Below are 461,373 nucleotides of genomic sequence, written 5' to 3' on the forward strand. Positions count from 1 at the left end.
ATTGTTGTAGCCGAACTGCTTGTTCTGTGCATCGGCCGTCTGCTTCGCCGGATCGAATTGCGGGGCACCCGGCAGCACGGCATCGCCCCAGCGCAGCAGAATTTCGGCATCATAACCTTCAGCGATAATGCGGTAACCGGGCCGGTGGCTTGCAGATCCTGATCGTGGACCCGTTGCGCCGTTCCGGTACGACTACTTTCCGTCCGTGTTGCCCGATTGTTTTATAGCTGCCTTGAGCACGCCTTCCTGCAGATCCGCCTGGTCTGCAAGAATGGCGGCGGCCTCGTCCAGCAAGACGTCTTTTGCATTCTTGCGGGCATTCTCGATGGCAATATCGGCACTCAGGCTGCGCTCGCCTGCCTCCAGGCCGTCATCTCCAAGATCCTCGCCATCCCCTGCTTTCGCTCGATCCTTGAACCGTTTCTCGCGAGCCGTCGCTTCTTTGCGACGTTCGGTTTCATTGAGGGAAACGACCCCTTTTTCGCGCTGCGCCTTGAGGTCGGCAATGTCTTTTATCAGGCGTTGGAAGTCCGGATCGCTCTCAACCCGCGCATCGTGGCGGCTTTGCAATGTAGGCAGCAACGTCGTGATCGTGTCGACAGCCGTGTACTTCGCAGGTTTGATCTGCGCCCACGGCAGGGCATTGTCATAACTGGTCTCGCCGAAGCTCGCCGGATCGAAAAGTCCTGGCAAGCTGATATCGGGCGTCACGCCGTGCAGCTGCGTCGTACCGCCGTTGACCCGGAAAAACTGGGCAATCGTCACCTTTAGCTCCCCGAATTCGGGTTTGCTGTTGCGGACGATCCGGTCAAGATCGACGACGGTCTGAACGGTGCCCTTGCCGAAACTGGGTTCGCCGACGATCACACCTCGGCCGTAATCCTGGATTGCCGCGGCAAAAATCTCCGAAGCCGACGCCGAGCCGCGATTGATCAGGACACCCATCGGGCCTGTCCAGACAGGCGCTGCAAGCTCCGAGCTCTTGACCTCGACCTTGCCATCGCTGCCGCGTTGCTGAACGACCGGACCATCGCCGATGAACAGGCCAGTCAAATCAATCGCCTCGTCCAATGAACCGCCGCCGTTGTTGCGCAGGTCGATGAGAACGCTGTCGACCTTTTCTTGGCTCAGCTCGCCGAGAAGCTTGGCGACATCGCGGCTTGCACTCTTGTAATCCTTGTCTCCTTTGCGCTTGGCTTCAAAATCCTCATAGAATACCGGCAGGGTAATGATCCCGATTTTACGCGTGACGTCGCCCGCTTTTACGGACAGCACAGTCTTCCGGGCGGCCTGCTTGTCGAGACTGATTTTATCGCGCACCAGGCTGATGACGCGATGCGTGCCCTCAGCTCCGGCATCTGCCGGCAGGATGTCCAAACGCACGACGGAACCCTTTTTCCCGCGTATCATCTGCACGACTTCATCAAGGCGCGTGCCCACCACGTCCTTGATCGCGCCGTCCTTGCCTTGACCAACGCCGGTAATCCGGTCTCCGACCGAGAGCTTGCCGGACAGCTGTGCCGGTCCGCCAGGAACGAGCTCGCGGATCGTCGTGTAGTCGTCGCGCTCCTGCAGGACCGCACCGATACCAAACAGCGAAAGCTTCATCGAGACATTGAAGTCGGCTGAAGCGGCCGTACCGAAATAGTCCGTGTGCGGATCGATCGACGTTGCGTAGGCATCCATGAACGACTGGAAAACGTCGTCGCTTTTGAACTTGTAAGCGCGCTCGAGCGTGTTTTCATAACGTTTGTCGAGTGTTTCTCGAATGGCCGCGTCGTTTTGGCCGCCCAGTTTCAACCGCAACCAATCGCTCTTGACGCGCTTGCGCCAAAGGTCATTGCTCTCGGCCTCCGACTGCGGCCACGGCGCTTTATCGCGCAGCACCGAATAATCTTCCTGCGCGCTGAAATCGAAGCCTTGCTTAAGCAGGTTACGCGCATAGTTCATGCGGTCGACAACGCGCTGCTGATACGCCTTGAACATCGCAAACGGGATCTTCAAGTCCTTCCGCTCGATGGCATCATCGATTTCGCTGCGGTCAGACATGAATCCGTCGATGTCGGCTTGCAGGAAGAGCATGCGATCCGGATCAAGTGACTTGATGAACCCATCCATGACCCTGGCCGACAAGGCGTCGTCGAGTGGGACGGGCTTGTAGCTATACCGCGAAAGAAATTGCGCGCTCAACTCGGCGGCTTGCGCCTGTCGCTTTAGAGGTGCCAGAGCAGGCGGTGATGCAACTTCAGCATATGCGGACTGTGCAATTGCAAGAAATGCACCAAGGAAAAAGTAGGCTATGCGCATTCAGCGTTGATCCAATTGTTAATGCCGAGTGTCGATGTGCGATCTATGTGACGCAATCATGGTTTTTTGGCAACCAAATGGCAAACGACATGGTTTGCAAAGCTGCGGACATATCCGGCGCCTGGTTGGCGTCTCCGCAGCCGGCGCTCAATCCGCCTGCACGTCTTGCCAGGAGTCGAATGTCGCAGCCTGACCGCGACGGCATCCGCTGCGGTCGACAAGATCCCAGACGATGGCTTTTTCGATATAGAAACGCCGCCCTGACTTGGCGATGCGAAGTCCGCGGTAGTCGGCGATAAAGCCATTCGCCGCCACGGCATTCAACAGCCTCTCACGTTCGGCGCGATCCGGTGCCTCCGCCGAAAGACGCGATGGCAAAGTGATAAACTCGTCCCATGAATATTCGAAGCAGGCCTGGGCAGCGCGGTTTGCGTAGATGAAGCGCGGATCGGCGTCGGTGTTGTGGGCAAGGACGACAGCCGGCGACTGGTCGTAAAGCCATTCAGCACCCTGGCCTTCCTGCGTCAGACTGCGTCCCACGCCTCGTTCGAAGCTTTCCGCCATCAGTGCGTAAAATTCGAGATCGTAAGACAAGTCGAGCCCGGCGTCGTTGTAGTTGGCAATCATGCTACACATCCTGGATTGCGGCGAGAGATGTTGACGTGATGGTCTCGCTACAAAATCCTTTTGCGCTACTGAAAGTGCAAGCTCCAAATGCGATGCCATCAAGCGGGGCGACCGGGACTTCGGGCGTCATCTTGGAGGTAGCGTTCAGCGAGCCTTGCCCACATGGCTGCGCCAACCGTCAGGCTGGCATCGGCGAAGTCATATTTGGCGCTGTGCAGGATGGCGGAATTCATGCCGTTGCCGAGACGCAGGAAGCTGCCCGGCTTGTGCTCGAGAAAGTGCGAGAAATCCTCGCTGCCGGGAATGAGCGGGCACGTCGCGACCTTGTCTTCGCCGACCAGTTCCATCGCGACGATCCGGGCAAAATCCGTCTCGGCGGGCGAATTGACGACGACAGGATTGCCGCGATCGTAGTCGATCTCGATGGAAGCATTGTGCCCTTCTGCCACCGAGCGGGCCAGCTTGGTGATGCGTTCCTGCAGGAGGTCGCGAATGCCTGGCTCGAAGGAGCGCACGCTCAATGCCAGCTTGGCATATTCCGGAATGACGTTGACTGCATCGCCGGCATGGATCGTGCCGACGGTAATGACCGCCGTCTGGGTCGGATCGAGGTTGCGCGAGATGATCGTCTGCAGCGAGACGACAAGGTTGCATGCGACGACCACGGGATCGACGGTCAGGTGCGGCCGCGACGCATGGCCGCCTTTGCCCTTGATGGTAATCTCCACGGTGTCCGACGCCGCCATCATCGGGCCGGATCGCATCAGGATGGTGCCTTCAGGAGCGCCGGGGTGGTTGTGGAGACCAAAGATGGCGTCGAACGGAAACCGCTCGAACAGGCCATCGGCGATCATCGCCTGGGCGCCGCTATTCTTGCTCGCCTCTTCCGCCGGCTGAAAGATCAACGTTACCGTGCCGCTGAAGCGGCGGGTGCGGGCGAGATATTCGGCTGCGCCGAGCAGCACTGTTGTGTGGCCGTCATGGCCGCAGGCATGCATCTTGCCGGGGGTGCCGCTGGCATAGGCAAGTCCGGTTTCCTCGACGATCGGCAGCGCGTCCATATCGGCTCGGATGGCGATGCCCTTGCTGCCCTTGCCGGCGCTGAGGCGGGCGACAACGCCATGACCGCCGACATTGCGGGTCACGTCATAACCCCAACCTTCCAGCTTTTCCGCGACATAACGCGCCGTTTCCGCTTCTTCGAAGGAGAGTTCCGGATGGGCATGCAGGTACTGGCGTGTTGCCTTCAGCGCCACCTCCATGGCTTCGAAATCGGAAAGGCGGGCATAGGCATTGTCGAGCGTGGGCATGAAAACATCCAGTATTGGTCGAAAAGGACGATTACTCCGGCCCGAGGGTCGAAGCAGAAGCTGACACCAGTCAGAGAAAACGGGCGAGAAAAGCCTGGGTCCGGGGATGTTGCGGATTGCCGATGACATCCTCGGGCTTGCCCATCTCGACGACATTGCCGGCGTCCATGAACACGACCCGATCGGCCGCTTCACGGGCGAAACCGATCTCGTGGGTCACGACGATCATCGTCAGGCCCTGTTTGGCGAGATCGCGCATGGTGGAGAGAACTTCGCCCACCAGTTCCGGGTCGAGCGCAGAGGTGGGCTCATCGAACAGCATCAGCTTCGGCTTGATCGCCAGGGCGCGGGCGATGGCGACGCGCTGCTGCTGCCCGCCGGAGAGCTGACGGGGATAGCTGCCCGCCTTTTCCGATAGGCCCACTCGCTCCAAAAGCCGCAGGGCGTTCTCGGTCGCGGCCTTGCGGCTTTCGCCGTGCACGCCAATCGGGGCCTCGACGATGTTCTGCAGCACGGTCATATGCGGATAGAGATTGAACTGCTGGAACACCATGCCGATCCTGCGCCGCTGGCTGGCGATCCCGTTGCTCGAGAGCTTTTCCAGCCGGTCTTTGCGGAGGCGATAGCCGATCTGCTCGCCATCGACTTCGATGAACCCTTTATTGATCGCTTCGAGATGGTTGATGCAACGCAGGAAGGTCGACTTTCCCGACCCGGACGGGCCGAGCACCACGACGACTTCACCCGGCATGACATTGAGGTCGATCCCCTTGAGTACTTCGAGCTGGTCGAAGGACTTGTGGACGTTGCGGGCTCTGACGAGAGGCTTTGCAATTTCGGCACCGGTCAATGGCTTGCCTCCTCGGCAAGGGTCTCGGATTTGGCGGCAGCGGCATTGTTGCGCCGTTCGCTGCGGCCGTAATAGGCTTCGATATAGCTCTGGCCGAGATTGAGAATGGAGGTGATAAGCAAGTACCAGAGGACTGCGACCAGCAGCATCGGCACGATCTCGAAGGTGCGGTTATAGATCGACTGGACGGAATAGAGCAGATCGGCCATGGCGATGACGCTGACGAGCGACGTTGCCTTGATCATGCTGATCAGCTGGTTGCCTGTCGGCGGTACGATCGAGCGCATGGCCTGCGGAATGATGATCCGCCACAGCGCCCTCGCCTTGGTCATGCCGAAGGCTTCCGCCGTCTCGAACTGGCCGCGATCGACCGAGAGCAGGCCGCCACGAATGATCTCGGCCATGTAGGCCGCTTCGTTCAAGGCCAGGCCGACGATCGCCGCCGTCATCGGCGTGATCACCGAATTGGTCTCCCAGCTGGCGAGCGTCGGACCGAACGGAATGGTGATCGAAAGTTCGGGAAAGAGGGTCGAGAGATTGTACCAGAAGATCAGCTGTACCAGGAGCGGCGTGCCGCGAAAGAACCAGATGAACAGCGACGCCAGCGAACTGGCGAGCCGGTCATTCGACAGCCGGGCGATCGCCAGTCCGAGGCCGAGAACAATGCCGATGGCCATCGCGACCACTGTGAGGCCCAAGCTGACGTAAAGGCCGCTGATGACAGTCGGATCGAAGAAATAGGCCGCGACGACAGGCCAGCCGAAATTCTCGTTATGAGCGACGATCCACAGGAAATTCGCAGCAATCAAGAGCACGGCCACCCATAGGACGAGCCGGCCCGTTTGAAAGGGCTTGTGGGCATGGGCAACGTCCCGGAAGTCTGCACCGCCCAAAGGCGGTGCAGCAGTCGTGCGATCGTTGCTCATTTCGGCAGGGCTCCACCAAGATTGATGCCGGGCTGCTTGATCATGTTGTTCTCAAGACCCCACTTCTTCATGATGGCGGCATAGGCGCCGTTATCCATCAACGCCTTGATCGAGTCGAGCAGAACGGGGCCGAGCGGCGAGCCCTTCGGCACGACGGCGCCCTGATAGAGATCCTCGAACCCGTTTTTCTGGCCGACGCCGCTCAATTCCAGCTGGCCGTTTGCCTGAGACACGAAATAGGTCAGCGGTGCCTGCGAGGAGAAGAAGGCATCGGCGCGTTTGGAGCGGACTGCCAGGATCGAGCTCGGCTGATCAGTATAGGACTGCACTTCGGGCGCAGGCTTGCCGTCGGTCTTGCACTTTTCAACCTGGGCCTGGATCACCTTTTCGGCGGAGCCGCCGGCCATGACTGCAATGCGATTGCCGCAGGCGCTGTCGAGCGAGGTGATGGCCTTCGGATTGCCCTTCTGGACGGAGAAGACCACGTATTCCTGAACCCAGTCGACGAAATCATTGGCCTCTTCACGGCTCTTGAAGTCACCGATCGGGCCGAAGGCGAACTGGTAGCGGCCGGAATTGATGCCGGCGAGCAACGCGCTCAACCCGCTGACGGTTTCGTGCTCGATCTCGACGCCGAGCATCTGGCCGATCGCATCGGTCAGATCGGCGCTGGCGCCGGTCAGTTTCGTACCGGTGACGATCTCATAGGGAGGAAAGGAACCGTTGTTGACCGAGATCATCTTGCCGTCCGTGCGGATCTTCTCCGGCAGGCGGGCGCGAAGAGCGTCGTTGACGGTCTGCTTTGGCACGGCCGCCTCCTGGGCGAAGACCGACGTCGTCATCATCAGACCCAGCAGAGCGGCGGAAGCGATCAGTTTCGAATGCATGTCATTCCCCTTTTTGGTTTTGCGAAAATGGTAATTCAACGATGAGGCCTGCGAAGAGTTTCCGGGCCTTGTTCATCGCGCTTTGGCGTGCCACGGAAACAGATCGGCGGGCGTCAAAAGGCGCGGCATGATCTTCTGTTCGTAGAGTTCCTCGGCAAAGTCGGAGATCATTGCCTCGTTCTCAGCAAGCCCGCTGGCTCTCCAGGTCGGCGGCAGATCAGCCGCGCAGCGGCGCAGTTCGTCGATCATCCAGGGCGTGGTGTCGGCGTATTTCTCACGCTTTTCCAGCCACAGACGCTGGGACTCGTCGATCAGCTCGCCGAGTTCATCCATGATCCAAGGATGCTCCTGGACGATATCAGCCTTAAAGCCGATCAGATGCATGCCCGGGATGTAGCCAACTTCGTGGAAGTAAGTGACTTCAGCGGCGCGGAAATCATCCAGCACCTGGCGGAGCGGCGATTCTTGATCAAAGAAACCTTTCGGCATGAAAGGCGTGAACACAGCATCGAGCCCGCCATCCAGCAAGAGATCGACCATCGGGCGCTCGCCGGGAGCAGCCTCGATGCGGCCACGCCGTCCAAAACCATCGAGACGGTCAACGATCGGATGAGCTTCCGTCAGGCGCCCGGCATACCACATGGCATCCTCGACGCCGACGCCTTCCCGGCGCAGAGCGGCACGGGTCCAGGTATTTCCGGAATCACGCCAGCCGGTCACGCCGATGTTCTTACCGGCCAAATCGGACAGCTTGCGGATCGGACTGCCCTTGGCGGTGATAATGCAGCGATGGCGGAAGCCGCGCATGATGAAGTTCGGCATGCCAATGACCCGATCATCGCCGTCATGACGCATCTGCGAATAGCGGCTGAAGGACATTTCCGCGGCGTCGTGCGTCGGATCATCGGCAAGGCTGGAGACCAGCGTGCCCACACGTTCCACTTTAATATGGAGACGGGAAGAGCTGACATCACCGAGCACAAGCGGTGTCATGTAATCCCAGTCCCGGAGGGCGATGCGAAGCGTCACTGGCATGCAAAAACTCACAAAATTGCTCGACGAGTGGCAAATTAAATGTTCAAAATAGAGAGTACAAATGTTATTACGTTATTGAACATTTAAAGTGAGAGAAAAATGGGCGACACGGTCGAAGCCTCCTGGTTTGCCGAAAAAATAGCCGACCGAAGCATCAGAGGGATCGCTCTCGAAACGAGCGCGCTGATCCGTGCCGGTGTCCTGCCCATTGGGACGCGCCTGCCGGCGATCCGCGATATCGCTTACGAATTGCATGTCAGTCCGGCAACGATCTCCGAAGCCTGGAGCGAATTGCGGCGGCAGAAGATCATCAGCGGTCGGGGGCGCAACGGCACCTGGGTCAGCGGCGACCGCTTTGTCGCCAAGCCGGAACGTCTTGCCAGCTCGGGAAATTATGCGGCAGGTGTGCTCGACCTCACCTTAGCCGGACCGGATGCAGCACTTCTTCCTCGTCTCGCCGAAGCAATGGCCTATGGCGCGTCCGTTGATAACCTCAACAGCTATGAGCGCAGCCGGATCGTCCCTGAGTTGAAGGACGCCGTTTCAGAGCGATGGCCTTATGCGGCGGAAGCCTTTCTGGCTACCAATGGCGGTTACAACGCCGTCTATACGATATTGCATGCGCTGGTTTCCTCGGGTTCGTCGGTCGCGATCGAACATCCGACCGCGATGCGGCTGCTCGATATTCTGGAAGACCTCGGCGTAAAAATCATCCCTGTCGCCTGCGACGGCGAAGGCCCCCTGCCGGATTCGCTGCGCGAAGCATTGCAGCAACGTCCGGCGGCTTTTCTATTCCAGCCGCGGCTGCATTCCGTGACCGGCGTTGCGGTCAGTTCATCCCGCCTCGGTCAGCTCGGCGAAGTGCTGGAAGACAGCGATACGCTTATTATCGAGGATGACGGCGTCGGCGACGTGTCGGCGGCACCTCCGCAGTCGCTGGGCGGCCGATTTGCGGAGCGGACGATCCATATCCTCTCACTCTCGAAAAGCCTCGGCCCGGATCTGCGTCTCGCGGTCTTGTCGAGTTCCGCGCCGATCGTCGATCAGATCCAGTCTTACCGCTCCTTCAGCGCCGGCTGGACCAGCCGTATCCTGCAAGGTGCCACCGCCTGGCTACTGCGCGATCCGGCAACCTGGCGGCTCATCGCCGAGGCGCGCGAGATCTATCAGCAGAGGCGGGACGCTCTTGCCGATGCGCTCGGCGAACGGGGCATAGCGATACCGCCAGGCCAGGGCCTGTGCCTCTGGGTGCCCGTCGTCTCCGAACCATTCGCGATGGTGACACTCGCCGCACGCAATATCGCCGTCAATCCAGGCAGCAAATTCTCGGTCCTGCCAAGCAGTCACATCCGTGTCGCGACCAGCACGCTCAGCGATCGCTGTGGGGAAGCCGCCGATGCGATCGCGCTGGCTCATACGCCGTGAAAGGCAGGGCCGCAGCCCACCTCTCTGATCCCCGGTCAGTCCGCGCAAGTCCGGAAACTACTTTCCCTCAAGCCACTCCTGCAGCTCCGCCTCGGCTCGCTCCAGAGCGCTGTAGTTCAGGAGTTTGCGCAGGAAAGCGACGGTGACTGCGCGGGCGCGGAGATTGAAGCGGCCGTCCTCGTGGTCGTCGCCGGCGCTCTGGTAGACGTCGAGCTTGTCGTAGAGCTGCTGCAGGCGGTTCTGCACGCTGCGCAGCGAAAGGCCCCGACGTTTGGCGATGGCCCGGTCGGTGAGGCCGAGCGCGATATCGACGAGGATTTCGTATTCGGAATCGGTGAAGCCGTTCGTCTGGCCGAGGCTCTTCTGCTGCAGGCCCCGCACCTCGCGGTCGATGACGCACTGGCTCTCGATGAAGATCGAGCGCAGCGCAAGCTTCAGCCGCTCGTCGGAGGCGGATTTCAGCACATAGCCATAGGCGGCGCCATCCGGCACGATGCGGGAGACGCCGCGCACATAGGCCTCGTCCGAGTAATTCGACCAGAACAGGATGCGGGTCTCCGGCCGCTCCTTCCAGATGGTGCGCGCCGCTTCGATGCCGTTGCGGTTCGCCATCTGCAGGTCCATGACGATATGCGCCGACTTGTGGTCGCGGGCGAGCTTCTCGCCGACGGTTCCGTTCTCCGCCTCGATCACCGTGTCGCATTCCGGCAGAGCCGCGTTGACCGCCTCGTGCAGATAGGACCGGTGCAGCGGGTCGTCCTCGACGATCAGAACCTTCATCATGCCCTTCTCCTCAGTTTGGCCCGCTCGGCGGGTCGTTCGGTACGAGCGGTAGCACGACGCGCACCGCAGTCCCGCGATTGTTGTGGCCGGGGCCGGTCATGAACCGCGCCGAAATCAGCCGCGCACGGGTCTTCATATTGTCGATGCCGCCGCCGATCCGTCCCCGCGCCTTGGCGAGGCCGGTTCCGTCGTCGGAGATTTCGATCGATAGCCGGTCGTCATCGGCCTCGAGCCGCACCGTGACGGCCAGTGGCGCGGCATGGCGCACCGCATTGTTGATCGCCTCCTGGGCGATCCGGAACAGCGCGACGCTGACAGTCGGTTCCAGTCGCTCCAGTGCGCCGTGCGTCTCGTCGACAAGGCCCCACTCGATCCCCGATCCCGTGTCGCGGGTCGATCGGTCCAGATGATGCTCGATCGCCTGGGCGAGACCGAAGAGCTGGAGCACGGAGGGTTTTGCCTGCTCGATGATCTGCCGCAGATCCTGCATGCAATGCTGCAGAGAACGGGAGACGGGCTCCAGCGCCTCGGGCGTCACCTCGCCGTTGCGTGACAGCCGATCGATCCGGCGGGCGAGCCGGGTCAGGTCGGCGAGCGTCTGGTCGTGCAGGTCCATGCCGATGCGCTGGCGCTCCTGCTCCAGAGCTTCGGTAAGCTTCAGCGCACCTTGCCGCAAACCCTCCTCGCGGGCGCGGGCCTCTGCCTCGACAATGGCCGAGCGTTGCGCCTGCTCGGCCGCCTGCAGCGCGAAGAAATAGGGCGTCAGCAGGTCGGCGATGATGCGGGCGCGTTCGATATCCTCCATCGTATAGACGCCCGCCCTGTGCGACGAACAGGAGAGTGCTGCGATGATCGTGCCCTGCACCTTCATCGGCACGTGCAAGCGGCTCCTCAGCAACTGTTCGACGATCGGCCGCTTGAAGGCGCCCTCGAAGTGGAAACGCGGGTCGGTCATGGCGTCGTCCGCCAGCAAAAAATCCACCTCGCCCCAGAGCAGCGAACGGATGGGGCTGTTGACAACAGGCGCGCCGGCAAGGCCGCCCCAGGCAGTCTCGATGCCCGTCTCATAGGCCGTGTGGTAGTTGCCGCCCTCAAGCAGCACGCAGACATCGAGATGGTCGTGCGGGATGATATGGGCGACTTCGGCCGCGACGGAACGGATAGCCGAGCGGAAGTCGAGCTGGCCCGCGAGCAGCCGGGAAATGCCGAGATAATGGTCGAACATGGCTGCGGGTACGAGATGCAGCATCGTCAGTTCCTCCCCGAGGCGGCAGCAGGCTCCTCAACCCGCCGCGACCCTTCGCAGTAAGCGCCTGCGGAAGCGCCGCCGTCTTGCGTAAACCCGCAGCTTGTTGCGCAAATCCCGCAAACGGATTGCCGCCTTGCCCCTGTACAGGCCGGTCGATCTCCCGCATCCTGCCCTTACTGAGAGGAGGAAGCTCAGTGCAAGAACAATTTTCACTCGGACCCAATTGGGCCGGCAGGAGTGAAGCGATCCGCCGACCAGCGCGATCATCAGGGAGGAAGACATGACAATCCGTAAGATGCTTCTGGCATCGGCCGCTATTGCTTGCGCCGCGATGCCCGTTTCCGCCTTTGCCGACACGTCGGCCAAGAAGATCGCCCTTTCCAACAACTATGCCGGCAACTCCTGGCGCCAGGCCATGCTGACGAGCTGGGGCAAGGTGACGGGCGAAGCCGTGAAGGCCGGCACCGTTGCCGCAGCCGACCCTTTCACCACCGCCGAGAACCAGGCGACGGAGCAGGCCGCGCAGATCCAGAACATGATCCTGCAGGGTTATGACGCCATCGTGCTGAACGCCGCCTCGCCGACGGCGCTGAACGGCGCGGTCAAGGAGGCCTGCGACGCTGGCATCACCGTCGTGTCCTTCGACGGCATCGTCACCGAACCCTGCGCCTGGCGCATCGCCGTCAACTTCAAGGAAATGGGCCGCAGTGAGGTCGAGTACTTGTCGAAAAAACTTCCGGACGGCGGCAACCTGCTCGAGATCCGCGGCCTTGCCGGTGTCTTCGTCGACGACGAAATCTCGGCGGGCATCCACGAGGGCGTCAAGCAGTTCCCGCAGTTCAAGATTGTCGGCTCCGTTCACGGCGACTGGGCGCAGGACGTGGCGCAGAAGGCTGTTGCCGGTATCCTGCCGAGCCTTCCTGACATCGCTGGCGTGGTAACGCAGGGCGGCGACGGCTATGGCGCCGCACAGGCGATTGCAGCGACCGACCGGAAGATGCCGATCATTATCATGGGCAACCGCGAAGACGAACTGAAGTGGTGGAAGGAGCAGAAGGACGCGAAGGGTTATGAGACCATGTCCGTGTCCATCGCCCCCGGCGTCTCCACGCTCGCCTTCTGGGTGGCGCAACAGATCCTCGACGGCAAAGAAGTCAAGAAGGACCTCGTCGTGCCCTTCCTGCGCATCGACCAGGACAATCTCGAGACCAACCTTGCCAATACCCAGGCCGGTGGCGTCGCCAACGTGGAATACACGCAAGCAGACGCAATCAAGGTCATCGAGTCGGCAAAGTAAATCTCCCGGCGACTGCCGCGCGGCCGCAGAAGGTCGCGCGGCATTTTTTGCAAGCAGGCATGGCGGGCAGCATGGATGACGTTTTGAAGGCGGTGATCGCCGTCGATGGCGCCAAGGTGAGCTTCGGCGCGGTCAGGGCACTCGATGGCGTGACCCTCCACGTCATGCCGGGCGAATGCGTCGGGCTTGTCGGACACAATGGCGCCGGCAAGTCCACTATCGTCAGCGTCATCAACGGCGGTCTCGCGCCGCATGAAGGAAGTGTGGCGAGCGACGGCGAGCGGCTGGAGCGCTATGGCATCAACGCGGCGCGTGCCCGCGGCGTGCGCTGCGTCTTCCAGGAGCTTTCGCTCTGCCCCAACCTTTCGATCATCGAGAACACGCGCATCATGCATCGCCATCTCGGTGGTTTGGGCTGGCGAAGGCGCGCCGCAAGAATCATCCAGACGAGCCTCGACGCCGTCTTTCCCGGCCACGGCATCGACAGCAGCCGGGCCGTGGGAGATCTTTCGATCGCCGAGCGGCAGATGGTCGAGATATCAATGGCCTTTTCCGACGCCGGCATTGCGCCGCGTTTGGTGATCCTCGACGAGCCGACCTCGTCGCTCGATGCAAGCCTTGCCAGGCAGATGCTCGACCATGTCCGCCGCTTCATCGCCACCGGCGGGTCCGTCATCTTCATCTCGCATATCCTGCACGAGATCCTCGAAACCGCCGATCGCATCGTCGTCATGAAGGACGGCCGCGTTGTCGCCGAGCGCCCGGCGCGGGGCTTTGACCACCACGGCCTCGTGGAAGCCATGGGAACCGTTGCGAAGGAGGAAACCAAGCGCTCGGCCCGCGAACAATCCACCGCTCCGCTCATTCTGTCCCATCAGGCAAAGGGCCTTCCCTTTGCGGCCCGCAAGGGCGAGATCATCGGACTGGCGGGCCTGGCGGGCCATGGGCAGACCGAGCTCCTGCTCGCCCTGCATGCCGCCCAGTCGAGCAACTGGCTGCCGGAGAGAGATCCGCTCGTCACCTTCGTTGCCGGCGACCGCCGCCTCAACGGCGTCTTCGAGCTGTGGAGCATCCTGCGCAACTTCTCCATCGCCTCGCTCGGTGACCTCTCCCGGCGCGGCCTCATCCTGGCGGACGAAGAGGAGACGAAAGGCGCCGACTGGAAGCGGCGGATCGAGATCCGCACCCCCGATATGGACAATCGCATCCTGTCGCTTTCGGGCGGCAACCAGCAAAAAGTGCTTTTTGCGCGCGCGCTTGCGACGCGCGCACCTGTCGTCCTGATGGACGATCCGATGCGCGGTGTCGACGTCGGCACCAAGCAGGAGGTCTACGCGATTATCCGCGAGGAAGCGGCGCGCGGCCGCACCTTCATCTGGTACTCGACCGAGATGGACGAGGTTCGCCTCTGCGACCGCGTCTACGTCTTCCGCGAAGGCCGCATCACCACCGAACTTGCCGGTGATGCCGTCAACGAGACGAGTATCATCGCCGCCTCCTTCGAGGGGGCTGCTGCATGACGTTCCGGCTGTCGTCCGACGCCCTGCGTCTTGCCATTCCCGCCTTGTCGCTGACGCTGCTGCTTGCCGCCGTCTTCTGGCTGCAGCCGCGCGCCATGAGCTATGTCGGGCTCAACCTGCTGTTCAACCTGGCTGTGCCGATCGCGCTTGCGACGATCGCCCAGATGATCGTGATGGCGGTCAACGATCTCGATCTCTCGATGGGCGCCTTCGTCAGCTTCGTCGCCTGCGTCACCGCGACCTTTCTGCGGGATGCCCCGTTGATCGGCGTGCTGATCCTGGCCGGCGCGATCGCAACCTATGCGGCGCTCGGCGTTGTCATCTATCTGCGCAACCTGCCGTCCATTGTCGTGACCCTCGGCATGAGCTTCGTCTGGGGCGGCCTTGCCGTCCTGCTGCTGCCGGCACCGGGCGGGCAAGCGCCGGACTGGGTGCGCTGGTTGATGACCGTCAAGCCGCCGCTCGCGCCGATGGCGATCGTCGCCAGCATCGTCATCGCCTTGGTCGCTCATCTTCTCGTCATGCGGTCGTCGCTCGGCGTGCTGATGCGCGGCATTGGCGGCAACCAACGCTCGGTCGAGCGCGCCGGCTGGTCGATTGTCGGGGCGCGCGCGAGCGCCTATGGTCTTGCCGGTCTCTTCGCGGTGCTCGCCGGCATCGCCCTCGTCGGCCTGACGACCTCGGCCGATGCCAATATCGCGCTGCGCTACACGCTGCTGTCGATCGCTGGCGTGATCCTCGGCGGCGGCGAGTTCATCGGCGGCCGTGTCTCCCCGATCGGTGCCGTCATCGGTGCGCTGACGCTGACGCTTGCCGGCTCGTTCCTGTCCTTCCTGCGCATCTCGCCGGATTGGCAGATCGGGGCTCAGGGCGCGATCCTGATCATCGTGCTGGCACTTCGGCTGATGCTGAACCGCCTGGAGAAGCGGGAGAAACGCCGATGACCCCGCTCCTTCGCCTCTTCCGCAAACCCTGGATCTGGTCGTGGCTTGCCGCCTTCGTCGTCTGGTTCCTGACGATCATGGTGACGCTCGGCGCCAGCGCGCTCGGCCTGTCGCAGGCAGCCCTCACCTTCGCGGCCTTCTCGGTCATCGTCGGCATCGGCCAGATGTTCGTCATCACGCTCGGTCCCGGCAATATCGATCTCTCGGTTCCCGCCACCATGACGCTTGCCGGCACGGTGGCGCTGAAGCTGATGAATGTCGAAAACGGCATGATCCTGCCCGGCCTTCTCGTTGCCATCGTCATCGGCCTTGTCGTCGGCCTCGGCAACTATGCGCTCATCAAGGCGCTGCGCATTCCGCCGATCATCGCCACGCTGTCCATGAGCTTCATCGTGCAGTCCGCCGCGATCTGGACGAACCGGGGCTTGCGCATCAAGCCGCCGAGCGTGCTGGCGGAATTCACCACGTCGAACGCGCTCAGCGTGCCGAATGTGGCGATCGTGGCATTCCTCATCTCGCTGCTTGCCTGGTTCCTGCTCGAGAAGACGATCTACGGACGCTGGATCTCGGCGATTGGCCAGAGCATGCCGGCAGCGCGCATGGCCGGCATACCGGTCGACGGCACACGTTTCGTCACCTACCTCTTCTGCGCGGTGCTCGCATCGGTCGCAGGCTACCTGCTCGCCTGCTTCTCCGGCGGCGCGGCGCTCAACATGGGCTCGGAATATCTCCTGATGTCGATCGCTGTCGTCGTGATCGGCGGCACGGCGGTCGCCGGCGGCGATTCCAACGTGCCGGGCATCTGGGGTGCATCGCTCTTCATGTTCCTGGTCGTCTCCATGCTCAACACTTACGGGCTCGGCGCGGGCATCCGCCTGATCATGACCGGGCTCATCATCATCAGCGTCATCATGCTCGCCGGCGGTCGCCGGGCCGGCATGCGATAAACGGAAAGACCGCCATGGCCGAAGCCAGTATCTACGAAATCCACGACCCGCGCTTCCGGCAGATGATCGTGACCAGCGCCGGTCTCGAGGAGCTCTATTCCGGCTGCCGCTGGGCGGAGGGTCCCGTCTGGTTCAACGACGCGAACCAGCTGCTCTGGAGCGACATTCCCAACCAGCGCATGCTGCGATGGACGCCCGAGAGCGGCGTCTCCGTCTATCGCCAACCGTCCAACTTCACCAACGGCCATACGCGCGACCGGCAGGGACGGCTGATCTCCTGCGAACATGGGAGGCGCCGCGTCACCCGCACCGAGGTCGACGGCTCGATCACCGTGCTCGCCGACCGTTTCGAGGGCGCCAGGCTCAATTCGCCGAACGATGTGGTGGTGAAGTCCGACGGCTCGATCTGGTTCACCGATCCGACCTACGGCATCATGTCGGACTACGAAGGTTTTCGCGCCGAGCCGGAGCAACCAACCCGCAACGTCTACCGGCTCGATCCGATGACAGGCGCGCTTGCGGCTGTCGTCACGGATTTCATCCAGCCGAACGGCCTCGCCTTCTCGCCCGACGAGACAATCCTCTATGTGGCAGATTCGGCCGCAAGCCATGACGAAAGCCTGCCGCGCCACATCCGCGCTTTCGATGTGATCGACGGCATCAGGCTGGCAAACGGCCGCGTCTTCTGCCTCATCGACAACGGCATCCCGGACGGCATCCGCACAGATGTGAACGGAAACCTCTGGTCGAGCGCGGGCGATGGCGTGCACTGCTTCGATCCGACGGGCAAGCTGATCGGCAAGATCCGCGTACCGCAGACCGTCGCCAACCTCACCTTCGGCGGCCCCCAACGCAACCGGCTGTTTATCGCGGCGACGCGGTCGGTTTATTCGGTCTATGTCGCCGTGAGTGGGGCGCAGGTGCCGTGAGGTTGGTCGCCTTGAACGGTTTCGAACCGTTGGCCGGTGAACCCTCCTGCGCCGTTCCCTGCTACCGCCCGCCTTGCTACTGCGCCGGCTCCAGCATCGCGCAATCTTCCCCGCCGGTGCACTCTCCCGAGAGGGTGCGCTGACCGAGGGCAATGATGAGGACGGTCGCGGCCCCGGCCGCCGCAGAGAGCCAGAATCCGCTCTGGGGACCATAGCTGTCGACGACCCAGCCCGAGACGAAGGCGCCGAGTGCCATACCGATGCCGATGCCGGTCATCACCCAGGTGACGCCTTCCGTCAGCACCGATTCCGGCACGCGACGCTCGATCAGTCCGAAGGCCGTTATAAAGGTCGGCGAGATCGCGATGCCGCTTACGAAGACGGCGATAGCAAGCAGGGCTACCGAACTGCCGGCGACGAGCAGCGGCAGCGAGGTCAGTGCGAGGATCGCAACAGCGATCAGCAGCTGACGGTGCAAGGGGATGCGCAGATTAAGCGCGCCGAGGATCAAACCGACTAGGAAGGAACCGAGGGCATAGACACCGATCACCAGGCTTGCCGCATTCGGCTGACCAAGCTCCTTGGTGATGGCGACAACACTCACTTCAGCGGTTGCGAAGATCGCGCCGACGAAGATCAGCGCGAGCGTGATGATCTGCACCGGACGCTGGCGGATCGCGGAGCCAACCGAAGCCGCGCCGGCGACATGACGCACCTTCGGCTCGGTGCCGCGCTGCACGATGAAGGCGGCCGTCCCGAGCGCCAGAAAAGCTGTGCTCACCATCATGCCGGCTTCCGGGAATAGGGCGACGGCCAGCCCGACCGACAGCGAGGCTCCGGCGATATAGACCAGTTCGTCCGCAGCACTTTCGAACGCGAAGGCGGTGTTGAGCTCGGGCCGGTTGCGAAAGAGTTCCGTCCAGCGCGCCCGCATCAGCGCCGGAATGCTTGGCATAGCCGCCGCGAGGAAGGCTGAGGCGAACAGCGTCCACACCGGCCAGTTCTGGTTGGCCGCGGTGATCAGCGCGATGAACGCCAGCACGGATACGATGGTTGTGGGAACGACGACTGCCGTCTGGCCCAGTCGGTCGACCGCTCGCGAAATCTGCGGCGAGATCACCGCATTGGTAAGCGCATAGGTCGCCGACACGGCGCCTGCCAGCCAATATTCGCCATGTGCCTGAGAGAGCATGGCGACGATGCCAATCGGCGCCATGGCGATGGGAAGGCGTGCGAAGAAGCCGGCTGCGGAGAAGCCCTTGGCCCCAGGTGCCGCGAATATTTGCTTATACGGATTTGACATGGGACGATCCTTCCAGATATCGGGTAGAACACTTATATACGGAGCGTATGCGTTTAGATAATGCATACGTTCCGTATGTCAATGAAAAAAGATACGCGGCGTATGCCAATGGAGAAGACATGCGCAAACCGCGCCAGGAGATGATCGCAGAGACCCGCGGCAAACTGATCGCAGCCGGGCGGCGCGCCTTTGGCACGATCGGCTACGCAGAAGCCTCGATGGACGATTTCACCGGCGAAGCGGGATTGACGCGAGGGGCCCTCTATCACCACTTCGGTGACAAGAGAGGCTTGCTCCAGGCCGTCATCATCGAAATCGACGCGGAAATGACGGAGCGGCTGAACGAGGTCTCGGCCGCCGCTCCGACGCGCTGGCAGGGCTTTGTCGATGAGTGCTCCGCTTATATCGAAATGGCGCTGGAGCCCGAAATCCAGCGCATCATGTTTCGCGACGGCCCGGCTGTACTCGGCGATGTCTCGCAATGGCAGAACACCCCCGGCTGTATCGCCGCCCTCTCCCGCAGCATCGACCGTCTCAAGGCCGATGGCGAGGTCATCGACATCGACACCGAAACCGCCGCTCGCCTCATCAATGGCGCCAGTAGCCATATGGCGCTTTGGATCGCCAATGCGGAGAATCCGGAGGCGGTTTCGAAGCGGGCGGTTGCGGGCTTCAAGGCTATGCTGGGCAGCCTCCGCAGGCAGAAATAGGTGTTTGATTCCTATTCTGGCGCCGTGGGCCTGGTCGTTCCCTGACGATCGCGTTCCCGCCGCTGTGTAGCCGCCACTCCACACTCTGATACGTTTTTGGCATTTCTCGAAACATGCCAGATACGCAGACCCGGCAGACATCACTCCGTCACGAAATGTCGCCCCGGGCGACAAGAACATGGAGTGCCTCATGAAGAAGTTTGACAATATTCTCGCCTGGCGCCGGCTTGCCCGCGGAGCAATGGTGATGGCGGTTGGGCCAATGTTGCTGTTCCCAGCCGGTTACCTTGTGCCAGCGAGTGCCGCCGACGTCACATCGGACGGGCGGGCGACGCCGATCGGGGCCGACGAAACGATCCGCCCGTTCCAGATCCACGTTCCGCAGTCACAGCTTGACGATCTGCGCAGGCGCATTGCCGAAACGCGTTGGCCAGATAAGGAGACCGTGAGCGACACCTCGCAAGGCATTCAGCTTTCGCGCGTCCAGGATCTGGTCCGTTACTGGGGCACTGATTACGATTGGCGCAAGGCCGAGGCTGAGCTCAATGCACTTCCGGAATTCATCACGACGATCGACCGGGTCGATATCCAGTTCATCCATGTGCGGTCCCGTCATCCCAACGCCCTTCCAGTCATTCTGACCCATGGTTGGCCGGGTTCGACCTTCGAGTTCATCAAGGCGATCGGCCCTCTTACCGATCCGACTGCTTATGGCGGTAAAGCGGAGGACGCATTTGATGTCGTCATCCCTTCCATCCCCGGCTACGGTTTTTCGGGCAAACCGACGGAGCTTGGCTGGGGGCCTGACCGCGTTGCGCGAGCATGGGACATCCTGATGAAGCGGCTCGGCTACGCGCACTACGTTTCCCAGGGTGGCGACCACGGCTCCGTTATCTCCGACGCGCTGGCGCGCCAGGCACCGAAGGGCCTGCTTGGTATCCATCTCAACATGCCGGCGACCGTTCCGGGCAATCTCACCAAGGCGATCAACAGTGGAGACCCGGCTCCTGCGGGACTGTCGGCGCCCGAGCGGGATGCCTATGAATCGTTGAGCACCTTCTTCGGCCGGAATGCCGCCTATGGGGCCGTGATGGTGACGCGTCCGCAGACGATCGGCTACTCGCTTTCCGACTCGCCGTCGGGTCTGGCTGCCTGGATCTACGAAAAATTTGCTCAATGGAGCGACAGCGAGGGCATTCCCGAGCGTGTTTTTTCCAAGGACGAAATGCTGAATGACATCACATTGTACTGGCTGACTAACACTGGGGCATCCTCGTCGCGGTTCTATTGGGAAAACAACAACAACAACTTCAGCTCCGACGCCCAGAAGACCAAAGAGATCAAGATCCCGGTGGCAATCAGCGTATTCCCAAAGGAGATCTACCAGGCGCCGGAGAGTTGGAGCAAGGAGGCCTACCCCACGCTGCATTATTACCACCGTGTCGATATGGGCGGTCACTTCGCAGCCTGGGAACAGCCCCAGCTTTTCGCTGAGGAACTGCGAGAGGCATTCAGGTCGGTGCGTTGATCCATCGGCTGCCGAATGACGGCTTGGCATATCCGCGGCTGAGAGTGGCGAATTCAAAGCCGCGGAGAATCGAGCTCGAACCGTTGCGTCAAATCATCCTCATCTCAGTGTATTTTTCGCGGATCGGTTCATTGCGCCACCGGCCGCCAATACCTCGTCCGGCGTGTCGACATCGAGCAAGGCCGCGTCGCCAACATCGACATCGAGCACGGGCAGGCCTGATGTGGCGATGATAGCGCGAGCGCCGACATCGCCTCGAAGTCGGAGGACTGCCTGAGTGAGAGAACGTGGCAGGATAACAGGATTGCCGGGCTTGCCCTGTGAAACGGCGCGCACGACGGTCTCGCCGCCCGAGTTGCGGAAGGCGGAAATCAGGGCGTCGAGATGCGTCGTGGAAATGCCGGGCATATCGGCCAGCATGACGAGAATGCCTTCGGCGCTGTCGGCGTCTCTCGATGAGAACCCTGCTATGAGTGAGCTCGCCATGCCGCTGGCGTAATCGGGATTATCGATGAAAGTCAGATCGAGCCCATCGAGCGTGGCCTCGATCTCGCTCCTGCGATGGCCCGTGACGACAATGACGGACGCTGCATCGGCAGCGAGCGCGGTCAATGCTGACCGCCGCACGAGCGGCACGCCGTCGAACGCGGCCAGCAGCTTGTGCTTCCCGCCCTCACCCATCCGGCTTGCCTTGCCGGCAGCGAGAATGACGATCGCGACCGACGCCTTACGCATAAGCCACCAGTCTTGCCGCGGCGACATCAGCCAGAACAGACAGGGCGAGCGAGGTTGCATCCCGCGTTGGGCCGAACATTCCGATGGGCGCCTTGATACGACGGATGTCGTCTTGTCCGAAACCCAAGGTCGTCAACCGCTCGACACGCCGATGATGCGTCCGGGTGCTGCCGAGCGCGCCGATATAGAACGCCGGCGAGTGAAGCGCGGTCTCGAGAATGGCGGCTTCGGCGTCGATGTCATGATGCAGGAGCACGACGGCGGTGAAAGGATCGATGGTATCGGCTGCGACCCTGCCCCCCTCGCCCCGTCCTCTGACGATCACGTCGTAGCCGGAAGCCTCGGCCAGTCGTGCGACGGCCTGCGCTTCAAGCGTCTGTCCGGAAAGGACGATACGGGTGCGAGGACGATAGACGGTCAGGAAATTACCTTCGGTCCAGCACGTCCGCAGCGGCGGGTCGACCGATATAAGCGTCTGCCGCTCTGGCGAATATGCAAGGCCGGGTGCCTGCCTTCGTTCGAGACGATCAAGAACATGCTGCAGAGCGCCGACATCTTTGAGGACATGGATAGCGATGGAGATTCCTCCGCCGCAGGGAAGAACGATGTCGAAGAAGGGCGAGCCGTCGCCGAACTTGACCGTGCGGTCCCGTCCGTCTTTCACGGCAAGCAGCGCTTCTGCGGCGACGGCGGCTTCGATGCATCCGCCGGAGACATAGCCGCAGAACCGCCCGTCTGCTGCAACGGCCATATGAGCGCCGAGCGCCCGCGCAGCGCCACCGCGGATTTCGACAAGGGTTGCAAGAGCCGCCGCGCCGAGGCAATGGGCGTCTATCGCGAAGCGAAGCAGTTCCGCAGGATCGTCGGTGGACGAGGCCCTGACGGGAATTGGTGCTGCAACGGGCGCAAGTGTCTGATCCATGCAAGATCCTACAGAAAGTGACGGTGGTCCGGGCTTTAAGACCGCCGCCGACTAATCAGGCCACATCCGGCAAGCCGCCGATCAGCTTGTCAAGGGTCAGCGGGTAATGCCGAACCCTGACGCCGGTCGCATTGTAGACGGCGTTGGCGATTGCTGCCGCGACGCCGCAAAGGCCAAGCTCGCCGACGCCCTTGGCCTTCATCGGCGAGGACATCGGATCGGTCTCGTCCATGAAGATCACCTCCTGGTGCGGAATGTCGGCATGCACCGCCACTTCGTAGCTGGCGAGATCGTGGTTGACGAAGAAGCCGCGACGGGTGTCGACCGCCAGTTCCTCGGACAGTGCGCCGCCCGCCCCCATCGTCATCGCGCCGATGACCTGGCTGCGGGCCGTGATCGGGTTGAGGATCCGACCTGCCGCGCAGACTGCGAGCATTCTGCGAATACGACTTTCTCCCGTGGCAATGTCGACGCCAACCTCCACGAAGTGCGCGCCGAATGTCGATTGCTGATGCGTCTCGGTGAGCTCGCCCCACTTGATGGTGTCCTCGCCGACAAGACCATCCGGACCGGCGGCCTCGGCAAGAGGCACCGAACGATTGCCCGAGCGGACCTCGCCATTCTCGAAGACGATGTCTTCGGAGTTGAAGCCGAGCTTCTTGGCGATGGCTTCACGCAGCTTGACACAGGCTGCATAGACGCCAGACGTGGAAGAGTTTGCACCGAACTGTCCGCCGGAACCTGCAGAAACCGGAAAACGCGAGTCGCCGAGTTGGACGGCGACCTTGTCGATCGGGACTCCCATCATTTCGGCGGCGGTCTGGGCGATGATCGTGTAGCTGCCCGTCCCGATGTCGGTCATGTCGGTTTCGACCGTTACGACGCCTTCCCGGTCGAGTTTTACCCGGGCTCCGGAGGGAAGGACGAGGTTGTTGCGGAAGGCAGCGGCGACGCCCATGCCGACCAGCCAGCTGCCGTCCCGCCTGGAACCCGGCCTTCCCCTTTCACCCCAGCCAAACCGCTCGGCACCGAGCGTCAGGCAGCCGACGAGATTGCGCTGGGAAAAAGGCCGCTGCGGCTTTTCCGGATCGACCTGCGTGTCGTTGACGATCCGAAACTGCACAGGATCGATCCCAACTTTTTCGGCAATCTCGTCGATGGCGATTTCGAGCGCCATCAGTCCGGGGGCTTCGCCCGGAGCGCGCATGGCATTGCCCTCCGGGAGGTTGAGTGTTGCAAGACGCATCGCGGTCATCCGGTTTGCACCCGCATAGAGGAGCCGCGTCTGGTTGACGGCGGTCTCCAGTCCGCCGCCCGGAAGGTCGCCGGACCAGCTTTCGTGCGCAATGGCGGTGATCTTGCCGTCACGCTCGGTTCCGATGCGGATCCGCTGGATCGTCGCCGGCCGGTGGGTGGTGTTGTTCATCATGAACGGTCGCGGCAAAGCAACCTTGACGGGGCGCCCAATCGCACGCGCGCCGACAACGGCCAGCACGGCATCCGCCCGCAGGAACAGCTTGCCGCCGAATCCGCCGCCGATGAAGGGCGACATAAGGTGGATCTTCTCCTTGTCGATGCCGAGCGTCGTTGCAAGGTCGGAGCGCCACCAGTCGATCATCTGGCTGGAGGTCCAGACGGTCACCTCGTCGCCGTTCCAGGCCGCGATCGATGCGTGCGGCTCCATCATCGCATGCGACTGGTCGGGCGTCGTATAAGACGCGTCAACAGTGACGGGAGCTGACCTGAAGGCAGCCTCGAAGTCGCCGACCGCTGTATCGGGCTGCTGCGATTCATCCGGCTTGACGGCTGAATCCTTTGCCTGGCCGAGATCGAACACACCCTTTTCTTCGGCATAGTCGACCTTGACCAGGGAGGCTGCGGCGCGTGCCTGCTCGAAACTCTCGGCGACGACGACCGCGATTGCCTGGTGATAGTGCTGAACCTCGTCGCCACCGAAAAGCTTGGCGGTGTTGAACCTGCCCTTCTTCCGCTCGCCGATGTCGAGCGTCGTCACGACGGCAAGCACACCCGGAGCCTTCTTGGCGGCGGAAACGTCCATGGACGTGATGCGGCCCTTGGCGATGGCCGCACCGACGGGATAACCATAGGCGTAGGACATATTGGGATCGTGCCACTCATAGGCGTACATCGCGCGGCCGGTCGTCTTGAGCTGACCGTCGATGCGGTGGATCGGCTGGCCGACGACCTTCAGATTGTCGATCGGGTTGGTTGTCGCTGGCGTATCGAACTGCATGGCTCAACCCCTTGCTTCGGCAATGACGGCGCCGAGCGTGCGCTCGACAAGATCGATCTTGAAACGGTTCTGTTCGGTCGAACGGGCGCCGGCAAGAAGCACGCCTGCCACCGCCCGCGCGCCTTTCGGCAGCTCGGCTTCGGCTGCCTCGATGCGCCACGGTTTGTGGGCGACGCCGCCGACGGCGACCCGTCCTGTGCCGTCCGGCTGGATCACCGCTCCGACCGAGACCAGCGCGAAGGCATAGGAGGCGCGGTCTCGCACCTTGCGATAGATGTGCTTGCCGCCGACCGGGGGTGGCAGCAAGACCGCCGTGATGAACTCGCCGCGCTCAAGAACGGTCTCGATATCAGGCGTGTCGCCGGGTAACCGATGAAAGTCGGCGATCGCAATCGCGCGACGACTGCCGTCGGCCTTGACCGTTTCCACAACGGCATCGAGCACCCGCATGGCGATCGCCATGTCACTCGGATGAGTGGCGATGCAGGCTTCGCTGGTGCCGACGACGGCATGCTGGCGGCTGAAGCCGCCGATAGCGGAACAGCCGCTGCCTGGCTGTCGCTTGTTGCACGGCTGGTTCGGGTCATAGAAATAAGGACAGCGCGTGCGCTGCAGGAGGTTGCCGGCCGTCGTTGCCTTGTTGCGCAGTTGCCCGGAGGCACCCGCGACAAGCGCCCTGGAGATCAGGCCGTAATCGCGGCGAATGGTTTCATGAGCTGCAAGATCGGTGTTGCGGACCAAGGCGCCGATGCGCAGCCCGCCCTCCGGCGTGGGTTCGATCTTGTCGAGGCCGACACCGTTGACGTCGATCAGATGCGTTGGCGTTTCGATCTCGAGCTTCATCAGGTCGAGGAGGTTGGTGCCGCCGGCGATGAACTTGGTTTCAGGATTTAAGGCTGCCGCCTTGGCCGCGGCCTCGACGGACGAGGCACGTTCATAGGTGAAGGCTCTCATGCTTTAATCCCCGCGACTTCAGCAATGGCATCGATAATGTTGGAATAGGCGCCGCATCGACAGATGTTGCCGCTCATGCGTTCGCGGATCTCGACAGGAGTGACGGCCGCCTCTGCCGTAAGATCGCCGGTGACGTGGCTCGGTATGTTCGCCTTGATCTCCTCGAGCACCGCCACGGAGGAACAGATCTGTCCCGGTGTGCAGTAGCCGCACTGGAAGCCGTCATGCTTGACGAAGGCCGCCTGCATCGGATGAAGGTTTTCAGGCTGGCCGAGGCCCTCGATCGTGGTGATTTGATCGCCTTCGTGCATGACCGCCAGTGTCAGGCACGAATTGATGCGGTGGCCGTCGACCATGACGGTGCATGCACCGCATTGGCCGTGGTCGCATCCCTTTTTTGTGCCGGTCAGATGCAGGTGCTCGCGCAGTGCATCGAGCAGCGACGTTCTGTTGTCGACCTCGAGATCGCGCTTCTCACCGTTAACCGCGAAGGAAACTTTGGATGTATTGGATGTATAGGCCATGTCATTTCCTGGGGACTGTGCCGCCGCGGGCGCGACGGCTCCGGTGACCGCAATCGTTGCGGCCGACGAGATAAGTAGATCTCGACGGGAAAGTTCCAGTTGTGTCTGGCTTGGCATGAACTGTTCCACCTTGCTCGTTGGACATGGGCGCGCGTCAACGCCGTCTGCTGAGGTAGTGCAACTCCGCCTCCTGATTAGACCCCTTCCGTTGCATACGGTTATCGATCTGGCTCATGAATTCCCCGAGCCGCGGTCATAAGATGCCGCGAGCCACAACTTCAATGAAGTTGCCTTGGACGCGGAAGCGCCAGCGGAGCAACGCCCGCCGATGCGCGCGAAAAAAAGCAGCGCCATGCGCAAAAAATGATGCTTTTCGGGCTCATCATTATTCCCTACTCCCTATCGAAGCAGGTGACGAAAGGGGAAGACCGCATGCCCACGCCGTTTTACTGGAACGAGCTCAATACATATGATTTTGCCGGCCTCTCCCCCGAGACCACGATTGCCGTTCTGCCAATCGCCTCGACGGAACAGCACGGCCCGCATCTGCCGATCGCAACGGATGTTGCCATCGCGACCGGCATGCTGGCGGAGCTGAAGAGGCAGCGGCCGGAGGACCTGGACATTCTGGTCCTTCCGACACAGGAGATCGGCAAGGCCAACGAACACATCTATGGCCCCGGCACGCTGTCGCTCAGTGCCGAGCTGCTCATCCCGGTCTGGACGGCGATCGGCGCAAAGGTTGCCGAAGCCGGGCTGCGGAAGATGGTGATCGTCAATTCCCACGGCGGTAATGTCGACATCATGAGCATCGTCGCGCGCGAACTGCGCGTGCGCCATCAAATGGCGGTGGTCTCCACGCAATGGGGCCGTTTCGGTCATCCGGAAGGCATGGTCAGCGATCACGAGAGCAAATATGGCATCCACGGCGGCGATGTCGAGACGTCGTTGATGCTGCACTTTCGCCCCGAGCTGGTGCGGATGGACAAGGCGCAGAATTTCTCCTCGAAGGCCGAAGGGATGCGGGAGCAATCCAAATTTCTTCAGCCTCTGCCGCCGCATTCGCTGGCCTGGATCGCGCATGACCTCAATCCCTTCGGTGTCGTCGGCGATGCCTCGATTGCCACTGCCGAAAAGGGCGAGGCGATCTGCCGCCATCAAGTCAACGGGTTCGTCGAGCTGCTCCGGGACCTCAAGGCCTATCCGCTTTCGGATCTCTATGTGAAATAGGCTCAGCCGCGGGTTTCACATCCGGTGGGATATGACCCTTGGCCTGCAATTCCTGCACCAGGCCGAGCAGTTCTGCGAGCAGATATTCGACGAAAAGGCTGGTGGCCGCGTCGAGCGGCGCACGGGCACGCGCAAACAGCTTCATCTGCTGGTAACGCGCATGCGGCTCGGCGATCGGCCGGAAGACGAGTTCACCGCGCCGGCATTCGGTGATGACGTCGAGCGGATTGAGCAGCGTCAGCCCGGTGCCGCATTTGACGAGCTGTTTCAGCATCTCCGATGCATTGGTTTCCAGCACCGGCTCGACCGAAATGGGCAGGCGCGCAAAAGCAAGGTTGATCACCTCGCGCAGGCTGGTGCCCGGCTGCGCCAGAACCAGTTTTTCCTGAGTGACATCGGCGAGGTTGATCGGCCCGGGACCGATCAGGTGATGCCCCGGCGGCAGCACGACGCCGATCGGGATATCGAAATTTCCAAGCGTGCGGATGCCGGGCATGGCGGGGATATTGAAGCCAAGACCGATATCCACCTCGCCTGATACAACGGGGTTGGCCGTCGTGCCGCCGGTGTCGTTGCGCAGCTGGACGAAGACGCGCGGATGCTCTGAAAGAAAGCGCGCGATGATTTCGGGCAGCGGCCCGGCGGCTAGCCCAACGGTCGTCACCATGCGCACCTTGCCTGCCTGCTGCATCTTGAGGCTGCGGATACGCCCCTCCAGGCGCTCGTAATTCTTCAGCACGTCGCGAATATGCTCGATGCAGAGCTCGCCGGCAGCCGTCAGCCGCAGGCCACGCGGCAGCCGCTCGAAAAGCGGCGCCCCGATCTCCTCCTCCAGCGCCAAAATCTGCCTGTTGACCGCCGACGACGCCACGTTAAGGCGCGCGGCCGCCTTGCGGATCGAACCGCAACGGGCAATCTCGTTGATGTAAAGAAGGCGTCTGGAGTGCAGCATGATCTCTCCGATGCATATATTTTGCGCAGGCCGCACAAATTATCTTCAGCTTTCCCAGGGATGCCGAAAAGGCATCAATGTGCACGAATTTTGATGCTTTTCAAAGCGCATGGCAATGGCTCAAATTCTCTCAAAAGGGAGCCGGATAAGGCTTCCCTCTGCCACAAAAGGGGAACTGCCGACCATGTTGAAAGCACAGACGAACAGACAATTCCTGAGCTGCCTTGGCCTCGCCTCGATGCTTGCCGCGGCCTCGCCGGCGCTTGCCCTCGACAAGGTGAGCTACGGGACGAACTGGCTTGCCCAGGCGGAACATGGCGGCTTCTACCAAGCCGTCGCCGACGGCACTTATGCGAAATACGGCCTCGACGTCACCATCGTCCAGGGCGGCCCGAATGCTGCAGGCAGCGCGCTGCTGATCTCCGGCAAGCTCGATTTCTACATGGGTGGTCCTCAGGGAGAGATATCCGCCGTCGAGCAGGGCATTCCACTGGTCGATGTCGCCGCGATCTTCCAAAAGGATCCGCAGGTGTTGATCGCTCATCCGGACAACGGCGTCGACAAGTTCGAGGATCTCGCCAAGCTGAAAACGCTGTTCCTCAGCAAAGACGGCTACCTCACCTATTTCGAATGGATGAAGGCCAACTTCAAGGGCTTCAAGGACGAGCAGTACAAACCCTATAACTTCAGTCCCGCCCCTTTCCTTGCAGACAAGGACTCTGCTCAGCAGGGGTACCTGACCTCCGAACCTTACGAGATCCAGAAGCAGGCAGGCTTCGAGCCGAAGGTCTTCCTGCTCGCCGACAACGGCTACTCGCCCTATTCGACGATGATCACGACGACGCAGGCGATGATCGACGGCAAGTCCGATGTCGTGCAGCGCTTCGTCGATGCTTCGATCGAAGGCTGGTACAACTATCTCTACGGCGACAACACCAAGGCGAACGAACTGATCAGGAAGGACAATCCTGAAATGACGGACGGCCAGATCGCCTATTCGATCGCCAAGATGAAGGAATACGGCATCATCGAATCCGGCGACAGCCTCGACAAGGGCATCGGCTGCATCACCGACGCCCATTACAAGAAGTTCTTCGACGAGATGACCGCCATCAAGGTGTTCAAGGCCGATACCGATTACACCAAGGCCTTCACGACGAAGTTCGTCTGCAAGAGCACCGGCGTGGCACTGAAGAAGTAGGCCGACCGACGGCTCTCCTGGTCCGCCATCGAGGATGTGGCGGGCCGTATCCTCCCGCATGAACGAGACAGCAATGCTCCCAGCAGAAGCCCAGGCGGTATCCCCGAAAGAGACGCGCAAGCGGCCGCTTGTTATCATGCAGTCGGTCTCGAAGGTCTTTTCAAGCGGCACTGTCGCCCTTTCGAACATGTCGCTCACGGTCGAAAGCGGCGAGTTCGTCAGCCTGCTCGGCCCTTCCGGCTGCGGCAAGTCGACGGCGCTGCGCATCATCGCCGGTCTCGGCGATGTCACCTCGGGAACGATCGACTGGCCGAGTTCGCGCATCAATTCCCGAGGTCTGCCGGAGGGCGATATCGGCTTTGTCTTCCAGGAGCCGACGTTGATGCCCTGGAAGAACGTGTTCGACAACGTCCACTTGCCGCTGAGGTTGAGGCGCGTTTCGAAGGCAGCCGCGCGTGATCAGATTATGGGAGTGCTGACCACCGTCGGTCTTCAGGATTTTGCCAAGGCCTATCCGCGGGAACTTTCCGGCGGCATGAAGATGCGCGTCTCGATCGCCCGTGCGCTGGTGACGAAGCCGAAGCTGCTGCTGATGGACGAGCCTTTCGCCGCGCTCGATGAGATCACCCGCCAGAAGCTCAACGACGACGTGCTGCGGCTGTGGAAGGCGACCGGCATTACGGTGATTTTCGTGACGCATTCGGTCTTCGAGTCCGCCTATCTCTCGAACCGCATCGTCGTGATGAAGGCAAGGCCCGGGCGCGTGCATGCCGACGTCCCGCTGATCACCAGCCTCGAACGCGACGCGCACTACCGCACCTCGGAAGAATACCGCAAGGCCTGCGAAACGGTATCGCATTCGCTGATCGGGGCGATCAATTCGGCAGGGGATCATTGATGAGTGACGAAACAGACACATCGCCGCTGCTCGTTAAGGGTACCGTAAGCGCAAGGCGCCGCGATCTTGCGCTGCGCATCGCCATTCCTTTTCTCGTCATCGCCCTGTTGATCCTCGTCTGGTACGCCTATGTGAAACTGTCCGGCGTGCCGCCCTATATCCTGCCAGGACCGGCCGCTGTGGCAAACGCCTTCGTGACGGATTGGGGTACGCTTGCTCCTGCCCTCTGGGTCACCACCAAGATCACCTTCATGTCGCTGATGCTGGCGCTTGTCGGCGGCGTCGGCTTTGCGATCTTTCTCGTGCAGTCACGCTGGGTCGAGCTTGCCTTCTATCCCCTTGCCGTCATCCTGCAGGTAACGCCAATCGTCGCCATCTCGCCGCTTATCCTGATCTATGCGCCGTCGACGCAGGTAGCGCTGCTGATCTGCGCCTTCCTCGTCGCCTTTTTCCCGATCCTTTCGAATATGGTCCAGGGACTGAAGAGCGTCGACCACAATCTGATCAACCTCTTTGAGCTCTACGGCGCCTCGCGCTGGCAGACGCTGCTCTTTCTCAAATTGCCTGCCGCCCAACCCTATTTCATGACCGGCCTCAGGATCGGCGGTGGCCTTGCGCTGATCGCCGCTGTCGTCGCGGAATTTGCGGCAGGTTCGGCAGGCGCGGGATCCGGCCTCGCCTTCCGGCTTCTCGAAGCACAGTATCGGCTGAATATCCCGCGTCTCTTTGCAGCCTTGCTGATGCTCTCCCTGCTCGGTGTAGCGATCTTCGCTATCACCTCTTTCATTTCCTGGCTGAGCCTGCACCGTTGGCATGAGAGCAGCCTGAAACGGGAAAACTGATGACCTATTCCTTCATCTCCCCGCCCAATGCCGGCCGCTTCGTGCTGAGCAATGCAACGCTGCCCGCCGTTGCCGTTGTGGGATTTGACGCGCCCGCCGTCGAGGGGCTCGTCAAGGCCGATATCGTCATTACCGATGGCATGATTGCCGCCATCCGGCCGGCCGGCGCCGCACCCGCCGATTATGCCAGGACCGATCTTAAGGACGGCATGGTCTGGCCGTGCTTCGCCGATATCCATACCCATCTCGACAAAGGCCATATCTGGCCGCGCCAGGCCAATCCCGACGGCAGCTTCATGGGGGCGCTCGATGCGGTCAGGGCCGACCGGGAAGCCAACTGGTCGGCGGCAGACGTCAAACGGCGCATGGAATTCTCGCTCCGCTCCGCCTATGCCCATGGCACCAGCCTGATCCGCACGCACCTGGATTCGCTTGCGCCCCAGCATCGCATCTCCTTCGAGGTCTTTTCCGAAATCCGGGATGCCTGGAAGGACCGGATTGCACTGCAGGCGGTCGCCCTCTTCCCGCTGGATGCCATGGCAGACGGCATCTTCTTTGCCGATCTCGTCACAACAATCCGACAAACCGGCGGCCTGCTTGGCGGCGTCACCCGGATGGGGCCGGAGCTTGTCTGGCAGCTCGACACGCTCTTCGGGACTGCCGCAGAGCATGGCCTGGAGGTCGATCTGCATGTCGACGAGACGGATGATCGCGGCGCGGAAACACTGAAGGCAATTGCCGAGGCCGTGCTGCGCAACGGGTTCGAGGGCAAGGTGACCGCCGGCCATTGCTGCTCGCTCGCTCGCCAGGACGAAGACACCGCCGCGCGCACCGTCGAGTTGGTCGCCAAGGCAGGTATCGCGGTCATCGCGCTGCCGATGTGCAACATGTATCTGCAGGACCGCTATCCCGGCCGCACCCCGCGCTGGCGCGGCGTCACCCTGTTCAAGGAATTGGCCGCCGCCGGTGTCGCGACTGCGGTCGCCTCCGACAATACCCGCGACCCCTTCTATGCCTATGGCGATCTCGATCCGGTGGAGGTCTTCCGCGAGGCCGTGCGGATTCTGCATCTCGACCACCCGCTCGATACCGCCGCCCGTGTCGTCACCACCTCGCCCGCCGCCATCGTCGGACGGCCGGACAAGAGCCGTATCGCCGCCGGCGATCCCGCCGATCTCGTGCTTTTCAGCGCGCGGCGCTGGAGTGAATTCCTTTCCCGTCCGCAGTCTGACCGCGTCGTGCTTCGCCGCGGCAAGGTGATCGACCGCAGCCTGCCGGATTACCGTGAACTCGATAGCGTTGTTGGAGCCTGACATGACCGATTATCAGAAGATCAAAAAGGAGCTCGAAGGCATCGCCGTCGAGGACAATCCGGCGCTGGTGCGCCAGAAGAGCCGGGATTTCTATTGGTACTCGCCGATCCTAAAGGCGCAGCTCGACAATGTGACGGCCGATCTCGTCGTCACACCGAAGACCGAGGAAGAGGTCATAAGGACGCTGAAGGTCGCCTATGCCCATGGCGTGCCGGTCACGCCGCGCGGCGCCGGTACCGGCAATTACGGCCAGGCCATGCCGCTTTCCGGGGGTATCGTGCTGAACCTTGCGGCGATGGACAAGATCAAGGAGATCCATCCCGGCCGCGTCATCTGCGAACCGGGCATCGTGCTTGCCCAGCTCGACAAGCAGACCAAGGCCCATTCCGGCCAGGAGCTGCGCTTCCACCCCTCCACCGCGCAGACGGCGACGGTCGGCGGCTTCATCGCCGGCGGCTCGGGCGGCGTTGGCTCGATCACCTGGGGCGGCTTGCGCGACCTCGGAAACATCCTGCGCCTGCGCGTCATCACCATGGAAGCCGAACCGCGCGTGCTCGACCTCACCGGCTGGGATCTGCAGAAGGTGAGCCACGCCTATGGCACCAACGGAATCATCACCGAGATCGAGATGCCGCTTGCACCTGCCTATGACTGGGTCGATGTGCTGGTCGGCTATGACGATTTCATGGAAGCGGTGCGCTTTTCCAACGCGCTGGCGAAATGCAACGGCATTCTCGTCAAGGAAATTGCCCCGATCGCCGCTCCTATCCCGCACGGCTATTTCACCCGCCACAAGCCCTACATCCGTCAGGGCCAGTCGATCGTCGTGCTGATGATCGCGCCGCACTCCATGGATGCTTTTCTGGCCTTCACGGCGGCGCTGAAGGGCGAGATCATGTTCCGCTCCGACAAGGTGGAAAGCATGCGCGGCATCCCGCATGCCTACGAGCTTGCCTGGAACCATACGACATTGCGTGCGCTGAAGGTCGACCCGAGCTTCACCTATCTGCAGGTTCAATATCCCGGACCGGATCATGTCGCCAAGGTTCGCAAGATGGTCGAAATCTTTGGTGACGAAGTGCCGGGTCATCTCGAATTCATCAAATTCGACGGCCAGATCCAGTGCTCCGGCCTGCCGCTGGTGCGCTACACCACCGAGGAGCGGCTGGAGGAGATCATCAAGATCCACCAGGACAATGGATGCCCGATCTTCAACCCGCACCGCTATACGCTCGAAGAAGGCGGCATGAAGCGCACCGACGCGGTGCAACTCGCTTTCAAGCAGGAAACCGATCCGAAGGGCCTGCTCAATCCCGGCAAGATGATCGCTTGGGAGAATCCCGATTTCGACTTCAACGCCGGTAAGAACTATCTCTTCCCCGGCCTGGCGGCCTTGATGGAGGCTTCATGAGGGTTCTCGTCCTCCACTCTCACCCGGTCGAGGAAAGTTACGGCAAGGCGCTTTACCGGCAAACCGTCGAGAGCCTTGAGAAGGCCGGGCATATGGTGGATGGCTGCGACCTCTATGAAGAGCGGTTCGATCCGGTGCTCTCGCGCCACGACCGGCTCGTCTATCACGACTATCCGGAAAATCTGAAGCTGGTGGAGTCGCATGTCGAAAGGTTGAAGGCGGCCGAGGGGCTGGTGATCTGCACCCCGATCTGGAACTTCGGCTTTCCGGCGATCCTGAAGGGATATTTCGACCGCGTGTGGCTGCCGGGCGTTTCCTTCGAGCTGGTCAACGGCAAGGTGGAATCGCGGCTGCGCCACATCCGCAAGCTCGCAGCCGTCCTGACTTATGGCGCAACGCCCTTCCGCGCCTTCGCCGCCGGCAACCCGCCGAAGAAAATCGTCAAGCGCGTGCTGAGGGCGCAGATCAATCCGGTGAGGCCGGTGACGTTCCTCGCCCATTACGACATGAACAATTGCACGCCGGAGACGCGGGCAAAATTCCTCACCCGCGTCGGAGACGCGATGGAGCGCTTTTAGAAAATTTTCGCGGCCGTCACTTCCACTTCGACCAGGAACTCAGGGCGCGTAAAGCCGCCGATGATGAGCAAGGTGGAAACCGGCTTCGGATCGAGCGTATAGCGATCCCGCACGGCCATATAGGCCGGGAAATCCTCGCGGCGGGTGACGAAGCCCGAAATGCGGATGACGTCGGCAAAACTCATTTCCGCCTCTTCGAGGATCGTCTTGATAGCCTTGAAGCAGAGTTCAGCCTGAGCAGTGATATCGCTCGGAACAGCATCGTCGAGACCGATACCAAGCTGGCCCGAGGTGACCAGGAGCGATGCGCCGGGCGGCACCAGCAGGCCGTGATTATAATTTCCAAAGGGCCGGCGCACCGAGGCCGGGTTGAATGTCTTTTTCATCGATCTGAAATTCCTGAGGGCTGCAGATATCAAGCCTACAGGATGCGGCGGGATATGAGAATATCGCCTGCGTCCATAATGTTTTGCGACAAAAAGCAGGACGACCGCCTTGAACGGAATCGAACCGCCGGGCACGAGCAAATGCGGCGAACGATAAGCGCTTTTTGTAGCGGCTACATGCTTCAGCGCAGCGACTCGGCAGGTGTCAGCTAGGCGACGCAGATGACGGTCGACCGGCTATTCAAAGAGAATAACGCTTGCCGGAGTTGGCGGCATCGATTTGATCGTGACGCCGGCAAGACCGGCAAGTCTTGCCATCTCAGTCAACTCACTTTGCGTATAAGCCTGGCCAGCCGGCGTGCTAGCGAGCATCTCCCAGGAGAAGGCTGCGGGAAAAGGCGGCGACACGCCATCTTCGTTCGGCACGAAATCGACCGCGACGATCCGACCATGCTCTGCAAGGCTGGCGATGATCCTTCGTAACAGTTGGACACATGTCGGCAAATCGAAGTGGTGCAGAAAATTCGGAAGCAGGACAAGATCATAACCCGTGCCCCACTCAACATCGAAAGCACTGCCGGCTATCGTCCGGTACCGGTCAGCCACGCCGGCTTTTTCCGCATTCTGCCTCGACAGCGCTAATACGGCGGCCCAGTCGACGGCGACGATCTCCGCCGTTGGAAAGGCCTTCGCAATTTCGATCCCGAAAACGCCTGGACCTGCAGCGATGTCCAACACCTTTTTGGGAGGCCTCGGCCAGCCGGAGATTTCGCCAGCCAGCATTTTGGCGCTGAGCCCGGTAAAGGAGCCCATGCCGTGCGCAAACTTCAACCAGACGGGGTTGTCTGCCGACACGTTCGCAAGCCCGGCCGAACCGCCGTTTCGCACGACGGCGGCCGGATCGCGCAGAAAATTATCCAGTATTTCGGGTGCGGCCGTGAACTCAACGGCCGCGCCCATATAGGCCGGCGAATTGCGATCGAGGAACATTCTGGTCGAGGGCGTCATTCGGTACTGTCCGCTCTCCTTTGTCAGGAAACCATGTACCACAAGGTAGTCGCACAGGATGCGCACCCCACGCTCCGAGGCGCTTGTTGCCGACGCCAGCGATGCTGCAGTCTTGCCCTCGTTTATATGAGTAAAGAGATCGAGCTCGATCGCCGCCCTTATAGCCGCCGTCTTTCGACACGCAAACAGTGCATCGACTACGAGTTCGGGCGACACTACGCCAACACGGGCGTCCTCGACGATTGTTTCCATGGGATCTCCAGAGCCCTCGATCAATCTTGCCCAGCAGCGGCAGCCGCGGAAATTATGCGCATATCCGCATATTCTACAATACTTATCGCGCTAACCCTATCGGGTGCCCGCCTCAAATGGCCGAGCTGTCCTGCCGGCCCGCCGACACCATGGCACGCGTTGCAGACCGGCGAGGCTGAGGTTCAATGCGGCAGGACTCAAAGAGCTGTCGACTTGCTTGGTATTGTGTGTCCCGGAATCGCAGAGAGTGGAAAATGAAATCTAGATCGCTCATTTTTGCTCTATCCGCGCTGCTTGCGACGGCTGTGAATGCCGCGGAGGACGAAGCTCTGCCACCTTACTTCGCACCACTTATAGCGGGACAGGGAGGGGAGATCGAAGGATGCTACACGGCAATCCTGGCACGCGATGGATTGGACTCCCCTGGATCGTGTCCCGGGAGGTGGTGTAGGTCGCGTGCTACTTCGACCTAAAATGACGAATACCCATGCTGCGAATCGCAAACGGGCCTATCCAACCAATTTTATCGGCACGTTTGCTGATTTGAAGTAAGCTGAAATTTTGTGCGATTGCCTTCGACCGCTCATGCAATCAGCGAGTCGAGCTGCGGATCACGCATGTTAGACCACCAGCGCGCTTCCGGGCGCAGTCACCAGGTCGGCCTCGGCGCCGCGCGCCCGCTGTACGAAGGTCTTCATGTCGGTCCAGTCTTCGCCAACCAGCCCGTTTCGGTCTTCCCTGACTATATGGTGAGCGGATATCCGTGCCGGAAAGCTTGCTCCACTCTTTCCTGAATGGTCGCTGCCGGTGGGCGGCATTTACGCTATGTTTCCGCCAGCCCGTTTCCGGCCAACCAAGGTGAGGATGTTTCTTGACTCTGCTTCTCGCGGCGGAACGAAACCGCCGGGAAACGATCGGGTTACAAGGAGGGTCGAAGAGCGGTTCGGCCTAACCTGCCAGTATCGATGCAACTGTCTCCCCGACCATTGCTCCGATGATGGGCGGCAGGACGTGGAACTCAGGCGAGATAGGCCTTGTGCAGAATGTCGGGATTTTGCCGCAGTATCTCCGGCGCCCCGCTGAAAGAAAACCGGCCGCGCGACAGGACATGCGCGTCGTGTGCCTCTTTAAGCGCGAGAGCAGTAAACTGCTCGATCAGCAGGATACCGGTTCCCTGGGCCGCGAGACGGGACAGCACGGCCATCAGCCGTTTGACGACCAGCGGCGCGAGCCCAAGCGACATCTCGTCGGCAAGGATGAATTTCGGGCGGGCAACGAGGCCCTGGCCCAGAGCTAGCATCTGCTGCTGACCGCCGGACATGGAGCCGGCACGCTGCTTCTTGCGCTCTGCCAGTTCCGGGAAGATGGCATAGACCTCGTCCACCGCCTTTGCGGCGTCTGCTGCCGATTGCTGAAAGCCTGCGGCCTGCAGGTTGTCCTCGACATTGAGGCCTGAAAGCACGCGGTGGCCTTCCGGTACCGCTGCAATGCCCGCGGCCCGCACAACCTCCGGCGATTGCCCGGAAACGACCCGTCCATCGACCGCCACCGTACCCGAGGCGACCGGCTGCGCACCGGCAATCGCCAGCACCAGCGAACTCTTGCCGGCGCCATTGGGGCCGAGAAGGGCGGTGATGCGACCGCTTTGCAATGTGAAGCTCAGATCATCGATGACCCGCTTGCCGCCGCGCTCGACTGACAAATTGCTGACCGTAAACGTGCTCATGCAGCCACATCCTCCATGCCGATATAGACTGCGCGGACCTTCGGATCCGTCAGCACAGCCGCAGTCGCGCCAACGGCAATCAGCGACCCGAAATCGAGCACCATCGTGTCCTGGCAGACAGCCTGAATGAGATCGACGTCGTGGTCGATCAGCAGCGTCGTTGCGCCGTTGAACGCCCTGATGCCGTCGATGATCTGGCGAAGCCTGTCAACTTCGCCCTGTGAAAACCCGGCGCCGGGTTCATCGAGGAGGATCAGCCTCGGCTTGCCGACAACGCAGCGGGCAATCTCGACCATCCGGCGTTCGAAGGCGTTGAGGCCAGCGGCGTTCAGACCACGAACGGCGGAAAGGCCCACGAACTCCAGAGCGGCCATCAGCGCACGTTCGCGATCGTTTCCCGACATTGCAAGGGGGTCGAGTACGACGCGAACATTGTCCTCGACCGACAGTTCATCGACCACCTGCTCCTTCTGGAAGGAACGGCGCAGCCCCCAGCGTGCCCGCTGATGCGGTGCGAGAGGGAGAATATCTGCTCCATCCATAGTGATCTGGCCGGACTGGGGTGTGACGAAGCCGGACAGGACATTGAGGAAGGTGGTCTTGCCGGCTCCGTTCGGGCCGATGATGCCGAAGACCGGCTTATCGAGGATGACGGTCAGGCAGTTGAGCGCGGTGACACCGCCGAAGGTGACGGTGACGTCGTCGATCGAGATCATCGCTTCTCCTCCCGTGAGCGCAAAACTCTGACCGCATCGGTCAACTGACCGGCGAGGCCTTTCGGCGCGGTGATCAGGGCGTGGATCAGGGCAAGGCCGAAGATCACATAGGCGGTATCGCCATTGATACCGAGGTCGTTGAGGTAGGCCGGTACCAGCCGGTAGAGCAGGGCGGCAATCACCGCGCCATACCAATGCCATGCACCGCCAACGATGGTCAGCGCGAAGATCATCACCGATTCTGCTGGCGGAAAGGAACGGGCGTCGAGAAGCTGGAGATTGCCCGCCAGAAGAGCGCCGGCGATTCCGGCCAGAAAGCCGGACAGGGCAAAACCCCAGACCTTGTAGAGCGTCACGTCAACGCCGGCTGCCATGGCGGAGGCCTCGCTCTTGCGGATCAGCGCCCAGCCCCGGCCGGCGCGGCTGCGCTCGTGCCAGTCGATCAGCAGGAACCCAAACGCCACGACCACCATGCAATAGCGGAAATAGGCGCTGTCCGACGCCGCCAGGTATGGACGCGGCATGTAGGTGACGGCCTGGACGGCAAAACCGGTCAGGCCGCCGCCGCCGTTGGGGAACTGCAAGACGTTGATGAGGATGCCGAAACCGCCAGCGGCCATTAGGGTGATCAGCGCCAGATAGAGACCGCGCATGCGCAGCGCCGGATAAGCGAGGACCATGCCGATCACTCCGGCAAACAAGCCGCCGGACAGGAGGTTCAGTTCGAACGGCAGGCCGAGGCCATGGGCAAGGCGTAGCGCGATCCATCCGCCGCAGCCCATCAGCGCCACCTGCGCAAGGGATACCAGCCCCAGCCGGCGATACAACAATGCGATGCTGGCGGCGGTCAGCGTATAAATTGCAGTGCCGGTCAACACCTTCACCCAGAGCGCATTGGCGGCGAGGGGCACGATGACGGCCATCGCAGTGAAAAACATCTGTGGCGCGTATCTCTGCAATAGTGGTCTCAAGGCCGTAGGGGGTGTGGAGATTTTAGCGGCGAGCGGTTCGATGACGGTTTGCATGGCGTCAATCCTGTCCGGCGAATGTCAGCTTGCGGCCGCGCTGCATCCACATCATCGCAATAATCGCGACAATGAAGGGGGTGGCAACGCGGAAGGGCGCCAACGGTTTGTAGAGGGTCAGCAGGCTTTCGAACATGCCGATGACGAGCCCGGCGGCGAAGGTCGCGGGGATTGAGGCAAGTCGGCCGATGATGGTCGTGGCAATGATCGGGATCACAAGAAAGGTCAGCACCGCCGGATCGAGCCGGACGAGGGTGGCAAACAACAGACCGGTGAAGCCGGCAAGAACGCCGGATATGCCCCAGGCGAAAGTTTCGACGCGCCTGACCGGTGTTCCGAGGATGGCCGCAATTTCGCGGTTGTCGGCAAGCGAACGCATCATCAGGCCCATGCGCGTGCGGGCGAGGAACAATCCCATGCCGAGTGTCACGCCGATGCCAGCAGCCAGTGCGATCAACCGCGTCGCGGTCACGCGCAAACCGACGATCGACAGTGAGAGGCTGTCGGGTGTCAACGAAAGCTTGCGCGGCGTGACGGTCCAGATCAGGTTCATAACGCCGAGCAGTGCAAGCGCTAACCCGAGGGTCGCCACCGCCTTGACCACCGGTTCACGATGAGCAAGTCCCGGGGCGATCAGCCGGCCGAACGCCAGAGACAGGACCAGCGCGATGCCGATACAGGCGAGCCAGGCAATGGGTTCCGGCCAGTTCCACTGCAACAGTTGCCAGGCGGTCATGGCACCTGCGGCGCCCATGGCGCCGTAGGCAAAATTCAGCACGCCCGTGGCGCGGTTGAGAAGCACCAGCCCGACGCCGCCGAGGGCATAAAGCGCCCCAACGGCAAGGCCGGAAACCAGGAACAGGCCGAGAGCGTTCATCGCGTATCCAATCAGTTGGTGATGCCGAGTTCTTTTTCAGCGGCGCGGATCGGATCGAGATAGGCGCTGTCGACGTCCGCGCATTTGCTGATGACCTTGAAGCCGTTGCCTGAGATCTGCACCATCATGTTGGCATGGTTCGGCATATGCCGGTCCGCCTTGCCGACATAGTATGGTCCACACAACAGGTCGGAGTTCTCGTTCTTGATCTGCTGAATGGCTTCGGTCACCGAGGCCCGATCGATCTTGGCCGGATCGAGCTTCAACAGGGCATCGACGAAGAAACGTGCCGAGAGATAGCCGGACTGGCTGAAGGTGTCGCGGGGATCCTCTGGCTGGGCATGCTTCTGCATGACCTCCCGCCAGTTGGCGGCGTCAGGTTCTGTGCCGTCGATCGGGGTCAACTCGATGTTGACGTTCATCACGCCGTCCCAATAGGCACCAAGCATGCCGGGGACGTCGGCATCATAGAGCGGGGTCGAGGAGATCCACTTGAAATTGTCGCGAAGATTCTGTTCCTCGACCGCTTTGAGGTAGGCGGCCGCCATGCCGGCGGGCAGGTTCACGAGGACCGTGTCGGCACCGCTGGCGACCGTTTCCAGCACAGAAGCATTCATGTCGGCGGCGGCGGGGTCAAGCAGGATGCTTGTTCCTGCCAGCCCCTTTGCCTGCATGTATTTTTCCGTCCAGCCGCAGGAATAGGGGCCGACCGACGGAATGGTGAGGCCAATGCACACGACATTCGTCGCGCCGAGATTGCCGACGGCCCATTGCGCCGCACCGACGCTGGAGGGCAAAGGCCCTTCATTGGTGGAAACGATGTTCGAGGATTCGAAGCACTCCGCCACGGCACACGCCGAGGCCATCGCCATGACGCCTTCGTCGGCATAGAGTTTGGCGTTGACGCCCATTTCGACGAACGACCCGTTGCCGACAAGGGCTACGACCTGCTCGTCCTTGACCAGCTTAGTCGCGACCTGACTGGCGACTTCCGGATTCCACTGGTCGTCTTCAACCAGATACTCGATCGGTCGGCCATTGATGCCGCCGTTTTCATTGACGCAATTGAAATAGGCTCGCGCCGCGTCGGCGGACGACGAGAAGTCATCGGGGCCTGTCTGGCCGACCACGGCGCCCACCTTTATCGGTTCACCGGCCGCTTTCTGGCCGTTGCTGAGCCCGCAGGCGGGGGCCGCGAAGGCCGAGCCGCCGCTGAAGATGATCGCGGCGGTCGATGCAGCAAGAAACAGAGTTGTCTTGGTCATGTGTTCTCCTCCCAAAGAAACGTTGCATGAAAGTCAGAAAGGGCGCCGCTTTCGCTTATGCGGCGGCCTCCTTGCCGAGAATGAAGCGGGATGCGCGCTCGCCGATCATGATGCAGGGCGCATTGGTGTTGCCGGACACGAGCGTCGGCATGATGGAGGCATCGGCGACCCGAAGTCCCTCGACGCCGCGCACTTTCAGATCCTCTCCTACGACCGCCATGCGATCTTCGGCGGGGCCCATCTTGGCGGTGCCCGCCGGATGGAAAACGGTTTTGGAGATGCTCCGGATATAGTTGCGCAGGGAAGTCGGATCTCTCTCGATGCCAGGTTCCGGCAGAACCCGCCGCTTGACGATCCGCGCAAGGGACGGAGCCTCGGTGATCCGGATCGCCCATTCGACACCGCGCACAAGCGTTTCCAGATCAGCCGGATTGGAGAAAGAATTTGCGTGAAACAGGGCTCTGTCCTTCGGATCGGCCGAGCGCAACTTTACCGTGCCACGGGATTGGGGCCGCAGGAAGCAGGGGCCGATCGAAATACCGTGGCCGAGGACGGCGGCGCGTTCGCCAAATCCGACGAAGCTTGGCAGCACATGGAACTGGACATCGGGCTGTCCGGTGCCGGCCGTATCGATGAAACCACCGGATTCCACGACGCTCGAGGTCAGCAAGCCGGTTTTGGTCAGCAGGTATTGCAGCATGTGGCCAACGGCCCTGAGCCCTTTGTCCTGCCCGAACATGGAGATCGGATCCTTGACCTCGACCTGAACGGTGGCCTCGAGATGGTCCTGGTAGTTCTCGCCGACGCCGGGCAGATCGGAAACGACGCCGATGCCATGGCTCTGCAGATGGGCGGCGTCGCCGATACCGGACAGCTGCAGGATTTTAGGCGTAGCGAGTGCGCCGGACGTCAGAACGACCTCGCTGCGGGCTTTGTACGTTGTGCCTGTCTCCGTCAGGACGCCGACGGCCTTCTTGCCCTCGAAAAGCACCTTGTGAACGCGCGTACTGGTCAGGATCGTCAGATTGGGACGCTTTTCGGCGTCGCGCAGGAAGGATTGCGCGGAACTCCAGCGCCGGCCGTTATGGGTCGTCGTCTGATAGAAGCCGACGCCCTCCTGGACCTTGCCGTTGAAATCCTGGTTATAGGGGATGCCTGCTTCCTGCGCAGCGCGGATGAACGCCCAAGACAGGGCGTGGCCGAAGCGACGGTCGGAAACCTTAAGTTCGCCCTCTGCGCCATGGAATTCGCCGGAGAGACGCTGATTGCCCTCGACAGCCCGGAATGCCGGCAGCACCTTGTCGTAGGACCAGTTGCGGCAGCCCATCTGGGCCCAGGTGTCATAATCTTCCCGCTGGCCACGAATGTAGATCATCGCATTGATCGAACTGCCGCCGCCGATGACATGGCCCTGCGGCACGACGTTCGGCTTGCCGTTCAGGCCCTTGTCCGGTTCCGAGACATAGAATTGGACGTCCTTGCCCCTTTCGATGACTTTGAAAAATGTCGCCGGAATATGGATGAACTTGTCGGCATCCCGCGTGCCGCTCTCGATGAGCAGCACTTTGTTGCCGGGGTTCTCGGAGAGACGCGCGGCAACGACGCAACCAGACGAGCCGCCGCCCACGATAATGTAGTCAAATTCGTTCATGATAGGCTCCATCGCGGCAGCGCAGGAAAAACAGCGCGTGCCGGGTGTTTCACGTCAGCAGAAGACGGTCTGGATAGTGGTGAATTCCTTCAATCCGTCGGCACCGAATTCGACGCCGATACCGGATTGCTTTACCCCGCCGAACGGAGCATTCGGCTGGATTGCACCATGCTTGTTGATCCAGACCGAACCGCATTCGAGACGGCTTGCGACCTCTTTCGCCCTGGCGAGATCCGCCCCCCATACCGAGCCGCCGAGACCGGCCGGATTGTCGTTGGCCTTTCTGATCGCCTCTTCGACATCGCTGTAGCGGATGATCGGAAGGGCCGGGCCGAACTGCTCAAGATCGACGAGCTTGGCACCATGATCGATGTCGGCAACCAACGTCACCGGATAGAAATAGCCGGGGCCGCCGTTGGGATTGCCACCGGTCAGAATGCGCCCACCTCTGGCTCTCGCCTCCTCGACAAAGGAGGCGACGATCTCGTACTGCATGCTGTTCTGCACCGGACCCAGCACCGAACTTTCCTCCATGCCGTCGCCGACCGGGATGTTGGCGGCGTAGGCGGCGAGATGCTCGCAGACAGCGTCGTAGATGCTGTCATGAACGTAGAGGCGCTTCAGGCAGGCACAGGTCTGGCCGTTGTTGATGAAGGCACCCCAGAATAGCCCCTCGGCGATTGCTTTCGGGTCGGCATCGGGCAGGACGATCCCGGCGTCGTTTCCACCGAGTTCCAGGGTCAAACGCTTCAGCGTATCGACGGCGCTGGCCATGACTTTCTTGCCGGTAGCAGTGGAGCCGGTGAAGGTAACCTTGGCGATGCCGGGATGGGCGGTCAGTGCGGCGGCGATCTCGTTTTCGCCCGTAACGACGTTGACAACACCGGGCGGCAGAACCTCGTTCATCAACTCCACGAGTCGGATCGTCGATAGCGGCGTCAGCGGTGATGGTTTGATGATGACGGTGTTGCCGGTGCGGATCGCCGGTATGATGTGCCAGCAGGCGATCATCACCGGCCAGTTCCATGGCGTGATCGAGGCGACGACGCCGATCGGCTTGCGATGCAGTTCGACGCGGCCCTCCGGCGCATCCTGAAGCACCTCGATGGGAAGTTCGATTTCCGCGGTATGGCGGGTCCAGGCGAGCGCGCCGCCGATTTCAAAACGCGAACCGAGACCGTTGAGCGGCTTGCCCTGCTCGAGGGTCAGCAATTGCGCGATTTCCTCGGCATGGGCTTCGATCTTGGCAGCAACGGCCCGGCACGCATCGGCAAGCTCGGTGCTGGATTTCAGCTTCCACGTCGCGAATGCCAGGCCGGCTGCTTCCACTGCGGCACTAAGGTCGGCCTGGGTCGCCATCGGCATGGCACCGACGATGTCGCCGGTGGATGGGTTGCGAATGTCTACGTGATGTGCGGTTTCCACCGCGGTACCGCCGATGAGCAGCGTATAGCGCTTCATGTCGAACTCCTCCCAAAGCAATGTTTCGAGAGGCATTCAATTCCATGTGCGCCTCGCTGTCTTGGGCTCCGGCGCGGTCTGAATAGGACAAAAACGCGACTCTAGTGCTGCAGGATGTCTTTCGGCGAGCAGTCGAAGGCTTTGCGGAAGCAGCGGTTGAAATAGGAGATGTCGTTGAAGCCGGCGGAATAGGCAACTTCGGCGATAGTTGGCGCGGACGGTCCGTTCTTCATCTGGAGCAGCTGTTCGTGAACCAGGTGCAGGCGCCGCAGGCGGATAAGAGATGTCGCCGTGGTTCCGAGTGCCGAGAAGTCATCCTGCAGCGTGCGCAACGAGATGCCAACCTTGTCGGCCAGCCACTGAGGCGTCAGGTGTTCGTCGGTGAGGTGCCGGTCGATCAGAATCTGGACGATTTCCAATCGCCCGCCTGGACTATCAACCGGAAAAGACTGATCCGGGTCCTCATCCATTGCAAAGGCCTGACGCGTGGCGCTGAACAGCAACTCTCTCAAATTCTGTGCCCGCTTGTCCTGTGCATCGGTGCGGATCAGCTTGGCGACCAGCGCCCGCAACATCGCCGACATGGGGTCTTCGGCTTCGAGCCGCCGCGAGATCTCCACCTGTGCGGCCTTGCCGGCGACGATCAACTGGCGCGGCAGGTGGACGGACAGATGGTTGGAAAAATGACCGCCGAAATGAAAGATGGAGGGTGCCGAGCTGTCCACCAGAATGCAGTCGCCCGGCGCGATGATTGATTGGCGACCCCGCTGCTCGATGCCGCAGGTTCCCTCCAGTTGCAACAACAGGAACAGGTTCTCGCCGTAGTCACGCTTGATGTCGATGAAGTCGCGATGGATGATGTCGAGATCGTTGGCCACCTGTGCCAGTTCCAGACCGCCAGCGTCCATGATCGTAGCGCTGCCGGTGACGACCTTGCATTCGACGCGGCGCGAATTGAAGCTCCCGCAGATTGATTTCAGCTGATCAGTCCAGTCGTCCACGGGAGTTACTGGCCATTGCTTGGGGATCAGGGCTCCGAATTCCACCATTTGCTGCATGTTAGCCTCCTCCCAAAGACTAAATGAAAAATCGCCGGCTCCGCCGAGATAGTTTCTATGTTAAGGAAATACTCTTCGTGACCTTTGTCAACTTTATTGCGGTTCGATCCCGTAGGATCTGCGAATACCCGCGATTGCACAAGCGCCGAAACACCGGATAGAAAGAACCAGCATGAAGAATGAACCGATCGACGATAGAGAAAGTGGCATGGGTTCTGCCGGCCCCGCTTCCCGCGAGCGGCGCTCGCTTGCGATTGGGCTCCTGCGCGCCCGTGAAGCGGTGATGAGCCACTTTCGGCCAATCCTTGCGGCCCATAACGTGACCGAGCAGCAGTGGCGGGTGATCCGCGCGCTGGCTGAGGCAGGAACGCTGGATGCCACCGAAGTCGCGGAAAAGGCTTTCATTCTGGCCCCAAGCCTCACCCGCATGATCCGCTCGCTCGAGGAGCGTGATTTCATCACCAAGCACAAGGACAAGGCGGATGGGCGGCGGGTGCTTCTAAAGCTTGCGCCGCCCGGCAGAGCCATCATTGACGAGGTGATGCCGGACAGCCGTCGGGTCTATGCGGACATCGATGCCCGCTTCGGTGCAAGCCGCGTCGAAGAATTGCTCAACATGCTTGACGACCTTGCCGCCCTGAAACTTGACGGCAAGCCAAGCGGCGAAGACGTTTAGGTCAGTAGGTGTTTGCAGTCGCCACCGCCTTGGCCGTCGTGGCAACCCGAAAATCGGAAAGCAGCTTTGTCGTGGCATTGGCGAGCAGCGTCACATCGTTGCCGATAGCAACGAAGGTCGCGCCCAGTTCAAGATAACGCTTGGCAAGATTAAGGTCGCCAGTGAGAATGCCCGCAGCCTTGCCATGGCTCTGGATTCGCAAAAGCGCGCGTTCGACCTCGGCCTGGACCTCCGATGCGCCTGGCTTACCGAGATAGCCCATATCGGCAGCGAGATCGGCGGGCCCGATGAACACGCCGTCCACGCCTTCGGTGGAAGTGATAGCGTCCAGCGCCGCGAGACCCGCCCGGCTTTCGATCTGCAATAGCAGGCAGATCTCGTCATTGGCGGTTTGCAGATAGTCGGGAATACGGTTGAACGCAGAGGCCCGCGCCAGGGCAGCGCCAACGCCGCGCACGCCGTGCGGCGGATAGCGCACGGCTTTCACCATGGCGTCTGCAAGTTCCTTGCTGTCGACCATCGGCACAAGCAGGGTTTGCGCGCCGATATCGAGCAACTGCTTGATGATATGGGTCTCACCGATCGGCGGGCGGATGATCGCATGACTGCCGCTTCCCTTCATCGCCTGCAACTGGGACACCAGAAGCGGGATGTCATTGGGCGCGTGCTCGGCGTCGAGCAGAAGCCAGTCATAGCCGGCTCCAGCGGAGATTTCGACCGTGTAGGGATTGGCCAGCGCCTGCCAGAGACCGATCTGGGGCGCGCCTTCCCGCAGCGCTTGTTTGAAAGTGTTCTTGGGGGCAGGCATGATGGCGATCCTTATTCGAAGAACAGGCTGACGGTGCCGTAGGGTCCGAAGTCGCCGACAATGGTGTCGCCATGCCGGGCTTCGATCGGCCGGATGAAGGAGCCGGCGAGCACGATCTGTCCCGCTTCGATGCCGTCGCCGTATTGCGCCAGCCGGTTGGCAAGCCAGGCGATGCCGCGCGCTGGTTGGTTGAGCACGCCAGCACCAAGTCCAGTTTCCTCGACCTCGGCGTTGCGGCTGACGATCGCACCCATCCAGCGCATGTCGATCTGGTCCGGGCGCACCGCGCGCCCGCCGGTAACAATGCCCGCATTGGCGGCATTGTCGGAAATCGTGTCATGGACCGTGCGGGCCTTTTTCGTTTCCGGGTCGATGCGCAGGATGCGGGTATCGAGAATTTCGAGCGCCGGTGTCACATAGTCGGTGGCGTTCAGCACGTCGAAGACGGTGACGCCCGGCCCCTTCAGCGGCGCCTTCATCACAAAGGCGATTTCGGCCTCGATGCGGGGCTGGATGAAACGGTCTTCGGAAACGGTCGCGCCATCCTCGAAAACCATGTCATCGAAGAGCACACCGGAATCCGGGATATTGATATTCAGCGCATATTGCATGGCCTTGGAGGTCAGTCCAATCTTCCAGCCGATCACCTTGCGGCCCGCGGCGATCTTCCTTTGCACCCAGGCGCCCTGGATCGCATAGGCATCGTCCATAACGATCTGCGGGTATTGCAGGGACAGGAGCCCGGTCTGCACGCGGGTGCGCTCGGCCTCGTCGAGACGGGTTGCGGCTTCCTCGATCTGGTCTTTGGTCAGCATGCTCAAACCTCGTCGGCGATCGTGTTGCGTAAGATGCCGATGCCGTCGGCTTCGACTTCCACGACATCACCGGGCTTCAGCCAGATTGGGGGATCGAAACGCGCGCCGGCGCCGGTCGGAGTACCCGTGACGATTACATCGCCCGGCACCAGCGTGGTGAAGGTCGAGATGTAGTTAATGATCTTGCGGAAGGAGAAGATCATGCGGCTTGTACGATCCGACTGGCGAACCTCGCCATTGACGCGGGTTTTTAGCTCGATGTCAGCCAGTTGGTTTTCGTCGACATAGGGCACGAGCCAAGGGCCGATCGAGCCGGTGCGGTCAAAATTCTTGCCCTGAGTCACGTTGAACTTGGCGTGACGGACCCAGTCGCGGATCGTGCCTTCATTGCAGAGAGAAAGTGCTGCAACGTGATCGAGCGCCTGGGCTTCGGGAATGCGCCGGCCGCCCTTGCCGATAACGATGACGATCTCACCTTCGTAATCGAGCTGCGGGCTTTCCGGTGGACGGATCAACGGTTGGTCATGGCCGGTGAAGGACCGCGGAAAGCGAATGAACAAGGACGGATTGGCGGGCGCCGACTGGCCGTCCTTGTATTCCTCGTTGCGGTCCGGGAAGTTCACGCCGACGCAGATCAGCTTTTCCGGCTGGGGAATCGGGATTTCGTAAGTGACCTCGGACAGCGGGAAATCGGCAGGAAGGCTCTTTGCGTCTTCGGCCAGCAAGGTGAGTGCGCCTGCTTCGATAACTTCCCGCAAGGTCGGCCATTTCGATCCATGACGAGCGGAGAGATCGACAACTCCTGTCTCGATCAGAAGGCCATAACCGGTGCTGCCATTGCGGGAAAAGCTGACGAACTTGGGATGAGACATGGTTTCTCCTTGCCTCCTCAGGCGATGCCGCCGAGGCAAACATATTTGATTTCGATGAAGTCCTCGATACCGTATTTCGACCCCTCGCGTCCGAGGCCGGAAAGCTTCACGCCGCCAAAAGGCGCCTCGGCGGTCGAGATCAGACCGGTATTGACGCCGACCATGCCGTATTCGAGTGCCTCGGCGACGCGGAAGACGCGGGCGAGGTCCTTTGCATAGAAATAGGATGCCAGGCCGAATTCGGTGTCATTGGCCTGCGCGATGACATCATTCTCGTCCTTGAACCGGAAGAGAGGCGCAAGCGGTCCAAAAGTCTCTTCATGCGCCACCACCATGTCTGGCGTGACATCGGCGAGCACCGTCGCTTCGAAGAAGGTGCCGCCCAGTTCGTGTCGCCTGCCGCCCTGGATCAGGCGCGCGCCTTTGGCCAGCGCGTCGGAGACATGCTCCTCGACCTTAGCCACGGCAGCTTCATCGATCAGCGGCCCGAGGATAACGCCTTCATCCAGGCCGTTGCCGGTTTTCAGCTTGCCGACGGCCGTTGCCAGCTTCTCGGCAAAGGCGTCATAGACACCCTCCTGGACATAGAGCCGGTTGGCGCAGACGCAGGTCTGGCCGTTGTTGCGAAACTTGGCGATCAGGGCGCCTTCGACGGCAGCATCGAGGTCGGCATCGTCAAAGACGATGAAGGGCGCGTTGCCGCCGAGCTCCAGGCCCAGCTTCTTGATGGTCGGCGCGCACTGGCGATAGAGTTCGGCCCCGATCTCAGTCGAACCGGTAAATGTCAGCTTGCGGACGATCGAGCTCTCTGTCAGTGCGCCGCCGATCTCGCGGGCTGAACCGGTGAGCACGCTGAACAGACCGAGAGGCAGGCCGGCGCGTTCGGCAAGGACGGCCAGAGCAATGGCAGAAAAAGGGGTCTGAGACGCCGGTTTCAGAACCACGGCACAGCCTGCGGCCAGTGCCGGGCCAGTCTTGCGGGTAACCATGGCATTGGGGAAATTCCAGGGTGTGATAGCGGCCACCACGCCGATGGGCTGCTTGAGCACTAGGATTCGCTTGTCAATCTGGTGTCCGGGAATGATGTCGCCGTAGACGCGACGCGCTTCCTCCGCGAACCACTCGATGAAGCTTGCGCCATAGGCAATTTCACCCTTGGCCTCGGCCAGCGGTTTGCCCTGCTCAAGCGTCAGGATGCAACCGAGGTCATCCTGGTTCGCCATCATCAGCTCGAACCATTTGCGCAGGATGGCCGAGCGCTCCTTGGCGGTGCGTGCAGCCCATTCTTTTTGCGCGCGTTCGGCCACGACGATAGCGTCACGGGTCTCCGTCGCGCCGAGCTTCGGCACGCGGCCGATGATTTGGCCTGTTGCCGGATTCGTAACCTCAATGGCATTGTCCGGATCGGCCTCGATCCATTGGGTCCCGACCAGTACGGCCTGTCGAAAGAGCGTCGGATCCTTGAGCTGCATGGTCGCTTCTCGCTTGCTGTGCCAGACCCGAAGGTCCGCCAGGTGGGGAGGTCTGGGAAGTTTAAGGAGCGATGATCGGCTGGGCTTTGAGGTCGGAATCGCGTACCGGCGTATCGGCAAAAACGCTGCCATGCTCGAACCAGGATTTTGGCGCGGGCGCTCCCCAGAGCGTCTGGCGCTGCGGATCCTTAAGGTCCCACTTGATCGGCTCGAGGTCCGGATCGACCGTCTGGTAGTCCGAGCAGTAAATCTCGATACGATGACCATCCGGATCGAGAATGTAGAGAAAAAAGGCGTTCGAAATACCGTGGCGGCCAGGGCCACGCTCGATATTGGCAACCCAACCGGTCGTCGCCATCAGGTCGAGCAGGTCGATAATGTTGAGGGGCGTCGGAACCCAGAAGGCGGTGTGATGCATGCGCGGGCCGGTGCCGTTGGTAAAGGCGATGTCATGCACGCCGCCCTTTCGGTGGGTCCAGGCAGCCCAAAGGCGGCCTGTTTCCTCGTCCGCCGTGTATTCCGTCACCCGGAAGCCGATCTCGTTGTAGAAGGCGACCGACTCGTCCACATTGGGCGAGAAGCAGTTGAAGTGATCAATGCGCAGCGGCTTCACGCCCCTGTAGAGCGCGTATTTCTGATGGATCGGCGGCAGGCGGTCCATCCTGGAATAGAATTCGAGGGGAATTCCGTGCGGGTCGCGGGTGCGGAAGGTGCGCGACTGGTAGGGACGCTCGACCCATTCCACCGGCAAGCCCTTGCCTTTGAAGAAATGCGCTGCCTTGTCGAGTTCTGCCTCGTCATAGACCTTGAAGCCCAGGTCGCGCGCTTCCGACTTATCGGATTTCTTCAACACGATGCAGTGATGCCCGCGCTCTTCCATCGCCCGCAGATAAATCGTGTCGGCGGTCTCGTCCGTCACCTGCAGGCCGAGCGTATCGACATAGAAGGCGCGCGACTTTTCGAGATCCTTGACGCCGAATTCGACATGGCTGAGGCGCACGATGTTGAAGGGCGGGTAGAGATTGGGTGCAGGCAGTGCCATTGGGTCCTCCTCCGGCCTGTCTCACTCCATGAAACAGGCACTCGTGTTCGTTGGTTTTCTGAAAATCAGCCACCCAGCTTCTGGATGGCGTGGGGCTTCGTGGCGAAGGCGACGTTCTTCGTTTCCATGTAGAAATCAAAGGACCAGTCGCCGCCGTCGCGGCCGATGCCGGAATTCTTGACGCCGCCGAAGGGCGTGGGCAGATGTCGCACATTTTCCGAATTCACCCAGATCATGCCCGCCTCAAGATGGTCAGTGAAGCGGAAGGCGCGGGTGAGATCCGACGTCCATAGGTAGCCCGTCAGGCCGTATTGGACGTCGTTGGCAAACGCGAGGGCCTCGGCTTCATCCCTGAACGGTATCGCCGTGAGCACCGGTCCAAAAATCTCTTCCTGCGCGATGCGCATCTGGTTGTGGGCACCGGTGAAAAGCGTCGGCGAGACATAGCAGCCACCGCCCGGTCCATCGAATTTCGCCCCGCCAGCTGCAACGGTTGCGCCTTCGGCCTTGCCGACGCCGATATATTCGAGAACCTTCGTCTCATGCACCGGATGGATCAGTGGGCCGATCACCGTTTCCGGATCGAGCGGATGGCCGACCTTGATGCGCGTGGCTTTCTCGGCGACCATCGTGGTGAACGTGTCATAGACGCTCTCTTCGACCAGCAGTCGCGAGGACGAGGTGCAGCGTTCGCCGTTCAGCGAGTAGATCATGAATACGGCCGCATCGGCAGCGCGTTCGAGATCGGCGTCGGCAAAGACGATGACGGGATTTTTTCCGCCGAGTTCGAAATGGACCCGTTTCAAGGTGTCGGCGCCCTGTTTCATGATCATGGAGCCGGTGCGGCTTTCGCCGACGAAGCCGATGGCCTTGATCAGCGGATGTTCGGTCAAAGCCTTGCCAGCATCTTCACCCAATCCGTTGACGAGGTTCCATACACCCTTGGGCAGCCCGGCATCTTCTGCGATTTCGACCAGCAGGCGAGCAGTCAGCGGCGAAAATTCGGCCGGCTTATGGACGATCGTGCAACCGCTCGCGAGCGCCGGCGCGATCTTCCAGGTGGACAGCATGAACGGTGTATTCCACGGTGTTATGACGCCTACCGGACCGATCGGGTTGCGCGTTGTGATGTTCACCTGGCCATCGGCGCGCAAGGATTTGCCGTCACGAGCTTCCGGCGCACGGTCGGCAAAGAAACGGAAATTCTCAGCGCCGCGCAAGGCAGCCTTGGCCATGAACTTCAACGATTGTCCGGTGTCCATGCACTCGACAAAGGCAATTTCCTCAGCCCGCGCCACGATGGCATCGGCGATTTTGTGCAGCAGCTTCTTGCGGGCTGTGCCATCCATGGCGGCCCAGGCCGGGAACGCAGCCTTGGCAGCCTTCGCCGCGCGGTCTATATCTTCCGCCTTGCCACGAGCGATGTTGGCAAGCGGCTTCAGATCGACCGGCGAAATCGTTTCAAACGTCGAACCGTCGGCTGCAGCGACGTCCTCGCCTCCAATGCGATTCAAGACGCCGTTGTCCCTGAACCGGGCGAGATAGGCTTGCGCCTTGGTGATGTTTTCCTCAAGTATGGACATGGAATGATCCTTGGCTCAACCGCTCGCGATACCAGCGGCAGTCTGGGGTTATTTGCCGCGCAGGCGCGGATGGATGGCGTTATTCTTCCAGCTCAACTCCGCGTCGATCTCCCGGATTTCCAGCGACAGCGCGAAGTGGGGGGTGTCAAAGAGCTGGGCCAGGGCGGCGCTTGCCGCGGCAAACAAAGCGTCGCCCGTACGCTTCTTCTCTTCTGCGCTGCGGCCCGCGCCGACACGGAAATTGAGGTCGATGAAGCTGTTTTCGGCAAGTCGGTCGGCGACGGCGTAGTGATCAGCTTTCAGCGCCCGCACACGGACGGCTCCGATTTCAAACAGGCCCGTTTCCAGAACCGTTTCAAGCAAGGTGCCGCAAAGGGCTCCCATATCGGCGCGACCTTCCAGGTTGGCCGAATATTCGACGGTCAAATGTGGCATGTGTCCTCCCAAATGCCGATATATTTAACATGTTAATTATTTAGTCGCATGTCAAGGGAGATTTTGAAATCCCTTTGAAGGTTCCCGGCATGAGCGGCTGCCTGGAATCAACCGCCGAAGCTGCCGGTCTGTGTCGGCACATGCACATAGTTACGGTCGAAATACAGAAGCGCGTGCCCGTCCTTGCGCGAGCGGATTTCGACGACCTCTCCGATCAGAATGTTGTGCGTCCCGACCGGCCGCGCCTCGATCAGGCGGCAGTCGAAGGAGACGATCGAGTTGGCGAGAGCCTGGTTCCCGGACAACAGGTTAATCCAGTCGGCGGCTGCATAGCGCGCATCCATGTCGCTTTGCTGTCCGGCAAAATAGCTGGCCAGATCCTTGTGTTCCGGCGTCAGGACGTTGACGCAGAACCGACGGTTTTCAACAAAGATACCCGTCTGGGCTGATCGGCTGTTCATGCAGACAAGCAAGGTTGGGGGCTCGTCCGTGACCGAGCACATGGCTGTCGCCGTGAACCCGCCGCGGCCGGCGGATCCGTTGGTGGTGATGACATTGACGGGAGCGCATACCCTCGCCATCGCATTGCGAAATTCGGTCTTCGAGACAGAAGCGGCCATCATACCACCCTCACTCGGCCGCATCGCGCAGTGGACGGATATCGTTGAGCGGCGGCAGCCAGGTGTCGCCGGTCCAGCCGTTTTCGTCATAATCTGACATACACTGATCGACCAGCGCCTCCATCTCCTTCAAGCGGCCGCCACGTTCGGCGCCTTTGAGGACCTGCAAGCGAACCTCTTCCGGCGCCCCCGCGTAGTTCAGCTCGTAAAGAGCATGGCGCCCACCGAATTCCGTTCCCGTCGCATCCCAGAGCAGTTTCATGATCTTGATGCGCTCGATATGAGACATATCGTTGGAACCTCGGACATACTGCGCGAGATAACGATTGATCTCCGGGTTCTGGAAATCCTTGGCCGAGGACGGCAGGTAGATGAGGCCGGACGCCACAGTACGCCGGACGATGTCGATGACCTTGGGATAGGCTTCGGACATGAAGGTCCGGTAGCAGAGCGCGGCCTCCAGGTTCGGCAGCACGGCGCCGTTCGCCCAAGGAATGGGATTGTGCGCCATGGCATTGGAAAAAGCCCAGAACTGGTGGCGGATGGCGATCACTTCGCCCAGCATGGCCTGGTTGCCGCGGAAGGCATCGCCGCCTGTCGCCCGGAGCGCCTTGGCGAGGAGACCTGCGAGAAAGTCCATTTTCACGGCAAGACGCGTGCAGCCCTGGAAGCAGTAGCCGTGCATGAAGCCCGAGGCCGGATGGAAGGACAGGATCTTCGCCGCATCCCGGATCACCAGAACGTCCTCCCACGGCACGAACACATTGTCGAGCACCAGGATGGCGTCGTTCTCGTCGAAGCGCGAGGAGAGCGGATAATCGAAGGGTTGGCCTTCCGCATTGGCCGTCTGTTCGTAGGAGACGCGGCAGAACATCTTGATGCCGGGCGCATTCATCGGAACGATGAACATGACGGACAGCGAAGGGTCCTCGGTTATGGTTGCCGAGCTCTGGGCGAGGAAGTTGTAGTGCGTCAGGGCCGAAGAGGTCGCGACGACCTTGGCCCCAGACACATAGATGCCGGCGTCGGTTTCCTTGGTGATGTGGACAAACACGTCCTTCACCGCGTCGGCCGGCTTATGCCGGTCGATCGGCGGATTGACGATCGCGTGGTTCATGAACAGTGCTGCTTCCTGGGCGCGCTTGTGCCAGGCAAGGGCATTGTCCTTGAACGGGCCATACCAGTCGGCATTGGCGCCGAGCGTGTTCATCAATGCGGCCTTGTAGTCGGCCGTGCGGCCCATCCAGCCATAGGACATGCGTGCCCAGTCGGCGATCGCACCCTGCTGTGCCACAAGGTCTTCCGACGATTTGGCAACGCGGAAGAACTTGTGGGTGTATCCGCCGGATCCGGTATCGGTCGGCGACGTCAGGCGCGCTTTGGTCTTCTCGTCGTGAAGCGCGTCGTACATCCGGGCAATCGACCGGGCGGAGTTGCGCATCGACGGGTGCGTGGTGACGTCGGCGATACGTTCGCCATTGATATAGACCTCGCGGCCGTCGCGCAGGCTCGCCAGATATTCGGCGCCGGTGAACGGGCGGGTCTTGTCTGCCCGGTGATCTTCAGGTCGCATCCCGTGTTCCTCCCTTGAGATTGTGACAGGAAGGTAAGACCGCGCGTGATTTCGAGCCATGGACAAAGCAGGCAATTCGCTGGTACTTTTTCCGGTACGATGGCAAAAAACGATATTCCCTCATTCTTCGTCTATGGCGAGCCGAGCCGTTCACTCGATGTTGGGTTCCTCCATGTTGAGACCGTTATGGCGCGCAGAAGCGTGCATTTCGGCCATGTTGCGCCGCATAAGCATTCCTCCATGGGGCAAATCACCTATTGGTTTCGAGGCGGCGGCGTCTATCGCATCGACGACCAGACTTGGAATTTTTCGGCTCCAACGATCAGCTTCGTGCCGAGCAACGTGGTTCATGCTTTCGATGTCGGCGAGCAATCCGATGCGATCGTTGTGTCGGTATCTGACGATTTACTGGGTGCGATAGATCCACAGGTGGCACTCGATCTTGACACACCAATACTGCTCATTGGCGAGGCGCACGATCCGGGCTGGTCACGGCTCGGGGCGACGCTTGAAATGATTGCCGACGAATATCGGGGCAGCGGCGGTAAGGAGGACAAGGTTGTCGTCGGTCTTGTCTCGGTTGCCCTGTCGATGTTGGCCCGTCTTGCTGGGGCGAGAGATGTCCAGATGACATCACCAGCGGGCGCTCTCGGCATTGCGCTTCGGCGAGCCATCGACAATCATTACAAAGAGGACTGGCCGGTCAGCCGCTATGTCGATTATCTGGCGACCACACCCCATCTGCTTGACAAGGCCGCGCGCGAGGTGTTCGGCCAATCGGTCAAGGATCTGCTGCTCGATCGACGCCTACTGGAGGCCAAGCGATTGCTGAAGTTTACAATCCGCTCTGTCGAGGATGTCGGCCGGGAAATTGGGTTCGAGGATCCGGCTTATTTTTCCCGATTTTTCCGCAACCGTGCAGGAGAGGCACCTGCGGCTTGGCGCCGGCGGCAGGTCGGCGGGGAGCCATAACACCGCAGCGTGGCGCTGCATTTCCTTTGTGCCGCCGGGACGGACGGAACGGCAGGCCGCCACTCTGGAGAAAGCGATCGCAGCATGCCGTGCCATGTTGAGCAAAGCACGATTATAAACAATCCTCCCGCGTCGCCTTCACCGATGACAGCAGTCTTCATGATGCGCTGCACGTCCGCCGTGCTTTTCTCGTCGTCCAATTGAAACTGATTGACCAGATCCCGCAGGCGGCCCGCCTCGGAGGACAATGAGGCAACGGCAGCTGTCGACTGCTCGACCATCGCTGCATTTTGCTGGATCGCCTGGTCCATTTGATTGACGGCCGTGTTGATCTCGCCAAGTCCAGTCGACTGCTCGCGCGCCGATGTGGCAATCGCATCCATCAGTTGGTTGATCTGGACAACGTACTCACCGATCGACTTGAGCGATGTTCCGGTTTCAAGAACCAGTTTCACGCCATTTTCCACATCAGCTGATGAGTCGGCTGATGCAAGATCTCGCACCGGATTCAATAATTTAGTATTAATTAAACAATGTTCCCGCTTCACTCTCGAAGATCTTCGGAGTTGACCGATGCTTCCGCGATCAATTAAACGCGTTACGACCCAGAGCTCATGAAAATTCAGGGAGATAGCAGCCACGGCGAGCGAAATGCACCAACCTGATAACCAACCTGCCGGCATTGAAATCGCGCTCTGGCAGTATTCCACGCACGAAAGCGACTGCAATCGCTGGATGCAGTCGCTTTCACCGGATGAACGGGAGCGCGCCGCGACCTACCGTTTCGAACGAGATCGGGCCACGTTCATTGCCGGCCGGTATCTCTTGCGGCGTCTGTTGAACGTGCATACCGGGACATCGCCGAGCAAGCTCGTATTGTCTCCGGACAAGCACGGCAAGCTGAGGCTTGAGGGTGATGAGAGGCTGCAATTCAGCCTCGCCAATGCCGATGGGCTTGTGGCGGTCGCTGTCGCTTCAGGATGTGACCACCTGGGAATAGACTGCGAACGCGCCGATACCGAGATCGAAGAGGCCGCAGTGGATAGCTATTGCAGTGCAGATGAACGGCGCTGGCTTATGGAATTGCCTGCGCGCGAACGCACGCGCGCGGCTGTCGCACTCTGGACGCTCAAGGAGAGCCATTTGAAGGCACTCGGCGTCGGGCTGCGCGAGGATCCCCGCAACGTCGCCTTTTCCTGGAAGGATAGCATCCCCGTCATGGTCGATGGCGGCGATCGTGACCGGCAATGGCATCACCGTCTGGTCGAAAGTGGCAGCCAGCACGTCGTTGCGCTGGCTGTTTGCTCTCAATCCGGGTTTCCCGGCATTTCGACACGCCTGTTTCAGGACGACAGCATGCCGTCCGAATAGCCGGTTCGGAGCTGATGAGGCATTGCGGAAGCGATCTCCGTCGCCCAGGCGAGTTGCCCGTTGTCGGGTTCCGCATCGAAATGCTGCCGGCCGAGAAGCGTATTGACGATGGTTGCGCTGCGCCAAGCCATGAGGCTCAGCTGCGAGTCGGCGATACCGTGCGAGTACCGCCCCGCGTTCTGCGCAAACAGCCGGTTGGCCCTCGGACCCGTCCACTGCATCGTGTAGTCGTCATTGAGAAGCGGATAACCATTTCTATCGAGCGTTATCCTGTCGCCCAGCGAGCCGAGAGCATCCGGCAATCGGAACCGGTAGCCGGTTGCCAGAACCACCGCATCCGCATGAAGCACCTCGATCCCACCGTCGAATTGGTTCCTGACGATGAGCCGATAGGCATTGCCGTTCCGCTCCATCTGGATCACATCGCGATTTGGCGCCAGAGATGCATTGAGCGTGCTCGGTTCGAGATAACGCAACGCATAAAGGCGGCGATAGATCGAATGAATCGTCGAAATCGACAAGCCGTCGCTGGTCAGGATCGAGTTCCTCAACGCGGCCTGCTTCTGCTCGCCGCTAAGCTTCAGATAGGCCTGCACGTATTCCGGTGAGAAGACCTGGTTTGAAAACGGTGTATCGTTGATCGGCTCGAAATTATGACGCCGGCTGATCCATGTCAGCTCCTTCATGGAACCGGGATCGGCAAGCAAGGCTTCGACGACCTCGCCGCCGCTTTGACCGCCGCCGACCACGACGATGCGGGCGGCGCCGAGATCGCTGAGACGCGACTTGGCCACGCTGTTATGAAAGCAGTCGGCGCCTAGAAACGGTTTTGCCCAGTCGGGCACGAAGGGTGAAGACCCCGTGCCGATCACCAGGTTTCGCGCCTCTTCCTGCCCATTGTCGAACCGCAGGAAGAAGCGGTCGTCGCGGTGCTCGACGTTGCGGATCTCCGTTCCAAAGCGCAGGCCGTCCACGCCGTTAGCGACCCAAGCGAGATAGCGCGCGAACTCCTGCCGGGGAACGGCGTCATAATTGGCGTTCAGGAAGGCGTAGAGCCTCTTATGGGCAACCAGATAGGAGACAAATGACCAGCGGCTGGTCGGCAGGACCGGAGTGACGAGGTCTTTCAGAAAGGACGATTGCAGCTCGACGCCGGGCATCATCATGCCCGGATGCCAGTCGAACGAGTCTCGTCGCTCGAAGAAACGGCTTCTGATCTCGGGCACCGACTCGAACAGGCAGGCGAGGCTCAGATTGGAGGGGCCGATGCCGATCCCGGCAATATCCAGCGGTTCGGCATCCTTGCGGGCAAAAGCGACGGTCATGCGATATCCTTCTCTGTTTCCTTGAGACGCAGGGCGAGCCTTGAGTGGAAGGCGGGAGACCCGATCATGTGCAGATGGTTGGTGCCGGTGATGATTTCGGCCGCACGTGCCCGCGGCGACAGGCGGCGCCAGTCGATCAGGTTGAGGCCGCGATTGAGGCTGTCGTCGGCAGCCCAGGGATAGATCGGCACATCGTGAGGAACCAGCCGGTGCTTGCGGAAAATCAGGGCATTGTCGATCAGCACCCAGAACGTATGCTCCCGGCTGCTGATATCAGGCCCGTCGTTCGGAAGCGGGTCCTTCTCGTCGCCGACGAAGCGCAGGAATTGATCGTAAGTATCCGCGTCCATCGTTGACAGCAGCCGGTCCCATTCGGGGCGCATCGCCGTTTTTCCAAGCCATGCCTGTACGTCTCGATGGAGCGCATGGCGCTCGCCCGGCCTGAACTTCGGCTTTGCGCCGATCGCGAATTCCGATCCGAGATCGCAAACGTCGACCATCGCCATCATCCTGACGTCGACCTCGTTGCCGAGGGTGCGGGCAGCCTCGTAGGCCAGCAGACCGCCCCAGGACCAGCCGAGGAAATAGCAGGGTGCTCCCTGACTATGTGTCCTGATATGGTCGACATAGCTCTCGATGATCTCTTCGATCGGAGCGCCAACCTCCTTCTTCTCGGAAAGCGAGTGGCAAATGAAGCCGGTCGCCGGCTGATCTGCCCCGAGATAGTCGACGAGTTTGACATATTCGCGGGTGCTGACGAGCAAGCCCGGGAAGCAATAAAGCCGCGGCTTGGCGCCGGAAGCGCGCAGCACGATCACCTCCGACAGATCCCGTTGGTCCCCCTGCTCCATCACCCCGGCAAACGAGCGTATGGTCGGGTTGTTGAAGATATCGGCGACAATGAGCCGAATTTTCGGCCGGCGCTGCCGCAGCAGCGAAAGGATGCGGATCGCGCCGAGCGAATTGCCGCCGATCGCGAAGAAATTATCCTCGACGCTGATTGCTTCCAGCTTGAGAACCTGCCGCCAGACATCCAGCACCTCCTCTTCGAGCGCGGTCGTCGGCTCGACGATTGTGCGTTTGACCGGTTGTGGCGCTGGCAGCGCAAATCGATCGAGCTTGCTGTTCGGATTGGTCGGCATTTTCTCCAGTTCGATCACGGTCGCCGGCACCATGTAGGATGGCAGGCTGCGCTCGAGGCCGGCGCGGATCGTCTCGACGTCCAACCTCTCGTCTTTCTTGGGAACGACATAGGCAACGAGCGCCTTGTCGCCGCCGGCATCGTTATCGCGCAGGACGACCAGGGCTTCGCCGACGCCGGGCTGCTGGAGCAGAGCCGCTTCGATCTCGCCGAGCTCGATCCGGTAGCCGCGAAGCTTCACCTGATGGTCGACACGGCCGACGAATTCGACGGTTCCGTCATCACGCCAACGCGTCAGGTCGCCGGAGCGATAAAGCCGGCCGCCATCGCTCGAGAACGGATCGGGAATGAAGCGATCGGCCGTCGTGTCCGGCTTGCCGAGATAGCCGCGCGCGATGCCTTCGCCGCCGATATAGAGCTCGCCGGTCACGCCGATCGGGCACGGATTGAGATCGGGGTCGAGCACATAGACGCGCCTTAACCCGACAGCGCGACCGAGCGGAGCATAGACACCCTGGAACTTCGTTCCGGCCCTCACCTTCCAGACCATCGGCGTCATGATGGTTTCGGTCGGCCCGTAGCCGTTGATCAGCCATTCCGATTTCAGCACCCGCGACAGAAGATCGAAGGTCGGTTGCGCCAGCCCCTCGCCGCCGAAGGAGTAAAGCCGCATCGGCGGCGCGCCGTCTGTTATGTCAGCCCATTCCGCCAGTTGCTGCAGATAGGTTGTGGGAATGCTGGCATTGTTGGCACCGTGCTTGCGCATGGCGGTCAATGTTTCTTCCGGTGTCCAGAGCGGCTGGTCGGGAAGAATGATACTGCCGCCCTCCATCAGCGGGTTCATCCACCGCTCATGGCCGCCATCCGAACTGAAAGGCAGGAACGGCAGCTCGCGGGATTCGGAGCTCATGCCGTAGACACGCGAGGTGTTTTGCAGATGGTGTGTCAGCGGCCCGTGCTCGACGGCCACGCCCTTCGGCAATCCGGTCGATCCGGAGGTGTACATGACATAGGCGAGCTGATCCTTGTGGATCGGAATATCAAGCGGCGTATCCGGCTCGCCCTCGAGATCGATCTTGTCGAGTTCGAGGATAATGGTGTCGAGCTCTTCCGGCAGCCGATGGCGAAGCCAGCTGTGGGTCAGAACGATCTTGACGCCGCCGTCGCGCAGAATGTGATGGTTGCGGACCGGTGGATGGTCGGGCTCGACCGGGATATAGGCGCCGCCCGCCTTCAGCGTCGCGAGGATTGCGACGATGGCCTCCGGCGATCGCTTGATGAAGATGGCGACCGTCACCTCGGCGCGAACACCCAGATGCCGCAGCCGATGTGCGAGGCGGTTGGTGCTGGCTTCCAGCCAGCCATGGCTCCATTCCTCGTCACCGTAGACGATCGCCGTCTTCTCCGGCGTCTGGCGCGAATGGACCGATATCAGCTCGTGGACCGGCCTGTCGTCGTTGACGACCTCGTCTTTGTAGGGTGCCGACAGCTGGTTGAGCTCATCGCTCCCCACGAGTTCGATGTCCCTGATCCGCACATTCGGCTGTGCGACGAATTGTTCGAGCACAAGGGTGAAATGCCGGGAGACACGGGCAATCAGGGCGCTGTCATAGAGATCCCGTGCATAATCGATCAGCCCGTATGCGGCGCCATCCAGGCACGCCTCGATCACCAGGGATAACTCGCTGTCGGCGCGCGCCCCCAGCGGCTCCAGATTGGTTGCGTGCCTGGGGACCGAATACGGCTCCCGGAATTCGAACAGGGCCTTGACCACGGCTTCCTGGGCAGCGGCTTCGTCGACGACCAGTTCCTGGGTGATGCGCTCCAGCGGAACGAGCCGGGCAAACCCCTCCTCCGTTGCCGATGAGATCGCTGCGATGACATCGTCGAGAGAGCTTCTTGATGTCAGCGACAGGATGAGGGGAAGGACCTGTTCGGCACGGCCGCGGTTCGCAAGGTGTTCCTTCTCCGGCCGCGCGACCAGGAGCCCGGTCAGCAAAGCATAATTGCCGCTGTAACGTGCCAGCAGCGCGCAAAAAGCGGCATGAAGCACGCGCTCGACCTGATATCTCTTTTGCTGCGCATGCCGACCGATCTTTGCCCAGAGATCGGGCTCGATCGAAAATCGATGCTGCGCGCGCGCCACACCTGCCAGCCCGCCGCTGTTGAAGCGGGTTGGAAAGGTCGATGCCGAATAGTCGAGACCGATCGTGTTCCGCCAATAGGAGAGCGATTCCTGCGCCTGCTCCGCCTGCAGCCATTCAGCCTCCCGCGTTCCGGCCGAGATTTCGGCCGGCTGTGTGTCGCCGGCGGGTGCGCCGTCGAGAATTCGCGTCAGGGAGCCCGCAAGAAGCGACTTCTCGCGATCGTCCGAGATCACAGGATGAAGCACGATCGTCAGAAGCGACTGGCCATCAGCAAGCAAGACAATCTGAACACGCGCCGGCGGGCCGTTGAGGAGATCGAAGCGCCTGTCGCGGAAGGCTTTCTGGGCGGCCAACGCGTCGGCCTCCGCAAGAGCAGCGCCTTCGCCGACAATTTCGATCGGTACTGCGGTCAATGCGCCGCAGTATTGCTCGACGCGGCCGCCCGCCAGCCGGCGGAAGCGGGTGGCAAGCGACGGATGTTGCGCCACGAGCGTCCGGCAGGCGCCGGCAATGGTCTTGACGTCGACCGCCGGGCTCAATCGCAGCGAAATGACCTGGTCGGGAAACACCGTGTCATTGCCGATCTGCTCCAGCGACCAGATACGCTTCTGCGCGATCGTCAGCGGGAAGCTCTCGAAGACTGCGTCCGCCGCGACATCGGTCGGGTAGGCATCTGCGAAGTTTGTGATCTGTTTGTTCATCCGTGCCATCCAGCCGTTTTCAGAGACGCGCATCGCCGGCGATTGCCGAGCGCAGGGAGAGGGGGCGCGGATCCGCCCAGACGTCAGCGATATGCGCCAGGCATTGCTGGCGCGAACCGGCAAAGCCCGCCGGCTCCCAGCCCAGGGGAATCCGCTTGTCCTGCGGCCAGACCGAGTAGCGACGCTCGGTGTCGATGACGGCGATCCAGAGATCGTCGTGAGGGTCAAAATTATCCATTCGCAGCTCCTGCGGTGATGATGGTCATGCGCAAGTGACGGATCCGGTACGCCGCAGTTTAGAAAATTGATGAGAATTTTTTTCTTCGTTTACCCCTAAACCCGGGGGGAGATGGATCGTCATTCTACTAAATCGACGCATGCGCACGCTTCATGCTCGCAGCGCCAAAAGCCCGACCGGACCTCGACCGGCCAAGGAGAACATCATGGATTTCGACGCCGTCAAACAGAGGCGCGCTCTGCAGTCGCGCAGCTACGTCAGCCTCGCCCCCAATCTCATCCACCTCAAGACCGCTTACGGCCACCACGAAGCCGCATTCGAGGTCGAGGCCGGCATCGCGTCGGTGACCTTCTACCATGGCGATCCGGTGCAATCGGCAGAGCTTCTCATGGCGGCGGCCGAAGCCGTGACGGCAGAAGATCGCTCGATCACCTCAGTCGTCTTCGAAGGGCATCAGGCAAGCATCCCACCGCATATTGCGGATGCAGACGGAAGGCTCGATTCGGCGATCTTGTGGCAATGGCCTTCACTGTGGCTGCCGCAGCTCTCCTATCCGCTGCCGCCCGTGCAGGGGGTGACTGCGGGTCGGTATCATCCGCGTCGACCCGCAAAGCCGAAGGGCACGATCTACAGGCGTTTCATCCCCTGGCTGGAACGGGAAATCACCTTCACGGTGGCCGATCCCGAGACCGATCTTGCAGCATTTCATCGCTGGATGAACGACGAACAGGTCAACACGATCTGGGAGGATGCGGGTTCGATCGACAAGCACCGGGAGATCCTGGAAGAGAGGATCGCCGATCCGCATGTCCTGCCACTGATCGGCAGTTTCGCCGACATCCCCTTCGGTTATTTCGAGGTCTACTGGGCCAAGGAGAACCGGCTCGGCCCCTTTTACGACGCCGACGACTATGATCGTGGATGGCATGTGGCGATCGGCGAGCCCGGCTATCGCGGCAAGAAATGGATCAGCGCATGGCTTCCTTCGCTGATGCATTTCATCTTCCTCGACGATCCGCGCACGAAACGCATCGTCGGCGAGCCGCGCGCCAGTCACGAACAGCAGATCCGCAACCTCGATCGTTCCGGTTTTGCCAAGGTCAAACATTTCGATTTTCCGCACAAGCGAGCGCTCCTGGTGATGCTCGGCCGCGAGCGTTTCTTCGGCGATCGTCTTTGGGTGCCTGCATCATGAACGATATGAGCGACGTCAGCGGCAGCTTCCGGAGACGGCAGCGTCTCGCACCGGAAGACCTTGCCAGTCCTGAGCTTTTCAGGCTGCTGCTTCGGCTTGGACTGCCGGCCATGTTCGGCCTGTCGATCAACGCCGCCCATCATACGATCAACATGATCTTCGTCGGGATGATCGGTGACGACCAGATCGCGGCGATCATGATCGTCCTGCCGATCCTCATGCTCATAGCCGCCTTCGGCGAGGGGATCGGCGTCGGTGTTGCAACGGAGGTCGGACGCACGCTCGGCGCCGGCAACCGATCCCGGGCCGGCGCCATTGCCTCGATCAGTCTTGCTGCCGGCGTCGTTTTCGGCGCGGCAAGTGCCATCGCAATCGTCGCATTTCCAGATTTTTTGCTGTTCGGCGCCACGCCTGCCCTTCAGCCGCTCGCGCAGCATTATCTGATGATCATTGCGATCTCGGTGCCGCTGACGATGGCGCAGATCATTCTCGATTTCCTGGCGATCGCAGAGGGCAATGCCCGCTTCAGCATGTGGACGCTGGTCGCCTGCTTTGCGCTGAACATGATCCTCGACCCGATCATGATCTTCGGCTTCGGCCTCGGCCTGCAGGGCGTTGCAATCGCAACCATCCTGTCCCAACTGGTCGCGCTTTGCATCTACGGCGCCTACCACACCAGGCGGCTTGGGACGGTCCGGCTGACGTTTGGCTGGCGGTTGGGAGAAATCGGCTATCTCAAACCGGTGCTTGCTGTGGGCGCGCCGACGACGCTGACCAGTCTCGCAACCGCAGGCGCGATTGCGGCAATGGTATCGCTCGCCGGCACCTATCACGGAGAAGCCGGCATTGCCGGCGTCGGAATTGCCTTGCGGCTGCTGGCGGTGGGAACCCTCCCCGTCATCGGCATCTCACTCGGAGCACAGTCGATCCTGAGCTTTGCCTGGGGTCGAGGCGATACCGCGCGGATGCTGTCGGCAGCCCGCATCCTCACAGTGGTCACAACTGCCATGAGTGGCGCCTATGGATTGGCCGCGCTCGTTTTCTCCGAAGGACTTGCCTCGTTCTTCACCGACGATGCGGTGGTGATCGGGATCGCAGGGCAAGCGATCATCGCGACCCATCTTCCGCTTCTGCTGTTCGGCCTGCGGCAAACGGTGCTGATCCTCTTCCAGGCCCAGGGCAGACCAAAAGCGGCGGTTGCCATCGGTCTGGCGCAGAACGGCTATCTTCTCTTTCCGCTGCTTGCTCTTCTGCCGCCGTTCGTCGGCTTTTCAGGCTTGCTGGCGGCAATGTTCCTGGCCTCTGTCCTGACCGGCCTGTTGTCCGCCGTCTGCCTGGCGAGGACGCTCAGCGCGCTCCGGCAGCGCTCTGCCGACCATCTGACCGCCATCCGTCCATATCCCAGCTTTTGTCCATGAGAGGATGACCATGAACCAGTCGATCAATCCGCACGACCTTGGCGCCCATGCGGCCGCTGACGATCTCTTTACGCCTATCGATCCGGCGGCATTCAACGCCGTGTCTCCGCCGATCTTCCAAACGTCGCTCTTCACCTACGACAGTTATGAGGCGATGGAGGATGTTTTCGCCGGCCGCACGCGCAACTACATCTATTCGCGCGGCGACAATCCGACGGTCCGCGAATTCGAACTCCTGGTTGCCCGCCTCGAGGGCGCCGAGGATGGGCGTGCCTTCTCCAGCGGAACGGCTGCCATTACATCGACAATTCTCAGCCTTGTTGAGGCAGGCGACCGGGTCGTTGCGGTCCGCCATCTCTACAACGATGTCTACCGCCTTCTGGTGAAGCTGCTTGCCAGGCTCGGTGTCGCGGTGGATTTCGTCGATCCCGCCGACCATGACGAGGTCCGCAAGGCGCTGCAGGGCGCCAAGCTGCTCTACCTCGAAAACCCCACGTCCTTCGTCTTCGAACTCCAGGACATTGCGGCGCTGTCGGCCATGGCAAAGGAGGCCGGCGTCACCACCATCATCGACAATTCCTGGGCAACGCCGCTCTTTCAGAAACCGATCCAGCATGGTGTCGATATCGTCATTCACGCCGCCTCGAAATATCTCGGCGGTCACAGCGATACGGTCGCCGGCGTCGTCGTCGGCTCGAAAGAGGCCATCGCCAGGATCAATTCAACGTCCTACCCCTATGTCGGTGCCAAACTGTCACCGTTCGAGGCCTGGCTGCTGCTGCGCGGCATGCGCACGCTGCGTGTCCGTCTCAAGGAGCATGAGCGCAGCGGGCTTTTGCTGGCCGGGCGGCTGAAGGAGCATTCTGCGATCGGACGCGTTCGTCACCCGGCATTTCAGGAGCACCCCGGGCGGGCGACGTTGACGGGTTATGCCGGGCTGTTTGCCTTCGACCTCAATCCCGATATCGATGTCGCACGTTTTGTGAATAGCCTTCGCGACATCCGTCTCGGTGTTAGCTGGGGGGGACCAGAAACGCTGGTGGTCCCCGCCAAGGTCGCGCTGCAGATCCCCGACCGGATGACCTCCTTCATCCGGTTCGGCGTGAGCGAGCAGACGGTTCGTTTCGCCGTTGGCCTGGAAGAGCCGGAACTGCTGTGGAGCGATTTGCAGCAGGCGCTGCACGCAGCGAAACGGTAGGCTCCTGCCGGCGCGCATGATCGGGGCGGGAAGCAGGTTCGGCGATCGCCAGATGGCAATGTTCCTCTGCCGCCTTGATCATGAAGTTGACGAGGGTCCTTGAGACGCCGAGTTCGGCTGCAATATCCTTCTGCGGCACGCCGTTGAGGCGATGGCGAATGAAGGCATCGTTGGTTCGCTTCGGCAGCGCCTCGAGCGAGGCAAGCACATTGCGCAGGGTCTCGGCAGCGACGAGCTGGTCGAGCACGGTGGGGACGGGAGCCGTGATCTCCTGAATCTGGTCGATCGACCTATGGTTGTTCATCTTCCGGCGTCGCCGGCGGCTCTCATCGAGTGCGAGATTGTAGACCATCCGGAAGGCGTAGCCGATCGGGCAACGAATATCGTCCGTCTTCGCCCCATAGGCTTTAATGACTCCATCTTGAAAGATATCCTCGGAATATGACTTTGATTTGACAACGCTTTCAATCGTTTTAAGGAGCTTGTCCTTGTTTTCGATCATGGCGTTGACCACGGCATTTCCGTTCACATCACGATGCAATGTGTGCATTGTCCTGTACCCTTTTTACAAATGGAAAATCAGGCTCTGTCGTTGCTGGCTGGTTCGGTCTTAGCCTTCTTTTTCGCGGAAAGTACACGAGTTGATTGCAGTGTCTATTTTAAGGTGATAACAGGAGTCAAGTTTAAATCGACCGATCGGAGGCGAGAAAAAATGGGAAAAACAATTGAGATCCTGACCGGCAAGGCGGAGCTCTGCCGATCGATCATGGGGGCTTTGCCGGACTGGTTTTCAGAACCTGAGGTCATCGAAGCGAGCGCCCAGGCGATCGAAGACCTGCCGGTGTTCGGCTATGTCGAAGCGAATGTCGTGACCGCGTTGATGGCCTTGAAGCCGCACCCGCCCGACGCCGTCGAGATCGCGCTGATTGCGACCCGACCGGAACATCACGGTCGCGGCGCCGGACGCCATCTCATCGATGCGGCCGAACGTTTCGGCCATGGATTGGGTGCGCGGCTGCTGACGGTCAAGACGCTCGCCCCGCGCGGCCTCGATGAACCGCAGTTCGAGGCGACGCGGCGCTTCTATGACCGGAACGGCTTTGTGCGGGCGGAGGTCTTTGCGAAGCTCTGGCACGAGGACCATCCATGCCTGTTCATGGTCAAGCCACTCGCCGACGTCGAGGCAGGTGAGGCTATGCTTTGAGACGACGAGACTTTCTGCTTGGCGGGCATTGGCAATAACTGGGGCGCAGGGCACCGTCTCTGCGCGCGGTGGGCCTAGGAGCTAGTGGCGCCCCTCCGGCAGCGGGCAGGCTTCGCCGCAGCCGCCGACGCCCGGCAGGTTATAGCGCAGGCAGCAGACTTTCCGGCGCACGAATTCGAGCCCGCATTGCTGGCGCGCAATGCGGATCATGCCGAACATCGGGTTGCGCCCGCCGCCCGGCCATTGAGCTTCTTCCAGCAGCGCCAGGCCGCCTTCGACGAGGGCGGGCTCATGGCGATGAGCGATCTCTTTCAGAATCCAGGAGAGATAGGCCGCGACATTGTTCCAGAGAAGCTTCGGCGCAACGCCGGCATTGACGGCGATCGCCGCGATGACGGGCTCGGCATGACCGAGCATCAGCCGGTGAAGCTCGCCGGCCGGGTCACTCGTCACCTCGGGCCTGCCTGACATCACGAATGCTTCCGGCTCGCCTGTCTGTTCGTTGCAGACGAGCGAAAGCCGATCGACCTCCAACGGTAGCGCGATGCGGTTCATGAACATATGGACGCTCGGAGCAATCGTCAGCATGCTGAAATAATAGAGCGTCCACATGGAGACGATCGCACGACGGTCGCTGCCCGGGAATTTTTGCGCATATCGGCCAATGATCTCGTCGAAGATCGCCGGGTCGCAAAGATCCCTGCAGGAAACAACGATGGCCGTCTGCGGGAGAGTGCTGATCAGCTTGCCGCGGCAATAGGAGAACGCGCCGTCGCCCACCAGACCGTCGAGGTCGACGGCCCGATGAGCGACGGGGTGTTCAGCGATCAACGTCGCGGGCTGGAGCGCTCCATTCGTCTCCGCCGCCATGTATTTACCACCGATACTTCAGGGTGCCGGTCATGTTGCGGCCCTGGCCGAGATAGCAGAAGCCCTCTTCGCAAACTGTTTCGCGCTCATCGGCTATGTTGCGGATGTTGAAGGCGGCTGTCAGGCCCTCGTATTTCTTGTCGACAGCGCCGAAATCATAGGAGGCCGATGCATCGACGTAGAAAGTCGCAGGATTCTTCGAGGTATTGGCCACATCCGTCCAGGTCTCACCGATGTAGCGGACGCCGGCGCCAACCGACAGACCGTTGAAGGGGTTGCTTTCCTGGAACGTGTAGTTCGCCCAAAGGCTTGCAATATGGGTCGGGGTGATGGCCGGAGTATTTCCGACGTTGTTGCCCCCGGTCACTTCGGAGTCGTTGTAGGTATAGGCCGCAATAATATCGAGACCGTCGGCGATCGCCGCGCGGGCTTCAAGCTCGATGCCCTTTCCGGTCACCTCTCCTTGAGAATCGTAGGCAAATGTCAATGGGTCGGCGAGCCTCGGCTTATTCAGCTCGACGATGTGATAGGCGACGGCCGACAGCAGGATATCGGAGCCGGGAGGCTGGTACTTCACGCCGACTTCGTATTGCTCGCCCTTCGTCGGCGGAAGAATTGTGTTGGTAGCCGATCGGTTGGTGACCGGATCGAAGGAGGTCGCGTAGGAAACGAATGGCGCGATGCCGTTGTCGAAGAGGTAAAGGGCGCCGGCCTGTACAGAGAAGGCGTTCTTGTCGACCTCCTCCGAGCTGACCGTGGGCAAGGTCGCATCTCGCGTCTGATTCACCCAGGTCTGCCGGCCGCCGAGGTTGAAGCGCCAGTTTCCGACCTCGATTTGGTCCATGACGTAAATGCCGACCTGCCGCATGTCGGCATCGGAAGCCAAGACATTATAATCCGGCGTGGCGCCCGAGACTCCATAAGTCGGATTGGCGATATCGAAGTCGAATGCCGGATCGGCGGCTCCGGCGCCATAGCCAAAACTCGACTGGAGATTGGTGTAGTCGAGCCCGAACAGCATCGTATGCGCAAGCGGGCCTGTGTCGAACTTCGCCTCGAGCTGATTGTCGACCTGGAAAACGTTCATTTCGTCCCGGATCGCATTTGTGCCACGATGCGCGACGGTCCCGGTCCAGCTGGAAACGCCGAGGTAGCGAGCCCTGAGATCGAGATGCGAATAACGCAGGTTCTGCCGGAATGTCAGGCCATTGTCGAATTCATGCTCGAACTGATAGCCGACCTGCTGCTGCTTGACCTTCTGGTAGTCATAGTCGGGATCGCTCGCCCTAATGTCGAGGATCCTCCCGTCTGAGGTCGTGATCGCGCCGACGTTAGAGTCGGTCTCGTCGGCCTGCGCCAGGCCATAAACCGTAAAGGACGTGCCCTCGTCAGGCCTCCAGGTAAAGGACGGCGCTAGCAAATAGCGGTCGTCGGCAATATCGAAATTGGTGTCGCCGCGGCGGGCGACGCCGACGATGCGATAAAGAAAATCCTCGTTGTCTTCGCTTATCGGCCCGCCGAAATCGAACATCCCCTGCACCCGATCCTCGGTGCCGTAGCTAATGCCGACTTCGCGGATCGGCTCCTCGGTCGGAAGCTTCGATATCTTGTTGACGAGGCCGCCCGGCGAACCAGAACCGTAAAGAACGGAAACCGGCCCCTTTATCACTTCGACCCGCTGCAACTGATAGGGTTCGGTACGGAACGTGCCGTAATTGATATAGGGCTGGCGCAATCCGTCACGATAGTCGCCGACCGTCGTGGCGTTGTAGCCCCGAATGTAGATCTGATCGAAGCGCGGATCGAAGCCGCTCGTTCCTGTCGTCACGCCGGCCGAATAGCGCACGGCCTCGATGACCGTCTGCGCGCCGCGTTGCTCGATTTCCTTCTCCGTCGTCACCGAGATCGAACGCGGCGTCTCAACGAGCGGCGTGCTGATCTTGGTTGCGCCGGCGCTGTTTTTGGCTGTCACCGACGTCCGGTCGGTCTTGCTATCAGAGGCTGCACCTTGAATGACGATCGGTTCCAGCGCAGTCGCGTTGGCATCTGCGGAAGCGGTCTGGGCGAAGGCCGGCGGCACCGCAACGCCAATCAGGAGGATCGCTGTCGTGGCAAATAGCGTCTCTCTGTAAATTGTTGGTAGATTATTAGAAACGTTCAAAAAAACATAAGCCATTGCTTGGTCCCTACGTCACGGATGCGGGCGGAACCTATGGAGCGAAATTGGCCTTGTCAACATAAGATGATTATTTTAGTCACCTTTTAATCCATAGATTCCCGCGCCCACATTCTCGAAGAGGTTGCACGTAGCATCGAGGCCTCGTAGCATTCTGTGCTAGGTGAAATGCCCAACGCAGGCGGTTCTGTCGTGCGAGGAAGGGGCCTAACAGGGGACCGAGACGACTGTCAACCTACCGCTCTTGATGGGTCGAGCTGGCGATTGCGGCTCCGCAATCATCTGACGCTTTGTCGCTGCTATGTTGGTGCGTACCACGGGTTGATAACGTTAAGTCCTGCGGCTTCGAAGGGACTAGTGTCGCGGGTGGCGACAATAAATCCGTTCGCAGCGGCAGTTGCGGCGATATAGGCATCTGCTTTACCGATTGCCCGACCTGCTAGGCGTGCTCGCGCCATCAATTCCGAATAGCTCTGTGACGCAGCCATGTCGAAGGATAGAACGCGCCCTGAAAATAGAGGCAGAACTTCCTGTTCTAGTCGATCGTAGAGGACGGTCTTTCGTCTTCCGCTAGGCATCGCGGCAATGCCGAACCGCAACTCAGCTACTGTAATCGCCGAAACGAACAGGGTTTCCACTGCTTGAGCATCGATCCACGCCAGCACCTGATAATCGGGTGTGGGCTTCCATGGCTCCGAGATGACGTTGGTATCGATCAGGATCATTCGAAACTCATAGGTTCCGCAGCTGCTTTGTCTCGGACTAGCTGCAGATTATCCACGTCGTTGTTGGAAAGTCCTGCCTCGCGGCCGATCGATGCTAGCAACGAGCCCAACATGACGCGCTCAGCTGGCCGTACCGCTGTTTCAAGGATGTCACGGATTTCTGCTTCTGTACTGCGGCCGTGATGAGCTGCCCTCACTCTTAAGGCACGGTGTGTCTCGTCGGACAAATTGCGTATTGTAACTGCAGCCATCGATTGCACTCCCTTAAGGCTGATGGTTATGCTATCAATATATGGAGTGCGATATCACCTGGCAACTCCTCGCGTGGCTTGGAATGGCGCTTTTGGAACTGCGACAAATTGCAGCCGTCATCCACCATCCATTTGCCGCTGAAGTGGCTCGCCGGATAGGTCGTCCGCCGGATTTGCGCAAAACCCTATCGCGCTCAGTTGAGCAACTGCCACTCCCATTACAGCCGCCGGTCAAGAGGCCCGTATTGTCCTGTCATAGATGCCGATGTCAGCGATGGGAATGAGCAGCCATCGAGATGCACCACAACGCAGTGCAGACGGTCAAGATCCTGCTCAACGAGGGCTGGCTGGAAATCAGGTCACGGCGTGAGCGGCCGTCATTCGGAAACCAGACGTCAAGTCGAACGCTTACTATCCCGCTCTGACGGAGGGCAAATCACGTGTCGGTCTACCGACTGAAAGGTGATCGCCGTGAAAAGAATTGAATCGTGAGTTCGGCCTGGCACGAACGAGACTTTGACCCAATATGATACGGTAACGACATACTGTTGTCCCGTGGTACAAAATCATTAGGGCAAGCATATCGTCTTTTGGGGCGGAATTCGCGGCTCGTCTTGCCTCCAGTCGTCTGCTCCCTAGATCCGACACATGGATACCGAGCGAACCACAGCTCCTATCAAACCGGTAAGGGCGTCTTCGCGGAAACCTCTTCAGAGGTTGAGCCCGGCCATTGTAGAGCAAGTCGAGCGCCTGCTCGGTGGACGCACGCGTGATATCCGCCTCAATGGGGAACTGGCCCAGCTTTTTGGCGAGCGCTCCTGGCCGCGGACTGCCAAGATCATCCGCGCGTGGATGGTTTGGGTTATCGTGCTCGACGTCCTGACGTTGGGTCTCAACGCGATCTTGCTTCCGACCGAAACCGTCATGTCGATGCTTTGGCCAGCGTCTATCCTTCCCCCAGCGGCTCTTGTCGCCGCGATAGCCTTCCTGCGGCCGCATGCTTTGTGGGTGCAGGGAGTTTTCCTCCTCTCGGCCGTTTTTCTCATCCTCCTGTCGGTAGCCTTGGTTGGGGTTAACAGCGGTGGTGAGTTTTACGAGCGGCATTTGACCATCATGCTTTTTGTGGCCGTCACTGCTATTATCATATTTCCCATTCCACTCAGTTGGGCGATGGCGATCGGCGCTGCTGCCCTCGGTCTCTACCTTGTGTTTCAGCTGCGCAATCCAGACATTGAAGCGGGAAGTGCTCTGGCCGGGACGCTGTTTTTCGCAAGCGGTGTGGCTGCAACCGTCGTTGCCCGCCGCACCGCCACCATCTTCGCTCAGAAGACTTTCTTGCTCGAGTTACGAGATCGAAGTCGCCTCGCGGAGCTTACAGACGCCAACTCGCAGCTGGAATTGCTGGCGCGGACCGACCCGTTGACGGGTGTCGCCAACCGGCGTTCGATGATGGAAACGCTAAATCATTTCTGGAACGAAGACCTCAAAAGAACGAACGGCGCGGCGATGCTGATGTGCGATGTCGACGACTTCAAGCATCTCAACGATAATCTCGGACATGCCGAAGGCGACCGCTGCCTGGTGAAAGTTGCCGGCATCATTCAGAGCAGCATGAGAGACGAGCGGGACCAGGTCGCCCGGTACGGAGGCGAAGAATTTCTCGTCTTTCTCCCAGGCTCCGATCAACAGGAGGCCGGGGTGATCGCTGAGAGAATTCGCAGCCGAGTAGAAGCTGCGTCTCTTCCAAATCCTACTTCCCGCGTCGGTCCCTGGGTCACTGTCAGCATCGGACTGGCGATATCGATGCAAAACGGTGAACCCGTGTCAGCAGAGCACATGCAGCGACAAGCGGATGCGGCCCTCTACCTTGCCAAAAAGACCGGCCGCAACCGCGTGGTGGTCCACTCTCCAGAGGTCGATCAAAGCCTCCAATGAAGTAATTCCGGCAAAAGTGCGCCGTTCTGTGGTCCTTCCGGTGCCCAAAAACTCCCGCCTCAAACGGCTGCCAGCCGGGTTCGGCGGCAGCTCTCCAAACCTGACAATTTGACAGATATCCTACAAGTCGATATGTAACTTCAATCTTATCGGCGATGCGGGAAAGTGACCGGCATGACATTGAAATCGATGAAGCCGCTAACGCGCGCGCCGCTGTTGCATGTCTCCGTGCAGGAAAGTCTGCGCGCCTATATCGACGACAATGGCCTTGCGCCCGGCACCCTGCTTCCGGCGGAAGGAGAGCTCGCCACCCAGCTCGGCGTCAGCCGCAATTCGCTGAGGGAAGGCATAAAGGCGTTGGAATCGCTCGGCGTGCTGGAGACGCGGCGCGGCGTCGGCATCTTCGTGAAGGCCTTTTCCTTCGAGCCGCTTCTCGACAACCTCGCTTATGGCCTCGGCGGCGCCCTGCGGCAGATCGAGGAGGTCCTCGAAATCCGGCGTACGCTGGAAGTGGGATTGATCGGCAAGACGATCGACGTGATCGGCGAGGAGGACATCGCCGAGCTGCGCGCCACCGTCAATCGGATGCGCGCCCATGCTGAGCGGGGCGAAACCTTTGCGCAAGACGACCAGCTGTTCCACCGACTGCTGTTTCGCTGCCAGGACAATGAAACGCTGGTGCGGCTGATCGATGTCTTCTGGCTCGCCTTCTACAAGGCGTCGGATTTCGTCAACCTTGAAAATGCCGATCCGATGGCGACGTGGCGCGACCATGCCGCCATCGTCGATGCGATCGAGGCAAAAGATCTGGAGGAGGCGCGCAGACGCCTGGATCGTCACTACGAAGGCATTGCCCGGGTGATTGCCAACAACAAGACAAGTTCAAACGTGGGAGGAACACATGAAAAGACTGTCTAGATTATCCGTCATTGCGCTTGGCGCCCTGCTGTCGACGGCTGCCGTTCCGGCTCTTGTCGTTTCGGGCGTTGCAGCTGAGGCTCAGGCAGCCACGCTGTCGGGCGGTTTCGATGTCGGCCCCGGAGGCTTCCAGGGCAACTTCAATCCGCTCGCCGCGACCGCCGGCTTCACCTGGCTCAGCGTCTACTACGAACCGCTGATCACCTATGACGAGAAGCTGCAGAAGGTCGTCGGCGCGCTGGCAAGCTCCTACGAGGTCAGCTCCGACCAGATGACCTACACGTTCAAGCTGACAGACGCCAAATGGCATGATGGCAAACCATTCACCGCCAAGGACACGAAGTTCACCATGGGCCTTGCGATGGATTCGAAAACCGGCTCGGTGCTCGCTGCCCGGCTGAAGGGCATATCGTCGGTCGAGACGCCGGATGAGCACACTGTTGTCATCAAGCTCAGCACGCCGAGCAGCAGTTTTCCCGACACGATGACCAAGGTGATGATGCTGCCCGAGCATGCGCTCTCCTCGATTCCGGCCGACCAGCTGGCGAAGAACGCGTGGTGGTCCACGGCTCCGATCAGCACCGGTCCGTTCAAATTCACCAAATACGTCTCGGATCAATATGTCGAACTTGCCGCAAACACCGATTATCGCGGTGGCAAACCCGCACTGGAACGCGTCATCAATCGCTATTTCGCCAACCCGGCCGCAGCGATCGCGGCGCTGAGATCCGGCGAAATCCAGTTCACCTATGTCGATTCCAACGACGTGCCGACCTTCAAGGACAACAAGGACTTCCAGGTCATCGAAGGCAACTCTTTCGTCGTCAACTATCTCGGCTTCAACCACGATTCCCCGCTCTGGAAGGACGTGCGCGTCCGCCAGGCGGTGATGTACGCGATCAATCGCGATGCCATCATCCAGAGCCTTTATGGCGGTGCGGCCAAGCCTGCCAATTGCGCCTATGTCGCCGAACAGCTGATACCGCAAGGCATCGACAGCTATGCCTATGATCCCGAGAAGGCCAAGCAACTGCTGACGGACGCCGGCTGGGACCAGATCAATGGCGGCAAGCCGATCACGCTTCTGACCTATTACACCACGCCGCTGGCGACCAACGTGCTTGCCGCAGTCCAGGCAATGCTTGCCCAGGTCGGCATCAACATCGTCCCGCGCGCCGTCGATGCGCCGACCTATAACAGCATCGTGCTCAATGCGACGCCGGATATTGCCCAGTTCCAGTTGGTTTATGCCGGGCTGCAGAACGGGCCGGATGCCGGAAGCATCAATGTCGGCCTCAACGAGAAGCAGATCCCTCCGGCCGGACCGAATGTCGCCAGGGTGCGCATGCCTGACCTCACCAAGGCGCTGGATAGTGCCTTGGCCGAGCCGGACAGTGCCAAGCGGGATGCCGCCTACCAAAACGTCTGTAAGGTGATGAACACGAACCTGCCCTGGGCGACGCTCTGGGTGGCAAACCGTTACGGCATCGTCTCGACCAAGGTGAAGGATTTCGTCTGGACGCCGGCGCCGGGCGGCGGCCCCTACCAGGCCAACCCGCAGAAATGGTCGATCGCCGAATAGGCGTTTTCCGGGAAAGCCTTGAGGGTGGCTTCGGCCACCCTCACAAGACGGCCCGACAGACGGATTGCCGATGCTCCAATACAGTCTCAGACGCCTGATCATAGGAATAGGCATGCTCGTCGCCCTGAGCATGCTGATCTTCCTGCTGCTGCGCCTGACGCCCGGCGACCCGATCGATGCCTATATCGATCCGAACCTGCCGATGTCGCCGTCAGACCTTGCCGATCTGCGCCGAAGCCTCGGGCTCGATCAGCCTTTGCCCGTGCAGTATCTCGGCTGGTTGCAGCAGGCGCTGACCGGCAATCTCGGCTATTCGATCAAGCGTCTCGATCAGCCGGTTCTGGGTTTAGTGCTGTCACGGATCGGCCCGACAGTGCTCTTGATGGGCACCGCACTTGCCTTCGCCATCGTCGCAGGCATCACCTTCGGGGTGATCGGCGCCGTCCGCCGCAACTCGCTGGCCGATCTCTCCTTGTCGGTGGTTGCGCTTGCCGGCATTTCGAGCCCGGCCTTCCTCAGCGCGCTGATCGGCCTTTATATCTTCTCCGTGCGCCTGCATTGGATGCCATCCGGCGGCATGCTGACGCCGGGCGAGGAGTTCTCGGTGGGCGATCTCCTCCACCATCTGATCCTGCCGGCGGCACTTCTGTCTATTGCGCAAGCCGCACTGATCATGCGTTACATGCGCGCTTCGCTGCTCGAAGTCCTGAACCAGGATTACGTGCGCACGGCCCGCGCCAAGGGCGTTCGCGAGTTCTGGGTCATCACCAAACATGCCTTGCGCAACGCCCTTCTTCCGATCGTCACGTTGATCGGCTCCACTATCGGGCTTGCAATCGGCGGCGCCATCTTCATCGAGAGCGTCTTCAACTGGCCGGGCATGGGGCTTTTGCTTGTCGATGCCGTGCAGACCCGCGACTACCCCGTCATCATGGGCGCGACGCTCATCATCGGTACCTGCGTTATCGTCGTCAACCTTCTGACCGACATCACCTATGCGGTCGTCGACCCGCGCATCAAGGTGAGTTGATCATGCTGGCACGCTCTTCCGAACGCCGGAGCCCCGGACCACTTGCCCGCGCCTTCAGTCGGTTTCTGCTCAATCGCGCAGCCGTTGCCGGCGTCTGCATTGCCGTTCCAATGCTGCTGTTAATCCTCTCCTATCCGCTATGGTGGGCTTTCCGGCCGAACGACATCGATCTTCTGGCGATGAATAGTGGCCCGACGGCAACGCACTGGTTCGGAGCCGACGGCGTCGGCCGGGACGTCTTCGCCCGCGTGCTCGAAGGCGGCCGGATTTCGCTGCTGGTCGCCGTTGCATCGACCGCGCTTTCGGCAGTCATCGGTTTTCTCTTCGGGGCAATTTCGGCGCTTGCAGGCCGCTGGACGGACGCCGTCTCGATGCGCTTCGTCGATCTGGTGATGACCCTGCCGCCCGTCATCTTCCTGCTTGTGCTCGCCTCGATCGCCGGCACCGGCATCTGGCCGACGGTGCTGGTCATCTCGCTGCTTTCCTGGCCGTTGCTGGCGCGCATGATCCGTTCGCGGCTACTGGAATTGCGTGAACGCGACTTCGTCATGGCTGCCCGCGGCATGGGCGCCGGCATCGGACATCTGCTCTTTCGCCACGGCCTGCCGAACTCGATCGATATCCTCGTGGTCTATGCAACGCTGCAGATTGCCAATGCCATCCTGCTCGAGGCGGGGCTGTCCTTCCTCGGTCTCGGCATCGCTCCGCCCGCGGCAAGCTGGGGCAACATGCTGAACGCGGCCCGCTCGACCGCCGTGCTCGAACAATATCCGTGGCAATGGCTCTTCCCCGGCGCCGCGCTGATCCTTGCCGTGCTGGCAATCAACTTCATTGGCGATGGCCTCAGAGATGCCTTCGACCCACGTGCCGAACTGAACTGACAATCGAAAGAAGCGAAAATGACCAAATTCAAGGGTGTCGTCCCCCCCGTCGTAACACCCCTCAATCCGGATCTCACCATCGACTACCCATCCTATAAACGCGTGCTCGAGCATCTGATCGATGCCGGCTGCCATGGCGTATTCGTGCTCGGTTCGACGAGCGAGGTGATCTTCCACGACGAAAAGACCCGGCGGGAAATCATCGAACATTCGGCCAAGGTGGTGAATGGCCGCGTGCCGCTGATCGTCGGGGTCATCGATCCGACCACGGATCGCGTCATCGCCCATGCGGAGGTCGCAAAGGCCGCCGGCGCCGATGCGGTCGTGGTGACGGCGCCATTCTATACGGTCACCAGCCAGTCCGAGATCCTCGACCACTTCCGTTATATCCGCGACGCGGTGGACATTCCGCTGATCGCCTACGACATTCCCGTCTGCGTTCACGTCAAGCTGCAGCGCCACACCGTGGTCACGCTCGCCAGGGAAGGCGCGATTATTGGTCTCAAGGATTCCAGCGGCGACGACGGCAACTTCCGCTATGCGCTCCTCGATCTTGCCGAACACAAGAACGTCTTCCTGATGACTGGCTCCGAGATCGTCGTCGACACCGCCCTGCTGATGGGCGCCCATGGCGTCGTTCCCGGTATCGCCAATGTCGATCCGCACGGCTATGTCCGGCTTTGGGATGCTGCCCAGCGCGGTGATTGGGTCGCCGCGAGGAAGGAACAGGAGCGTCTCTGCCGCCTGTTCGAAATCGTCTGGGTCGCGCAGGGCCGTGTCAGTGGCGGCGCAGCCGGCATCGGCGCCTTCAAGGCGGCGATGCGCAGCCTCGGCATCATTGATTCCGCCGTCATGCCGCGGCCGCGTGCCTCCCTCAACGATGCCGAAACGGCGCGGATCGACGAGATCCTGCGTGCAACCGGTCTGCTGAACTGAGCCGGCTGATGGAACAGACCGCCGAACCCGTACTCGACATCAGGGGATTGCGAACGGTCTTCCGCATCCGCGGCGGCGAGATCACGGCGGTCAACAATATCGACCTGACCGTTGCCGCCGGTGAGACGCTTGCACTGGTCGGCGAATCCGGCTCCGGCAAGTCGGTCACCAGCCTATCCGTCATGCGGCTGCTCACCCGCAACATCGGCGTGATCGCTGCAGGCAGCATCCGCCTTGCGACCAGCGACGGCGTGGTCAGAGATCTGGTCTCCCTAGACGACGAGAGCATGCGCAGGATCAGGGGCGACGACATCGGCATGATATTCCAGGAGCCGATGTCGAGCCTCAATCCCGTCTTCACCATCGGAGACCAGATTGCCGAGCCGATCCGCATCCATCGCGGTAGCGACCGCAAGGCGGCGATGAATGCAGCCGTCGCACTGCTTGAAAGCGTCGGCATACCGGATGCCCAGCGCCGCGCCGGCCAATATCCTCACGAACTGTCGGGCGGCATGCGGCAGCGCGCGACGATCGCCATGGCGCTCGCCTGCGATCCGGCGCTGCTGATCGCCGACGAGCCAACAACGGCGCTTGACGTGACGATCCAGGCGCAGATTCTCGACCTGCTCCTCAAACTGCAGCGCGAGCGCGGCATGGCCATGCTCTTTGTCACCCACAATCTCGGCGTGGTCGCCGAAATCGCCCATCGCGTCGCGGTAATGTATGCCGGCCGGATCGTCGAAGAAGGGCCGGTCGGCGAGGTTTTCCGCAATCCCAAGCACCCCTACACGATGGGCCTTCTCGCCTCCATGCCGCGCCTTGGCGATGCCGCGCGGATGAAGCTGGCCGGCGAAAAGCTTGCGGCCATTCCCGGCATGGTTCCGAGCCTGATGAACATGCCGAGCGGCTGTGCCTTTTCCCCGCGCTGCAAGTTCGCGATCGATGCCTGTCGCGCTGCCGTTCCCGCACTCGAACAGGTCAATCCGCAGCATCGCAGCCGCTGCATCAGATGGCAGGAGATCTAGATGAGTGCACCGCTGCTCTCCGTCCGCGACCTTTCGAAACATTATACTTCCCGCGGCACGCGGCTGAACATTCTTGAGGGTATCTCCTTCGACATCGGCAAGGGTGAAGTCGTCGGGCTTGTCGGCGAATCCGGCAGCGGAAAGACCACGATCGGGCGCTCTGTCCTTCGCCTGGTCGAGCCGTCGTCAGGCAGCGTCCGTTTCGACGGCACAGAACTCACGGCACTTTCCGCCTCCGCGCTCAGAAGGCAACGGCCGCGCATGCAGTATATTTTTCAGGACCCCTTCGCTAGCCTGTCGCCGCGTATGACGATCGGCGAGATCCTGACGGAAGGCCTGAAGATCCAGGGGATCGGCACCGCCCGTGACAGGCTCGAACGGGCGCAGTCGGCCTTGACCCAGGTCGACCTGCCCGCCGATGCGATCAATCGATATGCCCATGAATTTTCCGGTGGCCAGCGCCAGCGCATCGGCATTGCCCGTGCGTTGACATTATCGCCAGAATTCATCGTCGCCGACGAGCCGGTCTCGGCGCTCGACGTGTCGATCCAGGCGCAAGTGATCAACCTGCTGCGCGATCTGCAGCAGCAGCTTGGCCTGACCATGCTGTTCATCTCGCATGACCTTGCAGTTGTCGAATATATCTGCGACCGGGTGATCGTGCTTTATCTCGGCCGCATCATGGAAATCGCGCCGAGTGTTGATCTCTATGCGAGACCGCAGCATCCCTATACACGCGCGCTTCTCTCGGCGATTCCGTCGCCTGATCCGGATGCCCGCCGTAACAGGCAGATCCTGAAAGGCGATATTCCAAGCCCGGCCAATCCGCCGAGCGGATGTGTTTTTCGCACGCGTTGTCCGAGCGCGCTTGAAGCCTGCGCCGGCGCCGTTCCGCAACTGCGGGAAATCGCTCCCGGCCACTTCAAGGCCTGCATCCGCGACGACCTCAACTGATCCGTCATCCATCGGAGAAACAAGAGATGAATGCGAAGACGCCGCGTCCCGCCATCGGCGGAAATTGGGCGAGCCTGCTTCTGCCGATCGCAGCCGATGACAGCATCGAATTCGACAAGCTTAGTGAAGAGATCGACATCCTCATCGATGCCGGCGTCGATGGTATCTATTCGAACGGCACTGCCGGCGAATTCCACAATCAGACGGAGGCGGAGTTTGACAGCATCCAGGCAATGCTGGCCGAACGCTGCAAGGCATCTTCAACGCCATTCGTCATCGGCGCCTGCCAGCCCGACCCGCTGATCATGCTCAATCGCGTCCGCCGCGCCGCCGTGCTCGATCCCCGCGCCATTCAGGTCATATTGCCCGACTGGTGGCCGCTCAACGATGCCGAAGCGGTCGACTTCCTCAAACGAGTGGCCGAGGCTGCCGACGGCATTCCGCTCATCCTCTACAATCCGCCGCATGCAAAACGGGTGCTGGCGCCAAAGGACCTCGGCATGGTCTGCGCGGCGGTGTCTGAGGTGATCGGCATCAAGCTCGCCGATGGCGACGCTTCCTGGTATGTCGAGGCGCGCCTGTATCTGTCCGGGCTGTCGCTCTTCGTCCCCGGCCATCATCTCGCAACCGGCACCAAGGAAGGTGTGGCAGCAGGCTCTTTTTCCAACGTGGCCTGCCTTAGTCCCCGCGGTGCTCAGACCTGGACGGTCTCGATGCGAAACGATATAGACGCCGCACTCGATCTGGAGCGACGCATCTGCACGTTTATGGACGCGCATATCGTCCCCTTTCGCCAGGAGTTTGGCTATTCGAACGCCGCTCTCGACAAACTTTTGAGTGCGATCGGCAATTGGGGACCTGTAAGCACCCGCTTGCGGTTTCCCTATCGCTCGATAGACATGGCAGAAGCGGTCAGATTGCGACGCATCGCACGCGCCGAACTCCCCGATCTTTTCCCCTGAGTTTGCCTAAAGAAGGGGCCTTTCCGCATGGCGCGCAACGAAAACTTCTACCATCCCAGCCGGGCGGATATCTTGCTGGAGGCCTCCTTCAGCAGAACGATGAAGCGGTCGACGTCGCTTTTTTGTGTGCGGAAGGCCGGGGCGCCGACATTCACCGCGGCGATCACGGACCCGTCGAATGCCAGAACCGGCACTGAGACGGAGACGAGTTGCTCGCTGACTTCACCATAACTCACACAAAATCCCTGGCGGCGGATTTTATCCAATTCAGCAACCAGCTTGCCACGATCCGTGATCGTGCGCTTGGTCAGCCGCGGCAAAGTCTCCGGGATCATTTGCAACTGCACCTGGGGGTGGAGATAGGCGAGAAGCACCTTGTACGAGCCGGCCGTGAGCGGCCGTCTTCGACCGATCATCGCCTGCACCCGCAAGTCGCGCATCGGTTCGAACTTTGCAATGCACAGGGATTCCCCATTGTCGATGATCCTGAGCTGGGTCGTTTCGTTCGCCTTTTGGCCGACTTCTTCAAGGATAGGATTGGCTATTCGCACCAGATCAACCTGTGTCGAGGCAGCGGTCCCGAGAATGATCGCAGTCGTCCCCAGCCGATAAGTGCCCGTATCGCTCTTCCGCACCAGGCCGCGCCGTTCCAGTGTGCGTAACATGCGCAAAATTCTCGGCTTGGTTTCCCCGAGGTTCTGCGCCACCTCAGTCAGTCTGATATCCGGGTTTTTGGCGACATTCAGCAATACGTCAATGCAGACATCAACAGATTGCACGGTATCGCTTTTTGATGGTTGTCTTTTGTCCATAAGACCAGAAGTTTCTCCGCGACCAAGGTCGAAGGATTGGCATACTTTCAAGTTACGCCTATCGTAACGCGCTTGTTTTCCGTTTGACAGCCCCCTTGAGGCCCCCTTACCAATTTGTGTCAAGAGCGGACGGGAACCTGCTCGCACCGACCAAGCAAGGTCGGCCCAAAAACGCTAAACCGGGATGGATGAAATGGCCGCAAAAACATTGACGCGGGCAGCGATCGGGCTGCTCGGAACGATTGCTATTCCTGCAATGGTCGTCGCACAGGAAGCCCCGCTGACGATCGGGATGTCGACGACGCCGACGACGCTGGATCCCCATGAAGACAGTTCGGCGCCAAACAATGCGACCTCGCGCCATATCTGGGACAGCCTCATAAACCTCACGGGAACCTCGGCAAATGCTCCGGAGCTCGCCACTGAATGGAAGGTCGTCGACCCAACCCACTGGGAATTCAAGCTGCGGAAGGGCGTGAAATTCCATGACGGCAGCGAGTTCAACGCCGATGACGTCATCGCTTCGCTTCTGCGTGCCCGCGACAAGCCCAGCCAGAGCTTTGCTTCCTACACCCGCAATATTGTCAATGTCACGGCCACGGATCCCTATACCATCGTCGTCGAGACGAAGGTTCCGGATCCGATCCTGCTGAATTCCGTCAGCCGAATTCGCATTATCAGCGCCGATTGCAAGGAGGCGCCGGTCCAGGATTTCGACAACGGAAAATGTGCAATCGGAACCGGGGCCTATTCCTTCGTCTCCTATTCGCCAGGCAGCAACCTGACCTTGAAGCGCAATGACGGCTATTTCGCTGGCCCCTCGCACTGGTCGAACGTCACGCTGCGCTTCCTGCCCGATGACGGCGCCCGTCTGGCATCGCTTCTTTCCAACGAGATCGACATTGTCGAAACTCTTCCTGCCGATGGAATGGCACGCGTCGAAGCGAGCGATAATCTGCAAGTCATCAACGGCCTATCTTCCCGCTTCGTCTATCTTGGGCTCGATGTCAGCCGCGATGTTTCACCTTTCGTGAAGGCTGCGGATGGTTCCGATCTCGACAAGAACCCGCTCAAGGATGAACGGGTGCGTCGCGCAATGCTGATGTCGATCAACCGGCCGGCAATCGTCGACCGCGTCATGCAGAAGAATGGCACGGTGGCCGACCAATTCGTCGTCCAAGGCTATGCGGGCTATTCCGAAAAAGTCGAGAAGGTGGGCTATGATCCTGCTGCAGCCAAGGCGCTTCTGGCTGAGGCCGGTTATCCGGATGGCTTCGGCCTGACCCTGCATGGCCCCTCTGGCCGTTACGTCAAGGATGCCGAAGTTCTGCAGGCGGTCGGCCAGATGTTCACGCGCATCGGCATCAAATCGAAAGTCGAGGTCCTGCCCTGGTCGATGTATTCGGAAGCCTATTCAAAGGGCACCTACAGCACCTATTTCGGCTCCTGGGGTGTGAACACCGGCGAAACCACCAATCCGACTGTTGCACTCGTCGCCACGCGCGACGAGAAAAAGGGGACCGGCAGATATAACGGCGGCGGCGTGTCCGATCCGAAGATCGACGAGGTGCTGGCCAAGGCGAGTTCGACACTCGATGAAGCTGCACGCGCGCCCCTTCTCAAGGAGCTGTCGACAGAGACCTTCAACAACCTCTGGCTCCTCCCAATGCATTACGAAAACGTCGTGCTGGGCGCAAAGAAGACCGTGTCCTACACCCCGCGCGGCGACAAATATACGCTCGCTTACGACGTGAAGCCGGCGGACTGATGCATCTCGTCCAAAAGCGTGCAGCGGTTTTGGGACAAACAAAGATTTGAAGTGCGTCGCATCGATCCAATCGATGCGGCGCGGTTTAAAACAGCAGCATGGGGCCGCCCCGAGGCCACCCTTTCTTCATCTCCCAGGAGACATTCATGCAGGAACTTGGAACGGGCGAAGCCGTCGCCCGGGCGAAGGCCATCTATGACTATGGCCAGACGGCCATCTTCGCCTCTCAGGCCGATCCGCGCCTCCATATGGTGCTTTATGTGCCGCCGACGGCGGCAGACGGCCGCAAGCTCGACCTCCTAGTCGCGGTCCACGGCACCGGGCGCACGTCGGCCATCGACTTCCGCGACGGTTTTGCCGAATTCGGACTCTACAACGACTGCGCCATCCTTTGCCCGATCTTCCCGGTTGGCGTTCTCGGCGATGGTGCGCGTTCCGGCTACAAGTTTCTTGAGGAAGGCGACATCCGCTACGATCAGGTCGTCCTTGCCATGGTCGCGGAGATGGCCGACAAATACCGCCAGGACTGGTCCAAATTCGCCATGTTCGGCTTCTCCGGCGGCGGGCATTTCGTGCACCGTTTCACCATCCTGCATCCGGAAAAGCTCTGGGCGGCATCGATCGGCGCACCTGGTTCCGTCACCCTTCTGGATCCGACGCGTGACTGGTGGGTCGGCATTCGGGATCTGGAGGCACGCTTCGGCAAGGCCTTCCGGCCCGAGGATCTCGCCAAGGTGCCGGTGCATATGATCGTCGGCGACGCCGATCTGGAGACCTGGGAAATCACCCACAAGCCGGGCGGCAAATATTATATGGATGGCGCAAACGACGCCGGCAAAACCCGGCCAGAGCGCCTTGCCGCCTTGGCGAGCTCATTCCGCAAAGCGGGTGTCGATGTGACATTCGATCGTGTTCCGGGCGTCTCTCACGACCGGATGAAGGTTCTCGGTCACGTCAAGACCTTCCTGGCAAAGGTACTGGAGGGCCGTCGCGCGAAATGAGAAATGCAACGATCGTGGCGCCTCAGCCGGAGGCAGTCGAAGCCGGCGCGGAAGTTCTCGAACGCGGCGGCAATGCCATCGACGCAGCACTTGCCTGTGCTTTCGTCCAAGGTGTGGTCGACCCGCAGATGGCCGGCATCGGCGGCTTCGGCTCCATGCATGTCTATATGCCGAAAAAGGGCGTGCACGAGATCCTCGAATTTTATGCGCGCGCGCCGTTGAAGGCTGCGCCGGACATGTGGCTCGACAAGATCAAGCACCAGAGCCGCGACGGCTTCGGCTACGTGCTTGAAGGCAATATTTCCGATATCGGCTACCTTGCCGTCTGCACTCCCGGCTCGCTAAAGGGCTATGAGACCGCGCTACGCGACTACGGCACCTTCGATTGGGCCGATCTCGTCAAGCCGGCCATCCGCCTGGCCCGTAACGGTTTCATGATCCGAAACCACATGCACTGGTATTGGGTCAAGGACCAGTCGAATGACGGTTTTGCCAACACGCTCGACAAGCTGCGCTTTTCCGAAACGGGCCGGAGAACCTATTTCCACGACGACGGCACGCTCAAGAATGTCGGCGACCTGCTCGTCAACAAGGACATGGCACAGACCCTCGAACGCATCGCGCGAAGCGGCGGCTCGGACATCTTCTATCACGGCGAACTGGCCGAGCAGATCGCCGACGATTTCAAGGCAAGTGGCGGCTTGATCGATCGGGAGGATCTGGCGCGTTACGAATTGTCGAAGGTAGAGCCGGTTTGGGGCGACTACCGCGACAACCGCATCGCCACCTCGCCTCCGCCAGGCTCGGGCTTCCCGATGCTGGAACTCCTGCACATCATGGAGCAGTTCGATGTCGGCTCGCTGCAGCATGGCAGCGCCGAGCATGTCCGCATCTTGTTTGAAGCGATGAAGCGAATGACGATCGACAAGGACGCGCATATGGGCGATCCCGCCTATGTCGACGTGCCCTATGAAAAGCTGGTTTCGAAAGAGCATGCAAAGGCGCATGCCGGCGCGATCAAGGCGGGTGAGATCGCCAGCGTATCGCGCCTTGATGGGTCGCAACGCGACACCACCCATATCTCGGTGATCGACAAGGATGGCAATGCCGTCGCGATGACCCACACCCTCGGCAGTCCCTCGGGCGCGATCACCGATGGCCTCGGCTTCATGTACAATGGCACGATGAGCCGCTTTAATCCGCTTCCGGGCAAGCCCGCCTCCATTGCGCCCGGCAAGCGGCGTCCCAGCTCGGCGGCACCGACGATCGTCTTTAAGGGCGACGAGCCCAGCATCGTCATCGGAGCGCCAGGCGGCAGCTATATCGCGCCGGCCGTTGCGCAATGCCTGATGAACATGATCGATTTCGACATGTCCGTGATCGAGGCCGTCTCGGCGCCAAGGATCGTAGGAGTGTCAAACACGATCGACATCTGCAATCGCATTCGCCACTCTGTCGAAGATGAGTTGCGGGCGCAGGGCTACCAGGTGGCGCGGTCGCCGCAGACATATGCGTTCGCCGCAGTCCACGCGATCAAGATTGACGGCGGCATCTCGAAAGGCGCGGCCGATCCGCAGCGCGACGGGATGGCGATCTCCGTCGCCTAGATTCAAAAATGTTACAGCGTCCTTTGCGGCTCTCGAAAAGACGCGCGGTGCTGTAGGGAGAGGTTCAATGGTCACATCCATCATCAGGCGATTGATACAGGCGCTGTTCGTCGTTGTCGCGATGACGATCATTGTCTTCATCGGCGTCAATGTGATCGGCAATCCGGTCGACATCCTCATCAACCCGGACGCCAATCAGGCGGAGCGGGCACTCGTCATCGCGCATTACGGTCTGGATCAGCCGCTGTGGAAACAATATCTGCTGTTTCTCCAAGGACTTCTGCACGGGGATTTCGGCAACAGCTTCGTTTATGGGCGGCCGGCGCTCGGTCTTATCCTTGAACGTCTCCCAGCGACACTCGAACTGGCGATCACGGCTCTCGGCATCGCGCTGCTGTTCGGTCTTCCGCTTGGGCTGTATGCAGGGCTCTACCCCAATCGGATCTCCTCCAAGCTCATCATGAGCGGCTCGATTCTGGGCTTCTCGCTTCCGACCTTCTGGGTCGGCCTCATGCTGATCATGGTATTTTCCGTCGAGCTCGGCTGGTTGCCGACGAATGGCCGCGGCCAGACGCAGGAGCTGCTTGGCGCACAATGGTCGTTTCTGACCGGGGACGGCATCAGGCACCTTTTATTGCCGGCCTTCAACCTGGCTCTGTTCAAGACGTCACTCATTCTTCGGCTGACCCGCGCCGGTGTGCAGGAGGTCCTTCCCCAGGACTATGTGAAGTTTGCCCGCGCCAAGGGTTTGCGAGAGCGGCGGATCATTTCCGTGCACGTTCTCAAGAACCTGATGATCCCGGTGGTGACCATCATCGGTCTCGAGTTCGGCTCGCTGATCGCCTTTTCGGTCGTCACCGAAAGCATTTTTGCGTGGCCGGGCATGGGCAAGCTCATCATCGACTCGATCAACCTTCTCGATCGCCCGGTCATCGTCGCCTACCTGATGATGATGGTGCTGCTTTTCGTCATCCTCAATTTCATCATCGATATCTGTTATACCCTTCTGGATCCGCGGGTCCGGCTGGAAGGAAAGGCTTGACCTCATGGCCGAACCAAACACCCAAGACACAAGCGCTCCAGCGCCCGAACCCAGTCGTCTGTCGAAAGGGATCGCGGATTTCTTCAGCTCTCCGGCAGCCGCGATCGCCTTCCTCACGCTGGTGATCATCTGTTGCCTGGCGCTGTTCGCGCCATGGATCTCTCCGCAAAACCCCTATGATTTGATGCAGCTCGACATCATGGATGGACGACTGCCGCCGGGGTCGGAATCCATGACCGGGCTTGTCTATCACCTCGGTACCGACAGCCAGGGCCGCGATATTCTGTCCGGCATCCTCTATGGCCTGCGCACCTCGTTGCTGGTGGGCGTTCTGTCGGCTTTCGCTGCTGCCATCATCGGAACCTCGGCCGGACTGTTCGCCGCTTACATGGGAGGGCGCACGGAAACCGCGATGATGCGGCTCGTCGACCTTCAGCTCTCGTTTCCGACCATATTGATGGCGCTCATGATGCTCGCTGTGCTCGGCAAGGGCGTGCCCAATGTCGTGATCGCACTGATCATCGCCGAGTGGGCGACCTATGCCCGCACCGTCCGCGGCACCGCTCTGGTCGAGCGCGAGAAGGAGTATATCGAGGCGGCCCGGATGCTGCGCCTGCCCGGATGGCGCATCCTCTTCAGGCACCTGCTGCCGAACTGTCTTGCGCCGGTCATCGTCATCGCCACCATGCAGATCGCCAGGGCAATTGGCCTCGAAGCAACCTTGTCCTTCCTCGGCCTCGGTGCATCGGTGACCGAACCCTCGCTCGGCATGCTGATCTCGACGGGCTACCAGTATCTTCTGACGGGCCTCTACTGGATCAGCTTCTTTCCCGGCATTGCCCTTCTGGTTACGATCGCGGCGATCAATCTCGTCGGCGACCGGCTGCGCGATGTCCTCAACCCGAGGAACATGTCATGACCCCATTGCTGCAAGTGAGCAATCTCGTCACCGAATTCGGCGGCGGCAGGGGACGCCCCAGCCTTTGCGCCGTCAATGATGTGTCATTCACGGTGGAGCGCGGCAAGGTCCTTGGTCTTGTGGGAGAATCCGGATCCGGAAAGTCGGTGACCGGCTTTTCGATCATGCGGCTCCTCGATAAGCCCGGCCGGGTTGTCGGCGGCAGCGTCATCTTCGACGGCGCCGACATCGCGAAATATTCGGACGAAGAGATGCGGCAGCTGCGCGGCAAACGGATCGCCATGGTATTCCAGGATCCGATGATGACGCTCAATCCGGTTCTGACGGTCGGCACGCAGATGTTGGAAGCCGTGCAGGCACACGAGCGAGTCTCGAAGGATGCTGCCCGGCAGCGGGCGCGCGATGCCTTGGCGCTGGTCGGAATACCAAGCCCTGAAGAAAGGCTTGCCGCTTATCCGCATCAGTTTTCCGGCGGAATGCGCCAGCGTGTGGCGATTGCCATCGCGCTTCTTCACAAGCCGGACCTTATTATCGCCGATGAACCGACAACGGCGCTGGATGTGACGATCCAGAGCCAGATCATTTCCGAATTCCAGAAGCTCACCGAAGAGGGAAATACGGCGGTGATCTGGATCACCCACGATCTGGCGATCGTCTCAAGATTGGCCGACGAGATCGCCGTCATGTATGCTGGCCGCCTCGTCGAGACCGGACCCGTGGGCAAGGTTCTGACCGATCCTCATCATCCCTACACGGCCGGCCTGATCGCGTCCGTTCCTTCGCAAAACAGACGCGGAGAGCCGCTTCGCCAGATCCGCGGCATGACGCCGGCCATCAACCGCCTCCCACAGGGATGCAGTTTTCGTACGCGCTGTGATCGGGCAACCGACGGCTGTCTGGTCATGCCGGCGCTCGTGCCGGAAGGCGATCGCTCCTTCCGCTGCATTCATCCCGTAACGAAAGAGGTAGCATGATGACGGCGACCGCCGCGCCCCTGATCGAAGCGAGGAACGTGTCGCAGCGCTTCGGAGCCAAGCCCGATCTCGCCGCTAAGATCGCGCTCAAGCTCAAACTGGCCAAACCGGCGCCTGTCGTTCACGCGCTTGATAATGTCAGCCTCAGCATTCGGCCCGGAGAGGTTGTCGGCCTCGTCGGCGAAAGCGGTTGCGGGAAGTCGACGCTCGGCCGCGCCATTGCCGGGATCACCTCGCCGAGCCAGGGCCAGATTCTCTGGAAGGGGATGGATCGAAGCGCCATGTCGAAAGGCGAGCAGCATCAGTTCGGTCTCGCCAGCCAGATGATCTTCCAGAACCCGATGGCGGCTCTCAATCCGCGCATGACCGTCGAGGAGCTTATCTGGGAGGCGCCTCGAACGCATGGGCTTGCCCGCTCGACGGAACGCGACGTCTATGTCGACAGATATTTGATGCTGGCCGGTTTCGACCCGGCCATGAAAAAGCGATACCCGCACCAGTTTTCGGGTGGCCAGCGGCAACGTGTCAATATTGCGCGTGCGCTTGCCGTGCAGCCGAAATTCCTCGTCTGTGACGAAAGCGTCGCCGCACTCGACGTTTCCATCCAGGCCCAGGTGATCAACCTGTTCATGGAACTTCGTGACAAGCTCGACCTGACCTATTTGTTCGTCAGCCATGATCTTGGCGTCGTGGAACATATTTCCGATCGCGTTGCGATCATGTATCTCGGCCGCATCGTCGAAGAGGCGCCCGTCGAGGAGGTTTTCAGGCGGCCCAATCATCCTTACACGAAAGCGCTCTTGGCCGAGGTGCCGCGCATCGAACCCGGCAAGCGGCAGTTCAAGCCCGTCGTTGGCGAACTCCCCAGCCCGATAAACCCGCCGAAAGGCTGTCACTTCCATCCGAGATGCCCGTTTGCGATGGACCGCTGTCATATGGAAGCGCCGGTGAAAAAGGAAATTGCACCGGGGCACCTGTCGGCTTGCCACCTCAACGATGAATGATCTCAAACGACAGGATGCTGATTGCTTCAGCCCAAAATCATCCTCCTCTAATGTGCATGAGCACCGCCCGGTCGGGAAACCTTTTTCAACCCGGCTCCTGCTGCAGCGGTGTCCGCCAGGGACGCGTCGCCGAGCGAGATGACGCCGGTAAGGCGTTTGTCACGATTGACGACGGGAAGGCGGCGGACCTGGACCTGCCCCATATTGCGGGTCACGTCGTCGACATCTTCGTCTTCGAAACAATATTTGACATCGCGCGACATGACTTCGCGCACCTTTGCATCGCCCCCTAATCCGTCGGCAAGCCCGCGCACGACGAGATCGCGGTCGGTGATGGTTCCGACGAGCCGGTCGTTGTCGCCGACCGGCAGGAAGCCGATCTGCCTGTCGGCCATGCATCTCGCGATTTCGGCTATCGTCTGGTTAGGGTTGGCGATTTCTACATCGCGCGACATGATCTCTGACACTTTCATGGTCTTTCCTCCTGCCTTTTGCGGTTAGTGGACGTCGAATGTTCCGGTGAGAGTCGTTTCCGAAACGATGTGGTTGCGGCTCCTGCCACTCTCTTGATGCCCTAATGGCGCATATCCGGATCCGGCCAGAGCGCCTGGACTTCTGCCGGCAGTCCGTGGCGCACTTTCCGCACCTCGCCCGGATCGATGTAGTGGGAAAGCACACGGAAAACCGACCGCACGGCCTCCTTCGCGTCTACCGGATGCGTCGATGAAAGCTCGTGGTTCACCTGCTCCAGGAACTCATCCAGGGAACGGGAGCGGACGGGTTGTTTGGAAGGATCGTATCGATCGTAATAGGCGCCGCGCACAAGGAGCGGCAGCTGAGCCGACAGATGCGCAGCCAGATCGATCGGCAGACGATCTCTCAACGTATGAAGAACCGCGCCAAGCACATGCCAGGCGAGCTGCCGATCAGGTCCTTGGTCGGCCATCAGATCGTCGAGCCATATATTTGTGGTTTGCAGCGTCTTATCGAAGACGGCGACACCCGAAGCGCTCATGGCTTCACCTCCATGATGATGGTTCGAATCTGTTGAACCATTCAGGGAGATGAAAGTTCCGGAAGCCATCGTTAAATGCTCCGGCCGCATCGTCAGGAATCTGACGTGCCCTCCTCCTCCACGAATATCCCCCAAGCGGCGATGAAGAGAGCGGCTATCAACGGGCCGATCACGAAACCATTGATGCCTACGAGAGAGATGCCGCCAATGGTGGAAATGAGGACGACATAGTCGGGAAGCTTGGTCTCCCTGCCGACCAAGGATGGCCTCAGAAGATTATCGACAAGACCGATGACGAGGGCGCCGACCGCAACCAGCACAATCGCCTTCATCCAAAAGCCGGCCAGGGCCAGGTAAATGGCCGTGGGCACCCAGATCAATGCGGCGCCGACCGCAGGCAGCAGCGACAGGAAGCTCATCAGTACGCCCCACAGAAGGGCTGGCTCGACGCCGAGGGCCCAAAAGGCGATGCCGCCGATCGAACCCTGGATGATGGCGATGATAATATTGCCTCGCACGGTCGCGTGAACGACCGAAGTGAATTTGGAAGTGAAGCGAAGGGTATGGGCATCGCTGAGAGGCAGCGCTCTTCTGATGGCGCGGGCAACGGCGCGCCCATCCCGGAACATGAAGAACAGGAGATAGAGCATCACGCCGAAGGTGACGAAGAACCGCAGGGTGTTCTGACCGAGGCTTAAGGCGCGTCCGGCAAAAAAACCGCCGCCCTGCATCAATGCCGAGGAAACGCGATCCTGTAACGTATCGACGCCGTTCAGCTCGATGCTGCGGAGCCAGTCGCTGAGGAACAAGGGCAATGCTTCCTGCAGATTATGAATAAAGCTCCGGACGTCGATCTCGCCAGTGTCCATACGTTGGTAGAGATGGTTGCCCTGCTGGACGAGTGAACTGAGGACGATCAGCCCGGGAATGATAACGACGCAGAGACAGATCAACACAGAGAGCGCTGCAGCAAGGTTTCCGCGCCCACCCAGCCGAGCCTCTATACGGGCGTGAAGCGGGAAGAAGATTATAGCGAGGACGACTGCCCAGAATATCGCCGAATAGAACGGTAGCACGACGGCGACGAACGCTATGGTCACGAGGACCAGAAGCACATAGAAACTGACACGCTGAAGGAGCATTCGATCTTTCCGCTTCGAGACCGCGATGATGGTAGCACAGATAAGGCGGCAACGCTGGGCCTCCCTTCCATCCTACACTAACGGTTCATTGCCGTAGGCGCCGTCCCCCAACCGGCCGGAACTTCTTCTTCGGATTTTAGTTATGCGGTTCATGTTAGTGAAGCCACTCCAGCCGACGCTCGGAACAACAATTCACGTTGAAGATCAGGATGTTCACGTCCTTGACGGTGGCAACTCACATGGCATCCCAGTCCTCCTCCTGCATGGCTGCGGCAGCCTTGCGCAGGAAATTTTGCTTCCCTTCGACAACAGCGATTTCCGGATCATTGCACCCGACCGGCCTGGCTATGGACTGAGCACGCCGCTTGCACCGGCTGAGCGCGGACCTGAGGGACAGTCCTTCTGGCTTGAACGCCTTCTCGCGTCTCTTGATCTGCCGGAGGTGAGGATCGTCGCGCACTCGATCGGCAGCGCAGCGGCGTTACACCTTGCTGCAAGAAGACCAGACCTCGTCAGCGGACTTTTTCTCATGTCCCCGTGTTGCGCCCCTGTGCCATCGAAGCCATTGATCGTGCTTAGATCGGCGGTCGCTCCGGTGGTCGGGCCGTTGATCCGCCAGCACGTCATCGGTCGGTGGCCAGCATTCTTTCTGGATCGAGGTCTGAGGTCGTCCTCTTTTCCCAATCCCCTGCCTTCTCATCTCTCGGGCCTGCCGGCCTCTCACGTGGTCAATCCCATTACCATCCGCACGATGGCCGACGAGTTGCGCGCCTTCAACCGAGACATGGAGCGCCTTCCAGATCTGCCTGGCGATCTTCCCCTGCACGTTCTCTTCGGGATGGCGGACCGCGTGATTTCACCAAACTGGCATATTGATTGGCTTTGCAGGAAGCATCCGGGGCCGATCGTCAGATTGCTGGAAGGTGTCGGGCATTTGCCCCATCATGTGGTCCCTGGCGTGGCGCGAGAGATGCTTTGTGATCTTGTGGAGGCATTCGAAGAAACGGAACTGCCGGGTGTGAGGAGCATTGGCTCGCAGGCGGTTGCGGAAAGAGTACATGCCGATCTTCAGAGGAGATGAATGCCCGGCCCTTTAACTCGAAGCGCCGCAGTATTTCAGAGTAACGATGGGCAATACCAGACATAGGAGGCCTGTGACCCGATCTCCGCCTTGGGGAGGAGATGATTTTTCTGTTGTGGCAAATGAAAAATCTGATTTACTGACGCTTCGCTGCTTGGCTTTAAGGGGGGATATTGCCGATGCCGTGGACTCGCAGAAATATTGTGCTGGGTGGTTTGGCGTTACTTGGCGCCGGTGCAATCCGGAAACCCGCATTTGCCGCAGCGTCTTCCTATTTCGACGGCACCGCTGTCGACAATGGCGTGACGTTCCGAAGGACCAACTTCGCCAAGATCGACAAACAGTGGCACCGCCAGGTTGTCAAATATTTCAGCAGCGAGCCGATCGGCACCGTCGTCGTCGACACGAGGCACCATTTTCTCTACGTGATCATGGAGAACAAGACGGCCATTCGCTACGGCGTCGGCGTCGGTCGCGAGGGCTTCAAATGGTTTGGCCGGGCGACGATCGACAGCAAATCGCTGTGGCCGCGCTGGACGCCGCCGCCGGAGATGCGCAAGCGCCATCCGGAACTGCCCGAATTCGTGGCGGGAGGCTCACCGAAAAACCCACTCGGGCCACGCGCCATGTACCTGCATCGCGACGGCGTCGATACCGGCTATCGCTTCCACGGCACGCTGGAGCCCTGGAGCATCGGCAAGGATGCCTCCAGCGGCTGTATCCGTATGTTTAACGAAGACGCCATCGATCTTTACCAGCGTTGCCCCATCGGCACTGCGGTGCAGGTCCTGCCGCATATCGCAGACCAGGCTGAAAGCGCCACTCAGGTCAGCCAGACAACCCCGGTCGAATAAGGAATATCACCTTGATCTCTATTGCGACCGGATTTACGAGGCGCCTTCTCGCCGCGACAATGCTCTTGGCGCTTGCCGCCTGCTCCACCACCGAACTCGCCTCGCTCGAAGAACCTGCGGCAGTGCCAATGACCGGCCAGACGAACGATCCGGCGCCTGGTTTCGAAAACGTCGCGGCTGGCAGCGAGCAAGATTTTATCCTGAATGTCGGCCGACGGATCTATTTTACGCAGGACTCCGCCAAGCTCGATTCTGTCGCCATGGCGACGTTGGACAAACAAGCCAGCTGGCTCAACAACAACCCGACCTGGATGCTCAAGCTGCAAGGATTCGCCGACGATTCAGGGTCTGCGTCCAATATGGAGACGCTGTCGCAGAAGCGTGCCGACGCGGCAATGGCTTATCTTATCTCAAAGGGCGTGGACGCAAAGCGGATGTGGGCCAAGGGTTACGGGAACGAGCGCGAAGTCCGCGATTGCACGGAGCGCTCCTGCAAAGTGCAGAACCGGCGCGTCGTCTCCAATCTTCGCAAGCAGCCCGACGCCGTCTGATCTCTTCGCGAATGCCCCTTGTGCAAAAGGGGATGAAGCCACGTGATTCGCGGCAAGACGACGCGGCGTAGGTGCATTTGCGGGGGATGCGGCGAAGCCATTATGGTGGTCCGTCGGACAAAGGGCCGGCCACCAAGCCGGCCCTCCTTGCATGCAATTCAATTCAGGATCGCGCTACCGGAGCCGAGGCTCCCGAGCGGAGCTTGTCAAGAAGCTTCGAGAGCACACGCTTTCCTGCGTCCTTTGCACTTGCCCCGCGGCGTTTCCTGATTTCGACCGTGAACGGCTTTTTCCGGGACTTCATCGAGAAGCGCTCCTTAAGCCACCTGGCGCTCTGCTTCGATCTGAAGAGGCGCCTGCTGAAAGGAGCCGTCTCCAATGGCGATTTTGCGCGGCTTCATGGCTTCCGGCACCTCACGCTTCAGCGCGATCGAGAGAATACCGTTCGTCAGGGAGGCATTCTCGACCCTGACGTGGTCCGCGAGTTCGAAGCGACGTTCAAACGCGCGCCCGGCAATGCCGCGATGCAGATATTCGCCATCCTTCCCTTCGGCCTTCTGGCCTTTCACCACGAGCACGTTCCGCTCTTGGGTGATCTCGAGATCGGCCTCGGCGAAACCGGCGACTGCCATCTGGATACGATAGTCGTCTTCGCTCGTCTTGACGATGTCATAGGGTGGCCAGGTCTCGATCGCCTGCAGCCGCTGCGCATTGTTCAAGAGGTTGAAGACCCGGTCGAAGCCGATGCTGGACCGGTAAAGGGGTGCGAAGTCAAGTTCGTTTCTCATAGCCATATCCTCCGTAAAGCAACATGGAGTGGAGACGCGTCGAAAACGCGTCCCCGGTCTGGTCGACCCGCTTTTGCGCTGCCGACGAAAATGATCTGGTTTCGAGCGTTTTTTGATTCAAGAGGACATCTAAAAAAATTTTCGGTCGAGGCTTGAGGCTGACCGCAAGCCTCTTGAACGCTGTTTTCCTTCACCTAAATCGAATGGTGCCTGAAGATGTTCTTCGCTTGTGTGGAAATTTTTGGGCGGCCTATCCGGTGTGCTACCGACTACGGCCTACTGCGAAGGCGGCAGCAGATAGGCGCGTGGTGACGGCAGATCGATGACGAACCTGATATCCGCGGCATTGGCCGCCACGACCAGTTGGTAGGCGCCGGGCTCAGCGCGGAAGGCCCCGGCCTCGACGTCGAAATAAGCGAGATCGCGCGGCAGGATCTTCATCACGGCCGTCCCAGTCTCGCCGGGCAGCAGCGAAAGCTTTGCGAAGGCGCGCAGTTCCTTGTCCGGCCGCTCCACCTTGGACTTTGGCGAACGCACATAAAGCTGGACCAGTTCCGACCCTGCCCGGTCGCCGATATTGATCAGATCGACGCAGACAGTCACGCCTTCGGCACCCATTTCGCTCGTCGACAGGCGCGGCTCGCCCCAGCTGAAGCGTGTATAGCCAAGGCCGAAACCGAAGGGGAAGAGCGGCTCGACAGCGCGTGTATCGTGGTGACGGTAGCCGACGAACACGCCTTCGGCATAGCGCACATGTCCATCCTTACCCGGATAGACGGCTGGATCGCCCGTCATGGCGGAATTGTCGGCAAGCGCTTTCGGGAATGTCTGCGGTAGGCGTCCGCCGGGCTCGACATCGCCGAAGAGGACATCGGCAACGGCATTGCCCAGCTCCTGCCCGGGATACCAGATCTGCAATACCGCGCGAACCTTGCCGAGCCAGGGCATTTCCACCGGGCCGCCGGTCTGCAGCACGACGACTGTGTTGGCGTTGACGGCCGCAACCCGCTCGATCAGCTCTTCCTGCCGGCCCGGAAGCCGCATGTCGGGCAGGTCCAAACCCTCGGTATCCCATTCGCCGTCGCGGCCGACGAAGAGAAGCGCCACGTCGGCATTCAGCGCCGTTTCGACGGCTTCCTCGATATCCGCCTCGCCCAAGGGCTTTTCGACGCCGAAGCGGATGGCCGTGAGGTTGATCCCTTCCCCGGTCGCCACCGGCGTGTCGTACTCGACGGTTACGGTATGGGCCTTGCCCGCATCGAGCGCCATCGTGCCGCGTTGTTCGTCATTGGCGGTGCCGAAATAGTTTTCGCCACGTGTCCAGCCGTCATGGCCGTCGACCGTGAGCCTGCCATCGACGAAGAGCCGCGCCAGTCCGGCATTGGTCATGCCGAAGAGGTGATCGCCGCTTTCCTCCGGCACGAATTGCATCGTCATCCGCGCCGAGAAATCGGCCGGGTCGAGTTCGCCTGACGGCAACTCGAACCAGAAGAACTCACCCTTGTCGACGGTCTCGACATGAAGCGGATTGCCCCCGCAGCCGCGCCCCTTGAAATATTCGACGGTGATCTTTCCCCTGGCCACCTCGATCAGACGGTTATGGCGGCAGCCGATGGCGTGGCTGACGCTGTTGGCATTGGAAAGGGCCGCTCGAATGCCGTCGAGCGGGCTGACCGTATAATGCGCCGCGATCTGCGCGCTGCCGCCGCCCATCACGCGCGCGCTCGCGGCGTTGGGTCCAATGACGGCGATCCGGTCGAGAGACGTCTTGGCAAGCGGCAGGATGCCATCGTTCTTGAGCAGGACTGCGCCTTCCGCGCCGAGACGCCGGATCAGCGCCCGGTCTTCCGGCAGATCGACCGCCTGCTCGGTGAGGTCGGGCCTCTTCTCGAACGCGCCGACCCGCTCGAGCAGAAGCAGGATCCGCCGTGCCGCCGCCCGCACGGTCGCCGCTTTGACCCGGCCCTCACGCACGGCCGCAACCAGCTTCTCGCCGCGATCGCGCGCCGGGCCAGGCATTTCGAGATCGAGACCGGCATTGATCGTCTCGGCCGTCGAATGCGAACCGAACCAGTCGGACATGACGATCCCGTCGAATCCCCATTCCTCGCGTAGCACCTTGGTCAGCAGCCACGCATGCTCGCTCGTATAGGTACCGTTGAGACGGTTATAGGAAGACATGACGGCCATTACGCCGGCGCGCCTGACAGCCTGCTCGAAGGGCGGAAAGTAGATTTCGCGCAACGTCCGCTCGTCGATATCGGAGGACATGGTCTGCCGCTCGATCTCAGATTCGTTGCCGGCGAAATGCTTGACCGTTGCTGCGATCCCCTGGCTCTGCACGCCCTTGATATAGGCGACGGCCAGTTCCGCGGTCAGCATCGGTTCCTCGGAATAACATTCGAAATTTCGCCCGTTGAGGCCGGAACGATGGATATTCACCGTGGGGGCGAGCAGCACGGCGGCACCCTTGCTCTTTGCCTGGTGGGCAAGCGCCACGCCCATGCGCTCGACGAGATCGGGATTCCAAGTGGCGCCGAGCGCAATGGCGACAGGAAAGCAGGTCGCCTTGACGCCGCCGACCAGCGAACCCGCGCCGCGAGCCCCATTCGGCCCGTCCGTCACCTTGATCTTCGGCACATTAAGACGCTCGACGGGAACGGTCGTCCAGAAATCGGCGCCTGATAGCAGCGAGACCTGCTCCTCGAGCGTCATCTTGTCGAGAATGGAATCGATCATGCAAACCTCTCCTTCAATGGAATTCGGGCATTGCGAAGTGCTGGGCGAGCATGCTCGATGCCAGTTCATCCGGCGGCGACGCCAACTTCTCCACGCGCCATGCAGTTCTTAAACCTACCGATTACTCGGTATTTTTAAGATGTCAACTGTCGAGTTGTGATGTATGGATGGAGGACGGAAGAAAGAGGCAGGCGGAAGAGACGATGGCAGAGGTTTCCGAATCGAATACCGGACAGGACGAAAAGCGACGGCGCCGATCTCGCAAGGGTGAAGCACGCCGCACGGAGATCCTGTCGGCTGCGATGCAACGTTTTGCCGAAGACGGCTACCAGAATTCGGCTATCGGCGATGTGGCTCGCGACGTCGGCCTGTCGCTGCCGGGCCTGCTGCACCATTTTCCGACCAAGGTCGATCTCCTGCTTGCCATTCTGGACAAGCGCGATCTCGAATGTGAAAGCTTCATCGGGCCCTATCGTTCCGATCTCCGCGGCCTGCTCAAGGGCATGGTCGAGGTCTTCCGCCGCAACGCCGAAATGTTTGAGGTCGTCAGGGCCTTCGCCATCCTGAACGCCGAGAGCCTTATGAAGGATCACCCGGCCAAGGCATGGTTTCTCGATCGTGCCACCCAGCTGCAGAACGACATCGCCGCCACCTTCGAACTGGCCGTCGCCGATGGCTCGATCGACCGCAAGTTTAATGGCAAGGCGATGGCGGCTGAACTGATCGCCGTGATGGATGGCCTTCAGATGCTCTGGCTGCGCGATCCCACCCGCTTCGACATGGTCGGCGGGTTGGAAGCTTATGTCGGCCGCCTGCTGGCGAGCCTTGGTTTAGAGGACTGAGCTTGGTTGAGCGCGCCGCGGATCATTCCGCGGCACCGAAACGAAGGGGCCACCTTCCAAGACAAGGTTTCAGCCATTCTGCAGCTTCCAGGTCCGGATTTCGAACGGCATGATGTCGGCGGGTCCCTTCCGCTCCATCGGCTCTTCGAGAATGTTCAGCGGCTGCGATGCTGCCCATCCGGAAGGCAGGCCGAGGGAGAGCCTGCCGCGCCGGCCGGCTGGTTCGTAAAGGCGCAAGATGAGCCCCTCGCCTTCTTCCGCCGGCTTCAGGCCTGAGAACGCGACGGGGATTCCGGTGACCGCGAGCGGCGCGAAAGTGCCGGCGGAGAGACCGCTGGCTTCCGCCGAGACGAGCGGTTGGTTGAGATCAATCGCCTCGTCGAGAACGCCGCCTTCATGCCAGGCGCCTTCATGCGGCATCAGCGCATAGGTGAAGCTCTGCTCACCTTCGTCGGCGAGCGGATCCGGATAGATCGGCCCGCGCACGAGGCTCATGCCGATCACGTTGCCACGCGCGCTATGGCCGTATTTGGCATTGTTGAGCAGCGCGACCCCGAAGTCCGGCTCGCTGATATCGACGAAGCGGTGCGCGACGGCCTCGAACATCGCCTGCTCCCAGGACGTATTCGTGTGCGTTGCCCGCTCGACGATGCCGAAGGCGCATTCGAAGGTCGCCTTGCGGGCCTGTGCGGCGACCGGGTTCAGGGTTCGCAGAAGCGTGCGGCGATCATGCCAGTCGATCGTCGTTTCGATGTCGAGCCGCCTGGCGTTGGCCGTCAGCACATAGGTCTGCGTGACGCTCGAATTCCGGTAGCGGTAAACGACGCGGATCGCCGCGCGGTGCGGGCCGTCTTCCACGAGGGTGATGCTATCAGGCGCATCGAGGCGGACGGCCTTTTCGGCATAATCCGCATCGATATCCCAGGCGTCCCAGTTGCGCGGCTTGTCGGCCGGATAGACCCAGAGCTGATTTGCCGAGCCGTCGACCGCCTCCCGGCCTGTGGCCTTGTGAACGAGGCTTGCAACCGCCCCGTCCCTGCCGATGGAGACCGAGAGGTGGTCGTTTTCGAGACGGTCGGGGCCAGCTTTCAGTGCGCCCGCCGGCTTGAGCGAGCCCTTGTCGAAGACCGCGACGGACAAGGGCGCGACGAGATCGGCGGCTGAGACGACCGTACCGTCGGAAAGCGTTGCGCTGAGCGGCCTTGGAGCAAGAGACGGATTGACGACGACGAGGGCATCGCCAATCCCACCCTTCGGCAGCTTGGCCGACAGCGCTTGCAATCCCCCCACCTGTTCGGCCTTGGCATGTTCGATGACGCCGTCCAGTTCCTGCTCGGCATCCTGATAGACTTCGCGGATGCTCGAGCCCGGCAGAATGTCGTGAAACTCGTTCTTCAGCACCACGCGCCAATCCGCTTCGAGACTTCGGGGCCTGTCTGCTCCGAGCATATGCGCCAGCGAAGCGATGGTTTCGGCGGTGATCAGCGCCCGTTCGGCCCGGCGATGCTTGCGCTTGACGCCGCTTTGCGTCGTCAGCGTGGCGCGGTGCAGTTCGAGATAGATTTCACCATCCCACACCGGAAGGCTCTTTTCCCCAGCGGTGCGGTGCGCCTGCTCGTAATAGCTTTTGACGGTGCCCCAGCGCGCCTGCGGAATTGCCGGGAAATCGCGCAGCTGCACTTCGCGTTCGACCATCTCCGGCGTGACGCCGCCGCCGCCGTCGCCGTAGCCGACGGCCAGCAGCGAGGTATCATGCTGCGTTTTGCCGCGGAAATTCTTCCATGTCGGCACGTAGCAATCGGGTTGCACGAAGCCGTTATAACCCTGCATCGGATTGTCGAACGTGTGGGTCAGCACTTGGCTGCCATCGAGGCCCTTCCACCAGAAGAGATCGGAGGGGATATGGTTGGTCTCGCTCCAGTTGACCTTGATCGTGAAGAAGCTGTCGATGCCGCCCTGTTTCAGGATCTGCGGCAGCGCGCCGGAAAAGCCGAAGCAGTCTGGCAGCCAGCAGACCGTATGGCGGGTGCCGAAGGTTTTTTCGAAATAACGCTGGCCATAGAGAACCTGACGGGCGAGGCTTTCGCCGGTCGGCATGTTCGTGTCGGGCTCCACCCACATGCCGCCGACCGTTTCCCACTTTCCGTCCGCGACTTTCTTCTTGATGCGCTCGAGAAGCTCCGGGTCTTCCTCTTCCATCTGCGCGTAATAATGAGCGGTCGATTGATTGAAACGGAAATCGTCGGAGCGCTCCATCAGCGAGAGCGCCGTATTGAAGGTGCGCCGCATTTTCCGCCGCGTCTCGCGATAGGGCCAAAGCCAGGCGAGATCGATATGCGCATGGCCCGTCAGCAGCAGTTCTCCGTTCGGGGGAAAGCGCTTCTGCAGCTCCTTCAACCGCGCCGTCAGAGCCTCGAAGGCCGTGGCTGCCGAGCCGCTCTGCTCTTCCGTGAGGCCTGCAGGATTTGCCTCAAGCTCCGGTAGTTCCCAGATCTTCTGCTGCATGACGGCGCTCGATGTGCGGGAGATATAGGCCGCCGTATCCGACGGCCAGTCGAGGCTGCGCAACGTATGCTCGGCGGCATCCATCAGGTGCGGCACGACTTCATGCTCGCCCAGCACATCGATTGCCTCGGCAACCTGCTTTAACAGAAGGTGCAGGCGGTGAGCTGGACCATCGAGCCAGATAAATTGGGCCTTGTTGAGCCGTGGAGCGCGATTGGGCTCGCCGAATGGAAACCGGGCGACGGTTTCCGTTGCGATCGAAAAGCGGCGGCCCTTTACCGGGAATTCCTGATGGTAGGGATCGAGACCGAATGTTTCCGTCTCGCCGTCGGGGTAGCTGAGCGTAATCAGGCTCTCGCCGCCGAGGTCGAGCTGCAGGCGAATATCTTCGAGAGGCCACGCCTCCGGCGCTTCAGCGGTCGCGGCAAAATGCACCACTCCCTGGCGGTGCGGCCAATCCTGGTGATGGCCAATCGGCTCGCCCTCGAAAGTCCAGCCGTCGATCGCAGCACTTTGTCGATCTCGCCAATGCGCCAACTCGGCAATGCGAACTTTCAGACGATCGAGGCGCTGGGCAATGGTCAGAGGCATGGCTTATCCTGTTGAAAAATCGACGGCTGACAATCTTGTCGTCATGCTTTTGGGGTCGTGGTCATTGGTTTGGGGGAGATGAAGATGGCGCGACCGACATCGCGATTGCCCGGCCCCTCCTCCAAGCGGGCTTGCAGAGTCTTAGATTAAGTAACTTTGATTTCCCGTCAAGCCCGGAAGAACTGAACCGCTCCGGGTTTGCGGTCGTCCCAGCCGTTCTCGATCGGAAGCCGGTGATGGGCCTTCACCGGATAACGAGATCTTGATCGAGGACAATAGTTATCGAAACCCCTGTCGGCCCTATTTGACCGAGAATTGCACTGATATGGCAGATTTCAGGCAGCTGGGGAGGGTGGGATGTTTCAAGTCCGCAAATTATTGACAGCCACGATAGCCGTCATCGTGATTGCCGTATCGTCGTCATCCTGCACGACGGCCTCGAATGATTCGATGCAAACTGGCTCGGTTGGATATAGCAGCGTCGACTATGGGCTCAGACCTGCCTGCCGCGACGGCTTCGGCAATGATCGTCCTTGCAGCTACTAACGACCGATAGAGTGAAGCTCCGATTGCCGTGTCGTTTCGAGGTCTGTTGACGCATTTTGCGGCATTCGCCCCGCGGCGCTTCGTCAGCGCCGTGATGGCCCTGATCCCGGTTGATAGGACGTTCAGCTGAAAAAGCGGCTGCTAAGCGCGGCTTTCCCATAGCCCGTGGATGAAGTACACAACCCGGAAAGGCTCTAGGAAAGACAGTCATGCGGTATCTTCGGTCAGGGCCGCGTCGGCTTCACACTCAGGAGATGGGCGCCCAGCGCGCCAAAACGGTCGGTCTGCGGTCCGGCGAAATCGCCGATCGAAACATTCGCGTCATTCTGGAAGCCATCCGCCGCCATGGCCCGCTGACGCGGATGGAACTCGGCCGGCATTGCGGCCTGACCGGCCCCGGCATTACCAATATTCTCCGCCGGTTGGCTGACGAAAAGCTTGTCACCTCCAACCGCCGCAACGGCGTTGGCGGAGGGGCCACCGCTACCGAGTTTGCCTTGCGCCCGGAAGGTGCTTTCTCGATCGGTGTCAAGCTTCGCCAAAGACGTGGTGAGGCCGTGCTCATCGATCTAAGTGGCCAGGTCCACGACCGGGTCTACATCGAGCTGGATCCCGCTGACAAAGTCGGCGTGGTGCATGCGGCGGTCAGGGATATGGTCGATCACCACGCCGCATTGCCGATCATCGGCCTCGGCATCGCCGCCAACGACTGGACAGAGGATCAAAGCGAGCAGATCGCCGCGATGTCGACGATCGCGCGTCCCTATGTCGAGAACGAGTGCACGGCGAGCCTTCTCGCCGAACGCACGATCGGCAGCTCCGGCAGGGAAGGCGGACTTGCGATGATCATCATCGACGACGACGTTCAGGCCGGCTTTCTCATTCGCGGTATTCCCTATTCCGGCGTGCATGGCCGGGCAGGCAGCATCGGCGAAATGCTGACAGGCCCGGACAATGTCCAATTGAACACCGTCGTCGGTTTCGAATCCCTGAGATCACGGATCGGCGACCAGGCATTCACCCGCCTGCTGCAAGGAGAGGAATTCTCCTCGCCGTTACTGTCGCAATGGATACGCGAAGCCGCAGGCCATCTGCTCGACCCGATCATCGCCATGGCCGGTTTTCTCGCCCCGAGCGTCGTCATGATCGGCAGCGACCTGCCGCAGGGCGTGATCGAAGCGCTGATCCATCAGCTTTCGATCGAGCGGCGCGACACCTCGACGAGACCATTGCTGACGCCCTGGATTTCGCCGATGAAACCCGCGAGCTTCAGCGGCGGCGGCGTTGCGCTCGGTGCAGCCCTCCTGCCCTTCCTCAACACGTTGCTGCTGCCGCCGGCTTCGGCCTGATGGCCCAACCAGCCGCTTTGGCGTGACTCAGCCGAGCGCTTCATCGGCGTGGCTGAGATCGGAGGCCAGCGCCTTGTCCAAGACTTTCTGGATATTGGCCGCCCGCCGGAACGAGGGTTCCTGGGTCCTGCCCGCCCGCACGGCCTGGACGAAACGCTGGTAGTTCGTCTCGACCGGATCGAAGGGGACGTCACGCCAGGTCGCCGTGTGGACGTCTTCTCCGAGACAGGCACGTAGCGTCGATTTTCCGGTGTCGTAGATCATCTCGATCGAGCCGGTTTCGCCATAGACCCTGAGGCGCAGCTGATCCATCTGTCCGGCCGCCGTGCGCGTCGCCTGGATCGTCCCGATCGCCCCGCCGAAGAAATCGACATTCATCGTAAAGCTGTCATTCGCATCGAGATCATACTCGCCGATCTTATGATCAGGCGCCTTGTCGAAGGTCTTCAGCCGGGCGAAGACATGAGCAACGTCGAGCCCGGAACCGTATGATGCGAAATCGACGATATGAATTCCGATATCGCCGAGCGCGCCATTGGATCCGTGCTTCTTGCTCAGCCGCCACAGCCATTTGCTTTCGCTCTTCCAGTCGCCCCAGTGACGACCGACCAGCCAGCTTTGCAGGTGGGAGGCCTCGACGTGCCTGATCTCCCCGATTTCGCCGGCGAGCACCATCTGCCGGCCTTTCTGAAGAGCGGGCGAATTGCGATAGGTGAAATTGACCATGCCGACCTTGCCCGATCGCTCGATGGCCTCGGTCATCTCCATGGCCTTGACGGCATCGGTGGCGAGCGGCTTTTCGCAGAAGACATGCTTGCCGGCTGCGATCGCCTGCAGCGTCGTCGGGTGGTGAATGCGGTCCGGCGTGACGTTTGCCACTGCGTCGAACTCGCCCCAGGCGAGAGCATCCTCGAGGGTCGTGAAATGATTGGCGATGCCATGTTCGGTGCAAAAGGCCGCGAGCCTTTCCGGGACGACATCGACGCCGCCCACGACATTGACGCCTTCGATCGCCTTGAAGTTGGCGGCATGCTGGTTGGCCATTCCGCCGGTACCGAGAATGAGTAGACGCATCTTATCCTCCATGGAATTAACTGCCCGCGGCAGTTCAGCCGGGGCAAAACAGCACTCACGCCATCGCAGCCATCCGCGATTGCCTCGTGCTCTTCTTCAGGAAAATTGCGGTGGATGCGCCGCGCGTGCGGGACGCTCCATCACTTTCACGGCGCATGTTCTTTTCCAGAAATCGATCTCGATTCCGGAATTGTGCGCTAGCTGCTGTTGATTGTCGCCAGCATCTCAACCTCCCAGGTCTGGCCTTCCAAGCTGTGGCTTGACATCAAATCAAAGTAACTTAATCTAATTAATGCAGCACGGAAATGAGGAGAGGTCAACTGACCGCTAGGCTGTATCCGTTCAAAATGGGGAGGAGACCCATCATGAAGAGTGCCACCGTCAGCGCATTTGCGCTGAGCACCATGTTATTTTCAGCATCCGTTTCATTTGCCCAGGAACTTGCCACGAAGGACAGGATCGGCCTTGCCGATGCGCCGAAATCCCTCGTCGTCCGTCTGACGAACGATAGTCCGAACAATTCGGATCCGGCGATCGCCGAGGGCTATCAGAAGCTGTTCGTCGATTTCATCAAGAAGCATCCGGACTGGAAATTGCAGATGCAATTTATGTCGTCGGACATCGGCACGGAACAGGCCAAGATGCTGGAGCAGGCCAAGGCCGGCAACGCGCCTGACTGCGCTGCTGTCGACTCCTTCGTCCTCTCGCAGTTCATGGTCAATAAAGTTCTTGCGGACTTCACGCCGTATTTTTCGAAGGAGGAAGTGGATGATCTGTTCCCCTTCATCCGCAGCGGCATCACGGATAAGGACCAGACGGTCCGCGCCTGGTGGTGGGATACCGATCTTCGTGTGCTCTACCGCAACAAGTCGATCGTTGCGGATGCGCCGCAGACATGGGATGACCTGAAAACGGCCGCGCTCGCCTCCACCAAGGAAGGCATGGAAGGCGTTCTCTTCAACGGCGGGCGCTGGGAAGGGACGACGTTCGACTGGCTCGCGAATTACTGGGCGCTGGGCGGCAAGCTCGTCGACGACTCGGGCAAGCCAGTGTTCGGCGAAGGCGAGAACAAGGAGAAATTCCTGAAGGCGCTGAATTATTTCAAGGATCTCGTCGATTCGGGTGCCGCGCCGAAGCGCGTCAGCACGATCGCGAATTACGACGATATGAATGCGGCGGCAGCCGCGGCGACGACGGCTCTCTTCATCGGCGGCAACTGGCAATATGCGCAGCTGAAGGCCACGCTAGAAGAGGACGAATTCAACAATTGGACCTTCTCGCCGATCCCCGGTCCCAGCGCCGATCAGCGTTCGACTGGCACCGGTGGCTGGACGATCGCCTCCTTCAGCAAGGACAAGGACAAGATCGAGATGTGCGCCAACCTCGCACGCGAGGTCTATATGGGGCCGGCAAATGCGCTGCAGCAGCAGTTGCCGACCAGGAAGTCGCTGTTCGACAAATATGAGGTCTTCTCCACCGAAGCCAACAAGACCTTCGCCGCGGCTCTGGTCGATGGACAGGCACGCCCGGGTGTGCCGATCTATCCTGAAATCTCCAACCAGATCCAGATCATGATGGGCGACGTGCTCTCGGGGACCAAAAAGCCGGAAGACGCCTTGAATGCCGCCTTCAATGCGGCGCTGGAGGCCTACAAGCGTCTCTAGTGCTTCCGACCGTGACGGCGCCTGCCCGCCAGGCGCCGTCGACATTGCGAAACCCCGCACAGAGAAGCCAATGAGCCCCATTGCCATCGAGGCTGACAGCCCGCCTCAAAGCAGAACGTTCATGCGCCGTTTCGCCGGTGCGCCCCTGCCCTGGATCATGCCCGTGATCGTCGTCATCGGCATCTTCTACCTTTATCCCGTCATCGACGTTTTCAGGCTTTCATTCACCAATGCCACGCTGATCGGCGACAATCAGGACTACACGCTCGGATCGATCACCAATGCCCTGAGCTCGCCGCAGCTGCCCGACATCTTGTGGGCGACCCTGATCTTCGTCGGCGGCAGCGTCATCGGCCAGCAGATTTTAGGTCTTGCGGTGGCCGTGGTGGTCATCCGCGGCGAAAAGCGCGGCCTTTTCGGCACCACCATTTTGAGGACGACGGCGCTCGTTGCCTGGGTCGTCCCCGGAATTGCCGGCGGCATCATCTGGCAGATGCTCTTTTCCGAAGCGCCTTATGGTGCGCTGAACAGCATTCTGCGGCTGATGCATATGCCGACGGTCGCCTGGCTCTCCGACCCCGCGATCGCACCCTGGTCCACCCTCATTTCCAACATCTGGCGCGGCACGGCATTTTCGATGGTCGTCATGTATGCGGCGCTGAAGTCGATCGATCCCTCGCTTTACGAAGCGGCCGAGGTCGACGGTGCGACGGCATCGCAGCAGTTTTTCTTCGTCACGCTGCCGCAACTGCGCGCGGCAATCCTGGTCAACATGATCCTCATTACGATCCAGACGGTGAATACCTTCGATGCGATCATCACGCTGACGGGCGGCGGTCCGGGGCGTGCGACCGAGGTCATCTCGCTCTACGTCTTCAATATCGTCTTTAGAAACTACGACCTGTCCGGCGGCAGCGTGCTCTCCGTGCTCATGCTGATCATCAGCCTCGGGCTAGCCTTTATCTATGCGTCGTTCCTGCCGAAGGAGGAAGAGCAATGAGTGGACGGACCGGAACGCGGCTCGGCGATGCCATGAGCTATCTGTTCATGCTGGTAATGTTCGTGTTCTTCGCCGGCCCCCTAACCTATCTCCTGTCGATGGCGATGCGAGACAAGCGTGAGATCTATCGCGGCGCGGCGCGGTATATTCCCAACAACCCCACCATCGACAATTTCATCACCGTTTTGAACAACAGCTATTTCCCGATCTATCTCTGGAACGGCCTCAAGCTTGCCGCCCTCAGCGGACTGGGCGTCCTGATCGTCGCACTGCCCGCGGCTTACGCCTTTTCCCGCTTTCAGTTCCGGGGCAAGGGCCTGTCGATGATGGGGCTGCTGCTTTTCCAGATGATCTCGCCGCTCGTCATCATGGTGCCGCTCTACCGCTACATGAACCGCCTCGGCCTGCTGGATACGCATTTTGCCGTCGTCATGGTCTATATCGCGCTTGGCGTTCCGCTGGCGACCTGGCTCCTGAAGAGCTCGGTCGACGGCATCCCGCGCAGCCTCGACGAAGCCGCCATGATCGATGGCTGCAATCGATTTTCGGTCTTCTGGCGTATCATTCTGCCATTATCGGCGCCGGGCATCGCCTCCGTCTTCATCATCACGGTGATTGCCGGCTGGTCGCAATTTCTGGTGCCTTTTCTGTTGCTCACGAAAAATGATCTGATGCCGATCGGCGTCGGCATCTTTAACTTCCGCGGCATGCAAACCGACTCATCTATCCAGCTGCTTGCCGCCGCCTGCCTGATCGCGGTCGTTCCGGCGATCGTCGCCTTCCTGTCGCTCCAGCGGCTGATCCTCGGTGCGATGACCAGCGGCGCGGTCAAGGGATGACGAGTGGTTCAAGCTATGCGCAAGGAAGGATTTCGAGCATGAACCAGACACTCGGCGCCAGGCTCTCCCCGGATCTGACCGGCGCCAATGTCGAAGATGCAGGTGAGCACAACAGGGCTGTCGTCCTTCGCTGCATTCATCGCCAGGCGCCGATTTCGCGGGCCGAAATCGCCAGGCGGACGGGTTTTACCAAGCCGGCGATCGCCCGGATCGTTGATCGCCTGCTGGACGAGGGCCTGATCATGGAAGCCCGCCGGCGGCATGGGTTGAGAGGTCAGCCGGCGATCGAACTCGAAATCAATCCGGATGCCTGTTTTGCCATCGGCATCAACATCGATCGTGACCATCTGACGATCCTGGCCGTCGATGCCGTCGGCAATGTCCGCGCCCGCGTGCATCACGAGAAACGCTTCATCCTGCCGGCGGAATTCCTGCAGCTCACGGCCGATGCGATTTCGCATTTCCAGCGCAGCCGGCTCATCGACGACGCGCGCCTCGCCGGCATCGGTCTGGCGATGCCGGATTGGCTTGGCGAAATTTCGCTCCTTGGCAAGCCCGAGGCTTATCAGGAATGGACGGAATTCGATGTGCGCGCCGCACTGGAGAACCTGACACAGCATCCCGTCTTCATCGAAAACGAAGCCAATGCCGCAGCCCTTGCCGAACTCGATTATGGACTGGGTGCTGAAAGCAGCAGCTTCTTCTACATCGCCATCAATCCATGCCCGGGTGGCGGCCTCGTGCTCGACGGCAACGGTCATCGTGGCGCCATGGGCCTCAGCGGCGAAATCGGCTGGCTGCCAATTGCCGATGGCGGGGGCGGGAAGGCCCAGAAGGTCCAGCTTCTCGGCGAGATATTCTCGTTGTTCTTCCTTTATGATTTCCTCGCGCGGCACGGCGTCGAGGTGAGTGTTCCCCACGATCTCCTGACGTTGGATGCGCATGGCAGGCGCCTTGTGTCGCAATGGCTGAAGGAAATGAGCGCGCATCTGGCAGTCGCCGTCAAGCATATCGGCATGGTCGTCGACCCCGACGCCGTCCTCGTCGGCGGCAGATTGCCGATCCGCATCGTCGACGAGTTGCTGCGCTATGTGCACGAGCATCTCGATCCCGAGGACACCAACCTTCCCTCGCTTCATCGCGCCTCACTCGGAGAGGATGCCTCTGCCATGGGGGCGGCGGTCATGCCGATGGCAGCAGCCCTCATGCTCGCATCGGCCGACGCTGCTCAACGCACACGTTCGCCACTCAAGAACATGGATCGCCTGAACAGTTGAAACGGCCGGCAAGGCCCATGGATTTTGGTGAAGAACGGGATTTTGGTGAAGATCGGAGGATTTTGGTGAAGATCGGCTTTTACACCTCGACATTCAACGATCGGCCCCTGGAGGAAGTGGTGGACTTCGCCGCATCGGTCGGTTTCGACGCCATCGAGATCGATGTCGGCGGTCATATCAAGACGCCGGACCGGGTGGGGGCCGCCGTCGCGCTCGCGCGTAGCCGCGGCCTCTTCGTGTCGTCGATTACCTATTTCGGCAATCAACTCGATGCCGACCGGGCAAAACGAACGGCACTTCGGGAAAGGACCGCCGAATTTGCTAGCGCGATCGGGCAAGCGGGCGTCCCGATCTTCGTGATCTTCCCGGGCCGGGACGACACCGCAAGCGACGAAGCCAATTATGATGACTTCGCCGATTTCGCCAACGGCCTGATCGCTGAGACGCAGTCCTATGGCCTGACCTTCGCAATCGAGAACTGGCCGGGTCCGAAGGACAATTTCATCGGAACGACACCAAGAGGGTGGCAGGAGCTTTTTCAGAGGATCGGGGATCCCCGTTTCGGCCTGGAATTCGATCCCTCGCACCTCATTCGCATCGGCGTCGATCCGTATCAGGCGATGGAGGCGGTGAAGGATCGCATCGCCATCCTTCATGCCAAGGACACGGCAATCGATCCGCAGAGCCTGCAAGCTGTCGGTTATCACGGCAAGGGCTGGTGGCAATACAAGCTGCCAGGGCTCGGCCTCATCGATTGGCCGAGATTTCTGCGCCAGGCCAGCGAGGCTGGCTTCGACGGCACGCTGTCGATTGAACACGAGGATGCCGCCTATGGCTGGCCGGGCAAGGACTTAGGTGCGCGCGAAGACGGCGAGCGCCTCGGCCTCGATTATTTGAGAAATGTCCTGAGCGGACTTTGACAGCGATTTCTGGAGGACTGTTATGGCCCATGTTTCGGTCAACAATGCGCGCAAGGATTACGGCGCGTTCAAAGCCATCAAAGGCGTATCGGTCGACATCGGCGACGGCGAGTTCGTCGTTCTGGTCGGCCCCTCGGGCTGCGGCAAATCCACGCTCTTGAGGATGATTGCCGGCCTCGAGGGCATCACCTCAGGGCAGATCCAGATCGGCAAGCATATCGTCAACGAGCTTGCCCCCAAGGACCGGGACATCGCCATGGTGTTCCAGAATTATGCGCTCTACCCGCACATGACCGTTGCCAAGAACATGGGCTTTTCGCTGCGGCTGAAACGGATGCCGAGGACGGAGATCGATCAGCGGGTCGGCAACGCCGCGAAGATCCTCGGTCTCGAAAGTCTCCTGGAGAGATATCCCAAGCAACTGTCGGGCGGCCAGAGACAGCGTGTCGCGATGGGGCGGGCGATCGTGCGCGACCCGGCCGTCTTTCTCTTCGATGAGCCCCTGTCGAACCTCGACGCCAAGCTCAGAGTGCAGATGCGCTCGGAGATCAAGGAATTGCATCAACGGCTGCAGACGACGACCATCTATGTCACCCATGACCAGATCGAAGCCATGACCATGGCCGACAAGATCGTCGTCATGAAGGACGGCCTGATCGAGCAGTCGGGCTCTCCGCTGGAATTGTACGATCGTCCGAACAATCTTTTCGTCGCCGGTTTCATCGGCTCACCGGCGATGAATTTCATCAGCGGCAGCATGACGGAAGACGGGTTTCGAACCGCCGACGGCCTGCTCCTGCCGAGCGACCGGCATCCGCCTGCAGCCGTGACCTACGGTATTCGACCCGAGCATATCCGGTTGGACCCGGGCGGAATCGAGGTCACGACGGTGGTCGTCGAGCCGACGGGTTCGGAAACGCTCGTCATCGTCCGGTTGGGGACGCAGACGCTGACCTGCGTCTTCAGGGAACGGATCAGGGCAGCCCCCGGCGAGGTGCTGAGGATTGCACCAATCCATGATGCGGTTCACCTGTTTGCCGGAAACGAGCAGCGGATCACGTCAGGCGAAACCCCGTTGAACTGACCCGGCCGATTGCCCCTCCCCTTCGGCCGGCGCCGGCCGGGGGCGCGTTTTTCGCGCCCCCGATGCGGCCAAGCTCAGAGAGCGACTACGTCGCCTTGTGAATGACGGTCGCACGACGCAAGAACGCGCAATGACTGCAAGCCGGATATGAGACGCTAATGTCATCCCGCTCTAGCTGGCGGCGTTCCTTTTGCCGAGGAGGGCTGCGCGGATCTGTTCGCTTTTGCTCAACAGGGGAGCGGGGACCGGTGCTGTCTGCTCGGGCGCGTCTGTCTTACCGGTGGTCTGCTTGAGGCTCAGAAAGCGTTTTTGCGCGACCAGCCGATCTTCGGACGACAGTGGTTCGACAGGTTCACCGTCAAGGCTATGGCGCATGGAATCGGGTTGGGCGCTGGCGAAATAGTAGCGCCGGCAGTGGACATAGGCCGCGGTCGCTCGCCTGAGCGTCGTGACGCCGGCATCGGGCTTCAGGAGCGGACGGAGTTCGTTGAAAAGGCCGACGGCAAAAGGAAGGACGGGATCTCCCGCCTTGACCGGAAGGACGCCGACCGGCCGGATCAACAGCACATTGATCGCGTTTGCCTTCTCCACGTCGAGCTCGGTTGCCGCAATCGGTCCGCGGCTGATCTTCCAGGGCTTGTCCATGCGTCCTCCATGTAACGTCCATAGCGATCGACTGTGATGGTATCTTGACGGACAGGGCGAGTAACGGAAGTCGCACATCGTCGGTTCCACTGCAAGCAGGTGAGATGTGGAACAGGAGCCAAGTGACGAAAATCCGTTCCCCCGGGCTGATATGGTCCGGTGTCATCGGCTGGCGTTTCATCTAATCGTTTTTATCGAGGAATATGCATTGACCTGCCGCATCGATTACACTTCTTATCCGCGCCCAAGATGGAGTGACCGGCCAAGGGAGGATATATGCGGGTTTTCTCGAGCATTGACGAGCTGCGCCACACGCTCGACGCGCTGCGGCGGCAGGGGCGAACCGTCGGCCTTGTTCCGACGATGGGCTATCTCCATGCCGGTCATATGGAGCTCGTCTCGCGCGCTCGAGCCGAGAACGACATCGTCGTCGTCTCGATTTTCGTCAATCCGCTGCAGTTCGGCCCTGCGGAAGACCTCAGCAAATATCCGCGCGATCTGGAACGCGATGCCGCCATGCTGAGGCAAGCCGGCGTCAATTTCCTTTTTTCGCCTGGTGTCGAGGACATGTATTCCCGCCCGATGTTGACCGTCGTCGACGTTCCCGATCTCGGGCGCGAACTCGAAGGAGCGGTACGGCCCGGGCATTTTGCCGGCGTCGCCACTGTCGTCTGCAAGCTTTTCAACGTCGTGCAACCGCAGACCGCTTATTTCGGAGAGAAGGATTACCAGCAGGTCGCCATCATCAAGCGCATGGTGGACGATCTGGCCGTGCCGGTGCGCGTGATATCGGTGCCGACGGTCAGGGACAGCGACGGCCTCGCATTGTCGTCGCGCAACGTCTATCTCAGCGAGGCAGAGCGGCGTGCCGCGGTGATCATCCCTCAGACCCTGGACGAGGCCGAGCGTCTGGTCGCCGACGGCCTTACCGATCCGGTGGAACTAGAGGCAAGGCTCACGGCATTTCTCAATCGCGAGCCGCTGGCAAAGCCTGAGGTCGTCGCCGTCAGAGATGCCGCAACGCTGCAGCCGGTCACGTCGATCGCAGACCCTGTCGTCGTGGCGCTCTTCGTTCGGGTCGGCTCGACACGACTGCTCGACAACCGGGTCGTCAGTGACAACAGGGTCGTCGGTGACAATCGAGTTGTCGGAGACAAGAGGGTTGCCGGGGGCAACCGGGTTATCGGCGGGCCGGGCTTGCCGGGAAAGGGAGTGACCAGATGAGCGCGGCCGGAATTCAGAAGCGCCTTACGCCAGCGCGCATCTCAGCCATGAAGGGCGGCAAGCCGATCGTCTGCCTGACCGCCTATACGACGCCCATGGCGCGGCTGCTCGATGAGCATTGCGACCTCCTGCTGGTCGGGGATTCGCTCGGCATGGTGCTCTATGGCATGGAGACCACCATCGGCGTCACGCTCGACATGATGATCGCGCACGGCAAGGCGGTGATGCGCGGCGTCGGCAAGGCCTGCGTCGTCGTCGACATGCCGTTCGGCAGTTATCAGGAATCGAAGGAGATCGCCTTCCGCAACGCTGTCCGCGTCCTGCAGGAAACCGGCTGCGATGCCGTCAAGCTGGAGGGCGGCGAGGAGATGGCCGAGACCATCGCCTTTCTGACGAAGCGGGGGATTCCGGTGATGGGCCATATCGGCCTGATGCCGCAGCAGGTCCAAACCGCAGGCGGTTATCGGTCCGTCGGCCATTCCGAACACGAGACGTCGAAAATCCGTCGCGATGCCCACGCCGTTGGCGGCTCGGGCGCCTTTGCCGTCGTCATCGAGGGCACGGTGGAGCCGCTCGCCCGGGAGGTGACGGCCGCCATGCACGTCCCGACCATCGGTATCGGCGCTTCTTCCGCCTGCGACGGTCAGGTTCTGGTTTCCGACGACATTCTGGGGCTCTTCAACGATTTCACCCCGCGCTTCGTCAAGCGCTACGACGAACTCGGCAAAAGGATTTCTGTCGCCGCTGCCGCTTTTGCCGAAGAGGTCCGATCGCGACAGTTTCCGGCAGCGGAGCATACGTTCAAACGGCGATCTTGAGGCGAGGCCATATCAGGTCCATCACCGGGCGGTATATCGTTCGCGCATGCTGTCGGCCGACCGGCGAACCGCCTCGGAAACCTGCTGGAGCTGTTTGGCCATGGGCGTCGAATGGCGCCAGATCATGCCGATCGTTCGCGACGGCCGCGGAGACTGAAAACGGGAGATCGAGACATGCGCCGAGCGCGTTTCGAGGGGAACGGCCATCTCCGGGATCAGGGTGATGCCGATACCGGCGCTGACCATCTGGACCAGGGTGGAGAGAGAGCTGCCTTCCATGACTTCCCGGGGACGGGCCTGCCCTATCTTGCAGAACGACAAGGCCTGATCGCGGAAGCAATGGCCTTCCTCGAGCAGCAGCAACCGCATTTCGCGCAGCGCCTCGCGTTCGGGCACCGGCTTACCCTCGTCTTCGGGCCGGCGAACCAGCACGAACTCTTCCTTGAAGAGCTCGAGTTCTGCCAGGGAGGGTTCCGACACCGGCAAGGCAACGATTGCCGTGTCGAGCTGACCTTGCGCCAGCTCCTGAACCAGCTTCGACGTCTGCGTTTCGCGCACTTCGATCTGAATGCCTGCAAAGCTCCTGTTCAGATCGTTGATGATTGCCGGCAACAGATAGGGCGCAATCGTCGGGATGATGCCGATGCGCAGCCGCGTCAGAAAAGGATCGCGCGCGGCGCGCGCCAGTTCCGCCAGTTCGTCCACGCCACGCAGGATATCGCGGATCCTGAGAGCGACGGTCTGACCGAAAGCGGTCAGCTTCACCTCACGTGCGTTGCGCTCGAAAAGCTCGCCGCCCAACTCTTGCTCAAGTTCTTTGATCTGCATTGACAATGCCGGCTGGGAGATCGCACAGGCGTCGGCGGCACGTCGGAAGCGGCCATCTCTTGCCAGTGCTTCAAAATAACGTAGCTGTTTCAGGGTAAGGTTCTTCATAACCTCAGCTTATCGCAACGATCAGTAAATCCAACTTAAATTTATGAAGCGCTTCCGATATGAAGACTGCAGGGAGAGAGTGGGGCGCCAGCTCGGCTCATCTTTTTGCACCGCAGAGATCAAGCAATCAAGGAGACGATCATGGACAACCCCACTGATAGCGCAGGCAAATGTCCTGTTGCACACGGTAATGCGCCTCGCAGCAGATCCAATCGCGACTGGTGGCCGGACCAGTTGAACGTGCAGATTCTTCACCAGAATTCCGGCCGCGCCGATCCGCTCGGCCAGGCGTTCGATTATGCCGAGGAGTTCAAGAAGCTCGATCTCGACGGCCTGAAGAAGGATCTTCACGCGCTGATGACGGATTCGCAGGACTGGTGGCCAGCCGATTTCGGTCATTATGGCGGCCTGTTCATCCGCATGGCCTGGCACAGCGCCGGCACATACCGCATCACCGATGGCCGCGGCGGCGCCGGGGCCGGCCAGCAGCGTTTTGCGCCGCTCAACAGCTGGCCGGACAACGTGAACCTCGACAAGGCCCGCCGCCTGCTATGGCCGATCAAGCAGAAATACGGCAACAGGATCTCCTGGGCTGACCTGTTGATCCTCACCGGCAACGTCGCGCTCGAATCCATGGGTTTCAAGACCTTCGGTTTCGCTGGCGGTCGCGCCGATGTCTGGGAGCCGGAAGAACTCTACTGGGGTCCTGAGGGAACATGGCTGGGTGACGAACGCTACAGTGGCGAACGCGAACTGGCAGAGCCGCTTGGCGCCGTGCAGATGGGCCTTATCTATGTCAACCCGGAAGGCCCGAACGGCACTCCGGATCCGCTGGCATCCGCCCGCGACATCCGTGAAACCTTCGCCCGTATGGCGATGAACGACGAAGAAACCGTGGCGCTGATCGCCGGCGGGCATACCTTCGGCAAGACCCATGGCGCTGGCGATCCGTCATTTGTCGGTGTCGACCCGGAAGGCGGCGAGCTCGAAGCTCAGGGCCTGGGCTGGACCAGCAAGTTCAACACCGGCGTCGGTCGCGATGCCATCGGCAGCGGCCTCGAAGTGACCTGGACCCAGACGCCGACCCAGTGGAGCAACTACTTCTTCGAAAACCTGTTCGCTTTCGAATGGGAGCTGACCAAGAGCCCGGGCGGCGCGCATCAGTGGCAGGCCAAGAACGCCGATGCCTCCATTCCGGATGCCTATGATCCGTCGAAGAAGCATCTGCCAACCATGCTGACCAGCGACCTGGCACTGCGTTTCGATCCCATTTACGAAAAGATCTCACGCCGCTTCCTGGAGAACCCTGCCGAGTTCGCCGATGCCTTCGCCCGCGCATGGTTCAAGCTGACCCACCGCGACATGGGGCCGAAGGTGCGCTACCTCGGTCCGGAGGTTCCGGCCGAAGACCTGATCTGGCAGGACGTGATCCCGGCCGTCGATCATCCGCTTGTCGACGACAAGGATATCGCCGACCTCAAGGCAAAGGTGCTCGCAACGGGTCTCACCGTGCAGGAACTGGTCTCGACCGCCTGGGCGTCCGCCTCGACCTTCCGCGGCTCTGACAAGCGTGGCGGCGCCAATGGCGCGCGTATCCGCCTTGCCCCGCAGAAGGACTGGGAGGTCAATCAGCCGGCGCAGCTCGCCAAGGTCCTCGGCGTTCTCGAAGGCATCCAGAGGGACTTCAACGCTGCTCAGACCGGGGCGAAGAAGATCTCGCTCGCCGACCTGATCGTTCTGGGTGGTGCAGCCGGTGTGGAAAAGGCGGCAGCGGCCGGCGGTCATGCCGTCAGCGTGCCGTTCACGCCGGGCCGCATGGACGCTTCCGAGGCACAGACCGACGCGCATTCCTTCGCGGCGCTGAAACCCCGCGCTGATGGTTTCCGCAACTACATCGGCGGCCGGCAGTTCATGAAGCCGGAAGAAGCCCTGGTGGACCGTGCCCAACTGCTGACGCTGACCGGACCTGAAATGACCGTTCTCGTCGGCGGCCTGCGTGTGCTGAAGGTCGGTGCGCCCGAGCATGGCGTCTTCACGGCCCGCCCGGAAACACTGACCAACGACTTCTTCGTCAACCTGCTCGACATGGCCACGCTGTGGTCGCCCGCTGCCGGCAGGGACGGCGTTTACGAAGGGCGTGATCGCAAGACCAGCGAAGTCAAGTGGACCGGCACCCGCGTCGACCTGATCTTCGGCTCGCACTCGCAGCTGCGCGCCTTTGCCGAAGTTTACGGCCAGTCCGACGCCAAGCAGAAGTTCGTCAAGGACTTCGTCGCGGCCTGGACCAAGGTCATGAACGCCGATCGTTTCGACTTGGTCTGATCGGCTGAACACTGTCTGGACGCGGCTTTCAGTCGCGTCCCGGCACTTTCTTTGCATTGAAGGCGGGACCTACCGCCCGAGTGTCCAGTCATCGAGGCGTCTGATGCTCGGTTAGGCGGGCACTACCTCTCCTCCTTCATCCCTGTGCTTGTCACAGGGATCCAGTGCGCCCAAGTCCTTGGGCGCGAGAGACTCCCTTTCCGGTAAAAGTCATTCCCCGCGCAGACGCGCGGTGGCTGGATTCCTGTGACAGGCACAGGAATGAGGAGTGCGGAGGTGGCGTCGCCCGATCGCAGCACCGTCTCTGGGCTTTTAGCGAGGCAGAATGCCGAAAGGCGAAAGTGACAGCAGATCGGGATCGGTCGTCGCCGTTACTGTCGCCACCTGGGCGTGGCTTATGCTGTAGCCGTAGGTGAGGACGCGGTCACCGTCGATCATGAAGAATTGCGCCTGATCCAGGCCGGGCCGCAAGGTACCCGTCACGGTGACGGTCTGGTACATTCTTGCCAGGTGCAAAGGCTCCTCCGGAACGACACGAACCAACTGGTTGGGCGGAGGGGAAGGCATGTGGCTGCAGGCTCCGGCCCAAGGCACCAGCATGAATTCGTAGACAAGATTGCCATCCTGGTCGATCGGCAGAACGAAGCCCGTCAATTCGATCGGATGTTCCTCGCCATGCCAGGCGAGTGTTTCGCCCTGTGGGCCGCTTACCGCCTTGCCCGACAGCGGCACTGTCGCTTTGGCCTGATCGGCCGGCCGTAATACGCTCCAGAAGATAGGCTGCGCGGCAGCGAAGGCGTCAGAAATTGGCCACGCGGAACAAAATGCCAGCGCCGCAAATGTCAGGAGGAAAGGTTTGTGCTTCATCATTGCATCTCCACCGGGCCGCCCGCTTTGATCACCTTGTCGCTGCCATTGATGCTACTCCTGATCCCGCTTAGCCGTCAAAAGGTTGTCGCGGCGTACTCCTGTTCGTTAGGCCAGCAGCACTTTGCCGCCCGTCCGGAACGGAACGGCGGATCGCAATGCTTCACTGACCTTTTCCAGAGGAAACACCTCCCGCACCTCAGTGGTGATGACCTTCGAGGCGATCTGCGCGGCGAGCTCGGAATAGGCGCGCTGGACGTCGCTCATCGCTTCGGAATGAACCCATTCCCGGAGATGAAAATAGGAAAAGGCGATATCGGGATGGGGCGCCCAGAATGAATTCGGGATGCTCTGCCCCGAGAGCAGGCCGTAATGCACGAAGCGTCCACCCGGCCGTAGCGCTCTTGCGAGGACTGCTGCGCGCGTTCCTCCGACGCAATCGAGCACCGCGTCAAGCCCGTGCCGGCCGGCAAGCCCTGCAACCAGATCGCTTTCGCTTTCTTCCCTATCGATGATGACAGCCTCGACCCGGCCGAGCAGGCGCTCAAGTGATCCTTCGCTGCGGACGATGGCGACCGGCTCCACGCCTGCGGCGTTGGCGAGACCGATCAATATCGCTCCGATCGAAGAGGCGGCGGCATTGATGGCAATACGCATGCCCGGCCTCAGCCCGATCTTGGCATGCAGCATCAACCAGGCCGTCATCGGATTGACGTAGCTCGTTGCAGCTTCGAAGTCGGTGAGATCGTCTGGAACACGAAGGCACCAGCCGGGATCGGTATCCTTGAATTCCTGCCAGCCACCGGCACTGCGCACCGGTAGCACGCGTGTTCCCGGGGAAAGCCCATGAACCTCCTCGCCGCACTTTTCGACCACGCCGAACGCTTCGAAGCCGGGAATGAAGGGCAATGTCGTGCGTCCGCTATAGGCTCCTGATATGGTGATGATATCGGACGGGTTGATCGCCCGCGCCAGCAGGCGCACCCTCACCTTGTCGCGCCGCAGCGGCGGCAGCGGCGCCTGCTCGAGCTCGACGACATCTTGAGCCGGGCCGAATTTTCGCACGACCGCCTGATATTGCATTGCATCCCCCACACACTGCGGTTAGATCACCCCGTCGAATTTTCGGTGATCGAATGAGCGTTGACGACAGGCCTTTAGCATCGTTCCGGGTCTCGATGCGAGACATCGACATCTATGGTCATGTCCACAACTCCCGTTATCTCGACTATTGCGAGGATGCGGTCGTCGAGTTTCTGCGGCAACGGCAAATTCTCAGCCATTTCCGTCACACCTCCTCCGGCGTTGCCTATCACGTGAAGAAGGCGGAGATCACCTTTCACAGCCCGATCGACCTCGACGATGTTGTCGAGGCAAAGGTGGAAGTGGAGAAAATCGGGCGCACGAGCCTGTCCTTTGCCATAGAACTCTTTCGCCAGCACGATGGCGCTCATTGCGCCTCGGCGCATTTCGTCTGGGTCTGCGTCGGCCTTTCCGACAGCCGCCCGACGCCGATTCCGGAAGCGACCAGAGCCGCTCTGTCTCCCGGCTGATTGCCGATCATTCAAACCCGCGGGTGTCCATGCCGATCCATGCGCAGCTTCTTCGACATGCAACGGAGACACCGGACAAGCCGGCGCTGGTGATCGACGGGCGCTCGCTCAGCTATGGCGAGCTCTATTTGCGCGCCAAGGCAATTTATCGGTTTCTCCGGGAGCTCCCCCGCTCGAACCGCCGCATGCTCGACCTGCCCGGTGTGGAGACGCTTGCCGCTCTCAGCCTTGGCAACCATATCGGCTTTGCCGAGTATTTTGCGGCGGCCACCGCCTACCCGAATGCCTGCGCGGTCATCGACCCGAAGATGCCGGCGGAAAGGATCGAACGCATCATCGAGCGCCTGGCGCCTGACGTTCTGATCGTCGACGACGATGCCGGGCCGAGCGCTGAAATTGCCCGTAGGTTCGGCATTCCCGTTATCGCTGCTGGAGCGGAGACTTTCGACCTCGCCGCGGCGGGAGGTGAAGCCGAGCTGCCGCTCGATGCCGACAAGATCTTTCTGATCGGCTTCACCTCGGGGACTACCGCCGAGCCGAAGGCCTATTATCGCTCGCGCGAACAATGGCGCCGGAGCCTCGATCGCGGACGCGTCGTTTTCGAACTCGAAGACGCGCCGTCGACAATGTGCCCGGGAGCCCTTGCGCATGGCCTGGCGCTTTATGCATTGGTCGAAGCTTTGGACGCCGGGGCAACCTTCCATTCGGTCCGGAAATGGGATCCGGTTGCGGTCGCACGCACTCTCTCCTCCTGGCACGTCAAACGGCTGGTCGCCGTGCCCACCCATATAGCCGGGATTGCAAGGGCGTGGGCGGGTGAACCGGTCCTGACCTCCCTGCGTGATGTCCTCACTGCCGGCGCAAAGCTCGACGTCAACGGTGTCGAATCCATGCGCCGCCTGTTTCCGAAGGCGCGCATCCGGGAATATTACGGGGCCTCCGAGATTGGTTTCATGACCGTCTCGACCCTTGTCGGCGGCGAGATCGATTTTCCGATCGGCCGGGTGGGACAAGCCTATCCCGGCGTAGAAATTTCCATTCGCGACCCCGATGAAAACGACGTCGGGACCGATGTGGCGGGAACCATATTCGTCAGGAGTGATCTGATCGCGGATGGATATCTCTGGGGCGATGACGATCAGGCGTTCCGGGTCACGGAAGCGGGAGCGACGGTCGGAGATCTCGGCGAACTCGATGCCGATGGCATGCTGCGGGTGATCGGCAGGGCCGGCGGCATGATGATATCAGGCGGCAACAACGTTTATCCCGCCGAAGTCGAGAGTGCGCTCAAGGCCTGCCCCGGGGTCGAGGATGCCGTTGTCTTCGGGCTGCCGGATGCTTATTTCGGCCAGCGGATCGTCGCCGTCATCTCGGGAGAGACGATAGACCCGAAAATCCTGGCCGATCATTGCGTGCAGATGCTCGGGAAGTACAAGATCCCCAGGCAATTCTACCATATAAGGTCCTGGCCGATGACGAGCAGCGGGAAGATTTCGAGGGGGCAAGTGGAGCGGGCCGTGGTTTCAGGAGGGGATCTTGTCCTACGCCTATCAGCCTGACGAGGATTGGCAGCCGGTCGTGGTGGCCGCCTATCGGTCGCCGATCGGCCGGGCGTTCGGATCGCTGTCGACTGTCGCGGCGGAAGACCTGCTTGCGCCAATCATCCGCCGGATACTGTCCGAGACGGGAATTGCGCCCGAAAGCATCGACGATGTGCTGGTGGGCAATGCGGCGGGTGGCGGCGGAAACATCGCGCGGCTGGCAGCACTCGCCGCAGGTCTGCCCATGTCGGTTCCGGGTGTTGCGATCGATCGCCAATGCGGCTCGGGCCTGGAAGCGATCATCATGGCAGCCCGGCTCATCCAGGCGAAAGCCGGTTCGTGCTTTCTGGCCGGCGGCGTGGAGAGCGTCAGCACCGCGCCATGGCGCGTCGAGAGACCAAAAGCGAATGGGGCGCTGCCCCGCTTTTACGGGCGCGCCCGGTTTTCGCCTGACACGATCGGCGACCCGGAAATGGGGATTGCCGCCGAAAACGTCGCCCGTCAATTCGGCATATCGCGGCAGAGACAGGATGAATTCGCCCTGCGCAGCCATAGGCTCGCCGTAGCGGCGGCCGAGGCGGGCATCTTTCGGCCAGAGATCATCGACATGTCGACCGGCCACGGACTGGTGCAACGGGACGAATGCCCGCGCCCGTCCACATCCCTTGAGGCACTCGCAAACCTTCGACCGGTCTTCCTGGCCGATGGTTCGGTGACAGCCGGCAATGCCTGCCCGCTGAACGATGGCGCCTGCCTGGTGCTCGTCATGAGCCGTGGCATGGCGAAAAGCCTCGGCCTCGAAAAGGGCCTTGCCTTCATCGACAGCGCCGTTGCCGGTGTGGATCCCAATCTGCTCGGCATCGGCCCGGTCGCCTCGACCAGAAAGCTATTGCAGCGTCAGCCCGGGCTCTCGCTCTTAGACATCGATGCCATCGAATTCAACGAGGCCTTTGCGGCCCAGGTTCTGGCATCGCTGGACCAGCTCGCTATCCCTGCCGACGCGATCAACAAGGACGGCGGAGCCATTGCGCTCGGCCATCCATTCGGGGCCTCCGGCGCAATCCTCGTTACCCGACTATACAGCCAGCTGATCCGCGACATCGGCGGATGGGCGCCGGGCGCGACCGGCCTGGCCATGATCGGTATCGGCGGAGGCATCGGGCTGACCGCCATGTTCGAGGCTGCCCAGCTTTCCTGACCCGGCGATGGCGCAGACCGTCAGGCGGCGGCGCGTTTGTGATCGGCCGGATGCTGAAGCCGAAAGCCGATCGCTAGTCTGTTCCAGGCATTGATCATCGCAATACCGATCGAAAGCGCCACGAGCTCGTCATCCGAGAAGTTGGTGTGTGCCTCTTCATAAACATCATCTGGCGCATGGCTTTTCGCGATCTGAGTAAGAGCCTCCGCCCAGGCGAGTGCCGCCCGCTCCCGTGTGCTGAAGAGCTGCGACTCCCGCCATGCGTTGAGAAGCAGCAGCCGGTCATCCGTTTCGCCGAGCTTCAGTGCGTCCTGGCGGTGCATGTGCAGGCAATGCGCGCATCCGTTCATTTGGGAAACACGCACTTTGACGAGTTCGAGCAGCTTCGGATCGAAGCTCTTGGCAATCCAGGCTTCAACAGCCACGAGGCCGTCGATGCCGCTGTTCTTATGGGCCATGAAGTTCAGACGCTTGGTCATTCTTATCTCCATCGTGAGGATTGACGGCCGAAGTCACCGGCTTGCAGACCGGTGAATACGCCTTGCCTTCCGGGTCGGTCATCTGCCCCGACGGTAGGTTCGGCCCATGCCTGTCGACGTGATGGTCCTCTATTTCAGCCAACCGGCTCGTCGCAGAGCCAGTTGGCCTACTGCGTTCGCATAGGGTGACAGCGACCGAGGGAGAATAGTTTGGGACCGCGATCGGGCGCATTCTCTGCCCATCGGTTACACCGGCCGTACCGGCGACGGTCCCGATGAAGCCGCTTCACTCATAGAGGACGCGGTTTCGCCACGCCGAGCAGTCGCCTGCTCGCTTTCAAGTCAACAAAGGCAAGTCAACAGAGGAAACTCCTCGTAAAGGACAAGGAGACTACCCATGAAAATCGTCGTTATCGGCGGCACCGGCCTCATCGGCTCGAAGACCGTGGAAAGATTGCGCAAAAAGGGGCACGAGGTGTTGGCGGCTTCGCCGAATTCGGGCGTCGACACGATCACCGGCAAGGGCGTGGCCGAAGCGCTCTCTGGCGCGCAGGTGGTGCTCGATCTCGCAAATTCGCCCTCGTTCGAGGACAAGGCCGTCCTGGAATTCTTCCAGACGTCGGGCCGCAATCTGCTCAAGGCAGGGGCTGCCGCCGGCGTCAAGCATCATATCGCACTGTCGATCGTCGGCATGGAGCGGCTGCAGGGCAGCGGCTACATGCGCGCCAAGATGGCCCAGGAAGAGCTGATCAAGACGTCCGGCATACCCTACACCATCGTGCACTCGACACAGTTCCATGAATTCATGGCTGGCATCGCCCAGTCAGGCACCGTCGGTCAGACCGTGCATCTATCGCCGGCCTACGTGCAGCCGATCGCCTCGGACGACGTCGCCGACGTCATGGCCGAGGTGGCGCTCGGTACGCCTGTGAACGGCACGATCGAGATCGGCGGGCCGGAGAAAGTCCGCCTCACCGAAGTCGTGACGCGTCTCTTCAAGGCGACGAACGATCCGCGCCAGGTGGTCGCCGATCCGCACGCCCGCTATTTCGGCGTCGAGCTCGAGGACAATTCGCTCGTGACCGGAGCCAAGGCGCGGCTTGGCCAAATCCGCTTCGACGATTGGCTCAGCCGGCAGCCGCCGCAGAAAAAGAGCGCCTGACGGACTTGGTGCGCCGGTGCGCTCGTTTATCAACGAAAGGAGACCAGACATGCTCAGGAAAATGATCTCGGCAGCGGCCTTCGCCCTTGTCCTTGCCGCCGGCACTCAGACTCACGCCGGAGGTGGGAAAGCGAAGATAAGCGTCGTTTTCGACCAGAAGCTTCCCAATGTTCCCGGCAAGAGCATGAGGGCTGTGATGGTGGAATATGCGCCCGGCGGCATGTCGCCCGGCCATACCCATCCGAATTCCGCTTTCATCTACGCCACGGTTCTCGAAGGGGCGATCCGCAGCGCGGTGAACGACGGTCCGGTGAAAACGTATAAGGCCGGAGAAAGCTTCGCCGAATTTCCCGGCGATCACCACAGCGTCAGCGCAAACGCCAGCGACACCAATCCGGCGCGCCTGCTTGCGGTCTTCGTGCTGGACACGGACGTGACGGAACTGACGATCGACGACAAATGATGTGGGACACGATGCCCGGCGCCGCCGGGCATCGTTTTCCCTGATCACGCAGCCTGCAGCGCTATCTCCAGGTCGGCGATCAGATCGTCCGGATGCTCGATACCGATCGAAAGACGGATCGTCGATTCCAGAACGCCGATGCGCTGGCGGACATCGGCGGGTACGCCGGAATGCGTCATGGCGGCCGGATGGCTCGCAAGCGATTCCGTGCCGCCGAGGCTGACCGCGAGCTTGAAGATCTGCAGCCCGTTCAGGAATTTGAACGAGGCTGGCTGACCGCCGCGGATGTCGAAAGAGAAAGTCGAACCGGCGCCGGTGCATTGCGCGATGAAGGTCCGCCCGGCCGGCGATTCCGGATCGTGGTAGGGCAGGTAGTGAACCTTCTCGACCTTCGGGTGATCGCGCAGAAAGTCGGCGACGGCCCGCGCGTTGCTGTTTGCCCGTTCCATACGCAGCTGCAGCGTTTCCAGCGAACGGCCGAGCATCCAGCAGGAATGCGGATCGAGCTGGGTGCCGATCGCGCCGCGCAAGGCCTTGATCTGCTTGATCACCGCCTTACGGCCAAGAACGGCGCCGGCGATCAGATCGGAATGACCACCGACATATTTCGTCAGCGAATAGAGCGAGATATCGGCGCCGTGCTCGATCGGCCGCTGGAAGACCGGCCCGAGTAGGGTGTTGTCGCAGACGATGATCGGCATATGGCCCTGTCTTGCACCAATCGCGTCGGCCACGCGTCGGATCATCGCCACATCGACCAGGCTGTTGGTCGGATTGGCGGGCGTCTCGATCAGGATGACGGAAACGCGGCCCTTGGCCATCGCCTCTTCAGCCGCCTTCTGCACCGATGCTTCGCTGACGCCGTCGGCAAACCCGACGGCGGCGGCGCCGAGGTTCAGGAAGGTCTTCGCCAGTAATGTTTCCGTTCCCCCGTAAAGCGGCTGCGAATGCAGGATCGCATCCCCCGGCCGGACGAAGGCAAGCAGGGTGGTGGCAATCGCCGCCATGCCGGATGAAAACAGCACGCCGCTTTCCGTCCGTTCGTAGACGGCGAGCCTGTCCTCGACGATCTCGCTGTTCGGATGGTTGAAGCGCGAATAGACAAGGCCCGCCCCCTTCCCTTCGGGTGGCTCGCGGCGGCCCGACACATAATCGAAGAAGTCGCGACCATCTTCCGCCGTCTTGAACACGAAGGTAGAGGTTAGGAATACCGGCGGCTTGACCGCCCCTTCCGAGAGCTCCGGATCGTAGCCGTAATTCAGCATCTGTGTTTCGGGATGCAGGGCATGATTGCCGATATGGGTTTTGGAAGGATGCGGGGCGGTCATCATCGTCTCCTCTATCGGGACTGGCGAAATGTCAGAATACATCAAAACTACAGGAGAGGAGCAATCTTCGCGGTCAGTTCCTGATCTCGCCCAAAGTATCCGCGACATAGGCGCCTCGCGCTCCCATTGGCAGCGGCGTTCCTGTCGTCGTGTCCCTCGCGGTCTGATGCTCCAGTTCTGCGTTGAGCTCTCCTCCGACGATGAGAATGACGACGGAAAGCCAGATCCAGATGAGGAAGCCTATCAGCGCCCCGAGCGTGCCGTATGTCGCGTTGTAATTGGCGAAATTCTCTAGATAGAAAGAGAAGCCGAGCGACATGGCGGCCCAGGCGATCGTGGTCAAAACCGCGCCCCACGTCATCCACCGGACCTTGGCAGCCTCCCGGCTTGGGCCAAAGCGGTAGACCATTGTGACGGCCACCGCAACCACGAGCAGAAGCAGCGGCCACCTAAGCAGAAGAGCCATGTGCTCCTTGAATTGATCGAGCCAAAGATAGGAGAGCACAACTGGCATCACACCAACGAGGGCCACCATGACGATCGCAAAAGCTATCGCACATAGGGTAAAGCAGAGGCCCGTCAGATTAAGCCGCACCAGGCTTCGCTTCTCCTTTTCCTCATAGGCCACGTTCATAGCGTCGAATATCGCCAGCGTGCCATTATGGGTGCTCCATAGCGCGACCGCGAGGCCTACGAAAAAGGTTAGGCCAAGTGTGCCGTCGCGCCGCTCGACGAGCGCCTTGATCTGATCGGCAAGAAGATCGAATGCGCCGGGTGGCAAGAGGACAGCCAACTCGCGAAGATGTTCGGATATGGTAACCGGATCGGCAACCAACCCATAGAGAGCGACGAGGGCCGCCAGGGCAGGAAATATCGCCAGCAAGAGATAGAAGGTCACGCCCGCCGCGATGAGAGTGACGCGGTCGTCTAAAATTTCATGGAAGACGCGCCAGAAGACGTCGCGAAGGCCGCTGAAAGGGATAGCCTCGGGCGTACTGGCGCTGCGGCCATGATCGTCACCTGCGTGGCCAGTATCCGCAGACGGAGCGGCCGACCTGCGCTCGACTGCCTGCATGTAGACAAGCGCGCCGATCGCTGCGGCCATCATTGCAGCCGCGGTGGAGAATCTCTTACGTTGAACCACATCACGCATGTGGATGGTCTCCGATCTAGTGCGGAGATAACGCAGGGTGCCGCTAAAGGATGCAAGCCGTTGCTTTCTCGCGGACATTTGATGCAGGGCCGAGGTCGCCCGCTTCTCCAATCGGGTCAGGAAGCAGGGATTGGAACGATTGAGCCGCGCCACCGCTACGCCCATAAGATATTGATATAACTGCAGTCACATCCTGCTACGGAAGCAAATCCGGACCTTAGTTTCGTTACTGCAGTGCTGGGGGTCATTTCAACAAGTCTACCGATGGGCGGCTTGGCAGCCGCGAAGCGGTAGATTGCTGCGCAGCCCGTATCTGAGGCGCGGCTTGGATCTGAATTCCACCTGCTGCGATCCGATGCGGGTGCCTGCAGGCGACGCGCTGTGCAGTAAGCCTGACAAAACAATAGCGCCGGTGACAATGGCCTGCAATAGCCGTTTACGTTATCAACGGGCAATACCGGTGCCTGGTGGGTCCATTGCCTTAGCTCGGCGCACCTCATGACCAAGCGCCGTCGAGGACCGAGACACTACCGGTCTGCGGACGCGATCTCGATGGCCTCGGCGGTTGCTTGATGGCGTCTCGGCAATCGACAGAACATGCGTCGCGATCGACCAGGTCGCCACACGAAAGCAACTGCGCAGCAAGGAGGCGGCGACAGGATGCGAGCTGCTCCGGATACCGACTAAGCAGCCCTTCCCCGACCGTCACTGGAGGCGCTGCTCCGGCCATTCAGTGCTGGGCATCTCCGGCGCACTGCCAAAGGCGTGGGATTATTTCCTGGCATTTCGGCCGGGATAAACAGGCCTTCCACATCGCCAGAGAGCGAGGAGCAGCACGTCATCGAATAGCGTGCATCGATGACGGCGCCACCCATCTGACGTGACGGTGCAGCCTTGCCGCCGCGGTCGGCTACCCCAGGATAGAGTGGACCCGATGCTGCCGTTCCGGCACGCGCTCGGCTCGCTGCCGGAGGCAATCCGCAACAGCCGCTGATGTGTCACGTGCGTTGACGGACGATCGGTCGATATCAGCGGCCACCCGTCGCAATGGGCTGGCGCGCCCGCGAGCCTCGGCTGTGAACTGCCAATGCTCTCGGATCGAAAGGCAGCCCCTCCCCCGTCGCGTCATCCTTCGGATCGGTCGCAGGAGGAGGCGAATGCGGTGGCAGTGAGGCCGCGTTGTGTCGGTCGGCCATCGCCACAGGAGCTGGCTTCAGTGGCGATGGGCAGCTGGCCCTGCGGCCTTCCCAGACGTATCCGTGAGCCGCAGTTGCGCGCCGAACGTTGCCTGATCGTGCCGTTGTCCGCGGACAACCGGATGATTAACATGGTAGCCGGCAGGCCGTTTGCACATGAACCGATCCCTGCAGCAATCGGTTCGCGTGGCCGGGAAAACATCCCTGATCTCGCCCTGCTGATGGATGCTATGGACTTGCGGTATTGCTGCCGCCTCGATGGCTCTGCCTGGGGTCGCAGCGCAGCGGTTTCGTGCCCCTTGCCGAACGGGCGTGGACGCCGCCGGCTCCAAAGGCCGAAGAGCCTCGTCAGGTCTGTCGACAGGTCAGTAATGCCGAAACCGGGTCCCCAATTAAGGGGGAGCTGAATGCATTCGAAGAAGCTGGGGGGCTGCTGGCGCTGCGGCTTCGCTCATCGATAAGGGTGCGCGGCAACGGATGGCGGGGTGGTCACGACGCCATCATCCTCACCGCTCTCGCGTCTCCTAGGCTAGGTGGCAACGAGGTCGTCCGTCGCTCGGCGGGAGGCTGCATGGCCAGCGGCAGCGTTTCGGCGGCAATCTCAGATCAGGTGACTTCGTTGGTCCGTCTAACTCAGTTGATCGGGCGGAAGTGATAAGCCCCTTCCTTCGAGGCCCCTGCGGGCATCTCCGGGCGAGACTAAAGGGAGTGGCACGTAACGGCGGTGAATCCAATGTCCTGTCAGCTTGCGCTGCATCGATCGGTTCATACGTCCAAGCTATGCCGATTGGTCTTCCTTCCTGAGTTTTTGCAGATCAAAGGCCGAAGCCTCGAGTGATACTGCGGATGGTTGGAAGCCGCGGCAGCGTCCGCATGTGGGGGCGGATGGTTGGATGTTGTCGCCGTCGTTGGTGCTTTGCGGCAGGTCGGTCAGTTTGGTGATCGCCCTGCTCGATATCCCGGGCAATTCCGCCTTCAGTCAGGTGGGGATAAGCAAGGCCACGGCCTCGGGCGAAGGGGTGGGCAGATCCAGAGTGGATCGTCGTCGATCATTGAGGCAATCTCCATTCGCGCGTCCGGCTCTTGGCGCATCAGCGGTGCGATCCCCTGCCCTCATTAATCACTTTGCGGTGGGTAGACCGGCCCGCTGAAAGCTGGAGATCTCCCTCCGCTGGGATCGCTGCTCGGCAGGTTGTCCGCGGACAACCCTGCGCCTAGCCCCGGTCCCGTACGTGAGAAGGCTGCATGTGCCTGACCCCTCGTCTGCGACATCCACGGCAACCGCCAGGCTTGAATTTGCCGCATTGCGGCATTACCTCGTGATGAACCGAAGCGCTTTCCCCTCCTAGCCGCTTCGGTCCGACGGACAGCACTTCTCCTCCCAAGCTGTCGGTCACTATCGAAGCCCGGCGCATCTCTCCCGCGCCGGGCTTTTGTCGTCTCGGCGACCCACTGTCGCCGCTGGGCAGGGAACGTCTCCCTGTCCTTCATTCCTATCGCTCTGGTCCTCAAGCGAGGTGTGTCGGCAATTTGGGACGCCGGCGGCGGCGATTAATTGCGTGCGTCGCCAATCTGTGTCGCTGCTGCCGTGCTGCCGCCTCAGAGGAACCGCGAGCCGAAAACGCCGCCGATCGAGGGCCGTCGCTTGCAGGTCTTCACCGCCAGTCTGAGTGCCGCCGTCCAGGAGGGGGCGTCGAATGCCGGAGGGGATCGCGCCGGCAAGTTCGGATCGGCCAGCAGGTCACCCGACGGCGCGGCCTGTCCGGCTCATGCGTATCACTGATTTCGATAAGCCGGTGGTGCGCAATCCTGCCTCATCTCAGTCGGCATGGCCGCGCTCGGATCCTTGGCAGGCTTGGTCCGACATCAATGATGATGGGCAGAAAATTTCAACAGCAGGCTTTTCGGTGTCGGACAGGGGAGGGGCGCCGGTGGGAGTCTGCACTAAGCTTTGAGATGGCTAGATCTGATGTCGGCGCCCCTGAGCTTGTTATCGCCCATGGCTGCCCCCGGATGTTTGAGCGTGGCGACATCATCGTCGGTCGGATGTGCGGCGAGCTGATCGCGCCGGTCGAAAGGAGGATGGTGTCGAGGACGTCGAGCTCTTCGGTGCCACGGCGCGCTATGTTGCTCGCTCAGGTCAGGCGGTCGGCTTTCGCGGAACCGGCGTGGATGGTTCAGACGTCGTCGTAGCAAAGCGCCCATTGATCGGCGATATACCAGCAACGTCCTATCCGCGGCTCCGTCTTCCAGAGCAGACTTTTGACGAACTCGATGCCGCCGCGCCTGAACGCGGCTGTCAGCGCCTCGATCTCGTTATCGTCGATTGACAATCCACCATTGGCGCAGACGAAATAGGCTGTGCCGATCCAACGCGCCGCAAATCCATCCTCGCCGCGCTCAATCCGAAGTGCAGCACCATGGGATGCATGACGGCCGCCTTTCGGCGGTCGGTCCTGGCGCGGTACGCCGAGTGGCAGCACGAGCCGCCCTCCAGGCCGCAGCCTTTCGATCCAGGGTTCCGCGGGCCGCGCGACGGCGAAATTCACATAGATCGCATCCACCTCTTCCTGCGGCCATTGACTGCCGTCGGCGTTCATGACGCTGACATTGGCGCGATCGGCAAGTGCTGTTTGAGCGTGGGCAGCCAGATCGGGATCCATCTCGACGGCATAGACATGACCGGAAGCGCCGACAAGCTCCGAAAGAATGGCGCTGTAATAGCCGGTGCCGGCACCGATATGCGCGATGCGATCCCCGATTTGTATGTCCAGCTCTGCCAGGAGTCGGGCATGCAGTGAGGGACTGCCATTGTGGACACCTTTGTCGGTCTGCAAGGCAAATAGCACGTCCTGATAGGCCAGAACCAAGTCGGAGGAGGGGAGGGGGCGATATCCTCCGCCCAGATTGGCGATCTGCCATGGCGGCGCGCCGAGGAATTTTTCGCGCGGGACGGTGGCAAAGGCGGCTTCGATCCGCGGGTTCGTCGTCGCGGCGGTTGCCACCACCTGATGGGCGTAAGCGCGGCGGATCACCGCCAGTTCGTCGGCCGTAAACATCGCAGTTGGCATGGACAAATCTCCGGGCATGGCTTTGACCTGTTCCCTTTTTACGTCCTTGCGGCTCCAAATCCATCTCTATCCCAAATGCTTGATTTCATGGGTAGGAACTCCTGACGGAAGTTAAATGTCACTTCTCTTCCATTGTGGAAAACTACGCTGTTACTTCATAAGCTTAATACTCGAGCGTGGCCTGCAACGATGCAGTATCGGCCTCGTTCACTTACAGCAGGCGACGCTGGGCAAGGCGGTCCGGCCCTTGGATGCCAAGCGCTCCCACAGCGCCATCGACACGTTTCAGGCGTCGGGTATCGTGAGGTGTCTGGCGTCTAGTCTGAAACGCTTCTTGATCCTGTCGACGGGCGTCCCGTCCTGAAGCGGAACCTGGACCAGCCGGTCATAGGTCTCGAAGCCCATCTTTGCGTAATAGCCAAGGCCGCTGACATTGTCGGCGCGAATGGTGGCATTGATGAATTCGAGCCCGAACTCTTCCGCTGCGGCTCGGGTTGCGGGGAAGAGAGCGCTGCCGACGCCTGGGGTTCTTGGGTTCAAGCGGGAAAAGGTCGCGATGTCGGCGACGCCTTTCGGCGGGTCGCCGTATAAGCTGAGCGATTGAAAGCCGACGAGTGACTGATCGTGCTCTGCAACATGGCAGGTAAGAGGAAACTCGCCGTCGATGAACCAGTCCGCGAACTCGGCAGCCGAAAGCGGCGTTTCGAGTGCGGTCGTTCCACCGGCAAGGATGATCTCGTTCAGGAGACTGCTCAGCTCCGCCGCGTCGGCGGAGACGGCCCTTCGAATGTGCATGCCTTGGCTACCTCGTTTTGGAGGTACAGCCTATCGGCGAGATCAGAGATTGCAAGTCGCCAATTCGCTGCGAAGACGAGGAATCATCAAGCACGTCCGATGCCGTCAAATTCCGGTTTCGTGTTCGACGGACTTGCTCCTTGCCCTTCATCTTCAGGCGCTCAAACGCTGCTGCGTCTGCCGGTCGAAGAAGTGAACCTTGGCCGTTTCGAAAGAAAGCTTCACCGGCTGTTCCGGCACCAGCTCGACACGTTCGCGAACGACCCATGTCAGCTCCCTGCCTTCGAGCTCCACGGCGACATGGGTTTCCGATCCCGTGGGCTCGACCACCTTGACCACGGCATCCACACCGTTTTCGCCGCCGAAAGTGATGTCTTCGGGACGAATGCCCAGCGTTAGTGGTCTGTTGGCGGAATTGGCTGGAGCCCGCGAAAGCGTTACGCGTGACCCACCCGGCAGCGACAATACTGGGTTGCCTGCGCCCTCAAGGGTTCCCTCGAGAAAGTTCATCGCGGGGGAGCCGAGGAAGCCGGCGACAAAGATGTTGCGCGGCCGGTCGTAGAGTTCGAGCGGACTGCCGATCTGTTCGACGCGACCGCCGTGGAGCACGACGATCTTGTCGGCCATGGTCATGGCTTCGATCTGGTCATGGGTGACGTAAACGATCGTGGTCTTCAGGCGCTGGTGCAGAGCCTTGATCTCCGCTCTCATCTTCACCCGCAGTTTCGCATCCAGATTGGAGAGCGGCTCGTCGAAGAGAAAGACTTTCGGATCTCGAACGATGGCTCGGCCCATGGCGACGCGCTGTCGCTGTCCGCCCGACAGCTGCGCCGGCTTTCGATCGAGAAGCGGCTGCAATCCGAGAATTGCTGCAGCCTCACCGACCTTCTGTTCGATTTCCGGCCGTTTGACCCCGGCGAGCTCGAGCGCAAATCCCATGTTCTGGGAAACCGTCATCTGCGGGTACAACGCATAGTTCTGGAAGACCATCGCAATATCGCGATCCTTCGGCTGCAGATTGTTCACGACCCGGCCGTCAATGCTGATTTGACCGGCGGTGATATCCTCGAGCCCGGCAATCATGCGCAACAATGTCGACTTGCCGCAGCCGGAGGGGCCGACGAGAATGGTAAACTCACCGTCGGCGATCTCGACGTCGACACCATGAATGATATCGACCGTGCCGAAGGATTTCTTGACGTTTCTGATACTCAAGCCAGACATTTCGTACCCCTTGTCATCTTCTAGCGCTTCCTGCGCACACGCAGCGCCTGGTACGGCTTGCGCGGAATTTTGACGCCGAAGGCTGCGTCCGGCTTGCCACCGCGCACGACCGAGCCATGGCGCGTCGGATGCGGAACGGGAGCCGCCACCTTTTCGACCGGTGTGATCGTCATCTCCCACGTGTCGATGAGATCGACATCATAATCGTCGCTGTCGACCGGCAGACCCGTGGACCAGATCACCGGCTGATGCTCGCCGAAGTAAATCAGGCGGAAATCGCCGTCGCCGTCGCGCGCGCCCGACACGCGGGACCAGGGCCATTCGCCGATGATGCCCAGCGGTTCGAGGCCGTGCTTGACATCGGCTTCCAGGAGGTCGCGGAGGAAGGCGATGCGCTTCCACGCTTCGCCGCGCAGTTCCCCGCCTTTGGCCCACCAGATCAGGTCCTCGGGATGGGAATAGGTTTCGCCATGGCCGGCATAGCCGCCGCGCGCCATGGTGATCCAGAAGCGATGCACGAGCTCCTGCGCATTGAGATTGCCCCATGACTGCAGGATGTCGCCTTCATATTCCGGCTCGTCGTTAACGACAGGCTTGCCGTAAGCATCGCGCCATTCCTGGGTCCGCTTGACGTCGGGGTTTTGAATGCAGGTGTGCGTGACCCATGGCTTGCGGTGATCGAAATTCGCCGTCACGTCGCCATTATGAATGGAGCGCAGGTGCTGGTAGGGGTCGTTCTCTTCCAGGATGTGGAAGTAGCGATCCCACTGCTCCATCGGCTTCGTATCGATGAGGAAATCATATTCATTGGCAAGCGACCACCAGACGTTCCGGTAGGCGGCGAGACGAGCGGCGAGATATTCGACATAGCGAAAATCCTGTTCGGCCGACATGTCGGCATAGCCCCACCGGTCATAGGGGTGGAAGATGATGATATCGGCTTCGATCCCAAGTTGGCAGAGCGCTGCGACCTGCTTTTCGAAGTGCTGGAACGAGGCGGGGTTCGGACGGTCGAAGTCTTCCCTTCCGTCCGCCCCGCGTTCGAAGCAGGCGTGCAGCGGCTCGTTGACGTTATAGGGATAGTCCTTCGGAAACACGCCCATCCGCATCTTGTTGAAGCGGGCCTTCTTGAGGGTCTCGAGGGTCTGCTTCTGCATGTCGAGCGGCTGGTGCGTCCAGGCATAGCAGGTCGTCCCGAAGGACAGGAACGGGGTGCCGTCGGCATAGGCGAAGTGGAATTTGTTGCGCACGCGCACGGGGCCGTGATTGCCGGCCGAGGGCCTAGTCGCAATCAGTGCGCCAGTCTTGCCGTCGAGTACGGTAGTCTTGGAACGGGTCAGAAACGACCATTCGCCTTCGATGTCCGGCATGAAGCGGATACGGTAGGTCCCGTTGCCGTCATAGAAGCCCGGCACGCGGACTTCGCGGCTCTTGTGGGTGAACACGGCATCGAATGCCACGTCGAGATAGGGATTGCCGCCGGAGGGTCCATCAAAGGAGGCCTCGAACACGCCCCATTTTTCGACTGTTGCATCAGACATAGAATATTCTCCTCGAGAATGCTTTTGTGGTCGCTAGCCTTTGACGGCACCTGACGTGAGGCCAGAGACGAAGTAGCGCTGGAAGATGAGATAGACGATAGTCGCCGGCAGGACGGTCATCACGATGGCCGCATTGAGCTGGCCGTAATTGCTCGAGAACTGCCCCTGAAACGACATTAGGCCGAGCGGTAAGGTCCACATGTGCTGATCCTGGAGCAGCACCAGCGCCATGGCGAATTCGTTCCAGGTGGAGACGAAGTCGAGGATGAGCAGTGCGGCGAGCACGGGCAGGCACACCGGCAGAAAGATCCGTCTGAAGATGATGAAGTGGCTGGCACCGTCGATCAGTGCTGCTTCCGACAGCTCCTTGGGAATGCTCTTGAAGAAGCCATGCAGGATGAAAACCTGATAGGGAACGCCGAAGGCGATGTAGGGAAGGATGACGCCGGGGTAGGTGTCGATCAGGCCGAGTGAATTCACCAGGGTGAAGAGCGGCGCAAGCATCACCTGGAAGGGGATCATCGTGCCGAACACCACAAGCAGCAGCAGGGCCTTGGTGATTTTCAGCTTGATCTTGGCCAAGGCATAGGCGGCCATCGCCGAAAGGAACAGCCCGAGCGGCACCTTGATGACGGTTATGATGACGCTGTTGAAGAAGGAGTTTGCGAAGTTGCCGCGGCTCCATGCGGCGCTGTAGTTTTCGAAAGCGAGCTCGGTTGGCGGCACGAAGGCGCCCGTACCCGTCACCGCCGCCGGCGTCTTCAAGGAGGTGAAGACGATGAAGACGAATGGCGCGACCCAGACGAGCGCCACGATGACAAGCGTGATCCAGAGGCCGATCAGAACCGGATCCCGCTTCATCGACGATGGTTCGACCTGCAGATGCACTGCGGTCTGGTCGGTCGGTACTGCTGTCACGATTCAACCTCCTCGTGCTTCTGGGTCCATTTGAGATAGGGAATGACGACGGCCATGGTGATCAGCAGCAGCACGACCGAAATCGCCGCGCCTCGTCCGAAATCGAAGATCTGCATCGCCTGCGTGAATGCCCAGAGCGCCAGCATCTGGGTGGACTGCGCCGGCCCGCCGCCGGTCAGGCCGTAGACGATGTCGAAGGCCTTCAGGGAGGAGATGACGGAAAGAACGAGAACGATCGTGATCGTTGGGCGCAAGGCCGGCAATGTCACGTGCTTGAATACCTTCCAGCGGCCGGCGCCATCGATGCGCGCTGCCTCCACAAGCGTCTGAGAGACATTCTGCAGGCCCGCGAGAAACAGGACCATCGAGAAGCCAACCGTCTGCCAGAGATAGGCGACGAAAACCGAATAAAGGGCGATATCCCGGTTGCCCAGCCAGTCCTTGATCCAGCCCTGCATGCCCCAGGAGGTCAGCAGCTGGCTGAAAAGGCCGAAGAAGGGATCGTACATCCACTTCCACATGGTGGCCACCGCGATCGGCGCGATGATAACAGGCAGATAGAAGATGGCCCTGAGGCCATTGCGGCCGAATATCTTCTGGTTGAGACTAAGCGCCAACAGCAGTCCGACCATCGGCGGAAAGATCAGGCTCATCATGGTCCAGATCACGGTATTGCGGAAGGCCACCCAGAAGACCGAATCTTTGGTGAAAATCGCCGAATAGTTCGCAATGCCGACAAACTGCCGATTGGGATCGAGCCCGTTCCACTTCTGGAAACTCAGGATCACGACGTTGAGCATCGGGTAGAGCGCGAAGACCGCATAGATCGCCAGCGCCGGCACGAGCAGGATGAGCGCTTGTACGCGCGGATCATGTGTCGATTGTCGAAGTGACATGTTTTCCTCCTGGCAGTGAAGCAGCTGCCAGCTGATGAAAGGGGTGCCAGCCGATCGAGATCATGTCGGTCGACCGGCGCCTTGGGAGGAATCAGGTTCTGCTGGCGATGAAGCTCTGCAGCTGCTTGGCCGCCTCGGCCGGCTCGGTGTTGCCGGAAGCAACATCGTTGATGACCCGGAAATATTCCGTCGTGACATCGAGCGGGAACGCCTGGTCGCCGTTCATGTAGACCTTGCCGTATTTCTGGAAGATCCCCAGCCATTCCGCCTCGAGCGGCTTCTGGTTGGCATATTGTACATTCTTGTTGACGGAGGTCGAACTCAACTGGCCGAGCAGGTCCTGCTGGACTTTCGTCGAGAGGAAGTAGTCGAGGAACTTCGCCGCTACGTCAGGGCTCTTGCTCTTGGTGCTGATGTAATTGTACTCGGCAAAGCCATAGAGGCGGTCGGTGTTGGTCGGGAAGGGGAAAATCCCGTAGTCGTCGAGATTGGCGCCGGAGCCGTTAAGCTGGCTGACCAGCCAGTCGCCTTCGAGCATCATCGCCGCGCGGCCTGCGGTGAAGAGGCTGTAGGACTGCTTGTTGTCGATGCCCATGAATGGCTGCAGCGTATAGTCCTTCGTCCACTTCGCAAACTCCGCGAAGGATTCCGTCGCGCAGGGCTCCTTGGTCCAGTCCAGCGTCATCGCCTTCAGCGCATCGTGCTTTTCAGCACCGCACTTCGTTTCAAGGATAACGTCCATGAGGCGCATGACGTGCCAGTTGACCGTGCCGCCGAAGGTGAAGGCAGGAATGCCTGCAGCCTTCAGCTTATCGGCCGCGGCAAGGAATTCGTCGTAGGTCTTCGGCTCTTCCTTGATGCCGGCTTGTTCGAAAAGCTTCTTGTTGTAATAGACGGCCTCACCCTTGAAGGTGAAGGGAACGCCGTGTTTGCCGCCGGGATAGAGGTCGGCAAAAGCCGCTGCCGAGGGCAACAATTCGTCGCTCCACTTATACTCGGCATAGTATTTGTCGAGCGGCAGGGACAGACCGGCCTTCACATATTCGCCGCCGAGGCCGAGGCCCGCCCAGCTGAAATAAATGTCAGGTCCCTTGTCGGAGCCAGCAGCTACGCGCAAGGCGGTCTTGTGCTCGTCGACGGCGCGCTGAACGATCTCGACATGCGTTCCGGGGTTTGCGGCTTCGAAATCCGTCGCCACCTTCTTCAGGGCCGTATTGGCGGCATTGTTGTCGAAGTTGAGGGTCCAGAGCGTGATGTCTTCAGCAAGAACCGGCGTGGCCGATAGCGACGCCACGGCGATCGCAATGATGCTCGCAGTCTTCAATTTCGCAGAAAGGGTCAGCATTACCGTCCTCCTCTTGTAAAGCCGGCCCCTTGTTGCAGATAGTCATCGACATGTCAACTGGTATGATGAGCTAACCATTGTCGCACTGCGCAAATTTTGCCATTGCGGCGATGATGATGACGGCCGAGGCGGCACCGGGATCGATGTGCCCGATCACGCGGTCCCCCAATCGCGAAGCCCGTCCCTTGGCCGCCGTCATGTTGCTGGTCGCTTCACAGCCTGCCCGCGCTGCCCGCTCGGCTGCCTCGAAGCATTGGGGGAGGGGCTTTCCCGACTGCCAGGCATCGAGTGCCGCGTCAGCCGCGGGCTTCCAGGCGTCAACCATCGTCTTTTCACCGGGTTCGGCCTTTCCGCGTTCCTGGATTCCCTGTGCCATTGCCGCAAAGACGCGCAGGAAATCATCATCGCTCAATACCTGCCTGTCTTTGGCGGCCGCTCCGGCACGCATGAAGGCCGTGGCATATAGCGGGCCGGACGAAGCGCCGACCGCATTCAGGAAAGCCTTTGCAGCGACATTGAATGCAGCTGTCGGGGCAATCCCGGCGTCAAGCTCGCCGACCGCTTTCGCCGCGGCCTGGCAGCCCGCATCCATGGCAAGGCCGTGATCTCCATCGCCGATGGCGCCGTCCAACGCGCAGAGATGGTCGCTCTCTGCTGCAATATCCTTTGCAATCGCGGCAAACATGCGCTGCAGGTCTTCGGTCGTAAACGTCATTGATCACCTCGCAAACATCGCGCAATCACAGGGGTAGTCGATCAATTGCTGAAGCTCGTCGTCGAGATGCATGAGCGTGATCGACGCGCCGGCCATTTCGAGCGAGGTGCAGTAATTCCCGACGAGCGACGTATGGAGGATGAGTCCGGCATCGTCGAGCCGGGACTTGACGCGCCGCATCATGATGTAGAGTTCCATCATCGGGGTCGAACCCAGCGAATTGACAAGAACGGCGACACGATCGCCCCGGTCTGCTTTCATTTCGCGAAGAATGCTGTCCATGAGTTCGTCCGTCACCGCGTCGGCCGGCCTCAGCGGCTCGCGCGCCACGCCAGGCTCCCCATGGATGCCCATTCCGATCTCCATCTCCCCTTCTCCGATCAGGAAGTTCGGCTTCAACGTCTGGGGCAGAGAGCAAGGCGAGAGCGCCACACCCATCGTATAGGTTCGCGCATTGGCATGGCGGGCGACACGCTCGACATCATCAAACGAGTAGAGAAGATCGCAGGCTGCGCCGGCGGCCTTGAAGATGAAGACGTTGCCCGCGACGCCTCGTCGCTTGTCCCGCTGATCGGCAGGGGCGGACGCTACATCATCCGTGGTGAGGACGGTGCGCACCTCGATCTCGTCAAGCGCAAGCATCTCGGCGGCCATGTCGAAGTTCATCACGTCGCCGGCATAATTGCCATACATGAACAGCACGCCGGCGCCGCCGTCGACCGCCATGGCGCAGGCGATGATCGGATCGGGTGGCGGCGACGCGAACACGTTGCCGATTGCGGCCGCGTCCGCCAGCCCCTTGCCGACAAACCCCAGAAATGTCGGTTCGTGCCCCGACCCGCCGCCGATGACCAAGCCGACCTTGCCCTTGCGGGGCCCGTTTCTGGCAATGATCGCGCGGGGCATGTTCTCCACGGCGTATAGGTGGCGCGGATGCGTCGCCAGAATGCCTTGCAGCATCTCATCGACGGCATCTGCGCCGGCATTGATAAGCTTCTTCGTCTTCATGCTGATCCTCCCAGTGCGAGCTCCACCTGCATAAATGCGGTTGCACCGCCGAAGGTCAATCCGCCAGTGGGAGGGTTGCGGTCGCCAACGGCGCGAGCAGCAACTCTTTGCCCGCATCTGCCGGCCGGCATGCGCCGCAATCGACCTTTCGTTCTTCGCCCGTCAGATTGACGACGTGAAGCCTGGCGCCTGCGGCATTCCGTGCAACGAAAGACAGGACCTCGGAGGGCGAGGAGGAGACGCATTCCTGCCAGGATGCGCCAGCCAATCGGGACAATGTGTGCACGGTGTTGAACAACGGGCGCCGTCCGCCTTGCTCGGTGGGTTCAGCCGGACCGGCGATCAAACCGAACGGGCCTGATAAGGCCGAGAGCGTCAGGCATTCCAGGCCGGCATCCAGCACCCGTATCGCGTAACCGAGCGCGAAGGCCTCCGCGAAGCGTCCATTGTGGCGCGGGTCGCGATTGGCCATAGGAATGCGTGCGCCCGCCGGATTGTCCATCGTGCGGCTGCCATAGGGGTTCTGCCGCATCGGGATCGTCGACGGGCCGATCCGGTAGGGCTTGTCGCCATAGATCGCTCGAACGGATCGCGTGATGAAGGGCAGCGCTTCCAATGTCTGCATGACGCTGCGATCGTCGGCCGCGTGCACGATCGGATTGGTGCAGTGGCTGACGAAGTCGAGCTGTCCATCGGGGACGCGCTTCCGGTTGAGTTCGGTGAAATAGCTCAGCATGCCGCCGCCGATGCGAATACCGGGAAAGGCGGCGTGGGCTGCAGCATAGACCTCATCCAGGGGCGGGCAATCCGGCCATTTGCTGCCGGGCGGCGTCGACTGTCGGTCGACGGAAGGCGAGATCATAATTGCATCCGGCCGGAATTCCGCCAGCTGCATCTGGCGGGCAATCTCGGAGGTCTCGGTCGCCGGGACTGATTTGCAGGGAAGGGCGATCTCCAGCGCCGAGCGGCCGCGATGGACCGTCGCGATTGCTGCGAACCGCCTGAGTGCTTCGACGCCGTGCCCGGCACCGGGGTCGAAATGGAAGAGGAGTTCCTGGGGAGCGATCTCCGTTAGGACGGACTTTGCCGCGAGGGTCGCATCGGCTTCTTCGGGCGTAATGATAACGCCGATATCAGGCATGGTGCCGGTTCGTGCCCCGAGTTCGAGTTTTATGACGCCGCCTGACGCCGCAGCTGGAGGATGCCGCGTAGCACCGCCGATATCCCTGATAACAAGCGACGTCTTTTGTCGAACGGGCCGATTGGCGGCAATCTCATACGGCCAGGGAAGAGCGAGCGGTCTGACATAGGTCTTGTAGGATGCGTCCGACCAGTTCCTTTGATCTTCCATTTCAAAGGTGTCCCCCTCCATCCGGCATTCCGCCTGAACGCCAGGTATGACCGCGTGAGTGATGGCCCGCATATCCTTGAACGGCTGCCAGGGCTCGATGACATCGGGAAACCGTGTCGCCACGATCTGCCCGTCGATATGCTCGACCGTCGCCGGTGAACCCGCCACGCCGACGATCGGATGCAGGATGCAGAAGCCGCAGCGGTTGGTCTCGAAGCCGGTCGGGGCGATGGCCTCAGCCTCGAAGTCGAGCCGGTCCGGGCTTCCGGTGATACGAACGTCGATGATAAGCCTCGTATCATCAGGTCCCTCGCAGTAGGCGAGATAGGCGACCTCGAAACGATCGTCACTCTGCTCGATCTGGAGATCGGCGATTTCAGGGCTGTAGGTGCCCCAGTCCCGGTCGCGAACGAGATAGGAAATCGCCCTCAGCACCTCGGTTCCATCGTAACGGATGGTGCGGAGGTTACCGTTGGCGAAATCGGCTTCCAGCTTTCCGGCTCTCAGGCGAACCGGCGGCGGATCGACGAGATGGGTGCCATAGAGCTGGAACGCATCGATCGTCATCGCAGCATGGCTCCGACGTCGATCGTCTGTCCCCTGGCCGCACTGTCATAGGCGGCCTCTACCAGGGCGAAGGTCTTCAGATTGTCCGCCCCTGACGTCGAATGTTCGGCGCCGCGCTCCAACTGGTCGACCCAATGCTGCTGGATCGCGTAGACGCTCTCCTGGATGTTGTGCCAGGGCCGCGAGGCCCATGACAGCAGCTTCGGAGATACGTCCGTGGTGGTGGTGCCCTTGGCGTTGGTGATTTCGAGACCGTAACCCCGGGCCAGGCGGATCGTGCCCTCAGAACCGTCGAGTTCGATCAGGGTCTCGGGGAACGACTCCCTGGAAAGCCTGGTGGCGTAGCTGACGTCGACGACCGACGTGGCGCCGTTTTCATGATCGAGCAGAATGGTCGCGACATCCTCGCCCTTGATTGTGGGATTGACCCGCTTGGTGCGGGCCGTGACCGATCGAACGTCGCCGAGGATATAGCGGGCGATATCGAGCGTATGGATGCCGAGGTCTTCGATGATGAAACGTTCGCCTTCGGCCAGATAGGGCTGGCCGGAGAAGACGTCGTAAGCCGAGCGGAAGGAGAAACGGCCCCAGAAGGGCGTGCCGATGACATCGGTCGCCAGCGCCTTGCGCACCGCCTGGATCGGCGTCTGCCAGCGAAAGTTCTCGTGCACCATCAGCGGTACGCCGGCATTGCGACACGCCTCGACCATCGCCTTCGCATCCGACAAGGTCTTGGCGAACGGTTTCTGGCAGATTGCCGGCACCCCGTTACGGGCGGCCAGTTCTACCAGGGCGCGGTGGCTCTGCACTGTCGTGGCGATATCGACGAAATCAAAACCGCCATCGGCGAACAAAGCCTCGGCATCACTGTATCGACGCTCGATGCCGAACTGATCGCCAACGATCTTCAGCCGCTCCGGATCGCGATCGCAGATCGCAACAATGTCAGAGCCCCGAACGTCATTCCAGGCATGCATCTGGTTGATCGCAAAGAAACCGCAGCCGATCAGAGCCCCTTTCAATTCCGTCATCTCAACCTGCCTTTGCCATCTGCATGAGGGTGACGCGCTGCTGCAGGCGGCGTTGCGCCTGGTCGACGACGACGGCAATGATGATGACGAGGCCCTTGATGACCATCTGCCAGAAGGAGGAGACGCCCATCATCACCAATCCGTCGGAGAGGATGCCGATCACGAACGCGCCGATGATCGTGCCGCCGATCGTGCCGCGGCCGCCCGACATCGAGGTGCCGCCGAGCACCGCTGCCGCAATCGCATTGAGTTCGAAGCTTTCTCCGGTCGCCGGATGGGCTGCCATCAGTTCGGAGGAGATGACGACGCCGACGATGGCGGCGCAAAGTCCGGAGAACATGTAGACGAAGATCTTCACGACATCGACCCGGATACCGGACATGCGCGCGGCCCGCTCATTGCCGCCGACGGCGAAGATATGACGGCCAATCGGCGTCGAGCGGGCGACATAGGCGGCCAGCAGCGCCAGCACGATCAGAATCCAGATCGATACCGGCAGACCGAGAATGCGTCCCGCGCCGAAGAAATCGAAGCCGGTCGTGGCATATTCGGGCCGGCCGACAAGGTTCGGAAAGGTCTGGCCGTCCGACGACAGCAAAGCCAGACCGCGGGCGATATAGAGTGTGCCGAGCGTGGCGATGAAGGGCGCGACGTTGAGCTTAGTGATCAGCAGGCCGTTGATCAGCCCGATGAGCAGGCCGATCGACAAGGTGATCAGCACGATCTCGAAGAGGTTGAAAAAGATGGTGTAGCCGATCGGCAATTCGATGCCGTAAAGGATCAGGCCGCCGGCGACCATGCCGCAAAGCCCGACGATCGATCCGACCGAGAGATCGATGCCGCCGGTGATGATCACGAAGGTCATGCCCATCGCCAGGAAGGCGTTCAGCGCCACATGCTTCGACATCAAAATCATGTTCGCCGTCGAGGTGAAGTTCGGGGCGAAGATCGCAAAGAAGATGATGACGGCGAACAGCGCGATAAACGTCCTGAGCTTCATCAGCGTCAGAAGCGCCGAGCCGTTGGCGCCCTTCGGCGCGAGAGTGGTTGATGTAGCCGTCATCATGACGCGAGTTTCCCTTGATGTCCGTGTCCCTTGGCCGAAGCCGCGATGATGGCTTCTTCCGTGGCCTCGTTACGGTCGAAGACGGCGATCAGTTGGCCGTTGCTCAAGACCGCGATGCGATCGGAAAGCGCCATGACCTCTTCGAGGTCGGAAGTCGAAAACAGAATGGCGAGCCCGTTTGCCGCCAGCCGCCGCATGGTGCGAAAGACGTCGGCCTTGGCACCGACATCGATGCCACGGCTCGGCTCGTCCATCAGAAGCACCTTCGGATTGGTCATCAACGCCTTACCGATGACGACCTTCTGCTGATTGCCACCCGACATCGAGGTCACCTCGAAATCCGGGTTCGGCGCCTTGATCGAAAGATCGCGGATCGCATCGCGAACCGCATTCTTCTCCGCACTCCTGTTGATGTGAAAGAGCCGGGTGAAGCGGCCGAGGCTCGCCAGTGTCAGATTGGAGGCGATCGAGAGGACCTGGACCAGGCCTTCGCGCTGCCGGTCTTCCGGAATGAGCGCAAGGCCGCGGCGGATGCGCCGGGTGGTGTCGCGGGCACGAACCTGCTTGCCGTCGATGAAGATCTTGCCGGTCGAATGTGCGTGACGGCCGATCACGCATTCGAAGAATTCGCTGCGCCCAGCACCCATCAGGCCGTAGATGCCGAGGATTTCGCCCGCCCTGACCGACAGGGAGACATCGTTGACCGAAAGACCGCCTGTCGGCCGTGGCAGGCTGATATTTTCGGCACGAAAGACCTCAGCTCCGACGGCATGGTCCACGGACTTCGCAAAATCCTTGACATCCGAGCCGATCATGGAGCGCACGATCCAGCGCATGTCGATGTCGCGGACCATCGCCTCACCGGTGACCTGGCCGTCACGCAGCACCGTGATGTAGTCGCCGATCCGCATCAGTTCTTCGAGCCGGTGCGAGATATAGACGATTGCCACACCCTGGGCCTTCAGTTCCGCGATCACCTTGAACAGGATCTCGACCTCGGCTGCAGAAAGAGCCGACGTGGGCTCGTCCATGATCAGGATACGGGCATTCAACGACATCGCCTTGGCGATCTCGACGAGCTGCTGCTGGCCGATCGGCAAGTCCTCGACCATCGTATCGGCCTCGATCCCGGCATCCAGACGCTTCAAAAACGCATTGGCCTTTTGAACCTGCGCCTTGTGATCGATGCCGAGGATGCCGCGGGTAATCTCACGCCTGGCGAAGATGTTCTCGGCGACCGACATGTTGGCGAAGAGATTGAGCTCCTGGAAGATCATGCCGATGCCATTCGCCTGGGCGTGCGCCGGGCTGTCGAAGGATACGGGCTTACCATCCAGGATGATGCGGCCGAGCGTCGGACGCTCGACACCGGCGATGATCTTCATCAGCGTCGACTTGCCTGCACCGTTTTCGCCGACAAGGACGTTCACTGCGCCGCGGCGAAGCTCGAGAGTGGCGCGCTTGACGGCGACGATGCCCGAATAGACCTTCGACACGTCGTCGAGGCGCAGGATGATGTCGTCCTTTTGTGCCTCTCCTGTGGTCATGGGGCGACCTTCAGTTCCGAAGGCGTTATGAGCGGCAGCTCGCCGCTCTTCGGCAGCGGAAAGGCGCCGATCGCGGTCACCGTCTTGCCAGCGAGGCCCTCGCGCGGGATGGCGGAGAGAAAGGTGGTATTGGCCTTCTCGTTGAAGGCTTTGCCGAACTGGGCCCACTCGATCTGGTTCTTGAATTCGTTGAAATTGACGAACTCCAACGTGTCGCGCAGCGCCGTGCCGCGCAGCGCCGGCCCGATCTGCACCTTCGCATCGGCCTTGCCGTCGCCATCGGCGTCGACATCGAGCGTTGCCGCGCGCGACGCTGTATCGGCCGCGACAACCTTGCCGGTGATCTTCACCGCATAGGTCCATGGCGAACTGCTCTGCTTGCGGGGATTGCCGTATTTCTCGCCTGCGGCGTCGGGGCTGGAGGCTGCCAGTTGCATGACGTCCTTGAGGTCGCCGGCGCGCTTCTCGAAATAGGGCACTGCCTCGGACTGCCAGATCGCCTCGACCTTTGCATTCGGGTCGAAGGCGGTCTTGGCCGCTGCCGCCGCCTTTTCCTCAGCCGTCGGTGTCTTGATGATCTTGCAACCGGGCAAGGCGGCCGCCACGACGGCGGCGAGCAGGGCGCCCTTCATTCTCAACATGCTTTAAACCTCGACGTATTGCGAAATGCATTGCGGAGGGCGAAGCGCTGCGCCCTCCGCAATTCGCTGCTGATCAGTTCGTCAGGGCGAAGGTTTCGAGCTTGCCGGCATTGTCGGCATTGATGAGAACGCAATCCATCAACTGCTTCTCTTCCTTTGGTGTCGTCTTGTTCTTGATGTAGGCGTCTGCCTGTTCCACCGCCAGCTGAGCCTGCGCATAGGCGGGCTGCAGGACCGTTGCCTTGATGCCGCCCCACTTGATGGAGTCGCGCACGTCGTTGGAACCGTCGAAGCCGACGACAATCACGTCCTTGCGGCCGGCCGCCTGCAGCGCTGCGATGGCGCCCATGGCCATGGTGTCGTTCCCTGAAATGACGCCCTTGATGTCGGGATTTGCCTGGAGGATGGTTTCCATCTTCGAATAGGCTTCCGTCTGGCTCCAGTTGGCCGACTGCTTGGCGACGGACTTCAGGTCCGGATATTCGTCGATGACGTCGTGATAGCCTTGCGAGCGGATGCCGGCATTGGTGTCGGACTCCTTGCCCACCAGCTCGACGTAATTGCCCTTCTCGCCCATCAGCTTGACGAATTCCTGCGCTCCGAGCTGGGCGCCCTGATAGTTGTTCGAGACGATCTGGGCGACGGCAACGCCCGTCGCGTTGATTTCGCGGTCGATCAGGAAGGAGGGGATACCCGCATCCTTCGCCTTTTTGACGGCCGCGACGGAGGCGTCGGCTCCGGCATTGTCGAGGATGATCGCCTTGGCGCCGCGCCCGATCGCCGTGTCGATCATTTCGGACTGCTTGTTGGCGTCGTCGTCATGCGTCATGAGCAACGTCTCGTAGCCGAGTTCCTTCGCCTTGGCTTCGGCGCCGACGGCTTCAGCCTTGAAGAAGGGATTGTCATGCGCCGGCGTGATGATGGCGATGAGATCGGCCGAAAAGGCCGGAAGAGCCGTTCCGAGCGCCAATGCGCCGGCAAAAGCCGCAAGTGTCAGTCTGCGCGTCAGTTTCATTTTTTCCTCCCTGTTGTGAATGAAGCCCCGTCTCCCCGGAGCGGCTAGAACCCCGTCTCCCCGGGGCAGTTGAGGGGGGAGGACGTGCCTCCCCAGGCCGGTTCAGGTGATGCGCCGGATGCTTTCGGCGATCTCCTGCGGTTCGAATACCTTTTTCCAGTCGTCGCGCATCAGCGCCGGGATGCCGAACTCGATCGCCTTGTTGCAGGCATCCGAAAACACGCCGTCGACTTCCTTGAAGATGACCGCGCCGAGCACGTTCATATGGCCGAGCAGGAAGTCGCGGGCGGCCTGTTCCGGCACGCCGCGTGTCACGCATTCGTCCATGGCCTGTCGCATGACGACGAGCAGCGATGCGCAGACGGTTTCCGACAAGCCCGGTTCGAGCATGGCAAGCTGATCGACCGTGACCCGGTGCGAGCGCATGACCGGGGCCCAGATCAGCTTGGCGATTTCCTCGCCGAGCGCGTAGGCGCTTTCCGGACCCTGCATCAGCGCCGAAACGATATGCTGCTTGGCGAAGAGGCCGCCGAAGTGGTCCTTTTTCGCCTGCATGTCCGTCTCGTCGTTGAAAATCGGCGGATGGCAGGGATGGGTGACGAAGTAGGTAAGATCATCGCGCTTCGGCAGGTGGCCGGCAAAGGGAGCCGCAGCGTCCAGCGCGATCACCATGGTGCCTGATGCGAGTTTGTCGACGATGCCTGCCGCGACCTTGCCGATCGCCGTATCCGGCACGGCAAGGATCACCACATCGGCGCCGTCGAGCCCGACATCGACGGGCACGCAATCGACACCGAGATCATTCTTCAAACGGGCCTTGCCTGCGTCGCTCACCTCGACATGGCGGACCTCGAAACGCGAGCCTTTGAGATTTTTGGCGAGCCGGTATCCCATTTTCCCGCCTGCGCCGAAGAGGGCAATTTTAGTCATGTTTTCCTCACCTTTTCCGTTCTCAATAGGATCACAAACTGGTATAATGAGTCAATCACCATATCACTACTTAATTTGTTGGAGTCACGTTTTTCTGCGATCGCACGTTTCGGCCGATGCCGAAGGAAACCATCAGTGCTTCCTTCCCTCACGGATCTGGACGAAATAGCCGTCCGTCCCGACCTGGCCGCCTTTGAGCGCGATCTGCAGGCCATTGGTCGGCTGATAGTCGCCATGCGCAAGGCAAAGCGGAGAACCCGGCGTCTGCGGCAGCGGAAGAAGCGTCGTCAGCGCGTCGATCTTCAACTGCCTGAGTGCGTGACTTGATGTGTCGCCGCCGGCGACGACCGCACGTGAAAGCCCCTCATTCTCGATCAGGCGGCGCAAGATCGTGCCGAGCGCGCTCCCGAGCCGGTGACGAGCACCTGGAAGCCTGTCGATGTCGGCGCCGCGGTCGGCGGACGGGCCAAGCGCGGTGTAGAGAATGACGCTCTTGCCCTGCCTGAGCTTCTGGGTGCCTGCCTCGACCGCTGCATTTACCGCGCCTTCGCCATTCTCCGAGACCAGCGCAAGCGGATCGAGCGCGATACTCTCGAAGCCGTTCTCGACAGCCGTCCGGATCTGGCGCTCGGTCGTCGGCGATACGCTGCCGGACACGACGGCGAGGCGGTCGACCGGGCCGATATCAGGAAACTCGGCTTTGCTTTCGCCGATGAAGCCGCTCCGCCGCCATGCGCTGAGCAGAGCATATTCGACCCCGGAGGAGCCGGCGACAAAACTTCCGGAACGGCCGGTGACACGAAGCAGCTGTCGGCCCGCGGCCTCCTGCGTCACCTCGGAGTCGACATCGATGAGCAGGATCCCTTCTGAAGCAGACGCCAGATCGTCGACACGCGCATCGGCGTCCGTCGCGGTGATGGCGACGAGATCGGCGACCAGCACGGGAAGCAGGGTCTGCTTCGACAGGTGGACCGCAAGGTCCGCTTCGTCCATCGGGGTCACCGGATGGCGGCTCATGACGGGATGGCGGTCAATGCGAAAGACCCGGCCCTGGTAAGCTGCAAAGAGATTGCCGAATGCCGTGTAGCGTTTCAATTGCGGCGCGCCGACGATGACGGGCACGACGGGTTGCCCGAATACCGATCGGCCGATTTCGATCGCCTTGCCGATATTGCCGATGTCGGGGCTGGAATCGAAGGTCGAGCAGACCTTATAGTGGCAGATGTCAGCGCCGAGCGAATTCAGCCACTCGAAAGCGCGCGCAAGATGCTCTCGCATCCATGCGGGCGTCTCGCTGCGGCTTGTCCCGGCAATGCCGATTGCGCGGCAATCCCCAAAGCGCGCAAGCAGTTCCGGCGTCGGAACGTCGAGGAAGAGCACGGTCGACACGCCGTTCGAAGCCAATGCCTCCATGACATCGGTGGAGCCGGTGAAGTCATCCCCGTAATAGCTGACGAAAGGTCCACCCATCGCGGTCACGCGCCCTTGCCTTCGCTGAATTTTGCAATCGAAGCGGCGAGCTCCGGATGATCTTTCGCGTAGATCTCCAACGGGATGTCTGCGACGGCTGCCTGCCAGGCCTGCTGCACGGCCCGAACGCCGGCCGCCGGGCCGGCGGGGTGGCTGACAATGCCGCCGCCGCAGAGATAGAGAAGATCGACGGTGCGGCCGGTCCGTTGATAGGTCTCCGGCGCCTGTCCTCCCCACTGGCCCGAACCGGCAACCGGGAGCGAGCAATCGGAGGCATTAAACAGCGGCGTGCTGACGGCCTTGAAAGACGAGACGAAGCTGTCGTCCGGCTCCCAATACTTGACCCTGATACCGTTGATCTGAAACTGGTCGACCCCGAGCAGCCGCCAGAACTGCTGGTAGACCTTGAAATCCATGCCGGCGCCCGGATCGCGTGTCAGCACGTCCCAACCGTTTCGATGCGCGTGCAGCACCAGATTGGAGCGCTTGCGCAGAAAGCTCATGCCGCCGAAGCCAATCGAGTTGATGTTGACGACGGCGCAATTGCCCCCGGCCTTGGCGACGATGTCGTGGTTGCGCATCATCTCGTCGGGATCGGCATGCGAGATGCCGAAAGCATACATCACCTTCTTGCCGGTCTTCTGCTCATGATCGAGGATGCGCGGCATGATCGCCGCAACGCGGTCCTTGAGCGGCGAATAGGCCGGGCTCATCAGTTTTTCGTCATCCTTGATGAAGTCGACGCCGGATGAGATCAGCTCGCCGACGAGTTCCGCCGTTTCGTGCGGTCTGAGACCAAGCGCCGGCTTGACGATCGTTCCGATGATGGGTCGGCCTTCGACGCCGGTAAGGCGGCGGCTTCCAGGGATGCCGAACTGCGGTCCGGGATGCGCACTTTTGAAGGCTTCGGGCAGCGTCATGTCGACGATGCGGATGCCGGTCATGCCCTTGATGGAGTAGACGCCGCCGATCGCAATGGTCATCAATGCCGAAAGGTCTGTCCCGATCGCGTCCAGTGGAAAGGCGATGTCGACATCGGCGCGATGAAGAAGCGTGCCGGGCGCGACCTCGGGCCAAGTCGGATGACTGGCGCCCTCGAGCGGACGGATCGCCAGCACGCGGGCGGCGACACGCGATTTCAGCTCCTCGGTCTCGCCAGGGACGGGCACGAAGGTTCCGGTCGACTGGTCGCTCGCGATCTTTTCCGCCATCGCCTCGACGTTGCCGGGCGTTTCGATGCGGTAGGTCAGGGTAATCATCATGAAACGGACGGTTGCTCCTCTCGCCACGCAGATTGCCATGGCGTCAACTCGTGATCTGGTATAATGAGTATTCCAACTGATGAAAAGTGGAATCTTCAGATCCTCATATTTCCACCGACAGCTTTGTTCTCGACACGGAAACTGTTAGGAGAAAACTTTTGAGCCAGCGAGATGTGATGACCCAGCCCCTCGAACAAATCGTCCGCCGGAAACTCTCTGACGAAGTGTTTGATCGACTTGAGCGAATGATCACCTCGGGCGAGCTTCAGCCCGGCGACGAAATGCCGTCCGAGCGCGTGCTGATGGAACGCTTCGGCGTCGGCCGGCCGGCAATCAGGGAGGCCATGCAGTCCCTTGCCAATAAAGGTCTTGTCAGCATTTCGCATGGCGAGCGGGCGAAGGTCCTCAGGCTGACGGCAAAATCGATATTCCGCCAGGTCGATCTCACTGCCAAGATCATGCTGTCGCAATCTTCGGATTCGCTGGAATATCTGAAGAGCGCGCGCATCTTCTTTGAGCGGGGCATGGCGCGGGAGGCGGCGCAGCGGGCCTCCGCAAATGATATCGCCGATCTCAGGAACATCATCGAACGCCAGCGAATGTCGCTTGGCCGGGCCGAAGAGTTCATCGACGCGGACATGGAATTCCACACCCGCATCGCACAGATATCAGGCAACCCGATCTACGTCGCCGTCAGCGAAGCAATGCTTGCCTGGCTGAAGGAATATCATACCGAGATGCTGATCTGGACCGGCAAGGAAAAATTCACGCTCGCCGAACACGACGAGATCGTCGATCGCCTTGAAGCAAACGACGTGGATGGCTCGGAAACGGCGCTCCTCAAGCATCTCGAGCGGTCGCGAGCGCTTTACGCGAAGTAATCGCCGATTGCCCTTGTGGGCAATGGCTGCTCATCCCCCTGCTAAAGATCTCGATTGTTGACCGCGCGATGGCTGTGGGCGCGGTAGTGCATTTTGTCGGCTGCAGTCGGAACAATGACCTAAGAATGAGGTTCTGAGTGGGTCAAGTATGCAAAGGATCCCAAGGAGGACATCACAATGCGTATGAAACTTGTAGCAGCGTCACTATTGGCTGTCGGCATGGCCACATCCGCCTTCGCACAGTCGAATCCCGCCCCCGCAGGTGCCACCATTGATAAGAGCCAGGCCGACCAGGGTGGCGGCGCAGGCAGCGACACGAAGGCCAAGAAGCCGATGGCCACGGATACCACCACGACTGGTTCCACCACCAGCGGCACGAAGGACAAGGTCAAGTGCCCCAACCCGGTCAACAATTCCGCCAATCTTCAGACGCAGGGCGGCACGAGCAACGCCACCCCGATGGACGAAGCCTGCGCGGCTCACAACAATTGATCGGCTTCTTCACGAAAACTCCGCCTCGTGACCTGACCCCCGAAAGTTGGACAACCAACCTCGGGGGTTTTGCGTGGGCGAACTTCAGTAAAGCAATCCGTCGGGCAGGATCGCTGCCGGCACGACGGCTCCAGGCCGCTAGCCTCCGTTTTGCGATAACGTGATTCACCGACGCGAAACGTGCCGGATCGCGTCAACGACGTGTTTGTTCGATATCGTACGGCAACGATTAGGACGTCCAGAACTTTTCCTTCTCATCCCGGGAGAGAAAAATGGCGTCAGTATCTTCCATACACTCTGCGTCGCACGACAAAAACACGTCCGCAATCGAGCTAGAAATCGTTGCACTGACGCCGGCATTGCGCATCTTTGCCCGAAGGTTCCTGCGCAGCAACGACGATATCGACGATCTTGTGCAGGAAACCTTGTTGAAGGCATTGAATTCGCTTCATCTCTACCGTCCCGGCACCTCCCTGAAATCCTGGCTTTTCACCATCCTTCGAAACACGTTCTGCACCAATTATCGCAGACAGAAACGCGAACCGACGGGAATGGACGTGATGGTGGAACGGATCGCGATCGCGCCGACCCAGGAATGGGCGCTGCGGGAACACGAACTGCAACAGGCACTGACACTTCTTTCCGACGACAGGCGCCGCGCCCTGACACTGGTGGCTGCCGGTACCAGCTACCAGGACGCCGCCAGAATATGTGGGTGCCGGATCGGCACGTTGAAAAGCCGCGTCAGCCGCGCCCGCGAGTCCCTGCTGCTGATGCTCGGAAACCATCTTCGCGACTGATCATGCGCCTGTTCTTTTGATCGTGCTCTTCTCGGAGACGATCACAAGCTCCGGCTAGAACAGGATGATTTTAGGCCGGGTCTGTAAACTCTCCTTTTCCAGTTTATGCGGCGGATTGACGTACAACCCACGCGATGGTATCTATATCTTAATTGGTCAGGCCATTTGACCAGCTGCGCGCTTGAGGAGAAGCCGCCTAGGGAGGCCACGATGTTTTCGCCTGTTGAATCACGCCGCCTGTATCGGCAGGTCGCAGATCAGATTCGCCTGATGATCGCCAGCGGCGAGCTTGCCGTCGGTCTGCGGCTGCCGGCTGAGCGCGACCTTGCGGAGCAACTGTCGGTTTCACGCCCGACCGTCCGTGAGGCGCTGATCGTCCTGGAGGTCGAAGGCCTCGTCAACATCCGTATGGGCTCCGGCATCTATGTGGTGCGCCAGCATGCTGCGACCGTCACTGGGGCCGAGCGCGAGCCGGTGGAAGGCCCGTTCGAGCTGCTGCAGGCGCGCACCCTCATCGAATGCGCCATCGCCGAAGAAGCTGCAGGTCGCGCCAAACCGGACGATATCGCTCTGCTGGATGAAACTCTGACGCGCATGGGTGGGGTGGTCAACGATGCAATCGCAGTGCTCGATGCCGATCGCGCCTTCCACACCGGCATTGCCGCCATCGTCGGGAATGCGACATTGATCCGCGTCACGGGCGAGATGTTCGACATGCGAATGACCCCTTATTTCGCAAGGCTCGCCAGCCACTTCGAGGGGCCGACGACCTGGCGCAGCGCCCTGGACGAGCATCGGGCCATTCGCGACGCGATCGCCGCCGGCGATGCAGCCGGCGCCAAGGCCGCCATGCGCGCCCATCTCACAATGTCGCAGAAGAGGTTTTCCGAGAGCTTCGGGGAGGAGTTTTCGGGGGAAGAGGAGCGCGGACGCAACAAGCGGCCGTCGAAAGGAACTGCCAAGACTTAACCCAAGCTCGGGAGGAGAGAGCAATGAAGAGCAGACTGACAACGATACTTTGCACCGCGGCCGCGATCATGGCGAGTAGCGCGATCGCGCAGGCCCAGACAGTGCTGAAATGGGCGCATGTCTATGAAACGTCAGAGCCCTTCCATACGGATTCCGTATGGGCTGCGGAAGAGATCAACAAACGCACCGACGGGCGCTACAAGATCGAGGTCTATCCGGCGTCGCAGCTCGGCAAGGAGGCCGACATCAACCAGGGCCTCAAGCTCGGGACGGTCGACATCATCATCTCGGGATCGAGCTTCGCGGCACGCGACTACAAGCCGATCGGCGTGACTTACTTCCCCTATATCTTCCGCGGTCCCGATCACTTGATCGCCTACACCAAGAGCGATGTCTTCAAGCGTCTTGCCAAAGGCTATGAAGACAAGACCGGCAACCACATCACCGCCGTCAGCTATTACGGCACTCGGCATACGACATCAAACAAGCCGATCGCCAAATGCGCCGATATGCAGGGCCTGAAGATCCGCGTGCCTGACGTTCCCGCCTATCTCGCCATGCCGCGCGCCTGCGGCGCCAACACGACGCCGATCGCCTTTGCCGAAGTCTATCTCGCTTTGCAGAACGGCACGGTCGAGGCACAGGAAAACCCGCTGACGACAATCGAGGCGAAGAAGTTCTACGAAGTCCAGAAGAACATCATCCTCACCGGCCACATCGTCGATCACCTCAACACCGTGATCTCGAAGACGCGGTGGGCGAGCCTTTCCGACGAGGACAAGAAGATCTTCGGCGAGGTCATGCAGGAGGCCGCCGAGCGCACGACCAAGACGATCGCCGGCAAGGAAAACGGCCTTATTGCGACCTTCAAGGAAAAGGGCCTGAACGTCGCCGAGATCGACAAGGCCGATTTCGAAAAGACCGTGATGGAAAAGGTCAACTTCGAGGATTTCGGCTACGAGAAGGCCGATTGGGAAGCAATCCGCGCGATCCAGTAAAGCCTGCAAACCACCTTTTCGTGGTGCCCCTCACCCTAACCCTCTCCCCGTAAAAACGGGGAGAGGGGACGTGCCCTGCGAGAGGCTGGCGAGAGACGGAGAGCTTGCGGCATGGTCCCTTCGCCCCGCAAGCGGGGAGAAGGTGGCGGCAGCCGGATGAGGGACAGGCGCCGCAATCAACAGACGCCGAGAACAGGACGATGTCGATACACCGAAAGGCGCGCCGCCCGAACACGCCGCGCCCTTCTTCCCCAACCGGAACAAGGCCGATCATGTCGCAAGAAATCCATACGCCAATCACCGCCGAAGAAATCGGTCACGAGTTCGAAGGGCACGCGCCGACCGCAAACGTCTCGGACTATGCCATCGAGGACTGGATCACGCTGGTCGTCTTCTGGTTGATGGCGGGTTGCGTCTTCCTGCAGTTTTTCACGCGCTATGTGTTGAACGACAGCTACGCCTGGACCGAAGAGATCGCCATCAACTGCCTGATCGCCGTGGTCTTTCTCGGTTCCGTCATGTGCGTGCGCACATCCCGGCATATCCAGGTGGACGTGTTCTATCATTATATGCCTGCAGGTCTTGCGCGTGTGCTTGCAACCTTCGTCGATATCGTCCGCATCGGCTTCTTCGCCTATGGTTGCCATCTGATGTGGCGCTATGTCGACATCGTGGCGGAAGAGCAGATGGTGACCATCGACCTGCCGCGCAACATAGTCTTCTACACAGTTCTCGTCGCCTTCGTGCTGATGCTGATCCGTTCGGTCATAGTCTTCATCGCCAATATCCGCCGCGGCTACTCCGTTCTGGAGCGCCCCGAAGAATTCCAGACGATCGAGGGTTGATCTGATGCTCCTGCTTCTTGGCTCGTTCCTGGTGCTGATGCTGGTCGGGGTGCCCGTTGCCATCTCGATGGCCGTCGCATCCGTGCTTTACATCGTCCTTTATGGCGTCGCGCCCGACATCATCGTCGCCCAGCGCATGATCGCCGGCGTCGAAAGCTTCCCGCTGCTCGCCGTGCCGTTCTTCATCCTGGCGGGCAACCTGATGAACTCGGCCGGTGTCACCGGCCGCATCTATTCCTTTGCGGTGGCTCTCGTCGGCTGGATGAAGGGCGGTCTGGCTCAGGTCAACATCATCGGTTCCGTCATCTTCTCCGGCATGTCCGGCACGGCGCTCGCCGATGCGGCGGGTATCGGTACGATCGAGATCAAGGCGATGAAGGATCACGGCTATCCGGTCGAGGCGGCGGTCGGCGTGACGGCGGCGTCTGCCACGCTCGGCCCGATCTTCCCGCCATCGCTACCTTTCGTGATCTATGGCATGATGGCGAACGTCTCGATCGGCGCTCTTTTCATGGCGGGCATCCTGCCCGGCATCGTCATGACGCTGCTGATGATGATCACTGTCGCCGCCTTCGCCTATAAGAAGCGCTGGGGCTCGGACGCGCCGTTCGATGTCAGGCAACTGCTGTCGGCGGGGATGGAAATCGTCGTCGTGCTGGCGGTGCCGCTGGCCATTTATCTGATGATACGTGCCGGTGTGTCGGTGAATGCCGCAGCGGGCATCGCTCTTCTCGTCCTTCTCGTCCTTGACTGGTATTTCCGCTTCTCCGCCGTTATGGCGCTGATGACGCCCGTCATCCTCATCGGCGGCATGACGATGGGCTGGTTCACACCGACCGAGGCCGCCGTCGCCGCCGTCCTCTGGTCTCTGTTCCTCGGTCTGGTGCGCTACCGCACGATGACGCCCTCGACGCTCGCCAAGGCAAGTTTCGATACGATCGAGACGACGGCATCCGTTCTCTTCATCGTCACCGCGGCATCGGTCTTTGCCTGGCTGCTGACGGTGAGCCAGGCGGCCCAGCTGCTGTCCGATGCGATCCTCTCTATCACCGACAACAAATGGGTTTTCCTCATCCTGGTGAACCTGCTGATGCTCTTCGTCGGTTGCTTCCTGGATACGATCGCGGCCATCACCATCCTCGTGCCGATCCTTCTGCCGATCGTCCTGAAATTCGGGATCGATCCGGTCCAGTTCGGTCTCATCATGACGCTGAACCTGATGATCGGTCTGCTGCACCCACCGCTCGGCATGGTGCTTTTCGTGTTGTCGAGGGTTGCGAAACTCTCTGTCGAACGCACGACCATGGCGATCCTGCCCTGGCTGGTGCCGCTGTTCCTGGCGTTGATCCTGATCACCTTCGTGCCCGCGGTGTCGCTGTGGCTGCCGGAGCAGCTTGGACTTTTGAGATAGGGATGGACACGATGCGGACACGTCTGGCACGGCTTTACCAAAAGGGCGATCTCAGGATCGAGACCGAAACGGTTGCGGCCCCTGGTCCCGGCGAGGTGCTTCTCAAAATGGCGGCCGCAGGGATTTGCGGCTCCGACCTGCATTATTATCAGGATGGCGGCTTCGGGCCGGTCAGGGTTCGCGAGCCGATCATACCCGGCCACGAGGCATCGGGAACCGTCAGCCAAGCGGGCGAGGGGGTCGACCTGAAGGCTGGGACGCTGGTGGCGGTCAATCCCAGCCAACCCTGCGGGCATTGCGAATATTGTGAGAAAAACATGCCGATCCACTGCCTGGAAATGCGCTTCATGGGCAGCGCGATGCGCCTGCCCCATGAGCAGGGCATGTTCCGGGAATGGCTGGTGGTGCCGGCCAAGCAGTGCTTTGAGGTTGGAGCAGCGACGACGGCTGCGGAAGCGGCCTGCAGCGAGCCGCTATCCGTCTGCCTGCACGCGGCATCGCGCGCAAGGAATATCACAGGCAAACGCGTGCTGGTCACCGGAGCCGGCCCGATCGGCGCCCTGATGGTTGCCGTCGCCTCCTATCACGGCGCAAGCGAGATCGTGGTGAGCGATCTAGCGGATGCGGCGCTGGACCGGGCCAAAGCGATGGGCGCCAGCCGCACGATCAATGTTTCCAAAAATGCCCAGGCGCTTGCGGAATTCGAGGCGGGAAAGGGCTATTTCGATCTCGTCTTCGAATGCTCGGCCGCCGCCCCGGCCATCCGCGGCGCGATTGCCGCCATCAGGCCGCGCGGAACGATCGTGCAGGTCGGCGTCACGGGAGACGTGCCGATCCCTCTCAACGCCATTGTCGGCAAGGAGCTTCAACTCCACGGAACGCAGCGCTTCCACGAAGAATTCGCAACTGCCGTCGAGCTGATCTCCAGCCGCAAGATCGATGTGCGGCCGATTATCAGTCACAGCCTGCCGCTCGAAGAAGCCACCGCAGCCTTCACGCTCGCCGGCGACCGCGCGGCCGCCTGCAAGGTGCAACTGACTTTTTAGGGCGCGGCACGGGCCGGCCCGTCGGCGCAGTAGAAGATCGGCTCAGGCCGTTAGGCCGCCGTCTGGTGATCGCGTTTTAGCGCCTGCCTCTCGTGCGCGTCGCCAGAACATTGCGGATCGAGAAGCTGGAATGAATCCTGAGGACACCGGGTAAGGTCGAAAGAATCTCCTTGTGGATCCGCTCGAACTCGCCGGCATTGGCGACCTCCACACGCAGCAGGTAGTCCGACCCTCCGGTCATCAGGAAACATTCCCGGATCTCGGGATGCCGGCGGACCGCCGCCTCGAGCCGGTCGAGATAGTCCTCCGTTTGTCGTTCGAGAGTGATGTTGATGATCACGGCGATCATCTCATCCGCATTGCCGGTGTCGACCAGCGCCGTATAGCCGCGGATCACGCCTGATTTTTCCATGATCTTGATGCGCCTGAGGCAGGCTGATGGCGAGAGACCGATTTCGGCGGCGAGTTTGGCATTGCTCATGCGGGCATCGAGGCGCAGCAGTCTCAGGATATTGCGATCGATGGCGTCGAGAGCGGGCATGAGAGATCGTTCCAAATTTTCGTTGATTATGCGGGAAATAGGCAAATCACGCAATATTCGACTACTGAATGATCGGCCATTTCGCTCATTATTTCATAAACTCCCTGAGGTCGAAAAGGGGTGGACATGGATAGCGATATTTTGGTTTCCCGCACACGCACTGCCACGACGATGCAGGGAGCCACGGGCTATCTGACGATCGATCTGGCTGCCCTTGGACGTAACTATCGTAAGCTCGTATCGGTGCTGGCACCGGTCCGCGCCGGCGCCGTCGTCAAGGCCGACGCCTATGGCCTTGGCGCTGACCGGGTCGGAAGAACGCTCTATGGCGAAGGTTGCAGGCATTTCTTCGTCGCCCAGTTTGTCGAGGCCTTGAGACTCCGGCCGGCACTTGCGCACGACGCCCAGATTTTTGTGCTGAACGGCTTGCAGCCGGGTAACGAGATCGCCTGCGCCGAGATGGGCATCGTCCCGGTTCTCAATTCGCTGGCGCAGTGGCGGCAATGGTCGGCGGCGGCGCGCATTCTGAAGCGCTGCCTGCCCGCCGTCCTGCAATTCGACACCGGCATGTCGCGGCTCGGTTTTCCCAGGGAAGAGCGCGCAGGGCTGGCGGCGGCTCTTCGCGACGGCAGCAATGTCGAAATCCTGTTCATCATGAGCCATCTGGCTTCGGCCGATGACATGGACAGCGAGCAGAACGGCGAGCAGTTTACCGAGATGTCCCGCATCGCCGACGAGTTTCCCGGCTTCGATATTTCCTTCGCCAATTCCGGCGGCGTTTTCCTGGGCGACGCCTATCACGGCGTGCTCGCCCGGCCGGGCATCGCGCTCTATGGCGGCGCTCCGAATGCCGGTGAGAAGAACCCGATGGAGCCGGTCGTCAGCCTTGATGTCGCCGTCGTGCAGACGCGCACCGTGCCGGCGGGAGCGAGGATCGGCTATGGCGGCGCGCATGTCACGCAACGGGAAACACGTCTCGCCACCATTGCCGCCGGCTATGCCGATGGCCTGCCGCGTTGCCTCAGCGACCGCGGCGCCGTCTATTTCAAGGGCATCCGTCTGCCGATCGTCGGCCGCGTGTCGATGGACAGCGCGACCGTCGACGTGTCAGCACTGCCCGAAGGGGCGCTGACCTTCGGCAGTCTCGTCGAAGTGCTTGGCCGCCATCAGACGCTCGAAGACATCGCCCGAGACGCGGGCACCATTTCTTACGATATCCTAACCGGCCTGGGCGATCGTTACGACAGGCAATATCGCTAAGAGCCGGCGGCTCCATTATTGGGAACATCATGAAGGTCATCGTTCTAGGAGCCGGCATCGTCGGCGTCACATCCGCTTATCAGCTCGCCAAGGCCGGCCATGACGTCACGGTCGTCGACCGGCAGTCGGGTCCGGCGCTGGAGACGAGCTTTGCCAATGCCGGCGAAGTCTCCTTCGGCTATTGCTCGCCATGGGCAGCACCCGGCATTCCCATGAAGGCCATGAAGTGGCTGTTCATGAAACATGCGCCGCTCATCCTGCGCCCGAAACTCGATATGGCCATGCTTTCCTGGATGGCGAGGATGCTGTCGAACTGCACCTCCGAGCGCTATGCCATCAACAAGAGCCGCATGCTGCGCCTTGCCGATTACAGCCGCATTGCGCTGGCCGATCTTCGCGCCGAGACCGGCATCGCCTATGACGAACGCATGCAAGGAACCCTGCAGCTGTTCCGCACTGAGCAGCAGCTCGATGCCTCGGCAAAGGATGTCAAGGCGCTGGCTGCCGACGGCATTCCCTATGAGGTGCTGGACCGGGACGGCTGCATCCGCTTCGAACCAGCGCTCAAGCATGTGCGCGACAAGATTGTCGGCGGTCTGCTGACGCCGAAGGACGAAACCGGTGACTGCTTCAAGTTCACCAACGCGCTGGCCGCCAAGGCCGAGGCGCTCGGCGTCCGCTTCGCTTACAGGACGACGATCAAGGCACTGGATGTCGAGGCCGGCCGGGTGCGCGGGGTCATCACCGATCGTGAGCGGATGAGCGCGGAGGCGGTGGTGGTGGCGCTCGGCAGCTATTCGCCGCTGCTGCTCAAGCCGCTCGGCATCAGGCTGCCGGTCTATCCCGTCAAGGGCTATTCGCTCACCATCCCGATCACCGATGCGTCACGCGCGCCGGAATCGACCGTCATGGACGAGACCTACAAGATCGCGATCACCCGGCTCGGCGACCGCATCCGGGTTGGGGGCATGGCCGAAATATCAGGCTATACCAACGATCTCGGCCTGGCTCGCCGCAGCACGCTGGAACATTCGGTCACCGATCTCTTCCCCGGCGGCGATATTTCCAAGGCCTCCTTCTGGTCCGGCCTGCGTCCGATGACGCCTGACGGCACGCCGGTCATCGGCGGGACGAAAGTTGCCGGCCTTTTTCTCAATACCGGTCACGGCACACTCGGCTGGACCATGAGCACCGGTTCGGCGCGGCTCATCGGCAATCTCGTCAGCGGCGGCCAGCCGGAGATCGACGCGAAGGATCTCGCAATCAGCCGCTACGGCTAGCCGCCCTGGCAACGCAAACAAGATGTGATTGCGCAAATCCGCTATCATTTGTGTACATCGGAGGTCCCGAATGTCGGTCAATTCTCGTATCCGGAACAACGGCGGCCTCACCCGACAGCTGGCGGAGCAGGGCATGTCGTTTCGGGAGACGGCACACAGCGGAACAGACCCGGACGAGCTCTCGGAAATATTGTCGACGCCGAACTCCCCGATCAAGGTTGCGGCCGAAGGCAATATGCCGATTGCATACCGCTGCAATTTCGTTTCCGTGGGAGAAGAGGTAACCGTAGCCGACTGCACCTACGAAGGCACAATCCTGATCAGGCGGGAGGCGCCCAGCGGCAGGATGATCGTTTTTCTGCCGATGGAAGGAAACGCATCTTTCGAAGGCATGCGGGAGCAAATCTATTCGATTCCAGCCCGTGGCACGATCCTTGAGGCAGGTCGCGCCGCCGGTGCCCGCCTGTTTGGGCCGCGCCGTCATTTCGGCTTGTTCGTCGATCAGGCGAAGATCATCAGTCACCTCACGCATATGTTCGAGAGAACGATCAGCGGCGACATCGATTTTCATCCTCACATCGATCTGACGAGCGGCCCGGGGCTCGTGTTGCAACAAATTGTCTCAAGCCTCCATCGCGGCCTCAGCGGGGACGGACCGCTGCAACGGTCGCCGCTGGCGGTCAGCTCGCTCTGCGACGCGGCGATCTATCTGCTTCTGGAAACCTGCCCCAATCGCTTTTCGAACGAGCTTGCGCTTCCTGCTCCTGCACCGGCTCCACGCCACGTGAAATGGGCGATCGACTTCATGCAGGAACACATCGCCGAGCCGATTTCGCTCAACGATATCGCGTTGGCGGCCAAGGTAAGCGTTCGGACTTTGCAACAGGGTTTCCGGCAGTTCAGGGATACGACGCCGATGTCCTATCTGCATGACCTTCGAATGGTCGCCGCCCATCGCGATTTACTCGAGTCGGACGAGAAGCAGGCCATCGCCGACATCGCGCTGCGATGGGGGTTTACGCATCTGGGGCGGTTTGCTGCCGAATACAGAAAGCGTTTCGGCCAACTGCCGTCACAGACCTTGAGGCGCTGAGCTCCGTCTCGGCGTGCCCGATGGCTCCGTCTAGCGATGGACCAGACATCCGATCGCCGACGGAAGCTGCACGCGGATCTATGCCGCGCGCTTCAGTGCATCGCCGAGTATTGAAACGATCGTGTCTATTTGGCCCTTCTCGATGATGAGCGGCGGAGAAAGCGCGATGATGTCGCCGGTCACCCGGATCAACAGGCCCTTTTCGAAGCAGTCAACGAAGATGTCGTAGGCGCGGGTTCCCGGCGCCCCGTTACGAGGAGCCAGTTCGACTGCGCCGACCAGTCCGAGATTGCGGATGTCGACCACATGAGGCAGGCCATTCAGCGAATGGAGGGCCTCCTGCCAGTACTCGGCCAAGTCGGATGCGCGGGTGAGCAGACCTTCCTCCTCGTAGATCTCCAGCGTAGCGAGCCCGGCTGCGCAGGCGACCGGATGGCCGGAATAGGTATAGCCGTGGAAGAGTTCGATCGCGTTTTCCGGTCCGACCATCAGGCCGTCATAGACCTTGCGGCTGGCAAAGACCGCGCCCATGGGGATCGCGCCGTTGGTGAGGCCCTTTGCCGTCGTGACCAGGTCGGGCACGACGCCGAAATAGTCGGTCGCAAAAGGAGTGCCGAGACGGCCGAAGCCGGTGATGACCTCGTCGAAGATCAGCAGGATGCCATGCTTGTCGGCGGTCGCGCGCAATTTGTCCAGATAGCCCTTCGCGGGCAGGACCACGCCTGCCGAGCCCGACATCGGCTCGACGATAACAGCCGCGATGGTTTCGGCGCCGTGCAACTGCACCAGGCGCTCGAGATCGTCCGCCAGTTCCACGCCGTGGGCGGGAAGGCCCTTTGAAAACGCGTTGCGCTCGACGTCGAGCGTGTGGCGCATGTGGTCGGCCGGTATTTGCGGGAAGACCCGCCTGTTGTTGGCGAGACCGCCGACGGAAATGCCGCCGAACCCGACGCCATGATATCCCTTCTCGCGTCCGATGATCCGTGTGCGGGTGCCTTGGCCGATCGCCCGCTGATAGGCGATGGCGATCTTCAGCGCCGTATCGACCGATTCCGAGCCCGAGCCGGTGAAGAATATCCTGTCGAGCTTGGCTTCTGGACCACCCGGCGCGATAGCAGCCAATTTCGAGGCGAAGTCGAAGGCGATCGGATGCCCCATCTGAAAGGTCGGCGCATAGTCGAGCGTTGCAAGCTGTCGCTCGACGGCGTGGGCGATCTTCTTGCGGCCGTGGCCGGCATTGCAGCACCAGAGCCCGGCCGTGCCGTCAAGCACTCGATGTCCATCGACGTCGGTGTAGTACATACCCTCCGCTGCTGTCAGAAGGCGCGGCGTGGCCTTGAATTGCCGGTTCGCGGTGAACGGCATCCAGAAATTTTCGAGTATGGGCGCGTTCGTATTGCTGAGCTGGTCCATCCTGGCCTCCTTTGGGAATGGCGCCGAGAATGACAATTTCTCCTTTTCAAACAAGTCCTTTTCTTTATCGGTGCAAGTTGTTGAAATCCAACAAATCCAGCGTTATGATTTTAGATATTCTGGACAACATAAACGAACCCCCTCATGTCAGTCGACATCGGCAGCCGCCTTCGCCATCTCCGCATCGCCCATAAGCTTTCCCAACGTGAGCTCGCCAAGCGTACGGGCGTGCCCAATTCGACGATCTCGCTGATTGAATCGAACGCCTCCAACCCGTCGGTCGGAGCCTTGAAGCGAATCCTGGACGGCATCCCCATCGGTCTGGCGGAGTTCTTCGCCTTCGAGCCCGAGCGTCCAAGGAAGGCCTTCTATGCGGCCGAGCAGCTGGTGGAGATCGGCAAAGGCGCCATTTCCTACAGGCAGGTTGGAGAAAACCTGTTCGGCCGCAGCCTGCAGATCCTCAAGGAGTGCTACCAGCCGGGCGCCGACACCGGAAAGGTTCCCCTTGTTCACGAGGGGGAGGAGGGCGGGATCGTGCTCTCGGGAAGGCTCGAGGTGACGGTCGATGACGAGCGGCGGATCCTTGGGCCGGGTGACGCCTACTATTTCGAAAGCCGGCGCCCGCACCGCTTCCGCTGTGTCGGGCCGGTTGCCTGCGAGGTCATCAGCGCCTGCACGCCGCCGACGTTCTAGTTCCTGCCCTCGATCCGGGCAAGTACGCCGTCGAGAGCAGCGGTCAGCGCGGCAAGGCCGCCCTTCTTTTCGAAGTCGGAGAAAACCTGCTCGTTCAGTCCGCCCTTGGTTGCGAATTCGCGGCTCAGGGCACTGAACGGTTCGTTGCCGGGGCTGTTCGCTTTCTGTGCGAGGCTTGCAAAGAGCGGGGCAATATAGGCCTGTCCCTTCGCCTTTTCGAGGCCGCTTCTTTCCAGCCAGACGGAAACCTGCTCCATGATGCCGAAATAGGTCGACATCATTGCGCTCGCTGCCGCGAGAAGATCATATTCCTTCCTCGACTGGCATTGGACAGCCGTTCCGAGCGTATCGAAAAGCGCTGCGACAGCGGTATCCGGCGGGTAAAGGGCGGTGACGCCTTGCCGTCCCGCGACAAAGGGCAGGGGGATCGCCTGCACGAGATGCACGTCGGCGCCGATCCATTCCAAGAGGGCCTGGCGCTCCGTCGCCGCAACGAGGCTGACGACCATTTGGCCATCCCTGAACGATAGCGCGCGCACGACCTCCTCGGCGACTTGCGGCCGTATTGCCAGGAACACCATGTCGCTGCGCTCGACGACGTCCTGGTTGTCCTTGGAAATTCTGACGGCAGCGAATTCGTCTGCCAGCGTCGCGGCGATGTGAGCGCTTCGTGGAGACACGTGAATCTCGGACGCATAGGCCGGCTCAGTGAGAAGCCCGCGAACCATCGCTTCGGTGATCGCGCCGGTTCCGACGAATCCGATACTGTCGACTTTCATTTGACTACTCCGCAGCCCGCAACGGGCCTAACGCGACATCCCTGCGTCGAACCCCATCGCCCACGCCTCGACAAAACCCAGCGGTTGCCGCCTTCGCCCGAGACTATGCATCGGACAAGCTTCGGGTCAATGCCGTATGTCGCAAACCTGCGCCTATGCGCTTTGCGGGACCGATCCGACATGCATGCTGGCGGCCGCGACCTTGGGGGAGAACATCGGTGGCGTGCCGTTGCGTCTGGCGATTGCCCAAGACATTGTCGGCTTGCCAAACATTCGACCAAGCCCATCGAACGTAAAGGCACCGCCCTTCGACGCCACACCTTAATCCCCGACGATCACGCAAACCTATTGGACCGTCGGTCATCCAACAAGAAACTCTCGTGCCCGAGAAACCTGACCTCTTGCTTGTCCCGATTGCCGGTCCAGCTAATTGGAATGTCATCGCGGATATTCGATAAGCGCTCGAACTGCCAGAAAGATGAATTTCTCCAATCAAGCGCCGTGAGGTGTGGGTCAATCTCGGCGCAATTTGACAAGGGGATCAAGTGCGATCTTGCCGCCGCCATACACCATAAGGGTCAGCGCCATGGCGGCCCATGGAAGATGGAAGTTGGCCCAGCCGTCTGGAATAGTGAGTTGGATCACTGCCGTCATCGCGAGCAGGCCAAGAGCCGCATAGCGGGTGAAAAGGCCCAGGACCAGCAGGACGGGCAGGGCGAGTTCGGCAATCCCGGCCGCGGCCGCCATGGTCAACGGCATCGGGTAGGAGAATTGGCTGCCGAATATATGCAGCTTGAATTCCTGTTCGAAAAGAAATCTGGCGCCGGTCGAAAGGGTCAGGAATCCGTCCCACTTCGTCAGCCCCGATTTAAAGAACGGGATTGCCAGGCCGATGCGCAGCGCCAGCAGCGGCAGCGACTGTGGAATTAATGAGAGCAGGTGTTCGGCGCGATGATGAAGCGAGACAAGTGCTATGCCGAGACCGCGGGAGGAAGCACGTTCGACGGTCATGGAAGTTCTCCTTCAACAGGTTCAAAAACGCTGAATGCGCCAAGGCCTATGAGACCGATCAGCGCCGATCCGAAGTCGAAATCGGGCGCGACGGCGAATGCGGTCTGCGCCGCCTCGCCGAGGGTAACGCCCTCAAGGAGGGAGCCGGCGAACGCCGCGTCCCGCGGAGGTAGGACATGTACCTCGACGTGAATTGCCGCTCGCACCACCAGCACGGTCTCGGCCTGCCAGTCGGCTACCGTTGCCACGGTCTCGCCCTGATGGGCGCTCCAGATCGAGCCCACGGGAAAGTCCGACCGGACGAGCCGGGCCGAGGGATGTGGGACGAGCGTCATGTCGCCAAGCCTCTCCGAGGGCACGGCGGCGAGTTGGGCGACATTGAGCGGCAATCTGTCCGCCGCATGATAGGCCCGGGTCCAGGCAACCTCGATCCGGGCGACATCGGGCAGATAGGGGAGAGAAGCCGCGGGGAGAAACGCTGCGATAAAATCGGGGAATTCATCGCCATAGTGCATGATCAGTGGTGAGGCCGGCTTGTGATCTGCGGCGTAGGCGCGGGCCATGCCGGCGAAGAAGTCGGAGCCGACGAGCCGCTTCGTCACGGGGAAGCGCTGGCCCAATGCCGTGGTCAGCCCGACATAGACATTGTTGCGGTAGACGGCGAAGCGCGATGAATCGGCCGCGCCGCGGGCGGTGGTGATGCCTTGGGGAAGCGGTCCGTCCGGGTGCAGCAGGGCGGCCGCGAAGGCATCCTGGCTTTCGGTGAGACCCATGGTCATGCCGCCCGGGTTGTGCCGCGATCCGGGGCCGCGGCTGCCAGCATGGCATCGGCGCGAACTGCTTCGGCGTCAAGGGTGGCAAAGTCCGGGACGTCGTTGTCCCACTCGATCAATGTCGGCAGGGGGCCGCTCCGGAACAGCGTGTGTCTGTAAAGCTCCACCACATCGGTTCTGACGGTGCTGCCATGGGCGTCGATCAGCAGCCGGTCACCCACGCTGTCGACGGTTTCATCATAGCCGGCCAGGTGGATTTCACCAACCAGTTCAATCGGGAAACGGTCGATATAGGCGACCGGATCGAGACAATGGTTTACAGCCGAAACCATGACATTGTTGACGTCGAGTAGCAGCCTGCAGTCGGTGCGGTCAGCGATCTCCGTCAGGAAATCCACTTCGTCGATCGTGCTCTCGGAGAACAACAGATAGGTCGACGGATTTTCGAGCAACATTTGCCGGCCGAGCCATTGCTGCGTCTCATCGACATGGTCGACGACCCGCGCCAGCGTTTCGGCCGTATAGGGCAGCGGCAGAAGGTCATTGAGAAAGCCGGTCTCGTGGGTCGACCAGGCCAGATGTTCCGAAAAGCTCTGCGGCCGGTAACGGTCTATGAGACTGCGAAGCCGCTTCAGATGTTCTCTGTCGAGGTCGCGCGCTGCACCGATCGACAGGCCTACGCCATGGAGCGAGAGCGGATAGAGGTCGGCAACGGCCTCGAGATAGCGGTGCGGCGGCCCGCCAGCACCCATGTAGTTTTCGGCATGGACCTCGAAAAAGCCGACATCCGGCCTGATGGCGAGAATGGTTTCGTAATGTTCCGGCTTGAGGCCGAGGCCGGCGCGTGGCGGCAGGACGGTGGCACGGTCTGCTGAAACGGTCATTGCTGTTCTCCCGGTATCGACGGATGAGGCGGAGGCCCGCCCAAACCGGGCCTCCGGGTCGGGTTCAACCCTTCATCGGCTCCAGCATGCCTTTATGGCCGTTGACATTCATCGAGGTGCAGGTGCCGGCGGGGACGGCCTTCCAGGCATTGCCCTGGTAGTCCATGGTCGAGGTGCCGGCGCAGGTGGTGCCGGGGCCGGCTGCGCAATCGTTCTGCCCCTTCAGTGCGATGCCATAGCACTTCTCATTGCCGACCATCTTTTCCGGGGCGAGCGGTGCGGCGAAGGACGCGGATGCGATTGCACTGGCGAGCGAGCCCGCGAGGGCGAGCGTGAGCGTGGAACGGTTCATGGATGATCTCCTCTTTGACATCCGAGGCCGGTGATCGGCTGCGGTATTTCTGTATTCGTTTGGAAACCACTGATGTTACGGTCCGCCGAGAACACGAGTTCGTGATTGCCCCCAGAGAAACAGCGTGTACAGGCAGCCATCGCACTCAACTTGGGAATATCGTTGTGGGTTGGCCACAGATGAACGCCTCCGATTGCCGTAGCATTGTCGTGGCCAACTGATGTTGCTCGGTCCTCGGCCGCTGATATTTTTCGATTCTCCCAATATTGCCAAATGTCACGTTTCGAATATGCCTGTGGCTTTGCGGAGGGACTTGCATTGACGCAGCTTTCGAACGCCCGCGCTTCATTCTTCGAACTGATCGTTGTGATCGGACTCTGCGTTCCCGTCAGCGCTCAAGCGGCATCGGCGGGCCAGAACGAATGCGCCGGCCGCTCCTCAGACATCATCCGCCTTGCCTATCCCGGTGCCACCAACGCCGACGACGCTTTTCTTTTCGGGGGCGCAACCATCACATTGCCGACAGACGACAAAGTCGACGGCGATCCGCGTCGGGTGATTTGCCGGATTTGGCCAACTCAACCGCAACTGACGCTTGTTGCTGTCCCATTGATGACAGAGCAGTCGGAATCGGAAAACGAGGGTGACATCGAACTACTCGTGGTCGACAGCACCAATCTTCATGTAAAGCAGCGCCTGCGTCTTCAGGGGATTATGTCCGACGATGCCATTCATGTAGAAAGCGTCGCCTTCGATACCGCACGTTATCAACTCGCTCCTGGGAAAACGGCTTTTGGATTGCGTGTTACGCTGGAAGGTAGTTCGCGCGCCAATCCATCCGGCGAGACGACCTTATGGCTCTTCTCAGTCGACGGTGATGGGCTGAAACCGGTTCTCGACAATTTTGTCGTCAGCGAGAACCACGGAGAATGGGATACCGCCTGTGCCGGTGAGTTCAACGAAACCACGCGCACGCTTTCAATGAGTTCACCAGCAAAAGGCGTGTTCGCCGATATAGTCGTAGCCGAAAAAACGACCACTTCCGTCGCCACGCTCGGAAAGGATGGTGACTGCCAGAGCGAAGACAAAACGACGATTGGCAAACATAGGCTGCGTTACGACGGATCGAAATATGACGTTCCCAAAGATCTGAAGCGGGATGAGTAAGAGGATGTTGATCCAGGCCGGGTGACGGCCGCAATGACCACGCTAAAATCGATCACCCACTGCGATAGAGCGCCGCGTGTCCGACAGGACGCTCTATCGCGTGAATTGGCGCGATCTGCCCTTCGCCGCTGTCGGCTCAGAAAGGATAATGCTGGGCGGAATCCTCTACCGTGATCCAGCGCAGGTCGGTGAATTCGGCGATTGCCGCCTTGCCGCCGAAGCGGCCATAGCCGCTGCCCTTGACGCCGCCAAAGGGCATTTGCGCCTCATCATGCACGGTCGGGCCATTGATGTGGCAGATGCCGGATTCGATCCGCGCCGCAACCGCCATTGCCCGTTGGACATTCCGGCTGAAGACGGCAGACGACAGGCCGTATTCGGTGTCGTTGGCGATGCGGATTGCTTCTTCCTCGCCGGAGACGCGAATGATCGGCTTCACCGGACCGAAGGATTCTTCCGCATAAACGCGCATCTCGGACGTGACGTGATCGAGCAGCGTCGCCTCGACCACGGTGCCCGAGCGCTTGCCGCCGGTAACGAGCTTTGCCCCCTTGGCCGTCGCATCGGCAATCAGCTCCTCCATTTTCTTCGCTGCGTCGAGGCTGATTAGCGAGCCGAGAACGACATGGCCGCGCGGGTCGCCGGCCGGCAGCTGGCTGGCGCGGGCGGCCAGTTTGGCGACGAACTGATCGGCGATCGTCTCGTCGACGATGATCCGCTCCGTCGACATGCAGATCTGGCCCTGATGCATGAAGGCGCCGAAAGTGGCGGCATTGACGGCACCGTCGATATCGGCGTCATCGAGGACAACCAGCGGCGCCTTGCCGCCGAGTTCGAGGAGGGCAGGCTTGAGATATTTGCCGCAGGTCTCGGCGATGATCTTGCCGACCTTGGTCGATCCGGTGAAGTTCACGCGCTTGACGGCCGGATGGGCAATCAGCGCAGTGACGATCTCAGGCGCATCCTCCGGCGCGTTGGTAATGACATTGATGACGCCGGCCGGCAGGCCGGCTTCGGTCAGTGCGGTGGCGATCAGCCGGTGCGTGCCGGGGCATTGTTCGGAGGCCTTGAGGACGACGGTGTTGCCGCAGGCGATCGGCATGGCGATGGCGCGGGTGGCGAGGATGACGGGCGCGTTCCAGGGAGCGATCGCCAGGCAGACGCCCGCAGCCTGGCGAACGCCCATGGCGAGCGTGCCGGGTTTGTCGGAAGGAATGATTTCGCCTGATATCTGCGTCGTCATGGCGCCGGCCTCGCGTAGGATGTTGGCGGCGAGCATGACATTGAAGCCGGCCCAGGGCGCGGTTGAGCCCGTCTCCTCGATCATCAGCCGGGTAAACTCGCCGACTTTGGAATCCATGATATCGGCGGCCTTCATCAGGATCGCGCGGCGCTGGCCGGGGCCGGTCTTCGACCAGGCGCCGAAAGCAGCGCTGGCTGCGTCGACGGCCGCGGCAACATCCTCCAGGCCTGCTGCGGCGGCCCGGCTTGCGAGCTTCTCGGTAAAGGGATCGATGCGGTCATAGGTCCGGCCGCCGGAGGCCGCGCGGTCTGCGCCGTTGATGAGGAGGGAAATATTCATCGGAGGTCTCCTTGGGACAAGAACTAGAAGCCGAGGACTTCGGCGTTGATGGAAGCTTCGAGGCCGCCGTCGACGGCAAGATTGGCGCCGTTGATCCAGCGTGCGCCATCCGAGCAGAGGAAGAGCACGGCAGGCGCAATATCGGCGGAGGTGCCGGCGCGGCCGACGCGGGTAATGTCGCTGTCGACCCTGGCGTCGCCGAGTACGGCGCGGAACTGCTTGAGGATCGGCGTTTCCACCGGCCCGGGGCTGACCGCATTCACCCGGATGCCGCGGTTCTTGAACAATGGCTGATGGGCTGCCCGTATGGTCCAGAGCAGCAGCAACTCCTTGGAGAGCGGGTAGCCTTCCTCATCCTTGAGATCGTGCTCAGCGACAACCGCCGCCACTTCGGGAAAACCGTCGATCCCGGCCAAGGATTTTGCCCGCTCGAGATTGGCGCGCCAGCCATAGCCGGCGATCGAGGCGACGTTGACGATGGCCCCACCTTCACGCAGGCGGGGCGCCACGGCTTCCGACAGGGCGCGAAGGCCATAGAAATTGACGGCGAGCGTCGAGACGACACCGGTGTTGCCGGAGAGGCCGGCGACATTGGCGAGCGCGTCGAGGCGCGCCGGAAGCTGCGCGACGATCTCGGCAACGCCTGATGCCGTCGAGAGATCGCCCTTGATGAAGGCGGCACTTCCACTGGCAGGCTCGCGCACATCGACGCCGATGACATCGGCACCCATCTGGCCGGCCAGTTCCGCCGTGCGGGCGCCGATGCCGGAAGCGACACCGGTCACCAGGATTGTTTTACCAAAGAGCATGAACGTCACCTTTCGCGAGAGAATCCGGACGCAAGCCGGCTCATTCTTCCCATTTGATTTTATTCAATTTCAGCCGGTAGCCGACCGGCAGAAGTTGAAAATCGAAGCGGCGCTCGACTTCGCCCCAAAGGCCGCGCGGCAGGTAGAGCGAGAAAATCAAGGCCGTGGCGCCGAGGCCGATCAGGTACCAGACGCCGGCTCCGCCGAAGACGGTCTCGATCGCGAAGAACAGGATGGCGCCGAGGATCGCCCCTTCGAACTTGCCGATCCCGCCGACCAGCACCATGAAGATCATGTAGGCCGTCCATTGAACGCTGAAATAGGTCTTCGGCTGGAAGGTCGTGGCGGTCGCCAGCCACAGGCCTCCGGCAACCGCGATGCCGAAGGCGGCGAGCACGAAGAGCAGCCTCTTGGTTGCGATCACCCGCACGCCGAGCGAGGTTGCCGCCTCCTCATTGTCGCGGATCGCCTGCATGGCCGCACCGGCGCGGCTGCGCATCAGCATGAAGAGGGCGCCGAGCAGAGCGGCCATGGCTATCAATGCGAGCCAGTAGATCGTTGCCCGCCGCGTGCCGCCGTCATAGACGTTGAGCGAGATCAGCGAGGTTCCCGTTTCCCCCTGGATCAGCCGGTCGAGGTTGACGAGCAGATGGGCGAGTTCTGCTATCACCCACATGCCGATCGCGAATTCGCCGCCCTTCAGGCGCAGCATGAACAGCGAAAGCGGGATCGACAGCGCGCCGGTCACGACCGCGGCGGCAAACAGCGCGACGAAGGGATTGAGCCCCGCATCCGCAAGCCGGATGGTGAAATAGGCGCCGAGGCCGAAGAACACCTGCTGGCCGACCGAGACCAGCCCGCCAAAACCGGCAAGCGCATTCCACATGGCGGCAAGGATCACGTAGATGAACAGCGCCGTCATCCGGTCGATCGCGCCGGCGCCGAGCTGGGCGGGGGCAAACATCAGCAGGGCAAGCACTGCGGCCATGCAGCCGAGCGCCACCCGCGACGATTTCGTCCAGCGTTCTATCGATATTCCGTTGGAGGCAAGGGTCGCGTTGGGGCTCATGTCGGGCTCCGGAGACGGGTGCGCAGTTTGCGGGAGGCGGCAAGTTTGTCGAGAACCGGCATGCCGAACCGGGACAGCCTGACGAAAAGCACCAGCAGGAACACGGCATGGCCGCCGATCAGGAAGCCTTGCGGATGCAATTGGGCGCCGAGCGATTGGGCAAGGCCGAGAACGACGCCGCCGGCAAGTGTGCCCCATAGCGATCCCGCTCCGCCGATGACGGCCGCCTCGAAGGCGAAGAGAAGCTGCGGGCCGCCGGAATAGGCGCTGAAGGTTGCCCGCATCCCAAGAAAGGCGCCGGCGATGCCGACCGTGACCATGGTGATCGCGGTGGCAACGGCGTTGACCCTGCGGGCATCGATGCCGACCAACCCCGCCGTATCGGGATCTTCGGCCGTGGCGCGGATGGCGCGACCAAGCGCAAAGCGGCTCAGGAAGAACTGCAGCCCACCGAGAATGAGGACTGCCGTCACCATCATCATGACGGCAAGCTTGCCGACGTAGATGTGGCCCGGCAGTTGCCAGGATGCATAGGACAGGTTGCCGATAAAAGGCGCGAGCGAGCGGGTGTCGGCGCCGAACTGCTCGAACAGCAGATTGTCGATGACGATCGACAGGCCGAAGGTCGTCAGGATCGGCAGCAGCGTGCCGCCGCGGGCGCTGCGCTCCAGAATGAAGCGCTGCAGCAGCCAGCCGGCGGCCGCCATGATGGGCAGCACGATCAGCAGGCCGGCGAAGGGCGGAATGCCGGCTTTGGCGGCGAGCAGCCACAGGCCATAAGCGGCTGCGACCGCCAGGCTGCCATGCGCGAGATTGATGATCCGCATGACCGAGAACATGAAGGACAGTCCGCAGGCGATAACGGCGTAATAACCGCCCAGCAGAATGCCCTGGAGCAGGGTATTGATCACGATGCACTCCTTTCGCCGGCTGTTCGGTGCAATCCGAAATAGGCTTGGGTGACATGTTCGCGCGTGGCGGCGGCGGCCGGCCGGTCGAGGACGATGCGTCCTTCCAGCATGCAGATGACCCGGCTTGCGACGCTCATGGCGCGGGCAAGATCCTGCTCGACGAGCACGATGGTCGTTCCCGAGGTGAGCAAGGCGTGCAGCTGGGCGTAGACGCGATCAACGACCAGAGGCGAGAGCCCGAGCGAGACTTCATCCAGGAGAAGAATGTCGGGATTGCTCATCAGGGCCCGGCCGATCGCGGTCGCCTGCTGTTCCCCGCCCGAGAGATGCCCTGTCTTGGCGTGCCGGCGGGGCTTCAGGTTCGGAAAGGCGTCGAGGACGCGGTCGATATCCCATTCGCCCTTGCGGCCGGAGCTCTTTCCTAGAAGGAGGTTCTCTTCCACCGTCATCTGCGAAAACAGGCGCCGGCCTTCCGGCACCAGGGCGATGCCCTTGGCGATCCGCTTGTGGGAGGGGACGGCGGCCAGATCTTCGTCGTTGAGAAGGACGCGCCCGGAGGATGGCAGATGGGCGCCTGCGATCGATCTGAGCAGCGTCGTCTTGCCGGCGCCGTTTGCACCGACCAGCGCCAGCACCTCGCCTTTGGCAAGATCGAAACTGACCTTGCGCACCGCCTGGAGCAGTCCGTGACGGACGTCGAGGTCGCGGATGGAGAGAAGGTTCATGCGGGTGTCCCTCCGAGATAGGCCTTGACAACCTCCGCATCGCTCATGACCGTTTTCGGTTCGCCATCGGCGATGATCCTGCCGGCATCCATGCAGATCAGCCGTTCGGCCACCTGCAGGAGGATATGAACGATATGCTCGATCCAGACGATGCCGATGCCGCGGCGGCGCAGTTCCAGGATGGTTTCCACCAGCTCGCTCGCCTCGCCATCCGTCAGACCGCCGCCGATCTCGTCGAGCAGCATCAGCCTCGGCTGCGTGGCAAGCGCACGGGCAAGCTCCAGGCGTTTGCGGTCCAGCAGGCCGAGCGTGTCGGCTGGGCGGTTGGCGACTCCAAGCATGCCGCAGAGCGAAAGCGAATCCACCACGCGCTCATAGGCCTCGTCGCGGCTTGCGGCATTGCGGTGCGATGCGGCGACGAAGACATTTTCGAAGGTCGTCATGCCGCCGAAGGGCTTGGGAATCTGATGGGTCCGGACGAGCCCGGACCGGCAGCGTTCCGCCGCCGTCCGGCGCGTGACGTCGACGCCGTCGAAGGTGATGCTTCCCGCATTCGGCGGGAAGGCGCCGGCGAGCACGCTGAGCAGGGTCGTCTTGCCGGCGCCGTTCGGCCCGACAATGCCGATCGCCTCGCCATCGCCCATGGAAAAATCAAGATTCTCCAGCACCACCAGCGCGCCGAACCGCTTGTGGATCCCTTTGGCCGAGAGAAAGGCTGCCCCCGGCCGTCTTTGAGCTTCCCTCTGCAGCACTGTTCGTTACCCGTTATAGGCGGTGAGCTTGGCGCCGACCGGGACGTTGGGGTCGGTGGCGTTTTCGGTGACGACGTAGTCGAGCGCGAATTTCGAACCCTCCGGCGCCTTCACCCATTGCGTGCCGATGATCGGTCCGGGAGAGACGTTGGCGACGGGACCGCTGGTGAAATCGACCTTGCCGGCGATCGTCGTGGTCTTCAGCGTGCTGATCGCCTTGGCGACGGCCTCCTTGCTCTTGACGTCGGTGCTGGCCTTCAGCGCATCGAAGCCGGCGTCGAGAAGGGCAAGGCTGGCGCCGAGCTGCTGCGTCCACTGCTTGCCGCTTGCCGTTTCATAGCCGTCGGCGAGTTCGGTGCCGGAGACGCCCGTCAGCGTGGATTTATAGGGGAAGGCCTTGTGCCAGTAGGCGGCGCTGCCGATGTTCAGGCCGAGGTCGCCGAGCGCCTCGATGTCGGAGGGAAAGAGGCCCGTCTTGGCGATCTGGCAGATCTTGATCTGCTGGGTGAGGCCCTGCTGTGCGGCCTGACGCCAGAAGGCGGCGAAGTCAGGCGGTATCGGGAACGAGTTGAAGATCTCCACGCCCTCCTGCCTGAAGAGAGCGATCTGCGCGGTAAAGTCGGTGGTTCCGGTTTCATAGGCTCCGGGATCGACGATGGTGAAGCCGGCCTTGGCGAGCGCCGGCGCCAGATGGGTGCGGATCGCATTGCCGTCGGCGTCGTTGGGATACATGACGCCGACCTTCTTGTTGGTCTCGATCAGGTTCCACTGCGAAACATAGGCCTTGTGGAACTCTTCGACGCCGAAGCCGAAATGATAGGTCCACTTGAACGGCGAGGGTGCGCCCGGCTTGGCGCCGCGGCCGAAATACCAGGCTTCCCAGGGCATGACGGTCGAGAGGCAGGGAATGCCTGATGCTTCGCAGGCGTCGGCCACCGGATTGATGGTTTCGGGCGTCGACACGGCGAGCATCAGGTCGATCGCCTGGTTGTTGATGAGATCCTTCGCCAACTGGCCGGCGCGCGAGGGATCGGACTGGGTGTCCTGGTCGAGAATATCCACCTTCCAGGTCTTGCCGCCCGCCTGCAGCCCGTTCGCCAGCGCCTTGCGTGCCAGTTCCAGCACATAGCCGTCCGTCTCGCCGAAGCCGCCGAGAGGGCCGGTGCGCGGGCTGATGAAGCCGACCTTCAACGTATCGCCGCTTTGAGCGAAGGCCGTGCGGCCGGAAAGCGCCAGCGCCGCACCACCCGCGACTGTCGATGCGATGAAAGAGCGGCGGCTCAGCGATGCCGCGTTGAATTTTCCGCTGCGGAAAATGCCGTTCATGAAATCATTCCTCCCTCTTGATCGGGCCTCCCAGCCCGTTCCCAGTGTTCATTTCGGCCGATCAAATTCAGATCGGGTAGTGCCGTTTTCCCGAGGCCATGGTGATCCATCTGAGCTCGGTGAATTCATCGATCGCCGCCTTGCCGCCGAAGCGGCCGTAGCCGCTTGATTTGACGCCGCCGAAGGGCATTTGCGGCTCGTCGGAAACTGTGGCTTCGTTGATGTGGCAGATGCCGGATTCGAGCCGCATGGCGACGGCAAGTGCGGCATTGACGTCGGCGCTGAAGACGGCGGCCGACAGCCCGTATTCATTGTCGTTGGCAACCGTCACGGCCTCATCGACGCTGCCGACCCGGACGATCGCCGCGACCGGCCCAAAGCTCTCCTCGCGGTAGATACGCATGGCAGGCGTCACATGATCGATGACGGTCGCATCCATCAGCGTGCCGTTGGCCTGGCCGCCGCAGACGAGCACCGCGCCCTTCTGCAGGGCATCATCGACCAGCGACCGGACGCGGCGGACGGCCTCAGTGTTGATCAGCGTGCCGAGCGGCGTATTGCCATCCTTGGGATTGCCGGCGACGAGGGTTGCGGCTTTCGTGCGGAATTTGCCGACGAAGCCGTCGGCGATCTCGTCCATCAGGATGATCCGCTCGGTGGACATGCAGATCTGGCCCTGGTTCATGAAGGCGCCGAAGGCGGCAGCGCGCACGGCCTCGTCGATATCGGCGTCGGCAAGGACGATGAACGGCGCCTTGCCGCCGAGTTCGAGCAGGCAGCGCTTGAGATGCCTTGCGGCGGATTCGGCAATGATCCGGCCGACACGGGTGGAGCCGGTGAAGTTGATGCGGCGCACGGCGGGATGGGCGATCAGCGCATCGACGACGGCGGCGGCATCGCTCGGCGCATTGGAAACGACATTGACGACGCCGCGCGGAAAGCCGGCGTCACGCAGGGTGTCGCCGATCAGGCCATGGGTTTTCGGGCAGAGTTCTGAGGCCTTCAGCACGACGGTGTTGCCGCAGGCAAGCGGCATGGCGACGGCGCGGGTGCCGAGGATGATAGGCGCATTCCAGGGGGCGATGCCGACACAGACGCCTGCCGGCTGGCGGACGGCCATGGCAAGGCTTCCCGGAATGCCGGAAGGAATGAGCTCGCCGGATATTTGCGTGGTCATCGCCGCCGCCTCTCGAAGAATATCGGCGCCAAGGCCGCAATTGATCGCCGCCCATTGCGCGGTGGCGCCGGTTTCACCGGTCATGGCGGCAACGAGTTCGGGGGTGCGGGCCTCCAGGATCTCGGCTGCGGCATTCAGGAGCCTGCGCCGTTCGCCCGGGCCGGTCTGCGACCATTCCGGAAAGGCAGCTGCTGCCGCATTGGCTGCCCGCGTCATGTCGGCAATGGACCCAGCCGAGGCGATCGTTGCGACATCGCCGGTCAACGGATCGATGCGTTCGAAGGTGGCCCCTTCGGAAGCATCCATCGCCTCATTGTTGATCATCAGCTTTGCCGAAAACACTGTTCCACCCAATTCGCCATGTGTTGGTGCCACGCATTGGCGCCATGTGCTGGCGACACTTGCCGCTTTGCATTGTTGCCATGGGAGAAAACGAGCGGACGCGGCGCCACGAGGGCTGCCAGACCGTTCCTGCATTTGTTGAAGAGCCTCCTCCCAAAGGCTGATGGAGAAAAGGTTACGCCGATCTGGCGCGGATGGAATGCGATTTATTGGGTTAATATTGTAATTATCCGGTGATATCAGCATTGTTTGACTTGGGGAGCGGAGGAGAAGCGTTGGCGACGGACGGAGGGATTCATCACTATGCCAGGGGCGAGTGGCACGCTCCGTCGCTATCGCATCGGCGTATCCGTTTTCAAAAAGGACTCTATGCCGATTTCCACCATTTCCTGCTGCTCGGCGGGGGGAGTGGGGAGCTTCACTTCGACAATGGCGAACATCGGCCGCTGCACGGACCGCTGCTTGCCTTCCTGCCGCCGCAGGCGCGATGCGACCTGTCGATATCAGCCGGAACCGCGGCTCATCTGGTCGGCGCTTCGCCGCAGATCATGGTCGATGCGATCGGCGACAAGGTGGAATCCTATTCGCTGCGCATCTTCACCGAGCAGCGCAAGCTGGTCGAGGCATTGGATCCCTTGACGATCACTGAAATCAGCCCGCTGATCTCGGGCTTCGTGCGGGAACTGGGCGATCCCTCCCGCTCCTCCTGGATGGTCGCTTCCGCCTATATCAGGCTCATCCTGATGGCGCTTTGGCGCGGTTCCGATGGCGAAAGAAGCGAGCAGCGCGGACAGGGCGAAGTGGGATCGATCCTGCAGAGGTATCGGCAACTGGTCGAGGCCGGTTTCCGCCAGCACCGGCCGATCAGCGATTATGCCGCGGAGCTCGGCGTCACAGCCGACCGGCTGCATTCCACTTGTCAAAGGGCGCTCGGCCGCTCGCCGATCCAGCTCCTGCACGAGCGTGTGGTGCAGGAGGCAAAGCTCAGATTGGAGCGGTCGGCCCGCAATATCCAGGAAATCTCCGACAGCCTCGGCTTTCGCGACCCGACCTATTTCAGCCATTTCTTCAAGCGCAAAACCGGCCTTTCACCCGCCGGCTACCGTGAGATCGCCCGCGCCTCGGCCGGCTCGGAAAACAGCATGCTGTCCTCAGGCTATGCCGATTGGCCTTAGGTTCGGGGGCATTGGTCAAAGCTGGAATTTGCCTGTCCTGGATTGCAATCATGCCGACTTGGAATCCCAAGGCGGCGTGGGACTGCAATGCGCCAATTGCAGTCATGGGAACCAGTTGCGGCCTTAGATTGTATTTTGAGATGGGATGATTAAATAAGCGAATAACCGAAGGAGGACACAGGTGGCGCTATTAAGGTACGTTTCAATCTTTGCAGCGGCCTACTTTCTGGTGGCGCTCATAAGCATGGTGATTTTTGGAGAACCGCGGTGGGGAGGTTGCTTTATACTTCTGCTGTTCGCCGAGTTTTCCCATCTCTTTACCGTTTGGTTCAACTTCGCATTGCGCGGAAAATAGCGCCGACGGTATGGCATCTTTGGGCCGAGAGCGGTCGAAGCATCACACCAGCTTTGCGACAGGAGCAGACGTTACTTCAAGTGCATGCTGAACAACATGAGTGCGACGAGCGTCACCAATATTGTGATCACAACGCGCTCTACCCATCGCATAAACTTCGACTTGGATAGGTGACCCGATAACGCGTCGCTCAAAAGCTATTCCAAGAAACAAAAGCAAATTATTCATCGCGTCTCGATCTGGCGGCTGGGCCTAAAGTGCCATCTCCTGCACTCATTACAGCTCCCACAAGGACCGATTTCACAATCCTCCCAAACACCCGGGTTTGATCTCGCTCGTTTGTAACCGGGCATTTACCAGCTTTCAATCTGAACGAACCCTCATCTTGGAAGCTGCGGTTGTTTTGCTTACAATCAAATTACTAACAAGGGTTGCGCTTATTGCTCTTCATTAAGATAGGATTTCTTGTTGCTCATGTTGCCGTGGTCGCAGCCATCTTCACTCTTCGCGACAGCGAGCATCTGTGGGTGCTCGGCTTGATGTTTGCCTGGTATTGTCTCGCCATGTTTGGCTCCATCGCCGCCATACGGCTTCACTGTAAAAGATCGACCCGGCGGGGGAGCCGTTACCCTAGATGCAGAGCCATTCATTTTGGAACCAGTCATCCTGCGCTTATGCTGTTGCCGGGGAACAGCTCTCAGTCTTGCACCTACCCTCGAAGCGCAACGATCTCGGTGGACATCTAAGATGACAATCCTCATTCGGTTGCTGAGGATCGCGCTGGTCACAATCCTGTGCATAGTCTCTTTCGCGGCATTGTTTGAATTCTTGAACGCCGTTCCGACACAACTTTCTCTCCCCGATCATCCTCAGGGAGGCGTCGCAAATCCGAGAGGTTCGCTGGTTGTCGATGCGCTTGTGTGGGGAGTGGTATTCCGTGCGCCGGGCTATCTCTTCAATGGCACGATCCCGTTGCTGATCGTTCTGGCGGTGACAGAATGGAAACCGGCGAAGAGTTGGAGATGGTATCTCACCATCTGGATCATCGCCGGGCTGCTGGCAACGGGTATCCCCGTCAATGATCCCTTAAGGCTTTCAGCCGCGCTGCTTGCGGCTGCTGCAACTGGCTATCTTTACTGGCTTCTCGCCGGAAAATCAGCAGGTGATTGGCTGCAGGCCTGGCGGATGCGGGAACCTAATGCTGGCCGCACGCTGCTGAATTACGCCGCCTATGTCGTCCTGGCATATCTCGGTTACCAACTTTCCGGCTATCTCTACCATGGCGGCAAACTGCTCTGGGTCAGTTCTGGTCCCGAGCCTGACCCCGGAACGCCTCCATTTCATGTCAGATTCGAACGAGAAATGACCGCGTCTCAGAAGGTCGCCATGATGGATTTTCCTGATCCAGCTTCCTGTCTCAAGGAGGCAGAGACGGATGACCTGTCGACAGATCGCCTAAAGGAGATGGACTGGGATCGGATAGACAATGAGGACGAAGCGGAGGTCTGTATGTTCAGACTGCTGGGTTCCTACGAGAACTTATCCTACGCAACCGACTGGTTCGAAGCGCAAGGCTTTGACGTGCCCCCGAACTTCAGTAGCGCTCGCCCTTACATAGAGTCGGATGGCACGCAGCGGGTTACCGGCGGGTATTCGATCCGAAAGAACGGCCCCAAATTTCCGACTAAGGGCGTCATTCGGCGGGCCTTTAGATCAATACCATATGGCATGTCCGTTGATGCGACGTGGTCGAAGGACGGTAAGCAGTTGCTGTGGGTGAAGACGGGGTTCAGCACTCTGTGAGATGAGTGGCAATGATAATTGGGACCTGGCTACAGGGGGAACAAAGAAATGGACAGTTTGCTTTTCTTCCTTGGAGACATCCTCAGCGAGTGGCTAACGGGCAATTCATCGAAATCGGTGTTTATGCGTTGGGTGGAGCGCATAGTTATCGCGGTGGTAATCATGCTCATCACCCTGGTGCTGTTTTACATGTACCGCACTTGACGCCCGGCATTGGCGTTGGGGGCCACAGAGTTGAGCCACAGGTGGATTTACAGCGGACCTGAATAGGAAATTTGATGCCAAGATTTTCTAATGCAATCATATGTCTTTTGGCGCTTTGGGCTGTCTCCGCTGAGAAATCATCCGCAGCCATGTGGCTTGTCAGGGGGCCAGCCAATACTAGCATGGCTGCCGACCCCGCCTGTAAAGGTCGCGACATGGAGCGCAGCGCGCCTGACGACAATCATCTGTGGATTGACTGCTGGATTGGCGAAAAGCATGTCACGCTTTTGATCTCTTCGGTCGCGCCTTTCGTTGCAAAGGACTTCACCTACAAAAATGCCGCCGCGATGTTTGAGAGGATTACCGCCGGAACAGAATGGTCGGCATTCAAGGACAAGGTTAAGTTCATAGGCGGTTCGTCTTTCCAAGGTTTCGAGCCTTTCGCTCAAATGAGATTGATTGGCAGGCTATGTGACGTCGGGAAGCAATGCGCGACCGCACAGGAAAGAATCGTTGCCCTCAAGATGCTTGGAACTTCCAGGGTGACGGTTTCGCTGATTGTGATGGGAGACGTCGAGCAAAAAGACTACATTGTGCATGGAAAGCGCGTTGCAACTTACCGGTATTTCCCAGACCCCATTGCTACCATGGTTGATACCTTTAACTTTGCGACGATTCAAAACCCGCCGTTCTAAATGGATGGTCATCGTCGAACACGGAAATCTCACCTCGCTCTGCAACCGCGGCAGCCGTGACGTCTATCGTGTCAGGCGATAGCGTGGGGCTTCAATCGCATCCAATGATCTGCCTACATGAACGGAGATCGAGCCTTTCCCTTGTATCCGGTCTCCTATCAGCCTTGGTGGTGGATACGAGGGGTCTAAACCGTGCTTCAAGAATGCCTGCATCCATAAGACTCTGCTTCTGAACAGGTCGGGATCGAGCTGCTCCGGAATGATGGGGCACCTAAAGCTCGTAGTACGTCGGGCGGCAAGCGGCTTCTTCCAAGCTGAATGGCGGCTCCGATAGCGAGAGAAGCGAGCAGCTCGGTCAGGGGGAAGGGGGATCGATCGGCCCGCAATATCCAGGAAATCTCCGGCAGCCTCGGCTTTCGCGACCCGACCTATTTCAGCCATTTCTTCAAGCGCAAGATCGGCCTTTCTCCCGCCGGCTACCGCGAAATCGCTGCGCTTCGGCCGGCTCGGAAAACAGTATGCTGTCCTCAGGCTATGCGGATTGGCCTTAGGCTTGGTCAAAGCAATGGCTTGCCAATCTTGGGTCACACAATCATGCTGCCGGAATTGCAAGCCGCGTAGGACTGCCATGCGCCAGGAGCAGTCGTTGCCCCGGCTTGAAGGAATGACCGATTTGGGGCCGACGGCGGACCGTCCGCTGCGAGGACACCTAGCACGAAAGCGGACATGCGAGGCCTCGGTGCGAAGGTCCGGGATCGGCCCGGAGCAGTCGTAGACCACGAGTATGACGTACGGCTCGATTTGGCGCTCATCGCGGACGTCGCGCACCGACGCCTTCTCGACGCGAGTTAACCGGAAGTTCGCGTAACGACGGTGCCTCTCGCTTTCACAGGGAGGGGCCATGGGTGATTAATTTCAAAGCCAAGAGCCCGTAGGTCGATGGACGAACGGGCTTTTTGCAGCGGATTGCCGTCACGAAAGGGCGGCGGTTGAACGATTGCAGTCTATCCAGACGATTTCGACGGGCGTCGCCGAAAGAGCTGATCCCAGATGTCGTACCCCGCAGGGACAACCCCGATCAGCAGTGCAGCGGCCAAATCGAACCGTGGAACAAACGCCAGGATGACCGCGCAGAACGCGACAAGCGTCACGAATGCAAATATCGCAAAAAACCGGCTTCTGTTCATCGGTCTATCCTTTCGGAATGGGCCAGACACTGCGTCATCTCTGTACTCCATAGAGTAGATTCGGCAGCATGTAGACGATGCTCGGGAACAGATAGATGACCACCATGCAGAGAATGACGATCAACATATACGGCATCATGCCGCGGAAGATGTCGGTCAGTTTGACATGCGGAGGCGAGACGCCCTTCAAGTAGTATGCCGACATCGCCATGGGTGGTGATAGGAAGGCCGTCTGCAGGTTGATTGCCACGAGGATACCGAAGAACAGCGGATCGATCCCGAAATGCGGCAGCAGCGGAATGAAGATCGGGATGAAGATGACGATGATTTCAGTCCATTCCAGAGGCCAGCCGAGAATGAAGATGATGATCTGGGCCAGGATCAGGAACATCAGCGGCGACATGTCCAGGCCGGTCACGAAGTCACTGATGAACTGTTGGCCGCCGAGATAGGCGAATACCGATGCGAAGGTCGCCGAACCGACGAACAACCAGCAGACCATCGCGGTCGTTCGCGCCGTCAGATACACCGACTCCTTCAGTCGCTGCCAGGTCAGCGCCCGATAGGCCGCAGCAAGCGCCAGTCCCCCCAATGCGCCGATTGCGGCGGCTTCCGACGGCGTTGCCAGGCCAAAGAGAATGGCACCCAGCACCGCAAGAATCAGAAAGGCGAGCGGCGCGAAGGATGTAAGCATCATCCAGGCGAGTTGGACCGGCGTGTGCTCGCCCACATCTTCTTTCGTTGGCCGCGGCGCCAGTTGCGGCTGCAGGATTGCTCGCACCACGACATAGATGAGATAAAACCCCGCCAGGGCGAGACCGGGCAGGAGCGCCGCCGCATACATTCGGACAACCGAGATCCCGGAGGTGGCCGCATAGACGATCAGCAGGATGGAAGGCGGGATCAGGATCCCGAGCGTGCCGCCCGCGCAGATCACGCCCGTCGCGTAGCGCACGTCATACTTTGCCTTCAGCATCGCTGGTAGGGCGAGCAGTCCCATCAACGTCACCACGGCCCCGACGATGCCGGTTGCCGTGGCAAAGAGTGTGCAGGTGACCAGGGCGGCGACCGCCATCGAGCCGGGCACCTGGCGCGTGACGCTGAATAGCGTCGAGAACAGCCGATCGACGATGTTGGCTCGCTCGACGATGTAGCCCATGAACAGGAACAGCGGGATAGCCGTCAGCACGTCGTTCTGGATGACCGAGTAGGTCTGGTTGACGAACAGATCGAAGATCCGGTTGTTGAAGAAACCGCCGATCCAGGTCTGCGCCAGTGTAGCGGCATCGCCGCCGGTTTCGAGCGCGCGGTCATAGCCGCGCCACATGCGGCCGGCATCGTAATAGGCATAATATCCGAAGCCGACACCCAGAGCCATCAAGGTGAACGCCACCGGGAAGCCGAGGAAGATGGTGAGGATCAGGATGAGGAGCATCCCGACGGCAATATGTGCATCCGTCATTGAGCGTCCCGATCCCGTGGTTCACGTCCAGCGTCAAGTTCCCGTGACGGAAGGAAACCCTCGTCCTCGGACTTGAGCACGTCCAGGCTTTTTGTTTCCAGTAATACCTTTTCCAGTTCTTCGACATCTTCGGCCTGCTTCGGCCATTCGCCCGTCCTTATGCAGAGAATGCAGCGGAAGACCTGCGCCACGCCCTGCAGGAACAGGAGAATGCCGGCAGCGACAATCACGGCCTTGAACTGGAAGATCGGCACACCGGCGGGACTGTTGGAACTGACCTCCAGGTAGCCCCAACTGCGTGCGGCATATTTCCAGCCCGAGAACACCAGCGCGGTTATACCGGGAAAGAAAAAGATGAAGTACAACACCAGTTCCAGCCTGGCCTGGGTGCGCGGTTTCCACAGCCGGTAGATGAAGTCGCCGCGCACATGGCCATCACGCGAGAGGGTATACGCTCCCGCCATCATGAAGATCGTTCCATAGAGCATGTAGCTCAGATCGAAGGCCCAGGGGGTCGGCGCGCGAAAGAGGTAGCGTGCAACAACCTCATAGCCGACGCCGAAGGCCATGATGAGTATCCCCCACGCGAACATCTTGCCGAACCACGCCGACAAATCGTCGGCGAATGCAATGTAACGGAGCATGCAAGCGCCTCCCTAACCTGGATGAGGGACGAGGCCCGGAAATACCGGGCCTTCCCCATCTATTTTCCGAGGTTCAATTTTCCGGGGAAATAGTGCTCATAGGCGAGTGCGAGATCGGCGGAGTTCATCAATTCGTAGTACACGACCCTCTCCACCCACTGCCGCTGACTGTCGAGCACCTTCTTCATGAACGCATCCGCTTCAAGCGTGGGGATGATCTCATCCCAGGCCTTCAGTTGCGCATCCAGAATTTCCTTTGGAGTGCGGTGCACGGTCACGCCATGTTCGGCCTGGAGTTTTTGAAGGTCGCTTGAATAGTTGTCCATCGCGGACGCTGTTATCGCCGTGCTTGCTGCCTCCACGCCATATTCCAGGATCGCCTGCAGATCTTCGGGAAGGTCGTCAAACACATCCTTGTTGAAGAGGAACTCGAAAGATTCGCTCGCTTGATGGTAGGACGACAGCATGTAGTTCTTGGCGACATCCTGCGAACCAAACCGTATGTCAGAGGAGGGATTGTTGAACTCGAAGGCGTCGATCACACCTCGCTCCATTGCCGGCACGATCTCGCCGCCCGGAAGTTGAGCGACGCTCATGCCCATATTCTGCATGAGATCGGCGGCGAGCCCGACCGTACGATATTTGAGGCCGTTGACGTCGTTCACGGTCGCGACCGGGTTCTTGAACCAGCCGAACGGCTGCGCGGGCATCGGGAAGCCATAGAAGCCGTAAAGGTTCAGCCCCATGATGTCCTGGGTGAGTTCTCGGTAGAGATCCTTGCCGCCACCTTGATGGAACCATCCGAGCATGGTGGTTGCGCTGCCGCCAAATACCGGCCCGGTACCGAAGAGGGAAGCTGCCTTGTGCTTTCCGTACCAATAGACTGGAACGGTGTGGGCTGCGTCGATCACGCCATCGTTGACGCCGTCGAGCACCTGAAACGCGCCGACGACCGTACCGGCAGGCATTAGTTCGAACTTCAGGCGTCCGCCGGACATTCGTTCGACCCGTTCGACGTACAGGCGGGCAAAATCCATCCAGATGTCCGACGCGGGCCAGGATGTTTGCATTTTAATGACGGTGGGTGCCTGGGCCAGCACCGCCGGGGCGGCAAGAGCCCCAACTGCGGTTACTCCAACGAGCGTAGAGGCTCCCAGCAACTCTCGACGCGATACAGCCTTTTTGGTCATTGTTCTTCCTCCCTGGATTGTAGTCGAATTCTCCCTGCATTTCCTGGTAGTCTGCTAAGTTGAACAAGAGGCCTCCCAACCTCTTCGCGATCAGTATCAACAACTGATTGTTCTCATTTGTCAATTATGCACACTTTTTGCAATTCTGACAGACGTTCAAGTGTTGTTGATCACAGCTTGGGGCTGTGGTCCAACGTCCAAGGCACAGTACCGCTGCTCCGCGTTATCCGGACCACCTCAGCTTAGAAAGAAAGAGCTGCTTTCGCCCGTCGACGATGAACTGGAGCCATGTGCTGAACTGGAACCATGTGCTCGTTCTTGATCGCCTTCGTCCCAAGTCGATTAAGCCGACGAGAGCCGACGTCCACACATGGCGCACAGACGTCGTCTCGCCAAACCAATGCTATGGCCGCTTTCGGGGAGCGGCAACAATTGCCTCTATGACCGAGAAGAGGCGCGAAGCTGCCGAACGCTGATTGCCTAATGAAAGTCCAAAAAGGGCCGTTAGCGGAAACCGCTCAAGTTGGCTTGACCTCGAAGACCACGCTCACGACAGCGCAAAAATCCTCACCTCCCGCCCGATGCCTTGAAGCTCCGCCATCCGGGAGGCCGAGGTGATGCCGCTGTCGCGCAGGATCTCTGAAACCTGGGCATCCCCGACAATCGCCTCCGTCGTCATGATCACATTGGGATCGGCAAGGCCCTGGACGCGGGAAGCGATATTGACGGTCTGGCCGAAGTAGTCCTGCCGGTCGTTCAGATTGACTGCGAGGCATGGTCCCTCATGGATGCCGATCTTGAGCAGAAGATCGTCGCTGCCGTGTTCGGCATTTAGCCGAAGCATCGCCTCCCGCATCCTGAGTGCCGCCGCCACTGCGCGGTCCGGGCTCGGGAAGGTCGCCATCACGGCATCGCCTATGGTCTTGACGACCGCTCCGGCCTCTGTGGCGACGATCTCGTGAAGAACCCGGAAATGCGCTCGTACCAGATCGAAAGCGGCAAGATCTCCGACGCGCTCGTAAAGCGCGGTCGAGCCCCTCAAGTCGGTGAAGAGGAACGTCAGGCTGGTGATCTTGAGGCGCTGGTCGACGTCGAGCGTGTCGGTCCGATAGATGTCCCGGAAGCTCTGGTTCGTCAGCAGGCGCTTGGCGGTCAGGAAAGCCTGCCTGCGGCCCAAGAGGTCGTGCAGGTCATCGCCTGCGATGCAGACGTTCGGCACTACTCTGCGATCGGTGTGGTTTTCGAGCGTCAGCCGCAGTAAGCCGGGGCGGAGGGTCAGCGTTTCGTTCAGCGCCTGCGTCCGGCTGATGATCATCGAGAGGGTTTGACGTTCGTCGGTGGGCTCGCCCTGCACGTCGATGAACTGCGCCGAGTGTGTGACCGCATCGAAGATGATGACGAATTGCGCCGGCAGTTGCAGGGAGACGAAGGCCTTCTCGCCCGGATCCAGCTCGATCATCTCCAGCTGGATGCGCGCCAGCCTCGCTTCGAGATCGTCAGGCAGGTCGACCCCGGAGCTGAAGAAGATCTGGCGGTAGTACTCGAGCGGCGACAACCGATCGGGATCGTGAGCGGCAATCCTGCGCACGCGCGGGCTGACCGTAAACGTGACCTCGACCATCTCGTCGAGGGTCGGCTCGTATCCGGCCGCGCAGAGCGCGCAATGGTACGTCTCATGGACGACGGTTTTGAGGGTTGCGCCGCTGTCGAGGACGCCGCCGCATCCCGGGCAAAGGACATTCCAGGTCATCTCGAATGCGCCTATGCGGGCTGCATGGAGAAATGCGGCGATGGTTTTCTCTTCATCGAGATCGTGCTTCTCGGCGAAAGCGAGCGCATTGATGCGATTGAGCTCGCGATCCGAGCCATGCATGACGACGTTTTCGATGCACTCGACCGTCTGCGGGTCAGCCGCCTGTCGCAGGGAGGCAAAAAGGACGTCCACTTCGCTCATTAGACAAGTCTCCGTGTGCAGAACCCACGGCGGACGACGCCAGGACAGGGATCATAACACGGGAGTTTCCCAATAGAAATCTATCGGCCTGGGTGCTGCTCGCTTCCGGAGCGAAACGGCTTCACTTCCCCTTGTATATCCGCTTCAGCGCCGTCAGCAGCGCATCCATTTCGTCGCGCGAAAACAGCTCGATGAAACGCTGTTCATGCCTATCGATCAGCGCGCGTGCCCGTGCGAGCATTGCGTCTCCCGCCTTCGTCAGATGAAGTTCCTGGCGGCGGCGGTCCGCCGCGGAGGGCCGGCGCTCGATCAGGTCACGGGCTGCCAGCCGGTTGACGAGGGCCATCATCGTCGCCCGGTCGGTGCCGAGCGTATTGGCAAGGTCGATCTGCGATGCGCCCGGATTGCCGGCGACGAGTTCCATCACCGCCAGCTGCTTCTGCGTCAGCGCCAGCGCCGCCATGGTTTCGGCGAAGTCGCGATAGACTGCGACATGCGCCATGCGCAGATGAAATCCCAGCAGATCGCCAAGCCGGCCGACGTCGAGGCCCGGCGTTGCGGGGGCATCTTCGCCCTCGAAATCGTCCTGCGTTGGTTTTGTGCTCATCGTTCGTTCTCGCCTCATCCAGGGTCATAACCATCAAAATCAGCAGGTTAGTCAATATCCGTCGTGCGGATTTCCCCACGCCATTGGAGCGATCGGATTTGCCTTAAACAGCCTCTTGCATCACAGGAAAAAGATATTAGTATGTGTTACATACAAATTTGATGCCTGCGGCGGGGAGCGGCGGGCATGGGAGGAGAACATGGCGCATTCCTTTTCCGGGATGGCTTCGTCGGCGGATTGCGGACTGGTGACGGATGATCCGATCCTTTACCGCGCCCGCGTCGCACCAGGCCGTCCGGCCCTGTTCGAGATCGCCACCGGCCGGCAGCTCACCTATGCCGAACTCGATGCGCGGATTGCCTGCTGCGCCAGCTTGCTGAGCGATGTGCTCGGAGCGCGCCGCGACGGGGCGCGTGTCGCCATGCTGGCGCGCAATTCCATGGATTCGATCGTGCTTGCCTTTGCCTGCCAGCGTGCCGGCGCCGTTTACGTGCCGCTCAACTGGCGCCTCAACGCCGCCGAGCTGCGACCGATCCTTGCCGATTGCGCGCCGGCCCTGCTCGTTCACGACGAGGAGTTCGCGGTAACCGTCGCCAGCGTCGCGGGCGCCGATCCCGAGATGGCGGTGATATCGACGGCCGACGGTTCGGCCGGGCTCGCCGCGCGGATCGAAGCGAGCCTTCCAGCCGCTCCGGTGTCTGTCGATGCCGATCGCCCCTGCGTCCTTCTCTACACCTCGGGCACGACGGGACAGCCGAAGGGCGTTATCATCACCCGCCGCAACGCCTTCTTTGCCGCTATCAACTTTTCCGTCGTCGGAGAGATCGGACCAAAATCCGTCGCCCTGTGCGACCTGCCATTCTTCCATACTATCGGGCTGATCGCGGTGGCGCGCACCACGTTGATGCTGGGCGGCACGCTTGTCGTCTCCGACCGCTTCACGCCGGCGCGCACCCTTGCTGCCCTTGCCGACCGGCAGCGTGCCGTCACCCATTATTTCGCCGTGCCGCAGATCGCGCACGCCTTGCGCAACGATCCCGCCTATAGCGCCGCGGCTCTGGCCGGCCTGCATGCGCTTTTCGTTGGCGGCGCGCCGCTGACGCAGGCGCTGATCGAAAGCTATCTCGATGACGGCGTGGCACTGGTCAACGGTTACGGCATGAGCGAGGCCGGAACGGTGCTGCACGTGCCGATCGATCGGCGCGCCGTGCAGGACAATCCAGGCAGCGTCGGTCTGCCCGCGCCATTGCTCGACATTCGTATCGTCGGTGAGGACGGCCGCGAGGTTGATGAAGGCGAGATCGGCGAACTCTGGCTGCGTGGTCCGGCAGTGACGCCGGGCTACTGGAACAAACCTCAGGAAACCGCTGCAGCCTTCACTGACGGCTGGTACCGCACCGGCGATCTCGGCCGGCGCGAAGCGAACGGCTTCTATCGCATCGTCGACCGGCTGAAGGACATGTATATCAGCGGCGGCGAGAATGTTTATCCCGCCGAGGTCGAAGCAGTACTCGCAAGTCATCCCGATATCCTCGACGCGGCGGTCGTCGGCATTCCCGATATCCGATGGGGCGAATGCGGCCTCGCCTATGTCGTGCTGCGGCCGGGTGTTGCGGCAACGGGCGATGAGATCGCCGGCCATTGCGCAGCAAGGCTCGCCGCCTTCAAGCGTCCGGCCCGCATCCTCTTCGTCGAGGCCATTCCCCGCACCGCCTCCGGCAAGGTGCAGAAACATGTCCTGCGCCGGTTCCATTCCGACGAAACCCTTCAACGACAGGCCCTGTGAAGCGGCCCCGGCACTCACGCCGAAACCCATGGAGTAACCTCATGACTGAAGACAAATCGCCGGTTCTGGTCGAATTCGACAACGGCATCGCCTTCGTGACCCTCAACCGCCCGGAAAAGCGCAATGCGATGAATCCGGCCCTGAATGCCCGGATGCTCGAGGTGCTCGACGAGCTCGAGGGCGACGAGCGCTGCGGCGTCCTCGTCCTGCGCGGTGCCGGCGAATCCTGGTCCGCCGGCATGGATCTGAAGGAGTATTTCCGCGACAATGACGAGAAGCCGCGCGATGCGACGCTGAAGGCGCGGCGGCAGTCCGGCGGCTGGTGGAGCCGGCTGATGTATTTCGAAAAGCCGACGATCGCCATGGTCAACGGCTGGTGCTTCGGCGGCGCCTTCACGCCGCTCGTTTCCTGCGATCTCGCCATCGCCGCCGAGGAGGCGAATTTCGGCCTCTCCGAGATCAATTGGGGCATTCTGCCGGGCGGCAATGTCACCCGCGCGGTCGCGGAAGTGATGCGCCATCGCGATGCTCTCTATTACATCATGACCGGCGAATTGTTCGGCGGGCGCAAGGCCGCGGAAATGGGTCTCGTCAACGAGGCCGTGCCGCTTGCGGAGCTGGAAAGCCGCGTGCGCAAGATCTGCGCCAGCCTGCTCGAAAAGAACCCGGTGACGCTGAAGGCCGCCAAGGACACCTACAAGCGCGTGCGCGACCTGCCCTGGGATCTCGCCGACGATTACATCTACGCCAAGCTGGAACAGATGCTGTTCCTCGACAAGACCAAGGGACGCGACGAGGGGCTGAAGCAGTTCCTCGACGACAAGACCTATCAGCCGGGGCTCGGCGCCTACAAGCGCGGCCGCTGAGGACGAGCCCGGCTCGCCGGGGCCGTTCGCGAGCCGATCATCGGGAGGAGGAAAGCAATGAAGATCCATGCCGCGGTGGCGCGTGCGCCGCATATGCCGTTTTCGCTGGAAAGGCTCGATCTGGAGGAGCCGCGCGAGGGTGAAATCCTTGTTCGCGTCGTGGCAACAGGGGTTTGCCACACCGACATCGTCATGCGTGACCAGCACTTGCCGGTGCCGCAGCCGGTCGTGCTCGGCCATGAAGGGGCCGGCATCGTCGAGCGCGTCGGGCCGGGCGTTGCCAAGGTCAGGCCCGGCGATCACGTGGTCATGACCTTCAATTCCTGCGGTCATTGCCCAAGCTGCAACGATCACGAGGAGACCTATTGCCACGAATTCTTCCCGCGCAATTTCTTCGGTGCGCGCGCCGATGGTTCGAGCGGGCTCTCATGCGAGGGAGAGCGGGTTCACGGCAATATTTTCGGGCAATCCTCCTTCGCCAGCCACGCGCTGTGCCATGAACGCAATATCGTGAAAGTGCCTGAGGATGCCGATCTGGCGCTGCTCGGGCCGCTTGCCTGCGGCATCCAGACCGGCGCCGGCGCGGTCATGAACGCGCTGAAGGTCGAGCCGGGAAAAGTGCTGGCGGTTTTCGGCATGGGCTCCGTCGGTCTTGCCGCCGTGATGGCGGCGCGGATCGTCGGCGCGTCACGGATCATCGCCGTCGATGTCAACGAGACGCGGCTGGCACTTGCGGCGGAACTCGGTGCGACCGATATCGTCAACGGCAAGGCAAGCGACGCGGTTGCCGCGATCATGGCGCTGACCGGCGCCGGCGTCGATTATTCGATCGATGCCTCCGGCGTGCCCGCGGTCATCGACCAGTGCGTACGGGTGCTGGCGCCGCGCGGCACCTGTGGCATCGTCGGGGCCTCGCCCCATGGCGCGACGCTGACGCTCGACCTCACCCATATCCTGTCGGGCGGGCGCCGGGTCCGCGGCATCGTCGAGGGCGATTCCAATCCCGATGTGCTGATCCCGTTGTTGATCGATCTGCATCGGCAGGGCCGCTTCCCCTTCGACAGGCTCATCACCTTCTATGATTTCGCCGACATCAACCAGGCGGTGGAGGATTCCGAAAAGGGCATCGTGCTGAAACCGGTCGTGCGTCAGCCGGCCGTTTGACACCGTTCAAGGGAGGAAACAATGAACACCGTCACCCCAATCGCCACCGATACCAGCCTTGATGTCATGAAGGCGCTGCTTGGCCGGCAAAGGGCGTCTTTCCTGAGGGACGGGCCGCCAGGTATCGAGACCCGCATCGATCGCATCGACCGCGTCATCGCCCTTCTCGTCGACCATAAGAATGCGATTGCCGCTGCCCTGTCGGAGGATTTCGGCAGCCGCAGCGTCGAGGCGAGCCTGCTTCTCGACGTCTTTACCTGCGTCGGTTCGCTCAAATATGCCAAGGCCCATCTTGCCGAATGGCTGAAGCCCGAGCAGCACGAGGCATTGTTCCCGGACGCGGTGGCCGAAGTGGTCTATCAGCCGAAGGGGGTTGTCGGAATCCTGAGCCCGTGGAATTTCCCTTATCAGCTCGCCCTTGCGCCGCTTGCCGGCATTCTCGCCGCCGGCAATCGCGCCATGATCAAGCCGTCGGAGGTGACGCCGGCCTCGGCCGCCTTGATGGCGGACCTCATTGCCAGCGCCTTCGACGAAACGGAAATCGCCGTCGTTCAGGGCGGACCGGCCACGGGCACGGCCTTTACATCACTCGCCTTCGACCATCTGATCTTCACCGGCGGAACCGCGATCGCCCATCACGTCATGCGCGCGGCGGCGGAAAACCTGACGCCGCTGACGCTCGAGCTCGGCGGAAAATCGCCCGTCATCATCGGCCGCTCGGCAGATCTCGCCGATGCGGCGCGGCGCGTCATGACCGTCAAGACGCTGAATGCCGGCCAGATCTGCCTTGCACCTGATCATGTCTATGTGCCCGAGGAAAGTGTCGAGGCCTTTGCCGCGCACGCGGTCGCGGCGGTCGGCGCGATGTATCCGGCGCTGAAGGAAAATCCTGATTATACTTCGATGGTCAATGCCCGCCATCACGCCCGCATCCAGGGCCTGATCGACGATGCCAGGGCCAAGGGTGCCCGCATCGTCGAGATCAACCCGGCGGCAGAGAATTTCTCCCAGCAGTCGGCCCACCGCATGCCTCCGACCCTGATCCTCGATCCGACGGAAGAGATGCGCGTGCTGCAGGAGGAAATCTTCGGACCCGTGCTGCCGGTCCTTCCCTATCGCGATATCGCCGACGTCATCGATCGTATCAAGGCCAAGCCGCGCCCGCTCGCTCTCTATTACTTCAGTCAGGATCAGCAAGAGGAGGCCCGCGTCCTCGACAATACGACTTCCGGCGGGGTGACGGTCAACGACTGCATGAGCCACGTCACGGCGGAAGGCCTGCCCTTCGGCGGCGTCGGCCATTCGGGCATGGGTGCCTATCACGGCAAGTTCGGCTTCCTCGCCTTCTCGCATCCGCGCGCCGTCTATCACCAGAGCAGGATGGTGGAAGCGGAATACATGATGCGGCCGCCTTATGGCGAGGGGATGCGCGGCTTCTTGGCGGCGGCGATCTGCAAATAGAAGAGAAGTGGCGGACGATGCCGTCGGCAGCCGGCTTGCCGACGGCACGGGATGGCCTGCGGCGTATACCTCATCGTCGCAGTAGTCGCCGCTTTCCTGTCGCAGCATTGCTGCCGGCCGGCCTGCGACGCATTGCGAACGAATATGCCCTGGTGGGTCTTTAGTTTAACGAAGCCCAAACCAGTATTGCCCTATGATTGGTTCGGATGACGTATTGGAAGGTGGATCCAACGCAGTGAATGGCATCTGGACGCAATTCGGTGGCAACCTGTCATTCGTGTGCCTGGCGATTTCGCTCTGGGCGCATTTCTCGATCCAATTTCAGAGTCGTTCGGTCATACAGGAAAAAATCGCCTTCGGACTCATAGCCGGCGGTGCCTCCATCGGGTCCATATTGCTGGCCGTCGAAGTCAATCCCGGCATCTATATCGACATGCGCTTTTCGCCGCTTGCTTTGGCGGGCATGTTTGGCGGACCGATCGCAGCGGCTTTTGCGGCGTCGCTGGCAATGGCCTTCCGCTTTGCTGTCGGCGGCACGGCCATGATCGATGGTCTGATCGCAATTGCTGTCGCGACCGGGATCGGCCTGGCTGCCAATGTCTGGATCCGGAAGAGATCTCCCGAGCTCATGGACGTTGCGCTGCTGAGCCTCGCGCTCGGCGCCGCACTTATTGTTTTGATGGCGGTGCTTCCCACACTGGTGCACGCCCGCGTATTGGCCATCATCGGTCTGCCGATGACGGTATTGAACTGCCTGGCGACGGCGCTGTGTGGTTTCGTTCTGTTGAAGACGCAGCAATGGGAGCTGGAGCGGAGCATCTTGGTGACCGCGTTTTCGCAGTCGCCCGACTATCTCTACGTGAAGGACAGAAACAGCCGGTTCATCACCGTCAATGAAAATATGATCCGCCTTTTTCGTTTCAGAACCACGGCGGAGATGACCGGATTGTCGGATTTCAATCTTATATCGCGGCCGCGCGCCGAAGAATTTTATTATCTCGAACAGCAGGTCATGGACACGGGGGTGCCCCTGATCGACTCCGTCGAGCGTATCGAAGACAGATATCTGCTCGCCTCCAAGGTGCCGCTGAAGGATAGGCAGGGGCGGGTGATCGGCCTTGCCGGCGTCACGCGTGACGTGACGGAGCGGACTGCTCTGGAGCGGGAATTGCGCAAGAGCAAGAACCTGCTGTCGCATGCAATGGCTGGCATGTCCGATGGCATCGCCATGTATGACAGCAAGGGTTTTCTCGTTTTTTGCAACGACCAGTATCGCACCGCCTTTCCGCTATCCGGGGACGCCCGCGTGGTTGGTGCGCATATCAGCGACATCCTTCGCCGCGTCGCCGAAACGGGCGAGCGCACCGGTATCCCGGAAAATGACCGTGAAGAGTGGATCAAGGCCACCGCCGCTACGTTGCATAGCAACAAGGACGAAGAGGTTCAGCTTCACAATGGCGACTGGCGCAGCATCCGGACAAGGCTAGCGGAAGACGGTACGGCAATGGCCGTTGTCTCAGACATCACAGCGACCAAGCAGGCGGAAATCGCGCTCAGGCTTTCGGCGGAACAGCTGAAGAACCTCGCTGAGACAGATGGACTCACCGGCATGGTCAATCGCCGGGCCTTCGACGAAGCTTTCGCACGTGAGACCGCAGGCAGCGCCAGGAAAAACACGCCGTTCAGCCTTTTGATGGTCGATATCGACCGCTTCAAGGCCTATAACGACACCTATGGTCATCCCGCCGGAGACCAATGCCTGCGTGTCGTCAGCAGGTGTCTGCGCCAGTCGGTAAGCCGCCCGGCAGACATCGTCGCACGCTACGGCGGAGAGGAATTCGTCGTTCTGCTCCCCGCAACCAGTGCGAAAGGCGCAATGATCGTTGCCGAGCAATTCGCACGTCTCCTCAGCCAGGAAAATATCGTTCACTCCGGCAGCGAATTCGGGCGGGTGACGGCCAGCATCGGCATATCCTGCGCGACGGGTGCCACCCTGAGGATAAACCCGAACCGCCTCCTGACCGAGGCCGATGCCGCGCTCTACGACGCCAAGATGCAAGGTCGCAATCGCATCCTGGCACATTCGCCCGACGAGCGGCAGACCATGAAGGACGTCGGTTAGACGGATCCTTGATAGGTTTTTCCTATCGAGCCATCGTTCGTGCGCTCTTGATGTTTTCCCCGCTTCGACAATACAGGGCGCATGGACACAAAATTCATTGGTAAGAAATCGGCGGCAGCCGGCGGCTGGGGCGCTTTGAAGAGCTGCGGCAAGCAGTTGCTGCAAAGCGGCATGCCCATTTCAGGGGCGCGGGCGATGCTGAAGGCGAACCAGCCGGATGGATTCGATTGCCCAGGCTGCGCCTGGGGCGACCCGGAGCAAGGATCGTCGTTCGAGTTCTGCGAGAACGGCGTGAAGGCCGTCGCCTGGGAGGCGACGGAGAAGCGGGCCACGCCCGCCTTCTTCGCGGAAAAGACTGTATCGCAGCTTCGCCAGCTGACGGACTATGAACTGGAACTCAATGGCCGCCTCACGCATCCGATGCGCTACGATGCGGCGAGCGACCGTTACCTGCCGGTCGCGTGGGAGGATGCATTTGCCGAGATCGGCAGCATTCTGACAGGCCTCGATAATCCGAACCGGGCGGAATTCTACACGTCGGGCCGGGCGAGCAATGAGGCCGCCTTCCTGTATCAGCTGTTCGTGCGCGTCTACGGCACCAACAATTTTCCCGATTGCTCCAACATGTGCCACGAGGCGAGCGGCATTGCCATGCGTCAGGCGGTCGGTGTGGGCAAGGGTACCGTGTTGCTGGAGGATTTCGAAGAGGCGGACGCGATCTTCGTGATCGGACAGAACCCGGGCACCAACCATCCGAGGATGCTCGGCGACTTGCGCCGGGCGGCGATCCGCGGCGCACGCGTCGTCGTCTTCAATCCCATCCGCGAACGCGGCCTGGAGCGCTTCTCCGACCCCCAGGACAAGGTCGAGATGCTGCGCGGCGGTTCGACCGATATCGCCAGCCTTTATCTGCAGCCGCAGCTCGGCGGCGACATGGCCGCGGTGCGCGGGATGGCAAAGGCCGTGCTGGCTGCGGAAGACGCAGCGGTCGCCGCCGGCCTGCCCTCCGTTCTCGACCACGCATTTCTCGCCGAACACTGTGCGGGTTTTGCAGAATACCGGGCAGCGGTCGAGGCGACGAGCTGGGCTGAGATCGAGGACCAATCGGGACTGAGCCGGCAGGAGATCGAACGGGCGGCCGATGTCTATATCAACGCCGAGCGGGTCATCTGCACCTGGGCGATGGGCGTGACCCAGCATCTGCATTCCGTGGCGACGATCCGCGAGATCGCCAACTTCATGTTCCTGCGCGGCAATATCGGCCGGCCGGGGGCCGGCCTTTGCCCGGTTCGCGGCCATTCCAACGTGCAGGGCGACCGCACCGTCGGCATCAACGAAAAGCCATCGGATGATTTCCTCGATGCGCTGGAGAAGCATTTCCGCTTCACCGTTCCCCGCGAACACGGCCACAATGTCCTTGCCGCGATCGGAGCAATGCTCGACGGCTCGGCTGAGGCCTTCATCGGGCTTGGCGGCAATTTCGCCCGCGCCACGCCCGACAGCGCACTCGTTGAAAAGGCGCTTCGGCGGCTGAAACTGACGGTGCATATCGCCACCAAACCCAATCATTCGCATCTCATGCCCGGCGAGACGGCCTTCATCCTGCCGTGCCTCGGACGCACCGAGATGGATCTGAACGCGGCGGGCAAGTCCCAGCTCGTGAGCGTCGAGGATTCGATGAGCATGGTGCATGGTTCCGCCGGCATCAATCGTCCGGCCTCGCCGCATCTCCTCTCGGAAGTCGCCATCATTGCCGGCATTGCGCAAGCGACGGTCGGCTCCGCCGTGGTCGACTGGGCAGAGCTTGCCGACGATCACGACCGCATCCGCGATCATATCGAGGCGACCATTCCGGGCTTCGAAAACTACAATAAGCGCCTGCGCAAGCCGCGCGGTTTTCACCTGCGCAACACCGCCGCCCATCGGGAGTGGGATACGCCGGCAGGCAAGGCATCATTTTCTTCCGAAGCGCTTCCGGAGGAGACGGTGCATCAGCGTGCGCGAAAGGGCGAGGGGCGTTTCGCCCTGCAGACGTTCCGGTCACACGATCAATACAATACGACGGTTTATGGTCTCGATGACCGATACCGCGGCGTCTACGGGGAGCGGCAGGTCATCTTCATTCATCCAGCCGACCTGGAGGCGATGAATGCCAAGGCCGGTGACCGGGTCGACGTGGTCGGCGAGCATGATGACGGTATCGAGCGTATCGCTGAGAATTTCCGCTTTGTGCCCTATGACATTCCGCGAGGAAGCATCGCGGGTTATTATCCCGAACTGAACGTGCTCGTGCCGCTTGGCAGCGCCGGTACGGAAAGCGATACGCCCACCTCGAAATCCATCATGGTGTCCTTCCGCTGGCGAAAAGCCGCGTGAGCGAAGAGGCGTCCGACGCCGATCGTTTTCTTGCCCTCGTCGCTGCGGCGCAAGGCAAAGATGTCGGGCTGACATCCATACAGGCCGGTCTCCTTGTCGCCGCGGAGCTGGGGATTGCGCGTGACAGCCGCGCCTTTGCGCGCAAGCTGGGGATCGCGCATTCTCTCGTGCTCAGGGAACTCAACGTCCTGGTGGAACGCGAAGGGCTGCTGCGGATCGTGAAGCGGGATCTGAGGACGATGAGAGTGCATTACATGTTGCCGCCGCGGGACGAGGCGTAAAACACCCCTGCACCGGAAGCCACGGTCGCTATCGACGGATTACGCGCTTCCTGGTGTCGGAGGGGTATTCTCCGTATGTGGTTTTATAGACTGCGGAAAACCGGCCGAAATGAAAGAAGCCCCATTTGAGGCAGATGGCCTTCATGGTCTCCTTGCTCTCGGGATCGAGCAGATCCTGGCGCGCGGCGCGCAGCCGAAGCGTCAGCAGATAGGCGGCGGGAGAGGTCCCCCTGAACGCACGAAAACCGGTTTCGAGTGCCCGGCTGGAGACGCCGGCCGCTTCGGCCACCTTCAGCATGGTGATCGGCTGATCGATATTGGCATGCATGAATTCGATCGCCCTGCGGACGTGCCGGGGGGCGATCAGGGCGGGGCCATTCTCCAGGAAATGCGACAGCCGGTGCGGCACCAGGCGCACGACCAGATCGGCCAGCGCCTGCGTCATATGCGCCATGGCGATCGGCGACTGCAGCAAGGGCCCATCGTTGCGCATGCCCAGGATGATCGTTTCCGTGAGATTGCTGATCAACCGGCCTTCCGGCTTGGACAGATCCAGTTCGGGCAGCAGGTCGAGGGAGCCGTTGAACGGCATCTCGAAAGTCTGGCCGATCGTCTGCAGGATGACGGGCCAGTTGATCAGCAACTCGTCGATGACGTTCGATTGCCCATGCATGATGACGCTGTCGGGTTCGAAATTGTTATAAAGAAGCAATTTTCCTTGCCCGGCCTCGGCGATGCGGGACCCATAGGTTACCCCCATGCCGCCGCTGCGCGGCACGACGATCGACAGATACTCCGACGTATCGACGGTCGGCTCGATATTGAACTGAAACTCCGCCTCGTGATAACCCGTGAGCAGGACGGCCTTGTCACAGACGGAGAAATCCAGTCCCCAATGGAAGTCCTGGGCGCGGCCGACAGGCTCGGCATCAAATGCGCCAAAAGCGCCGCCCAGCGTTTCGACCATGTTGTCGAAGGACGAACCACTAAATCGAAATGAAAATGGGGGAGGGCTATTTTCAGTCATGCTGCTCCCATTGTTCGATGTGGCTGTTTCGACATGCCCTTCTTGGCCGCTCTGAGATGCCAGCCTGATGGCGATCCGCGCGGGTGTCGGATTGGTGCACTCTGCCAGTCTTGTCAGTCGTCATGCATCCTCCGCCGCAGGGCTTCATCAGGGCCAGCAGATGGTCTGGATGAGCGGAGCTTACCTGTATATTAGATGATTATAATTTATAGTGAAGCGGCTTGCCGCCGAGCAGGTGGATTTCCGCATGACATCGGCATCGATATCAGCGGCTTTCGGCAGCCGATGCAGGCCGAATTCGGGCGTGGCGGGCGTCGAAAAGACCAACCCGTTGAATGCATTATCGATCGTTCCCATCCAGCGCAGATTTGTCGCCCAGACGACATGAGCTGACAGAACCCGCCGGAATAGGCAAGACGTCACGCTGCCGGTTATGGTGATAACCCCGCTGATAAAACGACTACGCTAAAGGAATGATTTTACAGCTGTATCCGCCACGCCACAGATTTACCCGCGGCGATCTTGCCGGATGCACATCATCTGAAGCTTATAGGGAACGCCCCATTCGAGAGCCGCGCAGTCGCCTGCCGAAGGTTCTTAGTGGACCGCTTAAAGAGGGCCTTCGGCAGGCGACAGGCATGCAGGCATACGCACGGGATGGAGTGCGTATGTACGATCCCTTCCATCCTGTTGGGGGTGATGGGATGGACGGGCTTGGCTTTGGGACCGCAAACCATCATGGTCTTGGTCGGGTTTCATCTTACTGTTCCTTAGCTATGGAGCAATTGTCGGGTCCCGATATTGTCGGCCAACCGGCTTTTCGTGACGCAGTCTGGACTGACCTTGCGCAAAATGTATATGGACCAGCGTCGCCGAAGCCGCCTGTTGCGCGCAATGAACTGCGCGAAGTGGATAGAGATCTTTAGTTTCTCATTGGGCACGAACGATGGGACGCCGGCATGATGCCGCCGCGCGCGATGCGTTCGGTTCTTCTGAGCTGAGCAATGATTTCTCACTGAAGGCACAAGCGACGGATCGTTTCCAAAACGGACGCACGTGCAGCTTCAAAGTGCGACCGAGAGGGCGCTGTCGCGCCGGGGGGCCACCTCCTGCGAGTTCACCATTGCGCCCGCGAGCTGGCGGAAGGTGACAAGACCCAATGCTTCCCCGGATGGTGAAACCACCCTGGCATCGTCGTGCGCCGCCGATGCCAGGATCCGGACGGCGTCTTCGACGGTCGTGCCTGATGCGATCGTCAATCCGCCTGGCGCCGCACCGGAATGCAGGGGTGTCATGACGGCGTCGACCTGAATGACCCGGCCTCGATTGACCTCCTTGACGAAGTTGGCGATGTAGGCGTCGGCCGGACGCAGAACGATGTCCTGGCTGGTGCCCTGCTGGATGACTTCGCCATCGCGCAGGATCGCAATCTGGTCGCCCAGCCGAAGGGCTTCGTCGAGATCGTGGGTGATGAAGACGATGGTCTTCTTGATCTCCTTCTGAATGTCGAGAAGGACCGTCTGCATATCCGTACGGATCAAAGGGTCGAGCGCCGAATAGGCCTCGTCCATCAGCAGAACCGGCGCATCGTTCGAGAGGGCTCGCGCCAGCCCGACGCGCTGCTGCATGCCGCCCGAGAGCTGGTTGGGATATTTGCTCTCGAAGCCCTTCAGGCCGACCCGCTCCAGCCAGCCCATGGCGACGTCGACGGCTTTCGAGCGCTCCATGCCCTGCACTTCGCGGCCGAAGATAGTATTGTCGAGAACGTTCCGGTGCGGCAGAAGCGCGAACTTCTGAAACACCATTGCCGTCTGGTGCCGGCGAAACGTCCGCAATTCGGTCTCGTTCATTTTCACCACATCGACGCCGTCGACAAGCACTTCGCCGGCGGTTGGATCGATCAGACGGTTGATGTGGCGGATGAGCGTCGACTTGCCCGAACCCGAAAGGCCCATGATGACCTGGATACGGCCCGAGGGTATCTCGACATTGATATCTTTTAGGCCGAGCACGTGGCCGTGCTTTTCGTTGAGCTCGGTCTTCGACAGTCCCTTGTGGACGGCATCGACATGAGCGGCAGGATTGGGACCGAAGATCTTGTAGAGGTGGCGGATCTTGATGCCGCCGAAACGTTGATCAGCCATGGACGATCTCTCGATGCTTCTGGAGCCGCTTGCCATACGCCTGGCTGACCCGGTCGAAGATGATGGCAATGCCGACGATGGCAAGGCCGTTGAAAATACCCAGGGTGAAGTACTGGTTGGCGATGGCTTTCAGAACCGGCTGGCCAAGGCCCTGGACGCCGATCATCGAAGCGACGACGACCATGGCGAGCGCCATCATGATGGTCTGGTTGATACCAGCCATGATGGTGGGAAGCGCCAGCGGCAGCTGAACCTTGAACAGCTTCTGCGAGCTCGACGTTCCGAACGCATCGGCTGCCTCGAGCACGTCCTTGTCGACCAGCCGGATACCGAGGTCGGTCAGTCTTATCATCGGCGGGATGGCATAGATGACGACGGCGATCAGTCCCGGTACCTTGCCGATGCCGAGCAGCATGACGACAGGGATCAGATAGACGAAGCTCGGCATGGTCTGCATGACGTCGAGGATCGGATTGATAACGCGCTGCAGCCGGTCGGAACGCGCCATCAATATCCCCATGGGAATGCCGATGGCGATGGAGAGCACGGTACAGACGAAGATCATCGAGACCGTCCGCATCGTATCGTCCCACATGTCGAAATAGCCGATCAGCAGCAGGGTGACGAGACAGCCGAAGACGATCTTCAGGCTGCGGCTCGCAAACCATGCGATGACAAGGATGATCGCCGTAATGATCGGCCACGGCGTCTGCGTCATGAAGCGGTCGGCGGCGATCAGGAAATGCTGCAGCGGAGAGAAGAGGCTTTCGATCGCGTCGCCGTAGGTGCGGGTAAATGCGCGAAAACCGTCATCGATCGCCTTCTTCAGATTGCGAAGGGCATCGTCATCCATATGCGGGAATTCATAAAACCATTCCATTCGGTTCCCCTTTTTCTTCAAAGAGCCGCGGCAGTCTTTTTGATTTTATCGGCAGCGAGAGGCGGTGCGCATTGAGCGCACCGCAGTAGTCGGTGTGAGAGCATGATGCCGAAAAGTGTGATCTGTTTTCGGACGACATCATGCTCTCACTATTTAGCTTAGAACAGGATTCAGATTTTAAGCCGAACAGGCCTAAAATCATCCTGTTCTAGAGAGCAGCTTCGATCTTCGTGGCTGCCTCAGGCGAGACCCACTTGGTCCAGAGGTCCTTGTTTTCTTTGAGGAAGTGCTTGGCACCGTCCTCGCCGGTCGCCTGGTTGTCGGTCATCCAGGCCATGAGCTTGTTGACCGTTTCATTGCTCCAGGAGCGCTTCGTCAGATAGTCCATGACTTCAGGGCCGACCTTTTCCGAGAAAGGCTTTGCAACCAGGGTGACGATCTTGTCGACCGGCCATGCATTCGGCTTCGGATCAGGGCAATCGGCAACGGTATTGCAGCGCTTCCATTCGGCGGCGTCGTTCGGCACGCCGGCTTCCAGCTTGACCATCTCATACTTGCCGAGCAGAGCGGTCGGCGCCCAGTAATAGCCGGCCCAGCCTTCCTTGCGTTCGTAGGCCTTGGAAATCGAACCATCGAGGCCGGCAGCCGAGCCGGTATCGACGAGGGTGAAGCCGGCCTTGTCGGCTTCGAAGGCCTTGTAGAGCTGCGTCGTCACCACGGTGCCGCCCCAGCCCTGCGGCCCGTTGTAGATCGCGCCCTTCTTGGGATCCTCAGGAGCGGGGAAGAGTTCCGGATGCTTCAGCACGTCGCCGATGGTCTTGATATCAGGATGGGCATCGGCCAGATATTTGGGAATCCACCAACCCTGCACGCCGCCATCGGGCAGCGGAGAGCCGACCTGGACGATCCGGCCTTCTTCCGTTCCCTTCTTGACGACATCCGGCAGCAGGTCGATCCATGCTTCCGGTGCGATGTCCGGCTGGCCCTTTTCGGCCATCGAGGTGATCGTCGGGACGGTATCGCCGACGGTGATTTCGGCCTCACAGCCATAACCTTCGTTCAGGATGAACTTGTCGAGGTTGGAGAGAACCTCTGCACTCTGCCAGTTCATGCTGGCGATGGTGACAGTGCCGCATTCGGCGGCGCTGGCGAAAGACGCCCCGCCGATCAGGCCGAACGTCAGACATGTCGATGCGAATAGTTTTTTCATTCTCGTTCCCTCTGTTTAGCGGCCGGTTTTGCCGAGCGGGGCGCCGCAGGACCCGCTCCAACGGTTGTCAGGAAGCCTCTCCCATACTCACCGATTTCTTGAATGCCGCCGATAGTCCCTTCGCGACCGAAGCGTCGAACCCAGCAGCACGCATGCCTTCGATGGCTGCCGCCGTGGTTCCGCGATAGCCGAGAAAGGTTTGAACGACATCGTCAGGAGATTCGTCTTGGCGCTCCAGCAGGCGGCCGGCGCCCGTGATCACCGTGTTGACGGCGCGGCGCGCAATCTCCGCCGACAGGCCATTTGCCACGGCGTCGCTCATCATGGCGGCGGCGAGCAATGCCGGGAACGCCGGTCCTGACCCGGAAAGGCCGGTGAGGTAATCGATGTCGCTTTCCCTTGCGACCTCGTCCTCAGATCCGCATGCCTGAAAAATCGCGCGGACAAGCGCCCGGTCGCCTTCGCTGACATCGCTCGCGCCAATCCACGGCGTATAGGACTTGGCCACTTCGGCGGCGGCGTTCGGCAAAGCGCGGACGACCCGCCTGGTCTTGTGGCGCTCGGAAAGTGCGTCCAGGCGGATGCCCGCCATGACAGATATCACAAGCTTGCCGCCGGCATCGACATCAAGAGCACGCCAGTCATCAGGACGGACGGAGAGAAGGATCACGTCCGAACGGTCGGCAAGCGCCTGATTGTCCGTGGCCAGGAATGAATTCGGGAAGCGGCGCGGCTGCTCGCTGCGATAGGAGAGGGAGAGATTTCGAGGTTCGATCCGGCCGGCATCAAGGATCGAGCCGGCGATTGCGCCGCCAAGCCATCCGCCGCCGCCAATGATCCCGATCCTCAAGGACACGCTCATCCCGGCGTTCCCTAACCCGGCCTGTAGCCATGCCGGGAGAAGAAGCGATCGAGCTCCCTCTGCTGCGGCACTTCGCCGGTGTAGATCGCGATATATTCGGGAATCCGTTTCATGCGGACGGCGAGTTCCTCCTTGGCTTGCATAGAGATGTATCCGATCTGCACGAGGTAAGTTGTTCGCGCTCGGACATCTGATGTCGCTTCTGGTAGCCCGAACCGGATAAACATCCGCTTGAGAGCTTCGAGGCGAAGCTGATCGGCTTGCCGGACCTCGGCGAGAATCTCGTCGGACTGCAGCGCCCAACTGCGTACAGCGAATTCGAACCTGGCGTCGAACAGATCATTGTTGAGCCAGCAATCGAAGACGTTGAGCATCGCCTCGGCAAGCGATTCCGCGTAGGCTTCGGACTGCTTGACGATGTTGCCGGTGTTTTTGTCGCGCCAGCGCGCCACGAGCCCGGCCAGAAGCTCTTCCCGGTCCTTGAAAAACCAGTAGAAACTCGTGCGCGAGAGATTGAGCTTCTTCGCCAGCGGCAGAATTTTCACCGAATCCACGCCGGAATCCAGCAGCGAGTGGTAAGCTGCTTCCAGCCATCCCTCCTGTGATCCGCGCCAGCCAGTGTCGTTCAAAGCCTGATCCATGGGCTATCTCCTATCAAATTATCAAGCCGCGCACAAGAAAAATGTACATCAGTGTCGAAAACAACGACCCAGTTGTTTTCAATGTTGACACATATGTACATTATGCTTAGCGTCTGCCCTGACGTTTTTAATCCGGAACCACGGCCCATGTCGAACGATCCCCTTCTTCAACCCTACCAGCTCAAGCATCTGACGCTACGCAACCGTATCATCGTGACCTCCCACGAACCGGCCTATCCGGAAGACGGCATGCCGAAGGAGAGGTACCGTGCCTATACGGTGGAGCGGGCAAAGGGCGGGGTGGCCCTGACGATGACGGCCGGCTCGGCTGCGGTTTCCAGAGACAGCCCGCCGGTGTTCAACAATCTGCTCGCCTATAAGGACGAGATCGTACCCTGGGTCAGGGAAATGACCGACGCCGTGCATGAAGAGGGTGCGGCGATCATGATTCAGCTCACTCATCTCGGCCGGCGCACGCGCTGGGACAAGGGCGACTGGCTGCCTGTCGTGGCGCCATCGCATCAGCGCGAGGCGTCCCACCGCGCCTTCCCGAAGAAGATGGAAGATTGGGACATCGAGCGCATCATCAAGGATTTCGCCGACGCTGCCGAGCGCATGAAGGCAGGCGGCATGGACGGTGTCGAACTGGAAGCCTACGGCCACCTGATCGATCAGTTCACGTCTCCGCTCACCAACGAGCTCGACGGTCCCTACGGCGGCTCGCTCGACAACCGTTTGCGCTTCTGCTTCGACGTCTTCAAGGCGATCCGGCAAAGGGTGGGGAACGACTTCATTCTGGGCGTGCGCTACACCGCCGACGAATGTCTTCCCGGCGGTACCGGCAAGGGCGACGGCATCGAAATCTCCAAGCGTCTGAAGGCAAGCGGCCTGATCGATTACCTGAACGTTATCCGCGGTCACATCGATACCGATGCGGGTCTCACCGACGTAATCCCGATCCAGGGCATGGCGAATTCGCCGCATCTCGATTTCGCCGGCGAAATTCGCGCCGCAACCGATTTCCCGACCTTCCATGCGGCGAAAATTCCTGACGTCGCCACTGCGCGCCACGCGATCGCCTCCGGCAAGGTCGACATGGTCGGCATGACCCGCGCCCACATGACCGACCCCCATATCGTCCGCAAGATCATCGAAAAGCGGGAAGACGATATTCGTCCCTGCGTCGGCGCCAATTACTGTCTCGATCGCATCTACCAGGGCGGGGCCGCCTTCTGTATCCACAATGCCGCCACCGGCCGCGAACTGACCATGCCGCATATCGTGGCGAAGGCTGAGGCCAAGAAAAAGGTCGTCATTGTCGGCGCCGGACCGGCCGGTTTGGAAGCGGCCCGCGTCGCCGGAGAACGCGGCCACCAGGTCGTCGTTTTCGAAGCGGCGAACAATCCCGGCGGCCAGATCCGCCTCACCGCCCAGAGCGAGCGCCGCAGGGAAATGATCAGCATCATCGACTGGCGCATGAGCCAGTGCGAGAAATACGATGTCACCTTCCACTTCAACACCTGGGCGGAAGCCGATACCATCCAGGCCGAGAACCCCGATGTCGTCATCATCGCGACCGGCGGCTTGCCGCATACCGAGGTTCTCGCCAGCGGCAACGACCTGGTGGTCTCGTCATGGGACATCATCTCCGGCGACGTGAAGCCTGGAACCAACGTGCTGATCTTCGACGACGCCGGCGATCATGCCGGCCTTCAGGCAGCGGAGTTTCTTGCCAAGGCCGGCGCCAAGGTCGAGATCATGACGCCGGACCGGTCCTTCGCGCCCGAGGTCATGGCCATGAACCTGGTGCCTTATATGCGGTCTCTTCAGAAGCACGATGTGACCTTCACCGTCACCTACCGTCTCGAAGCCGTCGAGAAGAGCGGCAACCAACTCGTCGCCCATGTCGGCAGCGATTACGGCGGGATCGCCAGGCAGCACAGCTTCGACCAGATCGTCGTCAATCATGGAACCATTCCGCTCGACGAGCTCTATTTCGAACTGAAGCCCAGCTCGAGCAATCTCGGCGAGATGTCGCACGATCAGCTTCTTTCCGGAGAACCTCAGTCCGTCATTCGCAATCCTGATGGCAAGTTTCAGCTGTTCCGGATCGGCGATGCGGTCGCCGCACGCAACACGCATGCCGCCGTCTATGACGGGCTGCGCATTGCGAAAGATATCTGATCGCAAGAGCGGACCGCTTGCCAGCCGATCGTCTCGGGAGGTGATGACATGAGTTTACGCAATGAAAGCCTGCAGATTTTCCTCGATGCGGCTTTCGTGGCTTTCGACCAGTTCGCCAAGGCCCCGGAAGCCCGCCGCTCGATCCGTCAGATTTTTGCGGCGCTGGAGCGCACGGGGGCTGCGCGCGTGGGGGAGGGAAGCCGGTTGCCCGTTTGCGCTCAGCTTGATGTGGCGCTCTCGATCGATACGGCCTATCCTTCGCTGACGCGATTGATCGACGGGTTCAAAGGCATCGAGCCAATGCTTGAATGGCGTCGGCGCAGCAAGTATGACCACACGGCCAGCGACAATTTTGGCGGTGGGCATGCCAATGCGATGATCATCGGCCCGGGAGGATTGGAGGAGCGGAGCGACCTGCGGATCGGCGTGACGTTGATGGCGCCTCAGGTGCGCTATCCCGACCACGTTCATGCGCCAGAGGAGGTCTACCTCGTACTATCCGAGGGAGAGTTTCAGCAGGGGGAAGGGGAGTGGTTTTCGCCCGGCATCGGCGGATCCTTCTACAATGTCCCCGACATCAAGCATGCTATGAGGTCGCTCGACACGCCGCTCTTCGCCTTCTGGGCATTACTTGCCGAACGGCCAGCAGTTTAGAAATAAAGGGGGTTGCCCATGAAGATACTCGTCCCAGTCAAACGGGTTGTCGACTACAACGTGAAGATCCGGGTGAAGCCGGATGGCACAGGTGTCGAGCTAACCAATGTGAAGATGTCGATGAACCCGTTCGACGAGATCTCGGTGGAAGAGGCGCTGCGGCTGAAGGAAGCTGGCAAGTGCGAGGAAGTGGTGGTCGTCTCGATCGGTCCGGCCAAAGCCGAGGAGACGCTGAGGACCGCCCTTGCCATGGGCGCCGACCGGGCGATCCTGGTCGAGACTGACGATGCTGTAGAACCGCTGACCGTCGCCAAGATCTTGAAGGCTGTCGCCGATGCCGAACAGCCGGGGCTGATCATCGTTGGCAAGCAGGCGATTGATGACGACAGCAACCAGACCGGCCAGATGCTGGCGGCGTTGATGGGAGTTGCCCAGGCGACCTTCGCCTCGAAGATCGAGATCGGTGATGGCAAAGCAATCGTCACCCGCGAAGTCGATGGCGGCCTGCAGACGATCGAGATCAAGCTGCCGGCTGTTGTGACCACCGATCTGCGCTTGAACGAACCGCGCTATGCCTCGTTGCCTAATATCATGAAGGCGAAGAAGAAGCCGCTCGACAAGAAGTCGCCGAGCGACTTCGGCATCTCGACCACGCCGCGCCTCAAGGTGTTGAAGACCGAGGAGCCGTCGGGCCGCAAGGCCGGCGTCAAGGTCAAGTCGGTCGCCGAACTGATCGACAAGCTCAAAAACGAAGCCGGCGTGCTGTAATCAGTTGGAACAGGAGCCATCATCATGACCATTCTTCTTCTGGCTGACCACGACAATGCCAGCCTGTCCGACCAGACCGCCAAGGCGCTGACGGCAGCCGCAAAGATCGCCAAGGAACAGGCAAGCGATATTCATGTGCTCGTTGCCGGCAAGGCTGCCAAGCCCGCTGCCGAACAAGCGGCAAAGCTTGCCGGCGTCTCCAAGGTGCTGCTGGCCGAAAGCGACGAGATCGCCAACAATCTCGCCGAACCGCTGGCCGACCTGATCGTCTCGCTGGCAGGCAGCTACGACACGATCCTGTCTGCCGCCACCTCGGTCGGCAAGAATGTGCTGCCGCGGGTGGCAGCCCTGCTCGACGTCGCCCAGGTCTCGGAGATCATCGAGGTGATCTCGTCCGACACCTTCAAGCGGCCGATCTATGCCGGCAATGCCATCCAGACGGTGCAGGCGAGCGATGCCAGGAAGGTGATCACCGTGCGCACCGCATCCTTCGCCTCTGCACCGGAGGGTGGCTCGGCAACGATCGAGGCGATCCCGGCGGTTTCCGATCCGGGGCTTTCGACCTTCGTCGGCGATGCGCTGTCGGCCTCCGACCGGCCGGAACTGACGTCTGCCAAGATCATCATCTCCGGCGGCCGGGCGCTCGGCTCGGCGGAGAAGTTCAGGGAAGTCATCCTGCCGCTCGCCGACAAGCTCGGGGCTGCCGTCGGTGCATCCAGAGCCGCCGTCGATGCCGGCTATGCGCCGAACGACTGGCAGGTCGGCCAGACCGGCAAGGTGGTGGCGCCGCAGCTTTACATTGCCTGCGGCATTTCAGGCGCCATCCAGCATCTGGCCGGCATGAAGGATTCGAAGGTGATCGTCGCCATCAACAAGGACGAGGAGGCGCCGATCTTCCAGGTCGCCGACTACGGCCTCGTCGCCGATCTCTTCGATGTCTTGCCGGAATTGGAAAAGGCGCTCTAGCGGGGGAGACCGAACGTGGCGCGCGTCGTGGGACGTCCAATCAAACCTGGTGCCGACCTTCTTCTCAACGATGACGAGAAGCCGGCATACATACGGCTGCACGACATCGGGAGGGAGAGGCGCTCTCGGCCGCTGCAGGAATTCCTCAATGATGTCGGCGGGCTGATGCTGTCGGCGGAGGCTCCTGCCGTCGCCAGTTTCGTCGCGGGCAAGGTTCTCCAGAGGCTGCTCAAGACCGGCAAGGTGCGTCCGGAGGGCGGGCCTCTTCCCGGCGCGCCCGACGGGCTGGATGACGCCATCGGCCATCTTGCAAAATCGGGACGGAAATACGAGGCGATTGCCGGCCAATTCCAGAGCCTCGCCGATAAGCTCCTCTGGAGACGCGGCCGCTCCGGTCCGTTCGCAAGCCTGAATTTTGGCAATACGCATTCCCATGCGGTCTTGGTCGGTCCCGGCGGCATGGAGGAACGCGCCGATCTCAGGGTCGGCGTGATTTATATGGATCGCTATACAAGATTTCCCGATCATGTTCAGACGCAGCCCCGCGCATTCATTCTGCTTTCGCCGGGTGAAATCCGCCTTGGCGATTCCGAATGGTTCTCTGCCGGTGTCGGTACGGTCTTTGCGAACGACGCCGGGCAATCCTTCGCGATAAGATGCACAGCCCGGCCGCTGCTGGCGGTCTGGTGCCAGGTTGAGCGGGAGAGGTGATGGGATCCTTGGCAACAATGAGCCTGAGATGAATGAAAAGCGCGAAGGCGAGAGCATGAAATCTCGGCTGTGACGTAGCAGATCGGCGAGAAGCCGGCCCCTTCGAATATGCAGCATCAGAATTCAATTTAAGAGGAAGGATATCAAAATGGACGTTCGCGCAGCCGTGGCCACACAGGCAGGAAAACCGCTCGAAGTGATGACCGTGCAGCTGGAAGGGCCGCGGGCCGGCGAAGTGCTGGTCGAGGTCAAGGCGACGGGCATCTGCCACACCGATGATTTCACCTTGTCGGGCGCCGATCCGGAAGGCCTCTTCCCGGCGATCCTCGGCCATGAGGGCGCCGGCATCGTCGTCGATGTCGGCCCCGGCGTCACTTCGGTGAAGAAGGGCGACCACGTCATTCCGCTCTACACCCCGGAATGCCGCGAATGCTATTCCTGCACCTCGCGCAAGACCAATCTCTGCACCTCGATCCGCGCGACCCAGGGCCAGGGCGTGATGCCGGACGGAACCAGCCGCTTCTCGATCGGTAAGGACAAGATCCATCACTATATGGGCTGCTCGACCTTTTCGAACTTCACCGTGCTACCGGAGATCGCCCTTGCCAAGGTCAATCCCGACGCGCCGTTCGACAAGATCTGCTACATCGGCTGCGGTGTCACGACAGGCATCGGCGCCGTCATCAATACCGCCAAGGTGGAGATGGGCGCGACCGCCATCGTCTTCGGTCTCGGCGGCATCGGCCTCAACGTGCTTCAGGGCCTGCGTCTTGCCGGCGCCGACATGATCATCGGTGTCGATATCAACTCTGACCGCAAGGCATGGGGCGAAAAATTCGGCATGACCCACTTCGTCAATCCGAAGGAGGTCGGCGACGACATCGTGCCCTATCTCGTCAACTTGACCAAGCGCCACGGCGACCTGATCGGCGGTGCCGACTACACGTTCGACTGCACCGGCAACACCAAGGTGATGCGACAGGCGCTGGAATCTTCCCATCGCGGCTGGGGCAAGTCCATTATCATCGGCGTTGCCGGCGCTGGCCAGGAAATCTCCACCCGTCCGTTCCAGCTGGTTACCGGCCGCAACTGGATGGGCACGGCCTTTGGCGGCGCGCGCGGCCGCACCGACGTGCCGAAGATTGTTGACTGGTACATGCAGGGCAAGATCCAGATCGACCCGATGATCACCCACTCAATGCCGCTCGAAGACATCAACAAGGGCTTCGAGCTGATGCACAAGGGCGAGAGCATCCGCGGCGTGGTCGTGTACTGAGCCATGAAGACGATCTCGACAGAAAATTCTCATGGCGGCACCCAGGGCGTTTACGTCGATCGCTCGGACGCCTGCGACTGCGACATGACCTTTGCGGTATTCCTGCCGCCGCAGGCCAAAGCACGGAAGCTGCCGGTTCTTTGGTACCTTTCCGGTCTGACCTGCACCCATGCCAATGTCATGGAAAAGGGCGAGTACCGGCGTCTTGCCGCAGAACTCGGCATGATCATCGTCTGCCCCGACACCAGTCCGCGGGGCGAGGCCGTCCCGGATGAACCTGATAATTGGCAGTTCGGCAAGGGAGCCGGCTTTTACGTCGACGCCACTGAGCCGCCGTTCGCGCAGAATTATCGGATGTACAGCTACATCGTCGATGAATTGCCGAAGCTTATCGCGGCCGAGTTTCCGGTCGACATGGACCGACAGGGAATCTTCGGTCACTCGATGGGCGGACATGGCGCGATCACCATTGCGCTCAAGAACCCCGGACGCTTCGGCAGCTGCTCGGCCTTCGCGCCGATCAGCCATCCCTCGGTCTCCGGCTGGTCAAAGCCGGCATTCCGGAAATACCTCGGCGCCGATGAAGCGCGCTGGCGAGCATATGATGCCTGCTCGCTGATCGAAGACGGGCACCGGTTCCCGGAATTCCTCGTCGACCAGGGGACGGCGGATAGTTTCCTGGAGGACGGATTGCGCCCCGAAGAGCTCAGGCAAGCCTGCGAGACGGCCGGCATCAGCCTGCGGCTTCGCATGCAGGAAGGCTACGGCCACTCCTACCTCTTCATTTCGACTTTCATGGAAGACCATCTGCGCTGGCACGCGCGAAGGTTGGGAGACTGATTGCAGAGCTTGGCCGGGCATATCGCAAACGGCCCAGAAGGGGAGGAGAAACCCATGACCAGCATAGCCATACATCCGGCAGTGGATTCAGGCTTTCGGGCGACTGACGCTGCTTTCGCAGGCGGGACGCTCGTCTGCAAATGCGCAAGCAACCCGGTGAAGGTCAGGATCAAAAGCGATATCGCCCACAATCACGCCTGTGGCTGCACGAAGTGCTGGAAGCCCGAGGGCGCAGTCTTTTCGGTCGTGGCCGTTGCGCCGACCGAAAGCGTCGAAGTTCAGGAGAATGGCGACAAGCTCGCCGTCGTCGATTCCACAGCCTTGATCCAGCGCCACGCCTGCAAGGAATGCGGCGTTCATATGTATGGGCCGGTCGTGCGCGAACATCCGTTCCAGGGATTGTCGTTCGTCCATCCGGAACGCTTTCAGGAAAGCGGCTGGGCGAAGCCGGGCTTTGCGGCCTTCGTGTCGTCGATCATCGAAAGCGGCTTCGACCCCGCGAAGATGGACGCCGTCAGGGCGCAGTTGAGGACGTCCGGCCTCGAGCCTTACGATTGCCTAAACCCCGGCCTTATGGACTACATCGCAACCTGGATGGCCAAGAAGAGCGGCGTCCTGGCCGCGTGATTTGACCCTGGGGAGCGCCGACGCGGCGCTCCCCAGAAAAACCGCCGCTCTCCGGATATCGAGATATTCCGTGATTGCCGCGCGCCGGCCTGCCGGCGGCTCAGGCTAGCCCGGTCGAAGCTGGGGAACTTATAGCGGCATTCTTCCAAACTCGGGGCTGGGCGCGAGTCGTCGAGCACAAACCATTTTCATTGACGACCATGATCCGCGAGCGCATGTCTTTCGATGAGCACGCTCTTACAAGCGGCAGGGGGATGAATATGCGATCCGGGCAGCATCGGCAGGGAGACGACGCCGCGAGGTCGGCTGAGCGGCTCAAGGTGGGCTTCGTTCTGGCGCGATCGTTCACGCTGTCCGCCTTCGCGCTGTTCGTGGATACGCTGCGGCTTGCCAGCGACCAGCAGGATCGTTCCGGAAGGGTCCTTGCCGACTGGCAGGTGATCGGCAGCACGCGGCACCTGATCACCTCGAGTTGCGGCGTCCAGGTCGCTCCGACCTCCGATTTCGTCGATCCGTCGAAGTTCAACTACATCGTGGTCGTCGGTGGCCTTCTGACGGTGGAGAACCCTGTCGACCAGGAGACCATCGCTTTTCTCAAGCAGGCGGACGCCAAGAAGGTGCCGCTGATCGGCGTGTGCACGGGTTCGTTCATTCTTGCTGCGGCTGGCCTGATGAAGCGGCACGATTCCTGTGTGAGCTGGCTGCATTATAAGGAGTTTCGGGAGCGGTTTCCCGACCTCAGCGTTCGCTCCGATCGGCTCTTCAATCTCGATCGCCAGCGCGGATCATGCGCAGGCGGCAGCAGTTCCGCCGACATGGCGGCGTTGCTGGTCCGAAAATGTATCAGCCGCGATGCCGAACGAAACGCGCTGGAGGTCCTTCAGATCGAAAAGGCGCGGGCTCCGGCCGACATACAGCCGCGGCGTCCGCTCTACGACGACTATGACGACGCCCGCGTCAAGGCGGCGATGATCACGATGGAGCAGTTCGTCGATGGCAGCATGTCTATACAGAAGCTTGCCGCCATGGTTGGCCTGTCGAGGCGGCAGTTGGAGAGGATCTTCATCGACAAGACGGGGATGTCTCCGGCCAAGGCCTACAATCGTGTTCGCATGGAGCGGGCGAAATCGATCCTTGTCCAGTCGAAGGCGCCTCTGATCGAGATCGCGCTGGATGTCGGCTTTGAAAACGCCTCGCAGTTCACGAGAACCTTCAAGCGCACATTCGGGCAAACGCCGTCACAGCATCGTGCCGCTTCGAGAGCGCACTGAACTTAAAATTAGAATGCTGAAGGCGTTCGGTGTCATCAGCCCGACTAACGGTTCCCAAGAGTTTGGAGTAGGCTGAACCAATACCGGCCGCGCCATCTTTGAACAATTACAGCAACTAAAAACGAACACTCTGGTCATAGGTCCTTATCCGTTCAACTGCAGAGGCCAAACTTGGTCGTCCACTCCGACACGGTCTGAAACAGGACGTTAATGCTGCGCTCGGCGAGCAAGTCCTTTACGTCGCGTAGATGCAGCGGGGATCTGTAATAGAACGGTGTGGTCGGAAAACGATGGCGTCGGTAGCGGTAAGCGGCTCTTCGGTCATTCTGGTCGATTATCAGCGAAATATACTCCGGAATCTAAGTCGTCGCAAGATTGAGTAATTATCGAAAGATATAAACCACATTTACAAACGTGTATTTTTAGTGTTTACTAAATCTCAACGTGAAATCCGCCCGCGTGTCATCGCTGGCAGGGCGTATACCAAGTACATTCCAGTTTTTTACTCAAAATCATTCTGATTTTGAGCCTCGTTCACGTACGTTGTGTCTCGTCACGCTGGCGGATGAATGCTTACTGCCATTGTCATTGTCACATGGGAACGCCGCGTGTCGGGTTCGTCTACGCTCCGCGCGTGTCGTGCAAAAAGGAGGGACAGTTATGTCGGTATGGGATGATCTGATTGCGAAATATCAAGACTTCAACGATGTGCCAGAAGCTGCGAAGATTGGCTCCCTGGCACAATGGATCCTGGAATCAGGTCGTGGTTCCAGTCCGCTTGCACGCCAGCATCTGAATTTCGGTGGCCTGAAGTTTCGCGAACGCATGGTTGGGTTTGCACAGCCGGTCGACTACAGAGGCAGTGACGGCGAAATGACGACCTACTGCAAATTCTCGTCGATCAACGAGTTCATCAAGGGCTATTGGCACTTCATCGATTCAGGTCCGTACACCGAATGGAGGAACCACTGCTCCTCTCCGGAAGCCTATGTCAGCTATTTAAAATCATCGGGTTACGCGGCCGATCCCGCCTATGTGACAAAGGTTCGGTCGCTCTTCGATGAATCAGCGGAGCTACTGGGTGCCGACGTCGGCGTGAATCCAGGTACCGGTCATCCGGGCTCGGCACCGGGGCGTCCGGCCTGGCAGGAATTGACCGCAAGATACCTCAATGTGCGGACCACTCCCATCCTGGGCATCGTATTGCACGACACTGCCGGATCCGGCACACACAACGACACCATCTATCTTTCAAATCCACAGGACGGACGGAAGGTCAGTGTCGATTTCACGGTCGAGCGAGACGGCTCAATCTGGAAGCTGAATCCCGACTTGCGAACCCATTATTGCAATCACGCCGGCCGAGCCACGCAATGGCGTGGCTTCAGGAATGCGCAGGTCAATGCGGTCACCGTGGGAATTGAGATCGTCCAGAAGTCCGATCTGAGCCTCAACCCCGTCTACACCGACGGCCAGGTGGCATCGGTTGCCCGCTTGTGTGCTTGGCTGTCCCATGAATTTGGGCTTACAGCTTCTGATATCACGACGCATCGTCAGATCATCACGGATGGATCGCGTTCCGATCCTCGAAGGTTCCCATTCGATACGCCAAACGGCTTCTGGGCCAAATACTGGGAATGCTTCGGCAGGCACGAACAATTCGTGGCATCACTCGGAGAGGGTGAAGGGCCTGCATTGGTTGAGGTGCTGACAAACGCCGCCTGAAGCCGCAGATGGATTGCGGACTGAAGCGCCAGGGGGAGGACCATGAGGAAGAGCCTAATCTATATCGCAGTTTTGTCATTCCTGTTCACATTGCCAGGCGGCTTTGCGGCGTCTGCAAACGTCATCGAACCGGAAAAGCTGCTCACTCCGCGGACTTCGCCACCAATTGCGCCGGATGAAGCGACCAAAGTGAGCGGAGCCGCCTGCTCGAGCGATGGGAAGACTTGCCTCCTCGTCGGCGACGAGTACCGATATGCCTTGTCCTTCGATGTGGACGACACGTCTGTCGCCATAAAGGACCGCGTGTTTCTGCTCCCCAAGAAGGCAAAGGACGGACACAAATACAAGGAGACGGATGCCGAGGGCGTCTCCTTCAGCGGCGGCTTCTTCTATATCGTTGGCTCCCATGGGCGTAACAAGGAAGGCGAAAAGCAAGACTCGCGCTATTTCGCATATCGCATTCCGGCGAGTGCGCTATCGGGTGGCGATCTGGGGGAAGAGAACGAAGTCTCATCAGCTGTAGAAAAGAGCGACCACCTGGCCGATCTCCTCGACCAGAGCGATGCCTTCAAAAAAGCGAACGCGTTGGCTCCCGAAAAAGACGGGACGAACATCGAGGGGCTCGCTGTCACCGGAGACAAGCTGTTCGTTGGGTTCCGAGGCCCACTTCCCGACGGCAAGGCCGTCATCGGGGAAACCTCGGTGAACTACCTGTTTGACGATGGGGCTGGTGGGCTTGAATTACACCCGGTGGATTTAGGAAAGGGCCAGGCGGTCCGCGATCTGGCACCATATCACGACGGCTTATTGATCCTGGCTGGTCCTCAGGACAGGAATGGCGGTAAGGCCGCGATCTATACATGGACCCGCGATAACGGTCCCTCTCAGCTAGCCGAACTCGAACCGGTTGGTTCAAAAGATCGACAACCAGAAACGTTGATGGTGCTGTCCGAGGAGAACGGATTGATACGCTGCCTTGTGTTCGATGACGGTGACGCGCCCGTAAATCCACGGATTTACGGGATTCCCTCCAAGCAATAACGGCTGGAAGGAGCACTCGACTCCAAACGATATATCGTCGAGCAGATGTGACAGCGAAGAGTATGCTCAGAAACTTTGTGAGGAGCATCCTGTGAACCGAAGCGAGGCTGAACGCCATGAGCTATCTGCCCGCCAAGCGCGCCGGTCTTTAGCGCGTCGATTATCGACAGGACCATGTTTTTCGGCTTGTCCATTGGGAAAGCCGCGACGGAGGCGTTGAGCTCCCATCATTGGCATAATCTCCATCCATGATCTTACGGGCGATTCCAGTCTTGCCGCCGACATGTCCTTGCTTCTAACCCATAGCCTTGTGACGGAAGATGTGATGACCAACGGCTTGCCAGCGATAAGAATGCGTGAGGCGAGAACTGCTGGCATGCGGTCATCTCTATCGAGGATAAGGTTTTGCGGAGCGAAACGCAGTTTCAATTTGCCAACATTAAGTAACTATTGCGCGCAGTCGAAGACTGCGCTCGCTTATTATCCCCAACCCAAAAATAAATTTTCTCGACCGGTTGTAGAGAGATAAATTAGAAGCGATAAAGTGGTATCCTGACGAGGGAAAATAACGATGGCTAATTTCGATATTCTGCGCGCAGTTTCGGAAGCTTCTCAGGGTGACGATCAAGCTTTGCATCCCGGAATTGTTCGTTTCGAGCTCGAACTAAAGAATGTGTCGTCTGCCGCCGATCTCCGCAAGAGACTTGCGTCCCTGCTTCAACGTGACACGTTCAGCTTAGTACCGTTGGGATCTTTGCTGCCGACATTTTACGTTCTTCAATTCCCCGGAGTGTCCCGAACAATTGCTCCGGACCGCTTATTTGCAATTGCTGACGACCTCGTCGAGGCACTTGATCTCGTGTCATGCAGTCCAGACATCGGTTCGACACTCTATGCCGAACCCGATGCTCGTGCTTTACGCGGAAATACGCCAGAGTCGGTGGCACTGGATGCATTTTGTTGGTCTCAAGCAGCCACACCTAGCGATCACCAATGGTCCGTCAAGGCAGTCAAGGCACCACAGGCATGGGCAATGTCGCCAAAGAAGGGCGAAGGGGTGCTGGTTGCGCAGCCTGATACCGGGGTAGCCAGTCATCCGGATCTTGACCTGGAGGCACTGCGCTTTGATCTTGCGGCTGATATCATCGGGGGTGACACAGACCCGACGGATCCCCTCGATCCGACCTTTGCAAATCCCGGTCACGGCACGGCCACGGGCAGCGTCGTCATCAGCCGCGTGGGCGGTGGGATGGTGGGCTCTGCCCCGGCGGCAAGCCTGGTGCCGATCCGCTGTACGACAGACGTAAAGATTTTCGATGGTACTCCGATCGCCGCAGCGATCCTTCATGCCGTAAAGATTAAGGCAGATGTGATCACGATGAGCCTTGGCGGCATCTATTCGCGCTCCATTGCAGCTGCGGTAGGCGTCGCCATTGATGCAGGGTTGATCATAATGGCAGCGGCCGGAAACTGCGTCAGTTTTGTCGTTTACCCCGCCTCGGACGATCGTGTCATTGGTGTTGCGGGCGTTGATGTCAACGACAAGCCGTGGAAGGGCACCAGTGCCGGACCGAGCGTGACAATATCCGCCCCTGCCGAGAATGTTTATGTCGCTCGCCGTACACCCATCGACGGGGGTGCGGGCATCGTCAGTGGCGGACAGGGCACCTCCTTTGCCGTGGCGACGACGGCTGGGGTGGCGGCGCTTTGGATTGCGCATTTCGGACGCACGAAGGTTCGAGCGGAAGCAAAACGTCGCGGAGTGAGCGTACAAGAATTATTTCGCTCCGCGCTGACCTCGACGGCGCGGCGTCCGTCACGCTGGAACAGCTGGCTGCATGGTGCGGGTATCGTCGACGCAGAAGCACTCCTACGTCTGTCTCTGACCAAAATACCGAATAAGGTGGATACACCAATCGCACCCGAGTCGGTTCCTGACGCCCCAACGAGTATGACAGTCTCCCAGGTTTTTGCCGAAGCGCAGGCGAACGCTGAGAATGGAACAAATTGGGCGCGTATCGGATCAGAAGCAACCTTCCTGGCTGCTGATGCCTGGCGGCGCAGCGATGCCGGACGCTCAGTGCTTCTGGAGTCCGCTGCACGCCCGACCCCTTCACCTGGCCTGGTGGCACATGCGCCGGCGTCGTTGAGGCGGAGCCTCAAGGTCGCGAACGAGGCCCCTCACCTCGTATCGCCGATACCGCCGCCTGCGCCCCTAAGACGCCAGACGCTTGCGATGATTGCACCAACGCAGCCCGGTCGGGAAAGCACGGCCGAAAGCGTCCGAGCCAGCCTCAGCGGGACCGGCATGCGGGATTTGCAGGACCAGATCGAGCGAGCGCTCAACGAGATCGAGGCTAGCTCTGGCACGACGCTCGAAGCGTCGGCTGCCCGCCGCGACGTGCTCAACAGAACCGAGAGCGTCGTTCGTTCGCTCATAACCGGTGGCGAGGCGGCGCTGTCGATCGAGGGGCGGATCGTCATGGAATCGTTGGTCAGACTAAAAGGGCGCCCCGCTTTCAAAGTCAACGATGGCGCGATCTCCAAAAGCCAGGCCGAAATCACCGATTGGGCGCCGGCACTGTTCGCCGCCGAGGAGTATTTGCCGGCCTTATGCGCGACGGTCGGACGCATCGACCTCAACGGAGAGCATGTCGGCACAGGATTTATCGCAGGACCCGGGCTTGTGATCACGAACAGACATGTGGCCGAAGCGATCGCCGACGTTGTTCCGGGCAATGGCGGAGACCGCTGGTTCCTGCGGGAGAATGTAACGATCAATTTCGACGACCGAGGCCGCGGCAATGAAAAGCGTTTTAAGGTGCGAGAAATCGTTTCGGCTGGATTGTCCCAAATCGGCGAAAAGGTCGATTTCGCGCATCTTGATATGGCGATCCTCGACGTCGAAACAGAAAATATGACCGGGAAGCTGCCGAAACCGATCGGTCTGATCACGGATTTCAATGAAGCGGCAAGCAAACAGGATATCGCGGTCATTGGCTACCCGGCCCGTCCTGACCTTGCTGCCCTCGACGATCCGTCAGGAGTGGAGACTTCCGAAACGATTGGACGCCGCCTCGCCATGATATTTGGCTTGGACTATGGACGAAAGTACTTCAGTCCCGGAACAATCGTGCAAGCAGCCGGGACCCTCGGAGGAGATGGCCGAAACTGGATCCTGACGCACGACGCAACTACGCTGGCAGGCTCGTCGGGGTCAGGTGTGCTGCGCTTCAGCGATAGCTTGCCCATTCTGGGGCTACATTTTGCAGGACGTGTCATGACAGCGAACTATGCACACTCGCTTGCTGCTGTCAGGGATTCCAAGATCCTGGCACAAGATGCGATTGGGCGACTGAACTGGGTGTGAGGGCAAGCAATGCCAGAACCTTCCAACAATCTCGACGTCACAAAACTCGCATCGCAGCTGAAGGTGACGCGTGAGACCTTCGAGAAGGCTTTCGACGTTTTTGCCGATGCGCGACCGAGCGAGATAACTCGCTTCAAGGCACTCGCATGGCGACGACAGAAACGCGAAGCGCTCGATTCCGGGGATCTGCGCGACAACGCCGATATGCTGGCGGCTTTGGAATATGCAAAGGACAAAGGGTTCCTCGGCGAGCTGTGCTCTGCGGCCGGTGCCATGCTCTTCGCCACCCCGATTGACGGGACGCAAGGAGATGGCGTCGTCATGGCAGTCGCCCTCAGCTCCGACGAAGCCGCTCGAACCAGCGCACAGATCACGTTTGAAGCCATCATCAACAACAAGGAACGCTTTCGCGATCCAGATGCGGTCAATGCCGGCCTGATGCGTGCACAAAGGTGTACCTGCCGAGTTGTCGTCAAGCAGGGGGCAAGTCGTATCAGGGGCACCGGATTTCTGATCGGACCGCGGCTTGTGCTCACAAATTGGCATGTCGTCCGGACCTTACTCGAAGCGCTGCCGCCTGAGGATGCAGCTGCCGCCAAACTTGGCCCAGCGGAGGCTTGGCGAGCCAAGCCGGGGAGCGCGCCATTGTTGAGCGTCGAGTTCGATTTCACTGCCAGGGCAGCCCAATCAGGCGGCGTAACCTCCATTCCGGCGAGCACGAATTGGTTTGTCGCGGCAAGCAGTGCCGAGGGCAGCGAGCACGCGGCAGACGAGAATACCGGTGTGCCGTGGCCTGAGGATCTGGCAGCCTTCGAGCCGTATGACGACTTCGCCATTTTGGAGTTGATCGAACCCGTCGGCCTCGACAGGCGCTTTTACAACATAATCGATGAAGAGCCACCCGTTCCGCAGGGGAACATGATCCTTCTCCATCACCCCGGCGAATATTCCATGCGGCTGTCCTATGGCAGTTTCAACGTCGACAAGAAGTTTGCCGGACTTTTGGGCAGCACGCAGGCAAGGACAAACGCACGGGTTCTACATGACGCGAACTCGATCAGTGGATCGTCAGGTGGGCCTTGCCTTGACCTCGATATGCGTCCCGTCGCCTTACATCAGGCCGGCGTGGAATTTGACGGGAATTCCGATGTTTTGGACGACAATGGCAAACCGCTGCGGAAGGCAATCATCAATATCGCAATTCCACTGCGCCGCGTTCGGCAGAAGGCAGGTGCTGCTATTAAATTTCGAATGGGCGACCTGCTCGCCTTAAAGCCGATTTTCCTAAACGGTGATCCGCTCATTGGCCGCGGTGAACTGCAAGAGTCCATAGCGGAAGCCTGCACCGGCAAGGTCAAAATCCTGATCGTGCGTGCAGACATATCGAGCGACGGAAAGCCGTTCCGGGCTGTCGGCAAGTCCTTTACCAGGAAAGTCCTCAAGGAACATCTGGACCCCGCGCAGCATGAGGTCGTCGAAATCAGTGCAGCAAGCTTGATGCAAAATGCCTTCAGAACGGCTGGAGCGATCCTTGACGCCGTCAACCTTGGCTTGTCGGCGCAATTGACGCCTGTCGATGACAAGGCTTTGCTTTCAGAACGGCAATCAACAGAGATCAATGACGTCGTCGTTCGCGTTGTTGCGGAACTGAAAGCTGCTCTGATTGCCGCCGCGGGAAATCGCACGCTCTGGATCGTCATTGACGACCTTGAAAAACACTCGCTGCCTGACACGAGCACGCGCGGACTTCTTGATCGCCTCTACGCTGATGTATCGGCAGAGCCTTCGCTGCGTTTGGTGTTGCTCGGCCTCGCCGACGTCGATCTGCCGTCGCTCCAGGGCATCAAGGCGAAGAAGCTCGACAAGCCGTTGACCCATCTTGACGGAGGCCGCGTCGCCCTTTGGATCGGGCACCGCGTCGATGGCCGATTTGCCCTGCCCGACGCTGCGTGCGAGTGCCTTGCCGGGCTCGTGGCATCGGTCGCGGGCGGTCGGATTAATGACAGTTTCAGCATGACTCAGGCCATTGCGGCGGTCGTCAAAAACGATCTTGATCCCCATTTGAAGAAACGGATGGGGCTTTGATGACGGTCGCCTCATCCGAAACGCCGGAAGCCATCGCTGCAACATTGCGAAAACGCGCAGCGGTCGTGGGGACGTTCGACCCGATGCAACTCCTGGCGACGTTCGCTGTCGGAGAGCGTGACGAAACGTTAGAAGATCAGATCCTTAGCGCTCTTTCTGCCTCAATCGAAGAAGTGGTGGATAATAAGGAGGTGCTCTGGCGTCTGCAGCCAGAGGCGCGCCGCGATGCCCTGAGGGAGCTCGTTGGTGGCGGTGAGCTGGATCGAACGATTACCGACACGATCCCGCGGCGAGGCGACCGCTTCGGCCAAATTCTCCAAGCAATCCTCAAAAAGGGAGGCGGCGCTGTCGGCACGTCCATGCGGAAGATGTCAACGGACGAGCTAATGTTTCAGGCGCTCGCACTTGACTTCGCGCGGTCGCTACCGCTGCCCAGGGCAGTTGCACGGGCGCCTGGCATCGACCCGCGAATTCTTCTCGCCCGCCAAGCCGAGCGCCGGCGCCAGGACTATGTCGCTCCCAAAAAGCTTTTTGGACGTGAGCGAGACGCAGAAGCACTCGATCGCTATATCGCCGATGGGGCATTGGTTCCACCTCTTGCCCGTCTGGTTGTCCCCACTGAGAATCCCCCTCGGCTGCGTCCGCTGCTCCTCACAGGCATCGGGGGCTCTGGAAAATCTGCTCTCGTTGCCGATTTGATGCGCCGAACGCAGCGCGCTGATTGGTCAGGGCCGATCGTCGTGTGTCTCGACTTTGACCAGCGGAATGTCGCGCTCGGCGGAGAGCGTGAATGGCTGAACGAACTCACACGTCAGATCGGTTTTGCGCGACCGGAACTCGATGCGCCTCTGTCAAAAATACGCAGTAATGCTCGTCTTGAACTACATAGGCTCAGCCAGCTAAGAGAGGCCATCGATCAGCTTTCGGGCACAGATAACCTCTTTATCATTTCCAGCATGCGCGACGAGTTGCAGAAGGCGTTGAGCAATGGCGAACTCGCCGCTCAAACCCTTGTGATTATTGTGGATACGTTCGAAGAGGTTCTGGTACGCTCCGATATGCGGGCCGTCTCCCTCGTCCAAGAGCCCTTCGGTCTCGTCCTGACATTCATCGATTCATTGACACGGCTCGTCCGTCCAGATGGAACGCCGGCGTTTGGCGCCGTCAGATCTGTTGTTGCAGGACGCGCCGACCCGTTTCCTCAAGACGAATCGATGACCGCACAATGGTTTGACGCCCACCGGGAGGTTGGAGAACTCGATATCGATGCTGCCGTCGAATTGCTTCACGCCTGCGGCGGCCGGCGCAAATTCACCGAAAGCCGCGCCCGACGGATCGTCGAGGTCATCCCGCGCTTTCCACTAGTTCTCACTCTGCTTGCGACATTTGCTCGCGACCGGAACGCACGCGACATCGACGCGATCATTGCAGAGGCCGAGGGCGCAGGGGTGCTTGGCGCGGCTGCGAGCACACGCGTCCTTTATTCGCGCTTTCTTGATCGGCTGAAGGATCACGTCATCAAAGGCGCCGGCGGTGAACGGCTGGTTTCAAGCAAGGACCTTGCGCGGCTGGCTCATCCGGGGCTGGCCTTGAGTATCATCACGCCCGATCTGATCCGGAATGTTCTCGCTGTGCCCACGGGCTTGGGTGAGATCGACGAGCAAAAAGCGCAGGATCTTTTCGACGCTCTATCGCGTGAGGTCTGGCTGGTCGAGCAAGTCGGACCCAATGCGGTTCGCCACATCCCTGTGCTGCGGCGGATCATGTTGCCGATGTTAAATGATGATCTCACGCTGTCCGAAAATGCCAATATCGAGATGCGTGAAACTGTTCGCCAGGTGCATCGCGCAGCAGCCCAATGGTACCGTTCCGGCGGGGGGGGCGGCGACCCGAACGCAAGCGCACTCGCTGCTTATCACGACGCCTTTCTTGGTGAGATCTCGGTTCTGGTCTCTGATCCCAGCCTCGTTCGCCGCGTGCTCGATGTTGCGGGTGACGATATCTCAGCGATGCCGGTCAACGCGCGCGCCGTACTGCGCCGCGAGGCCCGATCGGACGAAGGCCTGTCGGCTGAAGAGACAGCAGCTTTGCCTGCATCCCAGCGCAGCGAGGTCAGTGCTGTGCAGCAATCCCGGCGTGCCAAGTCAGGCATCACCTCTCGATTGGTCGATCTTGAGGATGACAACCTCGAGCAGAAGCCGTTACGCTCAAGTTTCGAACTTGCCCCCGTGCCACCAGGCAACTACCCGAGGGTTGGGCATGTCCCGCGTCGCCAGATCGACGTTCTACGCGACAAGGAGACAGCCGAGCACATTCAAGCGATGTATGTGGAGGCCGACTTCGAAAACATCGTCAAATACGGATCTTCGGCTGCCGCTCTCCTTTGTGAATGCGCCCAAGAAGAGCCGCCATTCGACAAACTCGCCGACACGACAAACCATTGGACCTGGAAATGGGCCTTGTCTTGTTTAGCGACTGGCACCGGCGATGAAGCATTTTTGAAATGGGCTGTGGCGGACGTGCAGAGTGTCAGGGAACTTTCGAACGCTACCCCATTTCGAATTGGAACGCTGCTTTCACTCGCAATTGCGACCGTTGCGCTAGGCCGCGCACCAACTTTCTGGGACGAGCCGCCTTATCGGGATGCGATCAGGACCTATCCGAGGATCGAGCGCAGTCCGGTAACTTCCGTCTTGTCACTGCGTCTTCGGGTCCTGGCAAACTATTGGGACAACGCTAACTCTCCGAATGACTTAGAATCCTACGAACTACGACCGGATATCGTGCGTCTTGTCGCGCTCTTATCGCCTACAACGAACTTCGGGGGCTCAATGCTCGGCAGCCCGTCTTCGGTCGTCAAACTTCCGGAAGAGCTGCTCCGTCGATTGGAAGAATTCCAACGCGCGCCTCCCTTGTCGTCAGACCTGAAAATGCTGGATCAAGTCAATGACAGCATATTCTTTTATGCCAGCAGGCAGAATTCCCGGTCATGGCAGCCGCAATTATTGTCGCGCCCTGTCCTCGGTTCCATTTTGCGCGGACGTTCACCGGAGATTTACGATCCTGTCCGCGCTGCACTCGGCGATGCAATGGCCGTGGATGCATCAAGCTTTGTTGCAGCGGTTGCAGAGGTTTCAGAATTTGCACCCTTCTGGCCGACAGACTGCATGTCCGACCTATTCCAAAATGGAAGAAGCTTGCGCGAAGACGACTATTTGCTCGCGCGCCTCGTCATTTTCATTGATCAGGCAGGCCTGACGTCTGAGATGTTTTCTGCCCTTGCCCGGTATGGAAAATTTGGCAGGCGTTTTCAGGCTGTCGCAAAGCTGGTCCAAGCTTACGATCACCTGCTTCTGGCGCCTTATCGTGATGGCGGTTTGTTTCCATTTACGCATTCAACGGACGAGCCATTTTCAGGAAATGTCATGTCCTAAACATCGGATTGAAAAGAGGGGGATACAGCATGACCATCGATCTTACACACAAACCGCGTCTGGCCGACCTTACCCGGCTTGGCGGTCCCGCGGATATCGACAGCCAGGCGGCACTGAATCAAGAGCTGGAAAGTGTGGAAGCCCGGGGACAGCCAAAACGCACTCCGGCCGCCAGCTTCTCTGGGCGCGCAGGTTACGTAGAGGACTTTCTCGGCTTCACGGTGCCATTGCCAACACCGCTTGGCGAGCTCAAGCGGTTCGTCGCACCTGTGTCGGGATCGAGCGAAGGGCGTCTTGATTACGAGCATTTCAGCGTCGTTATGCATTCGGCAAGACGGCTGGCCATGTTTGTCGCCGTTAACATCGACGGGGCGCATCCGGGAGAGGTCGAGCGGAAGAACGATAAATGGTTCCTGGACGGTCGCATCGCAGACGAGTTTCAGATCGGCGAAGACCTCTATGCCGACAACATCCTGGACCGCGGTCACCTGGTTCGCCGTCAGGACCCGGTCTGGGGCAAAACGGCAGCAACAGCCAACGGCGACACCTTCCATTTCACGAATTGCTCACCGCAAGCGGCAAATTTTAACCAGAAGACGTGGCTGAGCCTTGAAGACTACGTGCTCGGTAACGCCAAAGTTCAGGACACCAAAGTCTCGGTTTTCACGGGGCCAGTTTTCAGAGACAGTGACAGGACTTATCGCGGCGTGCAGATACCTACCGCCTACTGGAAAGTGCTGAGCTTTGTGAACGATGCCGGCCGGCCTTCAAGCACTGCCTATATCGTCGACCAGGTTTCGGAATTGAAGCATCTCGAAGCCGTTTTCGGCGCGTTCAAGACCTACCAGCGCAGCGTCGCATCTATTCAACGTATGACGGGGCTGTCCTTCAATGGTCTTGCTGATTTTGATGGATTCACAAACGAGGAGGCCGCAACCCGGACCGCCATCATTGCAGAGCTCCGATCCCCCGCCGATATAAGGGTCTGAAAACAATCACGTCGTGGGGCCGCGGGCGGGAAAAGGAACGGCGAATTCCTAGATCGCTGCAGAAGAAGGCGTGCGCGCAATCGACCCTGTGATGCTGCGCGGGCAGGCTTCATTCGTCACCGCTTTCTGTCAAAGTCAGAGCTGCGTTGGCGACACCATAATCGTCTCTTGATCTTCAGAAAGGCGTTTCGAGTCCTCACGACGACGTTCCCTAGCACAAGACTAAATCAAAATGCCCTAAGAACAGGAATGAAAATCCCATGGTCAAATGGCTTCTCGTGATGATTTCCATAACGGTCGACGGCTCACTCTCATTCAGTCAGCTCGGCCCATTTGACAATCTTCAAGCGTGCGATGCAGCCGGCAGAATGGTGCAGGGCTCGCTCCATGGCTCCAAGGCCCGCAGCAACTCCTATGATTTGAGATGCATCGCCACCGACACCGGAAGGACACAGTGACCTGTGTGTCCTCCGTCCTAGGGCAGCGAACGGTAAGCATGAAAACCAAGATATTGTCATCTTGTTAAAGCTGATTAGCCTGCAAGATCAGGAAGTCGATAAGGGCGGTATGGAGCAGGTGCGATCGAACCGATCGGCTTCTTGTTACCTGCACTCCCAACCGGGTTCTGCAGCAGTCCTGCGCTCCTGCTCCCCGCAGGGCCTCAGAAAGACGACGCATTCGCGGGACCTATATCGTTACGCCTCTTCAAGCGCGAGATGCCCGCGTTTTTCGCTTGGCTGGTCGCAGCCTCCTATGAGCATCGGGCGGAAATCCTCCTCCGCTTCGTTCCGGCCAATTTTGTCATTGCGGTCCTAGCACTCGCTGGCAAAGCAAGCGTCACAAGCGCACCCGTCTTGACGATCGGCCTTTCGCTGGCCATGGCTGCGATCGAGCACGTCTGGAAGGCAACGACGACTTTAGATTTGCACTCGGTCGCCGACTGATCGCTGCAATGCTCTGCGTTCTGTACTCTCGCCTGGCTGGTGCTTTTGGCCTAGATCTATAGAGCAGGATGATTTAGGGCCGGGTCGGCCTAAAATCGTCCTGTTCTACATTACCGCGCACACTTTTCGGCATCATTTCCGGTTCAGATATCTTCCCACGGAAACGTGTCCAGTCGCTCGGCTCCCCTTGCCGTGATCAGAGCCTGGGTTTCCAGTTTGATGCTCTCGGATCCGGCTTCGGCAATCAGGCTTTCGACATTCAGAACCATGTTCTCCTCGATGATGCCGCTGAAATCGGGGTCGAAATCCGGATGCAGAAGGATCCCCGGCCATTCGTCCGCCATTCCGGTCCCGTGCAGAGCAAGCGTGTATCGATAAGGCTGGTATTTCTCCGGAATCCGCCACGACATTTCGTTGAATTCCTGGAAAGTCATCCCGGGCCTGATGATTGAAAGATTATGCTCGATCTGATCCCTGGCAGCGGCGTAGAGTTCCTTCTGCTTGGCGTTCATCGCCACGTGTCCCGCTGTCCACGAGCGCGACAGGTCGGCGCAATAGCCGTAGGGTCCGATCATATCGGTATCGAAGGATATCATCTCCCCGCGTTTGATGACGTAGTCCGAACATTCCTGATACCAGGGGATTGTTCTCGGGCCTGCGGTCAAGAGCTTGGTCTCGAGCCACTCGCCGCCGCTGCGTGCGTTTTCGAAGTGAAGCTCGGCCCAGATCTCTCTTTCGGTGCGGCCCGGCTCGGACACCTCGTACATCCGCGCCATACCTGCTTCGCAGACACGGATCGTCCATCTCATCAGCTCGATCTCGTCGGCGCTTTTGATGGATCGCGCCCGCTCGGCCAGTTCCTGGCCGTCTAAGAGCATGAAGCCGCGTTCCCTGAGTTCGAACGCGCCGGCCGGTTCGAGCCTGTCCACCGCCACGCGTTTGTTGCCGCCATTGCGGCTTACGAGGTCAGCGACCTCGTCCGCCCAGGCTTTCAGGCGGGGTTCCATAAGGTTCCCTGATGTGAAGAATATCCATGACTTTGCCGGCCGGATCTCGTCGATGCCGGGAAGCCCGTCATTGACGTGGTCGGCGCCTTCGAATTCGAAAAGTATGGCCGGACCATCGGCCAGGATCAGAGCGTAGCGCGAGGCGTTGTGCATCGTCCAAATGCTCATATTCGATGAATCGAAGGCATATCGGATGTTGACGGGGTCATAGAGAAGCAGGGCGCCGCAGTCCCATTCGCGCATCTTCCGGCGCAGGCGCTCCAGACGATAGCGGCGAGCCCGATTGAGCGTCGTGGCCGGCACAGGACTGATAAGAGGCCGGTCGGCTCCTTCAGGATTGAGGTATGCCTGCTTTCGCTCATCCTTGAAGACCGTCGAGCCGGTCAGCTCGGCGGAATCGCTTTCCTCTCGCAGCATCTCAGTCAGTCCCTGTTGTCGGTGAGTGACGGATGTTCAGCGCTCGATGACCAGATCGCTGAGCGGCTTGGAGCAGCAGGGCAGGAAGAAGCCGGCGTCGATTTCCCGCTGACGAATTCCGCCATTGTGGTTCATGTCGACCATGCCTGACGTAAGCTTCGACTTGCAGGTGCCGCAGACGCCATTTGCGCAGGACGACGGGATCCTGACGCCTGACTTTTTCGCACAAGAGAGCACGCTCTGGTCGCCGGAGACGTCGATGCTGCGCGCCTGCTTCGAGAAGGTGACCTGAAAGACCCTCGCCGCTGCCTCCTGAACCGCAGGAATTTCGGGTTCGTCGATGACCGCTGCGTCGAAGCTTTCCTCCAGGTAGTTCGAGCCGGGCACGCCGAGTTCGGCGGCAATGCCGCGCGCGGCGGCCATGAACGGGGCGGGGCCGCAGCACATCACGGTTCGCTCGGCGATATCGGGAACCGCAAGCCGCATATAGTCTTTCGAAATGCGACCGGTCAGACCGGGCCAGGACGGCTCGCCGGCCGCGGTCTCCGGGAGGAAATGCAGGCGAAGGCCTTTCAGCCTGCGGGCGATGCAGGCCAGTTCGTCGCGAAAGATCAGATCCTGCGGCGTCCGTCCCGCGTGCATGAAGACGACATCGGCAGGTTCGCAACTGTCGGCGAGTTCCCGCAGAATGGACATGACGGGGGTAATGCCGGAGCCGCCCGACAGCAGCAGAAGCTTGCGTCCCGACCTCTCGGGCCTGACGAAGTGGCCGAGCGGCCCATTCGCCTTGACGGTCGTGCCGGGAACCAGGGTGTCGTGAAGCCAGTTGGAGATCTTTCCACCGGGGACGCGCTTCACCGTCACGGAGAAGGCGTTCGTCCGATGCGGCGAAGAGGAGATGCTGTAGCACCTGTTTTCAGCCTCTCCATTGTGCTCCAGGTCGAACAGAAAATACTGCCCGGCCTTGAACGCAAACCGCTTGCCCTGATGGGAGGCGAAGGTGAATGTCTTGACGTCGTGGGTCTCCTGCTGGACGTCGAGGCAGACGAGCGCGTCGTCTTCTTCCGGGTTCCAGACGTCGTGAAGGGCGGCCCTGGCTACGGGCATCTGCGGGCTCCTAGTATCCATGAGCGCGCATCCGATCGATGTACCAGCTGGCGAACTTGTCGAGGTTCGTCTCGGAAAAGCGGGAGTAGGGGCCTGGCTGATATGCCGGGTCGAGAGTGCCTGCATGGGAGCGCGCGACGAGATCGGCGTCCTGGTCCGTCGTCGCGACCCAGACATCCGTCAGCTTGTCGAGATCGTAATCCACGCCTTCGACGGCGTCCTTGTGGACCAGCCACTTGGTTCTGACCAGCGTCTTGCCCGCCGAGAGCGGGATGACGGTTGCCACTACGGCATGGTCGCCCATGAAGTGGTTCCAGCTGTTGTGGCCCCAAAGATGCGTGTCGCCGAGATCCTTGCGGGTCATATGCCCAAGAAGCTTGGAGGATGCGGCGGTGGCGTCGTGGGTCTGGGATTCGCCGGCACCCGCGATGATCAGCCTCTGGGTGCGGAAGTTGGTGGCGCAGTCGGCGAGCTGCTCGACCGCAGCCGAGGGAAAGCCGTCAGACTCCCACGCCTTCGTCTGCTCTTCATACAGCCTGAAATGTTCCTCGGCCTGTTCGCGATCCTCCGGGCTCAGCGTCTCGGGGTCGAAGCCGAAGTCGAGATCGACGAAGGAGACGCAGAGCTCCGGGTGGTTCGCGGAGCAATGGTAGCATTCACGATTGTTTTCCATCGTGAGCTTCCAGTTGCCATCCTCGATGACATCGGTTTGGAAGGCAACCTTTGCGTTTCGGATGTCGTAGGGGGCGAGGCGCTCGGTCATGGCCTGTTCGAGGATAGCAATGTCCTCGGGCGGATTGTCGGAGAGACAGACATAAATCAGTCCGCCGATCGACTTGAAAGTGACGGGCTTGAGGCTCCGACACTCCTTGTCGAAGTCCTTGCCCATGTGAGGCGCGTAGCTGAGCTCACCCGTCAGTTCGTATGTCCAGGTGTGGTAGGGACAGACGAGCTTTGAAACGATCGTCTTGCCCGGATCGAGAAGGCGGGAGCCGCGATGGCGGCAGACATTGTGCAGGACGCGAATTTCTCCGTCGTCGTCACGCAGAAGGATCAGGCTCGTCTTGCCGATATCGATGACCGTGGCGTCACCGGGTTCGGGAACATCGCAATCGAGACCGACACAGATCCAGTGATTGTGGAAGAAGACGTCGATGTCTGCTTCGAACACATCTTGCCTGACGTAAAGGCCGGACGGCAGAGAGTGACCGTTGGCACGAGCGTCGAGAAGGGCGGAAATGGAAGATGGGAGCTTGTTTAGCATCAGAACCTCTTATGCGAGAGTTTCCCGAGATTGCCCTTGCAGTTCCGTTGTTTCAACGGCATAAAAAATTAGGTTCGCATAAGTTTTTATCATGCGATGAGGGTTCTGTGATGCACTTTAGAAGACGGATCCCGTCGCTGACGGCCCTGGTGACCCTGGAGGCGGTGCTCAGAAAGAAGAGCTTCACCACGGCTGCGACCGAATTGGGTGTCACCCAGGCGGCGGTCAGCAGGCAGATTGCATTGCTGGAGGAGGAATTCGGCCAGCCTCTATTCGTGCGCAAGCATCGAGCGATCGAGCCGACGGCGGCATGCATCAACCTCGGAGCCACGCTGGCCAAGAGCTTTGCCGATATCGCCGAGAGCGTGGAAGCGCTCCAGTCGCGCAGCCAGGACGTATTGACCATAGGGGCGACCGTTGCATTTTCTTCTTTCTGGCTGCTGCCGCGGCTGGCCGAATTTCGCCGTCCGAACCCCGGCATCCTGGTGCGGGTGATATCCCAGGACAGCCCGATCGCTCTCGATGACGGAGAAGTCGATGTGGCAATTCGATATGGTGTGCCTCCCTTCAGCGATGGCACCGTCATCGCCTCGCACGGCGACGTCATCTGCCCCGTCTGCTCTCCCGACTATCTCAGGCGTCGCGGAGATGGCCCGCTCGGTTCCGGTGACGAATTCATCGAAACGGATGTTCTCGATCGGTCCTGGTATAGCTGGGCACAGTGGTTTTCGCTCACCGGCGCCAACCTCGAGGTAAAGCCGTCGCTTCGGTTCAACCACTATACCGAAACCATCGCAGCCGCGCGCGCAGGCCAAGGTATTGCCTTGGGATGGCGCATGCTGGTGGGCACCTTTCTCGAGGATGGAACCCTGGTGCAGGTCGGCGGCGGCGAGCTTCCCGCGGAAGATCGTTACAACGTGATCGTGCCCGTCAAAGCCAAGCGAAGCAACGCGCGGGACCTTGCCGCCGCCTGGCTGACGGCATCATTGCACGGTTGATCGAAGCGTAGTCACAAGCCCAGTCCCACGGCTGCCGTCCGGTGAACGCCTTTAGGGACGAAGGCGAAGCGATCTGCCAGTCCTAGGAAATCGGCCGCCAGGTGAATGACGGAAAGCCACATTTCCGTTCCCTGCAAGCTCGGCTCGGCACCGTCGGCAAACGGGAATCCCTCGCCATCTCGCCATCTATCCAGCGCCCTCGATATGACCTTGCGAGCGATCGCCTCGCCGTCGGCCCGCCTGTAGTCGGTCTGCCGGGTAATCAGCAACAGCGGATGAATTGTATCGAGCAGGTTGCACGCATTGTATTTTGCAGCAACGAAGCCCTTGTGGTTGCGATAGTTGAGGTGAACCGTTTCGAGTGAGGCGCGCGGGTGGGGAAGTGCCACGCCGAACTGGGCGTAGGTGCCGCGCGTCAGGCGATAAAAGCCGTTCACCGGTTGAAGCCATCCTTCCGCCGCGGTCGGTTCACCCCACAGCCCCGAAACGCTGTTGGCATTGCGGCCCAGCCACTCGAAAAGCGCCTCCCGTGAACGCCTGATGCCAAAATACTTCGCATTGAAGTACATGGCAGTTCCGATCGCATCGACCACGCTTCCGGAGTGCCATGCCCGAGTCGACCAAGGCAGGGCGCTCAGCCATTCATCCAGCTCCCCGGCGCCGAGCTCGACCGCATGGACCGGTTGGCGTGGACCGGAACCGAGCAGTTCAAGCGCATAACCAACCGCAAGGACGTTATAGAGCGCCTTTGAATCATCCCTGAGGGCCTTGCCATGCATTCGCGAATGCTCTTCCGGGAAAAGGCCGGTCTCTCGGTCCTGAAGACTTTGGAGACGCTCGATGGTCTCCGCCGCATCGAGGTCGGGCGGCAGGTGGCCGAACCCGGCTGCGATCTCGACTGCATCGCAGAGATGCCGGATCGCTGGTCGCCGGATGCCGTCTGCCTCCAGTGATTCATAGGCTCCGTCCGTTTTCCAGCGCGCAAGAATATCAGGCCATTGGCCCTTCGCCTTCTGACCGAGCCTGGCCAATTGATCTTCGATGTCGCCAGTCTCGGATTTTTTGGGCGCCGAGCCTCGGCTCCGCAGCACCCGGGCGGGCACGCCACCGGCAATCGCCATGGCGGGAATGTCGCCTGTGACCACCGCTCCGGCGGCGATCACAGCGCCGTTTCCAATCGTGGCGCCATCGAGGATCACGCAATTGGCGCCGATCCAGACATCGTCACCGATCGTGATGCCGACGCTGACGACACCCTGGCGGTGTATAGGAATGGTCGCATCGTCGAAGCCATGATTGAAGCCGACGATCGAGGCATGCGAAGCAATCCGCACGCCATGACCGCACGTCACCGTGCCGGAAACACAGGCATAGGGATTGATGGTGCAATCGTCGCCGAGGATCACATGGCCACGGACGAGCGCGTGCCCGGCGATCCACGACCGCTCGCCCATCGTCAGGCTTTCGGTGAAGATTGCGGCATTCTCGGCGATGTAGGACGTCTCGGCCAGCTCCGCACTGCATGATCGCCTGAGTTCCGCCTTGCGGGCGAGGTGAGCCGGATGACCGAGGTCAGACGCAATGTGTTCCCACGTCAGATATTGAAGCCTGAGCGCTTCGCTCTCTTCGCTTGCCGATGTTTGCTGGCTGTTGGCCTGATCCATCCTGCCCCTCATTTTCAGGTTCAACCGCCGAATATTCACCTGATTCAGCGATCCGTTGTCTCGCTGCATCAGACGGCCGGATCCGTCCAAAAGCAAGACTTCCGGCAATGGCGGCCTTCTTCAAGGTTGGCCGGCGTGATCACAAGCTGATCTTTCGTGACATGGAATTTCCGCTCCATCTTGCGCGGCCGATGTGGCCTCCGAATTCGTGATTTGCAGAGACGTCATGCGCCAACGCACCGATCATCGGCAACGTGCTCAGCCATCTGGAAACCTTGAGCTCGAGCTATGCCGCGTTCAGAAGTTCAGCGCTAACCGGCATTCCCATGTGAAAGCCCTGGACGCGGTCGATGCGAAGATCCTTGAGAAGGGAAAACTGTGCTGCCGTTTCGACGCCTTCCACCAGAATCGTATTCCCGCGATTGCGGATGAGAGCAATCATGTCCTGAAGCATCGTCAGACCGCGTGGGTTCGAGCAGTCGTGCAGGAAGGTTCTATCGACCTTGACCGTCTGAAACTCGATTGCCCTCAGCCAAGAGAGGCCCGCGAAGCCGCAGCCGAAGTCGTCGAGCCAGATTTCGACGCCGAGTGCCCGCAGATCGGCAATGCATTTCAGCACCTCCGCCTGCATATCCATGTCCAGGCCTTCGGTGACTTCCAAGGCTAGTCGCGAGCCGCAGACCCCGCAGCGATCAAGGATTTCAGCGACACTGGCAGCAAAGCCGGGGGAACGCAGTTGTATCGGCGACACGTTGACGCTGACGGTCGCCATGCGATCGGTCATCAGTATATCCCGGCAGGCCGTCTCGATCGCCCACCTGCCCAATTCGAGGATAGCGCCACTTCGTTCTGCAACTGGAATGAATGTCTTCGGGGAAACCGCGGTGCCATCCGGCATTCTGAGGCGCATCAAAGCCTCGACAGCTCTTGCTTTCCCGTTGGTCACGTCGAAGATCGGTTGGTACACGAGCGAGACCAGTTTGCGATCGATGGCGGCCGCCAGCAGCGGGACGAGTCTGCCAGCGTGGTCATCGGGACGGGGTAAAAACGGATCAAAACTGCGAATGCAGTTTCGGCCACTTGCTTTGGCATTGTAGAGAGCAAGGTCGGCTTCACGGACTATTCGTTCGACTTTCTCGCCAACTTTCTCGCGGGTGAAGGCGACGCCGATGCTGACGGTTACGGTCGACATATCATCTGGTCGCTCTTCGTGAGCAATCGCAAGTGACTCGACCTCCATTCTGATCTTGTTGGCGAGGGCCATCGCAACCTTGGGAAGGGCAGCCGGCATGACCACGATAAACTCCTCGCCACCATACCTGCCGATCATGCCATCGGACGATTCTACAACCGCCTTCAGTGCATTGGCGATGACAGTCAGGCATCGGTCTCCTTCCTGATGTCCGTAGCGATCATTGAAGCGTTTGAAAAAGTCGACGTCGATGAGGAACACGGAGAAGTCCCGGCGCTCATCTTTCCAGGCGGCCCAGCATTCGTCGAGCCGCCGATCCAGCGCGCGTCTGTTGCTTATACCCGTCAGGTAGTCGGTATGCGAAAGCTCGAGCAGTGACCTTCCACGTTCGGACGCTTCCCAGTGCTGGTGGCGAGCCTCCGCCGCGTTCAGCAACACGTTTCGACGCTCCACGTTCAATCGCCAATTGACGAACGATGTGAAGGCAAAGCACGAAATATAGAACAACCCGAAGGCAAGTTTATAGGTTTGGCTTGAAGGGAAGAATTCCTCGATCGCGATGAAAAATGCGCATAGAACGAGGCCCGAAGTGATCACCGAAAGCCGAAATGGGAAACTGAAAAAGAGGTTGGCGCCCATCATGAAGATGGCACCGAATATCATGTAGTATGACATGGCGGTGACGTCGCGGGTGGCAATCGCCGGGTAAAGCCAGCCTACATAGCCCACAAGCAGAGCAGCGGCGCAGGTGATGTCAAGCCAGACGGTTTTCGCATTTGCCAGTCGCAAGATTTCGAACGCCAGCAGTGCGATCGTTGCAACGACGAATCGCGCGGCGATCGTCATGGGGGCAACATCGGGGATCAGCCATCGGTCGGGAAGTGCGAAGGCCACATATACGGCAACTGCCATCCAAAGACCATGCCGTGAGCTCCGCCTTCGGACAGCATCATTTTCAGTTTTCAGAGACTTGAGGGCCTCGGCGAATGAAAAGCTGGCGGTTAATTCGTCGTTCTGGACATTAGCGCAAGCCGCGATCATGCAATAACACCGGCCTGACAACCATCTAAAGTATGTTGAAAAGTAAGCCATACTTCGGCGCCCTCCAAAATCGCGTTCGGCAATCTGCAACCGGTTTGTCTTATTGCTGAGCTTTGTTAGAGGGGTAGCATCGGACCCGCAAGAGTAGAATTACCCTTATCCCGTGTAGATTCTAGTCGCATCCTATTTCGAGGTTGATTATGCTTAACGCTATGTCAAGAGGATCTCGAAATGGAACAAAGCCTGGTCTTGGACGGTGAGAGTCTTGTTGCGCCCGGCGAGATTCGTCGGGTAGCAAGGAGGGTTGCTGCTCCAGATCCCGGCCACCTGATCGTTGCCCGGGCCGAGCTTGCCCTCAGCCTTGAGGTGTCGACCCGTCAGTTCAAATCCGGAGTCGAGCCTAGTGCGATCATCGAGCGACTTACCGACGCCTTGCATCAGATACGGCGGCGCTTTCATCCGGAGGTGTGGGACGTCCTCGTTCCGATCGCGCAATCCCATTCCGTTGCTCACTATCTCCATCAAGATCCGTTGACCCGCTGGTCGTTCGAAAAGCCGCGCGGCTATTCTGGCGACGCACGCCTTCTCGACTTCATCTACGGCAGACCTGAGATTGAGGACGATGTCGCATCAGCGAGCGACTTGGGACGTTCGATCTACGCCTACACTCGAATTGCTTCGTCATCCGTCGCGGTAAGGGAGCGTCGAGACATTCTAGCTCGCCGCGTTGACGAAATCGCTTCGGCCCGGCCTGGTTCGACCGAAGTCCTCGCCATCGCCGCCGGGCATCTCCGTGAGGGACCTTTATCGCGCGCGCTCAGCGCCGGCGCGATCAAACGCTGGGTGGCTTTGGATCAAGACCCGATGAGCGTTGGAACCGTCGCCCGCGATTTCGCCGGCACGTCCGTCGAGGCGGTGAACGGGTCGGTCAAATCCCTGCTCGGTGGAAGGCATGCGCTGGGAATGTTCGATTTCGTTTATGCCGCGGGCCTCTATGACTATTTGCCGGACGCGGTAGCCGTAAGGCTGACCAGAAAGTGCATCAGCATGCTGAAGCCTGGCGGTACATTCCTATTCGCAAACTTCTCCCCGGAAACGAACGTCGATGGCTATATGGAGACATTCATGAACTGGGCGCTGCTGTTGCGATCAGAACGAGAGATGGGCTTGATCGCCAGTGAAAGCGTGACCGGGGCGGATGTAAAGGTGTCTGTTTGGCCCGGCTCAAACCGCAACATTGTCTACTGTGAAATTCAAAAGCCGCAGTAGGCCGCACGCTGGCCGACATATAATGGCGTTTGAGCCAGTAACTGGGCGCTGCCGTCCGTTCCGGTAGTCTTCGGGGCAATTCCTCAGTTCAAATCCTGGGTCGACCCTATCAGAGGCTGCATGAGAAAGGTCGTGGCTGCTCTCCTCCACGGCCTTTAAGCTGTTTATCGGCCGGCGCTAATCAGGCGGCTTATGGCTGTGTCCAGCGTGGTCGTGCCCTTCACCGGGTCGCCGTCGAACCGGATCCAGCCTTCGTTGAAACCATCGATCATGCGCATCCGCGGGAGGGGGTTTTGCATGCCTTGGTCGGTGAAAATCTGCTCCCAGGTGTCGCGGGCGACCGGCTCTGCCCGGACGGGTTTTCCGAGGATGGACGAGAGGACAGCGGCGATTTCGTTGGGCGTGACGCCCTCTGGCCCCGTCAACTCGATGACCTGCTTGCCCACCCAGTCGTGCTGCAGCAATTCTGCCGCCTTGGCTCCGACGTCGAAGACAGAAACCATCGGATAGGGCTGATCGAGCGGCTGGAGGAAACTTGAGAGGACACATGTCTCGCGCGCCGGCGCGATATCCCAAGCCGTGTTTTCCATGAACCAGCCGGCACGCAGAAAGGCGATCGGCATTGGCAAGGCAGATAACTTCTGTTCAACGAGACCGAGCTGGCTCAAGAGGTTAGGTTCTCTGGCCTGCGCGCCGATGGTCGAGAGGCAAACGACCTTGGCGGGATCAGCAGAAAGAAGCGCGGTCTCCAGCGCCGCAATGACCGCGCGCACTTCCGTAAAGCCGGGGGTTGGATCGAAGGTGGGCGGGATCAGCAGAAAGACGCCGTCGGCGCCGGCGAAAGCCTTGGTGAGCGCATCGGCGTCGGTCATCTCGGCCAAGGCTAGGTCCGCGCCTTTGTCCTTCCATTCTGCTGCTTTCTCCGCATTGCGCGCGACGGCGCGTATCGGCACCCCCGCCTCCAGCAGACGCGCGGCGACGATGCCTCCGACTTGGCCAGTTACTCCGGTGATCACAAACATGGCTAGACTCCTTTGCTGCTCCGCCGCCAGCAGGTTGGCGGTTTGTTATGCCGATCATGTCCTTCGGAAGCCTTTGACTGAAGCGCGCTTCTGTCACATGATTGGTGACTAAAAATCACGGATACGCGATGTTTGACGGACGATTATTGAATGGCGTGAGCGTATTGGCCGCCGTTATCGAGAGCGGAAGCTTTGCGCGGGCAGCGGAGCTAATGGGATTATCGGCGTCGGGTGTCAGCCGCGCCATTTCGCGGCTGGAGGGGCGGATCGGTCTGCGGCTGCTCGATCGGACAACACGCACGATGCGGCTGACCGATGACGGCGCGCGATTCTACGAACAGGTGGCCCCACTCTTGAGCGGCATCGAAGAGGCTGCGCAGACTGCTGTTGGCGCCAGACAGGCGGTGCGTGGGCGACTGCGAGTCAATGTCGACCCATATTTTTCACGCCTTGTGCTCGGCCCGCGGCTCGGCGCCTTCCTCGATCGTTACCCGGATATTCAGATCGAGATCTTCACCCGCAACGAGATCGGTGATCTTGTTGCTGATGGCATGGACGTCGCGGTGCGCTTTGGCGAGCCTGCACAGAGGTCGCTTATTTCGCGCCTGTTGATGCAGACGCCCGTGATCACGATTGCGGCTCCCGCTTATATCGAGCGGCATGGTTGGCCGAGCCGTCCACAGGATTTGAGCGAGCATACCTGTATCCAGTTCCAGGATCCGCTGACCGCAAGGCCTTTCGAATGGGAGCTTCGGTCGGGTGACGAGGTCGTCTCGATCGAGACCCGCAGCCGCATTTTAGTCAACGATGCCGGCACGACCTTGGCGACCTGCCTTGCGGGGATCGGCATCGCGCAAGTCTTCACACTCGGGATGGCGGATTATCTGAACAATGGGCAGCTCGTGAACCTCTTTCCCGACTGGTCGGACGAGACATTCCCGCTCTACGCCTTCTATCCCTCGCGTCAGCATGTTCCGGCTAAGGTCAGGGCCTTTATAGATTTCTGCGTCGAGATCATCGAATAGACGGAGGCACCCCGTCGAGCGCCTCTGCTGGCTTGAGCCGGCCGCGGCTTTCTAGTTTCCGGAAGTTTATCGTCTGTTGGGTTCTTTCATGCTTGGGAGGAAGGCGTTCACATCTCCGGCCATAAAGCACCGTGTCAGATGCGTTCTATGCGGACCGGATACTCGCCGCGCACCAGCAACGGCTCGAAGCCATTGTCGAAGCGGCCGAGCCGGATCAGCCCGTCCCAGCAGCGGTAATCCGCGTAGAACAGGGCCAGGTTACCCCACGGTTTGAAGTAACAAAGGTCGCCCGGTTGCTCGTTTCCGAAAGCACCGCTGCCTTCTTCGGTCAGCTTGCGCGGCAGATGGACGATCTTTTCGTTCCTGCCGTAGTCTTCGATCTTGAGGTTCAGGGGCAGCATGGAAATGAGATCGCGCGCCGTCGGATTGTCGAAGAGTGTCGCGGTCAGGATCAGATTGTTGAAGCCAATCCTGATCCTGAGGTCTGTCGCCCCGTGACCCGTCGAGTTGTGCTCGTCCTGCCCGTGCGCCACAAGAGGGAGAGCGGCGGCGGCCAAGGTTCCGCCCAGCACCGCGCGACGGCTCATGAACTTGGATGTCATCGACATAGCGCGCCTCGCGTCAGACAGGTTGAGCCGTGGGCCGGAACAGGATTTCGTTGATGTCGACATCGTCCGGCTCGTTCACCGCGAAGGCGACCGTTCGGGCGAACGTGTCCGCGCCGATGGCGATGTTGCTGACGAACTCCTTGGTGCCTGCCTGGATGTCCTTCTCACTGATGTGCTCGAGCAGTTCGGTGCTCACCGCGCCGGGTGAAATGATCGTGGTGCGGATGTTGTACGGCTTCACTTCCTTCCGCAGCCCTTCGGAGAGGGCGCGCACGGCGAATTTCGTCGCGCAGTAGACGGTGGCACCCGGATCGACAACATGACCGTAGACGGAGGACACGTTGATGATGTGCCCCGACTTCTGCGCTTTCATGTGCGGAAGCGCTGCTGCGATGCCGTAGAGCACCCCTTTGATATTCACGTCGATCATGCGATCCCACTCGTCAACTTTGAGCCGTTCGAGCGGCGCAAGTGGCATCAGGCCGGCATTGTTCAGCATCACGTCGATGCGACCGAACGCGTTGACGGCCGTGTCGACGAGCTTCTTGACTTGATGTTGATCCGTGACGTCGGTTTGGACTGCTTTGGCCTTGTAGCCCCTGGCGCAAAGCTCCTCGGCCAGCTTGGCGATGCGGTCGCTACGCCGCGCGCCGAGGACGACGGAAGCGCCGCGCTCAGCAAGGTGACGCGCGGTGGCTTCGCCAAGCCCGCTGCTTGCTCCGGTGATGACGACCACTTTGTTTTGGATTCCTTGGGACATGATGATTTCCTGTTTTGAGGTTTCTAAAGGTTCAGGAACGGCGGCCGGCGAGCGCGGCGAGGACAGCCGAACCGGCGAGAAGGCAGGCGGCCAGAAGGAAGGTGCTCCACCATCCCGCGGTGTCGAACAGCATGCCGCCAGCGAAAGCGCCGCCTGCAATGGCGAGTTGGATCAGCGCCACCTGCAGTCCACCTGCCGCTTCCAATTCACCGGGAACGATAGCGGCCATCCAGGTATTCCAGGCGACCGGAATCGGCGTCGAGAAAAATCCCCACATGACGAGCAGGAATGCCGTAACCGCCGCGAACGGCCCGAGAGCGATCAGCAGCAGGGCTAGGAATGCAAGAGCGGCCGGCAGGCCTACGAGAACGCGGAGGAGGTGGCGTCGGGCGACGAAGCCGATCACGGAGGTTCCAGCTAGCCCGCCGACGCCGAGGCCGAGAAGCACCATGGACAGGACATTCAATTCCAGCCCCGTGACGCCTTCGAGGAACGGGCGAAGATAAATAGACAGTGCGTTCTGGCCAATGAAGGCCAAGCCGGTCGCCGCCATTCCTATCGCGAATGTGCGATTGCGTAGCAGCCCGAATATTCTGGCCACCGAGACGGTTGATGTCGCCGGCATCCTCGGCAGAACGACCAGTTGCCAGACGAGTGCGGCAATTCCGATCGGCACGGTAATGAAGAAGGTTCCGCGCCATCCGATCAACCCGCCAAGAAAACTGCCGAGCGGTGCGGCAAGGACGAGGGCGAATGCGGTGCCACCTTGAAGAAGCGCAATGGCCTTGGGCAGGTCGCGATCCGAAGTCAGGCGTGCCAGAATAGCCGTCGACAGCGACCAGAAGCCGCCGATCGAAACGCCGACCAGGGATCGTCCGAAGAGAAAGACAAGGAAGTTGGGTGCGAGGGCAACCGCCAAGCTCGATGCGACAAGGACCGCCGTATAGAGCAGGACGACAGACTTCCGGTCGATCTTCGCCAGGAAGGCATTGCCGAAAAGGCTGGTGATAACCGCAAAGACACCCGACACGGTGATCGCCAATCCGGCTTGCCCCTCTGAAATAGAGAGGTCCCTGGCGATTGGGGTCAGAAGGCTCACAGGGAGAAATTCCAGACCCACCAGAAGGAAAGTGAGAAGTGAGAGACAGGTCACAGCAGACCATGAGGTCGCCGTGTCGTCCGTCAGTGAGGTCTCATTCAATGTCAACTCGACGGTCATTCACGTTCTCCTGTCCGTTGCCAGATAGATAGCCGCACTGGTTTTGCGCGACTAGAAGCTATAATCTGAACGTCGTGATGAAGGAGATTCAACAATGCGGCGCGACGAGTTCACGGAAATGCGTGCGTTTCTGGAGGTGGCTCAGGAGCGGAGCTTCACGCGCGCTGCATCAAAGCTGGGAGTCACGCGCTCGGCGCTGAGCCATACGATCAGCGCGCTCGAAGCCCGGCTCGGCGTCCGGCTTCTCTCCCGCACGACGCGTGACGTCGCCCCGACGGCGGCCGGTACGCGCCTCGTGGAAACTATCCAGCCGCATTTCGAGAGCATCGCCGCCGGGATCAGTGCCCTCGGCGCGTTGCGCGACAAGCCTTCGGGCACAGTCCGCCTCGTATGTCCCGATGATGCCGTGGAGCTGGTCTTCCGTTCGAGGCTGCCGGCATTTTTACGGGATTACCCCGATATCACCGTGGAACTCATCGTCGACAATGGTTTCACAAATATCGTGGAGCGCCAATTCGATGCCGGCGTGCGGCTCGGCGAAGCGATTGCGCGCGACATGGTGGCCGTTCGCATCGGGCCTGATATCTCTTACGCCGTGGTTGGATCACCCGAATATTTTGCTGTCCACACTGTGCCTTCGACCCCGCATGGCTTGACGGACCACAATTGCGTCAACCTGCGTCTTCCGACGTCAGGCGCTCTCTATGCTTGGGAGTTTGAAAAGGATGGCCGCGAGTTCAGCGTTCGTGTGGAAGGCCAGCTCGTGATGAGCAACATAGGGCCGGCGATCAATGCCGCTCTCGATGGGGCGGGGCTGTCTTATGTGCCGAGGGACCTCATCAGGCAATATTGTGACAGCGGTCAACTGCACGAAGTGCTCGCGGACTGGGCGCCTACATTCCAGGGGTATCATCTCTATTACCCCAGCCGGCGCCATCCATCCCCTGCTTTCTCTGCCTTCGTTGAAGCTTTCCGCTACCGGTATCGGTAGCGGAAAACAGGCCGGGCGAAGCAGCGCAAACCGTCGCGCCTCTTGCTCATCGACAATTACCGGGCGCTGTCGATGATGGCGCCGCCGTCGGGGGTAAGGCTGTAGCCCGTGATGAATTGGGAATCCTTGCTGGCCAGGAACAGCACTACCGGGGCAATGTCGTCTTCCGGCGAGCCAAAACGAGCGAGCGCGTTTGTCGGGGGAGGGATATCCTTTTTCTCGGCACCCCAGGTGTCCGCGATCGGCAGAACGTTGTTCACGGTGATGTTGTCGGCACCCCATTCGCGTGCCGCCGTACGGGTCAGCGCGCGCACAGCCTCCTTGGCCATGTTGTAGGGGCCGTAACCAGCCAACCCCACAGTGCCGGCCATCGAACCGAAATTGATGATCCGCCCTTCTCCGCCTTCTCTCAGGTGAGGATAACAAGCCTGCATGAAACGTAGATAGGCGATCGGCCCGGTGTCGAAGTTCCGTTGCAGTTGCTCGATCGAAAGGTCGCTGACTGAAGACAAGACGGCAGAACCATCGAAAGCATTGTTCACGAGAATGTCGATGCGGCCGTACGCAGCGACAACCTTGTCCACCGCGGCCGTGATCTGATCGGCTTCACCGACGTCGCAGACGACGCCGAGCGCGGTGCCGCCGGCTTCGACGATATCCGCGACAACGCGTTCGACGCCTTCGGAGGTCCGCGAAAGAACTGCGACCTTCGCGCCTTCGGCCGCAAACAGTTTTGCGGTGGCGCGGCCAATGCCGCGGCTTGCGCCAGTGATAACGGCAACTTTTCCATTGAGTCGACCCATGTGTATCTCCATTTGATAAGGCTGGGGAATCTTCGAGGCGTCAGAGGACGGCAGCCTGGACGTAAGGCGAAGGGGCGTCGCGGGCGTCGTTCTGCGTCATGAACGAGGCGATCAGCAGCGCCAGGCCGATCGCCGCCGGCAGCGCGCCCACAGGTTTTCGAACGCCGATATGTGCGAGGCCCGACAGCAGCAGGTGAAAGAAGATGCCTGCATAGGCGAGGTCGCTGAGCGGGACGCTGACGCGTGAAAGGATCGCGACCGGGCCGAGGATCTTAACAATGATCATGAACGGAACGAGGTTGTTCGCCCTATATCCGAGTTCCGTCAGCGCCTCGCGAACCCACTGTTACTTTGTGGCATACATGTAGGCTGAAGCGAGATGGAGCGCGGATAGAAGTGCCGTGCTGATCCAGTATCCGTAAAATTCAAGCATAAGTTCATCCTGTCGCTGCTCACGCAGCAACATTCCTCTCGTCGAGTCTGTCGGTTTCTATGTGAGAGGCGCTCCTTTTACTGCGCCCCTGATGCACGGATGGAAAATGTCGTCTAAGGTCTATCTTTGCAAGTAGGATGAATTACTTACAGCTAGTATGGAAAACCAGACTATGGCCGATGGCGAAATCAATATGCATGAGGAGATGCGTCGCGCATTCGCGCTGCTCTCCGGTAAATGGAAGCTGGAAATCATGTGGCTGCTCCATCAGCGGATCCACCGGTTTGGCGAACTGAGAAAGGCTATTCCCGGCATTACTCAGCACATGCTGACGGCGCAACTGCGCGAGTTGGAGGCGGACGGCCTCGTATCCCGCACCGCCTTTGCGGAGGTTCCCCCGCGCGTCGAATATGCAATCACGCAGAAGGCGCGGGGCCTCGGCCCCACGATGGAAGCTCTGACGGCATGGTGGAACGAGTACGGCAAAAGCGTGCCGGCGAAGCCGAGCGCACGCGGGCGTAAAGCGAAAGGTGGCTGAACTGCTTCGGGTCGATAAACGACATTACCCTCACGAAAGACTGGAACCGAACTTGTCCCAGCTTTCCTTGACCGTTTCCATCGCGACGTTGGTCGAGGTGTTGGCAACGTGGGGCAGCGTCGAGATGCGCTCGCCGAGGACGCGGCGGTAGCGGCCGATATCGCGCGTGCGGATCTTCAGGAGATAGTCGAACCTGCCGGCGATCATATGGCACTCTTCGACTTCGCTGATCTTCTTGATGGCATCGTTGAAGCTTTTCAGCGCGTCCTCGCGGGTATCGGAAAGCTTCACCTCGACGAAAGCGATATGGTCGAGCTGCATTTTCGACGGATTGAGGACGGCCTTGAAGCCTTCGATATATCCGTCGCTGATCAGCCTTTTGAAGCGGATCTGGCACGGCGTCTTCGACAATCCGACACGCGCGGCCAAGTCCGTGATCGACAGCCTTCCGTCCTCGGCGAGTGCGGTGAGGATCTTTCTGTCGAACTGGTCCAATTCACTAAAGATGTCGGTTTCAGTAGCCATTTGAATTCTCGCGCGCGGATTAATAAGTTCATACAGCCTGGAAACTGTTGAAATCAAGTGAGATTGCGATTTGCGATTATGATAGATTATCCGCCGGGCAGAAGAGTGCTGAAATCGGGATCGGTGCCGCGCTCAAAACGGGGATCATACATGCATAACAAAGAAGCGGATGACGATCGGACGCAGGATTTGCTCGCTCACTACCGGCCGCTGGCGATCAGGGCTGTGGCCGCGGCGCTCACCCTCAAGCGCGACAGACCGGATGCGCGCCCGCTGCGAGAGACGGAATATTCCGGCCCCGCCTTCACCGACGATGCGCAGTGGGACGACGAGCCCGGCATCTCGTTTATCCGTTAAACCACACCTCGATTGATAGGTACTTTCATGTTGAACGCAGCGATCGACCCCGCCTCTTCCAATGATCCGACCGACGGCGCGCCGTTTTCCGGCTTTGCCCCACCGATCCGGCCGCAATCCGAACTTCGCCAAGCCATCACGGCAGCCTATCGCCGGCCGGAAACCGAATGCCTGCCGCCGCTCGTTGCAGCAGCGCGCGTCTCCGAGGCAAAACGCTATGACATTCGCAGCACGGCCCGCAGCCTGATCGAGGCGTTGCGCGCCAAGCACAAGGGAACCGGTGTCGAAGGGCTGGTACAGGAATACTCGCTTTCCAGCCAGGAAGGTGTGGCGCTCATGTGCCTTGCCGAAGCGCTGCTGCGTATTCCCGATACCGAAACCCGGGATGCCTTGATCCGCGACAAGATCGCCGAGGGCAACTGGACCTCCCACATCGGCGGTGGAAAATCCATGTTCGTCAACGCCGCCACCTGGGGGCTCGTCGTTACCGGCAAGCTCACCTCGACAGTCAACGACCGAAGCCTGTCGGCAGCGCTGACGCGGCTGATCGCGCGCGCCGGTGAGCCGGTCATCCGTCGCGGTGTCGATATGGCGATGCGCATGATGGGTGAGCAGTTCGTCACCGGCGAAACGATTGCGGAGGCGCTGAAACGCGCCCGGCCGCTGGAAGCACGCGGCTTCCGTTATTCCTACGACATGCTGGGCGAGGCCGCGACGACGGGCGCCGACGCCGAGCGTTATTACCGGGATTACGAAAAGGCGATCCACGCCATCGGCAAGGCGTCTGACGGGCGCGGCATCTACGACGGCCCGGGCATTTCGATCAAGCTTTCGGCCCTGCATCCCCGTTACGTGAGGTCGCAGGCCGGCCGGGTGATGAGCGAGCTGCTGCCGAAGGTCAAGGCGCTGGCCGTTCTCGCCAAGACCTATGATATCGGCCTCAATATCGACGCCGAGGAGGCCGATCGGCTGGAGCTTTCGCTCGACCTCCTCGAGGAGCTTTGCTTTGCCCCTGATCTCGCCGGATGGAGCGGGCTGGGCTTCGTCGTGCAGGCCTATGGCAAGCGCTGCCCCTTCGTCCTCGACTACATCATCGATCTGGCACGCCGCTCCGAGCGTCGGGTCATGGTCCGTCTCGTCAAGGGCGCTTATTGGGATGCGGAGATCAAGCGCGCCCAGCTTGACGGTCTCGACGACTATCCAGTCTATACCCGCAAGATCTACACGGATGTCGCCTACGTCGCCTGCGCGCGCAAGCTGCTCGACGCTCCGGATGCGGTCTTCCCGCAATTTGCCACCCATAATGCGCAGACGCTCGCCACGATCTATCGTCTGGCGGGTCCTGATTTCACGGTCGGCAAATATGAGTTCCAATGCCTGCACGGCATGGGCGAACCGCTCTACGACGAGGTCGTCGGAAAGGAAAAACTCGATCGGCCCTGCCGCATTTATGCGCCTGTGGGAACGCATGAGACGCTGCTGGCCTATCTGGTTCGACGCCTTCTGGAAAATGGCGCCAATTCCTCCTTCGTGCACCGCATCTCCGATCCGAATGTCTCGGTCGAGGCGCTGATCGCCGATCCCGCCGAAATCGTCGCGGCCATGCCCGTTATGGGCGCGCCCCACGCGCAGATCGCCTCGCCGAAGGCTCTTTACGGCAACGCCCGGACCAATTCCGACGGTCTCGATCTCTCGAACGAGGCCACGCTTTTGGATTTGTCGCAGGCGCTCGCCTCCACGGCTGCGGCCCCGTGGCATGCGCTTCCCCTCCTTGCCGACGGCTCTACGGAGGGGGTGACGCGCGATGTTCTCAATCCTGCCGATCACCGGGATGTCGTCGGCACGGTGACCGAGGTGAAGGTCGAGGAGGCAGCGCGCATCGTTCGCATGGCTGCGGATCATGCGCCGCAATGGGCCGCCGTGCCGCCGGCCGAGCGTGCCGCCTGCCTGGAACGGGCCGCCGACATCATGCAGGCCCGCATCAAAGTGCTGATGGGCATCGTCATGCGCGAGGCCGGCAAATCCGCGGCCAATGCCGTCGGCGAGGTGCGTGAGGCCATCGACTTTCTGCGCTACTATGCCGAGCAGGCGCGCAAGACCCTCGGCCCCTCACATGCGCCCCTCGGCCCGATCGTCTGCATCAGCCCGTGGAATTTCCCGCTGGCGATTTTCACCGGGCAGGTCGCCGCAGCCTTGGTGGCCGGCAATCCCGTGCTTGCGAAACCGGCCGGTGTCACGCCGATCATCGCTTCGGAGAGTGTGAAGATCCTCCATGAGGCGGGCGTGCCTGTCGGTGCCCTGCAGTTCGTGCCCGGCAGCGGCCGCCTCGGCGCCGGTTTGGTCGGAGCGGAGGAGACGGCAGGCGTCATGTTTACCGGGTCGACCGAAGTTGCCCGGATGATCCAGGCGCAACTGGCCGAACGGCTGTCAGCAGGCGGCAAACCGATTCCGCTGATTGCCGAAACCGGCGGCCAGAACGGCATGATCGTCGACTCCTCGGCTTTGGCCGAGCAGGTGGTGGCCGACGTCATTGCGTCTGCCTTCGACAGCGCCGGTCAGCGCTGCTCGGCGCTCAGGGTTCTCTGCCTTCAGGACGATGTCGCCGACAGGACCCTCGCCATGCTGAAGGGCGCCTTCCGCGAGCTGACGATCGGCCGTACCGACCGGCTGAGTATCGATGTCGGCCCAGTCATCAACGACAGCGCAAAGACGGAGATCGACCAGCATATCGAGCATATGCACGGCTTAGGCCGCAAGGTGGATCAGCTGCCGCTGCCCGAAAGTGCTGCGGCGGGGACCTTCGTTCCGCCGACGATCATTGAGATCAAATCCCTGGCAGACCTGACGAGGGAGATCTTCGGCCCGGTGCTGCACGTCATCCGTTTCAAGCGAAACGGGCTCGACCGTCTGATCGACGACATCAACGCATCGGGTTATGGTCTCACATTCGGGCTTCACACCCGGCTTGATGAAACGATCGCGCATGTGACCAGCCGCATCAAGGCTGGAAACCTTTATGTCAACCGGAACATCATCGGCGCCGTCGTCGGCGTGCAGCCGTTCGGCGGCCGCGGCCTGTCGGGAACGGGTCCGAAGGCCGGTGGTCCGCTCTATATCGGCCGGCTGGTGCAGCGTGCGCCCGTGCCGCCGCAGCAGGATTCCGTTCATACGGACCTTGCCCTTCGTGACTACATCGTCTGGCTCGACAAGCAGGGGTTGTCGAGTGAGGGGGAGGTGGCGCGTGGATATGCGAGCCGCTCGGCGCTCGGATTGGAACGCGAACTCACCGGTCCGGTCGGGGAGCTCAATCTCTACGCGCTCCATCCCCGCGGCCGTATTCTCATTGTGCCGCAGACGGAAGGCGGGCTTCATCGCCAGGTCGCCGCAACCCTTTCAACCGGCAACCACATCGTCGTGGACGCGGGTTCCCTATCGAAATCAGTCCTGGCGGATCTTCCGGCGGCTGTCGCCGGCCGGATTTCCTGGACCTCGGATTGGGAGAAGGACGGGCCGTTCTCAGGCGCGCTCGTCGAAGGGGATCGCGACAGGGTTCTGGCCGTCAATCGGAAGATCGCCCACCTGCCCGGTCCGCTACTGCTGGTCCAGGCCGCGACGCCCGAGGAATTGGCGAGCGATCCCGAAGCCTATTGCCTGAACTGGCTGCTGGAGGAGGTGTCGACGTCTATCAACACCGCCGCTGCCGGCGGCAACGCAAGCCTGATGGCCATCGGCTGAGTGACAAGACGAGGGCGCAGAAAAAACGCCTTCGTCTGAAGAAGCCCGTTCCAAGGATGTTCATAGGGCAAAGGCGTGTTCCGGCGTGCGGTGCGCGTAAAAGCCGCTTGACAAAACGCGTTCGCCGCGATTATTGGGTAATCGATCACCCAAGGAGGATGGTGCGGATCGTGGCAATATCTCTTTCTGACATCGCGGAACGTGCAGGAGTCTCGGTAAAGACGGTTTCCGGCGCATTGCACGGCGGCTCCGCCCGCATGTCGGACGATACGCGCCAAAAGGTCAAGGCCATTGCGGAAGAGCTCGGCTACGTGACCAACCTTGCGGCGCGCGGCGTGCGACAGGGCTGGCTGCCGCTGGTCGGCGTCGTCTCCGACGGCCTCATCACGTCGCCCTTCGCCACCGAGATCGTACGTGGCCTCGACGGGGCGGCCCGCAGCGCCGGCATGGCGGTCTTTGCGGTCAACCACCGCAGCGGCCAGTCTATCGGCTCGGTGCTCGACGAGGTGCAGCAGTTCCGGCCGCGCGCCGTTGCTTATGCCGCCATGTACCACAAGGATGTCGCCCTGCCGGACAGGTTGGCGGGCGCCGTCGGCGTGATGATCAACTGCCGAGAGGCTGCCGGCCGCGTCACCGCGCTGGTCCCGGACGAAGAGGGCGGCGCGCGGGAGATCGTGCGTTATCTCCTCGTCGCCGGCCGCCGGCGCATCGCCTTCATCAATTTGCCGGGCATTCTCGCCGGCACGCTACGCGAGATGGGGTTTCGTGCGGCGCTTGAGGAGGCGGGCATCGACCCCGTCGGCTTGTTTCCGGCGGTGCGCCGCAGCGTCTACAGCGACCGCGCGCCAAGCCTTGTTGCCTCTCATGTGGAGGCGCTTCTGAAATCCGGTCAACGGCCGGACGCCATCCTGTGCGGCAATGACCGCGTGGCGATGGAAGTCTATGCGGCGCTTGCCCGCGCCGGCCTTCGCATCCCGGATGATATCGCGGTGGCAAGCTTCGATAACCAGGTCGAGATTGCCTCGCGGCTGGACCCGCCATTGACGACGATGGCCCTGCCGCACCGCGCCATGGGTCGCCTTGCCATGGAGATCCTCCTGGCCGAGCAGCCCGAACCGCCGCGTCTGCGGAAACTGCCGTTCCATCTGGTCGAACGGGCATCCGTCTGAAACATCGAGTGTCTAACAGGAGGAGAATATCATGAGCACGTCAATGGGTAATCGTTTACTTTCCGGACTCCTAGCGTCCGCCGCGCTGGTCGCGACCGCCGGTCTCGCCGAGGCGAAGACCGTCATCCACGTCATGCACCAGGGCGATCCCGGCTGGATGAAGGCCTATGGCGACGTTGCCACCCGCTTCGAGGCCGCCAATCCCGATGTCGACATCGAGATGATCTACGCGCCGCACGATGCCTATAACGAAAAGTTCAGCGCCGCCGTCATGGCCAAGCAGCTGCCCGATATCATGGAACTCGATGCTCCGTTCCTCGCCAATTATGTCTGGTCCGGCTATCTACAGCCCGTCAAGCCGCTCATTGACAAGGACCTGCTCGATGACATGACGGATTCGAATATCGCCCAGGGCACCTATCCGATCGACAAGGACCTCTATGCGATCGGCCTCACCGACTCCTCGGTCGTGCTCTACGGCAACAAGAAATACCTTGAAGCCATTGGCGCCCGCATTCCGAAATCGGTCGATGATGCCTGGACCCGCGAGGAATTCGAAGGCTATCTCGAAAAGCTTTCCAAGCTCGAAGGCGTGAAGTGGCCGATCGACACGTTCCGAGGTTACGGCATCAAGACCGAGTGGATCACCTATGCCTACGGCCCCCTGCTCGAAAGCGCCGGCTGCGACCTGATCGACCGCAAGACCTGGAAGGCCAGCGGCACGCTCGATGGCGAGGCCTGCGTCAAGGCGCTGACGATGATGCAGGACTGGGTGAAGAAGGGCTGGGTCGTGCCGACCTCGTCGGGCACCAACCAGTTCTACGCCGAGGGACAGCCGGCCGCGCTCGCCATGGGTGGCCACTGGTTCTACGCGGAGGCATCGGCAGCGATGAAGGACAATATCGTCGTCATGCCGCTGCCGAAGATCGGCGACAAGGGCGTGAGCCCGAACGGAACCTGGATCTGGGGCGTTTCCGCGACCTCGGAAAACCCTGAGATCGCCGGCAAGTTCCTGAGCTTCCTGCTGAAGGACAAGGAGTACCGGGAGTACGCCAAGACCCAGTCCGCCTATCCGGGCCTGAAGAGCTTCGCCGCCGAATCCCCGCTCTATGCGGAAGGCGGTCCGCTCGCCGTCGCCTTTGAGCAGGCTTCCAAGACCGCGATCGCCCGTCCGCCGCACCCGGCCTATCCGACGATCACCTCGGCCTTCATGCAGGCCGTCGACAAGATCTTCAACAGTGGTGACGCACAGGAAGCGCTGGCGGCCGCTGCCAAGAAGATCGACGAGGATATCGAGGACAACGCCGGCTACCCGCCCTTCGACGAGCAGCAGTAAGGGGTTTTGACGGGGCCGGTTCGTCCTGCCGGCCCTGGACCATCTCGGGAAGGATGACCGATGAGGAGGAAACAATGACTTTGCAACAGACCTCCACGCCCGCTCTGCGGCGTCCGGCGAAACGCCGCGACAGGCAGCGGCTCTGGCAGGAAATGGCGATGATCGCGCCTGCCTTTCTGCTTCTGGCGATATTTCTGATCACGCCGTTCCTCTTGTCCTTCTGGACGGCGATGACCAACCAGCCGCTCGTGCCGCGCCCGACTCCGGTGCGCTTCGTCGGTCTGCTGAATTTCGAGCGCGTCTTCACCGATCCGCTGTTTTGGACCTCGCTGTGGAACGTCACGCGCTTCACCGTCTGGGTGCTGCCGCTGCAGTGCGGCCTCGCCTTCCTGACCGCGCTACTCCTGCATCAGAAGCTGCCGATGCAAAACCTGCTGCGCGGCCTGTTCTTCCTGCCGGCGATTACCTCCATGGTGGTGGTCTGCGTCATCTGGGGCACGCTGTTCCAGTATCCGAGCGGCCCGCTCAACCAGATCGTCGGTTTCCTTTCCGGCGGCACGATCCAGCCGATCGACTGGCTCGGCGACCCCAACTGGGCGATGTTTTCCATCGTGTTGCTTTCAGCCTGGCAGGCCTATGGCTTTCAGATGATCATCTATCTCGCCGGCCTGCAGGGCATTCCCGAAGAACTATACGATGCCGCCCGCATCGACGGGGCAAGTGCGCTGCGCCGCTTCTGGCACGTCACCATGCCCGGCCTTCGCCCGACCCATGTCTTCGTGCTTGTTATCACGACCATCCAGGCCTTCAAGCTTTATACGCAGGTGGCGATCCTCACCCAGGGCGGCCCGAACGAAAGCACCGAAACCGTTGTCCACTACATGGTGCGCGCCGGCTTCGAGGAGCAGAAACTCGGCTACGCATCGGCCGTTTCCGTCATCCTCTTCGTCATCGTTCTTCTGATCGCGCTCCTGCAACGCAAACTCCTGAGGCGCTTCGATGTCTGATCTCGCTTTGAGCCAGCCCGTCCCGCTGGCAATCGCAAGGGGCAACGGCAAGAGAAACCTGCGCATCGTGCAGAGCCTCTGCATCCTGGTCATCGCGCTGGTGATGATCTCGCCGCTGTTCATGCTGCTGATCGCCAGCCTGAAGGACGACCGCTTCCGCATCCTCGCCGACATGGGCAGCTTCCGCGCCTTCTGGGTCAGCGACCCGACGCTGTCGAATTACAAGGAGATCGCCCATTTCTCCGGCGAGCTGGCATACGGCCGATATCTCTTCAATTCGCTGGTGATCCTCGCCGCCACAGTCGTCTCGGGTCTGGTCGTCAACTCTATGGCGGGCTTCGTTCTCGCCTGGGGTTCGCTGCGCGGCAAGGCGGCGCTCTTGGCGCTGGTCGTCGCGCTCTATGTCATCCCGCAGGAAAGCATCATCATGCCGCTCGTCGTCATGATGTCGCGGGCGGGGCTGACGGATACATTCGCGGTGCAGATCCTGCCCTGGGTGGCAAGCCCGCTTTATGTCTTCCTCTTCTACCAGTTCTTCGCGCAGCTGCCGAAAGAACTCTATGAAGCGGCGGAAATGGACGGCGCATCGGCCTTCCGCATCTACCGGTCGATCTACATGCCGCTCAGCCTGCCGGCGCTCGCCACGGTCTCGATCCTCATGGGCATCGAAAGCTGGAACCAGTATCTCTGGCCGACGCTGGTCACCCAGACCGACTATGCTCGGCCGATTGCCGTCGCCATCGCCACCTTCTTCGGACAGGACAGCATCTACTGGGACCGCGCCATGGCCGCCTCGGTGCTGATGATGATCCCCGTCCTCATTCTCTATCTGGCTTTCCAGCGCTGGTTCGTCAGTTCATTCGTCGGCTCCGCCGTGAAAGGTTGATCATGTCTCTGCAGGCAAAATCCGAAACGTCAGCACCTGAAACCATTGAAGCGGAACTGCCCGAAGGCACGGTGCTGCATCTCTGGCTGAAGGCGCGCCATGCCGGCGGCGAGGCGAAGCTCTTCGTCGCCGTTGATGGCAACGACATCGGCGAGCCCTCGACCCGCCGCACGGGGGAATTTGAGTTCTTCGCTGTGACACTCGCGAAGGGCGGTCGTGCCACGCTGTCTTATGATGCGACAACCACCGCGCTCTCCGTCGTTTATGCCTTCCGACCAGAAGCCGTAATGAAGGAGGGCATCCGCGTGCTGCACAGCGATGCCCGCACCGCCGCCCCCGACGTGCCCAACAGCTACCACTTCCGCCCGCCCTTCGGCTGGATGAACGATCCGAACGGTTTTGGACGGTTCGGCGGAAACGTTCACCTCTTCTACCAGCATTATCCTCATGAGCCGCGCTGGAACACGATGCACTGGGGCCATGCCGTCTCGAGGGATTTCGTCCGCTGGAGGCATCTGCCTATGTTCCTCTTTCCGGCGGCGCATCTATCGGAAAAGGACGATGGCCGCGGCGGCGCCTTCTCCGGCTCGGCGATCCCCGGTGCCGACCCAGAGGAAATCCGCGTCTTTTACACCGAGCATGTGCGTGACCGGCAACCGGAAGAGCAAATCCAGCTTTCCGCCGTCAGCCGCGACGGCATCGTCGCCGACCCTTCGGAAATCGTGATGCCGCTGCGCCCGGAAGACTTGAACCTCACAACCGATTTCCGCGACCCCTATGTGTTCAAAGGCCCGGACGGCCGCTGGAAGATGCTGCTCGGCAGCCGCGACAGGCAGGGCGGCGTCGTACTGCTCTATGAAACCGCAGACGCGCTAGGCGCCGATGGCTGGACCTTCCTCGGCATCATCCATCGCGAGGACGGTTTCGGCATGACAGCGGCGGAATGCCCCTGCATGGTGCCGCTTTCCGGCAAAAACGCGGAAACCCGCTGGGCGCTGATCTTCGGTCTGCTCACCAGCCGCGATCCGGCCACCGGCCGCCGCAACCTCACCTCCGTCACTGTCGGCGGTTTCGATGGCCGCACCTTCACTGCGGAGTTCGAGCAGGAGTTGGATTTCGGTTCGGATGCCTATGCCTTTCAGGCCTTCGTTGATGGCGACGAGCCGGTCGGCATCGCCTGGCTCGCCAACTGGACGGATTTTTCCAAGAAGGACGATTTCCCGACGGCCATGACCCTTCCGCGCCGGATGCTCCTCGCTGGCAACACCGTGCTGACCCCGCCGGTCGCAGCCGTCGAAAGCCTGCGCCATCAGTTGCTGGACGACACCGCGCTTGCCGCCGGCAAGACCGTGCCGCTCGGCACCGGCGCCGTCGAGATCGTACTTGATCTCACCGAGCCGGGCGCCGCCTTCGATCTCACCTTCGATCATCCGGACGTCGATCTAGGAGTGAAAGTCGATGCCGATGGTCTGGCGATTGTCTTCGACGCCCGCACCGGTATGACGCCGCCACGTTACGTCGCCACCGGCGCGAAACCGTCGAGCCTGCGCATCTTCCTCGATGCCGGCTCCATCGAGGTCTTCGCTGACAACGGCCGCTGGACGGGATCCAAACGGATTCCGGGCTTTGCCGCCGCACGTTCGGCAACGCTCACCGGCGCCGTCGCCGGGGCCGGCGTCTGGCAACTGAAACTGTGAGGAGGGACAGATAATGGCATCAGTAGTAATCGACCGGGTTCTGAAGCAATACGGCGCGGCCTCCGTTATCCACGGGGTTTCCGCGGATATCGAGGACGGTGAGTTCGTCACGCTCGTCGGTCCGTCCGGCTGCGGCAAGTCCACGCTTCTGCGCATGCTGGCGGGGCTAGAGGATATCAGCGGCGGTGAAATCCGCATCGACGGTCGCGTCATGAACGACGTCGCGCCGAAGGAGCGCGATATCGCCATGGTGTTCCAGTCCTACGCGCTCTATCCGCATATGACGGTGCGCGAAAATATGGGCTTTGCCCTGAAGCTGCAGGGGCGCGATAAGGCGACAATCAACAAGCTGGTGAGCGAAGCCGCCGGCATTCTCGCACTTGAACCCCTGCTGGAGCGCCTGCCGAAACAGCTTTCCGGCGGCCAGCGCCAGCGCGTCGCCATGGGCCGCGCCATCGTACGCCATCCGAAAGTGTTCCTCTTTGACGAACCGCTGTCCAACCTCGACGCCAAGCTGCGGGTGACCATGCGCAGCGAGATCAAGGAGCTGCATCAGCGCCTTGGCACGACCATTGTTTACGTCACTCACGACCAGATCGAGGCGATGACCATGGCCGACAAGATCGTCGTCATGCGCGCCGGCCGCATCGAGCAGATCGGCAAGCCGCTCGATCTCTACGACCGCCCGGATAACACCTTCGTCGCCGCCTTCATCGGCTCGCCGTCGATGAACCTCTTCGAGGGCGGCATCAGCGACGGCGGCTTCCGTATCGAAGGCGGTGTTTCCCTGCCGCTTCCGCCGCAATTGAGCCACTGCGCGGCACGCACCTACGGCATCCGCCCGGAAGACCTCGACATTGCGGAGACGGGCATTCCGGCCACCGTACTGACTGTCGAGCCGACCGGTGCGGAGACCCATCTTTCGGTGCGCGTCGGCACGCAGACGGCAACCATCGTGCTGCACCGACGGGTGGATTTAAAACCTGACCAGCAAATCCACCTCGCGCCCAAATCCGAGAAAATCCACCTCTTCTCCGCCGAAGGCAATCGGCTAGGCTGATCCCCCGGCGCCTCCCGCTGAGCCGCGTCCGTCATTTGACGGGCGTGGTTCGGTGCCGGTGCCATCCAGCCTTGCGACATCTTAGTTTTGGGTGTTCGGCCCTTCAGTTGATCGAATTAGCCAATTGCACGGCGATCTGTTGCCACGCGCCTGCCAAACGTGCTCCGCGGGCGGTGCAGGCAGCAGCGACCGGACCGTCCCGCCCATCACCAGACGTTCAAGAACCGTCCGCTTTTCGTGGATACTCATTTCCGTGTCGTCCACCTCGACGCCGTCGGTCACAAAGAAGGATTACGGCTCGATGGAGGTGGAGATCGCCTGGATATTACCTCTTACGATTTGTTGACTTACCTGCGGTTGAACAATAACTTGCTAATTTTGTCATTAGGCTTGTCCTCACATGACGGACCAATCTATTCAGCGTCGCCTTGCCGCCATCGTCGTTGCCGATGTGGTGGGTTATACACGCCTGATGGAGGCTGATGAAGTCGCAACGCTGGCGAACCTCAGGGAACTCCGTTCTGGCGTTATCGAGCCGGCTGTAAAGCGCCACAAGGGTCGCATCTTCAAGGTCATGGGCGACGGATTCTTAATCGAATTTGGTAGCGCGGTGGACGCGGTCGCAGCAGCATTGGAAATGCAACGGGCCACCACTGCTGTTGAGGCTTCCGGAGACCGGCGCCTGCTTTTGCGTATAGGCGTCAATCTGGGAGATGTCATTGACGACGGTTCAGACATCCTCGGCGACGGCGTCAATGTCGCGGCGCGACTCGAGACGCAGGCCGCACCGGGAGGTATATGCATTTCAGCCAAAGTTCACGGCGAGATCGTCGGCAAGATCGGCGACCGGTTCTTTGATGCAGGCGAACGCTACCTAAAGAACCTGACTCGCCCGGTCCGCGTGTGGCATTGGCCGGATGCGCTGCAGAGCACATTGCCGCTGCCCGAATGTCCCTCGATCGCTGTATTGCCGTTCACGAATATGAGTGGGGATGAAGCGGACGCGCCTTTCGTCGACGGCTTGACCGAAGACCTGATCACCGACCTTTCCCGTACGGCTGGCCTGTTCGTCATCGCGCGCAATTCCGTGTATTGCTACAAGGGCAAGCCGGTCGACGTGCGGCTGGTCGCCCAGGAACTCGGCGTCCGCTACGTCCTGGAGGGGAGCGCCAGACGCACAATGGGCCGTGTCCGCATCAATGCCCAATTGATCGACGCGCTTGGCGGCCAGCACTTGTGGGCCGACCGGTTTGACAGGACGGTGGAAGATGTTTTCGAATTACAGGATGAAGTTAACGCCAAGATTGTTGAAGCCCTCGTCGGCCGGTTGACCATCCCGAAGCAGCGCAATCGGCCGAAGAACCTTGAGGCGTACGATCTGTGTGTGCGCGCGCGCCTCCTGACGGAAGAGTCGCCGCAAACTGAACGTGAGGCCTATATGCTGCTCCAACGCGCGGTCAAGCTCGAGCCATCATATGCCGAGGCGCTCGGTCTGCTCGCCTATAACCGTTGGCTTGCCTGGACTCATTTCGGCGAGCCCGAAGATCCTAACCGTCGGATGGCGGTGACGTTCGCGCAGAAGGCGGTCGACCTAGATCCCAACGATGCCGGCTGCCGTTACGTTCTGGGGACCATTTTGGCTTATGAGCGGCGATGGGAGGAATCGGAGGCCGCCTTCGCCAAGGCCCTGGAGCTGGACCCCAACCACGCCGACACCTGGGCCGCCATGTCGGACATGTCCGTGCTGGACGGCAGGGTTGCCGACGGACTAGCGCAAATCGAAAAAGCTCTGCGGCTCAATCCCCATCCAACCTGCTGGTATCTTTGTCATCTTGGGCAGGCGCAGTACGCCGCGCGTGACTATGAGGCGGCAGCCGCGACACTCCGCAGGGAAGACACGTATCGTACCAACTCACGCAAATTCCTGGCTGCTACGCTTGCGCAGTTGGGCCACCTTGAGGAGGCGCGGCGAGAAGCAGAATTGTTCCTGATCGCCCACCCTCATTTCACGATCGGCCATTGGCTCAGCTCCCAGCCGCTGCGCGATGCATCTGTACGAGATCACTTTGTCGACGGCTTTCGAAAGGCCGGCCTGCCGGAGATGTGACAGCGGGTGGGAACAATCGCGACGCGTTCGAGGACTTTATCAACGGATATGCGCTGCGCGAGAACGGTGGTCTGGATCGCAGTGCCAAGCTTCGTCAGACGCTCCACAAAACGCGTCAACCAGCCCGAGTCTCGCATGATTTTTCCGCTGGACCGCTTGCATCATGGTGGCGACGAGCCCGTAGCCGCGAATTCATCATACCGTAAGGTTGTCGTTACCATCGAGGGCCTCAGGCCTACTGAGCGAATCCGAGGCTCGCGATCCCAATTCCCCCCACCAGGATCAGGCTCGCGGCCCACACGATATCGAGATTGAACCAGCTTTGTGAGATGAACTTGGGTCCGAGCCATCGATAGACGGCAATGGCGATAACGCCGCCACTTACAATCATAGCGGCCGCGTGGACCACGGAGACGGCGGTGGCGGTGATCAGATTACCGGTCATGAGCGTGGCAGCCGCTCGGTGTCCGACATCCGGTTGCGCGGCCAAGCATAGGCCTAGATAAATCGGCACCAGCATCAGCCCGGCGCCATGCGCGGTGGCAGCCGCGAAGGACCACAACGCCAGTTGCGCCGGCGGGATACGGGCAAGAACACGCGGGTGGCGCCGGTTGATCAAGAGATAGATTCCGGCTGCGATCACGATCAACCCGGCTGCGATGCGGATCTGTCGTTCCCAGACAATTAGCGTCAGCATCGCGCCGAAGGGCAGCAGGATGCCAATCATCGCCACAAAGTGGCCCATTGCCAAAAGGCCGAGCGCCCGGAACAATTCGCTGGCACGTCTGTCCAACAGTCCGGCCGAGACGGCCAACGGCCAGCCCATGCCGGGGTTGACGCCATGATAAATGCCGCTGGCGATGACGGCCAACCAGAGAGACCCGGCAGTCGTCCACTCGCTCATCACTTCATTGATCCGAGCAGTCCGTTACACCGATGGATAGCAAAATGAATCCGTTGAGCAATCGCCGCCTTCCAAACGAATCTGGTGCGAGCGATACCCCTCGGGGAACTTGACAAAAAAGTCCTTGTCCAGGGTGATCCCACCGTTCTCGCCGACACTGCCCTTGACCATGGCTGCCGGGATGCCATCGGGATAGAATTGGTCATCCCAGGTCGAATACAGGGAGTTGGTCCAGTAAACGCGTTTGCCGTCGCGGCTGATCTCGACCATCTGCGGTCCGCCCCTGTAGTCGCCGCCGCCGGGATGCTTGGTCTTGCGCGTGATGCCGCCAATATGGACGGACCCTGCAAGCTTAGGCTTCATAGGATCGGTGACGTCATATTGGCGCATCTCACCGGTCCCCCAGCAGGATACGTAGAGGAAGCGGTCATCGAGCGATAGGTCTATGTCGGTTACCAGCGGCGGGACCGCCTCGAAGCCCTGCAAAAGCGGGGGAAGGTCATCTTTCGCGGCTGCCTCGGGCGGGATAGTCGCCGTCTTTTCGCAATGAAATTTGCCGTCCTCGCGCCACCATGTCCAGATCGATCCCTCAAGGTTTGTCGTGTCAACGACCACTCCAAGGAAACCGTATTCTTTTACCGGGTCATGGGCGGGGCGGACTTCCAGTGCCATCTGGTGATTGGCTCCCAGATCAATGGTCTGCACGTTCCTGCGTTCGCGCAAATCCCAGAAATGCACCCGGTGTCCATATTTGTTCGACAGGAGATCTTCCGGGATGATGCCCTTCTCGAACTGCGGCGGAAGTGCCCACTCGCTCGATACCATGTAGTCGCGTGGCAGGTTCCACCAGAAATCATACTGCTTGTCCTGTGGCCCACGATCGATCTCATAGCGCCCGATGACATCGAACGTCTCGCAATCCATGACAAAGATGCCGGGAGGTCCGTCGGTGCCCTCAGGGCCACCGCCCCCAAGCGTCGAGACATAAATACCTTCCGGACCGCAGTGAATCGTATGAGGCCTAGAATAGCCCGTCTTGGCAAACACTTCTTCTGGCTCGATGACCTTGTGGATTTTGGCTTTGGTCGGTCCGCCCTTGGTGTCTATTACGTAGATGCGCGAAGATCGAATACCGGGAATGATCAGAAACCGGCGCTCGAGAAACGGGTGACCGTTCAGCGGCGAAAGGGCCGAAGAGCACGCGTTCCAGCCGAAGTGGTGAAACTCGTCGCCCTTGTTTGGCATTATCACGCTATGGACGACCTTGCCGTAGTCCTTTGACTTCGGGTCTACGTCAACTATTGCTAATCCATCAGGCCGAGAGAAGTCGGGACTCAACATCAAAGTGTACGCAAAATTTTCGACTGGCGCCTGCATTGCGAGCTTGGCAGTCGCGTGGAAAGTCCGGTCTGGCCGTACAGTCATCGTCGTCCTCCCTTGGCGGGTTAAGCAGCCCGTCAGACAATCAGGGCACGACCTGCGTTTGGACGCCCGGCGAAAACGTCGAGACGCTTTGTTGTTCGCACGCTATTTTCATCCGACTTTGAAGAATCTCACGGATTCTAGAGAACTACAATCTCGATTTGCACCGGAAGAGGAATCAATGACATGGACTACAGATTCTACGAGGAGCTTGGTTGGCTTCAAAAAATCGATGCCCGGCGGCCGTGCGAAGCCATCGTTACGAGTGATACTGTTATCCCAACATTGAGCGGCCGGCGAATTCAGCATTGCCAACATGCGCACACAAGGGTGGCGAGATCATCGAGGTGACTGGCCGCTAGGTCCTGTCGGTCAATGACGCTCGGAAGTATGTGGCGGCGGCGCTTCGCCCGCCGATGTCCCTGATCTCCTGAGGGGATGTCTCCTGAGTGGACGCCTTCGGAAATCCCTCCGATATGCAAGGGAACCTGGTGCTCAATGAGAGCAGGCAGAAGTGATTGCTCAGGCGTAAGGCGTGGCCTGCCAGTGCAGCGTTCAGGCGGCGGGTTCCCTTATCGACCGCGGCGAGAATCGGTTGGTATTCATGCCGCCGCGTGCCATCCATCGCGGATATGGCGGTAGCCTTCGCGATAGACCGCTTCAGGTGTCTCGGAAAAGTCGCGCCAGACCTTTGTCGCGGCGGCGAGTTCCTTGAGCGCCCGACCGAAGGCCTCGATTGTCAGCCACCCGTCGTAGCCGCTCGCGCGAAGTGCCTTGAACGTCTCGGCCCAGGGAATGTTGCCACGCCCTGGTACGCCGCGGTCGTTCTCAGAAATGTGGACATGCACGATGCGGTCACTGTTTCGCGTGAAGGCGCCGATGGGATCGGCCTCTTCAATATTGCTGTGGAAGGTGTCGTACATGGCGCGGATATTCGGATGTCCGACCGCGTCGATATGGGTCGCAAGGTCGTCCATCGTGTTGAACAGATAACATTCGAAGCGGTTGAGCGCCTCAAGTCCGATCGTGACGCCGTGCTTTGCTGCATGATCGCCGATCGCGCGTTGCGAGGAAACCGAGCGCTTGAGTTCCGCCGCGCTCGGCCCGCTTCCGGAAAATTTGCCGAGCGTCGAATGCAGCGGCCCGCTCAGCATCGTCGCCCCAAGCGCATCGCTGCAGTCGATTGCCCATTTCACGAAGTCGATGCCGCGCTTGCGGGTCGCGGCGTCGGGGGCGATCAGGTTCATCTGCGGGTCGCCCATGGCGGAAACGGCGGTCCGTTCTAGGCCGATCCGGTCGAGCAAGGCCCCCAGCCGCCGGTAGTCGTCGGGTGCGCCCGAAAAGATCGGGATCTCGACACCATCAAACCCCGTGGCCTTGATATCGCGCAACAATGCCTCGTGTTTGCTGCCGACAGTTGTCGTCCAGAGGAACATGCACATCCCGATCTTCATCTCTCCCCCCTTCGCCTTGCGGCCATTGCGCGGCGGCTTAAGCCGATCAACATCCTCAGATCTGGTCATACCAAATTTGCGCATCAGGTCAAGCTGCGGTGCTCGCCGCTTGGAGCTAGGATTCCGTGCGTAAGTGGTGAAATGTCGTAATAGACAGCCGAATGCGCCAGATGTATTGGTGTTTCAAGGCCGTCTTGCAGAGGCTCTGGAATTGGGTTAGATCTTTCAGACAACAAGAATTGGCCAAACCAGATTGTAGCAGCAACGGGATTGGCCAGCGATAAGGTGACGTTTCGATGCCAAGCGGCTGTCGAGCGTGGCCGCAACAGCCTAGGAGGAACCTCATGCATCTTTCCACGCACAACTGGATGCGGGCGGAACCGCTCGCCGTCACGCTGAAGCGCATCAAGAAATATGGCTACGAGAGCATCGAGATATCCGGCGAACCGGCACAGTACGACGTCAACGAGACGCGTGCGCTGCTGAAGGAGCATGGCATCCGCTGCTGGGGCGCCGTTACGCTGACGCTCGGCGAGCGCAATCTTGCTGCCAGGGATGAAGGCCAGCGCGCCAGGTCGGTGGACTATGTCAAGAGCGTCATCACCATGGTCAGCGAACTCGATGGCGAGATCGTCACCCTGGTGCCGGCCACCGTCGGCAAGGTGGTGCCGGATGGGACCGAGGAGGAAGAGTGGACATGGGTGGTGGACGCTACCAAGGAGTGTTTTGCCCATGCGCAGAAGAGGGGTGTGCGCATTGCCGTCGAGCCGCTCAACCGTTTCGAGACCTATTTCTTCAACCGTGCCGCCCAAGCGCTGGCGCTCGCCGATGCCGTCAGCCCCGAATGCGGGGTGTGCCTGGATGCCTTCCACCTGAACATCGAGGAGGAAGACATGTATGAAGCGATCCGGCTCGCTGGAAAGCGCCTGTTCGATTTCCACGTCGCCGATAACAATCGTTTTGCCGCCGGCCTCGGCCATCTCGACTGGCCCAAGATCATCGGCACGCTGAAGGAGATTGGTTACGACGGCGCCGTCACCAACGAATTCGTCGCTCCGGTCGACCGGACGCCGGCCGCCAAATTTCCGGACATGGTCGAGAGAAACCCTGTCGACATACCCCCGGAGCAGCTGAAATTCATCCAGGATCACGGCTCGAGCCTTCTCACTGAGAAGTTCTACGACGATCAGATGCGGATCACTGCCGAGACGATCCTGCCGCTGATCAAGTAACGAACGGAAAGACATATGCCATGCGGCTCGCGGGCCGTGAGGGGCAGGGGATCCGAGACATGCGCATCAAGACCGTAGAGGCCTGGTGGATCAAAATTCCCATCGAGGCCAGCCGTCAGCACCGCAGCGACTTCGGCCGACTGACGACCTTCGATAGCGCGATCCTGCGGATCGAAACGGACGACGGCATCGTGGGCTGGGGAGAGGGCAAGAATGCCGCGGGCAGTGCGGGCACCTACGGCACGCTGGTCCACATGATCAACCACGAGGTGGGGCCGAAGCTCATCGGCCGCGATCCTGCCGATATCTCCACCATATGGGAGATGCTTTACAACGGCGTACGCCACGAGACGGCGGCGCGTTCGGGTCACGCCATGCCCGAGATCGCGCGGCGCGGCCTTTCCGTCGCGGCGATCAGCGCGGTCGACATAGCGCTCTGGGACATTCTCGGCAAGTCGCTCGGCGTTCCCGTCTGGAAGCTGCTGGGTGGCCGCAAGGCCGACAGGTTGCCCGCCTATGCCTCGGGCGGTTGGGAGAGTGCGGAGCGGATCGGCGATCAACTCCGGTCCTATATCGCGGCCGGCGGTTTCAAGTCAGTCAAGATGCGCGTCGGCGCGATGGATCGTGCGCCGCATGTCTCGGCATCGCGCGTGCGGGCGGCGCGCAAAGCGGTCGGGCCTAACGTCGACCTGATGGTCGATGCGCACGGGACGTATACTGTTGCCGATGCGAAGCGCTTCATCCAGATGGTTGCCGATTGCGACCTCGCCTGGTTCGAGGAGCCGGTGATAGCGGATGACAAGCCGGGCATGGCGGAGGTGCGCGCGGCTGGGAACGTGCCGATCGCTGCCGGCGAGAGCGAGGCGACGCGTTTTGCCTTCCGAGATCTTGCCATGCTTCGGGCCGCCGACATATTCCAACCGGACCCTGCCTTCTGCGGCGGCATTACGGAGGCGATGCGCATCAGTTCGCTCGCCAGCGCCTTCAATCTCCGTTTCGCGCCGCATCTCTGGGCCGGTGCGCCCTGCTTCTTTTCCGGCCTGCACTTGTGCGCGGCCTCCCCGGCAAGCTTCATCATCGAATATTCGCTCGGCGCCAATCCGATGATCCATGATCTAGTCGAGGACACTGTGTCGGTGAAAGACGGTATGATAGAGATCCCGGACAGGCCTGGCCTGGGCTTCACGATCAATCAGCGGGTCCTGGAGACTCACGCGCAAAGACAGTGACGATGAAAGAAAACTCCCTCCTCTCCGATCTCGCGGCCCATCTTTTTTCGAACTCGAGCGGCAACGGCCGTACGCCTTCGGAGCGAGAGCTTGCGGAGCATTTCGGTGTCAGCCGGGGCCAGGTTCGCGAGGCACTGGCCATTCTGGAGGCAATGCGCATCGTCGAGCGCCGGGCCAAGTCGGGCATCTATCTGACGACCACGGAGGCGAGCGTGGAGGCAATGGCGCTTTTTGCCCGCGCCGGCGTGCCGCTCGATCCCATCCTGATCTATGAGACCGTGGAGCTTCGCAAGATCCATGAGATCAAGGCCGCGGAGCTCGCCTGCGATCGGGCGACGGAGGAGAATTACCAGCACTTGCGCGATATCCTCGCGGCGTCGGAGGCGAAGCTTGCCGCCGGCGAGGGGCTGGCGCGCGAGGACCGGGATTTCCATTTGGAGATCGTCCGGGCCACCAAGAATAGCGTCTTCCATCGGGTGTGCAGCGTCTATTACGTTATGGGCGAGCACCGCCTGCCGATCTATTTTGCCGATCCCGCCCGCAGCCGGCGCTCGCATGAGGAACATATCCGCATCTACGAGGCGTTGCTTGCCCGAGACGGCAATCTTGCCCAGGCGCTGATGAGCGCGCATCTTCAAGGTGCGGAAAGCTATTGGAAGGGTCTCATCGGCGGTCCAGCTACGGCAGCCGAATAGGCGCAACCGGCGGGAGGGCCGATGAGCTTCATCTTTTCCACACATCCCCTGCACCCCGCGGCCAGGTCCATGCTTGAGGCTGCGGGTGATCTGCGCGTCGCTTCCGCGCCCGATCCCGAAACGTTGCTTAGAGAAGGCCGCGGCGCGGGCATCGTCGTCGTACGCGCGCCGATCCCGCCGGCCTTCTTCGAGGATGCGCCGGCGCTTCGCGCGGCGATCCGCCATGGCGCCGGGCTCGACATGGTGCCGATGGATGCGGCAACCCGCGCCGGCGTGCTTGTCGCCAACGTCCCGGGCGCCAATGCTTCGACTGTCGCCGAGCACGTCTTCCTCGTGACAATGGCCCTGCTTCGGCGCTTCCGGCTGATGGACCGCGAACTGCGTCAGAACGGCTGGGCGGTGGGCCGCGCCCAATCGGACACGGCCGTCGACCTCGCCGGTCGCACCATAGGCATCGTCGGTATGGGCAATGTCGGCAAGGCGATTTTCAAGATCGCGAAGTTCGGCTTCGGTCTGGAGGTGGTCGCCACGAGCCGGTCGCCGGAAAACGTGCCGGACGGCGTGCGTTTCCTGGCGATCGATGAGCTTGTTGCCACGGCCGACATCGTGGTGCTCTGCTGCCCGCTGACGCCGGAGACGACCGGCTTGCTCAATGCCGGTCGCATCGGGCGCATGAAGCCCGCGGCCATTCTGGTCAACGTCTCGCGCGGCCCGGTGATCGATGACGCGGCGTTGATCGATGCGCTACGAGATGGCCGCATCGGCGGAGCCGCGCTCGACGTCTTCGCAACGCAGCCGCTGCCGCTCGATCATCCCTATTTCGGCTTTGACAACGTCATCGTCACGCCGCATCTGGCTGGTCTGACCGAAGAGAGCATGATGCGCATGGGAACAGGCGCGGCGAGCGAAGCCCTGCGCGTCATCAAGGGCGACTTGCCCGTTAATTTGCGCAATCCCGAAGTGGTAGAACACTACCGCCGGCGCTTTCCCGCATAGCGCCCCGTCGCGACAACTTGAAACGCTGGCTGCCCCTGCCGTGCCGCCGAGACCGCTGGCATCTTTCGGACCGTTGAGGTCAGCCCGCGTGCCGCAGGCTGACACCGCTTCCGGCGTCAAACAGCACGACCTTTTCCGGATTCCATGAAAAGCGAACCTCATCCTCGATCCGAAGCGCCGTCTGTGTCGGCACGGTCGCGTGGATGAACTTCTCGCCGGTGCGCAGCGTCACGATCTTTTCGACACCATGGTTTTCCACGTCGTGGACCCGTGCTTCGCCGGGCGCGCCACTATCGAGAAAAATGTCCTCGGGACGGATGCCGAAGGTGAGCGGGCGACCATCTGTCGCGATCCCGTGTCCGTTGCCGAGGGGCAGCCGGTAGCCCTCGCTGGCCACTGCCTCGCCGCCGGCAAGCGTGCCGGCAATCAGGTTCATCGGCGGCGAACCGACTGCGCGCGCGACGAAGGTGTTGACCGGGTTTCGGTAGATCTCCTGCGGCGTACCCATCTGCACCAGTTGACCATTGTTCAGGACACCGATCTTGTCGCCCATCGACATGGCCTCTATCTGGTCGTGAGTGACGAAGAGGAAGGTCGCGCCGAGGTTCATCTGCAGGTTTTTCAGCTCGGTGCGAAGTGCTTCGCGAAGCTTGGCGTCGAGCGCCGAAAGCGGTTCGTCCATCAGGAAGACCCGCGGCTTGCGCACGATGGCCCGGCCGATCGATACGCGCTGCATCTCGCCTCCCGACAGCCGGTCCGTCTTGCGGTCGAGCAGATGCTCGATGCGCAGGGTCTTCGCAACGCGGTCTACGCGCTCCTTGATTTCTCCGGGCTCAACGCGACGGATACGGGATTTCAATGGAAATTCCAGGTTCTCCCGCACAGTATAGCGCGGGTAAAGCGAGTATTGCTGGAGCACCAGGGCCACATCGCGCTCGGCGGCACCCCAGTCGGCGACGTCCTGCCCGTCGATGAAGATCTGGCCTGCGGTCGGCTTCTCGAGACCGGCGATCAGGCGCAGCGTCGTCGTCTTGCCGGCGCCGGTCTGCCCGAGCAGCACGAAGAACTCGCCGTCAGCAATGTCGATGTTCAAGTTTTTCAGCGCCGTGTGGTTGCCGAAGGTCTTGGTGATGCCCTTGAGTTCGATATGCGCCATCAGAGTCTGATCCCCAGCGACGAGCCGGTCGCGGTGTTGAAGAAATGTGCCTGGGCGGGGTCGATGCGTGCCCAGACGGCTTCGCCGGGACCAGGCACGAAACCGCTTTTGGTGCGTGCCCTGATCATCTGGTGACCAACCTTCAGGTCCACGATGTCGTGCGAGCCGAGAGGCTCGATGATATGCGCCTCGACCGGCATGAAGCCCTCGCGGGCCTCCCGTGAGACGAGCACGCCCTCAGGCCGGACCCCGAGTGTCAGCTTGCCGTTCTCGGCCCTTGCGTCGGAGAGGCGGTTCGCCAGCACGGCGGGGAACTCGAAGCCCGTCGTCCCGTCGCCGACCTGCACGCTGGTATGGCTGCCCGTTGCGCTGATGATCGCCGGCGCCATGTTCATGACCGGGCTTCCGACGAACTGGGCGACGAACGTGTTGGCGGGTTGCGCGTAAACCTCTTCCGGCGTGCCGATCTGCTGGAGGATGCCCTCGTGCATGATGACGATGCGGTCGGCGAGCGACATGGCCTCCACCTGGTCATGCGTCACGTAGATGGTGGTTGAACCCTGCTTGATATGCAGGCGCTTGATTTCCGCCCGCATCTCCTCGCGCAGCTTCGCGTCGAGCGCACCGATCGGCTCATCCATCAGCATGGCCTTTGGCCGTCGCACCAGCGCGCGGCCGATCGCGACCCGCTGCATGTCGCCGCCTGACAGCGCCGACGGCTTGCGGGCCAGCAGACCGGTGATGCGCAGCACAGCGGCGATCTCGCGGACCGACGCATCGACATCGGCACGGCTCATCCGGGTGGCGCGGAGCGGGAAGGCGATGTTCTCGTAGACCGTCATGTGCGGATAGAGCGAGAAGGATTGGAATACCATGGCGATATCTCTGTCGGATGCCTTGATATGCTGCACCGGCTGCCCGTCGATCAGAATGTCGCCTTCGTCGATCGTCTCCAGCCCCGCGACGGCGCGCAATGTCGTCGTCTTTCCGCAGCCCGATTGTCCAAGCAGCACGATGAATTCATTGTCGGCGATGGCGAGATTAAGGTCCTTGATGACCTGGACGGCACCGAAATATTTCTGAATCCCGCGAAGTTCGATCTGCGTCATGAATGGTTGCCTTCGTCTGGTTGCGCGTCGCGGGGGATTTTGGTCGCCACCATGAAGGCGATCAGTCCGACGAGCGTCATCGTCATGCCGTAGCGGTGCAGAAACAGGTTCCAGGGCTGGCAGAGCGCGACGATGCCGAGGATCATCAGATACTGTGAAGCGGGTTCGAGATATTTCTGGTTGAAGGCGCGGAAGGTCATTTGCGGATCGCTCCGAAGCTCATGCCGCGCAGGAGATGGTTCCTGAGCAGGAAGGTGAAGATGGCGACCGGTAGCAGGAACAGGAACGTGCCGGAGGCGATTACCGTCCAGTCCGGCAGGCCTGAGCCGACCTGGCTCGGAATGAAGGGTGGAGCCGTTTGCGCGCGCCGGTTCGTCATGATCAGCGCAAAGGCATATTCGTTCCAGGCCGTGATGAAGCAGAAGACCGCAGTCGCGGCGATGCCGGTGGCCGCTTCCGGGATGACGATCTTGAAAAAGGCCTCCATCCGCGTATAGCCGTCGACGAGTGCGGCCTCCTCGTATTCCTTCGGGATCTCGTCGATGAAGCCCTTCATCAGCCAAACGGAGAAGGAAAGGTTGAAGGCAGTGTAGAGGATGATGAGGCCCCAATGCGTGTCGTTGAGGCCGACGACGCGGTACATGAGGAACATCGGGATCGCCACGACGACAGGCGGCAGCATGCGCGTCGACAGGATGAAGAAGAGAAGGTCTGCCTCCCCCTTCACTTTGAAGCGCGAGAAGCCGTAGGCAGTGAAGGTTCCCATGCCGACGGCCAGCACCGTGGACGTGATGGCGACGATCAGCGAGTTCATAAAGCGGTTCGGATAGCCGGAGGGCTGCACCTCGCCGCGCCCGGACCGGACGATCTTCTCGCCGCCGTCGAACACCATCCGCTCCCACCAGGGGGCGGCGGCATATTCTTCAGCAGTTGGCGCCCCACGTAGTTGCGAGCGCTTGGTGAAGAGCTTCACGAAGGGCGAGAGTTCCGGCTCGAAGAGCACCGTCGGTGGAATGGTGGTAGCGAGATTGCGCGGCTTGAAGGCCGTCGAGGTGATCCAGTAGATCGGCGCCAGGAAGATCAACGTGATGACCAATACGGCGGCGATCGCCACCCGGTTCAGCGCGCGTTCGGAGCGGGTTTGGACGGCAGCCATCTCAGCGCTCCTTCACTTTGTTGAGGTACTTGACGTAGATGTTGGTGATCGCAAGAACCATGATGAGCACGATGTAGGCGAGTGCGCAGGAGCGCCCCGTCTGCCATTCCTGGAAGGCCATCTTGTAGAGCCGGATGGAGATCACCTCGGTCGTCGGTTGGCTGGTCAGGATGTAGGCGAGGTCGAAGGTCTTGAAGGCCTCCATCGTACGGAAGATGATTGCGATCATCAGGATCGGCGCCACCAGCGGCAGCGTGATGCGGAAGAAGGTATAGAACGGTCCCGCCCGGTCGATCGCCGCTGCCTCGTAAAGATGCTTTGGCACGGCCGAAAGGCCGGCAAGCGACAGCAGCATCACGAAGGGCGACCACATCCAGATGTCCGTGATTGCGACCGCATAGAGCGCCATGTCCGGATTCGACAGCCACTCGAAGGAGCCGAGGCCGAGCGCGTAGTTGATGATGCCGAAGGACGGGTCGTAGAGCAGCTTCCAGAAGAGGCCGACGACGGCCATCGACAGCATCATCGGCAGCAGCAGTAGCGTCGTCAGAAGACCCTTCAGCGGAATGTCACGGTTGAGCAGCATCGCGGTGCCGAAGCCGACGATCACCTGCCCCGTCACAGAGACGATCACATATTTCGCGGTGATGGCGAAATTCGACCAGATGAAAGGATCGTTCAGCAATTCGCGATAGTTCTGCAGGCCGACAAAGTTGGCCGGCGCGTTCGTCGAGGCGCGAAAATCCGTGAAGGAATAGCCGAGCGAATAGATCAGCGGAAAGATGTTGAAGATGATCAGAAACAGGATCGTCGGGATAATGAAGAGATTGCGAATGCGGATGTCGCTCATGCCGCGGGATGCGGCACGCGATTTCGTGTCCAGCGATGTCATGACTGCGGTTGCCAATCCTCTCCTCCTCCGAGAGTCGGCGCCGGATGCCGGAAAAGGCATCACGATGCGCGAAGTGAATTCCGGGCGCCGCGCCCTCTCGAACCGCGCCTTTGGGCGCGAGATGCAGAATGCAAACGGAGGGGCGACGGAGCCCCTCCGCTGATCGCGTTTGCTATTTATTGCGTCCGTATTTCTTGAACGTCGCGTTCCAGTCCGCTGCCAGAGAGTCGAGCACTTCCTTCGCCGTGCCTTGCCCGGCGGTGACGAAGGGGTAGATGCGCTGGTTCATCTGGATCAGCAGTTCGGCATATTCAGGCGTTGCCCAGAAGTCCTTCACCTTGAACATGGTCTCGTAGAAGGCCTTGTTATAAGGTGTCGCGTTCTGAAATTCCGGCGATTCAAGCACCTTGGCGCTTGCCGTGTAGCCACCGAGTTCGGCCCAGCGCTTCTGGGTCTCGTCCTTGATGAACCATTCGAGGAATTTCATCGCCTCTTCCTGGTTTTTTGAGTAGGAGACGACCGATATGCCTTGGCCGCCGAGCGCTGCGAATTGCTCGCCGTTCGGCCCCGCCGGATTGGCAAAGAAGCCGGTAACCTTGGCGTTCGGGTTGGACGCCTCGTTCACCAGGGCCGGGAAGAAGGCGAAGTAGTTCATGCTCATCGCCGCCAGGTTCTCGGTGATCGCCTGGTTGTTCTCGACGAAGAAGGACTTGGCCCAGCCCGGAGGCGTAAAGCCGTAGAGCTCGCGATACAATTCGAGCGCCTTGACGTTCTTGTCAGAGTTGATGATGCCGTCGACCTTGTAGCTCTGGTAGTCGCCGAGTTCGCCTCCAAAGGAGAAGATCGCGTTCTCGACACCCATGACGAGACCGTCATAAGAATTGTCGGTGTAGATGGCGATTCCGTAGCGCTTCTGGTCGGGACGGTGGAAGAACTCGGCGATGTCGCGCATCTCGGCCCATGTCTTCGGCGGGGCGAGGTCGTAGCCGTATTTGGCCTTGAACGCCTCCATCTCCTTGGGATCTTCGAACCAGTCCTTGCGGTAGGACCAGCCGACGGCGTCGCCTTCGGCCGGAACTGACCAATACTTTTTCGAGTTCGACGGATATTCGGCGTAGTATTTCACCGTTGCCGGAGCCATCACCTGGGTCAGATTGTGCTTGGTGAAGAAGTCGGTCAGATCGACGTAATGGCCGGCTTCTGACGCCGCTCCAATCCACTGGCTGTCGCCGACGACCATGTCATAGGCTGAACCCTTGGCGTTGAACTCGGTGAATGCCTTGGTCTGGAAGTCGGCCCATGGTGTGGTCTCGACCGTGACCTTGACGCCGGTTTCAGCCTCGTATTCGTTGGCGAGTTCCTGAAGGTAATTTGCCGGGTCCCACTCGGCCCAGAAGATCGTCAGTTCCTGGGCCTGTGCGGATGTTCCGCAGGCCCACATCAATCCGACACCGGCAAAGAGACCGGCCATAGTTTTGCGCATAACATTTCCTCCCATTTATGCACGCTTCCCGCGTCATCGCGGGCCTCCCGATCCGGCTTCCCGATCCTCCTGGGTGATTTTCGTGCTGGGGTCCTCCCCGACCCTGGCGCGTTTCAGATCTCAAGCCTGAATGTTATTCCCTAATCTGGTAGTACCAAACGCCATTATCGTCAAGAGTGAGCCTCGGAGAGCATTTAGCAAAGGTTCATCTTCCAGACTTCTGGATACCTTCCCACAATTGCGGCTCCGCTCATGCGGTCTTGTTAGGCAAACTCACGTTCCTGCTCGCCAATCCCGACCACATTTGCTTCATCTGGTCCAACCAATTGTTGGATTAATTTGAAGGTTCCCCACGTCATGCTTTGCTCTCCGCCTGCCGTAACGCTGTATCAACAAGCGCCCTGGCGGCCCATTCGGCAACAGACTGCGCGCTTTCGGAGGTCAGGCCCCAGATATCCTTCAACACGATCAGCACCTCGACGCCGAAGACAAGCGAAAGCGCCTGCGCAAGGCGTTCCCGGGATTCGGGCGGCACGGTGCCCTGCAGTGGGGCCGTCACGCACTTGAGCAGGTCGACCCGGTGGCCGCGCGTGAACAGCGGCTCGTTGCCGAGCGTGCCGGCCTGGCGCTGCGCCCACTGGTCCAGCGAAAGTTTCAGTGCCGCCTTGAAGGTGGCTTCGAACTCATCGATGCGGGGCATTGCGGTCGCCAAGAGGTCGGCAACGCGAGTGCGTGCATCCGGACTGTCCGACGACCAGCTGAGTATCGGCCCCAGAGCCTCATCTACCACGGCATGCACGAGCGCGGCCTGGCTCGGAAAGTAACGGTAGGCCGTCGCGCGCGAGACTTCGGCAGCCTCGGCGACTTCACTTACCGACGGAGTAATGCCGGACTGCATGAGCCGCGTTGCCGTTTCGAGCATCAGTTTTCGCGTACGGGCCCGTGGGCCTCGCTCGGTCCTGGCTGTTTCGTTCTGTTGACGTGAGACATCCATGTCTTTATGATACGCACGTCTCACAAATTTGCAAGGGCCTACCGCTTTGCCCCGGACGTGGGATATGCCGGGAGGAAACCCAACCGGTCTCGGAGGGGAAATGAAGCAGATCTACGTGGTCGGCACGGCTGACACGAAGGGCGAGGAGCTTGCTTATCTGGCCGCTTGCATCAAAGCGGCGGGCGGGGCTGTCGTCCGTGTCGACGTCGGCATCCGCGAGCCTCAAACCTCCGTCGATGTGAGGGCCGACGCAGTGGCGGCATGCCATCCGGATGGGGCTGGAGCCGTTCTTGCCAGCGGCGACCGCGGAACGGCGGTCGAGGCGATGGGCATTGCCTTCGCGCGCTTCCTCGTGGAGCGCCAGGACATCGCCGGCGTCATCGGTATCGGTGGAGGCGGGGGCACTTCGATCATTACCGCAGGCATGCGCCAATTGCCGCTCGGTCAGCCAAAGATCATGGTCTCGACGCTCGCATCCGGCGATGTTGCTCCCTATGTCGATGTTTCAGACATCTTGATGATGCCCTCGGTCACGGACATGGCGGGCCTGAACCGGCTGAGCCGCGTCATCCTTCACAACGCCGCCCAGGCGATCACCGCCATGGCCCGCCGGCCGGCTGAGGTGACTGCATCCAAACCAGCCCTCGGGCTTACCATGTTCGGCGTTACGACACCTGCCGTATCCGCCATGGTCGAGCGCCTCCGAGCGGACTATGACTGCCTGGTCTTCCACGCGACAGGCACGGGCGGGCGTGCGATGGAGAAGCTTGCCGACAGCGAGCTCATCTCTGGCGTGCTCGACATCACGACGACCGAGGTCTGCGACCTGCTGTTCGGCGGCGTCTTGCCCGCCACCTCGGACCGTTTCGGCGCCATTGCTCGCAAAGGCCTGCCCTATGTCGGCTCGGTCGGTGCGCTCGATATGGTGAACTTCTGGGCGCCGGAGACCGTCCCGGAGCGTTATGCCGGCCGGCTGTTTTACCGGCACAACCCGAACGTCACTTTGATGCGCACGACGTCGGCCGAATGCGCGCAGATCGGCCGCTGGATCGGCGACAAGCTCAATCTCTGCCACGGCCCCGTACGCTTCCTCATTCCCGAAAAGGGCGTTTCGGCCCTCGACATCGAAGGCGGTCCGTTCTTCGATCCGCAAGCCGACGCCGCGCTTTTCGCCGCGCTCGAGGCGACGGTGAAGCCGACGGTGTCGCGACGTATCATTCGCCTGCCGCTCCATATCAACGACCCGCATTTCGCCGAGGCCGCCGTCGCGGCCTATCGTGACATCGCCAACCCTTGAGAGACAAATCGATGCCAGTCATACCGCGCAACACCATCCTCGAAAAATTTCACGGCATGATCGCAGCCGGCGTGCCGATCGTCGGCGGCGGTGCCGGCACCGGCATCTCCGCCAAGGCCGAGGAGGCAGGCGGTATCGACCTCATCATTATCTACAATTCCGGGCGATATCGCATGGCGGGCCGCGGTTCGGCGGCCGGACTGCTCGCCTATGGCAATGCCAACGAGATCGTCAAGGACATGGCGCTTGAAGTATTGCCGGTCGTGAAAAAGACGCCGGTGCTTGCTGGCGTCAATGGCACGGACCCCTTCGTACTGATGCCGCGCTTCCTCGCAGACCTCAAGGCAATGGGCTTTTCCGGCGTACAGAACTTCCCCACAATAGGCCTCTTCGATGGGCGGATGCGGCAGAGTTTCGAGGAAACGGGCATGAGCTACAATCTGGAGGTCGAGATGATCGCCACCGCCCACGGGCTCGACCTACTGACGACGCCCTATGTCTTCAACGAGAGCGAGGCTATCGCCATGACGACCGCTGGCGCCGACATCGTCGTGGCGCATATGGGGGTGACGACCGGCGGCACGATCGGCGCCACATCCGGCAAGTCCCTCGATGACTGCGTCGACGAGATCGCCGCGATCGCCAAGGCGGCACGTTCCGTGCGCGACGACGTCATCGTGCTCTGCCACGGCGGCCCGATCTCCATGCCGGCGGATGCGCGCTACATTCTCGAACGCTGCCCTGGCTGCCACGGCTTTTATGGCGCAAGCTCGATGGAGCGTCTGCCGGCAGAGGCGGCAATCCGCAAGCAGACGGAAGATTTCAAGGCGCTCGCCATCGGCGCGGTCGTCTGAGGAAGGGCATGGAGGAGGCCGTTTCATGGTAAAGAACAAGTACTTCATCTATCCTGAGGATGTGATCGCCTTCGGTTTCGATTGGGGCAAGCTGTCGCTGACTGTGGCGCCCGAGGTCAACGGTGCCAGCCGCTTTTCCGGTGGCGTCGTCGAGCTGCCAAGCGGCGAGGGCCATTCCCGCCACAATCACCCTGGCGCGGAGGAAATCATATTTGTGATTTCCGGCGAAGGCGAGCAGATGGTCGAGGACGAAAATGGTAATCCGATCACGCAGAAGGTCGCCAGCGGCTGCACGATCTATATTCCGGAAAGTCGCTTTCATTCGACGAAGAACACTGGCGGCGGGAAGATGCTCCTTTTCGTGGTCTACTCACCGGCCGGGCCGGAGCTTGCGCTTCGCGATTTGCCGGACTTCCGCCTGCTGCCGCAGGGCTTCTGAGGCGGCGCATCCATTTTCTGGGAGGAAAGACGATGAACGACAATGCAGGGCAAACAAGGCAGGCCGCCGTGACGCCGTTCGATACGGCCAAGCTCGACCTTCTCATGGAGGAAGTCGGTATCGACGTCATCGTCGCCACCTCCAAACACAACACGCAATATCTCATGGGCGGCTATAAGTTCATCTTCTTCGCCGCCATGGATGCGATCGGGCATAGCCGCTACCTGCCGATGGTGATTTATGAGAAAGGCGCGCCTGATCACTCCGCCTATGTGGGGAACCGCATGGAGGGCGCAGAGCACCAGAACAATCCATTCTGGACGTCCGCCGTGCATACGGCGAGCTGGGGCACGCAGGATGCCGCAGGGCTCGCCGTCGAGCACCTGAAGAAGATCGGCAAGGCCGGTGGGCGCATCGGCATCGAGCCGGCCTTCCTGCCATCCGACGCCCGCGACCTGTTTGCCTCTCGGCTGGATGGCGCTCGATTTGTCGATGCCACGCATGTGTTGGAGCGGCTGAGGGCCGTCAAGACGCCGGATGAACTGGCCAAGCTGAGACGCGCTTCCGAACTGATCACCGACTCGATGCTGGCGACGATCGCGGCGGCCCGCGCCGGCTTGACCAAGATGGAGATCATCGAGCAGCTGCGCCGGGAGGAAACGAACCGCGGCCTGCACTTCGAATATTGCCTGCTGACGCTCGGCTCCAGCCACAATCGCGCGGGCTCACCGCAGGCCTGGGCCGAGGGCGAGATCCTGTCGATCGATTCCGGCGGCAACTATCACGGATATATCGGTGACCTCTGCCGCATGGGTGTGCTCGGCGAGCCGGATGCGGAGTTGGAAGACCTTCTGGCCGAAGTCGAATGCATCCAGCAAGCGGCCTTCGCCAAGGTCAGGGCAGGGGCTGCGGGCAGGGAGATGATCGTGGCAGCGGAGGCCGAGCTCAAGGCCTCGCCGTCGGCGGCCTTCACCGACTTTTTCTGCCATGGCATGGGCCTCATCGCCCACGAAGCGCCATTCCTCATGACGAACCACCCTGTCACCTATGATGGCATCGATGCCGACAAGCCGCTGGAAACCGGGAGCGTGATCTCGGTCGAGACGACGATGCTTCACCCAAAGCGCGGATTCATCAAGTTGGAGGATACGCTTGCCATCATCGATGGCGGCTATGAAATGTTCGGCGACCGTGGCCGCGGCTGGAACCGCGGCGGAGCGTGATTGCAGGCCCAACCGCAAAGAAGGCCCGGCAGATGTCACCTGCCGGGCCTTTGTTCCTTGGTACCGTCGTCTCAGCTGTGGTGGATCTCTGTTCCCAGCACCTTCAGGCATTCGCGCATAAAGGCGGCGAGCGCCGTCCAGCCCTTGGCCGAAACCATCGTGCCATCGACATAGGCTTCGGTTGGCGACAGGTCGATATAGGTTCCACCCGCCAGGGTGACCTCCGGTTCACAGGCCCCAAGTGCACCAACCTTCTTGCCGCGAACGACACCGTCGACTGCGATCAGGATCTGGACTCCGTGGCAGATGGTGAAGATCGGCTTCTCCTGCTCGTGGAAATGACGCACCATCGCCTGCACCCGCTTGTCGGTGCGGATATATTCCGGTCCACGCCCGCCGGCGCAGTAGACAGCATGATACTGATCGAGCTGGTTCTCGGCCTCGGAAAACGTCTTGTTGATGGTGACGTTGTGCCCGAGTTTTTCGGTGTAGGTCTGGTCTCCCTCGAAATCGTGCAGCGACGTCCTGAGGATGTCGCCGGCCTTCTTATCCGGGCACACGATATGCACCGTGTGCCCGACCGCCTCCATCGCCTGGTGAAAGACGAAGATTTCGTACTCCTCGGTGAAATCGCCGGTGAGCATCAGGATTTTCTTGCCTGGCATGGGTTCTCCTCCTCATTGTCAGATCGGGCAGGCACGACCTTGCCTGCCCGGGGTTGCTCAGATTTCGTCGAAGGCCGGCAATAGCCGGTCGCGCGAATGTTCGATATGGATGCGCATTGCCTTCGCAGCCGCGCCGGGGTCGCGCGCCGCGAATGCATCAAGCAGCGTCTGATGCTCGCCGAGTGCCTCCTCGGTGACGCGGCGATGGAACATCAGGCGGAAGATGTGGAAGTGTGTATGCTGGAATGTCAGCATCTCGCGGATCAACTCGTTGCCGGCAAATTCCATGATCCGGTCATGGAAAATAGCGTCCTGGCGCGCGAAGGCCGAATAGTTCGCTCGTTCGTCCCTGTTGTCGCTGCGTGTCATCACGCCCGCGGCCTCGGTGAGAATGGCCAGCTTTTCGTCGTTCATCGCCTCTGCCGCCTTCGCAGCGCCGGCAGGTTCCAGCAGCAGGCGCAGTTCATAGAGCTCGTCGAAGCGGTGGCGCGTGATTTGCGGCGCGGCACGATAGCCGACCAAATGCTGCTTGACGACGAGGCCTTCGCCTTCAAGCCGGCCGAGGGCTTCGCGGATAGGGGTGTGTGAGACGTTGAATTCCCTGACCAGGTTGTCGACCGTAATCCGAGCCCCCGGCGCGATCTTCAACGACATGAGCTGGTTGAAGATTGCCTCGTAGACGTCGCCCGCCAGGCTGTTGGCGCGCGGTATCTGGGTTGTGCCCGTCGAGGGTTCCTTCGGTCTCGTCGAAATCATCTGCTGCCTTGCCTCTTGACAGGTTCAATCGCTAGCACGATGCTGCGGCCAAGGCAATCCTATATCCTATACGATTTAATATAGGGAGGAAAAATTATGCGCATATCTGAAGCAGCAGCGCTTGCACTTGCCACCCGCCTGCTGGAAGAGCATGGCGCACCGCGTGACCATGCGGCCCTGCAGGCTCGCATCCTGGTCACGGCCGATATGAAGGGGCACCCTTCGCATGGCCTGTACCGGCTTCCGCGGCTGGTCGAGCGCATCGAGCGCGGTGTCATTGACCCGCAGACGAAGGGCACGCAGCGCTGGCGCGCGGATGCGGTGCTGGAGGTGGAGGGATCGTCGGGATTTGGCCCCGTCGTCGCCATGGCCGCGATCGAGCGGCTGGCGCCTCACATTCCGGATCTTGGTATCGGTCTTGTCGCCGTGCGCAATGCCAACCATCTCGGCATGCTCGCGCATTATGTGGAGGCCATCGCCGCACTGGGTTTCGTCGGCATCGCGCTCTCGTCGAGCGAGGCGCTGGTCCATCCCTTCGGCGGCACCCGGGCGATGCTCGGCACCAACCCCATCGCCATCGCCGTGCCAACGGCCGAGGAACCGCTCGTGCTCGACTTGGCCACCAGCCTCGTGCCGATGGGCAGGATTCATCATCACGCGGCGACCGGCAGGCCCATTCCCGAGGGATGGGCGCGCGATGCGGCCGGCAAGCCGACGACCGATCCGGGGCGTGCGAAGGCCGGCGCGATTGCGCCCTTCGGCGACGAGAAGGGCTACGGCCTCGGCATCGCTTTGGAACTGCTGGTGGCAGCCCTTGCCGGCTCGGCGCTGGCGCCGGATGCGCGCGGCACGCTCGACAGCCAGTCGCCGTGCAACAAGGGCGACGTCTTCATCTTGATCGAGCCCAGTTTGGCGCCGGGACTGCCGGAGCGGCTGTCGACCTATCTCGATGCCGTGCGCGCTTCACCACCCGCCAGCGCCGGCGAACCGGTTCTCGTCCCGGGCGATCGTGCCCGCGGGCGGCGAGCGGCGGCAAGTCGCAACGGGTTCGAGATCGACCAGCGCCTCTGGGAGGACCTCAACGCGCTTTCGCGCCCGCGCATTCTGGCCTTCGAGGGACAAAGATCATGAGCCTGTTTGCCGCCTTGAGGCTGCCGCGGGAAATCCTGTTTGGCGTCGGCCAGCGCCACGCGCTCGCGAGCGTCGCCAGCAGGACCGGCCGGCGCGCACTCGTCTGCACGGATGCGCGTTTTGTCGCAACACCCGTCTTCGCGGAAATGATCGCCGCGCTTGAAACTGCCGGGATCGTCGTCCTTGTGCATGACCGCACGCTGCCGGACGTGCCGCAAGATACGGTCGCGGTTTGCGTTGAAGCCTCGCGCGGCTTTGAGCCCGATATGGTGATCGGCATCGGTGGAGGCAGCTGTCTCGACATGGCCAAATGCGCTTCGCTCCTGCTCGCTCACGGAGGCGCGCTCGCGGATTATTACGGTGAGTTCAAGGTGCCGGCGCCCGTCCTGCCGGTCATCGCCGTGCCGACGACGGCAGGGACCGGGTCCGAGGTGACGCCGGTTGCGGTTGTTTCCGATCCCGATCGTATCCTGAAGGTTGGCATTTCCAGCCCATATCTCATCGCCACGGCGGCGATCTGCGACCCGGAACTGACCTTATCCTGCCCGCCTGGGCTCACGGCGATTGCCGGTGCAGATGCGTTGACGCATGCCATCGAAGCCTTCACGGCCATGCGCCGCCCCGGCGACCCGGAACTTGCGCAGCAGCATGTCTTCATCGGCAAGAGCGATCTCTCCGACCAGTTCGCGCTGCATGCCATCCGGCTCCTCGGCCGGAGCCTGGAAAAGGCCTTTGTCGACGGCGCCGACATCGATGCACGCGCCGATGTGATGATGGGTGCGCTCGCAGCCGGCTGCGCCTTCGGAACGGCGGGCACCGCTGCGGCCCATGCCGTGCAGTATCCGGTCGGTGCCTTGACTCATACGCCGCACGGCCTCGGGGTTGCGACCATGCTGCCCTATGTCATGACTTATAATCGCCGCGTCGCTACGGCGGAATTCGCCATCGTCGGCAGGGCGCTCGGCCTCGATCCCACCGGAGTGGAGGACGACGAAACGGTAGCCGATGCCGCGATCGCAGAGGTGAGCCGCCTCTTTGCCGCGATTGGCATCGCTCCGACGCTCGCCAGCCTCGGCCTGCCGGAAGACCGGATCGACTGGGCCGCAGAGCAGGCGCTCGGAATCGGCCGGCTGATCAAGAATAATCCACGCTCCTTCGATGCCGCCGCCATGCGCGGCCTGGTGCGCGCCGCCTATGACGGCGATCTGGCCGCTTCCGCCCTCTGACTTGGAAATCATCATGAACGTCAACCAGCATTCTTCGCATCCAGACCATGATCCCTTCGGGCTCAACTCGTTCTCCCGCGGCCTCTATATTGGCGGCGCCTGGAGGCCGGCGGCTGGCGAGGGCCGGATCGAGGTGATCGACCCCTCGACCGAGGCGGTCATTGCTGTCGTGCCCGATGCCACCGTCGCGGATGCGGCGGCGGCCGTGGAGGCTGCCGCAAGCGCGGCGGAAGGCTGGCGCGAGATGCCGCCGAGAAAGCGTTCCGAGATCCTACACCGCTGCTTTGAACTTATGGTGGAGCGTTCCGAAACGCTCGCCGGGCTCATTTCGCTCGAGAACGGGAAGGCGTTGCGCGACGCGCGCGGCGAGGTCGCCTATGCAGCAGAGTTCTTTCGGTGGAATGCCGAGGAGGCGGTGCGCATCTCCGGAGAGTTCGGCATTGCCCCGGCCGGTGGAAATCGCATCGTCGTCGATTACCAGCCTATCGGCATCTGCGTTCTCATCACACCATGGAATTTCCCGGCCGCGATGGCGACCCGCAAGATCGCGCCTGCCCTTGCCGCAGGCTGCACCGTCATCCTGAAGCCGGCGAGCGAGACGCCGCTGACGGCCTATGCGCTTGCGGCTCTCTACGAGGAGGCCGGCGTGCCGCCGGGCGTCGTGAACGTGATGACAACATCGACGCCGGGCCCCGTCATCGCCGCCATGCTGGGCGACCCGCGCGTGCGAAAACTTTCCTTCACAGGTTCGACCGGCGTCGGCCGCACGCTACTGGCGGAAGCGGCCAAAAATGTCATCTCCTGCTCCATGGAACTCGGCGGCAACGCGCCATTCATCGTTTTCGACGATGCGGACATTGACGCGGCGATCGACGGTCTGATGGTCGCGAAAATGCGCAATGCGGGTGAGGCCTGCACGGCTGCAAACCGCATTTATGCCCAGTCTGGTATCCATGATGCCTTCGCGGAAAAATTCACCCGACGCATGGCCGCCCTCAGGGTTGGCCCGGGTGCGGATCCGGATACGGAATGCGGTCCGATGATCACACGCAAGGCCGTGGAGAAAATCGAGCGCCTGGTTGCGGACGCCGTTTCGCGCGGCGCGCACGTCCTCTGCGGCGGACGAACACTAGCGGGACGCGGCTTCTTTTATCCGCCGACGGTGCTTGTCGATGTTCCCCCGGCCTCCGATATGGGCTGCGAGGAGATTTTCGGTCCCGTCGCGCCGCTCTACCGTTTCGAGACCGAGGCCGAGGTCATCGCTGCCGCCAATGATACGGAATATGGCCTTGCCGCCTATATCTATACCCGCGACATTGGCCGCGGCATGCGGGTCGCTTCCAAGGTCGAGGCGGGCATGATTGCGCTTAATCGTGGACTGGTCTCCGATCCCGCCGCCCCATTTGGCGGTGTGAAACAGAGCGGCCTAGGACGTGAAGGAGGGCAGCATCACGGTATCGCGGAGTTCATGGAAGCCAAGTACATTGCCACAAGTTTCTGAGGGAGGAACCTGTGGCCGCCGATCCGTTCCGCATTCGTGACCATGTCGCAGATTTCGACGCGATCGTCGGCGATATCCGCGCTCGCAGCCTTGCAACGCGGCGCACTGTCGCCATGGAGGCCAACATCGCCTACGGGGCTGGACCTGGCGAGACGCTCGATATCTTCCTGCCAGATAGCGCCGGCTCGGACATGCCGATCCACATGTTCATCCATGGCGGCTATTGGCGGATGTTTTCCAAGGAGGACTACTCCTGCGTCGCCGAGACCATTACCGGCGCCGGCGCGGTCGCAGCCATCGTCGATTATTCGTTGATGCCCACGGCGAGAATGGACGTCCTGGTTGGTCAGGTCCTGAAAGCCAAGGCTTTCCTGCAGGCGCATGCCGATCGCTTTGGCGCCACGTCAAAGCGGTTTTCCGTCAGCGGCCACTCCGCCGGTGCACATCTTGCAACCTTTCTCTTCCATCGCTCGCCAGCGCCTTCGGGCGTCGTCGCTGCTTTCCTGCTCGGCGGCCTGTACGATCTCGAACCCCTGCAGGCGTCTTTCCTGCGTGAAGAGATTGCCTTGAGCGACGAGGAGGTGCGACGGTTTGCGCCCATGCGTCACGAGCACGATCCTGCAACGCGTGTCGCTATCATGACCGGCGAACTGGAAACTGATCCGTTCAAAATTCAGGCAAATGCGTTCAGGGACATTCTTGCCGCCCAAGGGCTTGGCGTGCGGGCATCGCAGGTCGCAGACGGCAATCACATGAGCACGGTACGCGATCTCGCCGTCGCTGGCACAGCTGTGGCGGCAGCATTGCACGCCTTGATTGCCAACGATGCCGGTGAAGAACCGAAGCGATCACCCTTCCTCTGATCGCCGATTTGTCGTGGTGGTGGCAATCGAAGCGTGATGCATCGGCTCCTATGGCCGATACCAAGTCGTGCCGATCCGCGTCGTCGAAACGTCGCGCAAAGGCCGACCGCGTCCTAAAAATCGGCAACTTTGCCCCAAGCGGATGTCCCGAAGCGGTCGGGGTGGTAGGGCCTGGGATCAACGATCGGCTCATCGCCCGTGATGATATCGGCGATCAAATGGCCGGCGCCCGGCCCGATGCCGAAGCCGTGTCCGCTGAAGCCGGCAGCGAGGATGAAACCCGGGAGGGTAGGGATCTCGCCGACCCCCGGCACGCCGTCAGGTGTGCTGTCGATATAGCCTGCCCAGGCCGCGCTGATGTCGGTTTTCTTCAAGGCGGGAAGAAGTTCGAGCGCCCGCGAATGCGTGAGGGCAATGGTGGCTTGGTTTACCGCCGGGTCGAGGATGCGCATGCGCTCCATCGGTGTCGGCCGGTCGAGCCGCCAGCGTGCCAGAGATTCATGCCCTGAGCGAAAACCTTCCAACCCGCCGGGTGCGAGACTGCGCCAGCGCCGGGCAAACATCGGCAGGAACTGTGGCGCGAAGCGGAGCTGCTGCGGCGTCGGATCGACGCGGCCGCGGCCGCTGATTGCCAGCGTGTAGCCGCCATCGCAACGTCGCGTCACCGACACGGCGGATGTATGCAATGCATCCGGCAGGCCGTCGGCACCTGCCGATAGGGAGAGGATCGACGAGCGTATCGAGGCTTGCGGAAATCGAAAGCCGAGCTGGCGGCAGAAGGAGGAGGCCCAGGCGCCACCGGCGAGGATCGCGATCTTTGTCCGGATCGTGCCATGCTCGGTGACGACGCCCGAGAGCCTGCCGCCTTCGACGTCGAGGCCGCGGGCCGCACAGGACTGATGCACCGTGCCGCCGAGCTTGAGGATCGCACGCGCGACGGCGGGCGCAGCGCTTGCCGGATCGGCGGTGCCGTCGGTCGGCGAAAACACCCCGCCTTTCCATGAGGTGCCGGTGGCATGCCCGCGTTCGGTTGCCTCTGCGCTGCTCAGCATATGCGTCGTGACGCCGACCGAGCGGGCGAAATCGCGCCAGCGCGCCCAGCCGGACAGTTCCGCGTCGCTATTGCTGAGGTAGAAGAGGCCGCAACGACGGAAGCCGGTGTCCTCACCGGTCTCAGTGGCGAAGCGCTCCCACAGATCGAGGCTCTTCGTCGACATCGGCAATTCGCGGGCGTCGCGGTTCTGCTGCCGGCACCAGCCCCAATTGCGGCTCGATTGTTCGGCGCCGATCAGGCCCTTCTCGACGAGGGCGACCTTCAGTCCGCGCCGGGTGAGATAATAGGCCGCAAAAACGCCGACGATGCCGCCGCCGATGACCACGGCATCAGCGGTGGAAGGCAGTTCCGGCGTGGTGTCGACGCGATTGAGCGGTGCGGGCATGGGAGAGTCTCCGTTTTAACCGTAGTGTAGCGGATCCGACGCCACGGCTTTGCCGGAGATCGGTTGGTAGCAGCAGAAGATTCCGTGTTGGGAGGATGCCAGCAGCCGTTTGTGCTTCGGCCTGTCTCGCAACGCGATCGACAGGTCAATGTCATGTGTTAAGGTTGGTGTCGGGAACAAGCAGCATAATCTGCTGCGTCATTGGCGATCTCCAACAAGTGAGGGCGTGTGAGGTGAAACTCGACCGGATCGACGTAAAAATCCTTTACGAACTGCAGAAGAATGGCCGCGTCACGAATGTGGAACTCGCCGAACTGGTCAATCTGTCGCCAAGCCCCTGCCTGATGCGGGTGAAGAAGCTGCAGTCGGAGGGCTATATCGAAGGCTATTCGGCCCAGATCAACGTCAGCAAACTGGGGCAGACGCTGACGGTGTTCACCGAGATCACCCTGAAAAACCACCGGCAGATCGACTTCGCCCGCTTCCTGGCGGCGATCGAAAAAGTCGACCAGGTGATCGAATGCCATCTGGTTTCGGGTGGCTACGATTATATGCTGAAATTCGTCACCGCCGGGATCGACGAATACCAGACGATCATGGAGCGGCTGACTGACCTGGATGTCGGCATCGACAAATATTTCAGCTTCGTCGTCCTGAAGTCGCCGATCATCAAGGCCCACATGCCGCTCACCACCTTGTTTCCGCATTAGTCGGCGAGAAGGACCGCACAGGGAGCCGCTCCTGATATCACGGCTGGATGTCCTTTCGTCCGCCCCCGTGGCCGAATGTCCCAACGCACTCTGTCAGGGCTCCAGATCGACCTTACCCAACTGCACCTCCTCGACTCAATCGAGAGGCCGATTTTCTCTGTCGCAGGTTGTTCTCCCTATAATAAGAGTCCCATACTGGTTGGAAGGACTTGCGACAGGATGTCGGGCCTGTTCTCTAAAGCCATATTCTTTGCCACTTGCTGATCTCCACCGCGAGGCCGGAGACGTTCCAGCACGACCTGACCGGGTGCGCGCCGTGTCTGGCAAGCGCGCAGGAGATCGGCAGTCAGTGCCGGCAATAGGCCCGCACCAGTTCCGGATCCTGCTGGAGCCCGTCGAGCCAGGCCGGATCGAGCGTCGGCACCGATGAGAAGAGCAGTTGAGAATAGGGGTGCTCCGGCGCCTTCAAGGTCGAGGAGGTGATTTCCTCGACCTTACGGCCTCCATACATCACGACGATCTCATCACAGATCGCTTCCACCACCGAGAGGTCGTGGCTGATGAAGATATAGGAGAGGCCGAGTTCGCGCTGCAATTCCTTGAGCAGGTCGATCACCGCGGCAGCGACCACCGTGTCGAGCGCCGAGGTAATCTCGTCGCAGAGGATCAGTTTCGGATCGGCGGCGAGCGCCCGGGCGAAGTTGACACGCTGCTTCTGGCCGCCCGAGAGTTCGCCCGGCCGGCGATGGCGCAGGTTGCGGGGCAGGCGTACCATGTCGAGCAGTTGATCGATCCGGGCGTTCCGGGCCTTTCGATCCATGCCGTGGTAAAAGACCAAAGGTCTGTCGAGGATGTCCTCGACCGATTTTGCCGGGTTGAGTGCGGTATCGGCATATTGGAAGACGATCTGCATCTCGCGCAACTCATCACGCGAACGCTTGCGCGCGTTGCGATGCAGTTCCGTGCCGTCGAAGGTGATCTTGCCGATCGCGGCCGGCAGGATGCCGGCGATGGTACGGGCGAGTGTCGACTTGCCGCAACCGGATTCGCCGATGATGCCGAGATTGCGGCCTTTTTCCACCTTCAGGCTGACGTGCTCGACCGCGCGCACGAGCGGCAGGCCATCAGCCTGACGCTGTCCATAGCCCGCGACGAGATCTTCGATGCTCAGCAAGGGAGTGATCGCAGGTTCGGCCGGGCCTGCCGCGCCGCGCGGCTTCGGCTCGAAGGCTGCGAGCAGCTCCCTGGTATAGGGGTGCTTGGCATTGTTGAGGATCTCGTCGGTGGTACCGGTTTCCTGGGTCTCTCCGCCTTTCAGAACCAGGATGCGGTCGGCGATCTGCGCGACGACGGCAAGGTCGTGCGAGACATAAACGCCAGCGATACCACCCTTCTTCATGACCGATTTGAAAGCCCGCAGCACTTCGATCTGGGTCGTGACGTCGAGCGCCGTCGTCGGCTCGTCGAAGATGACGAGGGTCGGGTCGCCGATCAGCGCCATGGCGGCGGCCAGACGCTGCAACTGGCCGCCGGAAACCTGGTGCGGGTAACGGCTGCCGATCGTCTCGGGCTCCGGCAGGGATAGCGACCGGAAGAGCTCGACGGCCCGGGCACGCGCCTCGTCCGGCGACATCAGCTGGTGAATGCGGGTGACTTCGATCACCTGGTCCATGATCGATGTGGCCGGGTTGAAGGCGGCAGCCGCCGATTGCGGGACATAGGCGACTTCGGTGCCGCGCACCTTGGCGCGCTGCTTCTCGCTGAGCGTGACCATGTTCTTGCCGCCGACCGAAACGCTGCCGCCGGAGATACGACAGCCCGCACGGGTGTGGCCCATCAGGGTCAGGGCGATGGTTGTCTTGCCCGAGCCGCTCTCTCCGATCAGCGCGACGATCTCGCCCTCGGCAACATCGAGGCTGACACCTTTGATGATTTCGACACGCCGGCCGGAATCGGTGGTGGCCTCGACCTTCAGGTCACGGATTTCGATGAAATTGCTCATGACACACTCCGGTCGCGGATTTTCTGCGGCAGGTTGTCGATCAGCAGGTTGACGCTGATCGTCAGGCTGGCGATGGCAAACGAGGGAAACATCACCGCCGGCGCACCGAATGGCAGGCCGCCGATATTCTCACGCACGAGCGCACCCCAATCGGCATAGGGCGGCTGGACGCCAAGGCCGAGGAAGGAAAGCCCGGAGAGCAGCAGAACGATGAAGACGAAGCGGATGCCGAGATCGGCAAGCACCGGTCCGACGATATTGGGCAGGATCTCGGAGCGAATAAGATAGAGGGTGCTTTCGCCGCGGATGCGCGCGACCGTGATGAAATCCATCGCATTGATGTTGACGGCGAGCGCCCGGGCGAAGCGGTAAGCGCCGGGGATGTAGATCACCGACAGCGTCATGATCAGCACCGGGACCGAGGAGCCGACGGCAGCGACGACCACCAGGCCGAACAGTTTGCTCGGGATGGAGTTGAGGGCGTCGAGGAAGCGGCTGAGGATCGTGTCCGGCCAGCCGCCGGCGACAGCTGCGATCATGCCGAGCACGACGCCGCTGAAGCATGCGATCGTGACCGCAGCCAACGAGATACCGACCGTGTAGCGCGCGCCCATCAGAATCCGCGAGAGCATGTCGCGGCCGAGATAATCGGAGCCGAGCCAGAGTTCCCGGCTCATCGGGCCGAAATAGTCGAGATCGATAATCTCGCCGACGGGGTAGGGAATGACCCATGGCGCGAAGATCGCGACGAGCGCCCATAAGAAGATGACGGTGAAGCCGATCGCGCCGACGATGTTGAAGCGATAGCCAAACCGGGTTTCGGACAGCCGGCCGGAGGTGGTTTCGGAACTGGTCATGGTCATCGGAGCCTCGGATTGGAAAGGATGGCGATGATATCCGCGATGGTGATCAGCAGCAGGTAGCCCAGGCAGAAGATCATCGCGCAGCTCTGGATTAGCGGCAGATCGCGGGTGGCGACGGCATCCAGCATCAGCTTGGCGATACCGGGATAGTTGAAAATGGTCTCGACGATGATGACGCCTCCGAGCAGATAGGACAGCGAAAGCGCGACGGCATTGACGATCGGACCCAGCGCATTGGGCAGCGCATGGCGAAAGACGATGCGCGGCCGGGAGGCGCCCTTGAGCAATGCCATCTCGACATAAGGTGTGTTGAGCGTCTCGATGACAGCCGCCCGCGTCATGCGGATCATCTGGGCCGAGACGACGAAGGTGAGGGTGATCACCGGCATGGCATAGACACGCAACAGGTCGGCCAGACTGTGGACTTCATTGGCGAAGGACAGCGCCGGCAGCCATTTCAGATAGACGGCGAAGATGAGCGCCGCGGAGGTCGCGACCATGAACTCCGGCACGGAGATGACGCCGATGGTGATCACGGTGACGATCCGGTCGTAAAGGGTGCCGCGCAGCATCGCCGCAGTGATCCCGAGCGTCAGCGCGATCGGTACGGAGAAAAGCGCGGTGACGCCGGCAAGTTTCAGCGTATTGACGAAGCGGCCGGCGATGAGAGCGGCGATCGGCATGTCGTTGGCATAGGACGTGCCAAGGTCGCCTTGCAGCAGTCCGACTAACCAGCGCAGGAAACGAAAGAGCGCCGGTTCGTCGAGATGCATGGCCTTGCGCAGGCCTTCGACGGCTTCCGGCGTGGCGGCTTGGCCGAGCAGGATCGTCGCCGTATCTCCAGGCAACAGCGTTGTCGCGAAGAAGACGGCGAAGGAGACGATCACCAGGGTGATCGCGGCGACGAACAATCTGCTCAGTACAAGGGATAAGACCTGGCGGTTCACGGGCGTCTTCCCTTTGCGTTCGAGTTAAGTTCCATCAATGCAGATGGAGGAACTGGGGCGCGGCTGCAGCCCCAGTCTCCTTTGCTGTATCAGGCTTCAAGCCAGACATATTCCGCGAAAGCGTATCCCATCTGGCCGCCGAGCGGGTTGGCTTCCAGGCCCTTGAGCTTGGCGGTCGTGGCATCGACGTTCGAGATATAGGCCGGAATGATAGTACCAGCTTCCTGGGCGACCATGCCCTGCATCTCGTTATAGATCGTCTTGCGCTTGTCTTGATCGAGCGAGCCGCGCGCCTCGATCAGCATCTTGTCGAACTTCTCCGACTTGTAGTGGCTTTCGTTCCACGGAGCGTCCGAGGTGTAGAGCAGGGAGAAGAGGATATCGGGGGTCGGCCGCGGGTTGATATTGCCGAAGTGGATCGGCGCCTTGAGCCAGTAATTGTCCCAATAACCATCAGATGGCACTCGCTGCACATCGAGCTTCATGCCGATTTCGGCGCCGGCCGCCTGGATGATCATGGCCATGTCGATCGACGAGCTCGCCGCATCGGAAGCGATGATCGGGATGGATTGGCCAAGCACGCCGGCCTTGTCAAAGTGGAACTTCGCCTTCTCAGGATCAAAGGCTCGCGCTTTCAGCTCTGCGTCATGATAGAAGTTCGCCGGTGAAACGGGTTGATCGTTGCCGACTTCACCGAGGCCGCGCAGCGCCGATTTGACAATCTGTTCGCGGTTGACGAGATACTTCATGCCCTCGATGAAGTCCCGCTTGTTGCCGGGCTCCATATCCAGTCGCATGTTGAGATTGGTATAGTTGCCGGACGTCGTCTTAGACAAGGTGAAGCCGTCGCCCTGGGCCTCGACGAGGCGCATAGAGCGCGGATTGATCGTGGCTGCGAGATGGATGTCGCCCGCAAGCAGTGCGTTTACACGGGCATTGTCGTCGCTGATCGCGAAATATTCGAAGGAATCGACATTCGGGCCGGATTTCCAGTAATTCTTGTTCTTGATCCCGACGGACCGGACGCCCGGCTCGAAGACTTCCTTGACGAAGGCGCCGGTGCCGTTGGCCTTGGTGAAATCGGTCGTGCCGTCGGCGACGATCATGAAATGATGCATCGACAGAATGGTCGGCAGGTCGGCATTCGGGCTGGCGAGCGTGATCTCGACGGTTTGTTTGTCGACCGCCTTGAAGCCGGTCATCTGGGCAGCGATCTTGGCGACCTTCGAGCCAACGGCCGGGTCGAGATGGCGCTTCAGCGAGAAGACGACGTCATCGGCGGTCAGCGGCTTGCCGTCATGGAAAGTAACGCCGTTCTTCAGCTTGACCGTCCAGGTCTTCGCATCCTTGGACTCGATCGCGTCGGCAAGCTCCATCTGCGGCGTGCCTGATTTGTCGAGGAAGGTGAGGCGGTTATAGAAGGAGCAGCACCGGACATAGTCGGTGGAGAGCGACGCCTTGGCGGGGTCGAGCGTATCGGCTGTGGAGGACGACCAGCCGGCCGCCTTGAGCGAGCCGCCGGAAACGGGCGTGGCGGCAAGCGCCTTGCCGGCACGACCAAGCACGAGCCCGCCGGCAGACAGGGCCACGCCGCCCGCAAGCATCATATGCAGCAACTCGCGACGAGTGGCGCCACGACGGATGGCGCTTTCGACCATGGCATCGTCGGATCTGGTCCAATTGGTGATCTTGTCGTTCATCTCATTCCCCTTTTCTTCTGTGGCGGGCTGCCCGTTGCGGGCAGGCCCGATCTGCTTTCAAAGTCAGGCGCGCGCGGCGGCCACGGCATCGGCAAGGCCGGCCATGGAGGTGAAATGGTAATCGGGTTTGGTGAACTCAGCCGGTTCGATCGTGCCGCCGTAACCCTTCTCGGCATGTCGTCGCTCGATCCAGCAATTGGTCAGCCCGAGTTTCCTGGAAATCCCGATGTCGTGGTACTGGCTCTGGGCGACATGCAGGATGTCGTCCTTCGAATGTCCTTCCGAGGCGACGTAGTCGAATACCTTCTCGAAGAATGCGGGATCGGGTTTCTCGGTCCCGGTATCATCTGCGGTGAAGGCGGCATAAAAGGGATTGCCGAGTTCCTTCTCGAAGAAATCGAAGGCCCAGCGGCGGGCATTGGTCATCGCCACGAGGCGGTAATCCTTCGCAAGACTTGCCAGCGCCGCGGCGCTGTCTGCAAAGCCCTTCCAGCTCTTCGCCGAATCCCGCAGGCGTTCGCCATGTTTTTGCTCAGTGGGCAGGCCGAGCTTCGGCGCGATCGCAAGGTAGACGCGCACGAGGTCGTCCGGAAAGAGATCGGCATGGTCGGAATAGCGGGCTGCGCGGTAGAGGCTAAGCGCTTGCTCGCCGTCGACTGTGCTTCCGACTTCGGCCGCGATCTCGGCGAAGCAGGTCTTGAGGCCGCCCTCGAAGTCGATAAGCGTGCCGACGACGTCGAAGGTCATGTATTTGAATTCCGAAAGGCTCTTGCTCACGTGAATTCCCCAGTGTTCGGCCCCGATGGGAGCTCGGCTTCTCGAAGAAGAAAATTCTGTTCCGCTGGCGGGGTCATTGTCCCGCTCTTTTATGGGAAGGCCCGCATCTGCCGGGATCCAGGCCTTTCGTTGACTTCAGTTTGTCACCTGCACTGCGCCGGATTCGCCGAATAGACCCCATGAGGCGGCACAAAATACCGAATCTGACGGTTTCCCGATATTCTCAGGCCTGCAGCGCCCGACGCACATCCGGATCCTCCAGCGTCTCGTCCAGCGTGATGCGGGTGCGCTCGATGATCGCGTCTATCTCCGTGTCTGTGCAGCAAAGCGGCGGAGCATAGCCAATTGCACCATTGCCGAAGGCGCGGATGACGAGGCCGTTTTCCCAGGCGCGATCGAAGATGCGGCGGGCGGGTTCGGCAGATGCCGGCAAGGGCGTTTTGTTCACCTTGTCGACCACCAGCTCGACGGCGGCCAGCATGCCGCGGCCGCGGACATCGCCGACGAGCGGATGATCCCTCAGCGATTCCAGGCCCCGCATCAGCCGTGCGCCGGCCCTGACGCCGTTTTCGAGAAGCCCGTTTTCGTAGAGCTTCAGGACTTCGAGGCCGACCGCGGCGCTGACGGGATGGGCCGAATAGGTATAGCCATGGCCAACGGCGGCAGCACCCGCGCCCTCGGCGATCGTTTGATAGACGTGATCGGCCATCAAGACGGCACCCATGGGAACGTAACCCGAGGTGAGGCCCTTGGCGGTCGTCATGAAGTCGGGCACGACCTCATCCTCGATGCAGGCGAAAAGCGGGCCGGTGCGGCCAAAGCCGGTGATCACCTCGTCCGCGACAAAAAGGATGTCGTGCGCCCGGCAGAATTCGCGCATGGCTTTCATCCAGCCTTTCGGCGGCACCAGAACGCCGCCCGATCCCTGGATCGGCTCGACGTAGAAAGCGGCGACGCGTTCCGGCCCGATCGCCTCGACCTTGCTTTTCAGCGCCGCAAGCGAGGCGTCGATGATCGCCTGCGGATTGTCGCCCACCGGGTTGCGATAGGCGTAGTGAGACGGAATCTTATGCTGCCAATCGAATGGAACGCCGAAGCCGGCATGGAAGGCAGGTAGCGCGGTCAGACCCGCGCCGACCGTCGAGGAACCATGGTAGCCCTGTTCGACGGAGATGAACTGATCGCGCTGAGGCTGTCCACGGGCATGCCAATAATAGCGGATGAAGCGGATCGTGCTGTCCACCGCATCGGAGCCGCCGAGCGTGAAATAGACGTGGTTGAGATCGCCCGGTGCGCGGTCGGCGAGTTCGCCGGCAAGCCGGATCGCGGGCTCTGAGCCGAGGCCGAAATAGGCCGTCGCATAGGGAAGCTCGCGCATCTGCCGGGCCGCCGCCTCGACGATGCTCTCGTGGCCGTAACCGGCATTGACGCACCAGAGGCCGGCGAAGCCGTCGATCAGCTGCTTGCCGGAGGCGTCGGTGACCGTCGCGCCCTTGGCCGAGGCCAGCACTCGCACGCCAAGCTTTTCATGGCCTCGATAGGAGGCGACAGGATGAATGAGGTGGGCGCGATCGAGTTCGATGAGAGAATTGCTGTACATGGAGATCTCCGGATCAGCCGAGTGCCTGGCTGGCGAGGGCAAAGGTGGTGACGGCCGGTTCGGCGGCGTGGTGGACGAAGGGCTTTTTCATGGTGATTCCGCCGCCGACATGGGCGAGCCCGTGTTCGGCGAGCCACGGGGAAAGCCCGGTCTCGGCCGTGGTGTCGACCCTGAGGAACCGTCCGGGCCGTCTGGCGATGAAATGTTCGATGAGTTTCCTGGCCTGCCCGAGGTCGGCGGCCACCACGGGTCCGATCACTTCGCCGCGGCCGAAGGGACGCAGGCAAGCGAACCCGGAAACGTGGCCGTCGCGGCGAATGACGGCGAATTCGCCGATCCCGGCAAAATAGGAGAGCAGTCCTTCGCGATCGGCGCCGAAGGCACGGCGATCGAGTGCCGCGATATCAGGCAGGTCGGCGTCGGTAGCGGCTTCCATTTCCGCCGGCGCGGCAATTTCTCCGGCAAGGCCCTGGTGCTGCAGCACGGTTCCCGTCTCGTGGAAGCCAAGCTTTTGGTAGAGCGGCAGGCCTGCCGTCGTCGCCACCAGCCTCAGCGGCCGGTCTCCGGCGGTCAGCAATGCGGCGTCCATTAGCTTGCGGCCGAGGCCGCGGCCGCGCATCGTCTCGTCGACGATGACCATGTTGATCGTCGCACAATCTCCCTTATAGGGCGTGACGAGGACGGTGCCGACGACCCTGCCATCCTCGACCGCAACCATCCCTTCGCTCAAGGCGAGCGCCAGCTGCCAGTCTTCCGTCCGATGCGGCCAGCCCGCCTGTCTTGAGAGCGCGACAGCGGCTTCCAGATGGTCGGGGCCGAACGGGACGATTTCGATCTGACTTGCTTCCATGGGGGCGTCCTTCATATCGTGCCCGCCAGTCTGCCGGAGCGCCGGCGGGCAGATCGTCTGAAGGCCGTGGTTCAGGCAGTATCTTATGGCTTTGCTATCATCGGCCGCCGCATCTTATGCTAGAACCAACCGATGTTCATCGGATCCAGATCCTGTCAGTGCATCATCGCCAGCGCTGCCGCAAAGAAATCTTCACCTCCGAAGTTTCCTGATTTCAACGCCAGCAGCATATCGCCCTGGGCATTGCCGACTGTGCGCAGCACCGGCACGCCGGGCGCAATCTCCGGGCCGATCAGAAATGCCGGAATGGCGAGCCTGTCGACCGCCGCGCCCGAGGTTTCCCCGCCTGCGACCACCAGGCGCCGCACGCCTCTCTCCACCAGTTCGGCTGTGATGATCGACGTTGCGGTCTCGATCGCGTGGCCGGAGGCTTCTCGTCCATAGATCGATTGCAGCCGGGACACGGTTTCAGGCGCAGCACTCGCGGCGATGACGACGGGGCCGGCGGAGATGCGTTCTCCGGCCCAGGTAATCGCCGCGGCGATCTCGTCGGGACCGGCAAGCAGACGCTCAGGGTCGAGCCGCAGGACGGGCATCGATCGTTCGGCGATGTCGAGCTGATGGAGCGTAGCCTTGGAGCAACTGCCGGCAACGATCGCGGAAAGCCCGCCCACCGGGCGAATGGCGTCCGCCGTCGTCGCGCCCCCGGACGATATCCGGCCGGAGCGGACGAGCGCGCGGGCAAGGCCGAGTCCGAGGCCGGATGCACCGGTGGATACCGGCGTTTCCAACGCGACCTCGCCGAGCGTTTCAAGATCGCGTTCGAAAATTGCATCGGCGATAACAGCAGTGCAGCCTGCAGTGCGAAAGGCATCGAGCCTCGCCTTGACGGCGCCGGGTCCGGCCGTGATGGTCGTGAGATCGAGCAGTCCGACAGCATTGCGCGACTGGCGGGTCAGAACCCGCACGAGATTGGCGTCATGCATCGGATTGAGGGGGTGGTCCTTGAGCGGGCTTTCGTTCAACGGTTGTCCGCCGACGAAGAGATGGCCAAAATAGACGGTGCGTCCCGTTTCCGGAAAGGCGGGCGTCACCAGCACGACGCCGCCGCCGGCAGCATCGCTCAAGGCCTCGGTGACCGGACCGATATTGCCGGCATCGGTGGAATCGAAGGTCGAGCAGATCTTGTAAAGCACATGGCCGGCACCCCGCTGGCGTAGCCATCGCTCGGCGCTCGTCGCCGCCGTCACGGCCTCCGAGGCCGGGACGGAGCGGATCTTCAGGGAAACGACGACGGCGTCGACATCCGGCAGGGCGAGCGACGGATCGGGGATGCCGACCGTCTGCACCGTGCGCAGGCCGTTCTTCGTCAAGGTGTTGGCGAGGTCGGAGGCGCCCGTATAGTCGTCAGCGATTGATCCGAGCAAAATAGCCATCGTCTAGCTCCGTGCAAAAGGTTTGAACCAGCCAAGACCGTCCAGTGTGTGGCCGCGCGGGATGTATTCGCAGCCGATGAAACCGTCATAACCCAGGCGATCGATTTCGCCGAACAGGTAGGGATAGTTCAGTTCCTCCCCATCCGGCTCATTGCGTGACGGCACGCTGGCGATCTGGATATGGCCGGTGATCGGCAGCAGGCGCCGCAACGCGATAGTGACGTCGCCATGGATGATCTGACGGTGATAGATGTCGAACTGCAGCTTCAGGTTCGGCAGACCGCATGCGGCAATCAGCCGCTCGGCGGCGGCGAAGTCGTTGAGGAAATATCCAGGCATGTTGCGCCCGTTGATCGGCTCGAGCAGCAGATCGATGCCCTTTTCCGCAAGCCGCCCGGCGGCATAGGTGACGGAGCGCCGATAAGAAGAGGAGGCGTCTTCGTCATCACGGTCGGCTATGCCTGCCATCAGGTGCAACCGTCTGACGCCCGTTGCCGCCGCATAGTCCAGTGCCTGCTCGACATCCGCTTTCAGCGCATCGAACCGTCCGGGAAGGGCGGCGATGCCGCGCTCGCCTGCTGCCCAGTCGCCCGGCGGCAGGTTGAACAAGGCCTGCTGCAGATTGTTGCGGGCAAGCCGTTCGGCGATTGCCTCGGGCGTGGCTTCATAGGGAAAGAGGTATTCGACGGCGGCAAAGCCGGCCTCGGCTGCGGCGTCGAAGCGGTCGAGGAAGGCCCATTCGTTGAACATCATCGTCAGGTTGGCGGCGAAAACCGGCATGTCTGGCGTTCCTTCTACAGGCTCTGCGGTTCTTTGGTGGAGCTGGGCAATTCAGCGCCGGAAAGCTTGGCATAGAGCCGCGCCAGCGAGGAATCGTCGTCACGGCCCATGCCCGCCCCGGAGGCGGCCAGGTACATCTGCAGAGCTGCTGCCGTCAGCGGTACGGGATAACGCTCGGAGCGGGCCATGTCTTGGACGATGCCGAGATCCTTGACGAAAATCTCGATGCTGCTGAGCGGCGTATAGTCTCCGGCCAGCACATGCGGCACGCGATTTTCGAACATCCACGAGTTGCCGGCCGAAGCGGTGATCACCTCATAGACCTTGTCGAGGTCGAGGCCCTGCTTGGCGGCAAAGGTTATCGCCTCGCAGGCGGCCGCGATGTGCACGCCGGCGAGAAGCTGGTTGATCATCTTGAAGGCAGCACCTTTTCCCGCCTCGTCGCCAAGCTCGTAGACCTTGGCGGCCATGGCGTCGAGACCCGGGCGCGCCGCGCCGAAGGCCTGTCTGGAGCCGGATGCCATGACCGTCAATTCGCCACGCGCCGCCTTGGCCGCGCCGCCTGAAATCGGCGCGTCGAGATAATGCAGGCCGAGAGCTTCCACCCGCTGTGCCAGATCGCGTGCGACGGCGGGATCCATGGTGGCCGACGAGACGAAGACGGCGCCGGGCTTCATCGCATGCGCAACGCCTTCAGGCCCGAACAATACGGCCTCGGTCTGCGCGCCGTTGACGACCACGGAGACGACAATGTCGGCGTCCTTTGCCGCAGCGGCAGGGGTCGCCGCGCCACGTCCGCCATCGGCGATGAAGCGGTCCACCGCCGCCGGCGTGATATCATTTCCAACGACATCGAAACCTGCGCGCTTCATCGACTGGGCCATTCCAAGCCCCATGGAACCAAGACCGATGACGGCTGCGACAACGGCCGAGCCCGAGTTTTCAGCAAGCGGTGGCATGAGGGAGTTCTCCAGTCTTGTGAGGAAAAGTCTGCGCCCCTCCGGGTGCCATCCCGGAGAGGCTGTTGTTCAGCGATTGACGCTTTTCGCCGGAACCGTCAACACCGCCAGCGAACCAATGACCAAGGCAGCCGCCAGCAGGTACATGCCGGCGCTGTTGGTGCCGGTGAAGTCTTTGAGATAGCCTACCAGAAACGGTCCGAGAAAGCCGGCGAGGTTACCGACCGAATTGATCCAGGCGATGCCGGCCGCAGCGCCCATGCCGGCGAGAAAAGCCGTCGGAAGCGACCAGAACAGCGGCGCGCAACTGATGGCGCCGGCCGCGGCCAGCGAGAGGCAGACGATCGAGACCGTCGTGCTCGTCGCCATCGTCGCCGCGACGAAACCACCGGCGGCGATGAGGGCCGGGACGACGAGGTGCCAGCGGCGTTCGCGCAGCCTGTCGGCGGAACGTCCGAGCGCCAGCATCACGACGAATGTGCAGATATAGGGGATCGCGGAAATCAGGCCGATATTGAGGTTTCCGTTGACGCCTGAGGCCTTGACGATGGTCGGCATCCAGAAATTCAGTCCATATTGCCCGAGCACGAAGCAGAAATAGATCAGGCACATCAGCCAGACGCGGCGGTCGGTCAGCGTTGCGCCGATGCTGTGCGGGCTTGCTGTCTTGGCCCGGTTCTCCGCCTCGATATTGGCCGTCAGCACGCTTTTTTCCTCATCGTTCAGCCATTTCGCGCCCTGGATCGTATCATCAAGGTAGAAGAACGTCGCAACGCCGAAAAGAATAGCCGGAATGGCTTCGATCAGGAACATCCACTGCCAGCCGGAAAGTCCGTGCGTGCGGTGGAAACTGTCCATCAAGAGACCCGAAAGCGGATTGCCGAAAATGGCGGATATCGGGATCGCCGACATGAAGGTGGTGATGATCCTGGCGCGGCGATGGGCCGGATACCAGGCGGTCAGATAGAGAATGATGCCGGGAAAAAATCCGGCTTCGGCCACGCCCAGCAGGAAACGCAGCACATAGAAGACGGTTTCCGATGAGGTGAACATGAAGGCGGCGGAAATGATGCCCCAGGTGACCATGATGCGGGCGATCCACATCCGCGCGCCAACCTTGTTCATGATGATATTGCTCGGCACTTCAAACAGAAAATAACCGATGAAGAAAATGCCTGCGCCGATGCCATAGGCGGCTTCCGAAAGGCCGAGCTCGCTCGACATCTGCAGCTTGGCGAAACCGACATTGACGCGGTCGAGATAGGCGACCACGTAGCACAGCATCAAAAAGGGTACGATGCGCCAGAATACCTTGCCATAGGCGCGGTCTTCGAGCGTCTGGGCGGGATGTATGCCAACAACTGGCGCTTGCGTCTGCAGCGTCATGATTTTCTCCTCCGATTGTTGCCGCGGTCTCCTTGAGGCCCTCCCGCGACGCGCCAATCCGTTTTGGCAGCGCTGCCATTCTCATTAATCCATTTTGGCAGCGCTGCCAACAGCAAATTGGTAGCGCTGCCAAAAAAGCCTTGCTTCTTGGCGGTAGCGGTGAAAAATGGGGGGGCCGGACGGTGGTCATCGGGCGGGCAGGCCGGGCACCGCCTCAACAGTCGGGTTCAAACGTAACGATGGAATTCAAACATCAACCGACGGTGACGCTTGCCGAGGTTGCGCAAGCGGCCGGTGTTGGCGAGAGCACGGTGTCGCGCGTGCTGCGCAACCACGGTTCGTTTTCCGGCAAGACGCGCGAGCGGGTAATGGCTGCCGTCGAACGGCTGGGCTATGTGCCGAACCGGATTGCGGGAACGCTAGCCTCCACCGGTTCGCGTCTTGTCGCCTTCGTCATTCCCTCTTTGTCCAACATCGTCTTTCCCGATGTGCTGCGCGGCGCCAGCGCCGTTCTGGAGGAAAACCGGTACCAGGCGGTCTTTTCCGTGACCGATTATGATCCGGGCAAGGAGGAAGCGCTCGCCGCCGCGATGCTCGCCTGGCGGCCGGCGGCGGTCATGCTGGCGGGATGCGAGCATACCGAGGGTACGGTGAAGATGCTGCGCGCCAGCGGGTGCCGGGTCGTCGAGCTGCTCGATCTCGACGGCGATGCTCTCGATATCGCGGTCGGCTTCTCGAACCGCGCGGCCGGGCGGGAGAGCGCTGCCTTCCTGCTCAAGCGGGGCTATCGCCGGATCGGCTATGTCGGTCACGACCTGAACCGCGATACCCGTGCCGGCAAGCGGTTTTCCAGCTTTTGCGAAACGCTCGATGCGCATGACACCCCGCTCGTCGCCCACGAAATTCTCGCCGGCGCCTCGTCCGTGGAAAACGGCAGATTGGGGCTGGAGCGGCTGCTTGCCCGGACGAGCGATCTCAATGCGGTTTATTTCTCCAACGACGATATGGCGCTGGGCGGCTATTTTCATTGTCTGGCCGAGGGAATCGCGATCCCCTCGAAGCTCGCCATTTTCGGCTATAACGGCCTCGATATCGGCCGGGCAACACCGCAGCCGTTGTCGACCATCCGAACGCCGCGAGTCGCGACCGGGGAGATCGCCGCGCAGCTGGTCGTCACTAATGCGCCGCCGCAGGCCGTCGATCTCGGCTTTGAACTGATCGAAGGGGAAACCGCCTAATATTGGAGGAACTGTCATGTCCGACGCGCGCCTGCGTGAGGAAATCTGCCGATACGGCCGCTCGCTGTTCGAGCGCGGGCTGACGCCCGGTTCGTCGGGCAACATATCGTTGCGGCTGGAGGATGGCGGTTGGCTGGTCACTCCGACCAACGCTTCGCTCGGCTTTCTCGACCCGGCACGGATCTCCAGGCTCGATGCCGAAGGCCGGCTCCTGTCCGGCGACAAGCCGACCAAGGAAATTCCGCTGCACACCGCCCTTTACGATACGCGCGGCAGCGCCCGCGCCATCGTCCATCTTCACTCCACCCACGCAGTGGCATTGACCATGCTGCCGGAGATCGATCCGCGCGCCGCCCTGCCGCCGATGACGCCATATTATCTGATGCGCGCCGGCGAAACCGCGCTGGTGCCCTATTATCGTCCCGGCGATCCGGCGGTGGCCGACGCCATCCGCGGGCTGGCGGGCAAGTATTCGTCGGTGCTTCTGGCCAATCACGGACCTGTTGTCGCCGGCGACAGCCTGGAGGCGGCGGTCTTTGCGACCGAGGAGTTGGAGGAAACGGCGAAGCTCTATCTACTGTTGCGCAACCTCAATCCCCGTTTCCTCAGCCCGGCGCAGGTGGCCGATCTCGTCGACACCTTCGGCCTCGACCTTCCGTCGCATCACGATCACGATCACGACGGCGATTGAAGGCGTCACTCCGCCGGCCGTTGACGGCGGGCAACCGCACAACCTTCTGCCAAACCCTGCTTTCGATACGATAGATTCTGCTTCCGATGGCGGCAATTCAGGCGAGCGACCGATGAAGTGGTGCCTATGATTGTGAAACGTCCCGGTTCCAATCGTTCAAGGATACGCAGATGACGACCTTCCGTCCGAAATACATCACCTTCGACTGCTACGGCACGCTGACCAACTTTCAGATGGCGGAGGCGGCGCGCGATCTCTACGGCGAAGAGCTCGACGAGCCACGCATGGCGGAGTTCATCAAGAATTTCGCCGCCTATCGGCTCGACGAGATCCTGGGCGACTGGAAACCCTATGCCGAGGTGGTGCACAATTCGCTCGAGCGGTCATGCAAGCGCAACGGCGTGACATTTCGCGATGAAGCCGCCCGGATGATCTATGAGCGGGTTCCGACCTGGGGGCCGCATTCGGATGTCCCGGCCGGTCTCGCCAAGGTCGCCAAGGAAATCCCTTTGGTCATCCTCTCCAACGCGATGAATTCGCAGATCATGTCGAACGTCGAAAAACTGGGCGCGCCCTTCCATGCGGTCTATACCGCCGAGCAGGCGCAGTCCTATAAGCCACGCTTCAAGGGCTTTGAATATATGCTCGATATGCTGGGCTGCGGGCCGGAAGACGTGCTGCATTGCTCGTCCTCCTTCCGCTACGACTTGATGTCGGCCCACGATCTCGGCATCAAGAACAAGGTTTGGGTCAATCGCGGCCATGAGCCGGCCAACCCCTATTACGGCTATGTCGAAATTCCTGATATCTCGGGCCTGCCTGGCGTCGTCGGGCTCTGACGAGGACACACGCATGCAGTTCGAATCCTACTGGCACGACACGGCCCAAGCCTTTGCCGGCGGCGCCCAAGGCCCCGTCGAAGGACATTACGACGTCGCCGTCATCGGCGCCGGCTTCACCGGGCTTGCCGCGGCGCGACAGCTTGCGAAAACGGGCGTCAAAGTCGTGGTGCTGGAGGCCGAACGGATCGGCTGGGGGGCGTCCGGGCGCAATGGCGGCCATCTCAACAACGGGCTCGCCCACAGTTTCCTGTCCGCCAAATCAGCACTCGGCCTGGAGCGGGCCGTCGCCCTCTACAAGGCGTTCGACGATTCCATCGACACGATCGATGCGATCATCGCCGAAGAGGGGATCGACTGCAATTTCCGCCGCGCCGGAAAGCTGAAGCTTGCCTCCAAGCCGCAGCATTTCGACGCGATTGCCCGCAATTTCGAGGCTGTTCACAAAGAGGTCGATCCGGACACGGCACTTCTGACCGCGAGTGATCTGAAAAACGAGGTCGGCTCGCCTTTCCATGGCGCCATGCTCTCGAAGAAGAGTGCAATGATGCATATGGGCCGCTATGTCGCCGGGCTCGCCACTGCGGCCGCCCGTCATGGCGCCGTCATCTTTGAAAGCGCGGCGGTGACCGCGCACCGGCAGGGCAATAGCCGCCACAGCCTTACGACCGCACGCGGCACCGTTACCGCAGACCATGTGCTGGTCGCGACAGGAGCCTATACGCCGTCGCTCTTCAGCTATTTTCGTCGCCGGATCGTTTCCGTCGGCAGCTTCATCATCGCCACGCGCCCGCTGACCAACGCCGAAATCGCCGCTACGATGCCGGGCAACCGGACCTGTGTCACATCGATGAACATCGGCAACTATTTCCGGCTGTCGCCCGACAGGCGGTTGATCTTCGGCGGTCGCGCCCGCTTTTCCGCGACGTCGGATCAGCGCTCGGACGCAAGGAGCGGCGACATTCTGCGCGCCAGCCTGGCTGAGATCTTCCCGCAGCTTGCCGGCGTCGAGATCGACTATTGCTGGGGCGGGCTCGTCGACATGACCAAGGACCGCTATCCCCGCGCCGGCTATGTCGATGGTGTCTGGTATGCCATGGGTTATTCCGGCCATGGCGCCCAGCTCTCCACCCATCTCGGGATGATCATGGCCGACGCCATCCTCGGCAAGGCCGACCGCAATCCGATCAAGGGCCTCGACTGGCCAGCCGTTCCCGGTCACTTCGGCAAACCGTGGTTCCTGCCGCTCGTCGGGCTCTATTACAAGACCCTCGATCGCTTCCAGTAACGGACCGGATCAGTCCGATTGCAGCCGAAGCGGCTCGATGGAGTCAGGATTGAGATGAGCACCTGCGCCGCGGTCAACTATCTGGCCTCGCTGACTGGATAGATCCTGAGAATCCCAAGGCGGTTATCAGTCGTGATCACTGCAATACCCGCTTCATATGCCGCGCGGACGATTGCCTCATGCAATTGCTCGGGTTCGCTCTCTCCGGTAAGGACCTCCAAACAGATTCTCACCGCTGTAAGGAATTCCTCACCATCGTCGGTGGGCCATTCCTTCAGCAACAGTTGGGCAGCCTCGTGAGCGGTACGGATCACCTTGCGATCTTTCCCTTCGGCAAAAACAAGAATTATCGTTGGGAACTTTCTCACCATATCGAATCTCATTGCCCCTGAACTCCGCGGGACGGCCAATGCCGAGTCATGGTTTGGACCGGGATTGGCCACACATGCTCGTCAACCATCTTCCGTGTCGTTTCGACAATCACGTCGCCTTTCCTCCGGTTGATGGGAAGCAAGATTGGCTTTCAGCTCACGGGCTGTCGCTTCAAGGAGTTGCTTGAATTCTTCGGAGGTCACGCCATCCGCTCGCATCACGATGGCGATCAGCGGATCACGAAGGGCTTCGGTTATCGTCAGCTCATCGTTCTTTCCGGCAGTTGCGCCAACGGAGCAACAATATTCCGAGGAAAATAGCGCGATCATGGACATACCTTACATTTGGGGTGTTTTAAGAGAGCACAGCTCGGCCTGATCGCCTTTGAGGTCCAATATCCATTGGCGTCCCCGGGCGACCGAGTGTCTCGAAAGGCAGTTTTGGGCGATCTGCGACACGGCAAGGCCGGCGACCAATGGGTTGTCGACGGTGGCCGGCGGGGTGCGAAAGCTATCGTCGGTTGCGACTTGGGTGGCGCAATGGCAGACGGAACATGCGTCCTCATGCACCAAGACAAAAGGACCTGCCATGCAATAGTTTGCCGAGCGGCCCACATGCAGATGCGGCGGCAGGCCGGCTTCCAATGCTCGGCAGGCCGACAGGAGATCTTGGGCTGGACGAGAATCGTCGCCGGCGAAAATGAAGAACGGGTTATTAGCGTAGTCTGCGATTAACCGCAGCGCCGAGGCGCCTTCCGCAAATTCCGGCAGCGCGAAGACATAGGCCGAGAAACCCGCGGCCAGATGGGTCGCCAGCCTGTCCGTCTTCAGCCAGCCGAGATTCGCCTCGCTTGCCCATGGCAGACGGTTCAAATCCTTCTCGTCGATACGATCCGCATCCACGAGAAGGAAATGGCGCGCGCCGAGGGCCGCAAGCTGGATGGCGATCTGCGAGCCCAAGTCGCCGCATCCGATGATGACGAAGTCGATATCGCCAAACCGTGCGACGTCGTGTTGATGGCAAAGAGGCGTCAGGATGGCGTCGTGGTGATCGATTGCGGCGGAGTCATATTCGTCCCCCGCCGGCATATCGGAAGCCTTCAACGAGACGACGAATGCAGACCGGGTAACATAGGGGCTCTGTTCCTCGACAGAATCGGCACTATTGCCGGTGAACAGAGCCCCCCGGCCGCCCCGCCCAAGGCTGTGGGTGACGAGGTTCGGGAAGTCGACGGACGCCGTGGCGGTCGCTGACAATCGTTTGGACCGATCATTGACCATCACATCGCCTCCATCTCGCTGGGCGCATATCCGCGGATGGTCTCGGCATAGCGACCGTAGTCCTTGCCCATCGCATGGTCGGCGGCCTTCGCGATCACGTGGAATTTGCCGTCGTACCAGAGGCTGACATTGTCGCCGCTGTCATCGATCTCTCGCCGGCCCATCCGAGGATCGACCGGCTCTTTGCCGCGCAGCAGCATCTGTCCGATATCCCAGGCTTGGCGATCGAGAACTCGCTGGCGCTCGGCAAAGTGCGCCTGGCGGTGCGCAATGGGCTCTTCGGCAAGCAACTGGCCCACGAGGAACAGGATCCGGCTACTCCAGGAAGGAATGGCGGCGATGTCTGGGAGGTCGAGGAGGACATCGCCGCCGAGACGTTCGATTCCTTTCCGAGCGATATCGATGAGCGGGACCTGCCGCGCGGCATAGGTAATTATGAATGCCGTCTTCCAGGCGCGGCGCTCAGGATCCGCCTCGTTGGATAGGCATGCCATGCCGAAGGCGCACTCCCAGGGAATGGTGTACACCACGTGCAGGATGCTCTCGAGCGTCTGTAGATCCTCCTTGTATGGGGAAACGTATTGGAACTCGCCAGGCAGGGATGCCGCCGCCGAGGTCGTATAAAACCCCAGCAGGATATGCCCCGCTTGGTGAAGCAGTTGGGCCGCGGTCGCGGCATGATCGCCGTCGCGCAATCTTTCTCTGGAAAGGACGATGATCGCGCTGCCCGGCAATTCGTTCGAACTCGAGAACGAACACGGCGGTTCGCGTCGCACGCCAATGTAAAGCGTGTGCAGGCCGGCGATCATGCGCTGATAGCCGTATCTGTCCAATTCGGCTACTAGCGCGAGGGCGCTCTCCAGATGATCGGCAATGTGATCCAATTCCGCGTTGTCAGTGGTGGGGTCGTCGGAACCGCGATAGTTCGGCATGCATTGGCCGAGGAGGGCTTGCATGACACGGCTCCGCGCCAGGCTTTCGATGCGGGCGAGGCCGATGCCGCAAGAGAGCCGGCGCGCCGGCTGACGTTCGAGTTCAAGATCCGATGCGATCAGATCCGACTGCAGATAGCCGCTGACGATCTGCGCATCGGGGCCTCCCGCCTGCCATTCCAGGCTCCGCGCGAGCCCACTCATCCAGGCTGCGAGCACGGACGAACGATAAGGGTCGGAACTGACCGGTTCCGCGATCGTTGGGGGAAGTTCCAGCAGGCGAGTGTATCCGCCACCTGCAAGGCCGGGAAAATATCGTGACAGCGCCTCCACCCCGGCCGAACAATCGGTAAGCTTCGAAGCAGCTGCAAGCGTGCACCCATATTGGAAGCGTCGTTTTAACAGGTTGCGAGTTGCGACGCGCTGCAGGGAGGCAGTGCTTGCCATCAGGGGATTGCCCCTGAGCAGGTAGCGCGCCTCATCTGCCAATTGTTGAATGCGAGACGCGGACATCGAGGCCTCCGTGGGTTTGTCTTCTGGTGGATCAAGGTTGCATGTCGGGCGAAGATGCCCCGGTTCGGGCCGGCTTCGTCGAGCATCGGAACGGTATGTGCCGTCCGTTGAGAGGCACTATTGCCCAAGGGCGTCATTCGCCCGCCAGTACCGCGTTAAAAATCCGTAAAAAGGAGGGTAACCAAAGAAAAAGCCCCCTCGATAAAGGGGGCTTGGAATCTCGGAATAGCATCCCCCGGGCGTTCAGATGGCCAGGGCTGCCTGCACCGCCGCCCGCGCATTTGGCAGTCCCGATCCAAAGAAATAGGCCATCTCGACGGCGTCCTCGCTTTCGGCGTTCATGCAATCCGCCGTCAATTTCCTCGTTCCGGGCGCGACAATGGCGTCCAGGCGGGATGCGGTCTTCAGAATTGATTTCACTTGAGGCCCCGAGAGGCGGTCGCCGGGATTGTGGCGGCTTTTGTAGGCCCGCTGTATAAGGGCACATAGCCCGCCCACCTGCGCCGACGCGCCTGATGTGCCCCCGAATGTGGTATAGTATCCGCCCCCGATGCCGAGATTGGTTCCGAACGGCACGATGGCCGACCACGGATCGGAGCCACGATCATAGCCGAAAATCCCCGATAGGTCCGTCGTCAGCAGCGAGAAGTGCGAATAGTAGTATTCCCGCGTTCGAAAGGCGCTGTAGTCGTGCTGCGCGGCAAATGGAGAAAGCCGGTCGAGGCGCAACTGATGCCTGTTGAACACCTCCCCGTCGTCGGAGGGGGAGACAACCGTCAATCCTTCGCCGTAATTGCTGTAGCCCGAACGGAAACCTTCGACGGTAACGGCTCCAACGGCTATGATGCCGTTGTCGTCGGCGGCAAGACTTGCCGGATAGATCAGCTGGCTCTCGCCGCTGTTTCCTGCGGCGCAGACAATCGGGATGTGCCGGCTGATGGCGAGGATGAGTTGTTTGAGGACGTGCCATGGGCGATCCGGATTGGAGCCTTTCTGCGCGGCCTTCGGCTCAAGTTCAGGCCCACCTTGATCAGCAACGGCAATGCGCGTGAACAGATTGGCGGCATCCTGGTTTTTCCATAATTCCAGGTCGGCCTTCAGCTCGTTCTTCGGATCAACGATGCTGCGTTTCGGGTCGGGCAGACCGCGTGGCAAGACGATCACGTCTGCTTTCTGAAGATAGGCATAAAGGAAGGCCGCAATGAACTGCCTGACATCGTCTTCGAAGGATGTTTTGATCGAGATGAGCTTTGAGAAAGGATCAACGCCGAAATAGGGGATGACATTGCGATTGCCGCTCGTACGCAGCTCGTCGCCATTCCCGTAGAAGGCTCCTTCCGGCGGAAGGCTTGGCGTGCCTTCTTCCGCAACAACGGCAGGTTCGCCGACGATCAGCCCTGCGCAGCAGGTACCATGCGACGCAAACAGCGATTCCGGATTGTAGAGCCGCCGGAGAACACCCTCCGACGCGGCGTATTCGGCAACCAGATCACCGAGATAGTCCCGGTCGTCGTTGGAAAGGCCGATATTGCCGAGCGGAGCGATGTCGAGCCCGGCAAAGAAGGCATGTCTTTCCTCGCGGTCAAAGGACGTGGTCGTATCGAGAATTTCGCGCACGCGCGCGCCGTAACGATGGGTCGTCAAATCGATTGACGCCTCCCGGTCAAGCCGGGTTGCCAGATTGGGATGATCCGGAGATACGCCGACATCGATCAGCGCGACCCGTGCGGGTCGCAGCGGGCCGGCGGAAGCGCCGGCGGAAGCGATGGTATCCCAGACCGTGCCGGTGATGAGGGGATCGGGAAGCGCGCGTGTGGCACTCGCATCGAGCGCTGGAGGCGCCGGCGGAGCCGATCCGTATTCCGCGTCGACTACGCCAAGAGCAGTCAGGTGCCAGAGATAGTAGTAGTTGATCGGCGCGGGCTCAGGCATTCTTATTTGATCCGTCATGGTTGTAACCCTGTTGAGCAGCAGCTGGAGAATTCAGACCCATTCGTCGTGTACGGCCTGGAACAGAGGACCGAACGCGTCGTGGAGGTAGGGAGCGAAGCGCCGGGCGAGATCTCGCCCTGCCTGCGTGTCGCTCGGATAGTGCAGGCCGGCCCATTCGCGATTTTCGGCGACGTTCTGGGCGATGCGGGCGAGCTCGTCGGTGGCCGGATGTTCCGGCAGGATCGTCGCAAACGCCAAGGCGATCGAAAAGCACTGGAACGAATGATTGCTGGGATAGGATTCGTGGACCGGCACGGCCAGCAACGGCCGTAGCATGGGCTCAAATTGGTTTGGCCGCAGCCGGTTGAACTGGCTTTTGTAGATCAGTCCGACATATTCGCAGGCTGCCAGGATCGCCTGGAAAAGCCCTTCCGTCTGCTCGAAACCGCCGAGATCCTCGATATGCAATGCCCGGGTGAATTCCCCCACGGAGATTGTCGACTCGATTTGGATGTCGGGCAGGCGCCGCACGCGTTCGCGGTCGCGGCGTTGCATAGACAGCAGCACCGTCGTTTCGAGGCGGGTATAATCGGGGCCGGGCGGCGGAAGTATATCCAGCATTTCCCATGTGAAGCGCCGCGCCGCGGTATAGGCGTTTCGTGACGGCTGCTGGTGCAGCCTGCGTAGCTCGAAGGAGGGGATAAGCTGCGATGCACCGAGGCTGGCGCCGTCCATCGTCGACTTGTTCTTATTCTTGTTCTTATTCTTATTTTTGTTCTTGTTTTTGTTCAGCGACGCCTTGTTAAGCACCGACTTGTTCGCCACGCTCTTGTTGAGGACCGAGGCTACGGCCATCGTCGCCATCATGGGCCCGGCCAGAAGCGATGCATCTTCACCCGTGCCGGGGAAAAGCGCGGGTTCGGAGGCTGCATCAGGTGCAGCCGGCGACGCACCGGCGAGAGGATCAGCACCGGCATCGTCCCTCGGTTCGCATGGAAGGACCGTATCCGGCTCAATCCTGAATTTATAACTGTTTAGAAATAAAACTAATTTTGATTGCGATTCGTGGGCAGTGTCCGCTTCCATTGCAGCCTCCTTGCGCGATGATGTGAAGAATGTCCGGGGTTCAGCGCAGCTTGGCGCCGGCCTTGAGCAGACCGTCGACCAAGATCTGGCCGCCACCTGTGTCGAGCAGCGGATAACCGCTGCCGCGGAAGGCGTTGATGGAGAAGCCGCCCTCGACCGCTTCAAGACGCTGCAGGTAGTGTCGCGCGCCGACGAGATCGTTGGAATGGGCATGACTGGAGGCAAGATAGCGCAGCAGACTGTTGAAGTTCGGCCGTGTCCGCAGGGCTTCTTCGCCTGCCGCTATGGCTGTGGCATGATCGCCTGCAAGCGCTGCGGCAATGCATTTGGTCGTATCGAAGTAATATTTATGCGGGCTGTAGACGCCGAGCTCTTGTACCCAACGCGCCATGGCCACAGCCTTGTCGGGCTGGCCTGCATAGCAATGCAGCATCGCGTAGAGGTCCCAACTGAGTGGCAGGGCCGGGTTCAGGCGGATCGATTTTTCGAACAGGTTGGCCGCATAGTCGTATTCGCCGAACAGGAACGAATGGACGTGGCCGACGAGCGCGAGCGACACGGAATTCTGCGGATCGAGTTCCAGCGCCTTGCGTGCATAGGCCTGGGCTTCCTCGATCAGATGCGCGTCCAGCGCGTTGAAACGCTGGCCGACCTGGAAAGTCCGAATGAATGACAGCCAGGCAAAAGTCGATGATCGCGGCTGATACTGGATCTGTTCTTCCAGCCGCCGTTCCGCGTTATCGAGGTCGTCGCGCGACAGCCGAAAGATCGCATTGACGGCGTCGATCAGGAGACCGTCTTGCGACAATCGGCTGTCGGTTGCCTGGATCTCCTGGAAATAGGCCAGCTGATCGACGGCCTGGCTGATCAGCGCAGCGGCGATACCGAACTCGCCCCGCTCGAACTGCGTGCGGTTGATAGCCTGGCTGCCCAGCCAATGAATGCGGTTGTTGATCAGGTGCTTCATCACCAGCTCGATCAGCACCATGTCACCATCAAACGTCAGGCGAAGCTGTAGGCATATGGGAAGGCTGATCTGCTGTTCGTTCTCTTCAATATGCGGCAAGGTGAAGGAGAGGTCGGTGACGCCAAAGCCCAGCCCATCGATGATGGCTTTTGCAATGAGGTTCTGGAACCGTGTCGCAGCAATTTGTCCGCCCTCTCCGGCACCCACTATGATGGGGGACATAAGAGCCATCATCCATTGCCAGTCACCGCCAACCCGCCGCCCATATGGGGCGCTGCTGGCGATGTCCACGGGTTTGCCTGTTCTCGATGTATCCGGGGCGCCCGTTAAAGGCAGCAGGGCGGATTGTTTGGCGATATCGCGGCTCGGCTGCTGTCGCGGCTCGAATACATCGTGGACTTGTCCTTCATCGAGGCGGCGATACCAGTTTTGCCGTTCCAGCGCCAACCAGTCCTCGAATTCGGGATCGCGGATGTCGATGCCTTCGAGCAATTCGTCGGTGACTTGATCCGGAGACCGCTCCGTCTGAACCACCAGGTCGGTATCGAGCACGAGTCGGTCCGTATCTAGCCAAACGGTATTCTTATCCGCAATCAAGAGATCACGTGCCGGCCCCAGACTCTTATGAATGTCCAAAAGCGCCTGGCGTAGGCTGGCTGCCGCCTGGTCGTCGGAGCGATCGCTCCATAACTTGTCCCTAAGCCAGATTCTCGAGCGCGAGCCCCGGGTGGACAATGCAAGCATCGCCAGAAGAGCCTGTGCCTTTTTGGATTTCGGAGTAACAGACCGCCCCCCGGCGTCCACAAGGGCAAAAGGCCCGAGCAGGAACATCCGAAACGGATCGTGCTCCTTGTTCATGCGATCCACCGGCCCCGCCCCCGTTGCCTCCGATACGCTCGTTTGGCGGCCGGAAAATCTAGCATCCGGGGACCAGTCTGCCACAACTGCGGCGTCTGGCAAGCAACCGGAAAGGGAAACCGGAATTGCGAGATGTAAATCCATGCTATGACGGTGATCGAGCTGAAGCATAACCGGCTGAAATCCCTCTGCGTAACTTCGCAAACCGGCCGTAGCATCCTGCCGTCAAAGCAGCGTCAAAGAAATGTTGTTTAAGCACCGTAATTTTGCAGGCATCCGCCAAAGGCTGCGGAGTACTCGAAACGACGTATGACGGAGTTGCTCCAAAAGGAGCATCGACCGTCGCTCCGATCGTCCAGCGCCGGGATGATGTCCCGGCGCTCTTTTATTTTCCTTTAGTCAGGCGAGCCCACCGATGTGGAAGCTCTTTATTTCGAGATATTCCTCGATGCCGCACTGCGCGCCCTCGCGGCCAAGACCGGATTGTTTGACGCCGCCGAAGGGAGCGACCTCGGTCGAGATCGCCCCAGTGTTCAGGCCGACCATCCCGAATTCGAGCGCTTCGGCGACACGCCAGGAGCGTTTCAGGCTTTCGGTGTAGAAATAGGCCGCAAGGCCGAAGGGCGTGGCGTTGGCGATGCGGATCGCCTCGTCCTCGTGGTCGAAACGGAAAAGCGGGGCAACGGGTCCGAAGGTCTCTTCGCTGGCAAGCTGCATTTCGGTCGTCGCATCGCCGAGCACCATCGGCACCGCATATTGATCGCCTTCAGGCACGGAACCCGCGGTGGCAAGGATCTTCGCTCCCTTTTCCACCGCATCGTCGACATGACGCTTGATTTTCTCGATCGCCGCCCTGTTGATCATCGGCCCAATATCCGTGCCTGCATCCGTCCCGGCCCCGACCTTCATGGCCGACACGCGCGCGGAAAGTTTGGCGGCGAAGGCCTCGTAGACGCCGGACTGGACGAGAAGCCGGTTGGCGCAGACGCAAGTCTGCCCGCCATTGCGGAATTTCGAGGCGATCGCGCCTTCCACGGCAAGATCGAGATCGGCGTCGTCGAAGACGATGAAGGGCGCGTTGCCGCCGAGTTCGAGGCTGAGCCGCTTGACGCTGTCGGCCGCGCCGCGCATCAGCAGCGAGCCGACGCGGGTCGAGCCGGTGAAAGAGATCTTGCGGACGGTCTGGTTTGCCATCAGTTCGTCGCCGATGCCGGCCGGCATGCCGGTGACGATATTGATCACCCCCTCGGGGATGCCGGCGCGCTCCGCCAAGACGCCGAGCGCCAGCGCCGAAAAGGGGGTCAGGTCCGATGGTTTGACGACGACGGTGCAGCCTGCGGCGAGCGCCGGCCCGACCTTGCGGGTGATCATCGCATTCGGAAAATTCCACGGCGTGATGATCGCCGACACGCCGACGGGCTCCTTCAGAACGACGATACGCCGGTCCGCCGTCGGCGAGGGAATGGTCGTTCCGCCGATGCGGCGCGCCTCCTCGGAAAACCATTTGATGAACGAGGCGCCGTAGCGGATTTCACCGCGCGCTTCCGTCAGCGGCTTGCCCTGTTCCCGGGTGAGGATCAGCGCCAAGTCCTCGATATTGTCGAGCATCAGATCGTGCCAGGCTTCCAGCAATGCGCCGCGCTCGGCATTGGTCTTTGCGCGCCATGGACTAAAGGCCTTTTCCGCCGCCACGATTGCCGCCCGCGTATCGGCTCCGTCCATGTCGGGCACAGTGCCCAGCACATGCTGCGTCGCCGGATCGATCACCTCGATCGTGCGCCCGGTTTCAGCCCCGCGCCATTCTCCGTCGATCAGTCCCTGCTGACGAAGCAGGCTGCTATCCCTTAATCCGTTCATTCTGTTCTCCATTGATCAGCCGAGTGCCGAAAGCACCGATGCCGTGATCGCGTCGGTCTTGTCCTTGCCGGGAGTTGCGCCGATGCCGCGTGCCGTCGTCGCCTCGATTGATGCCATCACCCTTGCGGCGGCAGCCGTTTCTCCGAGATGCTCCAGCATCATCGCGCCCGACCAGATGGCGGCGATCGGATTGGCGATGCCGAGATCGGCGATATCGGGCGCCGAGCCGTGGACCGGTTCGAACATCGATGGCGCCGAGCGATCGGGATTGATATTGGCGGAGGCTGCAAAGCCGAGCCCGCCCTGGATGGCGGCACCGAGGTCGGTCAGGATATCGCCGAACAGGTTGGAGGCGACCACGACGTCGAGACTATCAGGCGCCATGACCATGCGGGCGGCCATGGCGTCGATGTGGTAGCTGGTCACCTCGACATCGGGATATTCCGCTGAAAGCCTCTGGGTGATCTCGTCCCAGAAGACCATCGAATATTTCTGCGCGTTGGACTTCGTCACCGAGGCAAGCTTGCCGCTGCGCGCACGCGCCTGCTCAAAGCCGAAGCGCAGAATGCGCTCAACCCCCTTGCGGGTGAAAATCGAGGTCTCGACCGCCACCTCATTATCGGTGCCCTGGTGGACGCGGCCACCGGCGCCGGAATATTCGCCCTCGGTGTTTTCACGAATGCAGAGGATGTCGAAGCCATCGGACCGCAACGGCCCCTGCACACCCGGCAGCAGCCGGTGCGGACGGATATTGGCGTATTGCACGAAGGCCTTGCGGATCGGCAGCAGAAGCCCGTGCAGCGACACCGAATCCGGCACTTTACGAGGCCAGCCGACGGCGCCGAGCAGGATGGCATCAAAGGATCTGAGCGTTTCGATGCCATCGGCGGGCATCATGCTGCCGTTCTCCAGATAGTAGTCGCAGGACCAGGGATAGCTGGTTGCGTCAAGAGAAAATCCGTTCAGGCGAGCTGCCTTTTCGAGCACGGCCCAGGCTGCTGCCGTCACGTCACGGCCGATGCCGTCTCCGGGCAGAAGGGCGATCTTGTAGGTTTTCATCGCAGATCCTCACAGGCTGATGAGCACACTCTTGCTCTTGCGGTTGGCGAGATAGGCGTCGCGGCCGAGATCCTTGCCGATGCCGGACTGCTTGTAGCCGCCGGTCGGCAGGATATGGTCGCGCGAGCGGCCGTAGCGGTTGACCCAGACGGTGCCGGCCTGCAGGCGGCGCGTCACGCGGATGGCACGCGAGAGATCGCGGGTGAAGAGGCCGGCGGCGAGCCCATAGGCCGGATGGTCGGCGAGCCCCAACGCTTCCTCCTCGTCCTCGAAAGTCTGAATGGTCAGCACCGGTCCAAAAATTTCCTCAAGAACCGCCGGCGATGTTGCCGTCACGCCCGAAATCAGGGTCGGTGCGTAGAAATAACCTTCGCGGTCGAGGCGGCGGCCACCGGTGAGGCACTCGGCGCCACCGTCGATCGCGGCACGGATGATGCCGTCCATGCGGGCGATCTGTCGTTCGGAGATGACGGGCGAATAATCGGTCGCTTCATCCCAGGTGGGGCCGGGGCGGATGGCGGCCAGCTTCTCGATGAGTGCGGCTGCGAGCGCGTCCGCCACCTTCGCTTCGACGATCAGGCGGGATCCGCAAACGCAGGCCTGACCGGCGTTGGAGAGAATGCTGCCGGCGATTGCGCCGGCTGCAAGCTCGAGATCGGCATCGGCGAAAACCAGTTGCGGGCTCTTGCCGCCGAGTTCCAGCGTCATCGGCTTCACGCCGGTGCGGGCGATGTTGGTCATTATTGCCGCGCCGGCCGCAGTCGAACCGGTGAAGCTGACCTTGGAGATGCCCGGATGTCCGGTGATCGCATTTCCGGTGGTCGGGCCGTCGCCGAGCACGATGTTGACGAGACCTGCCGGCAGGCCGGCCCGCACCGAAAGTTCGGCGAGATAGAGCGTGGAAAACGGCGTCATTTCCGATGGCTTCAGCACCACCGCATTGCCTGCCGCCAGCGCCGGGCCGAGCTTCCAGCCGGCCATGGACAAGGGAAAATTCCAGGGTGTGATGGCGCCGACGACGCCATAGGGTTCCGTCATGATCATACCGAAGTTCGCATCGTCGGTCGGGACGAGGTCGCCGCCCTCCTTGTCGGCGAATTCGGCAAAGAAGCGGATCTGTTCGGCGGTGACGGCGATGTCGCCGGCGACGAGATGACCGACGGGCCGTGTCGAGGAAAGCGCCTCGAGCTTGGCGAGGGTCTCCGCCTCGGCTTCGATCAGGTCCGCCCAGCGCTGCAGCGCCACGGTGCGCTCGCGCGGCCGCATGCCGCCCCAATTGCTCGTCTTCAATGCGGTCCTGGCGGCTTCGACGGCCTGGTCGACAAGCGCCTCGTCGGCCAGCGGGCAGCCGGCATAGGCCTTGCCGTCGGATGGGCGATGCATGTCGATGACGGCCTCGGCCGGAACCAGCCGGCCGCCGATGAAATGTCCGACGGGCAGGGAAATCGTGTTCGGATCGAAGCTGAGTGTCATCGCATGTCCTCGGGATGGGCTGAGACAAGCCTAACTGGAGAACGCGAGCAGCATGCGTCGACCGGTGATGCCGCAGCGGCGATAAATTGCGTTTTCGCCGCCGCCGCAGTCAAATCTACGGCGTCGGCTTCACGACACGGTGACGTAGATCTTGCGCACCGTCTCGATCGTCTTCCAGACGCCAACGAAGCCCGGCTTCATGACGAAGCTGTCGCCGGCCTTGTAGACCACCGGTTCGCCACCTTCCGGCGTGAGTTCGATCAGGCCGGAAAGGATATGGCAGAACTCGAACGTCTCGCCCTTGATCGAGCGCGTCTCGCCGGGTGTCGCTTCCCACACGCCGCTATGAACCGTCTCGCCGCGGGCGACATCCTGCGCCCAGGTCTTGAAGGCAGGATTGCCCGAGATCAGTCGTTCGGGGAGGGGGCCGGATTCGCGCGGGGCGAAGGATGGGTTGGTGTCGATCGTCTTGAGGAGGGACATGATTTTTGCTTTCCTGGATTGAGAACTCAGTAGCCGCGGTTGCGATCGACCAGGCCGATCGGATCGACGCCCGCCTGGTGCCGTTTGATGTTGCCGATCACCGCCGCCGCGGCGGTTTCAGGCTGGGTGACGCTCGCAATGTGCGGCGTCAGCAGGATCTTCGGATGGTTCCAGAAGGCGTGGTCCGCAGGCAGCGGTTCCGGATCGGTGACGTCGACAACGGCGCCGGAGAGATGCCCGGCGTCGAGCGCGTCGACGAGCGCCTGATGATCGAGATGAGGGCCGCGGCCGACATGGACGAGTGCTGCGCCGGCCGGCAGTCCGGCGAAAAGCTTGGCATTCAGGAAGCCCCGCGTCTCGTCCGTCAGCGGCAGCAGGCAGACCAGAATGTCGGTGGTTGCAAGCAGAATGTCGAGGCCGTCCCGGCCGCTCAGGCATCGGATGCCGTCGATCTCGCGCGGGCTGCGGCTCCATCCCGAAAGCGGAAAGCCGAAGGGTTGCAACCGTTCGAGCACGGCGCTCCCAAGCATGCCGAGGCCGAGCACGCCGATGCGGCGTTCCGAGGCCTGCCTAGAAGCGATTGTCTGCCAGGTCCGGCGCCGCTGCTGGTCGAGATAGGCCGGCAGGTCGCGATGCAGCGCAAGGACGGCCAGCGTCACATATTCCTGCATCATCCTGACGATGCCGTCCTCGACCATGCGAACCACCTTCACCGACGCCGGCACCGCATCGATATGGAACTGGTCGATGCCGGCGCCGATCGAAAACAGGATTTCGAGATTGCGATAGCGCGCGAGATCCTCCGGTACGGTCCAGGTGATCAGGTAGCGCACAGCGTCCGGTTCGACCGACTGGGGATCCATGGAAAAAAGAATGTCGGGCAGTTCGCGCGCGAAGGCTTTGGCGAATATGGCGCCGCGCTTCGCATCCGAATTGAAGAGAAAGGTCATGGCGTCGGCTCCTTGATCCGATGTCATCAGGCGCAGCGGCGGCCAAGCGCCTCGACCATCGCCTGGCAGGCCAGCAGTTCGCCGGCGAGGATGAATTCGTCCGGCTTGTGGGCACGGCCGATGTCGCCCGGTCCGCAGATGATCGCATCGATGCCGGCGCGCTCGAAAAGGCCGGCCTCCGTTCCGTAGCTGACGGCGGCGAGCGGCTCGATGCCGGTCAGTTCGCCGAGCAGCGCCGCAAGCGGCGCATCGGCGGCCAGCGAAAGCGCCGGATAGGCGCTGAGCTCGCGCCACTCTATCTGGAAGCCTCGCCGCGATAGCGCTTCGGCCGCCGCTCGGAGTGGGGCAAGCAACGTGATCGGATCGACGCCGGAAATGGCCCGCGCTTCGAACTCGGCCTCGCAGGTGTCGGGAATGATGTTGACCGCCTGGCCGCCCTTCAGCGTGCCGACCTGAAGGGAGGAGTAGGGCGGTTCGAAGACAGGTTCGAATGGGCCGGAGGCGAGCCGTTCGGCTTCGGCGCGAGCGCAGGCCAGAACATCGGTGATAGCATGGATTGCGTTCAGTCCCTGGTCTGGACGCGAGGAATGGCCGGACCGGCCCTTGACCGTCAGCCGGGCGGCGGCCTTGCCCTTGTGAGCGCGGATTGCCCGCATGCCGCTCGGTTCGCCGATGATCGCGCCAAGCGGAGTTGCACAGAGCTCCGGCAGGCGGGCGATCATGTGCGGCACGCCGCGGCAGCCGGCCTCCTCGTCATAGGAAAAGGCAAGATGGACGGGGCGGCGAAGCGGTGTTTCCGCCAGCGCGGGGACGGCCGCGAGAACCGCGGCCAGGAAGCCCTTCATATCCGTGGCGCCGCGACCGTAGAGGCGGCCCGCTTCGGCGCGCAGGCGGAACGGGTCGCTGGTCCAGCCGCCTTCGGCGGCGGGAACCACGTCCATATGGCCTGAGAGGATATAGCCCGGCGTCTCCTTCGGGCCGATCGTGGCAAAGAGGTTCGACCGGTCGCCCTCCGGACCGGGAAGCTCCGTGACGATAGCGCCGTGTCTTTGCAGATAGTGCCGGATCCATGCGACGATCTCGCCGTTCGGCGTGCCGACGACGGAGGGGAAGCCGACGAGCCTTTCGAGAATTTCAATGGCCTGCATCGGGGACCTCACAAGCATGCCCTGCTTGTCGAGACGGCGGCGATGCCGCCGACGGAAACGACAATTCGGCCCAGCGAGATGTTAGAGGTGTTTGCAACTGGACTGAGGGAGGTGACATTTTCCGGGCTCTCACAGTGAACAGCGACTCCGGCCGCTGGATCTGTCAATGAGTCTAGAGGGAGGCGCAGGCGTTACTTGCCGAAAGCGCATCGGGATTTGGTCGATTGTTGTGTTTGCGCAGGCTTCAGCAGTGAATTGTATCGAACGATCTGTTCTAGTCTTGGCGGAGAAGTTTCCGGGCGCAGACTTGGCCAAAAATGCGGCAGGAGGGCGGGAGTGAGTGAACTGATATCCGAATCCAGGTTCGTCGATAGTTTCGAGACGCATATCGCCGGGATCGACAGCGTTGCCCTCGACCAGTTGCATGCACTGTCGATGACCGTCGCCTGGCCGCATCGTGGCGAAGACTGGCAGTTCCTGCGGGAGTTCGGACAGGGCATCGTGGCGATCGATGAAATCGGCCGTATCCTGGGCTCTGCCATGTGGTTTCCCTATGACGCGCAATTTGCCACGGTCGGTATGGTCATCACCTCGCCGCGTCTTCAAGCCAATGGCGCCGGGCAATGGTTGATGGGACACGCGCTGAATCAGGTCGCCGGCCGGAACCTCGGGCTGAATGCGACGCGCGCAGCGCGCCGTCTTTATCGGTCCCTGAATTTTGTTCGGGAGGCGCTCGTCTTTCAATGCCAAGGCGAAGCGATCTTGCCGCCGGATGTGGCGCCGCCATCCGGCACCGTGATACGGGCCGTCGAGGCTGGTGATCTTGAAGCGATCGCCGAATTGGATTGCGTTGCTTTCGGCACGGATCGCAAACTGCTCCTGGCCCGGCTTCTGGCAAATTCCAAGGGCATCGTGTTGAGCCGCGCCGGTCGGATTGAGGCATTCTCGCTTTGCCGGCGGTTCGGGCGTGGCCATGTCATGGGTCCCGTTGTGGCGCGCAGTGACGCAGACGCGATCGCCGTCGCCCGCCCGCATGCAGCCGAGCACGCAGGAGCGTTCCTGCGCCTCGACACACGCGAGCAGGGCGGAGCCTTTTCCGATTTCCTCTCCCGCTGCGGTCTTCCTGTCTACGATATCGTGACGACCATGTCGCTCGGTGGCCCTTGGCTTCAGGTTGCCGGACGCGCGGTGGCGCCGGAGCCGAAGACCTACGCACTCGTCAGCCAGGCGCTCGGTTGACGCAAGCCTACCTGGGGATCGTTATCGGGTTTTAAGCGCCGGGACAGACCGGTATGTCGGTTAGAGCCTGCCGGCGTTCAACCTCGGGCCGGAACGAACGATATTGCCAGAGACCTTCCGGGCTTTCCCTTCGGTACACGGTCTCGAGCCAGAACACTGTGTCATCGATCGGCAAGACAGGATGCCACGCATACCACTCCGACCAGATTTTTCCTGCCGGGTCGCTCTCCATGATCGCCACTCGCCTCCTCATCATCGGCGTAACTCGAACATTCGTGCGGCACGGGAGCCGCTGCGATCCCGGCGTGTCTCGGAAAATGTTCTACGATGGAGAATAACAGCAAGTGAATATTCTTCAATGGAGATCATTTCCCGTTTTGCGCGAAGTCTTCCTCGTCCCCCGTCGGGAGATGTTTCAGGTTGTAAGATTAGGTTCTGTTGACGATGATTTCGTCGGTGAACGCAACGCCTCGATTGGGCTTCGACACCGGCGATGAGCTGTGGTGTTCAATCACCACCGATCTGTTGCGTGACGGTTTGGATGGCTTAGCTAATCGAACGCAGCCCGAGATAGGCCGCCAGACTGATGGCGGAGAGGGCAATCGTCAGCCTGGGTCTCGCATCGTCGAACATCGCCGCCAGCGAAAGGCCGAGCATCAGAATGACGGATTTGGCCCAAAGATCCTGATCAGAGACGGTGAAAGCGATTGCCGCCAGAAAGACGGCGCTTGCGACGATCGTAACTGGGGCGGATTTCTCGGCGAGATCTCCGCCTGCGAAATACGGCAGGAGAAAACGGCGCATGCTCAAGCCTGAAGCGACGCTCAGAAGAAGACAGGTCAAGACAAGATGCAACATAGGGTCGTCGCCGATCGATCTGCAGATGGCCTTGCGGATGCAAACCTCATGCCAGCCCCAAACCCGCAAATCCCCATCCGACAGAGGCATGTCGCCGCTTGCATGGCTATTTCCTCGGCGTCGCGATCCTTTTTTCGGCAATCGCTTGCTTGTCCGGTCCCCGGCTTGCGTTTTTTCGTCCAATGCCGAAACCGGCTTGAGTTGGCATAATGATTTTTATATAGAGAATTATCTACCGTCTTAATTCCGGAAACGAGATCTTTTCATTGGACCTTTCATCGATCGAGATATTCCTCGCTGTCGCCAGCGACCGCAGCGTGACGAAGGCTGCCAAGGCCGTAGGGCGGGTTCCGTCGAATGTGACGACGCGTATCCAGCAATTGGAGGAGGACCTCGGCGTTTCCCTCTTCAGCCGTGACGGCAAGAAGATGACATTGACGCGGGAGGGTGAGACGTTTCTTGGCTATGCCAACCGGCTTATGACGCTTGCGCTCGAAGCGCGCCAGGCCGTGCGGCCTCTCGCCCCATCGGGGACGTTGCGGGTCGGCACCATGGAGAGCACGGCGGCAAGCAGGCTGCCGGCGGCGCTAACGCAATTCAATCAGATGTGGCCTGATGTGTCGCTTCATCTGACGATGGGGGCGTCCCGCGATCTGACCCGCGACGTTCTCTCCGATGTCCTGGATTGTGCGCTGATTGCCCGCCCGCCGAAGACGATGCGGGAGGAAGACTCGAGCTTCGATGCCGAACTCAAGGCACTGGAAATGGAGCCGGTCTTCGTCGAGGACCTGTTGATCGTGTTGCCATCCGGGCATCCCTCCATCAAATCCGCCGCAGACCTGCGTGTCGGATCGCTCGCCGCTCTCGAGCCCGGCTGCACCTATCGCAGGATCGCCGAAAACTGGGCGCGCAAATCGAGCGCCCTGCCGACGAGCGAGCTCGGCTCCTACCACGCGATCCTGGCGAGCGTTGCGACCGGCAACACGGCGGGTGTCATGCCGCGATCCGTCCTTGATCTCATGCACTGGCCGACGCCTGTCCAGACCCATCAGCTAGGCCCTGTCGAGACGCTGCTCGTCTACCGCAGGAATGATTGTCCCAGCGCGTTCAACGCATTCCACGAAGTCCTCAGCGCGACAAAGGGCAGAGATGTCAGGCTGGCGACAAACTAGCTCTCACATTTCCCGTTCGCCCTCCACCTAATCCTCGCTTAATTGGTCTTGTCATGCAGTATCCCGTTTCCCCGAAGGTGGGACCGAGCCGCTTCCGCCGCTTCCGTTTGTTTTCACCTATTCTGGCCGGTGCGACCTTACGAGAGCGATTGATTGCATGTATCGGCGCTTTGCTGGCCATTGGTTTCACCGGCGTCATTAGCGGCTATCTGTTCGGGCAGGGGCCGCATCTTCCCTTGATCGTCGCGCCGATGGGGGCGTCCGCGGTGCTTCTTTTCGCGGTGCCGGCAAGCCCGCTGGCGCAGCCATGGTCGATCATCGGCGGCAATACCATTTCCGCTCTGATGGGAATCATTGCCGCCTATTTCATTCGCGATCCGATCATCGCGACCGGCGTCGGCGTTTCGCTTGCCATCGGCGCGATGTCCTTCACGCGCTGCCTTCATCCACCCGGCGGAGCCGCCGCACTGACCGCCGTGCTCGGCGGCCCTGTCGTTGCCGGCTGGGGGCTCCTCTTTCCCTTCGTGCCCGTCGCTTTGAACTCCTGCATTCTCGTCGGCCTTGGCCTGCTGTTCCACAAGGTGTCCAGGCGGAATTATCCGCATGTCGTTCCGAAAGCGGCAGAGAACACCCATCAGACGATCGACCTGCCATCCATGGTGCGGGTGGGTTTTCGCGAGGAGGATGTCGATGCGGCCCTCGAAGCGCTTGACGAAACCTTCGATATCGACCGGGCAGACCTTAGCCGGCTGCTGCAACAGGTCGAGCTGCAAGCGGCCATCCGCTCAAACGGCAAGATCACCTGTGCCGATATCATGTCGCGCGACGTGATCGCCATTGGCGAAGCCTCGGAACCGGATGCCGCACGGCATCTTCTCTTGAAGCATAATATCCGCACCTTGCCGGTGAAGGACCCAGAGGGCCGCCTCGTCGGCACCGTCGGCTTGCGGGAATTGTCCATGAGCACCGAGACAATCGCGCATGCGATCGCGAGACCGGCGGTAGCGAGGCCCTCGGACCCCGCTCTGTCGCTATTGCCGGTTCTGACGGACGGGCGCACGCATGCCGTCATCATTGTCGATGACGATTACCGGATCCTCGGCCTGATATCGCAGACGGATCTGCTGAGCGCAGTGGCGCAGCTACTGCCAAAGGAAGACAATGAGATCCCGGCGGTGGCCTGAGTGGTCGGCGTGGAACGTAGCTGGAGAAAAAGTCGGTGCTGATCGAGCGCGATGCAAATGGCGATTTCATCCTGGAATCATCGGAATTGGCGGAGCGGTTCGGGCTGTCGCTTGCCGATCTTCGCCGCCACATGCGCCATGGTTCCGTCGTCAGTTCCGTGGAAATCGGGACAGCTGAACACGAGGGGACGAAACGGGTGTCGCTTCGGCTCGGCAACAGGCTTTGGCAAGCCGTTTTGAACGATGAAAATGAAGTGCAGCAGGAGCAGATAACCGTTCTTCGGGGTAAATCCTCCGGACGGCGCCCACGCTGACACCATCATTATGTGTGGTCCCGCGCGGTACTTATGACGCGCAGGCGCGGCATTCCCTACCGCTCGCTCGTTTCGAAGAGGCCGCGGGCCGCCTCGACCATCGACTGCAGGTGATTGGCGTCGCGCACACCCTGCCGGTAGAGTTCGATGACGATGCTCGCCATTCGTTCGGCTTCGTCGCTGTCCTTTGCCACCTGGTAATCGGATCTGATCTTGTCGAAGACCTGCTGGCAGATTTCGAGATCGCGGGAGTCCAGCGGTACCTGCGATCGAGTTTTGATCGTTTGAACCATCTCTATTCCCTCCGAAAGGGCCCGCCGGCCAAGCCGGCGGGCCGGTAGCGGTCTTAGAAGTCCATGCCGTGGCCGGCGGGCAATGGCGGCGGCGCGTCCTTCTTGGGTTTCTCGGCGATCATGGCCTCCGTCGTGACCAGAAGACCGGCGATGGAGGACGCATCCTGCAGCGCGGTGCGCACCACCTTGGCCGGATCGATAACGCCCTGGGCATAGAGGTCGCCATATTCGCCCGTCTGAGCGTTCCAGCCGTAGGAGAACTCGGTCTTCTCGCGCAGCTTGCCGACGATGATCGAGCCTTCCGCTCCGGCATTTTCGGCGATCTGGCGAGCCGGGGCCTCGACCGCGCGGCGGACGATCTCCACACCGACGCGCTGGTCCTGGTTGGCCGTGTTGAGATTGTCGAGCGCCTTGACGGCGCGCAGCAGCGCCACGCCGCCGCCAGGCAGGATGCCTTCCTCCACCGCCGCGCGGGTTGCATGAAGCGCGTCGTCGACGCGGTCCTTCTTCTCCTTCACTTCGACTTCCGTCGAGCCGCCGACGCGGATGACGGCAACGCCGCCGGCGAGCTTTGCAAGGCGTTCCTGCAGCTTCTCGCGGTCGTAGTCGGACGTGGTTTCCTCGATCTGGGCGCGGATCTGGGCAATACGGCCTTCGATGTCGGACTTGGCGCCTGCCCCATCGACGATCGTGGTGTTTTCCTTCTCGATCGACACCTTCTTGGCACGGCCGAGCATGTCGAGCGTGACGGATTCGAGCTTGATGCCGAGATCTTCGGAGATCACGGTGCCGGCGGTCAGGATGGCGATGTCTTCCAGCATGGCCTTGCGGCGGTCGCCGAAGCCAGGCGCCTTGACGGCGGCGATCTTCAGGCCGCCGCGCAGCTTGTTGACGACGAGCGTCGCAAGCGCCTCGCCTTCGACGTCTTCAGCGATGATGAGCAACGGCTTGCTGGATTGGACGACGGCTTCGAGAACCGGCAGCATCGACTGCAGGTTGGAGAGCTTCTTCTCGTGGATGAGGATATAGGGGTCTTCGAACTCGACCCGCATCTTGTCGGCATTGGTCACGAAGTAGGGGCTGAGATAGCCGCGGTCGAACTGCATGCCTTCGACGACTTCGAGTTCGGTTTCGGCGGTCTTGGCCTCTTCGACCGTGATGACGCCATCATTGCCGACCCTTTCCATGGCTTCCGCCAAAAAGCGTCCGATTTCGGCATCGCCATTGGCAGAGATCGTGCCGACCTGGGCGATTTCGGAATTGTTGGAGATCTTGCGGGCGTTGGCCTTCAGTTCCGCGACGATGGCGCCGACCGCAAGATCGATGCCGCGTTTCAGGTCCATCGGGTTCATGCCCGAAGTAACGGCCTTGGCGCCCTCCTTGACGATTGCCTGGGCCAGCACCGTTGCAGTCGTGGTGCCGTCGCCGGCGATGTCGCTGGTCTTCGAGGCGACTTCGCGGACCATCTGTGCGCCCATGTTTTCGAACTTGTCTTCGAGTTCGATTTCCTTGGCGACCGAAACGCCGTCCTTGGTCATGCGCGGTGCGCCGAAAGACCTTTCGATCACGACGTTGCGGCCTTTCGGGCCGAGGGTCGCCTTCACGGCGTTGGCCAGGATGTCGACGCCACGCAGCATCTTCTCACGGGCTTCGGTGCTGAATTTGATTTCTTTAGCAGCCATTGTCCTCACTCCTTCATAGGCAGCCAGAGCAATTCCTGGAAAAGTGCGACGTGGTTTTCCGTTTGGAATTGCGTCAGAAATAAAAGGTTGGAGCGGTTCTGCGTTTCCATGAAAAGCCGATGCGCTCCTGCATCGACGGATGCCCCGCAGGAATCTCAGGCGGCCTGCTTCTTTTCGCCCCGGGTTTCGATAATCCCCATCACGTCGCTTTCCTTCATGATCAGCAGATCTTCGCCATTGATCTTGATCTCGGTGCCGGACCATTTGCCGAACAGGATGCGATCGCCGGGCTTGACGTCGAGAGCCTGAATCTGTCCGGCGTCGTTGCGTGCGCCGGGGCCGACGGCGATAACCTCGCCTTCCTGCGGCTTCTCCTTGGCGGTGTCGGGAATGATGATGCCGCCCTTGGTCTTTTCCTCTGAATCGACCCGGCGGACGAGAATACGGTCATGAAGCGGTCGAAACGACATGTCTTCCTCCATCGATGAACAATGATGACGTTGTTCCCGTGGCCGGACCGGATAACCAATCCGGGCGGGTGCAGGTTCGCGCGCGCCTTGCGCGAATGATCTGGTTCGAGGGTTCAGCAATTTCAAGAGGCGACGAAAGAAAAATTAGCACTCTCCGCCGAAGACTGCTAACGCCCAACAGGGAACAGACAATCGGCTCCTGCGTTCGAATAAAAGGGCGAACGGCATTGAGGCTTGAATTCGTATTTCGGCATTCCTAGTTCTTTGGTGGCCGAGGCTTGATGAGCTCGGTCACCGTCCCACGTCTTTAGGAGTGAGTGACATGGAAGAGAACACCAAACTAATCAAAGACCTCAGTATCGAGGAACGCGAGGAAATCCTCGTCGATATCGCTCGTACGCTGGAGGACACGGCGCGTGAGGCCTTTGTCGAAGGCAATACGCAATTTGCGGCAATCTCCAACAACATGGCTGAAGCGATCCGCGTCAACGCCGATGAGCTCGCCCGTGATGATCCGGAAAATGCCGAGCTCGTATTGCAGCAGGCAACGGCGATGATCTCGCAATTCGAAGCCGTGCACCCCTATCGGATGGTGAGCATGGCCGTCCATTGATCGCCGGATGCGTGGCTCCGCCTCGATCCCCCGCTCAAATCAATCGCCACCCACGCGGAACTCTCACTGCTTGCGAAGGTTATTGGATCACAACATCGAAAGGTGATCCATGATGACTTTCAGATCCAACGTGCCGCCAGAGAGCGGCACCGACGATGCGCGGTCCGCCGATACCGAACGGGCCGAAACCGATCGCAAAAGGGCATTGGAGACCGCCCGGCGCAATGTGAGTTCGGTATTAAGTCGCGATAGCGGCACCGAAACCCCAAGCCTGAAGCTTGCGAAAAAATATCTCAGTCTCGGCGGCCACCGCCGGTCGATGATCGATGACAATATCACCGATGTTCGCCACTGGGACAAGGATCCGCCGGAGGCCGAACGGTTCTGGAAGGAACGGGTGGAGACGCTTCCAAAGGATCAACGCAAGCAGGTGGAGGATTTTCTTCCAACCATCAACACGCCCTGAAAAGGGCGGCCGAGCCGCTCTTCGGGCGGCTCGTTCCAATGCGCTTGGAGGCGATCATGGCTATAGACAAGCACGAGCAAATCCGTCGCCGTGCCTACGAAATCTGGGAGGCCGAGGGCCGCCCGGATGGCGCTGACCAGCGCCATTGGCTTCAAGCCTGCGACGAACTTGCCGGCGAGGATGAGCATGAGACGCTGCAGAACCTGCTCGATGAAGACGACAGGGATGATGCGGCATTGCTTCAAGGGGCGGGCGAGAGCGGCGATTTCGATCGGCCAAGAACGTGGCCTGTTGAGGCCGCCAAGGCTCCCGTGCCTGACATCGAGATGACGACGGGCGAAAAGCCTTCCTGGCGGAAGATCAGGAAGACCGAAGGGCCGTGATCGCCATGCAGCATCTCGACCATGCCATCCAGATCGCTCTTACGGCCCACGAAGGCCAGGCGGACAAGACCGGCCGGCCGTTCTTCGAGCACTGCCAGCGAGTAGCGCTTCTCGTTTCCGGTGAGGAGACGCGAACGGTCGCCTACCTTCATGACGTCGTCGAGAAGGGCAGCGGCTGGACGCTCGACAGGCTGCGGGAAGAAGGGTTTCCGCCGGCGATCATCTCCGCGGTGAATGCTCTGACACGGCGGCCGGACGAGCCGGATGACGATTTCGTCAGACGTGCGGCATCAAACGCGCTGGCCTTGCCCGTCAAACGGGCCGATCTCGAAGATAATCTCCGACAGGCCGAACAAGCTGGCAAGAAAACGGAAAAATACCAGCGCGGCCTGGATCTCTTGCGCGACATCAGGAACGGACAATAGGACCGCGGACGAATTTGCGCAGTTCGCCTGCAACTGCCACCAAAGGTCGGCAATCGGCGCAAGGGCGCACTCCTCGGCTTCCATGTCACGTGCAGAGCGCGACCGCAACCTGGCCTCCGCTTGCAGCGGCGGAGGCCGTTTGGCGGCATTTCATGCTTTGTTGGCAAACCACACCGTCGGCGCGCCGAGCACGCCTCCCGTGCGCATCGCCGTCTTCAGCTCGTCCAGCTTGCTAAATGCCTGCGCCGCTTCAAGCGTGGCAAACTCGTGGGTGACGGTAATATCGTTCGGATTGTCGTTGGCGCGATAAACGGCTTGCGCCGTTACCCCATTGACCTTCTGCACCGGCGAAAAGCCATCATATATCTTGCGCCAGGCGGCATAATCGGAGACCTCGTGCCTTACGAATAATGTCGTCATATCATCCTCCCGCGTTGCATTTCCAAGTCTCGTCGAGATGTGTGTTACGATTGAACGAGGAACGTCATGGTCTCGGGCAAGACGCCGTCACTCGCCATCGCATCGGCCGCTGCCTTGGTCTGCATGAAGGCCATCAACTTTTCCATGTCTGCAACGTCCATGACCAAGCCGACGCGGTTGGAGTTTTGAGGGTCTGTAAACGTGCGAATGTTCGTGACGCCAACGGGTTCCAATACCTGCTTGCGGATCGGTGAGGCGAGCCAGTGTTTCGTGTCTTTGACGTCGTGGTAGATCATTATGGTAGGCATTGCGTCCTCCTCTCAAGATCTCGGAAACTGAAAGCTGAGTATGCTGCTGCGCTTTGCCGGATTTCATTACAGCAATGTTGCGAAGAGTGGGTTTTTCTTATTCATTAGTTGAGGGTGTAAATATAATTATCGAGTAATTCGAAAATATTATGCGGCGGCGGCGTTGGGCGCGCATTGGCTTTTCGAGAATAGCTTTGGTGACGGTTCCGAAGTCAGCGAGCGTCATTGGTGCTAAGATATGATCGTGATGCCCGCACGGCGCCCATAGTCCCGCAGTTCGAGAAGGAGATCGGCGTCCGCACCGGCGTCAATGGATTGAACGACGTCGAGCCGGTCCTCTGCCAGGCGATCCTCGAACAGGATGATGCATTGCTCGGGGTCGCACTGGCGGGACGTCCAGATCAACCCGTCGACGTCGGCGCGCGTCCGATGAATGGCTTCGGCCCACAGGACGGTCTCGCCATATGTCGTCTTCGGCGTTTCGATGAGATCCGTTCGATTGAGTTTCCAGGTTTTCAAATCGGGTGCGAAAAGGCTTGCCAACCGTAGATCACGCTTTGGCGCGATGACGCTCACCGTCCGCGCTTCGACGACGGCAAGCCGGACGGTCTTGAAAGCGGCGGCCGGTTCGATGTCGTGAAAGATCGACTCGAAGGCGGCCGCCTCTCTGCTCGTTGCCGCATAGAGCGTCGCGACACAATTGCCGTGCGCGTCGTTGAACGGTGCAAAGCGCGTCGGCTGTCCCTTGCAGGGATTGAATTGCCCTGCCCGGAACGAAGACAGATGGGTCCGATGAAGCGCCGTACCCGCCTTGATCGTCCGGATGTTGATCGTTTGGAAAAGGAGATGGCGGGCATGGCAGAGGAGGGTGGCTCACCCAATGACCTCTTGCCGTTCACGGGCCGCGGCAGCAGCCACCGCGTCGATATCGTCAAGCGCATCCATGGGCGCCTTGTCGTCCAGCCAGCCGTTCGTTGAAACGAACCAGAATGCGCGCTGCCATGGAGACAGGTTTTCCGGAAGCGCCACAAGCGCCTTCTTGATCGCAGGATGCGGCCGTCCGTCCCGGAGCTGAAACGCCGGAAAATATTCGGTGCCGCGATGATGTACTGAGAAAATGTCGCCGGCTTTCTTCCAGCGCGCCGCAGTCGCGTAGAGGTTTCTCGCGCTTGAGCCGGCGCGGTTTCCGATCTCCGCGCTGGTGAGCTGCGGCACCTCAGCGATGAAGCGATCCCTGAGCTCCAGATTGTCCGCTGCGAGCACGCCGCGCGCCTCGCCAAGCTCATCAGGCACCACGTGAGATTGGTGATAAGCATCACAATATCACCTAAATCATGCAAAGTCGATTGCAATGGGGAGTGTCAGGACCATCACCTCGCATATGCGCCAGTGGACAGATTTGATGGCAGGATCGATTTGACTTCCCAATATCGGTTGTCGCACCAATTTGACGATCGGATACGCCTCGGCGCGTGAGACGACAGAGGTTTAGAATGATCGAACGCCAACCATTTGATCTCAAGGCCTATGTGCACGACATCGGAACAAGGCCATGCTTTATCTGTGGCTTGGTCAGGAATGACCCTGACTTCTTTCATCATCGCGTTTTTGAAGACGACGAGACGATCATTTTCCTGAGCAAATACCCCACTCTACCGGGCTATTGCCTCGTCTGTCCGAAGGAGCACCGGGAGGATCTGGCGCGGGACATGTCGACAGATGAATATCTTCGACTACAGGAGAAGGTGCATGTCTTGTCGCGCGCCCTCAAAAGCCTGTTGGACGCCGAGCGAATTTATGTGCTTTCGCTCGGCAGCCAACAAGCCAACAGCCACCTACATTTTCATGTCGTTCTCTTGCCCTCAGGTGTGCCGCTCGAAAAGCAGCAATACCATGCACTGATGGCGGAGTACGGGGTTTTACAGATACCCGACGATCAAATGGCACAGCTGGCGCAGCGCATTGGTGAAGCATACCGTTCAGAGTTGACCGCACGATAATCAACCGTCTGGCCGGCGGTCGAAACCCGGAAGCCAGTGCCTCCAAGCTACGTCCCGAGGGCGAATGCCGGCACGCGTACGCCTTTTTCGCGAAAGAACCGCTCCACCTCGTCGAGGCGAGGACAGGCCGGCGGGTTGTCGAGCGCCTTTGCCCAGTTTTCACGGCGGGGCAGGGCCATCGCGGCGGTCACCAGCACGGTGGTTCCGGGGCCGCTTTCGCCGCGCAGCTGCGGCAGCAGGGTCTTGGCGTGGATGAGATTTGTGTTTGGTATCGGGCTCATCGCATGGCCGGCCCTTCGATTTGGCGATAGATCGACGATCGCGCTGATATCAGTCTGTCCGTACCAGACGGACCGACCATCGCTTACATCGGAGCGATCGGCATTGAAATCCGCGCGTTCGATCGCAAAGCCGCCCTCGATGGTGCCAAGGGTGCGCGGCGTGGCGATGCGGTGGATGCGAATGTGCCACGGGTTTTCGGGAAGCAGCCAGGATTCGATGGTGACATCGCTCCAGGGGCGCCAGCGCGAATAGAGCAGGTCGCCAGCGATCAACGCCTCTTCGAGAGATTCCCGCATCCGGAAATGGACGCCGTCATCGGAGAGGCCGAGCATGCCGTCGAAGCTCGCGGCGGAGAAATTCCGGTCGTCGGCTTCGATGTTGAAGGCGTAGCGCGTGGAGTAGACGAATTTCGAATATTTCTCGTTTGCGCCGAGCATCTTGTCGTGCTGCTGCCCTGAGGAGAGTACGACCACGTTTCCCGGCGTGTGCATGGCGACCATTCCCGCCGGCTTCAACGCAACCGGCTCCGGAAATTCCGGCTGCGGTGCCTCCTCGGCCGCCCAGAACGGATGATCCCCCGGAAGGGCGAGCGGCAGGAAGAATTTCAGCGCCCAATAGGGCGAGCCGGGAGAGTTGTAGCTCTCGCTCATGAAGAGGTTCGGATAGCCGTAGCCGACCGAAAGAACGCCGTCGCGATCGGCAATCGGCATCGCCGACCACCAGCGGATATGGCGCATGTAATAGCCCTTGATCTCCGCCCAGGGCAGGGCTTCGACGCCGGCAAAGGCAAGCGCGCCCCAGAAACCTCCCGCCGCGAAACGGTAGGTCTGACTGCGGCCGAAGGCAAGGGCTGCGCCATCGGGGCCGAACCAGTGGCGGATATCGCCGGCAAAGGTCTGGGCACGATCGCGGAAGAGATCCTTGCGCGCCTCGTCGCCCTTGGCCAGCACCGCATAGATCAGGCCGTAGAAATGCATGGCGAAGGGAATGTAATGATCGACCCGCCGAACCGGCCCGTCGCGATACCAGCCTTCCCCGAGGTCGAAGGCCTCCAATTCGTCGAGATAGGCAAGGGTTTTCCGGTGATCGAACGCCACGCTCACGCGTTCCAGTCCGAGATCGATGAGCACACGGAAGAACTTCCAGTTGTTGTCGATGAATTCCAGCTCGCGCGCGCTGACGAGATAGGCGGCGACCGTCTTCTTCTCGCTATCGTCAAGCGGTTCCCAGATGTGCTCGGGCACCAGCGCCAGGGCGAAGCCGACGGCGGCGAGTTCGACCAGCCGTTGATTGCGGTCGGCAAGATCGCCCCAATATTCGGGATGAGCGGGATTGGTCCCGTTTGCCAGCCCGCGGCGATAGAGATCCCAATGTGAAAATGCGCCGCCGCCCGCAACGAGCGGAACGATCCCCCAGAGCGGCCGCGCAAATCCCTCCAGATCCGCTGCCGCCCGATCGAAGATCGCGCCGGTCGCGCCGAGGCGCACACGGGCGCCGCCTTCGGAAAAATACGGCAGCAGCGGCTCGAAGAGATCGATGACGGCCCTGGCGAGGTCGTCGCGTGTCTTCAGGGGGTTGCCGAAAAGCGGATTGGCCCGGGCGGGATCATATATCATTGTCAGGCTCGAAATTCATGAAAAACAGGATCGGCCGCGGGCAGACATTGCCCGCGGCCGTCGATATTTCTGGACGCTTACTTGATGGCCTTCACGCCTTCGGTCATTTCCTTCAGCCCGTCATCGACGGAGGTGCTGTCGGTCATGATCGCGTCATGCGCGCGATTGAGCACGACCTCGATCTTGGCGGCGTTCGGGTTGACTGCCATCTCCAGGTAGGTTTTCGACGGCTTCAGCGCCTCCTTGCTGGCCGCATCCTCAGGAAAACCGGGTGTTGCCGCGATCTTGGCGCTGACATCATCCGTCTTGAGCGCAGGGAAAGTGCCCGTCGACGCGATGACTGCTGCGCCCTCAGGACCGGTGACGAACTTGATGAAATCGAGAGCGGCATCCTTGTGAACGGAGTTGGCGTTGACCGCCAGGCCCGAGATCTGCGCAGCGGTCGTGCCGGTTGCCACACCGTCGGGATGCGGGAACTTGACGATGCCCCAGTTCTTGCTCTTCGATTCACCCGATTTCACCTTGGTGATCTGGGTGCCGACGAACCAGGTTCCCATCGGCAACATGCCGATCGTGCCATTAAAGAAGAGCGCCGAATAATGCGTGTTCGACGTCTTCAGGAAAGCATAGGAGGGAATCGCGCCATCCTTCTGCAGGGTCAGCGCCCGCTCGTACCAGGGCTTCAGGAAGCCGTAGTCGCCGTCGACCAGCGTGTGTTTTCCATCGAGGATGCCGGGCAGCTGAACGGTCGACCGCCAGGTGTGCAGAAGCGCGCCGTAGGTCTTGTTGGTGCCCATGCCGCCCGAAAGCTTCTCGGCGGTCTCGTCGAACTGCGCCCAGGTCATGTCATTGGTGGGGTAGGGGACGCCTGCCTTGTCGAATATATCCTTGTTGTAATAGACGACCCAGAAATCGGAGCGGAACGGCAGGGAGTAGATCTTGCCGTCGATGGTCAGTTCCTCGATCAGGCCGCCGTAGGGAGCCGGGTCGATCTTCTGCTCGGTCACGAAGCCGCTGAGATCGGCGATGTTGCCGGCGCGCACCAGATTGGCGTAGCCCGGCACATCCTTGACGGTGACGATGTCGATGTCCTTGGAGCCGCCGGTCAGCTGGGTCGAGATCATCTGCTGGTAGTCTTGCGAGCCGAGATCCATCGGCTCGAACTTCACGTTTGGGTGCTTGGCCTGATAGGCCTCGATCAGCGGCTTGTAATAGGCGGTCTTGTCCCAGTCCCACAAAGCCCATTTGAGCGTCACGGCGTCCTGGGCAAGCGCTGCCCCGGCCGTCATCGCCGCCAAGGTGAACCCCGCCACGGCAAGTTTCACCGTCCCCCCGAATTTATCCAAATACATTCCCGTTCTCCTTCCCTGGATCATCTCTGGATCAGTTGTTTTATAAAGCGTCTCGTGCATGCGGTTCGCGGTGCGGCTGCGTTGCGTTTGGCAGGTCTAGAACCATCACCGCCGCCCGATGGACGCCGAATGCGACGGCGAACATTCCGAGTGAAAAATTGAAGGTTGCCGGCATGAACACCGAAACCGGATAGAAGAGGATGTGCGCCAGCCAGAGACCGGCGGCGAAGGCGAGCGCGGCAAGCGCCGGGAGCGGACGGATGACCGAGGCGAGCGCGGCGAGGCGCAGCAACCTCAGAGCCGGCAGATCGCGCATCACCATCAGAATGACGAGATGGCAGGCGAGGACCGCGATGAAAGCGGTGGCGACGAGCACAATCATCAGCGGTGCGCTCAGCAACAGATTGTCGCGTGCGCCCGCGGCATAGGTGACGATCGCATAGAGGCCGATTGCGACGGTTCCGCCCAACGCCAGCCCCCAGGCGGTGGCGCGCCAGAAGTAGCGCAGAAAGGCTTCCGTGAAGTCCCGCAGCAGATAGGTGTTGCGATCTTCGACAAAAGACACCGAGACCCGGGCCATGGCGGCGAGCGCTGCCGGCAGCGTCACGACGAAGAGGGCCGCCAGGATGAAGAGGATGTTCAGCTTGACCATCTCCCACCACTCGCGGACGAGGATCTCGGCGAACAGGGCAAGGCCGGCCTTCTTCGGCGCATCCTTCGGAATGCCCGGTCCCTCCCTCGTCCACATGTCCCGCAACCACTGCATAGCCGTCTCCCGCAGGCGTTTCAGTATAGAATCGAGCGCTCCGTTTCCTTGTCGAATAGCTGCGCATTGGTCATATCGGCGACCAGCGTCGCTTCCTCGCCGATATCGGGCCGGTAGCGCGGTGAGACACGGGCGATGAGATTGCGCCCGCCCGCCACCATGTTCAGGTGCACTTCCGATCCCATCGGTTCGGCAAGTTCGACGATCGCCTTGAGGGGCGCCAGGTTCTCCGGTGCGATGTCGGCAGGCGGCAATTCGTGAAAATTCTCCGGACGGATGCCGAGCACCAGTTCGCGGCCCTCGTAGGGGGCGATCCTGTCCTTATCGAAATGGGCAGGCAGTGGCAGTTCCCGGCCGTCGAAGACAGCGACGTAGCCGTCGCCCCGGCGCAGAATGGTTGAGGGCAGCATGTTCATCTGCGGTGCGCCGATGAACCCAGCGACGAACATATTGACGGGCCGGTCGTAAAGGTTCTGCGGCGTATCCACCTGCTGGATGTGCCCGTCCTTCATGACGACGATCCGGTCCGCCATGGTCATGGCCTCGACCTGGTCGTGGGTGACGTAGATGAAGGTGGCGTTGAGGCGCTTGTGCAGCTTGGTGATTTCGGAGCGCATCGTCCCGCGCAGCTTGGCGTCGAGGTTGGAAAGCGGCTCGTCGAGGAGGAAGACCGCCGGATTTCGCACCATGGCGCGGCCGAGCGCGACGCGCTGGCGCTGCCCGCCCGAAAGCGCCTTCGGCTTGCGGTTCAGCAGATGAGAGATGTCGAGGATCCTTGCGGCATCCTGCACCTGCGCATCGATGAAGTCGCGCGACACCTTCCTGAGCTGCAGGCCGAAAGCCATGTTCTTGTAGACGGTCATATGCGGATAGAGCGCATAATTCTGGAAGACCATGGCGATATCCCGATCCTTGGAGGGAACGTCGTTCATGACGTCGCCGCCGATCCTGAGCTCTCCGCCCGATATCTCCTCGAGGCCGGCGATCATCCGCAGCGTCGTCGATTTGCCGCAGCCGGAGGGGCCGACCAGAATGATGAATTCCTTGTCCGCGATCTCGAGGTCGATGTCATGGACGACGGTGAGCGCACCGTAGCTCTTGTTCAGCTCTTTAAGCGAAATGCTGGCCATCGGGTTCTCCTGAATTCACCAGTAGGAAGACCAGTTGCGCGAAAGGCGCGTCAAAGCTTCCATGTAATAATAATCTCCCCAGGAGACGCATTCATCGACACCCTCGCCGCGGCAGGTGTTGAACGGCGATTTCTTCGAATAGGTGGCGTGCAGCACTAGGCCGTTGGAGACGGTGGGGTCCTTGACCGCATAGTGATCCGCAAGGCTCTTCATCATGCGGCGCGCCAGCATGCGATAGCGTGCTGCCGGTTCCGGCTCGACGAGATCGGCCATCTCCAGAAGGCCGCAGGCGGTGATCGATGCCGACGAACTGTCGCGCGGCTCGCCGTCGCCGTCCGAAAAGACGAGATCCCAATAAGGCACCATGTCGGCCGGCAGCCGGTTGAGATAGAAGGCGAGCAGCCGGTCGAAGGTCCGGCGATATTCCTCGATCCGCTCATAACGATAGGACAGCGCCATTCCAGCGATTGCCCAGGCCTGTCCGCGCGCCCATGCGCTGTCGTCCCTGTAGCCCTGCTTGGTGGCGCCGCGCACCGGCGCTCCGGTGACCGGGTCCATATAGAAGGTATGATAGGTGGAATCATCCGGCCGAACCGAGTTTGCAAGCGTGGTGCGGGCGTGAATGAGCGCGATCTCGCGGTATTTCGGATCGCCGGTCTCGCGGCTCGCCCAGTAGAGAAGCGGCAGGTTCAGCAGACAATCGATGATGTAGCGGTATTCCTCCGCCACCCCCTTGCGGCCCCAGGCCTGGATGAATTGGCCGACGGGCTGGAATCGCTCGATCAGCTGGTCGGCGGCGAGGATCGCCGCCTTGCGGCCATCCTCGTCTCCAACGAGCTTCCAGGCGGCGATGCAGGAGGGCGAATAGAGAAAGCCCATATCGTGATGATCCGTCTCGATGCGGTTCTCGATCCGATGCAGGAACGACTGGACCTGGACCTGCGCGGCATCCCGGAAAACCGCCTCGCCGCTATGCTCGAAAGCGAGCCACAGCTCACCGGGCCAGAAACCTGCGGTCCATTGGTCGTTCGCCACCGCGCGATAGAAATTTCCGACACTCGAATGGTTCTGCGAGGCATGGGTGAATTGGGGGAGGTTGCGCCTGATCTGCTCGACGGCAAGATCGAGCGCAGCTTTGACCTCCGGATCGGCGATCGGCTGCGGGGCGACGGACGAGACGGCGTTCATGGATTTAACCCTTCAGTCCCGTCGAGGCGATGCCCTCGACGAAGAAGCGCTGGAGAGAGAGGAAAACGACGAGAACCGGAATGAGGGCGACGACCGAGGCCGCCATGATGAGCCCGTATTCGGCCGAATATTGCGAGATGAACATGCGCAGGCCGATCTGGACGGTCTTCAGCTCGGTCTTGGTCAGGTAGATCATCGGCCCGAGAAAATCGTTCCAGGTGGTGACGAAGGTGAAGATCGTCAGCGTCGAGAGCGCGGGCTTGGACAGCGGCAGCATGATGCGCGCCCAGATCTGGTACTCGTTCATGCCGTCGATGCGGGCCGCCTCGCAGAGCTCGGTCGGGATCGACATGTAGAACTGCCGCATCAGGAAGACGCCGAAGGCGGTGAAAGCCTGCAGGCAGATCAGCGCCAGATGGGTGTTGTTGAGGCCGAATTCACGCATCAGCAGGAATTGCGGCACCATATAGACCTGCCAGGGCATGGCGATGGTGGCGATGTAGCCGAGGAACAGGGTGTTCTTGTAGGGGAAATTCAGCTTGGCGAAGGCGTAGGCGGCAAAGCTGGAGGTCAAAAGCTGCAGCAGCGTGACGATGATCGTCAGCTTCGACGTGTTGTAGATGAACAGCGCAAGCGGGATCTTCGTCCAGATATCCACGTAGTTCTGCCATTGCGGCTCGGACGGTATCCACTCGATCGGGAAGGCGAAGACGTCGCGGCTGAGCTTCAGCGATGCCGAAAGCATCCAGGCAAAGGGCATCAGCATGATGAGCGTGACGGCGATGACGATGGCGTAGATCGCGACCGATCTGACGGTCACCTTGCGTCCTGCGATCCTCATGCCTCGTCCTCCCTCTGGCGCCGGAACTGGAAGACAGTGACGGCAAGCACGAGGAAGAACAGCACGAGCGAAACCATGCTCGAATAGCCGAGATCCCAGGAAATGAAGGCCTCGTTGTAGATGTGGTAGACGAGGACGAGCGTCGAGGTGCCAGGCCCGCCCTGGGTGATCATGTAGATCTGGTCGAACACCTTGAAGGACTGGATCGTCAGCATCACGGTGACGAAGAAGGTCGTCGGCCCGAGCTGCGGCACGGTGACATGGATGAACTTCTGCCAGGCATTGGCCCCATCGAGATCGGCGGCCTCATAGAGCTCCGAATTGATGCCCTGGAGGCCGGCCAGATAGATGACCATGTAATAGCCCATGTTCTTCCAGATGCCGAAGAGGATCACCGTCACCATCGCCCAGTGGCGATCGGCCGCCCATCCCGGCATGTTCTTCGGGTCGAGACCGAGTGTGTAGAGGATCATGTTCACCGGTCCCATCTCGGGATTGAAGATCATGTTCCAGACGACCGCGACGGCCACCAGCGAAGCGACATAGGGAAAGAACATTGCCGTGCGGAAGAAGTCGCGCCCGGCGATCTTCTGGTTGAGGAGAACGGCGAGGCCGAGCGCGCAGATGAGCGTCGCCGGCACGGAGGCGACCGTATAGATCACCGTGTTCCAGAACGCCGCGATGAAGGCCTTGTCCTCGAAGAGCCGCCAGAAATTGTCCAGCCCGGCGAATGTGATCGCATTCGAGCCGTCCCAATGCATGAAGGCGAGCGCGAAGGCGAACAGGATCGGGCCGAGCGTGAAGACGGCAAAGCCGATGAAATTCGGGGCAATGAAGGAGTAGGCGACGAGCGCGCTGCGTATCCTGCGCTGCCGCTTGGACAAGACCGCGACTTTTCGGCTTGAGATTGCCGGAGCGCCATCCGTCGCGATGACCGAATTCGATATGGACACCGATGCCTCCTCTTCCTCCCGCAACCACATAGCACATATCCGGTATTGGTCAAACAAGTTCTGAATAGGTCATACGAATTTCATGGAAAGCGCAGAACACATATGATAGGTGAGCATGAAGACCAAGCGCTCATCGATGCTTTTCCAGTGCGGGGAGGGACATGTTCAGCGAGATTTCAAAGGAGCTGCCGGATGTGCTGGGCGATTTCACGCCCGGGGCGGTCGCCTCCGATCGCTCCAGATGGAGCTCCGTGCCGCAGGCGGTACGGGAACTGGTCATTGGCGAGGCCGAAGAGACGCTTGAGCGCGCCTTTCCGCTGATCACGGCGTCGGACTACCGGGAATTCACGGCGACGGGCAACCGCGCGCGCTTCGAGGCACTCTATTTCACGCGCCGCCGGATGCTCAACAATCTGGTGCTCGGCGAACTCATCGAAGGCAAGTCGCGCTTCCTGCCGAAGATCGTCGACGGCATCTTCCTGATCGCGGAGGAAAGCGGCTGGCAGCTTCCGGCGCATAACGCCTATGAACGAAGCGGCGCACGCTTGCCGCTTCCCGACAATTCGCAGCCGGTCGTCGATCTCTTCGCGGCCGAAACGGCGGCGCTGCTTGCCACCATCGTCGCATTGCTGGGCGACGAGCTCGACGACATCAGCCCCGAGATTACGGCACGCGTCGAGCGCGAGATCGAGATCCGCATCCTCTCGCCCTATCTCGCCCGGCATTTCTGGTGGATGGGCCGCGGCGAAGAGCGGATGAACAACTGGACGACATGGATAAGCCAGAACATCCTATTGACGGCCTTCTCCCTGAAAACAGATCAACCCACGCGTCACGCCGTCGTCAAAAAGGCGCTCGGCAGCCTCGACGCCTTCCTGACAAACTATGCCGAAGACGGCGCCTGCGAGGAGGGCGTGCTCTATTACCGCCACGCCGCGCTCTGCCTGCATGGTGCTTTGACCATTCTGGATAGGGTGGCGCCGGGCCTGTTCGGCCGATTTTGGCAACAGCCGAAGATCCGCAACATGGCTGAATATATCGCTCACATGCATGTGGCCGGCCGCTATTATTTCAATTTCGCGGATTCTTCCGCGGTGGTCGAACCCTGCAGTGTGCGGGAATATCTGTTCGGACAGGCGGTCGGCTCTGAGATGCTGGCTAAGTTCGCAGCGGCCGACAGGGCCGCTTCCGGCAATCCGCACCTGCCGGGGGAATGGAACCTCTGGTATCGCGTGCAGGAACTGCTGGTCGGCCCGACGCTTCCCGCTGCCGCCGGGCCGCATCCCGCATCCCGACGCGATATCTTCTATCCCGGCATCGGCCTGTTCATCGGCCGCGACGAGCAGTTTTCGCTTGCCGTCAAGGGCGGCAACAATGGCGAGGGCCACAATCACAACGATGTGGGGAGCGTGACGCTCTACAAGAACGGACATCCGTTCCTGATCGATGTCGGCGTCGAGACCTATGCCGCAAAGACCTTTTCGGCGCGGCGCTACGAGATATGGACGATGCAGTCGGCGTTCCACAATCTGCCGACATTCGCAGGCGTCATGCAGTCCGCCGGCGAAGCTTTTGGCGCGCGCGATGTCGAGGTCGGGTTCGACGAAGGGAGCGCGCGCATATCGCTCGATATTTCAGACGCCTATCCCCCCGAAGCGCAGTTGCACAGCTATCGGCGCGTCGTTTCCCTGCTGCGCGGCCGCCATGTCGAGATCGTCGACACCTATGACGGGGGCAAGCCGGCGGTCCTGTCGCTGATGACATGCCTGGCGCCGACCGTCAGCCCGGACCGGATCGATCTGGCAGATCTCGGCAGCATTTTCGTCGACGGCGCCGGCGAGATCGAAATCGACGAGATCGTCGTGGAGGACGCCCGGCTGAGATCGGCCTGGCCCGAGAAAATCTATCGGCTGCGCGTGAGCTTTGCCGGCAGGCTGCTGAGATTGCGAATCGTCTAGAACAGGATGATTTCAGGCCGGGTCGGCCTAAAATCTGAATCCTGTTCTAAATTAAATAGTTAGAGCATGATGTCGTCCGAAAACCGCTCACACTTTTCGGCATCATGCTCCGGGGAGGGCGAGCATGGAATTGACACTGAAGATCGTGGATGCCGATGGGGCGGTGCTGGCGCGTTCCACAGGCCGGGACGAGACGTTCCTGGTCTATCGCCAGAGCTATTGCGAAGGCGATCGCGTGGTCGTGGAGGTCTCCGAGCCCGGACATGTCTTCCTCTCCCTTGATGGCGCGATCCAACCCGGCCTGGTCTATATGAAGGAATGCGCCTATTCACTCGCCGTACCCTTCGGCGATAAGCGCAAGCCCTATTCGCCGAATGCCTTCAGGGGCGATATCCACCGGCTTTCAGCGCGAAGCATACGCCCTGACGAGATTGTCCATCGGCGCAATCTCGCCCTCAACCCCTGGGACGATCACGCCAATCGAGCTCTGTTTCCGCATGCGCGCGCCAATGTCGAGACCCGCGGCGAAGCGGTCTTCGCCGCGCGCAACGCGATCGACGGCGAAAAGGCCAATGACGATCACGGCTTCTGGCCCTATACGAGCTGGGGAATCAATCGCGATCCGCAAGCAGCACTGACGGTGGAATTCGGCAGGCCGGTCAGGATCGACGAGATCGTTTTCTATCTTCGGGCTGACTTCCCGCATGATTCCTGGTGGGAGGAGGCTAGCGTCACCTTCTCGAACGGCAGGACCTCCTGCTTTCCGCTGGTGAAATCGGGCGCCGCCCAGGCCTTTCCGATAGAGCCCTGCATCATCGAATGGGTGGAACTGCACGGCCTGATCAAGGCCGGGGACGCCTCGCCCTATCCGGCGCTGACCCAGATCGAGATCTGGGGAACGGAAGTGCCGGAGACCGGGCTCAGCCGGTCCGCCCTTCCTATCGCGCTATGAGCCTGTAGACAGCCTTGCCCGTGCCGCGCTCGGCGGGCCGTCGTTCAGACGGTTCCAGGCGCGGCGGAGCTGCCGCGCCGAGCCGAAGCCGGCGCGCATCGCGACGGCCTCCATGTCCAGCCTTGAACCGGCGAGCATCTCGCGGGCAAGGGCCACGCGCATAAGGTTGACGAAATCCGTCACGCTCATGCCCGTCTGCTCGTTGAACAGCCGTGAAAGGTTGCGCGGGCTGGCGCCGCTGAACCGGGCGAGCGACGCCACCGACCAGTCCTCAGACGGATTGGCGGCCACGGCATCCTGTGCGCGGTGAATGACTGGGTGGATATGGTTGCGACCTTCGAGCCAGGGCGAAAGCTGCGGATCCGAGCCGCCGCGCCTGAGATAGACGACAAGATATCGCGCCACCGCAAGCGCACACGCGTGCCCCGCCGCTTCGGCAACGATATGCAGCATGAGGTCTATGCCGGCGGTGATGCCGGCACTCGTGAGGCGATCTCCATCCTCGACATAGAGCCGGTTGTCCCGGATGCGCGCGGTGGGAGCGAGCCTCGCCAGATCCTCTATGCAGCCATGATGGGTGGTGCAATCACGGCCATCGAGCATGCCTGCCTCGGCAGCGAGCAATGCGCCCGAGCAGATCGAGACCAAACGAATTCCCGGAAGAATGGCGCGCTTCAGCCATGCGACGATGGCAGCCTGGTCGGCGCGTTCCTGTTCGTCCCACGGGCGGTTGTTTTCCATAGGTGCATCGGCGCTGCCGGCAATGACGACAAGCGCAGCATCGGGCAAGCGCTCCGGTAACGCGGCGACGCCCGTAACGGCAAGACCGATCGAACTGCCGACCGTCGCTGATGGGCCGATATAGGTGACGGTAAAACGCACCGTGCGCTGTTCGAGGTTCGCCTTGCGCAGCACTTCGATCGGGCCAGCGACATCGAGCAGCAGCACGCGCGGCGGCACGACGACGAAGACCGGAATATCGATGGGCTGCGCGGCGTCGGTCATGCGGCGAGAGCCTTTCCGCTCCCCGCCAGGGCCTGTTCGACGGTCGCGATCCGAGCGAAGCGGCCCGCCAGGACCAGCTCGGTCCGGTCGCGGATTTCCTTGGCGCTCCAGGTGCGTCCTGCGGTGTCGGTCATCGGGAAGGTCAGGGTCGCCTCGCCGATATAGTCGACTTGATAGCCGAGATCCGAGGCATGGCGGGTCGTGGTCTCGCAGCACTGTTCGGTGCGGATTCCGGAGACGAGGATATGACGGACGCCATTCTCGGTCAGCCACACGTCGAGACCGGAGCCGACCAGGGCGCTATGGCGCCTCTTCCTGAACGTCGCCTTGGGAGCGATCCTGAGTGGGGCGAGTGTGCTGACGAACCCGGATGCTTCCGAAAACGGCCCGTTTTCATCGACATGGAAGATCTGGATGATGGGTATTCCATCGGCTTCCGCGCCATCGATCAGAGCCTGCTGACGATCGATATAGGCGGAAGCGAGGTTTTCATCCCAATAATCGCGGTGTCGGAAGGATTCCTGGGCGTCGATAACGAGAAGGACTGTATCATGGCCGGACATTTTTTGCTCCATGCAGGTTGATCATGAAGTCATATTCGACGATGTGAAGACAGGGGAAAATGCGCGCGCCGGACAAATAGCGGACAATTCGCGCCAATAGCTGCCCTGGGGGCGGCCTTGCGCCAAGAGCCTCGGGCCACATCCGTCGCCTGCCGGCCGTGCTCACATAATCGGTCCGACTTCCACGCAATTCCGGTTCGGATGTCAGCTCGTAAAGCTTCGCAGATCTCTTAGCAGGTTGCGGTACCTGGCCTGGCTGCCGACCAGATGGTCGCGCATGGCGTTTCGGGCGGCCTGATCGTCTCTGTCAGAGATGGCGACGACGATTGCCTCGTGCTCCCTGTGGATCAGCTTTCGATAGGCGGTCTGTTCGGCCGTCCTCGATTCCGGAACGAGCCTCGACTGCGGGATGATCGCCGAGCCCTGCGATTCCAGGAACTGCCTGAACAGCGGATTGTTCGTGGCTTCGGCGATCGCGGCATGGAGTTCGAGATCCGCATCGCGAATGGATTGATCAGTCTCGATGCATTGGAGGACTTTCCGATGACATTCGAATATCGCCTCCTCCTGTGCCGGCGAGCGGCGCAGGGCTGCAAGGCCCGCCGCCTCGATTTCGACAGGTGTTCTGATCTCGAGTACCTCAAGATCGGAGGCGACGCGGGCTTTGTCGACTTTCCGTGCGGAGAGCGCCGGATCGGCACCGAGCACGAAAATCCCCGCTCCCTGGCGCACCTCGACAAGCCCGTCGGAGCGAAGTGCGGCCACCGCCTCGCGCACGACGGTGCGGCTGACGCTGTGCGTTTCGGTCAGCTCGTGTTCACTTGGAAGCTTGTCGCCGGCGGAATACTGACCGCTCAATATAGCTTGCCGGAGGCTTTCGCCGACCTGTGAGACCAGCGACCCTGAGCCTTTGCTGCGATCCTTCACCTGCATAGCCACGCCTAACCCCGCATCGGCTCTTGATCCGCAATGCCGTTCGAACGCGCGGCATTGCGAAATTCACGATTCATCACACATGTATGACAAATTTCTTCATCGTTCAATGGACGAACGACCGGCCGCTTGTTTCTTGATTGATTTTGCATATGACCAGTATTGGCAGCTATGATCCGGGAACGACGACGAGGAAGCTTCGATGGGGACCAATTTGCCGGCCACACATATTCCGCTGCCGCCTGCGCAGAAGCAGCGCCGGCGTATGACGCTAGAGGCGATGGCCGATGTGGACGAGGGCAATGCCGTCGATCACCGGTCGGTCCAGGCTTGGGCCGATAGCCTCGATGGCGACAGGCCGGTTTCGCTGCCTCTGTGATGAAGTTCAGGCAAACACTCAGAGCCGCCTGGTCGACTCTCCACGCACGAATCTCGGCGTCAGAATGAAGTCTTGCGGCGGCGCGGCGGCGCCCTCCGGGCTTGCTATTCTTGCCAGGAGGCGCTGGGCCGCCAATTCCCCGAGCTTCTGCGCATCCTGCACCACCATGGTGATGCGCGGCGTGATGACATTGCTCCAGGGCACGTCGTCGACCATCGCCAGCGACACGTCGTCAGGGCAGCGGAAGCCCATCTCCTGCATCACCTGCAGTGCTGCGAGGCCCGTCATGTTGTTGGCGCCGATGATGGCGGTCGGCCGGTCGCGGCGCGTGAGCAGGCGCATGGCCTGCACATGGCCTCCGGTTCTGGTGTAGCCGCCTTCGACCACCAGCGAAGGGTCGATGTCCACGCCGGCGCCGGCCATCGTGTTGATGAAGCCCTTCAGGCGTTCGTCGGCAGTGTGCAGGCCGCTCGGACCGGAGATGAAGCCGATGCGCCTGTGACCGAGCTGCAGCAGATGTTCCGTCAGGATGGTGGTGGTCAGCGGGTTGTCGGAGCCGACAAAATCGCGTTCGGCGCCTTCCAGCTTCTGGTCGAACATCACGATCGGGGTTTTGAAGTCGCGCAGGAACGTGGCGTACTCCTCGCCGCGCCCGTTTGCCGCCAGCGCAATGCCGGCGATCTTCTGCGCCTCTAGCCGCTCCAGCAGCGCCCGTTCGAGATCAGCCCTGCCGGAGGAGTCGGCGATCAGGACGAAATAGCCGTGATCGAGCGCCTGGTGCTCGATCTCTCGACGGATGTCGCCGAAGAACATGTTGCCGAGATTGGCCGAAACGAAACCGATCAGCGAGCTGCGTCCGCGCGCCAGCGTCTGGGCCACCGGGTCGATGCGGTAACCGGTCGATTTTATCGCCTGCTGGATGCGGTCGAGCGTCTCGGCGCCGACCCGCTTCGGGCTGTTGAGCGCAAGCGAGACGGTCGAGATGGAAACTCCCGCAAGGCGCGCTACGTCTCGTATCGTGGTCATGTCTGTCGAACCGGTTCTAATGCCTTGTTATGTCCGATTTTATTGGTTGGCGCAACATTCATGCTTCAAATCAGTTGTTTCGTCGGGTTTCCTTAGTGATTTTGTGGTCGCGAATTTCGACTTGACAGACATTGGATCAGGCGAGATGATCATTTACCGAACCGGTTCGATATGATGTTGAACCGGCAAACAGGGAGGAGAAACCTGTGACGAGTTCGGAACGCCAGCCGGAAAATCCGGCATCGGGAGGGGCGGAGAAACACGCCTGGTTCAGCCAGGATCGCCTGGGCATGTTCATCCATTGGGGCCTCTATGCTTTAGGAGCCCGGCACGAGTGGTTGAAGAACCGGGAAGAGCTGACCGACGACCACTACCAGCGTTATTTCGACAATTTCGATCCCGATCTCTACGACCCCAAGGAATGGGCGCGGCGAGCCCGTCTTGCCGGCATGAAATATGTCGTGGTGACGACCAAGCATCATGAGGGCTTCTGCCTGTGGGACAGCAAGGTGACGGACTACAAGGCGCCGAACACGCCCTGCGGCAAAGATCTGCTCACGCCGCTGGTCGAGGCGTTCCGCGCCGAAGGGCTGAAGATCGGCTTCTACTATTCGCTGCTTGACTGGCACCATCCCGATTTCCCGATCGACGTTCACCATCCACTGCGCAACCATCCCGACGCCAAGGCGCTGAATGCCGGCCGTAACATCGCCAACTACGCTGCCTATATGCGCGAACAGGTGCGCGAACTTCTGACCGGCTTCGGCAGCATCGACATCATCTGGTTCGATTTCAGCTATCCCGGGCGCGACTATCATGGCCTGCCCGGCAAGGGGCGCGCCGATTGGGAGAGCGAGCGGCTGGTCGAGCTGGTGCGCGAGCTGCAGCCCGGCATCATCGTCAACAACCGCCTCGATCTGCCGTCCGGTACCCTGCCCGACGTAACGACACCGGAGCAGTATACGCCGCGTGTGGCCCCCGCCATCGCCAGCCAGGGGGTGCTCTGGGAAGCCTGCCATACCTTCAGCGGCTCCTGGGGGTATCATCGCGACGAAGATACCTGGAAAAGCCCGGAACAGATCATCCAGCTGCTCATCGATTCCGTCGCACTCGGCGGCAACCTCCTGATGAATGTCGGCCCGACCGGCCGCGGCACGCTCGATGCGCGCGCCATCGGGGCGCTCGAGGTCTATCAGAACTGGATGGCCGTCAATGGGCGTTCCATCTACGGGGCAGGGCCATCCCGCTATCCGGCGCCGGCCGGCTGCCGCTACACCCAGCGCGGCAACCGCCTCTATCTGCATGTCTGCAACTGGCCCTACCGCCACATCCATATCGAAGGTCTTGCCGACAGGATTGTTTATGCGCAATTCCTGCATGACGCCAGCGAAGTGCGCTGGCTCAGCCAGACGAAGGAAGTGGATTCCAACATCGGCGTGATGGTGCCGGAAGGCATGATCACGCTCGAACTGCCGGTCCGGCACCCGGACGTTACCGTGCCGGTGATTGAGATCATCCTCAAGGCGTGAGCTCGATCGCACTCGCGTGTCCTTTGCGTTCATGGAGGGAGGAGAAACCCATGAAGGTTCTGAAGAAAACGCTTTTGCTTGCCGCTATCGGCAGCAGTCTTTTTGCCACAGCCGCATCGGCCGAGCAGGTCAACTTGACCTGGCAGATGTGGACCGGCTCCGAAACCGACACCAAGAGTTGGCAGCACCTGGCGGAGATGGTGAGTGCCAAGTATCCCGATATCAAGGTGAAGCTGACGACGACGGGCTGGGTCGACTACTGGACGCGGCTGCCGGTGCTGGCGGCATCGGGACAGCTCGCCGACATCGTGTCCATGCAGTCGCTGCGCATGCCGAACTTCTATTCGCTGCTCGAGCCCCTGAATGACCGGATCGAGGCCGATAAGTTCGACGTCGCCGCCTTCACACCCTCGATCATCGGCGGCATGTCCGTCGACAAGCAGCTTTACGGCCTGCCTTATGACGTCGGGCCGTGGGTCATCTATTATAACCAGGACGCGCTCGAAGCCGCCGGCATTCCGTTGCCGAAGCCAGGCTGGACGCTTGCTGAGTTTACCGATGCCGCCAAAAAACTGACGAAAGACGGCAAGTACGGCTTCGGCATCACCCCGACGAACTATTCAGTCCTGGCCGCGGCCTGGGGCGATAAATACGTCAACGACGCCGGCGAGCTTGACTTGACCAGTGCGAGCGCAGTTGCTGCCGCCGACAGGCTGATCGGCTTTGCCGCCAAGGATAAGATCGCGCCGCTGGTTCCATCAGGTGGCGCGAATCCCGGTGATGTCGTCCAGGGCCGGTTCAATTCGGGCAATGTCGCCATGTATATCGACGGCCCCTGGTCGATCATCGGCATGAAGGGCCAGGCGAAGTTCAAGATCGGCCTCACCACCCTGCCGCGCGATGAGGGCGAACTTTCGGCCGTGACCGCAGGCTCCGGTTTCGGCATTTCCACGACGAGCAAGAACAAGGACGCGGCCTGGAAGGCGATCCAGGTGCTGACCAGCACGGAAGCCTTGTCCTATCTCGCCGAGCAGGGCCGTGCCTTGCCGGCGCGCACGGCGTCGCAATCGGCCTGGTACAAGGTGGCGGCCAAGGACATCACCAATGGCGGCGAGGCCATCGACTATTCCCTGGCGCACTCCGTGCCTTACGTGATCACCAACAACTGGGCAGCGGTGGAAAACCTCTTCAACCAGTACTTCCCGCCGGCTTTCGCCGGCAGCGTCGAGGCCAAGCAGACGATGGAGTCCATCCAGAGCCTTGCGCAGCAATAGAGCCAGCGCGTCCGGCAGGACGCGCCGTCGCCTTGAAATCTGCGCATGATCCTTTCGGAAAATCGATTCCGATCTTCGGGTCATGCGCCAGCTCTCGCTGCGGCAGGACCTGTCGTGCATGGAGGAAGACATGTCGCAAAGCGCTGTTGCCGAAGTTCCCTTGCAGCCCGGTCAGCCACGGCGCTTCCTGAAGCCGGAGACGCAGACAGCCATGCTGTTCCTGCTGCCGAGCTTCCTCGGCTTCATGGTCTTCATGGCCTTGCCGATTTTGGCGTCGCTGGCGCTCAGCTTTACCAATTGGCAGCTGATCTCGACGCCATCCTTCGTCGGCTTTCAGAATTACATCAGGCTCTTCACTGTCGATCCGGCCTTCTACATCGTTTTGAGCAACACGCTGTTCTTCGCCGTCGAGTATCTGGCGCTGAATATTATCGTCTCGCTGACGCTGGCGGTCTGGATATCGAGCCTGAAGCGCGGCAAGGCGATCTTCCGGGTAATCTTCTTCCTGCCGACCTTTACACCGACCATCGCGGCGTCGGTGGTGTGGTTGCTGATCTTCACGCCGGACGGCCTGGCCGACACCATTATCCGCGCGCTCGGCCTCGGCCTGCCGAATTTCCTGCTGAGCTCGAGCTGGGCCATGCAGGCGGTCGTGCTTGTCACCCTGTGGGCGAATGTCGGCTATAATGTCGTGATGTTCAACGCCGCCCTCGACCTGGTGCCGAAGCACTATCTCGAGGCGGCGACGATCGACGGCGCCAATGCCTGGCAGCGCTTCTGGCGCATCCGCCTGCCGCTCATCTCGCCGACCATCTTCTTTGGCACCGTTATGACGGCCATTACCTCGCTGCAGGTCTTCGACGAGATATTTGCGATGACGCGCGGCGGCCCGGGCTCGGCGACGGCCACGCTCGGTTTTGCCATCTACCAGAAGGGCTTCACCAACTTCCAGATGGGTTATGCCTCCGCATTGGCCTGGGTGATGTTCGTCATGATCATGGCGCTCACCATCCTGCAATTCCACATGCAGCGCAAATGGGTGCATTATGACGATTGACCCGAACTCACGGCATCCTCATTCGGTGTCCCAGCATCGTCACCGCATATTGCGGCGCGTCGGCACCTTCGTCAGCTACACGGCACTTTCGCTGATCGCGCTGCTTTTCCTCTTCCCCTTCTTCTGGATGGTGTCGAATGCGGTGCGCTCCAATGCCGAGGTGATGGCCGTGCCGGTACGCATCTTCCCTGAGGAGTATCATTGGGGAACATTCGTCGAAGCCCTGGTTTCCCTGCCGTTCGGAACCTTCCTGTTGAATTCCTTCGTGGTCGCCTGCGGCGTTACGGCGATTGTGATTGCGGTATCCTGCCTGTCCGCCTACGCCTTCGCCCGGCTGAGGTTTCCCGGCCGGGAGGGGCTGCTGCTTACCTATCTCAGCACGCTGATGATCCCGCAGGTGATGCTGGTCATTCCGCTCTTCCTCATCGTCAGCAAGTTCGGCTGGATCAACACCTATCACGGCATGATCCTGCCGGTCGCCTTCAGCTCTTTCGGCACCTTTCTGTTGCGGCAGTTCATTCTCGGCATTCCCAAGGATCTCGACGAGGCGGCGATGATGGATGGGGCTTCCCGCCTGCGCATTCTGGTCACGGTCATCGTTCCGCTTGCAATGCCGGCCATCGGCCTGCTGGCGCTGTTCACTTTCATCGCGCAGTGGAAGAGCTTCCTCTGGCCGCTGATCGCCACCAGCGGCGTCGAAATGGCCACACTGCCGCTCGGGCTCACCCTCTTTCAGACACAGCAGGGCACCGCGTGGAACTACATCATGGCCGGTGCGACGATCTCCATGGTGCCCGGCGTCATCCTGGCCATCGTGCTGCAGAGGGTGATCTACAAGGGCATTACCGTCAGCTCCGGCTTTGGTGGGCGCTAATCTTCATAAGAACAAAGATTTAAGCGCATCGCATCAAGTTTGCTGTGATGCGCTTCAAGTCCGGTCGATCTCCACCGAAGAAGGCGCTCCTGCCGCCGCAAGATCATACCCTCGCGCTTAACTTTTGCTTCCGGAGGAAAAGTAAAATTTAACCAAAATTTGAAATAACCCTTTCACATCCGAATTGCGCAGGGGAATTCATGAAAACGGCTACGCTTGCATCCATCGCCTTGGCGATATCGATCTCTGCTGCCCATGCCCAGACGATCGGGGTTTCGATGTCCGATCTCGACAAGTTCAGGACGGCACTTCTGAACGGCGTCGTCTCGCATGGACAGACGATATCAGGCCTCAAGCTCGTCACCGAGAGCGCCAAGGGCGACAACGAACTTCAGAAGAAGCAGGTCCAGCAGTTCGTTGCCGACAAGGTCGACGCGATCATCGTTGCCGTCTCCGATGGCGATCTCGGGCCGCAAATGACCAAGATGGCGGCAGATGCCGGTATTCCGCTGGTTTACATCAACAACGTTCCTTCCAACCTACTGGACCTGCCGGATAATCAGGTGGTGGTCGCCTCCAACGAGAAGGATTCTGGAACACTGGAGACCAAGCAGGTCTGCGCGCTCCTCAAAGGCAAAGGCCGCGTCGTCGTGCTGATGGGCGAACCCTTCCACGCGGCCGCCCGCGCCCGCACCCAGGACATTTCCGACGTCATCGCCACCCCAGAATGCAAAGGCCTTCAGATCGTCGAGCGACAGGCCGCCTATTGGTCGAGCGATTATGCCGACCAGCAGATGCAGGAATGGCTGTCGGCCGGCGTCAAGTTCGACGCTGTTATCGCCAATAATGACGAGATGGCGCTCGGCGCGATCCGCGCCATGAAGAAGGCCGGCATGCCGATGAAAGATGTGGTCGTCGCCGGCGTCGACGCGACCGACGACGCGCTCGCCGCGATGGTGGCCGGCGATCTCGACGTGACCATTCTCCAGAGCGCCGTCGGACAGGGGGCTGCCGCTGTCGACGCCGCCGTCAAGTTGATCCGCAAAGAGAAGGTGCCGCGCGAAAACAACGTTCCCTTCGAACTCGTCACACCTGAGAACATTGCCACCTATCTGCCGAAGAGCCAGTGAGCATAAGAGGACTATGATGTTGCATTTCTGGAATAAATTCGGCATTCGCGCACAGATCACCTCCGGCTTTGTGCCGCTGATCCTGTTGATGAGCCTGCTCACGGTCAGCGCGATCTCCGGCATGAACGGGCTCGCCTCGATCTTCTCGTCCTATCGCGCCACGGCCGGTCAGAGTCTCGCCATCTCGGACTACAGCGACCAGCTGAACGAGATTCAGATGTCGGCGGAAGCCTTCCGCTCCACCCCGACGCAGGCTGTCGTCGACCGCTTCCGCGCCGGCGTCAAAGCGTTTGACGCCGACGATCCGCGTTTTGCCGGCAACAGGGACCTGCAGTCCGGCCTTGCGGCAATCCGCCAGGACATTGCCACCTATGGCAAGGCTTTCGAAGAGATCGTCGCCCTGCAGGCCAGGCGTGATGCCTTGATCTCCAAGGTCACCGAATTCGGCCCCTGGACCAGCATCGCGCTCAACGACGTCGTGCGCAGCGCCTGGCGCCAGAACGATGTGGCCCTGCTGCAGATGACGGCGGCGACACTGGAGGCGTTGAACCGCAGCCTCTATTTCTCCGAACGCTTCGTGCATTCCGATGATTTTGCGGCCTATGACACGGCGCAGGCGGCACTCGCCGAAGCGGTCACGCTCAACGAAGCCGCTGCGAAAGCCGCAAAGAACGAGCTGCAGAAGAAGCGCCTGATGGGCGCCGGCCAGCTCATGCAGAATTACACCGCTCGTCTCGGCGACATGAAGGACGTGCTGCAGGCCTCGGGCAATATCCGCCAGACGCAGCTCAGCGTGCTTGCACCGAAAATCTCACGCGGCTTCACGGATCTGCAGGCGACGGTAACCGGCGCGCAGAAGACCCTTGATGGTTCGGTGGATGCAACGGTTGCCTCCGCGACCAGCACGACGCTCGTCATCAGCGGCCTGCTAATCGTCATCGGCCTCGTACTTTCCTACTTCGTCGGCCGGCTGATTTCCTCGGCGGTGCGCAAGATGGCCCAGTCCATGGAGCAGCTTGCCCGTGGTGAGGAAGGGATAGCGATAACCGGCGTCGAGCACCGCCACGAACTGGGGGCCATGGCGCGTTCGCTGAAGGTTTTCCAGGAAACGGGGCGCGCCAAGTTGATCGCCGAAGCCAACGCCGAACGCGCGCGCCTGGCGGCCGAAGAAGAGCGGCTCCGTCAAGAAGCCGAGCGGCTTAGCGATGCGCAGGTGATGGAGCACGCGTTCCGCCAGATCTCAGTCGGGCTGGACGCACTCTCGAAGGGCGATCTCACCGTTCGCGTCGGCGAAGTCGACCATCGCTATGTCAGGATCCGGGATCATTTCAACAATTCTGTCGCGAGCCTCGAAGAGGCGGTCGACTCCGTCATTCGCGCGGTCGCCACCATCCGCTCCGGCCTTGCGGAAATCTCTACCGCCTCCAACGATCTCGCCCGCCGCACCGAGCAGCAGGCAGCCTCGCTGGAGGAGACCGTCGCGGCGCTGGGTGACGTCACCCGCGGCGTCAACGGAACGGCGGAGGGCGCAAGCCGTGCCCAGGGTGTCGTGGCAACCGCCCGCACCAATGCCGAAAAGGGCGGAGAGATCGTTGCCCGCGCCATCGACGCGATGACGGAAATTCAAAATTCGTCGTCCAAGATCGGCAACATCATCAGCGTCATCGACGAGATCGCCTTCCAGACCAACCTGCTGGCGCTGAATGCCGGTGTGGAAGCGGCGCGCGCCGGCGAGGCAGGCAAGGGCTTTGCCGTCGTCGCCCAGGAAGTCCGCGAGCTCGCCCAGCGCTCCGCCAACGCGGCAAGGGAGATCAAGCAGTTGATCTCCACCTCCTCGGCGCAGGTCAAGACCGGTGTCCAGCTGGTGGGCGAATCCGGCCTTTCGCTCGAACAGATCGTCGAGCAGGTCACCGCCATGAATGCGACCGTGGCCGAGATCGCCGTTGCCGCCCGCGAGCAGGCGACGAGCCTGCGCGAGGTCTCGGCTGCCGGCGACCAGATGGACAAGGTGACACAGCAGAACGCCGCAATGGTCGAAGAGACCACGGCGGCCGCCCAGAGCCTGACACATGAAACCGAAAGCCTTGCCGAATTGCTGCGGCGATTCAGGACGGGCAGCGGCCGGGCATCGGAACATCGCCACTACGCTATGGCATCCTGACGCCCTGTCGATGCAGCCAGGAAAACGCCGCCGCCTCGAAAGGGCGGCGGTGAGCGATCATCGGCCAGCGTCGCCTTAATGGCTCTCTGATGCCGGACCGTGAGAGTGGCCGGCAATGCTCTTGCGAACGTGACGAACTGCCGCCCAAACGGCGAAGAGTACGAGCGGGATGGCGCCGAGAACGGCGAGCTTCGACACGTGCGGATCAACGCCCAGTTCGGAGATACTTTCCAGGCAGATCTTTGCCAGCCCGACGGTGTAGTAGGTTATGGCGATGACGGAGAAGCCTTCGACCGCCTGCTGGATATGCACCTGGATGCGCGCCCGCTCTTCCATTGATGTCAACAGCGACGCGTTCTGATCTTCGAGCTGAACCTGCACGGTCGTCCTGAGCAGGTCGCCGGCCAGGCTCACGCGTTCGGCCAGTTCGTCGAGGCGGCGTTCGGCGGCTTCGACCGAGCGGACGGCTGGTTGAAAGCGCCGGTCGATGAAGGTGCCGATCCTCTGGCGCTGCTCGACGCGCACCTCGCGAAGCTCCGACGTTCTGCTTGCGACGATCTCGGCATAGGCTTTCGTCGCGCCGAAGCGGTGGCGGGCGAGAGCGGAGAAATTGAGCACATCCGACGAGAGCTTGGTGACCTCGGAAAGCAGGGCCTTGTCGACCTTGACCGCACTCTGCATATGCGCGATCAGCAGGTCGAGGCGCCGGTCGAAGACGGAGAGCTTCGATACCGTCTCGCGCGCCATCGGCAACGCCAGCAACGCCATCATCCGGTATGTCTCGATCTCCAGGAAACGCCTGACCATGCGGCCGGTGCGATAGGCATTGAGGTTGCGGTTGAAGAACAGGAATTCGACGAAACCGCTGTCGGTCAGCCGGAAGTTCGAATGCACTTCCGCATCGCCGCCGCCGACTTGCGACGCGACATAGTCGAGCTTCGGTTTTTCCGAGCGCTGCCCGTCCTTCTCGTCCCGCACCAGCACCCGGACGGCTGCGATGACCTTGCCGTCGATCTGCCGGCAGCACGCCTGAAAGGCTTCCGGCGGGTTGCTGCCGGGTTCGGCCGATGCTGGAACGACGAAAGTCAGGGTCAGGAACTCGGTATGCGCCTCCCACTTCAGCCGGCCGTCGCCAATGCGGCCGATGCCGTGGTTGCCTTCGCGGGTCGTGGAGACGTCCTCCAATCCCGGCACAGAATTTGGTATCTGAGGAGGGGCATTCTCGCCGACGATGGCGACGTGCCACACATCCGTATCACCATCGAAGTAAAGCGACGGCCGCGCGTGGAGCTCGTTGTGAAGTTCCCTTCGCAGCGGATGCTCGGAGCCCATCGGCATGGAAATACACCTCTATATGGGTAGACAGTCGCTGGGTCGCCTGATGTAACCGGGTTGCCGGCATGTGTGAGTTGACCATGGCGCCTGCGAGCCGGCGAAGGCTGACAACGCCTATAGCCTCTCCCGAACCGCATGTCACCATGCCTTCGCCAGTCGCCGCCGTTCCCAGCATCGTGCCGCGGAACTGGCGACGCTACCTTTCTTTGCGGCAGTTGTAGCGTGCTTCAGATCGTCGACCATTGGAAACCGATCAAAGTGTCGGAGAGGACGCCAGGAGGAGCAAAAAAACGATCAGCCACGGCCCGTTGCGAGGCCGTGGCTGACGCAGCGCGCAATCTGTGGGAGACAGGCGCGGCCGGTTACTTGTTGGCGGCGAGCGCCTGGTTGACCTTGTCGACGTCGGCATTCATTGCCTTGAAGGTCTCGTCGAGGGAAAGCTCGCCGACGATCAGCTGGCTCATCCTCTGGACGATGAGCTGATAGATGGCGGAGGAGCCCTTGAGGCGTTCCAGGTCGCGGGCTGCCTTCGGTGCGCTGTTGCGGCTTGCGAGGAAGACGGCCATGGCCTCCTTGGCATTCTTGCTCTCGAGCTTGTATTGCGGGTCCTTGATGTCGGCACCGGTCAGGATGACGTAGTTTTCGGCGATTTCACGCTGGACCTTTTCAGAGCCGAGGAACTCGATGAAGGCGGCGACGGCCTCCGGATGCTTGGTGCGCTTGAAGCCGACGATCGCGGTGCCGCCGGGCATCGCATAGCAACCGGCATCGCCGCAGGGCGCGCTGATCGCCGTCCAGTCGAAGGCATCGCCGATCTTCTTCTGGAATGGATTGACCATCCAGTTGCCGGCGACATACGTCACGACATTGCCGTTGACGAATTCGTCGCCCATGTTCTTGTACTGGGTTCCGCCGGCCGCACCCCACATTTCCTTGGGGAAAGAGCCGTCCTTCGTCCAGTTGTAGAGATCGGTGATGTAGCGCTTGGCGGCATCGTCGGGGAAGAAGAACTTGCCGTCCTTGACGTAATTCGAGCCGTAGGAGAAGGCCGCGCCGGAGAAGCGATGGCCCGAACGGTCCATCGTGAAGGGGATCTGGGCGCCGGTCGCCTTGGCGACGCGCGCCGAGGCTTCGACGATATCCTTCAGCGTGGCTGTCGGCTTCGGAAGCGGTTCATTCGCCTGTTCGAACAGCGTCTTGTTGACGAAGGGCAGGTTGAAGGTCTGCGACGCGACATAGCCGTTTATCGAGTTCGGATCGTTGACGCCCGGGAAGCGAAGCGTGTTCAGGCTCTCGCCATGCAGCTTGGCGAAGCCATCCGGGTCTTTCATCAAGGGTCGCATGTCGAGATAGTAGGGCGCCAGCTGCCAGTCCGTGATCTTGGCGATGTCAGGACCTTCGCCGATGGCAAGCTGTACCGGCAGCTGCTTGGCGACTGCGTCATAACCCGACGAGACGAAATTCACCTTGATGTCGGGATGCGCCGTCTCGAATTCCTTGCTGAGCGCTTCCATCCGCTCGACATAAGCCTGGTCGTCGTCGGTGAAGAGAAAGGTGATTGTCTGGGTTTGCGCCATGGCCGTGCCGGCCCATGCGAAAGAAGCGGTTGCCAACGCCAGTGCGACGGCCCCTGATAGATAGGTTTTCATTTTCATCCTCCCATGAAAACATTTTCATCAATCGCGGCATCAGCCGTCGATAAATGAATTTCATATACTTGACATTCGTTCCGTCAAGCTATTTTCTGCGGCAATAGCGATGTTTTTGAGCATTTTGCAAAAATAGCGTGCACAAAGAAATTAATGAAAATATTTTCATTCGATTGCGGAGGAGGCGGTCTGTGAAAACGGAATACATCAAGCAGCCCGACGATGTGGCGCCAGCATATAGCGTGGCCGAAGGGGAGACGATCACGGCATGGGCCGTTTCCGGCCTCATCGCCAGCTATTTTCCCGGCGAGCCCGCGCCGGCCGAAGACCGCGTGAACTATCGTTTCATCAACGGCTTCGTCGATGTCGGCGACCTGCCCTGCCGCAAGGCCTTCTGGTCGACCATGGTGGGACGGCCGCTACTGCCCGACACGTCCTGGCCGACCGAAAGCCTCAATCTTCCCGGCTCGAACCGCCGCGTCGAGTTCACCGGCTTCTGGCACGTGCCGACGCATCTGATGCGATGGCTGAAGGGCACGTTCAGGACGGCGTCCGCGCGAACTCTCAATCTCAGGCTGAAGACCTGCGGTGGCGTTCGCATATGGGCCAACGGACAGGAGGCGGTGCGCTTCGAACCCTTCAAACGCAACGTCGAGAGCACAACCGACATAAGCCTGCCGCTTAAAGCCGGCGACAACCAGATTCTCGTCCATACCGAAGACCTGGCCGAGCGCGACACGACGTGGTTCTTCGAACTCGAGATGCTGGACGGCGAGCCGCTTTGCGTGCTGCTTCCCGTATCGCTGGACCAGCACGAGGTCCGCGAGCTGGAAGCCCTTGCGCGCGGCGTCCGCCCGGCCCGCGACGTCTTCGTCAATCAGCCGCTGGAGATCATATTCGGTACCGCGCCCGAACGCGATCTGCCGGTGGAGCTCAAGGTCGTCGGCCATGGTCACGAACGGCCCGTTCTCGCGCACTCCCGATTGACGCTCAAGGCCCATCAGAGCAGCCTCACGGCCGACGATGTCTGCGGCATAGCGGACGGTTATCACGGCGTCCACATGACGATCGGCTCCGGCACGGGCTCGGTTACGCGCGTCATCGATGCTGCCTTCATGAGCAGCATTTCTCCCTTGACATCAGAGACATCGCTCACCGCCCGCAAAAGGCAGGCACTGGAATACAGCGCCCGCTTCGGCGCCAACCGCGTCGGGCGCCTCATCGCAATAATGGAAACCGGTCACCACGACCAGGAAAGCTTCGACCGCATCATCGACGCCACGCTCGCCTCCATCGATGCGCGGGAGGATTGCTCTGATTTCATCATGGTGCCGCTCTTGTGGCTGCTCGGCGCCTATGCCGATCGGATGCCCGATGCCGTAGTCGCTCGTATCCGGCATTCTGTCCGCTCCTACCGTTACTGGGTCGACGAGCCGGGCAACGACGCGATGTGGTTCTGGAGCGAGAACCATGTGCTCTGCTTTCACACGAGCCAGCTGCTGGCCGGACTTCTCCTGCCCGACGAGGTGTTTTCGGCTTCGGGCCGGACGGGGCGGCAGCAGGCGGAACTTGGCCGCGAGCGGCTCGGCCGCTGGTTCGACAGCGTCGAAGCCCATGGGTTGGCGGAGTGGAACTCGGCCGCCTACTACCCGATCGATTTTATCGGCCTGCTGGCGCTGGAGCGCTGGGCCGAGACGGCGATGTCAGCGCGCGCCCGCGCCCAGATCGATCTCATCTTCCGCATGATCGCTCTTCATACGCTCGCAGGCGTTCCGGCCGGATCGCAGGGCCGCGCTTACGACAAGGAGTTGCGCGCCGGCCCGCTGACCGAGCTTGCGCCCTTCGCCCAGGTCGCTTTCGGAACCGGCTGGCTGAACAACGGTGTTGCGGCACTGACGATGTTCTGCGCCGGCGGCTACGAGCCGCCCGCCGATCTGGCCGAGCTTGCGGCGCTGTCGCGAGGAAGAAGCGTCGAGGCGCGCTACAACCAGGGCCTCGAGAGCGGAAAACTCGTGCTGTTCAAGAACGAGGCGGCGCAGCTTTCGACAGTCGTCGATCACAAGACCGGCCAGAAGGGGCATCAGCAGCATGTCATCGACATCCGGCTGGCCGGCCATCCGATGGCGAGGCTGTGGGTGAGCCATCCTGGCGAGGACGATCCGTGGGGCAATCAACGGCCGTCCTATTGGGCCGGCAACGGCATCCTGCCGCGCGTCGCCCAGCATCGCGACGTCGCTCTGCTGATCGAGGACACCAGCGATGCACGCAATGCATGGACCCACGCCTATATTGGCCGTGACGGCCTGGACGATCTCATCATCGAAGACAAGTGGCTTATTGCGCGATCGGGCCGGGGATTTTCCGCCCTCTGGGCGTCGAACGGCCTGGAGCTGATCACCGACGGCCCGACCGCCGGCCGCGAGGCGCGCTCCTACGGGCCGCTTTGCGGCTGGGCTGGTATCGTCGGATGCGGCAACGACGATGCCTTCAAGACGTTCATCGAACGTCTGTGCCGGACGACGATTTCCTTCGATCCAGGGCTCCGGCGACTCTCCCTGACGCCGCCGGGCGGCCCGGCGATCGACCTGTCCTATGCCGACGGTCTTACGATCGGCGGCGAGGCGAGGCCCTTCACGCATGATCAGCCGCAGCCGATCCTCACCTACGACAGTGCAGCCTCCTGCGCCGGCACTGACGGGCCGTTCTACTCCTAAAAACATAGGTCTCCAGCATGAACACAACATCTGTCGATAATGCCGCCCTCCTGACGACGATCGATCGCGTGGCAACGGCTTTCAGCCGGCTCAGAGGCATCAAGGAAGGTCTCGTGACGGGAAATTCCGCCTCCGGAATCCAGTTCGACGAATGGGACTGGGAAGTCGGCGTCGGCCTTTACGGCTTCCTGCGCCGCGCCATTTCCACCAATGATCAGAAAGCGCTGCAGGAACTCGTCGCTTGGTATGCCGGCCAGATCGAACGCGGCCTGCCGCCGCGCCAGATCAACAGCACGGCGCCGATGCTGCCGCTTGCAATCCTCGTCCAGCATGTCGACCGTCCCGATTTTCGCTCTCTCGTCGAGGACTGGGCCGAATGGCTCGTCAAGGAACTGCCGAAGACCGAAGACGGCGGCTTTCAGCACGTCGTCAAGGAGCGCCTCAACGATGGCGAATTGTGGGACGATACGCTGTTCATGGCCTGCCTGTTTCTCGCCCGCGCCGGTGTGCTCTGCGAGCGCAGCGAGTGGATCGACGAGGCCGTCTATCAATTCGTGATCCACACCCGCTATCTCTCCGATCCGGTCAGCGGGCTCTGGTATCACGGCTGGACCTTCAACGGGCGGCACAATTTCGCCAATGCCTTCTGGGCGCGCGGCAATGCCTGGATCACCGTCGCCATCCCCGAGCTCTTCGACCTCGTTCCGACGCTCGGCGAGAAGGACCGGCGTTTTCTGTCGAACGTGCTCGTCAGCCAGGTGCGCTCCTTGAAAGCATACCAGCGGCCGGACGGCATGTTCACGACGCTTCTGGACGATCCGTCGTCGCCGCTGGAAACCTCGGCTACGGCAGGCATTGCCTATGGCATATTGCGCGCCATCGATGCCGGCATTCTCGACAAGGACGACAGGACCTATGCGGAGCGCGCGCTTGCTGCGGTGCTGGCGCAGATCGACGAGGAAGGCGTCGTCCACGGCGTCTCGGACGGCACACCGATGGGCCATGACCTCGATTTCTACAGGCGCATCCCCAACGTGCCGACGCCTTATGGCCAGGCGCTGACGATGCTGCTCCTGACGGAAGTCTTTCTCGAGAACGGCCGTCGCCAATGAGTATCCGCTCCCTCGTCGCAATCGAGGCGCTCGACGGCGACAATACCGACCGCCTGCAGTCGGCCATCGACGGCCTGTCGGTTTCGGGCGGCGGACGCGTGGAGCTCATGGCCGGCACCCATGTCTGCCGCGGGCTCCAGCTCAGATCCGGCGTCGACCTTCATCTGGCCGTCGGCGCGATCCTGCGTCCCGTTCCGGATTATGCCGCCTATGCGCATACGAGTGTTTCGGTGATCGCCGAAAAATCGGACCGCGGGATGATCGTCGCCAAGGATGCGCGGCGGATCAGCCTGACGGGGGCGGGTCGCATCGAAGCCGGTTGCGACAGCTTCATCGTGGGGGACGACGAGACGGTGGGAACTTTCATCCCAGCCGAATTCCGTCCCCGTGTCGTCGTCTTCGAGGGCTGCGCCGAGGTCGAGATCAGCTCCGTCCATATTTGCCGCTCACCGATGTGGACGCTGCACTTCGTCAACTGCACCGATGTCGCCGTTAGGAACGTGACCATCGACAACGACCGCCGCCTTCCCAATACCGATGGCATCGTGCTGGATGCCTGCCGCGGTGCCGTCATCGAGGACTGCCGGATATCGACGGCCGACGACGGCATATGCCTGAAGACGAGCATCGGTCCTGATCGCGTCGCCATCGGGCGATGCGAGAACATTCTCGTCCGCCGCTGCTCCGTTCAGAGCCTCAGTTGCGCGCTGAAGATTGGCACGGAAACGCATGGCGACTTCACCAATGTCGTGTTCGAGGATTGCAGCGTCTCATCCTCCAACAGGGCGCTGGGCGTCTTTTCGCGCGACGGCGGCCGGATATCGAACGTAAGGTTTTCGAGAATTGCGGTAGAGTGCCGCGAGACCCCCGATGGCTTCTGGGGCTCGGGGGAGGCGCTGACCGTCAATGTCGTCGACCGAGTTACGGAACGCACGGCAGGCGCCATCGAAAATCTCATCGTCGAGGACATCACCGGGCGGATGGAGGGGGCGATCACAGTCATCTCGACCTCGTCGGCCGGCATCCGGAACGCATCGCTGGCGCGCATCGCCATCGATCAGCAGCCTGGGCAGCTCGGCACGGCACGGTCCTACGACCTGCGTCCAACGAACGCCGACCTTTCCCCGAAAGCCGATGGCGGCGGCCGCGCCAATGCCTGGACCCGCGGGTCGGACGGGCGAGTGATCGGTCTTGAGCACTATCCGGGAGGAATGCCGGCCGTCTACGTGGCTGATGTCGCCGGGATCTTGATGAACGAGGTGCGGATCACGAGGCCGACACCGCTGCCGCAAGGCTGGAACACAAAAGACGCCGTCTTCGAAACGGCGGCACCTGATGGGAGTGGGACATGGCAGAACTGAAACTTTCCAACGTCAACAAGTCGTATGGCTCGGTCAAAGTCCTGCATGACGTCGAACTCGATATCAAGGACGGCGAGTTCGTCGTCTTCGTCGGTCCGTCGGGATGCGGCAAGTCGACCCTGCTGCGCGTCATCGCCGGCCTCGAAGAGGTGACGTCAGGCGCAATCGCGATCGGGGCGCGCGACGTCAGCGCACTCTCGCCGGCCGAGCGCAAGATCGCAATGGTCTTCCAGTCCTATGCGCTCTATCCGCATATGAGCGTTCGCAAGAACCTCGCTTTCGGCCTGGAGAACCTGAAGTTCAAGCGTGCCGAGATCGAGGCGCGGATTGCCGAAGCTGCCAGAATGCTGGCGATCGAACCCTATCTGGACCGGCGTCCGAAGCAGCTTTCGGGCGGCCAGCGCCAGCGCGTGGCGATCGGCCGGGCCATCGTGCGCGAACCTGACATTTTCCTCTTCGACGAGCCGCTGTCCAATCTCGACGCAGCGCTACGCGTCCAGACCCGGGCCGAGATCACCAAGCTCCACCGCGACATCAAGACGACGATGATCTATGTCACGCATGACCAGGTCGAGGCGATGACGATGGCCGACAAGATCGTCGTGCTGCGCGCCGGGCGGGTCGAGCAGGTCGGAGCACCGCTGGACCTGTTCGACAGCCCGCGCAATCTCTTCGTCGCGGGCTTCCTCGGCTCGCCGCGCATGAACATCATCAAGGGCAAGGTATCAGGCGTCAGCGAAAGCGGCGTCACCATCGATGTCGGCAACGGCGGCAGCATCGTCAGCGATGTCGATCTCGCCGGCATTGCGGTCGGCCAGGCCGTTCTCGCCGGTATCCGGCCCGCGCATTTTTCACGCTCCAGCGAGCAGGGCCTGCCGTTCATCGTCCAGTATCACGAGGGCCTCGGCACCGAGACCTATGTCTATGGCAACCTTGCAGGTCAGGATGAGCAGATCATCATTCACGAGGCCGGCCATTTCGCGCCTTCGCCTGGTGATCACATCCTGATCGACGCCGCCCCGGGGCGGGTTCATCTGTTCGATCCCGAAAGCGGCCTGGCTTTTGCCCGGCGGCCCGGACAGGGGAGGCGCTGAACATGGCGGCGCTCAAGGCATGTGCATTGCTGTCCCAAACAGGGGAAACGGCGATGAGAGTGGTCGAAGCCCCGATAAATCTGATCGAGCGCATCTTCGGCCGCAAGCGTATGCCATGGCTGTTCCTGGCGCCGAACCTCGTTCTGTTCGCCATCTTCACGTTCCTTCCGATCGCGATCGCGATCGGGTACGCCTTCACCGGCGGCACCAATCTTTTCGTGTCGGAGCGCCCCTTCGTCGGCCTGGACAATTTCCGCACGCTGCTTTCCTGCGGCAATTATCTGCAGCCGGGAACCTGCCAGGAATCGTTGTTCTGGACGGCTGTGTGGAACACGCTCTGGTTCGTGGCCTTCAATGTCGTCGCCACATTACTGGTGGCGCTGATCACGGCGCTGATCCTCAATCGGGCGATCGTCGCGCGCGGCTTCTTCAGGGCGATGTTCTTCTATCCCGTCCTGCTGTCGCCCGTCGTCATCGGCCTGATCTGGAAATGGTTCCTCGATCGCAACGGGCTGTTGAACGCCTTCTTCCAGATGATCGGCGTTCCCCCTGAAATCTTCCTGCTCGACGTCGGCTGGTCGCGCTTCTTCGTCGTCGCGGTGTCGGTCTGGTTTCACATGGGCTTTTACACGCTCATCCTCCTCGCCGGCCTCCAGGCGATCCCGAAGGAGCTCTACGAGGCTGCCTCGATCGACGCCGCGTCGCCGCGCCGCACGCTGTTCAGGATCACGCTTCCGCTCCTTGCTCCGAACCTGCTTGTCGTATTCATCCTTCTGATGATCAAGTCCGTGCAGATCTTTGACGAGGCTTGGGTTCTGACCAACGGCGGCGGTCCGGGCACGGCCAACAGCTTCATCGTCCAATATATCTACCAGATGGCATTCAGCAGCGATCTCCGCCTCTTCGGACTTGCCTCCGCCGCATCGGTTCTGATGGGGTTGGTGCTTCTGGTTCTCACCCTCATACAGTTGCGCCTCGGCAAGCGAATGGAGTCCTGAGATGAATCCGATCAGCTTTCTCTCTCGCACGCGCCGGGCCGGGCGCATCGACATCACCGATATATTGTCATGGGTCTGGCTGACCGGCGGCACGTTCGCCGTGCTCGTCCCCGTCGTCTGGGCGGGTCTCTCCTCGCTGAAGCCGGCAGCCGAAATTACCCGCTTTCCGCCGGCGCTGCTTCCGCGTGCTGCGGTGGAACGGACGGTCCCCGGCTTCGACAAACCGCTCAGCCTCTGGCAGGTGACCATCGACGGTAAGCCACGCGAGATGGCCATGGTGCGGCGTATCGGCCTGAAGGCCCAGATGGTCGATCCCGCAAATCCCGGACAGCCGGTCAGCGTCGACGTCAAGGGGATCACGCCGGTGCAGCATTTGACCGTCGCCACCGAGAATTACAGCGATCCGCTGACGCGCTTCAACTTCCTGACCTTCCTCAAGAACTCGGTGTTTGTCACCGTCGTTGCGACGCTTCTGACGCTTATCGTCAACGCCATGGCGGCCTTTGCGCTGTCGAAATACAAATTTCGTGGCGACACGACCGTTTTCGTCATCATCATCTCGACCCTGATGATCCCGCTCGCCGTCGTCATGGTCCCGGCCTATCTCGTCATCGTCGGGGTCGGGCTTGCCGACAATCTCTGGGGCGTCATCCTGCCGACGATCGCCTCTCCGACCGCCGTCTTCTTGCTGCGGCAATATATGCTGACCATACCCGATGAACTGATAGAGGCGGCGCGCGTCGATGCGGCGAGCGAATTCTGCATCTTCTGGCGCATCATCCTGCCGTTGACGGCGCCGGCTCTCGCGGTGCTGGCGATCTTTTCCGTGCTCTGGCGATGGAACGACTTCCTCTGGCCGCTCATCGTCCTCAACAGCCGCGAGAATTTCACCCTGCAGGTCGGCCTGAATGCATTCCAGGGAGAGTTCTCGGTGCAGTGGCACTATATACTGGCGATGACGTTCCTCAGCCTGCTGCCTGTCACCGTCGTTTTCCTGTTCCTGCAGAAGTATATTACCACGGGCATCGCCGGAACAGGCATGAAGTAAGTGAGCCTGCATTGAGAGAGACCTCCTCGCAACCGTCGAAGAACCCAAACCACGCCGAGCTCCGGCTGAGGCGCGTCGTATAGAACTCGGTTCATGCGGCGCGCTTCGGCGGTCGATACCTCCTGCGAATATCACAAAACGGTTTCGATTAGCGGGATCAACGCCGCGCCGATTGCACCGGGGGCATCGATGATCTGTGCCACGGCAAGGCTTGGGACGTCACGTAATACGCCATGCCGAGGCAGATTATTGAATTCGGTCCGCTCGATAAGCATTCTCGCGAGTGAATGCGGAAGCTCGCCGCCAAGGACGATCAAGGCCGGGTCGAATACTGCGCAGATCGCATTGATGGCTTTGTTGTGGGCCGGCGCGACGCGGTCGACCCATTCCGCAACGCCATCCCAATCCACCAGTTTCTCGTTCTTCAGGTCCCTGAGGGTCAAGTTCGAGCGTCCCTTGGCATGAAGGTGTTGAAGCAAGAGGCTGAGTGCAGGGCGATCTTCGTATTCCTCACGCCCGAAGAGAACGGAATATTCGCCGGCATTTCCGAAACTGCCGCGAAACGGCATGCCTCCGGAAACGAGGCCGCCCCCGTATCCGTGAAGGTGGGCGATATAGGCGAAATCAGCGACGTCGCGGCCGACACCGAAAATTGCTTCCGCCAAGGCGGCGGTCCTGGCGACATTGTCTGCCCAGACCGGTAGGCCGAGCTGCTCTCCGAGCAAAGGCGCCAAATCGATCAATGACCAATGAGCGAGCGGCAGTGGACAGTTGAAGGCCGTGTCCAGCATATGGTGGCCAGAGACTGCCAGACCGATGCCGAGGACGTCGCGCCGCTCGGCTCCTCGCCGGGCAAGGAGCTCTTCGACCGCCGCTTCGATCCGCTCCATCTCCGCGGCGAGCGACGATCCCTCCTGCGGAATTTCCATGTGGTCCAAAGGTTCTCCGAAACCCATGAGGCAGAGGCCGATCGAACCGACGTTCACGGCGATGCCGAGCGTCAGACACCAGTCTCTGCAAAGAGTAAGGCCAGGGCTGGGGGGCCCGGGGCGCCGGGTTTCCGATGTGGAAAAGACAATCATCCCTCGCTCATGAAGCCGCGCGACGATCCTGTGCAACGATTGCTGGGTGAGATCGAGCGGCTCGGTTAGGTCGGAGCGCTCAATGCCCGGAGACTTCCAGATCAGCCGCAGCAGGTCGCGTTCGTTGCGGGAAGCGACGCGCACAGCTTGCGTGTCTCGCAAAAAATGCGCGGCGATGTGGTCTAGCGGATCATACTTCATTTTGGGTTCGGTTTGATTTACACTGTGAGTGTGAACCAGATTGGGAGGGCGTTTTGCTTCTGTCAAACAAGGAATTCGAACCCCGGTTTGCCGGCCCTGCTTACTCCATTGAGATTGGCCAAGCCAGCCGGGATCACAATTCACGAAGGCAGAGGGGATATCGTTGAGATCCGAGAGCACGGCGCGCGCTCCTGAGCGTGAGACATACGGGTTTGCGCCGACGCATGAAGGCAGGGACTTCGAGTCGATGGTGCAAGCCTATTCGGCAGGCTACGGAGCCTTTAGCGCCAAGCCGCTGAGCAAAGATCGGGCTTTTGCTTGGGCAGCGGACCTGAGAACAAGCGGGCCATTTACGGCGCTTCATTCGGTTTATCAGAGTTCCTGGACGATTCGAACGCTCGAGGAGACGCCGCAACACCTCGCGTTTTACATCCCGCACACCGGATCCTTTCGACTGTCCATTGGAAAAAGAGTGGTTGAAAGTGAGGCGGGTCATCTTCTCATGGCCAACAACCATCAGGTAGGCGATCGTTTCGTCCAAGGCGGCCCGCACCGCTCGGATGCGCTGTTCCTGGACTGGAAAATTGTGAGACGAATGCTGGTTTCACTGGTGGAAACGCCAATCCTCGATTCGCTTGACCTAGAACCCGTTCTGGATCTCACAACACCATCGGGCCAGCTTATCGGTAGCCTGGCGCAGACGATCGTGCAGGGCATGCTCAATGACGGTCCGCTTCTGTCTTCACCGCTTGCCATGGCAGGAATGAGCGAAACGCTTGCCAATCTCGTGATCCGATTTGGCTCTCACCGTTTTTCCGGCTATCTGGAAAAAAACAAAGTGTCGTTGGTCGCGCCTTGGCATGTCCGACGTGCTATCGACTATATGCACGCCAATATCGCAGAGCCCCTCACCATGACGATGATTGCGGATGACGTCGGTGTTTCACTTCGTGCGCTGCAAACGGGCTTCAAGGCCTTCAGGGGAACCTCACCGGGCAGTTACTTGCGCACGATCAGGCTGCAGGCAGCCCGCGACCAGTTGCGGGATCCGATGAATCAGCGATCCGTCCGGGAAATCTGCGCCATATGGGGTTTTTCTCATGCGGGGAGATTCTCCATCATCTATCGCAGAGCCTTCGGAGAAAGCCCGCGGGATACGCGCCTGCGGGCCGAGCGCTCGCGCTAGCTAACTACGGAAGGCGCGCCTAATAATTTCTTCAACAGCAGTCGATACCGGCGCACAGGATGGGATCAGGCCGCGCTGCATTTGCCAGACATCGGTGAGCAATGTCCGATCGTGGAGCGCGCCGCCCGCCTTGTCTTTCGACCGGTCTCGTTTGAGAAGACAAATCATCGACCGTCGACTCTCGTTGAACTCCGCCGAGATAGCCTCTAGTTCCCGTTCTGATAGGCCCAGGTATATTCCGCAGCCGTCAGAGGCGCATATTTCGAAGGGTTTTCTCAAGAAAGCCTCTACCGCCGATGCTTGGCTTGAATAAACGGGATCGTCTTTCACAAACTCGCGGAACGCTTTAAGGTCGCCGCGCAGGATTCTCGGAGTTAGATCGAAGCCTCGAGCTGCGAACAAAAGACCCCAGCTAAAGTATCCAAGCCTGAGTGTGGTCGCCTCGCAAGCGCGACGTTCTTTACTATCGTATTGGTTGCAATCTCGAAGCTTCACTGCACTAAAGATCTTGGGAATTTGCAAGGTTTCTTTAGCGTCGGACGCAACGGCTATCGAAGCATCGATCATGATACACAATGAGATCGATAGGGCTGCAGCAAGGATTTTGGTCATCGTGCTCTCCGAAGGTACCGCATCGATCAGGCTCGATGCGTTGCATTCTCGCGCGGCGGCGCGACGCTACCCCTCAAGACGAGATGGCATCCAAGTTCCAGGCGATGGGCCGGCCGCTGCGGATCGTTGGCGATCAGCCGCTGTTCGATGAGCGCCAAGGCGGCGGCGCCTAGCCTGTCTGTGGGAACGCTGATCGTCGACAGCGGCGGGCGGCTGAACTCGCCGGGAACGATGTCGTCGAACCCCAGCACTGATATCGCTTCCGGCACGCGGATGTCCCGATCGGCCAATGCCTTCAGGCATCCGAGCGCCAGATTGTCGGCGGCGCAAAAGACGGCGGTCGCGCCTTTCATCGTGGCATCGCGGTCGAGCAGCGCGTTGATCGCAGCCTCGCCGTGCTTGGGCTCATACCCCTCGGCCTCGACGATCATATCGTCCGGCACCGGAAGCTGGGCGGCGAAATAGGCATCGGAAAAGCCGTCATATCGGCGCTGGATCGTCGTGCGTCCCTTCCAGGTCAGGTGCAGGATACGGCGATGCCCGAGCGCCAGCAGGTGCTCGATGCCGAGCCGCGCTCCGAAGCGGTTTTCGGGGGTGACCGTATCGACCAGCATGGCGGGGTCTTCGCCGTTGACGATGACGACAGGCATATCAGGGGAGGCGAGGCTTCGGATCAGTTCCGGCTGATCGTCGTTCAGGACCACGATGCCGTCGGCGCGTTCCGAGAGCGCGATCTGTCTGACTTGAGCGCCGTCGATACGCCGGCCGGTGCTGACGAAGGGTACGATTCTGATGCCGCGGCGTTCGCACTCCCTACGGAGACCGTTGAGGATCGTCCAGCTCACCAGGTTGAGGTCGCTCTCGGGCGCGGCATCGTCGGGAATGGCGAGAAGCAGGACGCGCAAGGTCGCGATCGTTGCCTTCTTCCTCCGGCGGTCGAGGTAGCCTAAGCGTTTGGCCGAATCCAGAACCCTTTCGCGTACCTCGATCGTCAGCGGTGCGGTTCCGTTGAGCGCGTGCGAGGCCGTGCTCAGCGACACGTCCGCATCGCGCGCGACATCCTTGAGATTGACTTTGCGTTCCACTTTTTCCGTCACGAATTGAGGTCGTGCCTTCGAAGGCATGGCTAACTCGATGTTTTCACATAAAAACTTGAGAAAAGCTACGTGCCTGGTGCGGTATTTTTTGTCATTTGGCGATCAGTGAGGTTTGGCAAGCAGGCCATTGAGCAGCAGGTCGAAATAAGTCCGCAGGAAGGCCTCCTTGTTGGGTGTGGGCACGCGGCGATCGTCGAATATCAGCCGCAGAACTGTCGTCGTCAGGATGGGCGCGACCACGATGTCGGAGAATTCCACCGGAACTTCGCGAAACTCCCCCGACGCCACACCCTCCAGAATGAGAGAGTCGACCTTGGTGATGATTGGCTCAATGAACTGGTCGTGGTGGCGGTCGATCAGGTCGGGGAACCGGTGTCCTTCTGCGATGACCAGCCGTGTCAGTTCGCGGGTCGTACGATCCTCGGCGATTTGTTCGTAGAGCAGGCCGAGAATGGAAATCAGCCGGTCAGTGGCGCTGCCGCTGAGCCCGTCCGTGATCGTCAGCAACTCGTGAAACGGCACGGAGAAATGATTGATCATGGCTTCGAATAGCTTTTCCTTGGTCTCGAAGTAGACATACACCGTACCCTTGGTGACGCCGACCCTGTCGGCGATGTCTTCGACGCGCGTGCCGGTGAAACCGCTTCTCACGAATTCCTCGAAGGCGGCATCCAGGATCTGGATGGGCCGCAGCGCTTTCTGTTCCGCGCGTGTGATCTTCTTCTGAGCTGCCATTTGCCTCGCCTCCCTTGTTGCGCTCGCCCTGATCCCCGCGGCACAAAGTTTCATTGACTAATCCGTCAGTCAATTATATAGGAGCTGCCGTTGAGAGCAAGAGGTCAACTATGAGAACCATTCTGGTCGCCACAGCGATCGTATGCGCCATCGGTCTCGGATCATGCAGCGATGCAAGCGGGCCGACCGAGCCCACCCCGCGGCAGATCTCCGTCGTCGTTGCCAAGCCCGAGCCGCTGGTTCAGGGCGGCGCGGTCACCGGCGAAGTCCGCGCCCGTGTCCAGACCGATCTGTCCTTCCGCGTCAGCGGCAAGATCATCGAGCGGCTGGTCGACGTCGGGCAGTCGGTAAAGGCAGGGCAGCTCCTGGCGCGCATCGATCCGGAAGAACAGAAGGCCGACTTGGATGTGGCGGCCGCCAATCTTCAGTCGGCTGAGGCCCAGCAGACCCAGGCGCAGCTTGCATACGACCGCCAGCAGAGCCTGTTTCGAACGCAGGTGACGACGCGTGCCGCACTCGACCAGGCGCAGGAGGCGCTTCTGACCGCGCAGGCATCGACGAAGTCGGCGCAGGCGCTGTTGGAAACCGCTCAGGATACCTTGTCTTACACAGAGCTGAAGGCGGACGCCGACGGGATGATCACCGCCCGCAATGCCGAGGTCGGGCAGGTGGCGCAAGCCGCCCAAGTCGTCTTCACTCTTGCCCATGACGGTGACCGCGATGCCGTCTTCGAAGTGGTCGAAAGTGCGTTCCTGCGCCCGATCGACGGCGACGGAATCGTGACCCTTCTGTCGAACCCGACGCAGAAGATCACGGCGAAGATCCGCGAAATTTCGCCGACGATCGATTCCTCCACCGGAACCATCAGGGTCAAGGTGGCGATATCGAGCGATGCTCCCATTCCCCTGGGCGCTCCCGTCGTCGGAAGATTCAATTACGTCTCGCAGGACGTCATTCAGCTTCCCTGGTCAGCCATGACGTCCAAGGGCGGCAAGCCGGCCGTCTGGATCGTCGATCCCGCATCGTCGGCGGTTTCGGCAAGGGCAGTAGATGTCGCCGGCTACGAGACCGGCAGCTTCATCGTGAAGTCAGGCGTGTCGGAAGGAGATGTCGTGGTGACCGACGGGACCAAATTCCTCAGGCCGGGTGAAATCGTGTCTTATGGCAAGGAAGCTTCCAAGTGAGTATTCATCTCAACATAGTCGCACTGATGGTGGGCACGGCCCTGATCTCCTCCTGCGCGCCGCAGGAGGAGGAGAAGGTGGAGGCGCCCCGTCCCGTGCTGTCGATGACAGTCAAGCAGACGCCCGCTACGAGCCTGGGCCTGACCGGTACGATCGAACCGACGATCGAGACCGAACTCGGCTTTCGGATTCTCGGGCGGATGATCGCCCGCAACGTCAATGTCGGCGATCTCGTCAAGAAGCATGACGTCGTTGCCGCCATCGATCCGCTGGCGCTCGAGCTTGCCGTACGCAACGCTCAGTCGGACGTCGAAAACAGCGACGCCCAACTCAGAAACGCGGTGACCACCGAGCAGCGCCAGCGCGCTCTGTTGGCGTCGCGCTCCGGCACCGAAGCCTCGCTCGAAGAGGCCGAGCAGGCAAGGCGAACCGCCGCAGCCGCCGTCGCCAAGGCGCAGGCCAATCTCGACAAGGCCAAGGAGCAACTCGGTTATGCGCAGCTTCGGGCGGAATTCGACGGTGTTGTGACGGCGACCTCGGCCGAGGTTGGCCAGGTGGTGTCGGCCGGCCAGACGGTCGTCACCATCGCCCGGCCGGACAAGCGCGACGCCGTTGTCGACGTGCCGCAGGCCGCCGCCCAGAAACTGAAGACCGGCGCGCCCTTCGAGGTGACGCTGCAGCTCGATCCGACCATCCGCACGTCCGGGATTGTGCGTGAAATAGCACCGGAGGCGGAGACCTCTACCCGCACGAGCAGGACCAAGATCGCGCTCACCAATCCGCCCGAAGCCTTCAGGCTCGGCTCGGTCATCACAGCCTCGGCAACCATCGCCGCGGATCCAGAGATCGTGCTGCCTTCCTCGGCAATCATTGCTGGCAGCGACGGCCCGAGCGTCTGGATCGTCGATGCGCCTGCCAGGAAAGTATCGATTCGCCGCGTGAAGATCGACGGTGACGTCGAAGACGGCGGCACCGTCCGCGTCACCGAGGGGCTCGCCCCCGGAGAAAGGGTGGTCGTGGCAGGCGTGCATAAACTTGAAGATGGCCAGACCATCAGGATCGACCAGGAGATCAGCCAGTGAAGTCCTTCAACCTTTCCGACTGGGCGCTCGAACACCGTTCGCTCGTCTGGTACTTCATGATCGTCTTCATTCTCGCAGGCGCCTTCTCTTACGTGAAGCTCGGCCGCGAAGAAGACCCGAACTTCACGATCAAGACGATGGTAATTACCGCCCAGTGGCCCGGCGCCTCCGCCGAAGAAGTGACGCGGCAGGTGACCGACAGGATCGAGAAGAAGCTCCAGGAACTGGAATCGCTGGACTATACCAAGAGCGAGACCGTTGCCGGCCAGACGACCGTCTTCGTCGAGCTGCTGCCGACGACCAAGGCAAAGGATGTCGCTCCCACCTGGCTGCGCATCCGCAACATGATCGCCGACATCAAGGGCGATTTCCCGACCGGAGTCGTCGGTCCCTTCTTCAACGATCGCTTCGGCGACGTGTTCGGAAACATCTACGCCTTCACCAGCGACGGCCTTACCCAGCGCCAACTTCGCGATCTCGTGGAAAATGCCCGCTCCGAAGTCCTGACCGTGCCCAATGTCGGCAAGGTCGATGTGGTCGGCGCCCAGGACGAGGCGATCTATCTCGAATTCTCCACGCGCCAGATCGCCGCCCTCGGGATCGACCAGCAGTCGGTCATCCAGACCTTGCAGGCGCAGAATGCTGTCACGCAGTCCGGCTTCGTTGACGCCGGGCCGGAACGCATCGCATTGCGGGTCAGTGGGCAATTCACCTCCGAGGACAGTCTGCGATCGATCAATCTTCGGATAAACAACCGCTTCTTTCCGCTGAGCGACGTGGCCACGATCAAACGCGGCTACGTGGATCCGCCCTCGTCGCTGTTCCGCTTCAACGGTCAGCCGGCGATCGGGCTTGCGATCGGCATGAAGCAGGGCGCCAATCTTCTGGAGTTCGGCGAGGGGCTCGACGCGCAGATGAAACGTGTCGTCGCTGACCTTCCGATCGGCGTGGACGTCCACCGGGTTTCCGATCAGCCGGCCGTTGTCGACGAAGCGGTGTCCGGATTTACCCGCGCGCTCTTCGAAGCGATCGTCATCGTGCTGATCATCAGCTTCATCAGCCTCGGTCTTCGCGCCGGCATGGTGGTGGCGATCTCCATACCTCTCGTGCTCGCCATCACCTTCGTGGTGATGGAGTATTCCGGCATTTCGCTTCAGCGCATCTCGCTCGGCGCGCTCATCATCGCGCTCGGCCTGCTTGTCGACGACGCCATGATCGCCGTCGAGATGATGGTGGCCCGCCTGGAGGCGGGCGACGATCTCAGGAAGGCCGCCACCCACGTTTATACGTCGACCGCCTTTCCGATGCTGACGGGAACGCTCGTCACCGTAGCGGGCTTCATTCCGGTTGGTCTCAACAACAGCGCTGCCGGTGAATTCACCTTCACGCTTTTCGTGGTCATCGCGGTTTCGCTGATCGTCTCCTGGGTGGTGGCGGTGCTGTTCACGCCGCTTCTCGGCGTCACGATCCTGCCGAAGACGATGAAATCGCATCACGAGAAGAAGGGCCGCTTCGCCGCGGTCTTCTCCTGGCTCCTGGGTCTGGCGATGCGCTGGCGCTGGGTCACCATCATTCTGACGGTCGGCGTCTTCGCGCTTTCGATTGGCGGCATGGGACTGGTGCAGCAGCAGTTCTTCCCGAACTCGGACAGGACCGAGCTCGTCATCGACTGGAACCTGCCTCACAACAGCTCGATTGCCGAGACCGACAGACAGATGGCCAAGTTCGAAAAGGAGATGCTTGCCGACAACAAGGATATCGACCACTGGACGACCTATGTCGGCCAGGGCGCACCGCGCTTCATCCTGTCCTTCGACGTGCAGACGCCGGACGTATCGTTCGGACAGACGATCATCGTCACCAAAGGGCTCGAGGTGCGCGATAAGGTCCGGGCGGAGCTGCAGGACTATCTGACGAAAACCTTTCCCGGCACCGACGCCTTCGTCAAGCTTCTCGACATCGGTCCGCCGGTCGGCAAGCCGGTCCAATACCGGATCAGCGGCCCCGATATTCAAAAGGTCCGCGACATCTCCCAGCAGTTCGAAGGTGCGGTCGGTTCGCATCCGCTTCTGGCGAATATGGTCCTGGACTGGAACGAGCCCTCCCGCGTGGTGAAGGTCGATGTCCTGCAGGACAAGGCGCGCCAGCTCGGGGTCTCCTCCGAGGATATCGCGACCGCGCTTAACGGCATCGTCGAAGGCTCTACGGCGACGCAGGTTCGCGACGACATATACCTGATCAATGTCATCGGCCGCGCTAGGGCTTCCGAGCGCGACTCCATCCAGACGCTGCAGAACCTGCAGCTCTCCACCTCCAATGGCAAGGTCGTGCCGCTCTCCGCCGTGGCGAATTTCCGCTACGAGCTCGAGCAGCCGACGATCTGGCGTCGCGACCGCCAGCCCACCATTACGCTCCAGGCCGCCGTTATCGGTTCGACACAGCCGGCGACGATCGTCGAACAGCTGAAGCCGAAGGTGGAAGAGTTCCAGAAAGGCCTTCCGGTGGGATACAAGGTGGAAGTGGGAGGCGCGGTCGAATCCAGCGCCGAGGCCCAGGGGCCGATCGTCGCCGTGGCGCCGCTGATGTTGTTTACGATGGCGACGATCCTGATGATCCAGCTGCAAAGCTTCAGCCGCCTCTTCCTGGTGTTCGCCGTCGCGCCGACCGCCCTGATCGGCGTGGTCGCAGCACTTTTGCTGAGCAATGCTCCCATGGGCTTCGTCGCGATCCTCGGCGTGCTGGCGCTGATCGGCATCCTGATCCGCAACTCCGTCATCCTAGTCGTCCAGATCGAGCATCTGCGCAGTGAAGGAATGGCGCCCTGGCAGGCGGTCATCGAGGCCACTGAGCACCGCATGCGGCCGATCATGCTGACGGCCGCGGCGGCCACGCTGGCGCTGATCCCGATCTCGCGCGAGATCTTCTGGGGGCCGATGGCCTACGCCATGATGGGCGGCATCGTCGTCGGAACAGCACTCACGCTGCTGTTCCTGCCTGCGCTCTACGTCGCGTGGTTCAGGATTCCGAGGGACGAAGGCGTTCGAGCCGGAGCCGCGGCGGCAGAGGTATGACGCAGTCTTCGACGGCCATCGCCCACGGCCGCCGCGGCGGCCGCTGCAACACGGGCCGCGATAAAATGTGTGGGGTGGCGCAGGCGATGCCATCCCACGCGGGAACGAACGACGTGCCGTATGACGAGATTGGCTGAAGCATGCGCCCGAGAGCCTTGATCCCAGGGGAAATTTATCGATGACGGAACGGTATTCTCCGGAGCCCTCGAAGGCAGGTCACCGAGAGCTCCTGAAGACCGGGCCGGCCATCATTGTCGCGATCGGCTTGGCGATGCTTGCAGGCTGTGCGACGAGACCATTGCCGGACGTATTGAAGCCGGTTCATCTGACGACTCATGCCGAAAAGGCCCCGGTCAGCGTGAACGTGCTCGTAGCGACCAACAGAACTCCCGACAGCATACGGGGCGGGTTCGGCAGCGCGTGGGCCGATAATCTCACCTATGAGCAGTATGGGTTTTCGGTCCCTCCCGACCGAAAGGACACCGCGATCACATATCCGACCGCGACCCCGGATCCCGAACGGCAATTTGCCGTCATCAGGCGCAAGCAGCTTGCAAAGGACGCCTTCGTAGAGGAGGCGCTCCGCTCCACGCAGTCCGACGGCACCGTCGGCATCTTCGTGCATGGCTACAACTACAGTTATCAGGAGGCGCTGTTTCGCACCGCGCAGATTGCCGCGGATGCCAATATTCCGGGCTCTCCGATTCTGTTTTCCTGGCCTTCGGCCGCCGCCGTCGCCGGCTATGTCGCCGACCGCGATGCCGCCCTCTCCTCGCGTAGCGACCTCGACTCGCTTGTTACGTCGCTCTCGGCTTCAGGAAAGGTGAAACGCATCATCCTTTTCGGACATAGCATGGGCGGATTCCTGGTCATGGAAACGGTGCGCCAGCTCGAACTGCAGCATCGCGACGACGTCGTCGGCAAACTGGCGGTGATCCTGGCCGCCCCTGACATCGACGTCGATGTTTTCCGGTCCCAGCTGAAGGATATCGGGCGGATGCCGATCCCGATATCCCTTCTCGTTTCGAAAGATGACCGGGCGCTCGTCGCTTCGAGCTTCATAGCGCGAGAGCGGGCGCGCGTCGGACGCCTCGATATCGACGATCCCGTCATCAGGGAGGCTGCCTTGAAGGAAAGGCTTCGGGTCATCGACATCACGTCGATCCAGGCATCCGACGGGCTGGGACACGACCGCTACGCATCGCTCGCCAAGTTCGGAGCGCAGCTTGCCTCCTTCGAAAGCGGCAGGCGGTCGACCGCCGGCGACGTTGGCGCCTATGTCTTCGACGCCGCCGGCGCCGCGGTCGCAAGTCCGTTTCGTCTGGCCGGGCGTGTCGTCGGCTCGCAATGATGAGATTTCCTCGATCCTGCCGACCTTCACCACCATCCTGACGGATTGGTGGGGCACCTACGGCCGGTTCTTCGGCGTCGCCATCGGCGGAGCGATCTATTTCGTGTTGAGAATGGGCGCGCGGCGCAAGCCGGCCTTTGCGTCGTGACCAAATGAAAGGCGCGCGGCAATCGCCGGGCGCCTTTCATGACGCTGCCCGGCGCCTGGCCAGATGAAGGCGGCTGGTCAAACCCGGTACCGACGCAGTGATGCATGTTTTACGAAATAGCATTATGATCGGCTGAGCGCCTGACCGGCGAAGGGATTGGCCCCGCGGATATATGATCCCGTGCGGCCATGGAGAGGATAGCTGGATTTGGAACGGCTGAAGGATCTGAACGGTATTTCCGCGCTGGCAGACGGGGGCTCCACATCGCCTCCGTATGAACGGCCCGGCGTCGTGGCCGCCGCCGTTTATCAGCAGGGGCAACGCATTCGCGACATCAGGATAGAAGAGGCCGGCGAATGGCGAAGCCGGGAGAACGCTGTCGTCTGGATCGGCCTGCACGAGCCGGATGAAGTGCTGCTGCATCAGGTCCAGGCCGAGTTCAATCTCCATGCCCTGGCGATCGAGGATGCGGCGCAGCCCCACCAGCGCCCGAAACTGGAAATTTACGGCGACGCGATGTTCATCGTCGCCCGGACCGCCCATATGAAGGATGACGAAATCGTCTTCGGCGAAACGCATCTGTTCGTTGGTCGCGGTTATGTCGTCTCCGTTCGCCACGGCGACTCGTCCTCCTATCTGGCGGTGCGGCAGCGATGCGAGGCCACGCCGTCAGCACTTGCCCATGGCGAGAACTATATTCTCTATTCCATCCTCGATTTCATCGTCGACAACTACATGCCGGTCATCGAGGTCGTGCAGGAGGAGGTCGAGAAGCTCGAGGATCTGGTGCTTCGCGAACAGCTGGAAAAGTCCGACATCGAGCGGCTTTACCTGTTACGGCGCAAGCTGCTGCGGCTGCGCAACGCCGTGGTGCCGCTCGTCGACGTCTGCCGGCGATACGAGCACATCGATCTTCCCGGCATGGATCCGACTCTCCAATCGCTGTTTCGCGACGTGACCGACCACGTCCGCCGGGTTCAGGAAGATATCGATGCATTGCGCGAGGTCCTCGCCTTCGCCTTCGAGGCCAGCGTGATGATCGGCCAGACGGAGCAGACGGCGATTGCACGCAAGCTCGCCGCCTGGGCGGCAATCCTCGCCGTTCCCACCGCGATCGCCGGCATCTACGGAATGAACTTCAACGAGATGCCGGAATTGAAATTCCGGTATGGCTATTTCTTCGTGCTCGGTGTCATCGCGTTCTTGTGCCTGTTCCTCTTCACTTTCTTCCGTCGGAGGAAGTGGCTCTAAATATGGGACGAGTCACTGACGTCTGGCGGTTCCTCTTCGGCTCCTAAACATGAGGGGCACAGACAAGCAAAGCGGGACATTCAGCTTGCCGAAGGCGCGTCAGCACAGGGCTTTGAGCAGCCGATCCCCATGGCTTCGAACATCGTCCATATCGCTCAAATACAGTCGGGCATCTCCGGCAACCACGTCCTCCATGAACGTCTCATCTCCGGCGGCCGCACTTGCCAGCATGAAATCGACGAGCGCCTGCAGCCGCTGGCAGATCATCTCAGGGAGCTGGAGCCGGTCTTCCATCGTCGCGCCATATGCCGTGCAGAAGATTTCCGCCCGGCGCAACTGACCGTCGAGGCCGAAGGTCACGTGCGGATTAGTGGGATCGGAAAGCGGCGCCCAGCGGTAAACCGAGTAGGCCAGATCCCACAGGCGCGGCGCGGGATGGGCGGTGTCGAAATCGATGATCCCGACAGCTTCATGGTCTGCCGTCGCGACATTGTAGGGCGCATAGTCGCCGTGGCATATGATCTCGCGCGGCTCCTGTGGCGGCAGCATCCATGTCTGGATCTGGCGATCCGATTCGAGAAACCCTTGAGATGCCGAGTAAAAATCGCGCAGAAGCTTGGCTGCGGAAAGCAGCGTGCGTTCCGACCCGACAAATTGGTCGCTCAGGTCTTCGCAGACGCGCCCGGTGACATAAGTGATGACTTCCTGGTTTCCGCCAATTTCAATCGGATCCGGCGCTCCCGGAAAGCCTCTGCTCCTGAGATGGCGCAAAAAACGGTGCACCGTCGGCGTCCATGCGCCGGAAGGCCGTACGACGGTATCGCCGTCCTGCCAGATCTGCCCGGTTCGTCCGCCCTCCAACAGTTTCACGTTCCGGCCCCCTGACGTTCCTTATGCGAATTCAGTTTTTCGATATGGGCCTGAACCGTGGCGCCAAGGTTTGTCTCATGGCAGTTCCGGTAGAACGCCACGACGTCGGAGGCCATTCCGTCGGGGATGGGGGCGAAGTCTTCAAGCCGCAGGCCGCTTGAACTGCCGAGTTGCGGATCGGCCAGCTGGCTCTCACTCAAACTGCCGACACGATCGGCCAGGGCTCGGAAATAGGCGAGGTTGCCATCCACCGCCGAAGGAGAGTGCGTCCGGCCATGCGCAGGGATGACCAGTCTTGCATTGAGGTCACGTATCCGCTCGAGCGAGGAGCGGATCAAGCGCAGGTCGCCTGCACTTTTGCTCCAGACTTCGGGGATGGGATATTCCACCGCGTCGACGGCCAGGCAGATGCGAAGTTCGGGAATCCATACGGCGATATGGTCGGGCGTGTGTCCCGGCGTATGAATGAGTTCCAGCGTCAGATCACCGCCATTGAGGGTCATCGAGCCGGAGAAGGTAATATCGGGACCGATGAGGTCGACGTTTCGAAACCTCGACTCCCGGCTCGCCTTGTCCCTCAGGACCTCCTGTGCGGAAGGGTCGCGTAAACGGTCGAGCGCGGCGGCATGCGCGATAATCGGAGCGCGCGCAGCAATGGCGGCATTTCCCCAGAAATGATCCCAATCCATGTGCGAATTGATGACGATCAGCGGACGAGTGTTCGTCTGTTCCCCCAGCAGGTCCAGCGCCGCCGTGGAGAGTTCGGGCGTGCCGAGCGTATCGATCAGCACATTGAACCTTTCGGTCCGGACAAACACGGCATCAACCTCGTCCCCCGCCCTGACGATCACGATTCGATCATCGAGTTCGGGATATGAACACAATTCCACCGATGGATTCATGTCTGGCCGCCTCTATTGCAATCGCAGTGATTTCATTCGGATACATCAAGTCTCGTTCGGGCGCCTGATCTTTCAGAACGGTGCGGGGCGGCGAGGGGGCTTCTGTCGGCAGCCAAATGGGTCATCGTCCCAGAAAGCGCAAGACTATTCAATTATGTCGCGAACCTTCAAGGTCCGTCTGCGCAGTTCAAGGCTTTTGACGCGCGTATCGAGCGCGTTCCATCGGTCCCGCGCCGGTACGGTCGGCGATGTCTGGCGCAACCTGAATTGAAACTTTCGGTGGAACAACGTCGGGCAACAGAAGTTTGCCTTCAAACCAAACTCGAGCGGCGGCCGATGTCATTCTCTCCAAACCAGGGTGTGTTGAGCGCCCCACCCCGGATCTATTATGTCAATCCACTCCTTCTTCAGGGTATCGACGCGTGGCGCGAGGTATTTGACCACGCGGCGGATACCGGTTTCGACCGTGTGCTGACGGCACCTCTATTCGATAGGGGCGGGGAGCGCAGCATCTTTGCCTCCCAGGATCTGAATCGCCTTGATCCTCAACTGTCGCTCGGAAGCGCAATCGAGGATGGGGTGGGACGCTTGGCGGAGGCCGCCCGCAAGAGCGGCATCGCCTTGATGATGGACCTGATGCTCGACGGCAAGGCCCGGAATTCCGAGGCGGGCTTTCGCCCCGTCGATCCGAGACGCTCACCATTGGATCCGGTGGAACCGATGACTGCGATGGAGGCGGAGTCTCAATCCCGGCTGTTGGAAGAATGGACCGAACGGCTTCAACAATTGGCCGGTCTAGGCCTCTCTGGCTATCGGGTGCTCGGGATCGATCGCATTGCGCCGGTGGCTTTCAAATCGCTGATTTCCGCGGTGCGCGAGAAGGCGGACGCGCAATTCCTCGCCTGGACGCCCGGCACTGATTTCGGGGTGAGGGAGGCGGTCAAGAATACAGGCTTCGATGGATGTTTTTCATCGATGGCCTGGTGGGATTTTGACGAGAGATGGTTCATCGAAGAACACCGCGTCCAGAAGCAGCTTGGCTGGCAGATCGCTTTTCCCGAGCCGCCATTCGCCAGGCGGATCGCGCACGGAACCGAGAGTCGCGAAATCCTCGAACGGCGGGCCACAAGGGCGCTGCGCCTTGCCGCCTCGCTGGGCGGCGGCCTGATGGTTCCGATAGGCTTCGAATATGGCGCCGCCACACCGCTCGATCCGATCCATGGGAATGGAACGGGCTTGCGGGGGCTGCGCCATGATCTCGCTTTCGATATCTCCTCCGAAATTCGCCTTGCGAACACGGAGATCGGCAAGGCTCCCCATGTGTTTGCATCATCGCTTCGGCTCATCCGCAATGCCAACGGACCGGTCTCAGCGCTGCTGCAATCGGCGGCGGAAGATCTTCGCAGCGCCGAGAATGTGCGGTTCATCCTGCTCAACAGGGACCTGCGGAAAAGTGCGCCCGCTCCAGTGACCGCACTGCGTGAAGCGGCCTCCGGTTTTCTTCCCGCCGCAGCCGATGGTACGGCTCTGCGGTTGCGGGCAGGGGAAACCCTGGTGATCGAAGGCAAGGCGCCGGCGCCGATCACATCCCAGCTGATCCTCGACGTCGAGCAGGCGACGGCATCGCCGCGGCTCGCCATCGAAAACATCATGCCGCGGGTCGATGACGGGCGCTTTCCCGTCAAACGGGTGGTCGGCGACATCCTCACCGTCGAGGCGGATATATTCGCCGATGGCCACGACCCGATCGCCGCGGTCCTGCTCTGGCGGCCGCTCGATGCGGCGGACTGGAACGAGACAGAGATGCAACTGGTCGAAAACGACCGCTGGCGTGCCGAATTCCTGCTGGAACGCACCGGACGCTATGAATTTGCCGTCGAGGCATGGAAGAACCCGTTTGCGATCTTTCGCTACGAACTGACGAAGAAGAACGATGCCAGGCTGGACCTGAAGCTCGAACTCCAGGAGGGGTTGAACCTGGTTCGCTCGGCTGAGACGCATGCAGGTGCCGCGCTCGGCGCCGAATTGAAGGCCCTCGTCAGCAGTCTCGAAAGCGCCTCGGATGCCGAGCGCACGGCGATCCTGCTCGATGCCCGAACATCGGAATTGATGAACAAGGCGGACAAGCGGCCATTTCGGCTGCGCTCGACGGCAAGCGCCGTCGATGCCGAACGCAAGGCGGCTGCCTTTGCCAGCTGGTACCAAATCTTTCCGCGCTCGCAGAGCGGCGATCCGGACCGGCACGGCACCTTCGACGACGTCATCCCGAGATTGCCCGCCATCCGTGACATGGGCTTCGACGTACTCTATTTCCCGCCGATTCATCCGATCGGCTCGACCAACCGGAAAGGCCGCAACAACAGCCTGAAAGCCGGGCCGGGCGACCCCGGAAGCCCTTATGCCATCGGCTCCGAGGACGGCGGCCACGATGCCATCCATCCCGAGCTCGGCGAGTTCGAGGATTTCCGCCGGCTGGTCGAGGCGGCAGGCCGGCATGGCCTGGAGATTGCTCTCGACCTCGCGATCCAGGCGTCGCCGGATCACCCCTGGCTGAAGGAGCATCCCGGCTGGTTCGACTGGCGTCCCGACGGTACGATCAAATATGCGGAAAACCCGCCGAAGAAATACGAGGACATTGTCAACGTCGATTTTTATACAAAAGATGCGCTGCCTTCACTATGGGTGGAGCTCAGGGATATCGTCCAGCTTTGGGTGGACCAGGGCGTCAAGCTGTTTCGCGTCGACAATCCGCACACCAAGCCCTTTCCGTTCTGGGAATGGCTGATCGGCGATATCAGGGGCCGTCATCCCGATGTCGTCTTCCTGTCGGAGGCCTTCACCAAGCCGAAGGTCATGTACCGGCTGGCAAAGATCGGCTTCTCGCAGTCCTACACCTATTTCACCTGGCGCAATGCCAAGTGGGAGCTCGAGCAATATATGCGGGAGCTGACGGAGACGGCGCCGAAGGAATTCTTCCGCCCGCATTTCTTCGTCAACACGCATGATATCAATCCGGATTTCCTGCAGAACGCGCCGCGCCCGGCCTTCCTGATCCGCGCAGCACTTGCCGCCACCCTGTCGGGATTATGGGGCGTTTATAACGGTTTCGAACTTTGCGAGGGGCGTCCCGATGCCAAGCGCAAGGAATATGCCGACAGCGAGAAATACGAAATCCGCGCCTGGGACTACGACCGCCCGGGCAATATCATCGCTGAGATCAGGATGCTCAACCGCATCCGGAACGAAAATCTTGCCCTGCATTCGCATCTCGGGCTGACGCTGCTAAACGCCTCGAATGACAACATTTTGTTCTTCGAGAAGGCGAGCCGCGCCCGCGACAATGTTTTGTTGATCGCCATCAGTCTCGACCCCCACAATTTCCAGCAGAGCGACGTCGAGCTGCCGCTCTGGAAGTGGTCGCTCGGAGACGGTGGAGCGCTCGACGCCGAAGACTTGGTCGCTGGGCATCGTTTCAAGTGGACCGGCAAATGGCAGAGCATCAGTCTCAATCCTGAGGTCCTGCCCTATGCGATCTGGCGTATTCGCTCAAGGGAGGCATGAATGGACACGATGAATGCAGATAGCGTGCCGCAGCCGCTCTGGTACAAGGATGCGATTATCTACCAGCTGCACATCAAGTCGTTCTACGACGCCAATGGCGACGGGGTTGGCGACTTTGCCGGCCTGCACCAGAAGCTCGATCACATCGCAGCCCTTGGCGTCAATGCCATCTGGCTTTTGCCTTTCTTTCCCTCTCCGCGCCGAGACGACGGCTACGACATCGCCGACTATGGCAGTGTCAGCTCCGATTACGGAACGGTGGAGGACTTCCGGGCTTTCGTCGACGCCGCCCACCAGCGCAATATCCGCGTCATCATCGAACTTGTCATCAATCACACCTCCGATCAGCATCCCTGGTTCCAGCGCGCGCGCCAGGCGCCGGCGGGATCGCCAGAGCGCGACTTCTACGTCTGGTCCGATACCGATCAGAAATTTCCGGAAACGCGGATCATTTTCATCGATACGGAAAAATCCAACTGGACATGGGACGCGGTCGCCGGCGCCTATTACTGGCACCGTTTCTATTCCCATCAGCCCGACCTCAATTTCGATAGCCCCCTCGTCATGGAGGAATTGCTGAGGGTGATGCGCTTCTGGCTGGAAACCGGCATTGACGGTTTTCGTCTCGACGCGATCCCCTACCTCGTCGAGCGCGAGGGGACGATCAACGAAAATCTGCCGGAAACCCACGCAATCCTCAAACGCATACGCGCCGCGCTCGATGCCACCCACCCCGGCGTGATGCTGCTTGCCGAGGCCAATCAATGGCCGGAGGATACGCGCGAATATTTCGGAGAAGGTGACGAATGCCACATGGCCTTCCACTTCCCGCTGATGCCGCGCATGTATATGGCCATCGCCAAGGAGGACCGGTTTCCCATCACCGATATCCTGCGCCAGACGCCTGAAATTCCCGACAACTGCCAATGGGCGATCTTCCTTCGCAATCACGACGAGCTGACGCTCGAAATGGTGACCGACGCCGAGCGGGACTATCTCTGGGAGACCTACGCGTCCGACAAACGTGCTCGCATCAATCTCGGCATAAGGCGGCGCTTGGCGCCGCTGATGGAGCGCGATCGCCGGCGGATCGAGCTGATGAACGCGCTTCTTCTCTCGATGCCCGGAACGCCGGTGATTTATTACGGCGACGAGATCGGCATGGGCGACAATATTTATCTCGGTGACCGCGATGGGGTGAGGACGCCGATGCAATGGTCTCCGGACCGCAATGGCGGTTTCTCCCGGACGGATCCGGCGCGTCTCGTCCTGCCGCCGATTGCCGACCCGCTTTATGGTTTCGAGGCCGTCAACGTCGAGGCGCAGAGCACGGATGCGCATTCGCTGCTCAACTGGACACGCAAGATGCTGGCGCTGCGCGGCAGGCATCCGGCCTTCGGGCGCGGTTCGCTGCGGTTCCTCTCGCCGGAGAATCGCAAGATCCTCGCCTATCTGCGGGAATATGACGGCGAAACCTTAATGTGCGTCGCAAACCTCTCGCGGCTGCCCCAGGCCGTCGAACTCGACCTGTCGAGTTTCGAGGGCCGCGTGCCGATCGAATTGACCGGCATGTCGCCCTTCCCACCGATCGGCCAGCTGACCTATCTGCTGACATTGCCGCCTTACGGCTTCTTCTGGTTCCAGCTGGCGGCCGATGCCGATCCGCCGGCATGGCGCACGGCACCCCCCGAACAGCTTCCCGATCTGGTGACCATGGTCATCCGCCGCGGCCTGCTCGATCTTGTCGATGAACCCGCGCATGCGCGCGTCCTCAGCACCGAAATCCTGCCGGCCTACCTCGCGAAGCGGCGGTGGTTCGGGGCAAAGGATCAGGCGCTTCAGGCAGCACGCCTGATCTCCGCAACGCCCATCCCCTTTGCCGACGGTATCGTTCTCGGCGAATTGGAAGCCGTACTGCCGAACCACAGCGAATCCTACCAGCTGCCGCTGGCAGTCGCCTGGGACGATGCGCAGCCATCCGCGCTGACCCAGCAACTGGCGCTCGCACGGGTTCGCCAGGGCCGGCGCGTCGGCTTCCTGACGGACGGATTTGCCTTGGAGGCGATGGCACGCGGCATCCTGCGCGGGCTTGCCGACCGCTCGCGCATCACCGGCCGTACCGGCACTCTCGAATTTCTCGGCACGGAGCGGCTCGACCGCCTCGCCGTTACCGACGATCTCGCGGTCCATTGGCTTTCGGCCGAGCAGTCCAACAGCTCGCTGATTGTCGGCGACGTCGCGATGATCAAACTGATCAGGCACATCTTTCCGGGAATTCATCCGGAGGTCGAGATGACGCGCTATCTCACCCGCGCCGGCTATGAACACACTGCCCCGTTGCTCGGCGAGGTCGCGCATACCGATTCCGGCGGACGCCGTTCGACCTTGATCATCGTCCAGGGCGCGATCCGCAACCAGGGCGACGCCTGGAACTGGATGTTGAACAATCTGCGCCGTGGGGCAGACGAACTCGTGCTGAACGACCCGGCGGTCCAACCGGGCGATGACGTCTTTCGGCCGTTGATCAGCTTCGTCGCGATGGTCGGCCTCAGGCTCGGCGAGCTGCATGTCGTGCTCGCCGGGGATACCGGGGACGAGGCCTTCAGCCCGGTGGTATCAGGCGACAGTGAGGTCGAAGCGATAAAGAAGGCCGTTGCCGGCGAGGTCGCCTATGCTCTATCGAAGCTCGACGAACGCGCGGAGAATGCCGATCCCGCCATCGACCTGCTTGCGGCACCGCTTCTCGAGCGCCGCTCCGAACTCATCGAGCTCGCCGCGACGCTGGCGGGGAGCGCCCGCCATACGCTGATGACGCGCACGCATGGCGATTTTCATCTTGGCCAGATCCTCGTCAGCGAAGGCGATGCCGTCATCATCGACTTCGAGGGCGAGCCCGCGAAAAACCTGACCGAGCGCCGGGCCAAGACAAACCCGCTGCGTGATGTCGCCGGGCTTTTGAGATCGCTGAGCTATCTCGTGGCCACCGCTCAGCTCGATAACGACGCGGTCATCGAACATGAGAACGAAGTCCGGCGCGAGGCGATCGCCCGCTTCGGGCGCCATGCTGAGGAGGCCTTTCTCGATGCCTATTCGCAGGCGGTCGCCGTATCGAAGGAGCTTGACATGCCAGCCAATCAAAGACGGAGGGTCCTCGATGCCTTTCTTCTCGAAAAGGCCGCCTACGAGATCGCCTATGAAGCCCGCAACAGGCCGAAATGGCTTCCGATCCCGCTATCCGGCTTTGCCGAGATCGTATCGCGTCTGGCGGGGGTCAAGGCATGAATGTTGAGCGCTCGGAACTCCTGGCGGGCATCGGACAGGATGCGCTATGGGCCTTGATCGAGGGGCGCCATGGCGATCCCTTTTCGATCCTCGGCCCCCACGAAAGCGGCGGCATGACGATCGTGCGGGTATATCTGCCTGGCGCGGAAGCGGTCGATCTCATCGAGGCGGCGAGCGGTCGGGTGGTGGCGCCGTTCAGTATCGCCCACCCGTCCGGCCTGTTTGCAGCGGCCGCCGCCTCGAGGACAGGATACCGGCTGCGGATCACATGGCCGGATGCAGTGCAGATCACCGAGGATCCCTACAGTTTCGGCCTGCTGCTCGGAGAGCTCGACCTCCATCTGATATCGGAGGGCACCCACTATAGTCTCAGCCGGACGCTCGGCGCGGCGGCGATGTCGATCGACGGTGTATCGGGCGTCCGTTTCGCCGTGTGGGCCCCGAATGCGCGCCGCGTCTCGGTTGTCGGCGACTTCAACGCCTGGGATGGGCGGCGAAATCCGATGCGGCTGAGACAGTCGGCGGGCGTCTGGGAGCTGTTTATTCCGCGGCTGGCACCCGGCGAAAGATACAAGTTTGAGATCGTCGATGCTGAGGGGACCTGCCTGCCGCAAAAGGCCGATCCGGTGGCAAGGGCGAGCGAGGCCGCTCCGTCCACCGCCTCCATCGTCGCATCGTCGACTCCGTTCAGATGGACTGATGACGGCTGGATGAAGGGCCGGTCCCGGCAAGACAGGCTGGAAGGTGCGTTCTCGGTCTATGAGGTGCACGTCGGCTCCTGGCTTCGCGATCAAAAGGACGGCAACAGGTCGCTCGACTGGGTCGAACTCAGCCAGCGGCTGGTTCCCTATGTCAGCGACATGGGCTTTACCCATATCGAGCTGCTGCCGATCATGGAGCATCCGTTCGGCGGCTCCTGGGGCTATCAGCCGCTCGGCCTTTTCGCTCCGACCGGCCGATATGGGACGCCTGAGGATTTCGCCTATTTCATCGACCGGTGTCATGGCGCCGGGATCGGCGTCATCCTCGACTGGGTTCCGGCGCATTTTCCCACCGACGTCTGGGGGCTTGCCCGCTTCGACGGCAGCGCGCTCTACGAACACGAAGATCCGCGCGAAGGCTTTCACCGCGACTGGAACACGCTGATCTACAATCTCGGCCGCAACGAGGTGAAAGGATTCCTGATCGCCAGTGCGCTGGAATGGCTGGAGCGCTACCATATCGACGGTTTGCGGGTCGACGCCGTTGCCTCGATGCTCTACCGCGACTACAGCCGCAATGAAGGCGAATGGATTCCCAACCAATATGGCGGTCGCGAGAATCTGGAAGCCGTCGAATTCTTCAAGCACCTGAACAGCATCATTCACGAGCGCTGCCCACACGCGATGACGATCGCCGAGGAATCGACGGCCTGGCCCGGGGTGACGAAGCCGCCGGAGCAAGGGGGGCTGGGCTTCGACATCAAATGGAACATGGGCTGGATGCATGACAGCCTGAGCTACATCGAGAAGGATCCGATTTACCGGAGTTACGCCCATGGCACGATGACCTTCGGCATGATCTATGCCTATTCCGAACGCTTCATTCTGCCGATTTCGCATGACGAGGTCGTCTACGGAAAGGGCTCGCTGCTGACGAAGATGCCGGGCGACGAATGGCAGAAATTCGCCAATCTGCGCAGCTATCTCGCCTTCATGTGGGGCCATCCCGGCAAGAAGCTCTTGTTCATGGGGAGCGAAGTCGCTCAGCCTGGCGAGTGGTACCATGACGGGTCGGTGACCTGGGATGTGCTGGACCGGCCTCAGCATGCAGGAATTCAGCGGCTGGTGAAGGATCTGAACGGCCTTTACGCGGACGAGCCGGCATTGCAGTTCGGCGACTTTCATCCCGAGGGTTTCGAATGGGCGGCAGCCGACGACGCCGTCAATTCCGTCCTCGGAATGCTCCGTTATGCGCCCGATCGCGCTTCGTCGGTGCTGGTCATGTCGAACTTCACGCCGGTGCCGCGTTACGGCTACAGGATCGGCGTGCCGCAGGACGGGGTGTGGATCGAGCGGATTACCACGGATGCGCGGGAATATGGCGGCTCGGGCCTTGTCAATGGCGCCGTGTCGAGCGAGCCCATTCCCGCACACGGCAGGCCCGTCTCCCTGTCGCTGACGCTGCCGCCGCTGGCGACGATCTTTCTCAAGGGACCGTCATTTTGATCGGGTTTCATTCGGTGTGCGGAGCCGGATGAATGAAAGGCCAAGGGCTCGCCTCGGATCCCTTCTCGATGGGAACCTCGATGAGAACAGGTTCGTCGAGAGATAGGGCTTTCTCGATCGCGTGTTTCAATTCGCCGGGGCTCGTCACCTTGAATGCTCGAATGCCGAAGCTCTCGCCAAGCGCGACAAAATCTGGATTGGTCAGCTCCGAGCCAAGATAGCGGCCTTTATACGCCTGCTTCTGGTCACGCAGTACGTTGCCATAGGCCGAATTGTTGAAGACGATGGCGATGACATTGATCTTATGCTGGACGGCGGTAGCGAGTTCCTGAACCCCGAACATGAAGCCGCCATCGCCGGAAACAGAGATAACGGCCTTGTCGGGATTGGCGACTTTCACGCCCAAGGCCGTGTTGAAGCCGAAACCCAGATTGTCCTGATAGCCGCATGTGACGTACTGACGAGGGGCATAGACCGGGAATGCAAATCGGGCGGTAAAACCCATCTGGCAGATTTCCTCGACGAAGAAGCCGTCCCTTGGCAGGGCTTCGCGAATGGCATCGAGATAGACCAGTTGCGGCTGCACTGCCGAGAAGCGAGACCTTGCCTTTTCGTTGAGCTCGGCAAATTCGCGCGTGCGATCCTTGCGGCTGGAACCTGCCAGCGCATCGAGCAGAGCCTGCGTTCCCTCCTTGGCATCCGAGACGATGCCGACATCGGGCTTGAGACGGACCATCTCGGTTGGATCGATATCGATGCGGATCACCTTGAGATCCTTGGGAAGCCACTTCCATCGCATGAACTGCAATTCCAGCCGGCTGCCGATCCCGATCAGAACATCAGTATTCTTCCAATATTCGTAGGCGGCGACGAAATTCAGGTAGTTGGGGTGGTCGTCGGCGACGATGCCCTTGCCGGAGCGATGGGACGTGACCGGCGACTGCAGCAATTCCGCAAGAGCAGCGATTTCCGCTCCAGCATCCACCGCGCCGCCACCAACCATGATCATCGGGTTGCTGGCACCTGATATCAGTGCCGCCGCGGCAGCGACCTGATCAGGGTTGACGGCCGGATGAGGTGCTCTCGTGCCAACCGGCAGATCGGTTTCTGGGCCGAATTGCCCGAACACGTCCCATGGCGCTTCGACCGCTCCTGGACCCTGGCGGCCGGAGAGCATTTTGGCGACGACCTCGGCCGTGACAGGACCGGTTTCGGACTGGTGATTGATCCGCTCCGCCGTTTTCGTAATCCCGCGCATCGTAGCGAGCTGATCCGGCAGTTCGTGCAACTGTCCTCTGCCTTGACCGATCAGGTGGGACATGATGTTGCCGGTGATGCACAGCACCGGGGCATTGGCGCCGTAAGCGGTGCAGAGCGCCGCGCCGGAATTGAGGACGCCTGGGCCTGGAACGACGGTATAGGCGCCGATCTGGCCGGTGGATTTGGCATAGCCATAGGCCATGTAACCGGCGCCCTGTTCGTGTCTGGTGTGAATGAACCGAATTCTGTCACCGGCACCGTAGAGGGCATCGTTAAAATCATACATGTGGGCGCCGGGGATGCCGAATACGGTGTCGATCCCATGGGCGACGAGTGAACGGGTCATCGCCTGACCGGTCGTTTCTTTCCTGCTCATTTCAGGCAGCCTTCGGCCCGGAGCGCCGCGACGATGGCGTCGGCGTCTGCCGGTTGCATGCCCGCGAGATTCATACGCCCGGAATCCGCCATGTAGATGCCGTGCCTGGCCCGGAGGGCCGCAGCCGTTTCTTTGGACATGGAAAGATTGGAAAACAGGCCGCGTTGCCGGCGGATGAAGGTCAGATCGAGAGCCGCGGCGGCCAGCGCTGCACGATTGCCGTTGACGCGCAGGCACATCTCTTCGAGCTCAGCGCGCCACATGGCCGACATCTCTTCGCTTTCGAGAATGGACCTGACGACCGCGGCTCCATGATCGGGCGGCATGGACCAGTTGACTCGAGCAAGTGCCGCAATGTTACTTTCGGCCTTCCTGAGGGCATCCTCATTGCGGGTCATGACATAGAGCGCGCCGACACGCTCGCGATAAAGACCGAAATTCTTGTCGCAGGAATAGGCGATCAGCGCCTCATCAACCGCCTCGAGGATCATGCGCGTCGGCGCGGCGTCCTGTTCGAGGCCGTCGCCGAGGCCCTGATAGGCGAGATCGATGAACGGCACCAGCCGATGCGCAACGAGAATCTCGGTAATCTGCCGCCACTGTTCCATGGTGAAATCGATGCCGGTCGGGTTGTGGCAGCAACCGTGAAGCAGCACGACGTCGCCTTCCCGAGCGGAAGACAAGCAGGCGACCACGCTTTCGAATTTCACCTGCTGCGACATCAGGTCAACGAAAGCGTACTCCTTTACCGGCAAGCGCGCCGAGCTGAAGATCGGCGCATGATTTGGCCAGCTTGGCGTCCCGAGCAGAAGCTTGGCCGATGGATTTGCCGCTTGGATGAGCTCAGCACCGAGACGCAGGGCGCCGCTTCCACCGGGTGTCTGAATGCCGACAAGGCGTTGAGCAAACGTCGGCGATTTTCCGAAGATGATGGGCTGCAGGAGGCGCACGAATTGCAGGTCACCTTCCGGGCCAAGATATTTCTTGCTGTCCTGGGTCTCCAGGAGAAACTGCTCCGCTGCCTTTACGGCACGCATCACCGGCGTGCGTCCCATGGAGTCACGATAAACCCCAACCCCCAGGTCGATTTTCCCAGGGCGATCGTCGGCCTGGAAGGCCTTGATGAGAGCAAGCAGGCTGTCGGCTGGCCGACTGTTCAGTTCGTCAAACACAAGTCCACCTCGTTTCCGTAATTCTGGCTCGCAGACTAGCGGAACTTTCGCGACGAATTTCTGCGATTATCTCCCTGTAACGACGCATCTATGCAGACAATCAGCGCGATATGGCTATGATGTGCAGAAATTCACCGTCCGAGGAGGGTGGCCATGCTTGACCCATTCGATATCAAATTGCTCGCCGCTCTCCAGCAAAACAGCGAGCTGACGCAGAACGAACTCTCTCTGAAGGTCAATCTCTCCGCGACCCAGTGCGCACGCCGTTTGGAAAGGCTGCGCAACGAGCAATATATCCAGAGTGTCGTCGCCATCCTCAATCCCGTGAAACTGGGTTTCACCGTCGTTGCCCATACGCTCGTCAGCTTGAGAGCGCATACGGAAGGCGGAAACGAGCAGCTTCATCGTTTCATCGAGACCGCGCCGGAAATCCTGGAGTGCTATTCGCAGACCGGTGACGCCGACTTTCTGATGAAGGTCATGACGCGCGACCTCGAACATCTCAGCCAATTTCTGGAAAGAATGATCCGGGTCACTGACAATCTGGCATCGGTGAAGTCAAGCATCGTCCTCAAGACACTGAAAAAGACGACCGCTTTGCCGCTGCAGATCGTGACGTGAGAGCCGCTCTCACCTGAGATAATGGATATGCGGGCGCGAGTGATAGGGTGAGGCTTCGATGCGGGCTTCGACGGAAAAGACATCCTTTAGAAGCTCCTCGCTCAACACGTCCTGCGGCGCGCCGGAGGCGACGATCCTGCCATGCTGCAGGATGATCAGCTCATCGCAGAACATGGCGGCATGGTTGAGATCGTGCAGGGCCACGATGCTGGTGATCGGCAGGCCGGAGACGAGCCGCATCAGCCCGATCTGATGCTGGATATCGAGATGATTTGTCGGCTCGTCGAGGATCAGCTCCTGCGGCGACTGGGCAAGCGCCCTTGCGATATGCGTCCGCTGCTTTTCGCCGCCCGACAGGTTCAGCCAGCGATCGTCGCGCTTCTCCGCCATGCCGGCGCGCGTCAGCGCCTCTTCAACCGCCTCTTCGTCGGCCCTCGTCCAGCCTGAAAACATAGACCGGTGCGGGAAACGGCCGAGCTTGACGACATCGACGACCCGCAGATTGGCATTCGTCGTGGCGTGCTGCTCGACGAAGGCGATCCGCCGGGCGATCGAGCGGCGGCTGATCGTGCCGATGTCGCTGCGGTCGAGCGTGACGCGGCCGGAATGCGGCCGTTTTAGGCCGGCGAGAAGCCGCAGCAACGAGGTTTTGCCCGAGCCGTTCGGCCCGAGCAGGCCGAGCATCCTGCCGGGTGGCGCCTCCAGGGAGACACCCTCCAGGATCGTTTTCCTGCCAATTTTCCAGGTGAGGTTGTCGGCCTTGATGCTCATGACGCGCGCTGGAACCGGTAGAGGATAATCGAGAAGAAGGGAACGCCGACCAAGGCCGTGACGACGCCGATCGGCAGGATCTGGCCGGGAATGAGGGCACGTGCGGCGATGTCGGCGAACACCATGAAGATCGCCCCCGCGATGGCGCAGGCCGGCAGGAGACGAATGTGGAGCGGCCCGACGATGAAGCGGGCGACATGCGGCACGACGAGGCCGACGAAGCCGATCGAGCCCACCATGCTGACGATCGTCGCCGTCATCATCGCGGTCAGCGCGAAAAGTGCCATGCGGGCGCGCCCGACATTGACGCCGAGCGAGGATGCCGCTTCGTCGCCGAAAGCGAAGGCGTCGAGCACGCGGGCGTAGAACAGACAGGCGGCGAGGCCGAACCCGACGACGACCGAGACCAGCGCGAATTCCGGCCAGCGCACGCCGCCGAAACTGCCGAGCAGCCAGAACATGACGTCGCGGGCCTGCTGCGCATTGGCCGAGGTGGTGACGATGTAGGAGGTCGAGGCGTTGAAGAGCTGCGATGCGGCGACGCCGGCAAGGATGGTGCGATCCGCGCCGCCGCGCGTGCCGTTCGAGAGCAGCGCCACGAAGAAGAAGGCTGCGAAAGCGCCGGCAAATGCGCCGGCCGAGAGCGACACCGCGCCCGAGCCGATCCCCAGGATGACAATCGCGACGGCGCCGGTAGAGGCGCCGGCGGAGATGCCGAGCACATAGGGTTCGGCAAGCGGGTTGCGCAGCAGCGACTGCATGATGGCGCCCGACAGCGCCAGACCCGCGCCGCAGAAGGCGGCCACGAGCGCCCGGCTGAGCCGATAATCCCAGATGACGGTCTCATGGATGCGGTTCAGTTCGACCGCGGTCCATCCCAGCCGGTTGGTGACGGCCGAAAACGTGGTTGCAAGCGGGATCGGCAGGTCGCCGATCCCGACGCTGACGCCGATGGCGATAGCGATGAGGCAGAAAGAGGCGAGGAGCAGTGCGAGGATGGCTCCCAGCTGCCGGAAGATACGGCCCGCTTCCGTCACTTCAACAGACCGAGAGCCTTCAGCTGGCCGGCCACCTGCTCAGCGCCGTAGACCGTGCGGACGGTCGGGTTCATGGCCTGGCCGTCCATGATCACGATCGCCTTGTTCTTGACGGCAGCGATCTGGCTGACGGCCGGATCGGTGTTCAGGAAATTGATCTTGGCCTCCGGCTTATCGAGCTCCCAACGGTTGCGGTCGAGACTGGCGACGACGATGACGTCGGGACTGGAGGCGATGATGCCTTCCCAGCCGAGCGTCGGCCATTCCGCTTCCGCTGATATCGCGTTGTGTCCGCCGAGCAGGTCGGCGATGAAGCCGGACGCGCTGTTCTTGCCGCCGAGATAGGCGTCGGCCGACGGGCTGGGGCTGGAGAACCAGAAGACGTAGGAAAGGTTCTTGCCGTCCTTCGAAACGCTCCCGCGAAGCTTGGCTTCGCGCGCCTTGAAGTCGGCGATCAGCGCCTGACCGCGATCGGCGACGTCGAAGATCTGCGAGAGTTCGTCGATCTCCTTGTAGAGAAGATCCATGTTCCACAGCTCGGCGCGGCTGCCGTACTGGTCCTTGACGTCCTTGGTGCTGAGGCAGGTGCTGGGCGAGAGATAGGTCGCGACGCCCACCTTGTCGAAATCCTCGCGCTTGGCGACCTTGCTGTTCGGCCCGACCAGGCTCGGCAGAGCCACCGCCACGAAATCGGGATTTTCGGCGAGGATCGATTCGAAGGTCGGCATCTCGACGGTCAGAAGCTTGACCTTGGCATTGGCTTCTGCAAGCTGCGGCAGGACCTTGCTCGGCCAGAAGGCCGTGCCGGCCATCTTGTCCTCGAGGCCGAGCAGCAGCAGGATTTCAGCGCTGTTTTGGCCGAGGCCGATCGCCCGTTCGGGCGCCTTCCGGAAAGTCACCTGCGCGCCGCAGTTTTCCAGGATCAGCGGGTAGGTCGTCGAACCGGCCAGAGACGGATTTGCGGCAAGGCCGATCATGGCGGAGAGGCCGCAGGCGGCCAGAAGCGATTTGAGGCTGGTCACGTAGAGATCCCGGTGCGTGAGTGTGTACGGCCGGGGTATAGCCACAGGAGCCGCCGAGAAACAAGACCGAATGGATCAACTTATAGCAAAAACCGACAGCGCTGAACATTCTCGCCGGATGGCGCACTACCGAAGCGCGTCTCGATCTCCGGCTCTATCGGCGTTCGAAAAACTCCCGGATCGCCTGCGAGAGCGCTTCAGGATTCTCCTCTGCCACGTGATGGCCGCTGTCTATGCCGAAGCCGTGCACGTCATCCGCCCAGTTCCGCCAGATGGCGACGGGATCGCCATAGATCTGTTCCATGTCGTCCCGTAGTGACCAGAGGCATAGCATGGGGCAGGTTACTTTCCGACCGGCGTCGCGGTCCTCGCTGTCGTGCAGATGGTCGATGCGGAGGCCGGCGCGGTAATCCTCGATCATCCCGTGGATCACGGCTGGATCGTGGATGATGTCGACAAGATCGTCATAGGCCTGCTTTCCCATCAGCGCCGGCGAGAGTTTGTCGTACCATGCCAAAGGATCGGCCGAGATCGCCCGTTCCGGCTTTTGCGGTTGAGCGAAGAAGAACCAGTGGTACCAGTCTCTCGCAAATTTCCAGTCGGCGCGTTCGAGATGTTCGATCACGGGAATGCCGTCGGCGATTATGAGTCTCTGCACACGGTCGGGATGATCCATCGCCATGCGGAAGGCAGTCAAGCTTCCGCGGTCGTGGCCGGCCACCGCGAAGTTCTCGTGCCCCAGCCTCAGCATCAGTTCAACGAGGGCTTCCGCTTTTGCGCGCTTCGAAGAGCTGCGGCTGTCGGGAGCATCGAGCGGCTGGTAGGAGCGGCCGAAACCGGGAAGGTCGGGGCAGACGATCGTGAAGTGGGGCGACAGCAGATCGCCCACCTTGCCCCAAGTCATATGTGTCCTGGGATGGCCGTGGAGAAGCAAAACGGCCGGTCCCGTTCCGCCGTGACGGACGCGAAGCGATCCCGGCCCGGCGTCAACGGTATCGAGAGAAAAGCCTTCGAACATGCTCAGCTGAGCTTCCCCACACGTTTGGCATAGTCTGAAAACGTTGCCTCTTCGCCCTTCCGATTGGATTCGCCGGCAAGCTGCAGCACGCGGATCGGAAACAGGATCGCCGCCAGATTGGCGCCTGACAGCTCGTGGTCGTCATCCTCCTCGATCGCCTTTTGAGCCTTCGAGAGCGCAGCGTCGATCTCCCCGCGCGTAAGCAGTTGCTTATCGACGATCGCCTCACATATCGAGGCCATCGCCATGATCAGGCCCTTGAGCTGCAGATTGGCGGTATTCATGAGAACTCCCCAGGTGAAGAAAGGATTTCTAGTCCGGTTCGACCGGTCGGATCGTGTCGACCGAGACCGTACCGTCGAGGATACCGCGCTTTATATCGCGTCTGTTCCGATCGATTTCGATCACGGTGTAAAGCTTATCGTCGCGGAAGGCGCTGGCATTGGCTGTCGTCACGTCCTCGGCGGGCGCCGCGTCGACTTCCATGAAATCGAGTTCGCGCGCCGCGGCAACGATCCTGGCATCGCCGGGCGTCCTGGCCGCAACGACGATGACGCCGTGGTTAGGAGCATTGTCCCATCTTGGATCGTCGGGTTCGGCGATGGGCTCCAGCCGATAGATGTTGAGCATCTCGCCGTCAGTGTCGGGCGACGCTTGCGCGGCCGCGTCCTCGATTTGCGCCTGGCTCTCGACCGACGTTCCGAAAGTGGTCGAGCTGGTCGCGTTGTTGATCTCTTCCTTGCCTGTCCTTGAGACGTTCGACATGTCGCTCTCCATTGTCAGGACGGAAACGACAGCCGGCAGCAAAGTGTTCCCGCGCAAGAAAAACCGCAAAGTCCGCCGAGACGGTTTCCGGCGAGCATTTCCGATATCTGCAACTATCAGGCTCATTTTGGGCGGTGAATCATGTTAGGATGGACGCCGGACGGCCCATACCATTTTCTGAGTTGAGCGCTAAATTACCGATCGTCGAAGAGGGGGATTTTCGTGAGCAACCAAACCAGCGAATTCGCGCGCGACAGCGTTGCGGTAGACAGCCTCAATGGGCACGACCCAAAAACGATGGCGTTCGACGACGCCAGCGCGCTTCTGGAAGTCCTCGTCGCGGTCAGGCGCGGCGACTTTTCCGTGCGAATGCGGTCCGACCTGACGGGTCTCACCGGCAAGGTCGCCGATGCCCTCAACGACATCATCGCCGCCAATCAGCGCATGGCCCAGCAGCTCGAGCATGTCGGGCAGGTGGTCGGCCGGGACGGGCGAACGAGCACACGCGTACGCTTCGGCCTGTCGGACGGCTCCTGGTCCGAAATGGAAGGATCGATCAACGGTCTGATCGACGATCTCCTATGGCCGACGACCGCCGTCACGCGCACAATCACAGCGGTCGCCAAGGGAGATCTCTTGCAGACCGTGCCGCTGGATGTCGACGGGCGGCCGCTCAAAGGCGAGTTCCTGCGCTCGGCCGATATCGTCAATACGATGATCAAGCAGCTGAGCGTCTTCACATCGGAAGTGACACGCGTCGCCCGCGAGGTTGGCACGGACGGAAAACTCGGCGGACAGGCGCAGGTTCCGGAAGTGACGGGCGTCTGGAAGGACCTCACCGAAAGCGTGAACTCGATGGCATCGAACCTGACGGCGCAGGTGCGCAACATCGCCGACGTCACGATTGCCGTTGCGAACGGCGACCTTTCCAAGAAGATCACCGTCGATGTACGCGGCGAAATCCTGCAGCTCAAGGAGGCGATCAACACCATGGTCGACCAGCTGAGGTCCTTCGCCTCGGAAGTGACGCGTGTTGCCCGCGAGGTCGGCACCGAAGGCAAACTCGGCGGACAGGCGCTGGTGCCTGGCGTTGCCGGCACCTGGAAGGACCTGACCGACAGCGTCAACGCCATGTGCGGCAACCTGACGGCGCAGGTCCGCAACATTGCCCAGGTGACCACGGCCGTGGCGCGCGGCGACCTGTCGCGCAAGATCACCGTCGACGTCTCGGGCGAAATCCTCGAGCTGAAGGAGACCATCAACACGATGGTCGACCAGCTGAACGGCTTTGCCGGCGAGGTGACGCGCGTGGCGCGTGAAGTCGGCACCGAAGGTCGGCTCGGTGGCCAGGCGCAGGTGCCAGGCGTCGCCGGCACCTGGAAGGACCTCACTGATAACGTCAATTCCATGGCCTCGAACCTGACCGCGCAGGTGCGCAACATTGCCGAGGTCTCGACTGCGATCGCCAATGGCGACCTGTCGAAGAAGATCACGGTGACAGTGTCGGGTGAAATCCTCGAGCTGAAGGAGACGATCAACACGATGGTCGATCAGCTGAACGCCTTCGCTTCAGAAGTGACGCGCGTGGCCCGCGAAGTGGGCACCGAAGGACGGCTCGGCGGCCAGGCCAATGTGCGCGGCGTCGCCGGCACCTGGAAGGATCTGACCGAAAACGTCAATTCGATGGCCGGCAACCTGACGGCGCAGGTCCGCAATATCGCGGACGTCTCGACCGCCATTGCCAATGGCGACCTGTCGAAGAAGATCACCGTCGACGTGAAGGGCGAAATCCTCGAACTGAAAGAAACCATCAACACGATGGTGGACCAGTTGAATGCCTTTGCTTCGGAAGTGACCCGTGTTGCCCGCGAAGTCGGAACGGAGGGCCGGCTCGGCGGCCAAGCTAATGTGCGCGGCGTCGCCGGCACCTGGAAGGACCTGACCGACAGCGTCAATTCCATGGCCTCCAACCTGACCGGGCAGGTGCGCAACATCGCAGAAGTCGCGACCGCCGTCGCCCAGGGAGACCTTTCCAAAAAGATCACGGTGACGGTATCGGGCGAAATCCTCGAACTGAAGGAGACCATCAACACGATGGTCGACCAGCTCAACGGCTTTGCCGGCGAGGTGACGCGTGTGGCGCGCGAGGTCGGCACCGAAGGGCGGCTCGGCGGCCAGGCGAACGTGCTCGGCGTCGCCGGCACCTGGAAGGACTTGACCGACAGCGTCAATTCCATGGCGGGCAACCTGACGGCGCAGGTGCGCAACATCGCCGAAGTCTCGACCGCGATCGCCAATGGCGACCTGTCGAAGAAGATCACGGTGTCGGTCTCGGGCGAAATCCTCGAGCTCAAGGAAACGCTGAACACCATGGTCGATCAGCTGAACCGCTTCGCTTCCGAAGTCACGCGCGTTGCGCGCGAAGTCGGCACCGAGGGCAAGCTCGGCGGCCAGGCGCAGGTGCCGGGTGTTGCAGGCACCTGGAAGGACCTCACTGAAAACGTCAACTCCATGGCCTCCAACCTCACCGGTCAGGTCAGAAACATCGCCGAAGTCACCACGGCCGTGGCGCGCGGCGACCTGTCGCGCAAGATCACCGTCGACGTGAAGGGGGAAATCCTCGAACTGAAGAACACCATCAATACGATGGTGGACCAGCTCAACGCCTTTGCCGGTGAAGTGACGCGCGTCGCCCGCGAAGTCGGCACCGAAGGCAAGCTCGGCGGCCAGGCGCAGGTGCCTGGTGTCGCCGGCACCTGGAAGGACTTGACCGACAGCGTCAACTCCATGGCCGGCAACCTGACGGCGCAGGTGCGCAACATCGCCGAGGTGGCCACCGCGATCGCCAACGGTGACCTGTCGCGCAAGATCACGGTCGACGTGCGCGGGGAAATCCTGCTCTTGAAGGATACGCTGAATACCATGGTCGATCAGCTTCGCTCCTTTGCCGGCGAAGTGACGCGTGTCGCCCGCGAAGTCGGGACCGATGGCAGGCTCGGCGGCCAGGCCGTCGTTCCCGGTGTCGCCGGCACCTGGAAGGACCTTACAGATAACGTCAACCTGCTCGCCGCCAATCTGACGACCCAGGTTCGAAACATCGCCGAAGTCACGACGGCCGTGGCGCGCGGCGACCTGTCGCGCAAGATCACCGTCGACGTGAAGGGGGAAATCCTCGAACTGAAGAACACCATCAACACGATGGTGGACCAGCTCAACGCCTTTGCCGGCGAAGTGACGCGCGTCGCCCGCGAAGTCGGCACCGAAGGCAAGCTCGGCGGCCAGGCGCAGGTGCCTGGTGTTGCCGGCACATGGAAGGACCTGACCGACACCGTCAACGTCATGGCCGCCAACCTGACCGAACAGGTCCGCGGCATCGTCAAGGTGGTGACGGCGGTGGCGAACGGCGACCTCAAGCAGAATCTCACCGTCGCATCGAAGGGTGAGGTGGCCGCCCTTGCCGAAACCATCAACAACATGACCAACACGCTCGCGACCTTTGCCGACCAGGTGACCACGGTTGCGCGTGAGGTGGGCGTGGAAGGCCGCCTCGGCGGTCAGGCGAATGTTCCAGGCACCGCGGGAACCTGGAAGGATTTGACTGGCAACGTCAACCTGCTTGCGGCCAACCTGACGACGCAGGTGCGCGCCATCGCCGAGGTGGCGACCGCCGTCACCAAGGGCGACCTGACGCGCTCGATCAAGGTCGACGCGCGCGGTGAAGTGGCCGAGCTCAAGGACAACATCAACACGATGATCGACAACCTCAGGCTCACCACCGAGCGCAACACCGAGCAGGACTGGCTGAAGACCAACCTTGCGCGCTTCACCAACATGCTGCAGGGGCAGCGCGATCTGACGCTGGTCGGCAAGATGCTGCTGTCGGAGCTGGCGCCGCTGGTTGGCGCCCATCAAGGGGTCATCTACCAGGTGGATGCCGACGAGCGGCAGCCGGTCCTGTCGCTGCTGTCCGTCTACGCGAAAGGCGGCGAGGCGGCGCACCCGGCCCGGCTCGAATTCGGCCAGGGACTTGTCGGCCAGTGCGCCAGCGACGCCCGCCGCATCCTGGTGACCGACCTTCCCGACAACGTCGTTCCGATAAGCTCCGGCGTGTTCACGACCCTGCCGAGAAGCGCCATCGTGCTGCCGGTGCATTTCGAGGGGCAGGTGAAGGCGGTGATCGAGCTTGCCTCCGTAGGCGAATTCACCGAATTGCAGCTGTCCTTCCTCGACCAGTTGACGACATCGATTGGCATCGTCCTCAACTCGATCGAAGCGACCATGCAGACCGAAGGCCTGCTCAAACAGTCCCAGCAGCTCGCCGCCGAGCTTCAGACGCAGCAGCGCGAGTTGCAGCAGACCAACGAGCAGCTCGGGCAGAAGGCGCAGCAGCTGGAGGAGCGCAACGTCGAAGTCGAGGCGAAGAACCAGGAGATCGAGCAGGCCCGGCGCGCGCTGGAAGAAAAGGCAACCGAGCTGGCGCTGACGTCGAAGTACAAATCCGAATTCCTCGCCAACATGTCGCACGAGCTGCGCACGCCTTTGAATTCAATCCTCATTCTCGGCCAGCAGCTGGGGGAAAACCCGGATGGCAACCTCTCGGGCAAACAGGTCGAGTTTGCAAAGACCATCCATGGCGCGGGCACCGATCTGCTGAACCTGATCAGCGACATCCTCGACCTGTCGAAGATCGAGTCCGGAACGGTCTCGGTCGATGCCGAGGAGATCTCCGTCAGCAGCCTGCTCGAAGTCATGGCCCGGCCGTTCCGGCATGAAGCCGAAAATCGCAACCTGTCGTTCGCAGTCGAGGTCGGCGCCGATATCACCAAGAGCATCATCACGGATTCGAAGCGCCTGCAGCAGATCCTCAAGAACCTGCTGTCGAACGCCTTCAAATTCACCGCACAGGGCGGTGTGACGCTTCGCGTCGCATCGGCAACGAGCGGCTGGTCGTCCGACCATCCCTCGCTCAAACACGCGCCTTCGGTCATCGCCTTCGAAGTCGTCGATACCGGCATCGGCATACCACCTGAAAAGCAGCGCATCATTTTCGAGGCGTTCCAGCAGGCGGATGCCTCGACAAGCCGCAAATATGGCGGCACCGGCCTTGGCCTGGCGATCAGCCGCGAACTGGCAAACCTGCTCGGTGGCGAGATCCAGTTGCGCAGCACCCCTGGTGTCGGCAGCACCTTCGTTCTCTACCTGCCGCTCACCTATGTCGGCGCCGGCGCGGTTGCGCCGAAAGCCGTTCCGCCGGCAAATGTCGTGGAATTCGCCGAGGCGGCAGCAAACCGCCGCGCCGAAAAGCCGGCTGAACATGTCGAAGACGATCGCCATCAGATAGCGGCCGGCGACTCGGTGCTGCTCGTCGTCGAGGACGATGCGCATTACGCCCGCGTCCTGGTGGATCTTGCCCGCGACAATGGATTCAAGGTTCTGGTGGCGATGCGCGGCAGCGATGCGCTCGCACTCGCGCAGGACTACAGGCCGGCGGCGATCTCGCTCGACATCTTTCTGCCCGACATGCTCGGCTGGACGGTGCTGAGCCAGCTCAAGCAGAATCCGCAGACGCGGCATATTCCGGTCCAGATCATCAGCCTCGACGAGGATCGTCAGCACGGGCTGACCCGCGGCGCCTTCGCCTTCATGAGCAAGCCGACGACGCCGGAAGGCCTCGGCAAGGCACTGTCGCGATTGAAGGCCTATGCACAACCGCGCCGCAAGCATCTGCTGCTCGTGGAAGACAACGAAGCCGAGCGTCTGAGTGTCACCGCCCTTCTCGGACATGACGACATCGACATCACCAGCGTCGGCTCCGGATCCGATGCTCTCGCCGCCCTTCGGCAGAATTCCACCGACTGCGTGGTGCTCGACCTTTCCCTTCCCGACATGTCCGGCTTCGACGTGCTGGAGCAGATACGCGACGACGCCGAGATCGGCGAGGTGCCGGTGGTCGTGTTCACCGGCCGGGAGCTTTCCGCCGAGGAAGACGCGGCGCTGCACAGCATGGCGCGCAGCGTCGTGGTGAAGGGGGTGGAGTCGCCCGAACGTCTCCTGGATGAGACGGCCCTGTTCCTGCACCGGGTGGTCGCCGACCTACCGGCCGCAAAGCAGGCGACGCTGCAAGAACTGCACAGCTCGGACGAGGATCTGGTCGGCGAGACCGTGCTGCTCGTCGACGACGACGCCCGCAACATCTTCGCGCTGAGCAGCGTTCTCGAACGCCGGGGAATGAAAGTCCTGACCGCGACGACCGGCAGTGAAGCCATCGACGTCATCAACAACGAACCCTCTGTGGCGATCGTGCTGATGGACATCATGATGCCTGGAATGGACGGCTACGAGACGATGCAGGTCATCCGTTCGGAGCCCCGGTTCCGGCGGTTGCCGATCGTGGCGCTAACGGCGAAGGCAATGAAGGGCGACCGCGAGAAATGCCTGGAAGCGGGCGCGTCCGACTATCTGGCGAAGCCGGTCAATACCGAACAGCTTCTGTCGGCTCTTCGCATGTGGCTGCATCGCTGAGGATCTGGCCATGAACCCCGTCAACATCCTCCTCGTCGACGACCAGCCGGCAAAGCTCCTGAGTTACGAGGTCATTCTCGAAGAGCTCGAGGAAAACCTCATCAAGGCGCAATCCGCTCGCGAAGCTTTCGAACATCTGTTGCGCACCGAAATCGCGGTGATCCTCGTCGATGTCTGCATGCCCGAACAGGACGGGTTCGAACTCGTCAGCATGATCCGGCAGCATCCGCGCTATCAGAACACGCCGATCATCTTTGTCTCCGCCGTCATGCTGGCGGAACCCGACCGGCTGCGCGGCTATGCGGTGGGCGCGGTGGACTACGTTTCCGTCCCGATCGTCCCCGAGGTGCTGAGAGCCAAGGTGCGGGTCTTTGCCGATCTTTACAGGAAGACGAGGGAACTCGAACGCCTGAACGCCGAGCTGGAGGCCCGCGTTCACCAGCGCACCGCTGAGCTCGAGGCCTCGGCAGCGCAGTTGCGTGAGCTCAATGAGGAACTCGAGCACCGGATCGATCAACGGACGCGGGAGCGCGAAGAGGCGCTTGCGCAGCTGTTCGAGGCGCAGAAGCTCGACACGATCGGCCATCTGACGGGTGGCGTGGCCCACGACTTCAATAACCTCTTGATGGCAGTTCTCGGCAGCCTCAACCTTCTGAAGAAGCGGCTTCCTGCCGATGAACGCAGTGAACGCCTGGTGACGAATGCGATACAGGCGGCCGAGCGCGGCACCGCGCTGACCCAGCGCCTGCTTGCCTTCGCACGACGCCAGGAACTCAAGCCGCAGGCGGTCGACTTCTTCAGACTGTTCGAAAACGTCGAGGATCTTCTCGCCAAGGCGGTAGGGCCGCGCATCGAAATCCGCAAAAGCATACCGGCGGATCTGGCGCCCCTCCTGGTCGACAGCAACCAGCTGGAACTGGCGCTGCTCAACCTGTTCGTCAATGCGCGGGATGCGCTCGAAAGTGGCGGAGCCGTGACGGTTGCCGCGGCGGCAGCCGAAGACGCCCGCCCGGCCGGGCTCGCGGGCGGAAATTACATCAGGATATCGGTGTCGGACGATGGCGAGGGGATGGACGAGGCAACGGTCTCGCGTGCCGCCGAACCGTTTTTCACCACCAAGGGGGTCGGCAAGGGCACCGGTCTCGGTCTGTCGATGGTGCATGGCCTGGCGGCGCAATCCGGCGGCTCGATCCAGATATCGAGCGTCCGGGGCAAGGGCACGACCGTTTCCCTGTGGCTGCCCGTTGCCGAAACCTTCGTCAAGGTGCAGCCTCCCGTCGAGCCTCCGGCGACGGAGCCTTTGAAACCGGCGTCGCGGCCGCTTGCTATTCTCGTTGTCGATGACGACGCCCTTGTCAGGACCGGAACCGTGGCGATGCTGGAGGATCTCGGGCACCTGCCGCAAGAGGCGTCGTCCGCTTCCCAGGCTTTGGAATTCTTTGCCGACGGGCAGGGTTGCGATCTCGTCATCACCGATCATGCCATGCCGGGCATGACGGGCGCCGAGCTTGCGCGTCACCTCCGCTCCTCCTTTCCAGGCCTGCCCATCATCCTGGCCTCGGGCTATGCCGAGTTTTCCGAAGACCATGGTCTCGGCCGGATGCTGCGGATGAAGAAGCCATTCACGCAGGAACAGCTTCAGACAGCGATGGATCAGGCGCTCTCGGGCAAAGTCGCGGCGGCTTGATCGAAGTGGGGGTGTGCCGGGCGTATTGCGTTCTGGGCCGGCTCTAACTCTCGTCGCTTTCAAACCGCTGCCCGGCATAGAGGATGCGGAGAACAACAACCTCGGTGGGCTCAACCACGAACGCCACGCTTGCACGGCGCTCGAAACCGACATTGCGTAACCCGGGTCGGACATGATCGCGGACGCTGCCGCGCTCAGGGTGCGCTTCGAATCCACTTACAAAGGTCTTGATGCGGGCCACGTAATCGCGGGCGACGATAGAAGATGCGGATGTCTTGCGGACGAAATTGTAGATACCCGCCAAATCCAATTCCGCCTCATCAGTGAGGCGGATACTATAGCGCTTCATCAATCTTCTTCCCGATCGATTTCCTCCATGCGCGCTTCGAGGCGCTTCCAGACCTCATCGAGGGGCTTGGCCTTAGTGGGATCGGCCTTGTAGGCATCATAGGTGGCCGCAACTTCTGTTTGCAGCCAATGCTCGACGGCATTCTCGCGTTCCTGCAAAGCCCGAAGTCCTTCGCGTATGACTTCGCTCTCCGAGGCGTAATCACCGTTAGACACCCGCTGTTTAACGCGCTTCGCCATTTCCACGGGCAACGTGATGCTCATTTGTTGCGTCGAACGCATCGATTACACTCCTATTTGTTGCAGGTTTATAGCACGTGATAGGATAAAATCCTACTCCGGATAGGATGGAATCATACTCTTCGGGTATGTGCCGGCGGGGCACCTCGCGACGGTGGCCGCTCTTGCGCTCTCCGTGCCTGCGAAACTTTTTGCCCTGACAAAAGTTACCTAGATCCTATCCCCATTTCATCGAAGGCTTCCTTTGACCAAAATGACGTTCGGCCCCGCATTCACCGAAGAGGGCATTCTGTTTCGCCTCTGGGCTCCCCTGCATGAAAGCGTGTCGCTGAATCTCGAAGGCGCTGATCCGCGGCCGATGCAGGCGGCCGAAGGCGGCTGGCATCATTATACGGTCGCCGACGCTCGTCCCGGCACGCGTTACCGCTTCGTCCTGCCGGACGGTCTTGAAATTCCCGATCCCGCCTCGCGGTTTCAGCCGCAGGATGTGCACGGGCCGAGCGAAGCAGTCGACCTTTCCCTCTATCGCTGGAAGAGAAGCGATTGGACCGGACGGCCTTGGGAAGAGATGGTGATCTACGAGATGCATATCGGCTGCTTCACGCCGGAGGGTACTTTCAAGGCCGCGATCGAGCGGCTCGACCATCTGCAGGCGCTGGGCGTTACGGCGCTGCAGATCATGCCGCTGAGTGAATTTCCCGGCCGTTACAGCTGGGGTTATGATGGCGTGCTTCCCTATGCTCCAGACAGCAGCTATGGCCGGCCGGAAGATTTCATGGCGCTGGTGGACGCTGCGCACCAGCGCGGCATCTCGGTTTTCCTGGACGTGGTCTACAATCACTTCGGGCCTGATGGGAACTATATCCCCGCCTATGCGCCGCTCTTTACCGACCATCACAAGACGCCCTGGGGCAACGGCATCAACTACGATGGCGACGGATCGGAGATGATCCGCGAGTTCATCATCCAGAATGCCATCTACTGGATCACCGAGTTCAGGCTCGACGGTTTCCGCTTCGATGCCGTTCACGCCATCAAGGATGACAGCGCCGAGCATCTGCTTCACGCGCTTGCCCGCCGCGTCAGGGCGGCGGCCGGCGACCGGCATGTTCATCTGATCGTCGAAAACGAGGAGAACGACAGCGACCTGTTGACGCGTGACGAAAACGGGGAAGTGAAGCTGTTCACCGCTCAGTGGAACGACGACGTGCACCATGTTCTGCATATCACCGCCACCGGCGAAACCTTCGGCTATTATGCCGATTACGCCGGTGACGCCGGCAAGCTCGGCCGGGCGCTGGCGGAAGGCTTCGTCTTTCAGGGGGAACACATGCCCTACCGCGGCGCAAGCCGCGGCAGGCCGAGCGGCCATCTCCCGCCCACCGCTTTCATTTCCTTCATTCAAAACCATGACCAGATCGGCAACAGGGCGCTGGGGGATCGGGTTCTGGCTTCGAGCCCTGCTGATGTTGTCAAGACTGTCGCCGCCATCTATCTGCTGGCGCCGGAGATCCCGATGCTGTTCATGGGGGAGGAATGGGGTGCCAGAGAGCCTTTCCCCTTCTTCTGCGATTTCGACGAGGATTTGAACGAGAAGGTCAGGAAAGGCCGTCGCGAGGAGCTTTCCCGTCTCCCGGGCTTCGACGCCGACGACCTTCTCGACCCGACGGCGCCATCGACCTTCGCCGCCGCCAAGCTGGACTGGTCGAAACTCGCCTCTTCCGAGGTCCTTGATTTTTACAGGGCGCTTCTCGACCTTCGACACCTAAGGATCGTGCCTTTGCTGAAAGGCGCTGGCGCCGGGAACGCGGTCTATCGCTCGGCGGGAACTGCGCTCGCGGTGGATTGGACCCTGGCGCAAAACCGGCGTCTTCATCTGCACGCCAACCTCGGCGCCGAGGCGGCGCCGCTAGTCTCGCAACGAGATGACGGCGAGACGATCTTCCGTCTTGGCGGCAGCGACGGTGGCAATCTCGCGCCCTGGACGGTGATCTGGAGCATCGGCGAGGCTTGATGGCGCGCTGATAGGAAGGCGATCGAACGATGAAATCTGCTGAGCTCGACAAGCTCGCCCGCCGGCACGGCATCAGCCTGACCAGGCCCAGTCCCGACAATCGGGAGGTGGCGATATCAGGCGAGACCAAACGCAAGATCCTCCAGGCACTGAAGATCGACTTGCCGGCAGCGGCCGATCCCGGGAACGGCGCGCCGCGGCGGGAGCTCAAGCCGGCGGCTAAGAAGATCGCCAGGTCATTTCTGCCGGATTTCCTTTCCGGCACGCGGGTTTGGGGCGTGAGCCTGCAGCTTTACGAACTCCGTTCGGCGCGCAACTGGGGCATAGGAGATTTCGAAGATTTGTCGGATATGGCGGATCTCGCGGGATCGCTGGGCGCCGACTTCATCGGCCTCACCCCGCTTCACGCGCCGTTTCTCGCCGATCCCGACCGTTGCAGCCCCTATGAGCCCTCGAGCCGCCAGCATCTCAACCCGCTCTATATCGCGGTCGACCGGGTGCCGGGTTTTGCCTCCAGCCCCGAACTCGAACAGCAATGGACCAACCTTCGCCAGACCGATCTCGTCGACTACATTGGCGTCGCACAGATAAAGCTGAGGGCCCTACGCGATCTCTGGCCGGCCTGGCGACAGCGCAGCGTGATCGACGGCGCCTATGATCCGGCCGATTTCGATGCCTTCGCCGCGCAAGGCGGAAACAGCCTGCGGCTGCACGCACTTTTCGAATGCCTCTCATTTTCCATGGTCGAGCGCGGGGCAGGCGCCGGCTGGCACCGTTGGCCGTCCGATTTCCAGCGCTTCGATAGCGCCGCCGTCGCCGAATTCGAGCGTGGACACGCGGACGATGTCCGTTTCCACATGTGGCTGCAATGGCTCGCCCACCGGCAGCTGACGCAGGCGGCGGACCGGGCGCGGAAGGCCGGCCTGCGGATCGGGCTCTATCTCGATCTAGCCGTCGGGGAGGCGGTCGACGGCTCGGCGACATGGAGCGAGCCGGATACCTATATCTCGAAGGCCACCATCGGCAGTCCACCCGATCCATTCGCCGTCGACGGGCAGGACTGGCACCTTGCCGGATACTTGCCTTCCGCGATCGCGGCAGGAGAAATGTCGCCTTTCCGCCGCATGGTGAGCGCTGCCATGCGATATGCGGGCGCCATCCGCATCGACCACGCCGCAGCACTTCGCCGCCTCTTCCTGGTGCCATTGGGCAGCAGGCCGGACGGCGGCGCCTATGTCCGCTATCCTGAGGAGGCGCTTCTGCAGATCCTCGCCGAAGTGTCCGCAGAGCATCGATGCATCGTCATCGGAGAAGATCTGGGGCTGATCCCCAAAGGATTGCAGGATGATCTCGCGGCGGCCCGCATTCTCTCCTACCGCATCCTTTCCTATGAACAGGACGAGAAGGGCTTCAAGCCGGCGGACGTCTATCCCGTTCTGGCTTTGGCCTGCATTTCGACGCACGACCACCAGACCCTTGCCGGCTGGTGGCGCGGCGCCGACATTCAGGCCCGGTGCGACCACGGCATCGTGCCGCCAGATCTTACCGAAAGACATCTCGAACACCGTAAGCGCGAGCGGAGCAGCCTAAAAGCGGCGCTCAAGACGGCCGACCTCGACCTGCCCGCCGGGCTTACCGCGCGGGCAAGTCGCGAAACGCTGCGGGAACTGACCGTCAGCGCCTATCGCTTCATTGCCAGGACTCCGTCGCTTCTCGTCGCCGTCCGCCTTGCTGATCTCACCGATGAGAAAAAGCCGACCAATATCCCAGGCACGAGCGACAGCTATCCGAACTGGAGGCCGAAGCTGTCGGTGTTGCTCGAGGATATGACGTCGAGCCCGCTACTCGAGCGCGTAACGGCGGCGATGCGAGAAGAAAGGCCACAAAATCGATTGGGGAGGGAACGACTGGAAGGCGGGCGGATTCTGAATAGGCAAGGATAAGGATCGTCGAGATGATTTCTAAGAAACAGCTGGTCGAAGTCGCCGTGGATACCGAAGAAGAGCGAGTCGCGCTGGGCATCATGAACGCCAAACAGGCGCTCGCGTTTTCCTGATGATCTCGATGTGGAGGTTTCGCATCCCGATCCGGGCAAAACCGATCGTTTCATTCACAAGGACGAACTGCACCGGCGTCTGGACAAATCGTAGGAAAGCCCGCCCTTTTCGCTTCCGCTGTCGCGGATTTCTCTTTCAGGCGGAACCTCCGCGGCTTTGGATTGTTTGACCTGATAACCGAAGGGAGAAAGACCATGGCACATGCCGACCGGAAACATATTGGCGCCGGCGCGAAAGGAAAGCGCGATGGCAGCGGCGCGATGACGGACCTCAACGACGAGCAGGTTCCCGAAAATGCGGTCCTTTCGAACCGTGACAAGACGCAGCACTCCAAGGAGCGCGGCCTCGACGGCAAGTCAATTCAAACCGAACAATATTCGGATCACAGCTCCAATCGAGATCCAGACTGAGGAGAGGCGCGATGAGCAGCAGGTTACCCCCTGTTCCAGCCGAAAATGCCAGCAGTAAGGGTGCAGGCAAGCCGGCAAAGACCAACGCAGAGGATGCCGTGACGGCAAGCGGCGGCGAGAATCCCGACAAGAAGGGCCAGCAAGGAAACACCAAGATCAACACGACCCATCAGGGTTACCAGCAAGACCGGTAGGAGGCACCGATGTCTACATCGAAGAAGAGCCCGTCGACCATCCGTCAGGGCGGCCCCGGCGCGTCGCATGAGAACGCCAAGGCTCCGCTCGAAATTCCGAAGCCGCCGGCGGAGCCGGACAGGCGCACGCAAAGCAAGGTCTCCGGCGGTGGGGGTGAGCATGATCGCCACCACAGCCATGACCCGCAGCGAAAGTGAGGGGCAGGCGTAGCGGCGGAATCTGATCAGCCGAAGGCATGAGGTCCTTCCGCATCACATGACCAACATGATGGAACACAGACCATGACGACCGCATTCATTATTGTTGCATTGGCTCTCATCGTTATCTTCGCCGGCCCGACATTGTTGTTTATCTGTGTCGGCTATGCCGATTATATGCTTGAGCGGCGCAAACATCTGATTGCGCTGAAGCACGCTGTGAAGCGTCGCAGCGATGAGCTTTAGCGGCTGCGGCTGACGCCACTGCCGACTCGGTCCTGGCGCCAGCACCGCCGGGACGCTCATGCTGCGTGCGGATGTTCTTCCTGCGGGTCCCTTGTTCAAACCCTATTCTTTCATCGATACAATTCTTGATCTGACCCCGCTGACAAGTCCCAGCGCCTTGGCGCCCTTACGAATTGTAGATTGCTCTGTGCCAGTCAGGACCCTGCAACAGCGTATCTCCGTTCTACCAAGCTACGCGATGACGTGGTTGTTCCGGTTCAATCGGGGCTCGCCTGTCTCATGTCTCCGGCAAATTCTGGAACAATGTCCCTCAACCCTGGTTACCTTGGCGAAAGGCGAGCAACACCCGAGGGACAGGAAGCAGTGAAGGTTCCGATGCAGCTAAGGATAGGATTTGCGCTGGTTTTCGCGCTTGTGTTGACAAGCTGTACGACCAGTGCAGGCGGTTATTCGTCGTCAGGCCTCGCTCCTATTCCTGGCAGCATCACTTATGGTGGCCAGCCCCGCACCAAGCTGACAAAGTCGCCCGCAGGCTCGTCCTTCCCGCACACCTTCACCGATCAATGGGGACGCGAGGTTGAGGAAATCTACGTCATCCGACCCGACAGGAGCTTGCTTATCGCGCAGCGCCATTACCGCCCGGTTTTCTCGCTCGACGACGACTAAACGAGCAGTTTCCACTTGAGAGATTAGGAAGGAGAATGATCATGCCGCCCCGCAAGAGCACAGAAACGAAAACACTCGACACCACGGGAGCCAAAATTGGCGAGCCGGTGCCGAAGGCCATCATTGATACAAATACCGCCTCCGTCGGCGTTCCACGGCAGGCAGCGTCCGATCTGCACGAAGACCTGAGCGCGTTGCGAAAACAAATCGACGCGCTCCAGCAGCGAGTGGCAACCGCCGCCCGATCGGCCAAGGGGAATGCCGACGACGCAATGCGCCAGACGCAGGCGGCGGTGAAGCGTCATCCAGTCTCGACATTGGTAGCGGTGGCGGCTGTATGCGGCGCGTTTGCGCTTATCCTCGCCGGACGTCGTGCGGAGCCGCCGCGGCGCTATCTTTATCGGTCTGCACTGGACGAATTGCGCGATCTCTATGACTCGGTCCGCGACCGGCTCTAACAAGATTTCAGGATTGCGAGAATCATCAATATGCCCGACGCTCCATCATCAGCGAGGGATTACATGTTCGATATTATCGTGAGAAGTGCACTTGATATCGTTGGGCAGACGGAGCGTCTGATTGAGGCAATGCGGCGGATGCTGCAGAGTGAAGAGTTTGACGAGGTAGAAGTGTACGAGCTCGACTATGAGATAGAGCGACTCGGAGACGTTGTTTTCAACGTGGACGAGGCCGTCCGCTCGCTGGTCCGCTCCGTCGAATATTCGCTAAAAGGTGCCCACGTGCACGCAATCTGCAGAACGTTGCACTGACGGCTAATCGCCAGCCTTCCGACCGACGGCTACGAGACCCGCGGCCTGGATTTGAATATCTCGATTCTGCGTGTCACGCCGATGTCACGCGACCGTCGCAGCAATATGTGCTTGATAGGCGCCGTTGGGCTCAGCCATCGGTCGGGCCGAAATTTCTATTGTTGCTGAGGCATCGCGATGACGTTGAACACCACCGGGCTGGAAATTGGCCCCGACGAATTCATTTTTCCGGTTCACACCCGAACGATCGCACAGATCAGGTACGATATTCTCAACCAGGTCATGACCGTGGTCTATCACGACGGTCGTTCGCGTACCACTAGTGGCATCCAGGGCCCCGCAATGCTAAGGATTCTTGCCCAGCGTCCAGTGGAGCGCTCTCCGTTTCTATTGCAGACCGTCATCTGACGCGGGAAAGACATCGTCGACCCTTTTCGGTTGGATACGAACCAGCTTCCGCGGGTTAAATCACCATAGTCGTGCATCCATTTCCCGCGGTCTGCGTTCACCTCCAACTGCCAGACACATGGAGGGAACGCCGATGACCTTTCCACCACCGAAGACCGAATTCCCCGCGCAGCGCTTCGAAGAGGCGACCGCTGCCGCACGCGACGCTTTGGAACGGGTGATCGCAGCTGCCAATGAAGCGGGATGGGGCACCGAAGAAATCACCGCGGCACTGCTTAAGGCCGCGCAGTTTTTGAGCGATGCCAACAAGAGAGATCCCGATCCGGCCGACGATCCCTCAATCAGCGATGCGCCTGCAAGGGAGCAGATTGGTCATGGGGAACTCTATGATTAGAGGGCGTAGCGCTGGTTTTCCGACGCAATGAGACAAGGGTTGCCGGAATTCATGCTCGAGTGTTGCGCGTCTTTGCTCTCGGAACTCGTTCGCAATATGCAAAGGCTCGCTAGCCATGCGGGCGGTAGGGACGAGTTGCAAGACGTTCATCAACGCATGAGCAGCGCGACCAAACCAACCCGGGAGTTTACCCCGAGCTTGGAATAGATGTTTCTGAGGTGGGTTCTGACCGTTTCGTAGCTGATGTGATCGGCTATGGCCACCTCTTTTGGAGAATGGCCCGAGGCAATGCTTGATGCGATCCGAATCTCCGTCGCAGTCAGTTTGTAGGCCTCCATTAGGAAGCCTCGCCGCTCATTGAGTGGTGTGGCCACCATCGGCTCAACAATGACGGCCACGGTCGGCCCCTCCAAGAACTCAGTGAATGCATCGGACTGGAGCCGGAGGAGTGTGATGCGATAACTAGCCTTGTCCTTCCCCTTTGCAATCGCCGTATGCGGCCTTGTTTGCACACCCTTTCTGGAGGTCAGGAAATCGAGAACGGCAGTCGACCTCTCGCATTGAAGTTCGAGCTTGCCGCTTGGGGCGACTTGCATAGGAAAGCCAGCCGCCATTAAGGCTTCCGCGCTCTTATTCCATTGGCGTGCTCGCCCTTGCTCCGAAACGTAGATCAGTCCGACGCCGATGCTATCAAACAGGGTTTGCGTTGTCTGTCTTTCCGGAGCGAGTAGATCGCGCTTCCGGATGAAGTCGAAAGCCCTTTTCAAATGGGGAGCGAGTATCGTGTAACGCCCGGCTGCTTCTTTGTTGAAATCGGGGTCCACTGACGACGTGCAGGTCGATAGGACGAAGGTGCGGGTTTCCTCCCGAATGATGGAGACACCGATGCTCGTCTCGCATTGGGCCTGCCCCTTCAGCCAATCATTGTAGAATTCGGATTTGAGCAAGTCCTCGCGTGGAAAGATCTCGTCTCCGCAGACACCCTGACCGACGGGCACAAAGCTCAACCTCGGAATCCAAGGGTTCACTGCGGCAAAGTGGCTGCTGAACTGGTCGACCTCGGTCCTCGAGAACCCCGATACGTAAGGAACATGGGCCACAGGCGAGGCCAGATCGTGGTAATGGAGGGCAGCCTTGCCATTCGGCGAAGTTTGCGCAACGCGATCCAGAAAATCCTGCCAGTTGCACTCACCGAATAGACTTCCATAGATCAAATCTATCAGCTCAGATGAAGCGTCATTTGACTGGAGCATGATCTTTCTGAAAATCCCACAGCGAGTATTTTCGGTATTAAATAACGTTGGTCAGGCAAAGACAACAGCAACCCCATGTAATATCAAATCGGCGACCATGGACATCAGTTGCCGATCGCAATGCGGTATTACTCGCTGCTTCAAGCGATGCGGGTATGGCCAACTCAATAGGTCTCACGGCCGATCGCCGCGACAGAGCCGCGCAGGACGAGGCTCGTGCTGACGCGCAGGCGTTCGACGGCAAGAGGGGTGCGTTCGATACGGGCGATGAGCCGCTCGCCGGCGAGCTTGCCCATCTCGTAGACGCGCTGGTCGACGATGGTGATCGGCGGAACGGTGACGCTGGTCCAATCGGCGTCGAGAAACGAAATCATCGACATGTCGTGGGGGATCGACAGGCCGAGCGATTGCAGCGATTTGAAGATCCGCAAGCCCACGAGGCTGTCTGAAGCCAGCAGTGCCGTCGGCGGAGCACTGTCGGAGAGCAGGCGTTTGATCACGCCGTCCGTCTGTTGCTGGTCCGTAGCGCCGAGCCTGACATAATGAAGAGGGTTCGGCAAACCCGCCTTTGTCAGAACGCTGACAAAACCTTCGACGCGTTCGCGCACGGCGGAATTCGAGATTCGCCCGATATCGGTGAACCCGCCGCCCTCGGCATCCATGGCAGAGACGTAGGCGAGGCGGCGATGTCCTTGCTCGATCAGGTGCCGGGTCGCGGTGATGGCCGCATCCCGATCGTCGCCGGTCACGGCGTCGACATCGAGTTCCGGGATGGCCCGGTCGAACAGGACCAGCGGCACGCCCGCGCGGCGGACGTGCTGGAGATGATCGATGCTGTCGCAACGGGCCGGCGTGACAATCAGGCCATCGACGCGTTTGCCGATCAGGAGGTCGACGGCCGATTTTTCCGCATCGAGCTCTTCGCCCGAATTCGCGATGATGACGTTGAATCCCGCAAGGCGGGCCGCATCGCTGATGCCGCGCACAGCCAGGCTGAAGAAAGCGTTTTCGATATCGCCGACCACGACCCCGATGATGCCGGATCTTCCGGTGCTCATGCTTCGGGCGAGTTCGTTCGGGCGGTATTCGAGGGCGGCCGCCGCCGCAATGACCTGATCTGTGATCTTGGCACTGACCACGCCGTAGCCGCCGAGCACGCGGGCGGCCGTCGCCTTCGAGACCTTTGCGGCCTTCGCGACGTCGGCGACCGTGACTGCACGTTTCGGATGAGCGGAATCTTCCATGGACCGAGGACTACAAGAGTTGTTGACGGCCGGTCAATTGACGAGTATCAAATATGTTGTGAGACCGGTCTCTTTTTGCTGGAGACCGGTATCTTATTCAACACTCCCAGCCAGGAATACAAAGGCAGGGTGACCATACAGTGCCGACAAGAGCATTCCTTTCAGAGCGGAGAACGACGATGCAGCCTTTTTTTTCACTTCCGGCCATAATGGCCCTTTTGCGAGCCGGTTTTTTGACGTGCCTTCTTGCGATGGCGGCAGGCTCTGCGGCCGCCGCCGACAATCCCTATAACCTGATCGAGCCCGGAACTATCAGCGTCGGCACGATGGGCGATTCCAAGCCCTATACGTTTGCAACGGCGGACGGCCAGTTCACGGGTTTCGATATCGAGCTGTTTCTCAACGTCGTTTCCCGCCTCGGCTTTCAAAAAGACAAGGTGACGTTCACGGGCCAGGAATTTTCAGCACTCCTGCCGTCGGTGGCAAACGAAAGGTTCGACGTTGCCGTTGCAGCGATCGGAACCACCGAAGCCCGCAAGAAGACGGTCGACTTTTCCGATGGCTATATTGCCGGTTATCTCTCCGTCCTGACGCCGGATGCCGGTATCAAGGATGCCGATGGCCTCAAGGGCAAGCGTCTCGGCGTCGTGCAGGGGACCTTGCAGGAGGTCTATGCAGCCAAGAATTTCGGGGGAACTGATCTGGTGAAATTCCCCGACAACAATTCCGCCGTGGCCGCGCTCAACAACGGAACGGTCGATGCACATTTTCTCGACTACGAGGCCGCCAAGCAATATGGCGAGCGCTATCCCGCGCTGAAGGTTGCCGTGAATATACCGTCCTTTGATGCGCCTGCTGGCTTCGTCATCCGAAAAGGAAATGATGCCTTCCGCACGGCGCTGAACGGCGCGCTTCACGACGCTATGCAGGATGGCACCTGGAAGACCCTTTACGAAAAGTGGTTCCCCGGCTCACCGATGCCGGAACAGTATCTTCCCAAGAAGTGACGCCGTAAGCCGCCTGCTCATGGCGGGCGGCTTACCAAGGCATTGCTGCTCGGCAGCCGGACGGCGGTGTCTGCCTGGCAAAAATTCATGGGGATCGGAATGAACTGGCTTGAAAATCTGCGCCGCAGCTTCCTCGACTGGGACGCCATGGCGGAAGTTCTGCCGAGCATGATCAGCGTCGGCCTGAAGAATACACTGATCCTGGCAGCTGCCTCGACCGTGCTCGGCGTCGTCATCGGCATGGCTCTCGCGGTGATGGGCATCTCGCAGTCCCGCTGGCTGCGGCTGCCGGCGCGCATCTACACCGATATCTTCCGTGGGCTGCCGGCGATCGTCACGATCCTGATCATCGGCCAAGGTTTTGCCCGGATCGGGCGCGAGATCTTCGGTCCGTCGCCATTTCCGCTCGGCATCCTTGCGCTCAGCCTGATCGCCGGAGCCTATATCGGCGAAATCTTCCGGTCGGGCATCCAGAGCGTCGAGCGCGGCCAGATGGAGGCCTGCCAGGCCCTCAGTATGAGCCATGGGCAGGGCATGCGCCTGATCGTCATCCCACAAGGCATCAGGCGGGTTCTGCCGGCGCTGGTCAATCAATTCATCGGAAACGTCAAGGATTCCAGCCTTGTCTACTTCCTGGGATTGCTCGCTTCCGAGCGGGAGATCTTCCGGGTCGGCCAGGATCAGGCCGTCGTCACCGGCAATCTGTCACCGCTGCTGTTGGCAGGCGTCTTCTATCTCGTCATCACCGTGCCGCTGACCCACTTCGTCAATTATATCGATGCGAGACTGCGGCTCGGAGAACAAGGCCGCGGCTCGGGTGCTGCGAGCGGATTGGTCGAGGTGAGCGAGTTGCGGGCCGCTGCCGGCCCCCATCCCACAGGCACGGCCGAGGAGAGTACGCCGCGCTTTAAAGGCGGCGTCCTGAACATCCGCGACCTCACCATGGCCTATGGCGATCTCGACGTGCTGAAGGGTGTCGATCTCGATATCGCGGCCGGTACTGTCACCTGCGTCATCGGCCCTTCCGGCTCAGGCAAATCGACGCTGCTGCGCTGCATGAACAGGCTTGTCGAGCCCAAGGGCGGCGACATCCTGCTCGATGGCGAGAGCATCCTGGCGATGAAGCCGGAGAGGCTGCGCCGGCGTGTGGGCATGGTGTTCCAGCACTTCAACCTGTTTCCCGACCACACGGCACTCGAGAACGTCATGCTTTCGCTGACCAAGATCAAGAAGATGCCGAGGCAGGAGGCGCGGCGCATCGCAGAGGCGCGTCTGGCCGATGTCGGTCTCGCAGAGCGTCGGGATCATCGGCCGGCAGGTCTGTCTGGTGGGCAGCAGCAGCGCGTCGCCATCGCCCGCGCGCTGGCCATGGATCCGGAGGTCATGCTGTTTGACGAAGTGACGAGTGCGCTCGATCCCGAACTGGTGAAGGGCGTGCTCGACCTGATGGCCGCCCTCGGCCGCCAGGGCATGACGATGGCCGTGGTGACACATGAGATGGGATTTGCGCGCAGGGTGGCCGATCAGGTTGTCTTCATGGATGAGGGCCGCATCGTCGAGGCCGGCTGCCCGCAGCAGATCTTCGACAATCCCCGAAGCGAGCGGCTGAAGCGCTTCCTTGCTGAAGTTCTCTGAAGCGCCTGAGGCAACGCATGGTGCCCCCGGTCGTCCTCACGCCGGGCGTGCCGGATTTCATTCGATCTAGCAAGAGCAGAAAACAAGGTTATCGACATGAATGCTTCCATCAAACCTTCGAAGGTCATCGTCATCGGCGGCGGGATCTTTGGCGTCTCGACCGCTGTCCATCTGGCACGGCTCGGGGTCCGCACCGTGCTCATCAATGATGGCCCGCTCGCCAATGGCGCCTCCGGCCGTTCGCTCGCCTGGCTCAACTCGGCGCGCAAACGCTCCGATGCCTATCACCGACTGCGGTTGGCAGGCCTAGATCGCTATCGCACCCTAGCCGCCCGGTATCCCGATATCCCATGGCTGCGCTTCGACGGCGGCCTGACCTGGGATGCGGACGATGCCGGCAACGAGATTGCCGAGATCTTCGACTATGAGCGGGACCTCGGCTATCACGCGCAATGGCTCGCCCCTGAAAGAATTGCCGCGGCGACGCCGGGTGTCGATGCAAGCGCCGTGACGCCGCAAGGCGCGATCTTCAATCCCGGGGAGGGCTGGGTCGATCTTCCGTCCTTGATCGTCACGCTCGTGGAAGAATTCCGCACGCTGGGCGGCGAGATCGTCACGGACGCGGGTCGCGCGACGGTCGATGTCGAAAGCGCGCGTGCCCGTGGCGTGATCACGGCAGACGGCATGCGCCGCGATGCGGATGCCGTGCTGCTTGCCGCTGGCGGCGAGGTTCCGGCAATCGTCGCCGAGGCCGGCCAGCATATCGGCGATGCAACGCCTGTCGCCCTTCTCGTCCGGACCAAGCCGATCCGCCATCCGCTGAAGGCCGTGCTCAACACTCCTCGCGTCGCCATCCGGCCAACGCCCAACGGTGGCTTCGCGCTCGATGCCGCCTGGTCCGAGGAAGAGGTGAGCGTGAAGCCCGACGGCAGCTATGATGTCAGGCAATCGACGCTGGAAGGATTGCTGCGCGAGGCTTCAAAAGTTCTCGAAGGCAATCCGGTGCTGGAGGTCGAAGATTATGGGGTCGGCCCGAAGCCCATCCCAGGCGACGGCGAGCCCGTCTTCGGCGAACTGCCATCGATCTCGGGTTATTTCGTCGCCTTCAGCCATAGCGGCGCCACCCTCGGCCTGATTGCCGGCGAACTGCTGGCGGACGAGATCGTCACCGGACGCCGCCATCCGCTGTTGGCGGACTTTCGGCCGGAGCGTTTCAGCGCGTCGCGAATATGAAGGCAGCAGCAGAGGCCGATGCATCCTTCTGAGCCCTCGAGCGTTCTATCGCCAGGAACAACTGGAGACACATCATGTTCAAGGACGAACTTGGGGACACCGGCACAAACAAGGATATGCGCGACGGTGTGGAAACCGCGCCGGCCTCCTTCGAAGAAGCGAGCATCAACCCTGATCTTATTAGACGTGAGGGTTTCGCCAGTGAGGCCGAATATCGGGCATATATTGCGACGCTCGGTGGTCATGCTTCCGTTGGAGACACCGTCGAGGAGCCTCCCCCGATCTACGAAGGTCATGTCCTGGAAGGCCGTCTGCAAGAACTGAGAGAAGAACTCGAAAACCTCCGCGCTCGCCTTCATTTGATCCAACATCAGGCTGCGACCGTCGTTACGGAGAACGTCCGATGGGCCGATGCCAGCGCCCATGCGCAGCTCGGCAATCAGCCTTGGCTCAAGCTGGCAGGTGCAATGGCGGCGACCTTCGTCGTCACGAGGGGCATCATGCGTTTGCCTCTGGGAGCCGTGGCGACGACGGCGCTGCCGTTGGTGGCGGCGGCGATGAACCGGAAGCTCGCCCGGTGAAAGTCGTCGGCTTCGATGACTGTTCAGGCGAAGCCGATTTCCGCGAGCAGAGGCAGGTGGTCCGAGGCAATCCTTGTCAGACGGTTTTCCAGGACCGCCGCCTGTTTGACGATGAGATCGTCAGTGACGAAAATGTGGTCGAGGCGCATCAGCGGGTAGCGCGACGGAAAGGTCGCTCTCGGCGCGGCGCCGCCTGCGACCTGGGCATCTTTCAATGACCGTGCGGCAAGCCGGTAAGTCGCCGATGACGGGATTGCATTGAAATCGCCGCAGAGGATGGTTGGAAGAGGTTCATCCGCCGTGCCGTGCAGCCAGCCGGGGTTCAGCAATGTCGTCATCTGCCGGATGCGCTCGCGGCCACGAAGGCCGAGATGGGTGTTGACGACCAGCAGTTTTCTGTCACCGACCAGTATTTCGACGGAAATGGCGCCGCGCTGTTCGCCGATGGATGGCAATGGTCCGGCCTTGACCGCGCCGGTCTGCAGCGAAGTGATGATCGCATCGCCATACTGCTCCTCGGCAATCGACAGCGCCGGATGAAAATGAGCCTGCATCTTCAAAAGCGAGGCGATCGCATGGGCCTGGTCGACGCCGCCGGTCCTGCGCCTGAGGACATCGACCTCCTGAAGCGCGACGATATCGGCCTCAGCCTCGGCGATGACAGAAGCGATGCGGCCGGGATCGAGCTTCCGGTCGCCGCCGATACAGCTGTGCACATTATAGGTCAGGAGTTTGATTGGTTTATCCGGCATAGACCCGCTGAAAGCTCGTTCCCCCAGGACATGGAACTTGTCCTTCGGGGGAACACAGAACTCGTTTGATCGTTCCAGATGATCGGGGCTGGCGCCTTCGAGCCTTCTTCGAACGCACGAAGGACGCTCTAACTCTTAAAACCTGCGCATCGCGCTTCGGAATGGATAATCGATGAGCCTGAAAAGCATAATCTGGAATGGATTACTGGTTGCCGCCCTTTGTCTGGCGGTCTTCCTTCTCTATCGGATCTTCCAACAGTACAGCCTGGATGAGATCGTCCAATCGGTTCGCAGCATTCCATTCTCGATCTTCTGCTCAGCGCTTCTGTTTGTGGCGGGATCTTATCTCTGCCTCAGTTGCTTCGACCTCCTGGCGATCCGCTCGCTCGGCAAATCCTTGCCCTACCGGAACATCCTGCTCGCCTCGTTCGTCAGCCTTTCACTCGGCCACAATATCGGCTTTGCGGGCCTCAGCAGCGGCGCCTTTCGCTATCGTTTCTATTCGCGCTGGGGGCTGACGGCGGAGGACGTGGCGAAGATCATCCTGTTTTGCGGCGTCACCGTGGGGCTCGGGCTCATCACGCTCGGCGGCCTTGCCACGATCATCAATCCCGGCGATGCCGGGCGCCTGCTGCGCATCGATCCGGCAAGTGTGCGCATCTTCGGCGTCCTGGCGCTGGTCGTGCCGGCGGTCTATGCGGGCCTGGCGTTTTTCATCCGCGGCACGTTGCGGCTGTGGCGCTGGTCGTTTCAGCTGCCACGATTTTCGATCGCGGTCGCGCAGGTCGGAATTGGGACGATCAATTTCATGTTCGTCTCCGCCTGCCTGCATCAGATGCTTTCGGCCTTCGGCGACGTGGCCTTCTTCAGGTCGGTAACGGCTTACGTGCTCGCCAATTCGGCAATCCTTGCAACACATGTTCCGGGCGGTCTCGGCGTGCTTGAGGCGACCGTTTCCTATGTCGTGCCAAAGGAGGCTTCGATCGGCGCTCTGATTGCATTCCGCTGTGCCTATTTCTTCATTCCGCTGGCGCTCGGCACCACTCTCCTCGTTATCAGCGAGGTAATCTTCCGGCGGAAATCACGCGGGGCGGATGAGGAGGCGGACGAGCGCGCCGAGGCCCAGTCGGTCTAGGAGTGCGAAAGGCCGAGCCGGATCGAAGAGGCCGGTGCCCCGAATCGGCGAAATGCTGCCCGACAGCTCGACCGCGAATTCCCGCAAACCCCGCGGGCCGTCGTTGAGCGCGTCGACCGCCTCGATCACCGAGCCGCTTCGCATGAAGGCGGCGGCGAAGGTCTCCGTGGCGGTGCCGAGATATTCGGCCAGAAGCCGGTTGCGCAGACCAGCGATCGTGCGGCGGTGCTCATCGTTACCGGCCTCGAACAGCATGTCACATTCGCAATCCAGCCCTTCCGAGCGATTGTTGAGATTGGAGGAGCCGATGCGGATCAGTTCGTCATCGGCAATCATCAGCTTGGAGTGGATAAGCACCTCCGCCTCGTTGTCCTTTTCCGGCACTGGCCCGGGCACGACGGGATAGTAGACGCGCAGGCGGGCTCCGCGATCGGCGCGTTTGAGGCGGCGGATGACGCGGTCGCGATTGCCGCCCATGACGATCTTTTCGATCAACCCGTGAGAGCTCCGCGTGCAGATGATGATGACTTCGGGCCCGTTCTCTTCCTGCAGCCGCGCGGCAATGGCGTCGGCGACGCGGAAGGAGGCGAGATATTGTGCCTCGATGTAGAGCTGCCGTCGCGCCCGGGCGATGACGTCCAATGTCATGGCGATGCCGTCGCTGATGCCGGTGCGAAAAGCGGTCGACGGCTCCGTCAGCGCTAAAGTGACCGGGATTTCCTGCATGGAAACGGCGAGATTGGCGGGCCAGGTGAAGGGAACGCTCTCGGTTAACGGCAGGTGGCTTTCGCCGGTGGCGTTTTCCCAGCGCCGCCTGGCGATGTCGCCGATCATCCGAGCGGCATCACCGGTGATCATCGCCTGAACGTCATGCAGAGGATCGTAGGGATCGCCACCGGGGTCGCGCCGCCACCTGTCCATGACGCGATGGCGCCTTGTGTCCCATCGCCGCGACGTCAGATCGATGCCGCCGGTGAAGGCGACGGCATCATCAATGCAGACGAGCTTTTGATGATGGCAGCCGCGCACGGTGCCTGGAAGGTCGAAGCGCAGATCGATCCTGGCGTTTTTTGGAAAATCCTTCTTCCGAAGCAACTGGATTGATTTGTCCGAATAGATCGGCCCGAGCGCCCAAATGAGAATGCGTATTTCGAGGTCGGGATTCGTCGCCACTGCGGAATGCAGCAGGTCGGCCAAGGTTTCGTCGGATTTTTCGGGCGCGATCCGAATGTCGGGATGGAAATCCCACCCTATGATCCACACAGTGCGTCGCGCCTGCCGCAACGCACGCGCCACTTCCGAGAAATAGCGGTTACCATTGATCAGGAAGGCGGCCCTTTCCGCATGTCCTTGCAGGCGCCATTCCATGCTTTCCTGTTTTTCGCCGCCCGGATGTTGCGCTTTTGTTCGGGTCAGGTAGGATTGATCGGACATGGTTTCAAATGCGGTCATGTTTGCCTCAGCCTCTCGACTGAGACCAAACGCGTGGAATTTAACCGGGTTCCCGATTGTAGGACGCGGCTGCCGCATGGGCGCCCTGACACACAGGATTTAGAAAGCGAAATGTCACAACGAGCAGGCAGCGCCGATCTTCCCCTTCACGGGGGACGCGTGCCGCATTGGCTCGGCGACCGAATGACGCGGCTCGGGACGCTGATCACCGAGGCGATCGTCCATCATTATGGCCGCGACGAGTTTTTGCGCAGGCTGGCGCATCCCTTCTGGTTCCAGTCCTTCGGCGCGGTCATGGGCATGGATTGGCATTCCTCCGGCATCACCACCAGCGTTCTTGGCGCGTTGAAGCGCGGGCTGAAGCCGCGGGCCGGCGAACTCGGCCTGCACGTCTGCGGCGGCCGCGGCGCGCATTCGCGCAAGACCCCGCAGGAGCTCGTCTCGATCGGGGAGCGGGTCGGACTCGACGGCGAGGGGCTTGCGACCACGAGCCGTCTTATCGCCAAGGTCGACAGCGCCGCCCTTCAGGATGGGTTTGATCTTTATCTGCACGGGTTCATCGTTGCCGATGACGGCCATTGGGTGGTCGTGCAGCAAGGCATGAACGGCGACAGGCGGCAGGCCCGGCGCTATCACTGGCTGTCCGAAGGGCTTGAGAGCTTCATCGACTCGCCGCATGCGGCAATCGAGGGAAGGAGCCAGGGCGAGATCGTCAACCTCGCCGACCGGCGCGCCGAACGCTCGCGGCGTGGTCAGCTTGATCTGCTCGCGACCCTCGGGCCCGACCGGATCATCCGCGAAGCCGCCGCCCTGCTGCGTGCCGAAGAGCCGGCGCCCGAACCTGCCGAACAACCGATGCTGCCGCACCTGATCATGCCCCCCCATCACGATGTTCGTGAGAGCGACGTCAACATGCGGCGCCTGCATGGAAATCTGGCTGCCGCTGCCGATCGCGGGCCGGCGGATTTCGAAGAGCTGCTGCTCGTTCCAGGCGTCGGCGCCCGCACGGTGAAGGCGTTGGCGATGGTGGCGGAGGTCGTCCACGGCGCGCCCTGCCGCTTTTCTGATCCGGCGCGCTTCTCGATCGCCCATGGCGGCAAGGACCGCCATCCCTTTCCGGTCCCGCTCAAGGTCTATGACGAGACGATCGCCGTGATGAAATCCGCAGTGCAGAAGGGCAGGCTCGGACGCGAGGAGGAGTTGCAGGCGCTCAAGCGCCTGGACGAGCAATCCAGGCAGATGGAACGCTATGTGACAGGTCCCGACCTCAAGGAAATCATCGCCGGCGAATTCCGCCAATCCGCCGATTTCGGCGGCCGGAGCGTCTTCGGCTGGGAGAAGCCGGAGACCGACCAGAGCTAGCTCTCAATGACCGTCGGGCGGGACGGCCTCAGTCGGAATCGTCTCTTTCAGATTCTTCCGATGGAAGATGAAGAGCCCTGCAACGACGATGATTGCGGCGCCGACGATGATCTGTGCATCGGGAATGTCGTCGAAGAAGAGGTATCCGAGGATGATCGCCCAGAGCAGCAGCGTATATTGCAGCGGGGCGAGCAGCGATGCCGGTGCGAGCTTCAGCGAGCGCGTGATGAGCAGATGTGCGCAGGTGGCAACGATGCCAAGCAGCAGCATGCCGGACCAGTCGATGAGCGTTGCTGGCTGCCAGTGACCGATGCTCAGGACGATGCCGGTGACGAGCGCCGCGATCGTCTGCCATGTCACCAGCGTCGTGTCGCTGGTCGAGCGCAGATAGCGGCTCATCACCAGCGACAGTGCAAAGGCGAAACTCCCCGCAAGGCCAAAGAGCGATGGAAGCGACAGCATCGCCGTGGACGGACGCAGCGCGATAACGACGCCGGCAAAGCCGATCAGAACGGCAAGCCAGCGGCGCCAGCCGATCTTCTCCCCGAGAAAGAAATGCGAAAGCGCCGCGATATAGATCGGCCCGGCCATATAGAAGGTCATGACGTCTGCGAGCGGCAGATAGGCGACGGCAGCGTAGAATAGGGCGACATCGCAAGTCGCCATGAAAACACGGATGAACTGCAGGCCCTTCTGCTCGACGCGGAACAAGGCCATCGGCCCTTGCCGGAGGATCATTGGTCCGAGCACGATGAAAGCGCCGACCGAGCGGATCACCAGCACCTGGCCGACGGCAAAGCTGGCGACCAGCCATTTGCCCATTGCATCGTTCAGCGCAAAGAGCAGATCGCCAATCAGCATCAGCACGACGCCTGTTATGATCAGGTTTCCGGCATCGGCTACGCCAGTCTTGGTCGTCATCTTTGGCATCCTCGCAAAACGGCCGCGCATGCGCGGCCGAGTGCGGCTTCTGCCTTAACACTGCCGATGTCAATGGTCAGTTTGAAGCGCCTGTACCCGAATTTGTCATAGGGGTATGGCGAGCGACCGTCTTCGTTCACCTTGACCGACAGCTTACCTCTCTGATCGGGGCGCCGTGCCGTACAGTCGTGGAGCCAGCGATTAAATTGGCCGTCTTTAGGAAAAGGGCGCACCGCCGCCCGCCCTAAACATTAAGTCAGGCTCACCAAGGTAGCGTGCCCTTGTCATTGATGAAGGCACCCGTCTGGCCGTCGTTCGCGACTGCAAGCTGGACAATGATCTCAGCCGCCTGCTCGACCGTCCGATAGCCTGTATTGCCGTTAAAATCGGTCTTCGTGTATCCGGGATCCGCGCTGTTGACCCTGATGCCGAACGACGCGAGGGCCTTGGAAAACGATACGGTCACTGCGTTGAGGGCCGTCTTCGAGCTGTTGTAGCCCAGGCTGTTCACACCATAGAATTCGCTCTCCGGGTCTGTCAGGGCGCCAAGCGAACCGAGCTCGCTGCTGACGTTGACGACATTGGCGGAACCCGCTGCTTTGAGCAGAGGCAGGAAAGCTTGCGTAATTCGAATCGGCCCGAACACGTTGATCTCGTAGACCTGACGGATGTCGTCTACGGTCTGATCCGCCGGGTCGATGAATGCTCCGGGTATGCCCGCATTGTTGACCAGTGCGTCGAGTTTGCCGTCTTCCTGTCTGACACGATCCGCGGCTGCCTTCACACTTGCGTCGTCCTCGACGGCAATTTCAAGGAAGCGCACATCGTGACCCTGAGCTCGCAAAGCTTCCGCCGCACTCTCACCGCGCCCCGCATCGCGGGCACCAAGCCAAACACGATAACCCATTCCCCCGAGCCGTCGAGCGGTTTCAAAGCCGATGCTCTTGTTGGCGCCGGTGATCAATGCATTCTTCAACATGGTGGTTCTCCATTCTGGTTGCCCGTCCAATATGAGCAGGCGCCTTTCCGGCCGCGTGCCAAATTCTATTGAACTCTTGCCTAATCCTGCTGAAAGACTTGCGCGCGTTGGAGGAGGGTGCAATTTAACAGCATGGACAATGTGGGCGAAGAACTAAGGTCCCTGATCGAGAGGCACTCGCGTGGCGGTCGTACGACGACCGCCATTCCACGCGTCGGTTTGCTAAGAGCAGAACGCACGACTGAGCCGACGGCAGGCATGACGGAGCTTGTCATATGCTTGGTGTTACAAGGCGCCAAGGCAATCACTTGCGGCGAGAACGTATTGCACTATGGAGCGGGCAGCTACTTCGTGGCCTCGGTCGAGGTTCCTGTCTTTGGCAGAATATCCGAAGCGAGCCTCCAGAAGCCATTTCTCGGCGTCGGGTTCAGCTTTGACGCCCGTAACATCGCCGACCTTCTGATTGAGATGCCTGATGTTCACGATCCGGAATTCTTGTGTGGCCTCGGCGTGAGTCCGACCGATCCTCAGCTCGAGGAAGCGTTTCTACGGATGATGCGACTTCTCGATAGGCCAAACGAAATTTCCGTCATGGCACCAATGATTGAGCGGGAAATCCTGTTCCGCCTATTGCGGGGACCGCAGGGAGCGAAGCTGCGGCAGATCGCACAGATCGACGGCCGCCAGTCTCAGGTCAGGCGGGCGCTCGCCTGGATTCGCGAAAACTTCACGGAATCTTTCAAGGTCGAAGATCTGGCGCGGATGACGGGAATGAGTGCTTCGGTGTTCCACCGCCATTTCAAGGCGGCAACGACCATGACGCCCATCCAGTATCAGAAGCGGTTCCGTCTCCACGAGGCACGCCGCCTGTTGCTCGAGACTCCGGGCGACGCCGCCCGTGTCGCTTTCGCCGTCGGCTATGAAAGCGCGTCCCAATTCAGCCGGGAATACGGGCGGCTGTTCGGACTTCCGCCCGCCCGCGACGCAAGCCGGCTTCGCGCGAAACCTGTTGCGCCGGTGACGTCGGACGCATCAGACGATGCGGTGACAAGTTTCGGACGCGCAATCTAGCGAGCCTCGTGATAGCATTGTTTCAGGATTTGGCTGGCATGTCATCCATAAGCCCGCTCGCTGATCAAGGAGCACCGATGGCAGCAAGTGGGCATCCATGAAGCCATGCCCATGTTGAAAATGTCATGACGTCGTGCGTGGCGACCACCATAATGCCATGAAGCAGGCCAAGCCGTTCCCGCGGGCGTGGAAGAGTACCGCTGACGCGCCTTTGAGCAGCAACGACAAAGACCGTCGGCGGCTTGGATCAGCTAGAGCGCCCAATCATCCCAATTCTGGACTTCGGCAGCTTTGTCCTCGCGGCAAATGGTTTCCAGCGCCAGCGAGGCACGACTGGAGTGTCTTTGTTTATGCCGCAGGATCGCAAATTGGCGGGACGGCAGAGGGAAGCGCGCCTTTACCAGCAGACCTTGCGTCAAGAGCGGTGCTGCCACGGCTCCCGAAACGACTGTGGCGCAGAGGCCCTCTCTTGCTGCCGATATGACTGCCTCGTTCGACGGCAGTTGCAGCGCGACAGCCAGGTCTGCGGGGTCTATGCCGAGATTGGAAATAGCCGCCTCGAAAGCCGATCGGGTTCCGGACCCCTTTTCCCGCATGACCCATTTTGTGCCCGAAACCAGATCTGCCGGTGCAATTGGTTTGCCACGCGCCCAGGGATGGCGCGGACCGACGACGACAAGGAGTTCGTCCTCGGCAAGCGGCTGAACGTGCAGCGCCGGCTCATCAACGCTGCCTTCGACGAAGCCGACTTCGGCCAATCCATCGAGAACCGCTTTTGCCGCCGTGGTGGTGTTGCCAATCATCAGCTTCAGGTCAATGCCCGGATAGCGGATCTTGAAACGCATCAGCATCGCCGGTAGCCAATAGCTTGCGATCGTCTGGCTTGCAAAAACGACCAGTTCACCCTTTTGCAAGCCGCCGAGATCGGACAGGACGAGCGCTGCGGCCTTTGCGCGCGCCAGCGTCGCTCTAGCCTCTCCCAGAAACACCCGTCCTTCATATGTCAGCTCTATGCGGCGTCCGACGCGATGGAAAAGCTCGACACCATAGGAGGTCTCGAGATTGCGGATAGCCGAACTGACGGCCGATGGCGTGAGCCCGATCGCAAAGGCGGCTTTGGTCAGATGCTCGCGTTCGGCAACCGCTACGAAAATGGAAAGCTGTTCAAACGTCATTGATTCGATCGTTCGATTTTACCGAATGAAACATACTAAACTATTCAATGGAAGTCGACAATTGAGTGTGGGAGATTGCAGTCTTCCGCAAGGTCTAGCCGATGATCGTTTCCGCCTCACGTTCCCTGTCGCTTCCTGCCGTCCTGCCGGGACTCGTCCTGTGTGCAGCAGTCACGCTCTCGGCGTCTCTCGTTGAAGAACTGCAGATGATGATTTTCGGCTCGCATTGGATCGAGAGCCTCGTGCTAGCCATTCTGATCGGCATTGCCGTGCGCTCATCGATCTGCCTGTCGCCGACCTTCATTCCCGGCATCCAATTTGCCGCCAAGACGCTCCTGGAGATTGCGGTCGTGTTGCTCGGCGCCTCGCTCAGCACGGCTGCTATCAGGCAGGCTGGACTGCCGCTTGTCGGCGGAATTGCCGTTCTGGTTGCTCTGTCTTTGGTCGGCAGCTTTGTTATCGGGCGGCTCTTCGGGCTGTCGGCCAGCCTGGCGACGTTGGTTGCTTGCGGCAACTCGATCTGCGGCAATTCCGCGATTGCCGCCGCAGCGCCGGTGATCGGCGCCAAACCGGACGATATCGCGGCCTCGATAGCCTTTACCGCAGTGCTTGGTATCGGCGCCGTGCTGACGCTGCCGCTTCTTCACCTGCTCTTTGGTCTCAGCGCAATGCAATACGGCGTTTTCGCAGGACTGACAGCCTATGCCGTCCCGCAGGTCTTGGCGGCCACGGCCTCTGCCGGAGTGGTCAGCACCCAGGTGGGCACGCTCGTCAAACTGATCCGCGTGATGATGCTCGGACCCGTCATCCTCGTGCTCGGCGCAGTTCATGGCCGCCGCCCTGGCGGTTCGCCAGTCAATCTCCGCCATCTTCTCCCATGGTTCATCCTCGGTTTTGCAGCCATGGCGACGCTTCGTTCCCTCGACGCGATCCCGGCACCGCTGTTGCCCGGAATGGCGGCTGTCTCCGCCGCCTTCACCGTCACCGCCATGGCCGCGTTGGGCCTCTCCGTTGATGTCAGATCCGTCGCCCATACCGGCGGCCGTGTGCTTTCAGCCGCAGCGCTGTCGCTGTTGGCGCTCGGGGCTCTCGGGCTTTGCCTGATCGGGCTGCTGAATATCGTCTGATCGAGGCGATATGCCCAAAATACTTGCAAAGATTCCGGTTGCCTTCCAAACGATCAGCGGCTAGCCTGTATATACAGGTCAGGCGGAAGCATAGATCGTCATGCGGGTCATCTCTTCACAACAAGCTGCGGATCTTCTCGAAGACGGGATGACTGTCGCTGCTTCCGGTTTTGGAGGATGCTGCCATCCCGAGGCCATCACGGCCGCTGTCGAGGAGCGTTTCCTCGCCTCTGGAAAACCCCGCAACCTGACGCTTCTGTTTGCTGCCAGCACGGGCGATCGTCAGACGCGCGGCATGGGGCACTTCGGTTATGAAGGTCTGGTCGCCTGCGTGATTGCCGGGGGATGGCGCGGAACGCCGCGCCTTGGAAAACTTGCGATCGAGGAAAAGATCGAAGCGCATTGCTGGCCGCAGGGCGTCATCGCGCAACTCTATCGAGCGATTGCCGCCGGTCAGCCTGGAGTGGTCACCCATATCGGGCTCGGCTCTTTCATGGATCCGCTTCATGGCGGCGGTCGCATGAATGCGACGACGCCGCGCCCGCTTGTCGAGCGTGTGTCGTTGCGCGGCAAGGAATGGCTGCTTTATCCGTCGATGCCGCTCGACTGCGTGCTCTTGCGCGGAACGACGGCCGACGAAGATGGGAACATCACCCTCGAGGACGAGGCCTTCCCCCTCGACGTGCTCGCCATGGCGCAGGCGGGGCGAAACTCCGGTGGCATTGTCGTCGTGCAGGTCAAACGGATTGCCGAACGCGGCTCGCTGCAGCCGAACGATGTTCGTATCCCGGCGGCGCTCGTCGATTATGTCGTCGTCTGCGATGATCCGGCCCAGCACGGCATCAGTTTCGCCGAGACCGACAATATCGCCTATACCGGACGCGTCCGGGTGGCGGCGAGCCGCTTGCTGCCGGCGCCGCTGTCGGTCGATAAGATTATTCAGCGACGCGCCTTCCTGGAACTGGCGCCGCTGAACCGCCCGACGATCAACCTCGGCATCGGCATTGCCGCCGGGATCGGCCGTATCGCCAGCGAAGAGGGATTCGACGATTATACGGTGACGATCGAATCCGGCGTCATCGGCGGCGTGCCGGCCGAAGAGCTGTCCTTCGGCGCTGCCGTCAATCCGACCGCCATCGTCCCACAGGCATCGCAGTTTGACTTTTACGACGGCGGCGGCCTGGATATCGCCTTCCTCGGCATGGCAGAGGTGGATCGGCATGGGGCGGTCAATGTCAGCCGCTTCAATAATTCCATCGTCGGGGTCGGCGGGTTCACCAATATCTCGCAGACGGCCAAGCACGTCGTCTATCTCGGCGCATTTTCGGCTGGCGGCGCTGAAATTGCGGTTGCCGACGGCAGGCTCGACATCGTCAGGGACGGCCGCCTCTGCAAGATCGTCGAGGCTGTCGACCAGATCAGTTCGAGCCCGGCCTTTGCGCCTGAGGGACAATCACAGCTCGTCGTCACTGAGCGGGCCGTTTTTCGGGTGATCGGCGGATGCTTGACGCTGACGGAGTTTGCCCCCGGCATCGATCTTGCCGCCGATGTTCTCGACCGCCTGCCGAAGGGCATCGCGGTGTCGGACCAGCTGAAGCAGATGGATGCGCGCCTGTTTTCGACCCCTGCCATGAAGGACTTTGCCCCATGAAAATCGATGGAGCCGCCATCATCGTCACGGGCTCGGCAACGGGTGTCGGGGCTGCATGCGTGAAGCAATTCGCCGAGGGCGGTGCCCGTGTGGTCGTCAACTACAGCCGCAGCAAGAAAGAGGCCGATGAGACCGGCGATATCTGCCGCAGCCTGGGCGCGGAGGTAGAGATCGTCCAGGCCGACGTTGCCGACGACGCGGCTTGCCGCCGGATGGTCGCGATTACCGTCAATCGATGGGGGCGGCTCGACGCCTTGGTGAACAATGCTGCAATGACGGTGAAATCCGATCCTTTCGATCTGGAGACATTGTCGGCCGAAGACTTTCAGAGCGTTTTCGGCGTCAACGTCATCGGCGCCTATCAGATGTGCCGGGCAGCGGTGCCTGCGATGCGGGACAGCGGTGGTGGTGCGATCGTCAATGTCTCATCCAACGTTGCCTTTACCGGCGGCGGTAGCTCGCTTGCCTATACGGCCTCCAAGGGCGCGCTGAATGCGCTGACTTTGGCCTTGGCGCGCACCTGTGGTCCCGATATCCGCGTCAACGCGGTTTGTCCCGGCATCATCGATACGCGCTGGATGCGCGACACGCTCGGGCCGGATGCCTATGGAGCCCTTGCCAAGCGATTTTCGGAAACCGCGCCGCTCGGCCGGGTCGCAACACCGGAAGACGTTGCCGGCGCCATCGTCTGGCTTGTTCAGGGTGCCGACTTCGTCACCGGCGAATTGCTTTCCGTGGACGGCGGTATCCGCCTGTCCGGTGGCGTTCGCAAACCCGCGACTTCCGGGGGAGCCGCATCGTGACGCTGTCGGCCCAATCCATCCTCGACTTTCCGGTGCCGCAGGCGACACATGTGGTTACCGCAAGGGATGCCATCCTTTACGCCCTGTCGGTTGGCTACGGCACCGACGCACCCGACGCGGCACTGAAATACGTCTATGAACGCGATCTCGTGACCGCGCCGACCCTTGCCAATATCGTGGCACATCCGGGGCCATGGATGCAGCAGACGGGCGTCGACTGGGCACGTCTGGTGCATTCCGAACATCGCCTGACGATCCACCGGCCGGTCCCCCTCGATGTGCCGCTGATCTCCCGGTCGCGCGTCTTGTCGGTGGTCGACCGCGGCGTTGAGAGAGGAATGTTCGTCAGCTTCGAGCGCCTGATCGCAACCGCTGAACGTGATGAGTCAATCGCAACGATCGTCCAGACCAATGCGTGCCGCGGCGACGGTGGATGCGGCTCAGTGGGATCTGCACCTGAACCTCTGTCCAAAGTCCCGGACAGAGAGCCGGACCTTGAATTCAATGTCCACATTCCTGACAACGCCGCTCTGCTTTATCGTCTGAACGGCGATCTCAATCCGCTGCATGTCGATCCGCAGGCCGCCGGCAAAAGCGGCTTTGACCGGCCGATCCTGCATGGGCTGTGCAGCTTCGGTTATGCGGGCTACGCCATCGTCGCTGCCATCGATCCAGGCATGGCAAGCGGCTTGAGCGCCATCGCGGCGCGTTTCAGCGCGCCGATCTTTCCCGGCGAAACGATCACCGTGCAGATGTGGCGTAACGATGCCGAGATTCGCTTCAGGGGGCTCGTTGCTTCCCGGCGCGCTACCATCCTCGATAATGGTATGGCGAGGTTGTCATGACAAAAGCGCTCAAACCAGCCGCCGGCGAGGCGCGCCATTATATCAGGATCAAGGAGCAGATCCTGGCCGAGATCGCCGAGGGCAAGCTGCAGCCGGGAGACCGGGTATCTTCTGAAAGCGAGTTGGTGGCGGCATTCGGCGTCAGCCGCATGACGGCGAACCGGGCGCTGCGGGAGTTGATGTTCGAGGGTGTTCTCAAGCGATCGGCCGGGATCGGAACATTCGTTTCGCCAAAGCACCTCGACGTCGATCTGCTTCAAATTCGCAACATAGCCGACGAAATACTGGAACGGGGTCACAAGCATAAGGCGGCGGTCGTCGCGGCCGGCTTGATGAAGGCGGATGCCAACGTCGCCGATGCGCTCGAACTCATCCTCGGCGCGGAAGTGATGCATTCGCTGATCGTGCACATGGAAAACGACCAGCCGATTCAGGTCGAGGAGCGTTACGTCAATCCCCTGGTCGCGCCCGACTATCTCTCGACCGACTTCCGCAGCATGACGCCGCATGAATATCTGACGAAGGTGGCTCCGATAACGGCGTTCGAACATATCGTCCAGGCTGTCAGGCCGGATACGACGATACGCAAATATCTTGGCCTGAGGAATGACCACCCTTGCCTGCGCGTCTTTCGAAGAACCTGGTCAGGCGAGGCCGTCGTGACCTGTGCGCTGTTATATTATCCCGGCGCGCAATATCGGCTGGAAGCACGGTCCACCAAGGGTCCCTCCAGGCCCGTCGCCATTCTCGGAGAAAAACAGTGAGCGCCACCAATTCTCCATCGATCATCTTCAGCGCGGCGCCGCCGACGATCGAGGACATCGCGGCAATTGCCCGTCGGCACGCAAGGGTCGAGGTATCCGCCGAGGTCGATGCCCGGATTGTGGCCGCGCGCGCCGTCGTCGACCGCTATACGGAAAGCGATCTGCCGGTCTATGGCCTGACGACAGGACTTGGGGCGGGGGTCGATACAAGACTTGCAACGGAAGATCTGGTGGCGTTCCAGATGCGTGTGCCGCAAGCCCGCTCGGTCGGCGTCGGAGCGCCGCTTGCCCAGGAATCCGTGCGGGCGATGATGGCGGTCAGGGCCGCCGGCATGGCGGCGGGCGGCTCCGGCGTTTCGCTGAAAGTCTTCCAGGGTCTGATCGCCGCCATCAATGCCGGTGTGCATCCTGTCGTCCCCTCATTGGGCTCGATCGGTGCGGCGGATTTGGCGCCGCTTGCCCATATGAGCCGGGGCCTTCTGGGCTTCGGTGAGATCGAGCTTGGCGGCGAAGTGCTGCCGGCCGCCATCGCCCTTGACAGGGCCGGCCTGAAGCCTCTCGAATTCGCGCCGAAGGACGGCCATGCGCTTGTTGTTGCCAACAGCCTCTCCATCGGCCTCGCCTGCTTGACGCTTGTGGATATCGAGCGGCTGTTCGATTGGTCCCTGAAGGCGATTGCCGTCAATTTCGAAGCGTTCCGGGCCAATGTCAGTGCCTTCGACGACCGCGCTCTGGCTGCAAGGCCGGCCTTTGGACAGCGCCGCGTCGCAGCTCAGCTGATGGAGCTTCTTTCGGGCAGCTCCTTGCTTGCCGCCGATGCAGCAAGGCGTCTGCAGGATCCTTTGAGCTACCGCTGCACACCGCAGGTCTGGGGCGCGTTGAGGCATGCGATCGATGAGGCAAGGCAGGCGACCGACATAGAGCTCGTCAGTTCCAGTGACAATCCTGTCGTGATCGCATCCGAGGGCGTCATTCTTTCACACGGCAATTTTGACATGACCGCTTTTGTGCTCGCCTGGGAAAGGCTGGAGCAGGCTATGGCGCATTGTGCGGCAGGCACCGCCTATCGGATCATGAAGATCATGTCGCCTGGCATGTCCGACCTGCCACGTTTCCTGACCCCGATGGGTCAGAGCCGTACCGGTTTTGCGACCGTGCAAAAGACCGTCTCGGCCATGGAAGCCGAAATTCGCCATCTGGCGATGCCTGTTTCGCTTTCGCCCATTCCTGTTGCCGATGGCGTCGAAGACCAGGCATCGATGGCTCCGAGCGTTTTGGCAAAGGCGCAGGCGATCGTCGAGCGCCTGCGCTATCTCACCGCCATCGAACTGATTGCTTCGGTACAGGCCGTCGAGCTCAGAGGCGTCTCAGGCGAATTGGGCAAGGGATCGGCGGAAGCCTATGCCTTTGTCCGCAACTACGTCCCGCCGCTTGAAGAGGATCGGGCGCAAGGGCCGGATTTTGCAACGATTGCCGCATTGATCGGGCGTGGCCCGCAATAAGCCGGTTCGCCACTGCCCCGGCAAGAAGGGCAGGGCGCCGACCGGTCCTGCTGATGGTCATTCAGGAGAATGCCGTCAGTCCGTTCATTGAAAAGTCAACAAGAGGGAATGACTATGAAAAATTGGACAAAAGGCATTTTTGCAGCCGGCTTCATGGCAGCCGCCATGTTCCAGTCTGCATCCGCAGAGACCATCAAGGTCGGCAGCAAGAACTTCACCGAGCAGTTCATTCTCGCCGAAATGTACGCCGCCGTTCTGGAAAATGCCGGCATCACCGTCGAGCGCAAGATCAACCTCGGCGGCACGCTGATTGCGCACCAGGCATTGGTGGCCGGCGAGATCGATCTCTATCCGGAATATACCGGCACGGCGCTCGCTTCTGTCGTCAAGGGTGAGATGTCGACCGACGCTGAGAAGGTTTACACTCAGGTCAAGGATTTCTACGCCAAGCAGTTCAACCTCACCTGGCTGAAGCCGAGCGGCATCAACAATGGTTATGTCATCGTGGTCCGGCAGGAAACGGCGCAGGCCAACAATCTGAAAAGCCTGTCGGACCTCGCCAAGGTTTCCAAGACCCTGGTCTTCGGCGGCGGCGCTGAATTTCCGGACCGCGCCGATGGCCTGCCAGGCCTGAAGCGTGTCTATGACGCCGAGTTCAAGGAGTTCAAGCAGTTTGCCAAGCTTGGCCTTCGTTATGACGCACTGGAACAAAAGGACATTGACGTCGCCAATGGTGCCGCGACCGACTGGCAGATCGGCTCGAAGCAGCTCGTGCCGCTGGCAGACGACAAGGGTCTGTTTCCGCCCTACTACGTGGCCCCTGTTGTCCGCCAGGACGTGCTGAAGGCCAATCCGAAAGTCGCCGAACTGCTGGAAGCGGTCGGCACTCATCTCGACAACGAGAAAATGCGCGTCCTCAATGCCAAGGTCGAGACCGATCACGAGGAAGCCAAGGACGTTGCGGTCGAATTCCTCAAGGAAAACGGCCTGCTGCCGAAATGATTGTCACGCCCGCGGCCGGGTATCGATCCGGCCGCGACCTGGCGTGGCGATCCTCTTACGGTGTTTGTTCGAAAATCCGTCCGTTCAGCAGCCGGACAGGAATGTGGAGAAGCGGGAAATGCAGGAAATCTGGATCGATTATCTCAACGCCCTCGATGCCAAGGCGCTGGCGCTGACGAATGACGAGATTCTCGATGCGGTGTCGAAAGCGCTGGATGCGCAGGGCAGGGGCGAAACCGTCATCGAGCCGCGTGTTCATCTTGTGCCGGAGAGCTCCGACAAGGGCCATTTCAACGTGCTTCGCGGCTATGTCAAAGCGCTGAACTATGCCGGCGTCAAGGTCGTCGGCGACTTCGTCGACAACTACAAAGTCGATCTGCCCTCGGAGCTTGCGGTTCTCAACCTGTTCGACCCGAACACGGGCGTGCCGAAGGCCATCATCGACGCAACTGCTATCACCGATATGCGCACCGGCGCCGTGACCGCCCTTGGCGCAAAACATCTCGCCCGCAAGGACAGCAAGATTCTCGGCCATATCGGTGCCCGCGGAACCTCCTACTGGAACGTTCGCCTTCTCGACCATCTCTTCGACTTCGATGAAATCCGCGTGCATTCGCGCCGCCCGGAAAGTCGCGATGCCTTCGCAAAGCGTCTTGAGGCGGATCTCGGCAAGAAGATCGTCGTCACCGACAATTGGGAGGATTGCCTCAAGGGCGCCGATATCATGGTCGAGGCCAGCCGTCTGCCGGAACCGGCGCCGCTGTTCAAGACGGAATGGGTGAAGAAGGGAGCCTTCGTCGTACCCTATGGCACGATGAGCGCGCTTGAATTCGATCTCACCGATATCATGGACAAGGTCGTCGTCGACGATTGGGGACAATGCGGCCCCGGCAAGCCTTTCGGAGCGCTTCGCCGTCACGTCGACGAGGGCAAGGTGACGGCCGAGAACCTGCATGCCGAAATCGGCCAGATCGTCTGCGGCATGAAACCCGGCCGCGAAAGCGACGGGGAGACGATCCTGTTCTGGCATCGCGGCCTCAGCACGACCGACGTGGCGCTCGGCGCCGCGATGGTGGAGAAGGCCAGGGAGATGAATATCGGCCAGCGCCTGCGGTTCGCATAAATGGCCATGGTCATGTTCAAGCCAATCGCGTGTTCGAGAATGTATAATCTCAGCCCGCGCATTCGCGGCCTGTGGGACGCGCTGTTTGCGTTGGTCAGCCTACGTTCCGGCGTCGAGCTGGAGATCATCGGCCATCCAGCACCAGCACCCTTGTCGGCTTTATGGGCAAGGCCGGACATGGGGGCGGTGTTCATGTGCGGCTATCCGTTTTCGCGCATGCCCGAGGCAGCGAGACCGACTGCCCTTGCTGCAGCCGTCTCCAGCGAAGCATGGTCTGTGGACCAACCACTCTATGCCAGCCACATCCTCGTCGCCTCCACCGGGCCGGTGAGCGCGGTGGCGGATCACGCTACGGCACGTTGGGGCTGGACCGTCCGCGATTCCCAATCCGGCTACCATGCTGCGCGCTCCTACCTTGCAGGCCGATTTGCAGGCACGATGAAGCAGAGCACGACGGTTGGACCGCTGCTCAACCCCTCAGGCATCGTCGCAGCCCTCAAGGATGGCAGGATCGATGCGGGCGCGATCGACGCCTATGCGTTCCAATTGTTGTCGCTGCACGAACGCGACGCGATCGATGGTCTTCGTATTCTGGCGACGACTGATCCGCTTCCCGCGCCGCTGTTGGTTGCCGCGCAAACATTGCCAACGGACATCGCCTCAGCGTTACAGCGGAGCCTCGTGACGTTGCATGAAACGCCTGAGGGAGCGGCGGGTTTGGAACGGCTCGGCCTCAGGCGATTTTCGGCGGTCGCTCCGTCGGCCTACGATGTCCTGCCGCAGAGAGCCGACGAGGCCGATCGCAGATTGGGGATCTCATGGTAGACAGGCGGACGAGCGCCCGGGCGCGGAGGTCTCGACGATGAAATGGGTCCCTAAACACCTCGACCGACTGTTCGAAGCGCTGTTGGAGCACCTGTATCTGGTTTTTTCCTCGGTCGGCATTGCCCTGGTGATCTCGCTGATCGTCGGGATATGGGCGGCAAGGCGGCCGCGGAGCTTCGCGGTTATCATCATCTTCACCGGTATCCTGTTCGCCGTGCCGAGCCTGGCGCTGTTTGCTCTTCTCATCCCGATCATGGGGATCGGAGCGGCACCCGCTATAACAGGTCTTGCCGCCTACTCGCTGATGATCCTGATCCGCAATATCGGCATGGGCTTTCAGGCAATTCCGCGTGACATACTCGAAGCTGCCGATGGCATGGGCTACGGCACGGCGCGCCGGATCTGGGAAGTCGAGCTGCCGCTGGCGATGCCCTATATCGTCGGCGGTATCCGCATTGCTATGGTGACGGTCATCGGCATCGCGACCGTTGCCGCCTATATCAATGCCGGCGGGCTGGGCGTCATCATTTTCGAAGGCATCGACCAGCGGTTCCCCGAAAAGATCATCGCCGGCGGGCTGCTGACGTCATTTCTGGCGCTCTTTGCCGACTACTGTTTTGCATCCTTCGAAAAGCTGCTGCGCCGGCGCAGTGGAGGTAGAGCAGCATGATCGTTATCGATGCATTCAGCTGGATCTTCAACAACTCCAGTAGCTTCTTCAATGCTTTCAATCGCCATCTGTTGATGTGCGTCCTATCGCTCGGCATCGCCTTCGTCATTGCCGTGCCACTCGGATTTGCCGTCGCACGGGCACCTCGCGCCGCCTTTACCGTGGTCAATATTGCCGGCGCCTTGCGCTCCATACCGAGCCTTGCGATCCTGTCGGCGGCGATGCCGTTTCTCGGCATCGGATTATTGCCGTCGGTGGTCGCCCTCATCGTCCTTGCCGTGCCGCCGCTGCTGTTGAGCACGATCATCGGCATCCGCGAGATCGACGCCTCGGTGATCGATGCGGCAGATGGAATGGGCATGAGCGCCGGGCAGATGCTGTGGGAGATCGAACTTCCTCTGGCCGTGCCCTCGATTCTGTCGGGCGTCAGGACGAGTGCCATCCAGGTGATCGGCGGGGCGGCGCTGGCCTCCTTCATCGGCGGCGGCGGGCTTGGCGATTTCATCAATGCCGGCATTGCGATCATGAACATGCCGCGCCTTCTCGTCGGAGCGGTTCCGATCGCGCTGCTCGCGATCTTTGCGGAATTGGCGTTCGGCGCCCTGGAGCGCGTCTTCACTCAACGGCGCTAAGCGGCCGAAAGCGGATATCAGGATGATTCATCTCGACCATGTTACGAAGAATTACGACGGAAGCGGCTCGCATGCGGTCGACAATCTCGATCTCCTGATCGAGACCGGTACGACGGTTGCCCTGATCGGTCCGTCGGGCTGCGGCAAGACCACGACCATGCGGATGATCAATCAGTTGGAGACGCCCACGGCGGGGCGTGTGCTGGTCGATGGCAGAGACATCGCCCGGGTCGATCAGAAAGAGCTGCGCCGCAGCATAGGTTATGTCATCCAGCAAGTCGGTCTGTTTCCGCATATGTCGATCGCACGCAATGTCGCGACCGTGCCGCGGCTTCTCGGTTGGGAAAAGGCGCGCAGCGATCGCCGGGTCGACGAACTGCTGGATCTCGTGGGACTTGATCCAGCCATCATGCGGCAGCGCCTGCCGCACGAATTGTCGGGCGGGCAGCGTCAGCGTGTCGGTTTCGCGCGCGCGCTCGCCGCCGACCCTGCAATCATGCTGATGGACGAACCGTTCGGCGCGATCGATCCGATCACCCGCGTTCGGCTTCAGGACGAATTCCGCGATATTCTCAGGAAGGTGAAGAAGACCGTCGTCATCGTCACCCACGATCTCGATGAGGCGATCAAGATGGGTGATCGTATCGCCATCATGCGGGATGGCCGCCTCCTTCAATACGATAGCCCGCAGGAAATCCTCGCGCGTCCCGTCAATGAATTCGTCGAGAGTTTCCTCGGGCCCGACCGGGCCATAAAAAGGTTGAGCTTGATTGCCGTATCGATGATCATGACGGCGCCGGAACCATCGAATGGCGATGCAGATATCGCCGCTGACGCCACGGTTCACGACGCCTTGGCGCTCATTCTCTCCGGCGAGATGCCGGGCCTGCACATCAGGGCCGCCGATGGGACGCTTGCGGGGTATTTGTCTCGTGCCACTCTATTGCGCGCCAATCGGCTGTAGAGCAATTCGGTCCTGCGTCCGGAATTGTGGTCGGAATGGCCGTAGGCTCCATGCGGAGCTTCGGATTCTACACCTCCGAATTTAAGGACCGGTTGCAGGGGCAATCTGCATCTGCGCAGGCCGGCGCTCATCCTGTTGTTGGCCGGAAGGTGGTGGTGCCAGGCCGGTCGGGCGGTTATCGGGCGACGCAGGCGGCGTCTGGGATTGAGCAACCGACCCCGTCATTTCCGTTCCGATGTTCGGATCTACATCGGGGGTCTGATCTCTCGCGGAGTTCGTCGAAACTTGCAATTTTACCTGGTCCGTGCCGATTGGCTGTGGCGTGATTTTGCCGTCGGACGACGATACGCGCCAGACGGTATTGCCGGCGTCATCGGCGACGAGCAGCGCTCCCGTCCCGTCGATCTCGACGCCGACCGGCCGCCCCTTCGCCTGGTCGCCCTGGATAAAGCCCGTGACGACGTCCTGCGCCTTGCCGGATGGCTTGCCGTTTTCGAATGGCACGTACACGACTTTGTAGCCGTTGAAGCTGTCCCGATTCCAACTGCCGTGCTCACCGATAAAGGCGCCGTTGGCGTAAGCGGCCGGCAGCGCTGAATTCATCGAGAAGGTCAGTCCGAGCGCGGCGACATGGCTCGACAGTGAATAATCCGGTGGGATCGCCCTTTCGACCATGTCGGGACGCGGCGGATGCACGCGCGCATCGACATGCTTGCCATAGTAGCTCCATGGCCAGCCATAGAAACCTCCTTCCTTGACCGAGGTCATGTAATCGGGAACGAGGTCTGGACCGAGTTCGTCGCGCTCGTTGACGACCGTCCAGAGCGTCCCTGTGTCCGGGTTGAAGGTAAGGCCGTTCGGATTGCGCAGACCTGAGGCGAAGACGCGCGCCGCGCCGGTGTGCCGGTCGACCTGCCAGATCGCCGCACGGCCCTTTTCTGCTTCAAGCCCGTTCTCGGCGACGTTGGAATTCGAGCCGACCGAGACGTAAAGCATCTGCCCATCGGGGCTCAGCGCCAGGTCCTTGGTCCAGTGATGATTGATCGGACCACCGGGCAAGGGCGTCAGAGTTTTCGGTTGGGTAGTGATTCTATTCTGACCAAGTTCATAGGGGTAGGCGAGAATGGCGGACGTCGAGGCGACATAGAGCGTGTTGTCGACCCAGGCGACACCGAACGGCGAATCGAGTTTCTTCAGAAGATCGTGCCTCTCATCCACTTTGCCGTCGCGGTTCGCGTCACGCAGCAGTGTGATGACGTTGCTTTCCTTCTGCTGGCCGCCGCCACCACGAGCGATCGACATGATCCAGCCCCGGATCAAATCCTTCGGCCGTGAGGTCGGTTTGCCTGATGGGCCGCGCGACTGAATCACCAGTACGTCGCCGTTCGGCAAGGTGTGGACTGTTCTCGGATTGGCGAGGTCATTGGCGTAAGCAGTGACCGTCAAACCGTTCGGGGCGGCCGGCGTCTCACCATCCTTCCAGCCAACGACCTCCGCTACCTTCAGATCAGGCACCAGTGAGGCGGTTGGTTCCGGAAGGACGGGATTCGGTCCGATCTGCTGAGAGATATCAAAATCTCCGCTTTGAGCGTAAGCGGCAAGACCGACGCCAAGAGATATCGACAGAACCGAAGCGCCGAGAATCTGGGATTTTTTCATCATATCCTCCAGGCCAGTCTGGCATATTTTCGAGCGGAAACTGCTGCGGCCACCAGGCACAAGACAAAGGTGAGGGCCGAAAGCATCAGTCCATATGGGACTACGGCCGTCCATCCATCGCCGGCATGGACAAGGTTGTTGGCAAAGGCGATGCCCAGTATGATCAGATAGAGGAGCGCGGACAGGAGCGGCGGCCGCAAAGGGCGGGTGCCGGGACGCATCAGATCCATCAATCCGGCCAGAATTGCAAGCGAGCCCAACATAAGCCCGGCGAACAGCAACCATGCAGAGAAATTCTGCCACATCAGATTGCCGGTCTGCCAGAAAGCGATATCGGTCGCTAGCGCGAGCGTGAAGCAGACGAAGGGAAACGGGACAAACAGCGACTGCATCGGATAGGCGGCCGAGTCTCGATTGCTGGCGGATATAGCCATGGCATGCTCCGTGGGCTGAGAGCTTGAGGATGCCTATCCAACCCGCGGCGGGAGCAGATGGTTCCGCTGCCGCTCCTTCGAAAGAGCAACCTTCGTCACTCAAATAACTGCTCACCTGCTCTGTCCCTAAGGCGCCATCGACATTCCGCCACACAGTCTTTTGTGAAATATATTTCACTGTGTGAATTATATTGACAGAGCTCTGCCGTTGCGATTATCTGCCCATACCGGACTTCGAGGAGGAACTCCGGTCTTCAATGGATCATCGGCAGCCGCTGAGGCGCCGCCGGATATTTGGGAGGGGCTTCGGCCTCGAGGAGGAAACTTGCGCAAATTTCTAAGCACGACCGCATTGGCGGTCCTTGCGTCGACGCTTTTCGCCGGCTTTGCCAGCGCGGACACGGAAAATCCCTTCCGCTGCAAGCCCGGTGAAAAATACGTCATGAATGTCATGGTATCGGGCGTCGAATATTGGTTCCCGGTCTATGAAATGTTCAAGCAGGCCGGTCAGCAGCTCGGTTGCGAGACCGCCTATACCGGCACGCCGGAATATGACGTCAACAAACAGATCGCCACCTTCGACCAGGCGCTGGCCCAGAACCCGGCCGGTATTCTCGTTCACCCGATGAACTCCGACCCGTTCATCGAGCCGATCAACCGGGCGATCGACCAGGGCACGGCAGTCGTGACCTTCGCGGCCGATGCGCCGCTTTCCAAGCGCATCTCGTTCGTCACGTCGGACAATACCCGCGAAGGCACCTATGCGGCCGACGCGATTGCCGAAAAGATGGGTGGCAAGGGTGAATATGCCGTTCTGGAAAATCCGGGCCAGGACAACCACGACAAGCGTATCGCCGCCTTCATCGCCCGTATGGAGGAAAAATATCCTGACATGAAGCTGGTCGGCCGCGCTGCGTCCAACCAGGACCCGAACAAGGCCTATCAGGGCTTGATGAGCCTGGTGCAGGCACATCCGAACATCGGCGCCGTCTTCATGCCGGAAGCGAACTCGGCCATCGGCGCTTCTCAGGCCAACAAGGAAAGCGGCGGCAAGATCCTCGTGATGTGCGCCGACGTCAACGCCAACATTCTCGACATGATCAAGGCGGGCGAAGTGTTCGGCTCGATCAATCCGAACCAGGGCATGCAGGGTTACATGGGCTTCATGCTCCTGTGGCTTGCAAAACATCCAGAACTCATCGACCCGATGAACGACGCCAAGCGCGTCGGCTTCAATCCGATGAGCATTCCGTTCGTCGACAACGGTCTGTCGATCGTCACGGCTGCCAATGCTGACGACTTCTACTGGGACAAGTATCTGAAGCGGAGGGGCACCAAAGGCATCGAGGAGTAAGCCTTTTGTGCCGGCTGTCCGGGGCGTGAAGCGCCGGACAGCCACCGCGAGCGTGAGGAGGAGTCGATGATGGCGTCGGTGCCGGTTCTGGAAATCCGCAATGTCAGCAAGCACTTCGGTGCGGTGAAGGCGTTGACGGAGGTGAGCTTCAGCCTGGAAAGAGGCGAGGTTCATGCGCTTTGCGGCGAAAACGGCGCGGGCAAGTCGACGCTGATGAACATCATTGCCGGCGTGCTGCAGCCGACCGAGGGGGACGTTCTCGTCGACGGCGTGCCGGTAAAGGTGACGTCGCCGGCCGTGGCGCAAGCGCTCGGGCTTGGCCTCGTGCATCAGGAAATTGCGCTCTGCCCCGATGCGACGGTGGCCGAGAACATGTTCATGGCCGCGACCAACCGCCGCCGCTCGCCTTTCATGAACTATAACAGGCTGGAGCGGGATGCGCAGGTCGTGATGAACCGTCTGGCGCCGATCGACGTGCGCCGCAAAGTCGGCGACTTGTCGATTTCCAGCCAGCAGCTTGTCGAGATCGCCAAGGCGCTGACGCTCGATTGCCGGGTGCTGATCTTCGACGAACCGACGGCGGCATTGACGGAATCGGAGACGCAGATCCTGTTCGCAATCATCCGCGACCTGAAGGCGCAGGGTATTTCGATCATCTATATTAGCCACCGCATGGCCGAAATCTTCAGCCTGTGCGACCGGGTCAGCGTGTTTCGCGATGGCCGCTACGTCTCGACGGAGAAAGTGGCGGACGTGACGCCGGATGATGTGGTGCGCCGGATGGTCGGGCGCGAGATCACCCAGCTTTATCCGGAAAAGCAGGCGCCGGCGGAGCGGACCGATGAGATCATTCTGAGCGTCCGCAATCTCGGCGACGGCAGCCGCTTCACGGATGTGAACTTCGACCTGCGCAAAGGGGAAATTCTGGGCGTCGGCGGGCTGATCGGCTCGGGCCGCACCGAGATAGCCGAAGGCATTTGCGGGTTGCGGCTGGTAACCGACGGCGAGGTGCGGCTGCATGGACAGCGGCTGCGGGCGCGCTCTTATGCGCAGGCGGCGCAGGCGGGCGTCGTCTACCTGTCGGAAGACCGGAAAGGCTCCGGCATTTTCCTCGATCTTTCCATTGCCCAGAACATTGCTGTTCTCGATTTGAAATCGCTGACCGGACCGCTGGGGCTGTTGAATTCCAAGGCCGAGGCGGATCGTGCCCACAACCTGGTCCGGCGGCTCGGCGTGCGGATGGGTGGCATCGACATGCCGGTCTCATCGCTGTCCGGCGGAAACCAGCAGAAGGTGGCGATTGCCAAGCAGCTGGCGGTCAATCCCAAGGTCATCCTGATGGATGAGCCGACCCGCGGCATCGATGTCGGCGCCAAATCGGAAATCCACCGGCTGCTGCGCGATCTCGCGCGCTCCGGCATCGGCATCGTCGTCATCTCGTCGGAACTGCCGGAGCTTCTCGGCCTGTGCGACCGAGTGCTGGTCATCCACGAAGGTACAGTGGCAGGCGAGGTCGAAGGCGAGGCGATGACGGAGGAAGTGATCATGCGGCTCGCCTCGGGTATCGGCGGCCACAACAATTCAAAGGCATCAGAGCATGCCGCATAGGGAAAAAGCAGGGGCAGGAGACAGGGTCATGGCGGACGCTACATTGGCAACGGCACATCAGGCACGCGCGCCCGGCTGGAAACGGCTGGGGACGATGCGCGAGGCGGGCCTGATCGCGATCATCCTGACGCTCTGCATCGTCATGAGCTTCGCCTCGACGCATTTTCTGACGCTCGGTAATTTCCGGGCGATGCTGATGTCGTTTTCGGTCGAAGGAATCGTCGTCGTCGGCATGACCATCCTGTTGATCGTCGGCGGCATCGACCTGTCGGTCGGCTCGGTCGTCTGCTTCTCAATGGTGCTGTCGGGTTCACTGTTCCTGATGGGGCTCGATCCGTGGAGCGCATCCCTGATCGGCGTTATCGCCAGCGGCCTGATCGGCTGTGTCATGGGCTTCTTCGTCACGGTCGTCGGGCTCAACCATTTCATCACATCGCTTGCGGCCATGGTCATCGTGCGCGGTATCTGCCTGATCATCACCAAGGGCACGCCGCTGTCGCTGTTCACCTTGCCACCCTCGTTCAAGGCGGTCGGGCAGGGCACATTCTATGGCGTCCCCTATGTGATCCTGATTTTTGTTGCGGTCGTCGTGCTGTTCGATTTCCTGCTGCGCCGGGCAACCGCCTTCCGCAAGGTGTTCTACACCGGCAGCAACGAGAAGGCGGCACTCTATTCCGGTATCAAGACCAACCAGGTGAAGTTCTGGGTGACGGTGCTCTGCGCCACGCTATCAGGTGTTGCCGGGGTGATCTACATGTCCCGCTTCGGTGCCGCGACCCCGACCTTTGGCGTCGGCATGGAACTCAACATCATCGCAGCCGCGGTGATCGGCGGTGCGTCGCTGAATGGCGGTTCCGGCACGATCCTCGGGGCAATCCTCGGTATCGCCCTGCTGTCGGTCGTAACAAGCTCGTTGATCTTGCTCGACGTGTCCGTCTATTGGCAAGACATGATCAAAGGCTGCATTCTGCTTGCCGCCGTCTCCATCGACCATTTCCTGCACAAGCGGAAGGCTGCCTGATATGCCGATAGCCAAACTCAAACCCGCAAATGCGCCGCGCGAGGAAATCGTCATCGCCCGGCAGATGCACCAGGCTCTGGTCCTGCATTTCCTCGAGGGACTGACACAGGCGCAGATTGCCGATCAGCTCGGCATCTCGCACGCCACCGTCAACCGCCTGATCAAGCGCGGCCGCCAGCTCGGCCTGGTCGAGATCAAGATCAAGTCGCCGGTCGAGCCGCTGGTCGACATGGAAGAACGGCTCCAAGCGCTTGGCGGCATCGGCCGCGCCGTGGTGGTGCCGACAGTGTCCGACAATCCGCAGACGGCGCTTCAAGCCGTCGGCGAAGCGGCAGCAAGGTTGCTTTTGGAAGAAATCACCGACGGCGATACGATTTGCATCACCGGCGGCAAAGGGGTGAGCGCCGTAGTTGCCGGTCTGCAGCCGCCGCGTCGGTTCAATGTCGAGGTCATTCCAGTAACCGGCTGCGTCCAGGGTAAGCACTATACCGACGTCAACCATGTCTCGACCTTGATGGCCGACCGGCTTGGGGGGCGTTCCTACCAGATCCATGCGCCGCTCTTTGCCGACGATGCCGAGCAGCGGGCGATGCTGATCAACATGCGTTCCGTCGCAGACGTTTTCAAACGGGCGCGTGAGGCGAAGGTGGCGGTGGTCGGCATCGGCTCGATCCTCTCCGACGATTCGAGCTACTACGACCTGCATCCGTCCTCGAGCACCGACCGCGCCGCGATCGAGCGGTCCGGTGCCTCCTGCGAGTTGCTGGCGCATCTGCTCGATGATCATGGTCAGATCTGCGACTACAGCCTCAACCGTTCGCTGGTGTCGCTGACGCTGCCGGAATTCGCCTCGATTCCCACCAAGATCGGTGTGGCGAGCGGACCGAACAAGGCAGGCCCGATCCTTAGCGTTCTGCGCGGCAATCATCTGAATACGCTGGTGACCGATGAGGCGACGGGTGCTCGGGTGCTGGCATTGGCGAATGGGGAGAGAAAATGGGCATGAGCGGACGGCAATTGACACGTGAGATCGGCAAATCGGGCGTTTCCGCCTCGGCGGTGGGATTGGGCACCTGGGCGATCGGCGGCTGGATGTGGGGCGGGACCGACGAGGTCGAATCCATCGCCGCGATCCAGGCATCGCTCGATGCCGGCGTGACGCTGATCGACACGGCGCCGGCCTATGGGCTTGGACGTTCCGAGGAGATCGTCGGCAAGGCACTGAGCGGGCGCCGCGACAAGGCTGTCATCGCCACCAAATGCGGCCTTGTCTGGCATACGCAGAAGGGCCGTCATTTTTTCGACCAGGACGGCAAGCCGGTGCACCGTTATCTCGGCCGCGACGCGATCCTGCATGAGGTCGAGGAAAGCCTGAGGCGGCTTGGAACCGACTATATCGACCTCTACATCACCCATTGGCAAGATCCGACGACCCCTATCGAGGAAACGATGCGGGCGCTGGAAGACCTGCGCACATCGGGCAAGATCCGGGCGATCGGCGCAAGCAATGTCAGTCCCGACGACCTCAATGCCTATATCGCTGTCGGTGGCCTCGACGCGATTCAGGAGCGGTTCAGCATGATCGACCGGGAGATCGAGGCAGAGCTTCTGCCGCTGACCAAGGCCAACAGCATTGCGACGCTGAGCTACTCGTCGCTGGCGCTGGGGTTGCTGTCCGGCACCATCGGTCCTGACCGTGTGTTCTCAGGTGACGACCAGCGCAAGGGCAATCCGCGCTTTTCGGTCGACAACCGCCAGAAGGCAACAGCGCTGGCCGACGCCATCCGGCCGGTCGCCGAAAAACACGACGCCAGCATCGCCCAGATCGTGATTGCCTGGACGTTGGCGCAGCCGGGCGTCACCTTTGCACTTTGCGGGGCGCGCAATCCGGCACAAGCGCTCGACAATGCGCGGGCGGGGACGATCCGGCTAGATGCGGCCGAGCTTGCTGCCATCGATACGGCCATAGCGGCGAAACTGACTGACATGGACAGGTAGCGGATCGCCATCATGAATCGGCAAGAGATATTGGACGGGCTCCGCCAGAGCCCAAAGGTGGACGTCTGTGTCATCGGCGGCGGCATCAACGGCATCAGCGTCTTTCGGGAGTTGGCGCTGCAGGGGCTGAATGTGCTGCTCGTCGAGAAACACGACTATTGCTCCGGGGCCAGTTCGGCGCTGTCGCGCATGGTGCATGGCGGGCTCCGCTATCTTGAAAACGGCGAATTCAAGCTGGTGCAGGAATCGCTGGTCGAGCGGGACCGTCTGCTGCGCAATGCGCCGCATTACGTCGCGCCGCTGCCGACGACGGTGCCGGTGTTCGATATCTTTTCCGGCCTCGGCAATGGCATCGTCCGCTTTCTGGGCCTCAGCCGCCGCCCGAGCCGGCGTGGCGCCGTCGCCATCAAGGCGGGCCTGAGCATCTATGATTTCCTGACCCGCAAACGGGCGCTGATGCCGCGCCACCAGTTTCGTGGCCGGCGCAGAACGCTTGCCAAGTGGCCGGCGCTCAATCCCGACATCAAGAGTTCCGCCACCTATTTCGACGCCTGGGTCAGCCACCCGGAGCGGCTGGGAATCGAGCTTCTGCAGGATGGTCTTTCAGCAAAGTTTGGGGCAATGGCGCTGAACTATGCGGAACTGCGGCGGACAGAGGATGGTCAGTACCGTGTCGAAGACCAGATCGGCGGCGCGTCCGTTGCCGTCGAACCGGCGCTGATCATCAACGCCACCGGCGGCTGGATCGACATCGCCAATCAGACCCTGTTTTCGCCAGAAGCGCGGCCGGCACCACTGATGGGCGGCACCAAGGGCTCGCATCTGATCGTCGACAATGCGGAGCTGCGCGACGCGCTCGCGGATCACATGATCTACTATGAGAACGAGGACGGGCGGATCTGTATCCTGTTTCCCTATCTCGGCAAGGTTCTCGTCGGTTCGACCGACATCCGCGTCGACGATCCGGAATCGGTGCGCTGCGAGGCCGACGAGCGGGATTATATGCTGCAATCGCTCGCCTTCGTATTGCCTGATATCGCCATCCGGCCCGAACAGATCGTTTTCCAGTTTTCCGGCGTGCGGCCGCTGCCGGTCAGCACCGACAGTTTTACCGGCCGCATTCCGCGCGATCATTTCTGCACGGTCGTAGAGCCGAAGGATGGTGGCCCACCGGTTCTGTGCATGATCGGCGGCAAATGGACGACATTCCGGTCCTTCGGGGAACTGGCGGCCGACATGGCTTTGGAAAGATTAGCCGGGCGTCGGCGTGTTGCGACAGCCGATCGGCCGATCGGCGGCGGGCGGGCATATCCCGACAACGCGTCCGTCTGGCTTGCGCAGATCGCGGCCAGCAAGGGCCTTGCCATTCGGCGGATGGTTGAGCTGTTTGCCCGGTACGGCACGGATGCCGAGGCGGTTGCCGGCTTCATCGTGGCAAGCCCCGATACAGTGTTGCCGCACGCCGGCTACTCGGTGCGCGAATTGCAGTTCCTGATCCGCTGTGAAGCGGTGGAACATCTGGACGACCTGCTTTTGCGGCGCACGACGCTGGCCGTTTCAGGCGAGCTTTCGCTCGAGATGATGGATGCCGTACTCGACCTGTTGGCGCAGGAAAAGTACTGGACGCTCGCGCATCGCGCCCGTGAGCGCGACCGTTTTCTCACCCTTCTCAGCGAACGCCACGGCGTCGACGAAGACATGCTTTCGGCAAGGAACGAACCAAGGAGCGTAGAATGCGACACAACAGCAAAGTCCGGATGAACCGGCTGTTCGGCGGCGGCCGTTGCCTCGACGTGGCGATCGATCACGGGGTCTGCAACGAACCGTCCTTCCTCAACGGGTTGGAGGATATTCAGGCCGTCGTCAAGGCCCTGGTTTCAGCCGGGCCGGATGCGATCCAGATGAATTACGGCCAGGCGGACCTGCTGCAGGACGTGGCCGGCAAGGACAAGCCGGCGTTGGTCATGCGCATCGACATGGGCAATCCCTATAATCGGATCCGCCACCGCGACATGTGGGCGGTGCTGCAGAACGAGAGCGAGCCGTTGATCGGCGCGATCGAAATGGATGCCGCCTGCGTCGTCGTCAACCTGTTCATGCTGCCGGACGAGCCGGACCTGTTCCGCCAATGCGTGCAGAACATTTCGCGGGTGCGGGCCGATTGCGACAAGTATGGCATGCCGCTGATGATCGAGCCGCTGGTGATGCAGCCGGTCACCGAAAAGGGCGGCTACATGGTCGATGGCGATGCCGACAAGATCGTTACGTTGACGCGTCTCGCCCGCGAGATGGGGGCGGATATCGTCAAGGCGGATCCGACCACCAATGCCGAGGATTTCCACAGAGTGGTGGAAGCAGCTCGTTGCCCGGTTCTGGTGCGCGGCGGCGGCAAGGAAGACCTTCGTGCCGTCTTCGACAAATCCGCCGCCTTGATGCGACAGGGCGCAATGGGCATGGTCTATGGTCGCAACATCTATCAGCACGCCAATCCGAGTGCCGTGGTGCGCGGTCTGATGGCGATCGTGCACGAGGATGCGAGCGGCGAGCAGGCCTTTGCGCTCTACCAGCAGGGCTGAGCAGCGATTTCGAATCTTGGGAGGGATTCTGCATGGGAGAGTATCTTTTGGGGCTCGATGCCGGAAACACCGTCATCAAGGCGGTGATTTTCGACCGGGCGGGCAACGAGATCGCGGCTGCGTCGGAAGAGGGACACAGCCGCATGCCGAGCCCGGGGCATGTCGAGCGTGGGCTGGACGAATTATGGGCGAATGCACGACAGGTCATCCGCACCTGCATCGAAAAGGCAAGGATCCCGCCGGAGGAAATCGCCGCGATCGGTTGCGCCGGGCATGGCAACGGTCTCTATGCGCTTGATCGCGACGGCGCTCCGCTCATCGGCATCCAGTCGCTCGACACGCGGGCGGCCGGGCTGGTCGATGAATGGCGAGAAGCCGGCGTTGGTGACCGGACCTATCCGATTGCCCGCCAGCGCCCGTGGCCATCCCAGACGCCGACATTGCTTGCCTGGCTGAAGCGTCACCGGCCGGAACTGTTCAACCGCATCGGTACCGTGTTCTTCTCCAAGGATTTCGTCGTCAACCGCCTGACCGGCCGCCGCGTCAGCGAAGTATCCGACATGTCGGGTGCCGGTCTGCTCGATCTGGCCGCGCGCCGCTACGACCAGGCACTGATGGAAGCCTATGGACTGGTCGATTGCATGGACCTGTTGCCGCCGCTCATCGAAAGCGCCGACATTGCCGGTGCGGTAACGGAAGAGGTGGCGAGGCAAACCGGGCTCGCCGCCGGTACGCCCGTGGTTGGCGGGCTGTTCGACGTCGTCGCCTCGGCGCTCGGCTCGGGCGTTTCGCGCACCGGCAGCGCCTCGATCATTGCCGGCACCTGGAGCATCAACCAGGTTGTTATCGACAGTCCCGACCTCGACGGGCCGGTCTTCATGTCCTCGACCTTCGATCGCACCCGCTACATGGCAATGGAGAACAGCGCCACCTCGGCTGCCAATCTCGAATGGCTGGTGCGGGAGTTCTTCGAAGGCGAGCATGCGGAAGGCGTGTCGCCCTTCGATGCCTGCTGCGCACTGGCCGGGGCGATCGAGCCCGCGGCAGACGACCCGCTCTACCATCCATATCTCTATGGCGCCCAGCAGGACGGGCATGCACGCGCCGGCTTCTACGGCATTGCCGGCTGGCACACCAAGGGGCATCTCGTTCGCGCGCTTCTCGAAGGTGTCGCCTTCGGTCATCGCCAGCACATCGAGACGATCCGAAAGGCCGGCGCGGTGTTCAACGAGGCGGTGCTCTCCGGTGGCGGCTCGCGCAGCCTGATCTGGCCGCAGATCTTTGCCGATGTGCTCGGCGTACCCGTCACCGTCGCCCGCTCGCGCGAAACCGGTGCACTTGGGGCGGCGATCGCGGCCGGAACCGGCGTCGGGGTCTTCGCGGACTTCGGCGCTGGTGCTGCGGCCATGGTCCGGACCGAGCGGCACTATCGCCCGGATGTCTCGGTTGAGGCGCACTACGCGCGGCGCTACGCTCTCTATCGGGATATCGCCGAAGCGATGGCACCGCTCTGGCGGCGTCTGACGGCGGTCCCGCTGGCGGCAGCGGGGGCGGCGGCGTGAATATGCGTGTGGATGATGCAGCCATTGATGCGGCCATTGATGCGGGAAGCTACGACTTCATCATCGTTGGCGCGGGATCGGCGGGATGCGTTCTGGCCAACCGGCTGTCGGCTGATCCGAAAACCCGCGTCCTGCTCCTCGAAGCGGGTGGCAGCGACCGGTATCATTGGGTGCATGTGCCGATCGGATATCTCTACTGCATGGGCAATCCGCGCACCGATTGGATGATGAGGACGGCGGCGGAAGTCGGACTGAACGGTCGGTCACTGCCCTACCCGCGTGGAAAAGTGCTGGGCGGCTGTTCGTCGATCAACGGCATGATCTACATGCGCGGCCAGGCGGCCGATTACGACGGCTGGCGGCAGGCGGGCAATTCCGGCTGGGGCTGGGACGACGTGCTGCCCTATTTCCTGAAATCCGAGGACAACTATCGTGGCCAATCGCGGATGCACGGGGCAGGCGGCGAATGGCGGGTGGAAAAGCAGCGGCTATCCTGGCCGATCCTCGATGCCTTTCGCGATGCCGCCGAAGAACTCGGCATCCCGAAGACCGACGATTTCAACGATGGCGACAATGAAGGCTCGGGCTATTTCGAGGTCAACCAGCGCGGCGGCCTGCGCTGGAACACGACCAAGGCCTTTCTGCGCCCGGCGATGAAGCGGCCCAATCTGCGTGTGCTGACCGGAGCCGAAACCGAGCGGCTGGAATTCGACGGCAGAATGGTGACCGGCGTGCGGTTCCGGCGGAACGGGCAGAACCATCTGGCTCGCGCCGGTCGCGAGGTCATTCTGTCTGCCGGTGCGATCAATTCGCCGAAAATCCTGGAGCTTTCCGGGGTCGGTCGACCGGATGTGCTGTCGGCTGCCGGACTGGACGTCGTCCATGAACTTCCGGGTGTCGGCGAAAACCTGCAGGACCATCTGCAAATCCGTACGGTCTTCCGCATCGAGGGCGCAAAGACGCTGAACCAGCTCTATCACAACCTGTTCACCCGGGCGGGCATGGGGCTTGAATATATGTTGCGCCGGTCCGGGCCGCTGTCGATGGCGCCGAGCCAGCTCGGTATCTTTGCCAAGAGCGATCCGGCCGTTGCGACCGCCGATCTCGAATATCACGTGCAGCCCTTGAGCACCGACCGGCTCGGCGAGCCGCTGCACAAATATCCCGCCGTCACCGTCTCCGTCTGCAATCTGCGGCCGGAGAGCCGGGGGACCGTGCATGTTGTCGGCCCGGACTTTTCCGTGGCGCCGGAAATCCGCCCGAATTATCTTTCTACCGTCGGCGACCGGATGGTTGCGGCGAAATCGATCCGGCACGCCCGCCGGCTCATGGAGGCCGGTGCGATCGCCAAGTACCGGCCGCAGGAGATGCTGCCGGGCACGGAATACCGGACTGACGAGGAACTGATCCGTCGCGTCGGCGATATCGCCACAACGATCTTCCATCCGGTCGGCACCTGCAAGATGGGCAGCGACACGACGGCGGTTGTCGATCCGCAATTGCGGGTGCATGGGCTGGAGAAACTGCGGGTGGTCGATGCCTCGATCATGCCGACGATCGTATCGGGCAACACCAACTCGCCGGTGATCATGATTGCCGAGAAGGCCGCGAAGAGCATTTTGTCAGGGGCGTGATGTGATCAGCTCATCGCATCGTTTAAAGCGAATGCGTGGAACATCTTTTGTCAGAGAGAAAATGCTCTGATTGCAGCCACTGCGCTGGCATGAGCGTCCTCACGCGTCATATTCGGGATTTCCAAGGCGCGGACATCAGACGACACGCCAAGGCTCAATCGTCGGCGTTTCGGCTTAAAGCATGTGGCGCAAACGGTGCAGCGGTTTTGCGCCAACAACATGCGTAACACAAAGACCTAAAGCGCGAAGATCACGACGCGCTTTAGAGTACGAAGGCATTCGCGCCCGCGACTCGTGACGATGAGCCCAACCCGCTCAACGCAGGCTGGGCCATCTTCGATTTCGATCAGAGCGTCGAGACGTTCTCAGCCTTCGATTTTCCGGTCTTGCGATCCTGTCCAATTTCGAAACTGACCTTGTCGCCTTCGCGGAGCGACCCGCCGCTCTGCAGCGCAGACACGTGAACAAAAACGTCCTGGCCGCCACCCTCAGGGGTGATGAAGCCGAAGCCCTTGTCGTCATTGAAGAATTTAACGGTACCTGTCGGCATGAGATAACTATTTCCTTGTATCGTTCGACGATTTGCGAAGGCGAAACTATAGCTTCGGGGCTTCTCTATCAACCCTTTAGCACGCCAACAGCTGTTTGAACGTAAAAAGATATCAGCTCCGGCGAAGCTCAATGCGGCTCGTCACAACCGATCGACCTGTCGCAGGGTCGGTATCGACGGTTGTGAGACGCATGCCCGATGCCCCGGTTTTTTCGATCGTCATCTGCGCACGTCGATCGCCATTGACCTCTTTCGCCCATTTGATCGCGAGGTTTATGGCATTGCCGGCGCGTTTTCCGCCAAGACCCGCGGTGCCGGTGCCTGCGCCGACGTAGGAGCCGGTATAGGTGTCACCGCTGGCCTTGAGGTTAGCGCTGATGACACGGGAAAAAACGACGAGACTGGTGCAGCGCCCATTGAGCGCAAGGGAACTTGCATTCGCGTCCGACTTGAAACGGCAAGTAACTTTCATGGTGGGTGCATTTGTCCGCACTTTCACCGTACCCTTACCGCTCCAATTTCCCGCCAGTGTTTTGAGGAAGGCAGACTCGTCGGCTTTGGCAGCGCCGGCCATGAGCATTGACGCCGTCGCAGCGGCGATGGCGCAGGCAAGGACCTTGATCATCTGCGTAACTTTCGGGCCGCTTAACATCCACATCACGACGCTCGGCTCTTCGAGGAGAAGGGTGTCATATAACCACTCGGCGGTGAATTGGTTCCGTATGGGACGTATTCGCCCGCCGCGGAGCACGCGTTTTCAACAGGATCAAACTACCAATGCTGCCCATGCGCGCTGAAAGGGATTGCCGCATCCTCGATCTGCTCAGCATTCACCGGACGGTTCTGAACCAGTGCGTTAACTGCGTCGCCCTCGGGTTTGCCGAAAAGAAAAGATGCTGCCTGCGGCCGAAGAGATCATTCGTCCAGTCCCGCTTGGGATCTTGCGGCTTCACGTGAGGTGGAAATAGAGCATTCAATGCTGGCTCAGCCAGCGGGCTGACCCGGACCTGCCTGGCGCAGCCGCGGTCTTTACCATTTTAGGGACAAGCTCGGCGAAAAACTTGCGGATGCAGCCAACACGCCATTGCGAAACCAATAGCCTTCGGCGAATGTCACCTCACGTGGCGTGAGGCGAGTTTATGTCATTTCGGATCGAGCGTCTGGTTGAAAAACACATTAGCGGCGCGGCCGCCGTATTGGTAAATGCCTATGCCCTGCCGCCGTGGAATGAGAGCTGGTCGCTTGAGGCGGCTGCAGAAAATGTGACCTATGTGCTTGAAACTCCCAGGTCAATTGCACTTGCGGCAGTTGACGGAGACAAGGTGCTCGGCATTGCGCTCGGGATACGACAGCGGCGCCATACCGGCCCCGTCATTTATGTGGACGAGCTTTCAGTGCAGCCCGACGCACAGGGTAAGGGAATAGGGACTGCTCTACTTTCTGCAATGTTCGAAACAGCCACAGTTGAAGGATGTAGCAGCGTCTGGCTGATCTCACAACGAGGAGGGGCGCTGTCGGAGTTCTATCAGCGTTGCGAATTTGCCGTGATAAGCGACCTTGGCCTGTACTCCAGATCAAGCGGATAACGCCAGATTGGGAATCTCCGATCCGCCAGCGAAAATCCTGAGCATGCCCGGGTGAACGTGCGAATGGCCGAGTGTCTTTCAAAGGTTACGCAACATCATCGGCGATCGATACTGCCTTTGGTTTAGGCAGCCGGATCGGCTCGATGTGGATGGCGGGCCTGCGACGACGCCAAGCAGCAGCCGCGTATCGATCGAGAATTACGCCCTTCCGTACATCCGGCTCGCGCGCAGCAGTCGTTGCGAGTAGGGGTGTTCGACCGCACCGCTTCGGAGCGCGCCGACATCGACCTGCTCGACGATCTCGCCCGCTTCCATGATGGCGACGCGGCTGCACATGTGCGAGACGACGGCGAGGTCGTGGCTGACGAGCAGATAGGTCAGCCCGCGGTTGGTGCGCAAATCCTGGAGGAGATTGAGGATTTCGGCCTGAACCGACACGTCGAGCGCCGATGTCGGTTCGTCGAGAAGCAGAACGTCCGGATTGAGCATCAGTGCGCGGGCGATCGCCACGCGCTGGCGCTGGCCGCCGGAGAGCTGGTGCGGAAATCTGTAGCTCAGCGCCGGATCGAGGCCGACCGATCTCAGGACGGCGTTGACGTCGACGGAATTCGTATCCAGGCCCTGGTTGCGCAGCGGTTCTTTCAGCTGCGAGCGGATGGTCTTGCGTGGATGGAGGGATCCATAGGGGTCCTGGAACACCATCTGCACTTGGCGGAAGAACGGCCGGCTGCGCCGTCGGTCCAGAGTCTCGCCTTGGAGCTCGATCCGGCCGTCATAATTGGCGTTGAGGCCGGAAAGCGCCCTCAGGACAGTGGACTTCCCGCAGCCGGACTCGCCGACCAGGCCGAAGGCCGTCCCCTTCTCGATGGAAAGGCTTAGATCTCTGACGACAGGCCGCTGGCTATGTCCGAAACGGATGGTGAGATTGTCGATTTTGATCACCGCGGCGGCTCCAATGCGGGTTCTTCGAGCCAGGCGGGATCCCGCTTCAGGATCGGCAGTCGGGCGGGTGGATCCTCGATCGTCGGCAGTGATGCCAGCAATCCTTGCGTATAAGGATGTCGGGCCTTGTCGAGGTCGCGCGCTTCGAGCACTTCCACGACCCGCCCCGCATACATGATGAGGACGCGATCGCAGAAATTCCTGATGAGATTGAGATCGTGGCTGATGAAGATCAGCCCGAGATTACGCCGCAGGACGAGCTCGTCGAGCAGGGCCAGGATCTCGAGCCTCACCGTCACATCGAGTGCTGACGTCGGTTCGTCGGCGATCAGCACTTCGGGTTCGGCAATCAACATCATGGCGATCATCGCCCGCTGACCCATGCCGCCCGAGATTTCGTGCGGATAAAGGCGGGCCACGCGCTCGGGATCACGGATCTGGACGGCTTCGAGCATATCGAGCGCTTGGCTATAGGTCTTGCTCTTGCTCACCCTCGGATGATGGAAGCGGTAGGTCTCGGCAATCTGTTCGCCGATCCGCATGACGGGATTGAGCGAATATTTCGGATCCTGCAGGATCAGGCCGATCCGCCGCCCCCTGATCGTCATCATCGTTTTTTCGTTCGCCTTGAGCAGATCGACGTCGCGAAAGCGCATCCGCTCGGCATTGACAATCGCGGTCGGTGGCAGCAGCTTCATGATGGCGCGGCCAACGGTCGACTTTCCCGATCCGGATTCACCGACGATCCCGAGCTTTTCCTGTCCAAGCGAAAAGCTCACGCCGCGCACGGCC

404 protein-coding genes and 8 pseudogenes (1 of these 412 only partly in view) are annotated in these 461,373 nt (G+C 60.9%); 206 read left to right on the forward strand and 206 right to left on the reverse strand.

The features are described 5' to 3' along the window. The 8 genes and pseudogenes from RWK44_RS35010 to RWK44_RS00035 form a co-directional block, all read right to left on the reverse strand. Positions 1–126: pseudogene (locus tag RWK44_RS35010) on the reverse strand (alkaline phosphatase PhoX); the annotation flags it as partial. A gap of 66 nt (positions 127–192) precedes the next feature. Further along, entirely contained in the window at positions 193–2,307 is a 2,115-nt protein-coding gene (locus tag RWK44_RS00005) for a carboxy terminal-processing peptidase (RefSeq protein WP_316028146.1), read from the reverse strand. Between the two features lie 147 nt (positions 2,308–2,454). Further along, positions 2,455–2,934, reverse strand: coding sequence for an MEKHLA domain-containing protein (locus tag RWK44_RS00010; protein ID WP_316028147.1), 480 nt, complete (start codon positions 2,932–2,934; stop codon positions 2,455–2,457). Between the two features lie 98 nt (positions 2,935–3,032). Continuing rightward, positions 3,033–4,244 carry a M20 aminoacylase family protein gene (locus RWK44_RS00015; RefSeq protein WP_316028148.1) on the reverse strand — a complete coding sequence of 404 codons (1,212 nt, stop codon included), beginning with the start codon at positions 4,242–4,244 and terminating at the stop codon, positions 3,033–3,035. A gap of 70 nt (positions 4,245–4,314) precedes the next feature. Further along, a complete protein-coding gene (locus RWK44_RS00020; protein ID WP_316028149.1) occupies positions 4,315–5,094 on the reverse strand; it encodes an amino acid ABC transporter ATP-binding protein in 780 nt (259 codons plus the stop codon). Then, positions 5,091–6,020, reverse strand: coding sequence for an amino acid ABC transporter permease (locus RWK44_RS00025; protein ID WP_316028150.1), 930 nt, complete (start codon positions 6,018–6,020; stop codon positions 5,091–5,093). The genes RWK44_RS00020 and RWK44_RS00025 overlap by 4 nt, the downstream gene beginning before the upstream one ends. After that, entirely contained in the window at positions 6,017–6,907 is an 891-nt protein-coding gene (locus RWK44_RS00030; RefSeq protein WP_316028151.1) for an ABC transporter substrate-binding protein, read from the reverse strand. The genes RWK44_RS00025 and RWK44_RS00030 overlap by 4 nt, the downstream gene beginning before the upstream one ends. A 72-nt stretch (positions 6,908–6,979) precedes the next feature. Next, complete coding sequence (locus RWK44_RS00035; protein ID WP_316028152.1) at positions 6,980–7,942, reverse strand: nitrate ABC transporter substrate-binding protein; 963 nt, start codon at positions 7,940–7,942, stop codon at positions 6,980–6,982. Positions 7,943–8,041: 99 nt separating this feature from the next. Between RWK44_RS00035 and RWK44_RS00040 the strand changes: the two genes are divergently transcribed. Continuing rightward, on the forward strand, positions 8,042–9,367 hold the full coding sequence (locus tag RWK44_RS00040; RefSeq protein ID WP_316028153.1) for an aminotransferase-like domain-containing protein: 1,326 nt from the start codon (positions 8,042–8,044) through the stop codon (positions 9,365–9,367). Positions 9,368–9,424: 57 nt separating this feature from the next. Here the strand turns inward: RWK44_RS00040 and RWK44_RS00045 are convergent, their stop codons facing one another. Both RWK44_RS00045 and RWK44_RS00050 read right to left on the reverse strand, forming a co-directional pair. Further along, positions 9,425–10,147 (reverse strand): response regulator transcription factor, encoded by a 723-nt coding sequence (locus RWK44_RS00045; protein ID WP_003562390.1) that lies wholly within the window; start codon positions 10,145–10,147, stop codon positions 9,425–9,427. Between the two features lie 13 nt (positions 10,148–10,160). After that, positions 10,161–11,399: a GAF domain-containing sensor histidine kinase gene (locus tag RWK44_RS00050; protein WP_222000415.1), complete on the reverse strand. Its 1,239-nt coding sequence runs from the start codon at positions 11,397–11,399 to the stop codon at positions 10,161–10,163. A gap of 280 nt (positions 11,400–11,679) precedes the next feature. On the opposite strand from RWK44_RS00050, the gene RWK44_RS00055 reads away from it, so the two are divergent. From RWK44_RS00055 to RWK44_RS00075, 5 genes are all read left to right on the forward strand, one after another. Then, a complete protein-coding gene (locus RWK44_RS00055) occupies positions 11,680–12,696 on the forward strand; it encodes an ABC transporter substrate-binding protein (RefSeq protein WP_025396862.1) in 1,017 nt (338 codons plus the stop codon). Positions 12,697–12,767: 71 nt separating this feature from the next. After that, positions 12,768–14,216, forward strand: a complete 1,449-nt coding sequence (locus RWK44_RS00060; RefSeq protein ID WP_168281402.1) for a sugar ABC transporter ATP-binding protein — start codon at positions 12,768–12,770, stop codon at positions 14,214–14,216. Continuing rightward, on the forward strand, positions 14,213–15,160 hold the full coding sequence (locus RWK44_RS00065) for an ABC transporter permease (RefSeq protein WP_168281400.1): 948 nt from the start codon (positions 14,213–14,215) through the stop codon (positions 15,158–15,160). The genes RWK44_RS00060 and RWK44_RS00065 overlap by 4 nt, the downstream gene beginning before the upstream one ends. Beyond that, positions 15,157–16,107 carry an ABC transporter permease gene (locus RWK44_RS00070; protein ID WP_316028154.1) on the forward strand — a complete coding sequence of 317 codons (951 nt, stop codon included), beginning with the start codon at positions 15,157–15,159 and terminating at the stop codon, positions 16,105–16,107. The genes RWK44_RS00065 and RWK44_RS00070 overlap by 4 nt, the downstream gene beginning before the upstream one ends. 14 nt (positions 16,108–16,121) lie before the next feature. After that, positions 16,122–17,036, forward strand: coding sequence for an SMP-30/gluconolactonase/LRE family protein (locus RWK44_RS00075; protein ID WP_222000414.1), 915 nt, complete (start codon positions 16,122–16,124; stop codon positions 17,034–17,036). 76 nt (positions 17,037–17,112) lie between these two features. Here the strand turns inward: RWK44_RS00075 and RWK44_RS00080 are convergent, their stop codons facing one another. Continuing rightward, positions 17,113–18,339, reverse strand: coding sequence for an MFS transporter (locus tag RWK44_RS00080; protein WP_222000413.1), 1,227 nt, complete (start codon positions 18,337–18,339; stop codon positions 17,113–17,115). A 119-nt stretch (positions 18,340–18,458) separates the two neighbouring features. Here RWK44_RS00080 and RWK44_RS00085 point away from each other — a divergent pair, with 119 nt between their 5' ends. Continuing rightward, on the forward strand, positions 18,459–19,049 hold the full coding sequence (locus RWK44_RS00085) for a TetR/AcrR family transcriptional regulator (protein WP_168281392.1): 591 nt from the start codon (positions 18,459–18,461) through the stop codon (positions 19,047–19,049). A 190-nt stretch (positions 19,050–19,239) separates the two neighbouring features. Next, a complete protein-coding gene (locus RWK44_RS00090; protein WP_316028155.1) occupies positions 19,240–20,577 on the forward strand; it encodes an epoxide hydrolase family protein in 1,338 nt (445 codons plus the stop codon). A 99-nt stretch (positions 20,578–20,676) separates the two neighbouring features. Here RWK44_RS00090 and RWK44_RS00095 read toward each other — a convergent pair whose 3' ends face one another. From RWK44_RS00095 to paoA, 5 genes are read right to left on the reverse strand one after another with little or no spacing between them, the layout of a single operon-like run. Further along, the gene (locus tag RWK44_RS00095; RefSeq protein WP_316028156.1) at positions 20,677–21,312 is read right to left on the reverse strand and encodes a nucleotidyltransferase family protein; all 636 of its coding nucleotides are present in this window, start codon (positions 21,310–21,312) and stop codon (positions 20,677–20,679) included. Further along, a complete protein-coding gene (locus RWK44_RS00100) occupies positions 21,305–22,234 on the reverse strand; it encodes an XdhC family protein (RefSeq protein ID WP_316028157.1) in 930 nt (309 codons plus the stop codon). Before RWK44_RS00100 ends, RWK44_RS00095 begins: the two co-directional genes overlap by 8 nt. A 55-nt stretch (positions 22,235–22,289) precedes the next feature. Then, a complete protein-coding gene (paoC, locus tag RWK44_RS00105) occupies positions 22,290–24,488 on the reverse strand; it encodes an aldehyde oxidoreductase molybdenum-binding subunit PaoC (protein WP_316028158.1) in 2,199 nt (732 codons plus the stop codon). A 3-nt stretch (positions 24,489–24,491) separates the two neighbouring features. Then, positions 24,492–25,442 carry an FAD binding domain-containing protein gene (locus tag RWK44_RS00110; RefSeq protein ID WP_222000409.1) on the reverse strand — a complete coding sequence of 317 codons (951 nt, stop codon included), beginning with the start codon at positions 25,440–25,442 and terminating at the stop codon, positions 24,492–24,494. Further along, positions 25,439–26,095, reverse strand: a complete 657-nt coding sequence (gene paoA / locus RWK44_RS00115; RefSeq protein ID WP_222000408.1) for an aldehyde dehydrogenase iron-sulfur subunit PaoA — start codon at positions 26,093–26,095, stop codon at positions 25,439–25,441. Before paoA ends, RWK44_RS00110 begins: the two co-directional genes overlap by 4 nt. A 234-nt stretch (positions 26,096–26,329) precedes the next feature. Here paoA and RWK44_RS00120 point away from each other — a divergent pair, with 234 nt between their 5' ends. Next, positions 26,330–27,196, forward strand: a complete 867-nt coding sequence (locus RWK44_RS00120; RefSeq protein WP_222000407.1) for a creatininase family protein — start codon at positions 26,330–26,332, stop codon at positions 27,194–27,196. Here the strand turns inward: RWK44_RS00120 and RWK44_RS00125 are convergent. Then, positions 27,159–28,148 carry a LysR family transcriptional regulator gene (locus RWK44_RS00125; RefSeq protein WP_168281379.1) on the reverse strand — a complete coding sequence of 330 codons (990 nt, stop codon included), beginning with the start codon at positions 28,146–28,148 and terminating at the stop codon, positions 27,159–27,161. The two genes, RWK44_RS00120 and RWK44_RS00125, sit on opposite strands and share 38 nt — an antisense overlap. A 184-nt stretch (positions 28,149–28,332) precedes the next feature. On the opposite strand from RWK44_RS00125, the gene RWK44_RS00130 reads away from it, so the two are divergent. The 6 genes from RWK44_RS00130 to RWK44_RS00155 all read left to right on the forward strand — a co-directional run bounded on the left by RWK44_RS00130 (position 28,333) and on the right by RWK44_RS00155 (position 34,391). Next, positions 28,333–29,349 carry an ABC transporter substrate-binding protein gene (locus tag RWK44_RS00130; RefSeq protein ID WP_168281378.1) on the forward strand — a complete coding sequence of 339 codons (1,017 nt, stop codon included), beginning with the start codon at positions 28,333–28,335 and terminating at the stop codon, positions 29,347–29,349. A gap of 73 nt (positions 29,350–29,422) precedes the next feature. After that, positions 29,423–30,247, forward strand: a complete 825-nt coding sequence (locus RWK44_RS00135; RefSeq protein WP_168281376.1) for an ABC transporter ATP-binding protein — start codon at positions 29,423–29,425, stop codon at positions 30,245–30,247. Then, positions 30,247–31,089 (forward strand): ABC transporter permease, encoded by an 843-nt coding sequence (locus RWK44_RS00140; RefSeq protein WP_168281374.1) that lies wholly within the window; start codon positions 30,247–30,249, stop codon positions 31,087–31,089. The genes RWK44_RS00135 and RWK44_RS00140 overlap by 1 nt, the downstream gene beginning before the upstream one ends. Continuing rightward, on the forward strand, positions 31,089–32,402 hold the full coding sequence (locus RWK44_RS00145) for a cytosine deaminase (RefSeq protein ID WP_316028159.1): 1,314 nt from the start codon (positions 31,089–31,091) through the stop codon (positions 32,400–32,402). Before RWK44_RS00140 ends, RWK44_RS00145 begins: the two co-directional genes overlap by 1 nt. Before the next feature lies 1 nt (position 32,403). Further along, complete coding sequence (locus RWK44_RS00150) at positions 32,404–33,813, forward strand: FAD-binding oxidoreductase (protein WP_316028160.1); 1,410 nt, start codon at positions 32,404–32,406, stop codon at positions 33,811–33,813. Beyond that, positions 33,810–34,391 carry an NAD(P)H-dependent oxidoreductase gene (locus RWK44_RS00155; RefSeq protein ID WP_168281368.1) on the forward strand — a complete coding sequence of 194 codons (582 nt, stop codon included), beginning with the start codon at positions 33,810–33,812 and terminating at the stop codon, positions 34,389–34,391. Before RWK44_RS00150 ends, RWK44_RS00155 begins: the two co-directional genes overlap by 4 nt. Here the strand turns inward: RWK44_RS00155 and RWK44_RS00160 are convergent. The 11 genes and pseudogenes from RWK44_RS00160 to RWK44_RS00210 form a co-directional block, all read right to left on the reverse strand. Next, complete coding sequence (locus RWK44_RS00160; protein ID WP_168281366.1) at positions 34,388–34,777, reverse strand: RidA family protein; 390 nt, start codon at positions 34,775–34,777, stop codon at positions 34,388–34,390. The two genes, RWK44_RS00155 and RWK44_RS00160, sit on opposite strands and share 4 nt — an antisense overlap. A 237-nt stretch (positions 34,778–35,014) precedes the next feature. Beyond that, positions 35,015–36,037 carry a methyltransferase gene (locus RWK44_RS00165; RefSeq protein ID WP_222060917.1) on the reverse strand — a complete coding sequence of 341 codons (1,023 nt, stop codon included), beginning with the start codon at positions 36,035–36,037 and terminating at the stop codon, positions 35,015–35,017. Between the two features lie 631 nt (positions 36,038–36,668). Then, positions 36,669–36,759 (reverse strand): annotated as a pseudogene (locus tag RWK44_RS00170) (HAD family phosphatase); the annotation flags it as partial. Between the two features lie 296 nt (positions 36,760–37,055). Beyond that, complete coding sequence (locus RWK44_RS00175) at positions 37,056–37,763, reverse strand: ABC transporter ATP-binding protein (RefSeq protein WP_168271984.1); 708 nt, start codon at positions 37,761–37,763, stop codon at positions 37,056–37,058. Next, a complete protein-coding gene (locus RWK44_RS00180) occupies positions 37,760–38,479 on the reverse strand; it encodes an ABC transporter ATP-binding protein (protein ID WP_316028161.1) in 720 nt (239 codons plus the stop codon). The genes RWK44_RS00175 and RWK44_RS00180 overlap by 4 nt, the downstream gene beginning before the upstream one ends. Further along, complete coding sequence (locus RWK44_RS00185) at positions 38,476–39,417, reverse strand: branched-chain amino acid ABC transporter permease (protein WP_164566215.1); 942 nt, start codon at positions 39,415–39,417, stop codon at positions 38,476–38,478. Before RWK44_RS00185 ends, RWK44_RS00180 begins: the two co-directional genes overlap by 4 nt. A 91-nt stretch (positions 39,418–39,508) precedes the next feature. Then, positions 39,509–40,381 carry a branched-chain amino acid ABC transporter permease gene (locus RWK44_RS00190; RefSeq protein WP_222416046.1) on the reverse strand — a complete coding sequence of 291 codons (873 nt, stop codon included), beginning with the start codon at positions 40,379–40,381 and terminating at the stop codon, positions 39,509–39,511. A gap of 11 nt (positions 40,382–40,392) precedes the next feature. Further along, positions 40,393–41,646: an ABC transporter substrate-binding protein gene (locus tag RWK44_RS00195; RefSeq protein ID WP_168271981.1), complete on the reverse strand. Its 1,254-nt coding sequence runs from the start codon at positions 41,644–41,646 to the stop codon at positions 40,393–40,395. 55 nt (positions 41,647–41,701) lie between these two features. Then, positions 41,702–43,297 (reverse strand): GMC family oxidoreductase, encoded by a 1,596-nt coding sequence (locus tag RWK44_RS00200; RefSeq protein ID WP_316028162.1) that lies wholly within the window; start codon positions 43,295–43,297, stop codon positions 41,702–41,704. Positions 43,298–43,351: 54 nt separating this feature from the next. After that, the gene (locus RWK44_RS00205) at positions 43,352–44,758 is read right to left on the reverse strand and encodes an aldehyde dehydrogenase family protein (RefSeq protein WP_164566211.1); all 1,407 of its coding nucleotides are present in this window, start codon (positions 44,756–44,758) and stop codon (positions 43,352–43,354) included. Positions 44,759–44,859: 101 nt separating this feature from the next. Further along, positions 44,860–45,816, reverse strand: coding sequence for a helix-turn-helix domain-containing protein (locus RWK44_RS00210; RefSeq protein ID WP_246621818.1), 957 nt, complete (start codon positions 45,814–45,816; stop codon positions 44,860–44,862). Between the two features lie 208 nt (positions 45,817–46,024). Here RWK44_RS00210 and hpaR point away from each other — a divergent pair, with 208 nt between their 5' ends. Beyond that, positions 46,025–46,492, forward strand: coding sequence for a homoprotocatechuate degradation operon regulator HpaR (hpaR, locus tag RWK44_RS00215; protein ID WP_246621832.1), 468 nt, complete (start codon positions 46,025–46,027; stop codon positions 46,490–46,492). Position 46,493: 1 nt separating this feature from the next. Here hpaR and hpaI read toward each other — a convergent pair whose 3' ends face one another. From hpaI to RWK44_RS00260, 9 genes are all read right to left on the reverse strand, one after another. Continuing rightward, the gene (gene hpaI / locus RWK44_RS00220) at positions 46,494–47,300 is read right to left on the reverse strand and encodes a 4-hydroxy-2-oxoheptanedioate aldolase (RefSeq protein ID WP_168281357.1); all 807 of its coding nucleotides are present in this window, start codon (positions 47,298–47,300) and stop codon (positions 46,494–46,496) included. 11 nt (positions 47,301–47,311) lie between these two features. Beyond that, a complete protein-coding gene (gene hpaH / locus RWK44_RS00225; protein ID WP_222060913.1) occupies positions 47,312–48,115 on the reverse strand; it encodes a 2-oxo-hept-4-ene-1,7-dioate hydratase in 804 nt (267 codons plus the stop codon). A gap of 2 nt (positions 48,116–48,117) precedes the next feature. Then, positions 48,118–48,987 carry a fumarylacetoacetate hydrolase family protein gene (locus tag RWK44_RS00230; protein ID WP_168281353.1) on the reverse strand — a complete coding sequence of 290 codons (870 nt, stop codon included), beginning with the start codon at positions 48,985–48,987 and terminating at the stop codon, positions 48,118–48,120. A 17-nt stretch (positions 48,988–49,004) separates the two neighbouring features. Beyond that, positions 49,005–50,459, reverse strand: a complete 1,455-nt coding sequence (gene gabD / locus RWK44_RS00235) for an NADP-dependent succinate-semialdehyde dehydrogenase (RefSeq protein WP_222010819.1) — start codon at positions 50,457–50,459, stop codon at positions 49,005–49,007. Between the two features lie 61 nt (positions 50,460–50,520). Next, positions 50,521–51,501 carry a 3,4-dihydroxyphenylacetate 2,3-dioxygenase gene (gene hpaD, locus RWK44_RS00240; protein WP_168271973.1) on the reverse strand — a complete coding sequence of 327 codons (981 nt, stop codon included), beginning with the start codon at positions 51,499–51,501 and terminating at the stop codon, positions 50,521–50,523. A gap of 65 nt (positions 51,502–51,566) precedes the next feature. Further along, on the reverse strand, positions 51,567–53,084 hold the full coding sequence (gene hpaE, locus RWK44_RS00245; RefSeq protein ID WP_168281349.1) for a 5-carboxymethyl-2-hydroxymuconate semialdehyde dehydrogenase: 1,518 nt from the start codon (positions 53,082–53,084) through the stop codon (positions 51,567–51,569). A 48-nt stretch (positions 53,085–53,132) separates the two neighbouring features. Continuing rightward, complete coding sequence (locus RWK44_RS00250) at positions 53,133–53,519, reverse strand: 5-carboxymethyl-2-hydroxymuconate Delta-isomerase (RefSeq protein WP_168271971.1); 387 nt, start codon at positions 53,517–53,519, stop codon at positions 53,133–53,135. Positions 53,520–53,626: 107 nt separating this feature from the next. After that, complete coding sequence (locus RWK44_RS00255; RefSeq protein WP_168271970.1) at positions 53,627–54,139, reverse strand: flavin reductase; 513 nt, start codon at positions 54,137–54,139, stop codon at positions 53,627–53,629. 10 nt (positions 54,140–54,149) lie between these two features. Further along, positions 54,150–55,712, reverse strand: coding sequence for a 4-hydroxyphenylacetate 3-hydroxylase N-terminal domain-containing protein (locus tag RWK44_RS00260; protein WP_168281347.1), 1,563 nt, complete (start codon positions 55,710–55,712; stop codon positions 54,150–54,152). 99 nt (positions 55,713–55,811) lie between these two features. On the opposite strand from RWK44_RS00260, the gene RWK44_RS00265 reads away from it, so the two are divergent. Beyond that, complete coding sequence (locus RWK44_RS00265) at positions 55,812–56,684, forward strand: helix-turn-helix domain-containing protein (protein ID WP_168272008.1); 873 nt, start codon at positions 55,812–55,814, stop codon at positions 56,682–56,684. A 164-nt stretch (positions 56,685–56,848) separates the two neighbouring features. Here RWK44_RS00265 and RWK44_RS00270 read toward each other — a convergent pair. After that, positions 56,849–57,163 (reverse strand): annotated as a pseudogene (locus RWK44_RS00270) (methyl-accepting chemotaxis protein); the annotation flags it as partial. A gap of 172 nt (positions 57,164–57,335) precedes the next feature. Between RWK44_RS00270 and RWK44_RS00275 the strand changes: the two are divergent. After that, positions 57,336–58,055 (forward strand): 4'-phosphopantetheinyl transferase family protein, encoded by a 720-nt coding sequence (locus RWK44_RS00275; protein WP_316028163.1) that lies wholly within the window; start codon positions 57,336–57,338, stop codon positions 58,053–58,055. Here the strand turns inward: RWK44_RS00275 and RWK44_RS00280 are convergent. From RWK44_RS00280 to RWK44_RS00290, 3 genes are read right to left on the reverse strand one after another with little or no spacing between them, the layout of a single operon-like run. After that, complete coding sequence (locus RWK44_RS00280; protein ID WP_131641047.1) at positions 58,028–59,380, reverse strand: lysine N(6)-hydroxylase/L-ornithine N(5)-oxygenase family protein; 1,353 nt, start codon at positions 59,378–59,380, stop codon at positions 58,028–58,030. The two genes, RWK44_RS00275 and RWK44_RS00280, sit on opposite strands and share 28 nt — an antisense overlap. Then, on the reverse strand, positions 59,377–63,369 hold the full coding sequence (locus RWK44_RS00285; protein ID WP_168255537.1) for a non-ribosomal peptide synthetase: 3,993 nt from the start codon (positions 63,367–63,369) through the stop codon (positions 59,377–59,379). Before RWK44_RS00285 ends, RWK44_RS00280 begins: the two co-directional genes overlap by 4 nt. A gap of 19 nt (positions 63,370–63,388) precedes the next feature. Next, on the reverse strand, positions 63,389–63,607 hold the full coding sequence (locus tag RWK44_RS00290; protein ID WP_168255535.1) for an MbtH family protein: 219 nt from the start codon (positions 63,605–63,607) through the stop codon (positions 63,389–63,391). A 205-nt stretch (positions 63,608–63,812) separates the two neighbouring features. Here RWK44_RS00290 and RWK44_RS00295 point away from each other — a divergent pair, with 205 nt between their 5' ends. The 3 genes from RWK44_RS00295 to RWK44_RS00305 are packed head-to-tail and all read left to right on the forward strand — an operon-like array spanning position 63,813 to position 67,418. Further along, on the forward strand, positions 63,813–64,802 hold the full coding sequence (locus RWK44_RS00295) for a GNAT family N-acetyltransferase (RefSeq protein WP_316028164.1): 990 nt from the start codon (positions 63,813–63,815) through the stop codon (positions 64,800–64,802). Continuing rightward, positions 64,799–66,220 (forward strand): MATE family efflux transporter, encoded by a 1,422-nt coding sequence (locus RWK44_RS00300; protein WP_170269238.1) that lies wholly within the window; start codon positions 64,799–64,801, stop codon positions 66,218–66,220. The genes RWK44_RS00295 and RWK44_RS00300 overlap by 4 nt, the downstream gene beginning before the upstream one ends. A 10-nt stretch (positions 66,221–66,230) precedes the next feature. Further along, the gene (locus tag RWK44_RS00305) at positions 66,231–67,418 is read left to right on the forward strand and encodes a PLP-dependent transferase (RefSeq protein ID WP_168255530.1); all 1,188 of its coding nucleotides are present in this window, start codon (positions 66,231–66,233) and stop codon (positions 67,416–67,418) included. Here the strand turns inward: RWK44_RS00305 and RWK44_RS00310 are convergent. Further along, positions 67,309–67,968: a sigma-70 family RNA polymerase sigma factor gene (locus tag RWK44_RS00310; protein WP_316028165.1), complete on the reverse strand. Its 660-nt coding sequence runs from the start codon at positions 67,966–67,968 to the stop codon at positions 67,309–67,311. The genes RWK44_RS00305 and RWK44_RS00310 overlap by 110 nt on opposite strands. Positions 67,969–68,130: 162 nt before the next feature. On the opposite strand from RWK44_RS00310, the gene RWK44_RS00315 reads away from it, so the two are divergent. After that, positions 68,131–68,622, forward strand: a complete 492-nt coding sequence (locus RWK44_RS00315) for a GNAT family N-acetyltransferase (RefSeq protein WP_316028166.1) — start codon at positions 68,131–68,133, stop codon at positions 68,620–68,622. Between the two features lie 81 nt (positions 68,623–68,703). On the opposite strand, the gene fhuF is transcribed toward RWK44_RS00315, so the two are convergent. The 4 genes from fhuF to RWK44_RS00335 form a co-directional block, all read right to left on the reverse strand. Then, positions 68,704–69,492, reverse strand: a complete 789-nt coding sequence (gene fhuF, locus RWK44_RS00320) for a siderophore-iron reductase FhuF (protein WP_316028167.1) — start codon at positions 69,490–69,492, stop codon at positions 68,704–68,706. 4 nt (positions 69,493–69,496) lie between these two features. Continuing rightward, on the reverse strand, positions 69,497–71,668 hold the full coding sequence (locus RWK44_RS00325) for a TonB-dependent siderophore receptor (RefSeq protein WP_316028168.1): 2,172 nt from the start codon (positions 71,666–71,668) through the stop codon (positions 69,497–69,499). 299 nt (positions 71,669–71,967) lie between these two features. Continuing rightward, a complete protein-coding gene (locus RWK44_RS00330) occupies positions 71,968–72,393 on the reverse strand; it encodes a type II toxin-antitoxin system VapC family toxin (protein ID WP_131661221.1) in 426 nt (141 codons plus the stop codon). Continuing rightward, positions 72,390–72,644 (reverse strand): FitA-like ribbon-helix-helix domain-containing protein, encoded by a 255-nt coding sequence (locus RWK44_RS00335; RefSeq protein WP_065282799.1) that lies wholly within the window; start codon positions 72,642–72,644, stop codon positions 72,390–72,392. The genes RWK44_RS00330 and RWK44_RS00335 overlap by 4 nt, the downstream gene beginning before the upstream one ends. Before the next feature lie 648 nt (positions 72,645–73,292). On the opposite strand from RWK44_RS00335, the gene RWK44_RS00340 reads away from it, so the two are divergent. The 9 genes from RWK44_RS00340 (at position 73,293) to RWK44_RS00380 (ending at position 82,867) form a co-directional block, all read left to right on the forward strand. Beyond that, positions 73,293–74,579: a GGDEF domain-containing protein gene (locus RWK44_RS00340; protein WP_077980613.1), complete on the forward strand. Its 1,287-nt coding sequence runs from the start codon at positions 73,293–73,295 to the stop codon at positions 74,577–74,579. A gap of 174 nt (positions 74,580–74,753) precedes the next feature. Further along, the gene (locus RWK44_RS00345; protein ID WP_168255521.1) at positions 74,754–75,497 is read left to right on the forward strand and encodes a FadR/GntR family transcriptional regulator; all 744 of its coding nucleotides are present in this window, start codon (positions 74,754–74,756) and stop codon (positions 75,495–75,497) included. Further along, a complete protein-coding gene (locus tag RWK44_RS00350) occupies positions 75,481–77,079 on the forward strand; it encodes an ABC transporter substrate-binding protein (protein ID WP_316028169.1) in 1,599 nt (532 codons plus the stop codon). Before RWK44_RS00345 ends, RWK44_RS00350 begins: the two co-directional genes overlap by 17 nt. Before the next feature lie 70 nt (positions 77,080–77,149). Then, positions 77,150–78,109, forward strand: coding sequence for an ABC transporter permease (locus tag RWK44_RS00355; protein ID WP_316028170.1), 960 nt, complete (start codon positions 77,150–77,152; stop codon positions 78,107–78,109). A gap of 2 nt (positions 78,110–78,111) precedes the next feature. Next, on the forward strand, positions 78,112–78,990 hold the full coding sequence (locus RWK44_RS00360; protein WP_072641185.1) for an ABC transporter permease: 879 nt from the start codon (positions 78,112–78,114) through the stop codon (positions 78,988–78,990). Between the two features lie 18 nt (positions 78,991–79,008). Continuing rightward, on the forward strand, positions 79,009–79,926 hold the full coding sequence (locus RWK44_RS00365; protein WP_316028171.1) for a dihydrodipicolinate synthase family protein: 918 nt from the start codon (positions 79,009–79,011) through the stop codon (positions 79,924–79,926). Between the two features lie 8 nt (positions 79,927–79,934). Further along, complete coding sequence (locus tag RWK44_RS00370) at positions 79,935–80,951, forward strand: ABC transporter ATP-binding protein (RefSeq protein WP_131643453.1); 1,017 nt, start codon at positions 79,935–79,937, stop codon at positions 80,949–80,951. Then, entirely contained in the window at positions 80,952–81,905 is a 954-nt protein-coding gene (locus RWK44_RS00375) for an ABC transporter ATP-binding protein (protein ID WP_077980607.1), read from the forward strand. Positions 81,906–81,931: 26 nt separating this feature from the next. Continuing rightward, positions 81,932–82,867: a dihydrodipicolinate synthase family protein gene (locus RWK44_RS00380; protein ID WP_132611647.1), complete on the forward strand. Its 936-nt coding sequence runs from the start codon at positions 81,932–81,934 to the stop codon at positions 82,865–82,867. 47 nt (positions 82,868–82,914) lie between these two features. On the opposite strand, the gene RWK44_RS00385 is transcribed toward RWK44_RS00380, so the two are convergent. Next, positions 82,915–83,679: an IclR family transcriptional regulator gene (locus tag RWK44_RS00385; protein WP_077980605.1), complete on the reverse strand. Its 765-nt coding sequence runs from the start codon at positions 83,677–83,679 to the stop codon at positions 82,915–82,917. 193 nt (positions 83,680–83,872) lie between these two features. Between RWK44_RS00385 and RWK44_RS00390 the strand changes: the two genes are divergently transcribed. The 7 genes from RWK44_RS00390 to RWK44_RS00420 all read left to right on the forward strand — a co-directional run bounded on the left by RWK44_RS00390 (position 83,873) and on the right by RWK44_RS00420 (position 91,994). Further along, positions 83,873–85,447: an ABC transporter substrate-binding protein gene (locus RWK44_RS00390; RefSeq protein ID WP_316028172.1), complete on the forward strand. Its 1,575-nt coding sequence runs from the start codon at positions 83,873–83,875 to the stop codon at positions 85,445–85,447. Between the two features lie 146 nt (positions 85,448–85,593). Then, the gene (locus RWK44_RS00395; protein ID WP_077980603.1) at positions 85,594–86,448 is read left to right on the forward strand and encodes a hydrolase; all 855 of its coding nucleotides are present in this window, start codon (positions 85,594–85,596) and stop codon (positions 86,446–86,448) included. Next, positions 86,445–88,055, forward strand: coding sequence for a gamma-glutamyltransferase (gene ggt, locus RWK44_RS00400; protein ID WP_316028173.1), 1,611 nt, complete (start codon positions 86,445–86,447; stop codon positions 88,053–88,055). The genes RWK44_RS00395 and ggt overlap by 4 nt, the downstream gene beginning before the upstream one ends. 67 nt (positions 88,056–88,122) lie before the next feature. Beyond that, positions 88,123–89,097, forward strand: a complete 975-nt coding sequence (locus RWK44_RS00405) for an ABC transporter permease (protein WP_316028174.1) — start codon at positions 88,123–88,125, stop codon at positions 89,095–89,097. Positions 89,098–89,101: 4 nt separating this feature from the next. Further along, positions 89,102–90,016 (forward strand): ABC transporter permease, encoded by a 915-nt coding sequence (locus tag RWK44_RS00410; protein WP_077980600.1) that lies wholly within the window; start codon positions 89,102–89,104, stop codon positions 90,014–90,016. Next, a complete protein-coding gene (locus RWK44_RS00415) occupies positions 90,013–90,990 on the forward strand; it encodes an ABC transporter ATP-binding protein (protein WP_316028175.1) in 978 nt (325 codons plus the stop codon). Before RWK44_RS00410 ends, RWK44_RS00415 begins: the two co-directional genes overlap by 4 nt. Continuing rightward, positions 90,990–91,994: an ABC transporter ATP-binding protein gene (locus RWK44_RS00420; protein ID WP_163873671.1), complete on the forward strand. Its 1,005-nt coding sequence runs from the start codon at positions 90,990–90,992 to the stop codon at positions 91,992–91,994. The genes RWK44_RS00415 and RWK44_RS00420 overlap by 1 nt, the downstream gene beginning before the upstream one ends. 47 nt (positions 91,995–92,041) lie before the next feature. Here the strand turns inward: RWK44_RS00420 and RWK44_RS00425 are convergent, their stop codons facing one another. The 3 genes from RWK44_RS00425 to RWK44_RS00435 form a co-directional block, all read right to left on the reverse strand. Beyond that, positions 92,042–92,467 carry a CBS domain-containing protein gene (locus RWK44_RS00425; protein ID WP_017957358.1) on the reverse strand — a complete coding sequence of 142 codons (426 nt, stop codon included), beginning with the start codon at positions 92,465–92,467 and terminating at the stop codon, positions 92,042–92,044. Positions 92,468–92,568: 101 nt separating this feature from the next. Then, positions 92,569–93,009, reverse strand: coding sequence for a DUF2267 domain-containing protein (locus RWK44_RS00430; protein ID WP_131641184.1), 441 nt, complete (start codon positions 93,007–93,009; stop codon positions 92,569–92,571). 92 nt (positions 93,010–93,101) lie between these two features. Continuing rightward, positions 93,102–94,151 carry an AI-2E family transporter gene (locus RWK44_RS00435; RefSeq protein WP_316028176.1) on the reverse strand — a complete coding sequence of 350 codons (1,050 nt, stop codon included), beginning with the start codon at positions 94,149–94,151 and terminating at the stop codon, positions 93,102–93,104. A 142-nt stretch (positions 94,152–94,293) separates the two neighbouring features. On the opposite strand from RWK44_RS00435, the gene RWK44_RS00440 reads away from it, so the two are divergent. The 3 genes from RWK44_RS00440 to RWK44_RS00450 all read left to right on the forward strand — a co-directional run bounded on the left by RWK44_RS00440 (position 94,294) and on the right by RWK44_RS00450 (position 96,637). Beyond that, positions 94,294–95,232: an alpha/beta fold hydrolase gene (locus tag RWK44_RS00440; protein ID WP_207158915.1), complete on the forward strand. Its 939-nt coding sequence runs from the start codon at positions 94,294–94,296 to the stop codon at positions 95,230–95,232. Positions 95,233–95,411: 179 nt separating this feature from the next. Continuing rightward, positions 95,412–96,086, forward strand: a complete 675-nt coding sequence (locus RWK44_RS00445; protein ID WP_077980595.1) for a L,D-transpeptidase — start codon at positions 95,412–95,414, stop codon at positions 96,084–96,086. A gap of 14 nt (positions 96,087–96,100) precedes the next feature. Next, complete coding sequence (locus tag RWK44_RS00450; protein WP_025396922.1) at positions 96,101–96,637, forward strand: OmpA family protein; 537 nt, start codon at positions 96,101–96,103, stop codon at positions 96,635–96,637. 317 nt (positions 96,638–96,954) lie between these two features. Here the strand turns inward: RWK44_RS00450 and RWK44_RS00455 are convergent, their stop codons facing one another. Further along, entirely contained in the window at positions 96,955–97,425 is a 471-nt protein-coding gene (locus RWK44_RS00455) for an Hsp20 family protein (RefSeq protein ID WP_025396923.1), read from the reverse strand. 276 nt (positions 97,426–97,701) lie between these two features. After that, positions 97,702–100,164 carry a glycoside hydrolase family 3 C-terminal domain-containing protein gene (locus RWK44_RS00460; protein WP_316028177.1) on the reverse strand — a complete coding sequence of 821 codons (2,463 nt, stop codon included), beginning with the start codon at positions 100,162–100,164 and terminating at the stop codon, positions 97,702–97,704. Positions 100,165–100,367: 203 nt separating this feature from the next. On the opposite strand from RWK44_RS00460, the gene RWK44_RS00465 reads away from it, so the two are divergent. Next, positions 100,368–101,006 (forward strand): TetR/AcrR family transcriptional regulator, encoded by a 639-nt coding sequence (locus tag RWK44_RS00465; protein ID WP_316028178.1) that lies wholly within the window; start codon positions 100,368–100,370, stop codon positions 101,004–101,006. Positions 101,007–101,075: 69 nt separating this feature from the next. Here the strand turns inward: RWK44_RS00465 and RWK44_RS00470 are convergent, their stop codons facing one another. Then, positions 101,076–104,102 (reverse strand): alpha-mannosidase, encoded by a 3,027-nt coding sequence (locus tag RWK44_RS00470; protein ID WP_316028179.1) that lies wholly within the window; start codon positions 104,100–104,102, stop codon positions 101,076–101,078. 357 nt (positions 104,103–104,459) lie between these two features. Here RWK44_RS00470 and RWK44_RS00475 point away from each other — a divergent pair, with 357 nt between their 5' ends. Beyond that, on the forward strand, positions 104,460–104,648 hold the full coding sequence (locus RWK44_RS00475; protein ID WP_025396930.1) for a hypothetical protein: 189 nt from the start codon (positions 104,460–104,462) through the stop codon (positions 104,646–104,648). A gap of 209 nt (positions 104,649–104,857) precedes the next feature. Then, positions 104,858–105,997, forward strand: coding sequence for an ROK family transcriptional regulator (locus RWK44_RS00480; RefSeq protein ID WP_316028180.1), 1,140 nt, complete (start codon positions 104,858–104,860; stop codon positions 105,995–105,997). Between the two features lie 27 nt (positions 105,998–106,024). Here the strand turns inward: RWK44_RS00480 and RWK44_RS00485 are convergent, their stop codons facing one another. After that, complete coding sequence (locus tag RWK44_RS00485) at positions 106,025–107,071, reverse strand: Gfo/Idh/MocA family protein (RefSeq protein ID WP_316028181.1); 1,047 nt, start codon at positions 107,069–107,071, stop codon at positions 106,025–106,027. 365 nt (positions 107,072–107,436) lie between these two features. On the opposite strand from RWK44_RS00485, the gene RWK44_RS00490 reads away from it, so the two are divergent. From RWK44_RS00490 to RWK44_RS00515, 6 genes are all read left to right on the forward strand, one after another. Continuing rightward, positions 107,437–108,735, forward strand: a complete 1,299-nt coding sequence (locus tag RWK44_RS00490) for an ABC transporter substrate-binding protein (RefSeq protein ID WP_221968073.1) — start codon at positions 107,437–107,439, stop codon at positions 108,733–108,735. 70 nt (positions 108,736–108,805) lie between these two features. Continuing rightward, entirely contained in the window at positions 108,806–109,735 is a 930-nt protein-coding gene (locus tag RWK44_RS00495) for a carbohydrate ABC transporter permease (protein WP_020047456.1), read from the forward strand. After that, positions 109,732–110,574, forward strand: coding sequence for a carbohydrate ABC transporter permease (locus RWK44_RS00500; RefSeq protein WP_011649125.1), 843 nt, complete (start codon positions 109,732–109,734; stop codon positions 110,572–110,574). Before RWK44_RS00495 ends, RWK44_RS00500 begins: the two co-directional genes overlap by 4 nt. A gap of 38 nt (positions 110,575–110,612) precedes the next feature. Continuing rightward, on the forward strand, positions 110,613–111,851 hold the full coding sequence (locus tag RWK44_RS00505) for an ROK family transcriptional regulator (protein ID WP_025396935.1): 1,239 nt from the start codon (positions 110,613–110,615) through the stop codon (positions 111,849–111,851). 65 nt (positions 111,852–111,916) lie between these two features. Further along, positions 111,917–112,771, forward strand: coding sequence for a sugar phosphate isomerase/epimerase family protein (locus RWK44_RS00510; protein WP_316028182.1), 855 nt, complete (start codon positions 111,917–111,919; stop codon positions 112,769–112,771). 22 nt (positions 112,772–112,793) lie between these two features. Beyond that, positions 112,794–113,855 (forward strand): ABC transporter ATP-binding protein, encoded by a 1,062-nt coding sequence (locus RWK44_RS00515; protein WP_020047452.1) that lies wholly within the window; start codon positions 112,794–112,796, stop codon positions 113,853–113,855. Between the two features lie 171 nt (positions 113,856–114,026). On the opposite strand, the gene RWK44_RS00520 is transcribed toward RWK44_RS00515, so the two are convergent. Further along, positions 114,027–114,500 (reverse strand): ProQ/FINO family protein, encoded by a 474-nt coding sequence (locus tag RWK44_RS00520; RefSeq protein ID WP_316028183.1) that lies wholly within the window; start codon positions 114,498–114,500, stop codon positions 114,027–114,029. A 276-nt stretch (positions 114,501–114,776) separates the two neighbouring features. On the opposite strand from RWK44_RS00520, the gene panC reads away from it, so the two are divergent. After that, on the forward strand, positions 114,777–115,724 hold the full coding sequence (gene panC, locus RWK44_RS00525; RefSeq protein WP_316028184.1) for a pantoate--beta-alanine ligase: 948 nt from the start codon (positions 114,777–114,779) through the stop codon (positions 115,722–115,724). Then, positions 115,721–116,542: a 3-methyl-2-oxobutanoate hydroxymethyltransferase gene (gene panB, locus RWK44_RS00530; RefSeq protein ID WP_316028185.1), complete on the forward strand. Its 822-nt coding sequence runs from the start codon at positions 115,721–115,723 to the stop codon at positions 116,540–116,542. Before panC ends, panB begins: the two co-directional genes overlap by 4 nt. Before the next feature lie 21 nt (positions 116,543–116,563). Here the strand turns inward: panB and RWK44_RS00535 are convergent, their stop codons facing one another. Further along, complete coding sequence (locus tag RWK44_RS00535; protein ID WP_316028186.1) at positions 116,564–117,478, reverse strand: hydrogen peroxide-inducible genes activator; 915 nt, start codon at positions 117,476–117,478, stop codon at positions 116,564–116,566. A gap of 141 nt (positions 117,479–117,619) precedes the next feature. Here RWK44_RS00535 and katG point away from each other — a divergent pair, with 141 nt between their 5' ends. Further along, complete coding sequence (katG, locus tag RWK44_RS00540; protein WP_316028187.1) at positions 117,620–119,800, forward strand: catalase/peroxidase HPI; 2,181 nt, start codon at positions 117,620–117,622, stop codon at positions 119,798–119,800. A 312-nt stretch (positions 119,801–120,112) separates the two neighbouring features. Here the strand turns inward: katG and RWK44_RS00545 are convergent, their stop codons facing one another. Next, complete coding sequence (locus RWK44_RS00545; protein WP_222010840.1) at positions 120,113–120,670, reverse strand: DUF3299 domain-containing protein; 558 nt, start codon at positions 120,668–120,670, stop codon at positions 120,113–120,115. A 105-nt stretch (positions 120,671–120,775) separates the two neighbouring features. Next, positions 120,776–121,750, reverse strand: a complete 975-nt coding sequence (locus RWK44_RS00550; protein WP_222010841.1) for a zinc-dependent alcohol dehydrogenase family protein — start codon at positions 121,748–121,750, stop codon at positions 120,776–120,778. 53 nt (positions 121,751–121,803) lie between these two features. Between RWK44_RS00550 and RWK44_RS00555 the strand changes: the two genes are divergently transcribed. Genes RWK44_RS00555 through RWK44_RS00565 form a run of 3 tightly spaced genes read left to right on the forward strand, consistent with a single transcriptional unit; the run spans position 121,804 to position 124,959 of the window. Beyond that, positions 121,804–122,220 (forward strand): acyl-CoA thioesterase, encoded by a 417-nt coding sequence (locus RWK44_RS00555; RefSeq protein ID WP_222000294.1) that lies wholly within the window; start codon positions 121,804–121,806, stop codon positions 122,218–122,220. Positions 122,221–122,249: 29 nt separating this feature from the next. After that, entirely contained in the window at positions 122,250–123,779 is a 1,530-nt protein-coding gene (locus RWK44_RS00560; RefSeq protein WP_131663372.1) for a class I adenylate-forming enzyme family protein, read from the forward strand. Then, a complete protein-coding gene (locus tag RWK44_RS00565) occupies positions 123,757–124,959 on the forward strand; it encodes a thiolase family protein (RefSeq protein ID WP_222010843.1) in 1,203 nt (400 codons plus the stop codon). Before RWK44_RS00560 ends, RWK44_RS00565 begins: the two co-directional genes overlap by 23 nt. 20 nt (positions 124,960–124,979) lie before the next feature. On the opposite strand, the gene RWK44_RS00570 is transcribed toward RWK44_RS00565, so the two are convergent. Next, positions 124,980–125,438 (reverse strand): carboxymuconolactone decarboxylase family protein, encoded by a 459-nt coding sequence (locus RWK44_RS00570; protein ID WP_077980570.1) that lies wholly within the window; start codon positions 125,436–125,438, stop codon positions 124,980–124,982. A gap of 397 nt (positions 125,439–125,835) precedes the next feature. Between RWK44_RS00570 and RWK44_RS00575 the strand changes: the two genes are divergently transcribed. Beyond that, entirely contained in the window at positions 125,836–126,600 is a 765-nt protein-coding gene (locus RWK44_RS00575; protein WP_316028188.1) for an SDR family oxidoreductase, read from the forward strand. A gap of 49 nt (positions 126,601–126,649) precedes the next feature. Continuing rightward, positions 126,650–127,063: a cupin domain-containing protein gene (locus tag RWK44_RS00580; protein WP_316028189.1), complete on the forward strand. Its 414-nt coding sequence runs from the start codon at positions 126,650–126,652 to the stop codon at positions 127,061–127,063. A gap of 44 nt (positions 127,064–127,107) precedes the next feature. Here RWK44_RS00580 and RWK44_RS00585 read toward each other — a convergent pair whose 3' ends face one another. The 20 genes from RWK44_RS00585 to oiaX form a co-directional block, all read right to left on the reverse strand. After that, the gene (locus RWK44_RS00585; protein ID WP_168281256.1) at positions 127,108–128,391 is read right to left on the reverse strand and encodes a cystathionine gamma-synthase family protein; all 1,284 of its coding nucleotides are present in this window, start codon (positions 128,389–128,391) and stop codon (positions 127,108–127,110) included. Positions 128,392–128,464: 73 nt separating this feature from the next. Continuing rightward, positions 128,465–129,544 (reverse strand): YihY/virulence factor BrkB family protein, encoded by a 1,080-nt coding sequence (locus RWK44_RS00590; protein ID WP_025396954.1) that lies wholly within the window; start codon positions 129,542–129,544, stop codon positions 128,465–128,467. Between the two features lie 3,373 nt (positions 129,545–132,917). After that, a complete protein-coding gene (locus RWK44_RS00595; RefSeq protein ID WP_316028190.1) occupies positions 132,918–133,829 on the reverse strand; it encodes a protein-L-isoaspartate O-methyltransferase family protein in 912 nt (303 codons plus the stop codon). A 267-nt stretch (positions 133,830–134,096) separates the two neighbouring features. Further along, positions 134,097–134,606, reverse strand: a complete 510-nt coding sequence (locus RWK44_RS00600) for a GNAT family N-acetyltransferase (protein WP_131661213.1) — start codon at positions 134,604–134,606, stop codon at positions 134,097–134,099. A 153-nt stretch (positions 134,607–134,759) separates the two neighbouring features. Then, a complete protein-coding gene (locus tag RWK44_RS00605) occupies positions 134,760–135,830 on the reverse strand; it encodes an ABC transporter ATP-binding protein (protein WP_131663364.1) in 1,071 nt (356 codons plus the stop codon). Positions 135,831–135,850: 20 nt separating this feature from the next. Next, positions 135,851–137,371 (reverse strand): DUF5060 domain-containing protein, encoded by a 1,521-nt coding sequence (locus RWK44_RS00610; protein WP_316028191.1) that lies wholly within the window; start codon positions 137,369–137,371, stop codon positions 135,851–135,853. 33 nt (positions 137,372–137,404) lie between these two features. Further along, positions 137,405–138,289 (reverse strand): carbohydrate ABC transporter permease, encoded by an 885-nt coding sequence (locus tag RWK44_RS00615; protein WP_222378821.1) that lies wholly within the window; start codon positions 138,287–138,289, stop codon positions 137,405–137,407. Then, complete coding sequence (locus RWK44_RS00620) at positions 138,286–139,185, reverse strand: carbohydrate ABC transporter permease (RefSeq protein WP_316028192.1); 900 nt, start codon at positions 139,183–139,185, stop codon at positions 138,286–138,288. Before RWK44_RS00620 ends, RWK44_RS00615 begins: the two co-directional genes overlap by 4 nt. Positions 139,186–139,276: 91 nt before the next feature. Beyond that, entirely contained in the window at positions 139,277–140,530 is a 1,254-nt protein-coding gene (locus RWK44_RS00625; RefSeq protein WP_131663361.1) for an ABC transporter substrate-binding protein, read from the reverse strand. 70 nt (positions 140,531–140,600) lie between these two features. Further along, a complete protein-coding gene (dhaL, locus tag RWK44_RS00630) occupies positions 140,601–141,245 on the reverse strand; it encodes a dihydroxyacetone kinase subunit DhaL (RefSeq protein ID WP_131663360.1) in 645 nt (214 codons plus the stop codon). A 3-nt stretch (positions 141,246–141,248) separates the two neighbouring features. Continuing rightward, a complete protein-coding gene (locus tag RWK44_RS00635; protein ID WP_131663359.1) occupies positions 141,249–142,253 on the reverse strand; it encodes a dihydroxyacetone kinase subunit DhaK in 1,005 nt (334 codons plus the stop codon). A gap of 55 nt (positions 142,254–142,308) precedes the next feature. Continuing rightward, a complete protein-coding gene (gene apnL, locus RWK44_RS00640) occupies positions 142,309–144,171 on the reverse strand; it encodes a D-apionate lactonase (protein ID WP_316028193.1) in 1,863 nt (620 codons plus the stop codon). Beyond that, positions 144,168–145,202: a Gfo/Idh/MocA family protein gene (locus RWK44_RS00645; RefSeq protein WP_316028194.1), complete on the reverse strand. Its 1,035-nt coding sequence runs from the start codon at positions 145,200–145,202 to the stop codon at positions 144,168–144,170. Before RWK44_RS00645 ends, apnL begins: the two co-directional genes overlap by 4 nt. A 1-nt stretch (position 145,203) precedes the next feature. Next, complete coding sequence (locus tag RWK44_RS00650) at positions 145,204–146,268, reverse strand: ABC transporter permease (RefSeq protein WP_113545440.1); 1,065 nt, start codon at positions 146,266–146,268, stop codon at positions 145,204–145,206. After that, positions 146,265–147,815 carry a sugar ABC transporter ATP-binding protein gene (locus tag RWK44_RS00655; RefSeq protein WP_316028195.1) on the reverse strand — a complete coding sequence of 517 codons (1,551 nt, stop codon included), beginning with the start codon at positions 147,813–147,815 and terminating at the stop codon, positions 146,265–146,267. Before RWK44_RS00655 ends, RWK44_RS00650 begins: the two co-directional genes overlap by 4 nt. Then, positions 147,812–148,456: a DUF2291 family protein gene (locus RWK44_RS00660; RefSeq protein WP_316028196.1), complete on the reverse strand. Its 645-nt coding sequence runs from the start codon at positions 148,454–148,456 to the stop codon at positions 147,812–147,814. Before RWK44_RS00660 ends, RWK44_RS00655 begins: the two co-directional genes overlap by 4 nt. Before the next feature lie 73 nt (positions 148,457–148,529). Then, the gene (locus tag RWK44_RS00665) at positions 148,530–149,471 is read right to left on the reverse strand and encodes a D-ribose ABC transporter substrate-binding protein (protein WP_316028197.1); all 942 of its coding nucleotides are present in this window, start codon (positions 149,469–149,471) and stop codon (positions 148,530–148,532) included. 102 nt (positions 149,472–149,573) lie between these two features. After that, entirely contained in the window at positions 149,574–150,401 is an 828-nt protein-coding gene (locus tag RWK44_RS00670; protein ID WP_316028198.1) for a phosphogluconate dehydrogenase C-terminal domain-containing protein, read from the reverse strand. A 132-nt stretch (positions 150,402–150,533) separates the two neighbouring features. Further along, entirely contained in the window at positions 150,534–151,871 is a 1,338-nt protein-coding gene (locus tag RWK44_RS00675) for a four-carbon acid sugar kinase family protein (protein ID WP_316028325.1), read from the reverse strand. A gap of 5 nt (positions 151,872–151,876) precedes the next feature. Then, positions 151,877–153,133 carry a 3-oxo-isoapionate-4-phosphate decarboxylase OiaX gene (gene oiaX / locus RWK44_RS00680; RefSeq protein ID WP_316028199.1) on the reverse strand — a complete coding sequence of 419 codons (1,257 nt, stop codon included), beginning with the start codon at positions 153,131–153,133 and terminating at the stop codon, positions 151,877–151,879. 176 nt (positions 153,134–153,309) lie between these two features. On the opposite strand from oiaX, the gene RWK44_RS00685 reads away from it, so the two are divergent. From RWK44_RS00685 to RWK44_RS00720, 8 genes are all read left to right on the forward strand, one after another. Beyond that, positions 153,310–154,014 carry a transcriptional regulator NanR gene (locus RWK44_RS00685; protein ID WP_020047408.1) on the forward strand — a complete coding sequence of 235 codons (705 nt, stop codon included), beginning with the start codon at positions 153,310–153,312 and terminating at the stop codon, positions 154,012–154,014. A 177-nt stretch (positions 154,015–154,191) separates the two neighbouring features. Further along, positions 154,192–154,506, forward strand: a complete 315-nt coding sequence (locus RWK44_RS00690) for a hypothetical protein (RefSeq protein ID WP_020047407.1) — start codon at positions 154,192–154,194, stop codon at positions 154,504–154,506. A gap of 272 nt (positions 154,507–154,778) precedes the next feature. Continuing rightward, positions 154,779–155,306, forward strand: coding sequence for a sigma-70 family RNA polymerase sigma factor (locus RWK44_RS00695; RefSeq protein ID WP_168281238.1), 528 nt, complete (start codon positions 154,779–154,781; stop codon positions 155,304–155,306). Positions 155,307–155,516: 210 nt separating this feature from the next. Further along, the gene (locus RWK44_RS00700) at positions 155,517–156,275 is read left to right on the forward strand and encodes a FadR/GntR family transcriptional regulator (RefSeq protein WP_221945368.1); all 759 of its coding nucleotides are present in this window, start codon (positions 155,517–155,519) and stop codon (positions 156,273–156,275) included. Positions 156,276–156,298: 23 nt separating this feature from the next. Beyond that, the gene (locus RWK44_RS00705; RefSeq protein WP_316028200.1) at positions 156,299–157,273 is read left to right on the forward strand and encodes a sialic acid TRAP transporter substrate-binding protein SiaP; all 975 of its coding nucleotides are present in this window, start codon (positions 156,299–156,301) and stop codon (positions 157,271–157,273) included. 272 nt (positions 157,274–157,545) lie between these two features. Next, the gene (locus RWK44_RS00710) at positions 157,546–158,118 is read left to right on the forward strand and encodes a TRAP transporter small permease (RefSeq protein WP_316028201.1); all 573 of its coding nucleotides are present in this window, start codon (positions 157,546–157,548) and stop codon (positions 158,116–158,118) included. Positions 158,119–158,122: 4 nt separating this feature from the next. Next, positions 158,123–159,529: a TRAP transporter large permease gene (locus tag RWK44_RS00715; protein ID WP_316028202.1), complete on the forward strand. Its 1,407-nt coding sequence runs from the start codon at positions 158,123–158,125 to the stop codon at positions 159,527–159,529. An 11-nt stretch (positions 159,530–159,540) separates the two neighbouring features. Then, positions 159,541–160,575: an L-idonate 5-dehydrogenase gene (locus tag RWK44_RS00720; RefSeq protein WP_316028203.1), complete on the forward strand. Its 1,035-nt coding sequence runs from the start codon at positions 159,541–159,543 to the stop codon at positions 160,573–160,575. Positions 160,576–160,651: 76 nt separating this feature from the next. Here the strand turns inward: RWK44_RS00720 and RWK44_RS00725 are convergent, their stop codons facing one another. Beyond that, complete coding sequence (locus RWK44_RS00725; RefSeq protein WP_020047400.1) at positions 160,652–161,116, reverse strand: Lrp/AsnC family transcriptional regulator; 465 nt, start codon at positions 161,114–161,116, stop codon at positions 160,652–160,654. 126 nt (positions 161,117–161,242) lie between these two features. Between RWK44_RS00725 and alr the strand changes: the two genes are divergently transcribed. The 3 genes from alr (at position 161,243) to RWK44_RS00740 (ending at position 164,749) form a co-directional block, all read left to right on the forward strand. Continuing rightward, complete coding sequence (gene alr, locus RWK44_RS00730) at positions 161,243–162,376, forward strand: alanine racemase (protein WP_316028204.1); 1,134 nt, start codon at positions 161,243–161,245, stop codon at positions 162,374–162,376. Between the two features lie 29 nt (positions 162,377–162,405). Continuing rightward, on the forward strand, positions 162,406–163,656 hold the full coding sequence (locus RWK44_RS00735) for a D-amino acid dehydrogenase (RefSeq protein WP_168281225.1): 1,251 nt from the start codon (positions 162,406–162,408) through the stop codon (positions 163,654–163,656). 70 nt (positions 163,657–163,726) lie between these two features. Continuing rightward, the gene (locus tag RWK44_RS00740; protein WP_316028205.1) at positions 163,727–164,749 is read left to right on the forward strand and encodes a helix-turn-helix transcriptional regulator; all 1,023 of its coding nucleotides are present in this window, start codon (positions 163,727–163,729) and stop codon (positions 164,747–164,749) included. 78 nt (positions 164,750–164,827) lie between these two features. On the opposite strand, the gene RWK44_RS00745 is transcribed toward RWK44_RS00740, so the two are convergent. Continuing rightward, on the reverse strand, positions 164,828–166,162 hold the full coding sequence (locus tag RWK44_RS00745; RefSeq protein ID WP_316028206.1) for an aspartate aminotransferase family protein: 1,335 nt from the start codon (positions 166,160–166,162) through the stop codon (positions 164,828–164,830). A gap of 144 nt (positions 166,163–166,306) precedes the next feature. Here RWK44_RS00745 and RWK44_RS00750 point away from each other — a divergent pair, with 144 nt between their 5' ends. Continuing rightward, the gene (locus tag RWK44_RS00750) at positions 166,307–166,855 is read left to right on the forward strand and encodes a cupin domain-containing protein (protein ID WP_168281219.1); all 549 of its coding nucleotides are present in this window, start codon (positions 166,307–166,309) and stop codon (positions 166,853–166,855) included. Here RWK44_RS00750 and RWK44_RS00755 read toward each other — a convergent pair. The 5 genes from RWK44_RS00755 to RWK44_RS00775 form a co-directional block, all read right to left on the reverse strand. Beyond that, positions 166,852–167,634 (reverse strand): pyrroline-5-carboxylate reductase, encoded by a 783-nt coding sequence (locus tag RWK44_RS00755; protein WP_316028207.1) that lies wholly within the window; start codon positions 167,632–167,634, stop codon positions 166,852–166,854. The genes RWK44_RS00750 and RWK44_RS00755 overlap by 4 nt on opposite strands. Positions 167,635–168,147: 513 nt before the next feature. Further along, positions 168,148–168,645, reverse strand: a complete 498-nt coding sequence (locus tag RWK44_RS00760; protein ID WP_168281215.1) for a DoxX family protein — start codon at positions 168,643–168,645, stop codon at positions 168,148–168,150. Beyond that, the gene (locus RWK44_RS00765) at positions 168,642–169,424 is read right to left on the reverse strand and encodes an HvfC/BufC N-terminal domain-containing protein (RefSeq protein ID WP_168281213.1); all 783 of its coding nucleotides are present in this window, start codon (positions 169,422–169,424) and stop codon (positions 168,642–168,644) included. Before RWK44_RS00765 ends, RWK44_RS00760 begins: the two co-directional genes overlap by 4 nt. Continuing rightward, positions 169,421–170,302 carry an MNIO family bufferin maturase gene (gene bufB, locus RWK44_RS00770; protein ID WP_168281211.1) on the reverse strand — a complete coding sequence of 294 codons (882 nt, stop codon included), beginning with the start codon at positions 170,300–170,302 and terminating at the stop codon, positions 169,421–169,423. Before bufB ends, RWK44_RS00765 begins: the two co-directional genes overlap by 4 nt. A gap of 64 nt (positions 170,303–170,366) precedes the next feature. Beyond that, a complete protein-coding gene (locus tag RWK44_RS00775) occupies positions 170,367–170,654 on the reverse strand; it encodes a BufA1 family periplasmic bufferin-type metallophore (RefSeq protein ID WP_168281209.1) in 288 nt (95 codons plus the stop codon). Positions 170,655–170,972: 318 nt separating this feature from the next. Between RWK44_RS00775 and RWK44_RS00780 the strand changes: the two genes are divergently transcribed. Beyond that, positions 170,973–171,821: a hypothetical protein gene (locus RWK44_RS00780; protein ID WP_316028208.1), complete on the forward strand. Its 849-nt coding sequence runs from the start codon at positions 170,973–170,975 to the stop codon at positions 171,819–171,821. A gap of 136 nt (positions 171,822–171,957) precedes the next feature. Here RWK44_RS00780 and RWK44_RS00785 read toward each other — a convergent pair whose 3' ends face one another. The 8 genes from RWK44_RS00785 to RWK44_RS00820 form a co-directional block, all read right to left on the reverse strand. Beyond that, positions 171,958–173,403: an aldehyde dehydrogenase gene (locus RWK44_RS00785; protein WP_316028209.1), complete on the reverse strand. Its 1,446-nt coding sequence runs from the start codon at positions 173,401–173,403 to the stop codon at positions 171,958–171,960. A 23-nt stretch (positions 173,404–173,426) separates the two neighbouring features. Further along, on the reverse strand, positions 173,427–174,212 hold the full coding sequence (locus tag RWK44_RS00790; RefSeq protein WP_316028210.1) for a coniferyl-alcohol dehydrogenase: 786 nt from the start codon (positions 174,210–174,212) through the stop codon (positions 173,427–173,429). A 40-nt stretch (positions 174,213–174,252) separates the two neighbouring features. Further along, positions 174,253–175,281 carry a branched-chain amino acid ABC transporter permease gene (locus RWK44_RS00795; protein ID WP_316028211.1) on the reverse strand — a complete coding sequence of 343 codons (1,029 nt, stop codon included), beginning with the start codon at positions 175,279–175,281 and terminating at the stop codon, positions 174,253–174,255. Further along, positions 175,278–176,192, reverse strand: coding sequence for a branched-chain amino acid ABC transporter permease (locus RWK44_RS00800; protein ID WP_316028212.1), 915 nt, complete (start codon positions 176,190–176,192; stop codon positions 175,278–175,280). Before RWK44_RS00800 ends, RWK44_RS00795 begins: the two co-directional genes overlap by 4 nt. Continuing rightward, positions 176,189–176,917: an ABC transporter ATP-binding protein gene (locus RWK44_RS00805; RefSeq protein ID WP_316028213.1), complete on the reverse strand. Its 729-nt coding sequence runs from the start codon at positions 176,915–176,917 to the stop codon at positions 176,189–176,191. Before RWK44_RS00805 ends, RWK44_RS00800 begins: the two co-directional genes overlap by 4 nt. Further along, positions 176,914–177,669 carry an ABC transporter ATP-binding protein gene (locus RWK44_RS00810; protein ID WP_316028214.1) on the reverse strand — a complete coding sequence of 252 codons (756 nt, stop codon included), beginning with the start codon at positions 177,667–177,669 and terminating at the stop codon, positions 176,914–176,916. The genes RWK44_RS00805 and RWK44_RS00810 overlap by 4 nt, the downstream gene beginning before the upstream one ends. Positions 177,670–177,675: 6 nt before the next feature. Further along, on the reverse strand, positions 177,676–178,995 hold the full coding sequence (locus tag RWK44_RS00815) for an ABC transporter substrate-binding protein (RefSeq protein ID WP_316028215.1): 1,320 nt from the start codon (positions 178,993–178,995) through the stop codon (positions 177,676–177,678). Positions 178,996–179,062: 67 nt separating this feature from the next. Continuing rightward, positions 179,063–180,526: an aldehyde dehydrogenase gene (locus tag RWK44_RS00820; RefSeq protein WP_316028326.1), complete on the reverse strand. Its 1,464-nt coding sequence runs from the start codon at positions 180,524–180,526 to the stop codon at positions 179,063–179,065. A gap of 263 nt (positions 180,527–180,789) precedes the next feature. Between RWK44_RS00820 and RWK44_RS00825 the strand changes: the two genes are divergently transcribed. From RWK44_RS00825 to RWK44_RS00845, 5 genes and pseudogenes are all read left to right on the forward strand, one after another. Further along, positions 180,790–181,689 (forward strand): helix-turn-helix transcriptional regulator, encoded by a 900-nt coding sequence (locus RWK44_RS00825; protein ID WP_316028216.1) that lies wholly within the window; start codon positions 180,790–180,792, stop codon positions 181,687–181,689. A 1,102-nt stretch (positions 181,690–182,791) separates the two neighbouring features. After that, on the forward strand, positions 182,792–183,847 hold the full coding sequence (locus tag RWK44_RS00830) for a hypothetical protein (RefSeq protein ID WP_168281190.1): 1,056 nt from the start codon (positions 182,792–182,794) through the stop codon (positions 183,845–183,847). Between the two features lie 48 nt (positions 183,848–183,895). Beyond that, complete coding sequence (locus RWK44_RS00835; RefSeq protein ID WP_168281187.1) at positions 183,896–184,051, forward strand: hypothetical protein; 156 nt, start codon at positions 183,896–183,898, stop codon at positions 184,049–184,051. Between the two features lie 74 nt (positions 184,052–184,125). After that, a complete protein-coding gene (locus RWK44_RS00840; protein WP_222010871.1) occupies positions 184,126–184,746 on the forward strand; it encodes a hypothetical protein in 621 nt (206 codons plus the stop codon). Positions 184,747–185,115: 369 nt separating this feature from the next. Beyond that, positions 185,116–185,297 (forward strand): annotated as a pseudogene (locus tag RWK44_RS00845) (helix-turn-helix domain-containing protein); the annotation flags it as partial. A 670-nt stretch (positions 185,298–185,967) separates the two neighbouring features. Here the strand turns inward: RWK44_RS00845 and RWK44_RS00850 are convergent. The 5 genes from RWK44_RS00850 to RWK44_RS00870 all read right to left on the reverse strand — a co-directional run bounded on the left by RWK44_RS00850 (position 185,968) and on the right by RWK44_RS00870 (position 191,790). Then, the gene (locus RWK44_RS00850) at positions 185,968–187,395 is read right to left on the reverse strand and encodes a TRAP transporter large permease (RefSeq protein ID WP_316028217.1); all 1,428 of its coding nucleotides are present in this window, start codon (positions 187,393–187,395) and stop codon (positions 185,968–185,970) included. After that, positions 187,392–188,039 carry a TRAP transporter small permease subunit gene (locus RWK44_RS00855; RefSeq protein WP_168281180.1) on the reverse strand — a complete coding sequence of 216 codons (648 nt, stop codon included), beginning with the start codon at positions 188,037–188,039 and terminating at the stop codon, positions 187,392–187,394. Before RWK44_RS00855 ends, RWK44_RS00850 begins: the two co-directional genes overlap by 4 nt. A gap of 59 nt (positions 188,040–188,098) precedes the next feature. After that, complete coding sequence (locus tag RWK44_RS00860; RefSeq protein WP_077976770.1) at positions 188,099–189,229, reverse strand: TRAP transporter substrate-binding protein; 1,131 nt, start codon at positions 189,227–189,229, stop codon at positions 188,099–188,101. A gap of 547 nt (positions 189,230–189,776) precedes the next feature. Further along, positions 189,777–191,183: an adenylate/guanylate cyclase domain-containing protein gene (locus RWK44_RS00865; protein WP_316028218.1), complete on the reverse strand. Its 1,407-nt coding sequence runs from the start codon at positions 191,181–191,183 to the stop codon at positions 189,777–189,779. 121 nt (positions 191,184–191,304) lie between these two features. Then, positions 191,305–191,790: a MarR family winged helix-turn-helix transcriptional regulator gene (locus RWK44_RS00870; RefSeq protein ID WP_316028219.1), complete on the reverse strand. Its 486-nt coding sequence runs from the start codon at positions 191,788–191,790 to the stop codon at positions 191,305–191,307. 199 nt (positions 191,791–191,989) lie between these two features. Between RWK44_RS00870 and RWK44_RS00875 the strand changes: the two genes are divergently transcribed. The 7 genes from RWK44_RS00875 to RWK44_RS00905 all read left to right on the forward strand — a co-directional run bounded on the left by RWK44_RS00875 (position 191,990) and on the right by RWK44_RS00905 (position 201,846). Then, positions 191,990–193,576: an AMP-binding protein gene (locus RWK44_RS00875; RefSeq protein ID WP_316028220.1), complete on the forward strand. Its 1,587-nt coding sequence runs from the start codon at positions 191,990–191,992 to the stop codon at positions 193,574–193,576. 41 nt (positions 193,577–193,617) lie between these two features. Then, on the forward strand, positions 193,618–194,442 hold the full coding sequence (locus RWK44_RS00880) for a p-hydroxycinnamoyl CoA hydratase/lyase (RefSeq protein WP_131662594.1): 825 nt from the start codon (positions 193,618–193,620) through the stop codon (positions 194,440–194,442). A 57-nt stretch (positions 194,443–194,499) separates the two neighbouring features. Then, the gene (locus RWK44_RS00885; RefSeq protein WP_168281167.1) at positions 194,500–195,606 is read left to right on the forward strand and encodes an NAD(P)-dependent alcohol dehydrogenase; all 1,107 of its coding nucleotides are present in this window, start codon (positions 194,500–194,502) and stop codon (positions 195,604–195,606) included. Positions 195,607–195,627: 21 nt separating this feature from the next. Beyond that, a complete protein-coding gene (locus tag RWK44_RS00890) occupies positions 195,628–197,067 on the forward strand; it encodes a coniferyl aldehyde dehydrogenase (protein ID WP_316028221.1) in 1,440 nt (479 codons plus the stop codon). 193 nt (positions 197,068–197,260) lie between these two features. After that, on the forward strand, positions 197,261–199,189 hold the full coding sequence (locus RWK44_RS00895; RefSeq protein ID WP_168281162.1) for a diguanylate cyclase: 1,929 nt from the start codon (positions 197,261–197,263) through the stop codon (positions 199,187–199,189). Positions 199,190–199,270: 81 nt separating this feature from the next. Continuing rightward, positions 199,271–201,565 carry an FdhF/YdeP family oxidoreductase gene (locus RWK44_RS00900; protein ID WP_316028222.1) on the forward strand — a complete coding sequence of 765 codons (2,295 nt, stop codon included), beginning with the start codon at positions 199,271–199,273 and terminating at the stop codon, positions 201,563–201,565. After that, complete coding sequence (locus RWK44_RS00905; RefSeq protein WP_221947248.1) at positions 201,562–201,846, forward strand: hypothetical protein; 285 nt, start codon at positions 201,562–201,564, stop codon at positions 201,844–201,846. The genes RWK44_RS00900 and RWK44_RS00905 overlap by 4 nt, the downstream gene beginning before the upstream one ends. Positions 201,847–201,874: 28 nt before the next feature. On the opposite strand, the gene RWK44_RS00910 is transcribed toward RWK44_RS00905, so the two are convergent. From RWK44_RS00910 to RWK44_RS00935, 6 genes are all read right to left on the reverse strand, one after another. Then, positions 201,875–202,873 (reverse strand): AraC family transcriptional regulator, encoded by a 999-nt coding sequence (locus tag RWK44_RS00910; RefSeq protein ID WP_316028223.1) that lies wholly within the window; start codon positions 202,871–202,873, stop codon positions 201,875–201,877. Positions 202,874–203,937: 1,064 nt separating this feature from the next. Next, complete coding sequence (locus RWK44_RS00915; protein ID WP_168281148.1) at positions 203,938–205,017, reverse strand: quaternary amine ABC transporter ATP-binding protein; 1,080 nt, start codon at positions 205,015–205,017, stop codon at positions 203,938–203,940. Next, positions 205,010–205,897, reverse strand: coding sequence for an ABC transporter permease (locus RWK44_RS00920; RefSeq protein WP_131662602.1), 888 nt, complete (start codon positions 205,895–205,897; stop codon positions 205,010–205,012). Before RWK44_RS00920 ends, RWK44_RS00915 begins: the two co-directional genes overlap by 8 nt. Positions 205,898–206,105: 208 nt before the next feature. Further along, positions 206,106–207,107, reverse strand: a complete 1,002-nt coding sequence (locus tag RWK44_RS00925; RefSeq protein ID WP_020047352.1) for an ABC transporter substrate-binding protein — start codon at positions 207,105–207,107, stop codon at positions 206,106–206,108. A 67-nt stretch (positions 207,108–207,174) separates the two neighbouring features. After that, positions 207,175–207,969 carry a pyrroline-5-carboxylate reductase family protein gene (locus RWK44_RS00930; protein WP_168281145.1) on the reverse strand — a complete coding sequence of 265 codons (795 nt, stop codon included), beginning with the start codon at positions 207,967–207,969 and terminating at the stop codon, positions 207,175–207,177. Between the two features lie 11 nt (positions 207,970–207,980). After that, positions 207,981–208,610, reverse strand: coding sequence for a TetR/AcrR family transcriptional regulator (locus tag RWK44_RS00935; protein ID WP_029871401.1), 630 nt, complete (start codon positions 208,608–208,610; stop codon positions 207,981–207,983). Positions 208,611–208,757: 147 nt separating this feature from the next. Here RWK44_RS00935 and RWK44_RS00940 point away from each other — a divergent pair, with 147 nt between their 5' ends. The 15 genes from RWK44_RS00940 to RWK44_RS01015 all read left to right on the forward strand — a co-directional run bounded on the left by RWK44_RS00940 (position 208,758) and on the right by RWK44_RS01015 (position 230,551). Beyond that, on the forward strand, positions 208,758–210,794 hold the full coding sequence (locus tag RWK44_RS00940; RefSeq protein ID WP_316028224.1) for an NADH:flavin oxidoreductase: 2,037 nt from the start codon (positions 208,758–208,760) through the stop codon (positions 210,792–210,794). A 48-nt stretch (positions 210,795–210,842) separates the two neighbouring features. Next, complete coding sequence (locus RWK44_RS00945) at positions 210,843–211,448, forward strand: dimethylsulfoniopropionate lyase (RefSeq protein ID WP_316028225.1); 606 nt, start codon at positions 210,843–210,845, stop codon at positions 211,446–211,448. Positions 211,449–211,466: 18 nt separating this feature from the next. After that, positions 211,467–212,216 carry an electron transfer flavoprotein subunit beta/FixA family protein gene (locus RWK44_RS00950; protein ID WP_316028226.1) on the forward strand — a complete coding sequence of 250 codons (750 nt, stop codon included), beginning with the start codon at positions 211,467–211,469 and terminating at the stop codon, positions 212,214–212,216. Positions 212,217–212,240: 24 nt separating this feature from the next. Then, entirely contained in the window at positions 212,241–213,182 is a 942-nt protein-coding gene (locus RWK44_RS00955; RefSeq protein ID WP_316028227.1) for an electron transfer flavoprotein subunit alpha/FixB family protein, read from the forward strand. A 15-nt stretch (positions 213,183–213,197) separates the two neighbouring features. Next, on the forward strand, positions 213,198–213,893 hold the full coding sequence (locus RWK44_RS00960; RefSeq protein WP_222010350.1) for a dimethylsulfonioproprionate lyase family protein: 696 nt from the start codon (positions 213,198–213,200) through the stop codon (positions 213,891–213,893). A 148-nt stretch (positions 213,894–214,041) separates the two neighbouring features. Further along, on the forward strand, positions 214,042–215,169 hold the full coding sequence (locus tag RWK44_RS00965) for an S-(hydroxymethyl)glutathione dehydrogenase/class III alcohol dehydrogenase (protein WP_222010351.1): 1,128 nt from the start codon (positions 214,042–214,044) through the stop codon (positions 215,167–215,169). A 3-nt stretch (positions 215,170–215,172) separates the two neighbouring features. Further along, positions 215,173–216,009 (forward strand): S-formylglutathione hydrolase, encoded by an 837-nt coding sequence (gene fghA, locus RWK44_RS00970; protein ID WP_168281134.1) that lies wholly within the window; start codon positions 215,173–215,175, stop codon positions 216,007–216,009. 54 nt (positions 216,010–216,063) lie between these two features. Further along, positions 216,064–216,636, forward strand: a complete 573-nt coding sequence (gene gfa, locus RWK44_RS00975) for an S-(hydroxymethyl)glutathione synthase (protein WP_132612109.1) — start codon at positions 216,064–216,066, stop codon at positions 216,634–216,636. 260 nt (positions 216,637–216,896) lie between these two features. After that, positions 216,897–217,907, forward strand: a complete 1,011-nt coding sequence (locus RWK44_RS00980) for a GlxA family transcriptional regulator (protein ID WP_029871392.1) — start codon at positions 216,897–216,899, stop codon at positions 217,905–217,907. Between the two features lie 660 nt (positions 217,908–218,567). Further along, positions 218,568–219,632 carry an N-acetylmuramoyl-L-alanine amidase gene (locus RWK44_RS00990; RefSeq protein ID WP_168281132.1) on the forward strand — a complete coding sequence of 355 codons (1,065 nt, stop codon included), beginning with the start codon at positions 218,568–218,570 and terminating at the stop codon, positions 219,630–219,632. A gap of 42 nt (positions 219,633–219,674) precedes the next feature. Further along, positions 219,675–220,673: a DUF3616 domain-containing protein gene (locus RWK44_RS00995; RefSeq protein ID WP_222060836.1), complete on the forward strand. Its 999-nt coding sequence runs from the start codon at positions 219,675–219,677 to the stop codon at positions 220,671–220,673. Positions 220,674–221,244: 571 nt separating this feature from the next. Then, the gene (locus RWK44_RS01000) at positions 221,245–224,043 is read left to right on the forward strand and encodes a S8 family serine peptidase (RefSeq protein WP_168281128.1); all 2,799 of its coding nucleotides are present in this window, start codon (positions 221,245–221,247) and stop codon (positions 224,041–224,043) included. 9 nt (positions 224,044–224,052) lie between these two features. Further along, a complete protein-coding gene (locus RWK44_RS01005) occupies positions 224,053–226,128 on the forward strand; it encodes a trypsin-like serine peptidase (protein WP_316028228.1) in 2,076 nt (691 codons plus the stop codon). Then, entirely contained in the window at positions 226,128–229,562 is a 3,435-nt protein-coding gene (locus tag RWK44_RS01010) for an AAA family ATPase (RefSeq protein WP_316028229.1), read from the forward strand. The genes RWK44_RS01005 and RWK44_RS01010 overlap by 1 nt, the downstream gene beginning before the upstream one ends. A 29-nt stretch (positions 229,563–229,591) precedes the next feature. Then, on the forward strand, positions 229,592–230,551 hold the full coding sequence (locus tag RWK44_RS01015) for a DNA/RNA non-specific endonuclease (protein WP_168281121.1): 960 nt from the start codon (positions 229,592–229,594) through the stop codon (positions 230,549–230,551). A 1,087-nt stretch (positions 230,552–231,638) separates the two neighbouring features. On the opposite strand, the gene RWK44_RS01020 is transcribed toward RWK44_RS01015, so the two are convergent. Genes RWK44_RS01020 through RWK44_RS01030 form a run of 3 tightly spaced genes read right to left on the reverse strand, consistent with a single transcriptional unit; the run spans position 231,639 to position 235,290 of the window. Then, positions 231,639–232,919: a M24 family metallopeptidase gene (locus tag RWK44_RS01020; RefSeq protein ID WP_168281119.1), complete on the reverse strand. Its 1,281-nt coding sequence runs from the start codon at positions 232,917–232,919 to the stop codon at positions 231,639–231,641. A gap of 36 nt (positions 232,920–232,955) precedes the next feature. Continuing rightward, positions 232,956–234,026 carry a hybrid-cluster NAD(P)-dependent oxidoreductase gene (locus RWK44_RS01025; RefSeq protein ID WP_206116512.1) on the reverse strand — a complete coding sequence of 357 codons (1,071 nt, stop codon included), beginning with the start codon at positions 234,024–234,026 and terminating at the stop codon, positions 232,956–232,958. A 10-nt stretch (positions 234,027–234,036) separates the two neighbouring features. Continuing rightward, positions 234,037–235,290: an aromatic ring-hydroxylating oxygenase subunit alpha gene (locus RWK44_RS01030; RefSeq protein ID WP_168281115.1), complete on the reverse strand. Its 1,254-nt coding sequence runs from the start codon at positions 235,288–235,290 to the stop codon at positions 234,037–234,039. Positions 235,291–235,400: 110 nt separating this feature from the next. On the opposite strand from RWK44_RS01030, the gene RWK44_RS01035 reads away from it, so the two are divergent. Beyond that, complete coding sequence (locus RWK44_RS01035; RefSeq protein ID WP_316028230.1) at positions 235,401–236,288, forward strand: LysR substrate-binding domain-containing protein; 888 nt, start codon at positions 235,401–235,403, stop codon at positions 236,286–236,288. Positions 236,289–236,299: 11 nt separating this feature from the next. Here RWK44_RS01035 and RWK44_RS01040 read toward each other — a convergent pair whose 3' ends face one another. Both RWK44_RS01040 and RWK44_RS01045 read right to left on the reverse strand, forming a co-directional pair. After that, positions 236,300–237,952 carry an acyltransferase gene (locus RWK44_RS01040; RefSeq protein ID WP_316028231.1) on the reverse strand — a complete coding sequence of 551 codons (1,653 nt, stop codon included), beginning with the start codon at positions 237,950–237,952 and terminating at the stop codon, positions 236,300–236,302. Positions 237,953–238,238: 286 nt separating this feature from the next. After that, entirely contained in the window at positions 238,239–240,236 is a 1,998-nt protein-coding gene (locus RWK44_RS01045; protein ID WP_316028232.1) for a putative bifunctional diguanylate cyclase/phosphodiesterase, read from the reverse strand. A gap of 180 nt (positions 240,237–240,416) precedes the next feature. On the opposite strand from RWK44_RS01045, the gene RWK44_RS01050 reads away from it, so the two are divergent. Next, a complete protein-coding gene (locus tag RWK44_RS01050; protein WP_168281111.1) occupies positions 240,417–241,454 on the forward strand; it encodes a class I SAM-dependent methyltransferase in 1,038 nt (345 codons plus the stop codon). A gap of 164 nt (positions 241,455–241,618) precedes the next feature. Here the strand turns inward: RWK44_RS01050 and RWK44_RS01055 are convergent, their stop codons facing one another. After that, complete coding sequence (locus tag RWK44_RS01055; RefSeq protein ID WP_131641366.1) at positions 241,619–242,476, reverse strand: NmrA family NAD(P)-binding protein; 858 nt, start codon at positions 242,474–242,476, stop codon at positions 241,619–241,621. A 128-nt stretch (positions 242,477–242,604) separates the two neighbouring features. Here RWK44_RS01055 and RWK44_RS01060 point away from each other — a divergent pair, with 128 nt between their 5' ends. After that, entirely contained in the window at positions 242,605–243,501 is an 897-nt protein-coding gene (locus RWK44_RS01060) for a LysR family transcriptional regulator (protein ID WP_168255784.1), read from the forward strand. A gap of 134 nt (positions 243,502–243,635) precedes the next feature. Here the strand turns inward: RWK44_RS01060 and RWK44_RS01065 are convergent, their stop codons facing one another. The 3 genes from RWK44_RS01065 to RWK44_RS01075 are packed head-to-tail and all read right to left on the reverse strand — an operon-like array spanning position 243,636 to position 246,088. Beyond that, complete coding sequence (locus RWK44_RS01065) at positions 243,636–244,109, reverse strand: cyclophilin-like fold protein (RefSeq protein WP_168281107.1); 474 nt, start codon at positions 244,107–244,109, stop codon at positions 243,636–243,638. Between the two features lie 13 nt (positions 244,110–244,122). Continuing rightward, positions 244,123–244,869 (reverse strand): SDR family oxidoreductase, encoded by a 747-nt coding sequence (locus tag RWK44_RS01070; RefSeq protein ID WP_077976801.1) that lies wholly within the window; start codon positions 244,867–244,869, stop codon positions 244,123–244,125. A 31-nt stretch (positions 244,870–244,900) separates the two neighbouring features. Beyond that, positions 244,901–246,088, reverse strand: a complete 1,188-nt coding sequence (locus tag RWK44_RS01075) for an MFS transporter (RefSeq protein ID WP_131662619.1) — start codon at positions 246,086–246,088, stop codon at positions 244,901–244,903. A 94-nt stretch (positions 246,089–246,182) separates the two neighbouring features. On the opposite strand from RWK44_RS01075, the gene RWK44_RS01080 reads away from it, so the two are divergent. After that, entirely contained in the window at positions 246,183–247,079 is an 897-nt protein-coding gene (locus tag RWK44_RS01080; RefSeq protein ID WP_168281103.1) for a LysR family transcriptional regulator, read from the forward strand. A 56-nt stretch (positions 247,080–247,135) separates the two neighbouring features. On the opposite strand, the gene RWK44_RS01085 is transcribed toward RWK44_RS01080, so the two are convergent. Further along, positions 247,136–247,882: an SDR family NAD(P)-dependent oxidoreductase gene (locus RWK44_RS01085; RefSeq protein WP_131643643.1), complete on the reverse strand. Its 747-nt coding sequence runs from the start codon at positions 247,880–247,882 to the stop codon at positions 247,136–247,138. Between the two features lie 40 nt (positions 247,883–247,922). Further along, a pseudogene (locus tag RWK44_RS01090) lies at positions 247,923–248,315 on the reverse strand (DoxX family protein). Between the two features lie 157 nt (positions 248,316–248,472). Between RWK44_RS01090 and RWK44_RS01095 the strand changes: the two are divergent. Continuing rightward, on the forward strand, positions 248,473–248,853 hold the full coding sequence (locus RWK44_RS01095) for a winged helix-turn-helix transcriptional regulator (RefSeq protein WP_221990796.1): 381 nt from the start codon (positions 248,473–248,475) through the stop codon (positions 248,851–248,853). Between the two features lie 30 nt (positions 248,854–248,883). Here the strand turns inward: RWK44_RS01095 and RWK44_RS01100 are convergent, their stop codons facing one another. Then, positions 248,884–249,378, reverse strand: a complete 495-nt coding sequence (locus RWK44_RS01100) for an Lrp/AsnC family transcriptional regulator (protein WP_077976806.1) — start codon at positions 249,376–249,378, stop codon at positions 248,884–248,886. Positions 249,379–249,528: 150 nt separating this feature from the next. On the opposite strand from RWK44_RS01100, the gene RWK44_RS01105 reads away from it, so the two are divergent. From RWK44_RS01105 to RWK44_RS01145, 9 genes are all read left to right on the forward strand, one after another. Next, the gene (locus RWK44_RS01105) at positions 249,529–249,735 is read left to right on the forward strand and encodes a hypothetical protein (RefSeq protein WP_077977041.1); all 207 of its coding nucleotides are present in this window, start codon (positions 249,529–249,531) and stop codon (positions 249,733–249,735) included. Between the two features lie 27 nt (positions 249,736–249,762). Beyond that, entirely contained in the window at positions 249,763–253,470 is a 3,708-nt protein-coding gene (gene putA / locus RWK44_RS01110; protein ID WP_316028233.1) for a trifunctional transcriptional regulator/proline dehydrogenase/L-glutamate gamma-semialdehyde dehydrogenase, read from the forward strand. A gap of 158 nt (positions 253,471–253,628) precedes the next feature. Continuing rightward, complete coding sequence (locus tag RWK44_RS01115; RefSeq protein ID WP_316028327.1) at positions 253,629–254,639, forward strand: LacI family DNA-binding transcriptional regulator; 1,011 nt, start codon at positions 253,629–253,631, stop codon at positions 254,637–254,639. Positions 254,640–254,682: 43 nt separating this feature from the next. After that, the gene (locus tag RWK44_RS01120) at positions 254,683–255,975 is read left to right on the forward strand and encodes an ABC transporter substrate-binding protein (RefSeq protein ID WP_316028328.1); all 1,293 of its coding nucleotides are present in this window, start codon (positions 254,683–254,685) and stop codon (positions 255,973–255,975) included. Between the two features lie 74 nt (positions 255,976–256,049). Then, positions 256,050–256,982, forward strand: a complete 933-nt coding sequence (locus RWK44_RS01125; RefSeq protein WP_131643305.1) for a carbohydrate ABC transporter permease — start codon at positions 256,050–256,052, stop codon at positions 256,980–256,982. Beyond that, a complete protein-coding gene (locus RWK44_RS01130; RefSeq protein WP_131662624.1) occupies positions 256,975–257,868 on the forward strand; it encodes a carbohydrate ABC transporter permease in 894 nt (297 codons plus the stop codon). Before RWK44_RS01125 ends, RWK44_RS01130 begins: the two co-directional genes overlap by 8 nt. Positions 257,869–257,870: 2 nt before the next feature. After that, positions 257,871–259,565, forward strand: coding sequence for a glycoside hydrolase family 32 protein (locus tag RWK44_RS01135; RefSeq protein WP_222010367.1), 1,695 nt, complete (start codon positions 257,871–257,873; stop codon positions 259,563–259,565). A gap of 13 nt (positions 259,566–259,578) precedes the next feature. Then, on the forward strand, positions 259,579–260,625 hold the full coding sequence (locus RWK44_RS01140) for an ABC transporter ATP-binding protein (RefSeq protein WP_316028234.1): 1,047 nt from the start codon (positions 259,579–259,581) through the stop codon (positions 260,623–260,625). Positions 260,626–261,025: 400 nt separating this feature from the next. Next, positions 261,026–262,732 carry an adenylate/guanylate cyclase domain-containing protein gene (locus RWK44_RS01145; RefSeq protein ID WP_168281094.1) on the forward strand — a complete coding sequence of 569 codons (1,707 nt, stop codon included), beginning with the start codon at positions 261,026–261,028 and terminating at the stop codon, positions 262,730–262,732. A 235-nt stretch (positions 262,733–262,967) separates the two neighbouring features. Here RWK44_RS01145 and RWK44_RS01150 read toward each other — a convergent pair whose 3' ends face one another. The 3 genes from RWK44_RS01150 to RWK44_RS01160 form a co-directional block, all read right to left on the reverse strand. Beyond that, positions 262,968–263,636, reverse strand: a complete 669-nt coding sequence (locus RWK44_RS01150; protein WP_221946496.1) for a hypothetical protein — start codon at positions 263,634–263,636, stop codon at positions 262,968–262,970. 24 nt (positions 263,637–263,660) lie between these two features. Continuing rightward, a complete protein-coding gene (locus RWK44_RS01155) occupies positions 263,661–265,061 on the reverse strand; it encodes a selenium-binding protein SBP56-related protein (RefSeq protein ID WP_316028235.1) in 1,401 nt (466 codons plus the stop codon). A gap of 599 nt (positions 265,062–265,660) precedes the next feature. Further along, positions 265,661–266,512, reverse strand: coding sequence for a sugar phosphate isomerase/epimerase family protein (locus RWK44_RS01160; RefSeq protein WP_316028236.1), 852 nt, complete (start codon positions 266,510–266,512; stop codon positions 265,661–265,663). A gap of 344 nt (positions 266,513–266,856) precedes the next feature. Between RWK44_RS01160 and RWK44_RS01165 the strand changes: the two genes are divergently transcribed. From RWK44_RS01165 to RWK44_RS01180, 4 genes are read left to right on the forward strand one after another with little or no spacing between them, the layout of a single operon-like run. Beyond that, positions 266,857–267,744 (forward strand): sugar phosphate isomerase/epimerase family protein, encoded by an 888-nt coding sequence (locus tag RWK44_RS01165; protein WP_316028237.1) that lies wholly within the window; start codon positions 266,857–266,859, stop codon positions 267,742–267,744. A 59-nt stretch (positions 267,745–267,803) separates the two neighbouring features. Next, on the forward strand, positions 267,804–268,973 hold the full coding sequence (locus tag RWK44_RS01170; protein WP_072641670.1) for a mandelate racemase/muconate lactonizing enzyme family protein: 1,170 nt from the start codon (positions 267,804–267,806) through the stop codon (positions 268,971–268,973). 2 nt (positions 268,974–268,975) lie between these two features. Then, positions 268,976–269,668, forward strand: a complete 693-nt coding sequence (locus RWK44_RS01175; protein WP_026264551.1) for a FadR/GntR family transcriptional regulator — start codon at positions 268,976–268,978, stop codon at positions 269,666–269,668. A 21-nt stretch (positions 269,669–269,689) separates the two neighbouring features. Further along, positions 269,690–270,664: a hydroxyacid dehydrogenase gene (locus RWK44_RS01180; protein ID WP_168327130.1), complete on the forward strand. Its 975-nt coding sequence runs from the start codon at positions 269,690–269,692 to the stop codon at positions 270,662–270,664. A gap of 79 nt (positions 270,665–270,743) precedes the next feature. Here the strand turns inward: RWK44_RS01180 and RWK44_RS01185 are convergent, their stop codons facing one another. From RWK44_RS01185 to RWK44_RS01215, 7 genes are all read right to left on the reverse strand, one after another. Continuing rightward, positions 270,744–271,820 carry an ABC transporter ATP-binding protein gene (locus RWK44_RS01185; protein WP_316028238.1) on the reverse strand — a complete coding sequence of 359 codons (1,077 nt, stop codon included), beginning with the start codon at positions 271,818–271,820 and terminating at the stop codon, positions 270,744–270,746. Then, a complete protein-coding gene (locus RWK44_RS01190; protein ID WP_168281078.1) occupies positions 271,820–272,929 on the reverse strand; it encodes an ABC transporter ATP-binding protein in 1,110 nt (369 codons plus the stop codon). Before RWK44_RS01190 ends, RWK44_RS01185 begins: the two co-directional genes overlap by 1 nt. Continuing rightward, the gene (locus tag RWK44_RS01195) at positions 272,926–273,129 is read right to left on the reverse strand and encodes a hypothetical protein (RefSeq protein WP_168281077.1); all 204 of its coding nucleotides are present in this window, start codon (positions 273,127–273,129) and stop codon (positions 272,926–272,928) included. The genes RWK44_RS01190 and RWK44_RS01195 overlap by 4 nt, the downstream gene beginning before the upstream one ends. Next, entirely contained in the window at positions 273,126–274,085 is a 960-nt protein-coding gene (locus tag RWK44_RS01200) for a carbohydrate ABC transporter permease (protein WP_168281075.1), read from the reverse strand. The genes RWK44_RS01195 and RWK44_RS01200 overlap by 4 nt, the downstream gene beginning before the upstream one ends. A 1-nt stretch (position 274,086) precedes the next feature. Beyond that, positions 274,087–274,992: a carbohydrate ABC transporter permease gene (locus tag RWK44_RS01205; protein ID WP_017956807.1), complete on the reverse strand. Its 906-nt coding sequence runs from the start codon at positions 274,990–274,992 to the stop codon at positions 274,087–274,089. A 157-nt stretch (positions 274,993–275,149) separates the two neighbouring features. After that, positions 275,150–276,460, reverse strand: a complete 1,311-nt coding sequence (locus tag RWK44_RS01210; protein WP_168320531.1) for an ABC transporter substrate-binding protein — start codon at positions 276,458–276,460, stop codon at positions 275,150–275,152. A gap of 355 nt (positions 276,461–276,815) precedes the next feature. Then, positions 276,816–277,454 carry a TetR/AcrR family transcriptional regulator gene (locus RWK44_RS01215; protein WP_077976821.1) on the reverse strand — a complete coding sequence of 213 codons (639 nt, stop codon included), beginning with the start codon at positions 277,452–277,454 and terminating at the stop codon, positions 276,816–276,818. Positions 277,455–277,554: 100 nt separating this feature from the next. Here RWK44_RS01215 and RWK44_RS01220 point away from each other — a divergent pair, with 100 nt between their 5' ends. From RWK44_RS01220 to RWK44_RS01235, 4 genes are read left to right on the forward strand one after another with little or no spacing between them, the layout of a single operon-like run. Further along, positions 277,555–278,751 (forward strand): Tm-1-like ATP-binding domain-containing protein, encoded by a 1,197-nt coding sequence (locus RWK44_RS01220; RefSeq protein ID WP_221946491.1) that lies wholly within the window; start codon positions 277,555–277,557, stop codon positions 278,749–278,751. Between the two features lie 11 nt (positions 278,752–278,762). Further along, entirely contained in the window at positions 278,763–279,605 is an 843-nt protein-coding gene (locus tag RWK44_RS01225; RefSeq protein WP_316028239.1) for a phosphoenolpyruvate hydrolase family protein, read from the forward strand. A gap of 25 nt (positions 279,606–279,630) precedes the next feature. Continuing rightward, complete coding sequence (locus RWK44_RS01230) at positions 279,631–280,044, forward strand: cupin domain-containing protein (RefSeq protein WP_131662639.1); 414 nt, start codon at positions 279,631–279,633, stop codon at positions 280,042–280,044. A 32-nt stretch (positions 280,045–280,076) separates the two neighbouring features. Continuing rightward, a complete protein-coding gene (locus RWK44_RS01235) occupies positions 280,077–281,267 on the forward strand; it encodes a Xaa-Pro peptidase family protein (RefSeq protein WP_316028240.1) in 1,191 nt (396 codons plus the stop codon). Positions 281,268–281,338: 71 nt separating this feature from the next. On the opposite strand, the gene RWK44_RS01240 is transcribed toward RWK44_RS01235, so the two are convergent. Together RWK44_RS01240 and RWK44_RS01245 are read right to left on the reverse strand one after the other, a co-directional pair. Continuing rightward, complete coding sequence (locus RWK44_RS01240) at positions 281,339–281,932, reverse strand: DJ-1/PfpI family protein (RefSeq protein ID WP_316028241.1); 594 nt, start codon at positions 281,930–281,932, stop codon at positions 281,339–281,341. A 57-nt stretch (positions 281,933–281,989) separates the two neighbouring features. Then, a complete protein-coding gene (locus RWK44_RS01245; RefSeq protein ID WP_316028242.1) occupies positions 281,990–282,688 on the reverse strand; it encodes a GntR family transcriptional regulator in 699 nt (232 codons plus the stop codon). A gap of 96 nt (positions 282,689–282,784) precedes the next feature. Between RWK44_RS01245 and RWK44_RS01250 the strand changes: the two genes are divergently transcribed. Genes RWK44_RS01250 through RWK44_RS01265 form a run of 4 tightly spaced genes read left to right on the forward strand, consistent with a single transcriptional unit; the run spans position 282,785 to position 287,409 of the window. Further along, the gene (locus RWK44_RS01250; RefSeq protein WP_316028243.1) at positions 282,785–283,819 is read left to right on the forward strand and encodes an Ldh family oxidoreductase; all 1,035 of its coding nucleotides are present in this window, start codon (positions 282,785–282,787) and stop codon (positions 283,817–283,819) included. Next, a complete protein-coding gene (locus RWK44_RS01255; RefSeq protein ID WP_131662644.1) occupies positions 283,816–285,045 on the forward strand; it encodes an iron-containing alcohol dehydrogenase in 1,230 nt (409 codons plus the stop codon). Before RWK44_RS01250 ends, RWK44_RS01255 begins: the two co-directional genes overlap by 4 nt. 13 nt (positions 285,046–285,058) lie before the next feature. Continuing rightward, positions 285,059–286,546 (forward strand): NAD-dependent succinate-semialdehyde dehydrogenase, encoded by a 1,488-nt coding sequence (locus tag RWK44_RS01260; protein ID WP_316028244.1) that lies wholly within the window; start codon positions 285,059–285,061, stop codon positions 286,544–286,546. Positions 286,547–286,557: 11 nt separating this feature from the next. Further along, positions 286,558–287,409: an alpha/beta hydrolase gene (locus RWK44_RS01265; protein WP_131662646.1), complete on the forward strand. Its 852-nt coding sequence runs from the start codon at positions 286,558–286,560 to the stop codon at positions 287,407–287,409. A 113-nt stretch (positions 287,410–287,522) separates the two neighbouring features. Here RWK44_RS01265 and RWK44_RS01270 read toward each other — a convergent pair whose 3' ends face one another. Further along, a complete protein-coding gene (locus RWK44_RS01270) occupies positions 287,523–288,848 on the reverse strand; it encodes an NAD(P)/FAD-dependent oxidoreductase (RefSeq protein ID WP_316028245.1) in 1,326 nt (441 codons plus the stop codon). Between the two features lie 233 nt (positions 288,849–289,081). On the opposite strand from RWK44_RS01270, the gene RWK44_RS01275 reads away from it, so the two are divergent. Next, the gene (locus RWK44_RS01275; protein ID WP_003562931.1) at positions 289,082–289,558 is read left to right on the forward strand and encodes an Lrp/AsnC family transcriptional regulator; all 477 of its coding nucleotides are present in this window, start codon (positions 289,082–289,084) and stop codon (positions 289,556–289,558) included. A 346-nt stretch (positions 289,559–289,904) separates the two neighbouring features. On the opposite strand, the gene RWK44_RS01280 is transcribed toward RWK44_RS01275, so the two are convergent. The 11 genes from RWK44_RS01280 to RWK44_RS01330 all read right to left on the reverse strand — a co-directional run bounded on the left by RWK44_RS01280 (position 289,905) and on the right by RWK44_RS01330 (position 302,858). Further along, a complete protein-coding gene (locus RWK44_RS01280) occupies positions 289,905–291,560 on the reverse strand; it encodes an ABC transporter ATP-binding protein (RefSeq protein WP_316028246.1) in 1,656 nt (551 codons plus the stop codon). Continuing rightward, positions 291,557–292,423: an ABC transporter permease gene (locus tag RWK44_RS01285; RefSeq protein WP_077976830.1), complete on the reverse strand. Its 867-nt coding sequence runs from the start codon at positions 292,421–292,423 to the stop codon at positions 291,557–291,559. The genes RWK44_RS01280 and RWK44_RS01285 overlap by 4 nt, the downstream gene beginning before the upstream one ends. Continuing rightward, a complete protein-coding gene (locus RWK44_RS01290) occupies positions 292,420–293,370 on the reverse strand; it encodes an ABC transporter permease (protein ID WP_316028247.1) in 951 nt (316 codons plus the stop codon). The genes RWK44_RS01285 and RWK44_RS01290 overlap by 4 nt, the downstream gene beginning before the upstream one ends. A gap of 89 nt (positions 293,371–293,459) precedes the next feature. Beyond that, positions 293,460–295,070 (reverse strand): ABC transporter substrate-binding protein, encoded by a 1,611-nt coding sequence (locus RWK44_RS01295; protein ID WP_316028248.1) that lies wholly within the window; start codon positions 295,068–295,070, stop codon positions 293,460–293,462. Between the two features lie 63 nt (positions 295,071–295,133). Next, complete coding sequence (locus RWK44_RS01300) at positions 295,134–295,847, reverse strand: HAD-IA family hydrolase (protein WP_131661119.1); 714 nt, start codon at positions 295,845–295,847, stop codon at positions 295,134–295,136. 223 nt (positions 295,848–296,070) lie between these two features. After that, positions 296,071–297,447 carry an aspartate aminotransferase family protein gene (locus RWK44_RS01305; RefSeq protein ID WP_168258537.1) on the reverse strand — a complete coding sequence of 459 codons (1,377 nt, stop codon included), beginning with the start codon at positions 297,445–297,447 and terminating at the stop codon, positions 296,071–296,073. A 13-nt stretch (positions 297,448–297,460) separates the two neighbouring features. After that, complete coding sequence (locus RWK44_RS01310; RefSeq protein WP_316028249.1) at positions 297,461–298,297, reverse strand: GNAT family N-acetyltransferase; 837 nt, start codon at positions 298,295–298,297, stop codon at positions 297,461–297,463. Between the two features lie 155 nt (positions 298,298–298,452). Further along, positions 298,453–299,733, reverse strand: coding sequence for a 3-oxo-tetronate kinase (gene otnK, locus RWK44_RS01315; RefSeq protein WP_316028250.1), 1,281 nt, complete (start codon positions 299,731–299,733; stop codon positions 298,453–298,455). Positions 299,734–299,736: 3 nt separating this feature from the next. Continuing rightward, entirely contained in the window at positions 299,737–300,513 is a 777-nt protein-coding gene (gene otnI, locus RWK44_RS01320; protein WP_025397112.1) for a 2-oxo-tetronate isomerase, read from the reverse strand. A gap of 14 nt (positions 300,514–300,527) precedes the next feature. Continuing rightward, positions 300,528–301,472, reverse strand: coding sequence for an L-threonate dehydrogenase (gene ltnD, locus RWK44_RS01325; RefSeq protein ID WP_316028251.1), 945 nt, complete (start codon positions 301,470–301,472; stop codon positions 300,528–300,530). 69 nt (positions 301,473–301,541) lie between these two features. After that, positions 301,542–302,858, reverse strand: coding sequence for an MFS transporter (locus RWK44_RS01330; protein ID WP_316028252.1), 1,317 nt, complete (start codon positions 302,856–302,858; stop codon positions 301,542–301,544). A 239-nt stretch (positions 302,859–303,097) separates the two neighbouring features. On the opposite strand from RWK44_RS01330, the gene RWK44_RS01335 reads away from it, so the two are divergent. The 4 genes from RWK44_RS01335 to RWK44_RS01350 all read left to right on the forward strand — a co-directional run bounded on the left by RWK44_RS01335 (position 303,098) and on the right by RWK44_RS01350 (position 306,914). Beyond that, the gene (locus tag RWK44_RS01335; protein ID WP_316028253.1) at positions 303,098–304,096 is read left to right on the forward strand and encodes a LacI family DNA-binding transcriptional regulator; all 999 of its coding nucleotides are present in this window, start codon (positions 303,098–303,100) and stop codon (positions 304,094–304,096) included. A gap of 16 nt (positions 304,097–304,112) precedes the next feature. Then, complete coding sequence (gene otnC / locus RWK44_RS01340) at positions 304,113–304,787, forward strand: 3-oxo-tetronate 4-phosphate decarboxylase (protein WP_168281026.1); 675 nt, start codon at positions 304,113–304,115, stop codon at positions 304,785–304,787. Positions 304,788–304,957: 170 nt separating this feature from the next. Then, positions 304,958–305,626 carry a haloacid dehalogenase type II gene (locus RWK44_RS01345; protein ID WP_168281023.1) on the forward strand — a complete coding sequence of 223 codons (669 nt, stop codon included), beginning with the start codon at positions 304,958–304,960 and terminating at the stop codon, positions 305,624–305,626. 13 nt (positions 305,627–305,639) lie between these two features. Next, a complete protein-coding gene (locus RWK44_RS01350) occupies positions 305,640–306,914 on the forward strand; it encodes an NAD(P)/FAD-dependent oxidoreductase (RefSeq protein ID WP_168281015.1) in 1,275 nt (424 codons plus the stop codon). 77 nt (positions 306,915–306,991) lie between these two features. Here RWK44_RS01350 and RWK44_RS01355 read toward each other — a convergent pair whose 3' ends face one another. The 13 genes from RWK44_RS01355 to argE form a co-directional block, all read right to left on the reverse strand. Beyond that, the gene (locus RWK44_RS01355; protein WP_064655387.1) at positions 306,992–307,297 is read right to left on the reverse strand and encodes a DUF982 domain-containing protein; all 306 of its coding nucleotides are present in this window, start codon (positions 307,295–307,297) and stop codon (positions 306,992–306,994) included. A gap of 69 nt (positions 307,298–307,366) precedes the next feature. Next, complete coding sequence (locus RWK44_RS01360) at positions 307,367–307,615, reverse strand: hypothetical protein (protein WP_222012994.1); 249 nt, start codon at positions 307,613–307,615, stop codon at positions 307,367–307,369. 9 nt (positions 307,616–307,624) lie between these two features. Then, entirely contained in the window at positions 307,625–308,569 is a 945-nt protein-coding gene (locus RWK44_RS01365; protein WP_316028254.1) for a ThiF family adenylyltransferase, read from the reverse strand. Next, entirely contained in the window at positions 308,566–310,011 is a 1,446-nt protein-coding gene (locus RWK44_RS01370) for an aKG-HExxH-type peptide beta-hydroxylase (protein ID WP_316028255.1), read from the reverse strand. The genes RWK44_RS01365 and RWK44_RS01370 overlap by 4 nt, the downstream gene beginning before the upstream one ends. Before the next feature lie 243 nt (positions 310,012–310,254). Next, entirely contained in the window at positions 310,255–311,961 is a 1,707-nt protein-coding gene (locus tag RWK44_RS01375) for a S8 family serine peptidase (protein WP_316028256.1), read from the reverse strand. Positions 311,962–311,994: 33 nt separating this feature from the next. Next, positions 311,995–313,029, reverse strand: a complete 1,035-nt coding sequence (locus RWK44_RS01380) for a phosphatase PAP2 family protein (RefSeq protein ID WP_316028257.1) — start codon at positions 313,027–313,029, stop codon at positions 311,995–311,997. A 40-nt stretch (positions 313,030–313,069) separates the two neighbouring features. Continuing rightward, positions 313,070–315,025, reverse strand: coding sequence for an SARP family transcriptional regulator (locus RWK44_RS01385; protein WP_316028258.1), 1,956 nt, complete (start codon positions 315,023–315,025; stop codon positions 313,070–313,072). Positions 315,026–315,253: 228 nt separating this feature from the next. Beyond that, entirely contained in the window at positions 315,254–316,711 is a 1,458-nt protein-coding gene (locus tag RWK44_RS01390; RefSeq protein ID WP_316028259.1) for an NAD-dependent succinate-semialdehyde dehydrogenase, read from the reverse strand. A gap of 15 nt (positions 316,712–316,726) precedes the next feature. Then, positions 316,727–317,770, reverse strand: a complete 1,044-nt coding sequence (locus tag RWK44_RS01395) for a tartrate dehydrogenase (protein WP_316028260.1) — start codon at positions 317,768–317,770, stop codon at positions 316,727–316,729. 9 nt (positions 317,771–317,779) lie between these two features. Next, positions 317,780–319,243: an aldehyde dehydrogenase family protein gene (locus RWK44_RS01400; RefSeq protein WP_131662671.1), complete on the reverse strand. Its 1,464-nt coding sequence runs from the start codon at positions 319,241–319,243 to the stop codon at positions 317,780–317,782. A gap of 129 nt (positions 319,244–319,372) precedes the next feature. Beyond that, positions 319,373–319,726, reverse strand: a complete 354-nt coding sequence (locus RWK44_RS01405; protein WP_018245974.1) for a cupin domain-containing protein — start codon at positions 319,724–319,726, stop codon at positions 319,373–319,375. A gap of 26 nt (positions 319,727–319,752) precedes the next feature. Beyond that, complete coding sequence (locus RWK44_RS01410; RefSeq protein WP_077977046.1) at positions 319,753–320,676, reverse strand: 2-hydroxyacid dehydrogenase; 924 nt, start codon at positions 320,674–320,676, stop codon at positions 319,753–319,755. 26 nt (positions 320,677–320,702) lie between these two features. Beyond that, positions 320,703–321,824, reverse strand: coding sequence for an acetylornithine deacetylase (gene argE / locus RWK44_RS01415; protein ID WP_131662672.1), 1,122 nt, complete (start codon positions 321,822–321,824; stop codon positions 320,703–320,705). A 336-nt stretch (positions 321,825–322,160) separates the two neighbouring features. Here argE and RWK44_RS01420 point away from each other — a divergent pair, with 336 nt between their 5' ends. Further along, a complete protein-coding gene (locus RWK44_RS01420; RefSeq protein WP_316028261.1) occupies positions 322,161–323,063 on the forward strand; it encodes a GNAT family N-acetyltransferase in 903 nt (300 codons plus the stop codon). A 31-nt stretch (positions 323,064–323,094) separates the two neighbouring features. Here the strand turns inward: RWK44_RS01420 and RWK44_RS01425 are convergent, their stop codons facing one another. Both RWK44_RS01425 and RWK44_RS01430 read right to left on the reverse strand, forming a co-directional pair. Further along, a complete protein-coding gene (locus RWK44_RS01425; RefSeq protein ID WP_041472584.1) occupies positions 323,095–323,319 on the reverse strand; it encodes a hypothetical protein in 225 nt (74 codons plus the stop codon). A 290-nt stretch (positions 323,320–323,609) separates the two neighbouring features. Continuing rightward, a complete protein-coding gene (locus RWK44_RS01430) occupies positions 323,610–323,921 on the reverse strand; it encodes a hypothetical protein (protein WP_168281005.1) in 312 nt (103 codons plus the stop codon). A gap of 266 nt (positions 323,922–324,187) precedes the next feature. Here RWK44_RS01430 and RWK44_RS01435 point away from each other — a divergent pair, with 266 nt between their 5' ends. The 3 genes from RWK44_RS01435 to RWK44_RS01445 are packed head-to-tail and all read left to right on the forward strand — an operon-like array spanning position 324,188 to position 326,591. Then, positions 324,188–325,093: a LysR family transcriptional regulator gene (locus RWK44_RS01435; RefSeq protein ID WP_316028262.1), complete on the forward strand. Its 906-nt coding sequence runs from the start codon at positions 324,188–324,190 to the stop codon at positions 325,091–325,093. Positions 325,094–325,146: 53 nt separating this feature from the next. Further along, a complete protein-coding gene (locus tag RWK44_RS01440) occupies positions 325,147–326,277 on the forward strand; it encodes an HPP family protein (RefSeq protein WP_316028263.1) in 1,131 nt (376 codons plus the stop codon). A gap of 35 nt (positions 326,278–326,312) precedes the next feature. After that, a complete protein-coding gene (locus RWK44_RS01445; protein ID WP_316028264.1) occupies positions 326,313–326,591 on the forward strand; it encodes a DUF6522 family protein in 279 nt (92 codons plus the stop codon). A gap of 56 nt (positions 326,592–326,647) precedes the next feature. Here the strand turns inward: RWK44_RS01445 and RWK44_RS01450 are convergent, their stop codons facing one another. From RWK44_RS01450 to RWK44_RS01460, 3 genes are all read right to left on the reverse strand, one after another. Next, positions 326,648–326,884, reverse strand: coding sequence for a hypothetical protein (locus tag RWK44_RS01450; RefSeq protein WP_131662676.1), 237 nt, complete (start codon positions 326,882–326,884; stop codon positions 326,648–326,650). Between the two features lie 53 nt (positions 326,885–326,937). Further along, positions 326,938–328,566: a chaperonin GroEL gene (gene groL, locus RWK44_RS01455; RefSeq protein WP_131641317.1), complete on the reverse strand. Its 1,629-nt coding sequence runs from the start codon at positions 328,564–328,566 to the stop codon at positions 326,938–326,940. Positions 328,567–328,721: 155 nt separating this feature from the next. Continuing rightward, on the reverse strand, positions 328,722–329,036 hold the full coding sequence (locus RWK44_RS01460) for a co-chaperone GroES (protein ID WP_027664694.1): 315 nt from the start codon (positions 329,034–329,036) through the stop codon (positions 328,722–328,724). A gap of 322 nt (positions 329,037–329,358) precedes the next feature. Between RWK44_RS01460 and RWK44_RS01465 the strand changes: the two genes are divergently transcribed. The 4 genes from RWK44_RS01465 to RWK44_RS01480 all read left to right on the forward strand — a co-directional run bounded on the left by RWK44_RS01465 (position 329,359) and on the right by RWK44_RS01480 (position 330,923). Continuing rightward, on the forward strand, positions 329,359–329,649 hold the full coding sequence (locus RWK44_RS01465) for a hypothetical protein (RefSeq protein WP_020047251.1): 291 nt from the start codon (positions 329,359–329,361) through the stop codon (positions 329,647–329,649). Between the two features lie 109 nt (positions 329,650–329,758). After that, positions 329,759–330,115 carry a hypothetical protein gene (locus tag RWK44_RS01470; RefSeq protein WP_168339453.1) on the forward strand — a complete coding sequence of 119 codons (357 nt, stop codon included), beginning with the start codon at positions 329,759–329,761 and terminating at the stop codon, positions 330,113–330,115. A gap of 56 nt (positions 330,116–330,171) precedes the next feature. After that, positions 330,172–330,498 (forward strand): DUF2934 domain-containing protein, encoded by a 327-nt coding sequence (locus RWK44_RS01475; RefSeq protein ID WP_025397142.1) that lies wholly within the window; start codon positions 330,172–330,174, stop codon positions 330,496–330,498. A gap of 5 nt (positions 330,499–330,503) precedes the next feature. Beyond that, positions 330,504–330,923, forward strand: a complete 420-nt coding sequence (locus RWK44_RS01480) for an HD domain-containing protein (protein WP_077977048.1) — start codon at positions 330,504–330,506, stop codon at positions 330,921–330,923. A 150-nt stretch (positions 330,924–331,073) separates the two neighbouring features. On the opposite strand, the gene RWK44_RS01485 is transcribed toward RWK44_RS01480, so the two are convergent. The 4 genes and pseudogenes from RWK44_RS01485 to RWK44_RS01500 all read right to left on the reverse strand — a co-directional run. Next, positions 331,074–331,343 carry a cyclase gene (locus RWK44_RS01485; RefSeq protein ID WP_077976859.1) on the reverse strand — a complete coding sequence of 90 codons (270 nt, stop codon included), beginning with the start codon at positions 331,341–331,343 and terminating at the stop codon, positions 331,074–331,076. A gap of 44 nt (positions 331,344–331,387) precedes the next feature. After that, complete coding sequence (locus tag RWK44_RS01490) at positions 331,388–331,651, reverse strand: hypothetical protein (protein ID WP_077976860.1); 264 nt, start codon at positions 331,649–331,651, stop codon at positions 331,388–331,390. A 231-nt stretch (positions 331,652–331,882) separates the two neighbouring features. Beyond that, positions 331,883–332,482, reverse strand: coding sequence for an RES family NAD+ phosphorylase (locus tag RWK44_RS01495; RefSeq protein ID WP_316028329.1), 600 nt, complete (start codon positions 332,480–332,482; stop codon positions 331,883–331,885). Positions 332,483–332,524: 42 nt separating this feature from the next. Continuing rightward, a pseudogene (locus RWK44_RS01500) lies at positions 332,525–332,947 on the reverse strand (hypothetical protein); the annotation flags it as partial. Between the two features lie 197 nt (positions 332,948–333,144). On the opposite strand from RWK44_RS01500, the gene RWK44_RS01505 reads away from it, so the two are divergent. Then, complete coding sequence (locus tag RWK44_RS01505; RefSeq protein WP_316028265.1) at positions 333,145–333,651, forward strand: HIT family protein; 507 nt, start codon at positions 333,145–333,147, stop codon at positions 333,649–333,651. A 47-nt stretch (positions 333,652–333,698) separates the two neighbouring features. On the opposite strand, the gene RWK44_RS01510 is transcribed toward RWK44_RS01505, so the two are convergent. The 7 genes from RWK44_RS01510 to RWK44_RS01540 all read right to left on the reverse strand — a co-directional run bounded on the left by RWK44_RS01510 (position 333,699) and on the right by RWK44_RS01540 (position 341,809). Next, positions 333,699–335,549 carry a DUF2264 domain-containing protein gene (locus tag RWK44_RS01510; RefSeq protein ID WP_316028266.1) on the reverse strand — a complete coding sequence of 617 codons (1,851 nt, stop codon included), beginning with the start codon at positions 335,547–335,549 and terminating at the stop codon, positions 333,699–333,701. Between the two features lie 77 nt (positions 335,550–335,626). Beyond that, positions 335,627–336,901, reverse strand: coding sequence for an ABC transporter substrate-binding protein (locus RWK44_RS01515; RefSeq protein WP_168280993.1), 1,275 nt, complete (start codon positions 336,899–336,901; stop codon positions 335,627–335,629). A gap of 40 nt (positions 336,902–336,941) precedes the next feature. Then, entirely contained in the window at positions 336,942–337,667 is a 726-nt protein-coding gene (locus tag RWK44_RS01520) for a YesL family protein (protein ID WP_221946461.1), read from the reverse strand. Between the two features lie 20 nt (positions 337,668–337,687). Further along, positions 337,688–338,797: an ABC transporter ATP-binding protein gene (locus RWK44_RS01525; RefSeq protein WP_221946460.1), complete on the reverse strand. Its 1,110-nt coding sequence runs from the start codon at positions 338,795–338,797 to the stop codon at positions 337,688–337,690. A gap of 15 nt (positions 338,798–338,812) precedes the next feature. Beyond that, positions 338,813–339,985 (reverse strand): glycoside hydrolase family 88 protein, encoded by a 1,173-nt coding sequence (locus RWK44_RS01530; protein WP_168280987.1) that lies wholly within the window; start codon positions 339,983–339,985, stop codon positions 338,813–338,815. Positions 339,986–339,989: 4 nt separating this feature from the next. Then, positions 339,990–340,826 carry a carbohydrate ABC transporter permease gene (locus tag RWK44_RS01535; RefSeq protein WP_011649417.1) on the reverse strand — a complete coding sequence of 279 codons (837 nt, stop codon included), beginning with the start codon at positions 340,824–340,826 and terminating at the stop codon, positions 339,990–339,992. Beyond that, positions 340,823–341,809, reverse strand: a complete 987-nt coding sequence (locus tag RWK44_RS01540; protein WP_221946459.1) for a carbohydrate ABC transporter permease — start codon at positions 341,807–341,809, stop codon at positions 340,823–340,825. The genes RWK44_RS01535 and RWK44_RS01540 overlap by 4 nt, the downstream gene beginning before the upstream one ends. 131 nt (positions 341,810–341,940) lie before the next feature. Here RWK44_RS01540 and RWK44_RS01545 point away from each other — a divergent pair, with 131 nt between their 5' ends. Together RWK44_RS01545 and RWK44_RS01550 are read left to right on the forward strand one after the other, a co-directional pair. Continuing rightward, positions 341,941–343,737, forward strand: coding sequence for a heparinase II/III domain-containing protein (locus tag RWK44_RS01545; protein ID WP_316028267.1), 1,797 nt, complete (start codon positions 341,941–341,943; stop codon positions 343,735–343,737). A gap of 124 nt (positions 343,738–343,861) precedes the next feature. Next, positions 343,862–344,689: a carbohydrate-binding protein gene (locus RWK44_RS01550; protein ID WP_027664707.1), complete on the forward strand. Its 828-nt coding sequence runs from the start codon at positions 343,862–343,864 to the stop codon at positions 344,687–344,689. On the opposite strand, the gene RWK44_RS01555 is transcribed toward RWK44_RS01550, so the two are convergent. From RWK44_RS01555 to RWK44_RS01565, 3 genes are all read right to left on the reverse strand, one after another. Then, complete coding sequence (locus RWK44_RS01555) at positions 344,684–345,694, reverse strand: GlxA family transcriptional regulator (RefSeq protein WP_221999661.1); 1,011 nt, start codon at positions 345,692–345,694, stop codon at positions 344,684–344,686. The genes RWK44_RS01550 and RWK44_RS01555 overlap by 6 nt on opposite strands. Continuing rightward, a complete protein-coding gene (locus tag RWK44_RS01560; RefSeq protein WP_206105844.1) occupies positions 345,691–346,269 on the reverse strand; it encodes an isochorismatase family protein in 579 nt (192 codons plus the stop codon). Before RWK44_RS01560 ends, RWK44_RS01555 begins: the two co-directional genes overlap by 4 nt. A 192-nt stretch (positions 346,270–346,461) precedes the next feature. Then, a complete protein-coding gene (locus RWK44_RS01565) occupies positions 346,462–347,190 on the reverse strand; it encodes a FadR/GntR family transcriptional regulator (protein WP_131662844.1) in 729 nt (242 codons plus the stop codon). 202 nt (positions 347,191–347,392) lie between these two features. Between RWK44_RS01565 and RWK44_RS01570 the strand changes: the two genes are divergently transcribed. Beyond that, positions 347,393–347,569 (forward strand): hypothetical protein, encoded by a 177-nt coding sequence (locus RWK44_RS01570; protein WP_165504395.1) that lies wholly within the window; start codon positions 347,393–347,395, stop codon positions 347,567–347,569. A gap of 18 nt (positions 347,570–347,587) precedes the next feature. On the opposite strand, the gene RWK44_RS01575 is transcribed toward RWK44_RS01570, so the two are convergent. Beyond that, positions 347,588–348,595, reverse strand: coding sequence for a LacI family DNA-binding transcriptional regulator (locus RWK44_RS01575; RefSeq protein ID WP_131662690.1), 1,008 nt, complete (start codon positions 348,593–348,595; stop codon positions 347,588–347,590). Positions 348,596–348,801: 206 nt separating this feature from the next. Here RWK44_RS01575 and RWK44_RS01580 point away from each other — a divergent pair, with 206 nt between their 5' ends. From RWK44_RS01580 to RWK44_RS01605, 6 genes are all read left to right on the forward strand, one after another. Beyond that, complete coding sequence (locus RWK44_RS01580) at positions 348,802–350,124, forward strand: alpha-L-fucosidase (RefSeq protein ID WP_316028268.1); 1,323 nt, start codon at positions 348,802–348,804, stop codon at positions 350,122–350,124. A 50-nt stretch (positions 350,125–350,174) separates the two neighbouring features. Beyond that, a complete protein-coding gene (locus tag RWK44_RS01585; protein ID WP_316028269.1) occupies positions 350,175–351,398 on the forward strand; it encodes an ABC transporter substrate-binding protein in 1,224 nt (407 codons plus the stop codon). A gap of 82 nt (positions 351,399–351,480) precedes the next feature. Then, entirely contained in the window at positions 351,481–352,455 is a 975-nt protein-coding gene (locus RWK44_RS01590; RefSeq protein WP_206105845.1) for a carbohydrate ABC transporter permease, read from the forward strand. Continuing rightward, positions 352,445–353,329 (forward strand): carbohydrate ABC transporter permease, encoded by an 885-nt coding sequence (locus RWK44_RS01595; protein ID WP_221946451.1) that lies wholly within the window; start codon positions 352,445–352,447, stop codon positions 353,327–353,329. The genes RWK44_RS01590 and RWK44_RS01595 overlap by 11 nt, the downstream gene beginning before the upstream one ends. Before the next feature lie 200 nt (positions 353,330–353,529). Then, the gene (locus tag RWK44_RS01600; RefSeq protein WP_131641299.1) at positions 353,530–354,459 is read left to right on the forward strand and encodes a substrate-binding domain-containing protein; all 930 of its coding nucleotides are present in this window, start codon (positions 353,530–353,532) and stop codon (positions 354,457–354,459) included. Positions 354,460–354,475: 16 nt separating this feature from the next. After that, positions 354,476–356,620: a methyl-accepting chemotaxis protein gene (locus RWK44_RS01605; RefSeq protein ID WP_131662845.1), complete on the forward strand. Its 2,145-nt coding sequence runs from the start codon at positions 354,476–354,478 to the stop codon at positions 356,618–356,620. Positions 356,621–356,695: 75 nt separating this feature from the next. Here RWK44_RS01605 and RWK44_RS01610 read toward each other — a convergent pair whose 3' ends face one another. Together RWK44_RS01610 and RWK44_RS01615 are read right to left on the reverse strand one after the other, a co-directional pair. Then, entirely contained in the window at positions 356,696–357,958 is a 1,263-nt protein-coding gene (locus tag RWK44_RS01610; protein ID WP_131662695.1) for a DUF3422 domain-containing protein, read from the reverse strand. 359 nt (positions 357,959–358,317) lie between these two features. Next, positions 358,318–359,604 (reverse strand): ABC transporter substrate-binding protein, encoded by a 1,287-nt coding sequence (locus tag RWK44_RS01615; protein WP_316028270.1) that lies wholly within the window; start codon positions 359,602–359,604, stop codon positions 358,318–358,320. Between the two features lie 191 nt (positions 359,605–359,795). Between RWK44_RS01615 and RWK44_RS01620 the strand changes: the two genes are divergently transcribed. Genes RWK44_RS01620 through RWK44_RS01645 form a run of 6 tightly spaced genes read left to right on the forward strand, consistent with a single transcriptional unit; the run spans position 359,796 to position 367,931 of the window. Next, on the forward strand, positions 359,796–362,318 hold the full coding sequence (locus RWK44_RS01620) for a hypothetical protein (protein WP_316028271.1): 2,523 nt from the start codon (positions 359,796–359,798) through the stop codon (positions 362,316–362,318). Positions 362,319–362,335: 17 nt separating this feature from the next. Continuing rightward, on the forward strand, positions 362,336–363,430 hold the full coding sequence (bglB, locus tag RWK44_RS01625; RefSeq protein WP_316028272.1) for a beta-galactosidase BglB: 1,095 nt from the start codon (positions 362,336–362,338) through the stop codon (positions 363,428–363,430). Then, a complete protein-coding gene (gene pglB / locus RWK44_RS01630) occupies positions 363,427–364,791 on the forward strand; it encodes a polygalacturonase PglB (RefSeq protein ID WP_316028273.1) in 1,365 nt (454 codons plus the stop codon). Before bglB ends, pglB begins: the two co-directional genes overlap by 4 nt. Then, positions 364,779–365,885 (forward strand): ABC transporter ATP-binding protein, encoded by a 1,107-nt coding sequence (locus RWK44_RS01635; protein WP_222060772.1) that lies wholly within the window; start codon positions 364,779–364,781, stop codon positions 365,883–365,885. The genes pglB and RWK44_RS01635 overlap by 13 nt, the downstream gene beginning before the upstream one ends. Positions 365,886–365,887: 2 nt before the next feature. Next, positions 365,888–366,883 carry a carbohydrate ABC transporter permease gene (locus tag RWK44_RS01640; RefSeq protein ID WP_316028274.1) on the forward strand — a complete coding sequence of 332 codons (996 nt, stop codon included), beginning with the start codon at positions 365,888–365,890 and terminating at the stop codon, positions 366,881–366,883. Position 366,884: 1 nt separating this feature from the next. Then, entirely contained in the window at positions 366,885–367,931 is a 1,047-nt protein-coding gene (locus tag RWK44_RS01645) for a carbohydrate ABC transporter permease (RefSeq protein WP_168280953.1), read from the forward strand. A gap of 131 nt (positions 367,932–368,062) precedes the next feature. On the opposite strand, the gene RWK44_RS01650 is transcribed toward RWK44_RS01645, so the two are convergent. Next, entirely contained in the window at positions 368,063–369,214 is a 1,152-nt protein-coding gene (locus RWK44_RS01650) for an ROK family transcriptional regulator (protein ID WP_168281561.1), read from the reverse strand. Between the two features lie 163 nt (positions 369,215–369,377). Between RWK44_RS01650 and RWK44_RS01655 the strand changes: the two genes are divergently transcribed. Continuing rightward, the gene (locus RWK44_RS01655) at positions 369,378–370,400 is read left to right on the forward strand and encodes a helix-turn-helix transcriptional regulator (protein ID WP_168280950.1); all 1,023 of its coding nucleotides are present in this window, start codon (positions 369,378–369,380) and stop codon (positions 370,398–370,400) included. Here the strand turns inward: RWK44_RS01655 and RWK44_RS01660 are convergent, their stop codons facing one another. The 3 genes from RWK44_RS01660 to RWK44_RS01670 all read right to left on the reverse strand — a co-directional run bounded on the left by RWK44_RS01660 (position 370,401) and on the right by RWK44_RS01670 (position 372,844). Then, complete coding sequence (locus RWK44_RS01660) at positions 370,401–371,012, reverse strand: hypothetical protein (protein WP_221946442.1); 612 nt, start codon at positions 371,010–371,012, stop codon at positions 370,401–370,403. It lies immediately after the preceding gene. Positions 371,013–371,038: 26 nt separating this feature from the next. Next, positions 371,039–372,136 (reverse strand): LacI family DNA-binding transcriptional regulator, encoded by a 1,098-nt coding sequence (locus RWK44_RS01665; protein ID WP_316028275.1) that lies wholly within the window; start codon positions 372,134–372,136, stop codon positions 371,039–371,041. 75 nt (positions 372,137–372,211) lie between these two features. Next, positions 372,212–372,844: a TetR/AcrR family transcriptional regulator gene (locus RWK44_RS01670; protein WP_020047212.1), complete on the reverse strand. Its 633-nt coding sequence runs from the start codon at positions 372,842–372,844 to the stop codon at positions 372,212–372,214. Between the two features lie 110 nt (positions 372,845–372,954). Here RWK44_RS01670 and RWK44_RS01675 point away from each other — a divergent pair, with 110 nt between their 5' ends. From RWK44_RS01675 to RWK44_RS01700, 6 genes and pseudogenes are all read left to right on the forward strand, one after another. After that, on the forward strand, positions 372,955–374,028 hold the full coding sequence (locus RWK44_RS01675; RefSeq protein ID WP_316028276.1) for an efflux RND transporter periplasmic adaptor subunit: 1,074 nt from the start codon (positions 372,955–372,957) through the stop codon (positions 374,026–374,028). Next, the gene (locus RWK44_RS01680; protein WP_316028277.1) at positions 374,025–375,110 is read left to right on the forward strand and encodes an efflux RND transporter periplasmic adaptor subunit; all 1,086 of its coding nucleotides are present in this window, start codon (positions 374,025–374,027) and stop codon (positions 375,108–375,110) included. Before RWK44_RS01675 ends, RWK44_RS01680 begins: the two co-directional genes overlap by 4 nt. Then, entirely contained in the window at positions 375,107–378,181 is a 3,075-nt protein-coding gene (locus RWK44_RS01685; protein WP_316028278.1) for an efflux RND transporter permease subunit, read from the forward strand. Before RWK44_RS01680 ends, RWK44_RS01685 begins: the two co-directional genes overlap by 4 nt. 271 nt (positions 378,182–378,452) lie before the next feature. Then, positions 378,453–379,532, forward strand: coding sequence for an alpha/beta hydrolase (locus tag RWK44_RS01690; protein WP_245503807.1), 1,080 nt, complete (start codon positions 378,453–378,455; stop codon positions 379,530–379,532). Positions 379,533–379,539: 7 nt separating this feature from the next. After that, positions 379,540–379,680 (forward strand): annotated as a pseudogene (locus RWK44_RS01695) (allantoin permease); the annotation flags it as partial. Positions 379,681–379,887: 207 nt separating this feature from the next. Beyond that, positions 379,888–380,931: a magnesium and cobalt transport protein CorA gene (locus tag RWK44_RS01700; protein WP_131662709.1), complete on the forward strand. Its 1,044-nt coding sequence runs from the start codon at positions 379,888–379,890 to the stop codon at positions 380,929–380,931. 99 nt (positions 380,932–381,030) lie between these two features. On the opposite strand, the gene RWK44_RS01705 is transcribed toward RWK44_RS01700, so the two are convergent. Next, positions 381,031–381,801 carry an aminoglycoside phosphotransferase family protein gene (locus RWK44_RS01705; protein WP_316028279.1) on the reverse strand — a complete coding sequence of 257 codons (771 nt, stop codon included), beginning with the start codon at positions 381,799–381,801 and terminating at the stop codon, positions 381,031–381,033. Next, positions 381,798–382,703: an MBL fold metallo-hydrolase gene (locus RWK44_RS01710; protein ID WP_222060766.1), complete on the reverse strand. Its 906-nt coding sequence runs from the start codon at positions 382,701–382,703 to the stop codon at positions 381,798–381,800. The genes RWK44_RS01705 and RWK44_RS01710 overlap by 4 nt, the downstream gene beginning before the upstream one ends. A 336-nt stretch (positions 382,704–383,039) precedes the next feature. On the opposite strand from RWK44_RS01710, the gene RWK44_RS01715 reads away from it, so the two are divergent. From RWK44_RS01715 to glgB, 3 genes are read left to right on the forward strand one after another with little or no spacing between them, the layout of a single operon-like run. Beyond that, positions 383,040–386,264 (forward strand): alpha-1,4-glucan--maltose-1-phosphate maltosyltransferase, encoded by a 3,225-nt coding sequence (locus RWK44_RS01715; RefSeq protein ID WP_222060765.1) that lies wholly within the window; start codon positions 383,040–383,042, stop codon positions 386,262–386,264. Then, positions 386,265–389,546, forward strand: coding sequence for a maltose alpha-D-glucosyltransferase (gene treS / locus RWK44_RS01720; protein WP_222060764.1), 3,282 nt, complete (start codon positions 386,265–386,267; stop codon positions 389,544–389,546). Then, positions 389,543–391,753, forward strand: a complete 2,211-nt coding sequence (glgB, locus tag RWK44_RS01725; protein WP_316028280.1) for a 1,4-alpha-glucan branching protein GlgB — start codon at positions 389,543–389,545, stop codon at positions 391,751–391,753. The genes treS and glgB overlap by 4 nt, the downstream gene beginning before the upstream one ends. A 7-nt stretch (positions 391,754–391,760) precedes the next feature. On the opposite strand, the gene RWK44_RS01730 is transcribed toward glgB, so the two are convergent. After that, positions 391,761–393,389 carry a thiamine pyrophosphate-dependent enzyme gene (locus tag RWK44_RS01730; RefSeq protein ID WP_222060762.1) on the reverse strand — a complete coding sequence of 543 codons (1,629 nt, stop codon included), beginning with the start codon at positions 393,387–393,389 and terminating at the stop codon, positions 391,761–391,763. After that, on the reverse strand, positions 393,386–394,561 hold the full coding sequence (locus RWK44_RS01735; RefSeq protein WP_131662716.1) for an amino acid aminotransferase: 1,176 nt from the start codon (positions 394,559–394,561) through the stop codon (positions 393,386–393,388). Before RWK44_RS01735 ends, RWK44_RS01730 begins: the two co-directional genes overlap by 4 nt. Positions 394,562–394,714: 153 nt before the next feature. Here RWK44_RS01735 and RWK44_RS01740 point away from each other — a divergent pair, with 153 nt between their 5' ends. Further along, a complete protein-coding gene (locus RWK44_RS01740) occupies positions 394,715–395,182 on the forward strand; it encodes an Lrp/AsnC family transcriptional regulator (RefSeq protein WP_025397191.1) in 468 nt (155 codons plus the stop codon). Positions 395,183–395,191: 9 nt separating this feature from the next. On the opposite strand, the gene RWK44_RS01745 is transcribed toward RWK44_RS01740, so the two are convergent. From RWK44_RS01745 to RWK44_RS01770, 6 genes are all read right to left on the reverse strand, one after another. Next, positions 395,192–395,953, reverse strand: coding sequence for an ABC transporter ATP-binding protein (locus RWK44_RS01745; RefSeq protein WP_131641280.1), 762 nt, complete (start codon positions 395,951–395,953; stop codon positions 395,192–395,194). Further along, the gene (locus tag RWK44_RS01750) at positions 395,950–396,990 is read right to left on the reverse strand and encodes a FecCD family ABC transporter permease (RefSeq protein ID WP_025397193.1); all 1,041 of its coding nucleotides are present in this window, start codon (positions 396,988–396,990) and stop codon (positions 395,950–395,952) included. The genes RWK44_RS01745 and RWK44_RS01750 overlap by 4 nt, the downstream gene beginning before the upstream one ends. Next, on the reverse strand, positions 396,987–398,012 hold the full coding sequence (locus RWK44_RS01755; RefSeq protein WP_221996658.1) for an ABC transporter substrate-binding protein: 1,026 nt from the start codon (positions 398,010–398,012) through the stop codon (positions 396,987–396,989). The genes RWK44_RS01750 and RWK44_RS01755 overlap by 4 nt, the downstream gene beginning before the upstream one ends. Before the next feature lie 154 nt (positions 398,013–398,166). Beyond that, positions 398,167–399,030, reverse strand: a complete 864-nt coding sequence (locus RWK44_RS01760) for an alpha/beta fold hydrolase (RefSeq protein WP_222060761.1) — start codon at positions 399,028–399,030, stop codon at positions 398,167–398,169. A gap of 2 nt (positions 399,031–399,032) precedes the next feature. Next, positions 399,033–399,314 (reverse strand): hypothetical protein, encoded by a 282-nt coding sequence (locus RWK44_RS01765; RefSeq protein ID WP_025397196.1) that lies wholly within the window; start codon positions 399,312–399,314, stop codon positions 399,033–399,035. A 28-nt stretch (positions 399,315–399,342) separates the two neighbouring features. Beyond that, the gene (locus RWK44_RS01770; protein ID WP_168255821.1) at positions 399,343–399,807 is read right to left on the reverse strand and encodes a hypothetical protein; all 465 of its coding nucleotides are present in this window, start codon (positions 399,805–399,807) and stop codon (positions 399,343–399,345) included. A 210-nt stretch (positions 399,808–400,017) separates the two neighbouring features. On the opposite strand from RWK44_RS01770, the gene RWK44_RS01775 reads away from it, so the two are divergent. Continuing rightward, positions 400,018–406,317: a HAMP domain-containing protein gene (locus RWK44_RS01775; RefSeq protein WP_221946426.1), complete on the forward strand. Its 6,300-nt coding sequence runs from the start codon at positions 400,018–400,020 to the stop codon at positions 406,315–406,317. Between the two features lie 10 nt (positions 406,318–406,327). After that, entirely contained in the window at positions 406,328–408,004 is a 1,677-nt protein-coding gene (locus tag RWK44_RS01780; protein WP_131662721.1) for a response regulator, read from the forward strand. Positions 408,005–408,047: 43 nt separating this feature from the next. Here RWK44_RS01780 and RWK44_RS01785 read toward each other — a convergent pair whose 3' ends face one another. Both RWK44_RS01785 and RWK44_RS01790 read right to left on the reverse strand, forming a co-directional pair. Then, positions 408,048–408,353 (reverse strand): type II toxin-antitoxin system RelE/ParE family toxin, encoded by a 306-nt coding sequence (locus RWK44_RS01785; RefSeq protein ID WP_168280922.1) that lies wholly within the window; start codon positions 408,351–408,353, stop codon positions 408,048–408,050. Further along, positions 408,353–408,634 (reverse strand): type II toxin-antitoxin system ParD family antitoxin, encoded by a 282-nt coding sequence (locus tag RWK44_RS01790; RefSeq protein ID WP_131641277.1) that lies wholly within the window; start codon positions 408,632–408,634, stop codon positions 408,353–408,355. The genes RWK44_RS01785 and RWK44_RS01790 overlap by 1 nt, the downstream gene beginning before the upstream one ends. Before the next feature lie 202 nt (positions 408,635–408,836). Here RWK44_RS01790 and treZ point away from each other — a divergent pair, with 202 nt between their 5' ends. The 11 genes from treZ (at position 408,837) to RWK44_RS01845 (ending at position 415,949) form a co-directional block, all read left to right on the forward strand. Continuing rightward, complete coding sequence (gene treZ / locus RWK44_RS01795; protein ID WP_168280921.1) at positions 408,837–410,606, forward strand: malto-oligosyltrehalose trehalohydrolase; 1,770 nt, start codon at positions 408,837–408,839, stop codon at positions 410,604–410,606. A 29-nt stretch (positions 410,607–410,635) separates the two neighbouring features. Then, positions 410,636–412,549 (forward strand): 4-alpha-glucanotransferase, encoded by a 1,914-nt coding sequence (gene malQ / locus RWK44_RS01800; protein ID WP_316028281.1) that lies wholly within the window; start codon positions 410,636–410,638, stop codon positions 412,547–412,549. Between the two features lie 308 nt (positions 412,550–412,857). Next, the gene (locus RWK44_RS01805) at positions 412,858–413,073 is read left to right on the forward strand and encodes a hypothetical protein (protein WP_077976908.1); all 216 of its coding nucleotides are present in this window, start codon (positions 412,858–412,860) and stop codon (positions 413,071–413,073) included. An 11-nt stretch (positions 413,074–413,084) separates the two neighbouring features. Beyond that, the gene (locus RWK44_RS01810; RefSeq protein ID WP_168337423.1) at positions 413,085–413,267 is read left to right on the forward strand and encodes a hypothetical protein; all 183 of its coding nucleotides are present in this window, start codon (positions 413,085–413,087) and stop codon (positions 413,265–413,267) included. Between the two features lie 9 nt (positions 413,268–413,276). Next, complete coding sequence (locus RWK44_RS01815) at positions 413,277–413,465, forward strand: hypothetical protein (protein WP_077976910.1); 189 nt, start codon at positions 413,277–413,279, stop codon at positions 413,463–413,465. An 84-nt stretch (positions 413,466–413,549) separates the two neighbouring features. Continuing rightward, entirely contained in the window at positions 413,550–413,711 is a 162-nt protein-coding gene (locus RWK44_RS01820) for a hypothetical protein (RefSeq protein ID WP_165503757.1), read from the forward strand. Positions 413,712–414,086: 375 nt separating this feature from the next. Beyond that, the gene (locus tag RWK44_RS01825; RefSeq protein ID WP_077976911.1) at positions 414,087–414,377 is read left to right on the forward strand and encodes a hypothetical protein; all 291 of its coding nucleotides are present in this window, start codon (positions 414,087–414,089) and stop codon (positions 414,375–414,377) included. 41 nt (positions 414,378–414,418) lie between these two features. Next, positions 414,419–414,835 carry a hypothetical protein gene (locus tag RWK44_RS01830; protein WP_221946504.1) on the forward strand — a complete coding sequence of 139 codons (417 nt, stop codon included), beginning with the start codon at positions 414,419–414,421 and terminating at the stop codon, positions 414,833–414,835. Between the two features lie 63 nt (positions 414,836–414,898). Further along, positions 414,899–415,147 carry a hypothetical protein gene (locus tag RWK44_RS01835; RefSeq protein ID WP_077976912.1) on the forward strand — a complete coding sequence of 83 codons (249 nt, stop codon included), beginning with the start codon at positions 414,899–414,901 and terminating at the stop codon, positions 415,145–415,147. Positions 415,148–415,324: 177 nt separating this feature from the next. Beyond that, positions 415,325–415,555 (forward strand): hypothetical protein, encoded by a 231-nt coding sequence (locus tag RWK44_RS01840; protein ID WP_222060743.1) that lies wholly within the window; start codon positions 415,325–415,327, stop codon positions 415,553–415,555. 133 nt (positions 415,556–415,688) lie between these two features. Then, complete coding sequence (locus RWK44_RS01845) at positions 415,689–415,949, forward strand: hypothetical protein (RefSeq protein WP_077976913.1); 261 nt, start codon at positions 415,689–415,691, stop codon at positions 415,947–415,949. A gap of 149 nt (positions 415,950–416,098) precedes the next feature. Here the strand turns inward: RWK44_RS01845 and RWK44_RS01850 are convergent, their stop codons facing one another. Beyond that, complete coding sequence (locus RWK44_RS01850; protein WP_131662731.1) at positions 416,099–417,202, reverse strand: LuxR C-terminal-related transcriptional regulator; 1,104 nt, start codon at positions 417,200–417,202, stop codon at positions 416,099–416,101. Positions 417,203–417,366: 164 nt separating this feature from the next. After that, positions 417,367–418,446, reverse strand: a complete 1,080-nt coding sequence (locus RWK44_RS01855) for a LacI family DNA-binding transcriptional regulator (protein ID WP_316028282.1) — start codon at positions 418,444–418,446, stop codon at positions 417,367–417,369. Between the two features lie 179 nt (positions 418,447–418,625). Here RWK44_RS01855 and RWK44_RS01860 point away from each other — a divergent pair, with 179 nt between their 5' ends. The 4 genes from RWK44_RS01860 to RWK44_RS01875 all read left to right on the forward strand — a co-directional run bounded on the left by RWK44_RS01860 (position 418,626) and on the right by RWK44_RS01875 (position 422,902). Next, positions 418,626–419,453, forward strand: coding sequence for an ABC transporter substrate-binding protein (locus tag RWK44_RS01860; RefSeq protein ID WP_316028283.1), 828 nt, complete (start codon positions 418,626–418,628; stop codon positions 419,451–419,453). 99 nt (positions 419,454–419,552) lie between these two features. Beyond that, on the forward strand, positions 419,553–421,088 hold the full coding sequence (locus RWK44_RS01865) for an amino acid ABC transporter permease/ATP-binding protein (protein ID WP_316028284.1): 1,536 nt from the start codon (positions 419,553–419,555) through the stop codon (positions 421,086–421,088). Positions 421,089–421,184: 96 nt separating this feature from the next. Continuing rightward, the gene (locus RWK44_RS01870) at positions 421,185–422,321 is read left to right on the forward strand and encodes an NAD(P)/FAD-dependent oxidoreductase (protein WP_316028285.1); all 1,137 of its coding nucleotides are present in this window, start codon (positions 421,185–421,187) and stop codon (positions 422,319–422,321) included. A gap of 74 nt (positions 422,322–422,395) precedes the next feature. After that, positions 422,396–422,902 carry a hypothetical protein gene (locus RWK44_RS01875; RefSeq protein ID WP_131662736.1) on the forward strand — a complete coding sequence of 169 codons (507 nt, stop codon included), beginning with the start codon at positions 422,396–422,398 and terminating at the stop codon, positions 422,900–422,902. 23 nt (positions 422,903–422,925) lie between these two features. Here the strand turns inward: RWK44_RS01875 and RWK44_RS01880 are convergent, their stop codons facing one another. Then, complete coding sequence (locus RWK44_RS01880) at positions 422,926–423,654, reverse strand: endonuclease/exonuclease/phosphatase family protein (protein ID WP_316028286.1); 729 nt, start codon at positions 423,652–423,654, stop codon at positions 422,926–422,928. A gap of 172 nt (positions 423,655–423,826) precedes the next feature. On the opposite strand from RWK44_RS01880, the gene RWK44_RS01885 reads away from it, so the two are divergent. Then, the gene (locus RWK44_RS01885; protein ID WP_316028287.1) at positions 423,827–424,789 is read left to right on the forward strand and encodes a lysylphosphatidylglycerol synthase domain-containing protein; all 963 of its coding nucleotides are present in this window, start codon (positions 423,827–423,829) and stop codon (positions 424,787–424,789) included. Here RWK44_RS01885 and RWK44_RS01890 read toward each other — a convergent pair. Next, the gene (locus RWK44_RS01890) at positions 424,736–426,241 is read right to left on the reverse strand and encodes a phospholipase D-like domain-containing protein (RefSeq protein ID WP_316028288.1); all 1,506 of its coding nucleotides are present in this window, start codon (positions 426,239–426,241) and stop codon (positions 424,736–424,738) included. The two genes, RWK44_RS01885 and RWK44_RS01890, sit on opposite strands and share 54 nt — an antisense overlap. Positions 426,242–426,352: 111 nt before the next feature. On the opposite strand from RWK44_RS01890, the gene RWK44_RS01895 reads away from it, so the two are divergent. Then, the gene (locus RWK44_RS01895; protein WP_168280909.1) at positions 426,353–427,603 is read left to right on the forward strand and encodes a DUF763 domain-containing protein; all 1,251 of its coding nucleotides are present in this window, start codon (positions 426,353–426,355) and stop codon (positions 427,601–427,603) included. 3 nt (positions 427,604–427,606) lie between these two features. Here the strand turns inward: RWK44_RS01895 and RWK44_RS01900 are convergent, their stop codons facing one another. Together RWK44_RS01900 and RWK44_RS01905 are read right to left on the reverse strand one after the other, a co-directional pair. After that, positions 427,607–428,524 carry a DMT family transporter gene (locus tag RWK44_RS01900; RefSeq protein WP_316028289.1) on the reverse strand — a complete coding sequence of 306 codons (918 nt, stop codon included), beginning with the start codon at positions 428,522–428,524 and terminating at the stop codon, positions 427,607–427,609. 262 nt (positions 428,525–428,786) lie between these two features. After that, positions 428,787–429,503 carry an SDR family oxidoreductase gene (locus RWK44_RS01905; protein ID WP_077976922.1) on the reverse strand — a complete coding sequence of 239 codons (717 nt, stop codon included), beginning with the start codon at positions 429,501–429,503 and terminating at the stop codon, positions 428,787–428,789. Positions 429,504–429,761: 258 nt separating this feature from the next. Between RWK44_RS01905 and RWK44_RS01910 the strand changes: the two genes are divergently transcribed. Beyond that, positions 429,762–430,574: an AraC family transcriptional regulator gene (locus tag RWK44_RS01910; protein ID WP_376774217.1), complete on the forward strand. Its 813-nt coding sequence runs from the start codon at positions 429,762–429,764 to the stop codon at positions 430,572–430,574. A gap of 45 nt (positions 430,575–430,619) precedes the next feature. On the opposite strand, the pseudogene RWK44_RS35015 reads toward RWK44_RS01910, so the two are convergent. Continuing rightward, positions 430,620–430,705: pseudogene (locus tag RWK44_RS35015) on the reverse strand (type II toxin-antitoxin system VapC family toxin); the annotation flags it as partial. A gap of 120 nt (positions 430,706–430,825) precedes the next feature. Continuing rightward, positions 430,826–431,749 (reverse strand): LysR family transcriptional regulator, encoded by a 924-nt coding sequence (locus RWK44_RS01915; RefSeq protein ID WP_077976924.1) that lies wholly within the window; start codon positions 431,747–431,749, stop codon positions 430,826–430,828. Positions 431,750–431,850: 101 nt separating this feature from the next. On the opposite strand from RWK44_RS01915, the gene RWK44_RS01920 reads away from it, so the two are divergent. The 12 genes from RWK44_RS01920 to RWK44_RS01975 all read left to right on the forward strand — a co-directional run bounded on the left by RWK44_RS01920 (position 431,851) and on the right by RWK44_RS01975 (position 443,657). Next, positions 431,851–432,876, forward strand: coding sequence for a YeiH family protein (locus RWK44_RS01920; protein WP_316028290.1), 1,026 nt, complete (start codon positions 431,851–431,853; stop codon positions 432,874–432,876). 100 nt (positions 432,877–432,976) lie between these two features. Then, positions 432,977–434,527: an acyl CoA:acetate/3-ketoacid CoA transferase gene (locus RWK44_RS01925; protein ID WP_316028291.1), complete on the forward strand. Its 1,551-nt coding sequence runs from the start codon at positions 432,977–432,979 to the stop codon at positions 434,525–434,527. Further along, complete coding sequence (locus RWK44_RS01930) at positions 434,524–435,330, forward strand: SDR family NAD(P)-dependent oxidoreductase (RefSeq protein ID WP_168280901.1); 807 nt, start codon at positions 434,524–434,526, stop codon at positions 435,328–435,330. Before RWK44_RS01925 ends, RWK44_RS01930 begins: the two co-directional genes overlap by 4 nt. After that, positions 435,327–436,175: a MaoC family dehydratase gene (locus tag RWK44_RS01935; RefSeq protein WP_316028292.1), complete on the forward strand. Its 849-nt coding sequence runs from the start codon at positions 435,327–435,329 to the stop codon at positions 436,173–436,175. The genes RWK44_RS01930 and RWK44_RS01935 overlap by 4 nt, the downstream gene beginning before the upstream one ends. Next, entirely contained in the window at positions 436,172–436,939 is a 768-nt protein-coding gene (gene hutC, locus RWK44_RS01940) for a histidine utilization repressor (RefSeq protein WP_168280897.1), read from the forward strand. Before RWK44_RS01935 ends, hutC begins: the two co-directional genes overlap by 4 nt. After that, entirely contained in the window at positions 436,936–438,441 is a 1,506-nt protein-coding gene (locus tag RWK44_RS01945) for an HAL/PAL/TAL family ammonia-lyase (protein WP_316028293.1), read from the forward strand. Before hutC ends, RWK44_RS01945 begins: the two co-directional genes overlap by 4 nt. A gap of 69 nt (positions 438,442–438,510) precedes the next feature. Next, complete coding sequence (locus tag RWK44_RS01950) at positions 438,511–439,443, forward strand: glycine betaine ABC transporter substrate-binding protein (protein WP_206106405.1); 933 nt, start codon at positions 438,511–438,513, stop codon at positions 439,441–439,443. 118 nt (positions 439,444–439,561) lie between these two features. Then, complete coding sequence (locus tag RWK44_RS01955; protein WP_316028294.1) at positions 439,562–440,566, forward strand: ornithine cyclodeaminase family protein; 1,005 nt, start codon at positions 439,562–439,564, stop codon at positions 440,564–440,566. A 6-nt stretch (positions 440,567–440,572) separates the two neighbouring features. Then, entirely contained in the window at positions 440,573–441,391 is an 819-nt protein-coding gene (locus tag RWK44_RS01960) for a phosphate/phosphite/phosphonate ABC transporter substrate-binding protein (protein WP_316028330.1), read from the forward strand. 37 nt (positions 441,392–441,428) lie between these two features. Continuing rightward, complete coding sequence (locus tag RWK44_RS01965) at positions 441,429–442,061, forward strand: ABC transporter permease (RefSeq protein WP_131641260.1); 633 nt, start codon at positions 441,429–441,431, stop codon at positions 442,059–442,061. Next, complete coding sequence (locus RWK44_RS01970) at positions 442,058–442,693, forward strand: ABC transporter permease (RefSeq protein ID WP_221999674.1); 636 nt, start codon at positions 442,058–442,060, stop codon at positions 442,691–442,693. Before RWK44_RS01965 ends, RWK44_RS01970 begins: the two co-directional genes overlap by 4 nt. A gap of 22 nt (positions 442,694–442,715) precedes the next feature. Next, entirely contained in the window at positions 442,716–443,657 is a 942-nt protein-coding gene (locus RWK44_RS01975; RefSeq protein WP_316028295.1) for an ABC transporter ATP-binding protein, read from the forward strand. Positions 443,658–443,738: 81 nt separating this feature from the next. On the opposite strand, the gene RWK44_RS01980 is transcribed toward RWK44_RS01975, so the two are convergent. Both RWK44_RS01980 and RWK44_RS01985 read right to left on the reverse strand, forming a co-directional pair. Beyond that, entirely contained in the window at positions 443,739–445,316 is a 1,578-nt protein-coding gene (locus RWK44_RS01980; RefSeq protein ID WP_316028296.1) for a PQQ-dependent sugar dehydrogenase, read from the reverse strand. Further along, the gene (locus RWK44_RS01985; RefSeq protein WP_316028297.1) at positions 445,316–445,750 is read right to left on the reverse strand and encodes a DUF2231 domain-containing protein; all 435 of its coding nucleotides are present in this window, start codon (positions 445,748–445,750) and stop codon (positions 445,316–445,318) included. Before RWK44_RS01985 ends, RWK44_RS01980 begins: the two co-directional genes overlap by 1 nt. A 325-nt stretch (positions 445,751–446,075) precedes the next feature. Here RWK44_RS01985 and RWK44_RS01990 point away from each other — a divergent pair, with 325 nt between their 5' ends. The 9 genes from RWK44_RS01990 (at position 446,076) to RWK44_RS02030 (ending at position 457,503) form a co-directional block, all read left to right on the forward strand. Then, on the forward strand, positions 446,076–447,104 hold the full coding sequence (locus tag RWK44_RS01990) for a substrate-binding domain-containing protein (RefSeq protein ID WP_077976937.1): 1,029 nt from the start codon (positions 446,076–446,078) through the stop codon (positions 447,102–447,104). A gap of 69 nt (positions 447,105–447,173) precedes the next feature. Next, positions 447,174–448,712 (forward strand): sugar ABC transporter ATP-binding protein, encoded by a 1,539-nt coding sequence (locus RWK44_RS01995; RefSeq protein ID WP_221999713.1) that lies wholly within the window; start codon positions 447,174–447,176, stop codon positions 448,710–448,712. 28 nt (positions 448,713–448,740) lie between these two features. After that, positions 448,741–449,733 carry an ABC transporter permease gene (locus RWK44_RS02000; RefSeq protein ID WP_221999679.1) on the forward strand — a complete coding sequence of 331 codons (993 nt, stop codon included), beginning with the start codon at positions 448,741–448,743 and terminating at the stop codon, positions 449,731–449,733. Between the two features lies 1 nt (position 449,734). After that, positions 449,735–450,739, forward strand: coding sequence for a sugar-binding transcriptional regulator (locus RWK44_RS02005; protein WP_222414821.1), 1,005 nt, complete (start codon positions 449,735–449,737; stop codon positions 450,737–450,739). After that, entirely contained in the window at positions 450,736–451,731 is a 996-nt protein-coding gene (locus RWK44_RS02010; RefSeq protein WP_316028298.1) for an aldo/keto reductase, read from the forward strand. The genes RWK44_RS02005 and RWK44_RS02010 overlap by 4 nt, the downstream gene beginning before the upstream one ends. A 12-nt stretch (positions 451,732–451,743) precedes the next feature. After that, complete coding sequence (locus RWK44_RS02015; protein WP_168280886.1) at positions 451,744–453,492, forward strand: glycerol-3-phosphate dehydrogenase/oxidase; 1,749 nt, start codon at positions 451,744–451,746, stop codon at positions 453,490–453,492. Then, positions 453,465–454,307, forward strand: coding sequence for a class I fructose-bisphosphate aldolase (locus tag RWK44_RS02020; protein WP_441005337.1), 843 nt, complete (start codon positions 453,465–453,467; stop codon positions 454,305–454,307). The genes RWK44_RS02015 and RWK44_RS02020 overlap by 28 nt, the downstream gene beginning before the upstream one ends. Before the next feature lie 32 nt (positions 454,308–454,339). Continuing rightward, entirely contained in the window at positions 454,340–455,869 is a 1,530-nt protein-coding gene (locus RWK44_RS02025; protein ID WP_316028299.1) for an FGGY-family carbohydrate kinase, read from the forward strand. Positions 455,870–455,871: 2 nt separating this feature from the next. After that, positions 455,872–457,503 (forward strand): GMC family oxidoreductase, encoded by a 1,632-nt coding sequence (locus RWK44_RS02030; protein WP_316028332.1) that lies wholly within the window; start codon positions 455,872–455,874, stop codon positions 457,501–457,503. A gap of 346 nt (positions 457,504–457,849) precedes the next feature. Here the strand turns inward: RWK44_RS02030 and RWK44_RS02035 are convergent, their stop codons facing one another. Together RWK44_RS02035 and RWK44_RS02040 are read right to left on the reverse strand one after the other, a co-directional pair. After that, a complete protein-coding gene (locus tag RWK44_RS02035) occupies positions 457,850–458,053 on the reverse strand; it encodes a cold-shock protein (protein WP_017956647.1) in 204 nt (67 codons plus the stop codon). A 112-nt stretch (positions 458,054–458,165) separates the two neighbouring features. Continuing rightward, positions 458,166–458,678, reverse strand: coding sequence for a hypothetical protein (locus tag RWK44_RS02040; protein ID WP_077976944.1), 513 nt, complete (start codon positions 458,676–458,678; stop codon positions 458,166–458,168). 514 nt (positions 458,679–459,192) lie between these two features. Between RWK44_RS02040 and RWK44_RS02045 the strand changes: the two genes are divergently transcribed. Next, the gene (locus tag RWK44_RS02045) at positions 459,193–459,639 is read left to right on the forward strand and encodes a GNAT family N-acetyltransferase (RefSeq protein ID WP_131641250.1); all 447 of its coding nucleotides are present in this window, start codon (positions 459,193–459,195) and stop codon (positions 459,637–459,639) included. Between the two features lie 198 nt (positions 459,640–459,837). Here RWK44_RS02045 and RWK44_RS02050 read toward each other — a convergent pair whose 3' ends face one another. Both RWK44_RS02050 and RWK44_RS02055 read right to left on the reverse strand, forming a co-directional pair. Continuing rightward, on the reverse strand, positions 459,838–460,581 hold the full coding sequence (locus RWK44_RS02050; RefSeq protein WP_131661108.1) for an ABC transporter ATP-binding protein: 744 nt from the start codon (positions 460,579–460,581) through the stop codon (positions 459,838–459,840). Beyond that, positions 460,578–461,373: the 3' portion of an ABC transporter ATP-binding protein gene (locus RWK44_RS02055; protein WP_168280878.1), read on the reverse strand. It continues 59 nt past the right edge of the window; the window shows 796 of its 855 coding nt (coding positions 60–855); its start codon lies off the right edge, out of view — the gene reads right to left on this strand; the stop codon is at positions 460,578–460,580. The genes RWK44_RS02050 and RWK44_RS02055 overlap by 4 nt, the downstream gene beginning before the upstream one ends.

Origin of the sequence: Rhizobium sp. 25PS6 (assembly GCF_032464655.1) — a bacterium.
GTDB lineage: Bacteria > Pseudomonadota > Alphaproteobacteria > Rhizobiales > Rhizobiaceae > Rhizobium > Rhizobium laguerreae.

Coding starts and splice junctions, on each gene's coding strand:
- RWK44_RS00005 (WP_316028146.1), bottom strand. CDS start 2,307: ATGCGCATAGCCTACTTTTTCCTTGGTGCATTTCTTGCAATTGCACAG.
- RWK44_RS00010 (WP_316028147.1), bottom strand. CDS start 2,934: ATGATTGCCAACTACAACGACGCCGGGCTCGACTTGTCTTACGATCTC.
- RWK44_RS00015 (WP_316028148.1), bottom strand. CDS start 4,244: ATGCCCACGCTCGACAATGCCTATGCCCGCCTTTCCGATTTCGAAGCC.
- RWK44_RS00025 (WP_316028150.1), bottom strand. CDS start 6,020: ATGAGCAACGATCGCACGACTGCTGCACCGCCTTTGGGCGGTGCAGAC.
- RWK44_RS00030 (WP_316028151.1), bottom strand. CDS start 6,907: ATGCATTCGAAACTGATCGCTTCCGCCGCTCTGCTGGGTCTGATGATG.
- RWK44_RS00035 (WP_316028152.1), bottom strand. CDS start 7,942: ATGCCAGTGACGCTTCGCATCGCCCTCCGGGACTGGGATTACATGACA.
- RWK44_RS00040 (WP_316028153.1), top strand. CDS start 8,042: ATGGGCGACACGGTCGAAGCCTCCTGGTTTGCCGAAAAAATAGCCGAC.
- RWK44_RS00045 (WP_003562390.1), bottom strand. CDS start 10,147: ATGAAGGTTCTGATCGTCGAGGACGACCCGCTGCACCGGTCCTATCTG.
- RWK44_RS00050 (WP_222000415.1), bottom strand. CDS start 11,399: ATGCTGCATCTCGTACCCGCAGCCATGTTCGACCATTATCTCGGCATT.
- RWK44_RS00055 (WP_025396862.1), top strand. CDS start 11,680: ATGACAATCCGTAAGATGCTTCTGGCATCGGCCGCTATTGCTTGCGCC.
- RWK44_RS00060 (WP_168281402.1), top strand. CDS start 12,768: ATGGATGACGTTTTGAAGGCGGTGATCGCCGTCGATGGCGCCAAGGTG.
- RWK44_RS00065 (WP_168281400.1), top strand. CDS start 14,213: ATGACGTTCCGGCTGTCGTCCGACGCCCTGCGTCTTGCCATTCCCGCC.
- RWK44_RS00070 (WP_316028154.1), top strand. CDS start 15,157: ATGACCCCGCTCCTTCGCCTCTTCCGCAAACCCTGGATCTGGTCGTGG.
- RWK44_RS00075 (WP_222000414.1), top strand. CDS start 16,122: ATGGCCGAAGCCAGTATCTACGAAATCCACGACCCGCGCTTCCGGCAG.
- RWK44_RS00080 (WP_222000413.1), bottom strand. CDS start 18,339: ATGTCAAATCCGTATAAGCAAATATTCGCGGCACCTGGGGCCAAGGGC.
- RWK44_RS00085 (WP_168281392.1), top strand. CDS start 18,459: ATGCGCAAACCGCGCCAGGAGATGATCGCAGAGACCCGCGGCAAACTG.
- RWK44_RS00090 (WP_316028155.1), top strand. CDS start 19,240: ATGAAGAAGTTTGACAATATTCTCGCCTGGCGCCGGCTTGCCCGCGGA.
- RWK44_RS00095 (WP_316028156.1), bottom strand. CDS start 21,312: ATGCGTAAGGCGTCGGTCGCGATCGTCATTCTCGCTGCCGGCAAGGCA.
- RWK44_RS00100 (WP_316028157.1), bottom strand. CDS start 22,234: ATGGATCAGACACTTGCGCCCGTTGCAGCACCAATTCCCGTCAGGGCC.
- paoC (WP_316028158.1), bottom strand. CDS start 24,488: ATGCAGTTCGATACGCCAGCGACAACCAACCCGATCGACAATCTGAAG.
- RWK44_RS00110 (WP_222000409.1), bottom strand. CDS start 25,442: ATGAGAGCCTTCACCTATGAACGTGCCTCGTCCGTCGAGGCCGCGGCC.
- RWK44_RS00120 (WP_222000407.1), top strand. CDS start 26,330: ATGATGCTTTTCGGGCTCATCATTATTCCCTACTCCCTATCGAAGCAG.
- RWK44_RS00125 (WP_168281379.1), bottom strand. CDS start 28,148: ATGCTGCACTCCAGACGCCTTCTTTACATCAACGAGATTGCCCGTTGC.
- RWK44_RS00130 (WP_168281378.1), top strand. CDS start 28,333: ATGTTGAAAGCACAGACGAACAGACAATTCCTGAGCTGCCTTGGCCTC.
- RWK44_RS00135 (WP_168281376.1), top strand. CDS start 29,423: ATGCTCCCAGCAGAAGCCCAGGCGGTATCCCCGAAAGAGACGCGCAAG.
- RWK44_RS00140 (WP_168281374.1), top strand. CDS start 30,247: ATGAGTGACGAAACAGACACATCGCCGCTGCTCGTTAAGGGTACCGTA.
- RWK44_RS00145 (WP_316028159.1), top strand. CDS start 31,089: ATGACCTATTCCTTCATCTCCCCGCCCAATGCCGGCCGCTTCGTGCTG.
- RWK44_RS00150 (WP_316028160.1), top strand. CDS start 32,404: ATGACCGATTATCAGAAGATCAAAAAGGAGCTCGAAGGCATCGCCGTC.
- RWK44_RS00155 (WP_168281368.1), top strand. CDS start 33,810: ATGAGGGTTCTCGTCCTCCACTCTCACCCGGTCGAGGAAAGTTACGGC.
- RWK44_RS00160 (WP_168281366.1), bottom strand. CDS start 34,777: ATGAAAAAGACATTCAACCCGGCCTCGGTGCGCCGGCCCTTTGGAAAT.
- RWK44_RS00165 (WP_222060917.1), bottom strand. CDS start 36,037: ATGGAAACAATCGTCGAGGACGCCCGTGTTGGCGTAGTGTCGCCCGAA.
- RWK44_RS00175 (WP_168271984.1), bottom strand. CDS start 37,763: ATGAGCACGTTTACGGTCAGCAATTTGTCAGTCGAGCGCGGCGGCAAG.
- RWK44_RS00180 (WP_316028161.1), bottom strand. CDS start 38,479: ATGATCTCGATCGACGACGTCACCGTCACCTTCGGCGGTGTCACCGCG.
- RWK44_RS00185 (WP_164566215.1), bottom strand. CDS start 39,417: ATGTTTTTCACTGCGATGGCCGTCATCGTGCCCCTCGCCGCCAATGCG.
- RWK44_RS00190 (WP_222416046.1), bottom strand. CDS start 40,381: ATGAACGCTCTCGGCCTGTTCCTGGTTTCCGGCCTTGCCGTTGGGGCG.
- RWK44_RS00195 (WP_168271981.1), bottom strand. CDS start 41,646: ATGACCAAGACAACTCTGTTTCTTGCTGCATCGACCGCCGCGATCATC.
- RWK44_RS00200 (WP_316028162.1), bottom strand. CDS start 43,297: ATGAACGAATTTGACTACATTATCGTGGGCGGCGGCTCGTCTGGTTGC.
- RWK44_RS00205 (WP_164566211.1), bottom strand. CDS start 44,758: ATGAAGCGCTATACGCTGCTCATCGGCGGTACCGCGGTGGAAACCGCA.
- RWK44_RS00210 (WP_246621818.1), bottom strand. CDS start 45,816: ATGCAGCAAATGGTGGAATTCGGAGCCCTGATCCCCAAGCAATGGCCA.
- hpaR (WP_246621832.1), top strand. CDS start 46,025: ATGGGTTCTGCCGGCCCCGCTTCCCGCGAGCGGCGCTCGCTTGCGATT.
- hpaI (WP_168281357.1), bottom strand. CDS start 47,300: ATGCCTGCCCCCAAGAACACTTTCAAACAAGCGCTGCGGGAAGGCGCG.
- hpaH (WP_222060913.1), bottom strand. CDS start 48,115: ATGCTGACCAAAGACCAGATCGAGGAAGCCGCAACCCGTCTCGACGAG.
- RWK44_RS00230 (WP_168281353.1), bottom strand. CDS start 48,987: ATGTCTCATCCCAAGTTCGTCAGCTTTTCCCGCAATGGCAGCACCGGT.
- gabD (WP_222010819.1), bottom strand. CDS start 50,459: ATGCAGCTCAAGGATCCGACGCTCTTTCGACAGGCCGTACTGGTCGGG.
- hpaD (WP_168271973.1), bottom strand. CDS start 51,501: ATGGCACTGCCTGCACCCAATCTCTACCCGCCCTTCAACATCGTGCGC.
- hpaE (WP_168281349.1), bottom strand. CDS start 53,084: ATGTCCATACTTGAGGAAAACATCACCAAGGCGCAAGCCTATCTCGCC.
- RWK44_RS00250 (WP_168271971.1), bottom strand. CDS start 53,519: ATGCCACATTTGACCGTCGAATATTCGGCCAACCTGGAAGGTCGCGCC.
- RWK44_RS00255 (WP_168271970.1), bottom strand. CDS start 54,139: ATGGCCGCTTCTGTCTCGAAGACCGAATTTCGCAATGCGATGGCGAGG.
- RWK44_RS00260 (WP_168281347.1), bottom strand. CDS start 55,712: ATGCGACCTGAAGATCACCGGGCAGACAAGACCCGCCCGTTCACCGGC.
- RWK44_RS00265 (WP_168272008.1), top strand. CDS start 55,812: ATGGCAAAAAACGATATTCCCTCATTCTTCGTCTATGGCGAGCCGAGC.
- RWK44_RS00275 (WP_316028163.1), top strand. CDS start 57,336: ATGCACCAACCTGATAACCAACCTGCCGGCATTGAAATCGCGCTCTGG.
- RWK44_RS00280 (WP_131641047.1), bottom strand. CDS start 59,380: ATGACCGTCGCTTTTGCCCGCAAGGATGCCGAACCGCTGGATATTGCC.
- RWK44_RS00285 (WP_168255537.1), bottom strand. CDS start 63,369: ATGAACAAACAGATCACAAACTTCGCAGATGCCTACCCGACCGATGTC.
- RWK44_RS00290 (WP_168255535.1), bottom strand. CDS start 63,607: ATGGATAATTTTGACCCTCACGACGATCTCTGGATCGCCGTCATCGAC.
- RWK44_RS00295 (WP_316028164.1), top strand. CDS start 63,813: ATGGATTTCGACGCCGTCAAACAGAGGCGCGCTCTGCAGTCGCGCAGC.
- RWK44_RS00300 (WP_170269238.1), top strand. CDS start 64,799: ATGAACGATATGAGCGACGTCAGCGGCAGCTTCCGGAGACGGCAGCGT.
- RWK44_RS00305 (WP_168255530.1), top strand. CDS start 66,231: ATGAACCAGTCGATCAATCCGCACGACCTTGGCGCCCATGCGGCCGCT.
- RWK44_RS00310 (WP_316028165.1), bottom strand. CDS start 67,968: ATGCACACATTGCATCGTGATGTGAACGGAAATGCCGTGGTCAACGCC.
- RWK44_RS00315 (WP_316028166.1), top strand. CDS start 68,131: ATGGGAAAAACAATTGAGATCCTGACCGGCAAGGCGGAGCTCTGCCGA.
- fhuF (WP_316028167.1), bottom strand. CDS start 69,492: ATGGCGGCGGAGACGAATGGAGCGCTCCAGCCCGCGACGTTGATCGCT.
- RWK44_RS00325 (WP_316028168.1), bottom strand. CDS start 71,668: ATGGCTTATGTTTTTTTGAACGTTTCTAATAATCTACCAACAATTTAC.
- RWK44_RS00330 (WP_131661221.1), bottom strand. CDS start 72,393: ATGATCCTGATCGATACCAACGTCATCTCGGAGCCATGGAAGCCCACA.
- RWK44_RS00335 (WP_065282799.1), bottom strand. CDS start 72,644: ATGGCTGCAGTTACAATACGCAATTTGTCCGACGAGACACACCGTGCC.
- RWK44_RS00340 (WP_077980613.1), top strand. CDS start 73,293: ATGGATACCGAGCGAACCACAGCTCCTATCAAACCGGTAAGGGCGTCT.
- RWK44_RS00345 (WP_168255521.1), top strand. CDS start 74,754: ATGACATTGAAATCGATGAAGCCGCTAACGCGCGCGCCGCTGTTGCAT.
- RWK44_RS00350 (WP_316028169.1), top strand. CDS start 75,481: ATGAAAAGACTGTCTAGATTATCCGTCATTGCGCTTGGCGCCCTGCTG.
- RWK44_RS00355 (WP_316028170.1), top strand. CDS start 77,150: ATGCTCCAATACAGTCTCAGACGCCTGATCATAGGAATAGGCATGCTC.
- RWK44_RS00360 (WP_072641185.1), top strand. CDS start 78,112: ATGCTGGCACGCTCTTCCGAACGCCGGAGCCCCGGACCACTTGCCCGC.
- RWK44_RS00365 (WP_316028171.1), top strand. CDS start 79,009: ATGACCAAATTCAAGGGTGTCGTCCCCCCCGTCGTAACACCCCTCAAT.
- RWK44_RS00370 (WP_131643453.1), top strand. CDS start 79,935: ATGGAACAGACCGCCGAACCCGTACTCGACATCAGGGGATTGCGAACG.
- RWK44_RS00375 (WP_077980607.1), top strand. CDS start 80,952: ATGAGTGCACCGCTGCTCTCCGTCCGCGACCTTTCGAAACATTATACT.
- RWK44_RS00380 (WP_132611647.1), top strand. CDS start 81,932: ATGAATGCGAAGACGCCGCGTCCCGCCATCGGCGGAAATTGGGCGAGC.
- RWK44_RS00385 (WP_077980605.1), bottom strand. CDS start 83,679: ATGGACAAAAGACAACCATCAAAAAGCGATACCGTGCAATCTGTTGAT.
- RWK44_RS00390 (WP_316028172.1), top strand. CDS start 83,873: ATGGCCGCAAAAACATTGACGCGGGCAGCGATCGGGCTGCTCGGAACG.
- RWK44_RS00395 (WP_077980603.1), top strand. CDS start 85,594: ATGCAGGAACTTGGAACGGGCGAAGCCGTCGCCCGGGCGAAGGCCATC.
- ggt (WP_316028173.1), top strand. CDS start 86,445: ATGAGAAATGCAACGATCGTGGCGCCTCAGCCGGAGGCAGTCGAAGCC.
- RWK44_RS00405 (WP_316028174.1), top strand. CDS start 88,123: ATGGTCACATCCATCATCAGGCGATTGATACAGGCGCTGTTCGTCGTT.
- RWK44_RS00410 (WP_077980600.1), top strand. CDS start 89,102: ATGGCCGAACCAAACACCCAAGACACAAGCGCTCCAGCGCCCGAACCC.
- RWK44_RS00415 (WP_316028175.1), top strand. CDS start 90,013: ATGACCCCATTGCTGCAAGTGAGCAATCTCGTCACCGAATTCGGCGGC.
- RWK44_RS00420 (WP_163873671.1), top strand. CDS start 90,990: ATGACGGCGACCGCCGCGCCCCTGATCGAAGCGAGGAACGTGTCGCAG.
- RWK44_RS00425 (WP_017957358.1), bottom strand. CDS start 92,467: ATGAAAGTGTCAGAGATCATGTCGCGCGATGTAGAAATCGCCAACCCT.
- RWK44_RS00430 (WP_131641184.1), bottom strand. CDS start 93,009: ATGAGCGCTTCGGGTGTCGCCGTCTTCGATAAGACGCTGCAAACCACA.
- RWK44_RS00435 (WP_316028176.1), bottom strand. CDS start 94,151: ATGCTCCTTCAGCGTGTCAGTTTCTATGTGCTTCTGGTCCTCGTGACC.
- RWK44_RS00440 (WP_207158915.1), top strand. CDS start 94,294: ATGCGGTTCATGTTAGTGAAGCCACTCCAGCCGACGCTCGGAACAACA.
- RWK44_RS00445 (WP_077980595.1), top strand. CDS start 95,412: ATGCCGTGGACTCGCAGAAATATTGTGCTGGGTGGTTTGGCGTTACTT.
- RWK44_RS00455 (WP_025396923.1), bottom strand. CDS start 97,425: ATGAGAAACGAACTTGACTTCGCACCCCTTTACCGGTCCAGCATCGGC.
- RWK44_RS00460 (WP_316028177.1), bottom strand. CDS start 100,164: ATGATCGATTCCATTCTCGACAAGATGACGCTCGAGGAGCAGGTCTCG.
- RWK44_RS00465 (WP_316028178.1), top strand. CDS start 100,368: ATGGCAGAGGTTTCCGAATCGAATACCGGACAGGACGAAAAGCGACGG.
- RWK44_RS00470 (WP_316028179.1), bottom strand. CDS start 104,102: ATGCCTCTGACCATTGCCCAGCGCCTCGATCGTCTGAAAGTTCGCATT.
- RWK44_RS00475 (WP_025396930.1), top strand. CDS start 104,460: ATGTTTCAAGTCCGCAAATTATTGACAGCCACGATAGCCGTCATCGTG.
- RWK44_RS00480 (WP_316028180.1), top strand. CDS start 104,858: ATGCGGTATCTTCGGTCAGGGCCGCGTCGGCTTCACACTCAGGAGATG.
- RWK44_RS00485 (WP_316028181.1), bottom strand. CDS start 107,071: ATGCGTCTACTCATTCTCGGTACCGGCGGAATGGCCAACCAGCATGCC.
- RWK44_RS00490 (WP_221968073.1), top strand. CDS start 107,437: ATGAAGAGTGCCACCGTCAGCGCATTTGCGCTGAGCACCATGTTATTT.
- RWK44_RS00495 (WP_020047456.1), top strand. CDS start 108,806: ATGAGCCCCATTGCCATCGAGGCTGACAGCCCGCCTCAAAGCAGAACG.
- RWK44_RS00500 (WP_011649125.1), top strand. CDS start 109,732: ATGAGTGGACGGACCGGAACGCGGCTCGGCGATGCCATGAGCTATCTG.
- RWK44_RS00505 (WP_025396935.1), top strand. CDS start 110,613: ATGAACCAGACACTCGGCGCCAGGCTCTCCCCGGATCTGACCGGCGCC.
- RWK44_RS00515 (WP_020047452.1), top strand. CDS start 112,794: ATGGCCCATGTTTCGGTCAACAATGCGCGCAAGGATTACGGCGCGTTC.
- RWK44_RS00520 (WP_316028183.1), bottom strand. CDS start 114,500: ATGGACAAGCCCTGGAAGATCAGCCGCGGACCGATTGCGGCAACCGAG.
- panC (WP_316028184.1), top strand. CDS start 114,777: ATGCGGGTTTTCTCGAGCATTGACGAGCTGCGCCACACGCTCGACGCG.
- panB (WP_316028185.1), top strand. CDS start 115,721: ATGAGCGCGGCCGGAATTCAGAAGCGCCTTACGCCAGCGCGCATCTCA.
- RWK44_RS00535 (WP_316028186.1), bottom strand. CDS start 117,478: ATGAAGAACCTTACCCTGAAACAGCTACGTTATTTTGAAGCACTGGCA.
- katG (WP_316028187.1), top strand. CDS start 117,620: ATGGACAACCCCACTGATAGCGCAGGCAAATGTCCTGTTGCACACGGT.
- RWK44_RS00545 (WP_222010840.1), bottom strand. CDS start 120,670: ATGATGAAGCACAAACCTTTCCTCCTGACATTTGCGGCGCTGGCATTT.
- RWK44_RS00550 (WP_222010841.1), bottom strand. CDS start 121,750: ATGCAATATCAGGCGGTCGTGCGAAAATTCGGCCCGGCTCAAGATGTC.
- RWK44_RS00555 (WP_222000294.1), top strand. CDS start 121,804: ATGAGCGTTGACGACAGGCCTTTAGCATCGTTCCGGGTCTCGATGCGA.
- RWK44_RS00560 (WP_131663372.1), top strand. CDS start 122,250: ATGCCGATCCATGCGCAGCTTCTTCGACATGCAACGGAGACACCGGAC.
- RWK44_RS00570 (WP_077980570.1), bottom strand. CDS start 125,438: ATGACCAAGCGTCTGAACTTCATGGCCCATAAGAACAGCGGCATCGAC.
- RWK44_RS00575 (WP_316028188.1), top strand. CDS start 125,836: ATGAAAATCGTCGTTATCGGCGGCACCGGCCTCATCGGCTCGAAGACC.
- RWK44_RS00580 (WP_316028189.1), top strand. CDS start 126,650: ATGCTCAGGAAAATGATCTCGGCAGCGGCCTTCGCCCTTGTCCTTGCC.
- RWK44_RS00585 (WP_168281256.1), bottom strand. CDS start 128,391: ATGACCGCCCCGCATCCTTCCAAAACCCATATCGGCAATCATGCCCTG.
- RWK44_RS00590 (WP_025396954.1), bottom strand. CDS start 129,544: ATGCGTGATGTGGTTCAACGTAAGAGATTCTCCACCGCGGCTGCAATG.
- RWK44_RS00595 (WP_316028190.1), bottom strand. CDS start 133,829: ATGCCCGGAGATTTGTCCATGCCAACTGCGATGTTTACGGCCGACGAA.
- RWK44_RS00600 (WP_131661213.1), bottom strand. CDS start 134,606: ATGCACATTCGAAGGGCCGTCTCCGCCGACGCGGCGGAGCTGAGCAGT.
- RWK44_RS00605 (WP_131663364.1), bottom strand. CDS start 135,830: ATGTCTGGCTTGAGTATCAGAAACGTCAAGAAATCCTTCGGCACGGTC.
- RWK44_RS00610 (WP_316028191.1), bottom strand. CDS start 137,371: ATGTCTGATGCAACAGTCGAAAAATGGGGCGTGTTCGAGGCCTCCTTT.
- RWK44_RS00620 (WP_316028192.1), bottom strand. CDS start 139,185: ATGTCACTTCGACAATCGACACATGATCCGCGCGTACAAGCGCTCATC.
- RWK44_RS00625 (WP_131663361.1), bottom strand. CDS start 140,530: ATGCTGACCCTTTCTGCGAAATTGAAGACTGCGAGCATCATTGCGATC.
- dhaL (WP_131663360.1), bottom strand. CDS start 141,245: ATGACGTTTACGACCGAAGACCTGCAGCGCATGTTTGCCGCGATTGCA.
- RWK44_RS00635 (WP_131663359.1), bottom strand. CDS start 142,253: ATGAAGACGAAGAAGCTTATCAATGCCGGCGCAGATGCCGTCGATGAG.
- apnL (WP_316028193.1), bottom strand. CDS start 144,171: ATGACGATCGATGCGTTCCAGCTCTATGGCACCCATCTCGTCGATCCG.
- RWK44_RS00645 (WP_316028194.1), bottom strand. CDS start 145,202: ATGACGGAATTGAAAGGGGCTCTGATCGGCTGCGGTTTCTTTGCGATC.
- RWK44_RS00650 (WP_113545440.1), bottom strand. CDS start 146,268: ATGATGACGGCTACATCAACCACTCTCGCGCCGAAGGGCGCCAACGGC.
- RWK44_RS00655 (WP_316028195.1), bottom strand. CDS start 147,815: ATGACCACAGGAGAGGCACAAAAGGACGACATCATCCTGCGCCTCGAC.
- RWK44_RS00660 (WP_316028196.1), bottom strand. CDS start 148,456: ATGTTGAGAATGAAGGGCGCCCTGCTCGCCGCCGTCGTGGCGGCCGCC.
- RWK44_RS00665 (WP_316028197.1), bottom strand. CDS start 149,471: ATGAAACTGACGCGCAGACTGACACTTGCGGCTTTTGCCGGCGCATTG.
- RWK44_RS00670 (WP_316028198.1), bottom strand. CDS start 150,401: ATGACTAAAATTGCCCTCTTCGGCGCAGGCGGGAAAATGGGATACCGG.
- RWK44_RS00675 (WP_316028325.1), bottom strand. CDS start 151,871: ATGGGTGGACCTTTCGTCAGCTATTACGGGGATGACTTCACCGGCTCC.
- oiaX (WP_316028199.1), bottom strand. CDS start 153,133: ATGATGATTACCCTGACCTACCGCATCGAAACGCCCGGCAACGTCGAG.
- RWK44_RS00685 (WP_020047408.1), top strand. CDS start 153,310: ATGACCCAGCCCCTCGAACAAATCGTCCGCCGGAAACTCTCTGACGAA.
- RWK44_RS00690 (WP_020047407.1), top strand. CDS start 154,192: ATGCGTATGAAACTTGTAGCAGCGTCACTATTGGCTGTCGGCATGGCC.
- RWK44_RS00695 (WP_168281238.1), top strand. CDS start 154,779: ATGGCGTCAGTATCTTCCATACACTCTGCGTCGCACGACAAAAACACG.
- RWK44_RS00700 (WP_221945368.1), top strand. CDS start 155,517: ATGTTTTCGCCTGTTGAATCACGCCGCCTGTATCGGCAGGTCGCAGAT.
- RWK44_RS00705 (WP_316028200.1), top strand. CDS start 156,299: ATGAAGAGCAGACTGACAACGATACTTTGCACCGCGGCCGCGATCATG.
- RWK44_RS00710 (WP_316028201.1), top strand. CDS start 157,546: ATGTCGCAAGAAATCCATACGCCAATCACCGCCGAAGAAATCGGTCAC.
- RWK44_RS00715 (WP_316028202.1), top strand. CDS start 158,123: ATGCTCCTGCTTCTTGGCTCGTTCCTGGTGCTGATGCTGGTCGGGGTG.
- RWK44_RS00720 (WP_316028203.1), top strand. CDS start 159,541: ATGCGGACACGTCTGGCACGGCTTTACCAAAAGGGCGATCTCAGGATC.
- RWK44_RS00725 (WP_020047400.1), bottom strand. CDS start 161,116: ATGCCCGCTCTCGACGCCATCGATCGCAATATCCTGAGACTGCTGCGC.
- alr (WP_316028204.1), top strand. CDS start 161,243: ATGGATAGCGATATTTTGGTTTCCCGCACACGCACTGCCACGACGATG.
- RWK44_RS00735 (WP_168281225.1), top strand. CDS start 162,406: ATGAAGGTCATCGTTCTAGGAGCCGGCATCGTCGGCGTCACATCCGCT.
- RWK44_RS00740 (WP_316028205.1), top strand. CDS start 163,727: ATGTCGGTCAATTCTCGTATCCGGAACAACGGCGGCCTCACCCGACAG.
- RWK44_RS00745 (WP_316028206.1), bottom strand. CDS start 166,162: ATGGACCAGCTCAGCAATACGAACGCGCCCATACTCGAAAATTTCTGG.
- RWK44_RS00750 (WP_168281219.1), top strand. CDS start 166,307: ATGTCAGTCGACATCGGCAGCCGCCTTCGCCATCTCCGCATCGCCCAT.
- RWK44_RS00755 (WP_316028207.1), bottom strand. CDS start 167,634: ATGAAAGTCGACAGTATCGGATTCGTCGGAACCGGCGCGATCACCGAA.
- RWK44_RS00760 (WP_168281215.1), bottom strand. CDS start 168,645: ATGACCGTCGAACGTGCTTCCTCCCGCGGTCTCGGCATAGCACTTGTC.
- RWK44_RS00765 (WP_168281213.1), bottom strand. CDS start 169,424: ATGACCATGGGTCTCACCGAAAGCCAGGATGCCTTCGCGGCCGCCCTG.
- bufB (WP_168281211.1), bottom strand. CDS start 170,302: ATGACCGTTTCAGCAGACCGTGCCACCGTCCTGCCGCCACGCGCCGGC.
- RWK44_RS00775 (WP_168281209.1), bottom strand. CDS start 170,654: ATGAACCGTTCCACGCTCACGCTCGCCCTCGCGGGCTCGCTCGCCAGT.
- RWK44_RS00785 (WP_316028209.1), bottom strand. CDS start 173,403: ATGAATATTTCCCTCCTCATCAACGGCGCAGACCGCGCGGCCTCCGGC.
- RWK44_RS00790 (WP_316028210.1), bottom strand. CDS start 174,212: ATGCTCTTTGGTAAAACAATCCTGGTGACCGGTGTCGCTTCCGGCATC.
- RWK44_RS00795 (WP_316028211.1), bottom strand. CDS start 175,281: ATGAGCCCCAACGCGACCCTTGCCTCCAACGGAATATCGATAGAACGC.
- RWK44_RS00805 (WP_316028213.1), bottom strand. CDS start 176,917: ATGAACCTTCTCTCCATCCGCGACCTCGACGTCCGTCACGGACTGCTC.
- RWK44_RS00815 (WP_316028215.1), bottom strand. CDS start 178,995: ATGAACGGCATTTTCCGCAGCGGAAAATTCAACGCGGCATCGCTGAGC.
- RWK44_RS00830 (WP_168281190.1), top strand. CDS start 182,792: ATGACAATCCTCATTCGGTTGCTGAGGATCGCGCTGGTCACAATCCTG.
- RWK44_RS00835 (WP_168281187.1), top strand. CDS start 183,896: ATGGACAGTTTGCTTTTCTTCCTTGGAGACATCCTCAGCGAGTGGCTA.
- RWK44_RS00840 (WP_222010871.1), top strand. CDS start 184,126: ATGCCAAGATTTTCTAATGCAATCATATGTCTTTTGGCGCTTTGGGCT.
- RWK44_RS00850 (WP_316028217.1), bottom strand. CDS start 187,395: ATGACGGATGCACATATTGCCGTCGGGATGCTCCTCATCCTGATCCTC.
- RWK44_RS00855 (WP_168281180.1), bottom strand. CDS start 188,039: ATGCTCCGTTACATTGCATTCGCCGACGATTTGTCGGCGTGGTTCGGC.
- RWK44_RS00860 (WP_077976770.1), bottom strand. CDS start 189,229: ATGACCAAAAAGGCTGTATCGCGTCGAGAGTTGCTGGGAGCCTCTACG.
- RWK44_RS00865 (WP_316028218.1), bottom strand. CDS start 191,183: ATGAGCGAAGTGGACGTCCTTTTTGCCTCCCTGCGACAGGCGGCTGAC.
- RWK44_RS00870 (WP_316028219.1), bottom strand. CDS start 191,790: ATGAGCACAAAACCAACGCAGGACGATTTCGAGGGCGAAGATGCCCCC.
- RWK44_RS00875 (WP_316028220.1), top strand. CDS start 191,990: ATGGCGCATTCCTTTTCCGGGATGGCTTCGTCGGCGGATTGCGGACTG.
- RWK44_RS00880 (WP_131662594.1), top strand. CDS start 193,618: ATGACTGAAGACAAATCGCCGGTTCTGGTCGAATTCGACAACGGCATC.
- RWK44_RS00885 (WP_168281167.1), top strand. CDS start 194,500: ATGAAGATCCATGCCGCGGTGGCGCGTGCGCCGCATATGCCGTTTTCG.
- RWK44_RS00890 (WP_316028221.1), top strand. CDS start 195,628: ATGAACACCGTCACCCCAATCGCCACCGATACCAGCCTTGATGTCATG.
- RWK44_RS00895 (WP_168281162.1), top strand. CDS start 197,261: ATGATTGGTTCGGATGACGTATTGGAAGGTGGATCCAACGCAGTGAAT.
- RWK44_RS00900 (WP_316028222.1), top strand. CDS start 199,271: ATGGACACAAAATTCATTGGTAAGAAATCGGCGGCAGCCGGCGGCTGG.
- RWK44_RS00910 (WP_316028223.1), bottom strand. CDS start 202,873: ATGACTGAAAATAGCCCTCCCCCATTTTCATTTCGATTTAGTGGTTCG.
- RWK44_RS00915 (WP_168281148.1), bottom strand. CDS start 205,017: ATGGCTGATCAACGTTTCGGCGGCATCAAGATCCGCCACCTCTACAAG.
- RWK44_RS00920 (WP_131662602.1), bottom strand. CDS start 205,897: ATGGAATGGTTTTATGAATTCCCGCATATGGATGACGATGCCCTTCGC.
- RWK44_RS00925 (WP_020047352.1), bottom strand. CDS start 207,107: ATGAAAAAACTATTCGCATCGACATGTCTGACGTTCGGCCTGATCGGC.
- RWK44_RS00930 (WP_168281145.1), bottom strand. CDS start 207,969: ATGAGCGTGTCCTTGAGGATCGGGATCATTGGCGGCGGCGGATGGCTT.
- RWK44_RS00935 (WP_029871401.1), bottom strand. CDS start 208,610: ATGGATCAGGCTTTGAACGACACTGGCTGGCGCGGATCACAGGAGGGA.
- RWK44_RS00940 (WP_316028224.1), top strand. CDS start 208,758: ATGTCGAACGATCCCCTTCTTCAACCCTACCAGCTCAAGCATCTGACG.
- RWK44_RS00945 (WP_316028225.1), top strand. CDS start 210,843: ATGAGTTTACGCAATGAAAGCCTGCAGATTTTCCTCGATGCGGCTTTC.
- RWK44_RS00950 (WP_316028226.1), top strand. CDS start 211,467: ATGAAGATACTCGTCCCAGTCAAACGGGTTGTCGACTACAACGTGAAG.
- RWK44_RS00955 (WP_316028227.1), top strand. CDS start 212,241: ATGACCATTCTTCTTCTGGCTGACCACGACAATGCCAGCCTGTCCGAC.
- RWK44_RS00965 (WP_222010351.1), top strand. CDS start 214,042: ATGGACGTTCGCGCAGCCGTGGCCACACAGGCAGGAAAACCGCTCGAA.
- fghA (WP_168281134.1), top strand. CDS start 215,173: ATGAAGACGATCTCGACAGAAAATTCTCATGGCGGCACCCAGGGCGTT.
- gfa (WP_132612109.1), top strand. CDS start 216,064: ATGACCAGCATAGCCATACATCCGGCAGTGGATTCAGGCTTTCGGGCG.
- RWK44_RS00980 (WP_029871392.1), top strand. CDS start 216,897: ATGCGATCCGGGCAGCATCGGCAGGGAGACGACGCCGCGAGGTCGGCT.
- RWK44_RS00990 (WP_168281132.1), top strand. CDS start 218,568: ATGTCGGTATGGGATGATCTGATTGCGAAATATCAAGACTTCAACGAT.
- RWK44_RS00995 (WP_222060836.1), top strand. CDS start 219,675: ATGAGGAAGAGCCTAATCTATATCGCAGTTTTGTCATTCCTGTTCACA.
- RWK44_RS01000 (WP_168281128.1), top strand. CDS start 221,245: ATGGCTAATTTCGATATTCTGCGCGCAGTTTCGGAAGCTTCTCAGGGT.
- RWK44_RS01005 (WP_316028228.1), top strand. CDS start 224,053: ATGCCAGAACCTTCCAACAATCTCGACGTCACAAAACTCGCATCGCAG.
- RWK44_RS01010 (WP_316028229.1), top strand. CDS start 226,128: ATGACGGTCGCCTCATCCGAAACGCCGGAAGCCATCGCTGCAACATTG.
- RWK44_RS01015 (WP_168281121.1), top strand. CDS start 229,592: ATGACCATCGATCTTACACACAAACCGCGTCTGGCCGACCTTACCCGG.
- RWK44_RS01020 (WP_168281119.1), bottom strand. CDS start 232,919: ATGCTGCGAGAGGAAAGCGATTCCGCCGAGCTGACCGGCTCGACGGTC.
- RWK44_RS01025 (WP_206116512.1), bottom strand. CDS start 234,026: ATGCCCGTAGCCAGGGCCGCCCTTCACGACGTCTGGAACCCGGAAGAA.
- RWK44_RS01030 (WP_168281115.1), bottom strand. CDS start 235,290: ATGCTAAACAAGCTCCCATCTTCCATTTCCGCCCTTCTCGACGCTCGT.
- RWK44_RS01035 (WP_316028230.1), top strand. CDS start 235,401: ATGCACTTTAGAAGACGGATCCCGTCGCTGACGGCCCTGGTGACCCTG.
- RWK44_RS01040 (WP_316028231.1), bottom strand. CDS start 237,952: ATGGATCAGGCCAACAGCCAGCAAACATCGGCAAGCGAAGAGAGCGAA.
- RWK44_RS01045 (WP_316028232.1), bottom strand. CDS start 240,236: ATGGCTTACTTTTCAACATACTTTAGATGGTTGTCAGGCCGGTGTTAT.
- RWK44_RS01050 (WP_168281111.1), top strand. CDS start 240,417: ATGGAACAAAGCCTGGTCTTGGACGGTGAGAGTCTTGTTGCGCCCGGC.
- RWK44_RS01055 (WP_131641366.1), bottom strand. CDS start 242,476: ATGTTTGTGATCACCGGAGTAACTGGCCAAGTCGGAGGCATCGTCGCC.
- RWK44_RS01060 (WP_168255784.1), top strand. CDS start 242,605: ATGTTTGACGGACGATTATTGAATGGCGTGAGCGTATTGGCCGCCGTT.
- RWK44_RS01065 (WP_168281107.1), bottom strand. CDS start 244,109: ATGTCGATGACATCCAAGTTCATGAGCCGTCGCGCGGTGCTGGGCGGA.
- RWK44_RS01070 (WP_077976801.1), bottom strand. CDS start 244,869: ATGTCCCAAGGAATCCAAAACAAAGTGGTCGTCATCACCGGAGCAAGC.
- RWK44_RS01075 (WP_131662619.1), bottom strand. CDS start 246,088: ATGACCGTCGAGTTGACATTGAATGAGACCTCACTGACGGACGACACG.
- RWK44_RS01080 (WP_168281103.1), top strand. CDS start 246,183: ATGCGGCGCGACGAGTTCACGGAAATGCGTGCGTTTCTGGAGGTGGCT.
- RWK44_RS01085 (WP_131643643.1), bottom strand. CDS start 247,882: ATGGGTCGACTCAATGGAAAAGTTGCCGTTATCACTGGCGCAAGCCGC.
- RWK44_RS01095 (WP_221990796.1), top strand. CDS start 248,473: ATGGAAAACCAGACTATGGCCGATGGCGAAATCAATATGCATGAGGAG.
- RWK44_RS01100 (WP_077976806.1), bottom strand. CDS start 249,378: ATGGCTACTGAAACCGACATCTTTAGTGAATTGGACCAGTTCGACAGA.
- RWK44_RS01105 (WP_077977041.1), top strand. CDS start 249,529: ATGCATAACAAAGAAGCGGATGACGATCGGACGCAGGATTTGCTCGCT.
- putA (WP_316028233.1), top strand. CDS start 249,763: ATGTTGAACGCAGCGATCGACCCCGCCTCTTCCAATGATCCGACCGAC.
- RWK44_RS01115 (WP_316028327.1), top strand. CDS start 253,629: ATGGTGCGGATCGTGGCAATATCTCTTTCTGACATCGCGGAACGTGCA.
- RWK44_RS01120 (WP_316028328.1), top strand. CDS start 254,683: ATGGGTAATCGTTTACTTTCCGGACTCCTAGCGTCCGCCGCGCTGGTC.
- RWK44_RS01125 (WP_131643305.1), top strand. CDS start 256,050: ATGACTTTGCAACAGACCTCCACGCCCGCTCTGCGGCGTCCGGCGAAA.
- RWK44_RS01130 (WP_131662624.1), top strand. CDS start 256,975: ATGTCTGATCTCGCTTTGAGCCAGCCCGTCCCGCTGGCAATCGCAAGG.
- RWK44_RS01135 (WP_222010367.1), top strand. CDS start 257,871: ATGTCTCTGCAGGCAAAATCCGAAACGTCAGCACCTGAAACCATTGAA.
- RWK44_RS01140 (WP_316028234.1), top strand. CDS start 259,579: ATGGCATCAGTAGTAATCGACCGGGTTCTGAAGCAATACGGCGCGGCC.
- RWK44_RS01145 (WP_168281094.1), top strand. CDS start 261,026: ATGACGGACCAATCTATTCAGCGTCGCCTTGCCGCCATCGTCGTTGCC.
- RWK44_RS01150 (WP_221946496.1), bottom strand. CDS start 263,636: ATGAGCGAGTGGACGACTGCCGGGTCTCTCTGGTTGGCCGTCATCGCC.
- RWK44_RS01155 (WP_316028235.1), bottom strand. CDS start 265,061: ATGACTGTACGGCCAGACCGGACTTTCCACGCGACTGCCAAGCTCGCA.
- RWK44_RS01160 (WP_316028236.1), bottom strand. CDS start 266,512: ATGAAGATCGGGATGTGCATGTTCCTCTGGACGACAACTGTCGGCAGC.
- RWK44_RS01165 (WP_316028237.1), top strand. CDS start 266,857: ATGCATCTTTCCACGCACAACTGGATGCGGGCGGAACCGCTCGCCGTC.
- RWK44_RS01170 (WP_072641670.1), top strand. CDS start 267,804: ATGCGCATCAAGACCGTAGAGGCCTGGTGGATCAAAATTCCCATCGAG.
- RWK44_RS01175 (WP_026264551.1), top strand. CDS start 268,976: ATGAAAGAAAACTCCCTCCTCTCCGATCTCGCGGCCCATCTTTTTTCG.
- RWK44_RS01180 (WP_168327130.1), top strand. CDS start 269,690: ATGAGCTTCATCTTTTCCACACATCCCCTGCACCCCGCGGCCAGGTCC.
- RWK44_RS01185 (WP_316028238.1), bottom strand. CDS start 271,820: ATGGCGCATATCGAACTCAAGGGCATCACCAAGACCTTCGGCAACCAC.
- RWK44_RS01190 (WP_168281078.1), bottom strand. CDS start 272,929: ATGACGCAGATCGAACTTCGCGGGATTCAGAAATATTTCGGTGCCGTC.
- RWK44_RS01195 (WP_168281077.1), bottom strand. CDS start 273,129: ATGACCTTCCGCGCCTTCAACCAGAAATATCTCGAACCCGCTTCACAG.
- RWK44_RS01200 (WP_168281075.1), bottom strand. CDS start 274,085: ATGGCTGCCGTCCAAACCCGCTCCGAACGCGCGCTGAACCGGGTGGCG.
- RWK44_RS01210 (WP_168320531.1), bottom strand. CDS start 276,460: ATGCGCAAAACTATGGCCGGTCTCTTTGCCGGTGTCGGATTGATGTGG.
- RWK44_RS01215 (WP_077976821.1), bottom strand. CDS start 277,454: ATGGATGTCTCACGTCAACAGAACGAAACAGCCAGGACCGAGCGAGGC.
- RWK44_RS01220 (WP_221946491.1), top strand. CDS start 277,555: ATGAAGCAGATCTACGTGGTCGGCACGGCTGACACGAAGGGCGAGGAG.
- RWK44_RS01225 (WP_316028239.1), top strand. CDS start 278,763: ATGCCAGTCATACCGCGCAACACCATCCTCGAAAAATTTCACGGCATG.
- RWK44_RS01230 (WP_131662639.1), top strand. CDS start 279,631: ATGGTAAAGAACAAGTACTTCATCTATCCTGAGGATGTGATCGCCTTC.
- RWK44_RS01235 (WP_316028240.1), top strand. CDS start 280,077: ATGAACGACAATGCAGGGCAAACAAGGCAGGCCGCCGTGACGCCGTTC.
- RWK44_RS01240 (WP_316028241.1), bottom strand. CDS start 281,932: ATGCCAGGCAAGAAAATCCTGATGCTCACCGGCGATTTCACCGAGGAG.
- RWK44_RS01245 (WP_316028242.1), bottom strand. CDS start 282,688: ATGATTTCGACGAGACCGAAGGAACCCTCGACGGGCACAACCCAGATA.
- RWK44_RS01250 (WP_316028243.1), top strand. CDS start 282,785: ATGCGCATATCTGAAGCAGCAGCGCTTGCACTTGCCACCCGCCTGCTG.
- RWK44_RS01255 (WP_131662644.1), top strand. CDS start 283,816: ATGAGCCTGTTTGCCGCCTTGAGGCTGCCGCGGGAAATCCTGTTTGGC.
- RWK44_RS01260 (WP_316028244.1), top strand. CDS start 285,059: ATGAACGTCAACCAGCATTCTTCGCATCCAGACCATGATCCCTTCGGG.
- RWK44_RS01270 (WP_316028245.1), bottom strand. CDS start 288,848: ATGCCCGCACCGCTCAATCGCGTCGACACCACGCCGGAACTGCCTTCC.
- RWK44_RS01280 (WP_316028246.1), bottom strand. CDS start 291,560: ATGAGCAATTTCATCGAAATCCGTGACCTGAAGGTCGAGGCCACCACC.
- RWK44_RS01285 (WP_077976830.1), bottom strand. CDS start 292,423: ATGACCATGACCAGTTCCGAAACCACCTCCGGCCGGCTGTCCGAAACC.
- RWK44_RS01295 (WP_316028248.1), bottom strand. CDS start 295,070: ATGAACGACAAGATCACCAATTGGACCAGATCCGACGATGCCATGGTC.
- RWK44_RS01305 (WP_168258537.1), bottom strand. CDS start 297,447: ATGTACAGCAATTCTCTCATCGAACTCGATCGCGCCCACCTCATTCAT.
- RWK44_RS01310 (WP_316028249.1), bottom strand. CDS start 298,297: ATGGAAGCAAGTCAGATCGAAATCGTCCCGTTCGGCCCCGACCATCTG.
- otnK (WP_316028250.1), bottom strand. CDS start 299,733: ATGGCTATTTTGCTCGGATCAATCGCTGACGACTATACGGGCGCCTCC.
- otnI (WP_025397112.1), bottom strand. CDS start 300,513: ATGCCGGTTTTCGCCGCCAACCTGACGATGATGTTCAACGAATGGGCC.
- ltnD (WP_316028251.1), bottom strand. CDS start 301,472: ATGCCACCGCTTGCTGAAAACTCGGGCTCGGCCGTTGTCGCAGCCGTC.
- RWK44_RS01330 (WP_316028252.1), bottom strand. CDS start 302,858: ATGACGCTGCAGACGCAAGCGCCAGTTGTTGGCATACATCCCGCCCAG.
- RWK44_RS01335 (WP_316028253.1), top strand. CDS start 303,098: ATGGAATTCAAACATCAACCGACGGTGACGCTTGCCGAGGTTGCGCAA.
- otnC (WP_168281026.1), top strand. CDS start 304,113: ATGTCCGACGCGCGCCTGCGTGAGGAAATCTGCCGATACGGCCGCTCG.
- RWK44_RS01345 (WP_168281023.1), top strand. CDS start 304,958: ATGACGACCTTCCGTCCGAAATACATCACCTTCGACTGCTACGGCACG.
- RWK44_RS01350 (WP_168281015.1), top strand. CDS start 305,640: ATGCAGTTCGAATCCTACTGGCACGACACGGCCCAAGCCTTTGCCGGC.
- RWK44_RS01355 (WP_064655387.1), bottom strand. CDS start 307,297: ATGAGATTCGATATGGTGAGAAAGTTCCCAACGATAATTCTTGTTTTT.
- RWK44_RS01360 (WP_222012994.1), bottom strand. CDS start 307,615: ATGATCGCGCTATTTTCCTCGGAATATTGTTGCTCCGTTGGCGCAACT.
- RWK44_RS01370 (WP_316028255.1), bottom strand. CDS start 310,011: ATGTCCGCGTCTCGCATTCAACAATTGGCAGATGAGGCGCGCTACCTG.
- RWK44_RS01375 (WP_316028256.1), bottom strand. CDS start 311,961: ATGACGGATCAAATAAGAATGCCTGAGCCCGCGCCGATCAACTACTAC.
- RWK44_RS01380 (WP_316028257.1), bottom strand. CDS start 313,029: ATGGAAGCGGACACTGCCCACGAATCGCAATCAAAATTAGTTTTATTT.
- RWK44_RS01385 (WP_316028258.1), bottom strand. CDS start 315,025: ATGCTTCAGCTCGATCACCGTCATAGCATGGATTTACATCTCGCAATT.
- RWK44_RS01390 (WP_316028259.1), bottom strand. CDS start 316,711: ATGAACGGATTAAGGGATAGCAGCCTGCTTCGTCAGCAGGGACTGATC.
- RWK44_RS01395 (WP_316028260.1), bottom strand. CDS start 317,770: ATGAAAACCTACAAGATCGCCCTTCTGCCCGGAGACGGCATCGGCCGT.
- RWK44_RS01400 (WP_131662671.1), bottom strand. CDS start 319,243: ATGACACTCAGCTTCGATCCGAACACGATTTCCCTGCCCGTCGGACAT.
- RWK44_RS01405 (WP_018245974.1), bottom strand. CDS start 319,726: ATGTCCCTCCTCAAGACGATCGACACCAACCCATCCTTCGCCCCGCGC.
- RWK44_RS01410 (WP_077977046.1), bottom strand. CDS start 320,676: ATGACCTTTCTCTTCAATTCGGATGCGAAGCGCGGCGCCATATTCGCC.
- argE (WP_131662672.1), bottom strand. CDS start 321,824: ATGCAGGCCATTGAAATTCTCGAAAGGCTCGTCGGCTTCCCCTCCGTC.
- RWK44_RS01425 (WP_041472584.1), bottom strand. CDS start 323,319: ATGATGAGGAGGCGAGTGGCGATCATGGAGAGCGACCCGGCAGGAAAA.
- RWK44_RS01430 (WP_168281005.1), bottom strand. CDS start 323,921: ATGTTGCATCTTGTCTTGACCTGTCTTCTTCTGAGCGTCGCTTCAGGC.
- RWK44_RS01440 (WP_316028263.1), top strand. CDS start 325,147: ATGCAGTATCCCGTTTCCCCGAAGGTGGGACCGAGCCGCTTCCGCCGC.
- RWK44_RS01450 (WP_131662676.1), bottom strand. CDS start 326,884: ATGGTTCAAACGATCAAAACTCGATCGCAGGTACCGCTGGACTCCCGC.
- groL (WP_131641317.1), bottom strand. CDS start 328,566: ATGGCTGCTAAAGAAATCAAATTCAGCACCGAAGCCCGTGAGAAGATG.
- RWK44_RS01460 (WP_027664694.1), bottom strand. CDS start 329,036: ATGTCGTTTCGACCGCTTCATGACCGTATTCTCGTCCGCCGGGTCGAT.
- RWK44_RS01465 (WP_020047251.1), top strand. CDS start 329,359: ATGGAAGAGAACACCAAACTAATCAAAGACCTCAGTATCGAGGAACGC.
- RWK44_RS01470 (WP_168339453.1), top strand. CDS start 329,759: ATGATGACTTTCAGATCCAACGTGCCGCCAGAGAGCGGCACCGACGAT.
- RWK44_RS01475 (WP_025397142.1), top strand. CDS start 330,172: ATGGCTATAGACAAGCACGAGCAAATCCGTCGCCGTGCCTACGAAATC.
- RWK44_RS01480 (WP_077977048.1), top strand. CDS start 330,504: ATGCAGCATCTCGACCATGCCATCCAGATCGCTCTTACGGCCCACGAA.
- RWK44_RS01485 (WP_077976859.1), bottom strand. CDS start 331,343: ATGACGACATTATTCGTAAGGCACGAGGTCTCCGATTATGCCGCCTGG.
- RWK44_RS01490 (WP_077976860.1), bottom strand. CDS start 331,651: ATGCCTACCATAATGATCTACCACGACGTCAAAGACACGAAACACTGG.
- RWK44_RS01505 (WP_316028265.1), top strand. CDS start 333,145: ATGATCGAACGCCAACCATTTGATCTCAAGGCCTATGTGCACGACATC.
- RWK44_RS01510 (WP_316028266.1), bottom strand. CDS start 335,549: ATGATATATGATCCCGCCCGGGCCAATCCGCTTTTCGGCAACCCCCTG.
- RWK44_RS01515 (WP_168280993.1), bottom strand. CDS start 336,901: ATGTATTTGGATAAATTCGGGGGGACGGTGAAACTTGCCGTGGCGGGG.
- RWK44_RS01520 (WP_221946461.1), bottom strand. CDS start 337,667: ATGCAGTGGTTGCGGGACATGTGGACGAGGGAGGGACCGGGCATTCCG.
- RWK44_RS01525 (WP_221946460.1), bottom strand. CDS start 338,797: ATGGCCAGCATTTCGCTTAAAGAGCTGAACAAGAGCTACGGTGCGCTC.
- RWK44_RS01530 (WP_168280987.1), bottom strand. CDS start 339,985: ATGAACGCCGTCTCGTCCGTCGCCCCGCAGCCGATCGCCGATCCGGAG.
- RWK44_RS01535 (WP_011649417.1), bottom strand. CDS start 340,826: ATGAGGATCGCAGGACGCAAGGTGACCGTCAGATCGGTCGCGATCTAC.
- RWK44_RS01540 (WP_221946459.1), bottom strand. CDS start 341,809: ATGTGGTTGCGGGAGGAAGAGGAGGCATCGGTGTCCATATCGAATTCG.
- RWK44_RS01545 (WP_316028267.1), top strand. CDS start 341,941: ATGTTCAGCGAGATTTCAAAGGAGCTGCCGGATGTGCTGGGCGATTTC.
- RWK44_RS01550 (WP_027664707.1), top strand. CDS start 343,862: ATGGAATTGACACTGAAGATCGTGGATGCCGATGGGGCGGTGCTGGCG.
- RWK44_RS01555 (WP_221999661.1), bottom strand. CDS start 345,694: ATGACCGACGCCGCGCAGCCCATCGATATTCCGGTCTTCGTCGTCGTG.
- RWK44_RS01560 (WP_206105844.1), bottom strand. CDS start 346,269: ATGGAGCAAAAAATGTCCGGCCATGATACAGTCCTTCTCGTTATCGAC.
- RWK44_RS01565 (WP_131662844.1), bottom strand. CDS start 347,190: ATGCAGGTGAAGGATCGCAGCAAAGGCTCAGGGTCGCTGGTCTCACAG.
- RWK44_RS01570 (WP_165504395.1), top strand. CDS start 347,393: ATGGGGACCAATTTGCCGGCCACACATATTCCGCTGCCGCCTGCGCAG.
- RWK44_RS01575 (WP_131662690.1), bottom strand. CDS start 348,595: ATGACCACGATACGAGACGTAGCGCGCCTTGCGGGAGTTTCCATCTCG.
- RWK44_RS01585 (WP_316028269.1), top strand. CDS start 350,175: ATGAAGGTTCTGAAGAAAACGCTTTTGCTTGCCGCTATCGGCAGCAGT.
- RWK44_RS01590 (WP_206105845.1), top strand. CDS start 351,481: ATGCGCCAGCTCTCGCTGCGGCAGGACCTGTCGTGCATGGAGGAAGAC.
- RWK44_RS01595 (WP_221946451.1), top strand. CDS start 352,445: ATGACGATTGACCCGAACTCACGGCATCCTCATTCGGTGTCCCAGCAT.
- RWK44_RS01600 (WP_131641299.1), top strand. CDS start 353,530: ATGAAAACGGCTACGCTTGCATCCATCGCCTTGGCGATATCGATCTCT.
- RWK44_RS01605 (WP_131662845.1), top strand. CDS start 354,476: ATGTTGCATTTCTGGAATAAATTCGGCATTCGCGCACAGATCACCTCC.
- RWK44_RS01610 (WP_131662695.1), bottom strand. CDS start 357,958: ATGCCGATGGGCTCCGAGCATCCGCTGCGAAGGGAACTTCACAACGAG.
- RWK44_RS01615 (WP_316028270.1), bottom strand. CDS start 359,604: ATGAAAACCTATCTATCAGGGGCCGTCGCACTGGCGTTGGCAACCGCT.
- bglB (WP_316028272.1), top strand. CDS start 362,336: ATGAACACAACATCTGTCGATAATGCCGCCCTCCTGACGACGATCGAT.
- pglB (WP_316028273.1), top strand. CDS start 363,427: ATGAGTATCCGCTCCCTCGTCGCAATCGAGGCGCTCGACGGCGACAAT.
- RWK44_RS01635 (WP_222060772.1), top strand. CDS start 364,779: ATGGCAGAACTGAAACTTTCCAACGTCAACAAGTCGTATGGCTCGGTC.
- RWK44_RS01640 (WP_316028274.1), top strand. CDS start 365,888: ATGGCGGCGCTCAAGGCATGTGCATTGCTGTCCCAAACAGGGGAAACG.
- RWK44_RS01645 (WP_168280953.1), top strand. CDS start 366,885: ATGAATCCGATCAGCTTTCTCTCTCGCACGCGCCGGGCCGGGCGCATC.
- RWK44_RS01650 (WP_168281561.1), bottom strand. CDS start 369,214: ATGAAGTATGATCCGCTAGACCACATCGCCGCGCATTTTTTGCGAGAC.
- RWK44_RS01660 (WP_221946442.1), bottom strand. CDS start 371,012: ATGACCAAAATCCTTGCTGCAGCCCTATCGATCTCATTGTGTATCATG.
- RWK44_RS01665 (WP_316028275.1), bottom strand. CDS start 372,136: ATGCCTTCGAAGGCACGACCTCAATTCGTGACGGAAAAAGTGGAACGC.
- RWK44_RS01670 (WP_020047212.1), bottom strand. CDS start 372,844: ATGGCAGCTCAGAAGAAGATCACACGCGCGGAACAGAAAGCGCTGCGG.
- RWK44_RS01675 (WP_316028276.1), top strand. CDS start 372,955: ATGAGAACCATTCTGGTCGCCACAGCGATCGTATGCGCCATCGGTCTC.
- RWK44_RS01690 (WP_245503807.1), top strand. CDS start 378,453: ATGCTTGCAGGCTGTGCGACGAGACCATTGCCGGACGTATTGAAGCCG.
- RWK44_RS01710 (WP_222060766.1), bottom strand. CDS start 382,703: ATGAATCCATCGGTGGAATTGTGTTCATATCCCGAACTCGATGATCGA.
- RWK44_RS01715 (WP_222060765.1), top strand. CDS start 383,040: ATGTCATTCTCTCCAAACCAGGGTGTGTTGAGCGCCCCACCCCGGATC.
- treS (WP_222060764.1), top strand. CDS start 386,265: ATGGACACGATGAATGCAGATAGCGTGCCGCAGCCGCTCTGGTACAAG.
- glgB (WP_316028280.1), top strand. CDS start 389,543: ATGAATGTTGAGCGCTCGGAACTCCTGGCGGGCATCGGACAGGATGCG.
- RWK44_RS01730 (WP_222060762.1), bottom strand. CDS start 393,389: ATGAGCAGGAAAGAAACGACCGGTCAGGCGATGACCCGTTCACTCGTC.
- RWK44_RS01740 (WP_025397191.1), top strand. CDS start 394,715: ATGCTTGACCCATTCGATATCAAATTGCTCGCCGCTCTCCAGCAAAAC.
- RWK44_RS01745 (WP_131641280.1), bottom strand. CDS start 395,953: ATGAGCATCAAGGCCGACAACCTCACCTGGAAAATTGGCAGGAAAACG.
- RWK44_RS01760 (WP_222060761.1), bottom strand. CDS start 399,030: ATGTTCGAAGGCTTTTCTCTCGATACCGTTGACGCCGGGCCGGGATCG.
- RWK44_RS01765 (WP_025397196.1), bottom strand. CDS start 399,314: ATGAATACCGCCAATCTGCAGCTCAAGGGCCTGATCATGGCGATGGCC.
- RWK44_RS01770 (WP_168255821.1), bottom strand. CDS start 399,807: ATGGAGAGCGACATGTCGAACGTCTCAAGGACAGGCAAGGAAGAGATC.
- RWK44_RS01780 (WP_131662721.1), top strand. CDS start 406,328: ATGAACCCCGTCAACATCCTCCTCGTCGACGACCAGCCGGCAAAGCTC.
- RWK44_RS01785 (WP_168280922.1), bottom strand. CDS start 408,353: ATGAAGCGCTATAGTATCCGCCTCACTGATGAGGCGGAATTGGATTTG.
- RWK44_RS01790 (WP_131641277.1), bottom strand. CDS start 408,634: ATGCGTTCGACGCAACAAATGAGCATCACGTTGCCCGTGGAAATGGCG.
- malQ (WP_316028281.1), top strand. CDS start 410,636: ATGAAATCTGCTGAGCTCGACAAGCTCGCCCGCCGGCACGGCATCAGC.
- RWK44_RS01805 (WP_077976908.1), top strand. CDS start 412,858: ATGGCACATGCCGACCGGAAACATATTGGCGCCGGCGCGAAAGGAAAG.
- RWK44_RS01810 (WP_168337423.1), top strand. CDS start 413,085: ATGAGCAGCAGGTTACCCCCTGTTCCAGCCGAAAATGCCAGCAGTAAG.
- RWK44_RS01815 (WP_077976910.1), top strand. CDS start 413,277: ATGTCTACATCGAAGAAGAGCCCGTCGACCATCCGTCAGGGCGGCCCC.
- RWK44_RS01820 (WP_165503757.1), top strand. CDS start 413,550: ATGACGACCGCATTCATTATTGTTGCATTGGCTCTCATCGTTATCTTC.
- RWK44_RS01825 (WP_077976911.1), top strand. CDS start 414,087: ATGCAGCTAAGGATAGGATTTGCGCTGGTTTTCGCGCTTGTGTTGACA.
- RWK44_RS01830 (WP_221946504.1), top strand. CDS start 414,419: ATGCCGCCCCGCAAGAGCACAGAAACGAAAACACTCGACACCACGGGA.
- RWK44_RS01835 (WP_077976912.1), top strand. CDS start 414,899: ATGTTCGATATTATCGTGAGAAGTGCACTTGATATCGTTGGGCAGACG.
- RWK44_RS01840 (WP_222060743.1), top strand. CDS start 415,325: ATGACGTTGAACACCACCGGGCTGGAAATTGGCCCCGACGAATTCATT.
- RWK44_RS01845 (WP_077976913.1), top strand. CDS start 415,689: ATGACCTTTCCACCACCGAAGACCGAATTCCCCGCGCAGCGCTTCGAA.
- RWK44_RS01850 (WP_131662731.1), bottom strand. CDS start 417,202: ATGCTCCAGTCAAATGACGCTTCATCTGAGCTGATAGATTTGATCTAT.
- RWK44_RS01855 (WP_316028282.1), bottom strand. CDS start 418,446: ATGGAAGATTCCGCTCATCCGAAACGTGCAGTCACGGTCGCCGACGTC.
- RWK44_RS01860 (WP_316028283.1), top strand. CDS start 418,626: ATGCAGCCTTTTTTTTCACTTCCGGCCATAATGGCCCTTTTGCGAGCC.
- RWK44_RS01865 (WP_316028284.1), top strand. CDS start 419,553: ATGAACTGGCTTGAAAATCTGCGCCGCAGCTTCCTCGACTGGGACGCC.
- RWK44_RS01870 (WP_316028285.1), top strand. CDS start 421,185: ATGAATGCTTCCATCAAACCTTCGAAGGTCATCGTCATCGGCGGCGGG.
- RWK44_RS01875 (WP_131662736.1), top strand. CDS start 422,396: ATGTTCAAGGACGAACTTGGGGACACCGGCACAAACAAGGATATGCGC.
- RWK44_RS01880 (WP_316028286.1), bottom strand. CDS start 423,654: ATGCCGGATAAACCAATCAAACTCCTGACCTATAATGTGCACAGCTGT.
- RWK44_RS01885 (WP_316028287.1), top strand. CDS start 423,827: ATGAGCCTGAAAAGCATAATCTGGAATGGATTACTGGTTGCCGCCCTT.
- RWK44_RS01890 (WP_316028288.1), bottom strand. CDS start 426,241: ATGACCGCATTTGAAACCATGTCCGATCAATCCTACCTGACCCGAACA.
- RWK44_RS01895 (WP_168280909.1), top strand. CDS start 426,353: ATGTCACAACGAGCAGGCAGCGCCGATCTTCCCCTTCACGGGGGACGC.
- RWK44_RS01900 (WP_316028289.1), bottom strand. CDS start 428,524: ATGACGACCAAGACTGGCGTAGCCGATGCCGGAAACCTGATCATAACA.
- RWK44_RS01905 (WP_077976922.1), bottom strand. CDS start 429,503: ATGTTGAAGAATGCATTGATCACCGGCGCCAACAAGAGCATCGGCTTT.
- RWK44_RS01910 (WP_376774217.1), top strand. CDS start 429,762: ATGACGGAGCTTGTCATATGCTTGGTGTTACAAGGCGCCAAGGCAATC.
- RWK44_RS01915 (WP_077976924.1), bottom strand. CDS start 431,749: ATGACGTTTGAACAGCTTTCCATTTTCGTAGCGGTTGCCGAACGCGAG.
- RWK44_RS01920 (WP_316028290.1), top strand. CDS start 431,851: ATGATCGTTTCCGCCTCACGTTCCCTGTCGCTTCCTGCCGTCCTGCCG.
- RWK44_RS01925 (WP_316028291.1), top strand. CDS start 432,977: ATGCGGGTCATCTCTTCACAACAAGCTGCGGATCTTCTCGAAGACGGG.
- RWK44_RS01930 (WP_168280901.1), top strand. CDS start 434,524: ATGAAAATCGATGGAGCCGCCATCATCGTCACGGGCTCGGCAACGGGT.
- hutC (WP_168280897.1), top strand. CDS start 436,172: ATGACAAAAGCGCTCAAACCAGCCGCCGGCGAGGCGCGCCATTATATC.
- RWK44_RS01950 (WP_206106405.1), top strand. CDS start 438,511: ATGCCGTCAGTCCGTTCATTGAAAAGTCAACAAGAGGGAATGACTATG.
- RWK44_RS01955 (WP_316028294.1), top strand. CDS start 439,562: ATGCAGGAAATCTGGATCGATTATCTCAACGCCCTCGATGCCAAGGCG.
- RWK44_RS01960 (WP_316028330.1), top strand. CDS start 440,573: ATGGTCATGTTCAAGCCAATCGCGTGTTCGAGAATGTATAATCTCAGC.
- RWK44_RS01965 (WP_131641260.1), top strand. CDS start 441,429: ATGAAATGGGTCCCTAAACACCTCGACCGACTGTTCGAAGCGCTGTTG.
- RWK44_RS01970 (WP_221999674.1), top strand. CDS start 442,058: ATGATCGTTATCGATGCATTCAGCTGGATCTTCAACAACTCCAGTAGC.
- RWK44_RS01975 (WP_316028295.1), top strand. CDS start 442,716: ATGATTCATCTCGACCATGTTACGAAGAATTACGACGGAAGCGGCTCG.
- RWK44_RS01980 (WP_316028296.1), bottom strand. CDS start 445,316: ATGAAAAAATCCCAGATTCTCGGCGCTTCGGTTCTGTCGATATCTCTT.
- RWK44_RS01985 (WP_316028297.1), bottom strand. CDS start 445,750: ATGGCTATATCCGCCAGCAATCGAGACTCGGCCGCCTATCCGATGCAG.
- RWK44_RS01995 (WP_221999713.1), top strand. CDS start 447,174: ATGGCGTCGGTGCCGGTTCTGGAAATCCGCAATGTCAGCAAGCACTTC.
- RWK44_RS02000 (WP_221999679.1), top strand. CDS start 448,741: ATGGCGGACGCTACATTGGCAACGGCACATCAGGCACGCGCGCCCGGC.
- RWK44_RS02005 (WP_222414821.1), top strand. CDS start 449,735: ATGCCGATAGCCAAACTCAAACCCGCAAATGCGCCGCGCGAGGAAATC.
- RWK44_RS02010 (WP_316028298.1), top strand. CDS start 450,736: ATGAGCGGACGGCAATTGACACGTGAGATCGGCAAATCGGGCGTTTCC.
- RWK44_RS02015 (WP_168280886.1), top strand. CDS start 451,744: ATGAATCGGCAAGAGATATTGGACGGGCTCCGCCAGAGCCCAAAGGTG.
- RWK44_RS02020 (WP_441005337.1), top strand. CDS start 453,465: ATGCGACACAACAGCAAAGTCCGGATGAACCGGCTGTTCGGCGGCGGC.
- RWK44_RS02025 (WP_316028299.1), top strand. CDS start 454,340: ATGGGAGAGTATCTTTTGGGGCTCGATGCCGGAAACACCGTCATCAAG.
- RWK44_RS02030 (WP_316028332.1), top strand. CDS start 455,872: ATGCGTGTGGATGATGCAGCCATTGATGCGGCCATTGATGCGGGAAGC.
- RWK44_RS02035 (WP_017956647.1), bottom strand. CDS start 458,053: ATGCCGACAGGTACCGTTAAATTCTTCAATGACGACAAGGGCTTCGGC.
- RWK44_RS02040 (WP_077976944.1), bottom strand. CDS start 458,678: ATGATCAAGGTCCTTGCCTGCGCCATCGCCGCTGCGACGGCGTCAATG.
- RWK44_RS02045 (WP_131641250.1), top strand. CDS start 459,193: ATGTCATTTCGGATCGAGCGTCTGGTTGAAAAACACATTAGCGGCGCG.